The 461,373-nt window shown below is 54.3% G+C and carries 423 protein-coding genes, 4 tRNA genes, 1 other RNA gene, 2 pseudogenes and 1 riboswitch (2 of these 431 only partly in view); of the genes and pseudogenes, 192 read left to right on the forward strand and 238 right to left on the reverse strand.

Translation table 11 applies throughout. From position 1 onward, the window contains the following. The 6 genes from dnaQ to FY046_RS09765 form a co-directional block, all read right to left on the reverse strand. Nucleotides 1-745, reverse strand: the 5' portion of a protein-coding gene (dnaQ, locus tag FY046_RS09740; protein ID WP_272952613.1) for a DNA polymerase III subunit epsilon. It extends 11 nt beyond the left edge of the window; only the first 745 of its 756 coding nucleotides appear in the window; its start codon is at nt 743-745; its stop codon lies beyond the left edge, outside the window. 178 nt (nt 746-923) lie between these two features. After that, nucleotides 924-2,342, reverse strand: coding sequence for a carbohydrate porin (locus FY046_RS09745; protein ID WP_446186001.1), 1,419 nt, complete (start codon nt 2,340-2,342; stop codon nt 924-926). A 109-nt stretch (nt 2,343-2,451) separates the two neighbouring features. Continuing rightward, on the reverse strand, nt 2,452-5,190 hold the full coding sequence (locus tag FY046_RS09750) for a family 78 glycoside hydrolase catalytic domain (RefSeq protein ID WP_166653758.1): 2,739 nt from the start codon (nt 5,188-5,190) through the stop codon (nt 2,452-2,454). Nucleotides 5,191-5,251: 61 nt separating this feature from the next. Then, nucleotides 5,252-6,688, reverse strand: a complete 1,437-nt coding sequence (locus tag FY046_RS09755) for a 6-phospho-beta-glucosidase (RefSeq protein WP_133846192.1) — start codon at nt 6,686-6,688, stop codon at nt 5,252-5,254. 19 nt (nt 6,689-6,707) lie between these two features. Then, entirely contained in the window at nt 6,708-8,216 is a 1,509-nt protein-coding gene (locus tag FY046_RS09760; protein ID WP_133846191.1) for a PTS transporter subunit EIIC, read from the reverse strand. Between the two features lie 121 nt (nt 8,217-8,337). Continuing rightward, on the reverse strand, nt 8,338-9,096 hold the full coding sequence (locus tag FY046_RS09765; protein WP_133846190.1) for a MurR/RpiR family transcriptional regulator: 759 nt from the start codon (nt 9,094-9,096) through the stop codon (nt 8,338-8,340). Between the two features lie 313 nt (nt 9,097-9,409). Here FY046_RS09765 and rnhA point away from each other — a divergent pair, with 313 nt between their 5' ends. Beyond that, the gene (gene rnhA, locus FY046_RS09770; RefSeq protein WP_133846189.1) at nt 9,410-9,877 is read left to right on the forward strand and encodes a ribonuclease HI; all 468 of its coding nucleotides are present in this window, start codon (nt 9,410-9,412) and stop codon (nt 9,875-9,877) included. Between the two features lie 98 nt (nt 9,878-9,975). Here the strand turns inward: rnhA and FY046_RS09775 are convergent, their stop codons facing one another. The 8 genes from FY046_RS09775 to FY046_RS09810 form a co-directional block, all read right to left on the reverse strand. Further along, complete coding sequence (locus tag FY046_RS09775; RefSeq protein WP_167864033.1) at nt 9,976-10,719, reverse strand: SDR family oxidoreductase; 744 nt, start codon at nt 10,717-10,719, stop codon at nt 9,976-9,978. A 78-nt stretch (nt 10,720-10,797) separates the two neighbouring features. Next, nucleotides 10,798-13,659, reverse strand: coding sequence for an aminomethyl-transferring glycine dehydrogenase (gene gcvP, locus FY046_RS09780; protein ID WP_167864032.1), 2,862 nt, complete (start codon nt 13,657-13,659; stop codon nt 10,798-10,800). A 200-nt stretch (nt 13,660-13,859) separates the two neighbouring features. Continuing rightward, entirely contained in the window at nt 13,860-14,243 is a 384-nt protein-coding gene (gene gcvH / locus FY046_RS09785; protein WP_133846186.1) for a glycine cleavage system protein GcvH, read from the reverse strand. Nucleotides 14,244-14,306: 63 nt separating this feature from the next. Next, nucleotides 14,307-15,419, reverse strand: coding sequence for a glycine cleavage system aminomethyltransferase GcvT (gene gcvT, locus FY046_RS09790; RefSeq protein WP_167864031.1), 1,113 nt, complete (start codon nt 15,417-15,419; stop codon nt 14,307-14,309). A gap of 447 nt (nt 15,420-15,866) precedes the next feature. Continuing rightward, a complete protein-coding gene (gene ubiI, locus FY046_RS09795; RefSeq protein WP_159337597.1) occupies nt 15,867-17,069 on the reverse strand; it encodes an FAD-dependent 2-octaprenylphenol hydroxylase in 1,203 nt (400 codons plus the stop codon). Nucleotides 17,070-17,082: 13 nt separating this feature from the next. After that, nucleotides 17,083-18,261 carry a 2-octaprenyl-6-methoxyphenyl hydroxylase gene (gene ubiH, locus FY046_RS09800; RefSeq protein ID WP_167864030.1) on the reverse strand — a complete coding sequence of 393 codons (1,179 nt, stop codon included), beginning with the start codon at nt 18,259-18,261 and terminating at the stop codon, nt 17,083-17,085. Continuing rightward, nucleotides 18,258-19,574, reverse strand: coding sequence for a Xaa-Pro aminopeptidase (gene pepP, locus FY046_RS09805; protein WP_159337594.1), 1,317 nt, complete (start codon nt 19,572-19,574; stop codon nt 18,258-18,260). The genes ubiH and pepP overlap by 4 nt, the downstream gene beginning before the upstream one ends. A gap of 57 nt (nt 19,575-19,631) precedes the next feature. Next, nucleotides 19,632-20,210, reverse strand: a complete 579-nt coding sequence (locus FY046_RS09810; protein ID WP_133846181.1) for a YecA/YgfB family protein — start codon at nt 20,208-20,210, stop codon at nt 19,632-19,634. A 170-nt stretch (nt 20,211-20,380) separates the two neighbouring features. Here FY046_RS09810 and zapA point away from each other — a divergent pair, with 170 nt between their 5' ends. From zapA to FY046_RS09825, 3 genes are all read left to right on the forward strand, one after another. Next, complete coding sequence (gene zapA, locus FY046_RS09815) at nt 20,381-20,710, forward strand: cell division protein ZapA (protein ID WP_062744299.1); 330 nt, start codon at nt 20,381-20,383, stop codon at nt 20,708-20,710. A gap of 41 nt (nt 20,711-20,751) precedes the next feature. Beyond that, nucleotides 20,752-20,936: non-coding RNA, 6S RNA (gene ssrS, locus FY046_RS09820), on the forward strand. 89 nt (nt 20,937-21,025) lie between these two features. Further along, nucleotides 21,026-21,613 carry a 5-formyltetrahydrofolate cyclo-ligase gene (locus tag FY046_RS09825; protein ID WP_133846323.1) on the forward strand — a complete coding sequence of 196 codons (588 nt, stop codon included), beginning with the start codon at nt 21,026-21,028 and terminating at the stop codon, nt 21,611-21,613. A gap of 181 nt (nt 21,614-21,794) precedes the next feature. Here FY046_RS09825 and serA read toward each other — a convergent pair whose 3' ends face one another. Both serA and rpiA read right to left on the reverse strand, forming a co-directional pair. After that, on the reverse strand, nt 21,795-23,033 hold the full coding sequence (gene serA / locus FY046_RS09830) for a phosphoglycerate dehydrogenase (protein WP_133846180.1): 1,239 nt from the start codon (nt 23,031-23,033) through the stop codon (nt 21,795-21,797). Between the two features lie 346 nt (nt 23,034-23,379). Next, entirely contained in the window at nt 23,380-24,039 is a 660-nt protein-coding gene (gene rpiA / locus FY046_RS09835; protein ID WP_159337592.1) for a ribose-5-phosphate isomerase RpiA, read from the reverse strand. A 196-nt stretch (nt 24,040-24,235) separates the two neighbouring features. Here rpiA and FY046_RS09840 point away from each other — a divergent pair, with 196 nt between their 5' ends. Then, nucleotides 24,236-25,135, forward strand: coding sequence for a LysR family transcriptional regulator ArgP (locus tag FY046_RS09840; protein WP_133846178.1), 900 nt, complete (start codon nt 24,236-24,238; stop codon nt 25,133-25,135). 87 nt (nt 25,136-25,222) lie between these two features. Here the strand turns inward: FY046_RS09840 and FY046_RS09845 are convergent, their stop codons facing one another. From FY046_RS09845 to tkt, 7 genes are all read right to left on the reverse strand, one after another. Next, nucleotides 25,223-25,948: an oxidative stress defense protein gene (locus FY046_RS09845; protein ID WP_171148819.1), complete on the reverse strand. Its 726-nt coding sequence runs from the start codon at nt 25,946-25,948 to the stop codon at nt 25,223-25,225. Nucleotides 25,949-26,097: 149 nt separating this feature from the next. Continuing rightward, on the reverse strand, nt 26,098-26,718 hold the full coding sequence (argO, locus tag FY046_RS09850; protein WP_133846177.1) for an arginine exporter ArgO: 621 nt from the start codon (nt 26,716-26,718) through the stop codon (nt 26,098-26,100). A gap of 153 nt (nt 26,719-26,871) precedes the next feature. Further along, nucleotides 26,872-27,747, reverse strand: a complete 876-nt coding sequence (gene mscS / locus FY046_RS09855) for a small-conductance mechanosensitive channel MscS (protein ID WP_133846176.1) — start codon at nt 27,745-27,747, stop codon at nt 26,872-26,874. 184 nt (nt 27,748-27,931) lie between these two features. Next, entirely contained in the window at nt 27,932-29,011 is a 1,080-nt protein-coding gene (fbaA, locus tag FY046_RS09860) for a class II fructose-bisphosphate aldolase (RefSeq protein WP_133846175.1), read from the reverse strand. Between the two features lie 80 nt (nt 29,012-29,091). Beyond that, nucleotides 29,092-30,258: a phosphoglycerate kinase gene (pgk, locus tag FY046_RS09865; RefSeq protein ID WP_446186002.1), complete on the reverse strand. Its 1,167-nt coding sequence runs from the start codon at nt 30,256-30,258 to the stop codon at nt 29,092-29,094. A 49-nt stretch (nt 30,259-30,307) separates the two neighbouring features. Further along, nucleotides 30,308-31,327, reverse strand: a complete 1,020-nt coding sequence (gene epd, locus FY046_RS09870) for an erythrose-4-phosphate dehydrogenase (protein ID WP_159337591.1) — start codon at nt 31,325-31,327, stop codon at nt 30,308-30,310. Nucleotides 31,328-31,782: 455 nt separating this feature from the next. Then, a complete protein-coding gene (gene tkt, locus FY046_RS09875) occupies nt 31,783-33,774 on the reverse strand; it encodes a transketolase (RefSeq protein WP_167864028.1) in 1,992 nt (663 codons plus the stop codon). Between the two features lie 287 nt (nt 33,775-34,061). Here tkt and loiP point away from each other — a divergent pair, with 287 nt between their 5' ends. Then, complete coding sequence (gene loiP / locus FY046_RS09880; RefSeq protein ID WP_133846171.1) at nt 34,062-34,814, forward strand: metalloprotease LoiP; 753 nt, start codon at nt 34,062-34,064, stop codon at nt 34,812-34,814. Nucleotides 34,815-34,897: 83 nt separating this feature from the next. Here the strand turns inward: loiP and speB are convergent, their stop codons facing one another. The 3 genes from speB to FY046_RS09895 all read right to left on the reverse strand — a co-directional run bounded on the left by speB (nt 34,898) and on the right by FY046_RS09895 (nt 38,103). After that, nucleotides 34,898-35,818 carry an agmatinase gene (speB, locus tag FY046_RS09885; protein WP_133846170.1) on the reverse strand — a complete coding sequence of 307 codons (921 nt, stop codon included), beginning with the start codon at nt 35,816-35,818 and terminating at the stop codon, nt 34,898-34,900. A gap of 109 nt (nt 35,819-35,927) precedes the next feature. Next, on the reverse strand, nt 35,928-37,904 hold the full coding sequence (speA, locus tag FY046_RS09890; protein ID WP_133846169.1) for a biosynthetic arginine decarboxylase: 1,977 nt from the start codon (nt 37,902-37,904) through the stop codon (nt 35,928-35,930). Then, nucleotides 37,897-38,103 (reverse strand): virulence promoting factor, encoded by a 207-nt coding sequence (locus FY046_RS09895; protein WP_133846168.1) that lies wholly within the window; start codon nt 38,101-38,103, stop codon nt 37,897-37,899. Before FY046_RS09895 ends, speA begins: the two co-directional genes overlap by 8 nt. A gap of 306 nt (nt 38,104-38,409) precedes the next feature. Here FY046_RS09895 and metK point away from each other — a divergent pair, with 306 nt between their 5' ends. The 8 genes from metK to ruvX all read left to right on the forward strand — a co-directional run bounded on the left by metK (nt 38,410) and on the right by ruvX (nt 45,701). Beyond that, on the forward strand, nt 38,410-39,564 hold the full coding sequence (gene metK / locus FY046_RS09900) for a methionine adenosyltransferase (protein WP_133846166.1): 1,155 nt from the start codon (nt 38,410-38,412) through the stop codon (nt 39,562-39,564). A gap of 380 nt (nt 39,565-39,944) precedes the next feature. Further along, a complete protein-coding gene (locus FY046_RS09905) occupies nt 39,945-41,342 on the forward strand; it encodes a sugar porter family MFS transporter (RefSeq protein ID WP_133846165.1) in 1,398 nt (465 codons plus the stop codon). A gap of 130 nt (nt 41,343-41,472) precedes the next feature. Continuing rightward, nucleotides 41,473-41,985 carry a SprT family zinc-dependent metalloprotease gene (locus FY046_RS09910; protein ID WP_133846321.1) on the forward strand — a complete coding sequence of 171 codons (513 nt, stop codon included), beginning with the start codon at nt 41,473-41,475 and terminating at the stop codon, nt 41,983-41,985. 122 nt (nt 41,986-42,107) lie between these two features. After that, entirely contained in the window at nt 42,108-42,821 is a 714-nt protein-coding gene (endA, locus tag FY046_RS09915) for a deoxyribonuclease I (RefSeq protein ID WP_446186003.1), read from the forward strand. A gap of 53 nt (nt 42,822-42,874) precedes the next feature. Beyond that, complete coding sequence (rsmE, locus tag FY046_RS09920; protein ID WP_167864027.1) at nt 42,875-43,606, forward strand: 16S rRNA (uracil(1498)-N(3))-methyltransferase; 732 nt, start codon at nt 42,875-42,877, stop codon at nt 43,604-43,606. A gap of 74 nt (nt 43,607-43,680) precedes the next feature. Next, on the forward strand, nt 43,681-44,625 hold the full coding sequence (gene gshB / locus FY046_RS09925; RefSeq protein ID WP_133846162.1) for a glutathione synthase: 945 nt from the start codon (nt 43,681-43,683) through the stop codon (nt 44,623-44,625). A 90-nt stretch (nt 44,626-44,715) separates the two neighbouring features. Continuing rightward, nucleotides 44,716-45,279, forward strand: a complete 564-nt coding sequence (locus tag FY046_RS09930) for a YqgE/AlgH family protein (protein WP_446186004.1) — start codon at nt 44,716-44,718, stop codon at nt 45,277-45,279. Then, nucleotides 45,279-45,701, forward strand: coding sequence for a Holliday junction resolvase RuvX (gene ruvX / locus FY046_RS09935; RefSeq protein WP_191933856.1), 423 nt, complete (start codon nt 45,279-45,281; stop codon nt 45,699-45,701). The genes FY046_RS09930 and ruvX overlap by 1 nt, the downstream gene beginning before the upstream one ends. A gap of 90 nt (nt 45,702-45,791) precedes the next feature. On the opposite strand, the gene FY046_RS09940 is transcribed toward ruvX, so the two are convergent. Further along, nucleotides 45,792-46,784, reverse strand: a complete 993-nt coding sequence (locus FY046_RS09940; protein WP_133846159.1) for a type IV pilus twitching motility protein PilT — start codon at nt 46,782-46,784, stop codon at nt 45,792-45,794. Nucleotides 46,785-46,799: 15 nt separating this feature from the next. Here FY046_RS09940 and FY046_RS09945 point away from each other — a divergent pair, with 15 nt between their 5' ends. The 4 genes from FY046_RS09945 (at nt 46,800) to hemW (ending at nt 49,938) form a co-directional block, all read left to right on the forward strand. Further along, a complete protein-coding gene (locus FY046_RS09945) occupies nt 46,800-47,513 on the forward strand; it encodes a YggS family pyridoxal phosphate-dependent enzyme (protein ID WP_133846320.1) in 714 nt (237 codons plus the stop codon). Between the two features lie 8 nt (nt 47,514-47,521). Further along, on the forward strand, nt 47,522-48,061 hold the full coding sequence (locus FY046_RS09950; protein WP_133846158.1) for a YggT family protein: 540 nt from the start codon (nt 47,522-47,524) through the stop codon (nt 48,059-48,061). A 154-nt stretch (nt 48,062-48,215) separates the two neighbouring features. Then, complete coding sequence (gene rdgB / locus FY046_RS09955; RefSeq protein WP_133846157.1) at nt 48,216-48,809, forward strand: RdgB/HAM1 family non-canonical purine NTP pyrophosphatase; 594 nt, start codon at nt 48,216-48,218, stop codon at nt 48,807-48,809. Beyond that, nucleotides 48,802-49,938 carry a radical SAM family heme chaperone HemW gene (gene hemW / locus FY046_RS09960; RefSeq protein WP_159337580.1) on the forward strand — a complete coding sequence of 379 codons (1,137 nt, stop codon included), beginning with the start codon at nt 48,802-48,804 and terminating at the stop codon, nt 49,936-49,938. The genes rdgB and hemW overlap by 8 nt, the downstream gene beginning before the upstream one ends. A 111-nt stretch (nt 49,939-50,049) precedes the next feature. Here the strand turns inward: hemW and FY046_RS09965 are convergent, their stop codons facing one another. From FY046_RS09965 to trmB, 3 genes are all read right to left on the reverse strand, one after another. After that, nucleotides 50,050-50,766, reverse strand: a complete 717-nt coding sequence (locus tag FY046_RS09965; RefSeq protein ID WP_133846155.1) for a DUF2884 domain-containing protein — start codon at nt 50,764-50,766, stop codon at nt 50,050-50,052. A gap of 152 nt (nt 50,767-50,918) precedes the next feature. After that, nucleotides 50,919-51,245 carry a YggL family protein gene (locus FY046_RS09970; protein ID WP_133846154.1) on the reverse strand — a complete coding sequence of 109 codons (327 nt, stop codon included), beginning with the start codon at nt 51,243-51,245 and terminating at the stop codon, nt 50,919-50,921. Next, nucleotides 51,245-51,964 carry a tRNA (guanosine(46)-N7)-methyltransferase TrmB gene (gene trmB / locus FY046_RS09975; protein WP_133846153.1) on the reverse strand — a complete coding sequence of 240 codons (720 nt, stop codon included), beginning with the start codon at nt 51,962-51,964 and terminating at the stop codon, nt 51,245-51,247. The genes FY046_RS09970 and trmB overlap by 1 nt, the downstream gene beginning before the upstream one ends. 321 nt (nt 51,965-52,285) lie before the next feature. On the opposite strand from trmB, the gene mutY reads away from it, so the two are divergent. The 3 genes from mutY to mltC are packed head-to-tail and all read left to right on the forward strand — an operon-like array spanning nt 52,286 to nt 54,777. Then, nucleotides 52,286-53,371: an A/G-specific adenine glycosylase gene (gene mutY, locus FY046_RS09980; RefSeq protein ID WP_133846152.1), complete on the forward strand. Its 1,086-nt coding sequence runs from the start codon at nt 52,286-52,288 to the stop codon at nt 53,369-53,371. Continuing rightward, nucleotides 53,371-53,643 carry an oxidative damage protection protein gene (locus FY046_RS09985; protein WP_133846151.1) on the forward strand — a complete coding sequence of 91 codons (273 nt, stop codon included), beginning with the start codon at nt 53,371-53,373 and terminating at the stop codon, nt 53,641-53,643. Before mutY ends, FY046_RS09985 begins: the two co-directional genes overlap by 1 nt. A 54-nt stretch (nt 53,644-53,697) precedes the next feature. Next, entirely contained in the window at nt 53,698-54,777 is a 1,080-nt protein-coding gene (gene mltC, locus FY046_RS09990; protein ID WP_133846150.1) for a membrane-bound lytic murein transglycosylase MltC, read from the forward strand. A gap of 47 nt (nt 54,778-54,824) precedes the next feature. Here the strand turns inward: mltC and FY046_RS09995 are convergent, their stop codons facing one another. The 4 genes from FY046_RS09995 to FY046_RS10010 form a co-directional block, all read right to left on the reverse strand. Further along, nucleotides 54,825-55,187 (reverse strand): type II toxin-antitoxin system HicB family antitoxin, encoded by a 363-nt coding sequence (locus tag FY046_RS09995; RefSeq protein WP_133846149.1) that lies wholly within the window; start codon nt 55,185-55,187, stop codon nt 54,825-54,827. Continuing rightward, the gene (locus FY046_RS10000) at nt 55,184-55,459 is read right to left on the reverse strand and encodes a type II toxin-antitoxin system HicA family toxin (RefSeq protein WP_133846148.1); all 276 of its coding nucleotides are present in this window, start codon (nt 55,457-55,459) and stop codon (nt 55,184-55,186) included. The genes FY046_RS09995 and FY046_RS10000 overlap by 4 nt, the downstream gene beginning before the upstream one ends. Before the next feature lie 138 nt (nt 55,460-55,597). Next, entirely contained in the window at nt 55,598-56,428 is an 831-nt protein-coding gene (locus FY046_RS10005; RefSeq protein WP_133846147.1) for a phosphoenolpyruvate hydrolase family protein, read from the reverse strand. 2 nt (nt 56,429-56,430) lie between these two features. After that, nucleotides 56,431-57,651 (reverse strand): Tm-1-like ATP-binding domain-containing protein, encoded by a 1,221-nt coding sequence (locus FY046_RS10010; protein WP_159337577.1) that lies wholly within the window; start codon nt 57,649-57,651, stop codon nt 56,431-56,433. Nucleotides 57,652-57,935: 284 nt separating this feature from the next. Between FY046_RS10010 and FY046_RS10015 the strand changes: the two genes are divergently transcribed. Then, complete coding sequence (locus FY046_RS10015) at nt 57,936-58,568, forward strand: TetR/AcrR family transcriptional regulator (RefSeq protein WP_200641251.1); 633 nt, start codon at nt 57,936-57,938, stop codon at nt 58,566-58,568. Between the two features lie 354 nt (nt 58,569-58,922). Here the strand turns inward: FY046_RS10015 and FY046_RS10020 are convergent, their stop codons facing one another. From FY046_RS10020 to FY046_RS10040, 5 genes are all read right to left on the reverse strand, one after another. Further along, nucleotides 58,923-61,064: an ornithine decarboxylase gene (locus tag FY046_RS10020; RefSeq protein ID WP_159337575.1), complete on the reverse strand. Its 2,142-nt coding sequence runs from the start codon at nt 61,062-61,064 to the stop codon at nt 58,923-58,925. A 434-nt stretch (nt 61,065-61,498) separates the two neighbouring features. Beyond that, a complete protein-coding gene (locus tag FY046_RS10025; RefSeq protein ID WP_133846143.1) occupies nt 61,499-62,230 on the reverse strand; it encodes a GGDEF domain-containing protein in 732 nt (243 codons plus the stop codon). Continuing rightward, nucleotides 62,227-62,625, reverse strand: a complete 399-nt coding sequence (locus FY046_RS10030) for a DUF1987 domain-containing protein (protein WP_133846142.1) — start codon at nt 62,623-62,625, stop codon at nt 62,227-62,229. The genes FY046_RS10025 and FY046_RS10030 overlap by 4 nt, the downstream gene beginning before the upstream one ends. A gap of 17 nt (nt 62,626-62,642) precedes the next feature. Continuing rightward, nucleotides 62,643-63,197, reverse strand: coding sequence for a SiaB family protein kinase (locus FY046_RS10035; RefSeq protein WP_133846141.1), 555 nt, complete (start codon nt 63,195-63,197; stop codon nt 62,643-62,645). 29 nt (nt 63,198-63,226) lie between these two features. Further along, nucleotides 63,227-64,459 carry a SpoIIE family protein phosphatase gene (locus FY046_RS10040; protein ID WP_133846140.1) on the reverse strand — a complete coding sequence of 411 codons (1,233 nt, stop codon included), beginning with the start codon at nt 64,457-64,459 and terminating at the stop codon, nt 63,227-63,229. 275 nt (nt 64,460-64,734) lie between these two features. Here FY046_RS10040 and FY046_RS10045 point away from each other — a divergent pair. Next, nucleotides 64,735-64,810, forward strand: a tRNA-Phe gene (locus tag FY046_RS10045). A gap of 250 nt (nt 64,811-65,060) precedes the next feature. Here FY046_RS10045 and FY046_RS10050 read toward each other — a convergent pair. Further along, the gene (locus tag FY046_RS10050) at nt 65,061-65,552 is read right to left on the reverse strand and encodes a nucleotidyl transferase AbiEii/AbiGii toxin family protein (protein WP_446186065.1); all 492 of its coding nucleotides are present in this window, start codon (nt 65,550-65,552) and stop codon (nt 65,061-65,063) included. Nucleotides 65,553-65,734: 182 nt separating this feature from the next. On the opposite strand from FY046_RS10050, the gene FY046_RS10055 reads away from it, so the two are divergent. After that, nucleotides 65,735-68,116 carry a beta-glucosidase gene (locus FY046_RS10055; protein ID WP_446186005.1) on the forward strand — a complete coding sequence of 794 codons (2,382 nt, stop codon included), beginning with the start codon at nt 65,735-65,737 and terminating at the stop codon, nt 68,114-68,116. 48 nt (nt 68,117-68,164) lie between these two features. Here the strand turns inward: FY046_RS10055 and FY046_RS10060 are convergent, their stop codons facing one another. From FY046_RS10060 to FY046_RS10095, 8 genes are all read right to left on the reverse strand, one after another. Next, complete coding sequence (locus FY046_RS10060) at nt 68,165-68,506, reverse strand: TonB family protein (protein ID WP_446186006.1); 342 nt, start codon at nt 68,504-68,506, stop codon at nt 68,165-68,167. A gap of 99 nt (nt 68,507-68,605) precedes the next feature. Then, nucleotides 68,606-69,676 (reverse strand): iron-containing alcohol dehydrogenase family protein, encoded by a 1,071-nt coding sequence (locus FY046_RS10065; RefSeq protein ID WP_446186066.1) that lies wholly within the window; start codon nt 69,674-69,676, stop codon nt 68,606-68,608. 24 nt (nt 69,677-69,700) lie between these two features. Further along, a complete protein-coding gene (locus FY046_RS10070; protein ID WP_446186007.1) occupies nt 69,701-72,034 on the reverse strand; it encodes a molybdopterin-dependent oxidoreductase in 2,334 nt (777 codons plus the stop codon). Then, nucleotides 72,034-72,795, reverse strand: a complete 762-nt coding sequence (locus FY046_RS10075; protein WP_200641245.1) for an SDR family NAD(P)-dependent oxidoreductase — start codon at nt 72,793-72,795, stop codon at nt 72,034-72,036. Before FY046_RS10075 ends, FY046_RS10070 begins: the two co-directional genes overlap by 1 nt. Before the next feature lie 6 nt (nt 72,796-72,801). Continuing rightward, nucleotides 72,802-73,257: an S-ribosylhomocysteine lyase gene (locus tag FY046_RS10080; protein ID WP_133843534.1), complete on the reverse strand. Its 456-nt coding sequence runs from the start codon at nt 73,255-73,257 to the stop codon at nt 72,802-72,804. Between the two features lie 34 nt (nt 73,258-73,291). After that, nucleotides 73,292-73,960, reverse strand: a complete 669-nt coding sequence (locus FY046_RS10085) for a methionine ABC transporter permease (protein WP_133843536.1) — start codon at nt 73,958-73,960, stop codon at nt 73,292-73,294. Continuing rightward, nucleotides 73,953-74,966 (reverse strand): methionine ABC transporter ATP-binding protein, encoded by a 1,014-nt coding sequence (locus FY046_RS10090; RefSeq protein WP_446186008.1) that lies wholly within the window; start codon nt 74,964-74,966, stop codon nt 73,953-73,955. Before FY046_RS10090 ends, FY046_RS10085 begins: the two co-directional genes overlap by 8 nt. Nucleotides 74,967-74,974: 8 nt before the next feature. Then, the gene (locus tag FY046_RS10095) at nt 74,975-75,781 is read right to left on the reverse strand and encodes a MetQ/NlpA family ABC transporter substrate-binding protein (protein WP_133843540.1); all 807 of its coding nucleotides are present in this window, start codon (nt 75,779-75,781) and stop codon (nt 74,975-74,977) included. 216 nt (nt 75,782-75,997) lie between these two features. Here FY046_RS10095 and FY046_RS10100 point away from each other — a divergent pair, with 216 nt between their 5' ends. The 3 genes from FY046_RS10100 (at nt 75,998) to FY046_RS10110 (ending at nt 79,518) form a co-directional block, all read left to right on the forward strand. After that, entirely contained in the window at nt 75,998-77,176 is a 1,179-nt protein-coding gene (locus FY046_RS10100) for an aminotransferase class I/II-fold pyridoxal phosphate-dependent enzyme (RefSeq protein WP_133843542.1), read from the forward strand. 129 nt (nt 77,177-77,305) lie between these two features. Beyond that, a complete protein-coding gene (locus FY046_RS10105; protein ID WP_446186009.1) occupies nt 77,306-79,261 on the forward strand; it encodes an S-type pyocin domain-containing protein in 1,956 nt (651 codons plus the stop codon). After that, nucleotides 79,261-79,518, forward strand: coding sequence for an immunity protein (locus tag FY046_RS10110; protein WP_133843548.1), 258 nt, complete (start codon nt 79,261-79,263; stop codon nt 79,516-79,518). Before FY046_RS10105 ends, FY046_RS10110 begins: the two co-directional genes overlap by 1 nt. Before the next feature lie 38 nt (nt 79,519-79,556). Here the strand turns inward: FY046_RS10110 and FY046_RS10115 are convergent, their stop codons facing one another. Further along, nucleotides 79,557-80,447, reverse strand: a complete 891-nt coding sequence (locus tag FY046_RS10115) for a LysR family transcriptional regulator (protein WP_167864020.1) — start codon at nt 80,445-80,447, stop codon at nt 79,557-79,559. Between the two features lie 92 nt (nt 80,448-80,539). Between FY046_RS10115 and FY046_RS10120 the strand changes: the two genes are divergently transcribed. Further along, entirely contained in the window at nt 80,540-81,340 is an 801-nt protein-coding gene (locus tag FY046_RS10120; RefSeq protein ID WP_212813736.1) for an isocitrate lyase/PEP mutase family protein, read from the forward strand. Between the two features lie 56 nt (nt 81,341-81,396). Here FY046_RS10120 and FY046_RS10125 read toward each other — a convergent pair whose 3' ends face one another. From FY046_RS10125 to FY046_RS10135, 3 genes are all read right to left on the reverse strand, one after another. Then, on the reverse strand, nt 81,397-82,983 hold the full coding sequence (locus tag FY046_RS10125) for a methyl-accepting chemotaxis protein (RefSeq protein WP_446186010.1): 1,587 nt from the start codon (nt 82,981-82,983) through the stop codon (nt 81,397-81,399). 95 nt (nt 82,984-83,078) lie between these two features. Continuing rightward, nucleotides 83,079-84,353, reverse strand: coding sequence for a putative bifunctional diguanylate cyclase/phosphodiesterase (locus FY046_RS10130; protein ID WP_446186011.1), 1,275 nt, complete (start codon nt 84,351-84,353; stop codon nt 83,079-83,081). A 296-nt stretch (nt 84,354-84,649) separates the two neighbouring features. Next, nucleotides 84,650-85,927 carry a lysozyme inhibitor LprI family protein gene (locus FY046_RS10135; protein ID WP_446186012.1) on the reverse strand — a complete coding sequence of 426 codons (1,278 nt, stop codon included), beginning with the start codon at nt 85,925-85,927 and terminating at the stop codon, nt 84,650-84,652. 465 nt (nt 85,928-86,392) lie between these two features. On the opposite strand from FY046_RS10135, the gene FY046_RS10140 reads away from it, so the two are divergent. After that, nucleotides 86,393-86,764: a hypothetical protein gene (locus FY046_RS10140; RefSeq protein ID WP_446186013.1), complete on the forward strand. Its 372-nt coding sequence runs from the start codon at nt 86,393-86,395 to the stop codon at nt 86,762-86,764. Nucleotides 86,765-86,812: 48 nt separating this feature from the next. Here FY046_RS10140 and FY046_RS10145 read toward each other — a convergent pair whose 3' ends face one another. Continuing rightward, a complete protein-coding gene (locus FY046_RS10145; protein WP_446186014.1) occupies nt 86,813-87,616 on the reverse strand; it encodes a DUF4225 domain-containing protein in 804 nt (267 codons plus the stop codon). Between the two features lie 295 nt (nt 87,617-87,911). Between FY046_RS10145 and FY046_RS10150 the strand changes: the two genes are divergently transcribed. After that, nucleotides 87,912-88,274 (forward strand): hypothetical protein, encoded by a 363-nt coding sequence (locus FY046_RS10150; RefSeq protein ID WP_133843570.1) that lies wholly within the window; start codon nt 87,912-87,914, stop codon nt 88,272-88,274. A gap of 39 nt (nt 88,275-88,313) precedes the next feature. Here the strand turns inward: FY046_RS10150 and FY046_RS10155 are convergent, their stop codons facing one another. Further along, complete coding sequence (locus tag FY046_RS10155; RefSeq protein ID WP_446186015.1) at nt 88,314-89,123, reverse strand: DUF4225 domain-containing protein; 810 nt, start codon at nt 89,121-89,123, stop codon at nt 88,314-88,316. Between the two features lie 295 nt (nt 89,124-89,418). On the opposite strand from FY046_RS10155, the gene FY046_RS10160 reads away from it, so the two are divergent. After that, the gene (locus tag FY046_RS10160) at nt 89,419-89,784 is read left to right on the forward strand and encodes a hypothetical protein (protein WP_446186016.1); all 366 of its coding nucleotides are present in this window, start codon (nt 89,419-89,421) and stop codon (nt 89,782-89,784) included. Nucleotides 89,785-89,843: 59 nt separating this feature from the next. On the opposite strand, the gene FY046_RS10165 is transcribed toward FY046_RS10160, so the two are convergent. Next, nucleotides 89,844-91,958 (reverse strand): DUF4034 domain-containing protein, encoded by a 2,115-nt coding sequence (locus FY046_RS10165; RefSeq protein ID WP_446186017.1) that lies wholly within the window; start codon nt 91,956-91,958, stop codon nt 89,844-89,846. A gap of 227 nt (nt 91,959-92,185) precedes the next feature. On the opposite strand from FY046_RS10165, the gene FY046_RS10170 reads away from it, so the two are divergent. The 5 genes from FY046_RS10170 (at nt 92,186) to yjiA (ending at nt 96,749) form a co-directional block, all read left to right on the forward strand. After that, a complete protein-coding gene (locus FY046_RS10170) occupies nt 92,186-92,497 on the forward strand; it encodes a chorismate mutase (protein WP_339505471.1) in 312 nt (103 codons plus the stop codon). 73 nt (nt 92,498-92,570) lie between these two features. Then, entirely contained in the window at nt 92,571-93,056 is a 486-nt protein-coding gene (locus FY046_RS10175; protein WP_167864014.1) for a GNAT family N-acetyltransferase, read from the forward strand. A 281-nt stretch (nt 93,057-93,337) separates the two neighbouring features. Continuing rightward, a complete protein-coding gene (locus tag FY046_RS10180; RefSeq protein ID WP_167864013.1) occupies nt 93,338-95,491 on the forward strand; it encodes a carbon starvation CstA family protein in 2,154 nt (717 codons plus the stop codon). 65 nt (nt 95,492-95,556) lie between these two features. After that, nucleotides 95,557-95,760 (forward strand): YbdD/YjiX family protein, encoded by a 204-nt coding sequence (locus tag FY046_RS10185; RefSeq protein ID WP_133843580.1) that lies wholly within the window; start codon nt 95,557-95,559, stop codon nt 95,758-95,760. A gap of 29 nt (nt 95,761-95,789) precedes the next feature. Then, nucleotides 95,790-96,749, forward strand: a complete 960-nt coding sequence (gene yjiA, locus FY046_RS10190) for a GTPase (RefSeq protein WP_167864012.1) — start codon at nt 95,790-95,792, stop codon at nt 96,747-96,749. Nucleotide 96,750: 1 nt separating this feature from the next. Here the strand turns inward: yjiA and btsR are convergent, their stop codons facing one another. The 5 genes from btsR to FY046_RS10215 all read right to left on the reverse strand — a co-directional run bounded on the left by btsR (nt 96,751) and on the right by FY046_RS10215 (nt 102,327). Beyond that, on the reverse strand, nt 96,751-97,470 hold the full coding sequence (gene btsR / locus FY046_RS10195; protein ID WP_133843584.1) for a two-component system response regulator BtsR: 720 nt from the start codon (nt 97,468-97,470) through the stop codon (nt 96,751-96,753). Beyond that, nucleotides 97,467-99,152 carry a LytS/YhcK type 5TM receptor domain-containing protein gene (locus FY046_RS10200; RefSeq protein WP_446186018.1) on the reverse strand — a complete coding sequence of 562 codons (1,686 nt, stop codon included), beginning with the start codon at nt 99,150-99,152 and terminating at the stop codon, nt 97,467-97,469. Before FY046_RS10200 ends, btsR begins: the two co-directional genes overlap by 4 nt. 156 nt (nt 99,153-99,308) lie before the next feature. Beyond that, nucleotides 99,309-100,094 carry an ABC transporter ATP-binding protein gene (locus FY046_RS10205; protein WP_133843588.1) on the reverse strand — a complete coding sequence of 262 codons (786 nt, stop codon included), beginning with the start codon at nt 100,092-100,094 and terminating at the stop codon, nt 99,309-99,311. After that, the gene (locus FY046_RS10210) at nt 100,091-101,143 is read right to left on the reverse strand and encodes a FecCD family ABC transporter permease (RefSeq protein WP_133843590.1); all 1,053 of its coding nucleotides are present in this window, start codon (nt 101,141-101,143) and stop codon (nt 100,091-100,093) included. The genes FY046_RS10205 and FY046_RS10210 overlap by 4 nt, the downstream gene beginning before the upstream one ends. A 65-nt stretch (nt 101,144-101,208) precedes the next feature. Further along, on the reverse strand, nt 101,209-102,327 hold the full coding sequence (locus FY046_RS10215) for an ABC transporter substrate-binding protein (RefSeq protein WP_133843592.1): 1,119 nt from the start codon (nt 102,325-102,327) through the stop codon (nt 101,209-101,211). Nucleotides 102,328-102,478: 151 nt separating this feature from the next. Here FY046_RS10215 and FY046_RS10220 point away from each other — a divergent pair, with 151 nt between their 5' ends. The 7 genes from FY046_RS10220 to yddG all read left to right on the forward strand — a co-directional run bounded on the left by FY046_RS10220 (nt 102,479) and on the right by yddG (nt 109,794). After that, nucleotides 102,479-103,489 carry a LacI family DNA-binding transcriptional regulator gene (locus FY046_RS10220; protein ID WP_342345408.1) on the forward strand — a complete coding sequence of 337 codons (1,011 nt, stop codon included), beginning with the start codon at nt 102,479-102,481 and terminating at the stop codon, nt 103,487-103,489. Nucleotides 103,490-103,841: 352 nt separating this feature from the next. Next, on the forward strand, nt 103,842-104,186 hold the full coding sequence (gene mdtJ, locus FY046_RS10225) for a multidrug/spermidine efflux SMR transporter subunit MdtJ (RefSeq protein ID WP_133843594.1): 345 nt from the start codon (nt 103,842-103,844) through the stop codon (nt 104,184-104,186). Continuing rightward, nucleotides 104,173-104,502, forward strand: coding sequence for a multidrug/spermidine efflux SMR transporter subunit MdtI (gene mdtI, locus FY046_RS10230; protein ID WP_133843596.1), 330 nt, complete (start codon nt 104,173-104,175; stop codon nt 104,500-104,502). Before mdtJ ends, mdtI begins: the two co-directional genes overlap by 14 nt. A 181-nt stretch (nt 104,503-104,683) precedes the next feature. After that, nucleotides 104,684-106,516, forward strand: coding sequence for a beta-glucoside-specific PTS transporter subunit IIABC (locus tag FY046_RS10235; protein ID WP_446186019.1), 1,833 nt, complete (start codon nt 104,684-104,686; stop codon nt 106,514-106,516). Beyond that, nucleotides 106,513-107,979, forward strand: a complete 1,467-nt coding sequence (locus FY046_RS10240) for a glycoside hydrolase family 1 protein (RefSeq protein WP_159337401.1) — start codon at nt 106,513-106,515, stop codon at nt 107,977-107,979. Before FY046_RS10235 ends, FY046_RS10240 begins: the two co-directional genes overlap by 4 nt. Before the next feature lie 19 nt (nt 107,980-107,998). Then, nucleotides 107,999-108,832: a PRD domain-containing protein gene (locus FY046_RS10245; RefSeq protein ID WP_133843603.1), complete on the forward strand. Its 834-nt coding sequence runs from the start codon at nt 107,999-108,001 to the stop codon at nt 108,830-108,832. A 77-nt stretch (nt 108,833-108,909) separates the two neighbouring features. After that, nucleotides 108,910-109,794, forward strand: a complete 885-nt coding sequence (gene yddG / locus FY046_RS10250) for an aromatic amino acid DMT transporter YddG (RefSeq protein ID WP_133843605.1) — start codon at nt 108,910-108,912, stop codon at nt 109,792-109,794. An 89-nt stretch (nt 109,795-109,883) separates the two neighbouring features. On the opposite strand, the gene FY046_RS10255 is transcribed toward yddG, so the two are convergent. From FY046_RS10255 to FY046_RS10285, 7 genes are all read right to left on the reverse strand, one after another. Then, nucleotides 109,884-111,134, reverse strand: coding sequence for an MFS transporter (locus FY046_RS10255; protein ID WP_446186020.1), 1,251 nt, complete (start codon nt 111,132-111,134; stop codon nt 109,884-109,886). Between the two features lie 63 nt (nt 111,135-111,197). Beyond that, on the reverse strand, nt 111,198-112,160 hold the full coding sequence (locus tag FY046_RS10260; protein WP_133843609.1) for a VOC family protein: 963 nt from the start codon (nt 112,158-112,160) through the stop codon (nt 111,198-111,200). Nucleotides 112,161-112,184: 24 nt separating this feature from the next. Then, complete coding sequence (gene maiA, locus FY046_RS10265; protein ID WP_133843610.1) at nt 112,185-112,820, reverse strand: maleylacetoacetate isomerase; 636 nt, start codon at nt 112,818-112,820, stop codon at nt 112,185-112,187. 320 nt (nt 112,821-113,140) lie between these two features. Next, entirely contained in the window at nt 113,141-113,899 is a 759-nt protein-coding gene (locus FY046_RS10270) for an iron ABC transporter ATP-binding protein (protein ID WP_167863865.1), read from the reverse strand. Further along, the gene (locus FY046_RS10275) at nt 113,896-114,858 is read right to left on the reverse strand and encodes an iron chelate uptake ABC transporter family permease subunit (protein ID WP_133843614.1); all 963 of its coding nucleotides are present in this window, start codon (nt 114,856-114,858) and stop codon (nt 113,896-113,898) included. The genes FY046_RS10270 and FY046_RS10275 overlap by 4 nt, the downstream gene beginning before the upstream one ends. Further along, the gene (locus FY046_RS10280) at nt 114,848-115,807 is read right to left on the reverse strand and encodes an ABC transporter permease (RefSeq protein ID WP_167863866.1); all 960 of its coding nucleotides are present in this window, start codon (nt 115,805-115,807) and stop codon (nt 114,848-114,850) included. The genes FY046_RS10275 and FY046_RS10280 overlap by 11 nt, the downstream gene beginning before the upstream one ends. Then, nucleotides 115,808-116,749: a siderophore ABC transporter substrate-binding protein gene (locus tag FY046_RS10285; RefSeq protein ID WP_133843618.1), complete on the reverse strand. Its 942-nt coding sequence runs from the start codon at nt 116,747-116,749 to the stop codon at nt 115,808-115,810. 346 nt (nt 116,750-117,095) lie between these two features. Here FY046_RS10285 and FY046_RS10290 point away from each other — a divergent pair, with 346 nt between their 5' ends. From FY046_RS10290 to lldD, 5 genes are all read left to right on the forward strand, one after another. Then, nucleotides 117,096-119,297: a TonB-dependent siderophore receptor gene (locus FY046_RS10290; RefSeq protein WP_167863867.1), complete on the forward strand. Its 2,202-nt coding sequence runs from the start codon at nt 117,096-117,098 to the stop codon at nt 119,295-119,297. A gap of 210 nt (nt 119,298-119,507) precedes the next feature. Further along, the gene (locus tag FY046_RS10295) at nt 119,508-119,942 is read left to right on the forward strand and encodes a DoxX family protein (protein ID WP_167863888.1); all 435 of its coding nucleotides are present in this window, start codon (nt 119,508-119,510) and stop codon (nt 119,940-119,942) included. A gap of 252 nt (nt 119,943-120,194) precedes the next feature. Further along, nucleotides 120,195-121,847, forward strand: coding sequence for an L-lactate permease (lldP, locus tag FY046_RS10300; protein WP_133843623.1), 1,653 nt, complete (start codon nt 120,195-120,197; stop codon nt 121,845-121,847). Next, a complete protein-coding gene (gene lldR / locus FY046_RS10305) occupies nt 121,844-122,614 on the forward strand; it encodes a transcriptional regulator LldR (RefSeq protein WP_133843625.1) in 771 nt (256 codons plus the stop codon). Before lldP ends, lldR begins: the two co-directional genes overlap by 4 nt. Then, on the forward strand, nt 122,611-123,756 hold the full coding sequence (gene lldD, locus FY046_RS10310) for an FMN-dependent L-lactate dehydrogenase LldD (RefSeq protein WP_159337394.1): 1,146 nt from the start codon (nt 122,611-122,613) through the stop codon (nt 123,754-123,756). Before lldR ends, lldD begins: the two co-directional genes overlap by 4 nt. Before the next feature lie 166 nt (nt 123,757-123,922). On the opposite strand, the gene FY046_RS10315 is transcribed toward lldD, so the two are convergent. Next, nucleotides 123,923-124,189: a hypothetical protein gene (locus FY046_RS10315; protein ID WP_133843629.1), complete on the reverse strand. Its 267-nt coding sequence runs from the start codon at nt 124,187-124,189 to the stop codon at nt 123,923-123,925. A gap of 36 nt (nt 124,190-124,225) precedes the next feature. On the opposite strand from FY046_RS10315, the gene FY046_RS10320 reads away from it, so the two are divergent. Together FY046_RS10320 and FY046_RS10325 are read left to right on the forward strand one after the other, a co-directional pair. Beyond that, entirely contained in the window at nt 124,226-125,620 is a 1,395-nt protein-coding gene (locus tag FY046_RS10320; protein ID WP_167863868.1) for an amidase, read from the forward strand. Between the two features lie 209 nt (nt 125,621-125,829). Then, nucleotides 125,830-126,780 carry a helix-turn-helix domain-containing protein gene (locus tag FY046_RS10325; RefSeq protein ID WP_133843633.1) on the forward strand — a complete coding sequence of 317 codons (951 nt, stop codon included), beginning with the start codon at nt 125,830-125,832 and terminating at the stop codon, nt 126,778-126,780. On the opposite strand, the gene FY046_RS10330 is transcribed toward FY046_RS10325, so the two are convergent. From FY046_RS10330 to FY046_RS10355, 6 genes are all read right to left on the reverse strand, one after another. After that, on the reverse strand, nt 126,761-127,363 hold the full coding sequence (locus tag FY046_RS10330) for an ANTAR domain-containing response regulator (protein WP_167863869.1): 603 nt from the start codon (nt 127,361-127,363) through the stop codon (nt 126,761-126,763). The genes FY046_RS10325 and FY046_RS10330 overlap by 20 nt on opposite strands. Nucleotides 127,364-127,514: 151 nt before the next feature. After that, nucleotides 127,515-128,222 carry an ABC transporter ATP-binding protein gene (locus tag FY046_RS10335; protein ID WP_133843637.1) on the reverse strand — a complete coding sequence of 236 codons (708 nt, stop codon included), beginning with the start codon at nt 128,220-128,222 and terminating at the stop codon, nt 127,515-127,517. Then, complete coding sequence (locus FY046_RS10340) at nt 128,215-128,946, reverse strand: ATP-binding cassette domain-containing protein (protein ID WP_192933189.1); 732 nt, start codon at nt 128,944-128,946, stop codon at nt 128,215-128,217. The genes FY046_RS10335 and FY046_RS10340 overlap by 8 nt, the downstream gene beginning before the upstream one ends. After that, nucleotides 128,943-129,965 (reverse strand): branched-chain amino acid ABC transporter permease, encoded by a 1,023-nt coding sequence (locus tag FY046_RS10345; protein WP_133843639.1) that lies wholly within the window; start codon nt 129,963-129,965, stop codon nt 128,943-128,945. The genes FY046_RS10340 and FY046_RS10345 overlap by 4 nt, the downstream gene beginning before the upstream one ends. Continuing rightward, nucleotides 129,965-130,834 (reverse strand): branched-chain amino acid ABC transporter permease, encoded by an 870-nt coding sequence (locus FY046_RS10350; RefSeq protein ID WP_133843641.1) that lies wholly within the window; start codon nt 130,832-130,834, stop codon nt 129,965-129,967. The genes FY046_RS10345 and FY046_RS10350 overlap by 1 nt, the downstream gene beginning before the upstream one ends. A 9-nt stretch (nt 130,835-130,843) precedes the next feature. Next, nucleotides 130,844-132,082, reverse strand: coding sequence for an urea ABC transporter substrate-binding protein (locus FY046_RS10355; protein WP_133843643.1), 1,239 nt, complete (start codon nt 132,080-132,082; stop codon nt 130,844-130,846). A 532-nt stretch (nt 132,083-132,614) separates the two neighbouring features. Here FY046_RS10355 and FY046_RS10360 point away from each other — a divergent pair. Further along, nucleotides 132,615-133,007 (forward strand): type II toxin-antitoxin system RelE/ParE family toxin, encoded by a 393-nt coding sequence (locus FY046_RS10360; protein WP_242462129.1) that lies wholly within the window; start codon nt 132,615-132,617, stop codon nt 133,005-133,007. Then, nucleotides 132,994-133,320 (forward strand): helix-turn-helix domain-containing protein, encoded by a 327-nt coding sequence (locus tag FY046_RS10365; protein WP_238337068.1) that lies wholly within the window; start codon nt 132,994-132,996, stop codon nt 133,318-133,320. The genes FY046_RS10360 and FY046_RS10365 overlap by 14 nt, the downstream gene beginning before the upstream one ends. Nucleotides 133,321-133,408: 88 nt before the next feature. Here the strand turns inward: FY046_RS10365 and FY046_RS10370 are convergent, their stop codons facing one another. The 3 genes from FY046_RS10370 to FY046_RS10380 form a co-directional block, all read right to left on the reverse strand. Then, entirely contained in the window at nt 133,409-133,981 is a 573-nt protein-coding gene (locus FY046_RS10370; protein WP_197931272.1) for a MepB family protein, read from the reverse strand. A 288-nt stretch (nt 133,982-134,269) separates the two neighbouring features. Continuing rightward, entirely contained in the window at nt 134,270-134,722 is a 453-nt protein-coding gene (locus FY046_RS10375) for an acyltransferase (RefSeq protein WP_133843645.1), read from the reverse strand. 8 nt (nt 134,723-134,730) lie between these two features. Next, nucleotides 134,731-135,153, reverse strand: a complete 423-nt coding sequence (locus FY046_RS10380) for a DUF2000 domain-containing protein (RefSeq protein WP_167863871.1) — start codon at nt 135,151-135,153, stop codon at nt 134,731-134,733. 145 nt (nt 135,154-135,298) lie between these two features. On the opposite strand from FY046_RS10380, the gene FY046_RS10385 reads away from it, so the two are divergent. The 3 genes from FY046_RS10385 to FY046_RS10395 all read left to right on the forward strand — a co-directional run bounded on the left by FY046_RS10385 (nt 135,299) and on the right by FY046_RS10395 (nt 136,557). Further along, nucleotides 135,299-135,766: an Lrp/AsnC family transcriptional regulator gene (locus tag FY046_RS10385; protein WP_133843649.1), complete on the forward strand. Its 468-nt coding sequence runs from the start codon at nt 135,299-135,301 to the stop codon at nt 135,764-135,766. A gap of 81 nt (nt 135,767-135,847) precedes the next feature. Further along, on the forward strand, nt 135,848-136,282 hold the full coding sequence (locus FY046_RS10390; RefSeq protein ID WP_133843651.1) for a hypothetical protein: 435 nt from the start codon (nt 135,848-135,850) through the stop codon (nt 136,280-136,282). A 2-nt stretch (nt 136,283-136,284) separates the two neighbouring features. Then, nucleotides 136,285-136,557: a type II toxin-antitoxin system RelE/ParE family toxin gene (locus tag FY046_RS10395; protein ID WP_133843653.1), complete on the forward strand. Its 273-nt coding sequence runs from the start codon at nt 136,285-136,287 to the stop codon at nt 136,555-136,557. A 16-nt stretch (nt 136,558-136,573) separates the two neighbouring features. On the opposite strand, the gene FY046_RS10400 is transcribed toward FY046_RS10395, so the two are convergent. Then, nucleotides 136,574-137,359 (reverse strand): DeoR/GlpR family DNA-binding transcription regulator, encoded by a 786-nt coding sequence (locus FY046_RS10400; protein WP_133843655.1) that lies wholly within the window; start codon nt 137,357-137,359, stop codon nt 136,574-136,576. 185 nt (nt 137,360-137,544) lie between these two features. On the opposite strand from FY046_RS10400, the gene gatZ reads away from it, so the two are divergent. The 9 genes from gatZ to FY046_RS10445 all read left to right on the forward strand — a co-directional run bounded on the left by gatZ (nt 137,545) and on the right by FY046_RS10445 (nt 146,621). Beyond that, nucleotides 137,545-138,840, forward strand: coding sequence for a tagatose-bisphosphate aldolase subunit GatZ (gatZ, locus tag FY046_RS10405; RefSeq protein ID WP_446186021.1), 1,296 nt, complete (start codon nt 137,545-137,547; stop codon nt 138,838-138,840). Continuing rightward, on the forward strand, nt 138,833-139,291 hold the full coding sequence (gene gatA, locus FY046_RS10410) for a PTS galactitol transporter subunit IIA (protein WP_133843659.1): 459 nt from the start codon (nt 138,833-138,835) through the stop codon (nt 139,289-139,291). Before gatZ ends, gatA begins: the two co-directional genes overlap by 8 nt. Before the next feature lie 36 nt (nt 139,292-139,327). Beyond that, nucleotides 139,328-139,612, forward strand: a complete 285-nt coding sequence (gatB, locus tag FY046_RS10415; protein WP_133843661.1) for a PTS galactitol transporter subunit IIB — start codon at nt 139,328-139,330, stop codon at nt 139,610-139,612. A 4-nt stretch (nt 139,613-139,616) separates the two neighbouring features. Further along, nucleotides 139,617-140,987, forward strand: a complete 1,371-nt coding sequence (locus tag FY046_RS10420; protein ID WP_133843663.1) for a PTS galactitol transporter subunit IIC — start codon at nt 139,617-139,619, stop codon at nt 140,985-140,987. Between the two features lie 38 nt (nt 140,988-141,025). Continuing rightward, the gene (locus FY046_RS10425; RefSeq protein WP_159337387.1) at nt 141,026-142,075 is read left to right on the forward strand and encodes an alcohol dehydrogenase catalytic domain-containing protein; all 1,050 of its coding nucleotides are present in this window, start codon (nt 141,026-141,028) and stop codon (nt 142,073-142,075) included. A 15-nt stretch (nt 142,076-142,090) separates the two neighbouring features. Then, a complete protein-coding gene (locus FY046_RS10430) occupies nt 142,091-142,945 on the forward strand; it encodes a tagatose bisphosphate family class II aldolase (protein WP_446186022.1) in 855 nt (284 codons plus the stop codon). Between the two features lie 116 nt (nt 142,946-143,061). Further along, nucleotides 143,062-143,811 (forward strand): NAD-dependent epimerase/dehydratase family protein, encoded by a 750-nt coding sequence (locus FY046_RS10435; protein WP_446186023.1) that lies wholly within the window; start codon nt 143,062-143,064, stop codon nt 143,809-143,811. A gap of 244 nt (nt 143,812-144,055) precedes the next feature. Next, nucleotides 144,056-146,188, forward strand: a complete 2,133-nt coding sequence (locus FY046_RS10440; RefSeq protein ID WP_133843671.1) for a putative bifunctional diguanylate cyclase/phosphodiesterase — start codon at nt 144,056-144,058, stop codon at nt 146,186-146,188. Between the two features lie 94 nt (nt 146,189-146,282). Continuing rightward, nucleotides 146,283-146,621 carry a hypothetical protein gene (locus FY046_RS10445; RefSeq protein ID WP_259150887.1) on the forward strand — a complete coding sequence of 113 codons (339 nt, stop codon included), beginning with the start codon at nt 146,283-146,285 and terminating at the stop codon, nt 146,619-146,621. Between the two features lie 6 nt (nt 146,622-146,627). Here FY046_RS10445 and FY046_RS10450 read toward each other — a convergent pair whose 3' ends face one another. Next, nucleotides 146,628-148,079, reverse strand: coding sequence for a methyl-accepting chemotaxis protein (locus FY046_RS10450; RefSeq protein WP_446186024.1), 1,452 nt, complete (start codon nt 148,077-148,079; stop codon nt 146,628-146,630). 517 nt (nt 148,080-148,596) lie between these two features. Between FY046_RS10450 and FY046_RS10455 the strand changes: the two genes are divergently transcribed. The 3 genes from FY046_RS10455 to FY046_RS10465 are packed head-to-tail and all read left to right on the forward strand — an operon-like array spanning nt 148,597 to nt 151,032. Further along, entirely contained in the window at nt 148,597-149,007 is a 411-nt protein-coding gene (locus FY046_RS10455; RefSeq protein ID WP_167863877.1) for a GNAT family N-acetyltransferase, read from the forward strand. Nucleotides 149,008-149,027: 20 nt separating this feature from the next. After that, a complete protein-coding gene (locus tag FY046_RS10460; protein ID WP_133843678.1) occupies nt 149,028-149,717 on the forward strand; it encodes a helix-turn-helix transcriptional regulator in 690 nt (229 codons plus the stop codon). Between the two features lie 19 nt (nt 149,718-149,736). Continuing rightward, nucleotides 149,737-151,032, forward strand: a complete 1,296-nt coding sequence (locus FY046_RS10465; protein WP_133843679.1) for a cytosine permease — start codon at nt 149,737-149,739, stop codon at nt 151,030-151,032. Between the two features lie 65 nt (nt 151,033-151,097). Here the strand turns inward: FY046_RS10465 and wzz(fepE) are convergent, their stop codons facing one another. Both wzz(fepE) and FY046_RS10475 read right to left on the reverse strand, forming a co-directional pair. Then, nucleotides 151,098-152,225 (reverse strand): LPS O-antigen length regulator Wzz(fepE), encoded by a 1,128-nt coding sequence (gene wzz(fepE) / locus FY046_RS10470; RefSeq protein WP_167863878.1) that lies wholly within the window; start codon nt 152,223-152,225, stop codon nt 151,098-151,100. Between the two features lie 237 nt (nt 152,226-152,462). Continuing rightward, nucleotides 152,463-153,488, reverse strand: a complete 1,026-nt coding sequence (locus FY046_RS10475) for a LacI family DNA-binding transcriptional regulator (RefSeq protein WP_159337380.1) — start codon at nt 153,486-153,488, stop codon at nt 152,463-152,465. 336 nt (nt 153,489-153,824) lie between these two features. On the opposite strand from FY046_RS10475, the gene FY046_RS10480 reads away from it, so the two are divergent. Genes FY046_RS10480 through FY046_RS10490 form a run of 3 tightly spaced genes read left to right on the forward strand, consistent with a single transcriptional unit; the run spans nt 153,825 to nt 155,790 of the window. Further along, nucleotides 153,825-154,148 (forward strand): PTS sugar transporter subunit IIB, encoded by a 324-nt coding sequence (locus FY046_RS10480; protein ID WP_133843682.1) that lies wholly within the window; start codon nt 153,825-153,827, stop codon nt 154,146-154,148. After that, the gene (locus FY046_RS10485; RefSeq protein ID WP_133843683.1) at nt 154,145-155,464 is read left to right on the forward strand and encodes a PTS sugar transporter subunit IIC; all 1,320 of its coding nucleotides are present in this window, start codon (nt 154,145-154,147) and stop codon (nt 155,462-155,464) included. The genes FY046_RS10480 and FY046_RS10485 overlap by 4 nt, the downstream gene beginning before the upstream one ends. Nucleotides 155,465-155,466: 2 nt before the next feature. Then, nucleotides 155,467-155,790 carry a PTS lactose/cellobiose transporter subunit IIA gene (locus tag FY046_RS10490; RefSeq protein ID WP_133843684.1) on the forward strand — a complete coding sequence of 108 codons (324 nt, stop codon included), beginning with the start codon at nt 155,467-155,469 and terminating at the stop codon, nt 155,788-155,790. A gap of 24 nt (nt 155,791-155,814) precedes the next feature. Here the strand turns inward: FY046_RS10490 and FY046_RS10495 are convergent, their stop codons facing one another. Beyond that, nucleotides 155,815-156,324, reverse strand: coding sequence for a hypothetical protein (locus tag FY046_RS10495; protein WP_446186025.1), 510 nt, complete (start codon nt 156,322-156,324; stop codon nt 155,815-155,817). Nucleotides 156,325-156,378: 54 nt separating this feature from the next. Between FY046_RS10495 and FY046_RS10500 the strand changes: the two genes are divergently transcribed. Further along, nucleotides 156,379-157,806: a glycoside hydrolase family 1 protein gene (locus tag FY046_RS10500; RefSeq protein WP_167863880.1), complete on the forward strand. Its 1,428-nt coding sequence runs from the start codon at nt 156,379-156,381 to the stop codon at nt 157,804-157,806. Between the two features lie 92 nt (nt 157,807-157,898). After that, on the forward strand, nt 157,899-159,341 hold the full coding sequence (locus FY046_RS10505; RefSeq protein WP_133843686.1) for a 6-phospho-beta-glucosidase: 1,443 nt from the start codon (nt 157,899-157,901) through the stop codon (nt 159,339-159,341). A gap of 319 nt (nt 159,342-159,660) precedes the next feature. Here the strand turns inward: FY046_RS10505 and FY046_RS10510 are convergent, their stop codons facing one another. The 5 genes from FY046_RS10510 to FY046_RS10530 are packed head-to-tail and all read right to left on the reverse strand — an operon-like array spanning nt 159,661 to nt 164,464. After that, complete coding sequence (locus FY046_RS10510) at nt 159,661-160,554, reverse strand: MurR/RpiR family transcriptional regulator (RefSeq protein ID WP_133843687.1); 894 nt, start codon at nt 160,552-160,554, stop codon at nt 159,661-159,663. Next, the gene (locus tag FY046_RS10515) at nt 160,551-161,507 is read right to left on the reverse strand and encodes an ABC transporter substrate-binding protein (protein WP_159337379.1); all 957 of its coding nucleotides are present in this window, start codon (nt 161,505-161,507) and stop codon (nt 160,551-160,553) included. The genes FY046_RS10510 and FY046_RS10515 overlap by 4 nt, the downstream gene beginning before the upstream one ends. A 40-nt stretch (nt 161,508-161,547) precedes the next feature. Continuing rightward, the gene (locus FY046_RS10520) at nt 161,548-162,600 is read right to left on the reverse strand and encodes a FecCD family ABC transporter permease (protein WP_167863882.1); all 1,053 of its coding nucleotides are present in this window, start codon (nt 162,598-162,600) and stop codon (nt 161,548-161,550) included. Next, complete coding sequence (locus FY046_RS10525; RefSeq protein WP_446186026.1) at nt 162,597-163,622, reverse strand: FecCD family ABC transporter permease; 1,026 nt, start codon at nt 163,620-163,622, stop codon at nt 162,597-162,599. The genes FY046_RS10520 and FY046_RS10525 overlap by 4 nt, the downstream gene beginning before the upstream one ends. Continuing rightward, a complete protein-coding gene (locus tag FY046_RS10530) occupies nt 163,619-164,464 on the reverse strand; it encodes an ABC transporter ATP-binding protein (protein WP_133843694.1) in 846 nt (281 codons plus the stop codon). The genes FY046_RS10525 and FY046_RS10530 overlap by 4 nt, the downstream gene beginning before the upstream one ends. Nucleotides 164,465-164,919: 455 nt before the next feature. Between FY046_RS10530 and FY046_RS10535 the strand changes: the two genes are divergently transcribed. After that, the gene (locus FY046_RS10535) at nt 164,920-167,106 is read left to right on the forward strand and encodes a TonB-dependent siderophore receptor (RefSeq protein ID WP_133843696.1); all 2,187 of its coding nucleotides are present in this window, start codon (nt 164,920-164,922) and stop codon (nt 167,104-167,106) included. 137 nt (nt 167,107-167,243) lie between these two features. On the opposite strand, the gene FY046_RS10540 is transcribed toward FY046_RS10535, so the two are convergent. From FY046_RS10540 to FY046_RS10565, 6 genes are all read right to left on the reverse strand, one after another. After that, nucleotides 167,244-167,546, reverse strand: a complete 303-nt coding sequence (locus tag FY046_RS10540; protein WP_133843698.1) for a hypothetical protein — start codon at nt 167,544-167,546, stop codon at nt 167,244-167,246. Between the two features lie 16 nt (nt 167,547-167,562). Beyond that, nucleotides 167,563-168,864, reverse strand: a complete 1,302-nt coding sequence (locus FY046_RS10545; protein ID WP_340139005.1) for a PTS sugar transporter subunit IIC — start codon at nt 168,862-168,864, stop codon at nt 167,563-167,565. 113 nt (nt 168,865-168,977) lie between these two features. Next, nucleotides 168,978-169,277, reverse strand: a complete 300-nt coding sequence (locus FY046_RS10550; RefSeq protein ID WP_133843702.1) for a PTS sugar transporter subunit IIB — start codon at nt 169,275-169,277, stop codon at nt 168,978-168,980. An 83-nt stretch (nt 169,278-169,360) separates the two neighbouring features. Beyond that, nucleotides 169,361-169,804, reverse strand: coding sequence for a PTS sugar transporter subunit IIA (locus FY046_RS10555; protein WP_133843704.1), 444 nt, complete (start codon nt 169,802-169,804; stop codon nt 169,361-169,363). A gap of 232 nt (nt 169,805-170,036) precedes the next feature. After that, nucleotides 170,037-170,618, reverse strand: coding sequence for an AAA family ATPase (locus FY046_RS10560; RefSeq protein WP_166653728.1), 582 nt, complete (start codon nt 170,616-170,618; stop codon nt 170,037-170,039). Then, a complete protein-coding gene (locus FY046_RS10565; protein ID WP_159337375.1) occupies nt 170,611-171,540 on the reverse strand; it encodes a tagatose-bisphosphate aldolase in 930 nt (309 codons plus the stop codon). The genes FY046_RS10560 and FY046_RS10565 overlap by 8 nt, the downstream gene beginning before the upstream one ends. A gap of 198 nt (nt 171,541-171,738) precedes the next feature. Between FY046_RS10565 and FY046_RS10570 the strand changes: the two genes are divergently transcribed. Both FY046_RS10570 and ftnA read left to right on the forward strand, forming a co-directional pair. Next, on the forward strand, nt 171,739-172,716 hold the full coding sequence (locus tag FY046_RS10570; RefSeq protein ID WP_227535700.1) for a sugar-binding transcriptional regulator: 978 nt from the start codon (nt 171,739-171,741) through the stop codon (nt 172,714-172,716). 395 nt (nt 172,717-173,111) lie between these two features. Then, a complete protein-coding gene (gene ftnA / locus FY046_RS10575; protein WP_133843710.1) occupies nt 173,112-173,621 on the forward strand; it encodes a non-heme ferritin in 510 nt (169 codons plus the stop codon). A 58-nt stretch (nt 173,622-173,679) separates the two neighbouring features. Here the strand turns inward: ftnA and FY046_RS10580 are convergent, their stop codons facing one another. The 7 genes from FY046_RS10580 to FY046_RS10610 all read right to left on the reverse strand — a co-directional run bounded on the left by FY046_RS10580 (nt 173,680) and on the right by FY046_RS10610 (nt 181,672). Continuing rightward, a complete protein-coding gene (locus tag FY046_RS10580; protein ID WP_159337374.1) occupies nt 173,680-174,906 on the reverse strand; it encodes a c-type cytochrome in 1,227 nt (408 codons plus the stop codon). Between the two features lie 13 nt (nt 174,907-174,919). Then, the gene (locus FY046_RS10585; protein ID WP_133843714.1) at nt 174,920-176,698 is read right to left on the reverse strand and encodes a GMC family oxidoreductase; all 1,779 of its coding nucleotides are present in this window, start codon (nt 176,696-176,698) and stop codon (nt 174,920-174,922) included. After that, a complete protein-coding gene (locus FY046_RS10590; protein WP_133843716.1) occupies nt 176,695-177,420 on the reverse strand; it encodes a gluconate 2-dehydrogenase subunit 3 family protein in 726 nt (241 codons plus the stop codon). The genes FY046_RS10585 and FY046_RS10590 overlap by 4 nt, the downstream gene beginning before the upstream one ends. A 230-nt stretch (nt 177,421-177,650) precedes the next feature. Beyond that, nucleotides 177,651-178,778 carry an ABC transporter substrate-binding protein gene (locus FY046_RS10595; protein ID WP_133843718.1) on the reverse strand — a complete coding sequence of 376 codons (1,128 nt, stop codon included), beginning with the start codon at nt 178,776-178,778 and terminating at the stop codon, nt 177,651-177,653. 89 nt (nt 178,779-178,867) lie between these two features. Next, nucleotides 178,868-179,386 carry a GNAT family N-acetyltransferase gene (locus FY046_RS10600; RefSeq protein ID WP_133843721.1) on the reverse strand — a complete coding sequence of 173 codons (519 nt, stop codon included), beginning with the start codon at nt 179,384-179,386 and terminating at the stop codon, nt 178,868-178,870. Between the two features lie 139 nt (nt 179,387-179,525). Continuing rightward, complete coding sequence (locus FY046_RS10605) at nt 179,526-180,647, reverse strand: porin (protein WP_446186027.1); 1,122 nt, start codon at nt 180,645-180,647, stop codon at nt 179,526-179,528. Between the two features lie 110 nt (nt 180,648-180,757). Continuing rightward, the gene (locus FY046_RS10610; protein WP_133843723.1) at nt 180,758-181,672 is read right to left on the reverse strand and encodes a LysR family transcriptional regulator; all 915 of its coding nucleotides are present in this window, start codon (nt 181,670-181,672) and stop codon (nt 180,758-180,760) included. Between the two features lie 129 nt (nt 181,673-181,801). Between FY046_RS10610 and FY046_RS10615 the strand changes: the two genes are divergently transcribed. The 3 genes from FY046_RS10615 (at nt 181,802) to abgT (ending at nt 186,190) form a co-directional block, all read left to right on the forward strand. Further along, nucleotides 181,802-183,118: an amidohydrolase gene (locus FY046_RS10615; protein WP_446186028.1), complete on the forward strand. Its 1,317-nt coding sequence runs from the start codon at nt 181,802-181,804 to the stop codon at nt 183,116-183,118. After that, the gene (locus FY046_RS10620) at nt 183,118-184,566 is read left to right on the forward strand and encodes a M20 family metallopeptidase (RefSeq protein WP_244874698.1); all 1,449 of its coding nucleotides are present in this window, start codon (nt 183,118-183,120) and stop codon (nt 184,564-184,566) included. Before FY046_RS10615 ends, FY046_RS10620 begins: the two co-directional genes overlap by 1 nt. Nucleotides 184,567-184,666: 100 nt before the next feature. Next, nucleotides 184,667-186,190, forward strand: a complete 1,524-nt coding sequence (abgT, locus tag FY046_RS10625; RefSeq protein WP_133843727.1) for a p-aminobenzoyl-glutamate transporter — start codon at nt 184,667-184,669, stop codon at nt 186,188-186,190. A 152-nt stretch (nt 186,191-186,342) separates the two neighbouring features. Here abgT and FY046_RS10630 read toward each other — a convergent pair whose 3' ends face one another. The 4 genes from FY046_RS10630 to FY046_RS10645 all read right to left on the reverse strand — a co-directional run bounded on the left by FY046_RS10630 (nt 186,343) and on the right by FY046_RS10645 (nt 192,222). After that, entirely contained in the window at nt 186,343-188,082 is a 1,740-nt protein-coding gene (locus FY046_RS10630; protein ID WP_133843729.1) for an ABC transporter permease, read from the reverse strand. Nucleotides 188,083-188,085: 3 nt separating this feature from the next. Continuing rightward, nucleotides 188,086-189,063, reverse strand: a complete 978-nt coding sequence (locus tag FY046_RS10635) for an ABC transporter substrate-binding protein (protein WP_171148869.1) — start codon at nt 189,061-189,063, stop codon at nt 188,086-188,088. Between the two features lie 40 nt (nt 189,064-189,103). Next, entirely contained in the window at nt 189,104-190,171 is a 1,068-nt protein-coding gene (locus tag FY046_RS10640) for an ABC transporter ATP-binding protein (protein ID WP_446186029.1), read from the reverse strand. Nucleotides 190,172-191,001: 830 nt separating this feature from the next. Next, a complete protein-coding gene (locus FY046_RS10645) occupies nt 191,002-192,222 on the reverse strand; it encodes an oxalate decarboxylase family bicupin (RefSeq protein ID WP_159337368.1) in 1,221 nt (406 codons plus the stop codon). 408 nt (nt 192,223-192,630) lie between these two features. Here FY046_RS10645 and FY046_RS10650 point away from each other — a divergent pair, with 408 nt between their 5' ends. Further along, nucleotides 192,631-193,554: a LysR family transcriptional regulator gene (locus FY046_RS10650; RefSeq protein ID WP_133843737.1), complete on the forward strand. Its 924-nt coding sequence runs from the start codon at nt 192,631-192,633 to the stop codon at nt 193,552-193,554. A gap of 3 nt (nt 193,555-193,557) precedes the next feature. On the opposite strand, the gene mdcH is transcribed toward FY046_RS10650, so the two are convergent. From mdcH to FY046_RS10725, 15 genes are all read right to left on the reverse strand, one after another. Further along, a complete protein-coding gene (gene mdcH / locus FY046_RS10655; protein WP_133843739.1) occupies nt 193,558-194,463 on the reverse strand; it encodes a malonate decarboxylase subunit epsilon in 906 nt (301 codons plus the stop codon). After that, nucleotides 194,460-195,071, reverse strand: a complete 612-nt coding sequence (locus tag FY046_RS10660; protein ID WP_446186030.1) for a malonate decarboxylase holo-ACP synthase — start codon at nt 195,069-195,071, stop codon at nt 194,460-194,462. Before FY046_RS10660 ends, mdcH begins: the two co-directional genes overlap by 4 nt. Nucleotide 195,072: 1 nt before the next feature. Then, nucleotides 195,073-196,032, reverse strand: coding sequence for an AEC family transporter (locus FY046_RS10665; RefSeq protein WP_133843743.1), 960 nt, complete (start codon nt 196,030-196,032; stop codon nt 195,073-195,075). Between the two features lie 116 nt (nt 196,033-196,148). Continuing rightward, the gene (mdcE, locus tag FY046_RS10670; protein WP_212815843.1) at nt 196,149-196,949 is read right to left on the reverse strand and encodes a biotin-independent malonate decarboxylase subunit gamma; all 801 of its coding nucleotides are present in this window, start codon (nt 196,947-196,949) and stop codon (nt 196,149-196,151) included. After that, nucleotides 196,946-197,782 carry a biotin-independent malonate decarboxylase subunit beta gene (locus tag FY046_RS10675; RefSeq protein WP_133843747.1) on the reverse strand — a complete coding sequence of 279 codons (837 nt, stop codon included), beginning with the start codon at nt 197,780-197,782 and terminating at the stop codon, nt 196,946-196,948. Before FY046_RS10675 ends, mdcE begins: the two co-directional genes overlap by 4 nt. Then, on the reverse strand, nt 197,775-198,074 hold the full coding sequence (gene mdcC, locus FY046_RS10680; protein WP_133843749.1) for a malonate decarboxylase acyl carrier protein: 300 nt from the start codon (nt 198,072-198,074) through the stop codon (nt 197,775-197,777). Before mdcC ends, FY046_RS10675 begins: the two co-directional genes overlap by 8 nt. Before the next feature lie 132 nt (nt 198,075-198,206). Then, the gene (locus FY046_RS10685; RefSeq protein ID WP_159337365.1) at nt 198,207-199,097 is read right to left on the reverse strand and encodes a triphosphoribosyl-dephospho-CoA synthase; all 891 of its coding nucleotides are present in this window, start codon (nt 199,095-199,097) and stop codon (nt 198,207-198,209) included. Then, entirely contained in the window at nt 199,097-200,749 is a 1,653-nt protein-coding gene (gene mdcA / locus FY046_RS10690) for a malonate decarboxylase subunit alpha (protein ID WP_446186031.1), read from the reverse strand. Before mdcA ends, FY046_RS10685 begins: the two co-directional genes overlap by 1 nt. Before the next feature lie 399 nt (nt 200,750-201,148). Then, nucleotides 201,149-201,655: a hypothetical protein gene (locus FY046_RS10695; protein ID WP_212813701.1), complete on the reverse strand. Its 507-nt coding sequence runs from the start codon at nt 201,653-201,655 to the stop codon at nt 201,149-201,151. After that, complete coding sequence (locus FY046_RS10700; protein WP_446186032.1) at nt 201,649-202,083, reverse strand: hypothetical protein; 435 nt, start codon at nt 202,081-202,083, stop codon at nt 201,649-201,651. Before FY046_RS10700 ends, FY046_RS10695 begins: the two co-directional genes overlap by 7 nt. Next, on the reverse strand, nt 202,077-202,700 hold the full coding sequence (locus FY046_RS10705) for a peptidoglycan recognition protein family protein (RefSeq protein WP_159337362.1): 624 nt from the start codon (nt 202,698-202,700) through the stop codon (nt 202,077-202,079). The genes FY046_RS10700 and FY046_RS10705 overlap by 7 nt, the downstream gene beginning before the upstream one ends. A gap of 482 nt (nt 202,701-203,182) precedes the next feature. Then, the gene (locus tag FY046_RS10710) at nt 203,183-203,617 is read right to left on the reverse strand and encodes a hypothetical protein (protein WP_167863429.1); all 435 of its coding nucleotides are present in this window, start codon (nt 203,615-203,617) and stop codon (nt 203,183-203,185) included. Further along, on the reverse strand, nt 203,611-204,234 hold the full coding sequence (locus FY046_RS10715; RefSeq protein WP_167863428.1) for a peptidoglycan recognition protein family protein: 624 nt from the start codon (nt 204,232-204,234) through the stop codon (nt 203,611-203,613). Before FY046_RS10715 ends, FY046_RS10710 begins: the two co-directional genes overlap by 7 nt. A 23-nt stretch (nt 204,235-204,257) precedes the next feature. Beyond that, nucleotides 204,258-204,740, reverse strand: a complete 483-nt coding sequence (locus FY046_RS10720; protein ID WP_133843761.1) for an Hcp family type VI secretion system effector — start codon at nt 204,738-204,740, stop codon at nt 204,258-204,260. Nucleotides 204,741-205,035: 295 nt separating this feature from the next. Continuing rightward, entirely contained in the window at nt 205,036-206,766 is a 1,731-nt protein-coding gene (locus FY046_RS10725) for a lysophospholipid acyltransferase family protein (protein WP_133843763.1), read from the reverse strand. A gap of 348 nt (nt 206,767-207,114) precedes the next feature. Here FY046_RS10725 and FY046_RS10730 point away from each other — a divergent pair, with 348 nt between their 5' ends. Continuing rightward, nucleotides 207,115-208,311, forward strand: a complete 1,197-nt coding sequence (locus FY046_RS10730) for a serine hydrolase domain-containing protein (protein ID WP_133843765.1) — start codon at nt 207,115-207,117, stop codon at nt 208,309-208,311. Nucleotides 208,312-208,419: 108 nt separating this feature from the next. On the opposite strand, the gene FY046_RS10735 is transcribed toward FY046_RS10730, so the two are convergent. From FY046_RS10735 to FY046_RS10755, 5 genes are all read right to left on the reverse strand, one after another. After that, a complete protein-coding gene (locus FY046_RS10735) occupies nt 208,420-209,130 on the reverse strand; it encodes a proteasome-type protease (protein ID WP_133843767.1) in 711 nt (236 codons plus the stop codon). 18 nt (nt 209,131-209,148) lie between these two features. Then, nucleotides 209,149-209,949, reverse strand: coding sequence for a transglutaminase family protein (locus tag FY046_RS10740; RefSeq protein ID WP_446186033.1), 801 nt, complete (start codon nt 209,947-209,949; stop codon nt 209,149-209,151). Beyond that, a complete protein-coding gene (locus tag FY046_RS10745; protein ID WP_133843771.1) occupies nt 209,949-210,878 on the reverse strand; it encodes an alpha-E domain-containing protein in 930 nt (309 codons plus the stop codon). Before FY046_RS10745 ends, FY046_RS10740 begins: the two co-directional genes overlap by 1 nt. Then, complete coding sequence (locus FY046_RS10750; protein WP_133843773.1) at nt 210,872-212,308, reverse strand: circularly permuted type 2 ATP-grasp protein; 1,437 nt, start codon at nt 212,306-212,308, stop codon at nt 210,872-210,874. The genes FY046_RS10745 and FY046_RS10750 overlap by 7 nt, the downstream gene beginning before the upstream one ends. A gap of 190 nt (nt 212,309-212,498) precedes the next feature. After that, a complete protein-coding gene (locus tag FY046_RS10755; protein WP_227535674.1) occupies nt 212,499-213,113 on the reverse strand; it encodes a cupin domain-containing protein in 615 nt (204 codons plus the stop codon). A 395-nt stretch (nt 213,114-213,508) separates the two neighbouring features. Between FY046_RS10755 and FY046_RS10760 the strand changes: the two genes are divergently transcribed. Beyond that, a complete protein-coding gene (locus FY046_RS10760) occupies nt 213,509-214,438 on the forward strand; it encodes a transcriptional regulator (protein ID WP_133844228.1) in 930 nt (309 codons plus the stop codon). Next, nucleotides 214,392-214,868, forward strand: coding sequence for a hypothetical protein (locus FY046_RS10765; protein ID WP_227535672.1), 477 nt, complete (start codon nt 214,392-214,394; stop codon nt 214,866-214,868). Before FY046_RS10760 ends, FY046_RS10765 begins: the two co-directional genes overlap by 47 nt. 19 nt (nt 214,869-214,887) lie before the next feature. Here FY046_RS10765 and FY046_RS10770 read toward each other — a convergent pair whose 3' ends face one another. Then, nucleotides 214,888-215,877: a lysozyme inhibitor LprI family protein gene (locus FY046_RS10770; protein ID WP_159337361.1), complete on the reverse strand. Its 990-nt coding sequence runs from the start codon at nt 215,875-215,877 to the stop codon at nt 214,888-214,890. A 189-nt stretch (nt 215,878-216,066) separates the two neighbouring features. Between FY046_RS10770 and FY046_RS10775 the strand changes: the two genes are divergently transcribed. Next, a complete protein-coding gene (locus tag FY046_RS10775) occupies nt 216,067-216,549 on the forward strand; it encodes a YlaC family protein (RefSeq protein WP_133843777.1) in 483 nt (160 codons plus the stop codon). A 33-nt stretch (nt 216,550-216,582) separates the two neighbouring features. Here FY046_RS10775 and FY046_RS10780 read toward each other — a convergent pair whose 3' ends face one another. Both FY046_RS10780 and FY046_RS10785 read right to left on the reverse strand, forming a co-directional pair. Further along, nucleotides 216,583-217,992 carry an aminotransferase-like domain-containing protein gene (locus FY046_RS10780; RefSeq protein ID WP_133843779.1) on the reverse strand — a complete coding sequence of 470 codons (1,410 nt, stop codon included), beginning with the start codon at nt 217,990-217,992 and terminating at the stop codon, nt 216,583-216,585. A gap of 36 nt (nt 217,993-218,028) precedes the next feature. Next, the gene (locus FY046_RS10785; protein ID WP_446186034.1) at nt 218,029-220,164 is read right to left on the reverse strand and encodes a putative bifunctional diguanylate cyclase/phosphodiesterase; all 2,136 of its coding nucleotides are present in this window, start codon (nt 220,162-220,164) and stop codon (nt 218,029-218,031) included. 551 nt (nt 220,165-220,715) lie between these two features. On the opposite strand from FY046_RS10785, the gene FY046_RS10790 reads away from it, so the two are divergent. From FY046_RS10790 to FY046_RS10810, 5 genes are read left to right on the forward strand one after another with little or no spacing between them, the layout of a single operon-like run. After that, nucleotides 220,716-221,288 carry a spore coat protein U domain-containing protein gene (locus FY046_RS10790; RefSeq protein ID WP_133843783.1) on the forward strand — a complete coding sequence of 191 codons (573 nt, stop codon included), beginning with the start codon at nt 220,716-220,718 and terminating at the stop codon, nt 221,286-221,288. Between the two features lie 56 nt (nt 221,289-221,344). Beyond that, nucleotides 221,345-221,836, forward strand: a complete 492-nt coding sequence (locus FY046_RS10795) for a Csu type fimbrial protein (RefSeq protein WP_192933190.1) — start codon at nt 221,345-221,347, stop codon at nt 221,834-221,836. Between the two features lie 24 nt (nt 221,837-221,860). Beyond that, nucleotides 221,861-222,586: a fimbrial biogenesis chaperone gene (locus FY046_RS10800; RefSeq protein WP_133843785.1), complete on the forward strand. Its 726-nt coding sequence runs from the start codon at nt 221,861-221,863 to the stop codon at nt 222,584-222,586. Then, nucleotides 222,583-225,012: a fimbria/pilus outer membrane usher protein gene (locus FY046_RS10805; RefSeq protein WP_446186035.1), complete on the forward strand. Its 2,430-nt coding sequence runs from the start codon at nt 222,583-222,585 to the stop codon at nt 225,010-225,012. The genes FY046_RS10800 and FY046_RS10805 overlap by 4 nt, the downstream gene beginning before the upstream one ends. Continuing rightward, a complete protein-coding gene (locus FY046_RS10810) occupies nt 225,009-225,998 on the forward strand; it encodes a Csu type fimbrial protein (protein WP_339455576.1) in 990 nt (329 codons plus the stop codon). Before FY046_RS10805 ends, FY046_RS10810 begins: the two co-directional genes overlap by 4 nt. Nucleotides 225,999-226,027: 29 nt before the next feature. On the opposite strand, the gene FY046_RS10815 is transcribed toward FY046_RS10810, so the two are convergent. After that, nucleotides 226,028-226,921, reverse strand: a complete 894-nt coding sequence (locus FY046_RS10815; protein WP_446186036.1) for an SDR family oxidoreductase — start codon at nt 226,919-226,921, stop codon at nt 226,028-226,030. Between the two features lie 334 nt (nt 226,922-227,255). Here FY046_RS10815 and tcuC point away from each other — a divergent pair, with 334 nt between their 5' ends. Further along, nucleotides 227,256-228,575, forward strand: a complete 1,320-nt coding sequence (gene tcuC, locus FY046_RS10820) for an MFS transporter (RefSeq protein WP_421506441.1) — start codon at nt 227,256-227,258, stop codon at nt 228,573-228,575. Between the two features lie 37 nt (nt 228,576-228,612). Here tcuC and exbD read toward each other — a convergent pair whose 3' ends face one another. Together exbD and exbB are read right to left on the reverse strand one after the other, a co-directional pair. After that, entirely contained in the window at nt 228,613-229,035 is a 423-nt protein-coding gene (gene exbD / locus FY046_RS10825) for a TonB system transport protein ExbD (protein ID WP_133843795.1), read from the reverse strand. A gap of 5 nt (nt 229,036-229,040) precedes the next feature. Then, nucleotides 229,041-229,775 (reverse strand): tol-pal system-associated acyl-CoA thioesterase, encoded by a 735-nt coding sequence (exbB, locus tag FY046_RS10830; protein ID WP_446186037.1) that lies wholly within the window; start codon nt 229,773-229,775, stop codon nt 229,041-229,043. A 248-nt stretch (nt 229,776-230,023) separates the two neighbouring features. Between exbB and metC the strand changes: the two genes are divergently transcribed. Beyond that, nucleotides 230,024-231,214 carry a cystathionine beta-lyase gene (gene metC / locus FY046_RS10835; RefSeq protein ID WP_133843799.1) on the forward strand — a complete coding sequence of 397 codons (1,191 nt, stop codon included), beginning with the start codon at nt 230,024-230,026 and terminating at the stop codon, nt 231,212-231,214. Between the two features lie 191 nt (nt 231,215-231,405). After that, the gene (locus tag FY046_RS10840) at nt 231,406-232,062 is read left to right on the forward strand and encodes a DedA family protein (RefSeq protein WP_133843801.1); all 657 of its coding nucleotides are present in this window, start codon (nt 231,406-231,408) and stop codon (nt 232,060-232,062) included. A 58-nt stretch (nt 232,063-232,120) separates the two neighbouring features. On the opposite strand, the gene FY046_RS10845 is transcribed toward FY046_RS10840, so the two are convergent. From FY046_RS10845 to FY046_RS10855, 3 genes are all read right to left on the reverse strand, one after another. Further along, nucleotides 232,121-233,584 carry a pyridoxal phosphate-dependent decarboxylase family protein gene (locus FY046_RS10845; protein WP_212813692.1) on the reverse strand — a complete coding sequence of 488 codons (1,464 nt, stop codon included), beginning with the start codon at nt 233,582-233,584 and terminating at the stop codon, nt 232,121-232,123. Nucleotides 233,585-233,597: 13 nt separating this feature from the next. Continuing rightward, complete coding sequence (locus tag FY046_RS10850; RefSeq protein ID WP_133844234.1) at nt 233,598-234,980, reverse strand: diaminobutyrate--2-oxoglutarate transaminase; 1,383 nt, start codon at nt 234,978-234,980, stop codon at nt 233,598-233,600. A 216-nt stretch (nt 234,981-235,196) separates the two neighbouring features. Further along, entirely contained in the window at nt 235,197-236,090 is an 894-nt protein-coding gene (locus FY046_RS10855; protein ID WP_133843805.1) for an AraC family transcriptional regulator, read from the reverse strand. Between the two features lie 180 nt (nt 236,091-236,270). Here FY046_RS10855 and yqhD point away from each other — a divergent pair, with 180 nt between their 5' ends. Then, complete coding sequence (yqhD, locus tag FY046_RS10860; RefSeq protein ID WP_446186038.1) at nt 236,271-237,428, forward strand: alcohol dehydrogenase; 1,158 nt, start codon at nt 236,271-236,273, stop codon at nt 237,426-237,428. Nucleotides 237,429-237,514: 86 nt separating this feature from the next. Beyond that, nucleotides 237,515-238,339, forward strand: coding sequence for a 2,5-didehydrogluconate reductase DkgA (dkgA, locus tag FY046_RS10865; protein ID WP_133843809.1), 825 nt, complete (start codon nt 237,515-237,517; stop codon nt 238,337-238,339). Nucleotides 238,340-238,405: 66 nt separating this feature from the next. Here dkgA and ftsP read toward each other — a convergent pair whose 3' ends face one another. The 3 genes from ftsP to parC all read right to left on the reverse strand — a co-directional run bounded on the left by ftsP (nt 238,406) and on the right by parC (nt 243,126). Then, nucleotides 238,406-239,848, reverse strand: a complete 1,443-nt coding sequence (gene ftsP, locus FY046_RS10870; RefSeq protein ID WP_133843811.1) for a cell division protein FtsP — start codon at nt 239,846-239,848, stop codon at nt 238,406-238,408. A gap of 136 nt (nt 239,849-239,984) precedes the next feature. Further along, a complete protein-coding gene (locus tag FY046_RS10875) occupies nt 239,985-240,725 on the reverse strand; it encodes a 1-acylglycerol-3-phosphate O-acyltransferase (RefSeq protein ID WP_133843813.1) in 741 nt (246 codons plus the stop codon). A gap of 124 nt (nt 240,726-240,849) precedes the next feature. Beyond that, the gene (gene parC / locus FY046_RS10880; RefSeq protein ID WP_133843815.1) at nt 240,850-243,126 is read right to left on the reverse strand and encodes a DNA topoisomerase IV subunit A; all 2,277 of its coding nucleotides are present in this window, start codon (nt 243,124-243,126) and stop codon (nt 240,850-240,852) included. Between the two features lie 482 nt (nt 243,127-243,608). On the opposite strand from parC, the gene FY046_RS10885 reads away from it, so the two are divergent. The 6 genes from FY046_RS10885 to FY046_RS10910 all read left to right on the forward strand — a co-directional run bounded on the left by FY046_RS10885 (nt 243,609) and on the right by FY046_RS10910 (nt 248,944). After that, nucleotides 243,609-245,192 carry a BglG family transcription antiterminator gene (locus tag FY046_RS10885; RefSeq protein WP_133843817.1) on the forward strand — a complete coding sequence of 528 codons (1,584 nt, stop codon included), beginning with the start codon at nt 243,609-243,611 and terminating at the stop codon, nt 245,190-245,192. 11 nt (nt 245,193-245,203) lie between these two features. Further along, the gene (locus FY046_RS10890) at nt 245,204-245,674 is read left to right on the forward strand and encodes a PTS sugar transporter subunit IIA (protein WP_133843819.1); all 471 of its coding nucleotides are present in this window, start codon (nt 245,204-245,206) and stop codon (nt 245,672-245,674) included. A gap of 20 nt (nt 245,675-245,694) precedes the next feature. Next, entirely contained in the window at nt 245,695-246,009 is a 315-nt protein-coding gene (locus FY046_RS10895; protein WP_133843821.1) for a PTS fructose transporter subunit IIB, read from the forward strand. 22 nt (nt 246,010-246,031) lie between these two features. After that, a complete protein-coding gene (locus FY046_RS10900; protein ID WP_133843823.1) occupies nt 246,032-247,123 on the forward strand; it encodes a PTS fructose transporter subunit IIC in 1,092 nt (363 codons plus the stop codon). Between the two features lie 9 nt (nt 247,124-247,132). Next, nucleotides 247,133-247,984, forward strand: a complete 852-nt coding sequence (locus FY046_RS10905) for a class II fructose-bisphosphate aldolase (RefSeq protein WP_133843826.1) — start codon at nt 247,133-247,135, stop codon at nt 247,982-247,984. Between the two features lie 96 nt (nt 247,985-248,080). Then, nucleotides 248,081-248,944, forward strand: coding sequence for a ketose-bisphosphate aldolase (locus FY046_RS10910; RefSeq protein WP_133843828.1), 864 nt, complete (start codon nt 248,081-248,083; stop codon nt 248,942-248,944). A 93-nt stretch (nt 248,945-249,037) separates the two neighbouring features. Here FY046_RS10910 and FY046_RS10915 read toward each other — a convergent pair whose 3' ends face one another. Then, nucleotides 249,038-249,805 (reverse strand): transporter substrate-binding domain-containing protein, encoded by a 768-nt coding sequence (locus FY046_RS10915; protein ID WP_374760132.1) that lies wholly within the window; start codon nt 249,803-249,805, stop codon nt 249,038-249,040. Nucleotides 249,806-249,937: 132 nt separating this feature from the next. Between FY046_RS10915 and FY046_RS10920 the strand changes: the two genes are divergently transcribed. Further along, complete coding sequence (locus FY046_RS10920; RefSeq protein ID WP_133843830.1) at nt 249,938-250,519, forward strand: NAD(P)H-dependent oxidoreductase; 582 nt, start codon at nt 249,938-249,940, stop codon at nt 250,517-250,519. Between the two features lie 34 nt (nt 250,520-250,553). Further along, on the forward strand, nt 250,554-250,862 hold the full coding sequence (locus FY046_RS10925) for a putative quinol monooxygenase (RefSeq protein WP_133843832.1): 309 nt from the start codon (nt 250,554-250,556) through the stop codon (nt 250,860-250,862). 47 nt (nt 250,863-250,909) lie between these two features. On the opposite strand, the gene FY046_RS10930 is transcribed toward FY046_RS10925, so the two are convergent. The 9 genes from FY046_RS10930 to nudF all read right to left on the reverse strand — a co-directional run bounded on the left by FY046_RS10930 (nt 250,910) and on the right by nudF (nt 258,478). Continuing rightward, entirely contained in the window at nt 250,910-251,812 is a 903-nt protein-coding gene (locus tag FY046_RS10930; protein ID WP_133843834.1) for a LysR substrate-binding domain-containing protein, read from the reverse strand. A gap of 144 nt (nt 251,813-251,956) precedes the next feature. After that, nucleotides 251,957-252,124 (reverse strand): YnfU family zinc-binding protein, encoded by a 168-nt coding sequence (locus FY046_RS10935; RefSeq protein WP_213202222.1) that lies wholly within the window; start codon nt 252,122-252,124, stop codon nt 251,957-251,959. Nucleotides 252,125-252,286: 162 nt separating this feature from the next. Continuing rightward, on the reverse strand, nt 252,287-252,892 hold the full coding sequence (locus FY046_RS10940) for a TetR/AcrR family transcriptional regulator (RefSeq protein WP_133843836.1): 606 nt from the start codon (nt 252,890-252,892) through the stop codon (nt 252,287-252,289). Nucleotides 252,893-252,968: 76 nt separating this feature from the next. Further along, on the reverse strand, nt 252,969-253,649 hold the full coding sequence (locus tag FY046_RS10945) for a type 1 glutamine amidotransferase domain-containing protein (protein WP_133843838.1): 681 nt from the start codon (nt 253,647-253,649) through the stop codon (nt 252,969-252,971). A gap of 308 nt (nt 253,650-253,957) precedes the next feature. Continuing rightward, entirely contained in the window at nt 253,958-255,853 is a 1,896-nt protein-coding gene (gene parE / locus FY046_RS10950) for a DNA topoisomerase IV subunit B (protein WP_133843840.1), read from the reverse strand. 53 nt (nt 255,854-255,906) lie between these two features. Continuing rightward, nucleotides 255,907-256,485: an esterase YqiA gene (gene yqiA, locus FY046_RS10955; RefSeq protein ID WP_133843842.1), complete on the reverse strand. Its 579-nt coding sequence runs from the start codon at nt 256,483-256,485 to the stop codon at nt 255,907-255,909. Nucleotides 256,486-256,488: 3 nt separating this feature from the next. Further along, nucleotides 256,489-257,316 (reverse strand): 3',5'-cyclic-AMP phosphodiesterase, encoded by an 828-nt coding sequence (cpdA, locus tag FY046_RS10960; RefSeq protein ID WP_133843844.1) that lies wholly within the window; start codon nt 257,314-257,316, stop codon nt 256,489-256,491. Nucleotides 257,317-257,420: 104 nt separating this feature from the next. Then, on the reverse strand, nt 257,421-257,846 hold the full coding sequence (locus tag FY046_RS10965; protein ID WP_133843846.1) for a DUF1249 family protein: 426 nt from the start codon (nt 257,844-257,846) through the stop codon (nt 257,421-257,423). After that, nucleotides 257,843-258,478: an ADP-ribose diphosphatase gene (gene nudF, locus FY046_RS10970; RefSeq protein WP_133843848.1), complete on the reverse strand. Its 636-nt coding sequence runs from the start codon at nt 258,476-258,478 to the stop codon at nt 257,843-257,845. Before nudF ends, FY046_RS10965 begins: the two co-directional genes overlap by 4 nt. Before the next feature lie 210 nt (nt 258,479-258,688). On the opposite strand from nudF, the gene tolC reads away from it, so the two are divergent. From tolC to FY046_RS10985, 3 genes are all read left to right on the forward strand, one after another. Then, entirely contained in the window at nt 258,689-260,155 is a 1,467-nt protein-coding gene (tolC, locus tag FY046_RS10975) for an outer membrane channel protein TolC (protein ID WP_133843850.1), read from the forward strand. Nucleotides 260,156-260,299: 144 nt separating this feature from the next. Further along, nucleotides 260,300-260,962 carry a DUF1190 family protein gene (locus FY046_RS10980; protein ID WP_133843852.1) on the forward strand — a complete coding sequence of 221 codons (663 nt, stop codon included), beginning with the start codon at nt 260,300-260,302 and terminating at the stop codon, nt 260,960-260,962. 6 nt (nt 260,963-260,968) lie between these two features. After that, nucleotides 260,969-262,129, forward strand: a complete 1,161-nt coding sequence (locus FY046_RS10985; protein WP_133843854.1) for a glutathionylspermidine synthase family protein — start codon at nt 260,969-260,971, stop codon at nt 262,127-262,129. 286 nt (nt 262,130-262,415) lie between these two features. Here the strand turns inward: FY046_RS10985 and ygiD are convergent, their stop codons facing one another. Together ygiD and ribB are read right to left on the reverse strand one after the other, a co-directional pair. Beyond that, nucleotides 262,416-263,201 carry a 4,5-DOPA-extradiol-dioxygenase gene (ygiD, locus tag FY046_RS10990; protein WP_133843855.1) on the reverse strand — a complete coding sequence of 262 codons (786 nt, stop codon included), beginning with the start codon at nt 263,199-263,201 and terminating at the stop codon, nt 262,416-262,418. Nucleotides 263,202-263,671: 470 nt separating this feature from the next. Next, nucleotides 263,672-264,328, reverse strand: coding sequence for a 3,4-dihydroxy-2-butanone-4-phosphate synthase (gene ribB, locus FY046_RS10995; RefSeq protein WP_133843857.1), 657 nt, complete (start codon nt 264,326-264,328; stop codon nt 263,672-263,674). A 109-nt stretch (nt 264,329-264,437) separates the two neighbouring features. After that, a riboswitch (FMN riboswitch) is annotated at nt 264,438-264,587 on the reverse strand. Between the two features lie 147 nt (nt 264,588-264,734). On the opposite strand from ribB, the gene ubiK reads away from it, so the two are divergent. Beyond that, nucleotides 264,735-265,022 (forward strand): ubiquinone biosynthesis accessory factor UbiK, encoded by a 288-nt coding sequence (ubiK, locus tag FY046_RS11000; protein WP_133843859.1) that lies wholly within the window; start codon nt 264,735-264,737, stop codon nt 265,020-265,022. Between the two features lie 47 nt (nt 265,023-265,069). Here the strand turns inward: ubiK and hldE are convergent, their stop codons facing one another. From hldE to FY046_RS11015, 3 genes are all read right to left on the reverse strand, one after another. Beyond that, entirely contained in the window at nt 265,070-266,506 is a 1,437-nt protein-coding gene (gene hldE, locus FY046_RS11005) for a bifunctional D-glycero-beta-D-manno-heptose-7-phosphate kinase/D-glycero-beta-D-manno-heptose 1-phosphate adenylyltransferase HldE (RefSeq protein WP_167863420.1), read from the reverse strand. An 88-nt stretch (nt 266,507-266,594) separates the two neighbouring features. Continuing rightward, on the reverse strand, nt 266,595-269,429 hold the full coding sequence (glnE, locus tag FY046_RS11010; RefSeq protein WP_446186039.1) for a bifunctional [glutamate--ammonia ligase]-adenylyl-L-tyrosine phosphorylase/[glutamate--ammonia-ligase] adenylyltransferase: 2,835 nt from the start codon (nt 269,427-269,429) through the stop codon (nt 266,595-266,597). An 86-nt stretch (nt 269,430-269,515) separates the two neighbouring features. Further along, the gene (locus FY046_RS11015) at nt 269,516-270,820 is read right to left on the reverse strand and encodes a CYTH domain-containing protein (protein WP_133843865.1); all 1,305 of its coding nucleotides are present in this window, start codon (nt 270,818-270,820) and stop codon (nt 269,516-269,518) included. A gap of 255 nt (nt 270,821-271,075) precedes the next feature. Here FY046_RS11015 and FY046_RS11020 point away from each other — a divergent pair, with 255 nt between their 5' ends. Beyond that, entirely contained in the window at nt 271,076-271,696 is a 621-nt protein-coding gene (locus FY046_RS11020; RefSeq protein WP_133843867.1) for a TIGR04211 family SH3 domain-containing protein, read from the forward strand. A gap of 140 nt (nt 271,697-271,836) precedes the next feature. Next, nucleotides 271,837-273,057, forward strand: coding sequence for a multifunctional CCA addition/repair protein (locus FY046_RS11025; protein ID WP_159337351.1), 1,221 nt, complete (start codon nt 271,837-271,839; stop codon nt 273,055-273,057). Between the two features lie 43 nt (nt 273,058-273,100). Here the strand turns inward: FY046_RS11025 and bacA are convergent, their stop codons facing one another. Both bacA and folB read right to left on the reverse strand, forming a co-directional pair. After that, complete coding sequence (bacA, locus tag FY046_RS11030) at nt 273,101-273,922, reverse strand: undecaprenyl-diphosphate phosphatase (protein ID WP_133843872.1); 822 nt, start codon at nt 273,920-273,922, stop codon at nt 273,101-273,103. Nucleotides 273,923-274,065: 143 nt separating this feature from the next. Continuing rightward, nucleotides 274,066-274,425, reverse strand: a complete 360-nt coding sequence (gene folB / locus FY046_RS11035; RefSeq protein WP_133843874.1) for a bifunctional dihydroneopterin aldolase/7,8-dihydroneopterin epimerase — start codon at nt 274,423-274,425, stop codon at nt 274,066-274,068. 107 nt (nt 274,426-274,532) lie between these two features. Between folB and plsY the strand changes: the two genes are divergently transcribed. Beyond that, nucleotides 274,533-275,135: a glycerol-3-phosphate 1-O-acyltransferase PlsY gene (gene plsY / locus FY046_RS11040; protein WP_159337350.1), complete on the forward strand. Its 603-nt coding sequence runs from the start codon at nt 274,533-274,535 to the stop codon at nt 275,133-275,135. An 83-nt stretch (nt 275,136-275,218) separates the two neighbouring features. Here the strand turns inward: plsY and tsaD are convergent, their stop codons facing one another. Next, on the reverse strand, nt 275,219-276,232 hold the full coding sequence (tsaD, locus tag FY046_RS11045) for a tRNA (adenosine(37)-N6)-threonylcarbamoyltransferase complex transferase subunit TsaD (RefSeq protein WP_133843878.1): 1,014 nt from the start codon (nt 276,230-276,232) through the stop codon (nt 275,219-275,221). Nucleotides 276,233-276,535: 303 nt separating this feature from the next. Between tsaD and rpsU the strand changes: the two genes are divergently transcribed. The 3 genes from rpsU to rpoD all read left to right on the forward strand — a co-directional run bounded on the left by rpsU (nt 276,536) and on the right by rpoD (nt 281,092). Beyond that, nucleotides 276,536-276,751, forward strand: coding sequence for a 30S ribosomal protein S21 (gene rpsU, locus FY046_RS11050; protein ID WP_001144069.1), 216 nt, complete (start codon nt 276,536-276,538; stop codon nt 276,749-276,751). Nucleotides 276,752-277,192: 441 nt separating this feature from the next. Next, nucleotides 277,193-278,938: a DNA primase gene (dnaG, locus tag FY046_RS11055; RefSeq protein ID WP_133843880.1), complete on the forward strand. Its 1,746-nt coding sequence runs from the start codon at nt 277,193-277,195 to the stop codon at nt 278,936-278,938. A 312-nt stretch (nt 278,939-279,250) separates the two neighbouring features. Next, nucleotides 279,251-281,092, forward strand: coding sequence for an RNA polymerase sigma factor RpoD (rpoD, locus tag FY046_RS11060; RefSeq protein WP_133843882.1), 1,842 nt, complete (start codon nt 279,251-279,253; stop codon nt 281,090-281,092). Nucleotides 281,093-281,159: 67 nt separating this feature from the next. On the opposite strand, the gene mug is transcribed toward rpoD, so the two are convergent. From mug to FY046_RS11085, 5 genes are all read right to left on the reverse strand, one after another. Next, nucleotides 281,160-281,678: a G/U mismatch-specific DNA glycosylase gene (mug, locus tag FY046_RS11065; RefSeq protein WP_133843884.1), complete on the reverse strand. Its 519-nt coding sequence runs from the start codon at nt 281,676-281,678 to the stop codon at nt 281,160-281,162. Between the two features lie 56 nt (nt 281,679-281,734). Continuing rightward, complete coding sequence (locus FY046_RS11070; RefSeq protein ID WP_159337348.1) at nt 281,735-282,769, reverse strand: tartrate dehydrogenase; 1,035 nt, start codon at nt 282,767-282,769, stop codon at nt 281,735-281,737. Between the two features lie 145 nt (nt 282,770-282,914). Then, on the reverse strand, nt 282,915-283,376 hold the full coding sequence (locus FY046_RS11075; RefSeq protein WP_133843888.1) for a heme-degrading domain-containing protein: 462 nt from the start codon (nt 283,374-283,376) through the stop codon (nt 282,915-282,917). Between the two features lie 160 nt (nt 283,377-283,536). Continuing rightward, a complete protein-coding gene (locus FY046_RS11080; protein WP_133843890.1) occupies nt 283,537-285,081 on the reverse strand; it encodes a methyl-accepting chemotaxis protein in 1,545 nt (514 codons plus the stop codon). Nucleotides 285,082-285,207: 126 nt separating this feature from the next. Next, nucleotides 285,208-286,128 carry a LysR family transcriptional regulator gene (locus tag FY046_RS11085; protein WP_167863417.1) on the reverse strand — a complete coding sequence of 307 codons (921 nt, stop codon included), beginning with the start codon at nt 286,126-286,128 and terminating at the stop codon, nt 285,208-285,210. A gap of 150 nt (nt 286,129-286,278) precedes the next feature. Between FY046_RS11085 and FY046_RS11090 the strand changes: the two genes are divergently transcribed. Continuing rightward, complete coding sequence (locus tag FY046_RS11090) at nt 286,279-286,668, forward strand: tautomerase family protein (RefSeq protein WP_133843894.1); 390 nt, start codon at nt 286,279-286,281, stop codon at nt 286,666-286,668. A 6-nt stretch (nt 286,669-286,674) separates the two neighbouring features. On the opposite strand, the gene araC is transcribed toward FY046_RS11090, so the two are convergent. The 4 genes from araC to FY046_RS11110 all read right to left on the reverse strand — a co-directional run bounded on the left by araC (nt 286,675) and on the right by FY046_RS11110 (nt 292,195). After that, nucleotides 286,675-287,547: an arabinose operon transcriptional regulator AraC gene (gene araC / locus FY046_RS11095; RefSeq protein WP_167863416.1), complete on the reverse strand. Its 873-nt coding sequence runs from the start codon at nt 287,545-287,547 to the stop codon at nt 286,675-286,677. 33 nt (nt 287,548-287,580) lie between these two features. Then, on the reverse strand, nt 287,581-289,587 hold the full coding sequence (locus FY046_RS11100; protein WP_159337347.1) for a beta-galactosidase: 2,007 nt from the start codon (nt 289,585-289,587) through the stop codon (nt 287,581-287,583). A gap of 10 nt (nt 289,588-289,597) precedes the next feature. Next, on the reverse strand, nt 289,598-290,833 hold the full coding sequence (locus FY046_RS11105) for an oligosaccharide MFS transporter (RefSeq protein WP_133843900.1): 1,236 nt from the start codon (nt 290,831-290,833) through the stop codon (nt 289,598-289,600). A gap of 210 nt (nt 290,834-291,043) precedes the next feature. Further along, nucleotides 291,044-292,195, reverse strand: a complete 1,152-nt coding sequence (locus FY046_RS11110) for a porin (protein ID WP_159337346.1) — start codon at nt 292,193-292,195, stop codon at nt 291,044-291,046. Nucleotides 292,196-292,924: 729 nt separating this feature from the next. Here FY046_RS11110 and opgB point away from each other — a divergent pair. Both opgB and ampH read left to right on the forward strand, forming a co-directional pair. After that, the gene (opgB, locus tag FY046_RS11115; RefSeq protein WP_446186040.1) at nt 292,925-295,219 is read left to right on the forward strand and encodes a phosphatidylglycerol--membrane-oligosaccharide glycerophosphotransferase; all 2,295 of its coding nucleotides are present in this window, start codon (nt 292,925-292,927) and stop codon (nt 295,217-295,219) included. A gap of 93 nt (nt 295,220-295,312) precedes the next feature. Next, complete coding sequence (gene ampH / locus FY046_RS11120; RefSeq protein WP_133843905.1) at nt 295,313-296,488, forward strand: D-alanyl-D-alanine-carboxypeptidase/endopeptidase AmpH; 1,176 nt, start codon at nt 295,313-295,315, stop codon at nt 296,486-296,488. Nucleotides 296,489-296,555: 67 nt separating this feature from the next. On the opposite strand, the gene FY046_RS11125 is transcribed toward ampH, so the two are convergent. Beyond that, complete coding sequence (locus tag FY046_RS11125; protein ID WP_133843907.1) at nt 296,556-296,894, reverse strand: helix-turn-helix domain-containing protein; 339 nt, start codon at nt 296,892-296,894, stop codon at nt 296,556-296,558. A gap of 121 nt (nt 296,895-297,015) precedes the next feature. On the opposite strand from FY046_RS11125, the gene FY046_RS11130 reads away from it, so the two are divergent. Together FY046_RS11130 and nlpA are read left to right on the forward strand one after the other, a co-directional pair. After that, the gene (locus tag FY046_RS11130) at nt 297,016-297,273 is read left to right on the forward strand and encodes a helix-turn-helix domain-containing protein (RefSeq protein ID WP_446186041.1); all 258 of its coding nucleotides are present in this window, start codon (nt 297,016-297,018) and stop codon (nt 297,271-297,273) included. Between the two features lie 144 nt (nt 297,274-297,417). Next, complete coding sequence (nlpA, locus tag FY046_RS11135) at nt 297,418-298,221, forward strand: lipoprotein NlpA (protein WP_446186067.1); 804 nt, start codon at nt 297,418-297,420, stop codon at nt 298,219-298,221. A 46-nt stretch (nt 298,222-298,267) separates the two neighbouring features. Here the strand turns inward: nlpA and FY046_RS11140 are convergent, their stop codons facing one another. Continuing rightward, a complete protein-coding gene (locus FY046_RS11140; protein ID WP_133843914.1) occupies nt 298,268-298,825 on the reverse strand; it encodes a YecA/YgfB family protein in 558 nt (185 codons plus the stop codon). Nucleotides 298,826-299,056: 231 nt separating this feature from the next. On the opposite strand from FY046_RS11140, the gene FY046_RS11145 reads away from it, so the two are divergent. Both FY046_RS11145 and FY046_RS11150 read left to right on the forward strand, forming a co-directional pair. Further along, nucleotides 299,057-299,695, forward strand: coding sequence for a DUF4431 domain-containing protein (locus FY046_RS11145; protein ID WP_133843916.1), 639 nt, complete (start codon nt 299,057-299,059; stop codon nt 299,693-299,695). Nucleotides 299,696-299,764: 69 nt separating this feature from the next. Further along, on the forward strand, nt 299,765-300,583 hold the full coding sequence (locus FY046_RS11150) for a GNAT family N-acetyltransferase (RefSeq protein ID WP_171148887.1): 819 nt from the start codon (nt 299,765-299,767) through the stop codon (nt 300,581-300,583). 44 nt (nt 300,584-300,627) lie between these two features. Here FY046_RS11150 and malM read toward each other — a convergent pair whose 3' ends face one another. The 3 genes from malM to malK form a co-directional block, all read right to left on the reverse strand. Beyond that, the gene (malM, locus tag FY046_RS11155) at nt 300,628-301,518 is read right to left on the reverse strand and encodes a maltose operon protein MalM (protein WP_446186042.1); all 891 of its coding nucleotides are present in this window, start codon (nt 301,516-301,518) and stop codon (nt 300,628-300,630) included. A gap of 215 nt (nt 301,519-301,733) precedes the next feature. After that, a complete protein-coding gene (locus tag FY046_RS11160) occupies nt 301,734-303,032 on the reverse strand; it encodes a maltoporin (protein WP_166653729.1) in 1,299 nt (432 codons plus the stop codon). Nucleotides 303,033-303,058: 26 nt separating this feature from the next. Next, complete coding sequence (malK, locus tag FY046_RS11165) at nt 303,059-304,168, reverse strand: maltose/maltodextrin ABC transporter ATP-binding protein MalK (protein ID WP_133843925.1); 1,110 nt, start codon at nt 304,166-304,168, stop codon at nt 303,059-303,061. A 376-nt stretch (nt 304,169-304,544) separates the two neighbouring features. On the opposite strand from malK, the gene malE reads away from it, so the two are divergent. The 3 genes from malE to malG all read left to right on the forward strand — a co-directional run bounded on the left by malE (nt 304,545) and on the right by malG (nt 308,317). Next, a complete protein-coding gene (gene malE / locus FY046_RS11170; protein ID WP_159337342.1) occupies nt 304,545-305,759 on the forward strand; it encodes a maltose/maltodextrin ABC transporter substrate-binding protein MalE in 1,215 nt (404 codons plus the stop codon). A gap of 89 nt (nt 305,760-305,848) precedes the next feature. Beyond that, the gene (gene malF, locus FY046_RS11175; protein ID WP_446186043.1) at nt 305,849-307,414 is read left to right on the forward strand and encodes a maltose ABC transporter permease MalF; all 1,566 of its coding nucleotides are present in this window, start codon (nt 305,849-305,851) and stop codon (nt 307,412-307,414) included. 12 nt (nt 307,415-307,426) lie between these two features. Then, entirely contained in the window at nt 307,427-308,317 is an 891-nt protein-coding gene (gene malG / locus FY046_RS11180; RefSeq protein ID WP_159337340.1) for a maltose ABC transporter permease MalG, read from the forward strand. Nucleotides 308,318-308,965: 648 nt separating this feature from the next. On the opposite strand, the gene malQ is transcribed toward malG, so the two are convergent. Further along, nucleotides 308,966-311,053, reverse strand: a complete 2,088-nt coding sequence (gene malQ, locus FY046_RS11185) for a 4-alpha-glucanotransferase (RefSeq protein ID WP_446186044.1) — start codon at nt 311,051-311,053, stop codon at nt 308,966-308,968. Between the two features lie 9 nt (nt 311,054-311,062). Then, nucleotides 311,063-313,465 (reverse strand): maltodextrin phosphorylase, encoded by a 2,403-nt coding sequence (malP, locus tag FY046_RS11190; protein WP_171148890.1) that lies wholly within the window; start codon nt 313,463-313,465, stop codon nt 311,063-311,065. 466 nt (nt 313,466-313,931) lie between these two features. Here malP and malT point away from each other — a divergent pair, with 466 nt between their 5' ends. After that, entirely contained in the window at nt 313,932-316,658 is a 2,727-nt protein-coding gene (gene malT, locus FY046_RS11195; RefSeq protein ID WP_133843937.1) for an HTH-type transcriptional regulator MalT, read from the forward strand. 733 nt (nt 316,659-317,391) lie between these two features. Here the strand turns inward: malT and FY046_RS11200 are convergent. Then, nucleotides 317,392-317,853, reverse strand: coding sequence for a hypothetical protein (locus FY046_RS11200; protein WP_446186045.1), 462 nt, complete (start codon nt 317,851-317,853; stop codon nt 317,392-317,394). 261 nt (nt 317,854-318,114) lie between these two features. On the opposite strand from FY046_RS11200, the gene FY046_RS11205 reads away from it, so the two are divergent. The 4 genes from FY046_RS11205 (at nt 318,115) to FY046_RS11220 (ending at nt 321,478) form a co-directional block, all read left to right on the forward strand. Then, on the forward strand, nt 318,115-319,128 hold the full coding sequence (locus FY046_RS11205; RefSeq protein WP_446186046.1) for an HNH endonuclease: 1,014 nt from the start codon (nt 318,115-318,117) through the stop codon (nt 319,126-319,128). After that, on the forward strand, nt 319,128-319,712 hold the full coding sequence (locus FY046_RS11210; protein WP_446186047.1) for a class I SAM-dependent methyltransferase: 585 nt from the start codon (nt 319,128-319,130) through the stop codon (nt 319,710-319,712). Before FY046_RS11205 ends, FY046_RS11210 begins: the two co-directional genes overlap by 1 nt. Before the next feature lie 223 nt (nt 319,713-319,935). Further along, nucleotides 319,936-320,274: an endoribonuclease SymE gene (gene symE, locus FY046_RS11215; RefSeq protein ID WP_212813670.1), complete on the forward strand. Its 339-nt coding sequence runs from the start codon at nt 319,936-319,938 to the stop codon at nt 320,272-320,274. A 304-nt stretch (nt 320,275-320,578) separates the two neighbouring features. Next, nucleotides 320,579-321,478 carry a DNA adenine methylase gene (locus FY046_RS11220; protein ID WP_446186048.1) on the forward strand — a complete coding sequence of 300 codons (900 nt, stop codon included), beginning with the start codon at nt 320,579-320,581 and terminating at the stop codon, nt 321,476-321,478. Here FY046_RS11220 and FY046_RS11225 read toward each other — a convergent pair. Then, nucleotides 321,467-322,117: a hypothetical protein gene (locus tag FY046_RS11225; RefSeq protein ID WP_446186049.1), complete on the reverse strand. Its 651-nt coding sequence runs from the start codon at nt 322,115-322,117 to the stop codon at nt 321,467-321,469. The genes FY046_RS11220 and FY046_RS11225 overlap by 12 nt on opposite strands. Before the next feature lie 277 nt (nt 322,118-322,394). Between FY046_RS11225 and FY046_RS11230 the strand changes: the two are divergent. After that, a pseudogene (locus FY046_RS11230) lies at nt 322,395-322,847 on the forward strand (hypothetical protein); the annotation flags it as partial. Nucleotides 322,848-322,886: 39 nt separating this feature from the next. Here the strand turns inward: FY046_RS11230 and FY046_RS11235 are convergent. The 4 genes and pseudogenes from FY046_RS11235 to FY046_RS11250 all read right to left on the reverse strand — a co-directional run bounded on the left by FY046_RS11235 (nt 322,887) and on the right by FY046_RS11250 (nt 326,432). After that, on the reverse strand, nt 322,887-323,834 hold the full coding sequence (locus FY046_RS11235) for a sce7725 family protein (protein ID WP_446186050.1): 948 nt from the start codon (nt 323,832-323,834) through the stop codon (nt 322,887-322,889). 18 nt (nt 323,835-323,852) lie between these two features. After that, nucleotides 323,853-324,608 carry a sce7726 family protein gene (locus FY046_RS11240; RefSeq protein WP_446186051.1) on the reverse strand — a complete coding sequence of 252 codons (756 nt, stop codon included), beginning with the start codon at nt 324,606-324,608 and terminating at the stop codon, nt 323,853-323,855. Nucleotides 324,609-324,907: 299 nt separating this feature from the next. Beyond that, nucleotides 324,908-326,209: pseudogene (locus FY046_RS11245) on the reverse strand (tyrosine-type recombinase/integrase). Nucleotides 326,210-326,347: 138 nt separating this feature from the next. Continuing rightward, nucleotides 326,348-326,432: transfer RNA gene (locus FY046_RS11250), tRNA-Leu, on the reverse strand. 307 nt (nt 326,433-326,739) lie between these two features. On the opposite strand from FY046_RS11250, the gene FY046_RS11255 reads away from it, so the two are divergent. Beyond that, complete coding sequence (locus FY046_RS11255; RefSeq protein WP_159337329.1) at nt 326,740-327,255, forward strand: DUF2501 domain-containing protein; 516 nt, start codon at nt 326,740-326,742, stop codon at nt 327,253-327,255. 72 nt (nt 327,256-327,327) lie between these two features. Here the strand turns inward: FY046_RS11255 and FY046_RS11260 are convergent, their stop codons facing one another. Then, nucleotides 327,328-327,948 carry a LysE family translocator gene (locus FY046_RS11260; protein ID WP_446186052.1) on the reverse strand — a complete coding sequence of 207 codons (621 nt, stop codon included), beginning with the start codon at nt 327,946-327,948 and terminating at the stop codon, nt 327,328-327,330. A 130-nt stretch (nt 327,949-328,078) separates the two neighbouring features. Between FY046_RS11260 and FY046_RS11265 the strand changes: the two genes are divergently transcribed. Together FY046_RS11265 and FY046_RS11270 are read left to right on the forward strand one after the other, a co-directional pair. Further along, a complete protein-coding gene (locus FY046_RS11265; RefSeq protein WP_133843971.1) occupies nt 328,079-329,581 on the forward strand; it encodes a helicase HerA-like C-terminal domain-containing protein in 1,503 nt (500 codons plus the stop codon). A 7-nt stretch (nt 329,582-329,588) separates the two neighbouring features. Then, on the forward strand, nt 329,589-330,884 hold the full coding sequence (locus FY046_RS11270) for a DUF445 domain-containing protein (protein ID WP_446186053.1): 1,296 nt from the start codon (nt 329,589-329,591) through the stop codon (nt 330,882-330,884). Between the two features lie 659 nt (nt 330,885-331,543). On the opposite strand, the gene lptG is transcribed toward FY046_RS11270, so the two are convergent. Both lptG and lptF read right to left on the reverse strand, forming a co-directional pair. Further along, entirely contained in the window at nt 331,544-332,620 is a 1,077-nt protein-coding gene (lptG, locus tag FY046_RS11275) for an LPS export ABC transporter permease LptG (protein ID WP_167863394.1), read from the reverse strand. Then, complete coding sequence (lptF, locus tag FY046_RS11280) at nt 332,620-333,720, reverse strand: LPS export ABC transporter permease LptF (RefSeq protein WP_159337326.1); 1,101 nt, start codon at nt 333,718-333,720, stop codon at nt 332,620-332,622. The genes lptG and lptF overlap by 1 nt, the downstream gene beginning before the upstream one ends. Before the next feature lie 256 nt (nt 333,721-333,976). Here lptF and pepA point away from each other — a divergent pair, with 256 nt between their 5' ends. From pepA to FY046_RS11295, 3 genes are all read left to right on the forward strand, one after another. After that, complete coding sequence (gene pepA, locus FY046_RS11285; protein ID WP_133843979.1) at nt 333,977-335,485, forward strand: leucyl aminopeptidase; 1,509 nt, start codon at nt 333,977-333,979, stop codon at nt 335,483-335,485. 134 nt (nt 335,486-335,619) lie between these two features. After that, entirely contained in the window at nt 335,620-336,075 is a 456-nt protein-coding gene (locus FY046_RS11290; RefSeq protein WP_133843981.1) for a DNA polymerase III subunit chi, read from the forward strand. Nucleotides 336,076-336,080: 5 nt separating this feature from the next. Continuing rightward, the gene (locus FY046_RS11295) at nt 336,081-338,936 is read left to right on the forward strand and encodes a valine--tRNA ligase (protein WP_133843983.1); all 2,856 of its coding nucleotides are present in this window, start codon (nt 336,081-336,083) and stop codon (nt 338,934-338,936) included. Between the two features lie 223 nt (nt 338,937-339,159). Here the strand turns inward: FY046_RS11295 and FY046_RS11300 are convergent, their stop codons facing one another. Together FY046_RS11300 and FY046_RS11305 are read right to left on the reverse strand one after the other, a co-directional pair. Then, nucleotides 339,160-340,176: a M48 family metallopeptidase gene (locus tag FY046_RS11300; protein ID WP_133843985.1), complete on the reverse strand. Its 1,017-nt coding sequence runs from the start codon at nt 340,174-340,176 to the stop codon at nt 339,160-339,162. 2 nt (nt 340,177-340,178) lie between these two features. Next, entirely contained in the window at nt 340,179-341,366 is a 1,188-nt protein-coding gene (locus tag FY046_RS11305; RefSeq protein WP_159337325.1) for a YjgN family protein, read from the reverse strand. A 220-nt stretch (nt 341,367-341,586) separates the two neighbouring features. On the opposite strand from FY046_RS11305, the gene FY046_RS11310 reads away from it, so the two are divergent. After that, complete coding sequence (locus tag FY046_RS11310) at nt 341,587-342,090, forward strand: GNAT family N-acetyltransferase (protein ID WP_133843989.1); 504 nt, start codon at nt 341,587-341,589, stop codon at nt 342,088-342,090. Between the two features lie 66 nt (nt 342,091-342,156). Here FY046_RS11310 and miaE read toward each other — a convergent pair whose 3' ends face one another. Together miaE and rraB are read right to left on the reverse strand one after the other, a co-directional pair. After that, nucleotides 342,157-342,921, reverse strand: a complete 765-nt coding sequence (gene miaE / locus FY046_RS11315; protein ID WP_133843991.1) for a tRNA isopentenyl-2-thiomethyl-A-37 hydroxylase MiaE — start codon at nt 342,919-342,921, stop codon at nt 342,157-342,159. A 55-nt stretch (nt 342,922-342,976) separates the two neighbouring features. Next, nucleotides 342,977-343,405 (reverse strand): ribonuclease E inhibitor RraB, encoded by a 429-nt coding sequence (gene rraB / locus FY046_RS11320; protein WP_133843993.1) that lies wholly within the window; start codon nt 343,403-343,405, stop codon nt 342,977-342,979. 157 nt (nt 343,406-343,562) lie between these two features. Here rraB and argF point away from each other — a divergent pair, with 157 nt between their 5' ends. The 5 genes from argF to ridA all read left to right on the forward strand — a co-directional run bounded on the left by argF (nt 343,563) and on the right by ridA (nt 347,212). Beyond that, nucleotides 343,563-344,573, forward strand: coding sequence for an ornithine carbamoyltransferase (gene argF, locus FY046_RS11325; RefSeq protein WP_133843995.1), 1,011 nt, complete (start codon nt 343,563-343,565; stop codon nt 344,571-344,573). Between the two features lie 90 nt (nt 344,574-344,663). After that, entirely contained in the window at nt 344,664-344,858 is a 195-nt protein-coding gene (locus FY046_RS11330; protein ID WP_133843997.1) for a hypothetical protein, read from the forward strand. 20 nt (nt 344,859-344,878) lie between these two features. Continuing rightward, entirely contained in the window at nt 344,879-345,814 is a 936-nt protein-coding gene (gene pyrB, locus FY046_RS11335; RefSeq protein WP_133843999.1) for an aspartate carbamoyltransferase, read from the forward strand. Between the two features lie 12 nt (nt 345,815-345,826). Continuing rightward, entirely contained in the window at nt 345,827-346,291 is a 465-nt protein-coding gene (gene pyrI, locus FY046_RS11340; protein WP_133844002.1) for an aspartate carbamoyltransferase regulatory subunit, read from the forward strand. 534 nt (nt 346,292-346,825) lie between these two features. Further along, nucleotides 346,826-347,212, forward strand: coding sequence for a 2-iminobutanoate/2-iminopropanoate deaminase (gene ridA / locus FY046_RS11345; RefSeq protein WP_446186054.1), 387 nt, complete (start codon nt 346,826-346,828; stop codon nt 347,210-347,212). Nucleotides 347,213-347,260: 48 nt separating this feature from the next. Here the strand turns inward: ridA and FY046_RS11350 are convergent, their stop codons facing one another. Both FY046_RS11350 and FY046_RS11355 read right to left on the reverse strand, forming a co-directional pair. After that, nucleotides 347,261-349,633 carry a beta-N-acetylhexosaminidase gene (locus FY046_RS11350; protein WP_167863391.1) on the reverse strand — a complete coding sequence of 791 codons (2,373 nt, stop codon included), beginning with the start codon at nt 349,631-349,633 and terminating at the stop codon, nt 347,261-347,263. 130 nt (nt 349,634-349,763) lie between these two features. Further along, a complete protein-coding gene (locus FY046_RS11355; RefSeq protein ID WP_212815799.1) occupies nt 349,764-352,316 on the reverse strand; it encodes a DEAD/DEAH box helicase in 2,553 nt (850 codons plus the stop codon). 297 nt (nt 352,317-352,613) lie between these two features. Here FY046_RS11355 and nrdD point away from each other — a divergent pair, with 297 nt between their 5' ends. Both nrdD and nrdG read left to right on the forward strand, forming a co-directional pair. Then, on the forward strand, nt 352,614-354,752 hold the full coding sequence (nrdD, locus tag FY046_RS11360; protein ID WP_159337323.1) for an anaerobic ribonucleoside-triphosphate reductase: 2,139 nt from the start codon (nt 352,614-352,616) through the stop codon (nt 354,750-354,752). Next, on the forward strand, nt 354,749-355,213 hold the full coding sequence (nrdG, locus tag FY046_RS11365; protein WP_431022402.1) for an anaerobic ribonucleoside-triphosphate reductase-activating protein: 465 nt from the start codon (nt 354,749-354,751) through the stop codon (nt 355,211-355,213). Before nrdD ends, nrdG begins: the two co-directional genes overlap by 4 nt. 2 nt (nt 355,214-355,215) lie before the next feature. Here nrdG and FY046_RS11370 read toward each other — a convergent pair whose 3' ends face one another. Then, the gene (locus FY046_RS11370; RefSeq protein WP_446186055.1) at nt 355,216-355,614 is read right to left on the reverse strand and encodes a DUF350 domain-containing protein; all 399 of its coding nucleotides are present in this window, start codon (nt 355,612-355,614) and stop codon (nt 355,216-355,218) included. A gap of 212 nt (nt 355,615-355,826) precedes the next feature. Between FY046_RS11370 and FY046_RS11375 the strand changes: the two genes are divergently transcribed. Next, entirely contained in the window at nt 355,827-356,348 is a 522-nt protein-coding gene (locus tag FY046_RS11375) for a type 1 glutamine amidotransferase domain-containing protein (RefSeq protein WP_159337322.1), read from the forward strand. Nucleotides 356,349-356,451: 103 nt separating this feature from the next. After that, entirely contained in the window at nt 356,452-356,757 is a 306-nt protein-coding gene (locus FY046_RS11380; protein ID WP_133844018.1) for a GIY-YIG nuclease family protein, read from the forward strand. On the opposite strand, the gene FY046_RS11385 is transcribed toward FY046_RS11380, so the two are convergent. After that, complete coding sequence (locus FY046_RS11385) at nt 356,744-357,247, reverse strand: GNAT family N-acetyltransferase (RefSeq protein WP_133844020.1); 504 nt, start codon at nt 357,245-357,247, stop codon at nt 356,744-356,746. The two genes, FY046_RS11380 and FY046_RS11385, sit on opposite strands and share 14 nt — an antisense overlap. Continuing rightward, nucleotides 357,241-357,765 (reverse strand): ubiquinone anaerobic biosynthesis accessory factor UbiT, encoded by a 525-nt coding sequence (gene ubiT / locus FY046_RS11390; RefSeq protein WP_133844242.1) that lies wholly within the window; start codon nt 357,763-357,765, stop codon nt 357,241-357,243. The genes FY046_RS11385 and ubiT overlap by 7 nt, the downstream gene beginning before the upstream one ends. A gap of 208 nt (nt 357,766-357,973) precedes the next feature. Here ubiT and ubiU point away from each other — a divergent pair, with 208 nt between their 5' ends. The 3 genes from ubiU to FY046_RS11405 all read left to right on the forward strand — a co-directional run bounded on the left by ubiU (nt 357,974) and on the right by FY046_RS11405 (nt 361,066). Further along, the gene (gene ubiU, locus FY046_RS11395) at nt 357,974-358,969 is read left to right on the forward strand and encodes a ubiquinone anaerobic biosynthesis protein UbiU (RefSeq protein WP_133844022.1); all 996 of its coding nucleotides are present in this window, start codon (nt 357,974-357,976) and stop codon (nt 358,967-358,969) included. Nucleotides 358,970-358,977: 8 nt separating this feature from the next. Then, complete coding sequence (locus FY046_RS11400) at nt 358,978-359,856, forward strand: U32 family peptidase (protein ID WP_446186056.1); 879 nt, start codon at nt 358,978-358,980, stop codon at nt 359,854-359,856. Nucleotides 359,857-360,058: 202 nt separating this feature from the next. Further along, nucleotides 360,059-361,066 carry a luciferase-like monooxygenase gene (locus tag FY046_RS11405; protein ID WP_133844026.1) on the forward strand — a complete coding sequence of 336 codons (1,008 nt, stop codon included), beginning with the start codon at nt 360,059-360,061 and terminating at the stop codon, nt 361,064-361,066. Nucleotides 361,067-361,175: 109 nt separating this feature from the next. Here the strand turns inward: FY046_RS11405 and FY046_RS11410 are convergent, their stop codons facing one another. From FY046_RS11410 to rlmE, 17 genes are all read right to left on the reverse strand, one after another. Then, on the reverse strand, nt 361,176-363,107 hold the full coding sequence (locus tag FY046_RS11410; RefSeq protein ID WP_133844028.1) for a DEAD/DEAH family ATP-dependent RNA helicase: 1,932 nt from the start codon (nt 363,105-363,107) through the stop codon (nt 361,176-361,178). Nucleotides 363,108-363,123: 16 nt separating this feature from the next. Beyond that, a complete protein-coding gene (gene yrbN / locus FY046_RS11415; protein WP_100229640.1) occupies nt 363,124-363,180 on the reverse strand; it encodes a protein YrbN in 57 nt (18 codons plus the stop codon). Between the two features lie 104 nt (nt 363,181-363,284). Further along, nucleotides 363,285-364,169 carry a lipoprotein NlpI gene (gene nlpI / locus FY046_RS11420; RefSeq protein WP_133844030.1) on the reverse strand — a complete coding sequence of 295 codons (885 nt, stop codon included), beginning with the start codon at nt 364,167-364,169 and terminating at the stop codon, nt 363,285-363,287. Between the two features lie 129 nt (nt 364,170-364,298). Beyond that, nucleotides 364,299-366,434, reverse strand: coding sequence for a polyribonucleotide nucleotidyltransferase (gene pnp / locus FY046_RS11425; RefSeq protein ID WP_133844032.1), 2,136 nt, complete (start codon nt 366,432-366,434; stop codon nt 364,299-364,301). Nucleotides 366,435-366,743: 309 nt separating this feature from the next. Next, complete coding sequence (rpsO, locus tag FY046_RS11430; RefSeq protein WP_133844034.1) at nt 366,744-367,013, reverse strand: 30S ribosomal protein S15; 270 nt, start codon at nt 367,011-367,013, stop codon at nt 366,744-366,746. A 232-nt stretch (nt 367,014-367,245) separates the two neighbouring features. After that, on the reverse strand, nt 367,246-368,190 hold the full coding sequence (gene truB, locus FY046_RS11435) for a tRNA pseudouridine(55) synthase TruB (protein WP_167863386.1): 945 nt from the start codon (nt 368,188-368,190) through the stop codon (nt 367,246-367,248). Beyond that, nucleotides 368,190-368,603, reverse strand: coding sequence for a 30S ribosome-binding factor RbfA (gene rbfA, locus FY046_RS11440; protein WP_133844038.1), 414 nt, complete (start codon nt 368,601-368,603; stop codon nt 368,190-368,192). The genes truB and rbfA overlap by 1 nt, the downstream gene beginning before the upstream one ends. Nucleotides 368,604-368,678: 75 nt before the next feature. Further along, nucleotides 368,679-371,372, reverse strand: coding sequence for a translation initiation factor IF-2 (gene infB / locus FY046_RS11445; protein WP_133844040.1), 2,694 nt, complete (start codon nt 371,370-371,372; stop codon nt 368,679-368,681). A 24-nt stretch (nt 371,373-371,396) separates the two neighbouring features. Further along, nucleotides 371,397-372,902, reverse strand: a complete 1,506-nt coding sequence (gene nusA / locus FY046_RS11450; protein ID WP_133844042.1) for a transcription termination factor NusA — start codon at nt 372,900-372,902, stop codon at nt 371,397-371,399. Between the two features lie 24 nt (nt 372,903-372,926). Continuing rightward, nucleotides 372,927-373,379 carry a ribosome maturation factor RimP gene (gene rimP, locus FY046_RS11455; RefSeq protein WP_048914488.1) on the reverse strand — a complete coding sequence of 151 codons (453 nt, stop codon included), beginning with the start codon at nt 373,377-373,379 and terminating at the stop codon, nt 372,927-372,929. A gap of 210 nt (nt 373,380-373,589) precedes the next feature. Then, nucleotides 373,590-373,666: transfer RNA gene (locus FY046_RS11460), tRNA-Met, on the reverse strand. Between the two features lie 48 nt (nt 373,667-373,714). Then, nucleotides 373,715-373,801: transfer RNA gene (locus FY046_RS11465), tRNA-Leu, on the reverse strand. A 63-nt stretch (nt 373,802-373,864) separates the two neighbouring features. Continuing rightward, nucleotides 373,865-374,197, reverse strand: coding sequence for a preprotein translocase subunit SecG (gene secG / locus FY046_RS11470; protein WP_133844044.1), 333 nt, complete (start codon nt 374,195-374,197; stop codon nt 373,865-373,867). A gap of 278 nt (nt 374,198-374,475) precedes the next feature. Continuing rightward, nucleotides 374,476-375,810, reverse strand: a complete 1,335-nt coding sequence (gene glmM, locus FY046_RS11475; protein WP_133844046.1) for a phosphoglucosamine mutase — start codon at nt 375,808-375,810, stop codon at nt 374,476-374,478. A 1-nt stretch (nt 375,811) separates the two neighbouring features. Then, a complete protein-coding gene (gene folP, locus FY046_RS11480; protein ID WP_159337319.1) occupies nt 375,812-376,651 on the reverse strand; it encodes a dihydropteroate synthase in 840 nt (279 codons plus the stop codon). Nucleotides 376,652-376,753: 102 nt separating this feature from the next. Further along, on the reverse strand, nt 376,754-378,664 hold the full coding sequence (ftsH, locus tag FY046_RS11485; RefSeq protein WP_133844050.1) for an ATP-dependent zinc metalloprotease FtsH: 1,911 nt from the start codon (nt 378,662-378,664) through the stop codon (nt 376,754-376,756). A gap of 114 nt (nt 378,665-378,778) precedes the next feature. Continuing rightward, nucleotides 378,779-379,408, reverse strand: a complete 630-nt coding sequence (gene rlmE, locus FY046_RS11490; protein WP_133844051.1) for a 23S rRNA (uridine(2552)-2'-O)-methyltransferase RlmE — start codon at nt 379,406-379,408, stop codon at nt 378,779-378,781. Between the two features lie 128 nt (nt 379,409-379,536). Here rlmE and yhbY point away from each other — a divergent pair, with 128 nt between their 5' ends. Then, nucleotides 379,537-379,830, forward strand: a complete 294-nt coding sequence (yhbY, locus tag FY046_RS11495) for a ribosome assembly RNA-binding protein YhbY (RefSeq protein ID WP_048914482.1) — start codon at nt 379,537-379,539, stop codon at nt 379,828-379,830. 142 nt (nt 379,831-379,972) lie between these two features. Here the strand turns inward: yhbY and greA are convergent, their stop codons facing one another. Then, the gene (greA, locus tag FY046_RS11500; RefSeq protein WP_133844053.1) at nt 379,973-380,455 is read right to left on the reverse strand and encodes a transcription elongation factor GreA; all 483 of its coding nucleotides are present in this window, start codon (nt 380,453-380,455) and stop codon (nt 379,973-379,975) included. Nucleotides 380,456-380,704: 249 nt separating this feature from the next. Between greA and dacB the strand changes: the two genes are divergently transcribed. The 8 genes from dacB (at nt 380,705) to FY046_RS11540 (ending at nt 388,981) form a co-directional block, all read left to right on the forward strand. Beyond that, the gene (dacB, locus tag FY046_RS11505; protein ID WP_133844244.1) at nt 380,705-382,138 is read left to right on the forward strand and encodes a serine-type D-Ala-D-Ala carboxypeptidase; all 1,434 of its coding nucleotides are present in this window, start codon (nt 380,705-380,707) and stop codon (nt 382,136-382,138) included. A 4-nt stretch (nt 382,139-382,142) separates the two neighbouring features. Next, nucleotides 382,143-382,805 (forward strand): two-component system response regulator PmrA, encoded by a 663-nt coding sequence (pmrA, locus tag FY046_RS11510; protein WP_133844055.1) that lies wholly within the window; start codon nt 382,143-382,145, stop codon nt 382,803-382,805. Beyond that, nucleotides 382,802-383,857 carry a two-component system sensor histidine kinase PmrB gene (pmrB, locus tag FY046_RS11515; RefSeq protein ID WP_133844057.1) on the forward strand — a complete coding sequence of 352 codons (1,056 nt, stop codon included), beginning with the start codon at nt 382,802-382,804 and terminating at the stop codon, nt 383,855-383,857. The genes pmrA and pmrB overlap by 4 nt, the downstream gene beginning before the upstream one ends. Before the next feature lie 282 nt (nt 383,858-384,139). Further along, complete coding sequence (locus FY046_RS11520; protein WP_431022398.1) at nt 384,140-385,315, forward strand: isochorismate synthase; 1,176 nt, start codon at nt 384,140-384,142, stop codon at nt 385,313-385,315. Between the two features lie 11 nt (nt 385,316-385,326). Continuing rightward, nucleotides 385,327-386,940, forward strand: coding sequence for a (2,3-dihydroxybenzoyl)adenylate synthase (locus FY046_RS11525; protein WP_133844061.1), 1,614 nt, complete (start codon nt 385,327-385,329; stop codon nt 386,938-386,940). A gap of 16 nt (nt 386,941-386,956) precedes the next feature. Then, the gene (locus FY046_RS11530; RefSeq protein ID WP_133844063.1) at nt 386,957-387,811 is read left to right on the forward strand and encodes an isochorismatase family protein; all 855 of its coding nucleotides are present in this window, start codon (nt 386,957-386,959) and stop codon (nt 387,809-387,811) included. Next, nucleotides 387,811-388,569: a 2,3-dihydro-2,3-dihydroxybenzoate dehydrogenase gene (gene dhbA, locus FY046_RS11535; RefSeq protein ID WP_133844065.1), complete on the forward strand. Its 759-nt coding sequence runs from the start codon at nt 387,811-387,813 to the stop codon at nt 388,567-388,569. The genes FY046_RS11530 and dhbA overlap by 1 nt, the downstream gene beginning before the upstream one ends. 1 nt (nt 388,570) lies before the next feature. Continuing rightward, nucleotides 388,571-388,981: a hotdog fold thioesterase gene (locus FY046_RS11540; RefSeq protein ID WP_133844067.1), complete on the forward strand. Its 411-nt coding sequence runs from the start codon at nt 388,571-388,573 to the stop codon at nt 388,979-388,981. A gap of 88 nt (nt 388,982-389,069) precedes the next feature. Here FY046_RS11540 and cgtA read toward each other — a convergent pair whose 3' ends face one another. From cgtA to rplU, 4 genes are all read right to left on the reverse strand, one after another. Then, complete coding sequence (gene cgtA / locus FY046_RS11545; RefSeq protein ID WP_446186057.1) at nt 389,070-390,251, reverse strand: Obg family GTPase CgtA; 1,182 nt, start codon at nt 390,249-390,251, stop codon at nt 389,070-389,072. After that, nucleotides 390,248-391,234 (reverse strand): DMT family transporter, encoded by a 987-nt coding sequence (locus tag FY046_RS11550; protein ID WP_133844246.1) that lies wholly within the window; start codon nt 391,232-391,234, stop codon nt 390,248-390,250. Before FY046_RS11550 ends, cgtA begins: the two co-directional genes overlap by 4 nt. A gap of 113 nt (nt 391,235-391,347) precedes the next feature. Further along, nucleotides 391,348-391,605, reverse strand: a complete 258-nt coding sequence (rpmA, locus tag FY046_RS11555; RefSeq protein WP_013204035.1) for a 50S ribosomal protein L27 — start codon at nt 391,603-391,605, stop codon at nt 391,348-391,350. 15 nt (nt 391,606-391,620) lie between these two features. Beyond that, nucleotides 391,621-391,932 (reverse strand): 50S ribosomal protein L21, encoded by a 312-nt coding sequence (gene rplU, locus FY046_RS11560; protein ID WP_133844071.1) that lies wholly within the window; start codon nt 391,930-391,932, stop codon nt 391,621-391,623. A 254-nt stretch (nt 391,933-392,186) separates the two neighbouring features. On the opposite strand from rplU, the gene ispB reads away from it, so the two are divergent. Both ispB and FY046_RS11570 read left to right on the forward strand, forming a co-directional pair. Next, nucleotides 392,187-393,161, forward strand: coding sequence for an octaprenyl diphosphate synthase (gene ispB, locus FY046_RS11565; protein WP_133844073.1), 975 nt, complete (start codon nt 392,187-392,189; stop codon nt 393,159-393,161). Between the two features lie 306 nt (nt 393,162-393,467). Continuing rightward, entirely contained in the window at nt 393,468-393,728 is a 261-nt protein-coding gene (locus tag FY046_RS11570) for a helix-turn-helix domain-containing protein (RefSeq protein ID WP_133844075.1), read from the forward strand. A 47-nt stretch (nt 393,729-393,775) separates the two neighbouring features. Here the strand turns inward: FY046_RS11570 and murA are convergent, their stop codons facing one another. The 7 genes from murA to mlaF all read right to left on the reverse strand — a co-directional run bounded on the left by murA (nt 393,776) and on the right by mlaF (nt 398,697). Continuing rightward, nucleotides 393,776-395,038, reverse strand: coding sequence for a UDP-N-acetylglucosamine 1-carboxyvinyltransferase (gene murA, locus FY046_RS11575; RefSeq protein WP_133844077.1), 1,263 nt, complete (start codon nt 395,036-395,038; stop codon nt 393,776-393,778). 79 nt (nt 395,039-395,117) lie between these two features. After that, nucleotides 395,118-395,372: a BolA family iron metabolism protein IbaG gene (ibaG, locus tag FY046_RS11580; RefSeq protein WP_133844079.1), complete on the reverse strand. Its 255-nt coding sequence runs from the start codon at nt 395,370-395,372 to the stop codon at nt 395,118-395,120. A gap of 225 nt (nt 395,373-395,597) precedes the next feature. Further along, nucleotides 395,598-395,894, reverse strand: coding sequence for a lipid asymmetry maintenance protein MlaB (gene mlaB, locus FY046_RS11585; RefSeq protein WP_133844081.1), 297 nt, complete (start codon nt 395,892-395,894; stop codon nt 395,598-395,600). Further along, a complete protein-coding gene (mlaC, locus tag FY046_RS11590; RefSeq protein WP_133844083.1) occupies nt 395,894-396,529 on the reverse strand; it encodes a phospholipid-binding protein MlaC in 636 nt (211 codons plus the stop codon). The genes mlaB and mlaC overlap by 1 nt, the downstream gene beginning before the upstream one ends. Next, nucleotides 396,529-397,089, reverse strand: coding sequence for an outer membrane lipid asymmetry maintenance protein MlaD (gene mlaD / locus FY046_RS11595; RefSeq protein WP_133844085.1), 561 nt, complete (start codon nt 397,087-397,089; stop codon nt 396,529-396,531). The genes mlaC and mlaD overlap by 1 nt, the downstream gene beginning before the upstream one ends. 4 nt (nt 397,090-397,093) lie before the next feature. Beyond that, on the reverse strand, nt 397,094-397,876 hold the full coding sequence (mlaE, locus tag FY046_RS11600; protein WP_133844087.1) for a lipid asymmetry maintenance ABC transporter permease subunit MlaE: 783 nt from the start codon (nt 397,874-397,876) through the stop codon (nt 397,094-397,096). Further along, nucleotides 397,876-398,697: a phospholipid ABC transporter ATP-binding protein MlaF gene (gene mlaF, locus FY046_RS11605; RefSeq protein ID WP_133844089.1), complete on the reverse strand. Its 822-nt coding sequence runs from the start codon at nt 398,695-398,697 to the stop codon at nt 397,876-397,878. The genes mlaE and mlaF overlap by 1 nt, the downstream gene beginning before the upstream one ends. Nucleotides 398,698-398,925: 228 nt before the next feature. Between mlaF and FY046_RS11610 the strand changes: the two genes are divergently transcribed. The 11 genes from FY046_RS11610 (at nt 398,926) to npr (ending at nt 407,004) form a co-directional block, all read left to right on the forward strand. Beyond that, on the forward strand, nt 398,926-399,906 hold the full coding sequence (locus tag FY046_RS11610) for a calcium/sodium antiporter (protein WP_159337316.1): 981 nt from the start codon (nt 398,926-398,928) through the stop codon (nt 399,904-399,906). Between the two features lie 15 nt (nt 399,907-399,921). Further along, nucleotides 399,922-400,908: an arabinose-5-phosphate isomerase KdsD gene (kdsD, locus tag FY046_RS11615; RefSeq protein WP_133844093.1), complete on the forward strand. Its 987-nt coding sequence runs from the start codon at nt 399,922-399,924 to the stop codon at nt 400,906-400,908. Nucleotides 400,909-400,926: 18 nt separating this feature from the next. After that, complete coding sequence (gene kdsC / locus FY046_RS11620) at nt 400,927-401,493, forward strand: 3-deoxy-manno-octulosonate-8-phosphatase KdsC (RefSeq protein ID WP_133844096.1); 567 nt, start codon at nt 400,927-400,929, stop codon at nt 401,491-401,493. Next, the gene (gene lptC, locus FY046_RS11625; RefSeq protein WP_133844098.1) at nt 401,490-402,065 is read left to right on the forward strand and encodes an LPS export ABC transporter periplasmic protein LptC; all 576 of its coding nucleotides are present in this window, start codon (nt 401,490-401,492) and stop codon (nt 402,063-402,065) included. Before kdsC ends, lptC begins: the two co-directional genes overlap by 4 nt. Further along, the gene (gene lptA, locus FY046_RS11630; protein WP_133844100.1) at nt 402,037-402,585 is read left to right on the forward strand and encodes a lipopolysaccharide ABC transporter substrate-binding protein LptA; all 549 of its coding nucleotides are present in this window, start codon (nt 402,037-402,039) and stop codon (nt 402,583-402,585) included. Before lptC ends, lptA begins: the two co-directional genes overlap by 29 nt. Before the next feature lie 5 nt (nt 402,586-402,590). After that, complete coding sequence (gene lptB / locus FY046_RS11635; RefSeq protein ID WP_133844102.1) at nt 402,591-403,316, forward strand: LPS export ABC transporter ATP-binding protein; 726 nt, start codon at nt 402,591-402,593, stop codon at nt 403,314-403,316. Between the two features lie 48 nt (nt 403,317-403,364). After that, entirely contained in the window at nt 403,365-404,798 is a 1,434-nt protein-coding gene (gene rpoN, locus FY046_RS11640) for an RNA polymerase factor sigma-54 (protein WP_133844105.1), read from the forward strand. 22 nt (nt 404,799-404,820) lie between these two features. Next, nucleotides 404,821-405,108 (forward strand): ribosome hibernation promoting factor, encoded by a 288-nt coding sequence (gene hpf, locus FY046_RS11645; RefSeq protein WP_133844107.1) that lies wholly within the window; start codon nt 404,821-404,823, stop codon nt 405,106-405,108. Nucleotides 405,109-405,286: 178 nt separating this feature from the next. Further along, entirely contained in the window at nt 405,287-405,769 is a 483-nt protein-coding gene (gene ptsN, locus FY046_RS11650) for a PTS IIA-like nitrogen regulatory protein PtsN (RefSeq protein ID WP_133844109.1), read from the forward strand. A 111-nt stretch (nt 405,770-405,880) separates the two neighbouring features. Beyond that, a complete protein-coding gene (rapZ, locus tag FY046_RS11655; RefSeq protein WP_133844111.1) occupies nt 405,881-406,735 on the forward strand; it encodes an RNase adapter RapZ in 855 nt (284 codons plus the stop codon). Further along, on the forward strand, nt 406,732-407,004 hold the full coding sequence (gene npr / locus FY046_RS11660) for a PTS phosphocarrier protein NPr (protein ID WP_133844113.1): 273 nt from the start codon (nt 406,732-406,734) through the stop codon (nt 407,002-407,004). Before rapZ ends, npr begins: the two co-directional genes overlap by 4 nt. Nucleotides 407,005-407,061: 57 nt before the next feature. On the opposite strand, the gene mtgA is transcribed toward npr, so the two are convergent. Together mtgA and arcB are read right to left on the reverse strand one after the other, a co-directional pair. Then, a complete protein-coding gene (mtgA, locus tag FY046_RS11665) occupies nt 407,062-407,787 on the reverse strand; it encodes a monofunctional biosynthetic peptidoglycan transglycosylase (protein ID WP_133844115.1) in 726 nt (241 codons plus the stop codon). A 794-nt stretch (nt 407,788-408,581) separates the two neighbouring features. Further along, nucleotides 408,582-410,921, reverse strand: coding sequence for an aerobic respiration two-component sensor histidine kinase ArcB (arcB, locus tag FY046_RS11670; RefSeq protein WP_167863383.1), 2,340 nt, complete (start codon nt 410,919-410,921; stop codon nt 408,582-408,584). A 1,015-nt stretch (nt 410,922-411,936) separates the two neighbouring features. Between arcB and FY046_RS11675 the strand changes: the two genes are divergently transcribed. Next, a complete protein-coding gene (locus tag FY046_RS11675) occupies nt 411,937-417,468 on the forward strand; it encodes a glutamate synthase-related protein (RefSeq protein ID WP_446186058.1) in 5,532 nt (1,843 codons plus the stop codon). Nucleotides 417,469-417,535: 67 nt separating this feature from the next. Further along, the gene (locus tag FY046_RS11680) at nt 417,536-419,293 is read left to right on the forward strand and encodes a sulfite reductase subunit alpha (RefSeq protein WP_133844121.1); all 1,758 of its coding nucleotides are present in this window, start codon (nt 417,536-417,538) and stop codon (nt 419,291-419,293) included. Nucleotides 419,294-419,368: 75 nt separating this feature from the next. On the opposite strand, the gene sspB is transcribed toward FY046_RS11680, so the two are convergent. From sspB to zapE, 5 genes are all read right to left on the reverse strand, one after another. After that, entirely contained in the window at nt 419,369-419,866 is a 498-nt protein-coding gene (gene sspB / locus FY046_RS11685; RefSeq protein ID WP_133844123.1) for a ClpXP protease specificity-enhancing factor, read from the reverse strand. A gap of 5 nt (nt 419,867-419,871) precedes the next feature. Beyond that, nucleotides 419,872-420,513, reverse strand: coding sequence for a stringent starvation protein SspA (gene sspA / locus FY046_RS11690; protein WP_133844125.1), 642 nt, complete (start codon nt 420,511-420,513; stop codon nt 419,872-419,874). A gap of 307 nt (nt 420,514-420,820) precedes the next feature. Next, a complete protein-coding gene (rpsI, locus tag FY046_RS11695) occupies nt 420,821-421,213 on the reverse strand; it encodes a 30S ribosomal protein S9 (protein ID WP_004168023.1) in 393 nt (130 codons plus the stop codon). A gap of 15 nt (nt 421,214-421,228) precedes the next feature. Continuing rightward, on the reverse strand, nt 421,229-421,657 hold the full coding sequence (gene rplM / locus FY046_RS11700; RefSeq protein ID WP_056231094.1) for a 50S ribosomal protein L13: 429 nt from the start codon (nt 421,655-421,657) through the stop codon (nt 421,229-421,231). Between the two features lie 244 nt (nt 421,658-421,901). Then, nucleotides 421,902-423,029 (reverse strand): cell division protein ZapE, encoded by a 1,128-nt coding sequence (gene zapE / locus FY046_RS11705; protein WP_133844127.1) that lies wholly within the window; start codon nt 423,027-423,029, stop codon nt 421,902-421,904. Between the two features lie 176 nt (nt 423,030-423,205). On the opposite strand from zapE, the gene zapG reads away from it, so the two are divergent. The 3 genes from zapG (at nt 423,206) to degS (ending at nt 426,266) form a co-directional block, all read left to right on the forward strand. Then, nucleotides 423,206-423,604, forward strand: a complete 399-nt coding sequence (gene zapG / locus FY046_RS11710; protein ID WP_133844129.1) for a Z-ring associated protein ZapG — start codon at nt 423,206-423,208, stop codon at nt 423,602-423,604. Nucleotides 423,605-423,727: 123 nt separating this feature from the next. Continuing rightward, nucleotides 423,728-425,113 (forward strand): serine endoprotease DegQ, encoded by a 1,386-nt coding sequence (degQ, locus tag FY046_RS11715; RefSeq protein WP_159337314.1) that lies wholly within the window; start codon nt 423,728-423,730, stop codon nt 425,111-425,113. 82 nt (nt 425,114-425,195) lie between these two features. After that, the gene (gene degS, locus FY046_RS11720; RefSeq protein WP_133844133.1) at nt 425,196-426,266 is read left to right on the forward strand and encodes an outer membrane-stress sensor serine endopeptidase DegS; all 1,071 of its coding nucleotides are present in this window, start codon (nt 425,196-425,198) and stop codon (nt 426,264-426,266) included. A 73-nt stretch (nt 426,267-426,339) separates the two neighbouring features. Here the strand turns inward: degS and mdh are convergent, their stop codons facing one another. Continuing rightward, a complete protein-coding gene (gene mdh / locus FY046_RS11725) occupies nt 426,340-427,275 on the reverse strand; it encodes a malate dehydrogenase (protein ID WP_133844135.1) in 936 nt (311 codons plus the stop codon). Nucleotides 427,276-427,593: 318 nt separating this feature from the next. Between mdh and argR the strand changes: the two genes are divergently transcribed. From argR to yhcN (FY046_RS11745), 4 genes are all read left to right on the forward strand, one after another. After that, nucleotides 427,594-428,064, forward strand: a complete 471-nt coding sequence (argR, locus tag FY046_RS11730; protein ID WP_133844137.1) for a transcriptional regulator ArgR — start codon at nt 427,594-427,596, stop codon at nt 428,062-428,064. Between the two features lie 427 nt (nt 428,065-428,491). Next, a complete protein-coding gene (yhcN, locus tag FY046_RS11735) occupies nt 428,492-428,755 on the forward strand; it encodes a peroxide/acid stress response protein YhcN (protein ID WP_133844139.1) in 264 nt (87 codons plus the stop codon). A 125-nt stretch (nt 428,756-428,880) separates the two neighbouring features. Continuing rightward, the gene (gene yhcN / locus FY046_RS11740; protein ID WP_446186059.1) at nt 428,881-429,150 is read left to right on the forward strand and encodes a peroxide/acid stress response protein YhcN; all 270 of its coding nucleotides are present in this window, start codon (nt 428,881-428,883) and stop codon (nt 429,148-429,150) included. Nucleotides 429,151-429,242: 92 nt separating this feature from the next. Further along, nucleotides 429,243-429,506, forward strand: coding sequence for a peroxide/acid stress response protein YhcN (gene yhcN / locus FY046_RS11745; protein ID WP_133844143.1), 264 nt, complete (start codon nt 429,243-429,245; stop codon nt 429,504-429,506). 82 nt (nt 429,507-429,588) lie between these two features. On the opposite strand, the gene FY046_RS11750 is transcribed toward yhcN (FY046_RS11745), so the two are convergent. The 5 genes from FY046_RS11750 to aaeX all read right to left on the reverse strand — a co-directional run bounded on the left by FY046_RS11750 (nt 429,589) and on the right by aaeX (nt 434,604). Further along, nucleotides 429,589-429,858, reverse strand: a complete 270-nt coding sequence (locus FY046_RS11750; protein ID WP_133844145.1) for a barstar family protein — start codon at nt 429,856-429,858, stop codon at nt 429,589-429,591. A 37-nt stretch (nt 429,859-429,895) separates the two neighbouring features. Further along, the gene (locus FY046_RS11755; protein WP_133844147.1) at nt 429,896-431,350 is read right to left on the reverse strand and encodes an NAD-dependent succinate-semialdehyde dehydrogenase; all 1,455 of its coding nucleotides are present in this window, start codon (nt 431,348-431,350) and stop codon (nt 429,896-429,898) included. A 138-nt stretch (nt 431,351-431,488) separates the two neighbouring features. Further along, nucleotides 431,489-433,447 carry a p-hydroxybenzoic acid efflux pump subunit AaeB gene (gene aaeB / locus FY046_RS11760; protein ID WP_374760136.1) on the reverse strand — a complete coding sequence of 653 codons (1,959 nt, stop codon included), beginning with the start codon at nt 433,445-433,447 and terminating at the stop codon, nt 431,489-431,491. A gap of 13 nt (nt 433,448-433,460) precedes the next feature. Then, on the reverse strand, nt 433,461-434,393 hold the full coding sequence (gene aaeA, locus FY046_RS11765; RefSeq protein WP_133844151.1) for a p-hydroxybenzoic acid efflux pump subunit AaeA: 933 nt from the start codon (nt 434,391-434,393) through the stop codon (nt 433,461-433,463). A 7-nt stretch (nt 434,394-434,400) separates the two neighbouring features. Further along, complete coding sequence (gene aaeX / locus FY046_RS11770) at nt 434,401-434,604, reverse strand: p-hydroxybenzoic acid efflux pump operon protein AaeX (protein ID WP_133844248.1); 204 nt, start codon at nt 434,602-434,604, stop codon at nt 434,401-434,403. Nucleotides 434,605-434,879: 275 nt separating this feature from the next. Here aaeX and aaeR point away from each other — a divergent pair, with 275 nt between their 5' ends. After that, nucleotides 434,880-435,794, forward strand: coding sequence for an HTH-type transcriptional activator AaeR (aaeR, locus tag FY046_RS11775; protein ID WP_133844153.1), 915 nt, complete (start codon nt 434,880-434,882; stop codon nt 435,792-435,794). Between the two features lie 60 nt (nt 435,795-435,854). Here the strand turns inward: aaeR and tldD are convergent, their stop codons facing one another. From tldD to csrD, 8 genes are all read right to left on the reverse strand, one after another. After that, nucleotides 435,855-437,300: a metalloprotease TldD gene (gene tldD / locus FY046_RS11780; protein ID WP_133844155.1), complete on the reverse strand. Its 1,446-nt coding sequence runs from the start codon at nt 437,298-437,300 to the stop codon at nt 435,855-435,857. A 124-nt stretch (nt 437,301-437,424) separates the two neighbouring features. Further along, entirely contained in the window at nt 437,425-441,231 is a 3,807-nt protein-coding gene (gene yhdP, locus FY046_RS11785) for an AsmA2 domain-containing protein YhdP (protein ID WP_259150632.1), read from the reverse strand. Nucleotides 441,232-441,388: 157 nt separating this feature from the next. After that, complete coding sequence (rng, locus tag FY046_RS11790; RefSeq protein WP_133844159.1) at nt 441,389-442,858, reverse strand: ribonuclease G; 1,470 nt, start codon at nt 442,856-442,858, stop codon at nt 441,389-441,391. After that, nucleotides 442,848-443,441, reverse strand: coding sequence for a Maf family protein (locus FY046_RS11795; protein WP_171148922.1), 594 nt, complete (start codon nt 443,439-443,441; stop codon nt 442,848-442,850). The genes rng and FY046_RS11795 overlap by 11 nt, the downstream gene beginning before the upstream one ends. 9 nt (nt 443,442-443,450) lie before the next feature. Then, entirely contained in the window at nt 443,451-443,939 is a 489-nt protein-coding gene (gene mreD / locus FY046_RS11800) for a rod shape-determining protein MreD (RefSeq protein ID WP_133844163.1), read from the reverse strand. Continuing rightward, the gene (gene mreC / locus FY046_RS11805) at nt 443,936-444,964 is read right to left on the reverse strand and encodes a rod shape-determining protein MreC (protein WP_133844165.1); all 1,029 of its coding nucleotides are present in this window, start codon (nt 444,962-444,964) and stop codon (nt 443,936-443,938) included. The genes mreD and mreC overlap by 4 nt, the downstream gene beginning before the upstream one ends. A 69-nt stretch (nt 444,965-445,033) precedes the next feature. Further along, complete coding sequence (gene mreB / locus FY046_RS11810; protein WP_126485560.1) at nt 445,034-446,077, reverse strand: rod shape-determining protein MreB; 1,044 nt, start codon at nt 446,075-446,077, stop codon at nt 445,034-445,036. Nucleotides 446,078-446,390: 313 nt separating this feature from the next. Further along, a complete protein-coding gene (gene csrD, locus FY046_RS11815; RefSeq protein WP_133844167.1) occupies nt 446,391-448,340 on the reverse strand; it encodes an RNase E specificity factor CsrD in 1,950 nt (649 codons plus the stop codon). A 226-nt stretch (nt 448,341-448,566) separates the two neighbouring features. Here csrD and acuI point away from each other — a divergent pair, with 226 nt between their 5' ends. From acuI to FY046_RS11885, 14 genes are all read left to right on the forward strand, one after another. Beyond that, a complete protein-coding gene (gene acuI, locus FY046_RS11820; protein ID WP_159337312.1) occupies nt 448,567-449,544 on the forward strand; it encodes an acrylyl-CoA reductase (NADPH) in 978 nt (325 codons plus the stop codon). Nucleotides 449,545-449,678: 134 nt separating this feature from the next. After that, the gene (gene msrP / locus FY046_RS11825) at nt 449,679-450,683 is read left to right on the forward strand and encodes a protein-methionine-sulfoxide reductase catalytic subunit MsrP (protein ID WP_167863380.1); all 1,005 of its coding nucleotides are present in this window, start codon (nt 449,679-449,681) and stop codon (nt 450,681-450,683) included. Between the two features lie 3 nt (nt 450,684-450,686). After that, nucleotides 450,687-451,295 carry a protein-methionine-sulfoxide reductase heme-binding subunit MsrQ gene (gene msrQ, locus FY046_RS11830; protein WP_171148947.1) on the forward strand — a complete coding sequence of 203 codons (609 nt, stop codon included), beginning with the start codon at nt 450,687-450,689 and terminating at the stop codon, nt 451,293-451,295. 228 nt (nt 451,296-451,523) lie between these two features. Next, complete coding sequence (gene aroQ, locus FY046_RS11835; protein ID WP_133844175.1) at nt 451,524-451,976, forward strand: type II 3-dehydroquinate dehydratase; 453 nt, start codon at nt 451,524-451,526, stop codon at nt 451,974-451,976. Between the two features lie 20 nt (nt 451,977-451,996). After that, nucleotides 451,997-452,467: an acetyl-CoA carboxylase biotin carboxyl carrier protein gene (gene accB / locus FY046_RS11840; RefSeq protein WP_446186060.1), complete on the forward strand. Its 471-nt coding sequence runs from the start codon at nt 451,997-451,999 to the stop codon at nt 452,465-452,467. Between the two features lie 11 nt (nt 452,468-452,478). Continuing rightward, nucleotides 452,479-453,828, forward strand: a complete 1,350-nt coding sequence (accC, locus tag FY046_RS11845; protein WP_133844179.1) for an acetyl-CoA carboxylase biotin carboxylase subunit — start codon at nt 452,479-452,481, stop codon at nt 453,826-453,828. 196 nt (nt 453,829-454,024) lie between these two features. Continuing rightward, nucleotides 454,025-454,267: a YhdT family protein gene (locus FY046_RS11850; RefSeq protein ID WP_133844181.1), complete on the forward strand. Its 243-nt coding sequence runs from the start codon at nt 454,025-454,027 to the stop codon at nt 454,265-454,267. Next, nucleotides 454,257-455,711 carry a sodium/pantothenate symporter gene (gene panF / locus FY046_RS11855; protein WP_133844183.1) on the forward strand — a complete coding sequence of 485 codons (1,455 nt, stop codon included), beginning with the start codon at nt 454,257-454,259 and terminating at the stop codon, nt 455,709-455,711. Before FY046_RS11850 ends, panF begins: the two co-directional genes overlap by 11 nt. Before the next feature lie 10 nt (nt 455,712-455,721). Continuing rightward, the gene (gene prmA, locus FY046_RS11860; RefSeq protein ID WP_446186061.1) at nt 455,722-456,603 is read left to right on the forward strand and encodes a 50S ribosomal protein L11 methyltransferase; all 882 of its coding nucleotides are present in this window, start codon (nt 455,722-455,724) and stop codon (nt 456,601-456,603) included. 307 nt (nt 456,604-456,910) lie between these two features. Next, nucleotides 456,911-457,876, forward strand: coding sequence for a tRNA dihydrouridine synthase DusB (gene dusB / locus FY046_RS11865; protein ID WP_133844187.1), 966 nt, complete (start codon nt 456,911-456,913; stop codon nt 457,874-457,876). 25 nt (nt 457,877-457,901) lie between these two features. After that, nucleotides 457,902-458,198: a DNA-binding transcriptional regulator Fis gene (fis, locus tag FY046_RS11870; RefSeq protein WP_000462905.1), complete on the forward strand. Its 297-nt coding sequence runs from the start codon at nt 457,902-457,904 to the stop codon at nt 458,196-458,198. Between the two features lie 395 nt (nt 458,199-458,593). After that, entirely contained in the window at nt 458,594-459,514 is a 921-nt protein-coding gene (gene lpxP, locus FY046_RS11875) for a kdo(2)-lipid IV(A) palmitoleoyltransferase (protein WP_133844189.1), read from the forward strand. A gap of 348 nt (nt 459,515-459,862) precedes the next feature. Further along, complete coding sequence (locus FY046_RS11880; RefSeq protein WP_133844191.1) at nt 459,863-460,888, forward strand: amino acid ABC transporter substrate-binding protein; 1,026 nt, start codon at nt 459,863-459,865, stop codon at nt 460,886-460,888. 68 nt (nt 460,889-460,956) lie between these two features. Next, nucleotides 460,957-461,373, forward strand: the 5' end (the start) of a protein-coding gene (locus FY046_RS11885) for an amino acid ABC transporter permease (protein ID WP_133844193.1). 762 nt of this gene lie beyond the right edge of the window; the window shows 417 of its 1,179 coding nt (coding positions 1-417); its start codon is at nt 460,957-460,959; its stop codon lies off the right edge, out of view.

Below are 461,373 nucleotides of genomic sequence, written 5' to 3' on the forward strand. Positions count from 1 at the left end.
TGGCATCGATCGGGCGCCATAAACAGCTGCCGCCCTTTTTCTGCACCAGATCAAGACGCGCCTCATGCGCGATCCGCTCTTGCTCGCTGGCACGCACCACGCGCAGCCCCGAGGATGGCCGGGTAATGCGGTGAATGGTTTCGCCATCATCCTGTTCTTCACGATCCCCTTCCATTGAGAAGGTCAGCGAGGTCTGCCCGCCGGTCATGATCAGGAAGACTTCGGCCAGTATTTCGGAGTCAAGCAGTGCGCCGTGCAGCGTACGTTTGCTGTTGTCTATCTCATAGCGTGAGCACAGCGCATCAAGGCTGTTACGCTTGCCGGGGAACATCTTACGTGCCATCGCCAGGCTGTCGGTGATCTGACAGAAGGTTTCGGTTTTGGCAATGCCACGCTGCAGTTTGGCAAACTCATAGTCCATAAAGCCGATATCGAACGACGCGTTATGGATCACCAGCTCTGCGCCATCAATATACGCCAGGAAGTCATCTGCCACCTGAGCGAAGGTGGGTTTATCCAGCAGGAATTCGTCTGCAATACCGTGTACGCCAAAGGCTTCCGGGTCCACCAGCCGATCGGGCTTGAGATACACATGGAAGTTATTGCCCGTCGGGCGGCGGTTAATCACCTCAACGGCACCAATTTCAATAATGCGATGCCCTTCATAGTGGACACCAATCATGTTCATACCGGTGGTTTCGGTATCGAGAACGATGATCCTGTCATTAGTACTTTGAAAACTCACTATTCGTTACTCACTATAATTGAATGCGTGCCTGGCTCAAGGATGCTGCGGCGTGTTGAAAGGGGGATACGCCACACAGAATAGCATCTGCCATGTGCTCAAGTCATGCTTCACTGCTCAGAGCAACGAACCAGCGGCATCACAACACCGCTGGCTGATCAGACGATGATGGGTCGAATCAGAACCACGCTTCCCACATCGCGCCGACGTTGAAGGAATCAAGGCGAGTGTCCTCAGTGTCCGTGGTGCGCGCCGTATGCTGGTTATCCACTTCCCCCCCGGTGACATAGAAACGCAGCATTGGTCTGAAGTCTGGCCCCATAGCAAAAGAGATATTTTGCGAAAGCGTCATCTTCCACCCTTTGTTGCTTCCCCCTTCTTCGTAGTTAACGCGCTGATAGCCGCCTTCAAGCCAGGTCGAATGTACTTCGTTCCAGAAATACATTGGGCGGATTATCGCGGCGTAGTTTCTGCGGTTATCCTCACTCAGTTCGCTGTTACGATAGTCCTGGAAGGCCAACAGATACCTGACGGTGGTCTGAGGGTTAACGGTGTAGACCCCATCAAAGCTGGTATAAATCGAGCGCAGCGCGTCCGTTTTGTTATAAACGCTATTATCTGCGTTGTCTGAATAGCGCGTGATGAACTGGTTCATTGAGCGATCGGTCGTGTGGCTGAGTACTACGGCCCCCTGCCACGCTTTGGTACGTTCATCGCTTTCTACCGCTTTTGAGTCAAGCCCGTAGTTGGCGTACAGCGCCACATCAACCGGACCGACTGTGATGCCATGGATTTTTGACGTCAGCGCATAATTGCCTTTTTCACCCGTGCCGGCCCCACCCGTACAGGAAATTCGCGAAGGATTATCGCCATCTTCTACCACCCGTGCGTCACAGGACTCCACCGCCCCCACGGCGGCCAGATCAAACAGCACGCCGTTGAGATCGAGATTCTTAATCCCCGCCCCCTGCCCGTCATGGCTCATCCACATGTAGTCATTCAGCTCCTGCTGTGGACGTTGATGGAAATCACGTCCGGCCCAGAGATACACATCGGGATGCGATTCAAACAGGTTGGTAACGCCAACGTAGGCTTTCTTTAAATTAAGCTCGTCGCTCCAGTGATCGATCATCACGTTGGCATCCCAGATGGCGCCATTTTCCGCTTTAAAGGTTTTAGACAGCTGATACTCCCCGCCGTAGCCTTCGTTCCCCAGGCGACCAATACCCGACGAACCATTATAGGAACCATCCACCGCGATATATTTTTGGTCACCGCCCTGGAAATGGGCACCATAACGGGCATACGCGGAAAACTTCAGTCCGTAAGGAATGGCCATATCGGCGGAGGGTGTGACGGCAACAGGGAGAGCTTCTGGCGCAGCGGATGTTGCAGCAGCAGGGGCAGCCGCTGGCGTTAGCGTTGGCTGCGTTGCGGCACTCACTCTTGCTTCACGCTCTGCCAGCGCTTTTTCCACCGCCTGAGCGACAATCTTATCTAACTGCTGCTGGCTAATCATTTGCTCCGCAAGAGCAGAAAACGGGCACAGCGCGGCAATGACCGCCACCGTTAAGGGCAGTTTTTTAAATGTGTTCATTATTATCTCTATCTATTATTTTTTTCAGATAATAAGCACCCCTCCGGCTTTGCCGGAATGATGCTTATTATCAACAGAGGGTGTTATTTATAAATAAAAAATAACGTGCTTAGTTTCCATTCGAGACAAACGCATAGTGCCCGGATCCTGCTAACACTTTAACGTAACCACTGCCCTCAGAAATAAACTGAATATCCTTCACCGTATTTAATCCCACACCGCTTTCTTTAATGTCATCGATATGGCGGGCTGGAATATAAATAAAGGCTTCCGTATTCGCGGGAATCACGACATTCAAATGCCAGATCTGATTGTTCACCTCAAACGAAGCGCTAATCTCTCCACGGATAGTCGGAACGGTGATGTCGGCCTTTGTCAGGCCTTGCAATATCGGTTTGATCTGAAACTGCTCATACGCGGGTTTGAGGGGTTTTACGCCAAAAACCCCCTGAGAAGCGACAATGACTGGTGCCGTCCCCCACGGATGAGAGTGGCTGACGGTAAGGTCGTCAGACTCATTCCAGGCTTCCATGGTAGAGCCTGATCCCTGTTCCATCATGTGCCGCCAGTTATGGCTATTTTGACGGAGCGTTCCATCACTGTTCAGGCCCGTTATCTGATTGATAGCTTCCATTCCCTGGCCGTTTTCTGCCATCGCACTCAGAGCAAACAGCGCGCTATATACACTGCCTTCCAGCATCTTTTTATCTGCCAGGAATGTCGCCGCATGGCGGGCCTCTTCAGGCGTCGCAAGACCGAACGCCACACCAAATGCATTCGCCTGGCTGGAGAGATGATGTTTACCGCCAATATTGTCTTTAAAGGCCTGAGCCCCGGCGTCATAAAAGCCCGAACGGAAGCCACGGGCTGAGGCATCCGCCAGCTGGCGATAATGCTGCTGGTCCTGACGTTCACCTAATGCCCCGGCGATGTCCGCCAGCGTCTGCGTTCCTTTAGAAAAGAACGCATTGGTCACATTGTGAGTATTGGAGAACTGATAACCGGCACGTAATGAGGCAGGCCAGTCCACGATGTCATGATCCGGTCCCGGCGCCCCATCGCCATAATTCGCTGTCACCCGCCCGGTTTTATCATCAAAACCTGCGGTCAGCTTCGCCGGAATTTTACCTTTGAGCTGCGAATAATACGTGCGGATCAGACGATCATCGCCGGTGTACAGGTAATCATTCCAGGCATTGAGGATGTTGTAGACCTTCCATTCCATCGGCCAGGTCGAGTGGTCGATCAACCATTCCGTGGAAAAGCGCGCCAGCGGGTAACCCTTGTCGAGTTGGTAATTGCTCAACTGCTGGATGTAAGTATCCGCTTCGTAAGGCGCACGTTCACGGTTAGGAGAATCAACGTAGAGATCGTGATTCAGTACCTTGATTGACGCTTTTGAGAACGCCCAGATATCATTCAAGGTCTTATTCGATGAGCTGAATGTGGCCGCACCGTCATCGAACGGATAACGTAACGCCTGCGTTGTTAGCATTTCACCCAACTGACTGGCAGTCAGTGCATCCGGCAATCCAGAAATTTCCGCATAGCGGAAGACGCGGAAACCAAAATGTTCAAGCGTCTGTTTGCCGGGTTTTAGCTGCCATTTATCGAGGTTGTTAATTAACGCGGCAGTCTGCCATTTTACGGCGCCATCGGCGGCCAGTATCTCCCCCGTTTTGATCGTGACGTCGTTAGCGATCGACTGTCGGTTATCCAGGGTCAGCGTCATACCACCGACGACCGTCGTTCCATAATCCAGCAGGAAGTGGCCTTTACCCAGTGATGTCACCTTACGCGGCTTCACCTCTATCTGTGTCAGATTCTCTGCCGGGTAACCCGTCAGATTATCAATCGGTGACTGTACACGCGGTGCTGACCAGGTCGTGTCGTCAAAACCCGTGACGTCGAAACCGGCTGGATAATTTTTAGCGACGATATTTTCATGGGGATAGCGGAAACCCACCCAGGATACCGCCTCCTGAGCATGAACATCGCCTGCATAAGGGAATGCCGCTGTGCCATCCAGCACTTTCCAACGCTCATCAGTAGCAATCGTCTGCACCTCTCCATCCTGATAATGGATGCGCAGTTCCGCCATAAAGCTTTTCTTTTTACCGTAGGTAAACGCCAGTGCCCCCAGCGCGTTGTCTTGCCCTTGACGCAGCAGTGCCGTGACATCAAAGGCGTTATAGAAATGTTGGTTGTTGTAGCCTCTGACAGGCCCCAACCCGGCAAACGTACCATTCACATTCACCTTATAGACATACTGTCGGGTATCTTCGGGCGTCTGGCCTGTCGCATAAAGGATCGCGCGGCTGATGGGTTTATTTTTTGCCCGAAAACTGTGTCGGAAGAAGGCCCAGTTGGGCTGCGCTTCAGACCAAATGGGTTTTGCCTGCCAGCCCGCTTTCAATGCGGTATCAAAGCGAGAGAGAGGAGCAAACGCCGATACCTGTCCTTGCCGATCCCACACCTGTACTGACCAGTAATAGCGGGTAGCACGGCTGAGTTGCGGCCCGCTATATGGCACCGCCGAAGATTGCGCAGAGGGTATTTTTCCGGAATCCCAGACAACGTTTTTTTCTCTGGTCAAACGACCCGCAGGGTTAATCACCGCGTCACTGGTGGCCACAATAATGCGGTAAGCCGTTTGCTTTTCACTCCGACCACTGCCTGACAGTGCCCAGCTAAATGCCGGATGACTTAAATCCTCAACCAGCAAGGGCTTTTGTTGCAGTTCGGTCAGCAAACTGTTTTGTATGACGGATAAATCTGCCTGTGCGTGATACGTGGTAATACTGAGGCTTATAAACAGAGTAAGGGACAGAGAGGTTCTTTTTTTCATCTTCCAACCTTTATTATTGAGCGACCTCCCTGTCGCGTATGATGTCATCGTTTAATATGGCTCAGAGCGTATCGCCGTTGCTGGCAATCACCTTTTTATACCAGTGAAAACTTTTCTTTTTCGACCGAACAAAGGTGCCGCTGCCGTCATCATTTTTATCAACATAGATAAAGCCGTAGCGTTTGCTGTATTGCCCGGTGGTGAAGGAGACACAGTCAATGCAGCCCCAGGGGGTGTACCCCATAACGTCAACGCCATCCTCAAGAACAGCTTTTTTCATTTGCTCAATGTGAGAACGGAGATAGGCGATACGATAGTCATCATTGACCTCGCCGCTTTCCTCTTTTACATCCACCGCACCAAAGCCGTTCTCGACAATAAACAGCGGTTTCTGATAACGCTCATACAGAATATTGAGCACATAACGCAAACCCACCGGATCGATTTGCCATCCCCAGTCTGAGGCTTTGACATGCGGATTAGGCACACTGCCTTCAAACCCTGACAGGGCAGAACCGCTGCCGGCCTGTTCGCTGCTGACGGCATTGCTCATGTAATAACTCAGGCCAATATAATCGGCGCAACCTTCACGCAGGATTTGTGCGTCACCCGGCGCCATCACAATGTCATACCCTTTACGCTGCCACTCTTTCAGGATGTACGACGGATAATAGCCGCGCATATGTACATCACCGAACAGGAAGCGCTCCCTCATGGCTTCCTGAGCATACATCACATCGTCGGGATGGCAGGAGAAGGGATACAACGGCACCATGGCGATCATGCAGCCAATCTGTAACTCCGGGTTAATCTCATGCCCGAGTTTCACCACCTGCGCACTGGCAACGAACTGGTGGTGCAGCACCTGGTACATGCATGCTTCCGGGTTCGGCTCCTGGGTGAAGATCACCCCGGAACAGCAGTAGCCAAACAACGGGGTTTTCCAGTTGCGCTGATTGTTAATCTCATTGAACGTCATCCAGTATTTCACTTTATGCTGGTAACGCTTCAAGACTGCCGCACTGAATCTGACAAACAAATCCACCACTTTGCGGTTTTTCCAGCCGCCATATTCCGTGACCAGATGATTGGGCATCTCGAAATGTGAGAGCGTAATGACGGGCTGAATACCCTGTTTAAGCAGCGCATCGAACAGCGCGTCATAAAAACGCAGCCCTTCTTCGTTCGGCTCCAGTTCATCACCGAGAGGGAAAATGCGTGACCAGGCAATTGAAGTGCGGAAACACTTGAACCCCATATCAGCAAACAATGCGATGTCGCCAGGATACTGATGATAGAAATCCACCGCGTCGTGATTGGCGTACAGAAGGCCCTCCTTGATACCGTCTGTAATCACACGATCCACACCATGTGCTCCGCTGGTCAGGACATCAACAATACTCGGGCCTTTGCCCCCCTTGTCCCATCCGCCCTCGACCTGGTGTGCGGCAACCGCACCACCCCACATAAACTCTTTTGGTAATTTATTGTTCATCATTCACTTCTTTTTCAGTCATTCAGACAGCGTTGACATTAGCCATCACACGTTTTTCTGTCGGGATCTCTTCTTTAAATCCACCCAGCCAGGCGAACACCACGCCCAATACAAAGGCCACGCTCACAGACAGCAGGAAGCCGAGAAATTGCGTCATATGCCCTTCTTTAAAGAACACCGGTAAGACCGCAATACCCGGTATGCAGTAGCTCCATGACACTGCATTGAATGCCCCGGCGATGGCGCCACCGATAGCCCCGGCCAGACATCCACAAATCATCGGGCGCTTGAGACGCAGTGCCACGCCATAGATAGCCGGTTCCGTAATACCAAACAGAGCGGTGATCCCGGCAGAGAGCGCAACGCGTTTCAGTTCATCGTCTTTGGCTTTCAGATAGACACCAAAAACGGCGCCGGCCATGCCAAACACGGCTGAAGCCTGTAATCCGGTAAAGGTGTCGTAGCCCAGCGTGGCGTAGTTGCCTACCGTGACCGGGGTAATGCCCCAGTGAACCCCCAGGGTGACCAGTGGCATCCAGACAGCACCGACAACAAAACCAGCAATGGACGGGCTGAGATGGTACAGCGAGTTGTAAACACCACCGATTGCACCGCCTATCATGTTGCCGACAGGTCCGAACGCCAGCAGCGTTAAGGGCACCATAATGGCGAGGCAGAACATTGGGGTGAACATATTGCGGATGACGATGGGCAGCACGCGTTCAAAGAAGCGCTGCACATAAGACATGATCCATACCATCAGGATGATAGGGATCACCGAGGAGGTATAGCTGAGATACTGCACCGGCAAACCGAGGAAGGTGAGGGGATCAGCGGTCAGCGGAATACCTGCTACCTCGACCAGTACTTTGGCAATTTCCGGGTTATCGACCGCCGCTTTCATCAATGCCTGCAACGCAGGATCGGCAGAGTTCGCCAGCAGGATCTTATTGGCCGTCAGCATGTTGATGTAGTCAGGTGAAACCAGGGCACAGGCGGCAATGACTGCCGTGAAAGGATTTACATTGAATTTTTTCGCCGCAGTGAAAGCCACCATCACGGGCAGGAAAGTAAAACCAGTCCAGGAAACAAAGTTAAGAATGCGGTAAGTGCCGCTGGCAGGGTCCATCCACCCCAGTGCAGCGAACAATGAAATCAGCCCCTGTAATACGCCACATGCCGCCAGTGGATAGAGGAAGGGGGCGAAGATGCTGGAGATAATATCCATCAAGCGATTGACGACACCGACATTGGGTGCACTGACCGCCACGCTTTCGTCGATATTCAGCAGGTGCTGTACTTCGCGATAGGCATCTCCCACGTGATTGCCGATGACGACCTGCAATTGACCGCTGGATTCAACGGCGGTAATCACGCCCTTAACGCGCTTTAAGGTGTCTTTATCTACCTGAGAATAATCTTTAAGGACGAATCGTAATCTCGTGGCACAATGCGTGACACTGATCACATTATCATCACCACCAATCAGAACGACGATCTCTTTCGCCGATTCAGCATAGTTAATTGCCATCACGTGTCTTCCGTTGCCATTAGTTTAATTTAAGTCGTTCGCGCTTAAATGTTTAGAAATTAATGGTAAAAAAAGACACTGTTAAAGTCACGTTATAACAAAAACACAGGCTCGTCATTTGTCACAAGAAAGAAACACCCTGTGACATTTCCGGCGTCATTTTATTCGCCAACTGACGACCAATAGATTCAAGGATATAAATCACTGGAACCTGCGTCGTAATGTCATATTCATTCGCGATTAACACTCTGGATACATGATAGGAAACATTAAAGTCAGCCATTAAGGCAAGAGTGGATTTGTTATTACTGGTTATGCTGACAATTTTGCATTGATGAATGAGAAACTGTTTGGCTAATTTAATAATTTCAGGGGTTTCACCCGAAACTGATAGCACGATAGCCACCGCATTTTTGTACATATCGGTGCTGACAGGATAGTAGGGATCATCAATATGGTTGCTGAACTTGCCAATGTTAGAGAAGAAGCGTGCCCCATACTTACCCAGTGTACCTGAGCTGCCTGCACCAACGAAGATCACACGCTCAGCCGCGACAATATGTTCTGCTGCACTGATAATTAATTCATCGAAGTCATTATTATTAATACTTTTAAAGAAGCTAAGTATTTCATCGGCACCATGTGGCAACAGTATTTTTTTATCCTGCTCCAGATACATTCTCAGATAGGCTTTGAATTCAGAATATCCATTGAAGTTTATCTTCTTGCAAAAACGCAATACCGTTGCCGTCGACACCTGAGAACTGTTTGCAAGCTCTCTGATTGTCATGTACACAACAGTATTCAAATTTTTAATTACAAAATTATAAACTTTATTCTCCAACGCGTTTAAAGTGGATATCGTCTTGTTGGTAAACATTCATCAATCTCTTTATCAATGGCGAAAGAAACAGCAATTAACCCTGTAACACGGTGTGACACCGTAGTTTTTTTGGCGCTTTGTTCCCAATAGAAACCGTAATCAATATTCAAATTTGTGATTCAGAGCACAATTGGAGCAGGCCCTGCTTTTATCGTTAATCCCATTTCACGGTCCTGCAGATATTTTGTATACAGGCCACACCCCGTTGAAGACGAAAGGGCCGTTCGTGGACCGGGTGAACGGTATTTACGGTGCTCATCAGGCGCATTTATGGCAGACTTGGCGTTTTTCTACAGGGAGTCTACCAGAGATGCTTAAGCAGGTAGAAATTTTCACCGACGGTTCGTGCCTTGGCAACCCTGGCCCCGGGGGATATGGCGCGATTATGCGCTATGGCAAGCATGAGAAAACGTACAGCGCAGGTTTCCACCTGACCACCAACAACCGCATGGAAATGATGGCGGCGATTGTGGCACTGGAAGCGCTGACACAGCCTTGTGCGGTGGTGCTGAGTACCGACAGTCAGTATGTTCGTCAGGGAATTACCACCTGGATACATAACTGGAAAAAACGCGGCTGGAAAACCACCGATAAGAAGCCGGTTAAGAATGTCGACCTGTGGAAGCGCCTGGATGCGGCCCTCAGCCACCATGAGATCACCTGGAAGTGGGTTAAAGGTCATGCGGGCCACGTTGAGAATGAACGTTGTGATGAGCTGGCACGCGCGGCGGCCGGGAATCCCACGTCCGACGATGTCGGCTATATTTCCGAGCTTTAAGAGAGAGGGAGGGGCTGACCTTTTTCAGCCAGCCCCTCTACCCGATAAGAACTGGCCTTAGGCGTTATCGTTTATTGCCATCATCCGACCACGTTATCTCAGCGGCCGCCCGCCGCATCAATAAATGTTCCGGTAATGTATGACGCCTCATCACTGAGCAACCAGGCAATCGCGCGCGCGATCTCTTCCGGCTGGCCACCGCGCTGCATTGGAATGCCGGGTGCCAGCCGATCGACCCGCTGCGGTTCCCCCCCGTCCGCATGCATGTCGGTGTAAATAAAGCCCGGACGCACGCCGTTCACTCTGATACCCTGCGCCGCCACTTCCAGCGATAGCCCTTTAGTCAGCGTATCCATTGCCCCTTTTGATGCGGCGTAATCAACATATTCACCCGGCGCCCCCGTTCTGGCGGCCGCCGAGGAAACATTGACAATCGCCCCGCCGCTCCCACCGTGATGGTGGCCCATGCGCTTAACCGCTTCGCGACAGCAAAGAAAACTGCCCGTGACGTTGGTGGCAAAGACCCGGTTAATGCGCTCTGCCGTGAGCTGTTCCAGCGTGGCCTGCTGAAACAGGATACCGGCATTATTGACCAGCGCCGTCAATTGCCCCGGCTGACGGTCGATGTCAGCAAACATCGCCATCACCTGCGCTTCATCAGCAATATCCGCCTGAAGGGCAAAAGCACTGCCTCCCTGCTGCTCAATCATATCCACGACTTCAAGCGCAGCATCGGTGCGCCGGGCGAAGCTGACGGCGACCCGCCAGCCCATTTGTGCCAACAGAATGGCGGTAGCCCGGCCAATGCCGCGACTGCCGCCTGTCACTAATGCGATTTTCATGCTGTTTATCCCATAAAAAAGGGTTGACCGAAACGAAGGTCAACCCTTACAGATTATCCGCCGCTGATCACGATGCGGTTATTCGTATTCGCTCATCGGTACACAGGAACAGAACAGATTACGGTCACCGTAAACATCATCCAGACGTTTCACTGTTGGCCAGTATTTATTCGCGCTCCCGGCCGGGAATACCGCCAGTTCACGCGTATAAGGATGGCCCCACTCGCCGACAATTTCCATCTGGGTATGCGGTGCATTCACCAGTGGGTTATCTTCCAGCGGCCATTCACCCTCGACGACACGGTCAATTTCACTGCGGATCGCCAGCATGGCATCGATAAAGCGGTCCAGTTCGGTTTTGCTCTCTGACTCAGTCGGTTCCACCATCAGCGTACCGGCCACCGGGAATGACATGGTCGGCGCATGGAAACCGTAGTCGATCAGGCGTTTAGCGATATCCAACTCGCTGATGCCGGTCTGCTCTTTCAGCGGGCGGATATCCAGAATGCATTCGTGCGCCACGCGGCCGTCACGTCCGGCGTAGAGGATTGGATAAGCCGATTGCAGACGGTGAGCAATGTAGTTGGCATTGAGGATCGCCACGGAACTCGCCTGCTTCAGCCCTTCCGCACCCATCATGCGGATATACATCCAGCTGATAGGCAGGATGGAGGCGCTGCCAAACGGTGCAGCAGAAACCGCGCCCTGTCCGGTCAGCATGCCTTCAATCTGTACCACACTGTGGCCCGGAACAAACGGTGCCAGGTGCGCCTTGACGCCAATCGGTCCCATACCTGGCCCGCCGCCGCCGTGCGGAATGCAGAAGGTTTTGTGCAGGTTCAGATGCGACACATCTGCGCCGATATAGCCCGGCGTGGTGATCCCCACCTGGGCATTCATATTGGCACCATCGAGATAGACCTGGCCACCAAACTGATGAACGATCTGACAGACCTCACGGATCGTCTCTTCATAAACACCGTGGGTCGACGGGTAGGTCACCATAATGCAGGAGAGCGCGTCGCCCGCCTGTTCGGCTTTCAAACGCAGATCGTGAAGATCGATATTGCCCTGCTTATCACAGGCCACCACGACCACTTCCATGCCCGCCATCTGTGCAGAAGCTGGGTTGGTACCGTGTGCTGAGCTTGGGATCAGGCAGATATTACGCCCCGCTTCGTTGCGACTTTCGTGGTAACGGCGGATCGCCAGCAGACCGGCGTACTCCCCCTGCGCACCCGAATTCGGCTGCATACAGAGTGCATCGTAACCCGTCAGCTGAACCAGCCAGCGGGAAAGCTGACCGATCATTTGCAGGTAGCCGCCTGCCTGTTCGGCCGGGCAGAACGGGTGCAGTTCGGCAAATTCGGGCCAGGTGATGGGGATCATCTCCGCCGCCGCGTTCAACTTCATGGTGCAGGAGCCAAGCGGGATCATCGCCTGGTTCAGTGCCAGATCTTTACGCTCCAGGCTATGCATGTAACGCATCATCTCGGTTTCGCTGTGATGACGGTTAAATACCGGGTGGGTCAGGATCGCTTCCTGACGGGTCATCGCCGCCGGGATCGCCTGCGCGTCGGTATCCAGTGCATCGATATCCAGCCCGTGCTCATTGCCCAGCAGCACAGAGAACAGTGCGGTCACATCTTCACGGGTGGTGGTTTCATCCAGCGTGATGCCCACGGCATTCAAAATGTCGCTGCGCAGATTCATGCCAAAGCTCAGCGCGCGATCCAGCACCGCCGCTTTATCGCTGACTTCGACCGTCAGGGTATCGAACCAGGTTGCATGGCGCAGTTTCAGACCGCGCTGCTGCAAGCCCTGCGCGAGGATATCGGTCAGGCGGTGGATGCGACTGGCAATCCGCTTCAGGCCAACGGGACCGTGGAAAACCGCATACAGGCTGGCAATATTGGCCAGCAGTACCTGCGAGGTACAGATGTTGGAGTTGGCTTTCTCGCGGCGGATATGCTGTTCGCGGGTCTGCATCGCCATACGCAGTGCGGTATTACCGGCGGCATCACGGGATACGCCGATAATGCGTCCTGGCATCGAGCGTTTATGCTCGTCACGCGCAGCAAAGAAGGCAGCATGTGGGCCGCCGTAACCCATTGGCACGCCAAAACGCTGGGCAGAACCAAAGACAATATCTGCGCCCTGTTTACCCGGTGCCTGTAACAGCACCAGCGTCATCATGTCGGCCGCCACGCTCACGACCACTTTGCGGCTTTTCAGCTCGGTAATCAGGTCAGCATAATCATGCACTTCCCCGCCAGTCCCCACCTGCTGCAGCAGCACACCAAAGACATCGTCCAGCTCCAGCACTTTTTCCGCTTTGTCCACCAGCACGTCAAACCCGAAGGTTTCCGCACGGGTACGCACCACATCCAGCGTCTGAGGATGAATATCGTCCGCGACAAAGAAACGGTTGGCATGTTTCAGTTTGCTGACGCGCTTCGCCATCGCCATCGCTTCAGCTGCGGCGGTGGCTTCGTCAAGCAGGGAGGCGGAAGCAATATCCAGCCCGGTGAGATCCAGCGTCAGTTGCTGGAAGTTCAGCAGCGCTTCCAGTCGCCCCTGCGACACTTCCGGTTGATAAGGGGTGTAAGCGGTGTACCAGCCCGGATTTTCCAGCATATTGCGCAGGATCACCGGTGGTGTCAGCACGGGGGTATAACCCATGCCGATATAAGATTTATAGCGTTGGTTCTGCGCTGCAATCGCTTTCAACTCGGCCAGCGCCAGATGCTCCGTCAGCGCATCACCCACCGCGGGCGGGCTGGGAAGCTGGATGTCGGCGGGCACAATCGAGGTTATCAGATCGGTCAGTGAGGCCGCGCCAATAGCATGAAGCATGGCGTCCTGCTGTTCCTGCGAAGGTCCAATATGGCGCTCGATAAATGCACCGTGATGTTCAAGCTGGCTGAGTTTCTGGGTCATGATCGGTCAATCCTGCATCGGGCATAAGTGGTAGGTAAAAATGGCCAACTCGCTAACAAAGCAATATGACATAGCGTTATCGGCGCAGTCAGTTCGGGTGCGGACAGCGCGCAAGAACCGGAGCGTACACAAAGTACGTGAGGATTCAGAGCACTGCCCAATCCCGAAATGGCAAGTAAGATAGCTATCCAGCGGATCGCTTATTCAATCAGTCCCTGATAGGCGGCCGCATCTAACAACGTCTCAAACTCGGTATCATCAACCGCTTTGATGCGGAACAACCAGCCATCGGTGTACGGGGAGCTGTTGACCAGTTCCGGCTCTGAATCCAGACCGCTGTTCACTTCCACGATTTCACCACTTAACGGTGCATAAATATCTGAGGCTGCCTTGACTGACTCTGCCACCGCACAGTCTTCGCCCTGGCTGTAGGTGTTGCCCACATCCGGCAGGTCAACAAACACCATGTCACCTAACAGTTCCTGCGCGTGTTCGGTAATCCCAACGGTATAAGTGCCATCGGCCTCTTTACGCACCCATTCATGGCTGTCACGGTATTTCAGTTCTGCTGGTACATTGCTCATCAACATGCTCTCCAAAAATCGTCTTATCTTTATACGCCGCAGAAGTTCTGCTGCGTGGAATCACTATTTTGTCACCGGTTTACCGGCACGAACAAAAACAGGTTTAGTGACGCGCACCGGCATTTCGCGGTTGCGAATTTGCACCACGGCATGTTCACCAATGCCCGCAGGGACACGCGCCAGGGCGATGCTACAACCCAGCGTTGGGGAAAATGAGCCGCTGGTAATAATCCCTTCACGCAGGTTGCCATCGGCATCGGTAAAATGCACTGGCAATGCGTTACGCAGCACACCTTTCTCCGTCATGATCAGACCCACCAACTGTTCCGTTCCCTTCTCGCGCTGAAATTCCAGCGCTTCGCGGCCAATAAACTGGCGGTCGGTGGGTTCCCAGCTAATGGTCCAGCCCATATTGGCGGCCAGCGGAGAAACCCCTTCGTCCATTTCCTGGCCGTAGAGATTCATTCCGGCTTCAAGACGCAGGGTATCGCGCGCGCCCAGCCCCGCAGGTTTCACCCCCGCAGCCAGCAGTTGTTGCCAGAAGCCGACCGCCTGCTCATTGGGCAGGGCAATTTCATAGCCAGACTCCCCGGTGTACCCGGTCGTGGCAATAAACAGTTCGCCGGACTGAACGCCGAAGAACGGCTTCATGCCGCTGACTGCCGCACGCTGTTCTTCATTGAATAAGGTTTGTGCTTTTTGCTGAGCATGAGGCCCCTGTACGGCAATCAGCGAGAGGTCATCACGCTCTGTCAGCAGGACACCGAAGGCCGCTGCATGCTCGCCGATCCACGCCAGATCTTTTTCACGTGTGGCGGAGTTAACCACCAGTCGGAAAAAGTCTTCGCTCATAAAGTAAACAATCAGATCGTCTATTACGCCAGCGGATGCATTGAGCATGGCGGTGTAGAGGGCTTTGCCGGGCTGAGTCAGCCGGGCGACATCGTTGGCCAGCAGATAGCGTAGAAACTCGCGGGTGCGCGCACCACGCAGATCGACGATGGTCATATGGGAAACGTCAAACATCCCGGCATCAGTACGTACCGCGTGATGTTCATCCATCTGAGAGCCGTAGTGAAGCGGCATCATCCAGCCATGAAAATCGACCATGCGGGCACCACTTAAATGGTGTTGTTCGAATAACGGGGTCTGCTGAGTCGGGGTTTGCTGAGTCATAGTTTTCCTGTGCCATCCGGTTGCTGACGAGTGTTTTTTACCGCCTGCTGCGGCCAACGCAATCGTTACCTTCGCTACGAACTTACCACTGAAGTTGTCAATTAACCATAAGATAAACGAGGTCGAATTCGCTCTGAGCCAAAAAGGAGCAGAACCCATTTTCTGGTTTTTTCCGCTGGAAAAATGCGTTATCACACACAAAGATGGCAATTAATGGGGAACAGGACAGTTAAAAGACATAGTGATGGCATTCCTGGCCTAAAAAATGACTTGCGCAGAATAGCGCTGACATTATTAAAAGTAATGCGAAGTGACAGGTGAAATTAGAATTTTTCAAACGATGTGCAAAAAAGGGGCAACCCTTGCCCTCTGATTGCGCAGCAGGAGAATGACGGAATAACAGGCGTAAAAAAGGGGAGCCTCAGCTCCCCTACTCTTTCATTCAGCTCAACGCAGCCACTCAGGAAGGTCGTGCAGGCCCATCGCCTGTTTCAACAGACGCGGCTTCACGCCTGGCAGGTTATCTGCCAGGGCAAGACCCACATCACGCAACAGTTTCTTCGCCGGGTTGTTGCCGTCAAACAACTCGCGGAACCCCTGCATACTGGCCAGCATCACAGCGGCACTGTGCTTGCGAGTGCGCTCATAGCGGCGCAGATAAAGGTGCTGTCCAATGTCTTTGCCCTGCTGTTGCAGGCGCTTAACCTCACCGATTAGCGCGGCGGCATCCATAAAGCCAAGGTTAACGCCCTGCCCGGCCAGCGGGTGAATGGTATGTGCCGCATCGCCTACCAGTGCCAGACGATGTGCCGCAAAATTACGCGCATAGCGCCCCATCAGCGGGAAGGTTTGACGTTCACTTGAAAGCGTACACAAGCCAAGCTTCATATCGAACGCCACCGATAGCTGCTGGTTGAACACCGCTTCCGGCATCGCCTGTAAGCGCGAAGCCTCCTGCGGCGACAGCGACCAGACAATCGAACAGAGGTGCGGATCGCGCAGTGGTAAGAAGGCCAGAATACCGTCACCGTGAAACACCTGACGGGCTACCGACTCATGGGGCTGCGCCGTGCGGATATTGGCGACCAGCGCATGGTGCTGATAATCCCAGAAGGTCAACGGAATATCGGCTTTGTTGCGCAGCCAGGAGTTGGCACCGTCTGCGGCCACCAGCAGCCGGGCGGTCATCATGCTGCCATCCTGCAACGTGACAAAGGCTTCATTATCACCAAATGCTACCTGCTGAAGCTCCGCTGGGGCCACCAGCGTGATATCGCTGAGGCTTTCTGCCCGTTGCCACAACGCCTGGTGAATGACCCGGTTTTCAATAATATGCCCGAGGTGCGCTAATCCCTGCTGCTCATCATCAAAAGCAATATGACCAAAACTGTCACGGTCCCACACTTCCATGCCGTGATAGGCACTGGCACCGGAACTGAGGATCGCATCCCAGACGCCAAGATGCTGCAACAGGCGTTCGCTGGCCGCATTAATTGCAGAAACGCGTAACGCAGGAGGGGCGGCATTATCCAGCGCCTGCGGTATTTCGCGCTCCAGTACCGCAACGCGCAATCCGCTGCCCTGTAGGCCACAGGCCACGGCCAGCCCAACCATTCCGCCACCGGCGATGATCACATCATAGGTTTGCATGACTGCTTTCTCCTCAACGCTTAACCCAGCCCAACGTGCGCTCGGCCAGCAAATTACGTAATGGCGGCAGATGGTCCATCGCCATCAGCCCCAGGTTGCGCCCTGCAACCAGCGGCGTATATCGGTTTGCAAACAGTCGGACCAGCCCGTCGGTGATGCCAATCGTGGCCTGCGCGTCCGGCTGGCGTCGTTGCTGATAGTGGTTCAGCGTGGCATACGCCCCCACCCCTTGCCCGGCACGCCATGCGGCCGCCAGCGTTTCCGCCAGCGACATGACATCACGGATACCGAGGTTAAACCCCTGACCGGCAATCGGATGCAGCGTTTGTGCCGCATTACCGACCAGCGCCAGTCGATGGGAAATATGCTGCGCAGCGGTTTGCAGTTGCAGCGGATAACTGTCGCGCTGCCCCACCTGGGTGATGCGCCCCAGCCGCCAGCCAAAGGCTTTTTGTAATTCTGCGAGGAAGCGCGCATCGCTCCAGCTATCGACCGCCGCTTTCTGCGCCAGCGGATGGCACCAGACCAGTGAGCTACGCCCCCCGGACATCGGCAGCAGTGCCAGCGGCCCATGTTCAGTAAAGCGCTCAAACGCCTGCCCCTGATGCGGTAATTGGGTCGAGACGTTAGCGATGACGGCCACCTGCTGGTAATCCGCACTTTGCCACTGTAAACCGCAGGCAGCAGCCACACGTGAACGAGAACCATCGGCCGCCACCAGCAGATCGCCCGTCAACCGCTCACCGCTCTCCAGTAACACGCTGACGCTCTCCTGAGTGCGTTCCACCCCGGCGACTTTGTCCGGGCAGCGCAGGGTGATGCCGGATGCTTTTTTCAGACGGGCGAACAGTCGCTGCCCAACTTCATGCAGCTCAACCACCTGGCCCAGCGCCGACACATCGTAGTCAGCCGCCGCCAGCGAGACAAAACTGGCATGCCCGCGATCGCTGACATGCACATCGGTGATCGCGGTCGCAGCCGATGCCAGCACCGGCCAGAGGCCGATAGCGGCCAGTTGCTGACAGGTGCCTTCGGCCAGAGCAATCGCCCGTCCGTCAAAGCCGGGATGGGCCCGGCTGGCAGGCTCCGTCCCCTCGACCAGCGTTACCGCCAGTTTTCCTTGCGTCAGGTGTGAGATCGCCAGTGCCAGCGTAGCGCCAGCCATCCCTCCTCCTGCGATAATTATGCTCATGAACGCTTCGCTGCCGCCATCAATGCTTCAATCTCATCGGCATCTTTCACCACCGTATCTGTCAGGTTTTCGTTACCTTCGGCGGTGATAATGATGTCATCTTCAATGCGAATCCCAATACCACGGTACTCGGCGGGTACATCGGCATCTGGCGCAATGTATAAACCCGGTTCGATAGTCAGCACCATGCCCACTTCCAGAATACGGTCCCGGTCCACACCGTAGTCACCCACATCATGCACGTCCAGCCCCAGCCAGTGGCTCAGGCCGTGCATAAAGAACTGACGGTGGGCATTTTCAGCAATCAGCGTGTCGACATCGCCATGCAAAATGCCCAGCTTCACCAGACCGCTGACCATGACGCCAACCGCCGCCGCCGTCACGTCACGAATGCTGGTGCCGGGACGATACAGCTCAAGCGAGCGGTAAAGCGCCGCCAGTACGATGTCGTAGATGGCGCGCTGCGGTGCGGTAAATTTGCCCCCCACCGGGAAGGTTCGGGTGATATCGCCCGCATACCCCTGGAGTTCGCACCCGGCGTCGATCAGCACCAGCTGCCCCTCGCGCATCTGACTTTCGTTTTCGGTGTAGTGCAGAATACAGCCGTTATCGCCCGCGCCAACGATGGTGTTGTAGGACGGGAAGCGGGCACCGTGGCGGTTAAATTCGTGATGAATTTCCCCTTCCAACTGGTATTCATACATCCCGGGGCGCGACGTTTGCATTGCGCGCGTGTGGGCCAGTGCGCTGATGCGCCCGGCTTCACGCAGCACCGCCTGCTCTTCAGGTGATTTAATCAGACGCAGCTCATGCACCCATGGGCGCCAGTCGGTCAGCGTCGCGGGCGCAGAGAGGTTCTGTCGTGAGCCACGGCGCAGTGTCTCCAGTGCTTTGAAAACAACGGCGTCAGCAAAGTCATACTGGCCCTGAGCATGGTAAACCACATCCAGGCCGTTCAGCAGCAGATGCAGCTGATCGCCAATGTCATCCCACGGCAGAGCACGGTCAACGGCCAGGGTCGCAGGTGCAGCATCCTGACCCAGACGACGACCAAACCAGATTTCTGCCGTCAGATCCCGTACGCGGTTGAACAGGACGCTGTGATTATGATTGTCAGCGCTTTTAATCAGCAGCAGCGCGGCTTCCGGCTCGTTAAACCCGGTGAAGTACCAAAAATCACTGTTCTGTCGGTAGGGATACTCGCTGTCGTTACTGCGCGTTGCTTCCGGTGCGGCAAAGATCACCGCCGCGCTGGCCGGAGCCATCTTCGCTAACAGCGCCTGACGGCGGCGCAAAAACTCTTGCTGGGTCATTTGACCTCCTGAATGCTGTTCCGTTAAATCACCACTGGCGGCCGGGATGGCCCAGCCCTAGTGCAGCGTTGGCTTTTTCATCACGACATTGGTCGGTATCGCGCGGGTAAAGGTATCGTGACACAGCAGTGCGGCGACGCGCACATACTCGATCACCTCTTCCAGCGACTGTTCGAGCTCTTCCTGATCTTCATCTTCATCATAACCGAGCTGTGCGATAGTACGCAGATCGTCGATGGCTTCACCGGTTTCCCCTTTGACCTGACCAATTTTTGGCTGCGCCACTCCCAGACCCAGCAGGAAATGGTTCACCCAGCCGGCCAGTGCATCAGCACGGTCGAATACAGTGATGTCGTCATCTTCAGGCAGATAAAGCTGGAACAGGAAGCCTTCATCTTCCAGTGAGTTGCCGATCGCTTCGTGCATCTCCTGCAAAGGCTGCGCCAGGGTTTGTGAGAACGCCATGCCTTCGTTTGTCAGGTCGTGCACCAGCGTTTGCCAGTTGCTGTCATGGCTGCCGCCACAGATCAATCCACTGATCAGGCCATGCATTTCTGCAGGGGTCATTCCTACGCCCTGCTGCGTCAGTACTGAGGCCAGCGTGTTGTAGCCCGGCATTATGTTGGTTAGTGACATGAGTTTTGATCGTCGTTGGCTGGATAAGTTCGTGATATGCTACCACCAGGTGCCTCAACGATTCCAGAAAGGGGTTGTTTCTTATATTAGGGGTAGTTATAGTGGCGCCCCTCCCAAGCCCTTGAGCGGTAAGGGTGATTGCGGGCGCAGTAATCAGTCAGGATGGTGGCATGTCTGCACAACCGGTAGATATTCAAATTTTTGGCCGTTCATTAAGAGTAAATTGTCCGCCCGAACAGCAAGATGCGCTGAATCTGGCTGCCGAAGACCTCAATCAACGGTTGCAAGACTTAAAAGTTCGCACTAGAGTCACAAATACAGAGCAACTGGTATTCATTGCAGCACTGAACATTTGCCATGAACTCGCGCAGGAAAAAGTCAAAACCCGTGACTATGCGTCGAACATGGAACAACGAATTCGGATGCTACAACAGACCATTGAACAAGCATTGCTTGAGCAAGGTCGCATAACTGAACGTACCGGTGCGAAGTTCGAATAACACTTTAGCGTTACCTGTGATAGAGTGACGGTGAAGTAAAAAATTCTCTGAGATGTTTGCAAGCGGGCCCGTCCCCTGAGCCGATAATTAATACCAAACAGAGTGTGACGCTCTGTAACCTGTGCGCAAGCTCGGTCCGTCCGAGAAGCCTGATGGTTACGACGGCATACTCACCTTGAACCATGGGTTCAAGGGTTACAGCCTGCGGCGGCATCTCGGAGAACCTCCCTTTTTTGTTCTCCCCTCCCGATCGATTTCATTTTTCTCTAAGCTATCCGGCACGCTTCTGTACGATTTCATGGAGTCAGCCACGTAATGAACCCCACATTGATGCTTCGTCAGGATATCCGTAAGCACGTACGCAATTTGCGTCGTGAAATCAGCGATGAACAGCAGCAACTTGCCGCAGTGCAGGCGGCAGACCATGCCCTGAATTTTGCCCCGATACAGCAGGCGCAGCATATCGCACTGTTTCTTTCCGTCGATGGCGAGATCAATACCCGACCATTAATCGCCAAACTGTGGCAGCGAAAGCAGCAGGTTTACCTGCCCGTGCTTCATCCTTTCTCGACGGGTCAGTTACTGTTTCTGCGTTACGATGAGAAGACTGAACTGAAGATAAACCGCCTGCGTATTCCTGAACCGCCGCTGGATATCCGCAATCTGTTGCCGTTAAGCGAGCTGGATGTGCTGATCGTGCCACTGGTGGCGTTTGATGCCGGAGGACAACGTTTGGGGATGGGAGGCGGATTTTACGACAGGACGCTACAGAACTGGCAGCAGCACGGCTTTATGCCGATAGGGCTGGCGCATGATTGTCAGCAGGTGGACACCTTGCCGGTAGAGCAATGGGATATTCCCTTACCTGCGTTGATTACGCCTTCAAAAATCTGGCAATGGTAATACCCTTTATCTTTCACACCACAGGTGTGTTGCCTGCCCTCACAAACCCCGGTCACTTACTTCAGTAAGCTCCCGGGGATTTGTTCAGTTGTCGCCTTCCTGCGGCGAGAAATCTTGCGGGTATTCATTATCCATCAGGCTGAATCAATGCCTCAAGGTTGAGGCATGAACAACACGACAATCAGTACAGCAGACGTGCGCGAACGGTACCAGGAATTGCCTTCATCAGCTGCAGTGCTCTATCAGCCACATCTTGCGGTGCATCAACGTCGATGACCACGTAACCCATCTGCGGTGTCGTTTGCAGATACTGAGCGGAGATGTTGATACCCTGGTCAGCAAAGATCAGGTTGATCGCCGTCAGTACACCTGGACGGTTCTCATGGATGTGCATCAGACGGCTGGCATTCGCACCGTGCATTGGCAGCGAGGCTTCCGGGAAGTTAACCGCCGACAGTGTAGAGCCATTGTCAGAGTACTTGGCCAGTTTACCCGCGACTTCAATACCGATGTTCTCCTGAGCTTCCTGGGTCGACCCACCGATATGGGGTGTCAGGATCACGTTGTCGAACTCACACAGCGGTGAATTGAACGGATCGCTGTTGGTCGCAGGTTCTTCCGGGAAAACGTCAATCGCCGCGCCCGCCAGGTGCTTAGTGGCCAGCACGTGGCACAGCGCAGGAATATCCACCACGGTTCCGCGCGAGGCGTTAATCAGCAGTGCACCGGGCTTCATCAGCGCCAACTCTTCCGGGCCCATCATATTCTGGGTGGACTGCGTTTCAGGCACGTGCAGGCTCACAACATCGCTCATATTCAGCAGGTCAGAGAGATGCTGTACCTGCGTGGCATTACCCAGCGGCAGTTTGCTCTCAATATCGTAAAAGAACACATGCATACCCAGGCTCTCGGCGAGCACACCCAGCTGCATACCGATATGACCGTAACCAATGATGCCCAGCTTTTTGCCGCGTGCTTCATAGGAACCCACAGCCAGTTTATGCCACTCGCCACGGTGTGCTTTCGCATTGGCCGCCGGAACACCGCGCAGCATCAGCAACAGCTCACCGATCACCAGTTCAGCTACGGATCGGGTATTGGAGAAAGGTGCGTTAAACACCGGAATACCACGCTTCGCTGCCGCATTCAGATCAACCTGGTTTGTCCCGATGCAGAAACAGCCAACGGCAACCAGTTTTTCTGCCGCAGCAAAGATCTCTTCGGTAAGGTTGGTGCGCGAACGCAGCCCGATGAAGTGCGCATCACGGATGGATTCTTTCAGTGTTTCGCTATCCAATGCGCCCTTGTGAAATTCAATGTTGGTGTAGCCAGCAGAGCGCAGATTATCAACTGCACTCTGGTGAACGCCTTCCACCAGCAGGAATTTAATTTTGTCTTTCTCCAGTGATACTTTTGCCATTTCCCGACCCTATTTAGCAGACTTCAGATGTGGCTTAATCCCTGTCATTGTTCTCGTTGACCAACATAATCGCTGTCGGCTGCAATGGGAAAAACGCGGGGATATAAGATAGCCTTCTGTCAAAATAACAAAATCTACGCTGGCGGCAATACAAACGATTGCCTGGCCTCCAGCATGGCGCCCCCGACTCACAGAACATTGCGGCAGAAAATCATGGTGCAACGTGAACCTTCAGGAGGATCGCGCCTCAGGCAGCAACTATGTGACATAAGTCACTAAATTTCGCCTGCAAAAGAAAAGATGTTTTTCGCATAAAAATAACCGGCACCCGCGGGTGCCAGAGAGATCATTTCTGAATAGTTTGCACGCCGTTGGCTGTACCGATCAGCGCCACATCGGCACCACGGGCACCAAACAGACCCACAGTGACTACGCCTGGCAGCGCGTTAATTGCTGCTTCCAGCCGAATGGGGTCAATGATTTTGAGATTATGAACATCAAGAATAATGTTTCCATTGTCGGTCACCACGTTCTGGCGGTACTCCGGCTGACCACCGAGCTTCACCAGTTCGCGAGCAACGTACGAGCGCGCCATCGGGATAACTTCTACAGGCAGAGGGAAACGCCCCAGCACATCGACCTGCTTGGATGCATCCGCAATACAGATAAAGCGGTCGGCAACGGCTGCAATAATTTTCTCGCGCGTCAGCGCTGCGCCGCCGCCCTTGATCATCTGCATCTGCCCGTTAATCTCATCGGCACCGTCAACATAGACCGCCAGCTGATCGATCTCGTTAAGATCGAAGACATGGATGCCGTAGCCTTTCAGTTTGGCCGTGGAAGCTTCTGAGCTGGAGACCGCTCCTTCAATCTGATGTTTAATCGACGCCAGTGCATCAATGAAATGGGCAGCAGTCGACCCGGTGCCAACGCCAACGATAGTGCCCGGAGTGACGTAATCCAGAGCTGCCCAGCCGACAGCTTTTTTCAGTTCGTCTTGTGTCATGGTATGTTTAAAACCTGTGAGCCACTGTGTGCGCGTAGTATAAAGCAAGGCTGGGCAAAATCACCGCCTTCCACGGCGTTTGATTCACAGGATTGGAACACACCCCACAAAGTGGTTGATTCGTAAAGTGGCGTAAGCTATACCCCCAATCTATGGCATAGTGCACAACCACACCTGAAAGAGAGTAGAACGATTAATGAAACGCCCGGATTATCGAACGCTTCAGGCGCTGGATGCAGTGATTCGCGAGCGCGGCTTTGAACGTGCCGCGCAAAAGCTCTGTATTACCCAGTCTGCGGTCTCACAGCGCATTAAGCAGCTTGAGAATATGTTTGGCCAGCCTTTGCTGGTGCGAACCGTACCGCCGCGCCCAACGGAACAGGGCCAGAAACTGCTGGCGTTATTGCACCAGGTAGAACTGCTGGAAGAAGAGTGGTTGGGTGACGATAATAGCGGCACCACGCCGTTACTGCTGTCGCTGGCGGTGAACGCCGACAGTCTCGCGACCTGGCTGCTGCCCGCGCTGAAAACCGTGCTGACTGATTCGCCAGTACGCTTGAATCTTCAGGTGGAAGATGAAACCCGCACCCAAGAACGCTTGCGTCGTGGTGAAGTGGTCGGTGCCGTCAGTATCCAGCCACAGCCGTTGCCGAGCTGTCTGGTCGATCAGCTCGGTGCGCTCGACTATCTGTTTGTCGGTTCAAAAGAGTTTGCTGCCCGCTACTTCCCAAATGGCGTGACGCGCTCTGCGCTGCTGAAAGCACCCGCCGTGGCGTTTGACCATCTGGATGATATGCATCAGGCGTTTTTACAGCAAAACTTTGATCTGTCACCGGGCAGCGTGCCCTGCCATATCGTCAACTCGTCAGAAGCTTTTGTGCAGCTGGCCCGTCAGGGAACCACCTGCTGTATGATCCCGCATTTGCAGATTGAGCGCGAACTGGCGGAAGGGGAATTGATTGATTTAACGCCGGGTCTGTTACAGCGCCGGATGCTTTACTGGCACCGCTTTGCCCCAGAAAGCCGCCTGATGCGCAAGGTGACCGATGCCCTGCTGGCGCATGGTCATCGTGTGCTGCGCCAGGATACAGAATAACCCGGCCAGGGGGCGGCCAGAAAAAAGGCCAGCCCCTACGACATTCTGCGTAGAGGCTGGCCTTCTGTTGCGGTCAGACTGCCTGGATTAAGGGTTACGCTGCAATTCAAATACCACGTCAACCTGGTCGTCGAAATGGATACTCTGCTGCTCATAGGTCTGGGCGGCAGAGGTCATTGGCGCAGCATCAGCGGCTTTGTACATCCGTGCCATCGGCATTGGCTGATAGTTAGCCACGTGATAACGAATGCTGTAAACCGGGCCCAGCTTCGTACCGAAGCCCTGTGCCAGATCGCCCGCCTGCTTTGTTGCATCATCAATAGCAGCTTTGCGCGCTTTCGCTTTGTACTCTTCAGGGTTTGCCACACCCAGTTCAACCGAACGAATTTCGTTCAGGCCTGACTTCAGTGCGCCATCGAGCAGTTCATTCAACTTATCCAGCTGACGCAGCGTGACCTGAACCTGACGCACAGCACGGTAGCCTTTCAGCACCGATTTACCGTCTTTCAGATAGTCATATTCCGGTTGAGTACGCAGGTTGGCAGCGTTGATATCTTTCTTCTCTATGCTGTTTTTATTCAGAAAATCAAAATATTGCTGAACACGACTGTCTGCCTGTTTTTTCGCTTCACCGGCATCTTTAGCAGAAACACTCACCTCGATAGCCAGTGTTGCGATATCCGGCGTGGCATCAACGCTCGACTGCCCGGAGGTCACCACGTGCGGGCCATTGGGTAATTCATCAGCCTGCACTGCTAAGGGTAAAGTACCCAATCCAATCATTGCGGCCAGGGCCAGTTTCGTTAGCTTCACTGCTTCCTCCATGGGGTCTGTCATTATCTTATCGATAGCGCCATCGGTCAGTCGATAGCGAATTATTCCGTCAAAATGCGGCGGTACAACATATTTTAGGGCACATTAGCGCATCACACTATGACATCGATTCTGATAGTGAGTTCCCGCTACGCTATCCCGAGCGCCTGTAGCGCCAGTTTCAGCGCAATTGCCCACATCACCAACCCCACAAGCAGATTGATAATGCGCTGGGCACGCGTGGTGTTCAGCAGCGGTGCCAGCCAGGCGGCTAGCAGCGCGAGGCCGAAGAACCACAGTACTGAGGCGCTGGCGGAGCCTAAAGCAAACCAGCGGCGCGCTTCATCCGGTAGCTGCCCGCCCAGACTGCCCAACACCACAAAGGTATCCAGGTAGACGTGCGGATTGAGCCAGGTCACCGCCATCATGGTCGCGACAATGCGCCAGCGTCCCTGCTTTAAAACAGCGGCAGACGCCAGGTTGATATCGCCACTGAACGCTGTTCTCAGCGAGCCCCAGCCATACCACAGCAGGAAAGCCACTCCGCCCCACGTTACCAGATTGAGTAGCAGCTCGGATTGGTTAAGCAATGCGCTACCACCAAATATTCCGCCACAGATCAGCACAATATCACTCAGCGTACAGAGTGCAGCGGTCATCAGATGATACTGGCGGCGCACGCCCTGATTCATCACAAAGGCATTCTGCGGGCCAAGCGGAAGAATAAGCGCTGCGCCCATAGCAACCCCCTGAAAATAAACGGATAACATCACAATCGCCTCACCAGTCAAGATTTTCGGCAAGTGTATAGCTGCAATATCATTAGGGGAAATTGAAAGATTTAATGGTTAATAAGAAAGGCTAATACTGAGAGGGGCAAAGTAAGATAAGGGCCGACCGGAAAATGGCCGGCCCTGACAGGATTATTCCGCTTTCGCCACTTCTGCTTCTGGCGCTTTGACCTGGTGCAGATGAACATCCATCTGCGGGTAAGGAATACCGATGTTGTTGGCATCCAGCGTACGTTTGAAGTTTCTCATCAGGTCCCAGTAGACATCCTGTAAGTCACCCGCTTTGCTCCAGCAGCGAATCACCACATTAACCGAAGAGGCGGCCAGCTCGTTCAGGCCAATCTGCACACCGCGCTCCTGCAGAACGCGAGGCTCGGCATCCACCACGCCGCGCAGCAGTGTCAGCACTTCATCGATATCAGCATCGTAGGCGACGCCAATAATAAATTCATTGCGGCGTTCTGGCTCGCGGGAGAAGTTAATGATATTCCCCGCAATGATTTTGCCGTTTGGCACCACAACAATTTTACCGTCAGCACTGCGTAATGTGGTCGAGAAGATCTGTACATTAAGCACTGTTCCCATCACACCGCCCAGATCAACAAACTCTCCCGCGCGGAACGGACGGAAGGTGACCAGCAGTACACCCGCGGCCAGGTTCGAGAGCGAACCTTGCAGAGCCAGTGCAAACGCAAAGCCTGCGGCTGCCAGTGCAGCAATCACCGAGGCTGTCTGCACGCCTACACGTCCCATCGCTGCAATCAGCGTAAAGGCAATGATGCCGTAGCGCACTAACCCGGACAGGAAGTCAGCGACGGTAGGGTCAATTTTTCGTGCTACCAGCAGCTTATTCACCGTCCCGGAAATAAATCGGGCAGCAATCATACCGATAATGATAATCGCAATGGCCGCAACGATATTGACCGCATAGCTCAACAACAGCGCCTGGTTACGCACCAGCCAGCCACCCGCATTATTGATGCCGTTTACCACATTTAAATCATCCATTCCCCTGTCCTTTTTCAGGCCCAAAATGGGCATTCGAATATCTGCCGTTTAACCAGCAGCCGATGGGGTTAAGGGTAAACAAGAAAAGGGGGTTGTGCCAAATAAGCGGCGAAATTACTTGGCAATTCAGAACTGAATGCATAAAAAAAGGCCCCTCAGGGCCTTTTTTAAACAGAGCGGGAACTTACAGTACGTCGACTGCGTTCAGCTCTTTGAATGCCTGCTCCAGGCGCACGATCATGGAAGCCTGTGAAGAGCGCAGCCATACACGTGGGTCGTAGTATTTCTTGTTCGGCTTATCAGCGCCTTCCGGGTTACCCAACTGCGCCTGCAGATAGCCTTCGTTCTTTTTGTAGTACTGCAGGATACCGTCCCATGTTGCCCACTGGGTATCGGTATCAATGTTCATTTTGATCACGCCGTAACCGATAGATTCTTCGATCTCAGCCGCTGATGAACCGGAACCACCGTGGAACACGAAGTCCAGTGAGTTCACTGGCAGGCCGTGTTTTTCGCTGACGTATTTCTGAGAATCACGCAGGATGGTCGGGGTCAGTTTCACGTTGCCTGGCTTGTACACGCCGTGCACGTTACCGAATGAAGCAGCGATAGTGAAACGCGGGCTGATAGCGTTCAGCTTGGTGTAAGCGTAATCCACGTCTTCTGGCTGAGTGTACAGAGCAGAAGCGTCCATGTGACTGTTGTCCACGCCGTCTTCTTCGCCACCGGTGCAGCCCAGTTCAATTTCCAGGGTCATGTCGATTTTCGCCATGCGCGCCAGGTATTTGCTGGAAATCTCGATGTTCTCTTCCAGAGACTCTTCAGACAGGTCGATCATGTGAGAAGAGAACAGTGGCTTACCGGTTTTAGCGAAGTGCTCTTCACCCGCATCCAGCAGACCGTCGATCCACGGCAGCAGTTTCTTAGCGCAGTGGTCAGTGTGCAGAATAACAGGCACGCCATAGTGTTCAGCCATCAGGTGAACGTGATGTGCGCCAGAGATGGCACCAAAAATAGCCGCAGCCTGTGGCTTGTCAGATTTCAGGCCTTTACCCGCGATGAAACCTGCACCACCGTTGGAGAACTGAATGATAACCGGCGCTTTAACTTTCGCTGCGGTTTCCAGAACGGCGTTGATGGAGTCAGTGCCCACGCAGTTAACTGCTGGCAGAGCGAATTTGTTCTCTTTCGCTACCTGGAAGATCTTCTGCACGTCGTCACCGGTGACAACGCCTGGTTTTACGAAATCAAAAATTTTAGACATGTTAGCTTGTCCTGTTTCTTCGGTCGTATTAAAGGATTCAGTTCTCATGCGGGGTACTTATACCCCGCTCTGAGGTTTAATTACTTCTGCTTTGCACGCTCTTCAAGCATGGCAACCGCAGGTAAGGTTTTGCCTTCCACGAACTCAAGGAATGCACCGCCACCGGTAGAGATATAAGAGATTTTATCTTCGATACCAAACAGGTCGATAGCGGCCAGCGTATCACCGCCGCCGGCAATGGAGAATGCGTCACTGTCTGCAATCGCGTTCGCGATAATTTCGGTGCCTTTGCGGAAGTTCGGGAATTCGAACACGCCTACCGGGCCGTTCCACAGAATAGTTTTGGCTTTTTTCAACAACTTAGCCATTGCCAGTGCGGTTTCGTCACCAAAGTCCATGATCTCTTCGTTGTCCTGAACTTCAGACACTTTCTTCACGGTAGAAGGTGCAGTTTCAGAGAATTCCGTGCCTACGCGAGAGTCAGTTGGCACCGGAATTTTGTATTCGTCGCGCAGTTTCTTAGCGGCAGCCACGAAATCAGGTTCGTACAGAGATTTACCCACGTTGTTGTCGATAGCCACGAAGGTGTTCGCGATACCCCCACCCACAATCACGGTGTCTGCAATGTTCACCAGCGAGTTAAGCACATCGAATTTGGTAGACACTTTAGAACCACCAACCACGGCAACCATTGGGCGTGCCGGGGTTTTCAGGGCTTTGCCCAGCGCTTCCAGTTCACCTGACAGCAGCGGACCCGCACAGGCGATTGGTGCAAATTTGCCCACGCCATGGGTAGACGCCTGAGCACGGTGAGCAGTACCGAAAGCATCCATCACGAAGATGTCGCACAGGGCAGCATATTTTTTAGAGAGGGTTTCGTCGTCTTTTTTCTCGCCTTTGTTAAAGCGCACGTTTTCCAGAACAACCAGTTTACCCGCGGTCAGTTCAACACCGTCCAGGTAATCTTTTGCCAGGGAAACGTTATCTGCACCCAACTTGTCTTTCAGGTAGTTCACTACCGGCAGCAGAGAAAACTCTTCGTTGTATTCACCTTCGGTCGGGCGACCCAAGTGCGAGGTGACCATCACTTTTGCGCCTTGCTTCAGTGCCGCCTCAATGGTCGGCAGAGAAGCGCGAATACGTGCATCAGACGTCACTTTCCCTTCTTTTACTGGCACGTTCAGATCCGCACGGATCAGAACACGTTTACCAGCCAGATCCAGATCGGTCATCTTAATTACAGACATGGTGAACCCTCTCGTTGATTCTCAAAGTTTTACAGACGCTGTACGCGCCTTACCTGAAACCGCTGGCGGCCATCGCTAACGTCGTATCGATCATACGATTAGCGAAGCCCCATTCGTTATCGCACCAGACTAACGTCTTGATAAGGTGCTGACCACTGACCCGCGTTTGGGTGCCGTCGACAATAGCACTGTGCGGATCATGGTTAAAATCAATGGAGACTAACGGCAATTCCGTGTAGTCAACTATACCACTAAATGCCCCTTCTGACGCACTTTGCAGCAGGGCGTTAACCTCGCAGGCGCTGACGGGATCCCGCACACTGACGCTGAGGTCAATGGCCGTCACGTTGATGGTGGGAACACGCACAGCAATCGCTTCAAAACGATCGTTAAATTTTGGGAAGAAACGCGTAATCCCGGCAGCCAGGCGAGTGTCGACAGGAATAATCGACTGACTGGCCGCACGTGTACGGCGTAAATCCGGGTGATAAGCATCAATCACCTGCTGGTCATGCATGGCAGAATGGATGGTTGTCACCGTACCCGACTCAATACCCCACGCATCATCCAACAGCTTGATAATAGGGATGATGCAATTCGTGGTGCAGGAGGCGTTCGACACCAGCAAATGCTCAGGCAGCAGATCTTTTTCATTCACGCCAAAGACCACTGTGGCATCAAGATCGTTACCACCAGGGTGTGAGAACAGGACCTTTTTGGCCCCCGCCTGCAAATGGGCTTCGCCATCTGCACGACTGCCATAAACCCCGGTACAGTCCAGCACGATATCCACATTCAGATCGCGCCACGGCAGCGCCGCAATATCAGTATGGTGCAGCAAACGGATCGTGTCATCGCCAACGGAGAGCAGTTCGCGCTCCTGACGCACATCCCAGGCGAAGCGCCCATGGCTGGTGTCATACTTTAACAGATGCGCCATTCCGGCGGCCTCTGCCAGCTCATTGATGGCAACCACCGTAATCTCAGCACGGCGGCCGGTTTCATACAGTGCACGCAACACGTTGCGCCCTATACGACCAAATCCGTTAATGGCAATGCGAACCGTCATATCACTCCTGCTTCAGAATTCACGATGAAATCGGAGGATTAGCCTGAGCCAGCCACCGCGATTTGTACAGGATATTCTTGCATCATAACAAGGCTCAGTCTGAATGGTGATCCTTGTGCGACATAGTACTGAAACGCTTCAGCTAGAATAATAGAAGTAAGGAATAATAGGAATGATTCGGATCAATTGTGGAGCGTAACTTTCGATCTACGTCACAAATTTGGAATTTTTTCTGGCGGGATAAAGAAGGGTCGGGCATGCCCGACCCCTACGGGGAACTGTATAAGGATGAGGCATACCCGACCCTCAAGGTAAACTGCGTAGGGGCCGGGCATGCCCGCCCCCTACGGAGAACTGTGTAAGGATGAGGCATACCCGACCCTCAAGGTAAACTGCGTAGGGGCCGGGCACGCCCGGCCCTCATAGCGGTGAGTCATGCCTCACCCGCTACCTTATTACAGCAGGCCTTTTGCTTTAGCGACAACGTTATCCACGGTGAAGCCAAACAGTTCGAACAGCTTCTCAGCGGGCGCTGACTCACCGAAGCTGGTCATACCGACGATAGCGCCGTTCAGACCAACGTATTTGAACCAGTAATCTGCGATACCAGCTTCAATCGCCACGCGGGCGCTGACTGCTTTCGGCAGCACGGCTTCACGGTAGGCAGCATCCTGCTTGTCGAAAGCATCGGTAGACGGCATAGACACAACGCGCACCTTGCGGCCTTCAGCCGTCAGCTTGTCATACGCGCCTACTGCCAGCTCAACTTCTGAACCGGTTGCAATCAGGATAACTTCAGGTGTACCTGCGCAGTCCTTCAGCACGTAAGCACCGCGTGCTACGTTTGCCAGCTGTTCCGCAGTACGGTCCTGCTGTGCCAGATTCTGACGTGACAGGATCAGGGCCGTCGGGCCATCGTTACGCTCAATCGCATATTTCCATGCGATCGCTGATTCAACCTGGTCACACGGACGCCACAGGCTCATGTTCGGTGTAACACGCAGGCTGGCGATCTGCTCAACCGGCTGGTGAGTCGGGCCATCTTCGCCCAGACCGATAGAGTCATGGGTGTAGACCATCACCTGGCGAATCTTCATCAGTGCCGCCATACGCGCCGCATTACGGGCATATTCAACGAACATCAGGAAGGTTGCCGTGTACGGCAGGAAACCACCGTGCAGGGTGATACCATTGGCAATCGCGGTCATACCGAATTCGCGCACACCGTAATGGATGTAGTTACCCGCTGCATCTTCGTTGATTGGCTTAGAACCAGACCACATTGTCAGGTTGCTTGGTGCCAGGTCAGCGGAGCCGCCCAGGTATTCCGGCAGCAGTTTACCAAAGGCTTCGATGGCATTCTGTGACGCTTTACGGCTGGCGATTTTAGACGGGTTAGCCTGCAGCTCTTCAACGAATTTCTGCGACTCGGTTGCCCAGTTCGCTGGCAGCTCGTTGTTCACACGGCGTTTGAACTCTTCCGCCAGTTCAGGGAAGGCTTTTGCATAGGCAGCAAACTTCTCATTCCATGCCGCTTCTTTTGCCTGACCAGCTTCTTTGGCATCCCACTGCGCATAGATGTCTGAAGGAATTTCAAACGGCGCATGGTTCCAGCCCAACTGCTTACGGGTCAGTGCAATTTCATCATCACCCAGCGGTGCGCCGTGGGAATCATGCGTACCGGCTTTGTTCGGTGAACCGAAACCGATGACCGTTTTGCACATCAGCAGTGAAGGCTTATCGCTAACCGCTTTCGCTTCTTCAACCGCTTTCTTGATGGCGTCAGCGTCGTGGCCATCGACACCACGCACAACGTGCCAGCCGTAAGACTCGAAGCGTTTCGCCGTATCATCGGTGAACCAGCCTTCGATGTGGCCGTCAATGGAGATACCGTTGTCGTCATAGAACGCCACCAGTTTGCCCAACTTCAGTGTTCCCGCCAGTGAGCACACTTCGTGGGAGATACCTTCCATCATGCAGCCGTCACCCAGGAACACGTAGGTGTTATGGTCAACCACATCATGGTCTGGACGGTTGAACTGCGCTGACAGTGTACGTTCAGCAATCGCCATACCTACTGCGTTCGCAATACCCTGGCCCAATGGACCGGTGGTGGTTTCCACACCAGCGGTATAGCCGTATTCAGGGTGGCCTGGGGTTTTGGAGTGCAGCTGACGGAAGTTAGCCAGTTCACCGATTGGCAGGTCATAACCGCTGAGGTGCAACAGGCTGTAGATCAGCATAGAGCCGTGACCATTAGACAGCACGAAGCGGTCGCGGTCTGCCCACAGAGGGTTTGTAGGGTTGTGATTCAGGAAGTCACGCCACAGGACTTCGGCGATATCGGCCATACCCATTGGGGCACCCGGGTGGCCGGATTTGGCTTTTTGCACCGCATCCATACTTAATGCGCGAATGGCGTTGGCAAGCTCTTTACGAGAAGACATTTTCTACTCCAGGTCGGATTTAACGCTTCGCCGTCCTTAACCTATTGTAATGAATGAGTTATCAGGCAAAGCCGAAGGAAAGTCGACCATCAATGTACATGAAATACGGGTAACATGTACATGCCGCAGGATGTAAAAATAATCACAGAAGTTGCAGTTTGAGAGCATGGCGACTAGGCAATCGCCTTTACACGCGCTATAACACCTCTTCCGTCGGCTTTTTTTTCCCGACGTTTTTTTTCAACTTAATGATTTTCCTACCTTGTTACCTAAATGGATGAACTGGAATGAAGAAACGTATTTCTTTCGCTGCACTGGCACTGGCCACGACCCTCTCTGGCTGTCAGAATTTTGATGCTAACACGCTGATGCAGTCCGGTGCACAAGCCTACCAGGCTGCCACACTGAGCGATGCACAGGTCAAAGAGTTAAGCGATAAATCCTGTCAGCAGATGGACAGCGAAGCGCAGATCGCCCCTGCCAGCAGCACTTATGCTAAACGCCTGAGCAAAATCTCAGCGGCACTGGGCGACAATATCAACGGTACCCCGGCAAACTATAAAGTTTATCTGACCAAAGACGTCAACGCCTGGGCGATGGCCAATGGCTGTATCCGCGTTTACAGCGGCCTGATGGACCTGATGACCGATAACGAAGTCGAAGGCGTGCTGGGCCATGAAATGGGCCACGTAGCGCTGGGTCACTCACGTAAAGCGATGCAGTTGGCCTATGCCACGACTGCTGCACGTACTGCCGCAGCTTCTGCGGGGGGCGTTGCCGCATCGCTGTCACAGTCTCAGCTAGGTGCACTGGGCGAGAAACTGGTGAATGCACAGTTCTCCCAGAGCCAGGAGTCCCAGGCGGATGACTACTCATTCGATCTGCTGAAAAAGCGCAACATCAACCCACAGGGCCTGGTGACCAGCTTTGAGAAGTTAGCGAAGATGGAAGGGACTCACGAAAGCAGCATGTTTGATTCGCACCCGGCTTCCCAGGCGCGCGCAGACCACATCAAACAGCGTATTGCGGCTGGTAAATAATCAACACGGGGCGACCGAAAAAAGATCGCCCTGGCAAACCCAGGGGCTGACCGTCTGTTTCGGTCAGCCCTTCTCACAGGAAACTACCCTTTATTCGCTGCCTGCACGTGCAGCATATCCAGCGCCAGGCTGGCAGCCGCCAGTGCGGTGATATCGGACTGATCGTAACCCGGTGCCACTTCCACCAGATCCATACCAACGATATTCATTCCCTGTAAACCGCGTACCAGCTTGCTGGCCTTATCGCTGGTCAGGCCGCCAATCACCGGCGTTCCGGTGCCTGGGGCATGGGCCGGGTCCAGGCAGTCGATATCGAACGTCAGATAGATGGGCAGATCGCCGACAATCGCTTTCACCTGCGCGAGAATATCATCCACACTGCGATCGTTGACCTGAGCAGCATCCAGCACATTAAAGCCCAGAGACTTATCAAACTCGGTACGAATGCCAATCTGTACGGAATGCTCAGGTGAGATCAGCCCTTCTTTCGGCGCCGTATAGAACATGGTGCCGTGGTCAAACGTCGGGCCGTTAGAATAGGTGTCGGTGTGCGCATCAAAATGGACCAGCGCCATCTTACCGAATGTTTTGGCATGCGCGCGCAGCAGTGGCAGCGTGATGTAATGGTCGCCGCCGAACGTCAGCATACGTTTGCCGTTAGCCAGCAACTTTTCCGCATGTGCCTGCAATTTGTCGCTCAGATCCTGAGAATCCCCGAAGGCGTAAACCAGATCACCGCAGTCAATCACATTCAGGCGCTGACGCAGGTCGAACTCCCACGGCCAGCGGCAACCTTCCCAGGCCAGATTGGTGGAAATCTGACGAATAGCGCCTGGACCAAGACGGCTTCCCGGACGACCGGAGGTGGCTGCATCAAACGGAATACCGGTAATCACCCACTCGGCATCACTGTCGTAAGGCTGAAAATTGACCGGAAAACGCATAAAACCGAAGGCGTTAGAAACCAGCGAGTTATCGTACTGGTTACCCAGGGTGTTATTCATAGCAACTCCTTTCTGACTGACAAACAAAAGATGAAAAAAATCCCCACCGCGTCGTTAGCCCGACCCGGAAGGGATTCGTTAATTCAGTATGACCGTTTGGGGGCCAGACTTACTCGTCTTCTAAATACGTGTAGCCATACAGGCCTGCTTCAAACTCTTCCAGGAACTGCGCGCGCAGCTCTTCATCCAGGTCACTTTGCTTGATCTGGTTACGGAAGTGCGTCAGCAACTCTGCCGGGTTCAACTGCACATATTCCAGCATATCGGCCACGGTATCGCCTTCGTCAGAAAGCTGTACTTCCACCGAACCGTCGGCGAAAGCAAAGACGTCGACCGCTTCGGTATCCCCGAACAGGTTGTGCATGTTACCGAGAATTTCCTGATAGGCACCGACCATAAAGAAGCCCAGCATCGGCGGATTATCAATATCGTATTCCGGCATTGGCATGGTGGTGGCAATGCCGTCACCGTCAATGTAGTGATCGATAGTCCCGTCCGAGTCACAGGTAATGTCCAGCAGCACGGCGCGGCGTTCAGGCACCTGATTCAGCCCTTCCAGCGGCATCACCGGGAACAGCTGATCGATACCCCAGGCGTCGGGCATCGACTGGAACAGCGAGAAGTTGACGTAAATCTTATCCGCCATACGCTCCTGCAGCTCATCGATAATCGGACGGTGCGCGCGGTTGCTTGGGTCAAGGTGCTGCTGAATATAGTGGCAGATGCTGAGATACAGCTGCTCGGCCCAGGCACGCTGCGTCAGGTCGTAAGTTCCCTGCGAATAACCGGTGTGGATATCGAACAGATCCATCTGGCTGTCATGTAGCCATTCACGCAATGAGCGGCGGTTGCTCGGCTCATGCATCTCCTGCCAGGTGTCCCACATACTGACAATCGGGCGCGGGGAGTCTTCCAGCGGCGCCTGAGGCTCGCTGAATTCATTACGTTCCACACCGATAATGTTGGAGACCAGCACCGTATGGTGCGCGGTCACTGCCCGGCCCGATTCCGTGATCACCGTCGGATGCGGTAAGCCGTGTTCTTCACAGGCATCACCGATAGCCCAGATCACGTTGTTAGCGTATTCGTTCAGACCGTAGTTAACGGAGCAGTCGCTCTGCGAGCGCGTGCCTTCATAATCCACGCCAAGGCCGCCGCCGACGTCAAAGCACTGGATGTTAACGCCAAGCTTCGCCAGTTCGACGTAGAAGCGCGCCGACTCACGCACACCTGTTGCAATATCACGAATGTTTGCCATCTGAGAGCCCAGATGGAAATGCAGCAGCTGCAGGCTTTCCATACGGCCCGCTTCGCGCATAATCTCGACCAGCTTCAGCACCTGGGTCGCGGACAAACCAAACTTGGATTTCTCTCCGCCGCTCGACTGCCATTTGCCGGAGCCCTGCGAAGCCAGACGCGCACGAATACCCAGGCGTGGTACCACGTTCAGGCGTTCCGCTTCTTCCAGTACCAGCTTCACTTCGGTCATTTTTTCCAGCACCAGATAGACCTTGTGGCCCATCTTCTCGCCAATCAGTGCGAGGCGGATATATTCACGGTCTTTATAGCCGTTACAGACGATCACCGAACGCGTCATCCCGGCATGGGCCAGCACGGCCATCAGCTCGGCTTTCGAGCCTGCTTCCAGCCCCAGGGGTTCACCGGAGTTGATCAGGGACTCAATCACGCGTTTATGCTGGTTAACCTTAATCGGATACACCAGGAAGTAATCACCGCGATAGCCGTAAGACTCACGCGCACGTTTAAACGCGGCGTTAATCGAGCGCAGGCGATGCTGTAAAATTTGTGGGAAACAGAACAAGGCGGGTAAGCGCTGGCCTTCAGCCTCACGCTCTTTCACCAGTTTGGCGAGATCGACGCGTGCTTCCGGCACATCGGGATCGGGACAAACGCTGATGTGGCCGAGTTCGTTCACGTCGTAGTAGTTATTACCCCACCAGGCAATATTGTAAGTCCGCAGCATTTTGCTGGCGTCCAAATCGCTCATGGCGACCTCCTGCATGGAACGGAGTACGCCCTGTTCGCCTGCTGACGAACCCTTAATTGTCTTCATGTCGTCAGACATTTCGATCCTCGAATTTCATTGATGCGAAACAGTAAACTACTATCGCAGGGAAAACCCGCGACAACAACCCATCGACTGGCAGGTTAGTCAGCACAAAACGCTGAAATTCCGCACCGAACAACCTCTTAAGTATAACATTATGCAAAATCTTAATGTGCACAATGCGCCCTCTGTCATGAAAATTTGACACTTTGAACATTAGTTGAAATTTTCATTAAAGAAAAAACGCTGGCAATCCGATTAATGAGTAACCTAGAATAGCCGTCCAGATGTTAATCCGTCTAAACTGGTTAACTTCTATACCCTGAATAATTCGAGTTGTAGCAGGGCGACAAACAAGCGTCGCCAGCGAAGCCACAGCTTGAAGTATGACGCTTATCAGCGTCTTGTTTGTACTGCTCATGGCTTTGCCTGTGGGGGCGTCATGTCTGAGTTTCCAGACTGGTTTCCGGTCCTGGCGCATGCAGTCGATTTTCAACCCGTTAGAGTCAAGGTAAAGAATAAAATGGCTAAACACCTTTTTACATCCGAGTCCGTATCAGAAGGACATCCTGATAAAATCGCCGACCAGATTTCAGATGCTGTGCTCGATGCCATCCTCGAGCAAGATCCGAAAGCTCGCGTGGCCTGCGAAACCTATGTGAAAACCGGAATGGTTCTGGTTGGCGGTGAAATCACCACCAGCGCATGGGTCGATATTGAAGAGATCACTCGTCAGACCGTGCGTGATATCGGCTATGTCCATTCCGATATGGGCTTTGATGCCAACTCTTGTGCCGTACTGAGTGCGATTGGCAAACAGTCTCCCGACATTAACCAGGGCGTTGACCGTACCGACCCGCTGGAGCAGGGTGCTGGCGACCAGGGCCTGATGTTTGGTTACGCCACCAACGAAACTGACGTGCTGATGCCTGCGCCGATCACTTACGCACACCGTCTGGTACAGCGTCAGGCTGAAGTACGTAAAAGCGGCAGCCTGCCTTGGCTGCGTCCGGACGCGAAAAGCCAGATCACCTTCCAGTACGACAACGGTAAAATTGTTGGTATTGATGCCGTCGTTCTGTCGACCCAGCACTCCGAAGACGTTTCGCAGAAAGATCTGCAGGAAGCGGTAATGGAAGAGATCCTCAAGCCGGTTCTGCCGACGGAGTGGATCAACGCCAACACCAAATACCATATCAACCCAACTGGCCGTTTTGTTATCGGTGGCCCAATGGGCGACTGCGGTCTGACCGGGCGTAAAATTATCGTTGATACCTACGGCGGCATGGCCCGTCACGGCGGCGGTGCGTTCTCAGGTAAAGATCCGTCTAAAGTTGACCGCTCTGCGGCCTACGCAGCACGTTATGTGGCGAAAAACATCGTGGCCGCTGGCCTGGCCGATCGTTGCGAAATCCAGGTCTCCTACGCTATCGGCGTAGCAGAACCGACCTCTATCATGGTCGAAACCTTCGGCACAGAGAAAGTCTCAACTGAACAACTGACCCTGCTGGTGCGCGAATTCTTCGACCTGCGTCCTTACGGCCTGATCCAGATGCTGGACCTGCTGCATCCGATCTACCGTGAAACGGCGGCATACGGTCACTTTGGTCGCGAACATTTCCCTTGGGAAAAAACCGACAAAGCTGAACTGCTGCGTGATGCTGCTGGCCTGAAATAAACTCAAGCCTGATGTATCAGGGGCACCCTCGGGTGCCCTTTTTTATGCCTGAAAGACCCTAAACACATCGCAGTTAGTGATAACGATTACACTTAATAATTCTTTATTTTTCTTAGTGTTATAACAAATAACATCTTCAACTAAATCCTAAAATGCGCTATTTTCAGCGTTGTCCGATAGCCGTTCATTGTAAAAACGGTTAAAGCTATAAAGTGCTATGACTTACTGGTTACAAAGAGTTACAGCGGGATAAAAAGTGTTTTTCAGAAACTTCCAGAGTGTAAGCGATTACACTAATGTGATCTGAAGCACAGTCTGCTGTACCAGGGTTTCCTAACATCTATAACAACAACATACGGTACTACTTAATGGAGGCGACCATGCCTGATAATAAAAAACGCAGCAGGACATCAAACAAGGCTATGACCCTGTTTGTCTGCTTCCTCGCAGCACTGGCAGGCCTGCTGTTCGGCCTGGATATCGGTGTTATTGCCGGCGCATTACCCTTCATCGCGAAAGACTTCAGCGTGACTCCTCACCAACAGGAGTGGATAGTCAGTTCAATGATGTTCGGTGCCGCAATCGGTGCCGTCGGCAGTGGCTGGATGTCATCCTATCTCGGCCGTAAGAAAAGCCTGATGATCGGGGCCGTGCTGTTCGTTATCGGCTCCCTGTGGTCAGCCTTCTCCCCTAACCCGGAAATGCTGATTGTCGCCCGCGTACTGCTGGGCCTGGCGGTGGGTGTCGCATCGTATACTGCTCCGCTTTACCTGTCTGAGATTGCACCGGAGAAGATCCGTGGCAGCATGATATCGCTGTACCAGTTGATGATTACCATCGGTATTCTGGGTGCTTATTTGTCGGATACTGCCTTCAGCTACTCCGGTGAATGGCGCTGGATGCTCGGCGTGATCACTATCCCTGCCCTGCTGCTGCTGGTGGGTGTGTTCTTCCTGCCTAACAGCCCACGCTGGCTGGCGGCGAAAGGTGATTTCCGCAGCGCACAGCGGGTGCTGGATCGTCTGCGTGATACCAGCGAACAGGCTAAACGTGAACTGGATGAAATTCGTGAAAGTCTGAAGATCAAGCAGTCTGGCTGGTCGCTGTTCAAAGACAACAGCAACTTCCGCCGCGCGGTCTATCTTGGCGTGCTGTTGCAGGTGATGCAGCAGTTCACCGGCATGAACGTCATCATGTACTACGCGCCAAAAATCTTCGAAATTGCTGGCTTCACCAATACCACCCAGCAGATGTGGGGAACGGTGATTGTCGGGCTGATCAACGTGCTGGCCACCTTTATCGCTATTGGTCTGGTGGATCGCTGGGGCCGTAAGCCGACGCTAATCCTTGGCTTCATTGTGATGGCTGCCGGTATGGGCGTGCTGGGTACCATGCTGCACGTGGGGATTCACTCAGAAGGCGCGCAATACTTCGCTATTGCGATGCTGCTGATGTTTATCGTTGGTTTTGCGATGAGTGCCGGTCCGCTGATCTGGGTACTGTGTTCAGAAATCCAGCCGCTGAAAGGGCGTGATTTCGGTATCACGGTGTCGACCGCGACCAACTGGATTGCCAACATGATTGTCGGAGCCACCTTCCTGACCATGCTGAACACGCTGGGTAACGCCAACACCTTCTGGGTGTACGGCGCGCTGAACCTGTTCTTTATTGTCCTGACACTGTGGCTGATCCCGGAAACGAAAAACGTTTCACTGGAGCACATCGAACGCAATCTGTTAGGCGGTAAAAAACTACGCAATATCGGTCAGCGCGACTGAACAATCAGTGACGCCAAAGACCCACGATAAAAACGGGCCAGCGATGATGCTGGCCCGTTTTCTTTTTATAGCGCCAGAAGATGCCAGCTACAGCTTGAATTGCCCGGTGTCGGCCCGTATTCTTGCCTGCATGAAATCCCAGAGACTCCCCATCGCTTTGCAACAGGCCGTGATGCGCCAACTGCGTGAAAAATTACAGCAGGCCAATGTGCGGCTGGAGCGCGACTATCCCGAACCGGCACTGGTTTATCAGCAGCGTGGAACCGCTGCCGGAACCGCCTGGCTACAGCACTGGGAAATCCGCCTGAATCCGGTATTACTGCTGGAAAATCAGCAGGCGTTTATTGATGAAGTTGTCCCTCATGAGCTGGCCCACCTGCTGGTATGGAAACATTTCGGTCGCGTTGCCCCCCACGGTAAAGAGTGGAAATGGATGATGGAAAGCATCCTTGGTGTTCCCGCCCGTCGTACCCATCAGTTCGCAGTTCAATCCGTACGTAGCCGGGCCTTCCCCTATTTCTGCCGTTGTCAGCAGCATCAGCTGACGGTCAGACGCCATAACCGGGTGGTACGCGGTGAAAGCGAATACCGCTGTCTGCACTGCGGTGACATCCTCAAGTCCGGTGACTTCCAGAAATCTTAAAATCTGCCTGATATGATTGAAATTCAGGCAATTTAAGACACCTGTCTTCGCCACTTATTCGTAATATCCTGCATATCTGTTACTCTCCCTGCCTCTTTCATGGATTACAGATTTACTGGAATATGTCTCGCAAAATTTTAGCCTCTGTGGCCTTTGCTCTGCTGTTACCCGCCTTCTTTTCCCATGCCCTCAGCCTGGATAACTATCATCAGAACAGCTTCAACCAGGCGAAAGCTTATGCTGCGCAGATCAATGAGGGTGCGCCCGGCACTTTCTACTGCGGCTGTAAAATTCACTGGCAGGGGAAAAAAGGCGTTCCTGACCTCGCCTCATGCGGTTATCAGGTGCGTAAGAACGCCAACCGCGCCAGCCGTATTGAGTGGGAACATGTGGTTCCGGCCTGGAGCTTCGGCCACCAGCGCCAGTGCTGGCAAAACGGCGGCCGGAAAAACTGCGCCAAAGATGAGGGCTACCGCCGCATCGAAACTGACCTGCACAACCTGCAACCGTCTATCGGCGAAGTAAACGGCGATCGCGGTAACTTTATGTACAGCCAGTGGAACGGCGGCGAGTCGCAGTACGGCCAGTGCGCCATGAAGGTCGATTTTAAAAATAAGCTGGCTGAGCCGCCAGTGCGCGCCCGTGGCGCGATTGCCCGCACCTGGTTCTATATGCGTGACCAGTACCAGCTGCAAATATCAAAACAGCAAACCCAGTTGATGACCGCATGGAATAAGCAGTACCCGGCTACTCAGTGGGAGTGCGAACGCGACCGCCGCATTGCGCGTGTGCAGGGGAATCACAACCCTTATGTACAGCAGGCTTGCCAGCGGTAAAATCACTGACCTACACTGCACAGCATCCGTGCATTCATTTTGACAGGATTTCCATGCGTATACCCCGCATTTACCACCCTGAATCATTAGAGACAGGAAGTGAAACCGCCCTCAGCGAAGAAGCCGCTAACCACGTTGGCCGCGTACTGCGTATGGTGCCAGGCCAGGCCCTGGAATTGTTCGATGGCACAAATCTGACTTTTGCCGCCGAGATTATTCAGGCAGATAAAAAAAATGTGCGTGTCAAAATCATCGCAACCCGCGCCGACAGCCGCGAGTCCCCCCTTCATCTGCATCTTGGGCAGGTGATGTCACGCGGTGAAAAGATGGAGTTTACGATACAGAAAGCCGTAGAACTGGGAGTAAATGTGATTACCCCCTTGTTTTCTGAACGCTGCGGCGTAAAGCTGGATGCAGATCGTCTGGCGAAAAAAATTCAGCAGTGGCAGAAAATCGCCATTGCCGCCTGCGAACAGTGTGGGCGAAACAGCGTACCGGAAGTCAGGCCAGCAATGGCACTTGACGCCTGGTGTGCAGAGCAGGATCACGGGTTAAGATTAAATCTCCATCCACGAGCTGAACACAGCATCAACACACTGCCGCTCCCGGTTGAGCGCGTGAGGTTGCTGATTGGCCCGGAAGGAGGACTCACGTCCGATGAAATCAGTATGACCGCACAGCATGGTTTCACCGATATTTTGCTGGGGCCGCGCGTACTGCGTACCGAAACCACCGCCCTGACGGCGATTACCGCCCTGCAGGTGCGTTTTGGCGACCTGGGCTAAAACTAATAAACATACTTGAGCGTAATCGTTGCAGACAGTTTGCAGGCTAGATAGCTCTAAGTGGAGAAGAAAGAATGATTAAGCTTGGCATCGTGATGGACCCGATCACTTCCATCAATATTAAAAAAGACACCAGCTTTGCCATGTTGCTGGAAGCACAGCGCCGTGGTTACGAAATTCACTACATGGAGATGAACGATCTCTATCTGCGTGGTGGCGAAGGCCGTGCCCGCACCCGCCTGCTGAGCGTAGAGCAGAACTATGACAAATGGTTCGAGTTCGGCAGCGAGCAGGACATTGCGTTGGCCGATCTTAACGTGGTGCTGATGCGCAAAGATCCTCCGTTCGATACCGAGTTTATTTACGCCACCTACATCCTTGAGCGTGCGGAAGAGAAAGGCACACTGATCGTTAACAAGCCGCAGAGCCTGCGTGACTGTAACGAAAAGCTGTTCACCGCCTGGTTTGCCGAACTGACCCCGGATACGCTGGTCACACGTAATGCCAGCCAGATCCGCGAATTCTGGCAGGAGCACGGCGACATCATCCTCAAACCCCTGGACGGCATGGGTGGTGCGTCAATCTTCCGCGTCAAGAAAGAAGACCCGAACCTGTCAGTGATCATCGAAACCCTGACCAGCCACGGCGAGTTCTACTGCATGGCGCAAAACTTTATTCCTGGCATCAAAGACGGGGATAAACGCGTGCTGGTGGTGGACGGCGAACCGGTGCCTTACTGCCTGGCGCGTATTCCAAAAGCGGGAGAAACCCGTGGCAACCTGGCCGCGGGTGGCCGTGGTGAAGCTCGTCCACTGACCGAAAGCGACTGGGAAATTGCCCGCCGCGTTGGCCCAATCCTGAAAGAGAAAGGACTGATCTTTGTCGGCCTGGATATTATCGGTGACAAACTGACTGAAATTAATGTGACCAGCCCAACCTGCGTTCGCGAGATCGAAGCCGCATTCCCGATTTCTATCACCGGCATGCTGATGGATGCGATTGAAAAACGCCTGGCCTGATTGTTGCGGCAGGGCCGGACTGCCCTCCGCTCACCCATTAACGCCCGTGGCGAACCGCCCGGGCGTTAACCAGACTACAGAACACTAAGTATGAATTTACAGCATCACTTTTTGATTGCCATGCCAACGCTACAGGACCCGCTGTTCAAACGTTCAGTGGTCTATATCTGCGAACACAATGATGATGGTGCGATGGGGCTGATCGTCAATAAACCGATGGAAAATCTGACGGTTGACGGCATTCTCACCAAGCTAAAAATATCACCAGAGCCACGTGAATCCGACGCAAGACTGGATAAACCGGTGTTTGCCGGGGGCCCGCTGGCAGAGGATCGCGGTTTTATTCTGCATTCCGCACAGCGGACATTTGCCTCCAGCATTCGTGTGTCTGACAACACGGTGATCACCACATCCCGCGATGTACTGGAAACGCTGGGTACGCCGGATCAACCCGAACAGGTACTGGTTGCACTGGGCTATTGTGCCTGGGAAAAAGATCAGCTGGAAAGCGAACTGCTGGAAAATGCCTGGCTGACGACCTCCGCCAACAGCAATATCCTGTTCCATACCCCGATTGCCGATCGCTGGCGCGAAGCAGCAAAAAGTATGGGTGTCGATATCCATAATATCGCCAGTGAAGCAGGACACGCCTGATGAGCAGTATGACCATGTTGTCCTTTGATTTTGGGACGAAAAGTATTGGCGTGGCGATTGGCCAGCAACTGACCGGCACAGCCCGCCCGTTAACAGCGTTGAAAGCCAATGATGGCGTACCGGACTGGAACAAAATTGAAGCGCTGCTGAAAGAGTGGCAGCCGGACCGCGTAGTGGTGGGCCTGCCGCTGAATATGGATGGCACCGAACAACCGCTGACCGTACGGGCACGTAAATTCGCCAACCGTCTGCATGGCCGTTTTGGCGTACAGATTGAGCTGCATGATGAGCGTCTTAGCACTGTCGAAGCTCGTGCTGAACTGTTTGAGCGCGGGGGTTTTCGCGCCCTGAGCAAAGGCAGCGTCGATTCGCTTTCTGCGGTCATCATTCTGGAAAGCTGGTTCGAGAACCATTACACGTAAATGAGCTAAACGGGTCAGGCATGCCAGACCCTACACAATCGCCCTCCCGCCGAAGGGGCGTGGCATCACTCGCCCGTTCCCGGCACAACATTAACTCAATACCCCCAATCTTTGCCGTTCCGCCAGGCTCTGCTCAAACGTCTGCATTCCCAGCTGGCTGCCCGTCTGCAACAGCGCCGGGAGCTGATGCGTTTTCCCCTCGCGGATAAGATTCGCCACCGCCGGGCAGTTAACCAGCACCTCGAACAACGCGACCCTGCCCGTTTTTGCCTGCACCAGACGCTGGGCAATCACCGCCTGTAAACTCCCTGCCAGCTGGCTACGCACCAGGTTTTTTTCATTGCCGGGAAACACATCCACCAGCCGCTCCACAGCCTGTGCTGCGCCACGCGTATGCAGCGTTGCCAGCACCAGATGCCCGGTTTCAGCGGCCGTCAGCGCCAGTTGGATGGTTTCTGCATCACGCAGTTCGCCCAGCAGGATCACATCCGGGTCTTCACGCAGTGCCGCACGAAGCCCCGAGCCAAAGCCGTTGAAGTGCAGGCCCTTCTCACGCTGCTGGATCAGCGACTGTGCGCTGCTATGCAGATATTCCACCGGGTCTTCCAGCGTCAGGATATGCCGCTGCTGATGCTGATTAATTTCGCCAATCAGCGCCGCCAGTGTAGTGGACTTGCCGCTGCCGGTGGCACCGGTTATCAGGATTAACCCCTCTTTGTGGTGCAGCAACGATCGTGTCACCTCCGGCAGGTGCAACACGTCCATTGCCGGGCAGTGACGGGCAATAAGACGCAGCGCCAGCGACAGACCGTGCCGCTGGCGGAAGAGATTCCCCCTCAGGCGCACACCCTCTGGCATCGTCAAGGCAAAGTCCACCTGCCCCTGCTGCGCCAGTTCCTGCTGCTGGGCCGCGCTCAGCCAGTGCTGTGCCACGCTTTCCAGCCATGCATTTTGCACCTCAGGCTCGCCGTCAATCGCTGTCAGACGGCCATCACAGCGCCAGAATGGAGAATGACCACTGCAAAGGTGCAGATCCCCGGCATTATGCTTTACACTAAGGGCCACTATTTCCTCAATATCCATATTTCATCCCTGACTATGACTTCGATTGAGCACAACTTACAGCAAGTCCACCAGCGGATCTCAGCGGCGGCGGCACAATGCGGGCGTGATCCACACGAGATTGAGCTGCTTGCAGTGAGCAAAACCAAACCTGCGAGCGCGGTCGAAGAAGCTGTGGCAGCCGGGCAGCGTAGCTTTGGCGAAAACTATGTGCAGGAAGGCGTGGATAAAATCCAGCTACTGGCAAATTCTGCCCTGACCTGGCACTTTATCGGCCCGCTGCAATCTAACAAAAGCCGTCTGGTCGCCGAGCATTTTGACTGGTGCCATACCGTTGACCGTCTGCGCATTGCCAGCCGCCTCAACGAGCAGCGCCCTGACGATTTGCCTCCGCTTAATGTCCTGATTCAAATCAATATCAGCGATGAGCAGAGTAAATCCGGTATCAGGCTGGCTGACCTGCCCGCGCTGGCACAGCAGATAGCCGATCTGCCGCGTCTCACACTGCGCGGATTGATGGCTATCCCGGCACCCGAAGCCGACTACGCGCGCCAGTTGGCGGTATGTCAGCAGATGGCCGAAGCGTTTCAACAGCTGCAACAAGATTATCCCGGCGTGGATACCCTCTCGCTGGGAATGAGTGACGATATGGATGCCGCAATCGCGGCAGGCAGTACCATGGTGCGTATCGGCACCGCAATTTTCGGCGCGCGCGACTACGGTCACACCGCCGTTCATCATAACAACTGAGGAACCTCATGCTAGCGTTGATCTTTCTGGTCACAACGGTGATTGCGATTTACATCAAAGTGTTGTTACTGCGCGTCTGGATGCAGTGGGCACGGTGTGACTTCTACAACCCATTCTCACAGTTTGTGGTGAAAATCACCCAACCGATCGTTAAACCTGTACGCCGCATCATCCCGTCTATCGGGCCGCTTGATACGGCTTCATTACTGCTGGCTTATATCGTCAGCGTGCTGCTGGGGCCGGTGACGTTGCGCCTGTTCGTGCCGGATCCAATTTTCCTCTACCTGGGTCTGGTGATCCTGGTGAAAGCGGCGGGTGTGCTGGTCTTCTGGGTCATTATCGTGCGTTCACTGATGAGCTGGGTCAGCCAGGGGCGTAACCCGGTTGATTACGTGCTGATTCAGTTAACAGAGCCGCTGATGGCACCTGTGCGCCGTATTATTCCGGCGATGGGCGGTATCGACTTCTCGGCAATGGCGGTGATTCTGATTCTGTATATGCTGAATTTCCTGGGCTTAGAATACATCCCCGGCTGGGCCCAGTTTTAACTGTCGTCTTTTACCCTACAGATGCGTTGGCTGCCCTTGTGAACCCCGGTCACTTACTACAGTAAGCTCCCGGGGATTCACTCAGTTGCCGCCTTCCTGTAGGGCAAAATTCTCGGTTAAAACGTTATAAATTAATAATATTCTTGGATCTACTATGCAAAAAGTTGTACTCGCCACCGGCAATCCCGGAAAGGTTCGTGAGCTGGCTGACCTGTTAGCCGCGTTTGGGCTGGATATCGTGGCGCAAACGGAACTGGGCGTGGAGTCTGCCGAAGAGACCGGGCTGACCTTTATTGAAAACGCCATTCTTAAGGCGCGCCATGCGGCGGCCATTACCGGGTTACCGGCTATTGCCGATGACTCAGGGCTGGCTGTCGATGCTCTGGGTGGCGCTCCAGGGATCTACTCAGCGCGCTATGCCGGGCTTGATGCCAGCGACCAGCAAAATCTGGAAAAGCTGCTGACGACGCTGGAATCGGTGCCGGACGGGGAACGTCAGGCGCAGTTTCACTGCGTGCTGGTCTATCTGCGCCATGCTGAAGATCCGACACCACTGGTGTTTCACGGCAGCTGGGCCGGGGAAATTACCCGCAGCGCGGCAGGCGTAGGGGGCTTCGGCTATGATCCGATCTTCTTCGTCCCTGCGCTGGGTAAAACCGCAGCAGAACTGAGCAAGGCAGAAAAACTCGCGGTGTCACATCGTGGGCAGGCCTTAGAGCTGTTGTTGAGCGCCATGAAACATGGTTAATCTGCCCCCGTTAAGCCTGTACATCCATATTCCCTGGTGTGTACAGAAGTGTCCGTACTGCGATTTCAATTCCCACGCATTAAAAGGTGAGGTGCCGCACGAAGAGTACGTGCAGCACCTGCTGAACGATCTGGATATTGACCTGCCGCTGACTTCCGGGCGCGAAGTCAGCACCATTTTTATTGGTGGTGGTACGCCAAGCCTGTTAAGCAGTGAAGCGATGCAGATGCTGCTGGACGGAGTTCGTGCACGCCTGCCGCTGTCACCCACGGCTGAGATCACCATGGAAGCCAATCCGGGGGCGGTCGAAGCAGAGCGTTTCAGCGGCTATCAGCGCGCCGGTATCAACCGTATCTCCATTGGCGTGCAGAGTTTCAGTGCGGCCAAGCTGGAGCGTTTGGGGCGCATTCACGGACCTGAAGAAGCGAAGCGGGCAGCGCAGCTGGCTGAGAACCTCGGGCTGCGCAGCTTTAACCTCGATCTGATGCACGGTCTGCCGGACCAGTCGCTGGAAGAGGCGCTGGACGATTTGCGCCAGGCGATTGCCCTCAATCCACCGCACCTGTCCTGGTACCAGCTAACCATCGAGCCAAACACCCTGTTTGCCTCGCGGCCACCGCGCCTGCCAGATGAAGATGACCTGTGGGATATTTTCGAACAGGGCGATGCGTTGCTGACAGCGGCAGGTTATCAGCAGTATGAGACCTCAGCCTATGCCAAACCCGGCTACCGCTGTGAGCATAACCTCAATTACTGGCGCTTTGGTGATTACCTCGGTATTGGCTGCGGTGCTCACGGTAAACTGACTCAACCGGACGGTACCATTATCCGCACCGCTAAAACCAAGCATCCGCGCGGTTTTATGACGGGTAAATATCTCGATAAGCGCCACAATGTGGCCGATGCCGAGAAGCCGTTCGAATTCTTTATGAACCGTTTTCGCCTGCTGGAAGCCGCACCGCGTGAGGAATATACGCGCTATACCGGATTGCCGGAAAGCACCATTCGCGCGCAGATCGATGACGCCCTCGCCAAAGGGTATCTGACGGAAACGGCAGAAGAATGGCAGATTACGGAGAAGGGAAAATTGTTCCTGAATTCGCTGCTGGAGCTGTTTTTAGCGGAGTAATGCTGTTCGGGTCAGGCATGCCTGACCCCTACGAAATTACGCGAATGCCTCGCCCGGACGCAATAACACGTATCCCTCCAGGGCGAGGCATGCAGCGCCCGGCATAAACGCTTACTTCAACCCGGCAATCAACGCCTTGCGTTGGCCTTCAAGGCTGGTCACACGATTACAGACTTCATGACCGAAGTTCTGGAAATCCTGCTCCTGATTGCTCCATTCGGCCTGAATCGCCTGCTGTAAACCACCAAGATTACCCATAATCGCCTGCAACGGGTTATCGCCGTTTCCTGCCTGCTTGCTGCCCATCTCGTTCAGACTGTCCTGCACCACCCCACCCATCGCGTTTTGTACCAGACGCTCGCCATCCTGACGCACCTGCTCAACCGCCTTATGATGGAAGGTTAAACCGTCGCTACGCTGCTCGATAATACGGTTCATCTGCTGCTTCAGCTGCCCGTCCAGCGTGGTCAGACGCTGACGCACATTACTGTTCTGCCCCAGTTTCTGAACAATAACGCGGTCCAGCGCAATCCGCCCTTTTTCCAGACGCTGTTTAGCCCCGCTATCAATCCACGGCAAATCACGGCGTAGCGCAGTCTGATAATCGATAGCTTTCTGGCGTGTGGCATCATCAATATTCGCCACTTTACCATTACGCTGTACATCACCCACAGGGGAGATGCTCAGATTCCCGCTGGCGCCAACGACCTCGACCTGATTCGGGCTGATAATGATATCGTCCTGAGGATTAACGCTGCATTGGTAATCCGCCTGTGCCTGGCCGGCGGCCAGTAGCAGCAATGCACCACTCAAAAGCGCTTTACGCATAAATCGTCTCCTTGATATGAAAAAGGGGCAACCACAAACATGGCCGCCCCCCTTATGTGGTCATCCCGGAGGGCCGATCGAAAAAATGATCGGCCTCTACAGCGCGATTACCCCACTTTCGCAGGGTCTGACCTTCTGTTGCGGTCAGACCGTCAATCCCACCAAACGTCGAAAAGTTCGGTCACTTTCACATCGTTCAGCTTACGCGCTTCCAGCCAGTTTTTAACCAGCTCACGATGCTCATCGGTGCATTTGCCGATTTTCTGCAGGCAGATCAGACCTTCCCACTGCAGATAACCGCTGCCATCGAAGGCAAGGCCGTTAGCGTCGATCACTTCGTTGATCAGCGCATCAACAGTGCTGTCGATAGTCTCTTCGCTGGTGCCTTCCGGGAAGGTAAAGCCCACGGAGAAGCCTAACTCCTGAAACTCATCAATGTGCATTTTCTTACGAAGACGACGACTGCGTTGTGTAGCCATTATTTAACCCTCTCAAACATCAGATCCCATACACCGTGGCCAAGACGCTGACCACGCTGCTCAAATTTCGTTAACGGCCGCGATTCCGGGCGCGGCACCCAGTTACCTTCTTGCGACTGGTTTTTATACCCGTCAATGCTGCTCATCACTTCCAGCATATGCTCTGCATAGGCTTCCCAGTCGGTCGCCATATGGAACACGCCACCCAGCTTCAGCTTACGCAATACCAGTTCGGCAAACGGCACCTGCACGATGCGGCGTTTATTGTGGCGCGCCTTGTGCCACGGATCCGGGAAGAACAGCTGCACCATACCCAGCGAGTTATCCGGGATCATCAGATTCAGCACTTCAACCGCATCATGACACATCACCCGCAGATTGCTGACGCCCGCCTCTTCCGCCGTCGCCAGGCAGGCACCCACGCCCGGTGAATGCACTTCAATACCCAGGAAGTTCTGATGCGGATTGCTGGCAGCCATCGCCACCAGCGAAGCGCCCATACCGAAGCCAATCTCCAGCACAAGCGGTGCGTCACGGCCAAACAGAGCAGTTAAATCGACCGGTTCCGGCTGATACTCAACGCCCATCACCGGCCACAGTGTCTCCAGCGCCTGCTGCTGACCTTTGGTCAGACGGCCCTGGCGACGTACAAAGCTGCGGATCCGGCGCATAGCGCGGCCATTTTCGTCAAATTCCGGTGAGATAACATCGTTTTTCATGATTCTGCCTGCGGCTGTGCACTGTAGAAAGCGGGCATTATGCCTTCAGGAAGTGAAAACATAAAGGCCGCCTGTTGCAGGGACGCCTGCGTAACTGGTTTGCAGTATAGACCCAAAATAATTCGAGTCCCCTCAGGGGGCCTACTTTTGGTGCAGGAAGGCGGCAATGAAGTATGAAGGGTATCGCTGCCAAAAAATACGCTGACAGCATAGCGTCTCGCAGCAGTTAATCAAATGCAGTGATTATCCGGTTTACAGCCCTTAATCTCTGTGCTGGAATCCCTGCCTGGTTTTCAGATTGGCAGAACGGGGATTCACAACATGCAGGCAGCGCAGTTTTCACATCAGGTACTGGAGTGGTATCAGCGCTATGGGCGTAAAACCCTGCCGTGGCAGCTAGAGAAAACACCGTATAAGGTCTGGCTCTCTGAAGTGATGCTGCAACAGACGCAGGTCGCAACCGTTATCCCCTATTTCGAACGATTTATGGCACGTTTTCCTACCGTCAGCGACCTCGCTGCCGCCCCGCTTGATGAAGTGCTGCACCTGTGGACCGGTCTCGGTTATTACGCCCGTGCGCGTAATCTGCATAAAGCAGCGAAAACCGTGGTGGAAAAGCATGGCGGTGTTTTTCCGCAAACCCTGGAAGAGGTTGAAGCCCTGCCCGGCATCGGGCGTTCCACTGCTGGCGCGGTTCTCTCTCTGGCGCTGGGCAAGCACTTCCCGATTCTGGATGGCAACGTCAAACGCGTGCTGGCCCGCTGCTATGCGGTAGGTGGGTGGCCGGGTAAGAAAGAGGTGGAAAAGCGCCTGTGGCAAATCAGTGAAGATGTCACCCCCGCGGAGGGCGTCAGCCAGTTTAACCAGGCAATGATGGACCTCGGCGCGATGGTGTGTACCCGCTCGAAACCTAAATGTGAAATTTGCCCGCTTAATCTCGGCTGCATTGCTTACGCAAATAATAGCTGGGCGCAGTACCCGGGAAAAAAACCGAAGCAGACCATTCCGGAACGCACCGGCTTCTTATTACTGATGCAGCAAGGGCAGGATGTCTGGCTGGAACAGCGTCCCCCGGTTGGATTGTGGGGCGGGCTGTTCTGTTTTCCCCAGTACAGCACTGAGCCAGAACTGCGCCAGGCACTGCGGCTGCGCGGGCTTGATGACAGCAAACTGCAGCAGATGATCGCCTTCCGCCATACCTTCAGCCATTTCCATCTGGATATTGTGCCAATGTGGCTTGAGCTGCCTTCTGCCCGTGCGGCAATGGATGATGTGCCGGGTCTCTGGTATAACTTAGCGCAGCCGCCCGCCGTGGGGCTGGCCGCGCCGGTAGAGCGCCTGCTACAGCAGTTACGCCAGCCACAACAGATGGCGTTGAATGCTCGCGTAACAGAAGAGGAAGAGTAATGAGCCGAACCATTTTTTGTACGTTCCTGCAACGTGATGCCGAAGGGCAGGATTTCCAGTTGTACCCTGGGGATACAGGCAAACGCATTTATAACGAGATTTCAAAAGAAGCCTGGTCAAAATGGATGGCGAAACAGACCATGCTGATCAACGAGAAGAAACTCAGTATGATGAACCCTGATGACCGTAAGCTACTGGAACAAGAGATGATTAAATTCCTGTTCGAGGGCCACGAGGTTCATATCGAAGGTTATACCCCGCCGGAAGAATAAGTCGTTGGGCCTCACTGATGAGGCCCTCTCAAATTGTGGGCGATGCACGAGAAAATGAAGAAAAAACTGATAAGTTTGCTGATTATTGCGCCGTTGCTGGTTTCCTGCTCAGGCAAGAAGCAAAACGCCTCTCATGAAGAGTGGATTAAAGACACCAACGGTTTTGATATTTTGATGGGACAGTTTGCCCACAACATCGAAAATATCTGGGGAATGAATGAAGTCCTGATCGCCGGTCCAAAAGACTATGTGAAGTACAGCGATCAATACTACACCCGTAGCCACATTAACTTTGATGCCGGTAGCATCACTATCGAGACGATCGCAGGAACCGATCCGACGGCCAGTCTGCGTCAGGCGATTATCACCACCCTGCTGATCGGGGAAGATCCGGGTAATGTCGATCTCTATTCCGACGCCAAAGATATTCAGATCAGTAAAGAGCCGCTGCTGTATGGCCAGGTGCTGGATAATACCGGCCAGCCGATCCGCTGGCAGGGGCGCGCCGCCAGCTTTGCTGACTATCTGATCCAGAATAAGCTGCAACGCCGTAATTCCGGTCTGCATGTGATCTGGTCGGTCACCATTCCGATGGTGCCAAACCACCTCGACAAACGCGCGCATAAGTATCTGCCGATGGTGCGCAAAGCCGCCGAGCGCTATGGCGTCGATCAGTCGCTGATCCTGGCGATCATGCAGATTGAATCCAGCTTCAACCCTTATGCAGTCAGCCATGCGGATGCACTGGGCCTGATGCAGGTGGTACAGCATACCGCCGGGGTGGATGTGTTCCGGATGAAAGGGAAATGGGGCAAACCAAGCCGCAGTTATCTGCTCGACCCGGAAAACAATATCGATGCGGGCACCGCCTATCTGTCTCTGTTACAGGGCAACTACCTGGCCGGTATCAATAACACCACCTCGCGCCGCTATGCGGTGATCACCGCCTATAACGGCGGTGCAGGAAGCGTACTGCGGGTGTTCTCCAGCGATAAAGACCGTGCCTTCAGCGCGATTAACAACCTGTCGCCTGCTGAGGTCTACCAGAAGCTGACCACCAGTCACCCGTCGGCAGAATCGCGTCGTTACCTGTCTAAGGTTAACAACGCGCAGAAGAGCTACCACCGCTATTAATGAATCGGCCAGGGGCGACCAGCAATAAAGGTCGCCCCTGACTCACCTCAACATTTCTTCATTTGCGCGCTTAATGCCGCGACAATATAGCTATTCAGCGAGAGCTGATGTTCTGCGGCGGCCTGTGCCAGTTGTTCGCCAAAAGACTCTGGATAGCGCAATGTGAAGGTTTTCACTTTCTCCTCATGCTCATAGGGATCGATGCCACTCTCATGGCAGTCCGCCAGATAATCACGCAGGGAGATTTCACCTTCGCACTTTAACCCTGTAATACTGTCAGCGACAAAATCACAGTAACCCGATAACCCAAGAAACTTACCGCGAAACGCGCCCAGCTCAGCAACAAAATTGACTGCGGCAGGCTGGCCGCCAATCACCATCACGTTAGGTATAGCCATCACTTTATTCATGGTTCAACTCCTGTCTCTTCCAGCCACTCCTTCACTGCCACTACCGCCCCTTTATCTGTCTCCGGTGACGGATGTGGGCGGTGAAAACGTGCCAGTGAGCCATTAAGCAGAAACCTGACACGGGATCCTTGTGCTTCACGGACTTCACCTCCAAGAGCAATGATCAAGGTTTCTATTCGTTGCCACTTCAGATCCGTGGGTATCGGGCGGGTAAAAATTTGCCGCAACGTATCCCGATGTCGTTTTCTTAATGCCGCTATTCTATTCCTCATTGCATCATCCTTGAAGTCATTTTTTGAAGTCAAAATACACTTCAATGACGTTGACGCAATGTCAGATGCCTGGACTTGCGCAGCGCTACGCATAAAAAAGGCGCAGTAAGCTGCGCCTGGGGAATCTCGGGTGAGGTATTACCGACTGATATTCTTGAACTTACGTGTGGTTTCGGTGAGTGCCACTTCGGTTGGCAGGCGCTCCATTGAGCTGGCGCCGTAGAAACCATCGCACTGCGGGCAATTATCCATAATGTACTGCGCATCTTCCGGGCTGGAGATCGGTCCGCCGTGACACAGCACGATCACGTCCTCGCGCACCGCTTTAGCGGCTGCGGCCCAGGCATTCACCAGCGGCACACAGTCCTTCAACTGCAACGCCGTCGAGGCACCGATATTCCCTCCGGTGGTCAGCCCCATATGCGGCACAATAATATCCGCACCCGCGGCGGTCATCGCCTCTGCGTCGGCGGCGCTGAACACATAGGGCGTGGTCAGCATCTCTTTCTGATGTGCCAGGGCGATCATCTCCACTTCCAGGCCGTAGCCCATGCCGGTCTCTTCCAGGTTGGCGCGGAAGTTACCGTCAATCAGCCCGACGGTCGGGAAGTTCTGTACACCGGAAAAGCCGAGGGCTTTCAGGTCATCGAGGAATTTATCGAAATTGCAGAAAGGATCGGTGCCATTCACGCCCGCCAGTACCGGGGTATGTTTCACCACTGGCAGTACCTCTTTGGCCATATCAACCACGATCTCATTGGCATTGCCGTAGGCCAGCAACCCGGCGAGTGAGCCGCGTCCGGCCATCCGGTAGCGCCCGGAGTTATAGATCACGATCAGATCGATCCCCCCGGCTTCTTCGCATTTTGCTGACAGCCCAGTGCCCGCGCCGCCGCCGATAATCGGTTCACGACGGGCAATCATCTCTCTGAATTTCGTCAGCATCTGCTGACGGCTAAAAGCAGGCATGGTTATCTTCCTTTCGACGCCAGTTGGCGAAATTGAGCAACGGCTTCAGCGGCGAACTGCCGATCGTTGATGTTCCAGGGCAGGCGAATAATCTGGCGCTGTGCGGTCTGTATACAGCTTGCCTCCAGCGTGGAGATAAACGCCTGGTTGGCCTCGGGCGACCAGAATGGCTGGCCAGGCGCATCCAGCGCAGAAAAGCCCCCTTCAGGGATCAGAAAACGCACTTCCCCTTCGCAGCGGTTCAGCTTCTCAGCGATCCAGCGTGCCATCTCAATATTCTCCTCCACGGTAGTACGCATCAGCGTCACCTGAGCATTGTGATGGTAGAACAGGCGTGAGGCGTATTTCTGCGGCACGCTGGCAGGATGACCAAAGTTCACCATATCCAGCGCCCCGCAGGAGAGCACGCAAGGCAGCCTGCTGCGGGCCAGCGCATTGAAGCGATCTTCACCGCAGGCCAGCACACCGCCAAACAGCAAATCACAGACTTCAGTGGTTGTCAGGTCAAGCATCCCGGACAGCATATTGCTGTCTGCCAGTTTCTCCATCGCTTTCCCCCCGCTGCCGGTGGCATGGAACACGAGGCAGTCATAATCGGCTTCCAGCGCGGCACTGGCGGCCTCTATGCACGGCGTGGTGACGCCAAACATCGTCAGGCCTATGGCAGGTTTATCATTTTCATCAGGAGGAAGTGGGAAGCGGACTGCGCCGGCAATCTGGTGGGCGGCATTCCCCAGCACGCGGCGGGAAATCCGGTTCAGCCCGGCAACATCGGTCACCGAATAGAGCATGGCAATATCGCTGGCACCGACATAGCCAGACACATCGCCAGAGGCCATCGTGGAAACCATCAGCTTGGGTACACCGACGGGCAGCACCTGCATCGCTGGTGTGATCAGCGCCGTACCGCCTGAGCCACCCAGCCCAATAATCCCCGCGACATCATTACGCTGACTAAGGAAAATCTCAAAAGCTTGTGCCATGGCGTTAATCGCCTTACCGCGGTCGCCACAGAAGACAGCATCGCGCCCCTGGGGATGATAATCCGCCACCATGGCGGCCGGGATATTCCCCTCAAAAGCGCGGCTAAGTGGTTGAGTAGACAGGTCAACTGTCACCACGGGTACGCCGACCTGAGCAATCAGATCGCGCACATAAAACAGTTCCCTTCCTTTAGTATCCGCTGTAGCAACAACGTAGATAGATCCAGTATCATTTTTCATGGGCGTTACGATAACCTGTTATTTAGATCAATAAAGAGTTGATAATCTTGATATAAAAACGTAAATAACTTTGAATCACTGAAGAGATTGAGTCTGGAAAACTCACAGTAGCACCTTCAAGATTGATAAATCAATTGAATGAAATATGAGTCTCGTCGAGTTTTGACTACGCTTATAACAGCGGGGAATGGCGCAGGCCGCCCCCCGTTGTCAACACTGGTGAACGTGCTGTCACGCCCACCAGCCCGATAAAGAAACAGGTTAAACCGGATAATGAGGTTATTGTGGAGCAAAGGGATTCCGCTAGCGTTTTGGGGCTCACATCAACACGAGCCAGAACGCGCCGCTTACTAATTGATACCGCGATGAAGATGTTTGATAACGGCGCATTTCCATCGATTACCGAAGTTGCGCAGGAGGCACAGCTGTCACGCGCCACTGCTTATCGCTACTTCCCCACGCAGAGTGCGCTGGTCTCGGCCATTGTGTCTGAAACACTCAGCCCCATCAAAAACTGGCAGCCCACTCAGCAAGATGCCAACGCACGCATTGATGAGCTGCTGAGTTTTGCCTTCCCGCGTATGCTGAAACACGAGGGAACGTTGCGTGCGGCGCTGCATTTGTCGCTGACGCAGTGGGCGCAGTCGCAGTCGGTTGATGCCGTGCCACTAAAAGAGAAGCTGGTGCGCGGAAATCGCAAAGCGATGCTGATGCAGGTGGTGGAACCGCTCAACAAAGAGCTGACACCCGACTTGATGGATCGCGTGGTGCGTTCACTGTCGTTGGTTTACGGTTCGGAGATTTTTCTGGTGATGAAAGATATCTGGGGCTGTGATAACGACGAACTGCAGGATATTGGCAAATGGATCGCGAAAGCGATTGTGCGCCAGGCACGGGAAGAAGCGCTCAATACCTGAGGTCGGATACACACCTGGGCGAGGCATGCCTCGCCCCTACGATGCTGCCAGATGACACCGCATTTCGTATGGGTCGGGCACGCGACGCTGCCAGATAACACCGTATTTCGTAGGGGTCGGGCGCGCGATGCTGCCAGATGACACCGCATTTCGTATGGGTCGGGCACGCGACGCTGCCAGATAACACCGTATTTCGTAGGGGTCGGGCGCGCGATGCTGCCAGATGACACCGCGTTTAGTAGGGGTCGGGCACGCGACGCTGCCAGATAACACCGCATTTCGTAGGGGTCGGGCACGCAATGCTGCCAAGTGATACCGCGTTTAGTAGGGGTCGGGCACGCCCGACCCGGTTTTTTACACCAAAACGTATCCCTGCAAACGCTTAACACCCTGCTCGTCGGTTTCGGCATACACCCCCTGCAACTCCGGCGAGAAGCCCGGCAGCAGGTTAATGCCCTCCTCCAGCGCGAGGAAATACTGCTGCACGGCCCCGCCCCACTCTTCACCCGGCACCACACACAGCACGCCTGGTGGATACGGTAACGCCCCCTCAGCCGCAATACGCCCGGCTGCCTGTGAAATGGGCACCAGCTCCACATTGCCACGAATAAATTCGATATTGGCATCCTGCGGGTTCATCACCATTTTTGGCAGGCTCTGCTGGCGGAACATCGCCTTTTGCAGATCCTTCACATCATGGCTGACATACAGGTCGTGCATCTCCTGGCACAGTCGCTTCAAGGTGTAACCTTCGTAGCGCGCCGCATTTTTCCGGTAGATCGTCGGCAGCACATCGCGCAGTAACGCATCTTCTTTGATGTGTTGTTCGAACTGGGCCAGTTTCGCCACCAGCTTCGCCATCTTCTCCATGCTCTCTGCCGGTGTCAGCAGGAACAGAATGGAGTTCAGATCGCACTTCTCCGGCACCACGCCATTTTCACGCAGATAGTTCGCCAGAATCGTTGCCGGAATACCGAAAGAGGCATATTTCCCGCTGGCAGCATCAATGCCCGGCGTGGTCAGCAGCAGCTTGCACGGATCGACCAGATACTGATCTTTCTCATAACCGCCAAAGCCATGCCACGACGCGCCCGGTGCAAAGCTGAAGTAGCGCGCATCGGAAGCGATCGTCGCCGTCGGCGCATCCTGCCAGGGTTTGCCGTCAACCTCATCGGGAATAAACGGCTTAATCATCTCGCAGCGCGCCAGAATCGCCTTACGTGCATCAATGCCCAGCACCACGCACTCATGCCACAGACGTCGTCCCGCTTCGCCCTGATGCATTTTGGCGTTGATATCCAGCGCAGCAAACAGCGGGTAGAACGGGCTGGTAGATGCATGCAGCATAAACGCATTGTTCAGGCGTTTGTGGCTACAAAAACGCTGCTGGCCACGGATATGGTTATCTTTCTTGTGGATCTGCGAAGTCTGCGAGAACCCGGCCTGCTGTTTATGCACGGACTGCGTAACAAAAATGCCGGGATCGGACGGCTTCAGGTCAAGCAACAGCGGCGAACAGGCTTCCATCACGGGAATAAACTGCTCATAGCCCACCCAGGCGGAGTCAAACAGGATGTAGTCGCACAGGTGGCCGATGCTGTCGAGCACCTTGCGCGCGTTATACACCGTGCCATCGTAGGTGCCGAGCTGGATCACCGCCAGACGGAACGGACGTTCATCCCCGGCACGTTCCGGTGCCACCTGTTTAATCAGGTCACGCACATAGGCTTCATCAAAGCAGTGCGCATCAATGCCACCAATAAACCCAAACGGGTTGCGGGCAGTTTCCAGATATACCGGCGTCGCACCGGCCTGGATCAGCGCACCATGATGGTTAGATTTATGGTTATTGCGATCGAACAACACCAGATCGCCACGGGTCAGCAGCGCATTGGTCACCACTTTATTGGCGCTGGAGGTGCCATTCAGCACAAAGTAGGTTTTATCCGCGTTGAAGACTTTCGCTGCAAACTTTTGCGCATGTTTGGCTGAACCTTCGTGGATCAGCAAATCACCGAGTTTCACGTCAGCGTTGCACATATCGGCACGAAACACGTTCTCACCAAAGAAGTCAAAGAACTGACGTCCGGCCGGATGCTTTTTAAAGAATTCACCGCCCTGATGCCCCGGGCAGGCAAAGGTGGTGTTATCCATCGCTACGTATTTGGTCAGCGTCTGGAAAAACGGCGGTAACAACCTGGCCTGATACCCGGCTGCGGCGGTTTCCAGCAGCGAAGCATCGCCCTCTTCCCCCGTCAGCACGCCATCAACTTCAGGCAGGTCAACCGCCTGCGCGGCATCGTCGAGGGCAATAAACACCGGCAGGTTAAAACCGGTATGACGCAGCAGCGCCAGCACGCCTGAGCGTGAGTCAGAAACGGACAGAACCACCGCGGCGACATCGGTGAAATCAGTATTATCCAGCGTAACGACTTCGCGCCCGGTCTGGAGATGGATTGCCACAGTGGTGCTGGCTGCAATTTTAAGAGGAGTCATGCACAAATCCCTAACGGTCAAGGATGAGTGGGTGCCAGAGGCACAGCAATAGGAACGGCAGCAAAGCGCACGCGTTCCCGGCGAACAGTCATGTTGGGTTTTCAGCAGAATGACTTCAGCTTCAACCGATAGACATCAGTAAAATCAGATCTCGTCTGTTTTTACGCATGGCCAACAGTTAAGCGTAGAAAGACCTCACCGCATGGTGAGAGAATTTATCGACAAGGTATGACAGCAATAAGATCGACCAGGCTGCATCGGCAGATGCGGGTTACAGATGCTGAACAACAGCAGTGAACCTCTCATGGCGGTGACCTCAGTGTGCAGGGATGACGGGGTTGTCAAAATTTGCGCAATAATGGCATTTTTTAGTACCGGGTTCAATGCCAGCGGCCCGGCAGAATAGCGGATACCCGCAGAAAAAAATGTCGGGTTTATCCCAGGGCGGCACGCTGGCTGGCATAATGAATCCGGTTACGCCCGGCACGCTTCGCCTCATACAAGGCGGCATCCGCCTCGGCATACAGGGTGTCAAAACTACTGCGTGAAGCCCCCCAGCTGACGCCCAGACTGACGGTCACCAACCGATCCGGCAGGGAGTTCAGCACGGACGCATTCAGCGAGGCATGAATATAACCGGCTACCACCGCCGCCTGCCCCATGCTGGTCCCCGGCAGCAGGATGGTAAACTCCTCGCCCCCCACGCGCCCCACACTGCCGCTCTCTGGCACCGAGTTCTCAATCCGTTTGATCAGTTCACTGATCACCGCATCGCCGGTGGGATGGCCGTACTGGTCATTAATGGCTTTGAAATGGTCAATATCGAGCAGGATCAGGGAGGCGTCATCCTGATGCAGTGCGCTGCCGATCTGGTTGATGATGGCGCTGCGGTTATACACGCCGGTCAGCGGATCGTGCGTGGCTTCGTACTCCAGCCGTAACGCCAGCTGGCGCAGTTGCTCGTTGAGAAGCGTCAGTTCGCGCTCAGCACGGTCACTGCGGGAAATCAGGCGCCACGACTCACGCATCATGCGCTGATAGTGGCCGCTGAGGGTCAGTAACGCCGCACGACAGGTTTCCGCATCAAGGTGCTCGCGTGCGGCAATATCCCGCGCCTGCTCAAGAATGGCATTTTCATGCGTGAACAGCTCATCGATGCTCATCATTCCGCGCCCCCCGGATGCATATGGAAGGTGATCGCTGAAAAATCGATACTCAGCTCCTGACCGAACTCTTCGGAAATATCGTCTTCGCTGTCGTAATACCAGTGCAGCTCGGTGCGAACCCCGTTGACGGCCGCTTCGTTCAACACGCCAAACAGGCCGAATAACATTTTGGTGCTGGAGCTGTTGAAGTAGCTGAGTGCCACATGGATGCTGACCAGGCTGAGGTTGCGGAAAAAGGCGCTGCCCTGCCACTCTTCCACCGCGGCCATCAGCGGACGGTAAAAAGCGGCGGCATTTTCTGGCCAGGATTCCCCGCTGAGCGACAGCCTGCCGCTGGCGAAATCAAAGTCCACGGCGGGAGTGCTGCTGGTTGCAGGCATGGAGATGTTGTTCATAGCTAAGGTGTGCCCTGTCAGATAGTCGCTTTCAGGTAGAACGCCGAGAGATCCGTCGATGCAACCTGGTGAAAAGTAAATTCCAGCGGTTGGCTGGCGTCCCGCGCCAGAGTCAGCAGGCCGATATTCGCCCCTTTGCTCCAGGCCGGACTTTCTGTACGCAGTGACTGCTTGTAGGTCACTTTAATTTCTTCCGCGCTCATATTGCGCAGCGCCAGCAGGCATTCACTCAGGCGCGCGGATTCATCCGGTCGCACCAGGTTAGCGCTTTCCAGCACATACTTACCGTCATGCAGACCAAAACAGATCGCGCCAAAGCGCATTTCGTCATTATCTTTGCAGAGCGCCCGGCTGTCTGAGGAGTAGCGCAGGATATTTTGCACCATCTCCACAAAAGTGGAGAACAGCTTACGCCGGGTGACAAACGATGCCTCGTTCTGCTCCAGATAGAGGCGGATCACCTCCCCCATCGCCGTAATATTGTGCTGGGAGAAAAAACCGGTGTAACGCAGCGCCACCACATCGTGCGGCGTGTCCGCCAGCAGCCCGCTGATTATCGGATCAGTGTTCATAGTGCTCTTTTGCCCGTTGCCCCGGTTCATCAGTAACGAAACCCTAAAAATGTCATATCATCGCGCCGCAGCTGCTGCCCCTGCCAGGCGAGCAAGGTCTGCTGAAGCCCTTCCGCCAGCTCGCTCATCGGGCGCGTCCGGTTGCGTTCCAGCTCTGCCTGAATACGCTTGCGGCCAAACATAATCTGGCGTTCGCCCCCGATCTGATCGGTCAGACCATCGGTAAAGGTCAAGAACAGATCCTGGGGTTTTAGCGGCAGTTCATGGCGCGCCCACTCGTAGTCCACCGGGGTATCGGTGTAACCCACGCCCATGCGATCGCAGCTCAGCAGAATGGCCTGCTCGCTCACCGTCGAGAGCAGAAAACCGGAGATACGCGCACCGGCCCAGATCATGCGGTCTTCGCGGGTATCAACAAACAGCGCCAGCGCATCACAGCCGTCGTTCGACAACGAGGTCTGCTCCGACTGCTGCAACTGCCCCAGCGTCTGTTTAATGTAGCGATTGATATGCTGGAGTAACTGCTCCGGCTGCTCCGGTTCACACTGCGTCAGCGCCTTTTCCAGCGCCGAAGAGAGGATGACCGTCATAAACGCGCCCGGTACGCCGTGCCCGGTGCAATCTGCCATTAACAGCAGCCAGCCGTGAGGAAAGGTGTGAAAGGCGTAAAAGTCACCGCCAACGCAGTCACGCGGCTGCCAGCACAGGCAACTATCACGTAGCTGCTGCACCAGTAAGCGCTGTGACTGGTCGAGCATCGCTTCCTGGATCACCCGCGCATATTCAATGCTCTGCATAATTTGCTGATGCTGACGCGCCTGCTGATCCGAGACGGTTTTGATCAGATCAATACCCAGCCCGATGCCGATATACTCACCCGCACTGGTGAGAATAAAGCCATCTGTCAGTGACTTATCGCCCGATGCCACCATCTGCTGCGCCACGCTATCCAGCGTGCTGGCCGCATCGATCACCAGCGGCATTTTATCCATAAAGGCGATGCAGCTTTTGCGGTCATACAGTTCACGGAAGAACGGCCGCGACATCTGCGATAAAAACAGATGACGGTTAATCAGCCCCAGCGGATGGCGTTGCTCCACCACCGGCAGGCTGGTCAGTGACGGTTGTTTGGTAAACAGCTCCATCACGGCCAGATTATCGGCATCCGGTGTGACAAAAGGCACCTCAATACAGAGATCGCGCGCGGTAAGATGCGGCGATGGCAGACGTTGGGGTGTTAAAGGCGGTAAGTCTAAGTGCATGATACGCGGCCAGTAATCCTCAGTTAGCCCCAGCCTGACAGGCGATTGTGACAGTTTCATGCCAGCATTGAGAATAATCCTAACAACCCGGTTTTATCGCGTATAAAGCGAAAAACCCAGCATAAACCAGGGCATAAAATGCAGTCAGGATGGGTGATAAAACAGGCTAAAAGAGGGGCTTTCACAACAGACTGGTGGAAAAGAGTGCAATCAGTCGGCTTTTCACCATAAAGCCGTTGACGCTGGCAGTGGCATAAGGTTTAATGCGCCCCGTTGCCCGGATAGCTCAGTCGGTAGAGCAGGGGATTGAAAATCCCCGTGTCCTTGGTTCGATTCCGAGTCCGGGCACCACTATTTAGAAGAACCCGCCTATGGCGGGTTTTTTGCTTTCTGGATTACGGACTCTCCATCGAACTCCGTTCGATGACTCGTCTCATCCATGAGACTCGCCCCTACGGGGCTGGCGCTAAAGCACCATGCAAAAACGCTCCCGGCGTTTTTGTCCGAGTCCGGGCACCACTATTTAGAAGAACCCGCCTGTGGCGGTTTTTTTGCGTTTGGGGGTTGGGTAGATTTCAGGTAAGGATAACTTGAATATATCTTACAGAATGAATAGATCTGGATTATCGTTCCCCTCATAAAGCTCACTTTTCAACTGCACCAATAGCTCCGTTAACGTAGCCTGTAAAAATAGTGAGAACCCTTCTCTGGCTAACGAGGTTTCATAAACTGGAGCGGGAATAAATCGTTTCATTTCCTGATGAAAATCACCGCCAGAGATAATATTCGGCAAGGAATCAACTCGCGCCTGGATTTTTTCACAAAAATCCTCAATGTGATAATCCAACAACTTTTTATTGACCAGAGCGGAATCCACACTCGCCCCCTGTTGTTTAAGCCATACAAGATCCCACATATCACGATAGCGGATATACTTCGTTGATGCAGGGAAAGCGACAAGTTTATCCGCCATCACTTCATCTAACGTTTCAACGTTAATTAATATGTCACTGTATCCATCGGGTAAAATAGAATAGTTACGGACCAGTTGTCTGACGGTGCGGGTATAGGCAGTAATATTAGCGATTTCAATCTTGCACGGTTAACTCTACAAAAATAACACCAAATAGCGTCTTTTTTGTAAACATAAACAGGCTACATCAAAATTTACTCATCCGAAGGCATGCTAACAACCTGCAACCTACGTCACTAAAATATATCAACATTTTTGGTAATCTCATTTTTTAGCCTCCGTCAAAATGCTAAGGGATGAGTATGAAATCACATAAGGCCGGACTGTCGGCTGCCGTTATCCTCCTGTCTACACCCGCCTGGGCCGCTCCACAGTTAAAAGATGCTGAGTCGATATCGGCGGTCATTGCCGCCATGACGCCGGAAGAGAAAGCTGCTCTGGTGACGGGTACCGGCATGAACAATGCCGAAAAAGTGGCGGGCGCGGCGGGTTCAACCTTCGCCATCCCCCGGCTGGGCATCCCGCAAATTGTCTTTGCCGATGGCCCGGTTGGCGTCAGGCTCGGGGCAGGACCAACAGGCGGTGAGAAGCGTTTCGCCAGCGCGTTTCCGGTGTCCATCGCCATGGCAGCCACGTGGGACCCGGCACTGATCCAGCGGGTCGGCGGTGCGATAGGTGATGAAGCGAAACAGTATGGCGTCGACTTAATGCTCGGACCGGCGATTAACATTCAGCGTAACCCGCTGAACGGCCGCAACTTTGAATACTTCTCCGAAGATCCGTGGCTGAATGCCATGATCACGGTGAGCTATATCAACGGGATGCAGGCGCAGGGCGTGGGCGCAGTGGTGAAACACTTTGCTGCGAATAATCAGGAAACGCGCCGACAGACGGTGAACGAGATTATTTCTCCGCGTGCGCTGCGGGAAATCTATTTCCCCGGTTTTGAATACGCGATGGAGAAAGCCCAACCCTGGGCGGTGATGAGTTCGTATCCGTCGATCAACGGCACGCCCGCTTCGCAAAACGCCTGGCTGCTGAAAGACGTACTGCGCACTCAGTGGAAGTTTAACGGTCTGGTGATGTCTGACTGGTACGGCGTCAGCGATCCGGTCAGGGCATTGCAGAATGGCAACGATCTTAATATGCCGGGCGGGCTGTCCAAAAAGGACACGCCTTTCCTGCGCCGCAATACCGACCCGAAAGACGTGATCCTCGCGGCCATCAAATCCGGCGAGATCACGCAGGATCAGATCAACGAAAACGTCCGCAATATCCTGAGTGTGGTGATCAAAACCCACCGCTTTAAAGGTGGCGAACCCACCCGCGATCCTATGCCTGCCGATCATGCGTTACTGGCGCGTCAGTCGGCGGCCGATGCCATGGTGTTGCTGAAAAACGATGCAGAAACGCTGCCGCTCACTACTTCGCTGCGTGTGGCAACGTTCGGCCATAACATCAGTAATTTCTTCGTGGTTGGCGGGGGAAGCGCGGAGGTCAATATCGATCCTAAACGGCTGGTGACGTTACCGCAGGGGCTGAAAAACGCCGGGTTAACGCTGATCGATGCCGCCGGGGGACAAACGCTGGATGAGCAGGCCAGCGATGCCGCTATCACCAGCGCGGCGCAGCAGAGTGATATTGCCCTGATTTCAATCGGGCGCAGTTCTACCGAGGGGGCGGATCGCTATTCCATGGCGATGCATGCGGATGAGGTGGCGATGATTGCCAGGGTGTCTGCGGCGTTCCATCAGCAGAATAAAAAGGTGGTGGTGCTGCTGAATATTGGTGCCCCTGTCGAGATGGCCTCGTGGGAGCATCACGCAGACGCGATTCTGCTTACCTGGCAACCCGGTGAACAGGCGGGTAATGCGGTAGCGGATATCCTGAGCGGAAAAGTGAACCCTTCCGGTAAGCTGCCGCTCACCTTCCCTAAACGTCTGGAAGACTCACCGGGTTTTGGCAATTATCCGGGCAGCGCAAAAACGGTGATCTACGGTGAAGGGATTTATGTTGGCTACCGTGCTTTTGACATCCGGCAAGTCGCGCCGATGTATCCGTTTGGCTATGGCCTCTCCTACTCCGGCGTACAGTATGGCAAGGCCAGCCCGGATAAGCCGGTATTCAATATTGATCAGCAGGACAGCATTGCGATCAGCCTCCCGCTGCGCAACCTGTCGCAGAGAGACACCAAAGAGGTGGTTCAGCTTTACGTGCACGATGAAGCTTCGCGCCTCGACAGGCCGGTTCAGGAGCTGAAAGCGTTTGAAAAAGTCAGCCTGGCAGCGGGCGCAGAGCAGCAGGTCACGCTGAAACTTGATAAGCGCTCCTTCTCCTATTTTGATGAGGACAAAAATGACTGGGTGCTGGAGCCAGGCCGCTTCACGCTTCGCATTGGCAGCTCGTCGCGCGACATCCGTACCGAGGTTCCTCTTATCGTCACCTCATCGACCCCGGCATTCTCTCTGGAGACACCGTGGGTCGACGTGCAAACCTATGAAAAAGCCGCCGCGATTGTGGCAAACATCATCGGTGACGAGGAGACAAACGCGTGGATTCAGGGCGCCCCCACGCTGGGTGAGAAGCTGGATGCCGCTTTGCAGCAGCAACCCGAACCGGTGAAGGATAAGGCAAAAAGGCAGAAGATTAAGCAGGAGGTCTTACGGCAGATTAATGCGCTGTAATTAAAAACTCATCATCCCGGCCCTCAGGCCGGGATGAAAGATAACGCGCTATTCAACCGACGATTTCGTATTAATGTTAAAGACAAAGTCCTTCGTTAATCCCTGGCAGGGTTTATGCGGGGTAAATTTCCACTTCCTGATGGCTCCTAACGCTTCCTCATCAAATATTCCCGCAGGTTCTGAGGATGCCACTCGCGCATTGACCACATCCCCGTCGTTATTCACATCATAGGAAACAACAACATGACCATTAAGGCGGTGAGCAAATGCCCTTGCCGGGTAGGCGGGTTTTACGGTCAATACCGGTTCAGGTTTTTCGGCAGTTTCCTGCTGCGCTGATGCCGTTAACACGCTCAGGCAACAGATGATTAACGCGATTAGATATTTCATTTCGTCCCTGTTTTAGAAAGTATGAAAGATTCCATTGGCAGGGGCAGAATAATACGTCTGATTTCTATACTCAATCCTGGCCGACTGTTTTTAATTCATTCACGTCGCCGCTATCGTCGCCACCAATGCCTGCTCCAGTTTCTCCACCGTAATCGTGAACGGCAGATGGGTGAGGCTGACGGCGGGGAAATGAATCTCATGGGCAATCTGGCGGAAACGCGCAGCAACATCGCCCGTCAGCGCGCTCAGCGTCAGCGGGCTGTCGTACTGCTGTAATAAGCTCAGCAGATTGTCATCGGGCTGCTGCCCGCGCTCAAGCAGTGACTGGATCAGCAGGCAGTACCCCACTTTCTCACCGTGTAGCAAATCGTGCAGCTCCGGTTCGTGGGTCAGGCGGTTGTGGATCTCATGCGCCACGCCCGGCGTGGGCAGGTCGTCATGCACGCTGTTGGCAAGCCCGGCCAGTACGATATTGGCCTCAATCACCTTCTCCAGCGCCGGGGTCACCTGCTGGTTTTGATTGGCGATCACCGCTTCACTGCCCCACTGCGCATACACCTCCAGCGCCTGGCGGGCCACCGACACCTTCAAATCCAGCCCCAGACGCCCCGGGTTCTGGCGCTGATACGGTTCCAGTTCAAACCATTTTGCCAGCGCATCGACAATGCCCGCCTTCAGATAGCGCACATCGGTGTGAGCAATCACTTCACTGTCCACCAGCACTAATGCAGGTTTTTTGGTGACCAGCAGGCCGTGATGATGGCCGCCCTGCGCGTTGTAGACGATGGCGAACGGCGACCATGCCGCACAGGTCGCCGCGAGGGTGGCAAAGTTAATCAGCACCGCGTCATCCAGTGTGTCTGCCGCCGCTTTGGCACAGTCCATTACCCTGCCACCGCCCAGGGCTAAAATGCCCTGCGCGCCCTGGGTAACCACGTTTTCCCGCAACCGCTCGATGGCCTCGTCAGTACATTCACCGTCAAGGTACTCCAGCTGCCAGCGTATACCCGCGCTCTCCAGGCTGTGAGACAACTCAGGGTTCACCGCCTGCCAGGCGCGTGGCGACGTCAGAATACGTAGCTCGCGGGCATAAGGTTTGATGTGTTCGCCCGCCTGTTTGCGCAGGCCGGGCTGTTGCAGATACGCCGTGGGCGCGGTAATCGTTAGCATCATAAACTCCGGATCAAATAAGATTTATCGCGCAGGTGAGGCTTCGGGGTCGGGGATAAACTCCGGCGGGTCCCAGGCGGTGATCGGCGGCAGCGGCGCATCGAAGCGGACAATCTCCACACGACAGCTCTGCGCCGTACACCCCTGGCCTAGCCGCGAACTGCCCCGATCGTCGGTTAATACGTTCGGGTTACCGTGTTTATCCAGCGGCTGCACATCGCGGGTATTGATCGGGTCATACCAAGCACCCGTCGACATCTGCACCACACCCGGCCTTATGCCGTCACTGAGATGCACCCCGGCGAGCAGTGAGCCGCGTGCGTTAAACACGTTGACGATATCGCCCTCCGACAGGCCGCGCTGCGCGGCATCCTGCGGGTGCAGCCACAGCGGTTCGCGCCCGGCAATCTTTGTCTGCTGGCTGATTTTGCCGTGATCGTACTGGCTGTGCAGCCGCGTGCGTGGCTGGCTGGAAAGCAGATGCAGCGGCCAGCGCGGGTCGTCAGCCTCCGGCGCCAGCCAGAACGGATGCCCCGGGCACTCCGCATAGCCGAACCCGGCGACAGTGGACGAGAACAGTTCAATTTTGCCGGAAGGCGTGCTGAGCGGTGCACGCTGCGGATCGGCACGAAACGCCTCCAGCAGGATCTGCGGCGTTTCCGGGCGCGGATACTCCAGCTTGCCGCGCTGCCAGAACGCGTCGAACAGCGGCAGCTCAATGCCCTCTTCCTGCGCACGCGGCCGGGCCTCGTTGTACATCGCTTCCAGCCAGCCGCGCGTATCACGCTGCTGGGTAAAGTCGTCGCCAAAACCGAGCCGGTTAGCCAGATCGCTGAAAATCGCGTAGTCATCGCGAGCCTGCCCGACTGGCGCAAGGTGCTGGCGCATGGCAATCATAAAGCCGTCATTGCTGGCGCTGCCAATATCTTCCCGCTCCAGCGAGGTGGTGGCAGGCAGCACGATATCGGCAAATTTGGCCTGCGCCGTCCAGTACTGCTCATGGACGATAATCGTTTCCGGGCGACGCCAGGCGCGGGTCAGCTTATTCAGATCCTGGTGATGATGAAACACGTTGCCGCCCGCCCAGTACACCAGGCGGATATCAGGCCAGGTCTGCGTTTTACCATCAAATTGATAAGATTCGCCGGGATGCAGCAGCATATCGGCGATGCGTGCGACCGGGATGCGGGTGGTCACCGCATTCACGCCCGCAGGCAGGCGTGGCCCGGAAAAGCGATGGCGGTCCGATCCGGCAAGGTTCGTTGAGGCATAGCCAAATCCCAGCCCGCCGCCGGGGGTGCCGATCTGCCCCAGCAGCGCCGTGGTCGCCACCACCGCCCAGAATGCCTGCTCGCCCTGGCGTGCACGCTGCACGGACCAGGCAACATTGATCATAGTTTTATGGTGCGCCATCTCGCGCGCCAGTTCGCGAATGCTGTCGGCGCTTAAGCCGGTGATCGGCGCGGCCCACGCCGGGCTTTTCACCACGCCGTCATGCTGCCCCAGCAGATAAGCACGGTACGGTTCAAACCCTACCGTGTGGCTGGCAACAAAGTCGCTGTCATATAAACCTTCGTCCACCAGTACCTGGCACACCGCCAGCAGCAGCGCCGTGTCGCTGCCGGGTTTAATCGCCAGCCAGCGCGCATCCTCAACCGCCGACAGATCGTTTTTCACCGGGCTGATATTGATAAAGCGCGTACCGTTACTGCGCAGTGTGTCCAGCCAGTGTTGCAGGGCGTGATCGTTCGCGCCACCGCCGTTAACCTGCGCATTGCGTAGCGGCAGGCCGCCGATCGCCACAAACAACTCACAGTGCTCTGCCAGCACCGGCCAGTGGGTGTGCTGGCGCTGGAGATCATCCAGATCGCCGAGGATATGCGGTAAAATGCGCTCCCCGGCGGCAATGCTGTAGGTATTGGTGCTGCCCGCGTAGCCACCGAAGCCATTGAGGAAACGGTGCAACTGGCTCTGCGCATGGTGAAAACGTCCGGCGCTCGACCAGCCATAAGATCCGGCATAGATCGCCTCATTACTGCGCTCCGCTTTTACCCGTTGCAGCTCATCTGCCACCAGCGCCAGCGCTACGTCCCAGCTCACCTCCACAAAGGGTTCGCGCCCGCGCCCGTCACGGGAGGCCGCGCGGTTGTTTAAATAACCCAGCCGTACCGCCGGGCGCTGGACGCGTGACGATCCCTGCACGGCGCCCGGAAGGGATTGGCCGATTTTCGACGGATTGCGATCCCACTCCACCGGGCTGATCCCGGTGAGCTGACCGTCGGTAACAGAGACGCGATAGGTTCCCCAGTGCATTACCGCCAGGTCGTGGTTGTCGGGTTTATCGGGTTGTGTGCTCATCAGTGCATCGTCATGCCGCCCGTGACGTTAATCGCCTGGCCGGTCATATAAGAGGAGAGAGGGCTGGCGAGAAAAGCCACCACGTTGGCAACATCGCGAGGCTGTGCCGTGCGCCCCAACAGTACCTGGGAGCAGTCTTCCGCGTAGATCGCTTCCGGCGTCAGGCCGCGCAGTTCTGCCCCTTCGCGCCGTTCACGCCACTTCATTTCGGTTTCCACAATACCGGGGCACACCGCATTCACCAGGATGTTGTCACGCGCCAGCTCAATCGCCATCACCTTCGTCAGGCCCAGCACCGCATGTTTGGAGGCAACATATTGCCCCATCAGCCGGTAGCCGTTTTTTCCCGCCTGGGAGGCGATATTGATAATGCGCCCGGCCTGCCGCACCTTCATCACGCGAATGGCGGCTTCGGACAAATAACTGAGGCCTTTGACATTCACATCGAGAATACGCTGCCAGTCATCATCGTTCATGGCATCCACCGGGCTCATTGCCGAGACGCCGCAGCTGTTCACCAGAATATCGACGCCGCCAAAGGTGGCGACGGCATCATCAATCAGCGCCTGTGCCGCCGGGCGTGATGCCACGTCCACCGGCACGATCAGCTGACGCTCTTGCTGCTGGCGCGAGGGGGCAGCGATGTCGCCAATCACCACATTCGCCCCACCCTCGAATAACAGATCGGCAATCGCTTTGCCGATCCCCTGCAAACCGCCGGTTACCACGGCGGTCTGCCCACTGAAATCGAGCATCAGCATCGCAGATTACCTCCTGAAGGCGTCGTCGCTGATGCCTGCTGCAAGGACCTGCTTCGCATACTCCTGAGCGGAGAACAGCGAATGGTCACGGTAGTTGCCACAGGCCAGCGCCGTCACGGCAGGCACATCCGTTGCCGTCACCACACGTTCCAGCACACGTGTTAATGCCGCGGCGATCTCCGCAGGCTGATGCTCATCCCACAGGATCAGATAGAACCCGGTGCGGCATCCCATCGGCGAGATATCGATAACGCCTTCCAGCTCTTCGCGCAGGCCAAAGGCCAGCAGGTGCTCCAGCGTATGCAAGGCCGCCGTGGGAATGGCGTCAGCATTCGGTTGCAGGAAGCGCAGGTCGAATTTCTGCACCACGCTGCCCAGCGCATGGCGTTCATAACCCGCCTGGCGCACATACGGCGCTTTGACAAGGGTGTGGTCGAGGGTGAAGCTCTCTACAACTGGCATGTTATAACTCCTTAAAACGTTAAAAAGAGGGCCGTTATTCGCGTCGGATGCGGCGCGACAGACGGGTGCCGAGTGTCTGAATTAGCTGGACGATGACGATCAGCACCAGCGCTGTCACCAGCGTGGCAAAGGCGTCAAACCGCTGGTAACCGTAAGTGATCGCCAGGTCACCAATCCCGCCGCCACCGACGGTGCCCGCCATGGCGGTCGCCCCCAGCAGCCCGATGGTTGCCGTGGTCAGGGCGAGGATCAGTGAAGACGCGGCCTCCGGCAGCATAAAGTGCCAGATGGTCTGACCGACCGTCGCGCCCATCGCATCGGCCGCTTCAAGAATGCCTTCATCCACTTCCAGCAGGGAGCTTTCCACCAGCCGCGAAATATACGGGGCGATAAATACAATCAGCGGCACAATCGCGCCCGCCGTCCCAATGGTGGTGCCCACCAGCAACCGGGTGAAGGGCAGAATGGTGATCAGCAGAATAATAAACGGCAGCGAACGCAGGACGTTGATCACCGGGTTCAGCACCTGATGGACAAAACGGTTCGGCAGGATGCCGCCAGGACGGCACACCACCAGCACAATCCCCAGCGGGACCCCCAGCAATGAACCAAAACCCAGCGACACGGCGATCATCACCAGGGTGTCATGCAGCGCCAGCAGGAACTGATCGCCGGTCACGGCGGTATCGATAAAGTCAAACATGGGTGATTTTCACTCCTGCTTCGCGGAGGTAACGCACGGCGCTGTCGGTCTGCTCTGCCTCGCCCAGGATCTGCACGATCATAAAGCCGAGGATCGTGCTCTGAACCTCGGACATGCTGGCGAACAGGATATTCACTTCGATGGCGTAGTCTTTGATAATGCGGTTAATGATCGGCTGTTGCGCGGTAGCGCCAACAAACTCCAGCCGCAGCGTTTGTCCGTTACCGGTACGCTGCAACAGATCGACCACGCTTTGCGGCAGGCGATCGTGGATCACCGACTGGACAAAGCTGGCGGTCACCGCATGTTGGGGGTCGGCAAACAGGGTGAAAACCTCCCCCTGCTCGACCACCCGACCGTTTTCCATCACCGCCACCTTGTTGCAGATTTTTTGGATCACCGACATTTCATGGGTAATCAGCACAATGGTGATGCCGTAGCGGCGGTTGATCTCCTGCAACAACAGCAAGATCTGCACCGTGGTATGCGGGTCAAGCGCTGAGGTGGCCTCATCACACAGCAGCACCGACGGGTTAGTGGCCAGCGCACGAGCGATCCCCACGCGCTGCTTTTGCCCACCGGACAGCTCGTTAGGGTAGCTGTGGATTTTGTCACTGAGATTGACGAACGCCAGCAACTCCGTCACCCGGGCCTGAATAAACGCCCGGTCGCGTCCCTGTAAAATTAACGGGATGGCGATATTGTGAAATACCGTTTTCGAATTCAGCAGATTGAAATTCTGAAAGATCATGCCGATATCTTTTTTTACGGTATTCAGGCGTTTTCCACTGACGTGCTGTAACGACTCACCGTTAATCACCACCTCACCGCTGCCGGGTGATTCAAGACGATTGATTAAACGCAGCAGGGTACTTTTTCCGGCACCGCTGTAACCAATAATCCCGAACACATCACCTTTATCGATATTCAGGCTGATATTATCCAGCGCCAGAATATCATTACCGTTTCTGGAAAAACTTTTACTGACCTGGCGAAACTCAATCATGGCATTATTCACTTCAGATAGTCAGGAAACAGATAGCCTTTGTACTGCTCATGCCCGAGAATATACTGTTTGAATTCTGCAGAGTGATAACCGGCAATAATATCTTTAGCGAACTCAGCCTGTTTATTTTTACCGGCGACGGTCACCACATTAATAAATTTACTGCTGGCCGATTCGAGTTTCAGCGCGGAGTCGAGTTTAATGCCGTTGGAGACCGCAAAGTTCCCCTGAATCAGGCCGTAATCGACATCGGGAAGTGCGCGCACCTGCTGTGCGTTATCCATCTCTTTCAGCACGATTTTATACGGGTTTTCCGTAATGTTACGCTGAGAGAAAGTGGCCGCATCGCTGTTGTCGGCGATCTTAATCCAGCCCAGACTTTGCAGGACCAGGGCTGCGCGATACTCGTTTGCCGCCTGATTGGGCACGGAAATAGTGGTGCCCGGTTTTGGGGTTGCCAGCTGTTTGATCTTACCGGCATAAAGCCCCATCGGCGGTGTTGGCACCTGAACAATCCCGGTGTTATCAATGCCCAGGCGTTCATTGACCGATTGCAGGTAAACAGGATGCTGCATAATATTGGCTTCAATATTACCGCGTGCTACGGCATCGTTAACCTGAATGCCATCGCTAAAATCTTTATACTCGACTTTATACCCTTTTTTGATCAAATAAGGGGCAACACCTTTTTCGAACTGCTCTTTATAAGGTCCGGGATTAAATCCGACACGAATTAATTTATCCTGAGCATTAGCAAAAAATGAAGAGGTCGATAACAAAGCAACAACAACGCCGAGAAGAACGGGCTTTTTCATCAATATTTTCCCTGAAAAGAGTGCGAATAAAATTGATTAAATCACAGCCCTCTTCCGGTTGTAAGTAAAACAGCGGCGTTTAATTTTGCTTTTTTGTGATAAGGATAATCAATCATCACATATCTGTTTATTGCACATCGATAGTGATTTTTATCTTTTAGGCCGACATCAACATTAATGTCATATTGAGCCATCACTGTTTAATTCGAGAATACAATGCCTGATTTCGCTGCCTCCCCTCTGGTTAATGCCCTGGAAGAGAACTTATTTAGCGTGCTGGAAAAACTGGCACGAGAGGTGGATACCTCGGAACTGTCACTGATTGACCTGTCGAGCGGCAGCCCGCGACAGCCAACACCGCCTGCGATTATCGCTACGCTGCAAACCACGGCGGCATCACCCGCCAACCATGAATATCCTTCCTTCTGGGGCAAGCCGCAGGTGCGCCAGGCGATCGCAGATTTTTACCTGAACCACTATGGCGTTGAGCTGGACCCGGAGAGCGAAATCGCCGTGTTTCAGGGGTCGCACATCGGTGTGAACGGCATCCCGCGTGCGGTGGTCAGCCCGGGGCAAACGATCATTTCCACCGATCCCTGCTACCCGATGTACCGCTCAGCGGCAGTGCAGTCACAGGCGCAGTTTTACGGCATCCCGCTGGAGGAGAAGGATAATTTCCTGCCCGACTTCTCACGCGTCCCTGAAGAGGTGGCACGCCAGAGCGGGCTGCTGATCCTGAACTATCCGCACAACCCGACCGGCGCGATGGCCACGCCGGCACTGTTCGACGCGGCGCTCGCCTTTGCCCGCGAGTACCACACCCCGGTGCTGCATGACTTTGCCTACGCGGCGATTGGCAGCCATGCCGCCGACATCCCGGCCAGCCTGCTGGCACAGCCGGGAGCGAAAGAATGGGGCGTGGAAACCTATACGATGTCGAAAACGTTCTGCATGGCAGGATGGCGTTTTGGCTTTGCAGTGGGAAATGCCTCGATTATCCGGGCGTTTAAAAAACTGCACACCCACAGTTACAGCACCGTGTTCGGCGCGATTCAGGATGCCGCCATCACAGCGCTGTCGCTGCCTGCATCGCAGATTCAGCAGCTCGCCAACGTCTATCACCAGCGCCGCGAGTGGGTGCTGCAAAAGCTGGCCGCCATGAACTGGCCTGTACCGCCTAATCAGGGCACCTTCTTCCTCTGGCTGCCTGTACCTGACGGAGAGCGTGCCCAGCCGTTCGCCGAGCGGCTGCTGAAGGAGGCGCATATTATCGTGGCCCCCGGCAGCGGGTTTGGTCAGGGCGGCGAAGGCTATATCCGCATCAGCCTGACCGCCGATGATGCCGCGCTGAATACGGCGCTGACACGTATTGACGCCTTAAAGCTGTTTAGCTGAAGGGCTGGCATCGTAACGCTGCTCTCTGACACAACAAGGTAGTCTGGTCGTAAGAATGATTCCGGCATAGCCTCTGTTTTACTGTGTATATGCACAGCATTAACGACAGGAAGAGCAAAGGAGAACATCATGCCAGGATTTAACTACGGTGGTGGCAAAGGTGATGGCACGGGATGGAGTTCAGAGCGCGGAAATGAGCCGAGTCCGGGCGGTGGTAGCAAGGGAAATGCAGGCAATCACGATAAAGGCAAAGGGAGTACTTCTGGTAAGGGGTCGGGCACAACACCGGGTATATCGCGATCGGTCGGTGATGCACTGGCCCTGAAAGCGGGCCTGAATCCGGGGGATTTTACCGGCTATTTTATTAATGCTGATGGTAATGCCATAGGAATAAGCCCTCTTGTCGGTGGCGATGCCTTTGGTGTTAACCTTGGCCCGGCGCCTGCAAATCCCGCTGTCGGCGGTGGCAATAGTGGTAACGGCAATAGCGCTAACACACTGAATCCTTTCAATGCGGTGATTGTGACATTTAAAGGTGACACCTCCGATGCGCGCATTGCCGCGCTGAATAAAATCATTGCCGATAATGCACGGATGGCTAACAGCGGTCAGGCCGGGCAACGGATACGTAATGCAGTAAAAGCCACAAAACAGGCTAAGGCGGAGCTTGCCTTGATTAATGCGGCTCGTAAGCAGAAGGCAGCGAAGCAGGCTGCTGAAGCCCGTGCAAAAGCAGAGGCAGCGGCGAAAACGAAGGCTGAAGCTGAAGCCCGCGCAAAAACAGAGGCAGCGGCGAAAGCGAAGGTTGAAGCTGAAGCCCGCGCAAAAGCAGAGGCAGCAGCTAAAGCACAGAGAGAAGCCGCAACCAACCGCCTTCGATCTGCCAGTGTACAGGCCGTACGCGGCGTTGAGATCGGTACGCCCGCATCCACAGCACCTGCCAGTTGGGCCATCGCCTCAGCGGGTGCCATTACGCTAGGTGAAAACGTAGCGGGTAGCCTGTTATCGCGCATTTCTGCGGTACTGACAGAATTGCGTGGTATTGCCGCCGCCAGTCTGGCCGGGCCGGTGGCCGCGACCCTTGCCGGGTTGTTGTATTCTGAAAAAGTGGGTGTGGGAAGCGATGTGGTTCCCGGCCGGGACATCAGTGCCCTGCTGAGTACCGATACCCTGTCCCTGCCGGACGCAAGCGCACTTCTCCGCGCGGCTGACGCGGGTACCCCGATCGATATGGCAGTGCGCGGACGTCTGATCGTACACGACGACGGCACGCTGGAAACCCAGCTGGTGCGCAGCAAAGTACCGGGAAAGGTGCAGGTGGTACGGGCGGTTCAGGATAGCGTCACCGGCTACTGGGGAGTTACCCTGCCCAAAGTCGCTGATGTACAGGGCCCAACCATTCTGGTCAGCCCTGTCAATCAGCCGGGTGCGGGTTCAGCAACGCTGACCGATCCGGTCCCGGTTCCTGAACAGATCACGCATTTCGGTGGCCCGGTGACGGTCCCACAGGGTCCCACTGTGCTGATCACCCCGGTGGCGGAACCACCAGGCATTCACGATATCATTCTGGTGTTCCCCCCTGAATCAGGCCTGAAGCCGCAGTACATCATATACAACAGCCCGTATGGCGAAACCAATGCCAAAGGTAAATACAGCGGGCGTGATTACAATAAGGACAAGGCGGGTGGCCCCATTCAGAACCTGGACTGGAAAGAGGCAACCATTGACCGTGCCGGTGTCGACAAGGTAAAACTGCACGCAGGGCGCTTTGGGGAATCGCCGGACAATAAAGTGATGATCGAACGCCTGGAAAAAATTCTGACAGGCGAGCTACAGGTGACCGATACCGATAAGCGTTATTACACTCATGAAATCCGGGAGCTGGAACGGTACAGAAATCTTGGGGTTAAAGATGGTACGTTACCGGAAAGCGTTCAAGAAAAAAAATCAGTTTGGAATAATACTCATACTGCGACGTTAGAAGATTATAAAATTAATGAGAGAGAGCAAACGCTCTATACCGATGCGGCTTTACAAGCCGCATATGAACAAGAGTTGAAGGATGCTTTCAAAGGAGATAAATAATGTCTTTAACAGAAATAGTAAAAAATGAAAGTGTAGAGGATGTATTAACTTTCCTTGGGCCTACATCTGATTATACAAAACTGGATAAGCTGTTCACTTATAACCGATATGACGTCATATCCAGCGGAGAGCTTTCTGCAACGTATGACGAATTATTCAGGAAGGGCGTGCTTCAGGACCTGAACGGACAAGCGGTCAAAGGCCCAAACTGGAAAGAACCGAAATTTGTCACTGACAAGAAGTACGGCATTGAGTGAGCTCCCTTAATTTAGCGCCATCCGTCTGGATGGCGTTTTTATTCGATCGACCAGCGCGCTGAATAAAATTCAATAAACGCACGTGCCGCCGGGCCAATGCGCCGGTTGGGCCGCACGCAGTACAACCCGGTTTCGCGCCCGGTCCACTGCGGTAGCACCTGCACCAGATCCCCGGCATTGATCGCCGCCGCCATCGTTAACGCTGAGTGAAAGGCAATGCCGAGGCCGTCGATGCACAGCCGTCGGGCTGCATCTGCGTTGTCCACGTTAACGCGCCCACGGGGTTCCAGCGTGCGCTGTTCACCCTGAGAAAACAGACGCCAGCACAGACCATCCTGGCTGGCCGCAGAGACAATACACGCGTGCTGCCCAAGCTGATCAATCGTTGTGGGCGTGCCTCTTAACGCCAGGTAGGCCTTCGATGCCACCAGAATGCGTCGGTTCTCCAGCATTTTATGGGCAACCAGTGAAGAATCCTTCATCTGGCCAATACGCAGCGCCAGCATTATCCCGTCAGCCACCAGATCGACGTAACCATCAGACAGACGCAGATCCAGCTGCACCTCAGGCCAGGCCTGAAGAAACGCCGCCAGATGTGGCACCACATGGGTATGACCAAACGCAACAGGTGCGCTGACCACCAGCCTGCCCCGCGGCCTGACCTGTTCGTCGCGCACCCGATCGGCGGCATCGCGCAACTGGCCTAACGCCTGCTGGCATTCAGAAAAATAGCGCTGCCCGGTGTCGGTCAGCGACATCGCCCGCGTGGTGCGGTTCAGCAACTGGGTGCCCAGATGGTGCTCCAGCATCTTGATAAAACGACTGACGGAGGAAGGGGTGATCGCCAGCGCTTCCGCCGCACGGGCAAAACTGTTGTGTTCAACCACAGCGATAAAGGTTTGCACTAAGTGCAGAGGCGGCGCAGGCATTATTGCTCTCAATAAACGAATGAATCTTATTGGCAGCTATTATCAAGAAAATTAAGCATGATTAGAATCGTTCTTTTTTTGGAGAACATCTGATGAACACCTCTTCCGCCACCCGGTTCCACGCCCTGCACCACCAGCCCCTCCCTCTGCGTCTGCCCAATGCCTGGGATGCCGGGAGCGCACGCCAGATCGAAATGCTCGGCGCACAGGCGATTGCCACTACCAGCGCGGGCGTTGCCTGGTCGCTGGGCTATCGCGATGGCAACCAGCTCCCGGTCGCAGAGTATGTTGCCCGCGCCGCATCCATCGCCCGCGTGATCAACATCCCCCTCAGCACCGATATCGAAGGGGGTTATCACGAACATCCAGCCTCCGTGGCCGACACGGTAAGACGGATGATTGATGTGGGCGTGGTGGGCATCAATATCGAAGACGGCAGCGCCGATCCACAGTGGCTCTGCCATAAGGTTGAGGCCATCAGAGCCGCCAGCATAAGCGCAGGCGTTGAGCTGTATATCAACGTTCGTACGGACGTCTACGCACGCAATCTGGTCCCGACAGGGGATAGGGCGGGCGAAGTGATCCTCAGAGCACAGAACTACCGGCACGCCGGGGCTGATGGGCTGTTTGTGCTGGGGTTAGTGGAAGCGCAGGAGATTCAGGCGATTGCCAAAAGCAGCGACCTGCTGCTCAACGTGAGTATCTGGCCCGGTCTGCCATCGTTAGATTATTTGAGTGAATACGGTGTGCGCCGCATCAGCGTGGGATCGTGGTTGCCGCAAACGCTTTGGGCGCACAACGAACAGTTAGTGCGTGGCTTCTTATCGGATAATGAGACCGCGCCGCTGATGGCAACGGCGACGCCCTATTCCGCGATCAACGCGCTTTTTTAACGAAAAAACAGCGCCAGAGAGTCAGTTACACCCAGGGGGCATTCCCCCCTGGACGGTCATACGCGGAATGTATCCGTCATCGCCTGAAGACTGTGGACCTGTTCCGCCAGAGAGTGTGATGCGGTTGAAGACTCCTCCACCAACGCCGCATTGCTCTGCGTGACATTATCCATCTGACTGACCGCTGTACTGATTTGCGAAATACCCTGCATTTGTTCACTGGAGGCCAGGGCGATTTCATCCATCGAGGCCGCCAGTTCGCTTACCATGCTCACTACCGCCACAATACTACGCCCGGTATTGTCAGCCACCGTCACACCATTTTCGACTTCTGCCACGGCTTCAGCGATAAGAGACTTGATTTCACGCGCGGCCGTTGCGCTTCGCTGTGCAAGGATGCGAACTTCACCAGCAACCACGGCGAACCCGCGCCCCTGCTCACCCGCACGTGCAGCCTCAACGGCCGCATTCAGCGCCAGAATGTTAGTCTGGAAGGCGATGCCCTCGATGACGCCCGTGATATCACGAATTTTTCCAGAACTGTGCGCAATGTCTTTCATGGTGCTGCCCATTGCCTGGACATGTTCCTCACCTTCCCGCGCCAGTACCGCTGCACCACGTGCAGACGTTGCCGTCTGTGTTGCGTTCTGGGAGTTATTTCTAATGGTGGCCGTGAGCTGCTCCATGCTGGCAGCCGTCTGCTGCAACGCCGCTGCCTGTTGTTCCGTGCGCGAAGACAGCTCGGTATTGCCCTGGGCAATCTCATCCGAAGCCAGTGAGACCGATGCTGCGGTTTCCTTAATCTGCGTCACCAGCCCACGCAGACGGGTCTGCATCACATCCAGCGAGGCCAGCAGACTGGTGGTATCTCTGGCACGCAGTTCAACCGTGGTATGCAGGTCACCATCGGCAATGGCCGAAGCCAGACGCTGGGCCTGGGCAGGCTCTCCTCCCAGTTGACGTTTGATGTGGCGGGTGATCAGCCCGCTCATCAACAGCCCCAGCATGACAGAAGCCACCGTCAGAACGATCAGCGTGAAAAATACGCCGGAGAGGCTTTGCTGCGACTGAACGGCAGTACCTTTCGTCACCCGGCTCTGATAATTGACCATGTCATCAATCGCCGCCAGATAGGCATCCTGGGTGGCCTGAAGAGGGCCGGTAATCAGCGCGCGTTCACCCTGCATGTCATTGGCACTTTTAAGCTGTAGAAGCCGGGTCATAACCGCGACAAATTCCGGCTGCGTTTTCTCAATTGCAGCCAGCAGTCCGGAGGCTTCCTCCACTTCTTTCAGGTTAATGCCTGGCAGCGATTTCGCCCCCTCGACCAACTGGCGAAAATGGGTAATGATCGCCTGATTATCGGCCTGAGCCTGTTCAATTTTCACCAGGGTATCAGACGCAATCGGGCCATTTTCCGTGGCAAGTGCCCGCAGCATCAGCTTGGATTGCAGGCTGGTATTGTCCTTAACCGTTCGCAGTATCTGCAGGTCATCCAGACGCGCACTGGTTAACTTCTGCTGATCGTTGGCATCGGAAAGTTTAATGCCCGCAAAGACCGACACCATCACTCCGCCAGCAATCACCGCCAGAAAGGCCAGGTTCAGCATCACACTGAGTTTTATATTATTTTTTCTGAACATGTTTTCACCTTAGGCAAAGATTGGAATTTCAGGCTCTCTGGCAACTGAGTGAGAGCCCATTCTCAATCTTGTTATCGGCAAAGACGGCAGAATATTCAGCCGGTAACCCCGCAACCGTGTTTCGCAGTAAATGCACGAAAATCACTCATGCTGAGTGGACGGGAAAAGTAAAAGCCCTGAAACGCCGTGCAACCGAACGCCTGCATCACCGACCACTGTTCAGCCGTTTCAATCCCTTCGGCCAGCACTTCCAGCTTCAGCTCAAGCCCCATCCGCGCAATGTTCATGGCGATCACTGCTCCTTTTGGTCCTTCCGTTGCTCCGGAAATAAAGCTGCGGTCGATTTTTATCTGCTCCAGCGGCAGGCGACGCAGATAACTGAGCGATGAAAATCCGGTACCGAAATCGTCGAGGGAGAAGCGGAATCCGGCAGCGGCCAGCGCATGCATTTTCGCCACCACGGTTTCAATATCCGTGGCGAAAACGCTTTCTGTCAGCTCAAGCTTAACGCGCGAAGGGGACACCTGTGTCACTTCGGCCTGGCGTATCAGATTGGGGACGAAGTCTGGCTTCATCAGATGATCAACGGTGATATTCACGGAAAGGGTCAGATGCGCGGTCACCGGGTTATTCTGCCACTGCGCCAGCTCCCGGAAGGCGCTGACAATCACCCAATCGCCCACGGCGGGCATCAACCCTGCCTGTTGTGCATCAGGAATAAATTCCGACGGCGGGACCATCCCCTTGCCAGGGCATTGCCAGCGCAGCAGTGCTTCAGCACCGTTGATCTGCCCGGATGAATTGAACAAAGGCTGGTAGAACAACACAAACTCGTTATTGTACAGCGCATGCTGAATGGCCCTGATTTTTTCGTTGCGGCGGGAGAAGTCAGCATGCATCGCCACGATGCCACCACACAGAATAGCGGTCGCCAAAATGGCATTCACTAGCGAAATAAAGAAGCGCAACGGGTGCGGGAGTGGGCTGGCGAAAGGGAAAATCAGGTCAGCACTGCTGAGGGCCATAAATGACAACAGGCTGGCAGCTATTAGCGCCATCTGCACCCGCGTGGGTTTGCGTTGATAGTTAATGTATCCCACCAGCGCGATGGTAAGAAGATAGAGATGCGTGGTTCTGGGAATACCGTCATCCGGCACATCACACAGCAGACAATAGCCGACCGCATACGCCATATGCACCCCCTGCGCCAGCATCAGCCCGGTGGAAAAGTTGCCACGCATCGCAATTCGCCAGCTACAAACTGCCGCACCTCCCAGCACCAGCAGCGAGATGACAATTCCCCACTCCTCCAGGGCAATGAACACCGCCAGCCATCCCACGATGACCACAAGGCCACTGAGAAAGGCCATCCGGCATATAAATTCAAGGTGTTCATCATTGGGAGATGTCCCCCCTCTTCTTCCTGGCATGACGAAGATCACTCCATATAAATGGACCCGTATTTTATTATATTTTTGTATTCTATTTTACTTTTATAACTTAATTATTACCTGTTCAGATAGCCAGTTATCTGGCCTGACAGTATACATTATATGGAAATCCTGCAGAGGGAGGCCGTTCACGGATCATCATAAGACAAATAATATTTAAAAAGCGGAGAAATCCCCCTCTGATGTTAAAAACCAGAGGGGGATAAAAGGAAGCATTATTTTTTAGCGAGATAGACTTCTTCGCTCCGATAGTCGCCATTTTCATTGTAATAAGTGTAAGACGCGATAATCATATCTTCGCCATTATAGTTTACATAATGTGGCTGTAAGAAGGCCTCGACCGGAAGAATGCGCTTGGTGGTTTTGTCTGCAAGATCGGTTTTCCAGATGCAGGCATAACCACCCTCATTGTCAAAATAGAATGACGAATCCCGTCCCCAGACATAATTGCGGTCATAACTGTAATCCGCCCCTTTGGCGGTATCCGCCTGCGGCAGGAACACGTTCATACCGGCATCCGGCCGGTCATGCGGGAAGACGTACATCCCTTCGTCAATCTCGCTATTGCTGCGATCGGCGGAGGCCAGACGCCACTGGCCGTCCGGGGAAGTCAGCCGGCTGTTGCACTCGTTACTGCCACAATAGCCCACCCACTTCTTGTTGGCGGGTTCGCTGGCTGGCGGGGTCACCTCTATGATATTGCCGATCTCTTTCGCAGACACCTTCAGCGCAAAAGCCTGCGGCGTCGCAAAGTCACTTTCGCTGTTCACCGCCACGCCCGGCGCCCGGTATTCCGCCACAGAATAGAGAATATCGCCTTGGGCTGCGCCGTTTTTATCCAGCAGTGACAGCTCAAGGTTATATCCCTCGTACACCGCCTCTACCCGGGGTTTCTCTCCGTCTTTCAGCCTGAGAAGAAACGCGCCCTTCTTCTGATCTTTTTCGACATACAGCACCACAAAGACAATCAGGTCATTATTCACGATGCGGTGCGTCAGGGTGCTGAGATAATGCCCGCTGGTGCCCACGGTCAGATTGGCAACATCACTGGAGGTGATTAACGAACGGACGCGCCACGGCTCCTCTGACAGCGTGAAACCGGCTTCACTCTTTAATCCGGGGGCGACAGGTTTATCCAGCTTATCGCCGGGACGGGTAAAGACATCACTGATCTTGTGATAAACCCCGGCGCGCGACAGAATTTTATTGCGCTCAATGTAACGCTGCTTAATGCATTCCGCGTCGGTACCACAGCGGTTTCTTTCTGCCAGCCACTTGCGCTGATCTCTGGCCAGCGTCCCCACACCGTAGCTGTTGTCCATCGCTTTCACAAAGTAACCGTTGGTCACGTTATCCAGCCCGGAAAGATACGTATCCGCACAGATAGTTTTTTCCGTTTCATTCAACCCGGTTAACGTGCAGTCAAAACCTGCGGCCAGCGCGTTCTGCGCAGCGAACATCAGGCTTGCGGCTATGAAGTATTTTATTTTCAATATCGTAATTCCCTGGAAAAAATTATCCTGTCTGTTCGCCGATCTGGCGATAGCGCCTGGTGATTAGAGCCCCCCTGAAATGAACGATGCAGGGGACTTTTTTACCAGGCAAATTCTGACCGGATTTGCTCACGGGAACAATAAATTATTTTAACCTTAACTCACAACGACTTGCTCAGAAGATTGCCGCGCTTGAATGACGGCCGAGGGGATACGGGTAGATAGACACGCTGACCTGCTGCCATCTGCCACGCCAGTGATCCGATATTCCGTGGCTGCACGCTGTTGCAGCCCTGCTTTCTCGCCTTCTGCTTATTTCGCCATAAATCACTAATTATCCATTTTTAGGGGTATTGATGGTTTCCTCTCTCCCAAACCTGTCTTTCAACCGCCGTATCCACTACTCTCACCGCAGCGCGACCTGATAAGGGAATGACAAGGATGATTGAATAAAAGGAGGCCACCATGACCGAATTAGAAAAGGATTTACTCGCCAACGGTTTTAGCGAAAACGATTTAAAAAAACTCAGAAGGGCCAGAGAACGGGCGAAACAAGATGAGCAGGTCGAGGGCGATAATGCGTTAGATTATGATGATACGTTGAGAGAGGAGATCAAGGTATTGGGTTCAACTTTCTTGTGCATTACATATGCTATTTTAGTTATACTCATTCTTTTTAATACATCACGAATATCAGAAGAATACTCAACACTAGAGATGATGACACTAAGTTTTATCATTACCGTGTTTGTTTATTTATGTTCAAGCATTGCCAATCCATTAATGCTGGGATTAAAATCATATTTATACAAAAAAAGATTTAAAAATAATAAATAAAAATGCCACACATTAAAATTGTGGCAACTCAGACATTATTATTAAATATTACAGCTCACCACCTGAATGCATTCCATAAATAAACCTCAAGTTATTACCTGAAACAACCACTTCCAACATTAAAGATGCTTTACTCATCCTGCCAACCTGAATATAAAAATCAGATGGAATGAATTTATAGAGTCGCCAGGCATCTGCTTTGAGGCTCATTTTAAAGACACCGTAGGCGGAGCTGACAATCTCCATAGAATGATAAGTTGTAAGCCCTATCCTCCGGTCAAAACCCATAAATTTAGCAACACCTACATAAGCATCTTTTAAAAAATTTGGTGGATCTTCTTTTCCATATAATTTTAAAATATTTTCTAACATTGAAGTCCCACTGCTTATGATAATGTAAGAGCCAGCAATTTTCCCCACCATGGATCCCGCTTTAATTGCACTCCTTGCTATAGAAACCCCGCCTGCTAGCTGCACAGTACCCACGACAAGATTCACAGCATCAATGGTATAACCCAGCTCTTTATTATACTTCTCCATGCTGACTGTAAGAAATATCTTTGCCCGCCCCATCGTCAGCCGGTCGCCCTGAGTGCTGATGTTATTGCTCTCCTCCCTGATATTATTAATGGCGGCTTTGCACTGAGCATCACTTTTAGACTTATTGATTTCATGAAGATTAGCGTTAGCAAACGCTTTCACCTCGTCAAGAAACCGGGCGCGGATAAAGTGATCGCGTATATGTTTTCCGGCAACGATTTCTGCCACCCGGTATAAATCCGAGGCAGCAGACTGCCCCATGGCAGAGAAGTACTTGTTATCGTTACTTCTTCTGTTTAGATAAATATCCATAAATTACTTCTTCTCCTTGAAGTACATTAACTATCTCATCAGGATTTTATTAACAAATTAATTATTCGATGTCACGCGGAAGAGGTACAGAATATCGAGATACACATGGTAACTGCACTTTTTTGATGGAAGGAGATTAAGCTTAATGAAAAATAAATAGTTAATAGTCCATTTTTCATGATGCAGATGAATTTTCTTATCCCAGGACTGTCTTTCAACCGACTTATCCTCTACTCTCACCGCAGCGCGACCTGATAAGGGAATGACAAGGATGATTGAATAAAAGGAGGGAACCATGACCGAATTAGAAAAGGATTTACTCGCCAACGGTTTTAGCGAAAACGATTTGAAAAAACTCAGAAGGGCCAGAGAACGGGCGAAACAAGATGAGCAGGTCGAGGGTGATAATGCGTTAGATTATGATGAGACGTTGAGAGAGGTGATCAAAGATCTGGGCTCAAGCTTTTCATTAATCATATATATAACATTAACCATGCTTTTTCTCTTGAATGCCACATGCATATCAAAAGAGTATCCAACATGGAAAATAATAGAAGGAAATGCCTTTATCATCTGCATTGTCATTATATGCTCATCCGTCGTATTCCCCGTACTGTTAGGGTTAAAATCATGGATGTACAAAAAAAGAAAAAAATAATAATAAGCCACGCTTTACAACGTGGCAATTTACAACTAACTATGGCGTGGACTTATTATTAAAATTCATGCCAGAAATCACCCTCAAATTATTACCAGAAACCAGTATTTCAAGAGTTAACGATGCTCTACTCATCTGGTTAACCTGAATACGAAAATCAGCAGGAATAAATCTATACAACCTATGTGCGCCAGGCTTGAGGCCCAGTCTGAACACGCCATAGGCGGAACTGATGATTTCCATCGAGTGGTCGGCTGTCAGACCTAACTTCTTATTAAAGCCCATGAACTTAGCCGCCCCAACGTAGGCATCTTTCAAAAAACTAGGTGGGTTAGCATCACCATTTAATTTATAAAGACTTTCTGTTGCTGAACTCCCACCGCTAATGGCAACGTAGGAACCTGCGATCTTCCCTATCAGAGATGCCGTTTTAATTGCACTCCTTGCTATAGAAACCCCGCCTGCTAGCTGCACAGTACCCACGACAAGATTCACAGCATCAATGGTATAACCCAGCTCTTTATTATACTTCTCCATGCTGACTGTAAGAAATATCTTTGCCTGCCCCATCGTCAGCCGGTCGCCCTGAGTGCTGATGTTATTGCTCTCCTCCCTGATATTATTAATGGCGGCTTTGCACTGAGCATCACTTTTAGACTTATTGATTTCATGAAGATTAGCGTTAGCAAACGCTTTCACCTCGTCAAGAAACCGGGCGCGGATAAAGTGATCGCGTATATGTTTTCCGGCAACGATTTCTGCCACCCGGTATAAATCCGAGGCAGCAGACTGCCCCATGGCAGAGAAGTACTTGTTATCGTTACTTCTTCTGTTTAGATAAATATCCATAAATTACTTCTTCTCCTTGAAGTACATTAACTATCTCATCAGGATTTTATTAACAAATTAATTATTCGAAGTCACGCGGAAGAGGTACAGAATATCGAGATACACATGGAAACTGCACTTTTTTGATAGAAGGAGATTAACCTTAATGAAAAATAAATAGTTAATAGTCCATTTTTCATGATGCAGATGAATTTTCTTATCCCAGGACTGTCTTTCAACCGCCTTATCCTCTACTCTCACCGCAGCGCGACCTGATAAGAGAATGACAAGGATGATTGAATAAAAGGAGGGAACCATGACCGAATTAGAAAAGGATTTACTCGCCAACGGTTTTAGCGAAAAAGATTTAAAAAAATTCAGAAGAGCCAGAGAACGGGCGAAACAAGATGAGCAGTTTGAGGGAGATAATGACTTAGATTATGACTTTACCTTGAGGCGGGAGATAAATATATTGGGGTCGTGTTTTGTATGGTTTTCATCTGCAATATTATTCATATTGATCCTTTTAAATACATCAGCGATTTCAGAAGGATACACTTTATGGCGAATAATACAGGAAAACCTATTAACGATCATTTTTACTGCTTTAATCTTAAACCTTGTAATTCCACTATCACTGGGCTTCAAATCCTGGCGTTATAAAAGAATAAAGAAAAAATAACCTCAAAAATGCCACGCGCCAACGGCGTGGCATTCCTGTCATATGAGGTCGGGCTTATCTCAAGCTGGCCCCATCCCCGCATCAAAAGTCATTGCCCTGCCGCGCTCATCCATGCGCGCTTTATCGCGACGAAAAGCCATTGATGAACGCAATCCGCCGAACAGGGCACCGCGCTGATAAATCTCGCCTGCACGTTCCAGCAAATATTCATCCTGCGGGCTGATGGCCAGACCGCGATCCACCCAGACTTTTGCCAGATAACGGTTTGCAACGCAGCCAGAACCGGTAAAGAAGGCGTGAGCATAATAGGCGGCGGCGTACTCCTGATTGTCAGGGCGTTCATCGTTCCACAGTGCAGCCAGCACCTCTTCCACCGCAAAGCGACGATCCGCATCGCTGGCGTACTGATTAAACAGGATCAATCCCGACAGCTCACGCGTGGCGCGCTGCCAGACTTCCAGCCCGACATTGGCGGCATTCATCACCCCGATAAACAGATCGCGTGCACGCTGATACTGCTGTGCGTTAACAATCTCGTTTTCACGGGAAATAACGTACCCCAGGTTGTACTGGCAAATCACGTTACCGGCCTCTGCTGCCCGTTCCATCCACGCCAGAGCCTGCTCGCGATTTTCCCAGGCTGTGGCATCGCGGCCATAGCGGCGCGACATCCGGCCCGAATAGAGGTCGTATAATCCTGCCATTGCAGAGGCATCACCGGCGTCAGCCGCGGCCTGCGTCAGGAAAATCCCCGCCTCTTCGGATACAGACTCAAACAGGTTGGCACCTGCCTGGCCGATATCAAGATCGGACTCCAGCGCCAGGCCCAGCGGGATCAGTCGCTCATGGTCAAACTGCCCCTGACGGATGCCATAAAAGCCATATTTGCTGGCCAGCCCCGCCACCAGCACCTCATACTGGCAGTCGCCCCACTGCTGACTGCGATCCAACCACATTGGGCGCAGACCAAAGCTGTCCTCAATACCCGCAAAATCCAGGCAGGAGAGTAAAGAGCTGAACGCATCATGAAGCCCAGGATCGGCAACCGGATGATCAACCTGCCATGCCTTGACCAGCGCATCGTAGGCCCGCTGCATCTCGGGTTGGTTCCAGTGCACCTCACCGCCCTCTTCCGTGCGCGCGTAGTGGCAAAGGAAGTTGGCGTAGTTACGCAGCACAGAAGCATGCTGGCGCGGAGTCAGGTTAAGTGCTAACAGGGCATCATATTGCCGCAGACAAAAAGCAATGTTCTCCCGATCATCCTCCTCCGGCATTAACGCCACATAGCCGAGATAATCCCAGGCCTGTGTCATGCGTAAACCGTTACGTTCACTTTCGGTCAATCCACGACACCAGTCACTGTCGATAAACGCCGACATTTCCTGATGGCTCCCGCCCCAACGCGGATAGAGGAAATGCACCCAGGAACTGAGGATGGTGTACAGATTCGGGCGCGCGTCCAGCGTCAGCCGCAGCCAGTAAAGCTTACTGTTCTGTTGCTCCTCTTCACTGCGCGGCGATAAACATGCCGGCAGGGCCTGAGGGATAATGGCCAGCTCACTGCCCCCTTCCTCGCGCAACCACTGCATGCCAGCGGCCCAGACCTCCGGGTCGACCTCAGACTGGCGCTGCGTATAGCTGTCGGGCTGTTCACCCAGCGCCAGTGCGAATAACCACTGCGGCTCACCCAGATAACAGCTCAGACGGAAAATACGGAACAGCGCATACGCGGGTTTCGGATGCAAAGGTAGCGCGCGCAGATAGGCGGCAATGCCTGAATCACGCGCCAGTTCCGCCCCCATCCAGCGGTCGTCTGTCACGTAATCACCACCATTTTGAGTACGGATACGGCCCGCGGCACGCTCCCAGTAGCACCCCAGTAGCAGATGAGCATGGTAGGAATCAGGATGAAGGGCGACCCACGCCTCCAGCGCGGCCAGGGTCTCAGCCACCGGCTGGAGCGGGTCGAACAGCATGTCGATACTCCACTCATAGTCGTACGCTTCACTGACACCGTTCAGCCAGGGCTGGGATTGCTGTTCAAGTAATGCATCGAGTGCCGCAAACTGCTGGCTGACAAACAACGCACGCAGGTGCGCACGGCGTGCAAGAATTGACGCCAGAGGTTCATAATCAGAGGCCATATTATCTGTTCTTCCTGAGTGTTCGCTCATCGCCCTTCCTTTAAGTCAAATTCAGCGAAAAGTCCCTGAGCTATTGAAAAGTTTCATAAAAGATAATTTTTTGAGCCTTCGTTATATCAGCAATATTGAGCAAATTCAGGATAAAAATGATCCAAACCAGAGAAATTTACATTAACGAGGCTGACCGCTTTTCCTGCTGGTCAATGTGCATCACTTTAGGTAAGCTTGATCTACAAAACTAGTACAAGAGATCAACCATGACCTTTACTTCTATTGACGATGTGAGAAAGAGCATCGACCAGATCGACATCCGCCTGGTGGCGCTGATTGCCCAACGGGGAGAATGTGTAAAAGCCGCCGCGGCATTTAAGAAAGACAGTGATGCCGTACGTGCACCGGATCGTGTGCAGAAGGTGATTGATAAAGTGCGTCAGCAGGCCGCAGAACACCATCTGCCGGAAGAGATTATCGAGAAAGTGTACCGCGCAATGATTGGCGCATTTATTGATTATGAACTGGAACAGCACCGACAACTGAGCGAAAGCAGGACGCCGCCGTCTTCCAGATAACAGGGAGTGGTAGGGTGGTATGCTGTTAATATTGTCCTGTTTATCAGTTGTATTCATCACTAAGGAGTAAGAGATGATCACCTTCCGCTTAATGACAGAAGACGAGTTCCCTGCTTATCTTGAATATTTTATTCCAGATTATGCCAACGAGATAGGGGCAAATTATGGACTATCCCCAAGTGCTTCTCTTGTGAGAGCAAAGCAGGAAATAACAGAAGCGCTTGCGGAAGGCGTTAATACCTGTGGGCAGGTTTTAATGTCCCTGGTTGCGCGATTAGATAAGACTGAAATGCATGTAGGCTATCTCTGGTATAAACCAGATACGATTATGCGTACAGTTTTTATCTACGATTTTCATATCTTCAGCTCTTTCCAGGGCACAGGGCTGGGTAAACAAACTCTTCGCGCCTTTGAAGATAATCTTCGGGAAAAGGGTTTTAAAGAGATTAGACTGCGCGTTGCAGGAGATAATGCTCGTGCTCGCCATATCTATGAGACCAGCGGTTTTGGCGTCACGGGTATCAACATGAGCAAGATTATCGCAGGCCAGAATAACTGATGATATTCATTTGAGACGAGCGTCGGTCTCGCATGCAACCCGCGACGAGACGTTTCCAGGCCCCTGAAAAAACAGACAGCCTCAGTGAGACCCCAGTCACATATTTCCACCCTTAAGTTTACCGGCGAAACCGCTTTACGTCGGTAAGCTACCGCTTAATCCCCCATATCGCCACTCAACGAATTATCCCCCTGCTTTCTGTATAAATTCGCCACCATATCGCTGGTATAAAACTCTTTCGATTGCACACCATCTAACTTCGTATAAATCCAGGTCTCCCTATGAATAAAAACAAGCTATTCAAGCACATACCATGGATGATTCTCGGGATCATCGGTGCGTGTTGTCTGGCCGTGGTCGCACTCAGACGCGGCGAACATATCAGTGCGCTGTGGATCGTTGTGGCATCCGTGTCGGTCTATCTGGTGGCATATCGTTATTACAGCCTCTACATCGCCCAGAAGGTGATGAGACTCGACCCGACCCGCGCGACGCCTGCGGTGATCAATAACGATGGCCTGAACTATGTGCCAACCAACCGTAACGTCTTGTTTGGGCACCACTTCGCGGCGATTGCCGGGGCGGGGCCGCTGGTCGGTCCGGTGCTGGCGGCGCAGATGGGCTACCTGCCCGGCGTGCTGTGGCTGCTGGCGGGCGTGGTGCTAGCCGGGGCGGTACAGGACTTTATGGTGCTGTTTATCTCCCAGCGCCGTAACGGTGCTTCACTCGGTGAGATGATCAAAAATGAGATGGGCCCGGTTCCCGGTACCATTGCGCTGTTCGGCTGCTTCCTGATCATGATTATCATCCTTGCGGTGCTGGCCCTGATCGTAGTGAAAGCGCTGGCTGAAAGTCCGTGGGGCGTGTTTACCGTCTGCTCAACGGTGCCGATTGCGCTGTTTATGGGCATCTATATGCGCTTTATCCGGCCGGGGCGGGTCGGGGAAATCTCCGTTATTGGCGTGATCCTGCTGATAGCGTCGATCTACTTTGGTGGCGTGATTGCCCACGATCCGTACTGGGGCCCGGCACTGACCTTTAAAGACACCACCATCACCTTCACGCTGATTGGCTATGCCTTTATTTCTGCATTGCTGCCCGTGTGGCTGATTCTGGCCCCGCGTGACTATCTGGCCACCTTCCTGAAAATTGGGGTAATTGTTGGCCTGGCCATCGGGATTGTCATTCTGAATCCTGAACTGAAAATGCCGGCGCTGACACAGTACATTGATGGTACTGGCCCGCTGTGGAAAGGCGCGTTGTTCCCGTTCCTGTTTATTACGATCGCCTGCGGTGCCGTTTCCGGCTTCCATGCGCTGATCGCTTCCGGCACCACGCCGAAACTGCTGGCCTGTGAAACCGATGCGCGCTTTATCGGTTACGGCGCCATGCTGATGGAGTCGTTTGTTGCGGTGATGGCGCTGGTCGCGGCCTCGATTATCGAACCGGGTCTCTACTTCGCGATGAACACTCCCCCCGCAGGCCTCGGCATCGTCATGCCAAACCTGCATGAGCTCGGCGGTGCCAACGCGCCAATGATTATGGCGCAGCTGCAGGATGTGACCGCTCAGGCGGCAGCCACCGTCAGCTCCTGGGGCTTTGTGATTTCTCCTGAGCAAATCCTGCAAACCGCGAAAGATATCGGTGAGCCGTCGGTGCTGAACCGTGCGGGTGGTGCGCCAACGCTGGCCGTCGGGATTGCCCATGTGTTTGACAAAATTATGCCAATTGCCGATATGGGCTTCTGGTATCACTTTGGCATCCTGTTTGAAGCGCTGTTTATCCTGACCGCGCTGGATGCCGGTACCCGTTCCGGCCGCTTTATGTTGCAGGATTTGTTGGGTAACTTTGTGCCTTTCCTGAAGAAAACCGATTCACTGTTGGCGGGTGTTATCGGCACCGCAGGCTGTGTCGGGCTGTGGGGCTACCTGCTGTATCAGGGCGTGGTTGACCCACTGGGCGGCGTGAAAAGCCTGTGGCCGCTGTTTGGTATTTCCAACCAGATGCTGGCCGCGGTGGCGCTGGTACTGGCGAGCGTGGTGCTGATTAAGATGAAGCGTACGCAATACATCTGGGTGACGATGCTACCTGCTGTATGGCTGCTGATTTGTACCACCTGGGCGCTGGCGCTCAAGCTGTTCAGCACCAATCCGCAGATGGAAGGTTTCTTCTATATGGCCAGCGAGTACAAAGCCAAAGTGGCCGCCGGAGGTGCTGAGCTGACGGCTCAACAGGTGAGCAATATGAATCATATTGTGATCAACAACTACACTAACGCGGGTCTGAGTATTCTGTTCCTCATAGTGGTGTACAGTATTATCTTCTACGGCATTAAAGCCTGGCTGAACGCACGCCAGTCCAGTGAACCAACCGATACGGAAACCGCTTACGTTCCGGTGCCGAAAGAAGGGGTTAAGGTGTCATCCGGCCATTAACCCTGTTAAAAGACGGGCGAGGCATGCCTCGCCCTTACTCCGATCTGTACAACAGGGAATACATCATGTTCGATAACTTAGGCGCGGCGAAGAAATACCTCGGCCAGGCGGCGCGTATGCTGGTCGGCATTCCTGATTACGATACCTACGTTGAACACATGCAGACCAATCACCCGGATAAACCGGTGATGACCTATAAAGAGTTCTTCCGAGAGCGCCAGCAGGCGCGCTATGGCGGAGATGGAAAAGGCGGCATGCGCTGCTGCTGATGCAAGACGACTATCAAGGTAGATAACCTATGACCCCCATTGCTGTCACGGTACTGACCGGTTTTCTCGGCGCGGGAAAAACCACGCTGTTACGTCATATTCTGCATGAACAGCAGGACTACAAAATTGCGGTGATTGAGAATGAGTTTGGTGCCGTCGCCGTCGATAATCAGCTACTTGGCGATCGCGCCACGCAAATCACTACCCTTACTAACGGCTGTATTTGCTGTACCCGTTCCGGGGAGCTGGAAACCGCCTTGCTCGACCTGCTGGACAGCCGGGATAACGGCGACATCACCTTCGATCGCTTAATCATCGAATGCACCGGCATGGCCGATCCTGGCCCGATTATTCAGACCTTTTTCTCCCATGAGATCCTGTGCGAGCGCTATCTGCTGGACGGCGTGATCGCGCTGGTTGATGCCGTACATGCCGGGCAGCAGATGGATCAGTTTACTCTGGCGCAGTCGCAAATAGGCTACGCCGACCGCATTCTGCTGACCAAGACGGATATCAGTGGCACGCCGCCGGAGCTGATGGAGCGTTTGCAACGCATCAATGCGCGTGCACCGATTTACCCGGTGATCCATGGCGATATTGACCTGGCGCTGTTGTTTGATACCCGGGGATTTATGCTGGAAGAGGCGATCGTCACGCCAAAACCGCGTTTTCAGTTTATCCCACAGCAGCAGAATGCCATCTCCTCCATAGTGCTGGAGCTGGACTACCCGCTGGCACTGGAGGCGGTGTCGAAAGTGATGGAGGATCTGCTGGCCGGTTTTGCCGATAAGCTGCTGCGCTACAAAGGGATGTTGTGGATTGCCGATCAGCCGTGCCGCCTGCTGTTCCAGGGCGTACAGCGACTGTACAGTGCTGACTGGGATCGCGAGTGGCAGGCTGATGAACAGCCTGCCAGCACGCTGGTATTTATCGGCATTGAGCTACCGGAAGAGGAAATCCGTGCGGCCTTTGCCGGCTTAAAACCGTAGCTTACAAGCCCACGGCCTCCTTCAGGCTTTTCAGATAGCGGCGGCTCACCGGCACGGTGTGACCGCTGCTCAGTAACAGCTCTCCTTGGCCATTATCCTCAAGGCGGATCTCTTTCAGATGCGCCATGTTCACCAGAAACTGACGGTGGCATCGCAGCAGCGGTGTGCGATTTTCCAGCGTGCGTAACTTCAGCTCGGTAAAGCCCTCTTTCCCTTCCTGGCTGGTGACATACACCCCGCTCAGGCGGCTACTGACAAATACCACGTCCTGCATCTGTAACAGATAGATACGGCTCTGACCGCTGCAGGGAATAAACTTCAGATCCTGCTGATTATCCGGCAGCACGGAGACATCCTGCCCGTGGCGATCCTGACGCAGGCGCATCAGCGTTTTCTCCAGTCGCGGAACCTCCACCGGTTTCAACAGGTAGTCAAAAGCATGTTCTTCAAATGCCTGCACCGCAAACTCATCATAGGCGGTGAGGAAGACAATCCAGGGACGGTCCTCCGGGTCAAGCATACTGACCATTTCCAGGCCGCTGATGCGCGGCATCTGGATATCGAGGAACAGTACGTCAGGGCGCAGTTTATGCACCATGCCGATCGCCTCAACAGCATTTCCACACTCGCCGACAATTTCGATATCCGGCTCTTTCTGTAACATGACGCGCAGGTTCTCGCGCGCCAGGGGTTCATCATCGACAATCAATACGCTGATCATAGGGGCTCCTCCAGCGGTAACCGCAGTGTAATGCGGGTGAGACAATCCGGTTCACAGGTGACGGTGATACCGTAAGCGTCGCCATATCGCACGCGCAAACGTTTATCCACCAGGCTCATCCCCAGCCCACCACCGCTCTCTTTGGGCTGATAAAGCCCGGCGTTATCTTCAATATCCAGCACCAGATGCTGCCCGTCACGGCTGGCCTTCAGGGTAATTTCACCGATGCCAGGCAGCTGTGAGGTGCCGTGTTTTATTGCATTTTCCACAATCGGTTGCAGGGTAAAGGCAGGAAGCTGGTAGTAAGCCAGCTCCTGCGGCACCCACAACCGGATGCTCAGTCGCGACTGAAAACGCGCCTGCTCAATTTGCAGGTAGGCGTTCACATGTTCGATTTCATTCGCAAGCGTGACAATCTCCGACGGACGCTTCAGGTTTTTCCTGAAGAACGTGGAGAGATACTGCACCAGTTGCCCGGCTTTTTCGCTGTCATGGCGGATCACCGCCATCAGCGTATTCAACGCATTAAACAGAAAATGGGGGTTTACCTGAGCGTGCAGTAGTTTGATTTCGGACTGGGCCAGCAGCGCTTCCTGACGTTCATACTGCCCGGCGAGGATCTGCGCAGACAGCAACTGCGCGATGCCTTCGCCCAGCGTACGGTTGATGGAGCTGAACAGGCGGTTGCGCGGTTCATACAGCTTTATCGTGCCGATCACCTTCTGGTTTTCGCCTCTGAGCGGGATCACCAGCGTCGAGCCAAGTTTGCAATTGGGGTGCAGCGAACAGCGGTAAGGCACTTCGTTACCGTCGGCATAGACCACTTCTCCGCTGTCGATAGCACGCCAGGTATAGGAGGAGGAGATCGGCTTGCCCGGCAGATGGTGATCGTCACCGGTGCCGGTAAAGGCCAGCAGGCGTTCACGGTCAGTGATGGCCACGGCGCCGATATCCAGCTCTTTGTAGAGCACCTGCGCCACCTTCATGCTGTTCTCTTCATTAAACCCCTGGCGCAATATCCCCTCGGTCGAGGCAGCCACCTTCAGCGCCGTGGCCGAAAACGCCGTGGTGTACTTCTCAAACATCGCCCGCTTATCCAGCAGGATGCGCATAAACATCGCTGCCCCCACGGTATTGGTCACCATCATGGGTGCCGCAATGCTCTGCACCAGATGCAAAGCATCCTGGAAGGGTCGGGCAATCAGCAGGATAATCGCCATCTGCACCAGTTCAGCGACAAACGTAATGACGCCCGCCGTCAGCGGGCTGAAGACTTTGTTACTGCGTCCGCGTTTGATCAAAAAACTGTGCATCAGGCCGCCCAGCAGCCCCTCGGCGATCGTGGAGATCATGCAACTGAGCGCCGTCATGCCGCCCAGAGAATAGCGATGCAATCCGCCCGTCAGCCCCACCAGACCGCCGACCACCGGGCCGCCTAGCAGGCCGCCCATCACGGCACCAATGGCGCGCGTGTTAGCAATCGAGTCTTCAATATGCAGACCGAAATAGGTGCCCATAATGCAGAAAATGGAGAAGGTGATATAGCACAGCAGCTTATGGGGCAGACGCACCGTAACCTGCATAAGAGGGATGAACAGACGGGTTTTACTCATCAGCCATGCGATGACTAGAAACACACACATCTGCTGTAGTAACAATAAAATCAACGTAAATTCGTACATGCCCTGTAATCCACATTCTCCTGTGGGAGCAGCGTACACCGGACGGAGCGATCTTTCCCTCCATCATTCCTTGAAATGCGAGCTGGTACTGAATTTTTTTAAAAATACCTCAGACAGCGGCACGAAAGGATCACCGTGCCCTTGCCTGAGGATTTATCACACCGCCGTGCTGAGCGGCTGGATCACCGGATTACCTGCACGATCGCGCAAGATCTCAACCTCAACGCCGTACGTGGCGGCAATCAGTTCGGCGGTCACCACATCACGCGGATTCCCGGCAGCCTGAATTTTCCCCTGCGCGACCACCAGCAGGTTATCCGCATACTGGCAGGCCAGGTTAAGATCGTGCAGCACAATCACCGTCACCCAACCCCGTGCCCGGGTTTCACGCCGGACCAGGTCGAGCAGCGCCAGCTGATGCTTGAGATCCAGTGCGCTGACCGGCTCATCCAGCAACATCGCCAGAGGCTCACGCATCATGACCTGAGCAAACAGCACCATCTGGCGCTGACCGCCGCTTAACGAAGCGATGTCGCGCCCGGCAAGATGGGCAATTCCGGCCTGCGCCAGGCGCTGCATGGCAGCTTCCAGCGTTTCATCATCAATATGCAGCGAGAGTTTGCCCAGCCGCCCAAGTACCACCACTTCCAGCACCGTCAGGCCAATATCGGCGCTGCTGTCCTGCGGTAAATACGCGAAGATCTCACGCCAGGCATGCAGCACCCGGCCAGGCTGTTTTCCTGCCGCCAGATGATGTCCACCACAGCCGATCTGCCCGGATGCCAGCGCCAGCTCACCAAAGATGGCACTCAACAGCGTCGTTTTTCCGGTGCCGTTCGGGCCGATAATCACATGGATTTTACCGGCTTCCAGCCCGGCGCTCACTGCATCAATAATCGGCCGTCCCTGGCGATGAACAGAGACATTATCAAGCTGGATCACAGGGCGCTCCTCCGGGGAGAAAAAATCAGCCATAGCAGGAAAGGCACGCCGACAATGGCGGTGACGATCCCGACCGGGAACAGCGCACCGGGCACGATGGATTTAGACAGCACCGACGCCGCTGACAGCATCAGTGCGCCACTGAGCACCGACATCGGCAGGGAAAATCGCTGATCTTCCCCCACCATCATGCGTGCAATGTGCGGTGCCACCAGCCCGATAAACCCGATAACACCGACAAAACTGGTGGCTGTGGCGGTCATGACCGCGACAATCACCAGCACTTTCATCCGCAGTTGCCGCACGTTAACCCCCAGGCTGAGCGCACGCATTTCCCCCATACGCAGCGCAGCCAGCTTCCACGAGTCCGCCATCAACAGCAGGCAGCACACCAGCGTGACTGCCGCCGTCAGCGTCAGCGTGGGCCAGGTCGCTTTCGTCAGGCTGCCAAACAGCCAGAATAAAATCTGCTGCGACAACTCCGGGGAGGAGAGAAACTGGATCAGCGACAGCATCGACTGGAACAGAAACAGCAGCGCGATGCCGCCCAAAATGATGGTTTCGGTACGCACCCGACGCATTGAGGCCAGCATAAACAGGAACAGTGCCGCCAGCATGGAGAAGATAAAAGCGCCAATCGGCACAGCAATCATGGGATTCAACCCAAAGCCGCCAAAGGCCAGGCTTAACGCCGCGCCAAAGCCTGCCGCCGCCGCCATCCCCAGGGTATAAGGGCTGGCCATCGGGTTATTCAGCAGGGTTTGCATCTGTGCCCCGCCCGCCCCCAGCGCGGCCCCCACCACCAGCGCCATCAGCGCCATCGGCAGGCGAAACTCACGCACAATAGCATCGGTCATGGCCGCACGTTCACCGATGCCGGTCAGTGAACGAATCACTTCAGAGGGCGCCAGCATCGACGGGCCGGTAGCAATATCCAGCACCAGACAGAGAGCGGTCAGCAGCAGGAAGAGGAATACGTAGCGCCAGCGTTTGCCTTCACGCGCGCGATGCGCAGCAATGGCTGCACGGTTGTCGGTGGGAGTGTTCATTCAGCGGTCCTGTGTCACAACAAGGGGCGGCCCAGAAGCGGCCGCCCTTGCGGGATATCTTCAACTTACTCTTTTACACTCACCACAAACGTCCCTTCCGGGGTAACCGGCAGGTATTTTTTGTAGAAGTTCAGATAGTTAGCCAGCGGGTCGATATCCTTAAACAGCTCAGGATAAAGCTGCTTCGCCATATACTGCACCATCGCGAAGTCAGACAGCGTGCGCGATGCGCCCTGATAAACGCCAAAGACTTTGCCATTTTTCACCGCCGGTAACTCGTTCCAGCCACGACGTTGTTCAAAGCCTTTCAGCTTCGTGCGCGCTTCAGCAAGATCCACGCCCTGGCCCATCGGCAGCGCATGCGGATTTTTGTTGTTCTCACGGCCGGAGATAAAGATCGCATCCGGTTTTGAAGCCAGCACCTGCTCAGGGTTCAACGGGCCCCACCACTCCACGAACGGCGTGGCGATATTATTGCCGCCAGCGGCGGTTGCCATTGAGCCCCACATATTTTTGCCGTAGGTAAAGGAGTACTCTTCCGGGCCTTTATTGCCGAACTCAACATACACTTTTGGCTGAGGTTTACCCGCCGCAGCAATACGATCCGCCACCTGCTTCAATGCACCGGCATACAGTGCCGCCATTTCACTGGCGCGCGCATCCTGCCCGGTCAGCGTGCCCAGCACGCGGGTGGAGGCCACATGGCGCTCAACGGTCTGCGCGTTGTAGTCGACGACCACAATCGGGATACCCTGTTTTTCAATGCGCTGAACATCCTGGCCCAGAGCCTGGAACTGCCAGTCGGCAAGAATGACCAGATCCGGGTTCAGACTCAGCACTTTTTCTACCGAGAAGCTCTGTGCTTCCACTTCACCCACATCCGGGATGTTTTTCAGCGATGGACGATGCGCGACGTGCATATTCCAGTTCGCTGGCACCCAGCCTTCCCAGGCTTCACGGGAAATCCCTACGACTGAGTCATAGGCTTTTTCGCCCCCCACGGACATGTAGTCTTCAAAGTAAAAACCCAGCACGACGCGCTTAGCGGGCAGGTCAACTTTCACTTCACGGCCAATGACATCGGTCAGGGTCTGGACTTTTGCCGATACGGAGGTGGTCACCGCAAGTACAGCAAACGATAACGCGCAAGCCAGCGCGCGCGGGTTAAACAGAGAGGTATTCATGGATGCAGGTTCCTGGTAAGAAACTAAAGGCAAATAAAAATGATTATCAGTTAGATTTGACACGTTTTTTTACACAATTAAACGATTTCCTGCAACTCATTTAACCGCTACATTATTTCTCTACGGAACGGATAACCTCAGAAAGACCTCAATGATGAAATTTTCCATTAAACAGATCGCCGCCCAGGCAGGCGTCAGTAAAGCCACGGTAGACCGCGCCCTGCACAATCGCGGTGCCGTTCATGCCCAAACCGAACGAAGGATCTCGCAGGCAATCCGCGATCTGGAGCAGCAGCAGCGCATGAATCTGGCCAGCGGCAGAACCCTTACCGTTGATGTCATCATGCATACTCCCGCCCGCTTCAGCCAGCTGGTCACCGATGCGCTGCTGGCCGAGCTGGGCAGCTTTGCCCCCTTTCGTCTCACCCTGCGACTGCATCTTTTCGAGGAGATCAGCGCGCAGAAGATCCGCCAGCTGATGCTACGCTGCGCCAGCGACAGTTACGGCATCATCCTGAAAGCGGAAAGCAGCCGGGACCTGACGCAGGTGATTGAAGAGCTGCTTAAACAGCGCGTGCCGGTAGTCACACTGGTGACCGACCTGCCGGACAGCCAGCGTATTCGCTATGTGGGCATGGACAATTCGTCTGCGGGTAAAACCGCCGCCTGGTTGATGTCCCGCCTGCTGGGGCAGCATCAGCCGGACGTGGCGGTGGTCACGGGCAGTGCGCATTTTCTGGGTGAGGAAGAGCGCGCAGACGGGTTCTGTGCCGCGATGTCGACGATGGCACCGGGGCTGAAAGTACGCCGGATCAGTGAAGGGTATGGCATTGATTCCCCGACCTACAGCGCCCTGTCACAGCAGTTGGAACAGCATCCATCGCTGGGCGCTGTCTACTGCGCAGGCGGAGGCAACACCGCGATCCTGCGCGCCTTTGCTGATGCGGGGCGCGCGATTGAGGTGTTTATTGGCCATGATCTCGACAGTGAAAACCGTCAGCTACTCAGTGACGGTAAGCTGGATGCGATTATCCACCATGAATTACAGCAGGACGCCCGACGCATTTTTCACAGTATTCTGGCGTTTCACGGTTTTATTTCGCCTCCCGAAGAACAGACGCCATTTTCTAAAGTCAGCGTTATCACGCCTTACAACATGTAAGGCAGTGAAATCGACTGCAAATAACGTAAAAAACCAGCGTAAAGAATTGCAAATTAACCAGCATAACTCTCAATGATCGGGTAAAAGAGGAGCAACATTAACCACCGAGGACAATTTTCTTTCCGCATCGACGAGAAGCAACAACGCGGATAAGTTGTAAATATTATGGATAATATGTGCAAGGCCTGGCAAAACCGCTCTTCCCTTTTTTCTTCCGCTTATTCCCTTTCCGGTGAACAACACTGGCGTAACGCGCTTTAGTCCCCTTTCCTAAAACATATCCCCTGCTGTTTCAGGCAGCCTGACTTCTTTTCGGGCTGGCGTGTAGTTATGTTTGTTGATGGAAAAAATCATGTTTTACTGGATGTTACTGGCACTGGCGATCGCTCTTGAGATCACCGGGACGCTGTTTATGAAGTGGTCGAGCGTCAGCGATAATCAGCTGGGATATTTCCTCATGCTGATCATGATTGCCCTCTCTTATATTGCCCTTTCCGTTTCGATTAAAAAAATTGCGCTCGGCGTTGCCTATGCCATGTGGGAAGGGATCGGTATTTTATTTATTACGCTGTTCAGCGTGCTGTTATTCGATGAGTCGATCTCGCCCGCCAAAATGCTCGGTCTGGCGACGCTGGTCGCGGGTATTGCCCTGATTAAATCAGGTACCACCAGCAGGAGGCAGCATGCAAGCGTTTGAATGGGTACACGCCGTCTGGCTGTGCGCAGCGACCTTGCTGGAAATCGCTGCCAATATCTTCCTTAAACTGTCGAATGGTTTTAAGCATAAAGTCTGGGGCGTGCTGTCACTGCTGGCCGTACTGGCGGCCTTTAGTGCGCTGTCGCAGGCAGTAAAAGGCATTGAGCTGTCTGTCGCTTACGCATTATGGGGTGGATTCGGGCTGGTCGCGACCATTGCAGCAGGCTGGGTAATGTTCGGGCAGCGCCTCAATTACAAAGGCTGGATTGGGGTGGCACTGCTACTGATGGGCATGGTGCTGATCAAGCTGGCCTGATCTCTATCTGCCATACCGCTCACAAATTCTGTTCAGCAAAACGCAATCTGGTTGCCTTTAACCGCGACAAAATATAGAAGTGATCCCAGGCGTGTCACTGGTATCCACCAGGCAAGACCTGAAGCTCTCTCTCACCGGAGGGCTTCAGGTCTTTTTTTTTTGCGCAAAAGAGGGTCGTCAGATGAACCACATGGAAACGGCAAAGCAAATTATTACCCTGGTGGGTGGCATCAATAACATTGACCACATTGAGCACTGCTCAACCCGCCTGCGGCTGACGCTCAATGACAACGGGCTGGTCCAGCAGAGCGCGCTGGAAAAAGTGCCCGGCATCCTCGGCGTGCGCGTCAATGTGCAGTGCCAGGTGATCATTGGCAAAGAGGTGATCGGCATTTATGAGGCCGTGCGAGACATGGCCGCCGGGCGCGAGCCGGGCACGAAAGCCGCATCTGCACGCGTCAGCCCCGGGGCCTGGTTTATCGACTTTGTAATCAGCATTTTCCAGCCGCTGATCCCGGCGATTGCCGGTGGCGGGGTACTGAAATCCCTGCTGCTTTTGCTGGATCTGATGGGCTGGCTCAGCCGCAGCAGCTCCACCTGGAAAGTGCTGGATAACATCGGTTCCGCCCCGCTCTACTTCCTGCCGATCCTGGTGGCGATCACCACCGCCACCAAGCTGAAGGTGAATATTCTGGTGGCTGTCTCAGCGGTGTCGGTGATGGTGCTGCCCGCGATGGCCAAACAGCTGGCAGAGGGCGCGCAGTTTCTCTCCCTCGACCTGCAAAATGTCGCTTATGCCTCGCAGGTGTTTCCCGCCATTCTGTGCGTCCTGCTCTATGCGCAAACCGAGAAGCTGTTTAACCGCTACTCTCCCTCTGCCGTACGGGTGTTTCTCTCACCGATGCTGTCGCTGATGGTCACCGTGCCGGTAACGCTGCTGTTCCTCGGCCCGCTGGGTTATGAGCTGGGCGCAGGCATGGCCACAGTGATCTTCTGGCTGTTCAGCAAACTGGGGTTTGTGGCTACCGCGCTGCTGGCAGGCGTGCTGCCCTTTATGGTGGCATCCGGGATGCACAAACCGATGATCCCTTACGTCGTGGCCTCCATGTCACAGTTTGGCCGGGAGATGCTCTACCTGCCCGCTTCGCTGGCGCATAACATAGCGGAAGCCGCGACCTGCTTCGCCATCTACTTCAAAAGCCGGGACAAAATTAAAAAATCCACCGCGCTGTCGGCGGCCATTTCCGCCCTGTGCGGCATTACGGAACCGGCACTGTATGGCATCACGCTACTGAACAAAAAGGCGCTGTATGCGGTGATCGTTGGCAGCGTGATCGGCGGTGGCTTTATTGGCTGGATGGCGGTAGAAGCCTTTGCGCTGGTGGGGCCGGGGCTGGCGAGTATCTCGATGTTTGTCTCCGCCGATAACCCATACAATATCCTCTATGCCCTGCTGGGTGCCGCGCTGGCGTTTGTCATCACCTTTGTTGCCACCCTGCTGTTCTGGCATGAAGAGCCGCAGCAGGCGGCCAGCCCCGTTCCCACGACCGTCAGTGACTTCGCGCTCAGCAGCCCGGCAGAGGGCACCGTTATCCCCTTAGCCCAGGTGAATGATGACGTGTTCTCCTCCGGCATGATGGGCGACGGCATTGCGGTGATCCCCACCCGCGGCGCGCTGTTTGCCCCGGCTGACGGCACCATCAGCAGCGTGTTCGAAAGTGGTCACGCGCTCAGCATGCTCACCGACAGCGGCGCAGAGCTGATTTTCCATATTGGCATCGACACCATCAAAATGGACGGTCGCGGCTTCTCTCCTAAGGTTAAAGAAAATCAGTCGGTTAAATCCGGCGATCTGTTAGTTGAGTTCGATCTTGAGGCGATTATCGCCGCCGGATTTGATCCGGTGGTTGTCATGGTGGTGACCAACAGTGAGCGTTTTCAGGTGTCAGCGAACACCTCCGCCACTGCGGTTGACCATCCCTGGAACGTGATGACTTTAAAGGAGTCGGTATGAAACAGAACACCCCGGTTTTCCCCCCAAACTTTCTGTGGGGCGCGGCCATTGCCGCTAACCAGGCCGAAGGCGCATGGAACGTGGCGGGTAAAGGCCCGTCGGTTGCCGATGCCATTGCGCACAAATCCAATCTCGACCTGACGGATTACAGCGGCCATATGGCGCTGACCGATGAGAACATCCAGGATGCACTGAACGGCACTAACGACGCCCGCTACCCGAAACGTCGCGGCATCGACTTCTATCACCGTTATAAAGAGGACCTCGCGCTGTTTGCGGAGATGGGCATTAAAGTGCTGCGCGTTTCCATTGCCTGGTCACGCATCTTCCCCGCGGGCGAAGAGGCCGAGCCGAATGAAGCGGGCCTGCAATTCTATGAAGATCTGTTCCGTGAAATGCGTAAGCACAATATCGAACCGCTGGTCACGCTGTCTCATTATGAGATGCCGCTGAAGCTGAGTGAAAAATACAACGGCTGGGTTGATCGCAAGGTGGTGGATGCCTTTGTGCACTACAGCAATGCCTGCTTTGATCGCTATAAAGATCTGGTGCGCTACTGGCTGACCTTTAACGAGATCGACAGTATTCATCGCCATCCGTTCACCACCGCCGGGATCCGCGAAGAGAAATGCGCACCCGGCCAGGCGGTGCAGGACATCTATCAGGGGCTGCATCACCAGTTTGTTGCCTCGGCGCTGGTGACGCGTGACTGTCATGCGAAAATCCCCGGCAGCCAGGTGGGTTGTATGCTGACCAAACTGACAACCTATTCCCGCACCTGCCATCCGCAGGATGTGGAAGCCACGCTGAAGAAGAACCTGGAAAATTACTTCTACACCGATGTTCAGGTCAAAGGCGAATACCCGCCGCTGATCCTGCGCGACCTGGAACGGCGCGGTATTCATCTGGAAATGCAGCCTGACGATCTGGCGATCCTGCGCCAGCACACCGTCGACTTCCTGTCGTTCAGTTACTACATGTCGATCACCGAATCCACCCAGCCCGATGCCGAGCGCATTCCGGGCAATACCGTTCTGGGCGTCAAAAACCCCTACCTGCCGGCGTCAGAATGGGGATGGCAGATTGACCCGGTCGGCCTGAAAATTTCGTTGCTGGAGCTGTATGACCGCTACCAGAAACCGCTGTTTATTGTCGAGAATGGCCTGGGGGCAAAAGACGTGGTAGTCGAGGGACAGATACACGATGACTACCGGATTGACTACTTCAGATCACACTTTGAACAAATGCAGGCCGCGATTGATGAAGGTGTTGATCTGTTGGGCTTTACCAGTTGGGGAACCATTGACATTATTAGTGCCGGCACATCGCAGATGTCCAAACGTTACGGCTTTATCTACGTCGATCAGGATGATGAAGGACAGGGCAGCCTGGCGCGTCTGCGTAAAGATTCGTTTTACTGGTATCAACAGGTTATTGCCAGTAACGGCAGCGACCTGAGCTGACCGTCAAGGAACTCTCTCGATGAAAGTGAAGAAATCGCTGAATAACAGCATGCTGCTGGTCCAACGGGACCAGAGCGAGCTGATTCTGTTCGGCAAGGGGATCGGCTTTGGTGCCAAACCCGGTGCTGATGTGGATAGGGATGCCATCGAACAGGTGTTTATCCCACTGGAAGGGGTTAAAACTCAGCACTTTCTCTCACTCACCGATACGGTTCCGGCAGCGTATTTTGACCTGACCCACGACATTATTGCGCTGGCGCAAAAACAGTACGTTGAGAAACTGAACAACGTACTGTTTTTCACCCTGGCGGAGCATCTTTTCTATGCGGTTGAGCGCTGCAAAGCGGGCAATCCGCTGGCAAATAAGCTGAACTGGGAAGTGAAGCGTTATTACCCACGTGAATATCAGATCGGCGTGCAGGCGCGCGACCTCGCCAACGACCGTTTTCGGGTGGTGCTGGATGATGACGAAGCGGTACATATCGCCTTTCATCTGATTAATGCCTCCGGCGATCCGGACAGCGGGGATGCGCATCAGCAGGTTCAGTTAGTGAACCGTATTGCCGAAATCGTCAGATATAAATTGAATAGAAATATCGATATTAACAGCGTGAATTACAATCGCTTTATTACCCACCTGCGTTATTTCGCCGAGCGCGTGATGGCACAAAAAATCGCAACACAGCACAGTGATGACTTTTATCACGAGATGATGAAGTTCCACCCACAGGCAATGTCGATTGCCTGTACCGTACGCGACTATATTCAGGAAAAATATCAGTACCGCTTACCTAATGATGAATTAACCTGGATGGGTATTCATATCAGCCGTTTAGCGGATACGACATCATAAGCCATCAATTCGATGTGAAAAGGCCCTCTACCCTGTAAAATCCTCACGGATAACATCATCACAGCAGGGACCGCACCATGACTCACAAAAAAGCCACGCTGACCGGGCTTATCGCCATCATTCTGTGGAGCGCCATTGTCGGGCTGATACGCGGTGTCAGTGAGGGGCTCGGCGCTGTCGGCGGAGCCGCGATGATCTACACGCTCAGCTCGCTGCTGTTGCTGCTGACGGTGGGATTCCCGAAGGTAAAAACATTTCCCCGCGCCTATCTGCTGTTGGGCAGCCTGCTGTTTGTCAGCTATGAAATCTGCCTGTCTCTCTCGCTGGGCTATGCCCGTAGCGGCACGCAGGCGATTGAAGTGGGCATGGTGAACTATCTCTGGCCCAGCCTCACCGTCCTGTTATCCGTGTTTATCGCCCGGCAAAAATGCAGCCTGCTGATCGTCCCGGGAATGGCGGTCTCCCTCGTCGGGATCGCCAAAGTGCTGGCGGGTGAGCATACGTTGTCGCTGGCGGAGATCGGCAATAACATCGCCTCAAATCCCCTCAGTTATGGGCTGGCCCTCGCGGGCGCCGTGATCTGGGCAATTTACTGCGTACTGACGCAAAAAATAGCCCGGGGAAGTAACGGCATCACACTGTTCTTTATGCTGACCGCACTGGCGTTGTGGATAAAATATTTCTCTGCACCTCAGCCAGAGATGGCCATCACGTTTCCGGTGCTGGTGAGTCTGGCACTGGCTGCGCTGGCAATGGGCCTGGGTTATGCGGCATGGAACATCGGCATCCTGCACGGTAATGTGACGTTGCTGGCCACCGCGTCCTATTTTATTCCCGTGCTTTCGGCCATGCTGGCCGCCTGGATGCTGAACGCCAGCCTGTCGGTCAACTTCTGGCAAGGCGCTGGCATGGTCAGTCTCGGCTCGCTGCTGTGCTGGTGGTCAACGCGTATCAAAACCTAACCCCCCCTGCTTTCACGTCAGCAACGCTAAGTGTACCGATGTCGCGAATGGCGGTCGCTTCCCCGCTACGCGGACGAAGTGACCCGATCTCATTTTTCAAGAGGGATCGGTTCAGGCAATGATTCCAGGCTCGCCAGTTTTGAAACACCTGCCGTATAAATAATAATGAACTGAATCAGAAAACCAATCAAAACAACCCAGATGCAATTATCAATACCAATATATGTTCCCAGCACACCGCCTAATGCCGCCCCAATAGGGCGCGCGCCGAAAGTCGCCATCATCACCAGGGAGGATACACGGCCTAACATATTCTCAGGTGTAATAGCTTGTCGTAAGGTCACGGAAGAAATTGTCCATATTATTGGTCCTACACCGAAGAAAAAATAGCTCAAAATCACAATCGGATAAGAGGGATAAAATAGTGTCACCGCCATCAAAACCGCGCCAAAGAGTGCGCTTGTTGGGCCCAACTTCAGCAGTGTTCCAAAAGATAAACGCCTGCTGATAAATGGCATAATCACTGCACCTGCAACCATCCCAATACCATAAACCCCCATACTGCTGCCAATTAAGTCCGTTGTAAAACTCAGCTTATTCATTGCATAAATAATATATATGGATTGCAATATAAACCATGATATGTTGAAAACAATCGATGTATACAGCATCTGCCTCAGATGTAAATTCCTGGCAACAAACAATGCCCCAACTTTCAAATCCGATAAAATATGTTTTTTCCCTTGCTTAACACGAGGAGGTTCTTTTAAATTTAATATAAGAATAAATGCGACCATCGAAAATACAACAGAAATGACAAAGGACACTGAAACTCCACTATGAGCGATTAAATAACCTGCAATAGTGGGGCCAATAGCCAGTGCAAGGCAGCGGGCTAATTCGACTCGTCCATTCGCTATGGCCATATTATGTTTGGGTACTAATGCAGGAACCAGAGAAGGCACCGCAATACTGTATACCACGGTACTCGTGGCACCAATAAAACCTAACACAGCCAAAACAGGAATAGAAAGACTTGATTTGAATATAAAAAAACAAATAAGTACTAACGACAAAGCGCGTAATACTTCAGCAGTGAGCATCGTCAGCGTTCTTGAAAGTCGATCAACCAACAATCCTGCAGGAATAGACATCAATAAAAAGGGTAGAGTTTGCGTTAACTGTAAGAAACTTATCTCGCTGACAGATGCATTCAAATAAATAGCGGCGTACATTAACGCACCCGCCAAAGCCAATTGTTCCGAAAGTTGAGCAAAAAGATTAGAAAATGAGATCTTATTAAATTCCCGCGGCAACCGCTCTTGCTTTGATGCCATCATACCTGACCGCCTTAACTGAAAATTACATCAAAAAACATCTACACTCATTGAATTTAAAAAAGTTTAATCAATTTTTATTTTCTCTAGCTTATCCATAAATTCACTTTCCTTATCTTTCCACCAGGGAGGAATCATCAGATTACTGCCTAGTGCCTGTGGGGTTTCATCAATACAAAAACCAATATCAGAAGTAGCAAACTCGATGAGAATACCGCCAGGCGATCGTACATAGATAGAATGAAAGTAATTTCTATCTTTAATTTCTGACACATCAGGAAAGCCTAATCCGACAAGGTGTTCTTTAATTTCTAACTGTTCTTTCTCTGTCTCAACAGCAAATGCAATATGGTGCACGATACCTTGTGCAAATCCCCAGGTTCCCTGAGGTAGGGATGGATCGTACAGGACATCGATGGTACGCTGCGGGCCGCCCGCGCCAATATGAAAGCGTTGATAAGCGCCATCTTCAGCGGCCAGCGTCATCTTAAGACCATCCGTGAAAAAACGTGCTTGTTCAGTGTAATCCCGCACAGAAAGTGTCACGCCAAAAATACCTCGAATAGCATGATCGTCATGGATTTCATCAGTTACCCAACCCTGGATATCATTAACCTCTGATTCCGTTAATTCAAAAACAAGTCCAGAGGGGTGTTCAAATTCAATATATTCCGCACCAAATTTATATTTTTTCGTGATGGGTTTTATTAAATGCAAGGATAAACGTTGTTCCCAAAACGCCATCGATCCGGGTGGAATAGCATAGGCAACTGCACTGATCTGGCCGCTTCCTTTTCGCCCTTTGTATCCGAGATCTTTAAAGGGTAGCGTTGTCATAATCGATCCCGCCTGAGCATCCTGACTGCCATAATACAAATGATAAACAGGGTTTTCACCATCAAACAACACGGTTTGTTTGATCATCCTTTGGCCCAGTATTTTTGTAAAAAAATCGACGTCCTCTTGCGCTCCAGAAACCCCGCTGGTTATATGATGGATTCCTGTCAAATGCCCGTTAATAGCATTCATAATTTTTCCTATGCATTTTTATCATTAAACACCAAGATAAGATTGTTCCAGTACTTTTTTAAAACCGGGAACCTGAGAAATAATATTATCCAGATACATAATTCTGGGGTAATGATTAAAATCAGAAATGAAACGACGAGCAAGAAACAATTGAGAAGCTAAAAACACGTCAGCAATGGTGGGTTTATCACCATAACAATAACGTCCTTTTTTTGACTCATTAACTAAAATAGCTTCCAATATTTCAAGGCCGGACCGTATCCAGTGTACACACCATGCATGAATATCTTGCGGTGTTACATGATGACTGGTCATATACAACCTGACTCGGGCATTTGTTAAAGGTTGCATTTCGCTTGCTATAAACTGGCAGATAGATCTCACCCTTGCCCGATCTTCTGGAGATTCAGGAATAAGTGGATATCTGTCAGGGTATTTCTCTTCTAAGTATTCAATAATAGCGATTGATTGAGTCAAGGTAACATCACCATCAACCAGTGTTGGAACCAGTTTTTGAGGGTTTAATTCATGATACCCCCCTGTCTGATGGCCCCCCTTGGATAAATCCACTTCGATCAGTTTATAATCAAGCTTCTTATATTCCAGTGAAAGGCGAATGCGTATTGATGCTGATGACAAATGAAATGAGTAGAGTTTCATTACATATCCTTATATTTTTCAAAACACATATCCGTTGTTATTCTCACACCGCCCCCAACAATATAAACACCCTATCGACACAACACTCCAAATCTTGCTTTTGCATTCAAAAAACATGGGAATAAAAGTAATCATTGTAAAAACGCCGTGAAACTTTCATAAATGAATTGATGACATGGTGAATTTAATGAGATCACGAGATGTGAGGTTTCTGTCAATAACACAGACACATTTTGTATACGCAGGAAGATGAGGATGAGATTGATGGTGGTACGCAATAAAATGATGTGCAGGGCAGCACTTTTTCCTGCCCTACTGTGTTAGCGGTAATACATCGCAATACGCTGGCCATTGACCTGCTCAACGGTCACGGGCAGATCGAAGATCTGCTCAATCACCTCTGGCACCATCACCTGCTCAGGCGTACCGCGGAATACCACCTGTCCGTCCTTCATCGCCAGGATGAAGTCGGAGTATGCCGAGGCAAAGTTAATGTCGTGGATCACCAGCACGATGGATTTCTCTAACTGATCGGCGGCGCGTCGTAGCTGCTTCATCATCGCCACGCTGTGCTTCATATCCAGATTGTTCAGCGGCTCGTCCAGCAGGACATATTGCGTGTCCTGGCACAGCACCATCGCCACAAAGGCGCGCTGGCGCTGACCGCCGGATAACTCATCCAGATAGCGATGACGCAACGGCAGCAAATCAAGAAACGCCAGCGACTGCTCAATATGCTGGCGATCATTTTCATTAAGCCGCCCCTTGCTGTAGGGATAACGGCCAAAGCTCACCAGATCCCACACCGTCAGACGGCTGGTAAAATGGTTCTCCTGGCGCAGCACTGACAGTACCTTTGCCAGTTTTTCACTGTTGGCATCGCTGACGTCCAGCGCGTCTACCGTCACCACGCCGCTGTCCGCTTTCAGCAGGCGGCTGATCACCGACAGTAACGTTGACTTGCCGGCACCGTTTGGCCCGATAATAGAGGTAATGCCTGACGATGGCAGGGTTTCGCAGATGTTCTGTAACACCGGCTGAGTATCGTACTGTTTGCTGACCTGCTTAATGTCGATCACTTGGCGCCCTTTCTCAGCAGTAAATAGATGAACAATGCCCCACCGCTAAACTCAATCACCACCGACAGCGTCCCGGCCATATCCAGCAGCCGTTCCAAAATCAACTGCCCGCCCACCAGCGTGATGATGCCAATCAGCACACAGCCGGGCAGCAGATACGCATGTCGCCAGCTTCCCATCAGCGGATAGGCCAGATTGACGATCAGCAGGCCGAGGAACATCATCGGCCCCACCAGCGCGGTCGAGACCGCCACCAGCAGCGAGATCAGCAGCAGTAAACCGGTGACATGACGTTGCCAGGCAATACCAAGCGCAATAGCGCTATCCGGCCCCAGCGCCATCACATCCAGACGGTGACGCAATCGCCAGACCAGCGTGGCAACCACGGCAATCACCCCGGCTGAAATCAGCAGCACATCGCTGTCGGCACGGGTAAACGTGGCGAAGATGCGGCTTTGCAACACCGCGAACTCACCCGGTTCCATCAGGCGCTGCATCAGGCCCGAGATACTGCGGAACAGCGTGCCGCACACCAGGCCTATCAGCAGCACCCGGTGCAGATCCAGCCCGGCGCCCCCTAACAGCCAGCGATACAGCAACGTGGCAAACATCACCAGCAGTGCGCTTTCGGCGATGAAGCGCCCTACGCTGCCCAGCATATTCAGCCCGCCGACATCCAGCGCGAAGATCAGCAGCGTCTGCATCAACACAAACAGCGACTCCAGCCCCATCACCGACGGCGTCAGAATGCGGTTACGGGTCAGGGTCTGAAACAGCAACGTACTGATGCCGGAGGCGAAACCGACCAGCACCATCGTGGCGAGGATCTGCCCGCGATGCCGCAGGATATAAGCGATATTGCCGTGCAGACCGAGGGTCATGAAAATCCCCATCAGCACCAGCAGCAGCGTCGTCAGCAGCAACAGGCGTTTGCCGGGTGACAAAGCATCAGTGCGCATGGCGTTTCGACCTCACAATCAGCACGAGGAAGATCATCGCGCCCAGCACGCCAAGCAGCGCACTGACCGGAATTTCAAACGGGTGGATGATCAGACGGCCGAGAATATCGCAGCCGATCACCAGCATCGCGCCCACCAGTGCCACCCAGGGCACGGTGCGCCGCAGGTTGTCACCCAGCGCCAGGCTGACAATATTAGGCACAATCAACCCCAGGAATGGCAGCACGCCGACCACCACTACCACCACGCCACTGATCATGGCGATCATTGCCATCCCCATCAGCATCACGCGGCGATAGTGCAGCCCGACATTGACCGAAAAATCACGCCCCATGCCCGCCACCGTAAAGCGGTCAGCCATCACCGCTGCCAGCAGTGTGATCGCGCCCACCGCCCACAGCAGTTCATAGCGTCCCTGCATCACGCTGGAAAAGTCGCCTGATTCCCAACCGCCCAGCGACTGGAGCAGATCAAACTTCATCGCAAGGAAGGTGGTGACTGAACTGAAAACCGCGCCCAGCATAATGCCGGCCAGTGGAACCATCAGGGAGGATTTCATACGGATACGCTGGATCATCAGCATAAACAACGCGGTGCCTGCGAGGGCAAACAGTGTGGCAACGCCCATTTTCAGCATGATCGGCGCGGCAGGGCTGATGATCATCACCAGCAGCAGTCCCAGACTGGCAGACTGCGTGGTGCCGACCACCGAAGGCTCAACAAAGCGGTTTTGCGTCAGCATCTGCATCATCAGCCCTGCCACGCTCATCGCGCTCCCCGCCAGCAGTAACGCGGCGGTACGGGGAAAACGGCTGATCAGCAGGATCTCCCGCATTTCAGGATCTGACCACAGACTGAGCAGAGTGACACGGCTGACGCCGACAAACAGGCTGCAAACAATCAGGCCCAGCAGTAATGCCAGGCCTGCAATAAAGGCTACGGATTTCATTTACGGCTGGGTTTTCGTTTTATCCAGCACCTGCTTCACCTGAGTCATCAGATTGCTGTAGCTCTGAATGCCGCCTGCAATATAAAGCGAACCGGAATCGAGATAGACCACCTGCTGTTTTTTCCAGGCATTGGTTTTACGCACCAGCGGGTTATCCAGCACCTGCTGTGCGGATACGCCCTCTTTGCGGCCAATGGCGCTGTCGCGATCCAGCACAAACAGCCAGTCAGGATTCGCTTCCATGATGAACTCAGGCGACACCGCATTACCGTGTTTGCCGGTTTCCGGGAAAGCCGTGGCCGGTTTAAATCCCAGCACATCGTAGATAAAACCAAAACGTGAACCCGGTGAGTGCGCGCTGATCTTGCCGCCGTTAATCATCAGCATCATCGCGCTACCGGCGGTGGCGGACTCTTTACGCACGTCAGCAATCTGGGCATTAAACGCCGCAATCACCTGTTGTGCCTTCTCTTCTTTACCGAAGATCGCTCCCAGTTGTTCGGTACGTTCGGTCAGGCTTTGCACGAAGTGTTTCGGGTCGAGATCCAGTGAGAGGGTCGGGGCAATTTCACTCAGCTTGCCATAGGCATCATGAGCGCGGGCACCGGCCAGAATCAGATCGGGTTTGGCATTGCTCAGGGCTTCAAAGTTGGGTTCAAACAGCGTGCCGGCATTCAGATACGCCTTGCCATTGTACTTCGCCAGATGCTGCGGATAGTGCGCGCTGGTTTGTGGCACCCCCATCGGGTTAATCCCCAGGGCATCAGCAATATCCAGCGTTGCCGGGCTGAGGATCACCACACGTTGCGGATGTTTCGGCACAGCGGTGGAACCCTGCGCGTGCACGACCGTCAGTGCGGGAGCATCTGCTGCAAAAGCCGCAGGCGCACAGGCGAGCATGGCGGAAAACAGCGATAAAACGAAGGCCTGAGGGAAGCGCATTTTCTCTCCTGAGAATCAGATAAGTAGCAAAAATGAGAACGATTCGCGTTCGATTTTGTTGCGGGATAATAACGACTGCCTGGCAGGATGGGTAGACAGAACATGGCATCCGCTGTTCACAAAACAGACAAACCTCACAATCCGTATCAAATAAGAAGATTGCGAGCCAAATGTGAAGGATGCAATCAATTGATTTATAGCGAATTAAATATAACCACTGACTTTTACTGACAAAACTGGCCAATTGTGGAGATTTTAAGGATTCGTATTTCCCACCATAGAAATGATAACAATTATCGTTATCATGCACATTCTCTTACAACACCGAACACTTTGAGATGATGCGATGAACAGGAATGGACGCTTTCGATTACACCCTCTGGCACTGCTACTGACCGCCACGCTGGCCGGGACGGCCAGTGCCGATGACGATACCGCCCCCGCCAGTGACGTGGAAGATGTGCTGCTGGTACAAAAAACAGCAGAACAGGAGTTAAAACAACAGCCTGGCGTTTCTATCATCACGGCAGAGGATATCGCGAAGAACCCGCCAGTGAACGATTTGTCCGACATCATCCGCAAAATGCCCGGCGTCAACCTGACCGGAAACAGTGCTAACGGCAGTCGGGGGAATAACCGTCAGATTGATATTCGCGGTATGGGCCCGGAAAACACCCTGATCCTGATTGACGGCGTGCCGGTCAGCTCGCGTAACTCCGTGCGTTACAGCTGGAAAGGCGAACGTGATACCCGTGGCGACAGCAACTGGGTACCAGCTGAAATGGTCGAGCGTATTGAAGTGCTGCGTGGCCCGGCCGCCGCCCGCTACGGATCCGGTGCCGCCGGTGGCGTGATCAATATTCACACCAAGCGCCCGACCAAAGACTGGCACGGTTCCCTGTCGCTGTTTACCAACCAGCCGGAAAACAGCAAAGAAGGTGACACCAAACGTGCCAACTTTAGCCTGAGCGGCCCGCTGGCGGGTGACGCGTTGACCATGCGCCTCTACGGTAACCTCAACAAAACCGACGCCGATGCCGCCGATATCAACCAGGCGCAAAACGGCGCGTATGCCGCGGGCCGTGAAGGGGTGCGTAACAAAGATATTAATGCGCTGGTTTCCTGGAAAATGACCCCCTCGCAGATCCTCGACTTCAGCTATGGCTACAGCCGCCAGGGCAATATCTACGCCGGAGATACCCAGTACAGCAATGGCAACATCAGCCCCGGTGGCCTGGTCGACTCGCTGTACGGTTCCGAGACGAATCGCCTGTACCGTCAGTCTTACGGCCTGACCCATAACGGCTTCTGGGAATGGGGCGATTCTAAGCTCGCCTTCAACTATGAAAAAACCAATAACACGCGCCTGAAAGAAGGTTCTACCGGACGCGTGGAAGGGATGATTAACAGCGACGAGTACAGCACCAGCCGACTGGAAAATTACCGTGCCAGCGCGGAAGCCAATATGCCGATGGACCGCTGGATTGAGCAGACCGTGACCCTCGGCGCTGAGTGGAATCACGAAAAGCTGGACGATAGCGCCTCCATGTCAGCCACCGATGCCAGTGGCGTGATCATTGGTGATATGTCGGGCGATCCCGCCGATCGCAGCAGCAAGAACAGCGCAACCACGGCCGCACTCTACGTCGAAGACAACATCCAGCCATGGGAAGGCACCTTCCTGATCCCGGGCCTGCGTTTTGATCACCACAGTGAATTCGGCAGTAACTTCAGCCCGAGTTTTAACTTCTCTCAGGACCTGGGTGAAGGGTTCAAACTGAAAGCCGGTATTGCGCGGGTGTTTAAAGCCCCGAACCTCTACCAGTCAAGCGAAGGCTACCTGCTGGCCACCCGGGGTAACGGCTGTCCTTCAGGCATTAACAATGGTGTCGGCTGCTACCTGTTGGGTAACACCAATCTGGACGCCGAAGTCAGCGTCAATAAAGAGCTGGGGCTGGAGTTTGCTGCCGATGGCTATACCGCGGGTGTGACCTGGTTCCGCAATGACTACAAAAATAAAATTGTCTCCGGCACCGAGCTGATTGGCACTGCCTCCGATGACAGGAATATCCTGCAATGGGAAAATGGTGGCAAAGCGCTGGTGGAAGGGCTGGAAGCCAGCCTGACGATCCCGGTGGTGCGTGATGTGCTCGACTGGCGGACTAATGCCACCTATATGCTGGAGTCGAAAGACAAAAAAACCGGCAACCCGCTGTCGATCATCCCTAAGTACACCATCAACTCGATGCTGGATTATCAGATTACCGATAAGTTCTCCACCGAGCTGAACTGGACGCTGTACGGACGCCAGAAGCCGCGTGAATTTGTGGAAAGCCGTCTGGAAGGGACAACCCCTATGTCCACGACCGAGATTGGTGCATATTCCATTGTCGGGCTGAATCTCAACTACAAGTTCACCAAAAACCTGAGTGTGAAAGGCGGCGTCAGCAACCTGTTTGATAAGCAGATTTACCGCGAAAATGACGGCGCTTCTACTTATAACGAACCGGGTCGCGCGTACTATGCGGGCGTAACGATGGGCTTCTGATAGCCGGTTTCAACAACACAGAGCAACACGGTTCCTGTGGGGGCTGACCTTTTGTTTCGGTCAGTCCCTTGGACCCATCCACGCCTTTCCTGAAACCTTCCCACTATTCCCCGCATTTTTTGACTTTGGACAAGGCTACCGTCAGTAGCCGTATGCCAAAAGATGAGAATGAGTATTATCTGATGATAACCTCACACGGGAATAACAATGATGATAGCCAATACGCTTACCCGCTTTAACCAGCTGCTCTCTCATCCTGATTTTGCCAAATTATTGCTGCGCCTGACGGTCGGCGGCCTGATGCTGTTCCACGGCTGGCATAAGCTGCATTCCGGCATTGGCGGCATTCAGGGCATGCTGGCCGCGCACGGGCTTCCGTCCTTCATCGGTTACGGCGTGCTGATCGGAGAAGTGGTGGCCCCGCTGCTGTTGATCTTCGGCATTCTCTGCCGCCTCTCAGCCCTGACAATCATTGGCACCATGGTGGTGGCGTGGCTGCTGGCAGGTCTTGGCGACACCTTCAGCCTGAGCCCGGTCGGAGCCTGGGCGATTGAGAGCATGGCTTTCTTTGCGTTCGCCTCACTGGCGATCCTGTTCCAGGGCGGCGGAAAATATTCGGTCGTCGGCCACAGCGCCTGGCGTTAATCGGGCCCTCTTCTGTTCAACGCATCCGCTGCGGGTGCGTTTTTTATCTCCCCCCTCTGACCTCACTTCTTCACCCAACATGGTCCTACCAATCGTAAAAAAACAGTCATCCCGGCCACAGAAAAGCAAAAATTGCGCAACAATCATTGTATTCAACTAACAAAATATTAACTATCAGCAGCTGTTAACCCCAGACAGCTGAATTGGTAGGACCATAATCAGCAGGGGGAGAAAAACTCTGGAGAACCCTGCATGCAACCCTGGCAACAAGTGTATGACCCGCTGAACAATATCTGGCTATCCAGCCTGATCGCCGCCATCCCTATCCTGTTTTTCTTCTTTGCGCTGATTAAGCTCAAGCTGAAAGGCTACCTCGCCGCCACCATCACCGTGGTGCTGGCGCTGATGGTGGCGCTGTTTCTTTACCGCATGCCGGTGGATCGCGCGCTGGCATCGGTGGTGTATGGCTTCTTCTACGGACTATGGCCGATTGCCTGGATTATTATCGCTGCTGTTTTTGTTTATAAAATTTCGGTGAAAACCGGGCAGTTCGATATTATTCGTGCCTCAATTTTGTCGATCACCCCCGATCAGCGCCTGCAGATGCTGATTGTCGGCTTCTCGTTCGGTGCTTTTCTTGAAGGGGCCGCCGGGTTCGGCGCACCGGTGGCGATCACCGCTGCGCTGCTGGTCGGCCTTGGTTTTAATCCACTGTATGCGGCGGGTCTGTGCCTGATCGTCAATACGGCCCCCGTGGCCTTCGGGGCAATGGGGATACCGATTATTGTTGCCGGGCAGGTCACAGGGCTGGACAGCTTTGAGATCGGCCAGATGGTTGGCCGCCAGCTGCCGTTCCTGACCATTATCGTGCTGTTCTGGATCATGGCGATCATGGATGGCTGGCGTGGGATTAAAGAGACCTGGCCTGCGGTGATGGTGGCCGGGGGATCGTTCGCCCTTGCCCAGTATCTCAGCTCTAACTTCCTCGGCCCTGAACTGCCGGACATCATCTCTTCGCTGGTGTCGCTGGTATGTCTGACGCTGTTCCTGCGCGTGTGGAAACCGGTGCGCATCTTCCGCTTTAAACCGGCGGATAATGCCCCTGAACAGCCACTGGTGGTGGAGAAATACCGCACCGGGCAGATTGTCCGCGCCTGGATGCCGTTCCTGTTCCTGACCGCCACCGTTACGCTGTGGAGTATTCCCCCGTTCAAGGCGCTGTTTGCACCTGGCGGTGCGTTGTACAACCTGGTGGTGAATATCCCCATCCCGTTCCTCGACAAGCTGGTGGCGAAGATGCCCCCCGTGGTCAACGCCATCACGCCTTACGCGGCGGTGTTTAAATTCGACTGGCTGTCGGCGACCGGTACCGCGATTATCGTGGCGGCGCTGATCTCCATCGTCTATCTGAAGATGAAACCTGCTGATGCCCTGTCGACGTTCCGCAGCACGCTGAAAGAACTGGCATTGCCCATCTACTCTATCGGCATGGTTCTGGCCTTCGCCTTTATTTCTAACTACTCCGGACTGTCAGCCACGCTGGCACTGGCGCTGGCCCATACCGGCCCTGCGTTCACCTTCTTCTCGCCGTTCCTCGGCTGGCTGGGCGTGTTCCTGACCGGGTCGGATACCTCGTCTAACGCCCTGTTTGCCGCCTTGCAGGCCACCACGGCGCAGCAGATTGGCGTGTCCGATCTGCTGCTGGTGGCAGCGAATACTACGGGCGGCGTGACCGGGAAGATGATCTCTCCGCAGTCGATTGCCATTGCCTGTGCGGCGGTGGGGCTGGTCGGGAAAGAGTCGGACCTGTTCCGCTTTACCGTGAAACACAGCCTGATCTTCACCTGTATGGTTGGGGTGATCACCACGCTACAGGCCTACGTGCTGACCTGGATGATCCCATGACCGCCTCAGGCTCACTGATCGATCGTCTGCGAACGCTGATCGCCGATCGCCAGCTGATGGCAGGCGCCCGCCTGCCATCCGAGCGTAAACTGGCGGATGAACTGACGGTGTCGCGATCCTCACTGCGTGAAGCCCTGAAAAAGCTGGTGGGTGAAGGGGTGCTGTTCAGCCGCCACGGCGGGGGATATTACCTGTGTGAAGCGCCGCCACCGTGGTCGGAACAGCGCATCGTCCAGCCGCTGAAAGCGCTGGTGGCAGATGATCCGGACTACCGTAACGATATTCTGGAAGCACGTCATGCCATCGAAGCCAGCACCGCCTGGTATGCGGCGCTGCGGGCGACCGATGCTGATAAAGAAAAGCTGCAGAGCTGTTTTGACGCCATCCAGCAGCAGGAGAGTCTGTCACCGGAGATGGCCACGCAGGCCGATGTGCGCTTTCATCTGGCGATTGCTGAAGCCTCGCATAACGTGGTGCTGTTACAGACCATGCGCGGCTTCTTCGATCTGCTGCAATCCTCCGTGGCACACAGCCGCCAGCGTATGTACACCGTACCGACGATTTTTGCTCACCTGACGGAGCAGCATGAAGAACTGCTGCTGGCGATCCTCGCGGGCGATGCGGAACGGGCCAGCCAGGCGGCGAAAAGTCACCTGGGTTTTGTGCAGACCACGCTCAAAACCCTGCATGAAAATGAAGCCCGGCAGCAGCGCAGCACTCGCCTGCCGGATGACGATACCGATGTCACAAGGGAAGAAAATCGATGATTATTTCAGCCGGAACCGACTACCGTGCCGCAGCCAAACGCATCCTGCCCCCGTTCCTGTTTCACTATATTGACGGTGGCGCTTACGCAGAACATACGCTGCGGCGTAACGTCGATGACCTGGCGCAGATCGCGCTAAAACAGCGTGTGCTGAACGATATGTCCACCCTCAGCCTGCAAACCACGCTGTTTAACGAAACACTGTCGATGCCGGTGGCGCTGGCCCCGGTCGGGCTGTGCGGGATGTATGCCCGCCGTGGTGAAGTGCAGGCAGCGAAAGCCGCCGCGGCGAAGGGTATTCCGTTTACCCTCTCCACCGTATCGGTGTGTCCGATTGAAGAGGTGGCCCCGGCGATCTCCCGCCCGATGTGGTTTCAGCTCTATGTACTGAAAGATCGCGGTTTTATGCGTAATGCGCTCGAGCGTGCCAAAGCCGCAGGCTGTTCCACGCTGGTGTTTACCGTGGATATGCCGACGCCTGGCGCGCGCTATCGCGATGCGCATTCGGGGATGAGCGGCCCGAACGCCGCCCTGCGCCGCTACTTGCAGTCCGTTACCCATCCGCAGTGGGCCTGGGACGTTGGGCTGCACGGCAAGCCGCATGACCTGGGTAATATCTCCGCCTATCTCGGGAAACCCACCGGGCTGGAAGATTATATTGGCTGGCTGGCGAATAACTTCGATCCCTCTATAAGCTGGAGCGATCTGGAGTGGATCCGCGAGTTCTGGGATGGCCCGATGATCATCAAAGGCATTCTCGATCCTGACGACGCGCGCGATGCGGTACGCTTCGGTGCCGACGGCATTGTGGTATCCAACCACGGCGGCCGTCAGCTGGACGGCGTGCTGTCAACGGCGCGTGCGCTGCCCGCCATTGCCGATGCGGTGAAAGGCGATATCGCCATTCTGGCCGACAGCGGCATCCGCAACGGGCTGGACGTGGTGCGGATGATGGCGCTGGGCGCGGATACCGTGTTGCTGGGCCGTGCGTATCTTTATGCGCTGGCAACAGCAGGTCAGGCTGGAGTGGAAAATCTGCTGACGTTGATCGAGAAAGAGATGCGCGTGGCGATGACGCTGACCGGCATGAAATCAGTGGCGGATATTTCGCGTTCGGCACTGGTGGAGAACGGATTGGGTTAAACTCAACTTAGCGCAAGGGCCGACCACTGAGAGATCCCCAGTCATTTTTTGTGGCTGCCAGTTTGGCTTCCGGTCTGAGGCCAGTTTGAGCACGCCGGATCGGCAAAACCCGCATCCTTGCGGGCCTCGGCTCGCGGCATCCCTGCCGCGTGACGTCCGGCTTACCTCAAGCTGGCCCCATCCCCGCAAAAACTGTGCTCGCGGTCAGTTTTAAAACCACCATCACATGACGCTCTAAGCGGGAAAGCGAAATGCCCTTGACGTTGACCTGAACAATCCTGCAGGCCATCGTCACAGGTCGATCAGAACAAATTATCGCAATATTATGGCAGCTTTGAAACCATAGGGAGCGCCATGAAAACTCAGTGGCTGCCCCGCCACACTTCTTGTCCATCTCAACAAAGCCCACCGTTGCCCACTGCTTTAGCTTCAACAGGTCAACTCCACTTTGCCTACGGGAAGCTCAATCATGAACGATGTGCACTATCTCAGCCTGTCAGAAGTCGGCCAGCGTATTCAGTCACGCGAACTCTCTTCCGTCGAGGTCACACAACACCTGCTCGCACGTATCGCCCGCCTCGACCCGACGCTGCACAGCTACCTGCATGTCATGAACGAAAGCGCACTGCAACAGGCGCAGCAGGCCGATGATGAGATTGCCCGGGGGCACTTCCGTGGCCCCTTGCACGGCGTTCCCATCGCCCTGAAAGATCTGATCTGGACCAAAGATGCCCCCACCACCCACGGTATGAGCATCCATAAAGATTTCTATCCGGCGGAAGACTCCACGGTCGTGGAACGGTTCCGGGCAGCCGGGGCGGTCATCTTAGGCAAGCTGGTACAGACAGAAAGCGCCTTTGCCGATCACCATCCCGAGGTCACCCATCCCATCAATCCCTGGGGAGAGGCGCTGTGGACCGGCGTGTCGTCCAGTGGGTCCGGTGTGGCCACCGCCGCCGGGCTGTGCTTTGGCGCGATAGGTACCGACACGGGCGGCTCCATTCGCTTCCCGTCCAGCGCCAATGGCCTGACGGGCATCAAACCGACCTGGGGCCGCGTCACCCGCCACGGTGCATTTGAACTGGCCGCGTCGCTTGACCATATCGGCCCGATGGCGCGTTCCGTCGCCGATGCCGCCGCCATGTTGCAGGCCATTGCCGGGCGCGATGAAAAAGACCCGACCTCCAGCACCCAGCCCGTTCCCGACTACCTGGCGCTGATGACCAAAGGGCTGAAAAAATGCCGCATCGGCCTCGACAGCGCCTGGGCGCTGGACGGTGTGGATGCCGAGACACGCAGCGCCCTGACTCAGGTGCTCACCACCCTGACCGCGCTGGGGGCAGAAATAGTCCCGATCACCATGCCAGACACCGATGAAGCGGCCCGTGACTGGAGCGCACTGTGCTCGGTAGAAACGGCCGTCGCTCATGAAAAAACCTTCCCGGCGCAGCGCGACCAGTACGGGCCAGGGCTGGCCGGATTACTCGACCTCGGCCACTCGCTGAGTGCGCTGGAGTACCAGAAGCTGTGGCTGCGCCGTGCCAGCCTGCGCGGCACCCTTAATGCGCTGTTTGAGCAGGTCGATCTGATCTTCGCCCCCGCCAACAGCTTTGCCGGGCTGACCTGGGAAACCATGGACCGCTTCGGCACCGACGACGAGCTGTTCCGGGGTGTGCTGCGCTTTACCAGCGCCTTTGACAGCAGCGGCCACCCGACTATCACCCTGCCCTGCGGCAAAACCGCCGCGGGTGCACCGATCGGCTTCCAGCTGGTCGCGGCCCACTTTGATGAAACCCGCGCCATCCAGGGCGGCTGGGCCTGGCAACAGGTGACCGAATGGCACCGGATGCACCCCGAACTGTAACCTGTCGCCCCGCTGCGGCGCACCCGCTCCCCGCGATGGTGCGCCCGGCTTTGCCCTTCTGCCATGCTGAAAAAATCCCTTTAACATCATCACGTTAAAAACCGTTAATTTTCTCTTTGTCCGCGCGTTATGGCCCTGTTTTTGCAGTATCAGTGATGAGTTCGCGAAGAATATTGCGCTGATGCCCGGTCACTCTGCGAGGAAAGAGCATGAAAGAGTATTTTTCCACTGAGGATTTTGAATCCCGCCACCGTTTTGATGCCTGGCGCGATGCCGTGTGTTCGCGGCTGATCAATGCCCGGGCACAGCAGACCCAGGCCACGGAGTTCTCGGGTAGTTTCACCTACAGCACACTGGCCGATGTTGATATTGCCAGCCATACCTCGCGCACTGCGCTGGTGTGGCAGCGCACCCCACAGTGCATCCGCCAGCACCCGGCCAGTGACTACTATATCGGGTTATTTCGTAGCGGTAGCGGTCAGCTGGAGCAGAATGGTCACCGCAGTACGGCGCAGTCAGGGGATATGGTGATTTATGATGCTGCACGGCCGTTTAACTTCGCCATGGATCAGGCCGCGATCAATATCATCCGCCTGCCGCGCACCGTGTTTGATCACAGCGCACCGGGGATTGATGCGCTTGCCGGTGTCAGGCTTGATGCCCATCGTCCGGGCGTCACCACCTTACGGCAGATGATGCTGGAAGCCTTCGACTACAACAGTGATACCGAGAGTGCCGGGCACACCGGGCAGTTTGCCAGCACGTTGTTTGAACTGATTGCCGCCGCCATTAACCTGCAAAAAAGCGATGCGTCAGGCAAACCGGATCTGTATGCCCGCATGGTCGCCTGGCTGAAGCAGAACCTGCATCAACAGCAGCTTTCGATTGCCAGCCTCGCCAGCGCCCACCACGTTTCCCCCCGCACCGTCAGCCGCCTGTTTGCCGCCCACGACAGTACGCCGATCGGCACGCTCTGGCAGCTGCGCCTGGTCGCCTGCCGCAAAGTGCTGCTGGAAGGACGGGCGCGCAGCATCACCGAAGTGGCGTTCGATCACGGCTTTAACGATATGTCACATTTCAGCCTGGCCTTCCGCAAGGCCTTTGGCTGTTCGCCCACCTCACTGATAAAAAAACGCAGCGTCAGCCTGCCTGGCGAGTGAGGTTCAGGCTGTCATCAATAATGCGGTCGGCCACCTGCTCCAGCGTACAACGTCGGTTCATCGCTTCAGAGCGCAGTAAACGGTGGGCGCTCCCTTCATCAAGATGGCGCTCACTCATCAGAAGCAGTTTGGCCCGGCTGAGTTTGGTGTGAAGAAACAGACGGCGCTGGCTTTGCGTCAGTTCCTGCTTCAGATGACGCAGCTGTTGCGCCACCTGCGCGCAGGCGTTTAGCTGTGCCGCCAGGGCGAACGGGTTAAGCGGTTCGGCGATGCTTGCCTGTGGGGAGAGTTCCAGCATCAGTGCCAGCGCGGCGAGATCCTGATAGTTCACCAGCGCTATCAGCGGCACTTCGCGCTCGCGCAGCGCCTGGCTCAGGGCCAGCAGCGCCGGGCGATAACGGCAATCGATGCGCACCACCACCACATCCGCCTGCGGCATCGGCTGTGCCAGCGGCCAGCAGTGCAACATTGTGCAGCCCAGCGCAACCAATTGCCCGGCAACGGCATCAATCTCGCGGTTGGCCGGATGCACCATGCACACCTTCAGGCCGTTTAACCCACCCAGCGTTGTATCAGTACCCATCGCATGCATTTCCCGTCAGTGCAGCACGACAACAGGCCGTACCATCATCAGAGAAGGTAACGCGTTGTGCTGTGCCACACTGTGCCGCGCAGGACGGGTATTATATTCAACGCGCCAGGGTTTGCGGGCAGACCGAAACAGAAGGTCATCCCTACGCTACATGGAACCCGATATGCTGTTCGGCAATCGCCTGCGCGCTGGTCTGGCGCGGGTCAATCACTTCAACAATCGCCCCCTTCTCAATCACATGAATACGGTCGGACAGCGCATAAAGGAACTCGATGTCCTGCTCAACCAGGATAATAGAAATATCCATTTCATGGCGCAGCACGCGTAGCGTCTCGATGATCTCCTCACAGATATTCGGCTGGATCCCTTCCGTTGGCTCATCCAGCAACACCAGCTGCGGTTCACCGCACAGGCAGCGGGCAAGCGCCAGCAACTGCTGCTCACCGCCGGACAGCGATCCGCCGGGCTGAGCCACCAGCCGCTTCAATCGCGGAAACAGCTCCAGCATCCGCTCCACCATCGGTGCCGCCTTGGCGAAGTTTTTCACACAGCCCATGCGCAGGTTTTCTTCCACCGTAAGCGTGGGAAAAATCTGCCGCCCCTGCGGCACAAAGCCAATGCCCGCCACCGCGCGCTGATGCGCCTCATAGCGGCTGATATCAATGCCGTTCAGCAACACCTGCCCCTGCCAGCCGGGCAGTTCGCCCATGATGGCGCGCAGCAGCGTGGTTTTCCCCATGCCGTTACGGCCCAGAATGCCAGTAAAGGCTTTGGCACCGACAAACAGATCAACGTTATGCAGCACCGGCACTTTGTCATAACCGGAAACCAGCCCTTTCAGTTCAAGCATGTTTGATCTCCGTATTTCCGAGGTAAGCTTCTTTGACCGCCGGGTTCTGCGTGACCTCGCGGAAGGTGCCTTCCGCCAGTACCTCCCCCTGGTTAAACACCGTCACCTGCTGAGCGATCATGCTGATAAATTCCATGTCATGCTCCACCACCACGACCGTGCTGTTGAGGTTGATCTCTTTGATAAGCTCGGCGGTTTTGCGCACTTCGTGCCAGGTCATCCCGGCGGCAGGCTCGTCCAGCAGCACCAGATCGGGTTTTGAAATCAGGATCATCCCCAGCTCCACCCATTGCCGCTGACCGTGCGACATCTCAGACAGCACCGTGTCGGCGCTGGCAACCAGATCGATCTGCTCCAGCACCTGGGCAATATGCTGCGGGATCTGCGCTTTCGGCAGTTTGACCGCTGCCGCCTGCCACAGATTTTCATAGACGCTTAAGCCCTCGAATACGCTGGGCACCTGGGTTTTAATTCCGATGCCGAGCCGGGCGATGGCCCAGGGTTTCAGGCCGGAGATGACCTGGTCGCGGTAACGGCACTCGCCGCGCGTAGGCAGCACCTGGCCACTCAGCATCTTGAAGAAGGTGCTCTTCCCCGCGCCGTTCGGCCCGATCAGGCAGCGTAGCTCGCCCTCACGCAGGGTAAAATCCACCTCTTTCACCGCATGGACGCCGCCAAAACTGACGCCCATTTTCGTTGTCTGCAGAATAATCCGGCTGTTCACAGTTTCACCTCCGACATCTCAGCATCCGCTTGTGGTCTGGCTTTACGCCGTATCAGCCGCTGTAAGGTAGGCAGCAGTCCACCAGGAATCAGCAGCACAAAGGCGGTGAGGATCACCCCCAGTACCAGATTGGTGTCGACGCTCTGCTGCGCCCCAAGCCGGGTCACCAGCCACTGCAACGCCACACAGCTGATCACCGGGCCGATTAAGGTGCCGCGCCCGCCGACAATCACCCAGATAATGATCTGCGCCGACTGGCTGATGCTGAAGACGCCGGGGCTGACGAATGCCCCCCAGTTGACGTACAGGCAGCCCGCCGCCCCGGCAATCGCACCGCCGATGGCAAAAGTGCCGAGCTTATGGGCCGGGACGTTATAGCCCAGCAGCCCAGCGCGCTGTTCGTTTTCACGGATCGCCACCACGGTTTTGCCAAAGCGGCTGGCCAGCGTCAGCTTCAGCAGCGCGTAACAGAGGATCAGGCAGAAACCGGTGACGGTGAAAATCGCTTCCGGCGACAGAATATCGTCGGGGCTGAACAGGCCGTTCAGCGTTGGCACGGATGGCATGCCGTTAAAACCGCCGAGCAGCGCTTCACCCAGGCGGTATTCGCTGCCGGAGGTGGAGTTCATCCAGTTAAACAGCACCAGGCTGACCGCCAGGGTGATCGCTCCCAGATAGACGTCGCTGACGCCGCCGTAAAAAATCACGTACCCCAGCAGTAGCGAGAACAGCGTTGGCACGACAATCGCTGCCACCACAGCCCAGGTGGAGTCGCCAAAGTTAATCGCACAGATAGCGTAGGTGTAAGCGCCAATACCGAAAAACGCCGCCTGACCGAAGCAGAGAATACCGCCGTAGCCCCAGATAAATGCCAGGCTGAGCGACAGGATCGCCATCACCAGAAATACCGTCAGCGACAGCAGCGTGTACAGCTCCAGCGCACCGGATAACCACAGCGTCACCCCCGCCGCCGGGATCACCACCAGCAGTGTTTTTACCCATTCAGGCCATGTTTTCATCACAGGGATCTCCGAAAGAAGCGACCAGTAATGCCCTGCGGCAACAGGCGCAGCAGAACAATGGCCGACAGCAGCAGCGCTACCGCACCAAACACCGGCGTAGACATAAAGGTGACCACCTGCGAAATAGAACCAAACAGCGTTGAGGAGGTGAGCGTTCCGGCAATGATCGCGCTACCGCCGCCGATCACGGTGATAAAGGCTTTGGCGATATAGCTGATGCCGATCGTCGGGATCACCCCGGTGATCGGCGCCAGCAGTGCCCCGCCGAGGCCGGAGAGCGCCGCCCCCAGACCAAAGGTCAGGCTGTAGATTTTTCCGGGGTTGGTGCCCAGCGCCGCTGCCATCCGTGCATTTTGCATGGTAGCGCGGGCGCACAGGCCGATGGTGGTGAACTTCAGCAGCAGCCACAGCGCCAGCATCAGGCACAGCGAGAAGCCGATCATAAACAGCGCATAACCGCTGGTATTCAGGCTGCCGATGGTCACGCCCCCAAGCGGGGAGCTGATGCCGAGCGTCGTATTGCCAAACACCATGGTTGCCGAGCCGATAATCGCCAGGCTCAACCCCCAGGTCGCCAGCATGGTGTCGATGATGCGCCCGTAGAGGTTACGGATGATCACCCGCTCCACCACGATGCCAAAGATCCCCACCACCAGCGGTGCCAGCACCAGCATGGAGATCCAGATCGGCACGCCCCACTGATTGGTCGCGAGGATCGCCACATAGCCCCCCAGCATCATAAATTCACCGTGTGCCATATTGACGATCTTCATCATGCCGAACACCACCGCCAGCCCAAGGCTCATGACAATCAGCGTGGCAATCGCGTTCAGCACTTCAACGCTGTAGATAATGATCCAGTCCATATTCCCTCCTTACAGCTGTATCTGATACTGCTTGGTGTCACGCGGATTCTTTTTCAGATCGCACACCATTGCAGTATCCAGCGGTGGCTGCTGCGCATAGGTTTCGAGGATCTGCATCTGGTGGTCTTTGACCTCCGCGATATGCACATCCAGCGTCAGATGATGGGTGCCCGCATCGACGGTCGCTTTACCGCTGGGTGAATCAATCGACAATCCGCTTTCCAGTGCTTCAATCACCTTCATCCGGTCGGTATCCCCCGCTTTTCTCACCCCTTCCGCCCATAGCAGGAAGCCCTGATAGGCGCCCATCGCCAGGTCGCTGACATAAGGGGCATTCGGGCCATACTTCTCTTTGAAACGCTTAACGAAGTCGATATTGGTCGGCTGGTTGATCTCCTGCATATAGTTGGCGCAGATCAGCATGCCGTTACTCTCTTCCGGCGAGAGAATGATGTGTTCATTACCGCTGCCGAAGCTGGTGGAGGTCATCGGGATTTTTCCGGTCATGCCTGCCGCGTGCCACTGGCGGTAGAACGACAGGTGCGCCCCGCCCACCAGCGCCGACCAGATAAAGTCCGGTTTCGCCGTCTGGATTTTCGAGATGGCGGCACCAAAGTCGGTGACGTCCAGCGGGAAGAATTCGACGGCCACGGTTTCCCCACCGTTATCGGCAACATACTTCTTCACCCAGGAGGAGATGATCTGGCCGTAGTTGTAGTCGGCCGCCAGGATGTAAACCTTTTTGCCCCACTTCTTCATCGCATAAGGCACCATCTTCTCAACGGTTTGCGCCGGGGTGGAGCCGGAGGAGAAGTAGTTACGGTCGCAGACACCGCCTTCATACTGCGCCGGGTAGAAATAGAGGGTGCGGAAGCGGTCGAGTACCGGGCGGATCACTTCGCGTGAAGCAGAGGTGATCCCGGCGTGTACCACGGCCACTTTATCTTTCAGCGCGGCCTGCTGTGCGTACTGCGCATAGAGCTGCATATTCGACTGCGCGTCATAGGTAATCATCTGCAACGGCCGCCCCAGCAGGCCGCCGCTGGCGTTAATTTCGGACGCCGCGAGGTTGATGGCATCGGCCATCGGTTTACCGTAAATATCCAGGCCGCCTGACAGGTCGAGAATGGTCGCCACTTTGATCGGGTTGTCGCCCGCGGCAAAGCTGAACTTCGGTAACCCCAGCGTTGCCATGCCGACTGCGGATGCCACACTGCCACTGATAAATGAACGCCGACTGATAGCCATAAACACTCCTGATGCTGTTTTTTAATTTATTTCCCCCACGGGAAGCCCTTCATGATCGCCATGAAAGAGAAAGGGGATGTTGGGATGGTTAACGTTGACTGACGCCATTGTCAGGCTAAAGGGTTAGCAGGATTAGCTAAGCAATTAACAGGCCAGGATTGCGGGGGCAGGCAGTACGCCGCGTGGGCACTGTCGGTGTGTTTATCAGAGCGATATATGCACTATCCTGGCACACAGCAATGTGCAGATATGGTGCATAACATATTGATTTAATTATTTATTGTTATGGCAGGCAGGTAACGGAGGTTGGCATTTTGAACACAGTGTTATGATGAAAAAGATGTTTTAAAATCATCATCGGCAAGCCCATCAGACCACTTAATCATGAATAAGAAGGCGTCATTTCCTCTTCTGCAACTGATGTTTTTTTGTTCATCCATATTGCAGAATGCTCCTCACAAAACTATAGTACTCAGTACCACAAGGAAAAGAGGCATTACAGCGTGGTGAACGATTATGGAAGAATCGAACCGTGGGTATTTATGTGACCAACCTTTTCGAAAGAAGCCTTAAGAAGCAAAATATCCCAGACACAACACTGTGCAAAATCGCTCAGGAAATTGTCAGCGGACTTTTCGATGCAGATTTAGGCGGAAATGTTTACAAAAAGCGCATCCCTTTACAGCGAGGCAAAAGCGGAGGGTCGCGCTCAATTGTTGCCTTCAGATTGGGCGAAAACCTATTTTTCATTGATGGCTGGATTAAAAGCGATGTCAGCAAACGCGGACAGAAAGAAATTCCAGATGATGATTTGGAAACCTATCGCGATATTGCTCACGATTTTCTCAGCATGTCAGCTCAGACTATTAATAAGGCAATAGAGACAGGCAGATTAAGAGAGGTACATTGTTATGAGCCGTCTTAAACAACTACAGGAAATGGCGCACAGTTTTAATGAAATAGGTGCCGTTTCAGATGAGACAGTGAAACGCCTGGATGCTCGCATCAGAGCGCAGGAAATTCGCGAAAAGTTGCCAAAAATCATGGTAATGGAAGGCAAAGATATCCGGGCGATGCGTGACCGTTTGGGGATCAGCCAGGCCGGACTTGCCTATACGATGAATATGACAGTAGCCAGCATCTCAAAATGGGAACGTGGAGAGAAAAAGCCAAATGGTGCCGCACTTCGCCTGTTAAACACCCTTGATCGTAAAGGGATTGAGGTTTTTGCGGAGTAACGTCGAGCTGAAAAGAAGGTGCACACCATCAACACGGCCGACCGGAAAAAAGAGCTGGCCCGTACGCCAACATCATCATGTCGTGGGGCTAGCTTCCCCGGTTCTCCCGACTCAGCCCCCGCCACACATCGCCACCCGCAGAGTATTCAGAATGTAGCGGATAAAAATAGCGGCTCTGCCACTGCTGTGTTTTGAGCGCCTGGCGCGACAGAGGTGTGACCCAGGGCGCGTAAACCCGCAGCGCACGCTTGCCGCCCACGCCCTGGCGGGAGAACACGCCCTGTTTCACCAGAATGTCGCCATCAAACAGAAAAATACCGCGGTTCTCCTCATCAAAAACGGCCACTATCACGGCGGCAATGTCCTGCTCGCTGTCCAGCGGGGCAATCTCATCACCCACGCCTGGCCGCTGCCATAGCGTGACAAACTGACCGACTTTCGTCGGGGTAGTACGCGCAACACGGAAAACCACGGTTTGATGATTGACCGACAGGCGGCAGGCTCCGTAGTCGGCACTTTCTGCCTCGCGCTGCGGCGCATGGGTCACGACCAGCCCGGCAGGCAGCAAAAGGTTTTCAATACACTCGCAGAGTTGCACTGGCAGCAGGCCGTTTGCCGGGTCGGTCTGCCAGGTCAATGGGTGGGTAACGGTATCAGACACAGATCACTCCCTGTTAAAAGCACGTATCAGTTAGGCACTCCGGCAATCACTTTAGTCGATTATGCCGTCAGTAAAACACCGATGGCAGCATCGTTCTGAAGATAATCCTTTTCCATTCCGGGTCACGTTGATCAGGCCGCTGTCCAGCGTTGGTACGGGGCGATCGGAAAAATGATCGCCCCCTACATCAGATCGAGATGCCGTGGAGGTTTTAAAATCCACAGCAAGCACTCTCTTGCGGGGATGGGGCCAGTCTGGAAAAAGGGTTGCCTTGACAGGCGAAGAGGTTCACAGCGTTCTGATTAGCCGGGCAGGATTGCCGGCATAAATTCCCTTGATGGTCACCGGCTTCACGACCACACTGCCCGCGCCAATCACCGCACCGCTGCATATCGTTTCCGTCAGAATGGTCGCGCCGCTGCCCACGGTAACATGGTCGCCCAGCGTGATGCGCAGCCAGTTTTGCGCATCCGCATCCGGTTTACCGCTGTGAAACAGATCGTTGGCAAAGGTGACGTTATGCCCGATAAAGCAGTGATCGCCCAGCGTGACGTTCTCGCAGATAAACGTGTGCGACTGAATACGACTGCCGCGCCCAATCACGCACCCTTTCTGGATCTCGACAAACGGGCCGACAAACACATCATCCTGTAACACACATTCATAGATGTTTGCCGGGGTCATCACCCGAACATTTTGCCCGCTGACCACATTGCGAATGTCACTGTCGATAATCTTCATTGCACCCTCTACTTATACAGCGCCAGATTCCCCGTCAGTTGCGTGATCTTCTTCTTTGGCCCGATTAAGCCAATCGCGACCAGCTCAATCTGTGGGCTGCTGACTGTGGAAATACGTTCCCCATACTCTTCATACGTCCGGCACGACTGTGCCAGCGCGCTAAACGGCATGGCGTAGATATCCTCATCCTGACTGGCGATAGACAGTAATTGTTGCACATAACTGCCCTCTGCCAGCAGCACAGGCAACGGGGCATAGATCACCCCCGGATAGTTCACCCCATCGCCACTTTGCAGATCCGGCCCCACCAGATTGTCGACCGTGCGGCCAAAGCTGATGCCAATCACGCTGGCAGCATTCATCGCCAGCCCGGGGCTGAGTTGATTGTCGATAATAATCGTACAACGGTGCTGCGTGGCGTCAAATTTCATCGAAATTTCCTGGTGTCAGTCACAATAATCAGGCGAATATTATTGCGCAGCGTGGCGGGAAAAGGTTGTCTCAATCTGTTGTAAAAATGCCTAAAAAGGGCAAGATTAACCTATTGAAATATCAATATGAGAAGAAATGGACCTGATGACCTTAAACACAATCGACATGAAAATTCTGGCGCTGCTGCAAAACGATGCGCGCGTCACCAATCAGACGTTGGCCGACCATATCGGTATGTCGGCATCGCCATGCTGGCGTAAAGTGCGCAAGCTGGAAGAGGATGAAGTCATTCAGGGCTATCGCGCCGTGCTGAATCGCAAGAAAATTGGCCTGGGGGTAATGGTCTTTGTCCGCGTATCGATCGATAGCCACAACGAGGCCGAAGCACGCAAATTTGAACAGGAAGTCACCGCACTGGAGGATGTGGTGGCCTGCTACAGTATCGGCGGCGATGCAGACTTTCTGTTACAGGTGGTAGCCCAGGATCTGGATGCCTACGCTGACTTTGCCATGAAAGTGATCCGCCGCCTGCCAGGCATCAAAGAGATGCAGAGTATGTTTGTGCTGAAAGAGATTAAGCCGCTGGTCAGCTATCCCATTAAAGCCGGGTAAATACCCCGGCAGAATTGCGATTAACAGTTAATTGCGTATAATTCGATTATTATTTGCGCGCAAGAATTAAGGTGCATAACGATGAACGAAACAATCGATCACGCCACGTTCAATAAGTTGGCAGAAGCCGGTGCAATCAACTCCGTCCAGGTGGTGGCTCAGCCCGGAGGCTGGATATTGTTGATCCGCTATGGACGCATAGAGAGCCAACTGACTACGCAACGCAGCCGCAAGACGCGTCTGTTTAAACGACTGGAGTCATTGGTTATCTATTTGAAAGACCTGGGCATCGAACGCTTTGATATTGACTCTTCAGGCTTTGACCCACAAATAGGACCAACGGGTACACGGCCCGATCGTTCTGCGGCGCTTAAACGCGCCCATGAAGCCGCAGCGTATGAGCAGTGGTTTAGTGAACAGGTTTTGATTTCACAGAATGATGACAGCCCTTCCCTTGATCATCAGCAAGTCCGGGAAATTTTTGCCGCGAGGAAGCGCGCTCTGCTTAAGGAATAATCATGGAACTGGTATGGAAGCCACATGCCCTGAAGGACAGGGAAACCATCATGGATTATATTGCCAAAGACAACCCGCTGGCCGCAGTTGAACTGGATGATCGCTTTGAAATTATCGCAGAATCAGCATGTCGTCACCCGGACATGTACAAAATGGGGCGAGTGCCCGGCACTCATGAGGCGGTGGTACATCCCCATTACGTCATGATTTATCAGGTCGATAGTTGTAGCCTGCAGATACTGCGTATCCTGCACACTGCCCGTCAATGGCCATAACCGCCACCATTCTCGCCTACACGACCATCACTGTCTTCCCTTTGCCGATCAGTTGATCCAGCACCTCTGGCGGGGCGGCATCATCGGTAATGATGGTGTCGATTTTTGCCAGCGGCAGGACCTGGTTAAAACCTTTGCGGCCGAACTTACTGGCATCGGTTACCACCACCACTTTATGCGCGGCCGCCGCCATGACGCTGCTGATGGCAAACCCTTCGTTAAAGGTGGTGATGCCGTTATCCGGGTCCAGCCCATCGGCCCCGACAAACATCAGATTGGCAGAGACGTCGCGCAGGGCATATTCCGCAATGGAGCCGTGCAGCGAAATGGTTTTATGCCGCAGCGTGCCGCCGCACACCACCAGCGTAATATCTTTGTTTTCCGCCAGGATAAAAGCCGCGGGCAGATTGTTGGTGATCACCGTGATATTGCTGAAAGCCACCAGCTCCTCGGCGATCAGTTTGGTGGTGCTGCCACTGTCGAGGATCAGCGTATCGCCTTCCTGCACCAGCCCTGCGGCCGCAATGGCAATGCGTTTTTTCGGCCAGGAGGCCAGCTGATAACGGTCCGTCAGGCTGACTTCCGCATGATACTGCACGGCCTCAGGCTCCTGAAGCACACTGCTGACTCTGGCGGCACCGCCGTGAAAACGTGTCAGTAACCCTCTCTCTTCCAGCAGCCGTAAATCTGCACGGATGGTGACTTCGGTCACGCCTAACTTCCCCGAAATATCGTTAACCAACAGGCTTCCCTGAGCATTGACCAGCTCAACAATCTTCCTCCGGCGTTCAAACGTATTCATAACGGCTCCTGAAATGATGATAGGCGAAAGCTTAAACGGAAGTATTAGAAAGTAAAAGACAATAAAGACAAAGAAAGACAACGAAAGAATACGAAAAGATTATGACTCCGATCACAAAAGAACAGGAAGCCAATTGCGCCACATTCGAAAACAAACGATTGTTTGCGTAGTCAACCGGAGGGTATATGAGAAAGATCATTGAACAACACCAGCGAGATCCACAGATTGGCATCTGCTCAGTCTGTTCTGCACACCCGTTAGTGATCGAAGCGGCACTGAGAATGGATCTGCACAGCGATCGTGCGGTATTAATCGAGGCCACATCCAATCAGGTCAATCAGTTTGGTGGCTACACTGGCATGACGCCGGAGAGCTTTCGTGATTACGTGCTGACGATTGCCGACCAGGTGGGGTTTCCGTCACAACGTCTGATCCTCGGCGGCGATCATCTTGGGCCGAACTGCTGGCAACATGAGCCCGCAGAGCAGGCGATGGCCAAATCCCGGGATCTGATCGCTGCCTATGTGCAGGCGGGTTTCAGCAAGATCCATCTTGATGCGTCCATGCCCTGCGCAGACGATCCCAACCCGTTACCACCGGAAACGGTGGCGCAGCGTGCCGCTGAGCTGTGTTGTATTGCCGAGATTACCGCAACACCTCAGCAGAAAGCCGCACTGACCTACGTGATCGGCACGGAAGTTCCGGTGCCGGGTGGCGAAGCCAGCGCCATTAATACAGTGCATATCACCCACGTAGCGGATGCAGCGGCGACGATTGAGCTGCATCATCAGGCGTTCCGCACTGCAGGGCTGGAAGACGCCATCGGGCGGATCATCGCCATCGTGGTGCAACCTGGGGTTGAGTTCGATCACAGCAGCGTGGTGCACTATCAGCCCGCACTGGCACAAGGGTTGCGCGACTTCATTGCCACCACGCCGCTGGTGTATGAAGCCCACTCAACGGACTACCAAACCCGCAGCGCCTATCGTGCACTGGTGCAGGATCACTTCGCCATTTTGAAAGTCGGCCCGGCACTGACCTTTGCCCTGCGCGAGGCCGTATTCGCTCTGGCCACGATTGAGCAGGTGTTGATCGCCCCGGAACAGCAGAGCCAGATCCTTGCCGTGATTGACCAGGTCATGCTTAACGAACCCGGCTACTGGAAGAAGTACTACCGCCCGGTATTCAGCGACTCGCTGGTGGATATTCATTTCAGTCTGTCTGACCGCATCCGTTATTACTGGCCACATCCGCGCATTCATCGCGCCTTCAGCCAGTTGATGGATAACCTGGCAACGACAGCGATCCCGTTAGGTTTGCTCAGCCAATATCTTCCACAGCAGTTTTCCCGCGTGCTGTGCGGCGAACTCACCCCGACACCGACCCGTTTAATCATCGATAAAATTCAGGACGTCCTGCGCGACTATGCCTTTGGCTGCGAACGTCAACCACAGACACTGAAAGGGGTCAGCCATGCATGATTATCGGTTGTTCATCACGTCAGGCGTGCATTTCGACAACGCACAGCAGGTGCTGACGCATATAGGAGAACGGATGCTGGCCGAAGGTGTAGTGCTGCCGGGTTACCCGGCGGCACTGCTGGCGCGGGAACACCGTTACCCGACGGGTATTGCGCTGGAAAATCACGCCGTTGCCATCCCGCACTGTGAAGCTATCCATGCGATTGAACCGGCCATTTATCTGATCCGCCCAACTATCCCGATCGAATTTGACCAGGCCGATGACGACGGAAAAGTGGCCGCCACGCTGATTATCGCGCTGGTGGTTACCCATCCACAACAGCAAATGACGTTACTGCGGGCACTGTTTAGCCAGCTGCAACAGCCAGAATTTATTGAAACGCTACTTAACGTCCCGGAAGCAGAGATTGCCACCTGTTTTAACCGGCAACTGCTGGCGACGGCGGCCTGACCCTTGTCTTACCTGACCCTACAACAGGAGTGACCTATGAAAAGAAAAATTATCGTTGCCTGCGGCGGTGCCGTCGCGACCTCCACTCTGGCAGCAGAAGAGATCAAAGAGCTGTGTGAAGAGCACGACATCACCCTAGACCTGGTGCAGTGCCGCGTCACCGAGATCGAAACCTATATGGACGATGCCGACCTGATCTGCACGACCGCTCGCGTGGATCGCACGTTCGGTGATATCCCGGTGGTCCATGGGATGCCTTTCGTTTCCGGCGTAGGAATTGATGCGCTCCGGCAAAAAATCCTGACGCTGTTGCAGGGGTAATTCTATGTTTACTGAAATTATGCGTTACATCCTCGATCTCGGCCCGACGGTGATGCTGCCGCTGGTGATCATTCTCTTCTCGGTCGCGCTGGGTATGAAGCTGGGGGATGCGTTTAAATCCGGGCTGCATATCGGCATTGGCTTTGTCGGTATCGGGCTGGTGATTGGCCTGATGCTGGACTCCATTGGCCCGGCCGCAAAAGCCATGGCCGAGCATTTCCAGATCGGCCTGGAGGTGGTGGACGTGGGCTGGCCGGGATCGTCCCCCATGACCTGGGCATCACAGATTGCGTTAGTGGCGATCCCAATCGCCATCGGGGTGAATATCCTGATGCTGATCACCCGCATGACGCGCGTGGTGAACGTGGATATCTGGAATATCTGGCATATGACCTTCACCGGTGCACTCGTGCATCTGGCGACGGGATCCTACTGGCTCGGCATTCTGGGTGTGGTGGTGCATGCCGCGTTCGTCTACAAACTGGGCGACTGGTTTGCCCGCGATACGCGTGACTTCTTTGGTCTGGATGGGATTGCCATTCCACACGGCACCTCTGCTTATATGGGGCCTTTCGCCGTGCTGGTGGATGCCGTGATCGAAAAGATCCCCGGCCTGCGCAAGATCCACTTCAGTGCCGACGATGTTCAGAAGCGCTTTGGCGCCTTTGGCGAACCGGTCACGGTGGGCTTTATCATGGGGCTGATTATTGGCGTGCTGGCCTCCTATGATGTGAAAGATATCCTGCAACTGGCGGTGAAAACCGCAGCGGTAATGCTGCTGATGCCGCGCGTGATCAAACCGATCATGGACGGCCTGACACCGATCGCCCGACATGCACGCAAGCGGCTCCAGGCTAAATTTGGCGGCCAGGAGTTCCTGATTGGTCTCGATCCTGCCCTGCTGCTCGGTCATACCGCCGTAGTATCTGCCAGCCTGATCTTTATCCCACTGACAATTCTGGTCGCGGTTCTGCTGCCGGGTAACAAAGTGCTGCCGTTTGGTGACCTCGCAACCATTGGTTTCTTTGTTGCGATGGCGGTTGCGGTACACCAGGGCAATCTGTTCCGCACACTGATCTCCGGCGTGATCATCATGAGCATCACGCTCTGGATTGCCACGCAAACCATCGGCCTGCATACCCAGTTGGCGGCCAATGCCGGTGCGCTGAAAACCCCCGGCGGCATGGTAGCGTCCATGGACCAGGGCGGCTCACCGATCACTTATCTGTTCATCCAGCTACTGACCTGGCAAAACGTCACGGCCCTGATGGCGATTGGCTCGGTCTATGCCATCGGCGTGTTCCTGACCTGGCGGCGTGCACGTCAGGCGATACCCGCACCTGAGGCGTCTGATCTCACCGAACCGTCGAAATAACTCGCGGGGGTCAACCCCGCGTTACCGGAGTAATCAACATGAAATCTGTCGTTATACACGCCGGAGGTAGCGTTACGGTTGAAGAAAGACCGTTGCCTCATCTCGAACAGCCCGATCAGGTGCTGGTACAGGTTGAATGTGCCGGTCTGTGCGGCTCCGATATTCCGCGCATCTTCCACGAGGGGGCGCACTTTTACCCAATTATCCTCGGCCATGAGTTCAGCGGCCGGGTTGCCGCCTGCGGCAGCGATATTACCGATTTACATCCTGGCGATCGGGTCGCCTGCGTGCCATTGCAGCCCTGTTTTGCCTGTGAAGAGTGCCAGCGTCAACTGTGGTCGCAGTGTCGGCATTATCAGTTTATCGGCTCACGCAGCGATGGCGGAAACCGGGAGTTTATCGTCCTGCCGCGCCGTAATCTGTTCCTTCTTCCTCCGGGAACTACCGCGCTGGCGGGGGCCTTTTTTGAACCGCTGACCGTCAGCCTGCACGCCATGCAGTTGGCGGGGGGCTGTGAGGGTAAAGAGGTGTTGGTTATCGGTGCCGGCACCATTGGTCAGCTGGCGTTGCAGGCGGCAAAAGCGCTGGGCGCTCGCAGCGTTAGCGCGATTGATATCAATCCGCAACGTCTGGCACTGGCGCAGCAGCTGGGAGCCGATCGGGTGTTTAACAGCGCTGAGCTGACCGCTGCTGATATGCAGCCCCTGCTGCATGATCAGCGCTTTGATCAGTTGATCCTCGAAACCGCAGGCACCCCGCAAACAGTAGAACTGGCCATTACCCTGGCCGGCCCCCAGGCACAACTGGCGTTGATCGGCACGCTACATCGCGATCTCAACCTCAGCAGCAGCACCTTTGGGCTGATCCTGCGCAAAGAGCTGCACATTCTCGGTAGCTGGATGAACTACTCCGGGCGCTGGCCAGGCGTGGAGTGGCAGCAGGCCGTGGCGCTGTTCAACGCCGGGTGCATTCAGCTCACCCCGCTGATGGCCGAACTGGGCGATGCCGACACTTACGCCAGCGCCATCAGTGCCCTTCATGGTCAGCCGATGAACGGCAAGATCATGCTGAATTTTCAGAATAATTAAGCAACAGGAGGCGTTATGTACTTAGTGTCTAACCGTGAAATGTTGAAGAAAGCCCAGCGCGAGGGCTATGCCGTTCCGGCGTTTAATATCCACAACCTGGAAACCGTCCAGGTCATTGCGGAAACTGCCGCCGAACTGCGTTCCCCGGTAATTATGGCCGGGACACCGGGCACCTATCAGTACGCCGGGCTGAACTATCTGGTTTCCATCTGTCAGGACGCTGCACGCCAGTACGACCTGCCGATAGCGCTGCACCTTGACCATCACGAAACCTTCGATGATATCCGCCATAAAGTGCAGGGGGGTATCCGCTCGGTAATGATTGACGCCTCACATTTTGCCTTCGCACAGAATATTGAGCGGGTACAACAGGTCGTGGCGTTGTGTCAGCGTTACGATGCCAGTGTGGAAGCCGAGCTGGGCCGCCTTGGCGGTCAGGAAGATGACATGATCGTCAATGAAGAGGACAGTTTCTTTACCGATCCGGCAAAAGCGAAAGAGTATGTGACGCGCACTGGTATTGATTCTCTGGCGGTAGCCATTGGCTCGGCACATGGGATGTATCAGGGTGAACCTCAGCTGGATTTTGCCCGGCTGGCGGCAATCCGTGAACAGGTAGATATTCCGCTGGTGCTGCACGGCGCTTCCGGTATTCCGGAGGCGATGCTGCGCGAAGCCATAGCGCTGGGGATATGCAAGGTGAACGTTGCCACCGAGCTGAAAATCGCTTTCTCCAGCGCGGTGAAGTCCTGGTTTGGTGAACATCCCGCCGCCAGTGACCCACGAGAATATATGGCACCGGGCAAGGCCGCGATGAAGCAGGTGGTGGCAGAGAAAATCCGCATTTGTGGCAGCACCGGGCGGCTGTAAAACGCCACAGAATGACGGGCGGGTCTCTGTACTTATTAATGAGCATAGGATCCTGTTTGCAGCACGGCCTGGACCCTGCACAATGGCTGCCTGATCAACCTCTGGAGTTTGACTGAATGGCGTTAAAAAAAATATTGATGACAGGTGCCAGTGGACGTATAGGGCGAACCTTCTTCAGCGCGATGAAAGATCATTACAGATTTGTCCTGACTGACCGGGTGGCAGCAGATTATGACGTCTCCTCACCACACCGTTTTATATCGCTGGACCTGTCAAAGCCGGGTGCGGCAGCGGAACTGCTGGCCGAAGAGCCGGTTGATGTGGTCATTCATCTGGCGGGAATACCTGACGCCGATGCGTCTTTCACCGATCTGCTGCCCGCAAATATTTTGACCACGACCTATTTAATGGAAGCCGTGGCAGAAACCCCCTGCCAGCGCTTCATTTTTGCCAGCAGTGCACAGACCATTGAAGGATATCCTGTCGACGTACAGATCCATCCCGGAATGGAAGTGTCGCCCGCCAATTTATACGGTGTCACGAAATGTTACGGTGAAGCGCTGTGCTCATTTTATGCCACGCAGCGCGGCCTGAGCTGCGTCGCACTCAGAATCGGTGCGTTTGAACAAAGGCACGCCGACAACCTTCATAACGCCCGCGATTACAGTGCATGGCTCAGTCCGGAAGATGCTGTCAGGCTGCTGACGGGGGCGGTTGAAGCAGAGAATATAACGTTCTTCATCGGTTACGACATTTCGGATAATCGTTTCAAGCGTTTTGATCTGACCCGTACCCGGGAAGTGCTGGGCTATCACCCTTCAGATAATGCATTCAGAGAATTTACACCTGAGAAACTCGCGTTCTGATGAATACGCTCCCGGGGTGTTCATGCTGATGACCCTCCCGGGCGCCTCTCTCCCCGACAGACGACCCTTTCATTATTGATGTGTATTGCGCCCGAGATAACCCCCCCCTCTCCTGAGATGAATTTCAGATAAACGGATATTTTATAACGTCTTTGACTTTGCCAATAATACGTAATGAGGTAATGTTTGCGCTTAACAGGGCCAGTATTTCCTGAGGCAACGACTCGACTATCCTGGAATGTCAATGAAAATCGAATACAGCACGGTAGCTGAACTGCGCCGCGAGTTTATGCGTAGCGTTGTTGCACCCGTTGTGGCTGTGGTGCTTTTTGCCCTGATAGGGTGTGGGTTTACTGCATATTGGGTCACCGTGCAAAGCAATGCCAAAGCACAAGAAAAACAACAACAGGTTATTGAAAACATTTTCGCCCAGCACCTGGTCGACTTTACTCTTCAGCACAAAAACCTATTGAATGGACCGGATCTAATTTCACAGCTGGCGAAGCCCACAGAATTTGGCAGCTGGCTGTTTCATCTTGTTGGCGATAATGAAATGTATCTTCTGGATGCAGAGCAGCGTCCAGTGGTCAGCTGGCTGGAGGGCAAGCTGACCCCCGTTTCCAGCTACGATGCGCTCAGCCCGTCACTATCGCACTGGCTGCTTCCCACGGCATCGCCGGCTCTTATCCATGATTTTATCCGCCTGCGTGGCCGGGTTGCGGAGGTGGTGATCGGCACTCTGCCGGATAATTCCGGGCGACGACTGGTGTTTATCCGCTATCTGCATTACAGCTTTATCGATTTCCTTGAGCATCGCGGTGTGGTCAGCCATTTTCGCTTTACCCCCAGCGTGCCAGACCAGCCCAATAGCGCTGGTTTTCTTCTGACCTCAGCAAGCGGTATTCCCGTCAGCAGTGTCTCCTGGATACCCATGCGCCCCGGCAGCCAGATGCTGATGGTGACAGGCCCGCTGATTGCGGTGGCCATTTTGAGTATCACACTGATGTGCATCATTATGACGCGCCGCCTGTGGCATTCATCCCTCAAGCTCTCCAGCTCAATGCGCCGCCTCGCCGCCAGCGAAGCGCACGCCCAGCATCTGGCCCGCCATGATGTGCTCACCGGCTTGCCCAACCGCGCCTGGATAGAAGAACAGCTCAATGAGCGATTGCATCAGTTACCTCTGAAGCGCGGGAAGCTGGCGCTGCTGCTGCTCGACCTCGATCGCTTTAAAATGATCAACGACACCTATGGCCACCATACGGGCGATGATCTGATCGTCGAGATCGGTCAACGGCTGTCGTCGCTGTTACCAGTACAGGATGCTGTCGGACGTCTGGGTGGTGATGAGTTCGTGGTGATGATCGGTGATGTAGAAGACGATCAGCAGGTTGCCGAACTGTGCCAAAAAATTATTACCCGGCTGGCCGAACCGATGACGCTGCGCGGTCATACGCTATGGGTAGGCGTCAGTATTGGGGTGGCACTGTCACCACGGCATGGGCTGGAGCGGCTGGAACTGATGCGCAAAGCCGATATTTCCCTCTACGCTGCCAAAGCGGAAGGACGCGGGCGCTACTGCCTGTTTGTTCCAGCCATGGATGAAGCCCTGCAAAAACGTCAGCGGCTGGCGCAGCAACTCCATCTGGCGCTGGAAAATGAGACGGGATTAATGCAGTGGTATCAGCCGATTATGGATGTCAGTGGCCAAAAAATCATTGCCGTCGAAGCGCTATTGCGCTGGCAGCATTCGCAGCTTGGCAACATCTCGCCGGCGGAGTTTGTGCCGATTGCCGAAGAGACCGGGCTGATTATTGCTCTGGGCGAGTGGGTGCTGGAGCAGGCCTGTAAACTGGCGATCACCTGTCCAAAACTGATCGTTGCCGTCAATGTTTCACCCCTGCAATTCCTTGCCCCTGGGTTTATTGACAATCTGATGGCGATTATGGCGCGGCATGGGATCAATCCGCAGCAAATCGAACTGGAAATTACCGAAGGCGTGCTGCTGGAAAATGAACAGCATGCGCTGAAAACCATTAAGACCCTACGCGCCGCCGGATTCTGTATTGCACTCGACGATTTCGGCACCGGTTATTCCAGCCTGAGCTATCTGGTCCAGTTCCCGGTTGATACCATTAAAATCGACCGCGCCTTCACTCAGTCGCTAGGGGTACGCGAAAACTCAGCCACCATCGTTGAATCGGTGATCAAGCTGGGGCACAGTCTGGGTATTACCGTTACCGCCGAAGGGGTGGAAACCGAAGAGCAGCGATTGATGCTGGCCTCGGCAGGTTGCGATCGTTTACAGGGATTCCTTCTCAGTAAGCCACAGCCGGCGGAACAACTGCATGCGCTGCTGCGCGAGAGGCATGGCTGAGCGCCGTCAGGCTTATTTTGGTCGCCCCGGGCGCATATCTCCGTATAATGCGCCCCCTGATGATAGCCCGCTCCGGGTGAATTGAGTTGATGTGATGAAAAAGCTGTTCTCGCTATTAGTGCTCGCTGCCGCCGTACTGTCGTTGTGGTGGTTTATGTTCAGAAGCCCGGCCCACGATCCGCATTATGACGCCGCTGCCTGTGCCGCCGTCGATGTGCTGGGCACGCCGACCAGCGAGCAGGACTTCGCCGATAAAATTCGTACAGTTATTATTAACGAAAACAGCTCTTACTCAGTCAAACAGGTCAGCTACGACGATCGGCTGGGCCGATCGTCGATTGAGAAGTACCAGGCGCTCAGCGTGGAGCAAAAAAAGGCTGCCGCAAAGGATGTAGCCAGCTGCATTGATGTGATGAACGCCGCCGGATACTGACGCTCCTCAGGCAAAGCGGAAGACCGCAATCGCCTGCTGAACAGCCTCAGCCTGACGCTGTTGCAGTTGAGCCACTTCCAGCGTTTCTGCCACATGCTTCAGGTTGTGCTGCACGCTGCTGTCAATGCTCTCCACGCTGTCTTTCATCTGCGTGATACTGGTGAGCTGCTGGTCGTTCATATCGGCCAGCTCCTTCACCAGGTCATTCAATCCGTTGATGGTTTGAATAATTTCCTGCATGGTTTTTCCCGCCTCGGCGACCTGCTCAGTACCGCTGTGGGTGCGTTCTACAGAGGTCGAGATCAGTTGGCGAATATCTTTCGCCGCATTTTCGCAACGCCCTGCCAGAATGCGTACTTCCGCCGCCACCACGGCAAAACCCTGACCGTGCTGACCCGCGTTAGCCGCCTCAACGGACGCATTCAGTGACAGGATATTGGTCTGGAAGGCGATGCCGTCGATCAGTTCCAGAATGACATTAATGCGTTGCGACTCCTGCTCGATCTGCGTCATCGAGTTCACCGCTGAGGCGATATTCTCGCCGCCGCGTTTTGCCACCCTGTTCGCGCCCTGCGACAGCTGCTGTGCGGCATGCGCTTTTTCACTGGTCAACGTGGCGGCTTCACTCATCTGCTCCATCGCCGTTGCAGCAACGGCCAGTGCATTCGCCTGCTCATCGGTGCGCTGCGAAAGCGCAGCATTACGTTGCAGAATACTGTCTGACTCCTCCAGCAATGTGCTGACCCCTTCGCTCACCTGATTGAGCGTGCCCCGCATGGTACCCAGCGTATTGCTGAACGTGCGGGCAAACGGCGTTTTGCTTTCATTGCTTCCCTGCCCCAGCGTCAGGCGCCCGGGTTCGCGGTTAATCCACGCCGCCAGCTCAGCCACTTCGCACGCCGCGCGGGCATCCGCCGCCATACGGTGGGCGATAAAGATCAGGATAGCGGTTTGTGCCACGACGAAAATGGCGTGGAACACCACCATATGGAAACCGGGATGCGTAAAACAGACGATGCCGTAGAGGTCGTTTTCCTGAAAATAGTTGAACAGTGCATGGTGCACGGCAGCGGTGGCAGCGCCCATCAGCAGCGGACGAAAGTCGCGGTAAGCGAGTAATGCGGAAAGCAGGACAAAGATGGAGAAGTGGTATTCAACCTCTCCCTGACCGAGTTGAATCAACAGCGCGGAAAACGCGATCAACGTAAAAGCAAACCACAGCCGGGTGAACAGGCGGCCAGGCCAGACATAACGTACCAGCGTGGCGACAATCGCCAGCGCCCCGCCAACGCCGAGCGCCAGCATGAAGGAGTCCATCATCCAGCCAATGAGACAGGCAATGGCCCACATGCCCCACGACAGGAAAAGCATCAAAAAATCAGCCTGTTGCCAGATTTTTACCAATGAAACCATCTCACTGCTCCCGCCAATAGCCGGCGGTAACGATGTATCGACCATAATTGTTTCCCGGGCAAGTAAAGTGGGCATCCTGAAAGATCATTAACGGCAGAATTGGCGAGGATCTTTACAACTATATAGCGTTATCTTGCGGGTGGGGTTACGGGGGCGTTATCAATCTGTGAGGAAACAAGTAAAAAAGGCCGCTTTAGCAGCAGCCTTTTACTGAAACGACATCATTTTAAAAAGATTTACTAAAGTGACATCCGGCGTCATCTTCAGACTTCTTTATTTATTCACTTTCTCATCCGCCGCAGACAGGGTCGCTGAAAAAGGACTGCATGTAGAAATTTCCCTGGTGAGGCCGAAATTTTGCCTTGCCAAACTGGAAGGACAGCAGGATATTAGTATCGTCTGATTCACATCGCCGCCCATGACTCATACTTTAGGCATTTTTATCATTCCGGGATAGGGGGAAAAACACTCTTGAAATACCTGGGAATAAATGATAATTACGCGTGGTTAATATACAAGTTATCTTATTAATTGTTATTCGAATAATGAGAGCATGAGGCTAATGAAAATCACTGTAACTGATACGCCCGAAAATGCTGATGAAGCGTTTGTTATCAACAGCCTGTGGCAGCACAATGCAAAAATAACCCCCGTTGATATCCACCCCCTTTTTCTTACGTTACGCGACGAAAACCAGCAAATCTTTGCAGGCCTTGTCGCAAGAACCTGGTGGGGGGGGTTGGAAGTGCAGTATTTGTGGGTCAGCGATGCCTGCCGGGGTAAAGGTGTGGGGCGTGACCTGATGCTGGCAGCAGAACAAGAAGCAAAACAACGCGGCTGTCATATGGCCTATGTTGATACGTTCAATTTCCAGGCCGTCGGATTTTACGAGAAGTTAGGCTACTCCGCTTATGGCGAACTCGGCGATTATGCACATTTGCATACGCGCCACTATCTGGCTAAGAAGATCTGAAATACACCTCAGGGGGAAAAATGGAATCACCGGAAGATAAACCACGATCAAGCCTCAATGCTCTGATTGCCATGATGGAACACTTATCCGAACCCTGGGGTATCAAGGCCCCCGATTCAGAACACCTGTATATGAATAAAGCGGCGTACTTATATACCAATACGCCGAAAAACTTTGCGATTGAAGGCCGATTCGACAGTGATTTTCCTGCCGCATGGGCCGAATGTGAAGACGAGCTTATTGAGCACGATCGTCGCACTCAGGCGTGTAACGGACGGGTTGCCGTGATCGAAACTCACTACTGGTATGGGCAGAAAACCTTAACGCCCTATGTCTGTGAAAAAATCCCACTGTATGGAGAAAATGGGGATTTTATCGGTATTGCATGGAACGCTAAACTGCTCAACACCATGTCACCGCTGAAATATATCACTCAGCAAAAACCCGGGGTGCTGACAACCGAAGTCGATAACGATGTGTTTACCCGTTCCGAACTGGATACGCTTTTTTTGATGCTGCAACGCTTATCTACGAAAGAAATAGCGCGGATTTATAATCTCAGCCATCGCACCGTAGAGAACCGGATTTATAACATCTATCAAAAAGCGGGGGTGCATACCCTGAGCCAGTTCGAAGAGTATTGCCGCCACGCAGGGTTGGACAATTTTATACCGGACCGTCTGATTGAAAAGGGCATCCAGTTTATTTAATTTTTGCTAAGGAAACTCCGTGATTCGTATTGAAGACTACCCGTTAAGTCGCGTACCTGAAAATAAGCGCGTCTCATTTTTAAGCGTTGCCGTGGTCCATATGGGTATGCTTACCGCACTCGACCAATTTATGCTGGGGGCGGTACTGGGGGATTCGATGAGTCTGGCCTCCGCTTTCCTGGCCATTCTGGCCGGCAGCGTGATCTTTGGCATCGTGACCTTCGGGCTGGGCTATGCCGGGATGAAAGAAGGCATATCCGGGAGCTTACTGGCGCGCTGGTGCGGTTTTGGTCGCATCGGTTCGGTGTTGATTGGTCTGGTCGTCGCCGTCAGCCTTCTCGGCTGGTTTGGCATTCAAAATGCCATCTTCGCCAAGTCGTTGAATTTTGCCCTCGGTGGCGCCCTGGGGTTCCCGCTGGCCGCCAGTCTTTCCGGCCTGCTGCTGACCGTGCTGGTAACCTTCGGGTTTAAAGCGCTGCGCGTAACCGCCCGTATCGCCGTGCCGCTGTTTATTTGTCTGGTGGCGTTTATCTCCTTCCAGACGTTGTCCGGCCACACTCTTCAGCAAATTATTGACCTGCCGCCCACCGGTAGCCCGCTGACCATCAGCGCGGCCATCACCATGGTGGTTGGCGGGGCGATTGTTGCCAGCCTGATGACGCCGGATCTGACCCGTTATTCACGCTCATCCAGGCATGTGGCCGGCGTGACTCTGCTGACGATTATTGCCGGAGAGTTTATCGTGAACGGGTTGGCCATTATGATTGCCCGCACGCTGCAAACGGCCGATGTCGTGACGATTATGTCGCAGGTAGCCGGCGGCGTCGGGTTACTGGTGGTGATTCTTTCCACACTGCGCGTGAACGATTTAAACCTCTACTCCTCTTCTCTCGGGGTGATTAACGCCGTCGAAGGTATCTCCGGTAAAAAGTTACAATACCGGAATACCACGCTGGTGATTGGCGTGCTGGGCACCCTGCTCTCGGTGCTGGGTATCCTTGACCGCTTCGTTGACTTCCTCACCGTGCTGGGCGTGGTGTTCCCTCCGATCCTCGGCATTATGCTGGTTGACTATCTGCTGCTGCGCACACACCGTGCCGCGCTGGATAAAAGCCGTGCAGAAGGAAAACTGCCTGGGGACAGCGAAACACCAACCATTGGCTGGATAGCGATTATCGCGACGCTTGTCGGCAGTGTGATTGGCCTGATGACCGAGTGGGGTGTGCCAACGATTAACTCGCTGCTGGTGTCGTGCGTGATTTATTACGTGTTATCGCTGGCGTTGCGTGACCGGGCGGTGGTTCCGTCGCGTTAAGAAACCCTTAAAAAATCGGGCAGAGCACGCTTCGCCTCTGCCCGGTTGGACACACCATTCAAGCGCTATGATAACCTGTCCGTTGTCAGACGATGCTGCTTAATCGCTGTATTTAACAGCACATAGCCACAGCCCGCAATCAAGCCCGCCAGAGCAGATAACAGGACAATCAGCGAGCGTTTTGGTGCATCACGTTGAAGCGGCACCATGGGAGCGCGCATATATTTAAATGGCTGGAAAATCAGCTTGTCGATGTTCAGCTCATTGATTTTTTCAATATACAGATGACGATTCTGCAAATCAGCATTCAGCACGGTCGGGGTCTTAAGAGACTCGACGATTTTCAGCTTACGATCGAGGCCATCTGCCCCCAGCGTCACCGGAAAATCCGGGTCATCCTGATTGGATGAACCATGGCTCCATGACGGTTTCTGCAACCCGGCAGCCTTGGCGATTTCAAGGGCATATTGCAGGCGTTCGAGATTGATACGATAGGCCGTTTCCGCGCGCGCGCTGTCGAAATTATATTTCCCAATGGCCTGGCTTTTACGCATTTCAACCTGATAGCGAAGACGATGATATACATCATCTTCAACCACGGTTGTCACATAGTTAATATAGCCCTGCAGCAGGTCACGCGCGACAACCGGATTTTCAGCACTAAAGGTCACATCGTAGTAAAGATATTCTTTCTGATTCGCGGCTTTATCCTGCAAAGAGCTGCGCGATGAAATATTCCCCTGCAGAATAGCATTGATTAAGCGATGACGCATTTCCGGCGTATTCGCTTTATTTTTAGAGAGTTGTTTAAAATAATCGGTACTGACCAGATATTTTTCACGCAGATTATAGGCGTCAAAATTACGCATAAATTCGGATAACAAAGAACCCGGCGAGATATCCGACTGAATATCCAGCACCTCCAGCGCGGCGAGCATCTTATCCATGCCTTGCAGCTGCGTCGCTTGCGGTATGATCAGCTCCGCTGAACTGGTCCAGCGCTGCGGCAACAGGTAGCTCACCGCCACGCCACCTGACATGGCAATAACGCAAAAGAACATAATGGTGAATTTACTTCTCACCAGAATACTCAGTAGTTCAATTAAATTTATTTCATCATCGGAATGATCCGGTTGAGACAATCCGCCGACGTGCGCAGAACGCACAGGGTCTATTATTCTGGGGGGATTCATGGCATAACTCCTGTAGCGCCAGTAAGGTAGGAATATTCTCAACACAGTCCAGTGCAGTATTTAGCGATAAGATAATACTTATAAAAACGATAATTAAATCATCGTTACTTAACAATGTTTTCTTAACAATATTGGCTTAGATAAAATCGCTCTGAATAATAGCGCAAATGGGCGCCAAAAAAAATCAGTAAAATTACTGATTTTTTTCGGGCCAATCATTCTGCAACAACTGAAACGTCAGGTTCGCCCCAGATAAGGCCCCGCCACCACTGATTCACGCACGATAAGCTGGCCGTTAAATGCCGGTAACGGCTCACCGGGCTGCCCATCGAGCATCAGTACCAACTTTTCCAGCGTATGCCGGATCATCTCTCCAACGGGGACATGAACCGTGGTGAGCGGTGGAACAAAAAACGATGCCATCGGAATATCATCGAAGCTCAGCAGAGACACATCCTGCGGAATGCGTTTTCCCGCGGCAGACAGCGCCCGGGCAGCACCGATGGCCATATCATCGTTACTCGCAACCAGCGCGGTAAACTCAGCGCCGCGCGCCAGCAGCTCCAGACCGGCTTCATAGCCGCTCTGGAGCGACCAGCTGCCCTGTGCCACCCGCTGCGGGTTAAAGGCGATATGGTGCGCCTGAAGCGCTTCACGGTAACCTTTCAAGCGGCTGATGCCCGTAGGCGAACCGTCGGATCCCGAAATAAAGGCAATATCACGGTGCCCCTGAGAAACCAGATAATTAACGGCGTCCAGGGTGTTCTGTTCATGGGCGGCAAAGACGCAGTGCTGAGGATGTTTTTCCAGCTGGCGGTTCACCACAATAATCGGCTTGCGGGTTTGCTCAATAATCTCATCCAGTTCGGCGGTATTGAGGAAACGGGGATAGATGATGATCGCATCGCAGCGCAGATCCAGCAGGAACTCAATGGCCTGGCGCTCCTGACGGGCATCATGCTTACCGTCGGCCAGTAACAGCTGGCGGCCATGCTGCTCGGTTAACGTTGCCGCCTGGAATAACAGCTCACTAAAATAAGGACCGTTATATAAGGTATTGGTGACCACCAGCCCGATATTTTGTGATTTATTGGTCGCCAGATTACGTGCCAGCAAATTAGGCCGATAGCCAGTTTCTTCAATCGCTTTAAATACCCGATCCTGCGTGGTTTTACTGACGTAACTATTTCCTGCCAGCACCCGTGAAACCGTGGCTTTTGAAACACCGGCTTTTTTTGCGACATCCAGCATGGTAATCATCATGGTTTCCTGAAAGCTAAGTTCTGCTTGTTATAATAACCTGTTTTATCGTGCGCCCATACCTAATATGATAACACAATGAAATTATTAGCTTTAGTGTCTTTTAGTGACGTTTTCATCTCACCTGTCAGTTGCCTCTTTCTACGGAAAAAAACCGTTTAAACCTGCCTGCAACGTTATTAGCGATATATCCATTACCCGCACAACTTTGCTGTTTCACCTGCTTTGTCTCTGACCGATGCGATCCCGCTCACAGAACAAATTATTGAATATGAAACCGGTTGCAGAAACAGGTCAGTTTCAGCTATCTATTAAAGAAACCTAGACCGGAGAACAACCATGAATAAAATCTTACTCTGTTGTGCCGCAGGTATGTCCACCAGCATGGTGGTGCAGCGTATGGAAAAAGCCGCTAAAGAAAAAAATATTGCCGTGGAGATTAATGCGGTTGGGCTGGACGAGTTTGTTGAGCAGATCGCCGATTACGACTGCTGCCTGCTCGGCCCGCAAATCAAATACAAGCTGGTGGATTTCAAGCCGCTGGCCGATGAACTCAACAAGCCGATCGCCGTGATCAACACCATGGATTACGGCATGATGAACGGCGAAAAAATCCTCGCAGACGCCCTCTTGATGATCCAGAACGGCGGGGCCGCCAAATGAGTCGCTTCAGCGAGTCCCTGTTCGGCGTGATCGAGAATCGCATCAGCCCGATCGCGGCCAGGCTCTCCAGCCAGCGCCACGTGGTGGCGATCAAAGATGGCTTTATCTCGTCGATGCCGTTCCTGATTGTGGGTTCGTTCATGCTGTTGTTCGCTCATCCACCGTTCGGTGCCGACAGCCAGTGGGCTTTTGCTCAGTGGTGGCTGGGCATGGTGGAGCGTCATTCAGCGCAAATCATGATGCCCTACAATATGACGATGGGCATTATGGCGGTCTATATCGCCGCCGCCATCTCCTATAACCTCGCCATCAGCTATAAGATGAACGGTTTTATGGCCGCCTGTCTGTCGCTAATGTCGTTTCTGCTGGTCGCCGCGCCGCAGGGCAATGGCGCACTTCCTGTGGGTTCGCTGGGGGGAGAAGGGATCTTTACGGCGATTATCGTCAGCCTCTACTCCACTGAGCTGATGCACTTCCTGCAAAAACACCATATCGGCTTTAAGCTGCCAGAGCAGGTTCCGCCGAAAATTCGCCAGTCGTTCGATCTGCTGATCCCGATCCTTGCCATCTTCCTGACACTGTTCCCCCTCAGTCTGCTGGTACAGGATCAGTTCGGTATGCTGCTGCCGCAGGCGATTATGGCGATCTTCAAACCCATTATCTCCGCGTCTGACTCACTGCCAGCGGTACTGATTGCCGTGCTGCTGTGCCATCTGTTGTGGTTTGCCGGTATCCACGGTGCGGTGATCGTCGGTGGGATTTTGCAGGCCTTCTGGCTGACCAACCTCGGCATTAACCAGCAGGAATTAAACGCAGGCCAGCCGATCACGCAAATCTTTATTGAGCCATTCTGGCAGTTCTTTATCGTGGTGGGCGGTTCCGGTTCCACCATGGGCCTGGTGTTCCTCTATCTGCGGAGCCGTTCGGCACACCTGCGCTCCATCGGCAAGCTGGGTCTGGTGCCGAGTATGTTCAATATCAATGAGCCGATTATCTTCGGTTCCCCGGTGGTGATGAACCCGCTGCTGTTTATCCCGTTTATTACCGCACCGCTGGTCAATGCCATTATTGCCTGGGTGGCCACGCGTACTGACCTGGTGAACCACGTGGTTTCGCTGGCCCCCTGGACCACACCCGGCCCGATTGGTGCCGCCTGGTCAACGGGCTGGGACTTCCGCGCCGTGATTCTGGTGGGCGTGCTGATTGTGGTATCAACGCTGATTTACTATCCCTTCTTCAAAATGTATGAGCGCGAGCTGTTGAAGCAGGAGAAGCCAACCCCGTCGGATACTGAACTGAAAGCCGTGGAGAACTGATCATGGATATGGAAACCACCGTAATGGAACTCATCATTCACGCCGGCGAAGCCCGCTCCTGCTCAATGCAGGCGCTGCGTGCAGCACGGACTTATGACTGGCAGGAAGCGGACGCACAGCTGACGGCCGCGACAGCCGCTGCCAGAGCCGCGCATAAGATCCAGACGGCGCTGATTGGTGCTGATGAAGGGGTCGGCAAGGTGCCGGTGAACCTGATTCTGGTCCATGCGCAGGATCACCTGATGAACGCCATGCTGTGCCGTGAGCTAGCGGAAGAGATCATCATCCTGCATCGTGAAGTGCAGGCGTTGAAACAGGCCAAATAATCTTGGGCGAGGCATGCCTCGCCCCTACACGTATTTCGCAGGGATCATGCATGCCTCACCCTGCACGTATTTCGCAGGGGTCATGCATGCCTCGCCCTGCACGTATTTCGCAGGGGTCATGCATGCCTCGCCCTGCACGTATTTCGTAGGGGTCAGGCATGCCTCGCCCTGCACGTATTTCGCAGGAGTCAGGCATGCCTCGCCCTGCACGTATTTCGTAGGGGTCAGGCATGCCTCGCCCTGCACGTATTTCGCAGGGGTCATGCATGCCTCGCCCTGCACGTATTTCGCAGGAGTCAGGCATGCCTCGCCCTGCACGTATTTCGTAGGGGTCAGGCATGCCTCACCCTGCACGTATTTCGCAGGGGTCATGCATGCCTCGCCCTGCACGTATTTCGCAGGGATCATGCATGCCTCGCCCTGCACGTATTTCGCAGGAGTCAGGCATGCCTCGCCCTGCACGTATTTCGTAGGGGTCAGGCATGCCTCGCCCTGCACGTATTTCGTAGGGGTCAGGCATGCCTCGCCCTGCACGTATTTCGTAGGGGTCAGGCATGCCTGACCCGTCAAAAACGCAAGGAGAACAGGATGCAATACCGCAAGCTATCGCCCTTCCCTGACGGTTTTTTATGGGGAGCTTCCACCTCGGCCTATCAGGTAGAGGGGGCGTCGAACCAGGACGGTAAAGGACCCTCGGTCATTGATAAAGCCCGTTTCGATCCGCGCCTGACAGACTTCACTGTGACCAGCGATCACTACCACCGCTTTGCCGAAGATGTGGCACTGTTCGCTGAACTGGGCCTGAAAACCTACCGTCTTTCTATTTCCTGGAGCCGCCTGTTCCCGCAGGGAACCGGTGAGATCAATGCCAAAGGCGTTGAGTTCTATCAGAAGCTGATCACCGCACTCACCGACAAAGGGATTGAGCCGCTGGTCACGCTGTACCATTTCGATCTGCCCTGGGCGTTACAGGAGAAAGGTGGCTGGTCCGATCCCGCCACCATCGCGGCGTTTGAGCACTTTGCCCGCACCTGCTTTGAGTTGTACGGCGATCGGGTGAAATACTGGCTGACCATAAACGAGCAGAACATGATGATCCTCAAAGGGGATGTCATTGGTACGCTGCCCGCCGGCACACCGGACCCGCACAAAACCCTGTATCAACAGAACCACCATATGATGCTGGCGCAGGCGCGGGCGATGATCGCCTGCCACGAGATGTTGCCTGCGGCAAAAATCGGCCCGGCACCGAATATCTCCTGCGTCTACCCGGCCAGTTCCAAGCCCGAAGACGTGCTGGCGGCGAATAACTTCACCTCTATTCGCAACTGGCTGTACCTCGACCTCGCCTGTTATGGCCGTTACAACACCATTGCCTGGCGCTTTATGCAGGAGAAAGGCTGGCTGCCAACGATTACCGATGCCGAGATGGCGTTGCTGAAGCAGGCGAAACCTGACTTTATCGCCTTCAACTATTATGCCTCCGCGACCGTTGCCGCCGAGTTGAGCGATGAAGGGGAAGGCAACCAGAAAGTTGACCAGCAGATGGCCGGTATCGATAAAAGCGTTTACGTTGGCACCAATAACCCGCATCTGAAGAAAAATCAGTTTAACTGGTATGTTGACCCGGTTGGCTTCCGCATCACTGCCCGCGAGATCTACGATCGTTACCAGCTGCCGCTGATTGTCACTGAGAATGGTCTTGGTGCCTTTGACGAGCTGGCCGCCGGGAATAAAGTGTATGACGATTACCGTATTGCTTACCTCAGTGACCATCTTGAGCAGCTCCAGTTAGCGATCAGCGATGGTGTCGACGTCTTCGGTTACTGCCCGTGGTCGGCTATCGATCTGGTCAGTACACATCAGGGGATCAGCAAGCGTTACGGCTTTATCTACGTCAACCGTGATGAGCACGATCTGAAGGATCTGGCCCGCTACCGCAAGAAAAGCTTCAGCTGGTATCAGCGCGTAATCCAGACCAACGGGGCGAAGTTAAACAAAGATATCGAGTATTAAATCCCGGCATCAATCGTTGGGGATTTGTAGGGGCGAGGCACGCCTCGCCCACATTATTAAGACGTTGTTAATCTCACCAGAAAGGATGGATTATGTCAGAGCAGCAATTACCAAAAGATTTTTTATGGGGCGGCGCGGTTGCGGCACACCAGGTTGAAGGCGGTTGGGACCAGGGCGGTAAAGGTCCAAGTATTGTCGATGTCTTATCCGGCGGCGCGCACGGTGTGGACCGCGTGATCACCGATGGCATTGACCCGGCGCATCACTATCCGAATCACCTGGCGGTGGATTTCTACCATCGCTACAAAGAAGATATCGCGCTGTTTGCCGAGATGGGCTTTAAATGCTTCCGTACCTCGATTGCCTGGACGCGCATTTTCCCGAAAGGCGACGAGCTGGAGCCAAACGAAGCGGGCTTACAGTTCTACGACGACCTGTTTGATGAACTGCTGAAATACAATATTGAACCGGTGATCACCCTCTCCCACTTCGAGATGCCAGAGCATCTGGTGAAAGAGTACGGCGGCTGGCTGAACCGTAAAGTGGTGGATTTCTTTGTGCGTTACAGCGAAGTGGTACTGAAGCGCTATCAGCACAAAGTGAAATACTGGATGACCTTTAATGAGATCAATAACCAGCGTAACTGGCGTTATCCGCTGTTCGGTTACTGTAACTCCGGGGTGATTTTTAACGACCACGAAAAACCCGAGCAGGCGATGTATCAGGTTCTGCATCACCAGTTTGTTGCCAGTGCGCAGGTGGTAAAACTGGGTCACGAGATCAACCCGAACTTGCAGATCGGCTGCATGCTGGCGATTGTGCCGCTCTACCCGTGGTCATGCCACCCGGATGATGTGATGTTCGCGCAGGAATCGATGCGTGAGCGCTATCTGTTCGGTGATGTGCACCTGCGCGGTTACTACCCATCGTACATTCTGAAAGAGTGGGAGCGTAAGGGTTACCAGATTGAGATGCAGCCGGGCGATGAGCAGGCGCTGCGTGATGGCTGTGCTGACTATCTGGGCTTCAGTTACTACATGAGTAATGCGGTGCAGTTCTCTGCGAAGGACAGCGACGACGGTCGTCATATTGAAGGTTTCCCGGGCAGCCGTCCGAACCCGCATGTAAAAGCCTCCGATTGGGGCTGGCAGATTGACCCGGTCGGCCTGCGCTACACGCTGAACGCCTTCTGGGAACGCTATCAGAAGCCGATGTTTATCGTTGAGAACGGCTTTGGTGCCTACGATACCGTTGAAGCCGATGGTCAGATCAACGATGACTACCGTATTGCTTATTTGCAGGCACATATTGAGCAGATGAAAATTGCGGTACTGGAAGATGGCGTTGATCTGATGGGTTACACCCCATGGGGCTGCCTCGACTGCGTGTCATTCACCACCGGCCAGTACAACAAACGTTATGGCTTTATCCATGTGGATAAAAACGATGACGGTACCGGCACCATGGCACGTTCGAAGAAGAAAAGCTTCGACTGGTATAAGCAGGTGATCGCCAGCAACGGTGCGGATCTGTAACGTGTTGCGGTGATGTGGTGTCACAGGACCACAAAGGGCAGAACGCCGGGACGCCGTAAATCCATCCCTGGAGGCTCCAGCCGCCGCATCCATGCGGCGGAGGCCCGGCTAACCTGTCCCTTTGTGGTCCCTGTCTGACAACATCGTCGCTGTTGAAAAAAGTCACAGCAACACCGTGCTAAATGGCAATCGGGGCTATCCGGGTTAGCGGACCGTTGAGCGCAGGGATGCGCGAACACGAGCCCCCAGGGATGGGTTTACGGCGTGTCCGCGTTTCGGATAGCCCTGATAGGCCGAATGACGGTTTATCAGCGATAAATCAGCCCTTCTTCCCCCCCGATTTACCAATCGACCGATGCAGATCCTGAATGCGCTTCATCGACTTCATGGTTTTCTGCGGGGCAGTAGACGCCAGCGACATGACCAGCATCTCCAGGCATAGCAGGACGGAACCGTGCAGAGGGACTTTGCCGTTTTCCCCACCGCGCGGCACGGTGATCACCGTATGCGCTTCCCGGCTAAAACGGGAGTCCGGCGCATTGGTCAGTAAGATGGCAGGGATCCCCAGCCGTCGCGCTTCGGCCAGCGTGGTGAGCCCTTCGCGATGCGCCGATTTCTGCCCCATCATGATCAGTACATCGCCGCGTTGGAGATCTAACAACTGTTCAGCCAGCAAAATTCCGGTGCGATTCAGCGCATACGCAGGCGTACCGATACGCGTTAATAATCGCGCCGTGTAGTCAGCCAGAATTCCGGAAGCCCCAATCCCAAAAATCGCCACCTGTCGCGCCTCGGCCAGCAGAGCGACGGCTTGTGCCATCGCCCGACGATTCTGCGGTTCACTTAGCGCTTCACAAGCACGCTGATGCCCTTCCACCACAAAATCAATGCTGGCATTAATATCGCAGGACAGCGCGCTGACCGTGGTATTCATCTTCTCCGCTGAGTTGATCCCTGGCCCCAGGAAACGCTCGATAGTCAGCTTTAAATCACGTAACCCGGCGAAACCCAGCGCCTGCATGGCCCGGATTACCGTCGCATCTGAACTCTGCGTCGCAGCGGCGATCTCCATCGCCGTATTCTCCAGCACCACATGACGGTGCTCGTTGATATAGCTGGCCACCGCATATAACCGTGGGGAGAGTTGATGCGCACGTGCGCGAAAACGCTCGCCGTACAGATCCACACGCCTGCGCCCGGTAGACAAACTCATGGCTGCCCCGCTTTTTCCGGCAGCGTGCGCCCGGAAAGATGCGATTGCACCTGTGCCACCAGCAGCCCCAGCGAGGCATAAGAGTTCGAGATCACTTCGTCGCGTGACAATAAAATGTAATGCCCTTCGCGACAGGCGCGTAAGAAATCACAGAATCCCGGCATGACCCGATTCATATCGGCGATCTCATCAGCAGGTTTACCTCCGGTATCAGCCCGCCAGGTATCAAAAATATAATCTGCATCCAATTCAGGGAGTCTTTCTGCGCTGACATCGACTCTTCCTCCCTCAGGGATCGCGTCCACCAACGGAGGAAAACGAAAACCGGCATCGCGAAGCACCCGCCCAAGCGAATGGTAGCTGTGATGCACGGTTAGCTTGCCATTGTTGGCCTGTAATACCGATACGGTAATGTGCTGCGTATCCACCACGTGTTTAAGCTGTTTGATCTGCTCCTGGTAGCGGCGTTCCAGAATCGCGAGCTGTGCCTGGCTGCCCGTCAGTTGCGCCAGCTTGCTGTAGATACGCGGAGCGCCCCCTTTAAGGTGGTCAATACTGACCGTCGGGGCAATTTTCTCCAGCTGTTCAACCGCCACATTACGGGCAGGCTCGGTGATGATCAGATCCGGTTTGGCCGCAGCAATCGCTTCAATATCCATATCGGCAGTGCCAATAAACTGAATGGACGAGTTATCGAAATCCACCCCGGTGAGCAGACCGCTTGAACGCAAAAAATGGCTGCCGTCCGGGCGCGTGCGTCCGTGGCTGGCCACAGGCGGTACACCCAGTTCAATCAGGGGAATGGTGATATCCAGATCATGTAGCGAGACGATACGTTTCGGATGCAGCGGCACTACCACCGTGCGACCCAGATCGTCGGTAAACGACTGCGTGGGCACCGCAGCAGCAGCGGTAGCCCCGATTAGCAGCAGCAGAGAAAAGAGAAAACGCATAGCAGTTCCTTTAGTAGGGGCGAGGCACGCCTCGTCCGGATTACAGCGCATCACGACGGCGCCAGAGCAACAGCAGGAAAAACGGCCCGCCCACCAGGGCAATAACAATGCCCGCCGGAATTTGCAACGGGGCAAAGGCCAGCCGCCCGATGGTGTCCGTGACCAGCACCAGCAACGCCCCAATCAGCGCGCTGCCGCTGAGCAGCGCAACCTGCCCGCCGCGCAGCAGAAAACGTGCCATATGCGGGGCGATCAGCCCGACAAACCCCAAGCTGCCCACGCACGAGACGCTGGCCGCCGTCAGCAGGACTGGCGCGGCAAAGCGGATCAACGCCAGATGCTGTAGCCGCACGCCCAGACCGCTGGCCGCCTGATTACCGAGCAGCGCCACATCAGAGGCACGGGCAGTAAGAAACAGGATCAGCGCGCCCGGCAGCGCCCAGCAGGCGGCAACGGCCAGCAGTGACCAGGTCGCGGCATGCAGGCTGCCCGCCATCCACACCAGCGCCGTCTGCACATCGCGCACGTCGGCGGTGGTCATAAATACCCCTATCCCAGCCGAGAATGCCCAGGAAACGCCGATGCCGATCAGAATAAAACGGGGACGCGAGAAATCCCGCGCCAGTGCCACCACCAGCAATGCCACCAGCAGCCCGCCCGCCATCCCCGCCAGCGGCCGCCACAGCAGACCGAGCGATGGGAACAACAGGATCAGCGTCAACACCACCGCGCTGGTGCCTTCTTTCACCCCGATCAACCCCGGATCGGCCAGCCCGTTACGGGTAATTGATTGCATCGCAGCGCCCGCCATCCCCAGCATCGCTCCACTCAGGGCGGCCATCAGCAGGCGCGGCAGACGAATATCCCAGACAATGTAGTCCTGCTGTGACGGCAACGGTTGCGGGTAGAACAGTGCCCGGCCAATGGCCGATGCAGGGACGGGCAGCGATCCCTGGGTAACGCCAAAAATCACCAGCGCCAGCGCCAGCAACGCCAACAGCGCAGCGCAGGCCAGTGCACGCGGGCGCAGCAGCAGGCTAAAGGCACCCCACTGCCAGCGCCGATAGCCCACCCGTTGAAGCGACATTTTCATTTAAAAAATCTCGACGCGATAAAGATAAATACCGGCGCACCGACCAGCGCCGTCATCACGCCCGTCGCCAGTTCCTGAGGGGCAATCAGCGTGCGGGCGGCAATATCCGCCAGCAGCAACAACAGTGCGCCGCACAAGGCCGACAGCGGGATTGCCAGGCGAATATCATCGGTGATCAGTCGCCGCACGATATGCGGCACCACCAGACCAATAAAGCCAATGGGTCCTGCCACCGACACCGCCGCACCGCACAGCAGCGCGGTGGCGATCAGCCCCAGTAGCCGGGTACGGGCAATATTCACCCCCAGCCCGCTGGCAATCACATCGCCCAGTGCCAGCACATTCAGACGCGGGGCAATCCACAGTGCCAGAACCATCCCTACCGCACCCGGCAGCGCAGCAGCGCGCGTCACCGCCCAGCTTAGCCCGGCAAGATCGCCCGCCAGCCAGGTGCGTATTTCCATCAGCGTTTGTTCATCGAGGATCAGGATAGCCGCCGTGACTGACGAGGCAAAAGAGGAGACCGCCACGCCACAGAGGGTCACCTTCAGTGGCGTCAGACCGGTACGCCCGGCGGATGCCAGCAGCATCACCAGCGCAAACAACGCGGCAGCGCCCCCAGCCGCAATCAGCGGGCGACCCAACAGCAGCCCGCCCCACTGACTGCCCAGCGCGGACGCAATGACGACTGCCAGTGCCGCCCCGGCATTCAGCCCGAGGATATGGGGTTCGCCCAGCGGGTTGCGGATCACCGCCTGGAGCAGCATTCCGGCCACGCCCAGCACCGCACCGGTCATCAGTGCAGCAACCAGTCGCAGCAACCGCAGATCCACGATCACCTTATGGTCAAAGTTACGTGGGTTAAATTCCAGCAGCGCCTGTAATATCGTACCGGGGCCGATATAACGCGCCCCCAGACCGAGGTGGATCAGCGCGCAGCCCAGCAGGGCCACCAGCAGGATGATCAGTGCCACGCCCGAACGGGCGCGACGACGGCGTACCACCGCAGCAAAATCACTCATCCGGTGCGGTCACCGGGCGCCCGGAACGGCATAAAGAAGGGTTTTCCGGTCAGCGGGTTTACCGACATCTGAACGTCGACATCAAACACCGTTTTGATCAACGCGGGTGTACAGTGCTCTCCTTCGCGGATCACACCCTCCAGGCGCCCCTGTCGCAGGAATACCACTGTATCGGCATAGTTCACGGCAAAGTTCAGGTCGTGCAGCACGACGACAACGGTACGGCCATGCAGTCGCGTCAGATCATGCAGCAGTTCGAGAATATCGACCTGATAACGCAAATCGAGGAACGTGGTGGGTTCGTCCAGCAGGATAGTGGCGGTTTGCTGTGCCAGCGCCATCGCAATCCAGCAGCGCTGGCGCTGGCCGCCGGACAGACTGTCGACAGGCAGATGGGCAAACTCCAGCGTGCCGGTCATCCGCAGGGCATCGTGCACCGCTTCTTCATCTTCCGTTGACCACTGACGCATAAAGTTTTGCCAGGGATAGCGCCCGCGTGACACCAGTTCAAATACGGTTAATCCATCCGGTAACAGCGGCGATTGCGGCAACATGCCCAGCTGGCGTGCCACCGCTTTGGTGGGCTGATCGTGGATGATTTTACCGTCGAGCCGCACGCAGCCGTCGAGAGGCGCCAGCATACGGGCAATGGTGGTCAGCAATGTGGATTTACCGGAACCGTTCGCGCCGACCAGTACGGTCATTTTGCCGTGTTCGATGGTCAGGCTGACACCGTCAACAATGATTTTTTTGCCATAACCGGCAGAGAGTTTGTCGAGGACAATACCCTGTTCTGCGGACGCCGGGAGTGCGCCTGCTGTCTTTTCCACCCGCTGTGGCATCTACCGCTCCTGCACCGCAACGGCGTGGCAACCGGGCCAGCGCGCGCGTACGCCTTAAATAAAAATAAATCTCATTCGTTTTCTCGATCATGCGTAGAATGCCTGTAGTAGTCAAGAAATAATAGACAGCTTACTGACAGAGCGATACCCGGTTATAAAAGCCATAAAAAGATGCTGGATATGAAATTATTTAACCTATTTATCAAAATATTAAAAAATAATACCCGCAATGCGAATGTGATAATTCAGCGGTAATCAGCCTGTCTGTTTTTTTGATGTTTTTTACATTTACTACTACATAACGGCGTGTTTGAATGATTCTCAATTACATATCCGAGCCATGAACACCGGGTTTAACGGATAGGACTGCGCGTGACGCAACCCATCGGGCAATGAAGACAACACACCTTTTCTCATTCAACAGGGAATGAGAAAGCTTGCGGAAAATACAATAAATGACTGAATTATCACCTTCTTTTCTGGGGAAAAAAGGGCGCGTACTGTTTTCAATGCTCTTTATCGGGGTGCTGACAACGCCGGTAGCGATGGCAGCAGTCACGCCAGCCAGCAACGTGAACAAAAGCGATGCCGACAGCAGCAATGATAGCGGCACGCTGACGGTCGAAGCGAAAGTATCCGATGCAGACCAGCCAATGACCTCCGGCTATCAGCCGCTGAACTCTTCCACCGCCACGCTGACCAATACCCCGCTGCTGGATATTCCGCAGGTGGTGAACACCGTCAGCGACCGGGTGATTGAGGATCAGCACGCTACCACGCTGGATGAAGTGCTGAACAACGTCAGTAACGTGGTTCAGACCAACACCCTCGGCGGCACTCAGGACGCGTTTGTACGCCGTGGTTTTGGTAGCAACCGTGATGGTTCGGTGATGACCAACGGCCTGAAAACCGTGCTGCCGCGCAGCTTTAACGCTGCGACCGATCGCGTTGAAGTGCTGAAAGGCCCGGCATCAACGCTGTACGGTATTCTCGATCCCGGCGGCCTGATCAATGTGATAACTAAACGCCCGGAAAAAACCTTCGGTGGCTCGATTCAGGCCACCTCCACCAGCTTTGGCGGCGGCACCGGCAGCGTAGATGTTACCGGCCCGATTGAAGGCACCAATCTTGCTTACCGCCTGATCGGTTCTTATCAGCATGAAGATTACTGGCGTAATTTCGGCAAAGAACGCAGCAGCTTTATTGCCCCGTCTCTGACCTGGTTTGGCGATGATGCCACAGTGACCGTTGCTTACTCACACCGTAACTACAGCACCCCGTTCGACCGCGGCACCATTTTCGATTTGGATACCGGCCATGCGGTGGATGTGAATCGCGAAACCCGTTTCGATGAAGCCTATAACATTACCGACGGTGAGTCGGATCTGGCCCAGTTGAATACCGAGTACCGCATCAATAATCAGTGGACGGCGAAGTTCGATTACAGCTTCAGCCAGGACAAATACAGCGATAATCAGGCGCGCGTGATGGCCTATGATTCCGCCACCGGCAACCTGACGCGTCGTGTCGATGCCACCCAGGGATCGACCCAGCGCCAGCACTCCGCACGTTTCGATCTCCAGGGCGACGTGGTCATCGGCGGTTTCTATAATGAGATCCTGACCGGGCTGTCGTATGAGAACTACGATCTGCTGCGCACCGATATGATCCGCTGTAAGAACGTGAAAGATTTCAATATTTACACCCCGTCCTACGGCACTACCGGGAAATGCACCACGGTATCGGCCGCCGACAGCGACCAGCGCATCCAGCAGGTCAGTTACTCCGGCTACGTGCAGGACTCGCTCTACCTGACCGATAAGTGGATTGCGGTCAGCGCCATGCGCTACACCACCTTTACCGAATATGCCGGTAAAGGCCGCCCGTTCAACGTCAATACTGACAGCCGCGACAGCGCGTGGGTGCCGAAATTTGGTCTGGTGTATAAAGCCACACCGAATATCTCGTTCTTCGGTAACGTTTCGCGTTCGTTTATGCCGCAGTATTCGATTGCCAGCTACATCGGTGAGCTGCCGCCGGAAACCGCGACCGCCTATGAAGTGGGTGCCAAGTTTGACCTGTTCAGCGGTGTGACCGCTAACGTGACAATGTTCAATATCGATAAGAGCCACGTGCTGTATACCGATACGGTTAACGGCGAGAGCGTGGCGAAAACCGCCGGGAAAGTGCGTTCGCGTGGGGTAGAAGTGGATGTGGCGGGTGCGCTGACGCAGAACGTCAACGTCATTGCCAGCTACGGTTATACCGATGCCAAGGTGATGGAAGACCCGGATTATCAGGGCAAGATGTTGCCTAACGTGCCGCGTCACACCGGTTCACTGTTCCTGACCTATGACTTCCACAACGTGATTGGCGGCAATACGCTGACCGTTGGCGGCGGCGGTCATGCGGTGAGCCGTCGTTCCGGTGACAATGGCGAGGATTACTCGTTACAGGGCTACGCGGTAGCGGATGCATTCGCGTCTTATAAGATCAAAACGCAGAACCCGGTGACCTTGCAGGTAAACGTGAAGAACCTGTTCGATAAGACGTACTATACCTCGTCGATCGCCACCAACAATCTGTCCAACCAGATTGGCGATCCGCGTGAAGTGCAGTTCACCGTGAAGATGGATTTCTGATAGTCAAATTTGGGTCAGTTGAAATACGGGTCAGGCATGCCTGACCCCTACGAAAATCGGGACCACAATGCCCCGCGCGGCAAAACCGCACCACAACCGTAGCGACCGGGCATGCCCGGTCCTTTTATGGTCCGTGTTCAAAAACCGTAGCGGATCGCATCCTTACTCTGCTGCATCAACCCGTCGATTTTCTCTGAGTAAAGCTCCACGCCCTTGCCGTCACCCGCCAGTGAACAGGCGCGACGCTTCGCATTCCAGGCCTTCATCAGCTGGGCCTGGGCAAAACCCGGTTTCCCGTAGCGGGCCATGCTCTGCTCCCAGCACTGGATGGCACTGTCGCTGTCCTGCTGCGCCATAAACTGCTTACCCAGCTCATTCAGCGCGTCAGCACAGGCTTTAGCCGGCAGTTCCTGCTGTAAGATCTTCTCAATTGCGTCCATAAAACCTCCTGATTCATTAATGGAAGAAGTTAAGGATATGGCCGAATACCAGTCCGACGCCGATCACATCCGAGTCGCTAAAGGTCACGTTCTGGAAGCCATACTGGCCGAGCAGCGGCAGTAACAGCGCGGGCAGCAGCGTGATAAACAGCCCATGGAACACGCCACCAATCACCGCACCGCGCCGTCCACCCACGGCGTTAGCAAAGATCCCGGCGGTGCCCCCGGCAAAGAAGTTGGTCAGCATTCCCGGCAGGATCATCGCCAGCCCAACCCACGGGAACAGGAACATGCCGATCACCGCACCAATGGTGGTCGAGATAAAACCGATGATCACCGCGTTAGGCGCATAAGGGAACAGCACCGGGCAGTCGAGTGCCGGAACCGCATCCGGCACGATGCGCAGCGCAATACCGCGAAACGCCGGAACAATTTCTGCCAGCAGCAGGCGTACACCCGCCAGCAGCACATACACACCGACAACAAACTGGATAGATTGCAGGAAGGCATAGACCAGATAGTTCACACCATTAGAGGAGGCGGCCACCACTTCCGGGCCTGCAGCAATCGCCGGAATCAAGTAGATCGGGATCATCACCACCATCATCGACAGATAGGTGTCTTGCAGGAAGGACAGCGCCTGCGGCAGCTCCACATCTTCAGTGCTTTTGCTGACATCGCCGGTCACTTTTGCCACACCCGCCTGCACCATATAGCCGATAGTACAGAAGTGGCCGAGGGCAATATCATCACCGCCGGTGATCTTACGCACAATCGGCTGGGCAATCGCGGGCATCAATACCGCCATCACCCCGGCAATGCCCCCGCCAAGCAGGATCAGCTCCACGCCGCGCAGCCCGCCCATATAACCAATCACCGAGCAGACGGTCGCCATCCACAGCGATGCCTGCCCGGTGAGGAAGATATATTTGTAGCGCGTCAGACGGGCGATCAGAATATTGACGACAAAGGCGACCACCATAATCAGGGCTGTTTCACGCCCGAGGGTTTGCTGGGCGATACCGGCGATGGAACCCACATCGGTCACCACACCGCGCATATTAAAGCCTTTCTGGAAGATATCGCCGAGGAAGGTTAATGTGGCAACAATAATACTGGCACCCGACAGCAGCACTAAGAAACCCAGTAACGTTTTTAATGTTCCGGTGATCACCTGGCCCGGGCTTTTTCGCAAAGCAATCAGGCCAATCATGGCAATTAAAGAGATCAGGATAGACGCCTGCCCCAGAACATCATGGACAATAAAGGTAAGGAAAGACATAGAACTCCCCTGTTTACTTTCACATATACCCTTCATACTTCAAACTACAGATGTGTTGGCTCGAATTATTTTGGGTAGATATTATTTATGATTTAAGGTGCCGAAGGCGACGTAAACCATTTTGGATTTAATCGGATTTTTAAAAAAAATTAGATAAGATAGCCTTTCTCTTTAAGGATCGGCTCTAGTTTTAGTTTTATTTCGTTCTTATCCACCAGACGCTTAAGATAAATAATGGTGGAATTGATGGTGTAATGCTGGAACTGCGAACGGAAATTTTCACCGGTCATGATAATATCTGCACGCGATGAGGTCGCGCTGGAAATATCACAGTGAGATAAGTCGGCATCCACACCCAGATCTTTCAGTGCCGCTTCAATACTCATTTCACAGGCAAAACTACTGCCCAGCCCGGCACCGCATACGGCCAGAATAGATAACTTTTTCATCAGGCATACCTTAATTAAGTGTCTGTAAGTCCGCGACCTCTGACTGCGGGTATGATGACGGGCATCCCAGCCCTGACGGCGGTTCAGAACTGCTGCAGAATGTTCAGTACCGCTGACTTATCCCGTGCCTGCCTTAACTGTTCGACCACGCCGTCCTGGCAAAAAAGCTGCGACAGGCTGGCGATCATTTCAATATGCGAGTGGCTATCGATAGCGGCCAGTGCAAATATCACATACACCGGATCATTATCTTCACTGCCAAAGTTCACACCCTCAGAAATAATTAATAAGGAGAGTGCCGTATGATTCACCCCTTCCTCTGGCCGGGCGTGGGGCATCGCAATACCTTCACCCAGAACATAATAGGGACCAATCTGTTCATGCATATCATAAATAGCATTAAGGTATCGGGGTTGTACTGCACCATTATCGATCATCGGTTGCAATGCAATCTCAACGGCTTTACGCCAGTTATCCGTATGCGTTAACAGTTTCAGGTTACTGTCATTAATCCAGTCGGTTAACATACATCGTCGCCCTGTTCATTATTCAGCAAGTTAATTCACTATACTTTCCGCAGAATGATAAAAACGTGATCAATATGACTTATTTAATAATAAATTATTAAACATCAGTTAATTAGATTAATAACCATAGCTTCGCCCTGGTTAATTACACCAGTGGTAACACTCTTTATTTAATACGCCGTAAATATTCAGGATTAATCCTGTTTATTTTTGGCAGAGGCGAATAAATTAACTAAGCCTGATTCACGATCTCCTGCGTCCAGCGAATTAACCCATTGAAGTCGATCTCGCTGCGTTGATCGGCAACCCATACCGGCCCGAGTTGCATCGGTTCGGCGCGGTCAGCCAGTTGTTGCAGTTCTGCCACGTATTCCGCTCCCGGATGTCCCGGCAACCTTGCGCCCAGCCTGCTGCTGTAGCGCTGCGCTGCCATCTCACCAGGGATCTGGCACCAGATCTCAGCAATGCGATCAATGCCCGCCGCGTCGATAAACCCTGACAGATCCGCTTTTGGCTGGAAGCCAAACCACGCATCAACAATAAAGGTGTTACCTGCCGGGGCAGCGGCAATAATCGACCAAATCACCTGATAAGCGGCAATGCCCAGCTTACGGTTCATCGGGCGGTCAATACCGTCAATCTGACGCATAAACGGCTCTTTAATCTGATCCAGCGTCAGCAGTGGCCAACCGGTCGCCGTCGACAGACGGGTGGCGATATGGCTTTTTCCCGATGCGGGTACGCCGTTCACCATCACCAGGCGTTTACCGTGGTTCCGGGGGGCAGAGTGCTGCAAAACGGGCTGCTCAGGCATGGCTGGTTTTTTCCTCTGTGCTACGGGCATGGAAGTACTTGCCGATCACCGCCTGGATTTCACGCAGGCGTGGGATGGCCAGCGTTTCCAGTTTTTCGCGGGTGATACGGCGGTCCAGCGAGATGCAGTCTTTCCACAATGCACGCCCGGCAATCACACCGGAAGCGCCGTTGCTCATAGCATCCGCCACCTGGGTCAGGAAAGTTGTATGATCCACTCCCGCCGAGAGTACGGCCCAGGGCACATCCCCGGCAAGCTCGGTGATATCGGCACAAGCTTTAGCCGATCCAGGATACGGGATCTTCAGCACTTTGGCACCCAGCTCCAGTGACAGTTTGGTGCCTTCATAGATCAGTGACGGCACACGGCTTTTATACGCGTCGTCCGTCTCTTCCGGCAGGGGATAGGTAAGAAACTCCACCACCAGCAGCAGATCTTCGCGGGCAAAGTCTTCGATGCAGTGGCGCAGAATATCGAGGTTATGTTGATTCGCATCCGGGCGGTCGGCGCGTAAATAGACCATAATTTTACCGCCGTTAGCGCCCAGCTCGCGCACACGGCGGGCACTGATGCCCTCCACAAGGCGTGAATTGCGGTAGCCTTCCGGGGTGGTATCAAAACCCGACGCATCCAGGCCAATCAGCAGAGCGGTATCGCGATTGATGATCCCGTGATCCACCAGATCCGGTACAGCACAGACGGCATCCACCAGCACGCAGGAAGCCTGACTGGCGAGATAGCGGGTGATATCCGCCTTGATACCGCCGAGCTGCTGCTCGGAAATGGCTTTTTGCTGGTCGGGATCGGCACTTAACAGCGTTCGCATCGCACCGCGCTGGTCGCAGGCAATCACCAGCATCGCGCCGTTGCTGCCGCAAATTTGCTGATAACCGCGCAGTTCAGAAGTGGACATGTGTGACATTAGGGTGAACTCCTATACAGATTACAGGGTAAAAAAGCCGTCGTAGACGACCCGAAAGTTACCTTTAGCCTGTGTGCACGACGCCGGGCTGTTGCCGGTGAATCTCCAGTCCTGTCAGGGGTTTCAGCCACCTGTGCACGTTGCAATTTTGCTGGTGTTGAGCAATAATTCTCCAACCGATGAACTGAGTGTAATACATTGCAGAAAGGAATTACAACCCTGAAAGAGCCACTTTTACAAGATCCCGCCACCACGCGGGCAATGATGCATATGGTGGCGAAGCTGCACTATCAGTCCGATATGTCGCAGGTCGATATCGCTAAAAAACTGGGCGTGTCCACCGCCACGATCTCGCGTCTGCTGACCAAAGCGCGCGCGGCGGGGATTGTGCGAATAGAGGTGATTGAGCTGACGTCCCCTGAGGAGATCACGGCGGATCTGATTGCCCGGCTGGGGTTAAAAACCGCTGCCGTGGTGGAGTCCCCACCTGCCAATATCCTCAGTGCCCTGAATGCGCCGCTGGCCTCGCTGCTTCAGCAGGCCGACCTGGTCAGTGGTTCGGTCGTGGGCATTGGCTGGGGACGGGCGGTACGTGAAGTGACGCTATCCGGCCTGCCGCGCCTGCCGGGGGTGATGACGGTGGCACTCAACGGCGGTATGCAGCAGGCGGCAGCGCATTTTCAGATTAACGAATTTGTGCGCCAGGCCGCAGAACAGATGGAGGGAACGCCGCATTTCCTGCACGCGCCCTATATCTCGTCGCCGGTGCTGCGTGATGCATTTCTCTGCGATCCGGGCGTGCAACAAATTACCTCGCTATGGGATAAGCTGGACGTGGCCATCGTGGGCGTCGGCCTGACGCATCATGCGCCCCACCCCAGCGAAACCAGCACGGCCACCCCTGATGAGCAGGCGCTCAGCCATGCAGCGGGCGATGTTCTGCGCCACTACGTGACCGAACAGGGGGAAGTGCTGCACTGGGAGGGCGAACAGCGGATGATTGCAGCATCACCAGACCAGCTTCGTCAGACCCCGTTATGCATCGGGGTGGCGGCCACGGCAGAGAAAGCCGCCGGGATTATTGGTGCCGTACGTTCCGGCATGATCAACGCACTGGTGACCGATATTAAAACAGCTCAGGCCATCCTCGACCGTCTGGTCACCGAGCCGCAGTAAACCATAACTGCCTTTATCCCTGGCGGATAAAGGCAGTTCATTCTCTGTAAAAATAACACCTTATAAGAAATAACCTATTACGGATTAATTCTCATTCCGTAATATTGATCCAATTTATATTTTAATAGGAATAGTTATCATAATCATTTAAAAAGCAGAACTGTTTATATTCATCATGGAATGATTATCACTTACCAATCATACTCTTAGGCGATAACAATAAAATTAGCCTATGCTATATAAAACGGTTTTTATTTTATCAATCTGCGTGCATAATGCGCAGAAATCACCTGTTTTACTCGTTATACTTCACGTTACAGAAACATTCACTCTGTCCCTGTAACATGAATTATTGAGAGTAATAAATCGCAAAATATAATGTTAAAGGAGTCACCATGCTGACTAATGAAATGACCGCTCAGTTGAACGATCAACTGAATCTGGAATTCTATTCTGCCAACCTGTACCTGCAGATGAGCGCATGGTGCAACGACAAAGGCTTCGAGGGTGCGGCTGCGTTTATGCGTGAGCACTCCACAGAAGAGATGCAGCACATGCAGCGTCTGTTCAACTACCTGAGCGATACGGGCGCGATGCCGGTACTGGGCACCATTGAAGCCCCACCGGTCACCTTCAACTCCCTGCACGAAGTGCTGGAGCAGGCTTATCAGCACGAGCAGTTGATCACCGCTAAAATCAACGAACTGGCGCACGCAGCCATGACCACCCAGGACTACTCCACCTTTAACTTCCTGCAGTGGTATGTGTCTGAGCAGCACGAAGAAGAGAAGCTGTTCAAATCTGTACTGGATAAACTGGCACTGGTGGGTAACAGCGGTCAGGCCCTGTTCTTCGTGGATAAAGATTTGCAGAAACTGAGCGAACCTGGTGCACACCAGGCGTAATCGCTGACAAACGTCGCCCCTTTTTCAGGGACGACGTTTTTTTCCTTTTCTTGCTCTTTTACTCCCCTTTCCGCAATTTTTTCACCTGCTCCGCCGTCACATCGCTGGCCTGATTTCCCCAACTGTTGCGCACATAGTTACTCAGCTCGGCCACCTGTTGATCCGTCAGCCGCCAGCCAAATCCTGGCATTCGCATACCTGTCAATGCTCTTTCTGTCACCGCAGCCCGGCCTCCGTGCAAAATCATTGAAACCAGTGACGAAGGATCATCCCCCAACAGCGCCGGGTTACTTGCCAGTGCCGGGAAGGTGTGAGTGTATCCCCGACCATCGCTACGGTGGCAGGCGGCACAGTTATCCTGATACAGCGCCGCCCCCGGATATTGAGCTTCGGCATAATCTTCACTGGCTGGCGAAGAAGAGAATTTACCGGGAGGCAGGCTCTTCAGAAACACCGCAATAGCACTAAGATCCGCCGGCGTAAGATGCTGCGTACTCTGCTGCACCACATCGGCCATGGAACCAAATGCCATTGTGCGGTCGTTCTGCCCTGTTTTCAGGAAATTGATAATATCCTGCTGCGTCCAGCTCCCCAACCCGCGAACGTTGTTGCCCCGCAGATCCGGTGCATGCCAGCCGTTAATGGTTCCTCCGGACAGATAGGCGCTGTCATTGTGGTCCAGCCCTTTTTCCTGCATCGCTATACCGCGTGGCGTATGGCAGCTACCGCAGTGCCCCGGAGCCATCACCAGCCAGGCGCCCCGGTTCCACTCGGCGCTTTTCAGCGGGTCGTTAAGATAGCGTTCATCGTCATGAAACATCATATTCCACACCCACAACGGCCAGCGTATATTTAACGGCCAGGGGATATCGCTTTTTCGGTTTGCCTGCCGGACGGCAGGAACCTCCTGTGTGAAGTACGCATACAAATCGTGCAGCTGCTGGTCGTCAAACTTGCTGAACGCGGTATAAGGCATCGCCGGATACAGATAATGACCATTCCGGGCCTTCCCCTCACGAAGCGCCCGCGCAAAATCCTGATAGCTGTATTGACCGATGCCGGTTTGTGCATCCGGGGTAATATTGGTGGAGTAAATAGCCCCGATGGGGGTATCCATCTTCAGTCCCCCGGCAAAAGGCGTGCCTTTTTCTGCGGTGTGGCAGGCTGCACAATCTGCCGCCAGGGCCAGATAGTGCCCCGGACTGATGCTGCGCTCAGGCACAGCGGCAATGCTGTTACTGGCCACTGCCAGCAGCACACACAGACCGTATTGTCTGATATTCATGGCTCACTCCCTGTCAGGCCTGCACCAGCGGTCCGGGCTGGGCGAAATATTGAGTACGGATGGCGTGCGCTGCCCACAGAGCAGTGGCGCAAACAATACCGGTGGGGTTGTAGGCAAGATTTTGAGGGAAGACAGATGCCCCCAGCACAAACAAATTGTGCACATCCCAGCTTTGCAAATATTTGTTAACCACACTGTTTTTCGGGTTATCACCCATCACAGTCCCCCCCGTGGTATGCGTGGACTGGTATGGCCGCACATCATAGTGGTCACCGGGCTTCATAAAACCCGATTCAACCTGCTGTGCCCCCATTACACGGGCTATCTGCTCCGCTTTGCCTTGCATAAACTGCGTCATTTTCAGTTCATTCGGCTGCCAGTCAAACGTCATGCGCAGCAGCGGCTGGCCGTGGACATCCTTGTAGGTCGGGTCGAGGTCGAGATAACACTGTTTATACGGCATGACCGATCCCGATGAACCGATGGTCATGGTGTGCAGATAGTGCTGTTTGATGCTTTTTTTCCAGCCGCTGCCCCACTGCGGGGATGCCGCAGGCAACGGCATCTGCTGGATCGGCCGTCCGCCGCTGGTGGCAGCCCCGATGGTGGCGCCGCCAATAAAACCCAGCCCGCTCTGGTCAAAATTCCCGGCATTGAAATCATCAATAAACGTCCCGGTCACGCCAGAGGCGGCAAACGGATTAAAGTTATGCTTCTCGCCAAAGAACAGATTGAGGCTGCCATTCATCTGGTAAGCATAGTTACGGCCAACCACGCCCTCTCCGCTCTGCGCATTGTAGGGTTTACCTATCCCCGACAGCAGCAGCAGGCGAACGTTATGCAGCTGGAAGGCGCTGAGGATCACCAGATCCGCAGGCTGTTCATGCTGTACCCCCAGCTCATCCACCCAGGTCACGCCAGTGGCTTTTTTCCCACTGGCATCGGTATTAATACGCAACACCTGTGCCTGAGTGCGCAGCGAAAAGTTCGAAAACTGGCGAAGTGAAGGCAGGATAGTTGACTGCGGCGAGGCTTTGGAACCGTTGAAACAGCCGAAACGTTCACAGAACCCGCAGTAGTTGCAGACGCCCAGCTGCACACCATAAGGGTTCTTCCAGGCTTCGGTGCAGTTGGCTGCCGGAATAGGGAACGGGCTGTACCCCAGGCTTTCTGCCGCCCGGGCAAAAAGCTGCCCGGCATACTGTTGCTTCAGGGGCTTTGTCGGGTAAGGTGCACGCCGTGGCGCTTCAAACGGATTGCCCCCGGCGACGGTCTCCCCACGGAGGTTACCCACCTGCCCTGCTGTGCCGCAGATTTTTTCGAATTTCTCAAAGAAGGGTTCCAGCTCCTGATAACTCACCGGATAGTCCTGCAACGTCATGTCCGCCGGGATCACGCTGGCCCCGTAACGTTCGGTGACGGTACTGTGCATCTTCAGGTCGGTTTCCCGAGGCCGCCACAGCATCCCGTTCCAGTGAACCCCCGCCCCGCCTACGCCGTTACCGGGCAGGAAAGAACCAAAGCGGCGGTAAGGCATGGCATGGTCGGCTGAGGTGTGGCGCACCGTCACCGTCTCACGCGCCGGGTTCTGGAACAGCTTCAGCCGGATACCGTAGGTCAGTTCATCCGTTATGCGCGGGTAAGCAAAGTCCGGCCAGGTATCGCGCTGTTCACCGCGCTCCAGTGCCAGGATATTCAGCCCGGTTTCCGCCAACTCGCGGGCCATCAGCGCCCCCGTCCAGCCAAACCCAACAATCACAACGTCAACCGGGGGGTGTTTGATTGTACTCATGCGCTGCGCCCCCGATAGCCAGAAATACTGACCGGAGGCAGCGGATAGGGTTTATTCGGGTTATCCATCTGATCCTGATAATCGGCACGTGCACCGGGGAAACCGATCAGCGTCCAGCTGGCCAGCGTCTGATTTCCGCCGTGCTGCGGGTCAGCCAAATAGCCCTCTTTGGTGTTATCCAGCAGTTGGGTAAAGAACAGCGCGCCAGGCAATCCGCTAAAGTTAAGTTCACCGGCTTCCAGCTGCGTTAACAGGGCATCCTGCTGCCGGGGTTTCAGGTCGGCAAAGTCTGCCTGCTCATGCTGCTGGCAGTGCTGGTCTATCGCGGCGATTCCCCGGCGGTAGATCTCGCGCGGTACCAGCGGTGACTGATATCCCAACTCCGGGATCGCCTCCGCAAACGGTGGCTGCATATACCACAGCTGACCGTGGCCGTAGGGTTGTTCCATCTGTCTGTCGATAAAAACCGGCACCCCTTCGCTAACGGCGCCGGGGCCTAGCGCATCCTCCGGGATCAGTCGGCCGCAGGCGGCAATAATAAAGCGCCATTCACGGGGGTTAAACCACAAAGGAACCGGGCCAGGAGAGACGCCCTGCGCCGGGGCAGCCTGCGCACTGAGGGGAGCGACTCCGCGTCCCACCACCGTAGCCAGCGGGATAAACGCCAGCGATTGTTGCAGGAAACGTCGCCTGCCACGGGCAACATCATCATGATCTACCATTGTCTTCTTCCTGTGAATAGTCGGTATTCAGCCCGCACAGGGGCCAGTGCTGCAGCATAAAACCTTATTTTCTGCGGGGGATAGAATAGGCGACAAAGGAAGACGACGGGGGCGGGAAACGTGTTAGCAGATATGAGTTTGGATAAAGATTATTCCAGGATAATCGCTTCAGCTCATTGATAACCTCCATAATGAACAAAGGGTGCGAATCGCACCCTTTGTTCAGAGATTTATGGCGTCGGTTTCAGGGTAACCCAGTAACCTGGCTGATAATCAATCGGCAAGAACCGCTGATGGAACTCACGGAACGTAGCGTCCGGGTCGATATCTTTAAACAACTCCGGATGCAGCCATTTTGCCAGCATCTGAATCGCGACAAACTGATAAGGGCTGTCGTAGAACTGATGCCAGATAGCGTGTGCGTTACCGTTGGTGGCCACCGGCAACGTACGGAATGCCGGACGCGCCATCAGGGCGGTTAAACGCTGGGTCGCCAGCGTCACATCCGCACCTGGCCCGACACCCACCCAGCCACCGGCCGTATTGTAGTTTTTCCAGTTCGCACCGGTCACCACCACCACATCCGGACGCGAAGCGATAATCTGCTCAGGATTCAGCGTACCGAAGGTGCCTGGGATCAGCCCTTTGGCAATATTCGTTCCCCCTGCCACTTCGACCATACGGCCGAAGTTTTCGTCGCCGAAGGACATGCAGCACTCTTCGGTATAGCCACCGGCACGATCCAGCATCACTTTAGGACGCGGGCCCTGATAGTTTTTCAGGCGTTCGGTGACGATATCGATCTGCTGCTGACGGAAGGCGATGATCTCTTCCGCACGTTCAGGTTTACCAACCAGCTGCCCCATAATGCGGATGCTTTTCACCGCGTTCTCAAACGGCTTTTCGCGGAAATCGATAAACACCACCGGGATGCCCAGCTTGTCGAGTTTTTCCGTCAGTTTAGATTCATCGGTGGCCGCTTTCGATTCCAGGTTCATCAACACCAGATCGGGCTTCAGCGTCAGCGCCTGCTCAACGTTAAAGGTGCCATCTTTCGCGCCGCCGAAGGTCGGTAGTGAAGTAATGGACGGATATTTTTTGGCGTAGATCTGATAGCTGTCAAAATCCGCTTTTGGCAGATCGTCGCGCCAGCCCACCACACGCTGGAACGGTGCATCGGTATCAAAGGCCGCCAGCAGGTAGATCTGCCGCCCTTCACCGAGGATCACGCGTTTCACTTCGGATTTGATTTCGACCTTACGGCCGCTGACATCTTCCACCACAAACGGTGCCGCCAGCAGGCTGGCCGACGCGAACAAACCGCCAGCAAAGATCACTGCTTTACCCCAGAACGTCATAGCACTCTCCACAGAGGAAATAATAATTATTCTCAATCTCAATTTTGCTGAGGAATGCTACGACGAGGCCGGGGTTATTACAATATGTGTCAGGAAATTTCGCATGAGGATGAGAAGGTAAAACGGTAGAACTTCGTGTCCACCGTCATCACCGGGAAGCTGACGGGTAGCTCCGTCACCGGGATCTCGCTAAAACCGTTTTTCTCGTAAAAACGGTGTGCCGCGAGAAACTTCGCGGTGGTTCCAAGGAAGATATCGTCCACCCTCCGGTGTCGTGCATGCATCATCAGGGTGTTAAGCAACGCAGACGCCACCCCCCACTCCCGCCCGCGATACGGCGCGGCAACAAACATCTTACGCAGCGCCGTTTGCTGTTGACCTATATCTTTCAGACCAATACAGCCCACCACGCGTTCACCAATCTGCGCCAGCCAGAAATCACCGTTTCCCTGCTGATAAAAATGGCCGATATCGCTGAGATCCGGCTGCTGTGCTGCCGTGATGGCAATGCCAAACTCCTCATTCTGGATCGGCAGGATAAGCTGTACGACGCCAGGCTGGTATTCCGATCGGTAGCGCTGGATAGTGATAAGCTCGGTGGGCATCATGCGTGGCTCCGCTGGGGTTAAGATCATTCGGCGATGCAGATTAATCTATCGCTTTTACTAATACCTTGGCGAATGAAAAATCCCCACAGGGAGATTAAATGCTCTCCGGCTATTCTGTTCGCGACTCATTGTTGGGCGCTTAAAAATCATAGTAAACCGATAGCCAGGTCTGGTCTGGGTCATTGTCAGACGCTGCGGTGAAGGTGTGTTCCAGATAAATGGAGAAGCCATAAGCCAGCTGCGTGTAAACCCCCAGATATCCATGATTCGCATGATAATTTTCATTTCCCTGCAAGCGCAGCGTATCCACCGCAAAATAGGGCTGAACGGAGTGAAGATAACGCTTGTCGATCGGAAAGGTATAACCGGCAAAGGCCTCCAGCCCATAACCGCGTCGCGCAAAATAGTTGTCGGTGCTCTGCCGTATCGTGGCAGGAACATAATGTCGATACAGGGTGGCAGTTTCGACCAGATACCAGTTGCCCGGCTGCCAGGTCATGGCAGCGCCGCTAAACTGCTGGCGATAACCGCGTTGTTTGCTGCCCGAACCTCTGACCGTGGCGTTGGTCTGATTCCAGCTGGCGCTCATCGTCAGATCTTTTGCCATCTGATAGTCAACACCAATGCCACCACCGCGTTTGCGTCGGTAATACTGGCTGTCACCCAACACCAGTTCATCCTGCGGCAGCAAATAGTCAACATAGAGCGTCAGGTCACCGAAGATGTTGGTGTACTTCAGACTATTGCGTGGGCGTTCTCCCCCGTCATAGTCCCCACCGACGCCAATCCAGTTAGCACTGGCATGCCCGTCATTGTCCCAAACGTCACTTTTTATCCCAATCGTGTCGTAATAGACGCTGTACTGGTGTCCAAAAGTGAGCGTACCGTAGCGGTCATCTTTAATGCCACCAAACAGCTTACGCTGAATCCCCCAGTTATTGTCATGATCGTAGTGGTGCTTCAGCCCGAGTACATGTGCCGTATCCACACCCAGTGAATAGAAGCCGATAACCGATGTGCCGGGCCTGAGCAGGTAATCGACGCTGAAGCGAAAACGCGTACCGCCATCATGCCCACCGTGGTTATCTTCTCCCTTATGCCAGATAAACTCCGGGCGAATACTGCCGCTGATGCCAAGACTCAGTGGGGATAACCACGGATCGGTGAAGGTGTTTTTTTTCAGCACGGTGATCGTCGCACTGGCCGAAGATGACGCAAGAACCAGCATTACGATAGCCAGCGCCTTCCCTGTTTTTTGCATCCTGAATATCACCTTATTGCTCCAACCAGCCCACTGCCGGGAGTTCTGCCAGGCGACATCATCAATAAATAGCGTTTTTCCCGCGTGTGTTTTAGTGGGATGTGCGGTGCTTAGTTCTCTTTTTGTGAATGGCAGCAATGAAGACGGAATAAGCGCGCCAGCTCTGCCCCCATCGGCGTCAGCGTACTGTCCTTCCGCTGAATGAGATAAAACGTGGCATTGGGCAGCACCTCTTTAATATTCAGCGCCACCAGCTGGTTGCCGAGGATCGGGTCGCCGATCACATCACTGGAGAGAATACTGACAAAATCACTCTGTGCGATCAGGCTGGTGCAGGCCATAAAGGTTTCGCAGGTGACGCTGATCGCCGGGGCCATGCCCATATCGTGCAGCAGATCATGCAGCAGGCGATAATAGCTACCGCGTGGCGTTGGCATCGTCCAGTCGCAGTGCTGCAATTCCGCCAGCGACGTCACGTGCTCACACGGATGCCCTTTGCGCACCACGACGCGATATTCGCGCTCCATCAGCCTTTCATAGCTCAGCTCGCTGTCCAGATGACCGGGATAGGATGTGTTGATAGTGAAATCCAGCTCGCCCTGTCGCAGCTCAGGGATCATTGAGACCAGTTGCCCTTCCACAATGCGGATCTTCACATTGGGAAACTGGCGACGAAACTGGGTGATCACCTGTGGCATCAGCGTTCGCGCAATGCTGCCGCCCACACCGATGTTCACCGTGCCACCCGCCAGCCCCAGCCGCTGCTGAATGTCCTCCTGCGCAACGCGCAACTCTTCAAGGACCAGGCTCGCATGTTGAAAAAAGTTATCACCAATCTCGGTGAGCGCCACGCCCTGACTGCGCCGGATAAACAACCTTGCACCCAGCACCTCCTCCAGCTCCTGAATCGATTTAGTCAGCGCGGGCTGTGACAACCCGGCGGCCCGGCTGGCAGCACGAATGCTGCCGTGACGGGCAACGTCAACAAAAGCGCGTAGCTGGTGTAACTTGATGGAGGCAGGCATAGGTTTTCCTTATGTGATAACCGCTGATTATCAGTCACAAGATATTGGCATCTTCTGCCCGTGGATTCCATTGTGTAGAACAGAAAGTAATAACACTGAAATCATGATGCCCAATCAGAAGGATGACCCATGCACCAGGCTATTGCTGACTTTGTGAAAGAGATTGCACCCCGTCTACAGGCGCGGCGGCGTGACCTGCATAAATTTGCCGAATCCGGCTGGCTGGAGTTCCGCACCGCCACCCTCGTGGCCGCCGAACTCCATCGACTTGGCTATCAGCTCCAGCTGGGTAAAGAGGTGGTGAAGGCCGAAGCGCGCATGGGCCTGCCTGCGCCGGAGGTACTGGCGCAACACGAACAGCGTGCACGGGAACAGGGGGCGCTGCCGGAGTGGCTGCCGCACTTCTCCGGCGGTTTCTGCGCGATTGTCGCCACGCTGGCGACTGGCCGCCCCGGCCCGGTGATGGCATTCCGCGTGGATATGGATGCGCTGGACGTGATTGAAAACCAGACGGAGGAGCATCGCCCGCACGCCGAGGGCTTTGGCTCCGTCAATGCAGGCATGATGCACGCCTGCGGCCACGACGGCCACACCACCATCGGCCTTGGCCTGGCGCAGGTCCTGAAGCAGTTCGAAGCCGAACTGAGCGGCACCATCAAGCTGATTTTCCAGCCAGCAGAGGAAGGCACTCGCGGCGCAAAATCGATGGTCGAAGCGGGCGTGGTCGATGACGTCGACTTCTTTACCGCCATCCATATCGGCACCGGCGTTCCAGCGGGTGAACTGGTGTGCGGCAGCGATAACTTTATGGCCACCACCAAGCTCGACGTCAGCTTCCGTGGCAATGCTGCCCATGCGGGTGCTCGCCCCGAAGAGGGCAGCAACGCGCTGCTGGCCGCCGCACAGGCCACGCTGGGATTGCACACCCTGACCCAGCACAGCGGCGGCAGCGCCCGTGTCAACGTTGGCGTCTTGCAGGCAGGTACCGGGCGTAACGTCGTCGCTGACCGTGCAATGATGAAAGTGGAAACCCGTGGCGCAACCAATGAAATCAACGATTTTATCTACCAGCGTGCGCTGCAAACCCTGAAAGGGGCGGCAGAGATGTACGGCGTGGAGCATCAGGTCACGCTGATGGGCGCGGCGCGCAGCAGCCAGCCCACCGCCCCATGGGTGCGTTATATTCGCCACCAGGCGAGGCATATTCCCGAGCTGACCTCGCGGGTCAACAAGCGCGGTGTGGCGGCCGGATCGGAAGATGCCACCTACATGATGGAGCGGGTCAAGCAGCACGGCGGGCAGGCTTCCTACATCATTTTCGGCACCGAACTGAGCGCCGGGCACCACAACGAAAAATTCGACTTCAATGAGCAGGTGATGGCGGTGGCGGTGAAAACCCTCGCGGCGATTGCACTCAATATTGCTGAATTCGAAGCGGAGGCGTGATGAACCAGGCAATGAATGACTTTGTGGCGCACTACATCGACCAGCACCAGGCGCGATTCAGCGCATTAAGCGATGCCATCTGGGACCAGCCAGAAACGCGCTTTACCGAAACCTTCGCCGCCGGGCTGCTCTCCGGGGCACTGGAACAGGAAGGTTTTAGCATTGAACAGGCGGCGGGTGGCATTGAAACTGCGTTTATCGCCAGCTACGGGAAGGGTCAGCCGGTGATTGCCCTGCTGGGTGAGTATGACGCGCTGGCCGGGCTGAGCCAGCAGGCGGGATGCAGCACGCGCACGCCGCTGGTCACGGATGGCAACGGCCACGGCTGCGGCCACAATCTGTTGGGCACTGCCGCGCTGGCGGCGGCCTGTGCGGTCAAGGCCTGGCTGCAACAGAACAGCGCAACAGGCACGATCCGCTTTTACGGCTGCCCCGGCGAAGAGGGTGGCTCCGGTAAAACCTTTATGGTGCGTGAAGGGCTGTTCGACGATGTCGATGCCGCGCTGACCTGGCACCCGGAGGGCTTCAGCGGCATGTTTAATACCGCCACCCTCGCCAATATCCAGGCGGCGTTTCACTTCAGCGGCGTCGCCTCTCATGCGGCCAATGCACCGCACCTCGGACGCAGCGCGCTGGATGCCGTCACATTGATGAATACCGGCGCTAACTTCCTGCGCGAACACATTATTCCTGAAGCGCGGCTGCACTATGCGGTGACCAACAGCGGCGGCAGTTCCCCCAATGTGGTGCAGGCGGAGGCTGAAGTACTGTATCTGGTGCGCGCACCGCAGCTTGAGCAGCTGGAGGATATTTACCAGCGGGTAACCGATATCGCCCGTGGCGCCGCACTGATGACAGGTACGCAGATGAGCGTGCGCTTTGAAAAAGCCTGCTCCAACTATCAGCCCAACCGGGTGCTGGAACAACTGATGTATCGCCAGCTCACGCATTTTGGATTGCCCGATTATACCGACGAAGAACGCCAGTTTGCCGCCGATATTCGCCAGACGCTGAACGCCGACGATCTGCGTAACGCCCGGCTGAACGCTGCGCGTACCGGGGGGAGTGCGGGCCACGCCTGGGTAGAGGCGCTGGGCGATCGCGTGCTGATGGAGAGCGTTGCTCCGTACTGCGCCAGCGAAGAGGTGCTGTACGGCTCAACCGATGTGGGTGACGTCAGTTGGGTGGCACCGACCGCACAGTGTTTTACCCCCTGTTTTGCCTTCGGCACGGCACTGCACAGCTGGCAGTTAGTGGCCCAGGGCCGCACCCCGATTGCCCATAAAGGCATGTGTCTTGCAGGTAAAACCCTGGCGGCAACCGCGCTGGCATTATTCAGCGATGCGGATGTCCTGGATAAGGCGCAGCAGGAGTTCCGTCAGCAGCGGGCCAGACAGCCTTACCACTGCCCCATTCCGGCAGGCGTTAAACCAACGCCGCTGGCGTAACGATATTCGACGTTCCCGGAGGCCTGGCTCGATCCCGGCCCCGTTAAAAAAATAACACGCAAACACCATCATAACGACGACAAGGCAATAGGGTTAATCAATGAGCGAAACAACAGCGGCCAACAAAAGCCCGGGAAAGATTTTTTACTGGATTGAACGCATCGGCAACAAGATACCTAATCCGTTTCTGTTATTTGTTTATCTGATTGCTGTACTGATGATATCGACCGCGCTGCTCTCCTGGTTCGGCGTGGCGGTGAAAAATCCGGCCAGCGGTAAGATGGTCGAGGTCAAAAACCTGCTGAGCGTGGCGGGCATCCAGTGGGTCCTGCCGAATATCATCAAAAACTTCAGCGGCTTTGCCCCGCTGGGTTCGATCCTCGCGCTGATGATTGGTGCCGGACTGGCCGAAAAAACCGGGCTGTTGCAGGCACTGATGAATAAGATGGCCTCGTTTGTCAGCGCCCGCTACGCCAGTTATATGGTGCTGTTTATCGCCTTCTTCAGCCATATTTCGTCGGATGCTGCACTGGTGGTGATGCCGCCACTGGGTGCCCTGATGTTTATTGCCGTCGGTCGTCATCCGGTCGCCGGGCTGCTTGCCGCAATTGCCGGGGTGGCTTCCGGCTTTACCGCCAACCTGCTGATTGTGACCACCGATGTGCTGCTCTCGGGCATCAGCAGTGAGGCGGCCAAAGCGGTGAGCGATACCGTACACGTCAGCGTCATCGATAACTGGTTCTTTATGGCCAGCTCGGTGATCGTGCTGACCTTCGCGGGCGGGCTGCTGACGGATAAGTTTGTTGAACCCCGCCTGCCCGCCTGGCAGGGAGACAGTGAAGAGAAGCTCGCCAGCCTGACACCGTTGCAGAACCGTGGCCTGCTGATGAGTGCGCTGGCGGCAGTCGTGTTTATCGGTCTGGTGGCGCTGATGGTGGTACCTGAAGGGGCGATGCTGCGCAATCCGGGCAGCGGCGCGATCATCCCTTCGCCGTTTATTCAGGGCATTGTGCCGCTGATTATTCTGTTCTTCTTTGTGGTGGCGATCACTTACGGCGTGGCGACAAAGCAGATCACCCGCCCGGATGATGTACCTGCCCTGCTGATTGAACCGATGAAAAGCATGGCCGGATTTATCGTGATGGTGTTTCCGCTCGCCCAGTTTGTCGCGATGTTTAACTGGAGCAATATGGGCACATTTATGGCGGTGGGGCTGACGGATGTGCTGGAGCAAATGTCCATGACCGGCGCACCGGCGTTTATCGGGCTGATGTTCCTGTCGGCGTTTCTTTGCATGTTTATCGCCAGTGGGTCAGCTATCTGGTCGATCCTGGCACCAATTTTCGTGCCGATGTTTATGCTGCTTGGCTTCCACCCAGCCTTCGCACAGATGATTTTCCGCATCGCTGACTCTGCTGTGTTGCCGCTGTCGCCAATGTCACCGTTCCTGCCGCTGTTCCTTGGCTTCCTGCAACGCTACCGCAAAGACGCGCAGCTCGGGACCTATTACACGCTGATTATGCCGTATCCGCTGGTGTTTTTTGCCGTGTGGATTGCGCTGCTGCTGGCGTGGTATGCGCTGGGGCTGCCGATTGGGCCAGGGGTGTATCCGGTGTTGCCGTAGGGGCCGTGACGCCTGCCGCAAGCGCGGATTCCAAAGGGCGGGGCGACTGCCGCCCTTTGGTCGCTTCGCCCACAAAGTGGGAAAGCGAAACGCCCTTGGCCTGGCCGTTAATCTTGACCTGCCGTTGACCGTAAACGCCGTAAGATAACGGTTTAAACCTGCCACGGCAGCACGCCACGATGACGTCGTGCCAGCCATGACGCCAGCAGCATCAGCAGCACCACCAGCAGGATCATCAGACAGCCAACGGCGGCGGCCAGCGTTGAGGAACCGCCCTCATCGAGGAAGACAATCGTCGGCCCAAGGGTCTGGGTTGCAGAGGTCACCAACAGAATCGATACCTGAATTTCGTTCAGCGCGGTCAGGAATACCAGAATCGCCCCGGCAATCGCCGAAGGCGCCACCAGCGGCAGCACAATGTCACGCATGCGCCGCAGAAACCCCGCTCCCGCCAGCTGTGCGGCTTCATCCAGCGAACGCTCGATGCGGGCAAAACCGGCCAGCGTTGGCCGCAGCACCAGCGCCAGAAAGTTGGAAAGATAGGCCGCGAGAATAATCCACACCGTGCCGTAAAGACTGACATTCACCAGCGGCAGCGGTTTCAGGAAGAACAGCAGCGCGGCAATCCCGGTCACCACACCAGGCAAAGCGTAAGCCAGTTCGCTGGAGAGATGCAGCACCCGTACCAGGCGACTGCGGCGCCAGCTGAGGAAACAGGCCATAAACAGCGCCATCACCGTGAGGATCGCCACTGCCAGCAGCGTCAGGCCCAGACTGGTGAGAAAAGCATGACGCACTGCGGGGTAGTCAAACAGCGCATTGCGGTAGTTAAGCAGCGTCAGTGATTGCAGGTTCAGTGACTGACCAAAACCCTGCGTCAACGAGGTGGTCAGCAGCGCCGAGAGCGGCAGCAGCAGGATCAGCACCATCAGCAACCATACCGCACACTCCACCGGCAGACGCCAGCGCCCGAGGGACTGAGTGAACGGCTGCGTGCTGCCATTCACGCGCACATCGCGTCGCCCGCCCAGCAGATTACTGACCAGCATACCGCCCAGAGTGATCGCCGTCAGCAGTAGCGAGAGCACCGCCATATCAGGCAATGCGCCCGGTCCGGTGGTATTAAGCTGCTGATAAACCAGCGTGATCAACGTGGGCACCCGGCCAGGAATACCGAGCATAGCCTGAATACCAAAGTTGCCTGCCGCCGCCACAAACGACAGCGCCGCACCGGCAAAGATCGCCGGACGCGCCAGCGGCAGGACCACCGTCAACAGAACGTGCAGCGGCGATGCGCCGGTAATGCGAGCCGCCTCCACCAGTTCAGCAGGCAGACGTTGCAACCCGGCGCGCACCGCCAGAAACACCAGCGGCGCATTGTGCAGGCCGAGCAGCAGAATAATACCACCCAGTGAATAGAGCGGCGGTGGCCCGCCGCTGTCAAACGGCAACCCAAGGGCCACCAGCGCCTGCATAACCAGACTGGACGGCGACAGCGCCTGTACCCACGCAAGCGCCGTGACCTGTGGGGGGATCATCAGTGGCAGGATAAACGCAAAGACCCATGCCGCTTTCGCACGCATATTACTCAGCGCCACCAGCCAGGCAGCCAGCGTACCCAGCAGCAGCGCCAGTGCCGTCGAGGCCAGCGCAATCAGCAGCGTGTTGCCCGTTGCACGCAGCACCCGCGGGGTGGCAAGCAGCTCAAACAGACGCTGACTGTCCGGCACACCCTGCGGCGCCACGGCGGCCCAGACCAGCCGCGCCAGCGGGGCCACCGACAGCAGGCCGATCATCAGCGCCAGCAGCCACAGCACCCAGTGCTCGCTGCCAGGCAGACGCAACCTGCGCTGCCCCGGCAGGCTGCGCGTCAGAGAAGGCAGCACGCTCATCCTTTAGCCACCAAAAATTTCAGTGAATTTATCCCGCACCTGCTTATCGTCGGCCACCGCTTTATCGGTATCCAGCGTCAGCAGTTTGATGCTCTCCATCGGCGCAAAGCCTTCCGGCGCAGCCACACGTTTGTCGACAGGACGGTTCCCCTGGGTCGCGACTAACTGCTGACCTTTCTCCGACAGCATAAAGCTGACGAAGACTTTGGCAGCCGCAACGTTATGTGCCCCTTTGAGGATCGCCACCGGCTCTGTCACATAGGACACGCCTTCCTGCGGATAGACCAGGTCCACCGGGGATCCCTGCTTCTTAGCACGGATTATATCGGCATCGGTGATCACGCCATATTTCGCCATGCCGCTGGCCACCGCTTTCAGCGCCGGGCCGTTGCCACCTTCCGGGGTCACGCCGTTCGCGGCCAGCTTCTGATAAAAATCCCAGCCAATCGTCGGCGTATTGATCACCGTGTGCAGATGATAGAGCGCCGCACCGGAGTAAAGCGGGCTTGGCACCGCCACCTGCCCCCGGTTATCTGCCGCCGTCAACGCCATCCAGCTGTTTACCGGTTTGGCCTTTTGGGTGTTATAGCCAATCACCGTGGCGATGATTTTGGTGCCAAACCAGGTCTTATCTTTGTCATAGAAATCAGGGCTGATGTTGCTGACCGGCGCATCCGGCCAGGCCATCAGTTTGCCCTCTTTTTTCAGCGCGCCAAGGTTAATGGCATCTGCCACCAGCAGCACATCGGCTTTCACCTCACCGCTCATCATTTCGGTCCGCAGCACGTTCATCAATTGCGTGGTGCCGTTACGCGTCCAGGACACCTCGATGCCGGGGTTCGCCGCTTTAAAGGCATCCATGGTTTGCTGGGCAATTTCCGGTGCCTGCGAGGTATACACCACCAGTTTGCCATCGGCCGCCAGGGTGGACAGTGAAGAGAAGCCCACCAGCAGCGCCAGAATTTTTATCGTGTTACGCATATCCCTGAAGTCCTTTAAGTGATGGTAAATGAGAGAAAAATTAAGCAGGAATGACCCAGCCATCAACGACCGACAGCTTCAGGCGCTCACCCGTCTGCCACAGTGGCGCATCGGTAAGCATCAGGGTCAGGCGGTTTTCCGGGTCAGCCTCCGGCGCGATCTCCAACTGGCGGTAACTGCCACGGTAAATCACCCGCTGAATAGTGCCCCAGAAGCCCGGCTGTTCTTCCGTTGCCAGACGTAAATCGGCTGCATGCAAACAGATTTTCCCAACAGGCAGTACGGGCTGTTGGGGGCTGGCACGCAGGGAGATGCGCTGTCCGTAAAGCGTGACCCAGGCGCGGCCGTGTCCGTCCGCTTCAATATCGCTGACGGTGACCACGCGGCCATCGTCAATAAAGCGCGCCACCATTTCACAGGCGGGCTGGCGGTAGAGAGTTTGCGGGCTGGCGAACTGCATCACCTGCCCGGCGTGCATCACCACAATGCGGTCGGCCAGCGCCATCGCTTCATGCTGATCGTGAGTGATATACAACAGCGTGGCACCAGAGTGCTGGTGAAAGCGGGTGAATTCCTCTTCCATGGTGGCGCGCAGATGCACATCGAGGTTGGCCAGAGGCTCGTCGAGCAGCACCACCTGAGGACGCGTTACCAGACAGCGGGCCAGTGCCACACGCTGCCGCTGGCCGCCTGAGAGATCGGCCGGCTTACGTTCGGCCATTCCTTCCAACCCGACCTGTAACAGAGCCGCAACCACCCGCTGCTGACGCAGCTCACGTGCCATCCCTTTCACTTTCAGACCGTATTCCACGTTTTCCGCCACTGACATATGCGGCCACAGCGCGTAGTTCTGAAAGACAATGCTCAGATCGCGCTGTTCCGGCGGCAGATGCTGCCCCGGCGCGCTGTAACAGCGTTCACCTATGCTGATCGTTCCCGCATCCGGGGTTTCAAAACCGGCCAGCGTACGCAACAGAGTGGTCTTACCGCAGCCGGAAGGGCCGAGTACCGCAATAAATTCACCGTGTTCAATATGGAGTGACACATCGCGCAGCACCGGCTGCGAACCAAAGGATTTACACAGGTTGTTGATCAGGATCGCAGACATAAATGCAGTTCAGCTCCGTCAGTCACAGTAACGCGTTAAAACATACTGAGCGTAGATGACAGGCAGGTGACAGTGCGATAGCGAACGGCAGTGACGTTGCTGACCAGGGCGGGTCAGGCGTGCCTGACCCCTACGGAATGCTGCGGGTTATTGGAATGGGCCGGGCGTGCCTGACCCCTACGGAATGCTGCGGGTTGTTGGAATGGGCCGGACGTGCCTGACCCCTGCGGAATGCTGCGGGTTGTTGGAATGGGCCGGGCGTGCCTGACCCCTGCGGAATGCTGCGGATTGTCAGGACGGGCCAGGCGTGCCTGACCCCTACGGAATGCTGCGGGTTGTTGGAATGGGCCGGACGTGCCTGACCCCTGCGGAATGCTGCGGGTTGTTGGAATGGGCCAGGCGTGCCTGACCCCTACGGAATGCTGCGGGTTGTTGGAATGGGCCAGGCGTGCCTGACCCCTACGGAATGCTGCGGGTTGTTGGAATGGGCCGGGCGTGCCTGACCCCTGCGGAATGCTGCGGGTTGTTGGAATGGGCCGGGCGTGCCTGACCCCTGCGGAATGCTGCGGATTGTCAGGACGGGCCAGGCGTGCCTGACCCCTGCGGAATGCTGCGGGTTGTTGGAATGGGCCAGGCGTGCCTGACCCCTGCGGAATGCTGCGGGTTGTTGGAATGGGCCAGGCGTGCCTGACCCCTGCGGAATGCTGCGGGTTGTGGGTATGGGCCGGACGTGCATGACCCCTGCGGAATGCTGCGGGTTGTTGGAATGGGCCAGGCGTGCCTGACCCCGCCGTAGGGGCGGGGCATGCCCCGCCCGAAGCGATGCAGGGTTATTCCACGATCGGAGTTTTGGTTTTGTTCAGGGCCTTCATAAAGGCATCATCAAGGTGCAGGTGCTGTTTCACCAGCGCCGGAGGGGTCAGTGCCAGCCACTGATTAAGCGACAGATCCGCATAATAATCGCTTTTAAACAGCTCTAAAAAACGCAGCGGTTTATCACCGGTGTTCTCGATGTAGTGGCCCATGGCAAACGGCACATAGCCGACATCACCGGCGCGAAAATCAAAGGTTCGCGCCTCACCCGAGGAAGCAAACACCCCCATGCGCCCTTCCCCTTCCAGATAGTACTGCCACTCATCGTTATTCGGATGCCAGTGCAGCTCACGCATCGCCCCCGGCAGTAACTCCACCAGCGCGGCGGCGACGGTTTTCGAGATTTTAAAGTTGGAGGAGTCGGTAATGCGCACCGTCCCGCCTTTCAGCTTAATCGGCGTTTGCGCCATCATACGATGGCTAAACTTCAGCGTAGAAGGTTTTGCTCCGGCGATGGCATCGGCACTGAGCGCTCCCGGCACCTGCCCGGCAAAAATATACTCGTCAGACGGTGACGGCAGCGAGCTGAACGTGCTGGCAGGCACGCCGAAGTTTTTCGCCAACACGTCCGGGGGAATATGTTTGAACCAGTCACTGAGTAAAAACGTGCTGTCTTCATCGAAGTTGCCGTCGTCGAAAGCCAGCAAAAACTCGCAGCCATCCGGCCCCAGTCCCTGAATCGAGTGCGGCATACCTGACGGGAAATACCACAAATCGCCCACGCCGACATCATCCACAAACCAGCCACCCTCGGTATCCAGCGCGGTAATGCGCGCATTGCCATACAGCATATAGGCCCACTCGCCCTCTTTATGCCAGTGCAGCTCACGGATACCACCGCTGTTCAGACGCATATCCACACCCGCAATAGTGGTCGAGATCCCCAGCTCGCGCTGAGTCACCTGGCGAGTCCATCCGCCGCTGCCTTTGCGCACATGCGCGTCGCTGAAGGAAAAACGCAAATTCGGTAAGGTGCCGCTATCGGTCGCCGGGGGATTTACAATGTCAGGGTTTTCCCCCTCACGGATCGGGTCTCGCGGGCCGGGATCGGTGCCGCCCATTTTCCCATTCCAGGGCTGGGCTGCGGGCTGTTCGTGAGCATGAACCGTACCGGCGGCCAGCGCCACGGTACCACCGGCGGCAAAAGCCATAAAACTGCGACGTGAAAGAGGATTCATCCTTTGATTTCCTTATGTCAGTCAAAATAAACATTTTTTACGGCGCACAGGCACCGATAGTGGATAAGACTATTCGATATTTTTTCCCCTGCCAGTCAGATAATTGGCGCTAAACTCAGTGAAATGTAAGCAAGGATCCATCAGTAAATTTCATCGCATAACAGTGAATAAAACCGATAACACGGATGATTAGCGAATTTTTTGTCGCTTGTTGCTTTTCTGTTTTGTCCTCATCCACCAAAAGCACAAAACAGCGGTCAGCCATTAATGTTATTTATCGACTGTTTTCCGTGCGAAGAAACACCTGGTTACAGGCGATAACGCATGATTGCGTTAAACAACGCGCTCTGTTAAAGCCTAGAATAAAGCCTGTTTCCACACTTTCCTGCCACCTGAGTACAGGCTGCTATGAACATTGATTCAGACATCACTTTTCGCAAACTGGGAATTTTCATCGCCTTTATGAACCGGGGTAATCTGTCGCGTACCGCTGATGCCCTCGGTATCAGCAGCGTCAGTGTTCATCGGGCGCTGCATAGTCTGGAAGAGAGCGTACGCTGCCCGCTGTTCATTCATAAAGGCCGCAGCCTGGTCCCGCTGCCTGCCGCGCATACGCTGTGGGAGTACAGTCAAGAAGCGCTGGATATGATGTCGCGCGGCGTGGAAGAAACGAGGAAAACGGCGGGCATAGGACAGGGACATATGCGTCTGGGAACGCTCTATTCGCTGACGCTGGAAACGATTCCACAGTTGATTATGGGGATGAAACTACGCCGCCCCGATCTGGAGCTTGAACTGACTATGGGTTCAAACCAGACGCTCACCACGCGCCTTTCAGAAGGCTCGCTGGATGCCATTCTGATCGCCATCGCCCCCGGTGATCTGGACTACAATCGCTTCGAATGTCTGCCGTTATTTGATGATGATATCTTTCTTGCCGCGCCTTCCACTTCTGGGCTGGACACTCGCTTCCCGGCGGATCTGCGCGATTTTCGTCAGCAAAAATTTGTCTCCCTGGCGGAGGGTTTCGCCACCTGGCAGGGCTTCCAGGAAGCGTTTCATGTTGCCGGATATGCACCGAATATTGTCACCCGGGTGAATGATATTTTCTCGATGCTGAGTCTGGTGCAGGCGGGGGTGGGGTTTACACTACTGCCGGGCAGAATGAAGCGGGTGTATGAGAACTCCGTGCAGTTGCTCAGGCTGGCCGAGCCGTATCAGATGCGCCAGAAGATCGGGATTGTCTTTGAGCGTAACCGCGAGCATGACCCGAATCTGCTGGCGCTGGTGGCCGAAGGGCGCATGTACAGCCGCCAACGCAGCACAACATAATGACTACCGCGTTAGACGTTCCGCCAGGCGCTTAGCCAGCAGCTCACCGCTCTGTTCCAGTGCGATCGCTTCCCCTGCGCTGCCACAGAATGCTTTGCGCGCAAGGCCGGTCAGTACCGATCCCGGCGGCATCTCAATCGCCAGCCCCACATCCCGTTCGCGGGCCGCCACCATCGCCTCATGCCAGCGCACCGTACGCGACATATTTTTCGCCAGGTCGTCAGCAATCTGCTCCGGCTGCCACAGCACACGTGCCGTGCTGCCACTAAGATACGCACAGTGTGGGCGCGTCAGTGACACCGCCTGAAATGCCATCGCCAGTTTCATAGCCGGTTCGGCCAGCAGCGCGCAGTGAGAAGGTACACTCACTGCCAGTCGATGAACTTTCTGCGCCCCAGCGTGACGTGCGCGGGTGGCGACGGCGCTCATCGCGGCGTCACTGCCGGCAATCACCAGTTGCTGAGGCGCATTGATGTTAGCCAGCCAGCAGTCGTTGCCCAGCAGCGGTGTCAGCTGTGATACCTCCAGCCCGATAATCGCCGTCAAGCCGTAGCCTTGCGGATAAGCTTCCTCCATTAGCGTACCGCGCAGCGCAACCAGCCGTAAGGCATCATCAAACGCCAGCGCCCCGGCCACCACCGCCGCCGGAAAAGCACCAATCGACAGGCCGCAGGTGATATCCGGCACAATGCCCTGCCGCTGGAGTTCACGCGCATGCGCCACGCCGGTAATCAGCAGACAGAGCTGTACCGCCCGGGTATGTTGCAGCGCGCTGGCCTGATCTAACTCGCGAGCATCCTCCGCCAGCACCTCACTGGCCTGATCAAGTAACGCCTGTCCGTTGGGGAGCTGTTGCAGCATTCCGGGGCGCTGTGGCCCCTGACCTGGAAAAGAGAACAGTATTTTCATGGTATGACACTCCACGGCTGGGTGGTGATGCGCGGGCCTGCGTTGGTTTTCAACAGCACGCGCCCGTCACGCAGCCATTCACTTAAGGCAAAGGCGCCTTGTGGCACTTCCACCTGTGTATCCACACGACAAGGCAGTTGGCTGACAAACTGCTGCCAGCGTTCCAGCTCCTGCTGCGCCACGAGTTCCGGGCAGCGGATCAGCAGGTCGAGATCGCTATCGTTATGCAGTACCGGGATTTCCGTTGCCAGCGCATAGCCTACGCTGCCGGTAATGCCCCATGTCCACCACCAGCGCTGCTGCGCCAGTTGAATAGCCGCCTGTACTGGCGGCTGGGAAACAAAAGGAGAAGCCAGCAGATGCTCCGCCACACTGAGTGCCTCCGGCGACAGCGTGCGGACCACATGCTTTGCTGCTACCCAACCTGCGGCACGCTGATCGCGGAGCAAGCCACGCACCCCAACCGGAATACGCCCATCCTGATCATGGTCGCGACGCACGACCAGCGGCAAAGTTCGCCGCCACTGGCTGGCAACCCAGTCGGGCAGATCGCCCTCCATCGCGTCAGCAGTGCGGATCCAGATCAAATCATGTGGCGTTATAGTCATCTTACATTCCGGATGTCAGGGTGATAAACAGCGGTAACGTGATGATACACAATAGCGAACTGATCAACAGTGTCGCTTCCGAATCCGGCGACTGCACGCCAAAACGGTTGCCAAAGACGACGCCGAAGAAACCGGCTGACAACGCCACCATCAGGATCGCCGTGATCGCCACCTGTCCGCTGATACCCAAGGCCAGCACCAGCCCCCAGGCAATAAACGGCTGAATAAGCATCGTTGTGATACTCGATATCACCACCACGCCGTTGATTTTCAGCTGACGCGCCGACAGAATCACCCCCGTCAGGAACAGTGCGCCCGCCGTGGCCGACAGTCCGAGCGGTTTGATTGCCGCCAGCACCAGCTCCGGCATCTTCACACCCAGCCCCGATAACACCACACCGAGCAGCGGTCCCCAGACAATCGGCTTGATCACCGAACGCCACATCAGCACCGGCAACATGCCGATCCCCGCACTGCCCGCATCACCCGCTGCACGCGCTTTTTCGCGCTCCAGCGTTAGCAGACAGAACGGCGTCATCAGCACTGAGCCGCAGGCAATCGACACCGCGACCGACAGCGAGGTGGATGCACCTTCTCCCAGCACGCTACCGAGGATCGGCAAGCCCAGGGCAGCATAGTTCGGCAATGCCACGGTCAGCGTCAGTACCGCCGCATCCTGTGGTGACTTTTTAAACATCCGCGTACTAATAAAGTAGATCGCGGCATAGACAATCCACATCGCCAGCACCAGCACCAGAATCAGTGGCGACTGCTGGATAATCCCGGCCCACGGCGTCTGCACAGTGGCACTGAACAAGGCCGCTGGCAGGGCAAAATCCATCACAAAAATATTCAGTAAAGAGACATTCTTATTATCCACCATCCCGGCTTTGCCGGCGTAAAAGCCCAGGAGCATAATGATAAAGATGGGGGCAAGAGCATGAACAATCACGTAAGTCATAACATCACCTGTTAGTTGAAGTAAGCACAGGCGCGATGATTATTAGTTCAGACTGGCGGATGTCTGTCAGATATCCGCCAGTCTCGCAGGTTGTCTTATCGATTTCACAACGGGCCTTACCAGAGTTGACGCATCCGTTCTCTGACGGTGTGTGAACTGCGACGGTTCTCTGCTTTTAGCCGGCACTGCAACCCAGGATCATGGCGTGCCGCAGTAATAGCCGCCGTCAGCGCCTGTTGCACCTGTGCCACATCAGCAGCATCGGGTGCATCAGGCTGACGAATATCCAGCAGCGCTTCCAGCAATCCCAGACTGTGGTAATTTTTGATGTCGTAAGCCATCGGCGGGATGGTCTGCGCCAGTTTTTCCAGTGCCTCGACGCTGCGCAGCGTAATACGCGCCGCCGCCGCTTTGCCCATCGCATGAATCAGCACGCCGCTGTCGTTAAAGGCGATCAGCCGGTTAGCCTGGTAGCCGTGTGCCAGGAAAGCCCCCGACATCGCTTTGCCAACAATCAGCCCAATCACCACATGACCCGCCAGCCGCGCTTCTGCGTAAGCCCCGGCGGCAGCGGCCAGCGCCTGATGAATACCAAAAGCCTCTTCACGCCGACCGTAGGCCTGGCTGGCAACATCAATCACCGCGATAATCGGCCGCTTGTCGGCTTTTTGGGCATCCTGCGCCACAGTTTCACTGACCACTTTCGCCAGCGTCCAGCCCTCTAACAGTCCGACTTCGCCCTGTCTGGCGCGGGGATAGTGGTTATCGGCATCCGGTACCACGGCAATAAAACGCACGGCTTCCCCGTTTGCGTGACCGTCAGCGACCTGCACAGACGGGCATAACCCCGGTAAACGGGCCGCTCCGGCACTGAGTTGCTGTAGCCAGATTTCACCGCGTCCTGTTGGCTGTTTCATTTGTGATCCTCCCCACTGAATAGCTGTGTAATCTGTTGTGCATCGGCCTGCTGGCGGGTATCAAACTGTGCCAGACGCGGCAGATAGTGCTGATAATGCTGTGAGCGATGTAACGCCGGAACGCCCTTCGCCAGCGCCGTACGCATGGCCTGTTGAACGACATGCTGACCGTCAGCGACAATCGCATCCACCAGGCCGCTGCGGGCGCGCACTTCTCCTCCGGTCATGCTCCAGATAAATGGCCTGTCGCGAGAGTCGTACTCATCAATACCCGCTTCCTGTTCAATCACCTGCGGACCATTCAGCCCCAGCCGGGCCTCACGGGTGACAATCAGATAGCTGCACAGCCCGGCGGCGATCGACATCCCGCCAAAGCAGCCCACCGTGCCCGCGATAATGCCAACCACCGGGGTGTAGCGCCGCAGGTCGACAATGGCGGCGTGGATATCCGCAATCGCTGCCAGACCGAGGTTGGCTTCCTGTAGCCGTACGCCACCCGTTTCCAGGCAGAGCACTGCGCGAGTGGCGATGCCCTTGCGGTTATCCTCAGCGGCCAGTTCCAGTGCAGCCGCCATTTTCGCCCCGGAGACTTCGCCCATGCTGCCGCCCTGGAATGCCCCTTCAATGGCAATCACCACGGCGGGTTGACCATCGATGGTGCCTTTTGCCACCACCATGCCGTCATCAGACTGCGGCACAACGCCTTGTGCACCCAGCCACGGCGACATGATGCCGTCGAACGGGTCGAGCAGTTCGCGGAAGCTACCGTCATCCAGCAGCAGACGTGCACGCTCACGCGCTTTCAGTTCGATAAAGCTGCTGTCATTACGCATCGGCTACCTCCTCAAACACCTGTTCAATGCGGATGCGGGCCACACCGGGGGTGGCACCAAAATCATGAATGGTCATCTGCCCGGCAGGTAGTGAGCCAAAGCTGCTGATACGCTCAAACAGCGCCTGCCAGCGCGGGCTGCTGTTATCGACCGAGGTGGTGATTGCCACGCTCAGGACATGGCTGCTGTTCGCTGTGAACAGCACTTCCATATCGCCGGACCCTACCACACCCGCCAGCGCCTTACCGCTGAGGTGGCGTGTAGCCGGAAAAGACAAGGTTATCTGTTGCATAAGATCCTCTTAAAATTGATTGCTCGTCTGCGGGGATGAGCAATTGTTGCGGGCGGGGCATGCCCCGCCCCTACGAACATCGGGTTGCCACACATCGCCAGGACGACCGTTTGTTGCGGGCGGGGCATGCCCCTACGCCCATCCTTTTGTAGGGGTCGGGCATGCCCGGCCCGAGCAATGGACATGGTCCAGGAAAATCGTGGCAGACAGCAGGTCGGCTGCACCGCCTGGTGAAGCATTCAGCGCCAGCATTGCTGCATCCAGCCGCTGAAGCGCCTGCTGCCCTGCAGGTTGCTGCACCCCGCCTGCCACCAGTACCGCCCGCGCCCCCTGCTGCATCGCTTCCAGCCCTGGCATTCCGGCACGCGACAGTACACAGGTATCGCTGAGCGAGGTCATGATCGCCATCAGCGCATCCAGCCGTGCTGCGTTGCTGTTCGCCCCCTGCTGGCGACTTTGCCAGAGCTGCGGCAGAGCCAGATTCATCACATGGGGGAACCCCTGCTGAGCCTCTTCCCGTGCTCCGGGCAGACGATAACGTGAACAGGCGCGCAGGCCGTTGCTGAACAGCGTCGGCGCAGCGTCATCCGGCAGCTGTGCCAGGCGCGCGGCCATACGGGTTATCTGCGTCGGGCTACCGCGCCCTCCGCACATGGCAGCCGCAGAGACCAGCAACCCCAGAGCCCAGATAGCACCGCGATGGCTATTCACTCCGCCAGTCACCTGCATCATCACCGCTTCGCCTTCACGTCCCAGTCGGCCCACCAACTGGCGCAGAGCGATATCCGCCGGACGCTGCCAGCTCTGTCGCGCCATCTCGCGGAACATTGGCGTCAGACTGTGAGCAGAACGCTCCATCAGCGCCAACGTCAGGTCGTGATGCGCCCCGCTACCCCGGCGATCCACCAATCCTGGTTTCGGCGTGAGGTTGGCTTCTATGACCAGGCAACGTGTTGCCAGCGCGGCCAGGCGCTGTGCATGGCGTTCCGCCGAACTTGCAGCCCACTGCCGTTGCAGGTTCATTACCAGCTCCTGAATTTGGCCGGAGGCTCATACAACCCGCCGGACCATTCGACCAGGTCAGCCACGCTGCCTGCCGCCAGCAGGGAACGGGTGGCATCGGTACGGCGAATGCCAAGATCTTCCGGGAAGGCCACCTTCCCTTCGCGCCGCAGCTGCTGCACCCGCTTCGCATCCACGCCCAGACCGATATCGGTAATCCCGGCGACCGCCGCCACCATCGCCCGCCGTTCTTCCAGCGACTGCGCACGATAGAGGTAAGCAATCCCCTCTTCGGTCAGTACGTGGGTAACGTCATCGCCGTAGATCATGACCGGGGCCAGCGGCATGCCGGACGCTTTTGCCACCTCGACCGCTTCCAGTTTTTCAACAAAGGTCGGTTTTGCGCCAGCCTGGAAGGTTTCCACCATCTGCACCACCAGCTTGCGACCCCGTGCCATCGGGTCAGGTTCGTTGATCATGGCCAGCCAGGCTGGCGTGGCATGGCGGCGACCATGCGGGTCGTGCCCCATATTGGGCGCACCGCCAAAGCCCGACAGGCGGCCACGCGTCACGGTGGAGGAGTTCGCATCGCCGTCCACCTGTAAGGTGGAGCCGATAAACATATCGGCGGCATACTGGCCCGCCATCTGGCAGAAGGCGCGGTTGGATCGCATAGAACCATCGGCCCCGGTGAAGAACACGTCCGGGCGCGCTGCAACGTATTTTTCCATTCCCAGCTCACCGCCGAAGCAGTGCATGCTTTCCACCCAGCCGCTTTCAATCGCCGGGATTAACGTCGGGTGCGGATTCAGGGTCCAGTGACGGCAGATTTTGCCTTTCAGGCCCAGCTGTTCGCCGTAAGTGGGTAGCAGCAGTTCGATGGCGGCGGTGTTAAACCCAATACCGTGGTTGAGCGACTGCACTTTGTGCTCGGCGTAGATGCCTTTGATCGCCAGCATCGCCATCAGCACATGCTCCTGTTTGATCAGGCGTGGGTCACGGGTGAACAACGGTTCGATAAAGAAGGGTTTATCCGCCACCACCACAAAGTCGATCCACGAACCGGGGATATCGACGCGCGGCAGATCGCTCTCGTCATCCACCAGTTCATTCACCTGGGCAATGACGATGCCATCATGGAATGCCGCCGCTTCGACCAGTGCCGGGGTGTCTTCCGTACTGGGACCGGTGTAGAGATTGCCTTTACGATCGGCTTTGAAACCCGCGACCAGCGCCACGTTAGGGATCAGGTCAACATACAGCCGCGAATAGAGTTCGATGTAGGTGTGAATGGCGCCAATTTCCAGCAGGCCGTCCTCCAGCAGCTGCGAAATACGCAGGCTCTGGGTGCCGGAAAATGAGAAATCGAGCTTGCGGGCAATCCCTTTTTCGAAGATATCAAGATGCTCGCTACGGCCGACGCTCGGCATGATCATATGCAGATCGTGCAGTTTTTTCGGGTTGACCTGCGCCAGCGATCGGGACAGAAAATCGGCCTGTTTCTGGTTGTTACCCTCCATAACGACGCGGTCGCCAGGGACAATCAGTTTTTCCAGCATGGCGATCAAATCATCGGTAGGGAGAACTTTGTGGGTGAGCCCGAGGCTGGCAATACGGCGCTGTTTTTCGCGGCGGCGCGTATCCCAGATTCTGGGGGATGATTGGGTAAGCATGATGTAACCTCCTGTAAGCGCATCCTGTCAGGGATGCTTCAGTCTGATTACCGAGTCTGCACGCCGGGGCGCAGTCAAACAATTACACCCAGTGCTATAACCATTACGCCAGGCGTAACGGTTTTTTAAATATTAATTAAATCAGATGTGTAATGATTTTAAATCGGGATCGTGGTCACAATGCTTTCGCGCTAAATGCACAAAGGCGGGCAGATAATGGCAGAAGCCTGTGTGCTCGTAGTGCAGTGACAGGGCTGGAGCCGGGGTGGGCACGCCGGATCGGCAAAAGACGCACCCATGAGGGCCTCGGCACGCAGCGTTCTGGCGCGTGACGTCCGGCTTACCTCACCCCAGCCCCATCCCCGCACAAACGGTGCCCGTGTTAGAAAAGGGGGTTAATTAGCATATAGGATCGTTTTGTAAACCGTAGGTGCAGGCATAAGGATCGGTCCATTGGTTGTCTTTATGGAAGAAGACGGATGATTTCCCATTTTCAAAAACAACAATCCCTAAACCGCTGGATTGTACTGTCCATCGGCCTGAAGTGCCGTCTTTAAATTTGACGCTACCTATCGCCAGGCACGGTGAGTAATATTCATGAAGTAGATTTCCACTTTCTTCCGATTCTTTAGAAAGATTGAAATATCGGGTCATCTGTTTTTTTGTCGGCCTGAAGACCTTGCAGGCTATTTCTTCATCTTTATCATTTCGTTGGTCAGAGTACAAGCCGATACCTTTAACCTCGAGGTGGCTGACAACTCTTGCCTGCGCATGAACTGAAACGACCATAAACGTCCAAAAAATAATAATAGTTTTGGTGATAAACTTTTCCATTTCCAGACTGAATTCCCTTTCGCTTTGAACATGAAAACTGCGCCATCCCTGGCGCAGTGGTTGATTTAACATATGGGATCATTGCCTAATCCGTAGGTGCAGGCATAAGGATCGGTCCATTGGTTGTCTTTATGGAAGAAGACGAGTGACTCTCCATTATCCAGAATAGCAAATGCCAGGCCACTGGATTGTACCGTCCAGTCCCCGGATGAACCGTCTTTGAATTTTATTGTTCCTGATGACAGGCAAGGTGAGTAATACTCATGAAGTAGATTCCCACTTTCTTTTGACTCCTTTGCAATATTAAAAAAACGGATTATTTGTTTTTTAGTCGGCCTGAAATGTTTACAAGATTCTCTTTCATTTTTATAACCTCGACCTTCATCATACTGCCCAATATCTTTGACTTTAATATCAATAATTTCACGACCATTAACTTGATTTGAAAAGAAAACAACACAAGATAAAATAGAAAGAAGTATATTTTTTTGTTTTACCATTTTGCTGTACTCGCTTCTGTTGGATTTTTTCGACCAATTTCGGGATGGCGATATATTTCATTCATAGAAACACTTAACGTCTCAGATAACTCCTTTATTAGCCACTTCAAAGAGTCATTTTGCTGATCGTTGACTGATTCATAAACAGGTTCTATTTTTCCTGTTATTTTATTTTTCATTCTTTTTGACTCACCCACAATTTCTATCCCAATACTATCTATATTGCTGGAGAATCGATCCGGGTAATTTTTTACTTTTTCAATCTGATGCACCTTATCGTAATTTCTCCATGACTTTTCCAGTTCAGTCACTTTTTGCAAATCTGCCGGCTCGCATTTTTTCGTCAGATAGCAGCGGGATTGTAGCCTTCCCACATGCCAGGTGACTTTAAACAATGAGGCGGTTTGATAGATGGTGCCATCTCTGTCAATCAGAAAGTGAGCGCCAGCGGCGCCTTTGTTTTGATAGCTATGAAAGGTGCTGCTGGCTGTAGAGGCATTGGTCTGATGCACGACAATGCCATTCACCGCATCCATTTTTTCATGCTCGATATTATTGAATATTTTGATCTTAATACGGTCGGCATAAATATGACCATTTTCATTAACGTATAGCATTGGTTTTACTCCCTTGAGGCGAATAAGGTTTAGCGCCTGCCTATCCCATTAGGCGTCAATGTCCCCCTTATGGGCAAAATTCCGGGACTCGCCCTCAATTCCGCTAAATCTGATGAAAATATCCTGAGCCATGTTTCGTCCTTGTTGATGAGTGAAATCATAAAACTAATGGCTGTTTATTTAAATGAAACCTGTTAGTGGATTGATGAATAGATTGACTCTTTTGCCAACAGGGAAGTTTAAGGACATTAGCGGTGAATGATAAATAGTAAAAAAATGATTATTTTATTTATTACGTGGAAGAGGTAATTTAGTGCAAGGTTTCTGGAAATTATTTATTTGCTAAAGATAGCATGACCGGGTTGAGGCTCAGGTTGAGCACACCGGACCAGAAAAAGACGCATACCTGCGGGCTTCGACGCGCGCAGTCCTGGCGCGTGCCGAGGCCCGTAGAAAGAGTGCCAGCAGTAAAAAGGGTTTAGTTAACATACTGGATCGTTGCCTAATCCGTAGGTGCAGGCATAAGGATCGGTCCATTGGTTGTCTTTATGGAAGAAGACGAGGGACTCTCCATTATCCAAAATAGCAAGGCCTAGCCCACTGGATTGCACTGTCCAAACGCCAGATGCTCCGTCTTTGAATTTTACTTTCCCTGTCGCAATGCAAGGTGAGTAATACTCGTGAAGTAAATTTCCACTTTCTTGCGACTCTGTTGCGAGGTTGAAATATGTAATCAACTGTTCTTGTGTTGGTCTGTACACCTTGCAGGCTGCTCTTTCATTTTCATCCTTACGTCCAGATTCCTGTGCTCCGACCCTTTCAACGTCAATATTACTAACGACCCTAGCCTGAGACTGTATTGAAACAACCAAAAAAAGAGCAATAATAAAAAAATTTATTCTATTTAAAATCACCATTTCGCTGTACTTGCCTCAGTAAGGGTTTTTCTTCCAATTTCCGGGTGGCGATATATTTCAGTAGTAGACACATTTAATGTTCCAATCAGCTCTCTAATTAACCATTTTAAAGATTCATTTTGTCGGTCATTAACGTCTTCATAGACAAATACTGGCTCACCCGTTTTCTTATCTATCTGCCTTTCTGCCTTGCCCACAATTTCTATCCCAATACTGTCGATATTGCTGGGAAATCGATCAGGATAATTTTTCACTTTTTCAATCTGATGCACCTTATCGTAATTTCTCCATGACTTTTCCAGATCGGCCACTTTTTGCAAATCTGCCGGCTCGCATTTTTTCGTCAGATAGCAGCGGGATTGTAGCCTTCCCACATGCCAGGTGACTTTAAACAATGAGGCGGTTTGATAGATGGTGCCATCTCTGTCAATCAGAAAGTGAGCGCCAGCGGCGCCTTTGTTTTGATAGCTATGAAAGGTGCTGCTGGCTGTAGAGGCATTGGTCTGATGCACGACAATGCCATTCACCGCATCCATTTTTTCATGCTCGATATTATTGAATATTTTGATCTTAATACGGTCGGCATAAATATGACCATTTTCATTAACGTATAGCATTGGTTTCCCTCCCTTGAGGCGATTTAGATCACCGTATTGGCTTTGATGTCATAGCCCATTGAAACGGTTCCCGCCGTTTTCCCCTCTGCATTTTGCAGCACGTAATCCATCTTCACCCGCGAGAACGCGATGGCGACCTTTTCGAGTGGTGCGGGCATGTTGTCATAGCAGATCAACGCCACCCGGGTAATGATGACCTCTTGCAGGGTGATGATCTGATATTCCAGCGGCGATCCGCCCGCTTTGCGCACGGTCAGCACCGCTTCGGGGATCGGTTTACCGCTAAGGGAATACTGGAGAAGATTGGGGCTGGATTTATCAATAAAGTGATCGAAGTAAAGATCGCCGACGGTGGATTTCCCTGCGCCACCGCCGCTTCCTGAGTGCATATTGGATGGCTGGCGGGCAGCCCACGTCCAGCGCAGAACGTCAATTTCGCCTTTATGTGCAAAATCCTGGGATTCGCCCTCAATACCGGTAAATCTGATAAAAATATCCTGAGCCATATCTCTTCCTTGTTGATGAATAAAATCATAAAACGAATGGCTGTTTATTTAAACGGAACCTGTTAGTGGATTGATTAATAGATTTAATCTGTTAAGGACAGGGAAAGGTAAAGCCAATGGCGGTGAATAACAAATAGTAAAAAAACGATTTATAAAAGATTACGGGAGAATAAAGAAACACACCATCGTGGCTGTTTTAACACACACAGCGAGCACTCTATTACGGGGAGGGGGCCAGTTTGAGGTAAGCCGGGCGGCACGCGCCAGGGATGGCGCGTGCCGAGGCCCGCAGCGATCAGTCGGCCAGAGGTTCTGCCATCGGTGGCGTATGATGCACCGCAATATAACGCTGGAAGCGACTCTCTTTCAGCTTCGTCAGATCCACCAGCACCAGCCCGTCTATACAGTGGTTGAAGTCCGGGTCACTGCCGAAGTCGATAAACTGTACCCCGCCGGTTTCGCACAGCTCGGAATACTGCTTGTACAGCGGTGGGATCCCCGTACCCAGGTTGCTTAATAGCCGCTTCAGACGTTTGAGATCGTCACTGTAGTTATCACCGCTGAACTGGGCCAGCACATCAGGCAGCGAGGCCGGATACGGACGGCGTGAGGTGGCCAGCGGCAGGTCCGGGGCAAAGTACAGACGATAGAATGCCACCAGCAGATCGCGCGCCGCCAGCGGCAGGCCTCCCGAGATGGAAACCGGGCCAAACAGATAGCGGTACTGCGGATATTTCGCCAGATACGCGCCAATGCCCATCCACAGATAATCGAGGCCACGTTTGCCCCAATAGGCAGGCTGAATAAAACTGCGCCCCAGTTCAATGCCCTGCATCAGCACCGGGCTCATCTGGTGGTCGTAATGGAACAGGCTGTGGCTGTAGATCCCTTCAAAGCCTTTTCGTTCGAACTGTTCAGCGGTGGGAATAAAGCGGTAAGCGCCAACGATATCCAGCGCCTCTTCATCCCATAAAATCAGGTGATAATAGTCGTCGTCGTAATCATCAAGATCGCGTCGCGTCCCGCTGCCCTCACCCACCGCGCGGAAGGCGATTTCACGCAGCCTTCCCAGCTCACGCAGGATCGGGACATAGTCTTCGCCCTGACGGCGATAGAGGTAAATCATCTTACCGTCGGGCAGTTGCCCCAGCACTTCGCATCCGGCCAGTGCCCGCTTCAGCACCGCGCGATCTTCTGCGCGCGCAATGGCAGCTTCCGTCTGGAACAACTCGGATTTACCCAGCCCGATACGGTAGAGATGACGGCGAAAACGCGCCGCCAGCTCTTTCGCCGGGGTGTGTCCATCATGCCAGCTGGCGTAAGGGATGCGCTTACCGATTTTCAATTTCAGCCGCACGCCACGATTGCCGAACATTTCACGCACCAGTAACAGCATCGACAACGGCTGATAGATTTTTGAGGTGAGATAGAACAGCGCGCTGTTGCGGCCGCTGACGTGGATCGGCACCACCGGCGCGCGGAAACGGGCGGCCAGGCGCAGGAAACCGTGGCTCCATTTGCCATCTTTCACACCCTTGCTGCCAAAGCGGGAGACTTCCCCCGCCGGGAAGAAGATCAGCACGCCCTGGTTTTCCAGCTGCTCCTGCATCTGCCCCACCTGCTGGCGGCTGGTGCGGTTGCCCATGTTGTCCACCAGCACCATCAGGCTGCTCAGCGAAGACAGGCAGTTCAGCAGACGGTTGGTGACAATTTTCACATCGCGCCGCACCTGAGAGACGGCATGCAGCAGCGCCAAACCATCCAGCGTTCCCAGCGGATGGTTGGCAACAATCACCACCGGTCCTGTGCTGGGGATCTGCTCCAGGTCGCGTTCGCTGAGTTCACAGCTGACATCCAGGTACTCCAGCACCTGCTCCACCATATCCAGCCCTTTCAGGTGGCGGTTGCGCTGGTTGAACTGCTGGAACTCTTTTTCATGGAGCAGGCGGCGCAGCACGCTTTTCTGCCAGGAGGGGGTGTCATGTCCGGGACTGAGATCGTCTAATACGCTTTCAACTGTAAACACGGGTTAGCCTCCAGGTGTTTTATCGGCACACTAACCAGCCCGGATGACATTTTCATGTCAGGTAAATGACAGGTGAAATACCCGATGAATTTGTGTCGCCGCCCTGAAGAGGAGAAGAATTCAGATTGCACTGAATATTGCGGGAATTAACGGCTTTTCTTGCTGTTCTCCAGGCGTTCAGGTTAAAATGCGTCCAACTATAACCCATTCAATTTATTGATATTTTTTATTTACCGCATCGTTACAACGCGTGCTTTCGGAAATTTTTCGCACCTTATGGCGTCCCTTTCCCTCCTGGCAGCATAATCCACGTGTGGCAGTAAAAATTATCAGCATGACTGACTCCTCATGATGAACCTGAAAACGCTGCTTCCTCTGCTCTGTCTGCTGTTAGCCGGGTGTGGTTCGCTGTCCAGCAACAGTATTGATACGTCAGCGGCAGCCAGCTTGCAGGCCAGCTGTCGCCTGCCGCTCAATGCGCAGATTGATCAACTGGCGCAGCCGCAGATTGACCAGCAGCGCACACCAGGCATGGTGGTGGCCGTGCTGGGTGCAGACCGTCAGCGCCATATATTCAGCTACGGCTATACCGATACCGATAAACGTATTCCCATCAACGGCGATACACTGTTTGCCGTCGGCTCTGTCACCAAAGGGTTCACCGCCGAAAGTGCGGCGCTGCTGGTCGCTGACGGGAAGCTGCGCTGGGATGAGACGCTCGGCCAGCTCATCGGCAAAGATGTTCCCCTGAGTGAAGATGCACGCGCTATCCCGCTGCAACAGCTTGCAACGCATACTGCCGGGCTACCGCGCCAGATGCCCAGTCTGCATATGCTTCGCAAGCTGACGGCGTATCTGTTTTACGGTGAGCCTTTCTACGATGATCTTGATGACGGCGAGTTCCTGAACTATTTGCAGGATTTCAGCCGCCCGCGTCATCAGCAGGTGATGTATTCCAATCTGGGGTACGCCATTCTTGATTACGCCATCACACAGCGATCGGGCCAGACGCCACAGCAGATCGCCGGGCAGAGGATTATTGCGCCACTCGGCCTGCGTCATACCGGTTTTCAGCCGCAGCGATTGCCGGGCTATTTGCTGCGTGCGCGCGGCCATGCCGGGGATCAGCCGAAGTTTGTGAAGCGCGGAGAGGCGGTGCCGGACTGGAATTTTAACGGTTATATGGTGGGTGCCGCATCGTTGTGGTCAAGCGGCAACGATTTGCTGACCTATCTGAGTGCCCATCTGTACGGCAGCGGCGATCCGACCCTGGATAAAGCCTTTATTGATGCCACCACCATCCGCTTTAAAGAGGCGCAAAACGACTCCTCCGCACTGGCGTGGCTGAGCAACAATCTCAATGGGCAGAGCATTCTCTACCAGTCCGGTTTTATTGGCGGCTATGCCAGTTATATCGGAATGGATCTGAAGCATAAAACGGCGATTGTGGTGCTGCAAAACAGCTTTAACTGGGACAACACCATCGGCCACCGCATGCTGTTGCGCATGGCAGAAAACCAGGATACGCCGGGTGGATGCCGGTAATGCGGGGCGGGCATGCCCACCCCCTACGATGACCGGCGTACAGGCCGACCGTTTTTTCCGTCCTGCGCGGGTGGCGCTGCGTAGGGGCGAGGCATGCCTCGCCCGGGGTTATTCGTCGAGCTCCAGCGGTGGCAACTGCGAGAACACACTCAATAAACCACTGCTCCATAACTGGCGGATCTGCGAGAAATAGGGATGTTTTTCTGTAATATGATACTGCTGCATACTGCTGTAACTGTCCGTTGGATAGACCATCACATCCAGCGGTAACCCCACCGAAATATTACTCGCCAGCGTGGAGTCCATCGAAATCAGTGCGCACTGCATCGCCTGATCCAGCGGTGTATCAAAACGCAGCACGCGGTCAATAATCGGCTTACCGTATTTGCTTTCCCCAATCTGGAAATACGGCGTATCGGTACTGGCTTCGATAAAGTTGCCCTGCGGGTAGATCTGGAACAGCCGTGGCTCTTCGCCTTTGATCTGCCCGCCCAGCATCAACGTGCCGCCAAACTCCTCGCCGTCGCGCTTGATCACCGAACGTAACGTTTCCCCTACCAGCAGCGCCACATCGTACATGTTCGTGGCGTTCATCAGGCTAGGATTTTTGCCATCTTCGCAGCCACGCCGCAGCAGGCTCAGCGCACTCTGGGTGGTGGCCAGATTACCGGCGCTTTGCAGCACCAGGGTCCGTTCGCCATCTTGCTGAAAAACATGAAGCTTACGGAACGAGGAAATATGATCCACGCCCGCATTGGTTCGGGAATCGGAAACGAAAATCATCCCTGACGATAAACGCATAGCTACACAATAGGTCATAGTGAGTCCGATAAAAGATTACTGCTGCGAAAACACCAGTTGTACCGCAGCCACTGCCTGCATATCTTCACTGCCACCGCCAAGGCGCATTCCACGCACCGGGCAGGCATCCAGATAATCCACCCCCACCGCCAGTTTCAGATGCTGGCGGGTGCTGCGGGTATTATTGGTAATATCGAAACTGTGCCAACTGCCGCCCACCCAGGCTTCCACCCAGGCATGCGTGGCTACATGTTCCACGTTGTCAGTATACAGATAGCCGCTCACATAACGGGCGGGAATATGCAGGCTGTGACAACAGGCGAGAAAGACGTGGCTGTGATCCTGACAAACCCCGCTGCCGGCGGCAAACACTTTCGCGGCGGTATCCGTCACCAGCGTACTGCCGGGCTGGTAAGGCATTTTCAACAGCAACTCGCCCATCAGGCGCTCCAGACTGTCCAGCGGAGCCTCTTCACGGTAATAGCGGCGGGCAAAATCGTTGATCGCCGCGTCAGGCTGCGTCAGCGGAGTGATGCGTAAAAACACCAGCGGCGAGAGCATGCAGTCCGGGTCCGGGGCGCTATCTTCGTCGTCGAGGATCTCCACCACGCCACGAGCTTCAATCTCGATTTCCTGATGCGGACGGTCGAGCGTCAGCACATGCAGCACATTACCCCAGGTGTCGGTGGTGCAGATCGCCTCTTCCGGCAGCAGCAGATCCCACGAAATAATATGCTGATGCACCGAGTCCTGTGGCGTCAGACGCAGGTACTGCGTGCTTTGACGCACCAGGCTTTGATAGCTGAAACAGGTTTTATGCGCGATGGTCAGCTTCATTATTTCGCCTCCAGATAAGTGTGATGGATGCTGTCAGCAATCAATGCCAGTTCACCCAGAAAACGTTGCAACCAGGCATGCAGCCCGTCATCCATCAGGGATTCCCAACTGCTGAAACGCAGCTGCGCATGCAGTATCGTCAATAAGTAACGCGGCCTGTCTTCACCGCTGCTGCCGATTTGATCGAGTTGCCTTGCGATTTCATCAAGACAGGATCGTAACGATCGCGGGCTCTCTTCACGCAGGATCAACATCTCGTTGACGCCGTCCGCCGCCAGTTGCTGCTTGTAGATGGTGTGATAGGCTTCGCGCGCGGACACTGAACGTAGCAGCGTATCCAGCCGGTAGTATTCGCGCACGGTGTCATCATCGTCATCGGTCAGATACTGATAAACATCGAGCAGGCGTGCCGTGCAGTCGGCACGTTCCAGCAACGTTCCCAGACGAATAAAGCTCATGGCATCGCCACGCATCAGGGTGCCGAACATCGCACCACGAAACAGATGTGAGCGCTCTTTAACCCAGTCGAAGAAGGCATCCGCACCGTCGCTGCTGACGCCGTGACGCCGCATTTTTCTCAGTTCAATCCAGCTGGAGTTAATACTCTCCCAGACTTCAGAAGAGAGGCTGCCGCGAACCGCATGGGCGTTGTTCCAGGCCGCCTGCCAGCAATTGAAAATGCTGCCGGGGTTACGCTCATCAAAGGCAAAAAAGCTGAACAGCTGTGACATACTCAGCCGATCGCTGACCGACCAGTAAAGTTCATCCGTGTTGGTCAGATTGAGCGGCACGCGCAGCTCATTATTGTGGCTGCCGCGCACCGGCATCAGAGAAAGACGGTTTGTGACGTCGAGCACGCGTGCAATATTTTCTGCGCGCTCTAAATAGCGCGCCATCCAGTACAGGCCACTGGCCGTGCGACTCAGCATGCGTCATCCTCCAGAACCCAGGTATCTTTCGTCCCACCGCCCTGCGATGAGTTCACCACCAGCGAACCTTCGGTCAGCGCTACGCGCGTCAGGCCACCGGGCACCAGCCGGATATCCGCCCCACTCAGGGCAAAGGGACGCAGGTCGATATGACGCGGGGCCAGCCCCTGATCGACAAAAGTCGGACAGGTGGAGAGTGCCAGCGTGTTCTGTGCAATGTAGTTCTGTGGTTTGGCGAGTAACAGCGCGCGGAAATCGGCCAACTGCTGTTTACTGGCCACCGGGCCAATCAACATGCCGTATCCCCCCGCACCGTGAACCTCCTTCACGACCAGCTTTTCGAGGTTAGCCAGTACCCAGGAGAGCTCATCAGGGCGGCGACACTGCCAGGTCGGTACGTTGTTGAGGAGCGGCTCTTCCCCCAGATAGAAGCGAATCATTTCCGGTACATACGGGTAGATCGACTTATCATCGGCCACGCCGGTGCCGATGGCGTTAGCCAGCACCACGTTGCCCGCACGATACACCGACAGCAGGCCCGGCACACCGAGCATCGAATCCGGCCGGAACGCCAGAGGATCAAGGAAGGCATCGTCCACTCGGCGGTAGATCACATCGATCTTGCACGGCCCGGCCGTGGTGCGCATCAGCACCGCGCCATCTTTGACAAACAGGTCAGCACTTTCCACCAGCTCCACGCCCATTTGCTGGGCAAGGAAGCTGTGTTCAAAGTAGGCACTGTTAAAGCGGCCCGGTGTCAGTACCACTACCACCGGATCGTTGATCGGCGAGCTTTCGCGCAGGGTTTGTAGCAGCAGAGACGGATAACGTTCGACAGGGGCAATGCGCTGATCGGCAAACAGCTCCGGGTAAAGGCGCATCATCATTCTGCGGTTTTCCAGCATGTAGGAGACGCCGGACGGGGTACGCAGATTGTCCTCCAGCACGTAGTATTCGCCATCGCTGTTGCGCACCATATCCACGCCAATAATGTGCGCGTAGAGGTTACGGTGCAGATTCAGGCCCTGCATGCAGGGTTGATATTGATCGTTAACCAGTACCTGTTCAGCGGGAATGATCCCGGCTTTAAGGATGCGCTGGTCATGGTAGATGTCATGCAGAAAAGCATTCAGCGCCTGAACGCGCTGGCGGATGCCTTTATCCAGCATTGCCCACTCGCTGGCAGGAATAATCCGCGGTACGCTGTCGAACGGGATCAGACGCTCGGCACCGCCGTCATCACCATACACATTAAAAGTAATCCCCAGGCGGTGAAACAACAGTTCCGCCTCTTCACGTTTGCGCGCAATCGCCTGCTGGTCAGCCTGCTGTAGCCACTGCCAGTATTCCCGATAGTGCCCGCGATAGCGTCCATCGTTCAGCAACATCTCATCATAAAAGTGTGACGCTATTTCATAACTTTGATTCATGATTTCCCTACCGCTGTCTGTGAACCTGAATAAGAGTTGCACAAAGTGTGCCAGAGTCGGAATGAGCGGCCTGCCCCGCACAGAACGAGGAACGAACAACAGCCTGGTGACAAATCGGGTCAGGGAAAGCGAAGCGTAGAATGAGAATGCACCAATATGGTGCATTCCGGTCAAACGATGAGAGAGATTCTTAACGAGTCAGCGGGTGCCAGACCTCAGTCAGTGCGCCTTCCCCACCGGTAACGGGGTCGGTTTCGGGCATCGCGACGCGTTTTATTTCAAGCATAGACTGTTCCATCAATGCCTGCTCGTCGCGCAGGGTTTTGGGCGTCACGCCCGGAGGGTAGGCACCAACGGCCATGAAATCATCACTGGCGGCAATTTGCTGATGTCCGACACCCGCCGGTATCAGTATTACGTCACCCGCATAAACGGTGACCATGCGCCCACTTTCGCCACCAAACAGGATCTCGGCCCAGCCGCAGGTGATCCCCAGCAATTCATGGGTATTCGGGTGATAATGGGTGTAGGGATAAATCGGCGCGTGCCAGCTGACCGGCCAACCGTGGCGGGCAAACTCAGCGCGGAACCACAGCGCCAAATCGTCTGGCGATATCTCTTCTGCCCCTTCTTCCGGCTCGTCCGGCACCACCTGTGGATAGATGATCAGCGGCAGCGGGTTGTTGGGGATGCCCTGTGAGGGCTGCGCCAGCATCAGATGGCGCGGGTTTGAGGAGGCACCTGCAGCAAAGGTCCCGGCAGCAAACGACATCATTAACATTACACTGCGAGAATGGGTCACCATATCAGGCTCCTGGTCAAATTGCCTTGTTGAGTGATTGTTAAATTAATTGTGGCACTATTCTGCCAGCTTGCAATCTTTTCCCCACGCCGCAGATCACATAACTTATTAATTTAACTGAACTTAAGCCAAATTCATTGGTTGTTACCCACCTCTCATCCCCTTCACCCTGAGATTTGACTTTACGATCACTCGATAACACATTGTTACTATTACTGTATGTAACATTTATTTCCCATTACCGGGTGGCCTCAATTTAAATAACAGGACGCCTTTTCATTGAATTTTTTAATGCGTTACGACTACAGCAATTGTTATGGAAATTAGATTATAATTACCGATTATCGCCAGAAGTATTCACCAGCATATTCACTGATTTTTCTGAACAATGGCAAGCTATGACAGCGGATTATATTATTCACCACTGGTACGTCGATTTTTCGTCCGGTACGTTACTCCATCAACTCAGTGGTGAAGAAAGGCGCCTGGGCGAATATCAATTCAAACTGTTGCTAGTACTGGCTGAAAATGCTGGAAAAACATTAAGTCGTGATGAGCTCACTACGCTGGTTTGGGAACGGCGGGTTATTGGTATTAACAGTTTACCGAATGCGATTCATGCGCTGCGCGTGGCGCTGGAGGATGACGGCAAGCAGCAGCGTATTATTAAAACGATCCCTAAAAAGGGCTATATCCTTGAGGCAGAATTTTGCCAACGTATTTGCTATGACAAAGAAGAAGCGGATAGCCTGACCGATGCCTCGCAGCAGACATCGGTACAAGAGGAGAGGATACCCCCGCAGGATATGCACCAGGTAGAACCTGCGATATTACCCGGGCTGGCCGAAACGGAAACAACGATTAACGCGGAGCCGAAACCACGCTTACGTCGCGTATTCTGGCTTTGGCTTATTTTCTTTCAGGCGTTACTGTTACTGTGCGTGCTGGCGTGGGCCGGGCGAGCGCTTTTTCCGGTAAACAGTAGCGAGTTGGTGAAAAAAAACTCCGTCCCGTACAGCCATATTCAGCTAATGGAATTGCGCCGGGGATGGGACAACACGTCCGCGTCCTATGATTTAAATAAGCTTTTGGGACCGGTGCTATTTACGCTGAATCAAAATTTGAAAAATCAGAAAGTGAATATGGAAATTTTCTATTACACCTCCGGCACGACGCTGAACTACACCATGACGTTATCGAATCAGTGCGATCGTAAACAGCTGGCGATGAACATTATCAACTGGCGTACGGATGGTGCTCAACTGAGCGCTCTAATCTACCGTGAAGGCGAACGAAAAATTAATGAAATGGCCAACTGCGTCAATTAGCTTACTGATCGTGACTTTGCTGGTCCCCCTTGGGGTGGCAGTGATCAAACATTTGCCAGGGGATAAGGGCCTGTTCACGGAGGATTTCGTTAAAGTAAATTTACAGCTGGGGTATTACGACCTGCTGGCGCGCCAGCGTGAAATTTATGATACCCGCTTCGACGGCAAAGGGAACACCGTGATGATGACCCTGACCAGCCCAAACGATAATCGTTTTATGGCCAAAATCAGCCTGGAAGAAAAAACTCAAAATGCCAAAGGTGTGATGTTTACTTTCCATAAAATTTATTATGCAGATGATGGTCAGACGCGGATGATTAAAAATATTTTTGGCTATGCGGAAAACAACAGCGTGCATTTTGACACCTTGCGGCTGGGTAAAGAACGCCTGATGATCACCCCTTCTGGCCAAATGGTACGTTACCGATAGTACCAATGGGCCGGTTTCCTTAGCGGTCGGTAAACAGGGTGCGCCATGCCTGAAGCGTTTTGGGCATGGTCTCTTTATCCTTCTCGGTGGTCACATAATCCACTTCCACGCCGTTATCGGTGTCAGGGCTGACCCGTAGCGCCCAGATTTTCCCTTCCGGCGTGTACATGATGATGGCTGACTGTCGGTTCGCCATGCCTTTTACCCACAGGGTGAGTACCGTCGCACCAAACTGGTCAAGGTCCTGGCTGTAGACAAAACTGGTTGCCGTCGCAACATATTGCGCATAGTCACTGCCTGTCAGCTGACGAAAGCGATCGTCCAGGGCTTTATTCGGTAAAATACCGAGGGTTAACAGCGTGGCCGGCAGACGCGGATCGTTATCCGCTTTAACGTACACCCCGTCAATTGACGTCTTGCCGGGTAACAGCATATCGCAGCGTCCATGCGAATCGCTGCTGACTTCAAGGCGGTTATCCGGGCGCGGGATCAGAACAATTGAACACCCGCCACCCCAGACAATTTTATCGGTAAACCCTACCCCCTCGGACAGCGTCACTTTACCGCTGAAACTCGACCGGTACACCCCTCCCCAGACAGATGCATCCATATTGAACTCATCGCCTGCCAGCTGGCTGATACGAATTTTTCCACCATTGCCGTGAGGTGCACTGACATTCCACCAGACGCCCTGCCAGTCCACCTGGCGATCCGCATCATACAGCTGGCTCAGGCCACCGAGATAGGCACTGCGCAGGCAGCTGTCGCTAACGCAGGTATTACGCTCCCGGGCCATCTCCTTCGCTATCTGATTCACATGCTGTGGCTCGCGCATTTGCAGTTCACTGAATGCATTAACAAATACCCTATCCAGCCACATCAATTCCGGCTTATCACAGACGGTATTTTCTACCACGCTGGAGGCGCGCCCACAGTCGATGGCCTTCGCCGTGGAGGTAAGGAGCAGGAGAGTAAAGCCAATGACAGCAGGGGCTTTGATTAAATCCATCTGTTTTTTATTCCCTTATCAGCAGGCCATCGGGAATGGCCTGAACTTTATACATTGCCACGGCAGGTGACAGCTGGCCCATCCCTGTGAGCAACTGTTATAGTTGAATAGCGATAAACTGTGTCTGCTATTATAGGTGCAAACATGGTTTACTTTCACTCTGCCCGAACTGTTTTGCAGAGGTCACTAATGGAAGAAGTTAAAAAAATATTGCTGCGCGAGATCGATACATTGAATCGCGAAGAGCAACGCGATAATAAACCGCGCTTCAGTTTTCAGTTTTTGAAGACCCATCCGGGGCTTTGGGCATCCATGTACGGGTGCTACATTCTGACGGTTGCCCTAATCTTTACCACGGACTTTCTGGGCTGGCCCGCGTTCTGGGGGGCGACTATTTTTATCATGCTGATGAGCGGCCTGATGCTCATGGACGTGAACCCGAAATACCGCTTTGAGGATATCGATACCCTTGATCTGCGCGTTTGCTACAACGGCGAATGGTATTATGTGCGCACCCTGTCTGAACGGGCGATTAGCGACATCCTCAGTAGTGACAATGTGCCGGACAAGGTTAAGCAGGGCATTACTAAGCTGCTGTCGTTAAAAGGTGAAGTCGATTTTTATGATGTCTTCCACCTGACCTGGGGACAGAAAAGCGCTTCAGCGGTATAAAATAACCCGATGCGGGTCAGGCATGCCTGACCCTTACGGCAGTAATTCTGCGATTAATCGTCCTAATGTGGCGACCGCCACTTCCTGCGACTCATCCCACCACGCGGTGTTAAAACGAAAATAGTTGGCGTACTGCTCGCTGGAGGAGAACATTTTTCCGGGGGCAATGCTGATATTGTTGTGCAGTGCACGGTAATAAAGCTCAGTCGTATTGACCTGTTTGGGCAGTTCCACCCACAGGAAGTAGCCACCGCGTGAATCATTGATTTGCGCCCCGGCAGGCAGAGAACGTTTGAGAGCCTGACGCGCCAGATTTTTACGCTGTTCGAGTGTCTGCCGTAAACGCCGCAGATGGCGATCATAGCTGCGCGTGCCGAGGTAAGTGGCCAGTGCCTGCTGCATCGGTGCGCTGGTCGACAAGGTACTCATCAACTGCAAACGCTGAATGCGCTGCGCATGTTTTCCCGCAGCCACCCAGCCGACTCGAAATCCTGCTACCAGATTTTTAGAAAATGAGGAGCAGTGCAGCACGTTATGCTCGCGGTCGAATGCTTTGGCCGGCAGGGGTTTTTCGTGGCCGAAATAGAGTTCGCTGTAAACATCATCCTCAATCAGCGCCACGCCGTGCCGGGCCAGTAACGCGACCAGTTGCTGCTTTTTCTCTTTGCTGAGCGTGCAGCCGACCGGGTTCTGCTGGTTAGTCATCATCCACAGCGCTTTAATCGGCCAGCGGGCCAGCGAACGGCTCAGCTCATCGAGATCGATACCGGTTTGTGGATCGCTGGCGATGGCCACGCTTTTCAGCTTCAGACGTTCAATCGCCTGCAACGCACCGTAAAACGAGGGGTTTTCTATCGCCACCCAGTCACCCGGTTCTGTCAGCACCTGCAAACTGAGGTTAAGGGCCTCCATTGCGCCATTGGTGATCACAATCTCATCCGGGGAGACCTGAATGCCCTGTAAGGCGTAACGCTGCGCCAGTGTTTTGCGCAGCGCTTCATTACCCGGTGGCAGATTATGCAGGGCATCGATGGCTTTCATACTGTGAGAAACGGTGGTCAACGCACGCATCAGCTGACGCTGAGGGAAGAGTTCCGGGTCAGGAAACGCGGAACCAAATGGAACCATCTGCGGGTCACGGCAGGCCTGTAATACATCGAAAATAAAGGCATTGATATCGACAGATTCAGCCAGCTGCACTTTCTGATGGCTAAGAGGCTGACTGAGAAATTCGGCGCGCGGCGCAACATAATAACCTGACTGCGGCCGCGACTGGATCCAGCCCTGGCTTTCCAGCACCTGATAAGCGTGCATTACGGTCATCAGGCTCATGCCGCTCAGCTCAACCTGTTGACGCAACGAGGGAAGTTTTTCCCCCGGCAGCCATATCTCCGTCTCGATCTGCTGCTGGATTTGTGCCACCAGCTGTTCATATTTTGCCACGACTGTTACAGGCCATTTTAACAAAAGAGAAAACTATTATACCACGTCAGAGAGCGGTATGACCGCCGCCAACTTTGGGACATCTTCCTCGCGCATCTCAACGCCATCATCGCCGTCAACATACTGCTTCAGGCCCGGGACGTTCTCCGGTGGCACAGGACGACCCAGCAGATAACCCTGTAAGGTATTGCAGCCCAGCCCTGTCAGAAATGCCTGTTGTTCGGCCGTTTCCACCCCTTCCGCGACCACTTTCAGATTGAGCGTTTGCGCCAGCGCCACAATCGCGGTGACGATGGTGGCATCTTCCGTTTGTGCCTGAAGCTCATTCACAAATGCACGGTCGATTTTCAACTCGCTGGCCGGCAGACGCTTCAGATACAGCAGGCTGGAATATCCGGTGCCAAAATCATCGATAGAGGCTTTCACCCCCAGTTCCGTTAGTTCGGTCAGAATGCGAATGCTTTCATCCGGGTCGCGCATCGCAGTGGTTTCCGTCACTTCCAGCGTCAGCAGTTCCGGCGGGATGTGGTGCGTTTCCAGCGCCTTCACTACGGTTTCCACCAGCCCGGCCTGCTCAAACTGCAATGCAGACAGGTTGACGGCGACCGACCACTGGCTGTTGCCCTGCAAATGCCAGCAGCGCAACTGGCGGCAGGCTTCCCCGATCACCCAGTTACCGATGCTGACGATCAGCCCGGTTTTTTCTGCCAGCGGCAGGAAGACATCCGGCGTCAGCAGACCACGTTGCGGATGCTGCCAGCGCAGCAGTGCTTCAAAACCGATAATCGGCCCACGTGGCGCACAGAATTTAGGCTGATAAAACAGCCGCAGTTCTTTATTTTCCTGCGCCAGCCACAGGTCATTAATCAGCTGTAACTGGTTCTGTGCGATGGTGTTCATCGACGGCTGGAAGAAGCTGTAACCGTTACGACCGTTATTTTTAGTGTGGTACATGGCGGCATCGGCGTTAAACATCAGTTCACGTTCATCGAGTCCATCGCCCGGGAAGACAGCAATACCAATACTCAGCGACACCACCAGCTCGTAGCGGGAGATATCAAATGGCCGCTCGACGGCCTTCACCAGCGCATCCGCCACGGCGGCAGCATCGTTAGGATCGTCAATCTCAATCAGCAGTACAAACTCATCACCGCCGAGGCGGGCCAGCGTGTGATGCCCCTGCACTTTCTCTTTCATGCGTTCGGTCACCGCGATCAGCAGGCTGTCGCCAATGTGGTGGCCGAAGGCGTCGTTGACGGCTTTGAAACCATCAAGATCCATAAACAACAGGGCAAATTTTGAGTCTTCGCGCGAGGCTTTATTGATGGCCTGGTCGAGACGATCTTCTAACAGGATGCGGTTTGGCAGGCGGGTCAGGTTGTCATGCAGCGCCAGCTGTGCCAGCTCGCGGTTTGCCTCTGCCAGAGAGGATGCCAGCACCGACGTCCGTGCCTGAAGGCGAGCATCCAGCATCGAAACCAGCAGTGTAATACCGAGGATGGCCAGCGTCACGACCACAACCAGAATCGCCAGCCAGTTGCTGTTGACCCCAAGATGTGTGGCGTGACTGTTCATCGGGAAACTGGCGGCCGCCATGCCGGTGTAGTGCATCCCGGCAATAGCGATACCCATGATCAGTGCAGCGCCGCTGCGCATCAGGGCCAGACGGCCGGTGCCCTGGCGCAGACGGAAAGCCAGCCACAGCGCAGCTCCGGAGGCACACAGCGCAATCAACACCGATACCCAGATCCAGCGCCAGTCCCAGATAATACCGGGATTAACCGCCAGCGCGGCCATGCCGGTGTAGTGCATCGCCACGACCCCGCTGCCCATGATCACCGCCCCGCCGCAAAGCCGATACCACGGCAGTTCACCGTAACACACGATCCACAGCGCAAAGACGGATGCCGCCACAGCGATCACCATGGAGACCACCGTCAGGCTGGCGTCGTAGCTCATGACCATCGGCAGACTCATCGCCAGCATGCCGATAAAGTGCATAGACCAGATCCCAACGCCCATGGCAAAACCGCCACCGAATAGCCAGACGCGGGCAACGTTGCCACTGGAGGTGGCAACTCGTCCCGCCATGTCCAGCGCAGTATAGGAGGCCAGAAACGCGACGATAAAAGAGACGATAACCAGAAGTTGATCGTACGAACTCATGAGCATATGACAATCTCGAATGCAGTAGCCATTTCGGCTTAGTGTGTAGTGACCCGGTGTCATTATTAATCACCCCAGGCTTGTGCTTATTTATCGGCGAAAAATCAGCCAGCTTTAGCAGCCACAGGGGAAAGTGAAGGAACCTGAAGAGGATTTTTACAGGCATAAGATATATCCCTATAATTTATATAGTGTATTAATATTCCTCTTCTTCGGCAGTGAACATAGCATTGGCCCGATACTTCGCCTAGATCAGGATAGGAATATTCTTGAAAATTTTCCAATCCCTGTCGCCACGCGGTGGTAAAGCCTGCTTATCTATGACAGGCGTAACACATAAATAATATTTTTACGATTCTGTTATCAGCCTGGCCAGGCTGAACTATAGTTAAGTCAATCAATGTTAACGCGTTAATTCAAATAACAGATTATTCCTTACGTTATATTTTACCCGCTAAAGGGTTTTTATTATTTTTTATGTTTGTTCAGTCACACTGACGACAATATTTCATCAGGCGGAAAAGCAAGTTCATCACTTTAATTAGTAAGGAATAGTTATGAAAACTAAGCTTTTTCTGCTGGGCTGCGGCCTGAGCCTTGGCGTAGCCAGTTCAGGCTTTGCCGCCACCACCACCGGAACCATCACCGCCAGACTGGTACTGACAGCGGGCTGCCTGGTCAATGGGCAAGTCGCCACTCCGGGTGCCATTGGTAACCTGGGTACGTTGGAATTCCCTGGTGGTGCCGCGACCTTTGATATCAAAACCGCCGCCGTTGTCGGTACGGTGGGTAATGGTATTTTTGTTCGCTGCTCCACGGGATCGACCTACTCTGTGCAAATCACCAGCAGCAGTGCTAAGCCAACCACCGTGTATGGCACAGAAACGACGCAGCCACGCTATCTGATCAGCGGCACCACGGCCACCGTGGGTATCGCCTACTCCCTGTACCCCAATACTGACTACACCACGCCAATTGCCAATAACACCAATATCGCCCCGGTCGGCACCCCCGATGCGACTTACGGAGATAACTATCCGATTTATGGTCGTATTGCTGGTGGGGGGAATACCTCCGCCATTCCTGCCGCCACCTACACGGATACGATTAACGTTGCAGTGAATTACTGATTGCCGCGACAGGGGAGTCCATCGTGCGGGAGCTGCTCAGGCGACATGCGGGCGTTATTCGTCCGTTCACGTTACTGCTGCTGGCCTACAGCAGCAGCAGTAACGCATTGCCTACCGCCGATTTTGGGGTCAGTGCTTCTATCGTCAATGGCTGTGTGATCACCAGCACGGCTCCCACGGTTTTCGGTACGCTCGACTTTGGCACTCAACCCGGGGTAGGCAGCGTCACAGCCAATGCCGCCTATGTGCAGAATTCCAGTATTACGCTGGCCTGCACGCCGGGCACAACACTGAATATGAGTATCAACGGCGGGAGTAACTACACCACCACGCGCAACTTGAGAGTGGCCGGCAACACCAACCTGGTGGCGTATAGCCTGTACACCAGTGCCGCGCACACCACCGCCATTCCGGTGAATCAGAATGTGTTACTGACGCTAAGCAATGCCAACAATATCACGCTGCCGATCTACGGCCAGTTACAACTGAACGGTGTTAACCGTGCCGGGACCTACAGCGATACTTTGACGGTGACTTTGAGCTGGTAATTTCGGGGAATTGAAGGAGCAATAATGAAAAAACATCATCTCACAGGCGTGCTATTCACTCTGCTGTTGAGCGTTCTGGCATTCAATTCCCATGCAGGGAACTCAGTGCTCATCTGGCCGATCGACCCCAAAATCAGTCAGAACGATAAAGCCACCGAACTGTGGCTGGAAAACCGCGGTGCCAGCACCACGCTAATGCAGGTGCGCGTATTTGGCTGGCAGCAGGTTAATGGTCAGGAGCAATATCAGACCCAGCAACAGGTGGCTGCCAGCCCGCCGATGGTGCGCATTGAACCGGGTAAACGCCAGCTGGTGCGTCTGATTAAGCAAACGCCGCCCGCCGCCGGTCAGGAAGCCGCTTATCGGGTCATTCTGGATGAAATCCCTACGCCAAAAGCACCGGGTGAAGACCAGACCGGAGTGACGCTCCAGATGCGCTATTCCGTACCATTATTTGTCTACGGCAGCGGCCTTGATCCATCGACCGCCCGCCCTGACCTCAGTTGGCGGCTGGTCAATCGCGAAGGAAAACAGGCGCTTGAAATCACTAATCGTGGTAACGCTCATGCGCGCTTAAGTAATGTCGAACTAGGGGGGAAAAAACTCGCCGGAAGCCTGCTGGGCTATGTACTGGCCAATGCCAGTAACACTTTCCCGCTGAGCAGCCCCGCCTCAGAACGTGCCGAAATCAGTGCACAACTGGAGCAAAATCAGACCTGGCGTAGCACCAGTTCCGCCGCCAGGCGATGACCAGACGCTGCCTGGTGCCGGGACGGCACCGCACTCTGATCGTGACCGGCCTGCTGACCTGCCTGTCTTCTGTGACATGCAGTGCTGAAACCTATACCTCACTGCCACCCCCGCCCGCTGCCAGCGCCGGAGGCCAGGCAGATCAGCCACAAAGCTATATGCTGGGGTTGGTGGTCAATGATGAGGATCGCGGCATGGTGGTGCCAGTGCAGTTTCGTGATGGGCATTATCTTTTGCGTGCCGCCGATCTTCAGCAGGCTGGCATCCCGAGCGCGCAAATCAACTCATCAATTATGGATGTCTCCGCTATGGATCGGGTCAAAGCGGAGTATGACCGCCAGCGCCAGCGTATCCTGATCAATGTACCGCCCGAATGGCTTCCCGAGCAGACCTTTACGGGCACCACGCATAACGGCCCCCGTTATGAAGGACGTAGCAGCAGCGGTGCGCTGTTAAATTATGACCTGTATGTCAGTCAGTCGACTGGCGGGGGTTCACGTCTGTCAGCGACAAATGAGCTGCGCCTGTTTGGCGGTTACGGCCAGTTTGTCAGCAATGGCGTTTACCAGCAGCAGCTCTCCGGCCAGACCAGCTATCTGGAAAATGGCTATATTCGTTATGACACCCACTGGTCGAATCAAAATGAAGAAAATGCCCTGGACTGGCAGGTCGGTGATCTGATCAGCGACTCGCTGGCGTGGAGTAGCAGCGTCCGCCTCGGCGGTATTCAGCTGTCGCGCGATTTCTCATTGCGTCCGGATTTGGTCACGTATCCTCTGCCCTCATTTTCCGGCCAGGCCGCCGTCCCCTCTACTGTTGATCTCTTCGTCAATGGCTATAAAACCAGCAGTAATGACGTGCAGCCCGGCCCTTACTCATTGACGAATATGCCGTTTGTTAACGGCGCAGGGAATGCAGTGGTGGTCACGACCGATGCTCAGGGGCGGCGGGTCAGTACCACGCTACCGTTTTATGTCGCCAGTAACCTGTTGAAAAGTGGGCTGTCTGATTACTCTTTCTCCGCCGGGGCCCTGCGCCAGAACTACGGGGTGAAAAATTTTGATTACGGTTCAGCGGCGACCAGCGGTTCTTATCGCTACGGGCTGATCGACTGGCTGACGTTGGAAAGCCATGCCGAAGCTGCGCCGTCACTGGCACTGGGCGGCGCGGGTGTACAACTCAAACTGGGGGCATACGGCGTGGTTAACGGGGCGGTCAGCCAGAGCCAGATGCAGGGAGAGAGCGGCAGGCAGTACAGCTGGGGCTATCAGTACAGCACCAATCGTTTTAGCGTGGGTATGCAACAGACCAAACGCACCACCGGTTTTGGTAACCTCGCCCTGTATGCCGACCGTGAGAACTACAGCGACAACATCGAATACAACACGCTCAGCCGCCGTAGCGCACAGTACAATGCCAGCGTGTCGCTGGATCAGTTCGGTAGCCTGGGTGCAGCACTGATTGATATCACCAGCGGCAGCGGCGAACGAACCCGATTGCTGAATCTGTCGTGGAGCCGGACTCTGTGGGGAAACTCCAGCCTGTATGTCTCCGCCAGTCGCGACCAGCAGCAAGGCGACTGGTCCGGTGCGATTGGCCTGATGATCCCCTTCAGCGATATGACCAGCGCCAGCATCAGCGTAGAGCGTAATCAGCAGGGCGGCGCTTCAGAGCGTCTCAGCCTGTCACACTCCATGCCGACCGATGGCGGTTTTGCGTGGGATGCCTCGGTCGCCAATCAGAGCGATGGGGGCAACTACCGTCAGGGCACCCTGCGCTGGCGTAACCAGAAAATGGAAACCTCAGCAGGCTTCTACGGCAATGACAATTACAGCACTCAATATGGTGATTTATCCGGTTCCCTGGTGCTGATGGACGGCGGCGTGTTTGCCGCTAACCAGGTGACGGATGCCTTTGTGCTGGTGAAAACGGATTACCCGGATATCAATGTGCGTTTTGAAAACCAGCTGATGGGCAAGACTGACAAAAAAGGCTACCTGCTGGTGCCCAGAGTCAGCTCCTATTATCCGGCAAGATACGATATCGACACCCTCGATCTTCCGGCCGATATGACCAGCAGCAGCGTCGAGCAGCGGCTCGTAGTGAAGCGCCAGAGCGGCTATCTGCTGCATTTCCCCATTGAGCCGTTGCGTGCGGCCAGCGTGATCCTGCATGACCAGAACGGTGAGGCGCTGCCGCTCTCCAGCGAGATCACTCGTCAGGGTCAGCAGACGGAGTATGTTGGCTGGGACGGTATTGTCTGGATGGAAAATCTGGCAACCCGCAATGCCATCCATGTACGAACCCCGGATGGACGCACCTGTGACACGGAACTGACCGTCTCCGGTGGACGGCCTAAATCACTGACCACCTACGGCCCGCTGGTTTGCACGCTGCCGCCGTTACCTTCAGGAAAGACACCATGAGAAAACTGTTATTGCTGTGCAGCGCCATCCTGCTGATGGGGAGCACATTGCCTGCGCTGGCAGCCTGTACCACGCCCACGGTGACGGCCAACTTTGGCCCCGTCAGCTCGTTTACCGTGAATACGGGCATTAGCACCGTAACACAAAATATTACCGTTAACTGCGGTGCCGGGGTGCTGGCGCTGCTGAGCAGCGACACCGTTAAGCTCCAGTTGACCGGTGCCACGACCGGCTCAATCATTGGTAATCGGGGCGCAATGAAACAGGGTACGGATCTGATCCCGATACAGCTCTGTTACGACGCTGCCTGCACTACCAGCGAGCTGACCATCAATGGTGCAACCTACACCCTGTCTCGATCTCAACTGCTGGGCCTGAATATTGGCGGCGGCGGTCAGGTGATATTTAACATTCCCCTTTACCTGCGTACCGTTCCTGGCGCGGTGGTCGCGGAGGGGAGCTATACCGTCACGCTGGCGGTCACGGTCAATTACGATGTCTGTACGGGCATTGGTGCGCTGGGTCTCTGCTTGCTGGGTTCACAGCAAACCGGCAGCAGCACGCAGTCTATTGTCGTGAATATCGCAATATCCAAAGACTGCACAACGATCACCGCGCCCAACGTCAACTTTAGCAGCGCCCCCCTGGTCAGCCAGTTCAACCCCATCAGTCAGACGCTCAACGTGATCTGCACCAAAGGCAGCACCTACAGCGTCGGCATGAGCAACGGCCTGCATGCCGTGGGTACGCAGCGCTATATGACCAGCGCCGCGGGTGGCCAGCTGGCGTATGAGATTTATAAAGGATCGGGTACCACCCGCTGGGGAAGCAGTGTGGCGGCTGACCGGGTACAGAGCACTGCCGGCATCGCCAGTACGGATGGTCTCACCCGTACCTTTAGCTACAATGCGCAGGTGTTGTCCAGCCAGGCGACGCCTGTCGCTGGGACGTATAATGATACGGTGACGGTGGATTTATCGTTTTGAAGTCAAGGCCCTTAAACCGGTGAGTCACACTAACCTAAGTGATTCCCACCCGTCACACCATGCACCTCTGCCGTGACATAACTTGATTCCTGCGAAGCCAGATAAACATAAATCGGTGCCAGCTCCGCAGGCTGCCCTGCCCGCTTCATCGGCGTCTGCTGACCAAATTCCGGGATCTTATCCTGCGTCTGCCCGCCCGCTATCTGCAACGCCGTCCAAATGGGGCCCGGTGCCACACAGTTCACCCGAATACCTTTATCGATAATCTGCTTCGCCAGCGCCCGGGTATACGCGAGGATCGCCGCCTTGGTGGACGCATAATCCAGCAGATGCGCACTCGGCTGATAGGCCTGAATGGATGACGTAGTAATGATGCTGCCGCCCGCCGGCATATGGGGGATGGCCGCCTGTGTGATCCAGTAAAGCGCGAAAACGTTGGTCTCATACGTCTTGCGGAACTGCTCGGTGGTGAGGTCGGCAATGTGCTCTACCGCCACCTGTTTACCGGCGACCAGCGCCAGGATGTCCAGGCCCCCCAGCAGCTCCCGGGCGTCTTCAACCAGCTTTTTACTGAAGGCTTCATTACTGATGTCTCCCGGCAGCAGCACGGCTTTACGTCCGGCCTGCTCAACCAGCCTGGCGACTTCTTCGGCATCGCGCTGTTCATCCGGCAAATAAGAGAGCGCCACGTCAGCGCCTTCACGGGCATAGGCAATGGCAGCCGCACGGCCAATACCGGAGTCGGCACCGGTCACCAGCGCCTTGCGCCCTTTCAGACGTTCACTGCCACGATAGCTGTTTTCACCGCAGTCCGGCCGTGGGCGCATATCGGCCTGCACGCCCGGTGCAGGTTGACGCTGTTTCGGATACTCAGTGGCGGGATACTGGGTGAGAGGATTCTGCATTTCATATTGGTCTGCCATGGTTCCTCCGGCTGTTGATAACAGTTTTATTCATCAATAAGGCTAGTCATCGCTCAGAGCATGTCGAGGTCGGAAACAGTAAAAATCAGTCATCCTGTTGATATACGGTACGAAAAAAAGGAATGAACAATGCGATCAAATATAACCAAATGTGAATATTCATTGAAGGTTGCTCATGGAGGGTTCAGAAAAATGTACAGATTTTAAACTTTACGTCCTCTGTTAATTTTTGATTACCAATGTAAATAAATTGTAAATTAACAGAGTGATCACCATCACATACATGACCGCCTTGGCAGGATAAAAACGAGAGAAACACAAAAAGGATGCAGTCATGGCGATAACCCCCCAGCTCAATACATCGCGGCAAGGCGGTGCGAAAACAATCTTCAACGTTACCAGCGGTAACTTCCTCGAAATGTACGATTTCATGGTGTTTGGCTACTACGCCACCGCCATTGCCAAAACCTTCTTCCCCGGGGATGACCCCTTCGCCTCGCTAATGCTGACGCTGATGACCTTTGGCGCAGGTTTTCTGATGCGTCCGCTGGGGGCAATTATCCTCGGCGCGTACATTGACCAGCACGGACGCCGTAAGGGGTTACTGCTCACGCTCGGGCTAATGGCGATCGGTACACTGACCATTGCGGTCGTCCCGGGCTACAGCACCCTCGGCATGGCTGCACCGATCCTGATCCTGCTGGGGCGTCTGCTCCAGGGGTTCTCGGCCGGGGTCGAACTGGGCGGCGTGTCGGTGTATCTGTCAGAGATCGCGCCAAAGGGCAAAAAAGGCTTCTACGTCAGCTGGCAATCTGGCAGTCAGCAGATTGCGGTGATCTTCGCGGCACTACTGGGCCTGCTGCTTAACCATCTGCTGGATAAAGGCCAGGTGACCGAATGGGGCTGGCGCATTCCCTTCGTCATCGGCTGTATGATTGTGCCGTTCCTGTTCTGGATCCGCCGGATGCTGGAGGAGACAGAAGCCTTTAGCCAGCGTAAACATCACCCGACGATGCGTCAGATTATGCACTCGGTCGGCAGTAACTGGGCGCTGATCCTCGCCGGCATGCTGATGGTGGTCACCACCACGGTGATGTTCTATATGATCACCGCGTTTACCCCTACGTTCGGCAAAACAGTGCTGATGATGAGCGACAGAGAGAGCTTCTTTGTCACACTGTGCGTTGGGATCTCCAATCTGATCTGGCTGCCAGTAATGGGTTCCCTCTCTGACCGTTACGGTCGCCGCCCGCTGTTACTGCTGTTTACCGTGCTGATGATCCTGACCGCCTGGCCGGTGCTGCACTGGCTGGTCGGCTCGCCCAGCCTCACCCATCTGCTGGAAGCGGAACTGTGGCTCTCCTTCCTGTATGGCAGCTATAACGGGGCCATGGTGGTGTATCTGACGGAGGTGATGCCGGCTGAAGTGCGGGCGACGGGGTTCTCCCTGGCGTATAGCCTGGCGACTGCGCTGTTTGGCGGTTTTACACCCGCGATATGCAGCTATCTGATTCATGTTACCGGAGATAAAGCGATGCCGGGCGTATGGCTGACGATTGCCGCGCTATGCGGGCTGGCAGGCTCGTTGATGATTAAGCGGTTGGTGAAGCAGTATCAGGTACGGCGTCTGAAAGAGCCGGCGATTCAGGTATAAACGAAAGGGGCGACCAGAAATGGTCGCCCCTGCGAGATTATTTACTGACGGTTTCCATGCCCATCAGGCCAATCTTCAGATACCCGGCCTGGCGCAGTTTATCCATCACGCCCATCAGGGTTTCATAATCGACCGACTTATCCGCCTGGAAGAAAATGGTCGTGTCTTTCTTGCCTTCAGTCTGCTTAATCAGCGTATCGACCAGCGTTTCCTGCGTCACGGCATCATTACCGATAAACAGCTGACGGTCGGCTTTGATCGACAGATACACCGGTTTTTCAGGACGCGGCTGCGGCGAACTGGTGGACGCAGGCAGATTGACGCGCACGTCAACGGTGGCCAGTGGCGCGGCGACCATAAAGATAATCAGCAGCACCAGCATGACGTCGATAAACGGCGTCACGTTGATTTCGTGCATTTCACCGTTGCTATCGAGATCTTCGTTTAATCGCATTGCCATAATGCTTAACCTACCCGCAGTTTCTGCGCAGACTGAACGCGATGTGCACCTTCGCTGGCAGCGAGGTCAAGGTCGCGGCTCTGCAACAGCAGAACCTGTGCCGCCACATCGCCCAGTGAGGCTTTGTAGCTGCCGATCATACGGGCAAAGACGTTATAGATCACTACAGCAGGGATCGCCGCAACCAGACCGATAGCGGTAGCCAACAGCGCTTCAGCAATGCCGGGAGCAACAACAGCCAGGTTGGTGGTCTGCGTTTTTGCAATGCCGATGAAGCTGTTCATGATGCCCCAGACCGTACCGAACAGACCGACAAACGGGGCAATCGCACCAATGGTTGCGAGGAAGCCGTTACCACGACCGGCATGACGGCTGAAAGCCGCAACGCGACGCTCAAGGCGGAAACCGGTACGCTCTTTGATGCCGGTGTTGTCGTCAGAACCGGCTGACAGTTCCAGCTCGTTTTCCGCTTCTTTCACCAACAGCGTGCTGAGACTGTGGCCTTTAAAGCTCTCACACACCTGAGAGGCTTCTTCCAGTGAACGTACATTCGCCAGCAACTGCTGCTCACGTTTCAGACGCTTACGCGCAGCGCTCAGCTCAATGCTTTTGCTGAAGAAAATAGCCCAGGTGACAACGGACGCCAACAGAAGGCCAATCATCACCGCTTTAACCACGATGTCTGCATGCTGATACATGCCCCAGACGGACAGGTCCATCTGCATCAAATCATTTGTCACGCTGTGTCTCCAACGTCAATTGCTGATAGCGAAAAATTCTATCGCGGATCATACCAAAACAGCGGGGAATTGATAGTAGTTCTCATTACTATTTACAACTTTCTGGACGTTTTATGCTCGTTTCGTTGATTACCGGAACCGACTTTCGCACTGATGGTGAATTTTCATCACTTATGCGCCTGTCGAATTTCCCCTGAACGGCTACCGTGTTAACGTTAAAAAAAGGGTAAAAATGACACAGGATTTTTATGAGCAGCGAAAAAATTGAAACGGCACTGATTCGTGCCGGACGTAGCAAACGTTATACCCAGGGATCCGTAAACACAGTGATTCAGCGGGCTTCTTCGCTAGTATTCGATACGGTCGCCGACAAAAAACGGGCCACTGCCGGGCGGGCAGACGGCGAGCTGTTTTACGGGCGCCGTGGCACCCTGACCCACTTTTCATTGCAGGAAGCGATGACCGAACTGGAAGGCGGTGCCGGTTGTGCACTCTACCCTTGCGGCGCAGCAGCGGTAGCCAATGCCATTCTCGCCTTTGTTTCCGCCGGGGATAATGTGCTGATGAGCGGCAGCGTCTATGAGCCAACGCAGGATTTCTGCACTAAAATTCTCAGTAAAATGAATGTGAGCACCACCTGGTTTGATCACACCATCGGCAGCGAGATCGCCGAAAAGGTGCAGCCCAATACGCGCGTGGTGTTTCTGGAGTCTCCGGCGTCGATCACCATGGAAGTACAGGATGTTCCGGCGATCGTTGCGGCAATCCGCAGCAAAGCCCCCGACGCAATCATTATGATCGACAACACCTGGGGCGCAGGCATTTTGTTCCGCGCACTGGATTTTGGCGTAGATATCTCCATTCAGGCGGGCACCAAATATCTGATTGGTCATTCCGATGCGATGATTGGCACCGCCGTCGCTAATGCACGCTGCTGGGAACAGCTGCGGGAAAACTCCTATCTGATGGGGCAAATGGTCGATGCCGATACGGCTTATATGGCCAGCCGTGGCCTGCGCACCCTGGCGGTGCGTCTGCGCCAGCATGAAGAGAGCAGCCTGCGCGTGGCGCACTGGCTGGCAGAGCGTCCTGAAGTGGCGGTGGTCAATCACCCGGCGCTGCCGCAGTGCAAAGGTCATGCTTTCTGGAAGCGTGATTTCACTGGCAGCAGCGGCCTGTTCTCCTTTGTGCTGAAGGAAAAACTGAGTCATACGCAGCTGGCACATTACCTCGACCACTTCACTCACTTCAGTATGGCGTACTCCTGGGGCGGCTATGAGTCGTTGATTCTGGCTAACCAGCCGGAAGAACTCGCGGCGATCCGTCCGGCGGGCGGTGTGGATTTCACCGGTACGCTGGTACGCCTGCATATAGGACTGGAAAACGTGGACGATTTGATTGATGACCTGGCCGCCGGTTTTGCCCGCCTGAGCCGCTGAATCCCCGAAACCTCAACAATTGATCAATGGCGTCTCGGGTTCGCGCCTTTGATCAAGGTGTTGGCACTCATTTACAGTTACACTAAGCAACGAAGTTTCGATAGCCAGAATAATGGGTGTTTTCTATAGCCAACGAGCTGGCGCTACAGCAAGGCGCCAGGTATGAAGGCGAAGCGGTCACGGGATAAAGAATGAGTGTACTACACGAGATTGTTCAGGCGCTCTGGCATCAGGATTTTGCCGCGCTGGCCAATCCGGATGTAATTTGGATCGTTTACGGGATTATGTTCCTGACGTTGTTCTTAGAAAATGGCCTGTTGCCCGCCGCATTTTTGCCGGGTGACAGCCTGCTGCTGCTGGCAGGTGCCATGATCGCCAAAGGCGTGATGACATTTATTCCGACGCTGCTGATTCTGACCACGGCCGCCAGTCTGGGCTGCTGGCTGGGCTATATTCAGGGACGCTGGCTGGGGAATACCCGGCTGGTCAAAGGCTGGTTACTGCATCTGCCCGCACAGTATCATCAACGCGCATGGCATCTGTTTAATCGTCACGGTCTGATGGCGTTACTGGTAGGGCGTTTTCTGGCCTTCGTGCGCACAATTCTGCCAACGCTGGCGGGGATTTCGGGCCTGAAAAACGGCCGTTTTCAGCTATTCAACTGGCTGAGTGGCCTGCTATGGGTCACGATTCTGGTGGGCTTTGGCTACAGTATCAGTCAGGTGCCGTTTATTAAACGCCATGAAGATCAGGTGATGGCCTGCCTGATGGTTCTGCCGCTGGTGATGCTCTCGATTGGTTTAGTCGGCAGTATTGCGCTGGTCGTGAAAGGCAAAAAAGCCCGGTAAGACCGGGCTTTTTGATCAACGGGGCAACAGCGGTTGCTCTTCCCCGTCATAGTGCGTTTTACAGCTGTTCTGCCGTCTTTTCAACCAGCGCCAGCAGGGTTTTAATATCCTGCAAGGTGACCGTTGGGTTCAGTAACGTCATCTTCAGGCAGGTTACCCCGTCCGATTCCGTCACACCCACGTTGGCACGGCCCGAATCCAGCAAGGCATCACCAATTTTCTGGTTGATCAGTGCAATCGCCGCGTCATCGGCAGTCGCCAGCGACGCCGGACGATAGCGGAACAATACGCTCGCCAGCTGTGGCTGCATCACCAGCTCCAGTGATGGCTGCTCAGTGACATACTGCGCCACGTCTTGTGCCAGCGTCACACCGTGATCGATGATTTCAGCGTACTGCTGCTGACCTAATGCTTCCAGCCCCATCCACAGTTTTAACGCATCAAAACGGCGCGTGGTCTGCAAGGATTTGGACACCAGATTCGGCACGCCCTGCGCTTCGTCGAACTCTGAGTTCAGGTAAGCCGCCTGGTAACGCATCAGCTCATAGTGACGGGCTTCTTTCAACAGGAACGCCCCGCAGCTGATGGTCTGGAAGAACTGCTTGTGGAAGTCCAGGGTAATGGAATCCACCAGCTCAATGCCGTCCAGGTAGTCGCGGTATTTCTCCGACAGCAACAGCGCGCCGCCCCATGCCGCATCCACGTGCACCCAGATTTTATGCTGTGCCGCCAGTTCAGCAATCGCCCGCAGCGGGTCGATAGCGCCCGCATCGGTGGTGCCTGCTGTCGCCACAATCGCCAGAATCTGTTCGCCATTAGCCTGCGCCTGCGCGACTTTCTCAGCTAAGTCGTTGATGTCCATCCGCGCAAAGCGGTCGGTTTTCACCAGCGTCACGGAGCGGTAACCCAGCCCCATCAGCGCCATATTTTTCTGCACGGAGAAGTGGGCGTTCTCAGAACACAGCACTTTGATCTTGCTCAGGTCGCCTGGCAGGCCATCCTGCTGAACAGAGTGGCCCCTGGCGGCAAAGAAAGCATCACGTGCCAGCATCAGGCCCATCAGATTGCTTTGGGTGCCGCCACTGGTGAAGACGCCCGCATCCCCCGCCTGATAGCCTACCTGAGTACGCAGCCATTCAATCAGCTTCATCTCAATGATGGTGGCTGACGGGCTTTGATCCCAGGAGTCCATGCTCTGGTTGGTGGCGTTGATCAGGACTTCAGCCGCCTGGCTCACCACCAGGCTTGGGCAATGAAGGTGAGCGACGCACTGTGGGTGATGCACCGACAGGCTGTCTTTTAAGAAGAACTCAACCGCACGCTCAATGGCGGCCTGGTTGCCCAGACCCTGAGAAGTAAAGTCCAGTTGGATACGTTCACGCAGCTCAGCAACACTTTTACCCTGATACATCTCAGGCTGCTGCAGCCACTGCACGACGGCTTCACTGGTCTGTTTGATCGCTTGCTGGTACGCATCGGTGCTTTGCACCGATGCGGCCAGAATCGGGTTTAACCGGGACATCAACTTACTCCAGTTAAGACTGTTTAACGCCAGCAGACAGCAGGGCGTGTTCAAATTTATCCAGGAAAATACCCAGCTCTTCCTGGGTGATCAACAGGGATGGCAACAGACGCAGCACACAACCGTTACGCCCACCACGCTCCAGGATCAGACCGTTTTCGAAGCATTTTTTCTGGATCAGCGCAGACAGATCGCCATCAGCCGGGTAGCAACCCATATGATCTGGCGCTTCCTGCGGCTTCACGAATTCGATACCGATCATCAGGCCCAGGCCACGAATATGGCCGATGGCCGGATAACGTGTTTGCAGCTCAGCCAGTTTGCCTTTCAGCCACTCGCCCTGCTGCGCCACTTTATCGGCAACATTGTTGTTTTTCAGGATCTTCAGCGTGGTCAGGCCGGTTGCCATCGCCAGCTGGTTGCCACGGAAGGTGCCGGTGTGGTGGCCAGGAGACCAGGCATCGAATTTCTTCTTAATGCCCAACACCGCCAGTGGCAGACCGCCGCCGACCGCTTTAGACATCACGATAATGTCCGGCTGAATGCCCGCGTGTTCGAAGGCGAAGAATTTACCGGTACGGGCAAAGCCAGCCTGAACTTCATCGATGATCAGCAGAATACCGTGCTCTTCGGTCACTTTACGGATGCGTTGCAGCCACTCAACCGGCGCCGGGTTCACCCCGCCTTCGCCCTGCACCGCTTCCAGGATCACGGCAGCAGGTTTGCGCACGCCGCTCTCAACGTCGTTGATCAGGTTTTCGAAGTAGTAAGTTAATGCTTTTACGCCAGCATCACCGCCAATGCCCAGCGGGCAGCGGTACAGATGTGGGTAAGGCATAAACTGCACTTCTGGCATCATGCCATCGACGGCTTCTTTCGGTGACAGGTTACCCGTCACAGACAGTGCGCCGTGGGTCATACCGTGATAGCCACCGGAGAAGCTGATCACACCGGCACGACCGGTGACTTTTTTCGCCAGCTTCAGCGCAGCTTCTACCGCATCCGCACCGGAAGGACCTGTGAACTGCAGGCAGTACTCTTTACCTTGCTCTGGCAGTAATGACAGCAGGTATTCTGAGAACTGATCTTTCAACGGCGTGGTCAGGTCTAGAGTATGTAACGGCAAGCCGCTGGTAATGACATTCTGGATGCTCTGTAAAACGTCCGGATGGTTATGTCCAAGGGCCAGCGTTCCCGCGCCGGCAAGGCAGTCAAGATATTGATTATTCTCAACATCTGTAATCCAAACACCCTGAGCTTTCGCAATTGCAAACGGCAATTTGCGCGGATAGCTCCTTACATTAGATTCAAACTCGGCCTGTCTGGCCAAATAGGTCTCATTGTTTCCATCAAAAGATTTGGCATCTAAAGCATCAATACGGACTTTATCCGTCATCATATCTCTCCTACAACCGGGGGTGTCAGTCACGCCGCAGTTGAATTAATTGAATTAAAGTAAATGGGTACCCTGCATAAAACGCGGCCAATATATGGCTTTTTAACCATCTTCTCAATAATTTATTTTATTTAGATTTTCTTACTATTTATCAATACGTTGTTGTTTTTTTGGCCCGTAAACCTTTGATATAATGCCCCCTGCCGGATCTGACGGCTATCCCACCTGGCGCATCCGCATCATTTCTTCCCCTGGCGTGACGCCAAAATAGCGCTTAAATTCGCGTGAAAACTGCGACGGACTCTCATATCCCACCTTAATGGCGGCCACGCTGGCCTTCATGCCTTCCTGCAACATCATCATGCGCGCCTGGTGCAGGCGATAGCTTTTCAGATACTGCAACGGTGAGGTGCTGGTGACCGCTTTGAAGTTATGATGAAACGCAGACACACTCATATTGGCTTCGGCGGCCAGCAGGTCCACGCTCAGGCTGTCGGTAAAATGGTGCTCAATACGCCGTAAGGCACGGGCAATCTGGCTGAACTGCGTCTGCCGGCTGACCAGCGCCAGCAGCGCGCCGCCGCACGGTCCTTGCAGGACGTGATAGAGAATTTCCCGCACTATCTGCGGCCCCAACACGCGGGCATCGCGCGGGTGGCTCATCACATCCAGCAGGCGCTCGGTGGCGCACAGCATCTCTTCCGTCAGCAGCGCGGAGTGGATTCCGCGCGTTTGCGGTTCCGGATGGAAGCCATCGTCTTCACCGATATCAATCAGCAGATCCTGTAGCTTCAGCGCATCTACGCGCAGTGACAATCCCGCCAGCGGCAGCTCCGGCGTCGCAAAGGTTTCGCATTCAAACGGCAGCGGGACGGTCAGCATCAGATATTTGGTGGCGTCATACTGGAACTCGCTGTTACCGAGGTAACCCGTTTTCTGCCCCTGAAACAGGATCACAATGGCGGGCTGGTACATCACCGGCTGACGTGCCCAGTAGCGATCGGCGTACATTAGCGTGATGCCCGGCACCGGAGCCAGTCGTTCTTTATCGCCCGTCACCAGGCCGATGACCTGTTGCGCCAGTCGGGCGCAGATTGCCTGTCGATCCATTATTGCTCCCCATTTACCGAAAGAAACCCGGCGCTATCATCGCCCGCACATTGCCATTTCTCCAGCCTTTTGGAGAATCAGGCAAGAAACAGGCAGGAATGTGCATTGAGCCAACAGCACCTTGTGGTGACAATTGAAGCGACTCTTCAGACAATGCCCCACTCACCAGGACTGTCATCGATGAATAATTTTTTACTGCATACTCCCACCCGTATTCTGTTTGGTCAGGGGCAGATCGCCCATTTAGCCGCTGAAATTCCTGCTGACAGCAAAGTGCTGATCACCTTCGGCGGCGGCAGCGTGAAGAAAAATGGCGTGATGGATCAGGTGTACAGTGCGCTTGAAGGCTTTGACGTACGGGAATTTGGCGGTATTGAACCGAACCCCAGCTTCGAAACACTGATGCAGGCCGTTGACGTGGTTAAACGTGAAAACATCACCTTCCTGCTGGCGGTGGGCGGCGGTTCGGTGCTGGACGGCACTAAATTTATCGCCGCTGCTGCTTTCTACCCGCAAGATCCGTGGCACATCCTGCAAACCGGCGGCGCGGAGATCCATAAAGCGCTGCCGATTGGTTCGGTGCTCACACTGCCTGCAACCGGATCGGAATCGAACCGCAGCGCGGTGATCACCCGCCGTTCCACCCACGACAAACAGGCATTTCGCAATAATCATGTGTTCCCGCGCTTCGCCGTACTCGACCCGGTGTACACCTACAGCCTTCCTCGGCGCCAGATTGCCAACGGCGTGGTCGATGCCTTTGTGCATACCATCGAGCAGTACCTGACTTATCCGGTCGATGCCCGGGTGCAGGATCGTTTTGCCGAAGGCCTGCTGCTGACGCTGGTGGAAGAAGGCCCGAAAGCCCTGGCCGAGCCGGAAAATTACGCGGTGCGCGCCAATGTGATGTGGAGCGCCACCATGGCCCTGAATGGCCTGATTGGTGCCGGGGTGCCGCAGGACTGGGCGACCCATATGCTCGGCCACGAACTGACCGCGCTGCACGGGCTGGATCATGCACAGACACTGGCAATTGTGCTGCCTTCGTTGATGAACATTAAGCGTGATACCAAGCGTGAGAAACTGTTGCAGTTCGCCGCCCGCATCTGGGGCCTGCACGATGGCAGTGATGATCAACGTATCGATGGCGCGATTGCCGCCACCCGCAGCTTCTTCGAGCAGATGGGTGTACCGACGCGCTTTAGCGACTACCAGCTCGACGGTTCTTCCATTCCGCAACTGCTCAAGAAACTGGAAGAAAAAGGCCTGACCGCGCTGGGTGAACACCAGGACATCACGCTGGACGTCAGCCGTCAGATTTATCTGGATGCCCGTTAATCCCCTCCCGTTGTCTGTGTATCAACTAGACTTAGAGCCATCAACCGGTGCCCGCGCACCGGTTCACTCGCTGATAAGGAGATAACATGGCAGATCAACCAATCATTAAACTGCACGATGGCAATATGATGCCGCAGCTCGGACTGGGTGTCTGGCAGGCCAGCATTGATGAGGCTCGGGCCGCCGCCGTTAAGGCGTTATCCGTGGGTTATCGTTCCATTGATACCGCTGCAATTTATAAAAATGAGGAAGGCATTGGCCAGGCATTACAGGAAACCGATGTCGCCCGCGATGATATCTTCGTGACCACCAAACTGTGGAATGACGATCAGCTCAACGCCCCACAGGCGCTGGAAACCAGCCTGAAAAAATTGCAGCTGGAGAGCGTCGATCTCTATCTGATGCACTGGCCTTGCCCGGGGAAGAACAACTTTGTTGCGGCCTGGCAGGCGATGATTGAGCTGCAAAAGCAGGGGCTGACCAAAAGTATTGGCGTATGTAATTTCAACGAGCCACACCTGAAGCGCCTGCTGGATGAGACAGGGGTCAGCCCGGTGATTAACCAGGTTGAACTGCACCCGATGCTGCAACAGCGCACCCTGCATGCGTGGAATGCGCTGCATCAGATTCAGACCGAATCCTGGAGCCCGCTGGCACAGGGCGGTAAAGGCGTATTCGATCAGGATGTGATTAAACAGCTGGCGAAAAAGTACGACAAAACCCCGGCGCAGATTGTCATCCGCTGGCATCTGGACAGTGGGCTGGTGGTGATCCCGAAATCGGTCACGCCGTCGCGTATTGAGGAGAATTTCAAGGTGTTCGATTTCCGCCTGCAAAAAACGGAGATCAGTGAGATTGCCGCGCTGGATCAGGGTAATCGACTGGGGCCGGACCCGGATGAATTGAATTAGTATTCCGTCATTTCGTATTATCTGTCACGGGCGAGGCATGCCTCGCCCCTACAAAAGCGCGAAACGTTAAAAACTACCTTGCCCGACCTGAACGGCGGGATTCACCGCCAGCTGCCCCGCCGTGCCACGATCCGCCATCTCCAGCGTCTGGCTGTAATAGGTAAACGGGAAATGCTCTGATGATGCCTGAGTAAAGGAGACAAACAGCTCGACGTCGCCATCCACCCACAGTGTATCTTTCCAGCCGCGATCTTCTGCCATCGGCTGTGCGCCATTCACGCTCTTGATCAGGAACATCACGCCCTGAATATGGAACGACTGCGGCATATCAGCATGAATAACCCAGCGCTCAAAACTGCCCTGCTGTGCCTGCACGTCAATGCGCGTCATATCCCACAGCGCGCCGTTAATGCCGGGCATTGAATCCCCCAAACGGAACTCGCGCGTGCGGCTGACAGCACCCTCGATCATCTGATCGGCCAGCAGACGCATCGGTAAGTTATCCGTCACTAACGGCAGCAGCCCGGTCGGGCGCAGGGTCAGGATCAGCGTTGAGGTCAGAATCGAAGAGGGTTCAAAGAAACCGCGCAGACGGTCGACAATCCCGGCGGCTTCCCCGGCGGTAATCGAGACTTCATCGCCCTGGGACATATCAACAAGGATTTCACGTCGTTCGCCAGGCGCCAGCGACAGCTGTTCAACCGCTACGGGTGCGGGCAGGAAGCCCTGATCGCTGGCAATCACATTAAACGGGCGGCTGTCACTCATGCGCAGCTGATAGCGGCGAGCGTTAGAAGCATTCAGCAGACGCAAACGCACCCAGCCTCGGGAGACTTCGAGAAACGGATTCTGTACGCCATTCACCAACAGCGTATCGCCAATAAACCCGCCATTACCCGGTGGGTCATACTCCGGTGCACCAAAATTATCCAGCCGCTTGTCCTGAATAATCAGTGGAAAATCGTCCACGCCGTAGTGATTGGGGATAGGTAAGGACTTACTCACTTCATCCTCGACCAGCCACATCCCGGCCAGGCCGTTGTAGACGTGCGGAGCCATGCGATTAGGCGTGTTGGCATGATACCAGCAGGTGGAGGCCGCCTGACGGATCGGCACCACCGGCGCCCAGTCAACACCCGGCGACATCATACGCGCCGCGCCGCCCATCAGCACCCCCGGCACCTGCAGGCCGCTCACCGTCATCGACACCGGTTCATTCAGACGGTTGCTGTAGATCAGCTTGACGTCATCCCCGTTCCAGACGCGTACCGTTGGGCCAAGATAGAGACCATTCATTCCCCATACCGGCACTTTATTGCTGCCGTTAAAGGCCCAATGGCTGCGTTGCAACGTCAGGAACAGCGGCTGCCCACGACGTGACTCGATCAATGGCGGGACCGGTAACGGATTGCCCTGCCCGGCACCCGCAGCACGGGCACGTAAGGGAAGAGTAGAAGCACAGAGGGCAATGCCTGAGGCTTGAATAAACTGACGACGACTGAAGGACATACCCACTCCGTAAGTCAAAACGGCCGCCGCAGCGACGCTATTCCATTTTTTATCATTATGCGCGGGCTGTGTTTCCGCGTGATGTGCTGTCGTAAAGAGAGGACAGCGTGGCCGGATCACCGGCCACTCCGTTAATTTATAGCTTACCTGACGCTTCGCGTGCAGCGACTTCGGCATTTAACTCATCCAGCTTCGCCGACATCAGTTCACGACAGTGTGTCGCCAGCTTGCGCACGGACTGCTCGGCAAAGGCCTGGGTATCAACCGGCGGCAGCATTTCAACAATCGCCAGCCCGTTCTTCAACCGGTTCAGTTCGATTTTGCCGTGAATATTCGACACCACGATCGGAATAATGGGCACACCAGCCGCAACCGCCGCATGGAAGGCACCCGTCTTGAATGGCAGCAGGCCACGACCGCGGCTGCGTGTCCCTTCCGGGAACATCAGGAAGGAGATCCTTTTACGTTTAAACTGATCCACCAGTTCACCAATAGTACCGTGTGCTTTGGCGCGGTTATCACGGTCAATCAGCAGGTTACCTGTCAGCCAGTAGAGCAGACCAAAGAAAGGCACCCACAGCAGGCTGCGCTTACCGACAGTGACCGTTGTTGGCTGCACCATGCTGGCCGCCGTGATCATGTCGTAATTGTTCTGATGGTTACAGATATAAATCGCGTTCGGGTAGTTTTCAGCGCCCTCTGGCTTGCGCAGCTCCACCTTCAGACCGAATATCGGTGCCAGACGACCAAACAGATGACCAAAGGTAGCAACATGGCGCGGATCGCGCGGCCTGAACAGACAACAGTAGATACAGCCAAACACACACAACAGGATCGAATACATCACCACGATGATGATACGTAGAAGAGAAAGCATCACTACCTCGTTTTTACTTACAGGTCACACACCGGACAGGTCCATGCGCACTCATGCTTATTATATTTTTTGGGAAATAATCGCCGAGCTGGCCCGTCAATGACGATCGGGCCAGACGAGCGAATTACTCCTCGCTGTCATCCGTTGGGGCTGCACGCACCGGGCCGTCAACGTCGACCCGATCAATGCGCTGCAAGCCACGCGGCAACAGCGTGCCACGACGCCCACGCTCGGCACGGAACTTTTGCAGATCGGCCGCTTTCAGCGTCAGCTTACGTTTACCCACATGCAGCGTAATATCACTTTGTGGTGTCAGCAACAGCAACCAGGCCAGTTTATCCTCACCGGAGGCTGCCTGAGCCGACGGGATGGAGACAATTTTATTCCCCTTCCCTTTCGACAGCTGCGGCAGGTCACCCACCGGGAACATCAACATACGTCCGGCAGCAGTAATGGCCAGCAGCAGATCGTCATTGCTGTGGATCGCCATTGGCGTCATCACTTTGGCATTTGACGGCAGGGTCAGCAGCGCTTTACCGGCACGGTTACGTGACACCAGGTCGCTAAAGGTACAGACGAAACCATAGCCCGCATCGGACGCCATCAGCAGTTTCTGATCGTCCTCCTCCATCAGCACCTGTTCAATAACGGCGCCCGGTGGCGGTGTCAGTTTACCCGTCAGCGGCTCACCCTGACCACGCGCCGATGGCAGTGTGATCGGATCGAGCGCATAGCTGCGCCCGGTGGAGTCGATAAAGGCCACCGGCTGGTTACTCTTGCCACGAGCGGCAGCACGGAAGCTGTCACCCGCTTTGTAGCTGAGGCCCGTTGGGTCAATATCATGGCCTTTGGCGCTGCGCACCCAGCCGCTTTGTGACAGGACGATCGTCACGGGTTCGGACGGCACCAGCTCACTTTCGCTGATGGCTTTTGCTTCTTCGCGCTCACGCAGCGGTGAACGACGATCATCGCCATACGCATCGCTGTCTGCCTGCAACTCTTTCTTCAGCAGGGTATTCATTTTGCGTTCAGAGGCCAGAAGCCCTTGCAGATAGGCCTGCTCTTTTTCCAGCTCATCCTGCTCCCCGCGAATTTTCATCTCTTCCAGTTTGGCGAGATGGCGGAGTTTCAGCTCGAGGATGGATTCAGCCTGGATTTCAGTGATGTCGAAACGCGACATTAATACCGGCTTCGGTTCATCTTCCGTACGAATGATATGGATGACGTCGTCGATATTGAGGAACGCCACCAGCAAACCAGCAAGGATATGCAGACGTTTCTGCACTTTTTCCAGACGGAAATTCAGACGGCGGCGCACCGTATCACGACGGAACACCAGCCATTCATTGAGAATTTCCAGCAGGTTTTTCACCGCCGGACGGTTATCCAGGCCGATCATGTTCAGGTTAATGCGGTAGCTGCGTTCAAGATCGGTGGTCGCAAACAGGTGGTTCATCACCTGTTCCATATCCACACGGTTGGAACGCGGCACAATCACCAGACGCGTCGGGTTTTCGTGGTTCGATTCATCGCGCAGATCTTCGACCATCGGCAGCTTTTTGTTACGCATCTGCGCAGCAATCTGCTCCAGTACGCGCGCGCCGGATACCTGATGCGGCAGCGCCGTAATCACCACGTCACCGTCTTCTTTCTTCCATACCGCACGCATACGCACCGAGCCACGACCGCTCTGGTAGATTTTACGTATTTCGTTGCGCGGGGTAATGATCTCCGCTTCCGTCGGATAATCCGGCCCCTGAACGATATCGAGCAGGTCATCCAGCGTGGTTTTCGGGCTGTCGATCAGTGTAATGGCAGCTTTGGCGACTTCACGCAGGTTATGCGGTGGAATGTCGGTTGCCATGCCCACGGCAATCCCGGTGGTGCCATTGAGCAAAATGTTCGGCAGGCGCGCCGGCAGCATCGACGGTTCCTGCATGGTGCCGTCAAAGTTGGGTACGTAGTCAACGGTGCCCTGCCCGAGCTCGCCCAGCAGCACTTCGGCATACTTTGACAAACGTGACTCGGTGTAACGCATCGCGGCGAAAGATTTGGGATCGTCCGGTGCCCCCCAGTTCCCCTGGCCATCAACCAGCGGGTAACGGTAGGAGAACGGCTGCGCCATCAACACCATCGCTTCATAGCAGGCGCTGTCACCGTGCGGATGGTATTTACCCAGCACATCACCGACGGTACGAGCAGATTTTTTGAACTTAGCGTTGTTGCTCAATCCCAGTTCTGACATCGCATACACAATGCGGCGCTGAACGGGCTTGAGGCCATCGCCAATATAAGGAAGCGCACGATCCATGATGACGTACATGGAGTAGTTAAGGTACGCATTCTCAGTAAAGGTATGCAGGGCAAGGCGCTCTGCACCATCCTGCGTCAGATCAGTCATTATTCTCTTTTCCTCACATCGCGGCGCGTTAAGGGCCTGCCAACTCCGCACCACACAGCGGTAAGTTTGGCGAGGATAGTACCTTATCTGATAAGGGTCTGTCACAGGGATCAATGGTTCAGCACGAGTGACAGCAACAAATTGTCCTGCACTAAGGGAGAAATGAATATTCCCCAGCCCGGAGGAATAAAACTAATAATATGAGAACAAGATCACACTTATTCACCCATTCATTAATGTGATCCCTCTCCCAAATAATAATCCCGCATTCTGCTGTTTTAATTTTGTCCCGCACAGGGACACGCTTTAGTATTGCCCACATCCCCGACAGCAACTAGATTTAATCTCACTCAGTCAGCACAAGATAAATCCGACCCGAAAGGGTGAATAATTAAAACATAATACCCAAAGTCATTGACGTAACAGCACGACAGCAAACACCGCTGGCATGTCAAATATCAAGGGGATTCAAGGGTGATCTGATGCAACTACTAACCTCTCGACAACACAAATTGCTGAAGTATCTTCTGCAACATCAGGAGTATGTTCCGGTTAAAAATATGGCCAGCCTGCTGGCCGTGTCAGAAAAAACGGTACATCGCGATATCCAGTTTATCGAAACACTGTTAACCGAGTGGAATATCACTACAGATAAAAAGGTTGGCATTGGTATTATGCTGATTGCCGATGACAGCCAGCGTTTAATGCTGCTGGAGCAACTGATAACACCAGAAGAAGGCGGTGCTGAGGCGCTGGCCAATAATTCACGCCGGGTAAAAATTGCGTCTCAACTTCTGAGCGATACCCCGCGGGAAACCTCCATCAGCAAGCTGTCTGAACGCTACTTCATCAGTAGCGCCTCTATCGTCAATGACCTGAAGATCATTGAAAGCTGGATTGCCCCACTCGGCCTGGCACTGGTCCGCAGTCAGAGCGGTACGCATATTGAAGGCAGCGAAAATCATATTCGCCAGGCGATGGCCTCACTGATTAATGATGTAATGAATTTCCAGGACCCGGGGACGGTCAATCATTCACGTCTGGATCCCGGAAGTTATAAAGCCCTGACGCACTATTTTGGTGAAGAGGATGTGCTGTTTGTTCAGCAAATCCTGGAGCAGATGGAACGCCAGTTAACCTATCCCCTGGGTGAACCTTATTATATTAATCTTTTCACCCATATTTTAATTATGATGCACCGCATGGCGCTGGGTAACCCGCTTATTCTGAGCGAAGAAAACATCAGCCAAAAACCGGACGAAATTATTTTCGCTATCGCACAGGAAATGATTAATCAGGTTGAAATCAGAATTAATAATCAACTACCTTGTGATGAAGTCTGGTTTGTTTATCAATATATCATTTCCTCTGGCATTGTGGTCGAGGAAAATGAGGATAACCCTCCGTTGTATTGTCAGTTATCCAATAGTGAGTCGCGCCATTTAACGCTGGATTTAATCGCCACCTTTTCTGCCGTGATTAATATTGACCTGAGCAGCGACCGTCTGCTGCATGAAGGGTTGCTGGTGCATATTAAGCCGTTACTTAACCGACTTAAATATCAAATACGCATCCGCAATCCGTTACTGGAAGATATAAAAAAAGAGCTGGCCGATATTTATCAGTTGACCGGACATGCAGTGTCGCAACTGTGCCAGCGCTTTAAATTACCGGAGATTGCCGATGATGAAGTGGGTTATCTGACCGTGCATTTTCAGGCGGCACTGGAGCGCCAGATTGCTCACAAACGCATCCTGATTGTCTGTTCAAGCGGTGTGGGCACGTCGCACCTGCTGAAGAGCCGCATTCTGCGCGCCTTCCCTGACTGGGTCATCGCTGGCGTCGTCTCGGCCAGCACCATGAACCAGTGTTGCCAGCAGCAGGATATTGAACTGGTGATCTCCACGATTCATCTGGCCGACCAGCCGCTTCCGGTGGTCTACGTGTCGGCCTTTTTTAACGACGACGATATTAAACGCGTCACCGAGAAGGTCATCGCCAGCAAATTGATGCAGGCATCCGATCGTATCAAGGCACCCGAACACGCCTTTTCAACTTGCTCTTAAGAGGTCTGCAAATGGATATCAATAAAATTCTCAGCGCCCGGCGCGTCAAATTAAACATGAACGCCAGCACGAAAGATGAAGCGATACGCGAACTGACCGATTTGCTGTATGAGGACGGTGCCCTGACCTCGAAAGAGGACTTTATTCACGACGTCTGGTTACGTGAAGCCGAAGGCTCGACCGGATTCGAGAATCATATTGCTATTCCACACGGCAAGTCGCTGGCAGTAAAACAGACCACGCTGGCGATTGGCCGGACCCGCGCCGATATTCCGTGGGAAACGCTCGATGGCAGTGAAGTGCGCTGCATTATTTTATTTGCGGTCCGTATGGAAGATCAAAACACCACACATATTCGTCTGTTGTCTCAGGTGGCCTGTGCCCTGGCGGATGATGATGTGATTGCCCAACTGTTACAAGAGCAGGATGCAGACAGCATTATCCAACTGTTCAGCCAGTACGCGGAAACAGACCTCTGTTAACACTGAAGACGAGGCTTACCATGAAAATTGTTTGTGTGGCCGCCTGCACGGCAGGCATCGCGCATACCTACATCGCGCGCGAAAAACTGATTAAGGGCGCGAAAGCGCTCAACTTCGACATCCTGGTGGAAACCCAGGGCACCATCGGCACCGAGAATGCCCTGAATGCGGCAGACATTGCCGCGGCTGACGTAGTGATCCTGGCCGTCGATATCAAAATCAACGGCGAGGAGCGTTTTAAAGGTAAACCGGTGGTGCGGGTGAAAACCGATGTCGTGATCAAATCCCCGGTGAAGTTCCTGGAAAAAGTGGCCGATTCGTTAGCACGTGCCTGAGCACTCTCACGGGGAAATCACGATGAACACTCAATCAAACAAACTGGGGCAAGAGATTAAGGGGCATCTGCTGACCGGTATCTCATGGATGATCCCGTTGATCGTCGCCGCCGGGATCTGCATTGCGCTAGGCCAGGTGATCGGCGGCCCGGACGTCGGTAAACAGACCGGCAGCGTGGCCTGGATGCTGAATCAGATCGGCGGCTGGGGAATGGGGCTGATCGTGCCGCTGATTTCTGCGGCGATCGCCTGGTCAATTGCCGATCGCCCCGGCTTTGCACCCGGTCTGATCGTGGGTTTTATCTGCGGCCAGATCGGCACCGGGTTTATCGGCGGCATTCTCGGCGGCTTCCTGGTGGGCTACACCGTGCTGCTGCTGAAACGCAGCATCAGGCTGCCCACGTCTATGCAGGGGCTGATGCCGGTGATGATCCTGCCGGTGCTCAGTACCGTGATCGCCGGGTTGCTGATGATGACGTTCATCGGCCAGCCGATCATCTGGTTGCAGAAAGCGCTGATCCATCTGCTGGAGTCGATGCAGGGCGGATCGAAGTTCCTGATGGGAGCGATCCTTGGTGCCATGGCCACCTTTGACTTCGGCGGGCCGGTGAATAAAACCATGTCCCTGTTTGCTGACGGCATGCTGGTTGATGGCATCTATGGCCCGGAAGCGGTGAAGTTTGTCGGCTCAATGATCCCGCCGTTTGGTATCACCCTCTCCTTCCTGCTGACGCGCAATAAATACACCCGCGCAGAAAAAGAGGCCCTGAAAGCCGCCTTCCCGATGGGCATCTGCATGATCACCGAAGGGGTGATCCCCATTGCCGCCCGTGACCTGTTCCGTGTGGTTGGCAGCTGTGTGGTGGCCTCCGCCATCGCAGGCGGGCTGATTATGGTCTGGGGCGTAGAGGCGCCTGTGCCGCACGGCGGGATGTTTGTGGTGCCGCTGTTTACCAAACCCGTGATGTTCTGCCTGGCCCTGGGGATCGGCACGGTGATCTGCGGCGTGATGCTGTCAGTCATTAAGAAACGCGTGACCGAAGCGGATGAAGAGTTTAACGATGTCGACGATGGCAGCATGCGCGACGAAGACATTAAATTCACCCTGGAATAAGGAGTTGTTATGTACGCCTCAATGAAAGCCGTGATTGCCGATGCCTTTCAGCGACAGTACGCGGTCTTAGCCATTAACTGCTTCAATCTGGAGAGCGCCCGTGCGGCCATCAGCGCCGCCAGCGCACAGCGCGCCCCGATTATCCTGAATATCTATCAGGGGCACTGCGAACACTTCCCACCAGCAGTCGCGCTGCCGCTGGTCAGGGCGCTGGCAGAGCAGGCCAACGTGCCGGTGGCCCTCAGTCTTGACCACGGCCGTGACTTTACGCTGATTGGTCAGTGCTTCCGCGCCGGGTTTACCGGGCTGATGATTGACGCCTCCGCTTTTCCGCTGGAGGAGAACATCCGCCAGACTCAGCAGGTGGTACAGATGGCCCACACTGCAGGGGTTTGCGTGGAGGGCGAGCTGGGCCATATTGCTGATGCGCCGGTCTATGACCTGCAGGATGCCAGCGTGAAGATGACCCAGGTGGCCGATGTGATGCCGTTTATCGCACAGACCGATATTGACCTGCTGGCGGTATCCGTCGGTACGGCACACGGCATCTATCCGCCGGGTGTGACACCCGCGATTGATTTCACCCGGCTGGAGGAGCTGCATCGCGCTTCACCGTTACCGCTGGCCCTGCATGGCGGCAGCGGCACCAAAGCGGAAGATATTCGCCGCGTCAGCCAGCATGGTGTGGCAAAGATTAACGTTGGTGCGGCGGTGTTTGAAGCCGGAAAAAGCGCACTGCAACAAGCCTTAAAACAGCACCCTAAGGCGGAGCTGCCCGATCTGATGGCGGTGATGGAATCCGCCTGTCGCGAAGTCGTTACTGAGTATCTCAACTGGTCTGGCGCCGTGGGTAAAGCGTAACGCCCGATCCGATTCCGTTCACCCTGCGTTCCGTCAGTGACCCGTCACTGATGCAGGAAAGTTTTGCCTAAAATCTGACTCTGAGGGAGTACAACCATGTTGATGTCAATGCACGAACTGTTAAAACCAACCCGTGAAAATCGCTTCGCCATTGGTGCCTTTAACGTTGCCGACAGCTGCTTTATCCGCGCCGTCGTCGAGCAGGCAGAGGCCAGCAACAGCCCGGCGATTATCTCCATCCACCCCAGCGAACTGGAGTTCGTGACCGATGAGTTCTTCGGCTATGTGCGTGAACGCACCCTGCGCAGCCGCATTCCTTTTGTTATCCACCTTGATCACGGCGCATCGGTTGAGCACGTCCAGCGCGCCATTCAGTGCGGGTTTACCTCAGTGATGATTGATGGATCGCTGCTGCCGTATGAAGAGAACGTGGCGCTGACGCAGGAAGTGGTGAAGCTGGCCCATGCGGTGGGGATCTCTGTGGAAGGTGAGCTGGGCACCATTGGGGATACCGGCACGTCAGTGGAGGGCGGGGTCAGTAAGGTGATTTATACCGATCCTGATCAGGCAGAGGACTTTGTTGCCCGCACCGGCGTAGATACGCTGGCGGTCGCCATCGGCACCGCGCACGGTATTTATCCAAAAGATATGAAGCCGGAGCTGCAAATGCATATCCTGCGCGAGATCTCACAGCGCGTGTCGATTCCACTGGTGCTGCACGGCGGATCGGCCAACCCGGATGCGGAGATCGCGGAGTCGGTGACACTGGGTGTCGGTAAGATCAATATCTCCAGTGATATGAAGTATGCCTACTTTGCCAAAGCCCGTGAGATTCTGAGCCGCGAAACCTGGTGGGATCCGAATGTGATTTACCCTGAGCCGATCAAGGCGGCAAAAGAGGTGATTGCTTATAAGATGTCGCTGTTTGGTTCGACGGGCAAAGCGGATTTATATCGTTAGGGTGGGTCTTTGGTCTGGGCCGCTGTTTTAAGGGCCAGGCATGCCTGGCCCCTACGGACGGTGTAGGGGTCGGGCATGCCCGCCCCTGATGCGTTATTTCCCCGCCAACCACTGCTTCACAACCTGCTGGTATTCCCCAGTGGCTTTACTCAAGTGCAGCCACTGGTCAACGTACATCTTCCAGCTGATATCATCACGTGGCAGCATCCACGCCTTCTCACCGTACTGTAACGGCTTGTCCGGGTTAATCGCACACAGCGACGGATAGCGCTTCTGCTGATACTGGGCTTCCGACGCATCGGTGATCATCACGTCCGCTTTCTTATCCACCAGCTGCTGGAAAATCGTCACGTTATCGTGAAACAACGTCAGGTTGGCCTCGGGCAGATAAGCATGCACAAAGGCTTCATTGGTGCCGCCCGCCGGTTCAATCAGACGCACCGACGGTTTATTCATCTGTTCAACGGTGTGGTATTTCTTCTTATCCGCGCAGCGCACCAGCGGGATTTTCCCGTCGGTATCCAGCGGTTCCGCAAACCACGCCGTCTGCTGACGCTTCAGTGTCACTGAAACACCGCCCAGAGCGATGTCACATTGCTTGCCGATAAAGTCAGGTGTCAGGGTTTTCCAGGTGGTGGGGACCCACTTCACCTCGGCGCCCAGGCTTTTTGCCAACGACTGCACCAGCGAAATATCAATGCCTTCATAGCCGCCATCCGCACGCAGATAGGTATAAGGCTTGTAGTCTCCCGTGGTACACACCACCAGCGTTTTACTCTGCATGGCACGGTCAAGATGCGATTGCGCGCTGGCGCTTCCCGCTACCAACAGAAGGGCCACAGCCCCGATTTTCATCATCATAGTTCTCTCATTGTTATTATCAGTGCCGCGTATTGTTGCTTAAAACGCAATAGTATTGTGATCCATACCCCATTTTTCTCACCCCTGTCGTCAGATACACTCTCCGAAATTGCACACAGCTGAGAAAAATTTATGAGCCAGATTCTGATTATTGATGCCGGGAAAGCCTTCGCTCATTCAAAAGGCGAACTGAACCACACGCTGACTAACGTGGCCGCCAGCTTCCTGCGTGACGCGGGTCATCAGGTCGATGTTACCGTACTCGACGACGGTTACGTAGTCGCTGAAGAAATCGAAAAATACCTCGCTGCCGATACCATTATTTACCAGATGCCAGGCTGGTGGATGGGCGAGCCGTGGACGCTAAAAAAATATATCGATGAAGTATTTACCGAAGGCCACGGCAAACTGTACGCCAGCGATGGCCGTACCCGCTCTGATGCAGCCAAAAAATATGGCTCTGGCGGCCTGTTACAGGGTAAAACCTATATGCTGTCGCTGACCTGGAACGCCCCGTTACAGGCGTTCACCGATCCGGAACAGTTCTTTGAAGGCGTGGGCGTTGATGGCGTGTATCTGCACTTCCACAAAGCAAACCAGTTCCTGGGTATGGACGGTTTACCGACCTTTATCTGCAACGATGTGATCAAACAGCCGGATATTGACGGCGATATTGCACGCTATCGGACTCATCTGAACGCGATCTTTGCTTAACTAAAGGTACACACCTCGAGTAAAAGGAAACAGTATGCTGACCGTGATCGCTGAAATTTGTATCAAGCCAGGCCGACGTACTGCCGTTTTACAAGCGATAGAAACGCTGACGCCTGTCGTTCTGGATGAGGAAGGCTGCGGCAGTTATCAGGCGCTGATTGACCATAAAGCCCAGGTACCGTGGAAGCAGTACTCACCGGACTCGATCTTTATGGTGGAGCACTGGGACTCACTGCGCCATCTTGAGCAGCATCAGCAGGCTGCCCATATGGAAGCACACCGTACCGCGATTAAAAACGATGTGGTGGATGTGAAGATCTTTGTGCTGGAACCGGCACTGTAAAGACACGCGGGCTGATCGGAACAGAAGGTCAGCCCCTGCTTTTTGCCTTATAACAACGTCTTGCTGGCAAACTGCTCACTGAGAAAATCCAGGAAACAGCTGATCCGCGCCGACAGCGTGCTGTTACGGTAGTACACAGCATGAATCGGGTGGTGCATCTCACGCGTTTCAGCCTCCAGAACCGGCACCAGCCGACCGGAAGCCAGATCCTCACGGCTGAGAAAATCCGACACGCGGGTAATACCCATGCCGTTCACCGCCAGCTGGCGCAGCGTTTCCCCACTTGATGCCATCACCGTTGGTTTAATCTGTAAAAGCTCCCCCTCCACCCGCCATACCGGCCAGATATTGTGCTGGTCAAGATTGCAGAAGCCCAGTAACCGATGGTTCTCGACCATATCGGCCACGCTTTGCGGTACACCATGCTCCTCCAGATAGCCCGGGCTGGCCATCAGCCGCAGCCTGCTGCACCCCAGCGCGCGAGCATGCATCGTGGAATCGCGCAGCTCGCCAATACGGATCGCGATATCCGTCTGCTGTTCCAGCAGATCGATCACCACTTCATCAGTATTCAGCTCCAGCTGGATCAGCGGATAACGGCGTGAAAACTCCGGCATCAGCGGCACAATCACATGCAGCATAAACGGCGTGGCGGCATTGACGCGCAGCCGGCCAGACGGGATCTCACGCCGCTGAGCGATCTGCTCTTCGGCGGTTTCGACTGAACGGATGATCTGCCGCGCGTGCTCAAGAAAGATCTGCCCTTCTTCAGTCAGTGCGATACGGCGAGTGGTGCGGTGCAGCAACGTGGTTTGCAGCTTGCTTTCCAGCCGACTGAGGGCGCGGCTGATACCGGACGTGGTCTGGTTAAGCTGCTCTGCGGCGGCAGTGATCGAACCGGTATCGACCACAACAACCCACGCACGAAGCTCTTCAAGGGTGATTTTCAATAGTTCAACCTGCTGGAAAGATGACACTCACAATACTAACAGAATCATCACGAGTCCTGGCGCAGGTTGACATTTTTATGCGTTTACGGCATTACCGGGCGTGAATACGGAAACAATCCGATCAAGCGTCAGCAAAGCAGATGATTAGATTTTACTTTCAGAAGGGGTAAAAAGAACACTGCAGAATGGGCAAAGAAGATTTTTGTTCTTATGAACTCTTGGAGCACTGTGGTCGGAATTTTTACTGCATTTAGGACATGCGATGGAGATGAGGAAGCCGTTGGATTTAGGTTGTTTTTGATTATAAGCCATAAATATTTCCTGTGTTGTTTGGACGCGTATAATACACCCTCAATCAACATTCCCCTTACTCTTTCTTTCTTAAAAGCAGTTTTAGCTATCAAAATGGTGCGCCAACAGGCTGTGAATGCCCAACATAACCCTCTGTCACAAGGCCGTATCCGTTAATCCTCGTTAAGGAGCGATGCGAATAATTTTCTGCGTCAGGCGCATGGCTGAATCAAACGGGCCTGTATTGCGCACAATTTTGACCATCACGCTGGCACCCAACCAAAGCTGATAAAGGTTTTCCGCCACGTTGGTGGGATGATCATCGATAGTCAGAGAACCCTCGGCGACACCGGCCTCTAACGCTTCCGCCAGGCGCGATATGATTCCTGAAGTTCCTGACTCAAGTGTCACGCGCATAGTGTCAGAAAGATCGGCCACTTCAGCCCCGAGTTTCACGGCAAGGCACTTACCCTGACAATGCGAAAACGATTGTGATTCACGCCATTGCCGCCAGTAGTTCATCAGCCGCTGCGCCATATTGAGACCAGGCTGGCTCAGGGTGCTATCAATTTCTGCCAGATAATCATCAAAATAACGAGCCAGCATCGCTACCCCAAATGCTTCTTTCGAGCTGAAGTAGTGATAAAACGAACCTTTGGGCACACCCGCATCAGTGAGTATTTCGTTTAATCCGACAGCCGAAAAACCCTTGCCTGCCATGATACGTTGGCCTGTGGCGAGGATATGGTCGCGGATGTCGTTGCTATGATGTTGAGTTGAAGTCGTCATAGGTTAACGTTACCAAAAAACTAGACCAGTCGTCTATATGGGGCAGCTAAATATCGCTGCCCCAGGTAAGCACCGTTTATTCGGTCAGCTGTCGGATCAGTTGTTCCGCCGTTGCCGCTGATGAAGTTGGATTTTGTCCGGTGATCAGCAGACCATCGCTGACGACATACGAACTCCAGTCCGCCCCTTTGGAATAAATTCCACCTTTGGCAATCAATTCATCTTCCACCAGGAAAGGCACCACGTCAGTCAGGCCCACTGCGTCCTCTTCACTATTGGTAAAGCCGGTGACTTTGCGGCCTGCCACCAGCGGTTGCCCTTCGGGTGTTTTAACGTGGCGAAGGACGCCCGGTGCATGGCAGACCAGTGCCACAGGCTTGTTTGCCGCGAGGAAGGCTTCAATCAGCGCGATAGAGTTTTTATCTTCGGCCAGATCCCACAGCGGGCCATGGCCGCCCGGATAAAAGACCGCGTCGTACCCGTCTTGCGAAATGCTGTCCAGACGCACCGTGGCGGCAAGCTGGGCAGTTGCTTCTGCATCGGCCTCAAAGCGGTGGGTCTGTTCAGTCTGAAAATCCGGCTCATTACTTTTTGCATCTAACGGCGGGTTGCCGCCCTTTGGCGAGGCCAGCGTAATTTCTGCGCCCGCATCTTTAAATGCGTAGTAGGGAGCTGCCAGCTCTTCAAGCCAGAAACCAGTTTTACGTCCGGTATTGCCCAGCTGGTCGTGTGAGGTTAACACCATAAGAATCTTCATCTTAATCTCCTGCCTGTCAGTTTGAAATGCTTGAATTAGACCAGTCGTCTAGGTGGTAGTTGTAACAAGGCTTCATCTGCTCAAGTCATGTCGTTAAGCTAACAGCAATTAGACCAGTCGTCTACAAATAATAGTAAACATCTTCAGATTGTCTTTCATCCTGGGGACAGATCATTCAGCGTGAGGCAAAAGCATCCTTGCTTAAAAGGCAGTTTAAAAAAACTGCCCCCCGGCGATCACCTTTCAATAAACTGGGAAATTAATTCTCTTTTTCAACAGCTTAACTTCAACTCCAGGGTCAACTGACATCAGACTTCGATTTCAGCCATATCGCCTTTTTCTTGCAACCAGTTACGGCGGTCTTCGGAGCGTTTCTTCGCCAACAGCATGTCCATGATAGCCATGGTGTGCTGAATATCCTCATCGCTGATGGTGAGCTGCACCAGACGACGCGTGTTGGGATCCAGCGTGGTTTCGCGCAGCTGTAACGGGTTCATCTCACCCAGACCTTTGAATCGCTGCACATTCGGTTTGCCTTTCTTGCGCTTCAACTGCTCAAGAATACCGGCCTTCTCGTCTTCATCCAGCGCGTAATAGACCTCTTTACCGAGATCGATACGGTACAGCGGCGGCATCGCAACGTAGACGTGACCGTTTTTCACCAGCGTGCTGAAGTGGCGCACAAACAGCGCGCACAACAGCGTGGCAATGTGCAGACCATCGGAGTCCGCATCCGCAAGGATGCAGATCTTGCCGTAGCGAAGCTGGCTCAGATCGTCACTGTCAGGATCGATACCGATCGCCACTGAAATATCATGCACTTCCTGTGATGCCAGAACCTCATCAGAGGAGACTTCCCACGTATTGAGGATCTTACCTTTCAGCGGCATGATCGCCTGATATTCACGGTCGCGAGCCTGCTTGGCAGAACCGCCCGCCGAATCCCCTTCCACCAGGAACAGCTCGGTACGGTTAAGATCCTGAGCAGAACAGTCCGCCAGTTTACCCGGCAGCGCCGGTCCGCTGGTCAGCTTTTTACGCACCACTTTTTTCGCCGCACGCAGGCGACGCTGCGCGCTGGAAATCGCCATTTCTGCCAGCATTTCTGCTGTCTGGATATTCTGGTTCAGCCACAGGCTGAAGGCATCTTTAACCACGCCTGAAACGAAGGCCGCGCACTGACGGGATGACAAACGCTCTTTAGTCTGCCCGGCAAACTGCGGGTCCTGCATTTTGACCGACAGCACGTAGGCGCAGCGGTCCCAGATGTCTTCCGCCGACAGCTTCACGCCGCGCGGCAGAATATTGCGGTATTCGCAGAACTCGCGCATCGCGTCGAGCAGGCCCTGACGCAGGCCGTTAACATGCGTACCGCCCTGCATGGTCGGGATCAGGTTAACGTAACTTTCCGTCAACAGCTCGCCGCCTTCTGGCAACCACAGCAGCGCCCAGTCCACCGCTTCCACATCACCGGAGAAGGCCCCCACAAAGGCTTTTTCTGGCAGGGTTGGCAGGCCGTTAACCGCTTCCATCAAATAGTCCGTCAGACCATCGGCGTAGCACCAGGTCTGCTCGGTGTTGTTCACTTTGTCTTTAAAGACAATCTCAACACCCGGGCACAGCACCGCTTTCGCTTTCAGCAGATGGCTCAAACGTGAGACCGAGAAACGCGGACTGTCGAAGAAAGAGACATCCGGCCAGAACTGTACGCGGGTGCCGGTGTTACGTTTGCCGACGGTGCCAGTGACCGTCAGGTCCTGCACTTTATCGCCGTTTTCAAACGCCATCTCGTACACTTCACCGTTACGACGAACGGTAACTTCCACACGTGTTGACAGGGCGTTGACCACCGAGATCCCGACGCCATGCAGGCCACCTGAGAACTGATAGTTTTTATTGGAGAATTTGCCCCCGGCATGCAGGCGGCAGAAAATCAGCTCAACGGCCGGCACGCCCTCTTCGGGGTGAATATCCACCGGCATGCCGCGCCCGTCGTCGATCACTTCCAACGACTGGTCAGCGTGCAGAATCACTTCCACGCGTTTAGCGTGACCGGCCAGCGCTTCATCCACGCTGTTATCGATCACTTCCTGGCCTAAGTGGTTAGGACGCACGGTATCGGTGTACATGCCCGGGCGGCGACGCACGGGTTCAAGGCCGCTGAGAACCTCAATGGAGTCAGCGTTGTAGCTGGATTGAGTCATCGTAACAATCTGATTGGTGGTGGCTAAAAATGAGTGACCAGACTCCGGCTATCTCATTCCTGGAAACCCAGGAAGTCGAGCATCGCGGAGAAATGGCGTTCGAATCCGATAAAAGCATGATTTCCGCCCTCTTCTACCGTTTGGCGGCAGGCGCTGTAGTAGTCCAGGGCCTGGCGGTAGTCGAGCACTTCATCACCCGTTTGTTGCAGTAACCAGAGCAAGTCTGGTGACTCTAACGGGTCAATTTGCATCACTTTTAGATCGTAAATATGGCGAGACTCTAACACATATTGCTGACCGGTGTATGGGTTCTCGTTGTGGCCGAGGTAATCAGCCAGCAGCTCAAACGGGCGTACCGCTGGGTTCACCACCACGGCGGGCAGCGTGAAACATTGGGACAGCCAGGTGGCATAATAACCGCCCAACGACGAGCCTATAATGCCCAGCGGCTCGCCCGCTGACTGCATAACAAACGTCTCCAGCAGCGCGGCAGCTTCGGAGGGGAATGCCGGAAGCTGGGGCACATGCAGAGTGATGTCAGGACGTTGCTCTGCCAGCCACTGTTTAAACTGCGTTGCCTTGGCAGACTGCGGCGAACTGTTAAAACCATGCAGATAAAGCAGCGTGGCCATCGGTCAGTATCCTTCTGAGTCGAGATCCGGGTTAAATATGCGCGTGGTCAGACGTTGCACCTGAGTGTCGAGCCGACCATCGTCATACAGGTCCAGCCAGCGCCAGCCTGGAGACTCAGCGTCAATCGTGAAGTTGGTACAGTGTGGTTTGAACTGGACGCAGGTGGAAGGTGAAGCCAGCACACGCCGCCCCTGCCATTCAAGGTCGAGTTCTTGATGGATATGCCCGCATAACAAATTTCTCGCCTGCGGATAGCGTCGCAGGACCGTATCCAGCATATGCGGATTACGCAGACTGTGTTGGTCAAGCCACGAACAGCCAGACGGTACCGGATGGTGATGCAATAATACCAACGTGTGCCGCTGCGGCTCTGCTGCCAGTACACTTTCAAGCCATTCCAACTGGTACTCGCTCAGTTCACCGTGCGGGACACCGAAGACCTGACTGTCCAGCAACACAATTTGCCAGTGATCCCCGACCAGCACCTGTTTTTGGTCGGCAATCGTCGAGGCCGCCAGCGTGGTAAACATGGTTGGCTGGAAGTCATGGTTGCCAGGCAACCAGACGCAGGGGGCAGGCAGGCGAGCAATGCCCTCAGCGAAATGCTGATAGGCAAGAGCGGAGTGGTCCTGTGCCAGATCGCCAGTGGCGACAATCAAATCGTAGTGACGCTTATCCGCTGCGATAACATCCAGCACGGCATCAAAACTGGCCCAGGTATTTACCCCTAGCAGCGTTTCATGTTTACCTGCAAAAAGGTGAGTGTCCGTTATCTGTAAAATCCTGACTTTGGACCCACTCGCCACAGGAAGTTTTAACAGGCTATCCAATCAAAGTCCTTAAGGTAATACCCATCTGTTTCAGGCCGCAGGCGCATCGGCTTCCTGCTTTATACATTCATTTGGGTACACATCTGAAAATTGTTGCAGCGTTTTCAACATACCGGAACGGCTATCGCACCGTGGGACAAACAGTAGCGCAACCAGTCCGCTAAAAATTGGTTAATTTGGTGCTTTTCATCACGCTGATGCAGCTTTTTATTAGGATAATCATAGCGTGCTTTAAAGCGATAGATCTGCTGAGTGGAACACACTTCCGCCACCATCGCGTCATGATACAACCGCACGGACATCGAAGGCAGGCTCCAGTAACTGACCGCAGGGGCCGTTTGCCTGATTTCCACCAGCGTGGTGTAACGGGTCGACTCCTGAATGGTGATGAGATAGCTGGCACCGTTCACCTGATACGCCATCGATTCACCCACCCGATCCTCCTTTGGCAATAAACGCCGCAGCTGCGCAAAGTTCGTTTCGCAGACACGCATCATTTCAGGAAAGTCGGGGACATAACGTTTCATTATTCAGGATTCCACTCTTGGCGTAGCTGTTTATGGTGCAACTCCAGCCATTGCAAAGCAATGACAGCAGCAGCGTTATCGATTTTCCCCTGTTCCACCCATTGATAAGCCTGACTCCGGCTGACCACATGCACAAGAATATCCTCATTCTCTTCCTCCAGGCCGTGGTTTCCCTGCGCCACGCTGGCATCCACTTCACCGACAAACACCGCCAGACGCTCGGAGGTGCCTCCCGCACTAGAGAGGTAATTGCTAATCGGCTTGATACGACCCGGCGTTAGCCCGGCTTCTTCCAGAGCTTCTCTGCGCGCCACACCCTCCGGGGTTTCTCCCGGTTCGATCATCCCGGCCACCAGTTCAAGCACCCAGGGCGTCGCGCTGGTATCGTAAGCGGCAATACGGATCTGCTCAATCAGCACCACTTCATCACGTTTCGGGTCATAGGGTAGCAGCACGGCAGCGTGACCGCGCTCAAAAATTTCCCGCGTCACTTCACCACTCATACCGCCATTAAACAAGCGATGACGAAAGCGATAGCGTTCGAGCGAAAAAAAACCGCGATAAAGCGTCTCTCGTGCAATAATTTCTACATCGTTTTTTGTGAAAGTCACTGGGTATTTACGACCAGTATCCATAACTCTGTCTCCTGCTAAGTGATGGCAAAAACGTAAAGTGCAATAGTATTCCGACAGTTGTCTGGTTCTTAACGACTTATTTGAGTAAATTAAGGCAGGATGGCACTTTCAGCCAACTTACCTTATCGGAACTCTCTGCTATTATCGGCGATAATTTTTGGCCTACGTCAGCGCTACCATAGCAATTTTGCTGCACTACAAGGAATGCAAATGAACAAACTGCTCCCTTTACTCATCGGTCTGAGCCTGGGCGGCTTCAGTGTTGCCAGCCAGGCTGAAAACCTGCTGCAGGTATATCAGCAGGCACGTTTATCAAATCCTGACCTTCGTAGCTCTGCCGCCGATCGTGATGCTGCCTTTGAGAAAATTAACGAATCCCGCAGCCCACTGCTACCACAGTTAGGCCTGGGCGCTGACTATACCTATAACAGCGGCTACCGTGATGCCAGAGATACCAATAGCACCACCAAAAGCGCGTCGTTACAGCTGACTCAGACCATTTTTGACATGTCAAAATGGCGTGCACTGACGCTGCAGGAAAAAACGGCAGGCATCCAGGATGTCACTTATCAGACGGCACAACAGACCCTGATTCTGAACACCGCAACCGCCTATTTCAATGTGTTGAACGCGATCGACACATTGTCGTATACCGAAGCCCAGAAGCAATCTATTTACCGTGAACTGGATCAGACCACTCAGCGTTTTAACGTGGGTCTGGTCGCCATCACTGATGTGCAGAACGCACGCTCCCAGTACGACAGCGTACTGGCCAGCGAAGTTTCCGCGCGTAACGACCTCGATAACGCGGTAGAAACACTGCGTCAGGTGACCGGCAATTACTATCCAAGCCTGGCATCGCTGAACGTCGATGCGTTTAAAACGGAAAAACCTCAGCCAGTGAATGCCCTGCTGAAGGAAGCGGAAAGCCGCAACCTGTCGCTGCTTTCTGCACGCCTGTCTCAGGACCTGGCGCGTGAGCAGATTCGTTCATCAGAAACCGGCCATATGCCTACGTTGGATCTGACGGCCTCAACCGGTTTATCCAACAACCGTTATGGCGGCGACCGTTCCAGTCCCAATAACACTGACAACATCACAGGCAGTAACCAGGTAGGTCTGAGCTTCAACCTGCCACTGTACAGCGGCGGTGCCGTTAGTTCCCAGGTGAAACAGGCGCAATATGCGTTTGTTGCCGCCAGTGAGCAGTTGGAAAGCGCACACCGTTCCGCCATCCAGACCGTGCGTTCCTCGTTTAACAACGTGAACGCCTCGATCAGCAGCATTAACGCTTACAAGCAGGCGGTTGTCTCTGCACAGAGCTCGCTGGATGCGATGGAAGCCGGTTACTCCGTGGGTACCCGTACTATCGTTGACGTGCTGGATGCCACCACCACGCTGTATAACGCTAAGCAGCAGCTGGCGAATGCCCGTTACAGCTACATGATTAACCAGCTCAATATTAAATCTGCGCTGGGTACGCTGAACGAGCAGGATCTGCAAACGCTGAACAATCATCTGGGCAAAGATGTCGGCACCTCGCCAGAAATCGTCGCCCCGGAAAATGCACAGCAAGCTGCCAACGCGGATAGTGCTGAACCCCGTTCAGCCAGCAAAGCGACGCCGGTTAGCAACAAATCGGCTACCCGCGGCAACAGTAATCCATTCAGTCAGTAATTCCCCAAGGGGCAGCAAACGCTGCCCCTTCACAATCAAACGTATAGCTACGTAAAGATCCCCTCCAGGTCAGGCTTCATCGCTTCATTTTTCACCGCTGTTCCCCTATCCTATGCACTACCTTTGGGCACAGGACGAAAAGTGATGAAACGGACTAAACAGATTAATCATGCCTCCTTTCGCAAAAGCTGGAGTGCACGCCATTTAACGCCGGTCGCACTGGCGGTGAGTGCAGTATTTATGCTGGCCGCATGTGAACAGGCCGACGAAACTGTATCGATGTATCAGAACGCTGATGACTGCTCGGCCGCTAACCCAGGCAAGAGCGCACAGTGCACTACGGCGTTTAATAGCGCCAAAGAAGAAGCGGTCAAAACCGCACCGAAATATGCGACCCGTGAAGACTGCGTGGCAGAGTTTGGTGAAGGTCAGTGCCAGCAGGCTCCTGCTCAGGCGGGCGTAGGTACTACCAATGCGGAATCTCAGTCCAGCGGAAGCTTCTGGATGCCACTGATGGCCGGTTACATGATGGGCCGTATGATGGGTGGCGGTATGGGGCAGCAGCAGCCGCTGTTCTCCTCGAAGAACCCAGCCAGCCCGGCCAACGGCAAGTTCGTTGATGCCAGCGGCAAGAGCTTCGGCGCAGCAACCTCGGGCCGTACCATGACAGTGCCTAAAACAGCGCTGGCGCCAAAACCGGCCACCACCAGCACCGTCACCCGCGGTGGCTTCGGTGAGTCCGTTGCCAAGCAAGCCACCATGCAGCGCAGCAGTGCTACCAGCACCAACCGCAGCATGGGGGGCTAATCGCCAATGAAACGTATTGCCATTGCTGAACGCCCTGACTGGCGGGAAAAAGCGACGGAATATGGTTTTCGTTTTCACACCATGCACGGGGAACCGTACTGGTGTGAAGATGCCTATTACCAGTTCACGTTGCAGCAGATTGAGTCACTGGAAGATGTGACCAGCGAACTTCATCAGATGTGTTTGCAGGCGGTGGAACTGGTGGTCAACAGTGAAGAACTGCTGACCAAGTTCCGCATTCCGAAGCACACCTGGGATTTTGTGCGTGAATCCTGGAAAAGCGGCCAGCCGTCACTTTACTCAAGAATGGATCTCGCCTGGGACGGTGTAACGCCGGCCAAGCTGCTGGAAAATAACGCCGATACCCCCACTTCGCTGTATGAAGCGGCTTTCTTCCAGTGGCTGTGGCTGGAAGACCAGCTGAATGCTGGCGTGCTCCCTGCGGGTAGCGATCAGTTCAACAGCCTGCAGGAAAAACTGATCGAGCGCTTTGGCGAACTGCATCAGCAGCACGGTTTTAGCTGGCTACACTTTGCCTGCTGCCGTGATACCGATGAAGATCGTGGCACCGTTCAGTATCTGCAGGATTGCGCCACGGAAGCCGGGCTACCGAGTGAATTCCTGTATATGGATGAAATCGGCCTGGGTGAGAAAGGGCAGTTTACCGATGTTCACGATCAGGTGATCGGCAATCTGTTTAAGCTCTATCCATGGGAATTTATGCTGCGTGAGATGTTCTCCACCAAACTGGCTGACGCCGGTGTGCGCTGGCTGGAGCCTGGTTGGAAAAGCATTATTTCCAATAAAGCGCTGCTGCCGCTGCTGTGGAAAATGTTCCCGAACCATCCGAACTTGCTGCCCGCTTACTTTGCTGAAGATAACGTACCGCATATGGATAAATATGTGGTTAAACCGTTGTTTTCCCGCGAGGGTGCCAATATCCGCATCGTAGAAAACGGTAAAGAGATTGCACGTGTTGATGGGCCGTACGGTGAGGAAGGTATGATCGTGCAGCAGTTCCATCCGCTGCCAAAGTTCGGCGACAGCTATACGCTGATCGGATCCTGGCTGATCAACGATCAGCCAGCGGGTATTGGTTTGCGTGAAGACCGCGATCTGATCACTCAGGATCTCTCGCGCTTCTATCCACACGCGTTTATCGAATAATGTGTGATCGTCGGGCGAGGCATGCCTCGCCCCTACCCATGATTGTGCAAAATTGCACGTCGTGGTCTGGTATGCCCCGCCCCTACATATGCTTGTGCAAAATTGCACGCCGTGGTCTGGTATGCCTCGCCCCTACATATGCTTGTGCAAAATTGCACGCCGTGATCTGGTATGCCTCACCCCTACATATGCTTGTGCAAAATTGCACGCCGTGGTCTGGTATGCCTCGCCCCTACATATGCTTGTGCAAAATGGTCACGTAGTGGCCGGGCATGCCCGGCCTCTGCTACCCCACCTGCACCGACAGCATGCTTAATGACCCCATCACAATCCCATCCACCGGGACAGATATCGCTTCGCCCTCAGCACGTGCGCCGAGCACATACAACAACGGCAGGTAATGTTCTGGTGTCGGGTTCGACAGCGCCGCCCCCTCGTGCTGCATAAAGTTCACCAGTGGATGCTGCTCATCTTCGCCTTCCCAGCTCAGATTATCGCGCACGTACTGGTTAAAAGATTCTGCCCACGGATAGGCTTCTGCTTCGCCCTGCCAGCGCACCATACGCAGGTTGTGTACCACGTTTCCACTGGCAACAATCATGATGCCCTGATCGCGCAGCGCTGCCAGTTTACGGCCTAATTCAAAATGGTATGCGGCAGGTTTCGTCCCATCCACGCTGAGTTGCACCACGGGAATGTCCGCATCCGGGTACATTTTGATTAATACGCCCCAGGAACCGTGATCGAATCCCCACTCCTGATCCAGATCGACTGCCACCGGGGCCAGTGTTTCCGCTATCTGGCGGGCGAGTGCCGGCGATCCCGGAGCCGGATACCGTGTATCAAACAACGCCTGCGGGAAGCCGCCAAAATCATGAATTGTGCGTGGTTTTTCCATCGCCGTCACCGCCGTGCCGCGCGTGTACCAGTGGGCAGAAACGGCAATGATCGCTTTTGGACGTGGCAGGTTTTTCCCCAGCTCACGCCAGGTCTCGGTCCAGATATTTTCTTCCAGTACGTTCATCGGACTGCCGTGACCGAGGAAAAGTGCAGGCATACGTGTGTGGCTCATGGTGTGATTCCCAGAAAGTGGTATTCAATGGAAGTCACATTACGCCCTTTTTTCCACGGATGAACCTGGATAACCCTGACGAAGATATTCAGAAAATTTGAAGGGGAAATAGCGGAAGGAAAGAATGCAGATTGAAGGAAGTATGGCGGGGGGAATTCCTTTGCATAATTCAAGCTACAGGAGAACCAATGCGCCCACCACTTGAAGTATGACGAGGGATTCCCCTAAATAATTCAAGCTATGGGCAGGCGGCAACGCAGCAAGTCCCCGGGAGCATACATGAGTATGTGACCGGGGCGCGCGAGGAGAGCCAACGCACCCATCGCTTGAAGTATGACGGGGAACTCCCCTAAATAATTCAAGCTATGGGCAGGCGGCAACGCAGCAAGTCCCCGGGAGCATACATCAGTATATGACCGGGGCGCGCGAGGAGAGCCAACGCACCCATCGCTTGAAGTATGACGGGGAATTTAGCTGGCCTGACGCGTCTCGTGACTACGACGATACGCCACCAGATCTTCGATCGTCACAACTGGCATGTTGTGTTGTTTAGCAAACACCACCGCTTCCGGCGCGTGCGCCATAGAGCCATCATCGTTGGTCAGTTCACACAGAACACCGGCTGGCTTGAAACCTGCCAGCGTGACCAGGTCGATAGTGGCTTCAGTATGGCCACCGCGGGTCAGAACACCACCTGAACGTCCACGCAGCGGGAACACGTGGCCAGGACGATTAAGGTCTTCTGGCTTTGCATTGTCAGCAATGGCGGTGCGGATGGTGGTCAGGCGGTCAGAGGCGGAAACACCGGTGGTCACACCCTGTGCCGCTTCAATCGTCACGGTAAAACCGGTGCCGTAAGAGCTGGTGTTGTTCTGCACCATCATTGGCAGGTCCAGCTGTTCCAGACGTTCTTCCGTCAGACAAAGGCAGACAATGCCGCTGCCGTGGCGAATGGTCAGTGCCATCTGCTCAACGGTCATGGTTTCAGCGGCGAAGATCATATCACCTTCATTTTCACGATCTTCATCGTCTAAAACCATCACACCGCGGCCTTCGCGCAGTGCTTCGATGGCGCGGGTTACACGCTGTTCAGGCGTGCCAAATTCAGAAAGTAGCGACTGATTCATGGTAAATAAACCTTAAATAAATGTATGGGTTACCAGAACCAGGGCGTGCTTAGGAGTGTCATGCGGTGACAAAAAAATAACGCGAGGCGAGCAAAAGCCCGTCAAGAATCGTTACTCTCTCCCATCCGGACTCTAACCGTCGGCCCCGGAATTACACCGGATCTGCTGTCCTTCAGGAATGACCCTGAAGCGCTCGCGGGCTTTCAGCAAAAGCTGATTTACCGCCGGTGGGGAATTTCGCCCCGCCCTGAGAATAAGCAAAATCATCATAGCGCTGAAAAAGTGACAGATCAACGAACAAAATGGGCAAATTGATATCCATTTTTTCGCTATGGTGTTTTCAGGTTTATACCGAACGCATCTGGGATTACACTAGGATAAAATTCGCTGTTATCAGGAAACCGCTATGCTTGACCCAAAAAAAATTGAACAACTGGCCCGTCAGGTCCATGAGTCTATGCCGAAAGGCATCCGTGAGTTTGGTGATGATGTGGAGAAGAAAATCCGTCAGACATTACAGGCACAGCTGACCCGTCTGGATGTGGTTAACCGCGAAGAGTTTGATGTACAGACTCAGGTACTGCTGCGTACCCGCGAGAAGCTGGCTGCGCTGGAACAGCGCCTGACAGAGCTGGAAAGCCGCGTTTCCCCTGCCCCCGTACCGGTCGTTAGCGAGCCAAAAGCGGCAGAATAGGCCACGCTTTAGTGATACGGCTGCCCTCCCCGGGCAGCCGTTGAAGGCTAGTTTCTTCCGGTACCAGAAATAATCGTTTTAATGATATTACTGGTAGAAATACCGTCTTCGAAGTTGAGCACTCGCACGTCACCGCCGTTGGCCCATACCTCTTTACTGCCAGCAATGTCTTCTGGCTTATAGTCGCCGCCTTTCACCAACAGATCGGGAAGGATCTCAGCGATCACACGCTGCGGCGTATCTTCTTCAAACCCAATCACCCAATCTACAGCTTCCAGCGCACCCAGCACGATCATACGGTTAATCAGCGGGTTCACCGGGCGGGTTTCCCCTTTCAGACGTCGGGTCGAGGCATCGCTGTTTACCGCCACAATCAGGCGGTCACCCAGCTTACGGGCATTGGCCAGGTAGGAAACATGCCCGGCGTGCAGAATGTCGAATACGCCGTTGGTCATCACCACTTTTTCACCGCGCTGACGGGCTTTCGTCACTTCGGCAATCAACTGAGCTTCATCCATCACACCAAAACCCGATTCCGGGCGCGCGCGGATCGCATTTTCCAGCTCTACCGGAGAAACCGTTGAGGTACCGAGTTTACCCACCACCACGCCCGCGGCCGCATTGGCCAGGAAGCAGCTCTCTTCCAACGAGTTACCCGCCGCCAGCGCCGCCGCCAGCACGCCAATCACCGTATCACCCGCACCGGTGACATCGAACACTTCCTGCGCCAGGGTCGGCATATGGAATGGCGCTTTGCCCGGCTGAAGCAGGGTCATACCGTGCTCTGAACGGGTCACCAGCAACGCAGACAGCGCGTGCTGCTGCATCAGAGCAGTACCGCGTTCCACAATTTCTTCTTCCGATTTACACTTGCCCACCACCGCTTCAAATTCGGAGAGGTTTGGCGTCAGCAGCGTTGCACCGTGGTAGCGGCCGAAATCGGTACCTTTCGGATCCACCAATACCGGAACCCCCGCTTTACGCGCCAGGGCAATCATCGTTTCCACGGTGGCCAGTGCGCCTTTCGCATAATCAGACAGCACTAACGCGCCAATTGTTGGCAGCGCCTGCTCAATACGCTGATGCATCGGCTCAGGATCAATGCCTTCAAATCCCTCTTCGAAATCCAGACGGATGAGCTGCTGATTGCGAGACAACACGCGCAGTTTAGTAATAGTCGGATGAGTAGGCACAGAGACAAAATCACACTGGACATTCACGCCAGCCAGGGACGCGCTGAGGGCACGCGCGGCATCATCAACACCGGTCAATCCAACCAGTCGTGAAGCAGCACCCAGCGCGGCAATATTCATCGCTACGTTGGCCGCACCACCAGGGCGCTCCTCCACATGATCCACTTTCACCACTGGCACCGGAGCCTCAGGTGAAATGCGGCTGGTTGGGCCGTGCCAGTAGCGATCCAGCATCACATCGCCAACCACCAGCACACCCGCACGCGTAAAATCGGGTAGTGTAATTTTCATTCCAGAGACTCCAGACTGCAGTAAAAATGAGTGCGCGCGATGATATCACAATTGTCTTAATGGCAAATCATCGCATCTGCACGTGAAATCAGGCGCCCAACCATGCCTGCCAACTGGCATTGACCACCGATCTTTCACCTGACCAGGCCGTATCCTCTACCAGGCCAGGCAGCTCCTGCAACGCCAGATGGTGCAAGGCATCGCGCAGCGTGACATAAGCATGCGTCAGTGCTTCCGCCTCTTCCTGCTCCATTTTGCCGCTGTTCGCCAGCAACGCCAGAATGCGCACGTTATCGGACCAGCGGTTCAGCATGGGCTCCTGGGCGGCATAACGCAGCACCAGGTATTGCGTAATAAATTCAATATCGGTAATCCCGCCTTCATCGGCTTTGATATCCCAACGCCCTTTGTGCTTGTGACCCAGATGGGCGCGCATTTTCTCACGCATTTCGCGCACTTCTGTTTTCAGCGCGTCGGCCTCTCGGGGTATCGAGAGAATGCCACGGCGGATCTGGTCGAAACGCTGGCTCAGGGCGGCGTCACCAAACACGATGCGCGCGCGCACCAACGCCTGATGCTCCCAGGTCCAGGCTTCATTGCGCTGATAGTCATCAAAGGCATCGAAGGTGCTGACCAGCATCCCCGCCGCCCCTGACGGGCGCAGGCGGGCATCCACTTCGTAGAGAATACCGGAGGAAGTACGGGTGCTAAACAGATGCATCACACGTTGTGCCAGGCGCAGATAAAACTGCCTTCCGTCAATACTACGCTCACCCAGTGTCACCGCTTCTGACGGACAGTCATGCAGGAACACCAGATCGAGGTCAGAACTGTAACCCAACTCCCAGCCCCCCAGTTTGCCGTAGCCCACAACCGCAAAGCCGCGCTCGCTGTCGGTGGTCAGATGGGAAGGCCGGCCGTAACGCTGTACCATCATGTTCCACGCCTGCTGAACCACGGTCTCAATCATCGCTTCCGCCAGCCAGGTCAGATGATCGCTCACTTTCATCACCGGCAAGGTTTTGGCAATATCTGCGGCAGCAATACGCAGATGCTGTGCTTGTTTAAACTGACGCAGCGCTTCCAGCTGCTGCTCTTCATCTTCTTCCGGGATACGCAGCAGATATTGTCGCAGTTCATCACGATAGGCATCTGTTGCCGTGGGCTGATACAACGTGGCAGGGTCGAGCAGTTCATCCAGCAATAGCGGATGCCGGGCCAGCTGGCTGGCAACCATCGGGGAAGCAGCACACAAGCGAATTAAGTGCTTCAGCGCACCATGGAATTCAGTGAGCAGCTCCAGATAGGTGCTACGCGTCACCACGCCCAGCAGCAATGGCGTAAGGCGGCTCAGCGTGACCGGGGCATCATCACGTGGCACAACCTCACTCAACAGTCGCGGCATCAGCTGATCCAGCGCCTGACGGCCACGCGGGCCAATCGTACGTTTATCGACGTCCTGGCGGAAATCGGTAATCGTGCGTAGCAATTGCTGGCGTGCATCGCTGTCGAGATGGGGGACCAGCGGTTCCAGCTCCGCCTCTTCCAGCTGGTCCTGCCACAATACGCCATATTCACCCGCTTCACGGTTCTCACCGTTTTCAGGCGCATCGTCACCAATCAGATCGTTAAAAATGGTCCGTACCGCCAGCATATGGCGATCCAGCTCAAGGTGTAATGCAGCCCAGTCGGCAAACCCCATCGCCCAGGCGAGACGCGCGCGATCCAGCTCGCTGCCCGGTAGCGTCTGTGTCTGTTCATCGTTGATACTTTGCAGCAGGTTTTCCAGCCGCCGCAGGAACAGATAGGCCTCCTGTAACTGCTCCACCTGCTCTGCCGGTAACAGATTCAACTGACCAATCGCGTCCAGCGTTGGCAACAGGGAACGTAGCTGAAGTGAACGCTCACGCCCGCCACGGATCAGCTGGAACACCTGTACGATAAATTCCGTTTCGCGAATACCGCCCGCACCGAGCTTAATGTTATCCGTCAGCCCGCGTCGCCGGACTTCGCGGGCGATCATGCTTTTCATATTACGCAGTGACTGGATCACACTGAAGTCGATGTAGCGGCGAAACACAAACGGCCGCAGCATCTGGCGCAGTTCCTCACTCCAGCGGTCATTCCCACCGCCCATCAGGCGCGCTTTAACCATTGCATAGCGTTCCCAGTCGCGTCCCTGCTCCTGGTAATAATCTTCCAGCGCCGCAAAACTCAGCACTAATGGCCCGCTGTCGCCAAACGGGCGCAGACGCATATCAACGCGATAAACAAAACCATCGGCCGTGGGCTGATCCAGCACCTTGATCAGCCGCTGACCCAGCCGGGTAAAGAACTGAGCATTGTCCAGTTCACGGCGGCCCCCCTGCGTGGTGCCGTTTTCCGGCCAGGTGAAAATCAGATCGATATCAGAGGAGAAATTCAGTTCGCCGCCGCCCAGTTTCCCCATGCCGAGGATCAACAGCGGCTGGGGTTCTCCGGCAGCGTTCATTGGGGTGCCAAAATCACGGCAGCAGGCGTGCCATAACCAGTCGCGGGCAGCCACAATCAGGGCTTCCGCCAGTTCGCTCAGTTGACGTAAAGATTGTTGTGTATCACTGGTGGCCAGCGTCTGCATCCAGGCAATGCGCGTCAGCATATGACGACGGAACAGGCGGAGTTCGCGCATCAGCGCATTCTCATCATGCACCGTCTCCAGCTTTGCTTGCAGCCAGTCAGCATAATGATGCCATTCATCCGGGTGCGGCGGGGAGTGCTGAAGCTGCTGCCACCCTTCAGGGTATTTTGCCAGGTTATCGCTGATAAAATCGCTAAATACCAATACTGCCTGCTGCTGCGCAGAAGCCTCGCTAAACAGCGGGCTTAGCAATGCACACTGTTGCTGCATGAGCAGCGGCAGAGGTTGACCTGGTGATGGCACCATACAATAAACACTCCCTATATCCCCCTCATACTTCGAGCTGCAGCTCGCATTATGAGGGGGATTGCATTGAAAGACCCCGAAACGGGTTACAGACTGCCGTTTTTCCAGAACGCCGACTGTTTCAGCGCCTGCTGACGATGGGCATCCAGCCAGACATCCTGCTGCCCCACAATCGCTTCACGCAGCTGCTTCCAGCTTTGTAACCAGGCATTGACGATGGTGGCATCATAGGCGCCCGCCAGCAGATGAACCGCCAGAATCTGGCGATGCAAACGCGTCAGTTTGTCCTGATATTCACCCGAATGATTCAGGTGGTCGAATGTCTCTTTCAGATCGGCTGCAATGCGGCCCAGCATGATGTCGCTGAAGCGTTTGAACGAACCTTGTAGTTTGGCATCCGACTTTTGATCGACGAACTGGCGCCAGCGCTCAGTGGCAATCCAGTGAGTAAGCGCTAACTGAGTTTCCAGCCAGAGGGGACTGAAGCAACATTTTTGCGCGTCAGGCTGATCATCCTGCAACGCCTCTTCCAGCAACGTCAGCTTCTGACGCAGTTCGCTGCTGGCTTTGCGTGGCACCAGCGCACCGTAAAGAGAAAACGTCTGACGCAGCACTTCAAGCGCATCTTTCACTTCATGCAACGCACCCGAACTGCCGCGCAGCCACAGCTCCTCGTGATATTGCCACTGGCTTAATGCCAGCAGAAATGATGCACGCATTCCCTCTTCCACGGTCGCTTTTGGCTTCACTTTTAGCAGGGGAACCGGACGCAGCGCACGCGGCAGGTCGCCCTGAGCCAACGAATAACCTCGCGCCGCTTTACTCAGGCTCCCCAGACGCAGACCGTCAATCGTTGCCAGTTCAGCGGCAAAGGCCAGCAGGTCATCGCGCTGACCGCTTTTCAGCTCCAGCTCGACTTCCATCAAGGGTTCACAGCGGTCATCTGCCGTGATCTCACCGCAGTCATAGGCCACCTCTATCTCGCTTTGTAGGTAAGTAACCACCCACTTTTCACGCACAAAATGCGTGCTAAACAGCGCCTTGAGCTGCGGTTGTAAGGCTGTGATATCGGTTCCTGCAGGCCAGACATCGGCAGGCAGTTGCTGAATATCCAGCTCGGGCTTAGCCAGTGCCACATTATATTCCGGGCGCTGGTGCAGCCCACCAATCGTCTGACCGGCGGTTTTCAGCGTCATTTCATAGCGGTCACCGAAGCCGCGAATACGCAGCCCCATATCCCAACGGCGCAGCTGGTTGTCAGGGGTTTCGAAGTAGATATTCGTCAACGTCTGACCGGCAGTGTACTGATGAGGCCAGGCGGTGAGTTTGCTGGCGATTTTTGCAGCCGCTTCTGGTGCGGCAATGAACTTTAATTCGATTTCGATGGTCATAATGTCTTATTTACGTCGTTAACGGCAGAGTAAACGGTTAAGGTGTCTGATTATGCTCGCATTGCCAGGCGGGCGATCGTTCCTTTTGCCTATGAAGAGTAATGCACAAGAGACAGCACTGTCTCTGGTTTATTACGTTTTCGCGCACAACCTCTCAGGCTGCTTGAGACCAGGATAGTTCTCATTCAGCTTTCTGTGAGGCCGCTCCAGACTGTGCGATTACCTTTTTACAGCCCTTATTTAGAAAGAGTTCGAATGAAAATAACTCACCTCATCGGCCTGACATTGCTCACGTTGAGTGCTGCGGCAACCGTTCATGCCGAAGAAAAACGCTACATCTCCGACGAGCTGTCCACCTGGGTTCGCAGTGGCCCCGGTAATGATTACCGTCTGATCGGCACGTTAAACGCAGGCGAAGAAGTTGCCCTGCTGCAGTCGAATGATAGCAGCAACTATGGCCAAATCCGTGACAGCCAGGGCCGTACCACCTGGATCCCGCTGGCCCAGCTTAGCCAACAGCCCAGCCTGCGTACCCGCGTCCCGCAGTTGGAAGAACAGGTGAAAATGCTCACCGCTAAACTGGCGAACATCGACAGTAGCTGGAATAACCGCACCGCCGATATGCAAAAAAAGGTCGCTGGCAGCGATGACGCGATCAACAGCCTGAAAGAAGAGAATCAGCAGTTAAAAAACCAGTTGGTGGTCGCGAAGAAAAAAGTCGATGCGGCCAATGTGCAACTGGATGACAAGCAGCGCACCATCATTATGCAGTGGTTTATGTATGGTGGCGGTGTCGCGGGCGTTGGCCTGGTGCTGGGCCTGCTACTTCCTCATATGATCCCACGCCGGAAAAAAAGCGATCGCTGGATGAACTAATCCTGCACTTGTTTGCGTTAAGGGTATCTGCGGATGCCCTTTTTGCCATGTCTGCGATTTATCATTTACGCAACATGGATGTTATAGTCTGACGATTAATACTCAGTTAATTCTGATTATCAGCCTTGTGGAGACCCGCAGTGAAAACATACCTTGTCGGCGGCGCCGTGCGCGATGGACTGTTGAATTTGCCGGTGAAAGACAAAGACTGGGTGGTGGTAGGTGCCTCTCCTCAGCAGATGCTGGAGCTGGGCTTTGAGCAGGTAGGCCGCGACTTCCCGGTGTTTTTGCACCCTTCAAGCCATGAAGAGTATGCGCTGGCCCGCACCGAACGTAAATCCGGCAGCGGTTATACCGGGTTTGTCTGCTATTCCGCGCCGGATGTCACACTTGAGCAGGATCTGGCACGGCGCGATCTGACCATCAATGCCATCGCGCAGGACGCCGACGGCCACTACTATGATCCCTACGGCGGGCGTGACGATCTTGAAAACCGTTTGCTTCGCCACGTCTCTGAAGCCTTCAATGAAGATCCACTGCGTGTGCTACGCGTAGCGCGTTTTGCCGCCCGTTACGCCCATCTTAACTTCCACATTGCCAGTGAAACCCTCGCCCTGATGCAATCGATGGCAGAGAGCGGCGAACTCTCTCACCTCACGCCAGAGCGCGTCTGGAAAGAGACTGAAGCGGCCTTACAAACACGCAACCCGCAGGTCTTTTTCCAGGTACTGCGTGACTGCGGGGCACTGGCGGTGCTGTTTCCGGAGCTGGACAACCTGTACGGCGTTCCCGCCCCGGCAAAATGGCACCCCGAGATCGACACCGGCGTGCATACGCTGATGACGCTGGCGATGGCAGCCCAGCTCAGCCCGGAGGTTGATATCCGTTTCGCCACGTTATTCCACGATGTGGGCAAAGCCCTGACGCCGCCAGAAAAGTGGCCAAGCCATCACGGACATGGTCCGGCAGGCGTACCGCTGGTCGCGGCCCTGTGTGAACGCTTACGTATTCCGAATGCCCTGCGCGATCTGGCACTGCTGGTGACCGAATTTCACGACCTGGTGCATACCGTCCAGAACCAGTCAGCAACCACGCTGGTGGCGTTGTTTGACCGACTGGATGCCTGGCGCAAACCCCATCGCGTGGAGCAAATCGCACTGACCAGCGAAGCCGATGCCCGTGGGCGCACCGGATTCGAAAATAATCCGTACCCGCAGGGAGATTATCTGCGTGAGGCGTGGAAGGTCGCGTTGAGCGTGTCGACAAAAGACGTTGTCGCGGCCGGTTTCAAAGGCGCGGAGGTGCGGGAAGAACTGACGCGCCGCCGGATAGCGGCACTGGAAAACTGGAAAACCGCTTAATATTGCCAAACGTAAGGGTCAGGCAAGCCTGACCCAATGCACGTTACAGGACAAATACCGCGTAAACCGCGGCTGCCACGATAAAGCGATAGATAGCGAACGGGATAAACGAAATACGTTTGATGATGTGCAGGAAGCTCTTAATCGCGATCAACGCCACGATAAACGCGGTGACAAAACCGACGGCAAACATCGGGAAGTCAGCCATCGTCAGGAAGCCCATGCTCTTGTAGAGATCCAGACCGGTCGCGCCAATCATCATCGGCACTGCGAGGAGAAACGAGAACTCAGACGCAGCATAACGGCTTACGCCCATCAGCATCCCGCCCGAAATGGTGGCTCCGGAACGTGAAAAGCCCGGCCACAGCGCCAGACACTGGAAGCAGCCAATAATAAACGCCTGACGATAAGTAATGTCATCCACACCCACCGCTTTCGGCTGTTTTGGCTTCAGCAATTCAGCCGCAATCAACAGCACGCCACCCACCACCAACGCATACATCACGTTGACCGGGTTAAACAACGTTTTGATTTTATCATGCAGTAACAGCCCAATCACCACGGCGGGCACCATACCCAGCAGGATATGAATCAGAGTCAGCTTACCCTGGCCTGTGCCCTCATGTTTGACTTCACCAAAGTGAATGCCAATCAGGCCGAACAAACGACGCCAGAACATCACTACGACGGCCAGAATCGAGCCGAGCTGAATCACAACTTCAAAGGTCTCCGCTTTTTCGCCTTCAAACCCCAGTAAATGACCGACAATGATCATATGCCCGGTAGAAGATACGGGGAGAAACTCCGTCAGCCCCTCTACAATCCCAAGTATTGCTGCCACCCATAGCTGATGAATATCTGCCATCAAATCTACCCCTAACCCTGGTTAAACCATGAAAAATGGCGGTCGCTTTACGCTTCCGCCCAATGTGCCCCAACTGCATTAGGGCAACCTTAAGACAGAGCATAATGTGGTTTGGTTTCATCGTGATGGCAATGAAAACGGATTTATTTAGGATTAGTCCCGCGTTCGATGACCACGCCCACCTGGCGCGCCTGAGCGACAGCACCCGGTTTACTGACTTTGATTTTGACCCACGGCGAGGCGAATCGAGCCAGCAGCAGTGATGCAATCTCTTCTGCTACACGCTCTACCAACGCAAATTTACCCTGGCTGACGTGGTTAATAATCGCTTCAGATACATCGGCATAGCTCAGACAATCGTTAACATCATCACTGGCAGCCGCTTTACGGTTGTCCCATGCCATTTCGACATCGAACACCAGCTTCTGCTGAATCGTTTGTTCCCAGTCGTAAACGCCAATGGTGGTGATAACGGACAGTTGATCAATAAATACGATATCCATGATACGGCTCTCTGTTTTTGTGGTTGCCGGATACCATCCCCGGCGGTTTATGCGTATTATCCACGGATGCTGACTTTAAAACGACCCCCACAAGACGGAACGGTGTTATGAGTGTATTCGCGCTTGGCATGATCATTTTCGCGTATCTGTGTGGCTCCATCTCCAGCGCGATTTTGGTCTGTCGACTGTTCAGATTGCCGGACCCGCGCCACAATGGCTCGGGCAACCCAGGTGCCACTAACGTGCTGCGCCTCGGTGGTAAAGGTGCCGCCGCTACGGTGCTGGTGTTTGATGTATGCAAAGGGATGCTGCCGGTATGGCTGGCTTATCACCTGGGCGTGACGCCGCTTTATCTTGGTCTGACCGCGATTGCGGCCTGCCTCGGCCATATTTACCCGGTCTTCTTTCATTTCAAAGGCGGCAAAGGCGTGGCCACCGCATTTGGTGCTATCGCCCCAATCGGCTGGGATCTCACGGGTTTAATGACGGGAACCTGGCTGCTGACCGTGCTGTTAAGCGGATACTCTTCGCTGGGTGCGATTATCAGCGCACTGATTGCCCCGTTCTACGTCTGGTGGTTTAAACCGCAGTTTACTTTTCCCGTCGCCATGCTTTCCTGCCTGATCCTGTTACGTCATCACGACAATATTCAGCGCCTGTGGCGCGGGCAGGAAAATAAGATTTGGAAAAAGAAAAAGAAGAAACCGTAGGGCATCGTGCATTGATGTCGGGTTCAGGCATGCCTGAACCTGATGAGAACATTTATCCTGGGGTCAGGCGCGCCTGACCCCAATCATAATGCAGGCAGTTCCGCCAGCGGCCAGCGCGGACGCACGGTGACACTGAGATCGGCGTGTTTGTCACCTTTCATCCGCACCATCCCGGCATAAGCGATCATCGCGCCGTTGTCGGTACAGAATTCCGGACGAGCGTAGAACACCTCACCGCCCCGCTTCTCCATCATCTCCGCCAGCTTACTGCGCAGCGTGCGGTTCGCGCTGACGCCCCCGGCAATCACCAGCCGCTTGAATCCACTTTGATCGAGCGCCCGGCGGCATTTTATCGCCAGCGTATCGACCACGGCATCCTCAAAAGCACGTGCTATGTCCGCGCGGGTCTGCTCACTGTCGTCATTGTCGCGAATGGTATTCGCCGCGAAGGTTTTCAGGCCGGAAAAACTAAAATCCAGCCCTGGGCGATCGGTCATTGGACGCGGGAAGACAAAACGCTTTTCCACACCCTGTTGCGCCATTTTTGACAGCATCGGCCCGCCAGGATAGTCCAGCCCCAGCAGTTTAGCGGTTTTATCGAAGGCTTCACCGGCAGCATCATCCACTGATTCACCCAGCAGGGTATATTCACCAATGCCGGTGACGCTAATCAACTGCGTATGGCCGCCAGAAACCAGCAGCGCCACAAACGGGAAGTCCGGTGGATTATCTTCCAGCATCGGTGCCAGCAGATGCCCTTCCATGTGGTGCACGGCAATCGCCGGGACATCCCATGCAAACGCCAGCGAGCGGCCAATGGTCGCGCCGACCAGCAGTGCCCCTACCAGCCCAGGACCTGCGGTATACGCCACCGCATCGATATCCTGCGCCTGAAGCCCGGCTTCCTTCAGCGCCGCCTGTATCAGCGGCACGGTTTTACGCACGTGATCGCGCGAAGCCAGTTCCGGTACCACGCCACCGTAGTCGGCGTGGAGTTTGACCTGGCTGTAAAGTTGATTGGCGAGCAAACCGGCCGCATCGTCATAAATGGCAATGCCGGTTTCATCGCAGGATGTTTCAATTCCGAGAACACGCATGGATTTTTCACCTCATTCTTGCGGCGCGCAGTGTAGCATGAAGGCGCTTTTGCGGGCGGCAAATTTCCCGGTTAGTCGGTTACACCTTGTACAATAAGGTGTTTTTTTTCCCACCAGGGAGGTGGGTTTCGTGTATAATCAGTCCCCTGAAAAAAACCGGCAGCCGCACAGGCCTATCTGTTGGTTACTTAATGCTATGGTGCTTTACAACTAAGCCTGTGTTGGAGTAAAATTCCGCACCATTTTGAAATGAGCTGGCACCGATGTCAGCAGCAAAACCGAATTTATCGAGGTGAGAGTTACATGCCGGTAATTAAAGTACGTGAAAACGAGCCATTCGACGTTGCACTGCGTCGCTTCAAGCGTTCTTGTGAGAAAGCAGGCGTTCTGGCTGAAGTTCGTCGTCGTGAGTTTTATGAAAAACCTACTACCGAACGTAAGCGCGCTAAAGCGTCTGCAGTAAAACGCCACGCGAAGAAACTGGCTCGCGAAAACGCACGCCGCACTCGTCTGTACTAGTATCTTGAGGGTTCGCCCTCATGCTTCACAGACCAGTTAGTAGTTATCAGGCCGTGCTTCCGGAAGGAATGCGCGGCTTGTTGTCGTTTATGAACCATAAATAGAAAGCGCCAGAGTTACCCCGGTAACGCTCTGTTTTGATTCCTAAACGCCAATACAGCCAGACACCTAAAGACGCGGAAGTATTTATTTCCGATGATTTTCTGTTTCCTGGCAAGGCGGCAACGGAGTGAATCTCCGGGAGCTTACATCAGTAAGTGACCAGGGTGAACGATGGCAGCCAACACCGCCAGAAGCGGAAAGATGAAGGGTAATCCCCAATAGCTTTCTGTTTCCTGGCAAGGCGGCAACGGAGTGAATCTCCGGGAGCTTACATCAGTAAGTGGCCGGGGTGAACGATGGCAGCCAACACCGCCAGAAGCGGAAAGATGAAGGGGATTTATGGCTGGACGCATACCGCGTGTATTTATCAATGACTTGCTCGCTCGCACGGATATCGTGGATCTCATCGATGCCCGGGTGAAGCTGAAAAAGCAGGGCAAGAATTACCACGCATGCTGTCCTTTTCATAATGAGAAAACGCCCTCTTTCACCGTTAACGGCGAAAAGCAGTTTTATCACTGTTTCGGCTGTGGTGCGCATGGCAACGCTGTCGACTTCCTGATGAACTATGATCGTCTGGAATTCGTTGAAAGCATTGAAGAACTGGCGACCTTATATGGACTGGAAGTACCGTATGAAAGCGGCAGTGGTCCAACCCAGCTTGAGCGTCATCAGCGTCAAAGTCTTTATCAGTTAATGACCGGTCTGAGCGACTTCTATCGACAGTCACTGACACAAAATGCATCGGCAGGCGCACGTGACTATCTGGCACAGCGCGGCCTGAGCGATGATGTCATTAAGCACTTTTCCATCGGTTTCGCCCCGGCAGGCTGGGATAACGCGTTAAAACGTTTTGGCCGTAATCCTGACGATAAACAGTCGTTGATCGATGCTGGCATGCTGGTCACCAATGACCAGGGCCGCAGCTACGATCGCTTCCGTGAGCGGGTGATGTTTCCAATCCACGATAAACGTGGGCGAGTCATTGGTTTCGGCGGTCGCGTATTAGGCGACGGCATGCCGAAATACCTCAACTCACCGGAAACCGATATTTTCCACAAAGGTCGCCAACTTTACGGCCTGTTTGAAGCGCTAAAAAACCATCCGGAGCCGTCCAAATTACTGGTCGTTGAAGGCTATATGGATGTGGTGGCGCTGGCACAGTTTGGCGTTGATTATGCCGTGGCCTCACTCGGCACATCGACCACCGCAGAGCATATTCAGCTACTATTCCGGTCAACCGACACGGTAATTTGCTGCTATGACGGCGACAGAGCAGGCCGTGAAGCAGCATGGCGTGCGCTGGAAACGGCTTTACCTTACATGAATGACGGTCGTCAGCTACGCTTTATGTTCCTGCCTGACGGCGAAGACCCGGATACGCTGGTGCGTAAAGAGGGCAAAGAAGCATTTGAAACGCGGATGGAGCAGGCTATGCCACTCTCGTCGTTTCTGTTTGATACGTTGATGCCGCAGGTGGATTTGCGTTCCCCTGATGGGCGCGCTCAGCTGAGTACGCTGGCGCTGCCGCTGATTAGCCAGGTGCCCGGTGAAACATTGCGTATCTACCTGCGTCAGGAACTGGGTAATAAACTGGGTATCCTTGACGACAGCCAGTTGGAGAAGCTGCTGCCGAAGCAGGCGGAAAATGCGAAGCCTGTACCCCAGCCCCAGCTAAAACGCACAACCATGCGTATACTTATTGGGCTGTTGATACAGAATCCGCAGCTGGCCATCATGGTGCCCTCGCTGGATGGGCTTGAGCAGTCAGAAATACCAGGTTTCCCGCTATTCGTGGAGTTAGTGAGCACTTGCGTAGCGCAACCTGGCTTGACGACCGGACAGCTACTAGAGTTATATCGCGGAACAAAATTTAGCCAGAGCCTTGAAACCCTGGCAACCTGGAACCACATGATCGTAGATGATGAAGTGGACACCATGTTTAAGGACGCGCTGGCGAGTATGTACGACGATGCGCTGGAACGCAGGCTGGAAGAACTTATTGCCCGCGACCGCACGCACGTACTCAACGCAGAAGAGCGCCGCGAGTTCTGGACACTGAGCCAGGCACTGAAGAAACAGTAAATGAATAAGGTTTTGACCTTATTACACAGAATTTAGAGGCGTTATCGGCGCAGTCAGTTTGAACACCGCCTGCACGCAGCACCCGGAGCGTACTGAAGTACGTGAGGACTGCGAGCACAGCCGGGGTTCAAAATGGCAAGTGAGATAACCTCGACAAAGATCAAAGCGGCTTAAGTGCCGAATATCCGTCAGGTAGATCCTGACAGCCGCCATGACGGGCAGCGGCAATAATCTCAACGCCCTCACTGTTATTGTTGGCACGTTAGCCGACCCGACACCAATCTAATTTAACAGAAGTGTGGATACCGTCTTATGGAGCAAAACCCGCAGTCACAGCTTAAGCTACTTGTCACCCGTGGTAAGGAGCAAGGCTATCTGACCTATGCCGAGGTCAATGACCATCTGCCGGAAGATATCGTCGACTCCGATCAGATCGAAGACATCATCCAGATGATCAACGACATGGGCATCCAGGTTGTGGAAGAAGCGCCTGATGCCGATGATCTGATGCTGAATGAGAACAACAACGATACGGACGAAGATGCTGCTGAAGCCGCTGCTCAAGTGCTCTCCAGCGTTGAATCTGAAATCGGACGAACCACTGACCCGGTGCGCATGTACATGCGTGAAATGGGTACGGTTGAACTGCTGACGCGTGAAGGCGAGATCGACATAGCAAAACGCATCGAAGACGGTATCAACCAGGTTCAGTGTTCCGTTGCTGAATACCCTGAAGCCATCACTTATTTGCTTGAACAGTATGACCGCGTTGAAGCGGGCGAAGCACGCTTGTCCGATCTGATCACCGGCTTTGTCGACCCGAATGCCGAAGCAGAAATCGCGCCAACCGCTACCCACGTGGGTTCTGAACTCTCCGCTGAAGAGCGTGAGGAAGAAGAAGAAGATGAAGAGTCTGACGATGACAGCGCCGACGATGACAACAGCATCGACCCGGAACTGGCGCGTGAGAAATTCAACGATCTGCGCGTACAGTACGAAACCACCCGTACCGTAATTAAGGCCAAAAGCCGCAGCCACGCTGATGCTATCGCTGAAATTCAGAATCTGTCTGACGTATTTAAACAGTTCCGCCTGGTGCCGAAGCAATTCGACTTCCTGGTGAACAGCATGCGTACCATGATGGACCGCGTTCGTACCCAGGAACGCCTCATCCTGAAGCTGTGTGTTGAAATCTGTAAAATGCCGAAGAAGAACTTCATCACCCTGTTCACCGGCAATGAAACCAGCGAAACCTGGTTCAAAGCCGCACTGGCGATGAACAAACCGTGGTCAGAGAAACTGAATGATGTATCCGATGATGTGCATCGCAGCCTGACGAAACTGCAACAGATTGAAGCAGAAACGGGCCTGACGATTGAACAGGTTAAAGACATCAACCGTCGTATGTCCATCGGTGAAGCGAAAGCGCGCCGTGCGAAGAAAGAGATGGTTGAAGCGAACTTGCGTCTGGTTATCTCTATCGCCAAGAAGTACACCAACCGTGGTCTGCAGTTCCTGGATCTGATTCAGGAAGGCAACATCGGTCTGATGAAAGCGGTAGATAAGTTTGAATACCGTCGTGGTTATAAGTTCTCGACTTATGCCACCTGGTGGATCCGTCAGGCGATCACCCGCTCTATCGCGGACCAGGCACGTACCATCCGTATTCCGGTGCATATGATTGAGACCATTAACAAACTCAACCGTATTTCGCGCCAGATGCTGCAAGAGATGGGCCGTGAACCTACGCCGGAAGAACTGGCCGAGCGTATGCTGATGCCAGAAGATAAAATCCGTAAGGTGCTGAAAATTGCTAAAGAGCCGATCTCCATGGAGACGCCGATTGGTGATGATGAAGATTCCCATCTGGGTGATTTTATCGAAGATACCACGCTGGAGCTGCCGCTGGACTCTGCCACCTCAGAGAGCCTGCGTTCTGCCACCCATGACGTGCTGGCCGGTCTGACCGCGCGTGAAGCGAAAGTACTGCGTATGCGTTTTGGTATCGATATGAATACCGACCACACGCTGGAAGAAGTGGGCAAACAGTTTGACGTGACACGTGAACGTATCCGTCAGATTGAAGCGAAAGCGCTGCGTAAGCTGCGTCATCCAAGCCGTTCTGAAGTACTGCGCAGCTTCCTCGACGATTAATCGACGCGGTGCTCAAAGATGGCTCCTCTCTGAGGGGCCATTTTTTTTACCTGTTATCCAGACCGCTCTACAAGCCGCGTAATTTCAATGCCCTGTCCAGCTCCGCATAAGCCGCGGTCATCTCTTCCTGTGAAGCGCGATTCAGCCCACTGGGGTTGGGTAACACCCAGACCTCCGTCTCACCCAGCATCAGCGGTTGGCGGCCCCACTCCACCTTACTGTGACGAAACGCCTGCTGATAAGCCTGCTTGCCCAGTACCGCCAGCGCCGCGGGCTGAAAGCGTTCAACCTTGTCCACCAGCGCCTGCCCGCCACTCCGTAACTCACTGCCTGCCAGCTCACTGGCCAGCACGGTGGGCCGTTCAACCAGCATGGTGATGCCACAGCGCGTTTCCAGCAGTTGCTGTTCCTGCTCAGGACGAAGCTGCGTCCAGGTGAATCGGGCCTGAAAAAGGGTTTTCCAGAAGCGGTTACCCGGATGAGCAAAATGATAGCCAGTATGCGCGGATGATTTGCCCGGATTGATGCCACAAAACAGCACCCGCAGGCCGGGCTGAATAATATCGCTAATGCCGTGTGCTTCCATGGTGAGATTCCTCCTTATAAAACAGGCCTCCGCAAACGCGGAAGCCCACACAGACCTTAAATCGCCGCGATCACAGCCGCAGTGATCGCTTCGGTTTTCATCACGCCATTAACGTGCTGCTGCGCGGTAACCTGCTCAACCGCACGGAGAATAGCATCGGCAGCAGCCGTCTCCCCCAGATGTTCCAGCATCATCGCCGCCGACCAGATCGCCGCGATCGGATTCGCAATCCCCTGCCCGGCAATATCGGGCGCAGAACCGTGCACCGGTTCAAACATCGATGGCACCGTGGGATCGGGATTCAGGTTCGCAGAAGCCGCATACCCCAGCCCGCCCTGAATGGCTGCACCCAGGTCAGTCAAAATATCGCCAAACAGATTAGAGGCCACAATCACATCAAGCGTTTCCGGGTTCATCACCATACGCGCCGCAATCGCATCAATATGATAACGATTCACCGTCACATCCGGGTAATCACGGGCAATCTCTTCAGTGACTTCATCCCACATCACCATGGTGTATTTCTGTGCGTTCGATTTGGTCACGGATGCGAGGCGCTTGCTGCGTTTTTGCGCCATCTCAAAACCAAAGCGCAGAATTCGCTCCACACCCCGTCGGGTAAAGATAGAAGTTTCCACCGCCACTTCGGCAGGTGTCCCCTGATGGATGCGCCCGCCAGCCCCACTGTACTCACCTTCCGTGTTTTCACGGATGCAGAGAATATCAAACTCACTCTTACGCAGTGGGCCTTCTACCCCCGCCAGCAGGCGGTGCGGGCGGACGTTAGCATAGAGATCAAACTGTTTGCGGATGGGCAGCAGCAGGCCATGCAGTGACACATTGTCTGCCACTTTCTCTGGCCAGCCTACCGCGCCCAGCAAGACAGCATCAAACTGGCTCAGCGTTTCAATGCCATTCTTCGGCATCATCTCACCGTGCTCAAGGTAGTACTCACAGGACCACGGAAACCACTCGCCGCTCAGGGAAAAATCAAATCGGCCTGCGCTATGTTCCAGCACCTGCCAGGCAGCTTTCGTTACATCCACGCCAATACCGTCACCGGGGATCACGGCCACTTGATAGCTTTTCATGACTCTCCTTGGATTAATAAGATAACCATCAGAATGACATCTTCGCCCAGGTGGCTAAATTGTGCTGCTTTTTTCGGGTCGCCCGGCGGCAGATGCTGCCGAATACGCAGGCTGAGCCTGTGCGGCATTTTACAGGGCAGAGAAATTACATCACCTGCTGTATCGCCCAGATGGCCAGCGCATGATCTTCATGAGAAGGCAGCCCGCTGACGGTCACCGCGCCAATCACTCCCCCGTTCCCCAGCAACAGTGGGAAGCTGCCACCGCTGTCGGTATAACGCTGTTGATCGAGGAATTTCATCTCAGACATCGGCGTCCCCTGGGCTTTATTCAGCTCCTGAGCGTAGAGTGAAGAGTGTGCATTGCGCAGTACGGTGTGGCGCTTACGGGCGATCCATTCCAGGTTCTCCGAGCTTGAACCACTGAGTGCGGTACTGAACAGCACCTGACCAAAGGCATACACTTCAATCGCAACCGGCATCTTTTCCGCTACGGCACGTTCACGCAGCAGGCTGCCAATTTTCCATGCGCTATCGAAATCAAACTGATTGACGCGTACGGTCGCTTCCTGCTCTAGCAGGGTTTCAAGGCTGGGAATCGCTGACATGGGTCTCTCCGGCAAAGGGTAATCAATCTGCCTTGCAGGGTAAATGACATTAACTTTTCATTAAATCAAAAAAGGAAATAAAAATTTTATTTGGGAGGGAGATCAAAAATTGAGATGCAACTGAGAGTAACAACGGGTCGCAGGCGACCCGTTGTCCGTATCAGCGAAAGACGCTGACGGCTTCAACCAGACGCTCGGCCTGATGCTTCATGCGTTGTGCGGCAAGCGCACCTTCACTGACCAGCGCGCTGTTATCATGCGTCAGGCGATCGAGTGCTTCTACCGCCTGGCCCACTTCACCCAGCCCGGTCCCTTGCTCGGCGGTGGCAACGCTAATCTGCTGCAACAGTTCAGTGACGTTCTGCACTTTTTCGACGATATCCCCAATGGCTTTCCCGGCTTCATGCACCTGTCCGGCACCGGATTGTACTTTCAGGTTACTGGCGGCAATCAGGTGGCGTATCTCGCTGGCAGCACCGGCGCTACGCTGAGCAAGATTTCGCACTTCGCCTGCCACCACGGCAAAGCCTTTGCCCTGCTCACCGGCGCGCGCTGCTTCCACTGCCGCATTCAACGCCAGAATGTTGGTCTGGAAAGCAATGCTGTCGATCAGGCCGGTAATGGTGGCAATCTGCCGTGAACTCTCGGCGATTTCGTCCATCGTCACCACCACATTTTGCATCACTTCACCGCCTTTGACGGCGGCACTGCTGGCGGTACGTGAGAACTGATTCGCCTGCTCGGTGCTCTCGCCGTTGCGCTGCACCGTGCTGGTCATCTGATTCATGGTGCTGGCCGTCTGCTGGACGCTGGCCGCCGTCTGCTCGGTGTGGCTGCTGATTTTGTCATTACCGCGTGCCAGTTCATCGCTGGCCCGGTGAACATCCAGCACCTGATCGCTGACGTCGTTTAATAACCAGCGGAACATCAGCCCCAACTGGCCGACCGCGCGTAGCGTGGTGCCAATCTCATCCACCCGATCGAGGTGGTTAACATGCGGGTTGGCCCCGGTCGCCACATTCAGCGCCTGACGACATACGGCGGCCAGTGGCCGGGCAATCTGACGTTGCAGCCAGGTATCCACCAGCAGCGCCATTAACGCTGAGAACAGGGTAAATCCGCCCAGCGCGGCCCCGCTTAATCCCGACACAAACGCTGCGGCCACCAGCGGCAGCCACAATGCCAGCACCGCACCGCGGATGCGCCAGCGCAGTGACATCGTTTTCAGTAGAGTCAGCCCGCTCAGCCAGCCCGTACGCACCAACAGCCCACGATGCAAACGCCAGCCCTTCATCCGCCCCTGATTCATTTTCTGATACAGCGCCTCAGCCGCGCGCACCTCTTCCGCTGAAGGCTTAATGCGCACAGACATATGCCCCTGAATTTCACCGTTGCGGATCACCGGCACCACATTGGCACGCACCCAGTAATGGTCACCGTTTTTACGTCGGTTCTTCACCAGTCCGGTCCAGGGCAGTCCCTGTTTCAGGGTGGCCCACATATCGGCAAATGCGGCTTGTGGCATATCAGGGTGACGAACGAGGTTATGGGGCTGGCCGTCGATTTCACTGCGGTCATAGCCACTCACCTCAATAAACGCGCTGTTGGCGTAGGTGATATAGCTAGCGGCATCGGTGGTGGTCATCAGGGTGGTATCGTCGTCGAGCAGGTATTCCTGCTGAGTCACGGGCTGGTGGGTGTGCATTATAACGACCTTGTTATGGTTGTATGAATTTTGCAGGTATTTAAGGAGGGGTTGTCGGCAGGATGTAACTAAAGCTTTAACAATTTTCATCTGATTTGTGCGACAGCACACAACTGTCGCATCATTTCACGGACGGGCAAACGCTTCACGCAACCAGTGGATAAATCCGCTAACCGCGCGCGGGACCTGTGCTGACCATGGGCGTACCACATACAGCATATCGGCAAAGGCACCCACGGCCTGCCACTGGGGCAGTAATTGCACCAAAGAGCCATCCTTTAGCGCCGCTTGAGCACTGAAGTCCGGCAGCAGCGCAACCCCCAGGCCTTCAAGGGCAGCATCGCGGATCGATTCACTGTTATTGGTGGCAAATGGCCCGCTGACATTCACCGCGATACGCTCACCGCCCGTCAGCGGCTGGAAACTCCAGCGCGGCGGTTCCACCCCGCGTGGATAGTAGAGGCACAGATGGTCACTCAGCGCCTGCGGACTGGCAGGATGACCGTAACGGGCAAGGTACGCCGGTGATGCCACCACGACGGCGTGAGTGTGGCACAGCGGCAGCGCCACATGGGTTTCCGGCAGGCTGTTACTGTGGCGGATGGCGAGATCAAACCCCTCACTTGCCAGCGACACCAGGCGGTCGGACACCTCCAGCTGCACACGCACCTGGGGATGCTCGCGCAGAAACGCGGTGATATGCGGCACCAGCTGCTGGCGCGCAAACGCCACGGGCGCCGTCACCCGCACCAGCCCGCGCAGGGGGCCGGCAGAATCGCGCACGCTGAAAAAGCTCTGTTCAATCTGGGCAAACGGCGCACGCAGATCGTCCACCAGTTTCTCTCCGGCGCTGGTCAGTCTTACGCTGCGTGTGGTGCGCGTCACCAGCGGCACCCCGGCCAGCTGCTCCAGCTCTTTGATCTTCTGCGACATCGCCGCCTTGCTCACTTCAAGCCGTTCAGCCGCCGCGGTAAAACTGCCCTGCTCGGCCAGCACCGTCAGCCAGTGCAGGTGATTCCATAACGCATCGGTCTTCAGCTCTTTCATGGTTATTGTTCACTATAGTAAATAATCAATTCAAGTATAGCGGTTTTTCCCAACGGAGATTGCGGGTAAATTGGTTTCCAGAGACAGATGCGGAGTCACCGCCGTCAGCCCATTTTCAGCAATGAATTCACTAACAATGTCGAGGTTTCCATGCCGTTACTGCAATTTGATGTCATTCAGGGTCGTTCAGAATCAGAGCTGAAAACACTGCTGGATGCTGCGCACCGTGCAGTCCTGGCGGCCTTTAACGTCCCCGAGCGCGATCGCTACCAGATTGTTCACGAAAACAAAGGTTATCAGATGGTATTTGAGGATACCGGCCTCGGGCTTCAGCGTACCGATAATCTGGTAATGGTGCGGGTTTTTACCAGCCCACGCAGCAGCGAGCAAAAACAGTTCTTTATGGCTGAGCTGTGCCGGGAGTTAAAAGAGAGCTGCGGCATTCTGCCTTCGGACGTGATGATCACCTTTATGACCAATGACAAAGGTGACTGGAGCTTCGGAAACGGCGAGGCACAATATTTGACGGGTGCGCTGTAAGGCACGTCAGACTGGCAGCAGCTCGTAGCGTTTTTTATACTCTCGCGGGCTGACACCGACATGCTGACGAAAGATGCGGGAAAAATAGAGCGCATCGTCATATCCCACCGTCAGGGCCACCTGGGCAATACTGAGATGGGTCGACTGCAAAAGATTACTGGCGCGGATGACCCTTTGTTGTTCACGCCAGGCAAAGATCGTCATCTTCATTTCACGTTTAAACAGATGGGCGACGCGCGACGGTGAAAGAAAGACCTGACGGGCCAGTTGCTCAATGGTCAGATCCTCAGCCAGGTGGTCGTTAAGATACTGGCACAGCGTACTAATACGCGGCTCAATGGTCTGATGGCTGCACAACGGTTGCCGCTGAAAACAGTCAATAATCAAGCGTTCCAGGGCATTCATCGCCAGTGCTTCCGCCAGCAAACCACTACGGCCATTCTGCTGAATCACTTCAAGGAACAGTCGCTGCGCCTGTTCACTCGGCTGGCCGAGTGGCAGGGAGGTGATGCCGATGCCATTGATCACCTGATCCCAGCGCAACCAGTCAAGCCAGTATGGCCGTGGCAGAAAGTAGATCCACAGATGATCCCAATGTTCATGATGTTCGGCGCGGCCATAATGATGCGCCACGCCGGGAGGAAACAGGAAAAGATCGTTCTCCCGGCTGGCAATATCGCGGCATCCGGCCCGAATGCGTCCCTCACCGCGCAGGGTCAGATGCAGGATATAGCCCTTCATGCCCTCCGGACGATTAATGTAGTAATCCAGTTTGCTGCCACGTGAAATGGGGGTAAAACCGGCCACCAGCCAGGCGCTGAAGGTAAAACTTTTCATCAAGGGTGAGTCATTCACCATATCCTGCTGATTGAGTTCCATAATTCTGCTCTGTTCACCGGTTACCCCACTGTCTCAGTCTCCCGGCGTAAATTGATAAATATGCACGCCCCAGGGATCGAGGCAAACCTCGGTTCCCGCGTTCACACGACCTCCGTGAAGCACGTCCTCTGCCGCCTGAGGCAGACTAAAGCGTATCGCCGTCGCTGAATAATTAAAACAGAACATCAGCGGGTTACCCGCTTTATTGATCGTTTTACGGGTAATCAGTGGGAACGTATACCCGACTGTTTCACCACTCAACCGCTGGACCAGGCGGGCAATCAGGGATTGCCCCGCAAGGAAGCCCAGATAGATCGCCCTGCCCGCACCATAGTCGGCTTCGGTGATCGCCGCATAGTCACCCCACGCCGGATGCTGATAGCGCGCCAGTACCTGCACACGCGGATCGTTATCCGGTGTCAACAGCTCCATCCACAGCTCTACCGGCTCATCCTGATCCAGTTGCAGATCGGAACAGCTGTTCAGTGTCACCTGCTGTGGCAGGGCGAACTGGCTGTAGCTGACGCGGCAGCTCTGGTTAAGAATCCCGGGCTGACGCTCTGTCCGCACTTTAACATGCTGATCGCTGAAGCCACTTTTGAAACCAATTAAGGCCTGACCGCCCGCCTCAATATAGCGGTTAATTCGCATCAACAGCGCATCATCGGCAGCATACAACGCAGGCACCACAATCACCCGGTAGCGTGCGCTCTCCACATCAACATCGTTGATAATGTCCACGCCAATATTCGCGTCGTAGAGTGCATCATAGAAACGGCGGAAAATATCGTTATAGACATTGGTCTGCGCATCTCCCGGCTTAAACCAGTTAAAGGCTTCCATCGCGGTATTGCTGACTAAAATCGCCACATCGTTTTCACAGCGCAGGGAATCCAGCGTGGCGGACAGACGGGCAAAATCAGCGCCAATCGTTTTAGCTTCAAGATAGGTGGGATTTGCTGAAAAATCATGACTTAACAGCCCTTTCCAGTATGTCTCAAACGAATTATGGATCGAATGCCAGTGCCAGTACGACACCATTTTGGCCCCGGAGGCAATATGGCTGAAGGCCTGCAAACGCAGCTGGCCGGGATACGGCGTCCACTGGGCGAAGCCCTGCGCCTGGGTTTCCAGCACCAGATAATTTGCCCCCTGCTTTAGCCCGCGCGTCACATCCCCACCAAAGGCAATCTCCCGCCCGGTCAGCTGTTGCTGGGAGGGATGGTAGATATCCACCCCGGCAATCGTGAGTGCTTCGGCCGCAGCAAAATGATCCACACGTGGCTGGATACCGTACGAGTAACCGCGCCACTCAAAATCAAAGTTATGAGTGATAAACTGCTCTGGCTGCTTATATTCGGCGACAATCCGGCTTTGCCAGGCGAGATAATCGGTCACTTTCTGACGCTGGAACGCAGCAAAGGCACTGCCCAGGCTGGCATTGATCGTACTCTCTGGCGGCGGGAAATCCTGCCAGTTATCAATGCGATTACTCCAGTAGTCCAGCCCGAAGTCGACATTCATCTGACGGATATCGGGGTAACGCCGTTGCAGGCTGTGAATAAACTGCTGCCGCATCTCCGGCCCGACGTTATCGTAGTGTTTGGTTTCGTTATCCAGCTGGTAGCCAATAATCGCCGGATGGTGCTGCACATGGTCCAGCAGCACACGGATGATGTTTTCGGCGTAACTCAGAAAAACCGGGCTGACAATATCCATAATCTGGCGACGACCATACTTCTGCTGCCCGGAAACCGTGGTAACCATCACCTCCGGGTGTTTTTTCGCCAGCCAGGCAGGAATGGCGTAAGTCGGGGTGCCGATAATCACATGGATGCCTGCGTGCTGCATGGCATCCAGCACGCGATCAATATGCCTGAAGTTGTACTCCCCTTCCTGCGGCTCCAGCGTACTCCATGTCGATTCCGCGATACGCACCACATTGATTCCGGCATCAAGCATCATGGCGATATCTTTTTCCAGCCGCTCCTCCGGCATATATTCGTCGTAGTAAGCCACTCCGTAATAGAGTTGCGACATTTTCTCCCCCTTATTCAGTAATAATATGATTGCGGCGGGCAAACAAACGCGTGCCTTCCAGCGTGAAGAATGAAATAGCGGTAAACACCAGTGCAACGCTGCCAAGAATGATATAGCTATCAGCAAAGCCCATATTTTTGTACATATGACCAATACCGCTGGAGAGGAAAATTTCACTGAAGCGTTTAGAGAACTGGAACCCAATCAGATAAACCGTGGCAGATAACCAGGGATTAAAGTTGGCGATGATATATTTTAATCCCGCGACCAAAAATACCGAACTTTCGAAACCATGCAGCATTTTCACTGCGCTAATGGATACCGGTCCGACAGCATAAGCGGAACCAATAATACGCAGACTCATAATCAGACCACAGTAAATCAGTGCATTTTTAGGGCCTATTTTATTGACGAACCAGGGCGCAAAGAACATCACCACGGCATCGAGAAATATCTGCGCGGTGTACAGATAGCCAAATACTTCAGCGCCGCGCGCTTTAGACGAGAAAAAATGGCTGTAGTAGATGGCAAACTGCTGGTCGTAGGTCTCATACACGGCGCCCACGCCCACCATATAGAGGCAGAAAAACCAGAACTTACGCAGTTTTAGCAGGTTACGAACATCCTGCAACGTCACCGGTGTGCGGGGGGCGACAGCAGCGCTGGCAACGGCAGCCACCTTCGGATCGGTTTTCCAGACAATCAGCATCAGGGCAATCCCCCCTGCGCTGGCCATCCAGAAAATATAATCCTGGTTAATCCCGTACAGCTCGCCCGCCAGGAACGTCCCAATCGCAGCACCAATTCCGCCAAACATCCGGGCGCGGCCAAACTCAAAGCCGGTCATACGGCTGACTTTATCAATATAGGCTTCGCATACCCCACACCCCGCACCAAATGCCAGGCCGATATACACACCCCCGGCAAATGCACCGAGGATCACATTATATTTTAACAGTGGAGCAAAGACCCAAATCCAGTAAGGAGCAAAAATCGTAATAATGATCGCCAGCATCCACATCAGATGCTTACGAAATACCAGACGATCGGCAACAAAACCAAACAGGGGTTGTACGCAGACAGAAACAATAGCGGTAAAAGAATAAACCAGCCCCACATCTGCATAATCAATGCCGATGGTATCGGTCAGCCACAATGAAAGATACGGATAACAACTGCCCCAGCCAATAAAGAAAAACAAAAAAAACAGGCAACACATCAAATAATTTTTTTCAATCTTAAACATGATGCACCTCTTCCATATGACGGCCTGATTACCGTTATGAGATGCGCTAACTTAACGCCAATTAATTCGACAAAGCAGGAGTGACACGCTGGCAACATAGAAAAATCTGCTGCTACCGAAAGGTTTGTGAGGTAACTCACGCCGGGGAGAGGAAAAACGCGTGGGAAAGCACACTGACGCCCCGGCTAATGCCAGAGCGCCAGTAAAGACTTAGAAGTCGTAACGCAGACGGACCAGGTTCATATCACCCAGATCGTCGGTGCTGGAGGTAAACACGTGTTCATAATCAACACGGAAACCGTAATCCAGTTTAAAGGTCACCCCCACGCCGTTATCAATGCGCTGGTAATCACGCCCGGTGACATACTGCAGACGGTCGCCCATCACGTACGGCATCACAGACTTCAGGCCATAAGCGCCGACCGGCACGGTATAACCGGCGAGGTATTCCACCCCCCACGCGTTACCCGAGAAGTAGTTATTCACATCGGCTTTTTTGGTGGTGAGGAAGTTATCGTACCAGCCGCCACCGACGGTGAAGGTCCAGTTATCCGGCTGCCAGCTCAGCGCAGTACCTACGATGTTCTGATCGTACGTCTTCTCATCACTGTTGCCCGGATTGCGCATTTCGGCACGGGTGTAGTTCCATGCGGTGCCCCACGTCAGGTCTTTGGTGATGTGGTAATCCACACCCAGTGAGCCACCGCCTTCACGCTTGTAACGCAGGCCGTTGCCTGGCAGATAGTCGCTGTCAGAGAACAGGTAAGAGGCATAGACATCGGCATCGCCAAAGGTGTTTTTATATTTCAGCATTTTGCGTGAGCGGTAAGAACCGTCGTAATCGCCGTTAATGCCGTTACCCGGTGCCTGGCCTACCATGTCGTAATCCCAGATATCAGTTTTGGCACCCACCACATCGTAATAAACGCTATTCTGCTGGCCGAAGGTCAACTGGCCCCAGGTATTACTTTTCAGGCCGGTATATAACATACGGCGCGAGGTATTATTTGCCCCCTCGGCATGATGATTATCCCAACCAACCAGCGCCGGAATATTGACACCCAGTTCGTAATAACTGATCCAGCTAATGTCATCAAACAGATAATAATCAGCGGCGAAGCGGAAACGGGTACCGCCATCAAAACCATTTCTTTTATAGGAACCTTTATCACCATCGCCGGTCATATTATTGAACTGAGGACGAATGCTGCCGCCCACGGTAAAATTCAGACGGCTTAAGGGGTCACCGGCCTGAGGGTCCTGCTTCAGTACGGTAATCTCAGCCTGGGCAGCAAATGAAGCACTGCCGACAATCAGCCCCAGACCAATGGCCTGAGTTAAAATGCGCATCTTTGTTAACATTTTTTATTCCTGCGTAATATAGTCAAATAAATAGCACAAAAATAGTAGCCTGAACCGAATTGAAAAAGACTCATCTGCTGTACTGTTTTGTGCTGTTTACGCCGAAAATAAATTAAGCAAACATTTCAAAGGGTAACTTTAGTCATATAATTAATCATATTGTGCTTTATTTTTGTTATTTTTATAAAATAGGTAGATATATCTGATTGATGCAGGGAATACAGAAAACATCTTTTCTCGTCATTCTTTCTCTGCACAGGCCGTTTTACGCTGCGGCGGCACCCGTTTTCTGAGAGGGAATCCGGCCAGACAATCGAAGAAGCTTCCAGGCAGTGGCCGGAATGTGTGAGCCAAATCTGATTTTTCTAATTATTTCCCCGACGGGGAAAAGGTTAACTCTATTAATTTTCACGCCCCCTCGTTTCACCGTAACAGGCAACCCTGAGCCCGCCTGACCCGCAGCCACCTTGTCTCGCCGCGTATGTCGCCCTCACACATCAGCCGATCCGTCTGCACGCCCTGCTTATCAATTATTCGGATTTCGCCACATTAACTTAAACAAAGGCTAAACCACAGTGATCCAACCCCCTGTAACCTCACATTTTCCTGTCCACCTTGAATGTTGCCAGGGATAATTTGTTGCGTTAAATTAATTCGTTACATTTTTGATTCATCACTTCGCAGGCACCTGACAAGGATTGCGTCACAGACAGGGTAAAAATCGATCTCATGGTTTCAGAATGGTTATCGCTACTCTTTTTTATTGCATCAGCTTCTCTCTACGCATGGAAGGCGGGACGTCATAAGCTGTGGTTTTCTGCGGTGCTGGCTCTGCTTGGCATCTATATCATTCTTAATGCGTCCCTGTTTGCCAGTAACTATTTTACCGGTGAAGGCATTAATGACGCGGTGATTTATACGATTACCAGCAGCCTGAGCGGTGCCGGATTACAGAAGTATATTCTGCCGGCAGTCGGGCTATTAATAAGTTTATTCCTGGTGTTTTTATTATTATCCTGGGTATTACGACTGCGAAAAAGCCACAATTACAGTCAACTTTATAGTGCGCTGGCACTGTTGCTGGCGCTGGCATCGATAAAAACCACACCGGCGTATCAACAAGTGACTGCATTAATAAAGTCACAGGTCAGCAAAGGGGAGTCGGATTTTGACGCCCACTACAAAGTGCCGGGAAAAACCCTGCGCGGCGAGCGTCCGAACCTGGTCTATATCTACGCGGAGAGCCTGGAGCGCACCTACTTTGATGAAAACGCGTTCCCGAAACTGGCCCCGGAGCTGTCTGATATCAAAAACAGCGCGGTGGACTTCAGCAACACCGAACAGCTTCCCGGCACCGAATACACCATTGCCGGTATGGTGGCTTCGCAGTGCGGCATCCCGCTGTTTGCGCCGTTTGACGGCAACGCCTCCAGTTCACTGTCCAGCTTTTACCCGCAAAACATCTGCCTGGGTGACATTCTGAAGTCCTCTGGCTATCAGAACTATTTTTACCAGGGTGCCAGCCTGAGTTTTGCTGGAAAAGATCTGTTCCTGTCGTCCCACGGCTTCGACCATATGTATGGCTTTAAAGAGCTTTCAGGCGTGGTCAAAGACCCGAAATACCGTAATGACTGGGGCTGGTACGACGATACCGTGCTCGACATCGTGTTTGAGAAATACCTCGAACTGGCGCAAAAAAACCAGCCGTTCTCGCTGTTTGCCCTGACCGTGGATACTCATCATCCCGATGGATTTATCTCACGCAGCTGCCAGCGCAAGTCGTATCCGTTTGAAGGCAAAGAGAACAAATCCTTCGCCGCCGTGGCCTGCGGTCAGGAGCATATCGCAAAACTTATCGCGAAAATCCGTGCCACACCGTACTTTAAAAACACCATTATTGTCGTCAGCTCCGATCATCTGGCAATGAACAACACGGCGTTTAAATACCTGAATCAGCACGACCGCCGCGATCTGTTCTTTATGCTGCGCGGTGATGATGTCAGCAGCCGGATCATCAACGTTAAGCGCAGCACGCTGGATAACGGTGCCACGGTGCTGGATGCCATGGGCGGCGATAACTTTATCGGCCTGGGCCGCAGCAGCCTGTCGTCAACCTCACTTTCCACCACTTATCTCAATATCAAAGAGAAAATTAATCAGTGGAAGCCGGACGTGATCCAGCTGTGGAACTTCCCGAAAACGATCTCTGATTACAAAGTCGATACGGAGAAAAATACCTTTAGTTTCTCCGGCTCACATTTCAAGCTACCGCTGTTGCTCTCCGTGATGCCCGGCAAAATTGAACCGAAGTTCGATACCTGGCTTGCCACGCCACTGAAGCAGCAACTGGCAAAATTCGCGCCTGATGAAAAGTTTGTCTGGATTGATCGCTGCTACAAGATCGGCAGCGTGTGGGATGAGAAGCTGGCGATGCACAGCGGCCTGTGTGTGGCGAACGGTACGCTGAATACTTCCCCGACGATCTCAGAGGTTCAGGCGGGCGGTACGCTCGGCAAGATTACCTTCCCGGCGAAAACCGTATCGAGTGATAAACAATATCAGCGCAGCGTCACGCAATTACAGATTGCTGATGTCGACCTCAAGTATCGTTCTGACAGCATCCTGTTTAACCTGCCTGGCCTGCCACAGCAGGTACAGAAAGTGTCGGGTCTCTCCTACGTTGAGCCCTGGGGCCGCTGGTCCGATGCCAATCTGCTGCCACAGATTACCGTGCAGTATCTGGAGCCGTTACCTGCCGACTTTACGCTGACGCTGACCGCGCGTGCCTTTGGCGAGAATGCCCTGCGGCCGATCACCGTCAAGGTAGGCGAGTGGCAACAACAGGTCACTTTTGGCGAGCAGGATAGCACGCTGACGCTTCAGGTCAGCAATCCCGGGAAGGTACGCGACATTGTGATCACACCTCCCGCGCCGGTGGAGTCCAGCGTGGGTGTTATTGATGGCTTTGCGGCCCGAAAACTGGGCGTTGGCCTTGTCAGTCTGCGGGTTACCCCGCAGCCCTGACAGGGCACGTTTTCTCCACAGGAAAAACTTGCAGATAAAATCAGAAAATCTACTATAAAGCGTTATCCATTTACTGACAGGGATGCACGCCCTTTGAAATCATCGCTTTATGCTTTTCTGCTGCTCCCTGCGCTGGCGCTGCCACTGCAAAGCCAGGCACAACCCAAGCCCGATCCGCTGCTGGCGTCGCAGACGGTCGAACGCTACGCCGACAATATTTTCTACAACACCAAAGCCAGCGGTATGGCAATGGTGGCGATTGATGCCAACCAGCGAATTTTTGTCAGCCGCGGAGTCACACGCCCCGGCAGTGCGCAACGACCGCAAAAAGATTCACTGGTGCGCATTGCCTCGCTCAGCAAGCTGATGACCAGCGAAGTGATGGTCAAACTGGCCGAAGAAGGCCGGCTTCAGCTTAACGATCCTCTGAGTAAATTCGCCCCGCCTGGCAGCAAGGTGCCCAGCTTTAACGGCCAGCCGATTCGCCTGATCAACCTGGCGACCCACACCAGCGCCTTACCGCGTGAGCAACCCGGCGGCAAAGCGAATCGCGCTGTGTTTACCTGGCCGACCAACAGTCAGCGCTGGAACTGGCTGCGCACCGCACAGCTTAAGTGGGCGCCGGGTGAACGGGCAGGTTACTCTAACCTCGGCTTTGACCTGCTGGGTGATGCGCTGGCCCGCGCCGGGGGCAAACCCTATCCTGCGCTGTTGCAGGAAAAAGTCACCCGTCCCCTGGGGATGAAAGACACCACCTTTACGCCTTCTCCTGAGCAATGTGGCCGTCTGATGATCCCGGCCAAAAGCCCAAGCCCGTGCAATAACTCGCTGGCAGCCATCGGCAGCGGCGGCGTTTACTCCACACCGGATGATATGGGCCGTTGGATGCAGCAGTTCCTCGCCTCTGATGTTCACAGCCGCAGCCCACAGGCAGACCGTCTGCAAACCATGATTTATCAGCGCAGTCAGTTAACCAAAGTCGATGGGATGGATGTACCGGGCCGCGCCGATGCACTGGGAATGGGTTGGGTGTATATGGCACCGCGTGACGGCCGCCCTGGCATTATTGAAAAAACCGGCGGCGGCGGCGGTTTCATCACCTATATGGCGATGGTGCCGCAGTACAGTGTCGGGGTGTTTATCGTGGTCGCCCGCTCACCGGAGACCCGTTTTACACCGATGAGTGACGGCGTGAACAACCTGCTGACCGAACTGATCGGCAATACCTCTGGCAGCGCACAGCTGGCCGCCAGCATTATGGCTAACTGATCCATTTCCTGCGACAGACGCTGTTACGCCAGCGCCTGTCGCGGGACATCTGCAATTTGCGAGACGTTTAATCCTGTCTGAGCTCATCCCCAGGTACTGACTGAGGCTGACTGTGTTCCTCGACCTGCAACGGCGTCACATGATGCCGTCTGGGGGTTCTCAACAACTGTTCACGCGCCAGCAGTTGCCCACGTTTATCGTAATACCGACTGGGCCAGATCTCCGACGGATGGATTCCCAGTGCAGCGGCAATAATGAACTCCCCTTTTGGCCAGGGCCTTTTCAGGGCATTAGCCAGTGTTCCCGAACATAATCCTACCTTGCGGGATAACTCCGCCAGCGATGTCTGCCGTTTCTTGATCGCCGCGATGATATCGGCGGGGTGCATATCAGTTTTTTTCTTCATGCCTTCCTCTGCTTGTAAGCCAACTCCTGTTATCTTCCAAATTCAACACTAAGCAATACTTAGTACATTTTACACGAGCAGCTAAGAGAATCCTGTTAATTATTCAGAAGTCAGGATCGACATGCTGCCACATCGTTTGAAAGAAGCCCGGGTAAGGAAAGGGATATCACAACAGAAGCTTGGTGTTTTAGCAGGGATTGACGAAGCTACCGCCAGCGCACGGATGAACCAATATGAGCGCGGTATACCCGTCCCTGACTTTGAACTGATGTGCCGCCTGGCTGAAGTTCTGAGTGTTCCTTCCTGCTATTTTTACACGGTTGAAGATGAACTGGCCGAGCTGGTGCGTTTGTGGCATCCTGAGACCAAAAAACCTTAATCCCGTGCCCGCCCTGCCTTACAATCTCTGGTTATAACGCCACCCTTTTTATCATAAGCCCCGACATTGACTCCGTGCCTCGTTTGCGGTTGTTTGTTACGCCTTCAGCTTATTGAAATTAAGGAAAATAACGTGGATCTTACCCTGAGCCGTACTGTCAAAACTGCCGCGCTGATGCTGGCTATTCTGCTCGCAGGCTGTGACCAGAAAAATAACGATGCCCACACGATTAAAGTCGGTGTGATCAACGGCGCTGAACAGGATGTGGCCGAAGTAGCCAAAGCCGTGGCGAAAGAGAAGTACGGGCTGGAGGTGGAACTGGTGGGATTCAGCGGTTCACTGCTGCCGAATGACCCCACGGCGCACGGCGATCTCGATGCCAACGTGTTCCAGCATCGTCCGTTCCTCGAACAGGACAACAAGGCCAAAGGCACCACCCTGGTCGCGGTAGGGAATACCTTTGTTTTCCCGATGGCGGGCTATTCGAAAAAAATCAAACAGATTAGCGAGCTGAAAGACGGTGACACCATCGCCATTCCGAACGACCCGACCAACCTCGGGCGTGCGCTGCTGCTGCTGCAGAAAGAGAAGCTGGTCACGCTGAAAGCGGATACCGGACTGTTGCCAACGGCGGTGGATATTACGGCCAACCCGCTGCATCTGAAGATTATGGAAATGGAAGGCGCGCAGCTGCCGCGCGTGCTGGATGACGCTCAGGTGACCGTGGCGATTATCAGCACCACCTACCTGCAACAAACTGGCCTGAACCCGGTACGCGACAGCGTATTTATCGAGGATAAACAGTCGCCGTACGTCAATATCATCGTGACCCGTGAAGACAATAAAGACGCGCCAAACGTGCGTGACTTTATCAAATCCTACCAGTCACCTGAAGTGGTGGCCGCGGCGGATAAGATCTTCAACGGTGGTGCGGTAGCGGGCTGGTAAGCGGAAAGCGTCAACCACGCGGTAAGCCGCATGGTTGACGTATTACTCAGTGCAATAACCACTTCGCATGGAGAGCGATCGCCGCCGGGCGGATCGCCTCAATGCTCTGCTCGTACGCTTCCGGCGTCAGCGTTTCCAGCTGGGAGAGGTTTTCTTCCTCGCCGTGCAGGGCAATCGCCGCCAGCGCAGGCTGCAAGGTGGCCGGCAGTGACGACCAGTCGCCCAGCGCCACGCCTTTCAGATAACCGCAACACCAGTCTTCCACCACGACAAACTCCTGATCGTCCACCGTGTTCAGGCCAAACAACGGCTCAAACTGGTCAGGATATTCATTCAGGCGGTCCGCGATATCGTTCATATGCTGGGCGATGAGATCCATAAACTGCTCAAACTCTTCATCCGACTCCCATTCCGGGTCATTCTCTTCGCCACCCCAAATCAGCGGCAGCCAGACCTGCGGCTCAACCAGCACCGGACCGGAGAGAATAGCGGTGAACAGGCCATCCAGTTCAGAGGCATCCACCACCGACTCTTCGCTGCCATATTTGATTAAGACATCGTCCAGCCATTCCAGCTCTTCTTCCGTCAATGGTCCTTGTTGCATGCTGTTACCTCGCTACGCATATCGGTTTTCACCCGGCGTTTACCGGTTTATGGGGGGTATTTTGGTTGCCAGGCAGGGAAAAAGCCACCGCCATCACGTTATATTTGCGGTTAACGCGGTGGCGTGCTCACCCTGCCCGATGGCATCCAGGCTGAGGCCGTGCGTTTTTAGTGGATCTGTGCGGCGGTTCAGGCTATTAACATCCGGTAAAAATATTCCAATGGATACACCATGAGACGGATAGCGTTACTGTGCTTCACCCTTTCCCTGGGCGCCCATGCGGCGAGTTTTGACTGCACCAAAGCCAGCAGCGTCAGCGAGAAACTGATCTGCACCACACCTGCCCTGTCCCAGGCTGACGACCAGCTGGCAAAGGTTTACCACGAGGCCAAAACCGCCAGCGGCAACAGCAGTGAATTCCGGCAGATGACCAAAGAGAACTGGGCGCTGCGCGAGCAGTGCAAGACCGCCGCCTGCCTGAGTGAGTGGTACAGCCGTTCACAGCAAAAATATGTGGCGCTGACCACTCCGCCGCCCACCGCCTGCCCGGAAGAAGGTACTGAAGTGACGCTGACAGGTAAGCTGCTGCGCATCACCTTCCCCGGCCCGCCGAACTACGAGAGCGTTGAACAAGGCGATGAAGCCGAGGTTTACTGGGTATTGCAGGCGGATAAGCCGGTGTGTGCGGATGATGCCGCCAACTGGGGAGACCAGGCGCAGATGCAACTGCTGGTGCAGGCGGGCATGTATAAAACCCATCGCCACCTGATCGGCCAGCGCGTGCGCGTTAACGGTTCACTGCTGTTTGCTGAGACGGGTCATCACCATACGCCGATGATGATTGGGGTAGGGAAACTGGAGGCGGAATAGTCTCCCGGCGCGCATAAAACGCGGTTATCGCCTATCGTTGAGCAACCCTCCCCAAAACGGAGTTTGACTATGTCACCGCTATTCGTCCCTGCGAGTCATTTCAGTATTGTGCAACTCAGTGACATTATGACCACCTGCTTTCAGCAGTATGTCGTACCGCTGTCGGTCACCCCGGACTATTTCGCCGCGCGCTTCTGTTCCGAAGGGCTGAATTTCACTGAGTCATTGGTGTGGATGCAGGGAGAGCAGCCGATCGCCATTGCGCTGGTCACGACCCGAGGCCTACGGGCACGCATCGCCGCCTTTGCGCTGCACCCGGACGCTCGCGGCAACGGGCTGGCGAAGCCAATGATGCTGGCGCTGTTATCCCGGCTGGCTGAAAAAAACTATGTTCAGGTTGCGCTGGAAGTGATTGCTGAAAACCGTGCGGCGGTGGCGCTTTACCAGGCGCTGGGCTTTGAAACCCGGCAGACACTGCTCGGCTTTACGGGTCAGGAGTCACCCAACGGCCCGACAAGCCCGCTGCCCATCGCCACTACCGACGCGTTGTTACGTGCTATCTGGCGCGCCCCGCAGAATGAGATCCCGTGGCTGCTGGACCCTCTCTCCTTTCCCGCGTTGCCCTGCCAGGTGGTTCGCGATGGCGAGCAGGCATGGGCCGTGATTGACTGGCTGACGGGTGCCCCGCAGCTGCGCTATCTGTTTGTCGAGCCCGATTTCCGCCATCAGGGGCGGGCCCGTACGATACTGGGTAAGATAAATGCGCACTATCCGGGGATCCGCACGCCGGTGTCTGTGCCGGAAAGGTTTGCCCCGTTGTTTATTCAGGCGGGGTATCAGCAGGTGGCATTACAGCAGTATGAGATGGTGAGCAGTCTGGATAAATAACCTCCCCTGCGCGGGGAGGCTCGGCATCAGTCAGGATTGAGAAATCAGCGCTTAACACTGTCGATAAAGGTTTTGCGTGCCGTTTTCGAGCCCAGACGCTCCGCTTCATCCAGCAGTTTCAATGCCTTATCAACATCACCCGCTTTGACTGCTTTTTTAATCGCATCGTTAAAGTAGCGTTCAGAATCGTCGAGCATCGGTGCGTCCGGCTTCGTCACGGCTGGCGCCGCTGCCGGAGCTGTCCTGCCGACCATGACAGGTGCCGCCGCCGGGGCCGATGACGGGAAGACCTGACCAATCATCACGTTGCCACTCTTCTGCTCGGCAGACACTTTGAGGCTCAGCAACCCCGTTGTCGTATGGCGGGCAATCGGGTCCGGGATATCCGGCACAGCGTTACCCACGCCCGCCGCATAGGCTTTCGCCGGGTTCACCATCTGCGTTGTCTCTGCCAGATCTTGACGCGTGGTATACACCAGCAGGTAAATTTGTTTTTGACCCAGCGCAGGCGTCAGTTTCAGTGTGCCTTCCAGACGATCGCTGGAAACAATGCCAGGCTGCTGATACGGGAAGTAGCTGGAGGGGTAGAAAGCCGCCGGACGCATCTGTTCATCCAGCACTAATACATTCGGTGCATACACCGTTTTCCCCGTCGCAATACTGCTCAGGGTGATTTCAAGCGATCCCCGGTCGGCAGGCAGGGCAAAGGCCGCAACGGCCCCCTGAATATCCCCCTGATTAATCGTGGCGCTGGCAGTGCCGAGCGTCACATCCTGCGTCACTGGCGGCACCAGCGGCGTCCATGAAAGCGTGTGTAAGGTCTGGCTCGCGATCGCCGGTGCGGTACTGGCATCCTGCTGCGCGGCGTAAACCCCGGCAGGCAACGCCGCCAGCAGGCTCAGCGACAAACACAGTGACAGCAGATTTTTTCTCATGGTTGTTTCCTTTTGATCACCTGAAGGCTGGCGGCTATCCACTGATATACCGCCAGCCAGCACTTCTTAGCTCATGTTGAACGCGGCTTTTTCCAAACGGTTTCGTGTTGCGGGAAGGCGGCAAGCGGCCAAGTCCCCGGGAGCGTAGATCATTACGTGACCGGGGCGAGGCCGCGCAGCCAACGCATCAGCAGCGCGAAAAAGGAAGGAAAAAGTTACCACCAGATTTCCATTTGTGCGCCGAAGGTCACCTCATCATCATTGCCACGGCTGAAAGTACGCGCACTGGTGTCATTCATCGCTAACCCATTGCTGGTGCCGGTATCCGTGTCATAACCCCACTTCTCATCCCAGTTCGCATAGGTGGCGAACACGCGGATGGCCGGGCGTGACCAGATGCTGTTACCCGCCTGCCATTGCTGGGCCAGGGTCACTTTGTACTGGCCGTTACGATCGCCGGTGCGCTGGGACTTCACGTTGTCGTAACCGACTTCCAGCAGGGTGCTCATGATCGGCGTCCATTTGTACATTGGACGCATGCCCACGGTGTACCAGGTGGTGCCGTTGTTGTTATCACGGTCAACGTCCTGATACATGCCCACATACATCAGGCTCCAGGTGTCGTTGAAATCAATCGCACCGTGGTCGAGCACGCGCACCATGCTGCCGTTGTTGTTGATCGCCGAGCCGTTAGAGTGGCCGTTTGCCGCGCCCTGGCCCGGATCGGTCATCGAGTCTGCCGCATACTGCAACACAAACTTGTTGAAGCCGTTATAGATACTCTGCGTGTGTTCTGCCGTCAGCAACCAGCCGTCTTTGGTGGCATCGTTCGCCAGGGAGTAGCCATCACGCGCATTAGCACGTCCGTAATCCACGCCCAACTCCAGCACGCCGCCGGGGTTAGTATTCAGCCCGGCAAGACGCACGTCGAACACGTCATTCGAGGTGGCCACTTCATTACGCTGGTCGGCGATATAGCCGAACGACCCGCCGCTTTCGGTGTTACGCGTTGCCGCCAGAGACAACTTACCAAAGCCCAGATCGATATCTTCCAGACCGGCACCCGGGCCGGAAATATCCCAGTAGTAGAAGTCGATCATGTGGACGTCATGACGCTGATAGAAGCGCTTACCGGCCCACATGGTAGAACCTGGCAGCCATTCGATCAGGTTTTTCCCTTTCACATTCGCTTCGCGGAAAGCCGGATCGGTTGACTCCCAGTCATTCTGCTGTGAAACGGAATAGGCCACGTTGGTATCGAAGTAGAAGCTCTTGTCCCCTTCTTTCCACACTTCCTGGCCCAGTTTTAATTCTGCATAGGTTTCGCACTCGTTACCCAGACGGTATTTGCTGTCTGCCCCGGTCGCTTTGAAGCACTGCTGCTCGCCGCCGCTGCCGGACCAGCCAATGCCCGAACGCGCATAACCGGTAAAATCAACCGCCATCGCTTGTGTAGAAAGGATACCGGCAGCCACTGCCAGCGACAGGGAAGCAATACGCATTGTTCTCATCATTTTCTCCTGTAGGGGATCGCGTGCTTTCAAACGCCGGGTTCCGGGTGTAACCGGCGACATGCCGTTCCGTCTTCGCGGAACAGATGACAGCGGTGTGGCGGCAAACCAATGGCGAATGTTGCACCTTCTTCTACCAGCACCACGTCATTCTGGCGGTACACCAGGTTCTGACGAATGGCCGGAATTTGGATATGAATCTGTGTTTCGTTACCCAACTGCTCAACCACCTGTACCTCACCGGACAACGTGACCTCAGCCACGTCACTGGGCAGCAGATGTTCAGGACGAATGCCCAGCGACAGATTGCTGCCGACGATCACCTCCGTGCCCTCTACAGGCAGCCAGACCTGCTGACGATTAGGCAGCTCAACCTGCACACGCGTGGGTTCCGCTCCGGTGACTTTGACCGGCAGGAAATTCATTTTGGGGGAGCCGATAAATCCGGCGACAAAGCGGTTAGCAGGGTAGTGATACAGCTCAAGGGGCTTACCGACCTGGGCGATATGTCCGGCGTCGAGCACCACGATCTTGTCGGCCAGCGTCATCGCTTCCACCTGATCGTGCGTCACGTAAATCATGGTGCGCCTGAGGCGCTTATGCAGACGGGAAATCTCGATACGCATCTGAACGCGCAGCGCGGCATCCAGATTAGACAGCGGTTCATCCAGCAGGAACACCGTCGGTTCCGCCACCAGCGTACGACCGATCGCCACGCGCTGCCGCTGCCCACCCGACAGGGCTTTTGGCCGGCGATCCAGCAAATGGGCCAGCTGGAGCACCTCAGAAACCTGGTTGACCCGTTGATTGATTTCGGCTTTTTTTGCCCCGGCCAGCTTCAGGCCGAAAGACATGTTCTCGGCCACCGACAGGTGCGGGTAGAGCGCATAAGACTGAAAGACCATGCCGATGCCGCGCTCTGAGGGCGGCACGTCGTTCATGCGTTTATCGCCGATCTTCAGCTCACCGGAGGTGATGTCCTCAAGGCCGGCAATCATGCGCAGAAGCGTTGACTTGCCGCAGCCGGAAGGCCCGACAAACACTACAAACTCGCCTTCTTTTATCTCCAGGTTGATATCACTGGAAATCACCGTCTTGCCAAACGCTTTGTACACGCTGTTAAGGGAAACGCTCGCCATCCTGAACTCCTGTACTTGACGCCTGCGAGAAAACTCGATGCAACGAAGAGTGAAGGAGTGGTGGGTAAACGTAATCACCCGTAACAAAGTTTTTCATGGCGGAGGCGCAGGGAGGACGGTCACTTCATGGCAACGGCTGAAAGTTCACTGCCCCGCTCAAATTCGTGATCGGGGTAGCAAAAAATGAAGCCACAAACTGAGCCTTCCACCACATAACGTCTGAGAGTGTCGGTGGGATCACACTCTGAGGGCCGGGGGCGTAGAGGGGGGGATGATGAAGGCAGAGCAGGTTGAATCCACACTGGCGCCGTACCCTGTCATTCCTTCTGTGACACGAGCAATACCGACTCCTAACAGGATAAAAAAGGATTGGATTATGACTCTCAGCATCAAGGTTCCTTTCGTTAAAAAAGTCGTTAAACAGACCCTGGCCCTCACCGCGCTCGCGACGCTGGTGCTCTCTTCCTCTGCGTTTGCCAAAATCGAAGAAGGCAGGCTGGTCATCTGGATCAACGGTGACAAGGGCTATAACGGCCTGGCGGAAGTCGGTAAGAAATTTGAAAAAGACACCGGCATTAAAGTCACCGTCGAGCACCCGGATAAGCTGGAAGAGAAATACCCGCAGGTGGCCGCGACCGGTGGCGGCCCCGACATCATTTTCTGGGCGCACGATCGCTTCGGCGGTTACGCGCAGTCCGGCCTGCTGGCTGAGATCAGCCCGGACGCGGCCTTTAAAGATAAGATTTTCCCCTTCACCTGGGATGCCGTCACCTTCAACGGCAAGCTGATCGGCTACCCGGTCGCGGTGGAGGCGTTGTCGCTGATTTATAACAAAGACCTGATCAAAGAGGCACCGAAAACCTGGGAAGAGATCCCGGCACTGGACACCTCGCTGCGGGCGAAAGGCAAAAGCGCCATCATGTGGAACTTGCAGGAACCCTACTTCACCTGGCCTGTCATCGCGGCTGACGGCGGGTATGCCTATAAATATGAGAACGGCAAATACAACATCAAAGACACGGGCGTGAACAATGACGGCGCCAAAGCCGGTTTACAGTTCATTATCGACTTAGTGAAAAACAAACACATCAACGCCGACACCGACTACTCCATCGCCGAAGCCGCCTTTAATAAAGGCCAGACCGCCATGACCATCGACGGTCCGTGGGCGTGGTCGAATCTCGACAAGAGTAAAATCAACTATGGCGTGGCCCTCCTGCCCACCTTCCATGGCAAACCGTCTAAGCCGTTCGTCGGCGTGCTGACTGCCGGTATCAATGCCGCCAGCCCGAATAAAGAACTGGCGAAAGAGTTCCTGGAAAACTACCTGATCACCAACGAGGGCCTGAGCGCCGTCAATAAAGACAAACCGCTGGGCGCGGTCGCGCTGAAATCCTATCAGGAACAGTTAGAGAAAGATCCGCGCATCGCCGCCACCATGGCGAACTCGAAAAACGGCGAAATCATGCCAAATATCCCGCAGATGAGTGCGTTCTGGTATGCCGAGCGCAGCGCCATCATTAATGCGGTGAATGGCCGTCAGACCGTTGAGCAGGCGCTGAAGGACGTTGAAACACGCATTACCAAGTAATTAACGTTAACTGAATGATGCCGTTGAGGTCATGAAATAAACGGCAGAGAGCCAACCCGCTCCCTGCCGTTACTACAAGGATAGCCCCTATGCCAGTAGCCCAAACCGGTCTGACCGCTGACAAAAAATGGCCGTTGCGTCAGGTGATAAAATGGCTGGCCATTGGCCTGCTCACCTGCTTAACCGGTTATCTGATCGTGCTGATGTATGCGCAGGGTGAATATCTCTTTGCCGTTCTGGCGCTGATCCTCTCCAGTGCCGGCCTGTACATTTACGGTAACCGCCGCGCGTATTCGTGGCGCTATGTCTATCCTGGCCTGGCCGGGATGGCGTTATTTGTGCTGTTCCCGCTGGTCTGTACTATTGCGATTGCGTTTACTAACTACAGCAGCACTAACCAGCTGACCTTTGAACGTGCGCAGTCGGTGCTGATGGGCCGTGAATTCCAGGGCGGTAAAGCCCTGAACTTTGCGCTTTATCCGGCAGGCGAACAGTGGCAGCTGGCCCTCACTTCCCCTGACAACGCTGAGGTCCTGGTTTCCCCGCCTTTCACCTTTAACGCGTCGGCCCCCCAAACGCTGACCATGACGCCGCAGGCTACCCCCACCGGGGAGAAAGCCGGGCTGCGCGTGGTCACCCAGAACCGCCAGGCGCTCGGCCAGTTAAGTGCCAGATTGCCCGAGGGTGACACGCTGCGCATGAGTTCACTGCGCCAGTTCTCCGGCACGCAGCCGCTGTATCAGTTGAACAAAGAGAACCAGCAGCTGACCGATGCCCAGTCCGGTGTGGTCTATCAGCCGAACCGCGAGACAGGGTTTTATCAGGCGGTGAACGCCCAGGGAGAATGGCAGGCAGAGAAACTCAGCCCCGGTTTTACCGTTGGCATCGGCTGGGGCAACTTCCTGCGCGTGCTGCACGATGACGGCATCCAGAAGCCGTTCCTCTCTATCTTCGTCTGGACGGTTATTTTTGCGCTGCTCACCGTGGTGCTGACCGTTGCCGTCGGTATGGTGCTGGCCTGTGTGGTGCAATGGGAGGAGCTGAAAGGCAAAGCGGTGTACCGCATCCTGCTGATCCTGCCCTATGCCGTCCCGGCGTTTATCTCCATTCTGATTTTCAAAGGGCTGTTCAATCAGAGCTTCGGGGAAATCAACCTGATGCTGAATGCGCTGTTTGGCATTAAACCGGCGTGGTTCAGCGATCCCTGGACGGCGAAAAGCATGATCATCATCGTCAACACCTGGCTGGGGTATCCCTACATGATGATCCTGTGTATGGGCCTGCTGAAGGCGATCCCGGACGATCTCTACGAGGCCTCGGCGATGGACGGCGCAACGCCGATGCAGAACTTCTTCCGCATCACGCTGCCGCTGCTGATCAAACCCCTGACGCCGCTGATGATCGCCAGCTTTGCGTTTAACTTTAATAACTTCGTGCTGATCCAGCTGCTGACCAACGGCGGGCCGGATATGCTCGGCACCACCACCCCGGCCGGGCACACCGACCTGCTGGTGAGCTACACCTATCGCATCGCCTTTGAGGGCGGCGGCGGGCAGGACTTCGGGCTGGCGGCGGCGATTGCCACGCTGATCTTCCTGCTGGTGGGCGCGCTGGCTGTCGTCAACCTGAAAGCATCACGCATGAAATTCGACTAAGGAGTGATAACAATGCCAATGGTAAAACCGAGGTCGCAAAAAGTCAGGCTGCTGGTCACGCATCTGTTACTGCTGAGCTTTCTGGCGCTGATCCTGTTCCCGCTGCTGATGGTGTTTACCATCTCGCTGCGCCCGGGCAACTTCGCCACGGGCAGCCTGATCCCGGATCAGGTCTCCTGGGATCACTGGAAGCTGGCGCTGGGGATCACCGTGACGAACAGTGACGGCAGTCTGACGCCGCCGCCGTTCCCGGTACTGCTGTGGTTATGGAACTCGATCAAGATCGCCGGGATCACCGCCGTAGGAATAGTGGCGCTTTCCACCACCTGCGCCTATGCTTTTGCCCGCATGAAGTTTCGTGGCAAAAGTTCGCTGCTGAAAGGCATGCTGATCTTCCAGATGTTCCCGGCGGTGCTGTCACTGGTGGCGCTCTACGCCCTGTTTGACCGCCTGGGCATTTACATCCCGTTCCTCGGGCTGAACACGCATGGCGGGGTGATCTTCGCCTATATGGGCGGCATCGCCCTGCACGTATGGACGATCAAAGGCTATTTCGAAACCATCGACAGTTCGCTGGAGGAAGCCGCCGCGCTGGACGGTGCCTCGCCGTGGCAGGCGTTTCGCCTGGTACTGCTGCCGCTGTCGGTGCCGATTCTGGCGGTGGTGTTTATTCTGTCGTTTATTGCCGCCATTACCGAAGTGCCGGTGGCCTCGCTGCTGTTGCGCGATGTGAACAGCTACACGCTGGCGGTGGGCATGCAGCAGTACCTTAACCCGCAGAACTATCTGTGGGGCGACTTCGCCGCTGCCGCTATTCTCTCAGCCATCCCGATTACGGCGGTGTTCCTGATTGCCCAGCGCTGGCTGGTGGGTGGCCTGACGGCGGGTGGGGTGAAGGGTTAGTTTATAGCGATGTTTTGCGCGTTATCCCGGTAACGGGTGTAGTACTTTTTCCTGTGTCCTGGGCGGCTGAATAAGCCGCCCTTTTTTATGTCAGGTCAGCGAGGGGTTGCTGCTGTGAGTTCTGAACAGCCACGCTACAAGGGCCTCTCGCAAAGGCCGCCCACTGGGGGCTCCCCACCAATATTAATGGCTGACAGACTGGCTTCAGGTCTGAGGCCAGTCTGAGCACGCCGGATCGGCAACAACCGCCTCCCTGCGGGCCTCGGCACGCACCATCCCTGGTGCGTGACGTCCGGCTTACCTCAGACTGGCCCCATCCCCGCAGAACGATTGTTCGCTGTAAGTTTTAAAACAGCAATAACATGACGCTCTCTGCGAATTGGTTTGGATGTTGACCTGGGTTTTGACGTTCAGGCGGCATTCAGCAGCGCTGAGGAAGCACAGCGGGAAAGCGAAACGCCCTTGACGTTGACCTGGAGCATCGTGCAGACCTGCGTCACTGGTCGATCGGAACAGAAGACCGGCCACGGATAATGCCCGTGTAGTTTTATAGGAATACCTCAGTGGCCGCCCCCTGATTATGATGGTTTTTACCAAACAAAAAAGGGTTCCCCCACCAGAAGGAACCCTCTTTTTACTGCATTAACCTCAGCTTACCGACACCTTACGCCGCCGTTTATCCAGGTCTTTAATCAGCTTATTCACCTGGTCATCCGCGAACATCTCCTCCAGCGTATGGGAGAGCTTACGCCGCCAGTTCGGATACTCATCGCTGGTGCCCGGCACGTTCACCGGGGTGGACATATCCAGCCAGTCCTCTGGCTGCAAGCCCAGCAGCGCACTGGCACTGTCGGCCACATAGCGTTGCAGGCCACGGTTAATCACCGGGGTCATCGCCATCAGCTCCGCATGGCTGCCGGTTTTCTTTGGAATGCAGTCGTAATGATGCAGCCCGTCGAGCAGCCCCTGACGCGCGCGTGCCCGGTCGAGATACAGCTCCTGCAACACGCTCTCGTCGCGATACAGTCCGAGCGTTTTCCCCAGCGTCAGATCGTCTGCCTGCCAGTAGCCGCGCAGCGTCGGCAGATCATGCGTGGTGATGGTGGCCATCGCCTGCACCGGATACGACTGCGGCGCACGGAAGTTGTTCTCTTCATCGCGCTCAAAATAGAGCACCTTGTAGGAGTAAACCCCGCCCTCGCGCAGCTTGCTGACGATCTCCACCGGCACCGTGCCCAGATCTTCGCCGATCACCATACAGCGATGCCGCTGACTCTCCAGCGCGAGGATCGCCAGCAGATCGTCCACCGGATAGTGCACATACGCGCCTTTATCCGCCGTCTCGCCCGCCGGGATCCACCACAGACGCAGCAGCGCCATCACATGATCAATGCGCAGCGCGCCGCAGTGGGTCATATTGGCCCGCAGCAGATCGATAAACGGCTGATAGCCCCGGTTGACCATCACATGCGGGTCCATCGGGCGCAGATCCCAGTTCTGGCCCAGCGGACCAAGGATATCCGGTGGCGCACCCACCGACGCTTTCAGGCAGTACAGTTCGCCGTCGCTCCAGGTTTCAGCGCCTCCGCCCACCACGCCCACCGCCAGATCGCGATACAACCCCATCGACATCTGCTGCTGCTGGCTGGTGTGATAGCACTGCGCGAACTGGGTTTCCGCCAGCCACTGGAGCCACAGATAAAACTCCACCTCCTGCGCGTGCTGCTCGCAAAACGCCCGCACCGCCGGGCCGCGGGCATCATGATACTGCTCCGGCCAGTGGTTCCAGCCCGTAGCGATGCCGTTTTCCTGCACCAGATGTGCGTACAGCGCATCAAAAGCGGCCTGTAACCACAGGCTTTCGCCCCCCTGGCGGGTAAAGTTTGCCAGCGCTTTAACCTGCGCATCCTGCGGCTTACGCCCGAGGAAATGCGCGTACGCCAGGCGCAGGCCTTCCAGCTTCAGCGGCATCACGCAGGCATAGTCCACCTCGTGGCTGGCACGTGCCGCCGTTAAGCGTTGCTGCGTGTCGGGCAACCGCCACCAGCGCTGTGCCGCCTCACTTTGCCTGAAATCGTCCACCGCGCTGACGTCGATATAGACAACGTTCAGCCAGCGGCGCGACGACGGGCTGTAAGGGCTGGCCGCCGCCGGGTTGGCCGGATAGAGCGCATGGATCGGGTTCAGCCCGACAAAAGCCCCGCCGCGTTCGGCAATCTTTTTCAGCAGCAGATTGAGGTCGCCAAAATCACCGATGCCCCAGTTACTGTCCGAACGCAGCGTATAAAGCTGCACGCAGGCGCCCCACAGCTTTTTTCCGGCCAGCAAGGCATCCGGTTCATAGCAGCGCTTCGGGGCAACAATCACCCGACATTCCCACGTCTGCGCGTCCTGCGTCAGGGTCAGCTGGTGGTAACCCGGCGGGATTTTCCCCGCCAGCGCCAGCGTCATTTTGCCGCTAATCCGGCCGCGCTGGGTGGCCCCACTCTCCAGTTGCAACGTCCAGAGGTATTCACCGTCACCCTCGACGGGCAGCGCCAGACGCTGGCCCGCGACGAAAACTTTTACCCCCGGCACGGGCGTAGAGGCCTGGCGGCGCTCCCCCGTCCAGCCCATCGCGGTTAACAGCTCGCGTTTGGTTTCCGCGGCAATCGCCTGCTGCTGCCCGTGCGCATTAATAAAGCCGGAGGAGATCCCCGCCTCCCTGGCCGCCTGCTCCAGTGTGTTGTGCTCCATGGGGGCTCCTTAGCGTTTCGCCTGCCAGATACGCTGCTGATAATCGCGGATCGAGCGGTCTGAACTGAACATCCCGACGCGGGCGGTATTGAGGATGGTTTTACGCGTCCACTCATCGCTGTTGCGATACAGGGCATCCACCTTCTGCTGCGCGGCGCAGTAATCCGCGAAATCGGCCAGCACCAGATACGGATCCCCGCCTCCCAGCAGGCTGTCGAGCATCAGGCTGAACGCCTGCTTATCGCCATTGCTGAAGAAGCCGTTTTCCAGCTCTTTCAGGATGCTGTCCAGGTGCTTGTCTTTCTTGCGGATGCTCAGCGGATCGTAGCCACTGGCCTGCAACGCTTTCACCTGATCGACGGTGTTGCCGAAGATAAAGATATTGTCTTCGCCCACCTGTTCGGCGATCTCGACGTTGGCCCCGTCGAGCGTGCCGACGGTCAGCGCGCCATTCAGTGCCAGCTTCATGTTGCCGGTGCCGGAGGCCTCTTTACCTGCGGTTGAGATCTGCTCGGAGACGTCCGCCGCCGGGATCATCAGCTCCGCCACCGAGACACGGTAATCCGGGATAAACACCACTTTCAGACGATCGCCCACCAGCGGATCGTGATTGATCTTCTCTGCCACCTGGTTGATGGCGTAAATAATGTTTTTCGCCAGGTAATAGCCCGGCGCGGCTTTGGCACCAAACAGGAACACGCGCGGTGCCATATCCCTTTGCGGGTTATCGCGCAGCTGGCGGTAGAGCGACAAAATGTGCAGCAGGTTGAGATGCTGACGTTTGTACTCGTGCAGACGTTTGATCTGCACGTCGAAAATCGCTTCCGGGTTAAGCACAATTCCGGTGACCTGCTTCACGTACGCGGCCAGTGTGATTTTGTTATCACGCTTAATCTGCTGATAGCGCTGGCAGAACGCCGCATCATCGGCGAAAGGCTCCAGCCCTTGCAGCGCATCGAGGTTATTCACCCATTCGGTTTTCAGCGTGTCATCGATCAGCGCAGAGAGCGCCGGGTTGCACTGCTTTAACCAGCGGCGCGGGGTGATGCCGTTGGTGACATTGTGGAATTTGTTTGGCCACAGCTGGTGGTACTCCGGGAACAGATCTTTCACCACCAGCTCAGAGTGCAGCGCCGCCACGCCGTTCACCGCAAAGCCGCTGACCACGCACAGGTTGGCCATGCGCACCTGACGGTTCTGGTGCACCGAGAGTTTTTCCCACACCGCTTTGTCGCCCGGCCACTGTTTTTCCACCACTTTCTTAAAGCGGGCATTAATGGCTTTGATCAGCGAGAAGTGGCGCGGCAGCAGGCTGCGTACCAGCTTCTCATCCCAGCACTCCAGCGCTTCCGGCATCAGGGTATGGTTGGTGTAGGCGAAGGTCTTCTGGACGATCGCCCAGGCCGCGTCCCACTCCAGCTGGTGCTCGTCGAGCAGGATACGCAGCAGCTCCGGAATAGCGATAGTCGGGTGGGTGTCGTTCAGCTGGATCACCTCATAGTCGGGCAGATCCTGAATGGCGCGCCCGAGGAAGTGATGACGGCGCAGAATGTCGGCGACCGAACAGGCACACTGGAAATACTGCTGCATCAGGCGCAGCCGTTTTCCGGCATCGTGGTTGTCATTCGGATACAGCACTTTCGTCAGCTTCGCGGCATCGATACCTTTCTGCTCCGCCTTCAGGAACGCGCCGTCATTAAACAGCGTCAGATCGAACGGATGCACGTCGGTGGCCTGCCACAGACGCAGCGGCTGGGTGACGCCATTTTGATACCCCACCACCGGCAGATCCCAGGCTTCACCGCGCAGCGTAAACGCGGGCTGCCACTGCTCTGCGCCCTGCGCGTTCTTCACCAGTTTGCCGCCGAAGGCGACATCGACTGACAGCGCGCTGTTGTGGCTGAACCACGGATAGCTTTCGCGGTGCCAGTTGTCCGGTGCTTCCTGCTGCTGGCCCTCTTTAAAGGACTGGCGGAACAGGCCGTACTGATAATTCAGGCCATAGCCCGTAGCGGGCTGCCCGACGGTGGCCATCGAATCAAGGAAACAGGCCGCCAGACGCCCCAGCCCGCCGTTGCCCAGCGCCGGATCGGTTTCCTGCTCCAGCACATCGGCCAGCTCAACGCCCTGCTCTTTCAGCGCCTGGCTGACCGTGTCATACCAGCCCAGGTTGATCAGGTTGTTGGCGGTCAGACGGCCAATCAGAAATTCCATCGAAATGTAGTTCACATGGCGCTGCGGCTGCCGGGTCGCTGTGGGTGCAGGCTGTGCGTTCAGTTGTTCTGATAACGCCGCGCTGGTCGCCTGCCACCACTGGTGGGGCGTCATATCCTGCGCCTGCTGCAAACCGAACCCCTGCCACTGGCGTTTTAGCGCAGCGATAAACTGTGTTTTATCTAACGTCACCTGCATCACATGCCTCTTTATTCGGGAATCTGTAGGAAAGTAGAGTGTTAGAGCCTATCCCAGTAGGCGTCATTGTCGCGGCCAGTTTGGACACGGACAGCGCGGAAAAACCGGAGCGTACACGCAGTACGTGAGGATTTTGAGCACTGCCCAGGGCCAAAATGGCAAGTAAAATAGCCTAATGGGATAAGCTCTTATATCCCTATGCTGAAGCCTTCTACGACGTGCAACATCCTCCCGCCAGCGATTAGACGGGGAGGAGCACCGGGGCGTAGCCGGAGGGGATGCAGGGTCAGGGGGAGTGGTGCAAAATTTGTCTTTAGAAGTGTGATGTAGAGCAAGTTAACAGCATGTAAATACGTAACATTGTTGCATTCGATGTTTCAAAGGAGGACTTTAGAAAAAGTGATTAATTACACGCTGCGAAATAATTATTACGCCCTCTGACTACCGTCAAAAGAATCGAAAAAAAATGCTGATCCCATCAAAATTGAGCCGCCCGGTGCGGCAGCAAAATACCGTGGTGCGCGACCGACTGCTGAACCGGCTGTCGGCAGCGCCGCATTATCGTCTGACCCTGGTCGGCAGCCCGGCGGGGTATGGCAAAACCACGCTGGTCGCACACTGGGCGGCGGGTAAGAGCGATCTGGGCTGGTATTCTCTTGATGAAAGCGACAACCTGCCGGAGCGTTTTGCCAGTTATCTGATTGCCGCCATCCAGCAGGCCTGCGGCGGCCATTGCGGCAAAAGTGAGGCGCTGAGCCTGAAGCATCAGTACGCCAGTCTGCCGGCGCTGTTCGCCCAGCTGTTCGTCGAGCTCTCCGACTGGCATCGCCCGCTGTTGCTGGTGATCGATGATTATCATCTGATCACCAATGATGCGATCCATGAAGGGATGCGTTTCTTTTTACGTCATCAGCCGGAGAACCTCTCGCTGGTGGTGCTTTCGCGCACCCTGCCGCCGCTGGGGATCGCCAACCTGCGCGTGCGTGAGCAACTGCTTGAACTGAATGCCACGCATCTGGCCTTTACGCACCCCGAGACGCAGCAATTTTTCGATAACCGCCTTAACGATCCCATCGACCAGGCCGACAGCAGCCGTCTGTGTGATGACGTCGCGGGCTGGGCCACCGCCTTACAGCTGATTGCCCTCTCGGCGCGCCAGTCCAGCACGCCTTCACGACAATCGACTCAGCAGTCTGCCCGTAAGCTGGCAGGGCTGAACGCCAGCCACCTTTCCGACTATCTGGTGGATGAAGTGCTGGACCGCGTCGATGCCCCGACCCGTGATTTCCTGCTGCGCTGCTCGTTGCTGCGCTCGATGAACGATGCCCTGATTGTGCGCCTGACCGGGGGGGATAATGGCCAGCAGCGTCTGGAAGAGTTAGAGCGTCAGGGCCTGTTTATTCACCGCATGGATGACAGCGGCGAGTGGTTCAGCTTCCATCCCCTGTTCGCCACCTTCCTGCGTCAGCGCTGCCAGTGGGAACTGGCGAGTGAGCTGCCCGCCATTCACCGTGCGGCCGCCGAAGGCTGGCTGGCGCAGGGGTTCCCGGCCGAAGCGATCCACCACGCGCTGGGTGCCGATGACATCGATATGCTGCGCGATATTATGCTGCAACACGCCTGGTCGCTGTTTAATCAGAGCGAGCTGGCGCTGCTGGAAGAGTGCCTGGCCGCCCTGCCTTATGACCGTCTGATCCAGAGCCCCAGGCTGGTGCTGTTGCAGGCCTGGCTGGCGCAGAGCCAGCACCGCTACGCCGAGGTCGATACCCTGCTGGCACAGGCGGAAAGCGAGATGCAGAAGCGCGATATCGTGATGGATCAGGACCTGAACGCGGAGTTCAATGCACTGCGTGCGCAGGTCGCCATCAATGACGGACGCCAGGATGAGGCGGAACAGCTGGCCGCCGAGGCGCTGCGTTTTCTGCCGTATGAAAGCTTTTACAGCCGGATTGTTGCCACCTCCGTCACCGGGGAGATCCAGCACTGCAAAGGCGACCTGGCCCGCGCCCTGCCGCTGATGCAGCAGACGGAACAGATTGCCCGCCGTCACGAAGCCTATCACTACGCGCTGTGGGCGCTGATACAGCAGAGTGAGATCCTTATCGCTCAGGGCTTTTTGCAGGCCGCGTTTGAGATGCAGGATCGCGCGTTCGAACTGGTGCGCGAACAGCATCTTGAACAGCTGCCGATGCACGAGTTTTTACTGCGTCTGCGATCGCAGCTGTTATGGTCGTGGTCCCGCCTGGACGATGCCGAAGACGCCGCACGTCAGGGGCTGGAGATACTGACTAACTTCCATCCCCAGCAGCAGTTGCAGTGCCTGGCCATGCTGGCGAAGTGCTCGCTGGCGCGCGGTCAGCTGGATAATGCCCATCATCATTTACAACGCTGCGAGGCGCTGCTGAAAACCGGCCAGTATCATATCGACTGGCTGACCAACACTGACAAGCCGCGTGTCACTTACTGGCAGATGGTGGGCGATAAAGCCGCCGCACGCCAGTGGCTGCAACAGGCGCGTAAACCCGATATGGCCGATAACCATTTCCAGCAGGGCCAGTGGCGTAATATCGCCCGCGTGCAGATCCTGCTGGAGAAGTTTGATGAAGCCGAAGTGGTGCTGGATGAGCTGAATCAGAATGCGCGCCAGCTGCGCCTGACCAGCGACCTGAACCGCAATCTGCTGCTGAGCAACCTGCTTTACTGGCACACCGGCCGTAAAGGGGAAGCGCAGCATGCCCTGATTGAAGCGCTGGGGCTGGCGAACCGCACCGGGTTTATCAGCCACTTTGTGATTGAAGGGGAGATGATGGCGCAGCAGCTGCGTCAGCTTATCCAGCTTAACCTGCTGCCCGACCTGGAGCAGCGCCGTGCGCAGCTGATTTTACGCGAGATTAACCAGCATCATCGCCATAAGTTTGCGCATTTCGACGAAGGTTTTGTCAATAAACTGCTGACGCATCCGCAGGTGCCGGAGCTGATCCGCACCAGCCCGCTCACCCAGCGTGAATGGCAGGTGCTGGGGCTGATTTACTCCGGCTACAGCAACGACCAGATCGCCGGGGAGCTGGACGTGGCCTCCACTACCATCAAAACCCATATCCGTAATCTGTATCAGAAGCTGGGCGTGGCGCACCGTCAGGAAGCTGTGCAGCAGGCACAGCATCTGTTGCAGGTGATGGGGTACGGGGCGTAAGGGCCCCGGAAATGCTTTTACTGGCTGCCTGTTCAGCGACCGGTCTGGTACTGGCTACCTGTTCAGCAACCGGTCTGGTACTGGCTGCCTGTTCAGCGACCGGTCTGGGGCCAGTTTGAGCACGCCGGATCGGCAAAAGACGCATCCCTGCGGGCCTCGGCACGCGACGTCCTGTCGCGTGACGTCCGGCTTACCTCAAACTGGCCCCCTCCCCGCAAGATAGCGCTCGCTGTGAGTTTTAAAACCCCGACTGCATTGCGATCTTTCGTAGGGGGCGATCATCTTTTCCGATCGCCCCGTAAATCCGGATTGGCGTCCTACTCAACATCACGGGCAGACCGGAAAAAAGGGTCTACCCCTTCGCATCCTGAGTTGTTTTCGGTTTGGGTTTTGACCTGGATTTTGACATTGAGGCGGCATTCAGCAGCGCAGAGGAAGCACAGTGAACCAGGACGAACCGCCAGGACGGCGGTGAGAGGGAGAGCCGGCACAGGGATGTGCCGTCACGACCGCTCCGTCGGTGAACGACGCTTACGAAGGTACCCGCTGAAAGCGGGCGATGCGCCTGCCGCAAGCCCGGATTCCAAAGGGCGGGGCGACTGCCGCCCTTTGGTCGCTCAGCCCGCGCAGCGGGAAAGCGAAACGCCCTTGACGTTGACCCTGGCCTTGACCTGGGCCTGGGCCATCGTGCAAACCATCACCAGGGTGAAGGCTGGCATGGCTGGGCCCGATATCACCTTGAGTTAATGGCATATAACTCGATGGTCGGTATCACATCCACCCCATCAGAGGTATAAAATACGGAATTAGTGAAATCATAAATTCTTCCTGTAATCCTGACCGTCACCCGATTGCCCACTTTTGTGACGCTGGCCCCATCACTGTCCGAAGTGAGAAAAGGTGCCGTATTTCCTAATACCTTTAATACGTCCTTTTGTATTTCACCCGCCAGATAGTAGCGGTAAACCTCAGATACCGTTGCCCCGCCGCCCTGATATTTTGTCACGTATAGCCAGGTATCGTCATTAAGCTGCCGGGTTTTAAAAAGAGCATCATTATAGGGAGGGCCAACGTAATAGCGGTAAGCGACATTGCCGATAACCAGCACCAGTAACACGATTGTGAGCAGACGGTGTATCCATTTCATCATCATTCCGCGCTCATTTGTCATTCCCTTCCCTGCGAGTGTCGCCATGTCGAACGTCCCTGATTAAAAAAACAATGATTATCATTAAGATAACTAAACCTATCATGATTCACTGTAGAAACAATGATATAAACGTCCAATTCCTGTGCCTTTAAGGTGAAGAGTCCAGTCTGGTTTCAGCTGCACCGTCCCACTCATTTTTGCGAGGCATCCCGCATTTTTGGTTTACAACCACCCCCGTTTGTTATGTGATCACGTTACTTGTCCGGCTTACACTCCGGGCGCACACCGTAGCGGAACACATCTTCTATGCGCTTCTATCAGACCGATCCGACGCTGGAGAACTACTGGCGCGGGGTGATCCTTTTTGGCAGGAATGTTGCCTCGTACAAATTCGCCCTCGCCCATGCGCTGTACGATTTGCAGCACCATCAGGACGACCTGATCACGCTGGAAACCCTGGCTGCACCCTTTGCTCGCCATCTCTGCACGCACCTGCACCATGCGCCGAAACAAATCACCTCTCGCGGCAGCCAGTTTCTGGCGAGCTGCGTACAGTTCAATAACGATGAGATCGATGAAGCGCAGCTGATTGAACAGACCGTGCGCCATGGCTTTGCCAACGTGATTGATGCTTTCCATAACGTTAACCGCGCAGAGATCGATAAACGCTTTTTTATCGACGAACGTAAATCCAGCAAAGGCATCCGCCTGACCGATAACTTCTACCAGCTGACGCAGACCACGCAGTTTCACAACCTGGTGAAGGAAACCGACGCCCGCTGGCGGCTGGTCGAACAGGCCTGGGCGCTCGGTGTTTCCAGCCACCTGATCGCGGTGGAGTATGACCCGGAAGATCAGCTGCTGTTCAGCCGCCAGAACAAGCGTCGCGTCAATATCACCCGTTGCCGCGACAGCCTGAACGGCTACCAGAAGGGCCGCTGTTTCTACTGCTATCGCGATATCAGCCTGCAATCCGGCCACGAGAACCTGGCCGACGTGGACCACTTCATCCCCTGGATGCTCAACGCCACCCACGCCAACCTGAACGGCGTTTGGAACCTGGTGCTGGCGTGCAGGAACTGCAATCGCGGCCAGGGAGGCAAGTCTGCACTTATTCCATCAGTGGAACTGCTGGAACGGCTGGAGGATCGTAACGAATACTTTATTAACAGCCACTTGCCGCTGCATGAAACCCTGACAGAACAGACAGGTAAAACATTTCACCAACGCCATGATTTTCTGCAAACCCAGTGGCAGAACGCGCGTAATGCCGGACTAAGCACCTGGCATCCCACCGCGCAGGGAGACGCTATTTTCTGATGAACAACGACTACTACCAGCAGCATGCCGAGCGATTTTTCACTGAGACGGTGACTGTGGATATGTCGGCACTGTATCAGCCGTTTGTCGCACACCTGAAACCCGGCGCACGCATCCTGGATGCCGGGTGCGGCTCCGGGCGTGATGCCAGGGCGTTTCACGAAATGGGATATGACGTGGAAGCGTTCGATGCCTCTGACGAACTGGTGGAGCTTGCGCGCCAGCACAGCGGTCTGCCCGTTGAGCAGAAGCGCTTCGAGGACGTCACCGACGTGGAGCGCTATGACGGCATCTGGTGCTGCGCTTCGCTGCTGCATGTGCCGCTGGCAGAGTTGCCTGAAGTACTGGCGCGGTTAGCCAGGGCGTTGAAACCGGACGGGGTTTGGTATCTGTCGTTTAAATATGGCAGCGGGGAAAGGGAGAAAGATGGACGTGTGTTTACGGATATGGATGAAATAAAGTTAAACGATCTTATCGCGGATTTAGAAAATATCGTTCTGCTGGATACCTGGATAACCGGGGATAAACGGCCCGAACGCCAGAACGAAAAATGGTTAAATTCATTATTGAGAAAAAATAAATAATTGAAACTCAATATGGAATGAAAAATATAAATAGCTATCGCAATGCGGAGTTGCATCCCTTTCATTACTTTTCTGAGCCATGCTGCATTTTTTAACATTGACTGTATTTGCAGAGTGCTTAGTTTTTACTGCTGGTTATAATAACAGGGTAATTAATCGCGGCATGAAGGTGCTAGGAACACCGTCATACCGCTAACCGCAACAACTATCAGGAGTAGTTATCATGGCTGAGCAGGATTGTAATACAGACGTTGTTAAATCAGAAGTCACCGCGCCCACGCTGCGCCATTTAACCGTGACTTATGCGAGCACCTATCCAGATTACCAGCAGATCCCGGCGCTGAGCATCAAAGGGAAATGGCTGGAAGCCGCAGGTTTTGCCACCGGCACCAAAGTTGATATCCGCGTGATGAAGGGTTGCCTGGTGATCACTGCCCTCACCCCACCGGATGAACCGGCGATCATGTCCTCGCTGCGTAAAGTCTGCACGCTGTCGGTACGTAAGCAGCGCCAGGTGGAGGAGTTTATCGGGGTGATTGCGGGGAAACGGGTGCGAGGGTAAGGGCTGAGGGAGAGTCCCGCTGTGAAGAGCGGGATTCGTACGAATTCATGCAGAAAAAATCGGTAATACATTGAAAAAATTGTAAATAAATTTGATTAAAAGCCTTTCTAGGTAAATTTTCGTTAAGTTTATGCGTATGTTAAAACGGTATTTCCAAAACCAAAATTAAAGTGTTGTACAGGAGGATACTGTTACAAAAGGGTTTAGGTACTGTTATCATGTCCTAAAGGTTTTAAGCAATCTGGCATGGACTTTAGCCTGTAAGATAAATTCAGTCAGAGATAAATTTGAGAATGAATATATTATGAAAAAAATACCACATCCAATTCCCTATCAAGGAAGCAAACGAAAATTAGCGCCAGTCATTTATAGCGTTATACCTCGCGACATTCGTTTTTTTTATGAACCGTTTGCTGGCTCAGCTGCAATGACCCTTTTCATGGCAGAGAACAATGCAGCGGAGCGATTTGTAATTGGTGATAAATTTCCTTCAATCATTAAGTTATGGGAAATGATGGTTAACAGCCCTGATCAAATCATTGAACAATATTCATTAATTTGGCAAGGCTTTGATGGTGAAAACCATAAATATTTTAATGAGATACGTGATCTATATAATGAAACTAAAGAACCAGCTGCTTTACTTTATTTAGTATGTCGGTGTGTGAAAAACGCAGTTCGTTTTAATTCGAAAGGTAAGTTTACACAATCTGCTGACAAACGTAGAAAAGGGATGTCTCCAGAGAAAATGGCAGCAGCTATTGAAGGTGCATCTAAGCTACTTAAAGGGCGCGTTGAATTTCGTATAGGTGATTGGAAAGATACTTCGCGCGATGCGGAAAGTCCTGACTTTGTTTATATGGATCCACCTTATTTAGGGACTACGATTGGAAAAGACAAGAGGTACCACGAGCAACTTGAAGTAGACTCGCTTGTATCTGGCCTAGAATCATTTAATAAAAAAGACATTAGATTTGCGCTATCATATGATGGAATGACAGGTGATAAAGAATATGGCCCTGCCCTGCCAGAAAATTTAGGAATGTCTAGATTATTAATTAATGCAGGACAATCAAGTCAGGCAACTTTAAATGGACTAAGAGCAGAAACAGTTGAGAGCCTTTATCTTTCAGAAAATATAAAGGCCCCCAAAAACACAAGATTAAATTTAAAAAGCACACAACAAGAAGAGCTATTTCCTTAAAAATCTAATCAAGAGGGTTTTGATATCAATGCCCTCTGATTTAGCTCTCGAGTGTAGCTCTTCGTAAGCTTCAACTTCTTCTTGGCCAGACCATGTGACACTTAATTGTCTAACGGGATTCATAGCAACATGTGAATACTCTTCAGGATTAGCCCAATAACAATTCATGCAAATACTATCACTCTGAATATTTATCCAATTTTCACATGATTCACAACTGAATGATTTAGCCCTTTGACTTGATGCATCAAGAAGCATGTATGCATTAGCGTTGAGCTCATCATGAGCTGAATCACCAGATACTTGATATGGAATCCTGTGGTCAATTTGTAAATAACGTGACTCTAACTTTTCGCCAGTAAGAGCATCACGAGAATCATATTTTCTAATTAGGGATTCTTTAAACTTTTTTGAGAATGATTTTCGCCCTCCGATACGGCCATTTTTTATTTTATCAGGACTGTCAAATCGGTAAGCAGCAATTTTCCTACCACTTCTATTATTGATAGTTGAGTAGGTTTCTAAAGGAATACCTTCTTCTCTCACATCTCTTATTGCTCTTGGAGGATGATCGTAACCATATGTTTCCTGTAAGTCTTCGGTAGTGATAAAGCCATGCTCAATAATATGGTCTATCACAGTCCTAGCACGTTTTCTCGTGACCTTCTCGCAAAGTGCCATTATGCGCGGATCTATACTGTATTTATTCATAGGATAAGGTAAACATATGAAATGGTTTTTGTCCATTCAGTGACAGAAGTTAATGTGTAGGACTAATGCTGATTCTGACCTGCTCACCATTGATTATCACACCGCAATGTTACTAATATCTTCATCAACAACGTGAGGACGCCCCTGTCAAGAATCGTCTTTCCAATTAACAGATCATCAACATCTCCGCGAGACCAAAAGCGGGATTTCCACCCGAGAGCTCTGCTGTAAGCATACCATCTCAGACACCAATTTTTACATAAGCCGTAAAAAATTCGGAGACATTGGAGTACCGGAAGTAAAGCATCTTAAGTAACTCGAAGAAAATAACTGTCACCTCAAGACGTTATTTACCGAAGCCATGCTGGTTAAGAAGGCGCTTCAGGTGGCTTTGAGTCGAAACTGCTGAAGACTGACCAAAAGCGTGAAGCAATAGAAGTAGAAGTAGAAGTAGAAGTAGAAGTAGAAGTAGAAGTAGAAGTAGAAGTAGAAGTAGAAGTAGAAGTAAAGTGTGAAGCAACTAGTCTGTCGCAAAGTCATGTCTGCCGGTTTGAAAGTTTTTCCCGGTCACTTGCCGCTACGAGGCGCAACGTCTGGTCGGATATGCGTATCTCTCTACACATATCACTCACTGGAACTGGAACGCACGCGCTTGGGTTGTATAAAAGAGGTGCAAAAACACCTCTTATTAATGTAATTATAAAATATTATTAATTAATTCAAAATGATTCTTTATTGTCATTTTTTTAATATAAGCTAGATTGGTTCGCTCACCCGGCGTATTATAAATGGCAATTAATTCTTGACAAGCAGAAGACCAATTTAAAATATCTGGTCTTTGATTAGTGACAAATGCCTCTAATTTTTCAAACGCTTCATCAATCAAAATAGCAACATCTTCAGCCGCCACTCTTGGATCTGACAAGAAATGATGAACCAGAATTTCCGTATGATCTACGTTCTCATAGGTAAGATGTATCACTGCTGTGACGGCTTGGCCGCCCCCCTCAACAAAATGATCACCCACTATTGAAAAATCACCAAACCCTTGAAATCCTAACTGCCGATAGTTGAGGTATAAATCTGAGAAAAACTCAATAATATTATTGGCATACCCAGCATTTGTCTGTGTGCGGTTTAGTCCATCATGTATTAATACTTTAAAAGTTTGATTGAAGTTTGACACATAACTCGCACTACATTTACCGTCAATGAATATATTGCTTTTGAATAAATTATCTGAGAGTTCAAGATTAAGAAGTTGCTGAGAATTAACATAACTTCCCTTGTGAACAATAGACTTTGCTTGCTGAGGATAAATATTGAAAAAAGAAATTACTTGTGTGGAGCTAGTAGTGTCATCGACAATAAAACCAAGCTCGACCTGCGGGTATAATTCGATAGCACCTTCAATTAAATCTTGCGCAAGCCTTTCATTTCCCTCTAGCTCGCCACACTTAGGATTAACTATCAATATCAACCTTGCATCTACATTGCTTGCATCCCTCAAGCAACTATATAAGTCTCTATTACTCTCTCTAACAGGCTCAATGATAATAGCCATATTTTTTTGAACTATTTTTGTCAAACATGACCTAACAGCTAATAACTCATATTGTTTTGCTCTTAAATAACAATAATACATCCTGTAATTCCTTATTAGTTAACATATAGTTTCTACCATGTTTTCCCTAAGTGTCATTAAGCTCTTTCGATTCAATCGCAAATTTAACAATGTAGCTAACAATGACTGAGGAAGAAAAAGGAAACAATCTTTTTCAAAACGCTCAAGTCCCCTTGCTGTTAATATTTTTAGCATTTCCATATGCGCATTTTCTATGTCCAGATCTAAAAAAACATTCCTGCACATTTCTTTAATATCGGCAGCTCTTCCAAAAGGTTTAGTGCCAATCACTTCCTCATATAGATAAAAATACTCGGAGGGCTTTAAACAATTAAACATTTTACTTTTAGATAGTGATGAAATATTCGAAATAGCCATTCGCTCACAATTCAAAACATTCCTTCCATTCAAGGTAATTATCCCAGTATTATCATGAACAACTTTTAGCGCTTGATTAATTTTATTTTCAGGGATAACGATATTAACATACTCAAAAACATCTTTATATACAGAGAGTTGCTCATCAAGCCGTTCAAATGAATCGAGTTCCGTTTTAATTTCGTAAGCAGTGGAAGTATCATTAAAAATAGCAACATCTGCGATACAACCATTTATTTTAAATTCATTTACATAACTTACATTACTAAACCTGTGCGTTTTTTTGATTATAGATTTTGCTATTTCGTTCTTATAAATATATTCATTCCTGTATTTTTTCTTCAGCAATGTATAAATTTCATCGTAAATTTTATATATAGGTTTATCTTTTGAGGTATAAGAAGGGTAGTTATCCATAAGAATCCCCTTAAATAACTCAAACCTATTCTTTTTCGCTATTTCCAATACCACATTACGACTAAATATTTTACTTATCGCTTGATAATTCATTTTATTTCATACCAAAAAAAATTTGTCGTTCTTAAAAAGAATTAGTTAATCAATGACTCTATCGATAAACTACAAAGTAATATGATCAAAAAACCTATTCTTGTCAAACTATTATCAATATAAATCAAAAACCGAAACACAACAAATAACATTTAACATCAATTAGTTATCTCCATGTACATCTGTAATTTTGAAAATCAAATTTATTATTGCTTTCCGAAATCGCAGGGAGTGACATATCGCACCTTATTGACATCAAGATAATCTGCCCACCATTGAACCATTAACCTACGCTCATCCAGATGTTCAGATGTTCAGATGTATGAATATAAGCAGCCCTCACGTTATTACGTTCTGTATGGCTCAACTGCCGCTCTATCGCATCATCACTCCATAATCCCGATTCCCCCAACGCTCCACGGGCCATCGTCCTGAAACCATGCCCGCAAACCTTAGTCTTAGTGTCATAGCCCATAGCCCATAGCCCATAGCCCATAGCCCATAGCGCGCAGAGCGTTATTGACCGTGTTTTCACTCATGACTTTCTTAGGGTCGTGATCCCCAGGAAACAGGCGTTCATTATCACCGCTCAACTGCTTCAGTCGCTCCAGTAGAGTGAGTGCCTGCCGACTAAGAGGAACAATATGCTCCTCTTTCATCTTCATTCCACGATGGGAATAACGAACGCCTTTTATCTCTTCTCGCTTCGCCGGGATTCGCCAGAGAGATTTGTCTAAATCAAACTCATCCCAGCGGGCAAAACGTAATTCACTGGAACGGACAAACGTCAGTAGTGAAAGCTCAACCGCGATACGTGTGATTAGTCGGCCTCGGTATGCAGCGAGGCGCTCCAGAAACTCGGGGAAACGGCTAAAGGGCAATGCAGGATAATGCCGTGCTTTTGTCGTAGCAAGCGCACCAGTCATATCAACCGCCGGATTCGTATCGATGTAATCATTCTGCACTGCATAACGCATAATCGCCGTGACACGCTGCTGAAGACGTTGAGCAACATCCTGCCTGCCACTGGCATCGACGGTTTTGATTGGTGCAAGTAGCTGACTGGTTTTCAACTTCCTGATATCTGCAGAACCAATATGAGGGAAAATATACAGCTCAAGGTAGCGCAGTATCCTGGCACGAAGGCCATCACTCCAGCGCTTATTGCTCTCATGCCATTCACGGGCGATAGTTTCAAAGGTGTAAGATCCAGCGGATTCGGCTTGCGACTCTTTCTGCTCAGCTTTGGGGTCTATCCCTTGCCCTAACTGCTTTTTAGCTTCTCCACGCTTAACGCGTGCCTCCGCAAGCGTCACTGTAGGCCAGACACCAAACGCCAGACGGTCTTCTTTTTTGTCAGCGGGACACCGGTACTTCATCCGCCAGTACTTTGATCCTTTGGTAGACACCTCAAGATACAAACCGCCACCGTCGGCCATTTTATAGTTTTTTTCTTTGGGTTTTACGGTTTCGACCTGGCGGGCGTTGAGCTTCTTTTGGGGGTACATTTTCTATCGAAGTGAGGATGCCCCCAGCGATGCCAGGATTGCAACGGATGTGCCCGGACGAATTTGGAGCAAAAAAAAAGCCTTTCGGCTTTTTTTCAGTAACTTACGGACTGTTACGGACGTTCTCAAACATACTTATGGTGCCGAAGGCCGGAATCGAACCGGCACATCTCTCGATGGTTGATTTTGAATCAACTGCGTCTACCGATTTCGCCACTTCGGCACTGAAGGGTATGCGGAAAACGTTGTGGATTATACCGTTACCTCCTGCATACGCAACCCTATTCCGCAGGGTATGCGTCTGAGTGCTGAAAAAACGTGCGCCGGGCCAGCGTATTGATATCCCGTTCGGGCGTGACGTGCCCCGCCCCTGTGATGTTTCAGTGCAGATAATTCTTAAACCCTGGACCATAATGGCTGTACGGCGCTGTGCAGTGGAACTCACCCGCTCTCCGGCAGTCGGAACAATCAGATATCAGCGCGTGGCCAGGAGGGCGGCGTGCGTCACATCACATCGAATAGGGCTAACAATGAAAGCAGCAATGAAATGGGTTCTGGCAGGTTCAGTGACCACCGCACTGTTCAGCGCCACGGCGGGTGCCGCCAGCTGGCAGGATCAGCTTAACTCAGCCGCCAGCGCGCTGGGCCAGAACAACAGCAGCACCACCAATACCTCCGGTGCGAACGCAGCGCCTGCGGGCAACTCGCTGGGTGCGTTGACCGGGTTACTGAACGGCGGCAGCCAGTCGCTCAGCGCAGGCACCATGACCAATGCGGCGGGTGTGCTGGAGTACTGTGTGAAAAACAATATTGTCGATAACAATGTGTCATCGGTGAAAGACAAACTGCTCGGTAAGCTGGGGCTGGCGGATACGCAGAAGCAGCAGGAAACCACCGACTATAAGCAGGGCCTGATGGGTCTGCTTAACACCGGCAACAATCAGCAGGTGAACCTGAAATCGCTGGGTGATACCGCCATCGGCAAGAAGGTGAAAACCAAAGCCTGTGATCTGGTGCTGAAACAGGGTAAACAGTTTATCTCGTAATCTCTCTCTTAAGGCGGCAGGGCTGTCCCCTTGCCGCCTTCTTCCCCCCGGCCACCGTTGTGTGGCCTTTTTTTATTTTACCATCAGCCGAATGCCCAGCAGCGCCATCACGCCGCCCCCTAGACGGTCGAGCGGAGCTTTAAAGCGCAGATAGGTGTTGCGCGGCCCGCGTGACGACAGCGCATAAGCCACAAACAGATACCACAGGCCATCCACCATCATCGCCACCAGCGGGATGGCAATCAGCATGCCGTTGCTCACATGGGCAGGCAGCAGCGCGGCAAACACCCCGGCGAACACCATCGCGGTTTTAGGATTACTGATCTGGGTGGTAAAGGCGGTGAGAAAGGCGCGCTTCAGGGTTTTACCGTTGCTGCCTGGCAGGTCCAGCATCAGCGGTTCGCGGGCACCGCGAAACATCTTGTACGCCATCCACAGCAGGTACAGGCCCCCCGCCGTCTTCAGCGTCAGCCACAGCACAGGTACGGCATTTAACAGCGTATGCAGCCCCATCAGGGCGATAATGGCGAAGATCAGGCTACCCGCGCCCATGCCCAGCGCGGCACCGATGCCGGCACGGCGTGAGGAGGCAACAGCGGTACGCGCCACCAGAATAAAGCTCGGTCCCGGACTGATGGCACCCAGCGCCAGCGCACCGCCGATTGAAATCACAGAAAGTACTGCTGCATCCATCTTCCACCTCCATCATGTAATATCGTCTAACTTACTGAGAGTGGACATTAACTGGCAAGCCGTAATTGACGGAGACGCCTGCTATGCTTACAAAATATTCTCCGTCTTACCACCAAAGGGATCGTTGACGATGACCGAGCCGCTGCTGATTGCCCAGACCACGGAACAACAACTGCATTTGCTGCCCGCGATGGCGAACCGCCACGGGCTGATCACGGGTGCAACCGGCACCGGTAAAACCGTCACGCTGCAAAAGCTGGCGGAGAGCTTCTCGAATATCGGCGTGCCGGTGTTTATGGCCGATGTAAAAGGTGATTTAACCGGGGTTGCCAAAGCCGGGACGGAGTCAGAGAAACTGCTCGCCCGTCTGGCGAAGATTGGCGTCACGGACTGGTCACCGCAGGGTAATCCGGTGGCGCTGTGGGATATCTTTGGCGAACGCGGCCACCCGGTGCGCGCCACGGTATCGGACCTCGGGCCACTGCTGCTGGCACGCCTGCTGAATCTGAACGACGTACAGAGCGGCGTATTGCAGATTATCTTCCGTGTGGCCGATGACCAGGGCCTGCTGCTGCTCGATTTTAAGGATCTGCGCGCCGCCACGCAGTATATCGGCGAGAACGCCAAAGCGTTCCAGACCCAGTACGGCAATATCAACAGCGCCTCGGTGGGCGCTATCCAGCGCGGGCTGCTGTCGCTGGAGCAGCAGGGAGCGGAATACTTCTTTGGTGAGCCGATGCTGGATATCAAAGACTGGATGCGCACCGATGAGAACGGCAAAGGGATAATCAACATCCTCGCGTCGGAGAAGCTGTACCAGATGCCAAAACTGTACGCCACCAGCCTGCTGTGGCTGCTTTCGGAGCTGTATGAGCAACTGCCGGAGGCGGGGGATCTGGAGAAGCCGAAACTGGTGTTCTTCTTTGATGAGGCGCATCTGCTGTTTGACGATGCGCCCGCAGTGCTGCTGGATAAGATCGAGCAGGTGATCCGTCTGATCCGCTCGAAAGGCGTGGGCGTGTGGTTTGTCTCACAGAACCCGTCGGATGTGCCGGATGCGGTGCTCGGCCAGCTGGGTAACCGCGTGCAGCATGCCCTGCGTGCCTTTACCCCGAAAGACCAGAAGGCGGTCAAGGTGGCAGCGCAGACCATGCGTGCCAACCCGGCGTTTGATACCGTGACGGCCATTCAGGAGCTCGGCACCGGTGAAGCGCTGATCTCCTTCCTCGATGAGAAAGGCAGCCCCTCTGTGGTGCAGCGTGCGATGGTCATTGCCCCCGGTTCCCGCATGGGGCCGGTAACCGACGACGAGCGTAACGGGCTGATTAACCACTCGTCCCTCTCCGGCAAATATGAAGAAGCTGTCGATCGCGAATCCGCTTACGAGATGCTGCAAAAAGGGATACAGAACGCCACGAACAGCGCCAGCGCTCCCGCCGCCAAAGGCGAAAACGTGGCGGTGGATAACGGTATTCTCGGCGGGCTGAAGGACATTCTGTTCGGCACCACCGGGCCGCGCGGCGGCAAGCATGATGGCGTGGTGCAGAGCGTGGCCAAAAGCGCGGCGCGACAGATCACCAATCAAATCATCCGTGGTGTGTTAGGCAGCATTATGGGCGGAAGGAAACGATAAGGGCTTTATGGATAAGGAACGTGAGTTAATCCGGGCGAAGCGCCTGCCGTTAGTGTTGCTGGTCGGTGCGGCGCTGTTGTTTATCGCCACCATTCTCTGGCCGCTGTACTGGCCGCCCAATCCCTGGGTCGCCGGGCTGAAAGCGGTGGCAGAGGCGTCGATGGTCGGGGCACTGGCGGACTGGTTCGCGGTCAGCGCGCTGTTCCGCCGGGTGCCGATCCCACTGGCGGGCCGTCATACGGCGATTATCCCGCGTAATAAGGATCGTATCGCCGACAATCTCGCCCTGTTCGTGCAGGACAAATTCCTCAATACCGATTCGCTGCTGGCGCTGATCCGCCGCCATAATCCGGCGCAGATTATTGCTAACTGGCTGAGCCACCCGGACAACGCCGCCCGCCTGAGCGGGATGGTGCTGAAAACCGTGCGCGGCTTTCTCGATCTGGCCGACGATCAGCGTATTCAGGGGTTTATGCGCCGGGCGATCCACAAAGCGATTGATAAAGTGGATCTCAGCCAGTCGGCGGCCATGATCCTCGAAAGTCTGACGAAAAATAACCGCCATCAGCAGCTGCTGGACGATGCGCTGGCGCAGATCCTGCAACTGGTGAACAAGCCCGGCACACATGAGTTTATCGCCCATCAGGTGGTGAGCTGGCTGAAGCGCGAGCATCCGCTGAAGGAGAAGATGCTGCCGAGCGAGTGGCTGGGAGAGAAAAGCGCCGAGCTGGCGGCCAATGCGGTGCAGTCGATCCTCACCGAGATTGAACACGATGATGCGCACCAGCTGCGCCAGGGCTTTAACCGCGCCGTGCAGCGGCTGATTACCCGCCTGCGTAACGACCCGGAGATGGCGGAGAAAGCGGAAGAGATTAAAGCATATCTGAAGCAGGATGAGACGCTGAACCGCTATATCGGCCAGCTGTGGAATGATTTGCGAGGCTGGCTGAAAGACGATCTGGAGCGCCCCGACTCCACGCTGCACGCCAAAGTGAGTGCTGCCGGGCAGTGGTTCGGCGAAACCCTGATGCAGGATGAGCCGCTGCGCAACTCACTCAACCAGCACATGGAAGAGGCCGCCAGCAACGTGGCACCGGAGTTCTCGGCGTTTCTCAGCCGTCATATCAGCGATACGGTGAAGAGCTGGGACGCGGCGGATATGTCGCATCAGGTGGAGCTGAATATCGGCAAGGATTTGCAGCGCATCCGCATTAACGGCACGTTAGTCGGTGGGGTGATTGGGTTGATTTTGTATCTGCTGTCGCTGGTGCCGCAACTGCTGGAAAGGACGCAGGTGCTGTAGAGGCTTAACGGACAGGGCCAGGTCAAGGGCATTTCGCTTTCCCACTGCGTGGGCTGAGCGACAAGGGGCGGCCAGTCGCCGCCGCCCCTTGACCCCGGGCTTGCGGCAGGCGAACCGCCCGCTTCGCGCGTGCCTTCGTCAGCTCTGTTCACCAACGGACCGTTCGTGACGGTACGTCCTGTACCGGCACGAACTTTCGCCGACGTCCTGTCGGCTCATCCTGGTTCTCTTCGCCTCCTCAGCGATTCTTAATTTCCGCCTGAAAGTCAACATCCCAGGTCAAACCCAAACCAAACCAAACCAAACCAAACCAAAAAGTGTTTCTGGTTTGGGTTTTGACGTTGAGGCGGCATCTTAGCTGCGCCGAAGGAAATCGGATTTCCAGGACGCGCCAACAGGACGTTGGCGAGAGGGTGTGCCGGGACAGGGACGTCCCGTCACACCCGGTCCGGCAGGAAAGTCGATTTTCTGAGGGAACCCGCTGAAAGCGGGCGCGGCGCCTGCCGCAAGCCCGGGGGTGAAGGGGGAAGGGGCGACTGCCTTCCCCCTTCCCGACCGCCTGCAAGGCGGCCGGAACGCCCTTGACGTTGACCTGGCTTTAACCCCACAGGCTGACCAAAACAAAAAGTCCGCCTTCGGGATAGGCCGGAGCCCCCTGATTACCGCCGCTTCAGCAGCATAAACACACTGATGGCAAAGAACGCGGCACTCGGCAGCAGCGCGCCCAGCAATGGCGGAATGTTATACACCAGGCTCAACGGCCCAAAGATCTGGTCCAGCACGTAGAACAGGAAGCCAAAACTGATCCCGGTGACCACGCGCATCCCCATCGACACGCTGCGCAGCGGGCCAAAGATAAACGACAGGGCCATCAGCATCATCACCGCCACCGACAGCGGCTGGAAGATCTTGCTCCACATGTTCAGCTCGTAGCGGCCAGACACCTGCCCACTCTGCTTCAGATACTTCGTATAGTTATACAGCCCGGTGATCGACAGCGCCGTTGGGTCCAGCGCCACCACACCCAGCTTGTCCGGGGTCAGGGTGGTTTTCCATTCGCCACTCAGCGTCTGGGTGCCTTTCACCTGCTGCGGGTCCGTCAGGTCTGACTGATCCACCTGCGCCAGCTCCCACAGTTTTTTCTCCGCGTTGTACTGGGCAGAGGCGGCATAGCGCACGGTTTGCAAACGGCGCTCTTTGTTAAAGCTGTAAATACTGATGCCCGCCAGCTGGTTGTCGCCGCGAATACGTTCGATAAAGATAAAGTTATCGCCGTCTTTCGCCCACAGCCCGCTCTGCGTGGAGAGCAGCGAACCGCCCACCAGCTGCTGCGCACGGTAGTTACGCGCCATCTGCTCACCCTGCGGGGCCACAAACTCACCGATGGCCATGGTCAGCAGCACCAGCGGGATCGCGGTTTTCATCACCGAGGCGGCAATCTGCATACGGGTAAAACCGGAAGCCTGCATCACCACCAGCTCGCTGCGCTGGGCCAGCGTACCTAAGCCCAGCAGTGCCCCGAGCAGCGCGGCCATCGGGAAGAAGATCTCAATATCTTTCGGCACACTCAGCAGGGTATACAGCCCGGCACCGAGCGCGGTGTATTCGCCCTGCCCGGTTTTACGCAGCTGATCGACAAATTTGATGATGCCGGAGAGCGACACCAGCATAAACAGCGTCGCCATAATCGTATTGAAAATCGTTTTACCGATATATTTGTCAAGAACGCCAAACATCAGACCGATCCTCCGCGAGTGAAACGCGCGCGCAGTCGGCGCATTGGCACCGTATCCCACGCATTCAGCAGTACGGCCAGCGCCAGATACCCGAGGTTAACCCCCCACATCCACAGAGCCGGATCGAGGCGCCCCTTATTGCCGCTGGAGCGCAGCGAACTTTGCAGCAGGAAGAACACCAGATAGAGCAGCATCGCTGGCAGCATCGACAGCACGCGTCCCTGACGCGGGTTGACCACGCTGAGCGGCACCACCATCAGCGCCATGATCAGCACCGAGAACACCAGCGTCAGTCGCCAGTGCAGCTCACTGCGGAAATCAGGTTTATCAGAGTGCCACAGCTCGCCGAAGCTCATCTGCTCAGAGTCATTCGGGTCAAGGGTAGCGGTCTGATGGCCGACAATCGCCTGATAATTTTTGAAGTCAGTAATGCGGAAGTCACGCAGCAGCGCAGTGCCTTCGAAACGGGTGCCGCTGTCGAGCGTCACCACCTGCGAACCGTCTTTACGCTGTTCCATATGTCCATGGTCAGCGACCACCACGGACGGCCGGGCATTGCCTTTCGGCCGCAACTGCGCGAGGAAAACATTGCCAAAATTGTTGCCTTTGACGTTTTCGATAAACAGCACAGATTGACCATCGCCAGACTGCTGGAACTGACCGGCGGCCAGCGCAGCGGCGCCCGGGTTCGCTTTCGCGTTCTGCATCACTTCACTTTGATAACGAGAAGACCACGGCCCCATCCAGCCGACGTTGACCGCGGCAACCAATGCCGTGAACAACATCAGGATCATCGCCGCCTTCACCAGCACGCTCTTGCCTAAACCACAGGCGTGCATCACGGTGATTTCACTCTCGGTGTATAATCGGCCAAGCGTCATCAAAATGGCTAAAAAGAGGCTTAACGGCAGGATCAGCTGCGCCATCTCGGGCACGCCAAGGCCCAATAAGGTCAGCACTAAATTTGTAGGAATTTCGCCATCCACCGCGGCTCCCAGTATCCTGACTAACTTCTGACAAAAGAAGATCAGCAGCAGGATGAACAGGATAGCCAGCTGGCTTTTGAGCATTTCCCGAACCAGATATCTAATAATGATCACGCTGAGTACGCCTGTGAAAACTTGTCTTTTTGCAGGAAAATCGCTAGTTTCATCGCTTATACGCCATTTATTCTCATCAATGGCCCATGTCACTACTAAAATAGTATGACAACAACCGCGTTCTGGTGATGCAAAAAAAAATAATCCTCACCAAAACCCAATCTGACAACAGCGTTATGCGACAGCGCTATACGTTACGAAAGCGGTCTATTCTAGCCGCAGCAAGCGCCGTTGTCTTTAAGATTCAGGAGAGTGCATGGAGTTCAGTGTAAAAAGCGGTAGCCCGGAAAAACAGCGCAGTGCCTGTATTGTGGTGGGCGTGTTTGAACCGCGCCGGTTGTCACCGATTGCTGAACAGCTGGATAAAATCAGCGATGGATACATTAGCGCCCTGCTGCGCCGTGGTGAACTGGAAGGAAAAGTCGGCCAGACTCTGCTGCTGCATCATGTGCCGAACATTCTCTCTGAACGTATCTTGCTGATTGGTTGTGGCAAGGAGCGTGAGCTGGATGAGCGTCAGTACAAGCAGGTCATTCAAAAGACCATTAACACGCTGAACGACACCGGATCGATGGAAGCCGTCTGCTTCCTCACCGAGCTGCACGTCAAAGGGCGCAACACCTACTGGAAAGTACGCCAGGCGGTAGAAACGTCAAAAGAGACGCTGTACAGCTTCGACCAGTTGAAAAGCAACAAGGTTGAGCCGCGTCGTCCGCTGCGCAAGCTGGTGTTCAACGTGCCGACGCGCCGCGAACTGACCAGCGGTGAACGTGCGATTCAGCACGGTCTGGCGGTGGCTGCGGGCGTTAAGGCCGCGAAAGATCTCGGCAATATGCCACCGAACATCTGTAACGCCGCTTATCTGGCGTCACAGGCGCGCCAGCTGGCGGATACCTGGGCCAACATCACCACCCGCGTCATCGGCGAACAGCAGATGAAAGAGCTGGGGATGAACGCCTATCTTGCCGTCGGGGCCGGTTCGCAGAACGAATCCCTGATGTCGGTGATCGAGTACAAAGGCAACCCGGATAAAGAAGCGCGTCCCATCGTGCTGGTCGGAAAAGGCGTGACCTTTGATACCGGCGGTATCTCGCTCAAGCCGGGCGAAGCGATGGACGAAATGAAGTACGATATGTGCGGGGCGGCCTCAGTGTACGGCGTCATGCGCATGGTTGCTGAGCTGGGTCTGCCGCTGAACGTGGTGGGCGTGCTGGCGGGCTGTGAAAACATGCCGGGTGGCCGCGCTTATCGTCCAGGTGACGTGCTGACCACCATGTCTGGCCAGACCGTAGAAGTGCTGAACACGGATGCGGAAGGTCGACTGGTTCTGTGCGATGCCCTGACCTACGTTGAGCGCTTTGACCCGGATGTGGTTATCGACGTGGCTACGCTGACCGGAGCCTGCGTGATTGCGCTGGGCCACCATATCAGCGGCCTGCTGTCGAACCACAACCCGCTGGCGCATGAACTGATTGGTGCTTCAGAACAAGCGGGCGATCGCGCGTGGCGTCTGCCGATGGCGGATGAATATCAGGAGCAGTTGGATTCCAATTTTGCCGATATGGCAAACATTGGCGGCCGCCCGGGTGGTGCCATCACCGCAGCCTGCTTCCTGGCGCGCTTCACGCGTAAGTACAACTGGGCACATCTTGATGTGGCCGGAACCGCCTGGCGTTCAGGAAAGGCCAAAGGCGCGACCGGTCGTCCGGTTGCCCTGCTGTCTCAGTTCCTGTTGAACCGCGCAGGTCTGAACGGCGACGATTAAACCGACGGTAACAGGTGCCTGCAGGGTGCCTCGTTCGGGTCAGGCATGCCTGACCCCTGCGACACCGCCATCGTATTTGCAGGGGCCAGGCATGCCTGGCCCCTGCGGATCTGACCAACCCAACTGGCATCATTATGAAAAACGCAACTTTCTATCTGCTGGAAACCGATACCCCGGTTGACGGGCTGAGCGCTCATGAAGCGCTGGTCTGCGATCTGGCTGAGGCCCGCTGGCGTGACGGGAAACGCGTGCTGATTGCCTGTGAAGACGAAGCGCAGGCCATCCGGCTGGATGAAGCCCTGTGGCAACGCCCGGCAAATGCCTTCGTGCCGCATAATCTGGCTGGAGAAGGCCCAAAGTATGGTGCCCCGGTCGAGCTGGCCTGGCCACAACGTCGCGGTAATTCACCGCGCGACCTGCTGATCAGCCTGCTGCCGCAGTTTGCAGATTTTGCCACCGCTTTCTATGAAGTGGTAGACTTCGTCCCCTATGAACCATCTTTGAAACAGCTGGCGCGCGACCGCTATAAAGCTTATCGCAGCGTTGGATTCCACTTGAATACGGCAACGCCCCCTTTGCCTAAGACATAGCAGACATGGAAAAGACATATAACCCGCAAGATATCGAGCAGCCGCTTTACGAGCACTGGGAACAACAGGGCTACTTTAAACCGCATGGCGACACCAGCCAGGAAAGCTTCTGCATCATGATCCCGCCGCCGAATGTAACCGGTAGCTTGCATATGGGTCACGCCTTCCAGCAGACCATCATGGACACCATGATCCGCTACCAGCGCATGCAGGGTAAAAACACCCTGTGGCAGGCAGGGACCGACCACGCGGGCATCGCCACGCAGATGGTGGTAGAGCGTAAGATCGCCGCGGAAGAAGGCAAAACCCGTAAAGATTACGGCCGCGATGCGTTCATCGAAAAAATCTGGCAGTGGAAAGCCGAATCCGGCGGCACCATTACCCGCCAGATGCGTCGTCTGGGCAACTCCGTGGACTGGGAGCGTGAGCGCTTCACCATGGATGAAGGCCTGTCGAATGCCGTGAAAGAGGTGTTCGTTCGCCTGCACAAAGAGAACCTGATCTACCGTGGCAAGCGCCTGGTGAACTGGGACCCTAAACTGCGCACCGCCATCTCTGACCTGGAAGTGGAAAACCGCGAGTCAAAAGGCTCCATGTGGCACATCCGCTATCCGCTGGCCGACGGGGTGAAAACCGCTGACGGTAAAGATTATCTGGTGGTCGCCACCACGCGTCCGGAAACCGTACTCGGTGATACCGGCGTGGCGGTCAATCCTGAAGATCCGCGTTATAAAGATCTAATCGGCAAGTTCCTCGTGCTGCCGCTGGTCGGTCGCCGTATTCCGATCGTCGGTGATGAACACGCTGACATGGAGAAAGGCACCGGCTGCGTGAAGATCACCCCGGCGCACGACTTCAACGACTACGAAGTGGGACGTCGCCACAAGTTGCCGATGATCAACATCCTGACCTTCGATGGCGACATCCGTGAAACAGCCCAGGTGTATGACACCAACGGCGAAGAGTCTGATGCCTGCGATCCGACCATTCCGGCTGAATTCCAGAAGCTTGAACGCTTTGCGGCACGTAAAGCGATCGTGGCAGCGATTGATGCCCTCGGCCTGCTGGATGAGATCAAGCCCCACGACCTGACCGTGCCTTATGGCGATCGCGGCGGTGTGGTGATCGAGCCCATGCTGACCGATCAGTGGTACGTGCGCACTGCCCCGCTGGCGAAAGTGGCGGTAGAAGCGGTGGAACAGGGTGAGATCCAGTTCGTACCGAAGCAGTATGAAAACATGTACTTCTCGTGGATGCGTGATATCCAGGACTGGTGCATCTCGCGTCAGCTGTGGTGGGGTCACCGTATCCCGGCCTGGTATGATGCCGAAGGGAACGTCTACGTGGCGCGCAGCGAAGAAGAAGTGCGCGCCGAGAACAATCTGGGTGCCGAAGTGGTGCTGACCCAGGATGAAGACGTGCTGGATACCTGGTTCTCTTCCGGGCTGTGGACTTTCTCCACCCTGGGCTGGCCGGAGAACACCGAAGCGCTGCGCACCTTCCACCCGACCAGCGTGCTGGTCAGCGGCTTCGACATCATCTTCTTCTGGATTGCCCGCATGATCATGCTGACCATGCACTTCATCAAAGATGAAGACGGCAAACCGCAGGTGCCGTTCAAAACCGTGTATATGACAGGTCTGATCCGTGACGACGAAGGGCAGAAAATGTCCAAGTCCAAAGGCAACGTGATCGACCCACTGGATATGGTTGACGGTATCTCGCTGGAAGATCTGCTGGAGAAACGCACCGGCAACATGATGCAGCCGCAGCTGGCGGAGAAAATCCGTAAGCGCACCGAGAAGCAGTTCCCGAACGGTATTGAGCCGCACGGCACCGATGCTCTGCGCTTCACCCTGGCGGCGCTGGCCTCAACCGGCCGCGACATCAACTGGGATATGAAGCGCCTGGAAGGTTACCGCAACTTCTGTAACAAGCTGTGGAACGCCAGCCGTTTTGTACTGATGAATACCGAAGAGCATGACTGCGGCTTCAACGGCGGCGAGCTGGAACTGTCGCTGGCGGACCGCTGGATCCTCGCGGAATTCAACGAAACGGTGAAAGCCTATCGTGCAGCGCTGGACAGCTATCGCTTCGATATCGCCGCTAACATTCTGTATGAGTTCACCTGGAACCAGTTCTGCGACTGGTATCTGGAGCTGGCTAAGCCCGTGATGAACGGCGGTTCTGAGGCTCAGCTGCGCGGTACGCGCAACACGCTGGTTACGGTACTGGAAGCCCTGCTGCGTCTGGCGCATCCGATTATTCCGTTTATCACTGAAACCATCTGGCAGCAGGTGAAAGTGCTGAAAAACATCAGCGACGACACCATCATGCTGCAACCGATGCCGGCATTCAGCGAAAGCCGTGTTGATGTGGCAGCGATGACCGACACCGAGTGGATGAAGCAGGCGATCGTCGCGGTGCGTAACATTCGCAACGAGATGAATATCTCCCCGTCCAAACCGCTGGATGTGCTGCTGCGTGGCGCCAGTGCCGATGTGGTGCGTCGTGTGAACGATAACCATAACTTCCTCAAAACCCTGGCGCGTCTTGAAACGCTTGAGCTGCTGCCAGCGGGCGAGAAAGGCCCGGTTTCCGTGACCAAACTGGTTGACGGTGCTGAGCTGCTGATCCCGATGGCTGACCTGGTGGATAAAGCGGCGGAGCTGGAGCGTCTGGTGAAGGAAGTGGCTAAGCTGGAGGTGGAGATGGAAAAAATCACCGCTAAGCTGGGCAATGAAGGGTTTGTGGCGCGCGCACCGGAAGCCGTCGTGGCGAAAGAGCGTGAACGTCTGGCGGACTTTGAGCAGGCGAAGATCAAACTGATTGAGCAGCAAGCGGTGATTGCCGCGCTGTAATGGTGAAGGGAGGGGCATGCCCCTCCCCTACAATATCAATCCCTGTGGGGCGGCATGCCCTGCCCTACAACACCCTTCCCTGTAGGGGCCAGGCATGCCTGGCCCTTTTTATTGCATGCCGAGTTGACGGGAGGGGCATGCCCCTCCCCTACAATACCGTTACCCGTAGGGGCCAGGCATGCCTGGCCCTTTTTTATTGCGTGCCTCGCCCTTTCTGACAGATTTACTCCGCCGCCTGAATGGCTTTGATGCGCGCAGGCATATCCGGATGGGTACTCATCCATTCCGGCAGATTAATCCCACTGCTCTCCTTCTCTGCGGACTGTTCAAGCTGCCGGTAGATCTCAGACATCGCTGCCAGAGAACGCCCCTGCGCCTTCATCTGCACAATCGCGTACTCATCGGCCTCACGCTCCATGCTGCGTGAGAACTGAAGCTGATCAATAAACGCCGCCGACTGTAACAGCGTGTCACCAATCCCGCTGACATCGCCGGTCAGCCAGAGATAGCTCAGCGACACCAGCGACGAACGCACCAGCATACGCATCACATGACGATGCTGATGGTGCCCCATCTCATGCAGCATCACCGCGACAATCGCATCGTCACTTTTCGCCATGCGCACCAGGTCATCGCTGACGATCAGCGTACCATCTGCCAGCATAAAGGCGTTCGGCCCCCCGGCGAAATGCATGATCTTCAGCCGCAGCGGCGTCGGGTCATCTTTCATCTCTGCCGGAATACTGTCACGGAACAGCCGGTTGATACGCTGCTGTTGCTCTTCCGTCAGGCGTCCAACGCTGAAGCCGGTATGCTGTAGCAGAGTGAAGGTTTGCTGGCCGACCTGGCGCTCAACGTACGCGGGAATATGCTGCGCCAGCACACGGCTGGTCACGGGCAGGATCACCCAGATGTAGAACGCAATGGCGGCCAGCGTGGCCAGCAAAGTAACAACGACACCCCGGCGATGCTGTTCCAGCCGGTGAACGAGGCCTGGACGACGACGCTGCTGCCACCACTCGCGGAACGCCGCATCATCATCCGGGACAAAGCGCCCGCCGTCCGGGAAGGAGATCGTCAGCGGGATGGTCCCGAGCGCGTCAGAGACCGTCACATCGTTCAACATCAGGAGCTGCCGGTGCGTGCCCTGATCCAGCGTCACATGCTGTTCCGCTAATGTGAGACGGGCAGCCTCGCGAGCTGCCCGTCCAGGGTACTGATAAAAACCGTTCAGCTGCAAGGTCAGATGCCAGCGTTCAGATCGAATGCGGAAACAACTTCTTCTGCTACGGCGGTGCCGGCAGTGTCATGGTGCGCCTGCACGTCCAGCAGAGAGATATCGCCTTCCAGCGCCGTGCTGTTCGCCATATAGCGTGCCAGACGAACTTCAGCAATTGGCGTCCCCAGACCCAGGGTGAAAATCACAATCAGGGTATTGGTCAGCGTCAGGCCTAAGAATGATCCTGTAGACATAGTTGACTTAAGGCGGAGTTTTTCACCTAATTGAGTCTGGCCAAACACGTAATTACGCTGCGCCACCACTAAATAAGCAGAAGAAACTAAACCACCAAAAAGTAATATTAAGAAGGTCAGGAAGATATTCAAAAAGTTTCCTGCCATCAGATTGTTCATCATCTCTGGATCGGTCATACCCATTGCCACGGCATAAAAGATCGAGACAAACAGCGAGCCAATCAGCATGCCGGCAATAATCAGGAATGGCAGCATAATCAGGAAGCTGATCAGCACCATTTTGATAAACGCTTTTTTGCTCAGCGCTGCTTTAAATGGCAGGGAACCGTAGGACATGTTGTTGATATACAGATCGTGGTTCAGTGCAGCTACGGTACCCTGCACGGCCGCCAGGCCTGCCAGCAACAGCACAAAGGCCAGGATGCCAACGGTCAATCCAGCGCTGATGCTGCCGCTGTTCGCGGCTAAGAAACCGACCGCACCGACCACCAGATAGAGCGCCAGCACCAGCAGTACCGGGCACAGGAACATGGTCCAGTAAGCACGGCCCACGCGGCAAAGGTAGTTAAAACGCACACCACGGAAGCTGCTCATCAGCGCGTTGTAACGCCAGCTGCGGATGACAATCCACGGTATTAACGCGAAGAACGCCAGCGCGAATACCAGTGAGATTCCCGGCATGGCTGAAGAGAGGATAAAGAACAGCACCAGGCCCACGAAGACAATAATACGGCCTTTCAAGATATCAATGGGACGAGCGTGGTAATCAAAGCGATCGCCCGCAATTTCGGTATTGCCATAGAAATAGCGACGGCGACGGACGGTGGCCCAGGCAGAATAAATACCCAATGTGATCATGGTCAGCAGTGCATTGACCAGCCAGATAGAGAAATATTCACCAGAACGACCGTGAAACAGCACCGCATGACGCTGCTGATTCGAGGTATTGTTTTCCATTTGTTTTTCTTCCTGAAATAGAAATAGACTGCTGGGAAGCAGAAAATAAAAGCGTAATAAATAGCCGCGCTATTTAAGCATGGCATTGGAAACCCGACAATAAATAATTATCATTTAGATAACATACTCAGACACGTTAACCCCTGATGCACAGACATTGCATCCGCACGCTGGCAGTGTTATTACACTACCTGCAACCGACAGACCATGAGCGAAATGTATGACAACCGCAATTCAGACAACCCTGCGCGTGCGCCCGATCGTTCCCGCTGACAACCCGCATATTGCTGCGGTGATCCGCACCGTATCGGCAGAATTTGGCCTGACGGCAGATAAAGGCTATACCGTTTCGGACCCTAATCTTGACCATCTCTATGAAGTCTATAGTGAAGAGAACTGTGCTTTCTGGGTGGTCGAAGTGGAAGGAAAGGTGGTGGGTGGCGGTGGCATCGCGCCACTGGCGAGCAGCGATGCGGATGTCTGTGAACTGCAGAAAATGTATTTTATGCCGTCGGTGCGTGGCCTCGGGCTGGCACGCCGTCTGGCCATTCAGGCGATGGACTATGCCCGCCAGCAGGGCTTTAAACGTTGCTATCTGGAAACTACCGCGTCACTGACGCGCGCCATTCGCCTGTATGAACATCTCGGTTTTGAGCATATCGATGGCCCGATGGGCTCCACCGGTCATGTGGATTGCGAAGTGACGATGCTGAAAACCCTTTAACCGCGGCGGACGGCCGCTGCAGGGGCCGATCGTGTGTTCCAATCGGCCCTTTTATCCGCTCGCCCCTCAGGCGAAGTTCGGAACGCCACTGTGAAAACGCAGCTGGTTGTCCGGTTCCATGATCAGACGCGCTTCCGTTTCCCCGATTTTACGCACCCGCACGCTGATATCCGTCGGTGAGATCAGTGCAGCCAGCGCCAGGTAATCCTGATAGTGTCGCGCCTCTGAGCGCAGCAGCGAAATATAAAACCCCGCCAGTTCATCATCAAGATACGGTGCCAGACTGGCAAAACGCTCGCAGGATCGCGCTTCGATATAGGCTCCGCAGATCAGTTTATCCACCAGCGTTTGCGGTTCATGCGTGATGATCTCGCGGATTAACCCTTTGGCATAGCGGCTGGCGGTAATGCGCATATAGGGAATACCACGCGCCTGCATAATCTCCAGCACCTGATAGAAATGGTGCAGCTCTTCTTTGATCAGCAGCACCATCTTATCCACCAGCTCATCGCCATAAGGCACCTCTTCACGGCTGATAATGGTTTTTGACAGACCTTTATGCTGTTCGAGGAAAGCCAGATCGGCCTGATCGTTGTGAACAAACTGTTCCCAGGGTTTCAGCCACGCCAGCAGGGCATCGCCGCTGGCTTTGTCCGCAACATATTTACGGATCAGCCACATGGCGGTCTGGGCTGCTTTCAGCTCACATACCAGATGGTCGGTCAGTAACAGAGGAAGATGTTGCGGCTGACGGGCTTCGTCAATCCAGGCTTGAGGCGTACGGCAGTGCAGGAAATCGAGGACAGGGGCCAGCAGGTGTTCGGTATTCATTTGCTCAACGTCATGAAATGGCCGGGCATGCCCGGCCAGAATTTACAGGGGAGAATCAGTGGCGGATGCCGTTATCTTCGCCGTCGATGGCTTCGTCATCTTCATCGCCTTCGTCGTCATCCTGCGCGTCCGGATCTTCGAAGTAGGTGCCCCAGCCGTCGTAGTCAACGTTGAACTTGCCCGCCACATCGATCAGCTGCTCAACCTGCGCGTCGATCAGTTCAGCGTTCAGCGCGCCTTCGCTGAGAATATCGCAGCACATCACTTTGGTGCCATCTTCCAGATCCAGCTCTTCCGGCTCAGTGACTTCGTAACCCAGCTTAAAGGCTTCCACGGCCGCTTTCTCCAGCGCATCGAAGCTGTCGCAAGAGAAATGATGCTCAATGGTGTACAGCGCGTCCGGGTCACTGCCATCATCCAGCAGTTCTTCAATAATCAGCCGCGTTTCTTCACGCTGCTCTTCCAACAATGCTTCATTAGCCATGATCGCTTCCTCATTAAGGCGTTATTTCGCGTATTTTCCCACAGTGCCCTCTGCGCCACTACCTTTAAAAGCAAGTTTCTGCTCTTCGGGGTTGAAAGTGAATATTAATACGGTTAAATTGAATTTTAATTCATTAAAGATCATCCCGGAGTGCTTTATGAGTCAGTTATATCAACGTCACTTCCTCAGGCTGCTCGATTTCACCCCCGCTGAAATCAACGGCTTACTGGCGCTGGCGTCCACGTTGAAGACCGATAAAAAAAATGGCGAAGAAATTCAGCATCTGAAAGGTAAAAATATCGCGCTCATCTTCGAAAAAGACTCGACCCGCACCCGATGCTCTTTCGAAGTTGCCGCATACGATCAGGGCGCGAACGTCACCTGGATTGGCCCGAGCGGCAGCCAGATCGGCCATAAAGAGTCGATGAAAGACACCGCCCGCGTGCTGGGCCGGATGTACCACGGTATTCAATATCGCGGCCACGGCCAGGTGCTGGTGGAATCCCTGGCCGAACACGCTGGTGTGCCGGTGTGGAACGGGCTGACCAACGAGTTTCATCCCACCCAGTTGCTGGCGGACCTGCTCACCATGCAGGAACACCTGCCGGAGAAAGCCTTCAGTCAGATGACGCTGACCTACGTCGGCGATACCCATAATAATATGGGCAATACTCTGCTGGAGGCGGCGGCGCTGACAGGCCTGGATCTGCGCCTGGTGGCACCGAAAAGCTGCTGGCCGGATGCGGGGCTGGTTGCTGAATGCCGCAGCGTGGCAGAAAAAACCGGCGGAAAAATCACCCTGACAGAAGATATTGCGCAAGGCGTGCTGGGCGCGGACTTCATTTACACCGACGTCTGGGTATCCATGGGTGAGCCGAAAGAGGTATGGCACGAACGTATTGCCCTGCTGCGCCCTTATCAGGTGAACATGGCGATGCTTGAGGCGACCGGGAACCCGCAGGTGAAGTTCCTGCACTGCCTGCCTGCGTTCCACGATGACCAGACCACGCTGGGCCAGCAGATGGCGCAGCAGTACGATCTGCACGGCGGCATGGAAGTCACCGATGAGGTGTTTGAATCATCGCACAGCGTGGTGTTTGACCAGGCAGAAAACCGTCTGCACACCATCAAAGCAGTGATGGTGGCCACGCTGGCACAATTGGGGTAACTCACCCCAGGCAAACGATTACGTTACGCGTTTTTCGCTTGCTGCAAACGGATGAATGCGTATAATGCACCCCGTTTGCCGGGAGGATGCATGAAACTGAATTGCGTTAATCAAGCCGTACTGAATCGCCTTTCTACAGGCGGGCAGCACCGTTTTTCCTCCCGTTGCATGACCGATCATCAAGAAAAGCCCCTCATTGAGGGGCTTTTTTTTGCCCGTATTTTAATGCAAAAACGTTGCGCTATAGCACTCATGAGGCAGCCGACACCGCTGCATCATGAATGATAACGGCAAAAGGAGTGGAAATGGCTAACCCCCTATATCACAAACACATTATTTCAATTAACGATCTCAACCGTGAAGAGCTGGAGCTGGTATTGCGTACCGCGGCCAGCCTGAAGGCGAACCCACAGCCTGAGCTGCTGAAGCACAACGTGATTGCCAGCTGCTTCTTTGAAGCGTCCACCCGCACCCGCCTCTCGTTTGAAACGGCGATGCATCGTCTTGGCGCGTCCGTGGTCGGGTTTGCCGATGGCAGCAACACCTCGCTGGGCAAGAAAGGGGAAACCCTCGCCGATACCATCTCCGTGATTGGCACCTATGTGGATGCGATTGTCATGCGTCATCCGCAGGAAGGCGCCGCGCGTCTGGCAACCGAGTTTTCCGGCGGCGTGCCGATCCTGAACGCGGGCGATGGCGCCAATCAGCATCCGACTCAGACGCTGCTCGATCTGTTTACCTTGCAGGAAACGCAGGGCCGTCTGAATAACCTCAGCGTGGCGATGGTCGGTGATTTGAAATATGGCCGCACCGTACATTCACTGACCCAGGCGCTGGCGAAGTTTGAAGGCAATCGTTTTTACTTTATTGCGCCTGATGCACTGGCGATGCCGGCTTACATCACCGATATGCTCGACGAAAAAGGCATTGTCTGGACACGTCATGACAGCATTGAAGAAGTGGTGCCGCAGGTGGACATTCTGTATATGACCCGCGTACAGAAAGAGCGTCTTGATCCGTCGGAATACGCTAACGTCAAAGCCCAGTTTATTCTGCGCGCCAGCGATCTGGTGGGCGCACGCGAGAATATGAAAGTTCTGCACCCGCTGCCGCGTATTGACGAAATCGACACGGATGTCGATCACACGCCGCACGCCTGGTATTTCCAGCAGGCAGGTAACGGTATCTACGCACGCCAGGCACTTCTGGCGCTGGTACTGAACAGCGAACCGGTTCTTTAAGGGGATAAGCACATGACACACGATAATAAATTACAGGTTGAAGCGATTAAACGCGGCACGGTGATCGACCATATCCCGGCCCAGATTGGCTTTAAGCTGCTCTCCCTGTTCCGCCTGACGGAAACCGACCAGCGCATTACCATTGGCCTGAATCTGCCCTCGGGTGAGCTGGGCCGCAAAGACCTGATCAAGATTGAGAACACCTTCCTGACCGACGATCAGATCAACCAGCTGGCGGTGTATGCACCGCACGCAACGGTGAACCGCATTGATGATTACAACGTGGTGGCGAAGAGCTCCCCGACGTTGCCAGACCGGATTGAACGCGTGCTGACCTGCCCGAACAGCAACTGCATCAGCCGTTCTGAACCGGTGCATTCCAGCTTCGCGGTGAAACAGCGCCAGGATGAGCTGCACCTGAAATGTAAATACTGCGAGAAAGAGTTCGCGCACCATGTGGTGATGGCAAACGGTTAATGCCGTTGCATTTGGTCCGTTGCGTGGGCAGGATGTGACACGCGCCGGGTCAAACAGAGAGGCGAGGCATGCCTCGCCCCTACGGGGGTATCACCGTTGCTGTCGGGCCTCGCCCCTACGGGGTATCACCGTTACTGTCTGGCCTCGCTCTTACGGGGTATCACCGTTGCTGTCGGGCCTCGCCCCTACGGGGTATCACCGTTGCTGTCGGGCCTCGCCACTACGGGGGTATCACCGTTACTGTCGGGCCTCGCTCTTACGGGGTATCACCTTTGCTGTCGGGCCTCGCCACTACGGGGTATCACCGTTGCTGTCGGGCCTCGCCCCTACGGGGTATCTCCGTTGCTGTCGGGCCTCGCCACTACGGGGTATCACCGTTGCTGTCGGGCCTCGCCACTACGGGGTATCACCGTTGCTGTCGGGCCTCGGTCTTACGGAATATCACTGTTCCTGTAGGGGCCGGGCATGCCCGGCCCGGGCAAAAATGATACGCTGTACCCCTATCCTCACCATCGCACACATTCAGGAGAAACTATGTCTCGCGAAATCAGTACGGAAAACGCCCCCGCCGCTATCGGCCCTTATGTTCAGGGTGTGGATCTCGGCAGCATGATCTTCACGTCAGGCCAGATCCCGGTCGATCCGAAAACCGGTGCTGTGGCGGACGATATTGCCGCGCAGGCACGCCAGTCGCTGGAAAATGTGAAAGCGATTGTTGAGGCCGCGGGTTTGAAAGTGGGTGATATCGTCAAAACCACCGTGTTCGTGAAAGATCTGAATGACTTCGCCACGGTGAATGCCACCTACGAAGCCTTCTTCACTGAGCACCACGCCAGCTTCCCGGCACGTTCGTGTGTGGAAGTGGCGCGTCTGCCAAAAGATGTGAACATCGAAATCGAAGCGATCGCTGTACGTCGTTAAGCGAACGTCGTGAATCGTTGTACGGGTCGATCAACGATCGACCCGCCGTTATTTCCCGTTGCGCAATAATTTCTCCACCGGATACACCAGCGCAATCACCACTTCATCCTGGCTGAGCGCCGCCTGATCCAGCCGCTGATGCATCTTCGCCACTTCACGAGCGCCAAAAGTTTGTTCCTTTTCCATCGCATCCAGCAGTGACAGCCCCATCTGACTGATCTCTGCCACCTGCCCTGCCACCGGCAGCAGCGGCCGTAGCTGCGGGTTCTGCGCCAGCACCGGCTCTACCAGCGGAATATTGTGCTGCCACTGCAGAAGCTGACGGCGGATCGCCTGCGCCGCCTGTCGGTCACCCCGATTGGCGATCAGCGCGTCCACCTGCTGATCCAGCTCACGTACTTTGTTGCTTTCGGATGGCAGCACATCGGCCAGCCGGTTCAGCGGTTCAGCCTGCGTGTAATGTCCGGCCTGATATTTCAGATGCTGTCGGGTATAGAATTGCGCAGGCTCCAGCGCTTCAGCGAAGATTTGCAGCGGCACCGTGTCACTACTGTTGGCCAGACGCATCATCTGCAACTGCGTCTCCGCGTGCTGTTGCAGACCCACCGACACGGCGGACCAGCTATCAACCGCCGCCAGGCGCTGATACATATTCTGCTCATCCGTCACATCAGAGGCCGACCACAGCCGCTCTGCCACCACAAATGCCCGCGGCCACAAACGGACGTCAATCACGTTCTCATCGACGATTTCGCTCCACAGCGCCGCTTCCCCGCCCAGCAGGTTATTTCGCAACTGGGCATCATCCGGCAGTACCGGTTTTATACCCTGCGGAGGCTGCGGCAGCCTGCTGCCCACAGTGGGATAGCGCACGTTACCGATGCGCCAGTAGCCGCTCATGTTGTCGCCCGCCAGGGTGAGCACTGGACGAAGCTCGCCCATCCAGCTGTCGACACGGAAGGTAAACTGGGTGGGCGACAGCCAGCGGATCTCCCGCACCATACGCCGCGAGCGCCCTTCGAAATCAATAAATCCGCGCCATCCACCAACGGCATCAATCAGCGTAAAGCTGCCTGTAAGCGGCTTACCCTTAAGACGTGGCAGCGTAAATTGCCAGCTCTGTGCTGTTTCGCCCTCTTTGATCCGATCGGCATCGTTCAGTCCCTGCGGCCAGACTTCATTGCGATAATGGAACGCCGCAGGCTGGGCCTGATCGAGATAGAAGCCGGTAGAAAGGATGCCGCGATAGTTGTTTTTTGCCACTTCACCCAGCGCATCCGGTCCGCGCCAGGATTGGATCAGAATGCTGCGCGGCAGATCGGGATGATAGATTTCATCCCAGCCGATCATCTGTCGCTGGTGTTTTTCCAGGATCTTCTCCACCCGTTGATTGAAATATGCCTGCAGTGCATGACTGTCTTTCAACCCTTTCTGCTGCATAAACTGAGCGATAGCCTCAGAGTTATCCCACTGGCTGGGATCCACTTCATCGCCACCAATATGCAGATAAGGATCGGGGAAGATGGCGGCCACCTCGCCCACCAGCGTATCAATAAACTGATAAACCTGTTCGCGGGACGGATCGAGCAGCGGTTTAAAGACGCCCCAGCCACGTTCCATTTGATAAGGCCCCGGTGCCGCGATCAGTTCAGGCATCGCCACCGCCAGTGCCGAAGCGTGCCCCGGAAAGTCAATTTCCGGCACCACACGCACGCCACGATGGGCGGCATAGCTGACGATATCGCGCATCTGCTGCGGGCTGTACCACAGTCCGTCGCTGGCTTTTTCCTGCAACTGTGGGAAATGACTGGAACCAAAACGCCAGCCCTGGTCGTCGGTCAGGTGCCAGTGGAAGACGTTCATACGCGCAGCGGCGATGCCATCAATCTGGCGTTTCAGCGTCTCAATGGGCATAAAGTGGCGGGCAGAATCAATCAGGATCCCGCGCCACGGAAAGCGCGGGTGGTCATTAATCGTCACCAGGGGCACCGTGCTGTTATGCACCAGTTGCAGCAGCGTTTCCATGCCGCGCATCGCGCCAAAACGGGTGGCTGCATCCAGTGTGATGCCGTCGGCGCTGACCACCAGCCGGTAGCTCTCATCGCTGTCCGGTTGAGGAATAGCGGCAACCTGTCGGGCGATACGGATCTGTAATGACGTGGCACTGGCGGAAATCGGCAGATCAGGGTTACCGGTCTGACGCGCCAGGCGTTGCTGCCAGCGCGGGATTGCCTCGTGCAGGTTATCGCCCTTAACCTGAATCGCCAGCGGCATGGTCAGGGCCAGATTTCCCCTACCCTCTGGCTGCTCTACCTGCTGCGGCCAGGGCATCAGCGGGAGTTTCCCTGCCGGGTCGGCAGCCACAGTGAATGGCAGAAACAGGGAACAGGCAAGCAACAGCGGGCGCAGTGACCATGGCATATCAGGGCATCCTTTTTTTGTGATGACCTCATAAAACATAATTCGCGTGTTACATCAAGTTACATCTCACGAAACGAATTCCATAAGGCGCAGGCGCCGTTAACGTTTTGATGCTATCCGGGCGGTGATGTCAGGAGAACAGTGCCGCCAGATCGTCCTGACTGAAACTGGAGGGTTCACTCAGCTCGTCGTCGAGGATCTCTCCGGCCAGCTCGGCTTTTTGCTGCTGCATCGCGACGATCTTCTCTTCAATGGTATCGGCCGCGATCAGCTTATACACAAAGACCGGTTTATCCTGCCCGAGGCGATAAGCGCGATCGGTGGCCTGATTTTCAGCCGCCGGGTTCCACCAGGGATCGTAGTGGATCACCGTGTCGGCCGCCGTCAGGTTCAGCCCAACTCCGCCCGCTTTAAGGCTGATCAGAAACACCGGGACTTCGCCCTGCTGAAAACGCCGTACCGGCTCAGTGCGATCGCGGGTGCTGCCCGTCAGGATGACATAAGGAATGCGCGCTTTCTGTAACTCTTCGGCGATGATGCCCAGCATGGTGGTGAACTGCGAGAAGATCAGGATGCGCCGATCTTCTGCCAGCAGGTCATGCAGCATCTCGCGCAGCAGCGCCAGCTTGGCAGAGTGTTTCACCCGCTCGGCGCGCGGATCGGACATCAGACGCGGATCGCAGCAGATTTGGCGCAGTTTTAGCAGGGCATCCAGCACCAGCAGATGGCTGCGTCCCGGCCCCTGCTGCTGCATCGCTAACTGTACGCGGTCCTGCATGGCGGCACGCACCTGGTCATACAGTTCTCGTTGCGCACCGTCCAGAGGCACGCTGCGCACAATGGTATTTTTCGGCGGCAGCTCTTTGGCGACCTCCTGTTTACGGCGGCGCAGCATAAACGGCCGTACGCGCTTCGCCAGCAGCTCACGCCTGACTTTATCGCCATTGCGTTCTACCGGAATACGCCAGTTCTGGGTGAAGTCGCGTTCGCTGCCGAGGAAGCCCGGCAGCAGGAAATCAAACTGCGACCACAGCTCCCCGAGGTGATTTTCCAGCGGGGTTCCGGTCAGGCAGAGACGATGCCGCGTCTTCAGGGTGCGGATTACCGAGGCGGCACGTGAGGCGCTGTTCTTCACGTACTGCGCTTCATCGAGGATCAGCAGATGATAATAGTGCGCCACCAGCTGCGGCTGATCGCGCCACAGCAGTGAATAGGTGGTGATGACCACGTCGTACTGTTCCATCTGATCGTAAAAGTCTTTGCGCTGCGGCCCGGTCAGCGCCAGTACTCGCAGATCGGGGGCAAAGCGCCGTGCTTCACAGCACCAGTTATGGACCAGCGTGGTCGGCACCACGATCAGTGCAGGACGATCGAGGCGCCCGGCTTCTTTTTCCAGCAGCAGGTGGGCCAGCGTCTGAATCGTTTTCCCCAGCCCCATATCATCGGCCAGTATGCCCGCCAGCTGATGCTGACGCAGGAACTGCATCCAGTTCACGCCCTGCTGCTGATAATCGCGCAGGGTGGCCTGCAAGCCAACAGGCGGGGCAATGGCCTGTACACCGCTGTGCCCGTTCAATCGCTCTGCCAGCTGATGGACCGCGTTGTCACCGTCAAATATCCAGCGATTACGATCGCCGGACTCGCTGAGACGCCCGATATCCCAGGCGGCCAGTCGCAGCGGTTGATGCGCGCCAAACAGATCAATCAGATTGCCCACCAGCGGCTTTAGCTGACCCGCGCGAAACAGCAATCGCTGATTCTTATCGTCACGCATCTCAATCTGTTCGTCATCATCAATCAGACGCAGATTGCCGGACATCCAGCGGCGGTCACGCTCAAACAGCTTCGCCAGCAGCGGCTCCAGGCGCACGCGTCGGCGGCCAATTTTCATCGCCAGTTCAAGATCGAACCAGCCGTCCTCGCCCTGTACTGCGCGCCCTTCAATCGCATCAACGTCCGAGACGTTCCAGGTGAAATCATCATCCATGCTGATGCGCCAGCCGCGTTTGCGCAGCGCCGGCAGGCCTTTTTTAATGAAATCACGCCACTGCGGCGGCGATGCCGGGGCGAAGATCGCCGGGGGCAACGGAGCTGGCGTATAAATATGCCCGGCGGGGATGGCATTCAGCCCGACCGTGTCGATCTGCGCCAGCCAGGACTGCTCCTCTTCCGTATGGCGCTGAACGTGGTAGCGCAGACCATTCCTGTCGGTAAAGTTCTCCGCCCGGCTTCCTGCATCAACGTTCACGCCTGCGTAGTCAAAGCTGACGGAGGCAAAATCGAGGCGCTTCTGGCGATGACCATAATGACCATAGCCGCTGATAAATTTGGCACGTGATTGCAGTTGCAGCACCGGGACGGGCACTGCCTCAATGGTTTTGAGGACCACTGCCGCTGTTGGCTGGCGGGGTTGCAGGTTCGCCAGCATCAGCGCCGCGACATGCTTGCAGTTATTTTTTACAGCACAGCTGCACTCTCCGCTGGCCAGCAACCTGCCCTGGGGACGACTGAAATGCACGATCACGCTGAAAGGTTCCGCTTTACGTCCCGGCACCTCGCCGGTCAGCAAATTATTTTGCCACTGGAGATTCTGTACGCTGGCGACCAGATCGCGCGCCCGGGCCACGGTACGCGCACCGAGCCAGCGAATGACCTGTTTTTCGTTATAAGCGACAGACGACATCAGACAGTATCCCTGAGAGACCAGAGCAAAATGGATTTCGCTCTATGGCAACCGGCAATAGTAGTGATTCCTTTGGGTTGAATGCAACCGCCACAGCACACCTTGATGGCAAAAAATAGCGTATAACCACACAAAACCTTAACCGACGTTGACCATCGCTTATCTTTGCTACGCTGCTGTCAGATCTTTGCCTCAGGTCAATAAAACGGCGTTTAAATCTGATCGCAACACTATATATAGCGTTTACTATAGCCACTCAAACCCACATATAGATTTTCTTCATTCAGGAGAGCAGCGGTGGCAACTCAGGTAATCAAGCGGGACGGCTGTCAGGTCGCCTTCGATCCAGCGCGTATTGAGGCGGCAATCCGTGCCGCTGCACAGGCTGCGAAAATTGACGATGACGACTACTGCGCCACTGCCGCCAGCCAGATTAGCGCTCAGCTCACCGCCCGTCCGAGCGTGGATATCGCAGAGGTTCAACGCGCGGTTGAGAACCAACTGATGGCAGGCCGTTACCCGCAGCTGGCACGCAGCTATATTGAATACCGCCACGATCGCGACGTAGCACGCGAGCTGCGCGGTCGGTTGAACCATGAAATTCGCGGTCTGATTGAACAGAGCAACCCGGCACTGCTGAATGAAAATGCCAACAAAGACAGCAAAGTGATCCCGACCCAGCGCGATCTGCTGGCCGGCATCGTCGCTAAACACTATGCCCGTCAGCATATGCTGCCGCGCGATGTGGTCAGTGCGCATGAACGCGGTGAGATCCACTATCATGACCTCGACTATTCGCCGTTCTTCCCGATGTTTAACTGTATGCTGATTGACCTGCGCGGCATGCTGACCCATGGCTTCAAAATGGGGAATGCCGAGATCGAACCGCCAAAGTCGATCTCCACCGCGACCGCCGTTACCGCACAGATTATCGCCCAGGTGGCCAGCCATATTTACGGCGGCACCACCATTAACCGCATTGATGAGGTGCTGGCCCCGTTTGTGGAAGCCAGCCTGGTGAAACATCGTGCCACTGCGCAGCAATGGCAGGTGGCGGATGTCGAAGCCTATGCCCAGACACGCACCGAGAAAGAGTGCTACGACGCGTTCCAGTCACTGGAATATGAAGTGAATACACTGCATACCGCTAACGGCCAGACGCCGTTTGTCACCTTTGGGTTTGGCCTTGGCACCAGCTGGGCGGCGCGCCTGGTCCAGCAGTCGATTCTGCGGAACCGCATTGCCGGGCTGGGGAAAAATCATAAAACGGCGGTGTTCCCGAAACTTGTTTTTGCTATCAAAGCCGGGCTAAATCAGGCCGCTGGCGAGCCCAACTACGATATCAAACAGCTGGCGCTGGAGTGCGCCAGCAAACGCATGTATCCGGATATTCTCAATTACGATCAGGTGGTCAAGGTCACAGGATCGTTTAAAACCCCTATGGGCTGCCGCAGCTTCCTGGGCGTGTATGAAGAGAACGGCGAGCCGATCCACGATGGCCGTAACAATATCGGCGTGATCAGCCTTAACCTGCCGCGTATTGCGCTGGAGGCACAGGGTGATGAGAGCCGCTTCTGGACGCTGCTCGACCAGCGTCTGTTGCTGGCGAAGAAAGCCCTGATGACACGCATCGCCCGGCTGGAAAATGTGAAGGCCCGCGTGGCCCCCATCCTCTATATGGAGGGTGCGTGCGGAGTGCGCCTGAAAGCCGATGATCCGGTGGCACCTATCTTCCGTCACGGCAGAGCCTCCATTTCTCTGGGCTATATTGGCATTCATGAAACGCTGAATGCCCTGAGCGGCGGCAGTGTACATCCTTATGATGATGCGCAACTGCGCGCCAAAGGGCTGGAGATTGTTGCCCGACTGCGCGCCGCCGTCGAGGCATGGAAAGAGGAAACGGACTACGGCTTTAGTCTGTACAGTACGCCCAGTGAGAACCTGTGTGACCGTTTCTGTCGCCTCGATGCTGCCGAGTTCGGCGTGGTGCCGGGCGTCACCGATAAAGGCTATTACACCAACAGCTTCCACCTCGACGTGGAGAAGAAGGTCAATCCGTACGATAAAATCGACTTCGAAGCCGGTTATCCACCGTTAGCGAACGGCGGTTTTATCTGTTACGGCGAATACCCTAACATTCAGCACAACCTTAAGGCGCTGGAAGACGTCTGGGATTACAGCTACAGCCGGGTGCCTTACTACGGCACCAATACGCCTATCGACGAGTGCTATGAGTGCGGTTTTACCGGCGAGTTTGAGTGCACCAGTAAAGGCTTTACCTGCCCGAAATGCGGTAACCATGACAGCACCCGCGTCTCGGTGACGCGGCGGGTGTGCGGCTATCTCGGCAGTCCTGATGCCCGTCCGTTTAACGCCGGGAAGCAGGAGGAGGTTAAACGTCGGGTGAAGCACCTGGGTAACGGTCAGCTGGGGTGAACATCCATCAGTACTACCCGGTGGATATCGTTAACGGTCCCGGCACGCGCTGCACGCTGTTTGTCTCCGGCTGCGTGCATGAATGCCCCGGTTGTTATAACAAAAGCACCTGGCGGCTGAACTCCGGGTTGCCGTTCACCCTTCAAATGGAAGAGCAGCTGATTGCCGACCTCAACGATACACGTATTCCGCGCCAGGGGTTGTCGCTGTCAGGCGGCGATCCGCTGCATCCGACCAATCTGGCGGATGTCGGACGGCTATTGCGGCGAGTGCAGCGTGAGTGTGCTGGCAAAGATATCTGGATGTGGACAGGTTACCGCCTGGAGGAACTGAGCACAGAGCAGCAGCAGGTGGTCACCAGCGTGAATGTGCTGATCGACGGGAAGTTTATTCAGGCACTCAAAGACCCGGCGCTGCTGTGGCGCGGCAGCAGCAACCAGGTGATCCATAATTTACGTTGAGATCAGTAGGTCATGCAGGCGGCGTTCAATATCCCCACGCTGGTAGACACCCCACCGAGGAACAGCCCCGCAGACAGGTGATTATCCTCAATGCGGCGGCTGATATCCGACATAAACAGGCGCACTGCGGTAAATACCAGCAGCTGCACAACCAGCGCCACTGCACCCCAGACCAGATAATCCAGCAGGTTAACGGAGTTAATGGCCACGCTGGCCAGCGGAATAATGTAACCCAGCAGTGCCCCGATGAACCCTGAAGTCGCCGCCAGATTATTCTCTTTAATCAGACGCCATTCGTTGTGCGGTGTAATGCGGGTATAGATAAACAGAAAGATCAGTACCAGCGCGCCGCTGGTTAAAAAATAAGAAGCAAAAGCGAGTAAGGAGTGCAGCGTGGCCATGAGATCGTCCTGAAAAGTGGGAGCTTAATGGGGAATTATCATAGGGTGCGGTATACATAAACACCAGCGACCTGCGTCTTCTTTACCTTTGTGTGCCCTATGTTCCCTTCTAAAATCATCCACCTGTGCCCCTCGCTGTGCCCCTGAATTTGCTTTTCAGCACCAGTGAACCACACTTACTGCGCATTTAAATGAAACTCACAGGAGGAAATATGAGCAAGAAAATTGCGGTGCTGATTACCGATGAATTTGAAGACTCAGAATTTACTTCTCCCGCAGAGGCGTATAAAAAAGCCGGCCACCAGGTCATTACCATTGACAGTGAAGCGGGTAAAACCATTACCGGTAAGCAGGGTAAAGCCAGCCTGAAGGTCGATAAAAATATCGATGATGTCCATCCGGCCGAGTTTGATGCGCTACTGCTGCCCGGCGGCCACTCCCCGGACACGCTGCGCGGCGATGACCGTTTTGTCGCCTTCACCAAAGCCTTTGTTGCACTGGGCAAACCTGTCTTCGCTATCTGTCACGGGCAACAGCTGCTGATCAGTGCCAATGCCGTACGCGGTCGCAAAATGACCACGGTGAAACCGGTGGTGATTGATTTGAAAAATGCCGGTGCTGATTTCTACGATGAAGAGGTCGTGGTCGATAACGACAGGCTGGTCACCAGCCGCACGCCGGACGATCTCCCCGCTTTTAACCGCGAATCGCTGCGTATTCTTAACGCCGCATGATGCTTCGGGCCAGCTCCGGCTGGCCCTTGCTGCCCCCCTGCCTCTCCCTCTCTGCCAACATATACGCTAAAGTAGCCGTACTGTTTTTTATCTGAGAAACCCTATGAGCGCGGCTGCACCCGGGGACTGGCGACTGTATATTCTGCGAACCGCTAAAGGAATGCTGTACACCGGCATCACCAATGACGTGGCCAGGCGTTTTGCCCAGCACCAGAGTGGTAAAGGCGCAAAAGCATTGCGCGGTAAAGGACCGCTGGTGTTGGTATTTCACTGTGAGGCAGGGGATCGTTCGCTGGCGTCGAAGCTGGAATATCAGGTTAAGCAACTGAAAAAACCACAGAAGATCAGGCTGGTAGAACACCAGCCTGTATCACTTGTTCAATGGCTTGCTGCGCTCAGAAGCGATTAAAGGGCACGGAGAACTCGATGCGGCCTTCAACGCCATCAAAGGCGTCATCCGCCAGCTTGTACACCTGAAACGCCGCTTCAGTGCCTTCCCAGCGGCAGTGCAGCTGGTGGCGTGCAGCCGGTTCAAAGCCATAAGGACCGTAGAAAGCGGGATCGCCCAACACCACAACGGCGGCATAGCCAAACTCATTCAACGTATCCAGCCCTTCGTAAATCAACTGTTTACCCACGCCCTGCTTGCGAACGCTTTCATCAACCGCCAGCGGCGCTAATCCTACCCACTGCCGATCTTCATCGTTGAGCGTGACCGGGCTGAAGGCCGCATAGCCCAGCACCTGGCCATCGTCATCTGTTGCAACGACACCGAGGGTTAATAGCCCATCTTCCCGCAGTTGCTGCACCAGTTCCGCTTCCGCAGAGGTTGGGAAGCTACGGCGCAGCAGGCTGTCGATGCTCGCCGCATCGATGCCAATTTCTGAACGAATTAACATGTGGCACCTGCGCGATCCGCCGGGGGAATCGCGTCCTCTTTCATTCCGGCCTCAATAAAATCAGCCAGTTGCATAAGCCCGATGCGTAGCGGCGCTGGCATGGCGTCCAGATCTATCGCATCCATCATATTTTTGACTTCCAGGCCCAGTTCCGTATCACCTTCAATCAGTAAACGGCGCTGGAAAAACAGAGTGTCCGGATCCTGCCTGCGGGCGGCGATCAGCGCCAGGTCATTGGCATTGCCGCGAAACCAGACATCAGCCTCCTCACGTTCAGCGACCCGAAGCTGCCCCTGTTCCAGCGTGACTGACCAACGGAGTTCAAGGTCCTTGACCTCAATCCCCAGCCAGCGCCCTTCAAGGAAGTCCAGCTCGCCTTCCGCCAGCGCCTGCTGAAACTGCCAGCGTAACAGTGCCTGTAATAGCGGCTTCTTCACTGCAAACGGGGTAAACCGCAGTGGGAAACGCAGTAATTGCGGCCCGTGACGGACACAGTGGCTGCGTAGCGGGTTCAACACCATTATCACTCCTTACGAATAAATTTCAGCTATTTTGCCACAGCAGCAAAAAGCGTCTGACGGCTGGATCAACAAAGTGTGCGAACTCTATGAGTTTTATCAGGGTACACGAACACCATCAATACGCCATTAGCTGCCTTAAATCAAAATTTGTCTCGGCCTTCCTCACTAAACTCTTCAACTCTTCTGATTAGTTGGATCGCTTCTTATGGAACTTCTCTGCCCGGCCGGAAATCTTCCGGCACTGAAGGCCGCCATCGAAAATGGTGCCGACGCGGTGTATATCGGCCTGAAAGATGAGACCAATGCCCGCCATTTTGCGGGGTTGAATTTCACCGATAAACGCCTGCAGGAAGCCGCAAACTACGTGCATCAGCGTAAACGTAAACTCCATGTGGCCATTAACACCTTTGCCCATCCCGATGGCTACCAACGCTGGCAGCGTGCGGTGGATATGGCCGCAGATGCGGGTGCTGATGCCTTAATCCTGGCAGATATTGCCATGCTGGCGTATGCCGCAGATAAATATCCTCATATTGAACGCCATGTTTCGGTACAGGCGTCTGCCACTAATGCCGCTGCCGTACGCTTTTATCAGCGTAACTTTGATGTTGCACGCGTGGTATTGCCACGAGTGCTATCGATGCACCAGGTGCGCCAACTGGCGCGTGACACTACCGTTCCACTCGAGGTGTTCGCGTTTGGTAGCTTGTGCATTATGGCGGAAGGACGTTGTTATCTTTCGTCTTACCTGACCGGCGAGTCGCCCAATACCGTCGGTGCCTGTTCCCCCGCGCGCTTCGTTCGCTGGCAGCAAACCCAGGCAGGCCTGGAATCCCGTCTGAACGAAGTGCTGATTGATCGTTATGACAACGGAGAAAATGCCGGTTACCCCACGCTGTGCAAGGGTCGCTATAAGGTAGATGAGGCGCGCTATCATGCGCTGGAAGAACCCACCAGCCTGAACACGCTGGCACTCTTACCTGAGCTGATGGCAGCCAATATTGTCTCCGTCAAAATTGAGGGACGTCAGCGTAGCCCGGCCTATGTTGAACAGGTGGCGCGTATCTGGCGCCAGGCCATCGATCGCTGTAAAGCTGACCCGCAAAATTTCACCGCGCAGCCGCAATGGATGGCGGCGCTGAGTGCGCTGAGTGAAGGTACTCAGACAACGCTCGGTGCTTATCACCGCCAGTGGCAGTAGGAGATATCATGAAATACTCACTGGGTCCGGTACTGTGGTACTGGCCAAAAGAAACGCTGAATGCCTTTTATCAGGCTGCCGCCAGCAGTCAGGCTGACGTCATCTACCTCGGCGAATCTGTTTGCAGCAAACGCCGTGCAACGAAAACCGCTGACTGGTTGAGTATGGCGAAGTCGCTGGCCTCCGCCGGTAAACAGGTCGTTCTGAGCACTCTGGCACTGGTGCAATCCCCTTCTGAACTGACGGAACTGAAGCGCTATGTCGATAACGGCGAGTTTCTCATTGAAGCTAATGATGTGGGTGCGGTGACGCTGGCAAATGAAGCGGGCGTGCCTTTTGTCGCCGGACCTGCGCTAAATGTGTATAACGCCGTTACGCTGCAACTGCTGCTGAAAATGGGTATGACCCGCTGGTGTATGCCGGTGGAACTGTCGCGCGACTGGCTGGTGCAATTACTGAAGCAGTGTGATGAGCTGGGCATTCGCCAGCAGTTTGAGGTCGAGGTGTTGAGTTACGGTTATCTGCCGCTGGCGTACTCTGCCCGCTGCTTTACTGCCCGCTCTGAAAATCGCAGCAAAAATGAATGCCAGACCTGCTGCATTGACTACCCGCAGGGGCGACGTGTTCGCACTCAGGAAGACCAGCAGGTGTTCGTCCTGAACGGGATCCAGACCATGAGCGGCAATTGCTATAACCTCGGCAATGACCTGATCTCAATGCAGGGGCTGGTCGACATTGTGCGTCTTTCGCCGCAGGATGCAGAAACGTTGTCGATGGTGGATCGGTTCCGCGCAAACGAAACAGGCCATCAGCCACTGATGATGGCACGCAGCAATGAGTGTAATGGCTACTGGCGCCGCGTTGCAGGGCTTGAGCTGGTCAGCTAAATAGCTGTTTCATTCTGGCAGATGATGGATAATACTTTGATTGGCTAGCAGCCTAACTATCCGCAGGCACTATTGTTTCGTCTGTTCTGTGCGCACTTTATTTCTTGAGTGCTGCAAACGGACAATAACAGGGACAACAGATCCCGTAGCCTGTCGTTTTTGCACATGGCGCAGTGTCGGCCGTTAGACAAAGTGAGCAACTATGCCTGATAAAAAAAATGTTCCTCTTTCCGTACTGGATCTTGCCCCTATCCCACAGGGGGCATCCGCACGCGATGCTTTTCATTCATCACTCTCTCTGGCACAGCAGTCAGAAAAACTTGGCTTTCATCGTTACTGGCTGGCCGAACACCATAATATGACCGGGATCGCCAGTGCAGCGACGTCGGTGCTGATAGGTTATCTGGCGGCAAATACGCAGACGCTGCGTTTAGGCTCTGGTGGTGTCATGCTGCCAAATCATGCACCGCTGGTGATTGCAGAACAGTTTGGTACGCTGGAGTCACTTTATCCTGGCCGTATCGATCTTGGTCTGGGGCGTGCGCCGGGTTCTGACCAGCGTACAATGCTGGCACTGCGCCGCCATATGGCGGGTCACGTCGATAACTTCCCCGCCGACGTAGCGGAGTTGATCCGCTGGTTTGATCATTCCGGTGACGAGATGCCGATTGTCCAGCCCGTTCCGGGAACCGGGCTGAAAATTCCCGTCTGGCTGCTCGGATCCAGCCTTTACAGTGCTCAACTGGCAGCACAGATGGGCTTGCCGTTCGCTTTCGCCTCCCATTTTGCCCCGGAAATGCTGTTACAGGCGCTGGATCTGTATCGTGACAACTTTAAGCCGTCAGCGCGGCTGGAGAAGCCGTACGCGATGGTGTGCGTTAACGTTGTCGCCGCCGACAGCGAACGTGATGCGCGCTTCCTGTTTACCTCCATGCAACAGCAGTTTATTAACCTGCGCCGTGGCAAGCCAGGCCCACTGCCAGCACCGGTGGAAAATATGGATAATTTGTGGTCACCGTCCGAGCAGTACGGCGTGCAGCAGGCGCTGAATATGTCGGTGGTCGGCGATAAAGAGAAGGTGCGTCAGGGGCTGGCCGCATTGATGCGCGAAACGCAGGCGGATGAGGTGATGGTTAACGGCCAGATCTTTGATCCCCAGGCTCGCCTCTACTCCTTCGAGCTGGCGATGCAGGCACGTAACGCCTTGTAGATTCTGAGGGCGAGGCGTGCCTCGCCACTACATGATCAGAGATGGATGGCACAAATCGCAGATATAAAAAAACCAGCCCGAAGGCTGGTTTTTTATTGGGCATCAGTGATTACGCATCACGACGACGGGTAGGTGCTGCGCCGCCTTCAGTGCGTGGACCACGGCTGGTGCCACCTGGACGACGTTCGCCGCCACGGTCATTGCTGAAACGACGACCGCCTTCAGCACCACCGCGTGGAGCGCCGCCTTCACGACCTGCGCCAGAGCCGAAGCCACCACGTGCAGGGCCGCCTGGACGACGTTCGCCGCCACGGTCATTGCTGCGTGGCTGTGCATCACCAATCAGCTGCATATTCATGGGTTTGTTCAGAATACGCGTACGAGTGAAGTGTGACAGAACTTCGCCCGGCATGCCTTTTGGCAGTTCGATAGTAGAGTGAGTACCGAACAGCTTGATGTTACCGATGTAACGGCTGCTGATATCGCCTTCGTTAGCGATAGCGCCAACGATGTGACGAACTTCAACACCATCATCACGGCCCACTTCAATGCGGTACACTTCCATATCGCCAACATCACGACGTTCACGACGCGGCGCATCACCACGTGCTTCACCACTGCGTGCTTCGCGTGGTTCACGTGGACCACGGTCCGGACGGTCACCACGGCGATTGTCACGGCTGTCATCACGGTCACGGAACTGGCTGCGTGGACGCTGTGGTGCATCAGCTGGAACGATCAGTGGACGTTCGCCCTGAGCCATTTTCAGCAGTGCGGCGGCCAGTGTTTCGATATCCAGCTCTTCTTCTGGCTGCATTTTAGCCAGCAGAGCACGGTACTGCTCCAGATCGCTGCTTTCCAGCTGCTGCTGAACTTTAGCAGCAAACTTAGCCAGACGACGCTCACCCAGCAGTTCTGCATTTGGCAGTTCTACTTCTGGAATAGTCAGCTTCATGGTGCGTTCGATGTTACGCAGCAGGCGACGCTCACGGTTCTCAACGAACAGCAGAGCACGGCCAGCACGACCCGCACGACCGGTACGGCCGATACGGTGAACGTAAGATTCTGCGTCCATCGGGATGTCATAGTTAACAACCAGGCTGATACGCTCAACGTCCAGACCACGGGCAGCAACGTCAGTCGCGATCAGGATGTCCAGACGACCATCTTTCAGACGCTCCAGCGTCTGCTCACGCAGTGCCTGGTTCATGTCACCATTCAGTGCAGCACTGTTGTAACCGCTACGCTCCAGCGCTTCAGCCACTTCCAGCGTAGCGCTTTTGGTACGCACGAAGATGATTGCAGCATCAAAGTCTTCAGATTCCAGGAAACGAGTCAGTGCATCAGTTTTACGGCCATAGGCAGTCCAGTAGCTCTGGCTGATATCAGGACGTGTCGTCATGCTTGACTGGATACGCACTTCCTGCGGATCTTTCATGAAGCGTTTGGTAATGCGGCGAATCGCTTCTGGCATGGTAGCAGAGAACAGAGCAGTCTGATGATTGTCTGGGATCTGAGCCATGATAGTTTCAACGTCTTCGATGAAGCCCATACGCAGCATTTCATCGGCTTCGTCCAGCACCAGACCGCGCAGGTTAGACAGGTCTAACGTGCCGCGTTTCAGGTGGTCAAGCAAACGGCCAGGTGTACCCACAACAACCTGTGGTCCCTGACGCAGAGCACGCAGCTGCACGTCGTAACGCTGGCCGCCGTAAAGGGCCACCACGTTCAGACCGCGCATGTGTTTGGCGAATTCGGTCATCGCTTCAGCAACCTGAACCGCCAGTTCGCGGGTCGGTGCCAGCACCAGAATCTGTGGCGCTTTAACGGTAGGGTCAATGTTGTGTAATAAAGGCAGCGAGAATGCTGCAGTTTTGCCACTGCCGGTCTGTGCCATACCCAGAACATCACGGCCAGCCAGCAGATGAGGAATACACTCAAGCTGGATTGGAGATGGCTTAACGTAGCCCATGCCGGTCAGTGATTCGAGGAGGTCGGCGTTCAGGCCAAGGTCAGCAAAAGTAGTTTGGATATCAGTCATGTAGTACACGTGCCTCTTAGATTGCGGCGGCCAGTCTACATAACTCGTCGTGAAAATTTTCAGTCATTTTCATCAAAAAGTGTGAACCGGCTCAAATTAGTGGTTTCGACGAACAAAAAGGCCCTCATCCGCTAAGATGATGACTTTTCGAAAATTCGGGCAATAAAAGTTCGTCAGCTATTGCTGGTCAGATTCTGATAAATCGTCTTGTGTCTGGCCGAGTAGCGCCAGCTCCAACAATGCATATCGATGCTCAACAAAGTTGTGAACGTTGTTGGCGACCGTCAGCTTGAACAACGCTTGAGCGTTGTCCTTCTCCCCCAGACTTAGGTAGTACTTACCTAAATAGAAGTTGGTTTCACTGAGATGTTCAGCGAGCGAGGTGTTATCCGTTGCGTCCGCCTGGAGCCGTTCAGTCAGCGTTTTTTCGCTGATATCGCCCAGGTAGAACTCGACAATATTCCATCCCCATTGTTCCTTCACCGCTTTTTCGTAACGCTGCTTGAGCGAAACTTTTGCCTGGTCTGCGTTGATCTCACGTTCAGTAAGATACAGCCACAGGCTACGGAAGGGATCGTTAGGATCGTCTTGATAAAACGCCAGCAGATCATCTTGCGCCAGTTTAAATCTTCCGCCGTAATAGAGAGCGATACCTCGATTTAAACGCGCATAATTGTAAGTTGGATCAAGCTCAAGTACAGAATCGAACGCTTCATAGGCAGCATCAAAATTGCCTGCCTGCGTTAAATATATGCCTAAGTAATTGAATACTTCGGGCATATCTGGTCGGATAGACAGCGCTTGTGAAAAATCATTTCGCGCCAGTGCTCTCAGACCGAGACTATCATACAACACTCCGCGCTCATATAACAGCTGTGCGCGTTCATCATCGGTCAATGACCGACTGGCAAGTATTTGTTCCATACGAGCGAGAATGACTTCCTGTTGCAGCGTAGGCTGCAATGGAACTGCCAAAACTTCGTTCTTACGCCAATCGGTGTTGCTGCATCCTGCCAGCGTCAAAGCTGTCGCAACAATACACCAGCGCAAAAATGGCTTCATTTACCACTCCCGAAAACAAACATAGGGACGAGCATCCTGTCATCCGCCTGCCGTTCACAAGGCCATCCCGCCCTCGCGTTATAACAATCCTCCGCATCCGAAGATGCAGAGGACTCAATGGTAATGCTTTTATTCTGCTTCAGGTGCTGGTGCTGCAGGAGCTTCAGCTTCAGGCTGTGCCTGTTCGCTGGCTTCTTTGATGCTCAGGCGTACGCGACCCTGACGGTCAACTTCCAGTACTTTCACTGGCACTTCCTGGCCCATCTGCAGGTAGTCAGTCACTTTCTCTACACGCTTATCAGCGATCTGAGAAATGTGAACCAGACCTTCTTTACCACCACCGATAGCGACGAAGGCACCGAAATCAACGATACGGGTCACTTTACCGTTGTAGATACGGCCCACTTCGATTTCTGCGGTGATTTCTTCGATACGACGGATAGCAAATTTCGCTTTCTCACCGTCGGTCGCTGCGATTTTAACGGTACCATCATCTTCGATTTCAATGGTGGTGCCAGTTTCTTCGGTCAGCGCACGGATAACAGAACCACCTTTACCGATCACGTCTTTAATCTTATCAACGCTGATCTTGATGGTGTGAATACGTGGTGCAAACTGAGAGATATCGCCACGCGGAGTGCTGATAGCCTGTTCCATCACGCTCAGGATATGCAGGCGCGCACCCTTAGCCTGGTTCAGTGCTTCCTGCATGATTTCGCGGGTGATACCTTCAATTTTAATGTCCATCTGCAGCGCGGTGATACCTTCACGGCTACCGGCTACTTTGAAGTCCATGTCGCCCAGGTGATCTTCGTCGCCCAGAATGTCAGACAGAACAACAAAGTTGTCGTTGTCTTTTACCAGACCCATCGCGATACCGGCTACGGCCGCTTTGATGGGTACACCAGCATCCATCAGTGCCAGAGAAGCACCACACACGGACGCCATTGAAGACGAGCCGTTAGATTCGGTGATTTCAGACACAACGCGTACGGTGTACGGGAACGCATCGCCTTTTGGCATCACTGCCAGCACACCGCGTTTCGCCAGACGACCGTGACCAATTTCACGACGCTTAGGCGAACCGACCATACCGGTTTCACCGACAGAGTACGGAGGGAAGTTGTAGTGGAACAGGAAGTTGTCAGTACGCTCGCCCATCAGTTCGTCAAGGTTCTGCGCATCACGGGCAGTACCCAGCGTTGCGGTAACCAGTGCCTGAGTCTCACCACGGGTGAACAGTGCTGAACCATGAGTACGTGGCAGAACGCCGGTACGCACATCCAGACCACGGATCATGTCTTTTTCACGGCCATCGATACGTGGCTCACCGCGCAGAATGCGGCTACGCACAACGTTCTTCTCCAGCGTGTGCAGGATGTCGCTGATTTCGCCAGCGTCCAGGGTCTCTTCTTCCGCCAGCAGTGCTGCTGTGGTTTCAGATTTGATCACGCCAACCTGGTTGTAACGTTCCTGTTTTTCAGTGATGCGGTACGCATCGCTCAAACGAGCTTCAGCCAGTGCAGCAATACGCGCGTGTAACGCTTCGTTGACAGCTTCTGGCGTCCAGTCCCAACGTGGTTTGCCTGCTTCAGCGACCAGTTCGTTGATGGTATCGATAACGATCTGCTGCTGGTCGTGGCCAAACACCACCGCACCCAGCATCTGATCTTCGCTTAACAGCTCAGCTTCAGACTCAACCATCAGCACTGCGCCTTTCGTACCGGCAACCACCAGGTCCAGCTTGCTCTCTTTGAGTTCGTCGGTGGTTGGGTTCAGTACGTACTGATCATTCAGGTAACCGACGCGTGCCGCACCGATTGGACCGTTGAATGGCAGGCCAGACAGCGCCAGAGCAGCAGAAGCACCGATAAGCGCAACGATGTCCGGGTTAACCTGTGGGTTAACAGAAACAACGGTCGCGATAACCTGCACTTCGTTTACGAAGCCTTCCGGGAACAGTGGGCGAAGCGGGCGGTCAATCAGACGAGAGGTCAGTGTTTCGCCTTCGCTTGGACGGCCTTCGCGACGGAAGAAGCTGCCCGGGATACGACCAGCAGCATAAGTACGCTCCTGGTAGTTAACAGTCAGTGGGAAGAAGTCCTGACCTGGCTTAGGCGTTTTGCGGCCTACAACGGTGACGAACACTGCGGTGTCGTCCATGCTTACCATTACGGCTGCCGTTGCCTGGCGGGCCATCATACCGGTCTCAAGTGTGACGGTGTGCTGACCATACTGGAATTTTTTGACGATCGGATTCAGCAAAATTAGTTCCTTAACTTCAGGGCCGGTAGTTTTTTATACCGACCGTGGATTTCTAATCTTCATTCTTGCATCCTCGCGACTAATGACAACCCTGATCCCAGATGGGATAAAGCCTCTCATTAGCCGCGCGAACCTCTGCAACTGAAGATCACACTCACCAACAATACAATAGTTTGCGTTTAATTGCTGCCGCTTGCTTGAAAAAAGGGGCCATAAAGGCCCCTTTCCAGCGAAACTCGCACCAGGTTGTCCGATTACCCACTTTAGTGTTCAGATGTTCTGAAACCGTGGCGGGACAACCTGTAAGAATTAGCGACGCAGACCCAGACGTTCGATCAGGCTGGTGTAACGTGCAACATCTTTACGCTTCAGGTAATCCAGCAGCTTACGACGCTGGGAAACCATACGCAGCAGACCGCGACGGCTGTGGTGGTCTTTCTTGTGCTCAGAGAAGTGACCCTGCAGGTGACTAATCTGTGCGCTCAGCAATGCAACCTGAACTTCAGTAGAACCACTGTCATTTGCGCCACGACCGAAATCAGCAACGATCTGTGCTTTAGTTTCAACACTTAGAGACATGAGACAACTCCAAAAATTAAGATAAATGTACAGGCGCCGATCTCTAATTCAGCCACCCAGTGTAAAGCCGCGCCATTCTACTCTTAGCGCCAGACAAGCGCAAATTTACCCGTCATATTTCGAGCAGCAGATGCGTTGGCTACGCTCGCTCACCCCGGTCACATAGTACTCTATGCTCCCTGGGATTCACCAACTTGCCACCTTCCTGCAACCCGAAATATTTTGGGGAATGCTAGTCGAAATATTCTACAACCAGCCGGCGTGGCGCCACACGCCCATCTTCAGCGATTTCCGCCATGCCGATAAATTTCTGATCGTCGCCTTCCGTCACGCGTACCAGCCCACTGGCGGGGGCACCCGCCGCCTGAACAGGCATACCTTGCTTGAAGTAAGCCGCTACCGAACTCAGCAGGTTCACTACCGGGTACTCGGCCGCAGGGCTGTCCATTGGCATCAACAGGGCGTCCAGCAGGTCAGCGGGAAGCTGTTCGCTACGGTGTGCTTCTTCCGTCAGCGCACTCAACTGCTCCAGCGTAACCATTTTTTCGATCGGATAGGTGGCAACCTGCAAACGGCGCAGATAAGTGACATGTGCGCCACAGCCAAGCTTTTCACCGAGATCGTCGATGATAGTGCGAATATACGTCCCTTTCGACACGTGGATTTCCAGCTCAAGTTCATTGCCTTCATGGCGAATAAACAACAGCTCGTACACCTGAATGCTGCGCGATTCACGCGGCACTTCAATGCCTTCACGGGCATATTCGTACAGCTTACGGCCCTGATATTTCAGTGCCGAATACATCGACGGGATCTGCTGCGTAACTCCGCGGAAACTTTCCAGCGCCTGTTCAAGTGCTTCTGCCGTAAACGCCACCGGACGCTCACTGACAATGACACCATCCGCATCCGACGTATCAGTGCGCTGCCCCAGGCGGGCTATCACACGGTAACGCTTATCAGATTCCAGCAGATACTGGGAGAATTTCGTCGCTTCCCCCAGACAAATCGGCAGCATGCCTGTCGCCAGTGGGTCCAGCGCACCGGTATGACCGGCACGATTGGCGTTATACAAACGTTTCACTTTCTGCAGTGCATCGTTGGAGGACAAGCCCGTAGGCTTATCCAGCAACAGCACACCGTGGATATCGCGACCGCGACGGCGAGGACGACTCATTACTCTGCTTTACCTTCTTCCTGATTTTCTTCTGCCGGACCGCGACGCTCTTCGTCATTTCTGACCACGTTAGTCACCAGGTTAGACATGCGCATCCCTTCAACCAGCGAGTTATCGTAGAAGAAAGTCAGTTCAGGCACGATACGCAGGCGCATCGCTTTGCCGAGCAGCGTACGGATATAGCCAGAAGCGTCACCGAGGGCGCGCAGGCCACCTTTGATTGCGGCTTCATCTTTGTCGTTCAGGAAGGTCACGAACACTTTGGCATAGGCCAGGTCACGCGACACATCAACACCTGAAACGGTGACCATCATGCCAAGACGTGGGTCTTTAATCTCACGCTGCAAAATGATAGCAATCTCTTTTTGCAGCTCTTGAGAAACGCGCTGAGGGCGACCAAATTCTTTCGCCATAATATTATCTCTCTATAAAGAATTGGGAGGCCAGAAGCCTCCCAAATATTAGTGTTGCTGATTGCGGTCGTCGACTTAGTCGATGGTACGCTGGATTTCGATAATTTCGAATACTTCGATCATATCGCCAACACGTACATCGTTGTAGTTCTTCACGCCGATACCACATTCCATGCCGTTACGGACTTCGTTAACGTCATCTTTGAAGCGGCGCAGGGATTCCAGCTCGCCTTCATAGATAACCACGTTGTCACGCAGTACGCGGATTGGGTTGTGACGTTTGATGTTACCTTCCGTCACCATACAGCCCGCGATAGCACCAAATTTCGGTGATTTGAACACGTCACGTACGGCAGCCAGACCGATGATCTGCTGTTTGTACTCAGGTGCCAGCATGCCGCTCATCGCTGCTTTCACTTCGTCAATCAGATTATAGATGACGGAGTAGTAACGCAGATCCAGGCTTTCGGAATCAATCACGCGGCGCGCAGATGCATCGGCACGAACGTTGAAGCCCACCAGGATTGCGTTAGACGCTGCTGCCAGTGTGGCGTCGGTTTCAGTAATACCACCCACACCAGAACCGATGATTTTCACTTTCACTTCATCAGTAGACAGCTTCATCAGGGATTCGGAGATAGCTTCAACAGAACCCTGTACGTCAGCTTTCAGCACGATGTTCAGTTCAGACACTTCGCCTTCGGTCATGTTCGCAAACATGTTTTCCAGCTTAGATTTCTGCTGACGAGCCAGCTTAACTTCACGGAATTTGCCCTGACGATACAGTGCTACTTCGCGTGCTTTCTTCTCGTCACGTACGACGGTCGCTTCATCACCCGCTGCCGGCACACCGGACAGGCCAAGGATCTCAACCGGAATAGATGGGCCTGCAGTCAGTACTTCGCGGCCCAATTCGTCACGCATCGCACGGACACGGCCGTATTCGAAGCCACACAGAACGATATCGCCTTTGTTCAGCGTACCTTCACGAACCAGTACAGTTGCAACCGGGCCACGACCTTTATCCAGGAAGGACTCGATAACCACACCGCTTGCCATGCCCTGACGTACTGCACTCAGTTCGAGGACTTCCGCCTGCAGCAGGATAGCATTCAGCAAGTCATCGATACCGGTACCGACTTTAGCTGAAACGCTAACGAACATGTTTTCGCCGCCCCACTCTTCCGGAATGATACCGTATTGAGTCAGTTCAGTTTTAACACGGTCTGGATCAGCTTCAGGCTTATCGCATTTGTTCACCGCAACGACAACCGGCACTTTGGCCGCTTTCGCATGCTGGATCGCTTCGATAGTCTGTGGCATCACGCCATCGTCAGCCGCAACCACCAGGATAACGATATCCGTTGCCTGAGCACCGCGGGCACGCATTGAAGTAAACGCTGCGTGGCCTGGGGTATCCAGGAAGGTGACCATACCGTTGTCAGTTTCAACGTGGTAAGCACCGATATGCTGAGTAATGCCGCCCGCTTCGCCAGAGGCGACTTTGGTGGAGCGAATGTAGTCCAGCAGAGATGTTTTACCGTGGTCAACGTGACCCATGATAGTCACGACCGGAGCACGAGACTCATGCACCGCATCGGTATCACGGTCACTCATTACCGCTTCTTCCAGCTCATTTTCGCGGCGCAGAGTCACTTTGTGACCCATTTCTTCCGCTACCATCTGAGCCGTTTCCTGGTCGATGACCTGGTTGATGGTGGCCATAGCGCCCATTTTCATCATCGCTTTGATGACCTGGGAGCCTTTCACCGCCATCTTGTTAGCCAGTTCCGCTACGGTGACAGTTTCACCGATGATAACGTCACGGTTAACAGCCTGAGCTGGCTTGTTAAAGCCCTGCTGCAGGGTGCTTGGTTTACGTTTGCCGCCTTTGCCGCCACGAACCTGAGCACGCGCTTCTTCACGGTCAGTTTTCGCTTCAGAATGCTTGTTGCCTTTCTTGCGAACAGGGGCTTTAGCTGGACGTGTAGCAGTACGAGTACGACGGTCACCTTCGACCTGTGCGTCATTTTCGTCTTCTGCTGCACGAGCGTGAGTTGAAGTAGTAACGTGGTAATCAGAAGTGTCTTCCACTTCTTTAACCTGCGTCCACTCTTCGCCTTTCTCTTCCGCCATTTTACGTGCTTCTTCGGCTACGCGCTTCGCTTCTTCTTCGATCTTGCGACGCGCTTCTTCTTCAGCTTTACGCTTCAGTTCTGCCGATTCCGCTTCACGGCGGGCTTTATCGGACTGAGAAGCCCGGGTTGTTTCGTCGGTATGTTGATTGCTCACTTTATCTTTTTCCGCTGCATCACGTTTGGCTTTATCAGCTGCCTCACGTTTGGCCTGCTCCTCGGCTTCACGCTTCGCTTTGTCTTGAGCTGCGCGCTGGGCTTGTTCTTCAGCCTCGCGACGAGCCAGTTCTTCCGCTTCACGCTCTGCCTGGGCTTCCGCTTCTGCTTGTTCAGCATCAGCCGGATCGCCTTTTACATAAGTGCGTTTTTTGCGGACTTCGATTTGCACCGACTTACTTTTGCCCCCGGTGCCTGGAACATTCAAGGTGCTGCGCGTTTTGCGCTGCAGAGTAAGCTTACCAGATCCACCGCCATGTTCGCGGTTCAGATGGGTCAGCAAAGTCTCTTTTTCATGCTGGGTAACAGAGTCAGTCTCAGACTTTTGGATCCCTGCATCAGCAAATTGCTGTACCAGGCGTTCTACCGGTGTCTGAATCTCTGCGGCCAGGGATTTTACGGTTACATCTGTCGTCATGCTGTTCCTTCCTGCTACAGTTTATTACGCGTCGTCGCCGAACCAACAGATATTTCGTGCAGCCATAATCAGCTCACCAGCCCTTTCATCGTTCAGGCCCTCAATATCTGACAGATCGTCAACACCCTGCTCGGCAAGATCTTCCAGCGTGCATACGCCTTTAGCTGCCAGCTTGAAGGCCATCTCGCGCTCCAGTCCTTCCAGGCTCAGTAAATCTTCTGCCGGTTGGGTGTCGCCGAGGCTCTCTTCCTTGGCCAGTGCCAGGGTGGTTAACGCGTTTTTAGCTCGGTCGCGCAACGCTTCTACTGTCTCTTCATCAAGACCGTCGATTTCCAGCAGCTCGTTAATCGGCACATAAGCCAGCTCTTCCAGAGAAGAGAAGCCTTCTTCGACCAGAGTGGTCGCGAAGTCTTCGTCGATATCGAGATGTTTGGTAAAGACGTCGATGGCAGCATGAGCTTCAGCCTGATGCTTGGCCTGCAGGTCGTCGACCGTCATCACGTTCAGCTCCCAGCCACTTAACTGTGAAGCCAGACGCACGTTTTGGCCATTACGGCCGATCGCCTGGGCCAGATTACCGGCTTCCACAGCGATATCCATGGTGTGATTATCTTCATCCACCACGATAGAGGCGACATCCGCCGGGGCCATTGCGTTGATCACGAACTGCGCAGGATTATCATCCCACAGCACGATATCAATACGCTCGCCACCCAGCTCACTGGATACCGCCTGAACACGCGCACCACGCATACCTACGCAAGCACCGACCGGGTCGATACGTTTGTCGTTGGTTTTCACTGCGATTTTAGCTCGGGAGCCTGGATCGCGCGCAGCGGCTTTAATTTCAAGAACTTCTTCAGCAATTTCCGGCACTTCAATGCGGAACAGTTCGATCAGCATTTCCGGTTTAGAACGGCTGACGAACAGCTGAGCACCACGCGCTTCAGGGCGCACAGCGTACAGTACGCCACGGATACGGTCACCCGGACGGAAGTTCTCACGTGGCAACATATCTTCACGGATAATCACGGCTTCTGCGTTGGTGTTAGAACCATCGTTTGGACGCACTTCCAGTGAGATATTGTCACGATTAACTTTCTTCACCACGCCAGTGATGATTTCGCCTTCCTGCTCGCGGAACTGATCGACAACCATCGCGCGTTCAGCTTCACGAACTTTCTGTACGATAACCTGCTTGGCAGTCTGGGTAGTGATACGGTCAAAGGTAACAGATTCGATCTGATCTTCAACAAAGCCACCCAGGCCCAGTGATTCATCTTCGTAGACGGCGGCTTCCAGCGTGATTTCACGCGTCGGCATCGTCACTTCGTCCACAATCAGCCAACGGCGGAAAGTATCGAAATCGCCACTTTTGCGATCGATGCTGACGCGAACGTCAATTTCCTGCTCGTATTTTTTCTTGGTGGCTGTGGCCAGCGCGCTCTCCAGAGCTTCGAAAATCTTCTCGCGTGGGAGGGACTTCTCATTAGAGACCGCTTCTACAACAGCTAAGATTTCTTTGTTCATCCTGGTATGCCTCAATCCGGACTTTTAAAAGTGGGGAACCAGGTTCGCCTTCTGGATATTACTCAGCGCGAACACTTCGTCGTTACCCTCAACGGCAACAGTGATCATCTCACCCTCGACAGACTTAATGATACCTTGCCATTTTCGACGGTTCTGGACCGCCATACGCAGAACCAGGCTCACTTCTTCGCCAGTAAATCGGACATAATGTTCTGCGGTAAACATTGGTCGGTCAAGACCAGGCGAGGAGACTTCGAGGTTGTAAGCAACGGTAATTGGGTCTTCGACGTCAAATACCGCACTGACCTGGTGGCTCACATCAGCGCAATCATCAACATTGATGCCATCTTCACTATCAATATAGATGCGCAAGGTGGATGTGCGACCGCGTACAAACTCAATACCAACCAGTTCGTAGCCTAGCGCTTCTACCGGTGCTGAGATCAGCTCTGTTAATTTTTGCTCTAACGTGGACAATCCCACCCCCAAGACGTAAAAAAAGGGCCTATAGCCCAGTGATGCTGCTTCCTGATAACAAAAAACCCCGAAATATCGGGGCTTAATGCGACTGGACCCTGTAAACCGCCACTGGCGGCTCGGCACAATCCAAAAGAATTTTTTTCAAAATCAACTGAGATACGTAATGTGGAGTATACAGTTTATTTGAAAAAGAACTCTAAGGGAAAGTGGTTGCGGGGGCCGGATTTGAACCGACGACCTTCGGGTTATGAGCCCGACGAGCTACCAGGCTGCTCCACCCCGCGTCCGAATACTACGCAAAACTTGCAGAAATTGCAAGCAAAACTGAGATTTGGTACCGAGGACGGGACTTGAACCCGTAAGCCCATGCGGGCACTACCACCTCAAGGTAGCGTGTCTACCAATTCCACCACCACGGCACTAAAGAGGCGACTTTTTTATTTCTGTCGCGTCGAAACGGTTACTGCAACTTCATTTACTGCTTACTGCGGGATATCGCTGCCCGGTGTTACCGGTTTCGCTGGCTGAGTCTGTTGGGACTGCGCCGGCTGAGTCAGGTTTTCCCACTCGCTTCCTTTCTGGGTTTTGTTGCTGTTGATGTTACCCAGAACCAGACTGATAATGAAGAACAGGGTCGCCAGTACTGCAGTCATACGGGTCATGAAGTTACCAGAACCGTTAGAACCAAACAGTGTACCAGAAGCGCCTGCACCAAATGATGCTCCCATATCAGCGCCTTTACCTTGCTGAAGCATGATCAGACCGACAAGGCCGATTGCCACAATAAGGAAAACTACTAAAAGAGCTTCGTACATAATCAACCTTGTTCCTGGTGCGTTAAACGCACATCAAAAGCTTCAAGCCAGTTAGTCTTAATAAGTAGTTAACGACCTACCTATGAAGCGGGTGTGAATACTAACCAAAGGTGACCGCACGTGCAAGGGCAATTTCATACGCCATAACTGATTGCGGAAAAAAACGACAAAAGGCGGTTTTTTGGAGAAAAAACACACGCTTTAGCCCAAAAAAATCCTATGCACTCTGTAAATTACCTGCCCGGTAAGACTTAAAAAAGATCGTCCCGGGCATCGGGTTAAACTGCTTTTACTGCATCAGCAATGCGGTGCGCCAGCGCAGTCACCTGCGCTTCATCCTCACCTTCCACCATCACCCGGATGAGAGGCTCGGTGCCTGACTTACGTAACAATACGCGTCCACGCCCTTTTAATTCGGCTTCAACCTCAGCAGTCACCGCTTTGACCTGGCTGTCTTCCAGCGGGTCATTGGCACCACTGAAACGCACATTTACCAGAATTTGTGGCAACAGTTTCATTCCACTGCACAGATCGTGCAGGGTCATATGGTTACGCACCATCGCAGTCAACACCTGCAAACCTGCAACAATACCGTCGCCCGTGGTAGTTTTATCCAACAGGATAACGTGACCTGAGTTCTCAGCCCCCAGGCGCCAGCCCTTCTCTTTCAGTTTTTCCAGTACGTAGCGGTCACCCACTTTGGCACGTGCGAACGGAATACCGAGCTGTTTCAGCGCCAGTTCAAGGCCCATGTTGCTCATCAGTGTGCCAACCACGCCGCCGCGCAGTTGCCCCTGGCGCAGCCCTTCCCGGGCAATAAGATAGAGGATCTGATCGCCATCCACTTTGTGGCCAAGGTGGTCAACCATCATGATACGGTCGCCATCACCATCGTAAGCCAGACCAACATCGGCTTTTTCTGCCAGCACACGCTCCTGCAACAGACGGAGATCGGTCGCACCGCACTCTTTGTTGATGTTCATACCGTCCGGCTGCACACCAATCGCGATGACCGTAGCACCCAGTTCACGTAATACGTTTGGCGCGATGTGATAAGTGGCACCATTCGCGCAGTCGACCACAATTTTCAAGCCATTCAGACTCAGCTCGCTCGGGAATGTCCCTTTGCAGAACTCAATATAGCGCCCGGCAGCATCAACGATACGGCTGGCACGTCCCAGTTCTGCAGATTCGACACAGGTAATCGGTTTTTCCATTTCCGCTTCGATCGCTTCTTCCACTTCATCCGGCAGCTTAGTGCCTTCAGTAGAGAAGAATTTGATGCCGTTATCGTCAAAGGGATTGTGTGACGCAGAAATCACAATGCCGGCTTCTGCACGGAAGGTGCGGGTCAGATATGCGATAGCCGGGGTTGGCATCGGACCGGTGAATGCCGCAGACAGACCCGCGGCGGCCAGGCCTGCCTCCAGTGCAGACTCCAGCATATAGCCAGAAATACGCGTGTCTTTACCAATAATGATCTTCTTGGAACCATGACGCGCCAGCACTTTACCTGCAGCAAAGCCCAGCTTCAGCACGAAGTCCGGAGTAATCGGAGACTCACCCACTTTGCCGCGGATGCCATCTGTACCAAAATATTTACGCTCACTCATACTATTTTTCTTCCCTTGCAGACTGTGTGGCTTCGACGACGCGCATCGCCTCTACGGTTTCTTTCACATCGTGGACGCGCAGAATATGGGCTCCCTGCATGGCGGCAATCACTGCACAAGCGAGACTCCCGGTCAGGCGCTGGGATGGCCCGACATTCAATAGCTGACCAACCATACTCTTGCGTGACATTCCTACCAACAGCGGCAGGCCAAAGTGGTGGTAATCCGCCAGATGCGCCAGCAATTGATAATTGTGGGAGAGATTCTTACCGAAACCGAAACCGGGGTCGAGCAACAGTTGTGATTTTTTGATCCCGGCGGCTTCACAGCGGGCGATATGCTCGACAAAAAAGGCATCCACATCCTGTAAAATGTTCTGATACTGCGGTGCCTGCTGCATCGTTTTCGGCTCACCTTGCATATGCATCAGGCAGACAGGAAGACCGGTTTCCGCTGCTGCTGCTAACGCGCCAGGTTCCTGCAGGGAACGAATATCATTGATGATATGCGCGCCTGCCCGTGCAGATTCGCGGATAACGTCAGGTTTCGAGGTATCGACTGAAATCCAGACCTCAAAACGCTGTGCGATGGCTTCCACGACCGGCATAACCCGGTCCAGCTCCTGTTGAACACTGACCTCTACCGCACCGGGACGCGTGGATTCACCGCCCACATCAATGATGGTTGCACCTGCGTTGATCATCTCATTGGCATGAGTCAGCGCCTGGATTAACTCATTATGCTTGCCGCCATCGGAAAAAGAGTCAGGAGTGACATTTAAAATCCCCATTACGTGAGGATGTGAAAGGTCGAGCACGGAATCTCTGGCGTACAGCTTCATAACAAATTTTCTCCGGTAACAGGGATAAAAAAACCCCGGTCAGCGCCGGGGTTTTGATGATATCAATTTTACAGCACAGCAGATGAAAGCGCTGCGCAGTTTTTACATAGTGCTGGTAGGCGTCGGCGGATCATCAACCGGGCGCGGTGCCTGAGGGCTGCCACCATTTTTATCGGAGTTGTCAGAGCTGGTGCTCTCTTCCCAACCCGCTGGTGGACGCACTTCACGGCGTGCCATCAGATCGCTAACCTGTGGAGCATCAATGGTTTCATACTTCATCAGCGCGTCTTTCATCGCATGAAGGATGTCCATGTTCTCATCCAGAATACGGCGAGCACGGGCGTAGTTAGTATCAATCAGTTTTTTCACTTCCTGATCGATAATACGCGCCGTTTCATCAGACATGTGTTTCGCTTTTGCCACTGAACGACCAAGGAACACTTCACCTTCTTCTTCAGCATACAGCAGCGGACCCAATTTCTCTGAGAAGCCCCACTGAGTCACCATGTTGCGCGCAACGCTGGTGGCCATTTTGATGTCTGAAGAAGCACCGGTAGAGACATAGTCTGGACCATAGATGATTTCTTCAGCCAGACGGCCACCGTAGGCGACGGAAATACGGCTTTCCAACTTCTGACGGTTGGCGCTGATCTCATCACCCTCAGGCAAGAAGAATGCGACGCCCAATGCACGTCCTCGCGGAATAATCGTCACTTTATGCACCGGGTCATAACCGGGTACCAGTGTACCGACAATCGCGTGACCGGCTTCGTGGTAGGCCGTCGACTCTTTCTGCGCTTCGGTCATCACCATGGAGCGACGTTCTGCACCCATCATGATTTTATCTTTGGCTTTTTCGAACTCAACCATCGATACCACACGCTTATTGCCGCGTGCCGCAAACAGAGCCGCTTCGTTGACCAGGTTAGCCAGGTCAGCACCGGAGAAGCCTGGAGTACCACGTGCAATCACAGACGGTTCCATATCAGTCGACAACGGTACACGACGCATATGGACTTTCAGGATCTGCTCACGACCACGAACATCTGGCAGACCCACCACAACCTGACGGTCGAAACGGCCCGGACGCAGTAATGCCGGGTCCAGCACGTCAGGACGGTTAGTTGCCGCGATCACGATGATGCCTTCATTACCTTCGAAGCCATCCATTTCAACCAGCATCTGGTTCAGGGTTTGCTCACGTTCATCGTGACCACCGCCCAAACCGGCACCACGCTGACGGCCCACTGCATCGATTTCATCGATGAAGATAATGCACGGCGCAGCTTTTTTAGCCTGTTCAAACATGTCACGAACGCGGGATGCACCCACACCAACAAACATTTCAACGAAGTCAGAACCGGAGATGGTAAAGAAAGGCACTTTCGCTTCACCGGCAATCGCTTTTGCCAGCAAGGTTTTACCGGTACCCGGAGGACCGACCATCAGTACGCCTTTCGGAATTTTACCGCCGAGTTTCTGGAAGCGGCTAGGCTCACGCAGGTATTCAACCAGCTCGCTGACTTCTTCTTTTGCTTCGTCACAACCGGCAACGTCCGCAAAGGTGGTCTTGATTTGATCTTCTGTCAGCATGCGGGCCTTGCTCTTGCCGAAGGACATCGCGCCCTTTCCGCCGCCGCCCTGCATCTGACGCATAAAGAAGATCCAGACACCGATAAGTAGCAGCATTGGGAACCAGGAGATGAAGATCGACGCCAGCAGGCTCGGCTCTTCTGGTGGTTCACCCACTACTTTCACATTTTTAGTCAACAGGTTGTCGAGCAACTTAGGATCGTTGACGGGAATGTAGGTCGTATATCGATTACTGTCTTTTTTGGTTACGTTAATCTCACGCCCGTTAATACGTGCCTCGCGGACCTGATCCTGGTTCACTTCCGACAGGAAGGTTGAATAATCAACCCGACGGCCATTCGACTCGCTGGGCCCAAAGCTCTGGAATACAGACATCAGCACGACTGCGATGACTAACCAGAGAATCAGGTTTTTCGCCATGTCACTCAAGGGATTAACCTCATATTACAACGGTGTTAACAGACAGCGTAGGGTACTCTATATCCTTCACACTTGGAATCGCTGAGGTGCTGACAGCCAATCCAGTTATTCTGGTTACAGTTTGCGCCCTGTCGCTACAATGTACACTTCACGCGAACGAGAGCGCGAAGCGTCCGGCTTACGAATTTTTACTTTCGTAAACAGGGAGCGAATTTCCCGGAGGTATTCTTCAAAGCCATCTCCCTGAAACACTTTCACTAAAAAGCTTCCACCAGGTGCCAAAACGTCACGGCACATTTCCAACGCAAGCTCACATAAATACATAGACCGGGGAATATCGACGGCAGGCGTACCCGTCATGTTGGGTGCCATATCTGACATCACAACCTGAACCTTGGTCTCACCTACGCGTTCCAGCAGAGCCTTCAGCACCAATTCATCACGAAAGTCGCCCTGAAGGAAATCGACACCGACGATAGGATCCATCGGCAGAAGATCACAAGCAATAACGTGACCCTTTGCCCCAATCTGGGTAACCACATACTGCGACCAACCACCGGGAGCCGCGCCGAGATCCACCACAGTCATCCCAGGTTTGAACAGTTTGTCGCCTTGCTGTATCTCATCCAGTTTAAACCAGGCGCGCGAGCGCAGCCCTTTTTTCTGTGCCTCAAGCACATATTTATCGCTAAAGTGTTCCTGTAGCCAGCGGCTGGAACTGGCCGAACGCTTTTTACCTGTCATACAATTTCCAACTATGATTCAACGTAAGCGATAAATAAACCGCTCAAATCAGCGCTGCCGATTTGGTGATACACCCGAGATGGCGGTAGAATGACCCGTTTTCAATCCCAATGTAAGTAAAAAATACGATGAATCTGAGTACCAAACAAAAACAGCACCTGAAAGGTCTGGCCCATCCGCTGAAGCCAGTTGTTATGCTGGGCAACAATGGTTTGACCGAAGGGGTGCTGGCCGAGATCGAACAAGCACTGGAGCACCATGAACTTATCAAGGTGAAAATCGCCACAGAAGATCGTGAGACGAAAGCCCTGGTAGTTGAGGCCATCGTGCGCGAAACGCGTGCAGTCAATGTGCAGGTTATCGGCAAGACGCTGGTACTGTACCGTCCAACGAAAGAGCGCAAGATTTCCATTCCGCGTTGATGAGCAGGTCGGTTTTCGGGCCGACTTGTCCATACTAAGCTCAGGACTGGAGAAAGTGCCATGCTCCTGATTCTGATAAAAGGCCGCGTTGCGGCCTTTTTCTTATCTTTACAAAACCTCAGTTATTTTGAGGACTGTAAAATTAAAGATATTCTACTTTTAAGATTTCATATTCCACATCGCCACCTGGGGTTTTGATAATGGCAATATCATCAGCAACCTTGCCCACCAGGCCACGTGCCATTGGTGAGTTCACTGAAATCAGATTCTGCTTAAAGTTCGCTTCATCATCCCCTACGATACGGTAGGTAGACTCTTCATCAGTGTCCACATTCAGCACGGTCACTGTGGCACCGAAAATCACGCGGCCGTTAGCATTGCCCGCCATTTTGGTGACATCAATCACCTGGGCATTCGACAGCTTGGCTTCAATTTCCTGAATACGGCCTTCGCAGAATCCTTGCTCTTCACGAGCAGCATGATATTCAGCATTTTCTTTTAAATCGCCGTGTTCGCGAGCATCTGCAATTGAGGCAATAATTCTAGGGCGTTTAACGGTTTTCAGCTCTTCCAGCTCTTCGCGCAGTTTTTCCGCGCCCCTCAACGTCATCGGAATCTGGTTCATCTCAATACCTCTTAAAATCTATCCTGTTTAAAGTGTCGTCATCCTGACGGGTGGCATGCAGGAAGGGCGTCCTGCGGCGCTTACTACTGATTTGAAACGAAAGAAGCCTGACCCGGAGCAAGCTCCAGGGCAGGTTCGATTTTGCAATTTGATACGTATTTTACCCCAGAGTTCCCTGGGGGTCATCGTTTACTTTCCACCGCAATGCACCGTAGTATGACAGCATCACCTGTCAGTTACCGCGAGATTATGCGATTTTCACGAATTGTCACCGGCTTTACCTGCGCATTTATGCTGCAAGCGCAGGCTGCGCCCGTCGAAGACTATACCCAATATTTACCCGACGGCGCCAATCTGGCGCTGGTTGTGCAGAAAATTGGTGCCACAACGCCAGCTATCGACTATCACAGCCAACAGATGGCACTGCCCGCCAGCACCATGAAAGTGATCACTGCTCTCGCCGCGTTGTTACAACTCGGCCCGGATTATCGCTTTCATACACAGCTGGAAAGTAAAGGCAGTGTGAGCGGCGATACACTGCGCGGCGATCTGGTGGCTCGTTTCGGTGGCGATCCCACCCTGACACGCCAGGATTTGCGTAATATGGTCACCGCACTGAGAAAACAGGGTGTGGAACACATTGATGGCAATCTGGTCATTGATACGTCCGTTTTTGCCAGCCACGATAAAGCGCCCGGCTGGCCGTGGAATGACATGACGCAATGCTTCAGTGCCCCGCCCGGCGCTGCCATCGTTGATCGTAACTGCTTCTCGGTATCGCTTTATAGTGCGCCAAACCCGGGTGATAAGGCGTTTATTCGCGTCGCATCTTACTATCCGGTGAATATGTTCAGCGAAGTCCGCACGCTGGCTAAAGGCTCCCCTGATGCGCAGTATTGCGAGCTGGATGTGGTTCCGGGTGAGCTTAATCGCTTTACCCTCACGGGTTGTCTGACCCAGCGTTCTGAGCCATTACCGCTGGCTTTTGCCATCCAGGACGGGGCCAGTTACGCAGGCGCGATCCTGAAAGCTGAGCTGCAGAATGCCGGGATTGACTACACCGGCCACCTGGTCAGGCAGACTCAGGTCACACAGCCCGGTACTGTACTGGCCGAAACGCAGTCAGCACCGCTGCATGATCTGTTAAAAATTATGCTGAAGAAGTCAGACAATATGATCGCTGACACCGTTTTCCGCACCATCGGCCATGAACGCTTTGGCGTGCCGGGTACATGGCGGGCAGGATCGGATGCAGTCCGTCAGATCCTGCGTCAGAAGGCGAATATCGATCTGGGTAACAGCATTCAGGTCGATGGATCCGGGCTGTCGCGTCACGATCTGATCTCTCCGGCAACCATGATGCAGGTACTGCAATATATTGCGCAGAATGATGAGCAATTAAATTATATTTCGATGCTACCCTTAGCGGGTTATGACGGCACATTACGCTATCGCGGCGGTCTGCACGAAGCTGGTGTTGATGGCAAGGTATCGGCAAAAACGGGGTCTTTACAGGGTGTGTATAACCTGGCTGGCTTTATGACAACCGCCAGCGGACAACGTGTTGCCTTTGTGCAGTTCCTGTCAGGATACGCTGTGCCACCGGAAGATCAGCGCCAGCGCCGTATTCCTTTGGTTCGTTTCGAAAGCCGCTTGTACAAAGACGTTTATCAAAATAATTGAGCCAATGAAAATACTGATCGTTGAAGATGATACGCTCCTGCAACAGGGGTTAACCCTAGCCCTGACGGGTGAAGGTTATGCTGTGGACTGTGCGGCCAGCGCCGCGCAGGCCATTGCGTATTTGAACAGCGGTCAGTACAGCCTGATTGTTCTGGATCTTGGGTTGCCGGATCGTGATGGTGCCGATCTGCTGCGGCAGTGGCGCAAAGAGCAGGTTGATCTGCCAGTATTGATCCTGACAGCACGCGATGCATTATCTGACCGTGTTGACGGGCTGGATGCCGGAGCAGATGACTATCTGATCAAACCCTTTGCACTGGTTGAGCTGAAAGCCCGCGTCCGTGCGCTGATCCGTCGCTATCAGGGAAGAAGCGATAACCTGTTACAGCATGGCGACCTCGCACTTAACCTCTCTTCGCAACAGGTCGCCGTCGATAATCACCCCATCGAGGTGACACCTAAAGAGTTTTCTCTGTTAACGCGTCTACTGATGCGCATTGGTCAAACGGTGCACCGGGAAACACTCCTGCAGGATCTCTACAGCTGGCAAGATGATACCGGCTCAAATACCCTTGAAGTCCATATCCATAATCTGCGGCGTAAGCTGGGGAAAGACCGGATTAAAACCGTACGTGGCGTTGGCTATCGCCTGGAAGAACGCGCATGAACAGTATGCGTCGACGTTTATTGATTATGCTGACGCTCATTCTGTTGAGCTGCCAGTTGATGAGCGCGCTCTGGCTGTGGCATGAAAGCCGCGAACAGATCAGTTTTCTGGTCAATGAGACCCTCTCTGCACACGCTCGTAATGATCAGGTAGAAAATGAAATCCGCGAGGCCATCGCCTCTCTGCTTCTGCCTTCGCTGGTGATGGTCTGCTTTACCCTGCTGCTTTCATTCTGGGCAATCAGCTGGATTATTCGCCCGCTCAGATCGCTTCAACAAAACCTGGTTACCCGCTCTGCTGACAATCTCTCTCCCCTGCCGCTGCATTCAGAAATGGATGAAATTGTGGCGGTCACCGGGGCGTTAAACCAGCTGCTGGGCCGTCTTGATAATACGCTGCAGCAGGAGCGGCTGTTCACCGCCGATGCTGCACACGAGCTGCGTACGCCGCTGGCAGGTCTGCGGTTACACCTTGAGCTGCTGGAGCAGGAAGGGGTAAAACAGGGGCCGATGCTGGTTGAGCGCATCGATCAACTGATGCATGTTATTGAGCAGCTCCTGATGTTGTCACGCGCCGGTCAGGCACTGGCCAGCGGCCATTATCAGACCCTGAGCTGGCATGATGTCATTGACCCGCTACGCCAGGAAATGGATGAACTACTGGCCCTGCGTCAGCAGCATCTTATTGTTAGCAGCACGACAATACGCACGGTACAGGGCGATGCCATCTTGCTGAGGCTGATGCTGCGTAACCTGCTGGAGAATGCCTCACGTTACAGTCCAGAGGGCAGCACGATTACGTTGCTGGTGGAAGATGAGGAAACCGGAAGCCAGGTCAGTGTCCACGATGAAGGCTCCGGCATTGATGCCAGTATGGTAAACGATGCCATCAAAGCCTTCCGTCGAATGGATCGTCGCTATGGTGGTAGCGGACTTGGCCTGAATATCGTCCAGCGCATTGTGCAAATCCATCGTGGGCACCTCAGTCTGACGAACCGTAGCGATCGCAGTGGCCTCAAAGCCAGCTGCTGGTTACCCCATCAGCTTGACTAAACGTTTCCTGCTACCCGCCTAACATCCTCTGTTATCCCACGGGCGTTATCCCACGGGCATTTAATCAGCAATGCTTACCTTTTATGTGGATTCCTCTGGCCCCCCTTTTCACAGGTAATGGCAGCACGGCTCGCGTACAGCACCCACCGTGTAAGGATGTCTTTACGATAATTAAATTAATTTACCTTTATTGACACTCCACAATAATCGACGTAGTTTACTGCACCTGAAAGCAAATGATAATAGTTCTTACTACGTTTATCATTTAAATGAGGATGCCCAATGGAATCGTTAACGTCAGAAAGTACGCTACAGTTTGCCTCACAGGCAGCCGCCAGTGGTTTTTTCTTTATGTCTCCCTGGCGCAGTCTGGCAGCACAGGGCTGCTTTACCACCGTCACCACCCCTGCATTCGGTGGCGAAGCGCTACAGAGCGAATTTCAACACGAAATCCGGCAACGATTCCTTGATGCGAAACGCCAGGGAATTGCTCACCCCGTGCTCGTCGGGGCGATCCCCTTCGATGCCAGCCAGCCTTCTTCCCTGTTTATCCCTGAGTCCAGCCAGTACTTCGATGGCAAGGCGTATCTGCAACAAATGGGCGCGCCAAAGAGTGAGCTTCCTGACGTCATGCGCCGTACTGCTCTGCCAGAGCAGGACGCCTTTATGCAGATGGTCGCCCAGGCCGTTGACGCGACCACAACGAAGCAGTTGGACAAAGTGGTGCTGTCACGCCTGATGGAAATCGTCACTACTGAGAAGATCGATATTGCCAACCTGATGACGCGCCTGATGACGCAGAATCCGGGAAGCTATAACTTCCATGTTGCACTACCGGAAGGGGGTTCATTGCTGGGGGCCAGCCCGGAGTTGCTGATGCGCAAGCATGACAGCCGCTATTACACCCATCCACTGGCCGGATCGGCGCGTCGTGAAAGTGATGCACAGAAAGATCGTCAGGCCGGGCAACTGCTGATGGCATCCACCAAGGATCGCTACGAGCATAAGCTGGTGACCGATGCCATGCGCGATGTGCTGCAACCCCGCAGCGCTTACCTTGCCCTGCCAGCGACCCCGGAGCTGTTGACCACCTCGACGCTCTGGCATCTGGGCACCGCGATTGAAGGTGAAGTGAGCCAGAAAGCCGATACGGCACTGTCACTGGCCTGCCTGCTGCATCCAACGCCTGCGCTGAGCGGCTTCCCGCATACCACTGCCCAGAAACTGATTGCTGAACTGGAACCGTTCAATCGGGGCCTCTTTGGCGGCATTGTCGGCTGGTGCGATGAGCACGGCAACGGTGAATGGGTCGTCACCATCCGCTGCGGCAAAGTGAACGGTAACCGCGTTCGTCTGTTTGCCGGTGCCGGTATCGTTCCGGCCTCCAGCCCGGAATCCGAATGGCGGGAAACCGGCGTCAAACTCAACACCATGCTACGGGCTTTTGGCCTGAACTAAAGAGTGCTGTCATGACCATCCCTTATTCTCGCTGGCCGGACGATCTGGCCACACAGTATCGCGCAAAAGGTTACTGGCTGGATCTGCCGTTAACGGACATTCTGCAACGTCACGCTGGCAGCAGCGCCGTAGCCGTGATTGACGGCACGCGCCGTTATCGCTACCACGATCTGGCACAGCAGTCCGATCGCCTGGCAGCCTCGCTGCAACGCCGTGGTCTGAAGTCAGGTGACACGGCACTGGTACAACTGGGTAACGTTGCAGAATTCTACGTCACCTTTTTTGCCTTGCTGAAAATTGGCGTCGCCCCTGTTAACGCACTATTCAGTCATCAACGCAACGAACTGAGCGCCTACGCGCTGCAAATTCAGCCCGCGCTGTTGATTGCCGACCGCCAGCACAGCCTGTTTAGCAACGATGATTATCTCAATCAGCTCCGGCAGGATTTCCCGGCGCTGAAGGTCGTGGCGTTGCACAATGAAAACAACGTTGCGCTTTCACTGTCAGGCCTGATTGATGCAGATGCCGGCGATTTTATAGCCAGCCCCTCTGCTGCCGATGAAGTGGCCTTCTTTCAGCTCTCCGGCGGCAGTACCGGAACCCCGAAACTGATCCCACGTACCCACAATGATTATTACTACAGTATTCGTGGCAGCGTTGAGATCTGTGAGTTCAACGCACAGACTCGTTATCTGAATGCCCTGCCCGCCGCCCATAACTATGCGATGAGCTCACCAGGCTCCCTCGGCGTGTTTTACGCGGGTGGCTGTGTGGTAATGGCGAACGATCCCAGTGCCAACCTCTGCTTCCCGCTGATTGAACAACATCAGGTTAACGTGGCGGCACTGGTGCCACCCGCCGTCAGTCTGTGGTTACAGGCAATTCAGGAATGGGGCAGCAACCGTGCACTGACATCACTGGCACTGTTACAAGTTGGTGGTGCCAAGCTCAGTGAATCACTGGCTTCACGTATCCAGAAAGAAATTGGCTGCCAGCTCCAGCAGGTCTTTGGCATGGCCGAAGGTCTGGTGAACTACACCCGCCTGGACGATGACCAGCAGCATATTCTCACTACGCAGGGCCGTCCGATCTCTGACGACGACGAGGTTTGGGTCGCGGATGAGCAGGGTCAGCCACTGCCCGCGGGAGAAACCGGCCGCCTGATGACGCGCGGCCCTTATACCTTCCGTGGTTACTACAATAGCCCGGAGCACAATGCTGCCAGCTTCGATGATCAGGGTTTCTACTGCTCCGGCGATCTGATCGCCATCGCTGCAGACGGCTACATCACCGTTCAGGGGCGCGAGAAGGATCAGATCAACCGGGGTGGCGAAAAGATCGCAGCGGAAGAGATCGAAAATCTGCTACTGCGCCATGAAGACGTGATCCATGCTGCGCTGGTGTCCATGGAAGACAACCTGATGGGTGAGAAAAGCTGTGCGTTTATTGTCGCGCGTCGTGCGCTAAAACCGGTGGTCTTACGTCGTCATCTGCGTGAACTGGGCGTGGCGGAATTCAAGCTGCCGGATCGCATTGAATGTGTCGATGAGCTACCGCTCACCCCGGTGGGAAAAGTGGACAAAAAACGCCTGCGCCAGCAGCTGGCCGCTCAGCAGAACGGATAATTTTCAGGAGAGAGTAATGGCTATTCCAACGTTAAATTCTTACGCGCTGCCAACCGCAGCCGAACTGCCAGCCAATAAAGTGACCTGGGCCTTTGAACCGGCGCGTGCCGCGTTACTGATCCACGATATGCAGGAGTATTTCCTCAATTTTTGGGGTGAAGACAGCCCGCTGATTGAACAAGTCGTCGCCAATATTGCCCGGTTACGCGAGTACTGCAAATCCCAGGGGATCCCGGTGTTCTACACCGCACAGCCCAATGAGCAAAGTGCTGAAGATCGTGCTCTGCTAAACGACATGTGGGGACCTGGCCTCAACAAACACCCTGATCAGCAGAAAGTCGTGGCTGCACTGGCACCGGATGAACATGACCAGGTGCTGGTGAAATGGCGTTACAGCGCATTTCATCGCTCACCGCTGGAATCGATCCTGAATGAAACCGGACGCGACCAGCTGATTATCTGTGGCGTATATGCCCACATTGGCTGTCTGACCACCGCGACCGACGCCTTTATGCGTAACATCAAGCCATTTATGGTGGCTGACGCCCTGGCTGACTTCAGCCGCGAAGAACATATGATGTCGCTGACCTATACAGCCGGTCGCAGCGGCCGCGTTGTGATGACGGAAACCCTGCTGCCACTGCCACAAAGCAAAGAGCAGCTACGTGCCGTGGTCCTGCCCCTGCTGGATGAAGACAGCGATGATCTCCTTGATAGCGAAAATCTGGTGGATTACGGACTGGATTCGGTGCGCATGATGGCGCTGGCAGCCCGCTGGCGCCAGGTGCATAGCGATATCGACTTCATCGCCCTGGCAAAAAATCCCAGTATTGATGGCTGGTGGGCACTGCTGTCGAGGGAGCCTGCGTAATGTCATGCCGTTTTGACTTCAGCAATAAACAGGTGTGGATCACCGGGGCGGGCCAGGGGATTGGTTATCATACTGCACTGGCATTTGTTGCTGCGGGTGCCTCTGTGGTGGGGTTTGATAAACAGTTTTCGCAAAACGATTACCCCTTCCAGCGCGCCATTGTCGATATTTCCGATGCCGATCAGGTGAAACGTGTCTGTCAGCGCCTGCTGTCAGATACACCCCGCCTTGATGTGCTGGTGAATGCTGCCGGTATTTTACGTACTGGCAGCACCGAAGAACTCGCGGTGGAGGACTGGCAGGCCTGCATGGCCGTCAACGCCGGGGGGGCATTCAATCTGTTCCAGCAAACACTGCCACTGTTCCGTCAGCAACGTGCCGGCGCGATTGTCACTGTTGCCTCCAATGCGGCACACGCGCCGCGTATCGGTATGTCAGCTTATGGTGCTTCTAAAGCAGCCCTGCGTAGCCTGTGCCTTACTGTCGGGCTGGAAATGGCTCCCTTTGGTGTCCGCTGCAATATCGTTTCACCCGGTTCCACAGACACCGCGATGCAACGGAGCCTGTGGCATAAACCGGAAGACGAACAGCAGATGATCGCCGGCTACCCCGATCAGTACAAACTGGGTATTCCGTTGCAGAAAATTGCCCAACCTCAGGAAATCGCCAACACGGTATTGTTCCTCGCCTCCGACAGCGCCAGCCATATCGTGATGCAGGATATTGTTGTCGATGGCGGAGCCACTCTGGGTGCCTGATATGTGGAAACGACAAAGTAGCCTGACTGAGCTAAATCAGATGGCAGAAGGTACGCTAATTGCCGGGCTGGGTATGGTCTTTACCCGACTGGAGCCTGACTGGCTGGAAGCCACTATGCCCATGGATGCTCGCACACAGCAGCCGTTTGGGCTGCTGCACGGTGGCGCATCAGTGGCGTTGGCGGAATCGCTGGGGTCAATGGCAGGTTGGCTCTGTTCGCAGCCAGGTCAGAATGTGGTAGGTATTGAAGTCAGCGCCAGCCATCTGCGTGCGGTCTATAGCGGAACCGTACGCGGCATCTGCAGGGCGCTTCACAGCGGCAGTATGAACCAGGTCTGGCAGATTGAGATTGTGAATGCACAGGATCAGCTGTGCTGTATTGCACGACTGACAACCGCCATTATCGGCTAAAGCGCAGAGGCGCGGTACCACATCAGAACCGCCGCGATTAAGCACAAAAAAATAGGGCGCCAGTGGCACCCTATTTTTTTAGCGAAGATTAACGCTGATAGACGGTTTCGACACCTTCTTCGTCGTCTTCGTCCCAATCGTCATCCCAGTCATCGTCTTCTTCTTCAACTTCTGGCTGGGTTTCTTCCAGTTGCTGACGATGATAGTCATCCCACATGAATTCCACTTTCTCTGGCTGTTTAGCTTCCAGTTCAGCTTCTTTCGGGTTAGCGATGATGAAGGACATCAGGTCCCAGCACAGTGCGTTAACGCCTGAGCGGTTTGCCGCAGAGATCAGATAGTATTTCTCTGTCCATCCCAGAGTGTCTGCAATGGCTTTAGCACGCGATGCGGCTTCTTCTTCATCCAGAAGGTCCACTTTGTTGAACACCAGCCAGCGTGGCTTCTGGAACAGCTTATCGCTGTATTTCTCCAGCTCAGCCAGGATGATGCGAGCGTTTTCAATCGGATCGCTTTCGTCAATCGGTGCCAGATCGATGGTGTGTAACAGTACACGGCAACGCTCAAGGTGTTTAAGGAAGCGAATACCCAGACCTGCACCATCCGAAGCCCCTTCGATCAGACCCGGGATATCGGCAATAACAAAGCTCTGCTCGCTGTCCATACGAACAACACCGAGGCTTGGCACCAGAGTGGTAAACGGATAATCCGCCACTTTAGGTTTCGCAGCAGAAACAGCGCGAATAAAGGTCGATTTACCTGCGTTAGGCAGGCCGAGCATACCCACGTCAGCCAGCAGCATCAGCTCCAGCTGTAAATCACGCTTTTCACCCGGCGTACCCATGGTTTTCTGGCGTGGGGTACGGTTCACGGATGACTTGAAACGGGTGTTGCCCAGACCGTGCCAACCGCCTTTAGCGACCATCATCTTCTGCTGATGATGCGTCATATCACCGAGGGTTTCACCGGTTCCCTGGTCAATAATGCGCGTTCCAACCGGTACTTTAACAACGATGTCCACACCGCGTTTACCGGTACAGTCACGGCTCTGGCCGTTCTGCCCACGTTCTGCACGGAAGGACTTTTCAAAGCGGTAGTCGATCAGGGTATTCAGGTTTTCGTCGGCCTGCATATACACATCGCCGCCATCGCCACCATCACCACCGTCCGGACCGCCACGAGGGATATATTTCTCACGACGGAAGCTCACGCAGCCATTACCGCCATCGCCAGCCACTACCAGGATCGTCGCTTCATCAACAAACTTCATTTTACTTCTCCGTCACTCATACGCCCGTGGCCCGATGCAGGTGGCACCGGAACGGGATTGCTCCGCCGTGGCCATAAGCGATGACCAATTGCGGAAAACATGGCGCCTGACACCACAACGATTGCTCCGACAAACCCTAAGGTATTGAGTTGCGGAATGGCAAAAAAGTCGGGCCAGCCAAGCGATAAAAATTCTGAAAACAGCAGGGTAAAAAGTGGCGTTAGCGTCACAATTGCGCTGACCTGAGCCGCCTGCCAGCGTGCGTAGGCTTCCGCCAGTGCGCCGTAACCCACAAGGGTATTCAGCACACAAAAAATCAGGCATCCAAGCTGCCATCTGTCCAGTTGCCACACCAGATCGGTGTGCGCAAAAGGCAATAACGTCACTGCACATAAAGTGTACAGCAAAAACAGGATCTGCTGCGAGCCGAGTCGACGCAACAAAATTTTTTGCGTCACGCCATAGACCACCCACACCAGTGCTGCACTGACGCCCAGAATCACACCCCAGGTGTAATTGGTCAGACGGGTAAAGATTTCCACCAGGCTGGTATTAAAAAACATCACCAACCCGCACAGCAGCATACAGACACCGATAATCTGGCTGCCGCGCATCTTTTCTTTCAGGATAAAGACGCTGGCAAGCATCATACCAGGAGGAGCCAACTGGGCAATCACCTGGGACGCCGTCGGGCTGAGATACTGCAACGAAGAGCCAAACAAGATGAAATTGCCCACCAGTCCGGCGGTAGCGATCATCACCCACACCAGCCAACGCGGGTGCCGGAAGAAATCACGCGGCGGCAGCTGACGTTTCAAGGCCAGAATCGTGCCCAGGCCTAACGCTGCGAGAAAAAAACGATAGAACACCACAGTGAACGGATCCATCACCTGCAGCACCACTTTCATCGCAATGGGTAACGAACCCCAGCTCATAGCGGTAACCAGCGCAAGCGCAATACCCATTCCAGCCTGTTGTTTGATGACTGACATCAGTGTTCCCTGGCAGAATGTAAAAAGCCCCGCAGTCTAGTGCGGGGCTTTTATTTTCGCAGCAGTGAACGGCTTAACAGCCGTTCCGCGGCACGAAAACCTAATTACTCAGCAACAATGCTGATGTATTTACGGTTGTTCGGGCCTTTAACTTCGAATTGGACCTTGCCGTTTGCAGTAGCAAACAGGGTGTGGTCACGACCGCAGCCTACGTTGGTGCCCGCGTGGAATTTGGTGCCACGCTGACGAACGATGATGCTACCAGCCAGTACAGATTCGCCGCCGAAACGTTTTACGCCCAGACGTTTTGCATTGGAGTCACGACCGTTACGGGTCGAACCACCAGCTTTCTTATGTGCCATTTGTCAGGTCTCCTGTTATGCGCTGATGCCAGTGATCTTCACATCAGTGAACCACTGACGGTGACCCTGCTGCTTACGGTAATGCTTACGACGACGGAACTTAACAATCTTGATCTTGTCGCCACGACCGTGAGCTACGATTTCAGCCTTGATCACGCCACCTGAAACTAAAGGTGCGCCGATTTTAACGTCTTCGCCGTTAGCAATCATCAGAACCTGGTCGAATTCAACGACTTCGCCGGTTGCGATGTCCAGCTTTTCCAGGCGAATGGTTTGACCTTCGCTTACTCGGTGTTGTTTACCACCACTTTGGAAAACCGCGTACATATAAACTCCGCTTTCGCGCTTGCCTTCTTTGATTTCAGGCTGCGCTATAAATATTCACAATAGGGCGCGAATTCTACGCAACTTCGCAGGTAAAGACAATAGCCTGTTTCGCTCTATTGCAGAAAAAAAACGCAACGTGAATGGGGACGTTTCACCGCCGCGTTTTTCAAGTACAATCTGTCATACATTTCATGCCACTGGCACGGTAAAGGCGCTTATCATAGCAGCGAACTGAGCGATAGCTGAACAGACTGATGAACTTAGAACAGATAAATGAACTCACCGCGCAAGATATGGCGGACGTCAATGCGACAATACTCGACCAGCTGAACTCGGATGTATCCCTCATCAATCAGCTGGGCTATTACATTATCAGTGGCGGAGGTAAGCGTATCCGTCCGATGATCGCTGTGCTTGCAGCACGCGCCATCAATAATTACGAAGGTAAACAACACATTACCGTCGCGGCGTTGATCGAATTCATTCATACCGCCACGCTGCTACACGATGACGTCGTGGATGAATCAGATATGCGCAGAGGTAAAGCCACCGCGAACGCCGCGTTTGGCAATGCTGCCAGCGTGCTGGTCGGTGATTTTATCTACACTCGCTCGTTCCAGATGATGACCAGCCTCGGCTCGCTGAGGGTTCTGGCCCTGATGTCTGAAGCGGTCAATGTGATTGCGGAAGGCGAAGTCTTACAGTTGATGAACTGTAATGACCCGGACATCACCGAAGAAAGCTACATGCGCGTCATTTACAGCAAAACCGCACGCCTGTTCGAAGCAGCAGCACAGTCCTCGGCCATTCTGGCAGGTGCCAACGCGGTACAAGAGCAGGCTTTGCAGGATTACGGCCGCTACATCGGCACCGCATTCCAGCTCATTGATGATCTGCTGGATTACAGTGCCGATGGCAAAACGCTGGGTAAAAACGTGGGTGATGACCTGAGTGAAGGTAAACCGACACTGCCGTTATTGCATGCCATGCGTAACGGAACACCGCAGCAAGCCAGCATGATTCGTACTGCGATTGAAGAAGGTAACGGACGCCATTTACTGGAACCTGTTCTGGAAGCAATGCACCAGTGTGGCTCACTGGAATGGACGCGCAATGCTGCGGAACAAGAAGCCGATAAAGCCATTACGGCTCTGAAAGCCCTGCCTGAGTCGCCATGGCGGAGTGCGCTGGAAGCCCTTGCGCACATGTCAGTTCAGCGCGAATTCTAATGCCATAAATTAAACAGAAAGCACACCACTTCGTGCTTTCTGTTTTTTTGTCCGCCCTTCAGATACACTTTTTTCACGCGCACTCCCCCATGCCCCCGGCACGTCACTTCTAATTTTGCGTAACGTTACGCAAAAAAACAGTTATGCCTGAAATTTATTGGAATTTAATGGAAGTTATTTGCTATAAACAGCCTGTTATTGTGAAATATAACAAGTTGCTTTATCGGAATAATACCTACAGCAGAGTGCAATTGATGACAACAATCCGCGCCCTGTTTTCCAAAAGTGCCCATGGAGGATAAGCACATGAAACACTCTCAGCAAGACTGGCACCCAGCAGACATCATTGCCGGACTGCGCAAAAAAGGAACCACCCTCGCCGCCCAATCCAGACTGGCAGGCTTAAGTTCATCGACGTTAGCCAATACGTTGAGTCGACCCTGGCCTAAAGGAGAGTGGCTGATCGCCGATGCCCTGAATGTGCATCCGGCAGAAATCTGGCCCAGCCGCTACTACGATCCTAAAACACATCAACTTATCGACCGTAAGAAACTGATCCGCAGTTAAAAAAAAGGGCCGGTATTGAATACCGACCCTTTTTTATTGCGGGAAAATCACTCTTCGCCGCTGATGCGCTGAATATTTGCGCCAAGCGCCATCAGCTTATCTTCAATGTGCTCATAACCGCGGTCGATGTGGTAGATACGATCCACCAGAGTCGTACCTTCCGCAATACAGCCTGCCAGAACCAGACTGGCTGAAGCACGCAGATCGGTCGCCATCACCTGAGCACCCGACAGCTTCTCCACGCCATGGCAAATCAGCGTATTGCTCTCAATTTCACCGTGTGCGCCCATACGAACCAGCTCCGGCACATGCATGAATCGGTTCTCAAAAATGGTCTCGGTGATCACGCCCGTACCTTCTGCCACCAGATTCAACAGGCTGAACTGGGCCTGCATATCAGTCGGGAAACCTGGGTGTGGTGCCGTGCGCAGGTTTACCGCTTTTGGCCGCTTACCGTGCATATCCAGGCTGATCCAGTCGCTGCCCACTTCAATATCCGCACCGGCTTCACGCAGTTTAGCCAGCACAGCATCCAGAGTATCGGGCTGAGCCGCACGACAGACCACTTTACCGCCAGAGATCGCCGCCGCCACCAGGAATGTTCCGGTCTCGATACGGTCAGGCAACACGCGATAGACCCCACCACCCAGACGTTCTACGCCTTCGATAGTAATACGGTCGCTGCCAGCACCAGTGATTTTCGCACCCAGCGTATTCAGGAAGTTTGCGGTATCCACAATTTCTGGCTCACGCGCAGCATTTTCAATAACCGTTGTTCCGGTTGCCAGCGTTGCAGCACTCATGATGGTGACGGTAGCGCCTACGCTGACCTTATCCATCACAATGTGTGCGCCCTTCAAGCGACCATTAACCGAGGCCTTCACATAACCTTCTTCCAGCTTGATCTCTGCGCCAAGTTGCTCCAGACCCGTGATATGCAGGTCAACAGGACGGGCACCGATGGCGCAACCGCCAGGCAGGGATACCTGACCCTGGCCAAAACGCGCTACCAGCGGCCCCAACGCCCAGATAGAAGCACGCATGGTCTTCACCAGGTCGTAAGGCGCACAGAAAATATTGACGTCACTGGCATCAAGATGCACGGAACCATTACGTTCAGCCTTTACACCCAACTGACTGAGCAGTTTCATGGTGGTATCGATGTCCTTCAGTTTCGGGACATTCTGAATCTCTACCGGCTCTTCAGCCAGCAAAGCTGCGAACAGGATCGGTAATGCGGCATTTTTAGCCCCGGAAATTGTGACTTCACCACTCAGGCGGGTCGGACCCTGTACACGAAATTTATCCATTGCAACTGCTCTCTGTTGTCAGTCAAAAAATCTGCTGTTCAGACTCTCACCACGCCAAACGTGGCGAACGCTGCACAGCTTAAAAACCGTTTAGTTTACGGTCACGCGCCCACTCTTCAGGGGTATAAGTCTTGATGGAAACCGCATGAATACGGTTATCCGCGATGTAAGCCATCAGGGGTGCATAGACCGTCTGTTGCTTCTTCACACGGCTCAGCTCGCCAAACAGTTCACCAACGGCAATCACCTGGAAATGGCTGCCATCACCAGTAACGTGGACTTCCTGCAGCGGTAACGCGCCCATCAGCACGGACTGAATTTCATTATTTTCCATGATGCTTTCAAATTCACTTGATAATAAACAGGCACACATCTTAGTGGAATCCGCCCCACTCTTAAACAAGCAAAAAATGCCAGGAGCAGCAGTAAAAGACTAAATGAGAATGGATAACAATACGGAGGCAGGATGAAAGAGGAACCGGCGCACCAGTTCCTGAAGTAAAAATGAGCAAACTCAAGGTGTTCCGCTGTCGTTACGCGGCGCATCGATTCTGGCGGCTTAGTCGCTGCCGACAATAATTTTCTGCAGGTTATAGAGCGTGATCAGCGAACTGAGTTTATCGGTGATGCCGATAAACTGCGGTACTCTTCCACGCTGTATCGCGATCTGTCGGAGATGGACCAGCAATGCCAGCCCACCGGAATCGACGCGATCCAGCCCGGAAACATCGATCGTTTCGACCCACTGCATCACCGCTTCCCGCTGCTGCCAAAGCGGCAACAGCGTTTCACGTTCCAACTCCCCGAAGAGACGCAGATGGTCCGTCTCTACCTCCCAACGCAGTTGTTCGCTCATTACGACTGCTTATTCAATGAAATCGGCTGCTGCGAGTAGGACTTCAACAGCGCCGTCAGGCCGTCGATACCTTTCGTACGTAGGGTGTCACTCCATTCGTTCTGCTTGGTCGTGATCATGCTGACACCTTCCGCAATCATGTCATAAGCCTGCCAGTGATTCGTGACGCTGTTTTTACGCCACTGGAAGTCCAGTCGTACCGGCGGGCGGCCATTCGGGTCAATGATGGTGACACGGATAGCAATAATATTGGCATCCCCCAACGGCTGAGGCGGAGCAATCTGGTATGTTTGCCCGTTGTACATCGCCAGCGCCTGGCCATAGGCCTGCGCAAGATAATCACCAAAGGCTTTGAAATAGGCATCACGCTGTGCTGGCGTAGCCTCTTTGTAGTAACGACCGAGTACCAGCGCCCCGGCGTATTTGATCTGCACATACGGCAACAGTTCTTCACGCACGATCTGACGCAGGTAGTTAGGATCCTGCTTAATTTTCGGTTGTTCACTCTTCAACCGGGTAAACGTTTTCGCGGCTGCTTCGTTCATTAATTTATAAGGATCGGTCTGATCCGCTGCGGCATTGGCTGCCACTGGTGCGATCACCAGCATCGCCACCATCAGTAAACGTTTAAACATTACTTGCCCTCTTCTGGAGTTGTCGTCGCCGGGGCGGGCACTGAGGCCGGCTCGTCACCCGACGCAGATGAATTTTGGTTTTTATCGTCACCGTTGCCGCTTTTGTACAGGAACTGTCCAATCAGATCTTCCAGCACCATTGCAGATTTGGTGTCCTGCAACGTGCTGCCGTCTTTAAGCGTAGCAGTTCCCATTTCCGGGTCATCAAACCCAATATTCAGGGCCAGATATTGCTCACCCAGCAGACCGGAGGTGCGCACAGCCAGAGAACTGGTGTCAGGGATATTGTTATATTTATCTTCAATATCCATCGTGACCTTCGGTGAGTAATTTTTCGGGTCAAGGGTAATGTCTTCAACCCGGCCAATGACGACGCCACCGACTTTCACCGGCGACCCTGCTTTCAGACCGCCAATATTGTCAAAAGTAGCATACAGCTTCCAGGTCGGTTCATTGCCCAGTGACTTCAGGTCGGCAACGCGCAGACAGAGAAAAATAATCGCGCACAGCGCCAGCAGTAAAAAGGCACCTACCCAAATCTCGCTTTTTTTCGTTTGCATTGAATCAGTTCCCAAACATCAGTGCTGTAAGCACAAAATCCAGACCGAGCACTGCCAGTGAAGCATGTACTACGGTACGCGTCGTTGCCCGACTGATCCCTTCAGAAGTCGGGATGGCGTCATAGCCGTTAAACAGCGCAATCCAGGTGACCGTCACCGCAAAAACGGCGCTCTTGATTACGCAGTTGATAAGATCCGTGCGCAGGTCGACCGCATTCTGCATGGCTGACCAGAAGAATCCAGGATCGATACCTTTCCAGCTGACACCCACCAGCCCGCCGCCAAGAATACCCACCGCGACGAAAATCAGGGTCAGCAACGGCATACTGATCACACCCGCCCAGAAACGCGGAGAGATAATGCGTCGTAGGGGATCAACCGCCATCATTTCCATACTGGAAAGCTGCTCAGTGGCTTTCATCAGGCCAATTTCTGCCGTCAGAGCTGAACCGGCACGCCCGGCGAACAGTAACGCGGTGACAACCGGGCCCAGTTCGCGTAGCAGCGACAGTGCGACCATCATGCCCAGGCCCGTTTCGGCACTGTATGTCTTCAGCACCAGATAACCCTGCAGGCCCAATACCATGCCGATAAACAGCCCGGAAACCACGATAATTAATAACGACATCACGCCAACGCTATACAACTGTTTTATCAACAGTGGCGCATGTTTACGAAAGCGAGGAATGCCAAACAATGCATGGAATAACATCAACCCTGCACGGCCAAAAGAGGCGCAGGTATTAATGCCCGTTCGCCCGAGTGACGCCAGTGCTCTTAGAAACATCAGTCTGTCACCCTCCCTGAGCCGACTAAATCTTGCAGATAATCCCCTGCCGGGAAACGGAACGGCACGGGCCCGTCAGCAATACCATCAATAAACTGACGCACGCGGGCATCATCATTTTCACGTAACTGTGGGGCTGTCCCCTGTGCAATCACTTTTTGATCGGCGATAATATACGCATAATCGGCAATGCTCAGCACTTCCGGGACATCGTGAGAAACCACGATACAGGTAACACCCAAAGCGTGATTAAGCTCATCGATTAACTTCACCAGCACGCCCATGGTAATCGGATCCTGCCCGACAAACGGTTCGTCGAACATAATCAAATCGGGTTCAAGTGCAATCGCACGGGCCAGAGCGGCACGCCGCGCCATTCCGCCAGACAGTTCAGAGGGTTTCAGATTGGCGGCACCGCGTAATCCCACGGCTTCCAGTTTCATCATCACCGTACTGTTCAGCAAGGGCTCTGGGAGACGGGAATGTTCACGCAGCGGCCATGCAACGTTGTCAAAGACGCTGAGATCGGTAAACAGCGCACCTGACTGAAACAGCATACTCATCTTCTTACGCGCTTCGTAAAGACGCGAACGCGACAGCGCGGGAATGTTCTCACCATTGAACCAGATTTCACCGCTGTCAGGCGGGATCTGCCCACCTATCAGTCGTAACAACGTAGTTTTACCGATCCCGGATGGCCCCATAATGGCGGTGACTTTCCCTTTGGGCACCGTAAGCGAGATGTTATCGAAAATCGGACGGTTGCCACGGGAGAAACTCACACCCCGGACATCCACCAGATTCGTCTCCGCCTGGCTCATAGTTACCTCTATCTTTATTTTTAGGCGATTAATTTACCCCCGATAGTAACGTATTACCCTCCGGGCCGGGCATTTTTACAGAATCTTACCTCTGTGACGTAGCTAAAGTTGGCATAAGTTTTACTTTTTGCTTTGAGACCGTCAAAATCACTGCCATTAAATTTTCCATGCCTTACTTCGTTGTCGCCACCTGCCCTCGACGATAAGACCTGACCACAAGGACACTTCATGCTCGTCGCTACAGCACTACTGATTATCGGTTTAGTCTTACTGGTTTATGGAGCCGATCGTCTGGTGTTTAGCGCCGCTATCTTGTGCAGATCCTTTGGTATTCCCCCGTTAATTATCGGAATGACCGTGGTGGGCATCGGCACCTCACTGCCCGAGCTGATTGTCTCGTTCTCTGCTGCTACACATGGGCAGATGGATATTGCCGTAGGAACAGCGATGGGCTCGAATATTACCAATATTTTGCTGATATTGGGAGGCGCAGCGCTGCTACACCCGCTCACCGTTCATTCAAACCTGATCCGGCGTGAGCTCCCACTGATGCTGCTGGTCACCCTGCTGTGCGGTGTGACGTTGTTCGATAACGAACTGAGCCGGAATGATGGTCTGGCGCTGATCGCTATCGCAGCCATCTATCTGTTGTTCATCATTAAAATCGCACGCCGTGCTGAACGCGACGGTAATGACTCTCTGACCCGGGAACAGCTGGCCGAACTGCCACGCGATGAGGCGGGCAATACCGTTGCTTTCCTGTGGCTGGCCGTTGCGCTGATCCTGCTACCCATGTCTACGCGTATGGTGATCGATAATGCGACGGTCATTGCTGATTATTTTGGCGTGAGTGAACTGGTGATTGGCCTGACCATCATTTCAGTAGGCACCAGCCTGCCGGAACTGGCTACGGTTATTGCCGGAGCACTAAAAGGCGAAGATGATATCGCCGTCGGAAACCTGATTGGTTCAAACATCTATAATATCGCGATTGTGCTGGGCATCCCGGCACTGATTCATCCCGGCACGCTCGACACCGCTATCTTCGCCCGTGATTATTGGGTGATGCTGGGTGTCAGTGCGCTGTTTACATTAATCTGTTTGCAACGCAGTCGTCGCATTGGTCGGCTGGCTGGTGCATTGTTGCTGTGCGGATTTATCGTCTGGGTGGGAATGCTCTATGGCTTCCCCTCTGTGACTTTCTGGTAAAAGGACTGGACTACTATGGCGCATATCACTGCCGATCCCGACTTTGACTTTCAACAGGCCGGGAAAGAAGTATTGCGGATTGAACGTGAAGGGTTAGAGCAGCTCGATCAGTACATCAACGACGATTTTACCCATGCCTGCAACCTGATCTATCGCTGTGGCGGTAAAGTTGTGGTGATGGGAATGGGGAAATCGGGGCATATCGGTAAGAAAATAGCCGCTACCTTTGCCAGTACCGGTACGCCATCGTTTTTTGTCCACCCCGCTGAGGCCAGTCACGGCGATCTGGGCATGGTCAGCCCCAATGACGTAGTATTAGCCATCTCTAACTCCGGTGAATCTTCCGAAGTTCTGGCACTGATTCCGGTGCTAAAACGCTTACGCGTCACATTAATCTGCCTCACCAGCCGCCCGGAAAGTGCAATGGGCCGCGCAGCGGATGTGCATCTGTGTGTTAAAGTGCCACAGGAAGCTTGTCCACTGGGCCTGGCACCAACGACCAGCACGACGGCAACACTGGTCATGGGAGATGCCCTGGCCGTTGCCCTGTTGAAAGCACGTGGCTTCACACCGGAAGATTTTGCGCTCTCCCATCCCGGTGGTGCGCTGGGGCGTAAGCTGCTACTGCGTGTTGATGATATCATGCACTCGGGCAGCGACATGCCGCACGTGAGCCGTGATGCTTCACTCCGCGATGCGCTGCTGGAAATAACGCGTAAAAATATGGGAATGACGGTAATCTGCAACGATTTGATGAAAATCGAAGGCATCTTTACCGATGGCGATTTGCGCCGTGTCTTCGATATGGGCGTTGATATCCAGCATGCCGGCATCGAAAGCGTGATGACCCCGGGCGGGATCCGCGTTCGGCCTAATACCCTAGCAGTGGATGCGCTGAATCTGATGCAAAATAAGAATATTACCTCCGTGATGGTCGCCGACGGCGACACACTGCTGGGCGTGGTGCATATGCATGACATGCTTCGTGCTGGTGTGGTTTAACAAAGGAAGTGAACAAAAATGAGTCATTCAGCAGCCACCGTTGAGACCTGTTACGGCCCGGTCAGCCAACAGGTGATGGCACAAGCGCAGAACATAAAACTGTTGATCTGCGATGTCGATGGTGTCATGTCAGACGGCGTGATCTACCAGGGTAACAATGGTGAAGAACTCAAAGCCTTCAATGTGCGTGATGGTTATGGTATTCGCTGCCTGCTCACCTCCGGGATTGAAGTGGCTATTATTACCGGCCGTAAAGCCAAACTGCTGGAAGATCGCTGTGCCACACTGGGGATTACGCATCTTTACCAGGGACAAACGGATAAGCTTTTGGCCTTCCGTGAACTTCTGGATACACTGTCACTCAGTGCGGAGCAGGTTGCCTATATTGGTGATGATCTGATTGACTGGCCGGTCATGGCTGAAGTGGGCCTGAGTGTGACCGTTGCTGATGCTCATCCCATTTTGCTTCCCCGCGCTCACTACGTGACCCGTATTGCGGGTGGTCGTGGTGCAGTTCGGGAAATTTGCGATCTAATCCTGATTGCACAGGGCAAGTTTGATGAGGCCAAAGGGCAGTCGGTATGAGTAAAACAAGACGCTGGATGACGCTGATACTGGCACTGATCGCCATTGTGCTGATTGGCTGGAATCTGACTGCCACCGATGATAACGACGGTGCAGCAACGCAGGACAATAATGAACCCACCTATATGAGTGATAACTCACATACGGTAGTTTATAACCCAACCGGAGCGCTGAGCTACAAGCTGGTTTCTGACAAGGTGACCTATTTTTCGGCGGATGCTGTAACCTGGTTCGATAACCCGGTGATGACCACCTACGATGAGAACAAGGTTCCAACGTGGTCAGTGCGTGGAGACAAAGCCAAGCTCACTAACGATCGCATGCTGTACCTATACGGGCATGTGGAAGTTAACAGCCTGACGAAAGACGCACAGCTTGAGCGCATCAAAACAGATAATGCGCAAATTAACCTGACGACTCAGGATGTGACCTCGGACGATCAGGTAACACTTTATGGCAGCAGCTTTAACTCTACAGGTATGAAGATGCGTGGGAATTTACGGAAGAAAACTGCCGAGTTGATTGAAAAGGTCAAAACATCTTATGAAATTCAAAATGAACAAAAGCCTTAAGTTACTGACTGCAACCCTGCTGTTCGCCGTGAGCGTTCCTGCTTTAGCGTTAACGGGCGATTCGGATAAACCGGTGAATGTCGACTCGGAAAATCAGGCGCTGGATATGCAAGGCAACGTTGCCACGTTTACCGGAAAAGTCATCGTGACGCAGGGTACGATTAAAATCACGGCCGATAAAGTGGTGGTGACCCGTCCGGGTGGCGACAGCAATAAAACCATTGTTGATGCCTACGGCAATCCTGCGACCTTCTACCAGATGCAGGACAGTGGCAAACCCGTGCAGGGTCACGCCCAGAAAATGCATTACGAACTGGCGAAAGACCTGGTGGAGTTAACCGGCAACGCCTATCTGGAGCAGCTCGACAGCAACGTCAAAGGCGATCGCATCACCTATCTGGTGAAAGAGCAAAAAATGCAGGCCTTCGGCAGCAGCGGCAAACGTGTCACTACCGTACTGGTGCCATCGCAGTTGCAGGACAAAGGCACACCGTCAAACGGTCAGAAAAAGAGTAACTAACGAACATGGCAACCTTAATTGCGGAAAACCTCGCGAAGGCTTACAAAGGCCGCCGCGTGGTTGAAGATGTCAGCCTGCAAGTGAAGTCTGGCGAAATCGTGGGCCTGCTTGGCCCGAACGGCGCAGGCAAGACCACCACGTTTTACATGGTGGTTGGCATCGTGCCGCGTGATGCAGGTCGTATCGTGATCGACGATGAAGACATCAGCATTTTACCGCTGCATGCGCGTGCGCGTCGGGGCATTGGCTATCTGCCACAGGAAGCCTCTATTTTCCGCCGTCTGAGTGTTTACGATAATCTGATGGCGGTGCTGCAAATTCGTGATGATCTGACCAGTGAGCAGCGTGAAGATCGTGCTAATGAACTGCTGGAAGAGTTTCACATCGAACATTTACGTGACAGCCTCGGTCAGGCGCTATCAGGCGGTGAACGCCGCCGCGTAGAAATTGCCCGTGCGCTGGCCGCCAATCCAAAATTCATCCTGCTGGATGAACCGTTTGCCGGTGTTGACCCGATTTCCGTTATTGATATTAAAAAGATTATTGAACACCTGCGTGACAGCGGCCTCGGCGTGCTGATCACCGACCATAACGTACGTGAAACGCTGGCAGTGTGTGAGAGAGCCTATATCGTCAGCCAGGGGCATCTTATCGCCCACGGCACCCCGGAAGCGATCCTGGCCGATGAGCAAGTTAAGCGTGTCTATTTGGGTGAAGAGTTCAGACTCTGATAAGGTGTTCACATTCGGTAAGTTTTCTGGGGAATTAATACTCTGAATATGAAGCAAGGTTTACAACTCAGGCTGAGTCAACAGCTTGCCATGACGCCACAACTGCAGCAGGCCATTCGCCTGCTGCAACTCTCTACGCTTGAACTACAGCAGGAAATTCAGCTGGCGCTGGAAAGTAACCCGTTGCTTGAACAGACCGACATTCACGAAGAAGTTGATACCCGCGAATATCAGGAAACAGAAGCGCTGGATACCCGGGAAGCGCTGGAACAGAAAGACATGCCCGAGGAGCTTCCACTGGATGCGACCTGGGATGAAATCTACACCGCTGGTACGCCGTCAGGCACGGGTACCGATTACCATGACGATGAGTTACCTGTTTATCAGGGTGAAACGACCCAGACACTACAGGACTATCTGATGTGGCAGGTGGAGCTAACGCCTTTTACCGATACCGATCGCGCGATTGCGACCTCCATTGTCGATGCTGTCGACGATACGGGCTATCTGACCGTGTCGCTCGAGGAAGTGCTTGAAAGTATGGGTAACGACGAGCTGACCCTTGACGAAGTGGAAGCAGTGCTGAAACGTGTACAGCGTTTTGATCCAGTAGGCGTCTGCGCCCGCGATCTGCGCGACTGTTTACTGGTACAGCTCTCCCAGTTTGCGGCAGATGTGCCGCTGCTGAAAGAAGCACGGCTGATTGTCAGTGAGCATCTCGACCTGCTCGCCAACCATGATTTCCGCAGCCTGATGCGCGTCACACGCCTTAAAGAAGACGTGCTGAAGGGAGCGATGCAGGTCATTCAAACGCTTGACCCGCGCCCAGGCCAATCGATCAATACTCAGGAACCCGAGTATGTCATTCCAGATGTGCTGGTGCGTAAAGTCAGTAATCGCTGGATGGTCGAGTTGAATGCAGACAGTGTGCCGCGTCTGAAGATTAATCAGCATTACGCTTCACTAGGCTCAAGTTCACGCAGCGACAGTGATTCGCAGTTTATCCGCAGTAATTTGCAGGAAGCCAAGTGGCTGATTAAAAGCCTGGAAAGCCGAAATGATACGCTGCTGAAAGTGACACGCTGTATCGTGGATCAGCAGCAGGCCTTTTTCGAACAGGGCGAAGAGTATATGCGCCCAATGGTGCTGGCTGATATTGCCAGTGCCGTCGAAATGCATGAATCGACCATTTCCCGTGTGACCACCCAGAAATACCTGCACAGTCCACGTGGTATTTTTGAACTTAAGTATTTTTTCTCCAGTCACGTCAATACCGAAGGGGGGGGCGAAGCGTCCTCAACGGCGATCCGTGCACTGGTGAAAAAATTAATCTCGGCGGAGAATCCCGTCAAACCACTCAGCGACAGCAAGCTCACCTCCATGCTTTCCGAACAGGGAATTATGGTGGCACGGCGCACTGTGGCAAAATACCGAGAGTCTTTATCCATCCCGCCATCAAATCAGCGCAAACAGCTGGTCTGAACGAACAGAGAAGGAAGACACTATGCAGCTCAATATCACTGGACAGCACGTTGAAATCACCGAGCCACTGCGCGAGTTTGTGACAGCGAAGTTTGCCAAACTGGAGCAATACTTTGACCGGATTAACCAGGTCTATATTGTTTTAAAAGTGGAGAAAGTGACGCAAATTGCCGATGCAACATTGCATGTGAATGGCGGTGAGCTGCATGCCACCTCGGAAGATAAAGATATGTACGCGGCGATTGACGGCCTGATCGACAAGCTGACTCGCCAGTTGAATAAACACAAAGATAAGCTAAAACAACACTAAATCTCACAATGCATTGATGGTGTTTCAGCAACCCGCTTCTACTGGCATATGCTGAAAGCGGTATCGGCTCGTATTCTTCCGGGAATACGAGCCGTTAATCAATACGGCATGTTAATCTCTTGATCTGAACGCTGGTAAAGAGTGTCCTGCCTGCGGAAGTGAAAAGTTAAGTGAAACTATGATGAACAATGATTTGAAACTGGAACTGGGCTCCGTCTTGAGCATCTCGTGTACCCGTAATGGCGTACATTGCCAGAGCAAAAAACGGGCGCTGGAAATTATCAGCGAGCTTGCGGCGAAACAGCTTAACCTCCCGCATCAGACAATTTTTGAAGCGATTCTGACGCGTGAAAGAATGGGCAGCACCGGTATCGGTAATGGCATTGCCATCCCGCACGGCAAGCTGGAAGAAGATACGCTACGCGCAGTCGGTGTCTTCATTCGCCTTGACCAGCCCATCGCGTTTGATGCAATTGATAATCAGCCCGTGGACCTGTTGTTTGCCCTGCTGGTGCCAGCAGATCAGTGTAAAACACATCTTCATACTCTCTCTCTGGTTGCCAAGCGCCTGGCAGATAAAACCGTTCTGCGTCGCCTGCGCGCCGCACAATCCGATGAAGATCTTTACGAGATCATCACGGAAGATCACGAAGAGAGTTAGTCATTCTTGCCACAGTCCCCGACATAATGAAGTTGCAGCAACGCAGCGAAACGCAGCGCTGGTGCAGCTTCTGGTCTAAGGGAAAGCGGGTTAAATTGGGGGAAAAGTGAAATGGTGCTGATGATCGTCAGCGGTCGCTCAGGCTCAGGGAAATCAGTGGCATTACGCGCGCTGGAAGACATGGGTTTTTACTGCGTGGATAACCTGCCTGTAGTCTTGCTACCTGATCTGGCTCATTCGCTGGCTGAGCGCAATATATCTGCTGCTGTGAGTATCGATGTACGTAACATGCCGGAATCTCCGGAGGTATTTGAAACCGCGCTCACCAATTTGCCAGACTGTTTTTCGCCGCAGCTTCTGTTCCTGGATGCTGACCGTAATACCTTAATCCGTCGCTATAGCGATACCCGTCGCCTGCATCCGCTCTCCAGTAAAAATCTGTCGCTGGAAAGTGCCATCGATGAAGAAAGCGATCTGCTGGAACCGCTACGTTCCCGTGCCGATTTGATTATCGACACCTCAGAAATGTCAGTGCACGAGCTGGCAGAGATGCTACGTACCCGCCTGCTGGGGAAACGCGAACGTGAACTGACCATGGTATTCGAATCTTTCGGTTTCAAACACGGTATTCCCATTGATGCCGACTATGTGTTTGATGTCCGTTTTCTGCCGAATCCACACTGGGATCCGAAGCTGCGTCCGATGACCGGTCTTGATCGCCCCGTTGCCGCCTTCCTTGATCGTCATACTGAAGTGCATAATTTTATTTATCAGACGCGCAGCTACCTCGAGTTATGGTTACCGATGCTGGAAACCAATAACCGTAGCTATCTGACAGTGGCGATCGGCTGTACCGGCGGTAAACATCGTTCCGTGTATATTGCCGAGCAACTGGCAGATTATTTCCGCTCGCGCGGTAAAAACGTTCAGTCTCGTCACCGTACGCTGGAAAAACGCAAATCATGACCGTAAAACAGACTGTTGAGATTAAAAATAAGCTGGGTATGCACGCACGTCCGGCGATGAAGCTGTTCGAACTGGTACAGAGTTTTGATGCTGAAGTGCTGCTGCGCAATGAAAGCGGTACTGAAGCGGAAGCGAGCAGCGTGATTGCGCTACTGATGCTTGACTCAGCTAAAGGCGGTCATATCGAAGTAGAAGCCAGTGGTGCGCAAGAAGAAGAAGCGCTGGCCGCGGTGATCGATCTGTTTAATGCCGGATTCGACGAAGACTAATCATCCCCCTGAACAGACCGGCGTTTCAGCCGGTCTGTTGGCTATTTCCCGCCCGAATCAATGCAACTTATGTTCCCGCAGGAAACTCTCCCCCCCGAGCTGGCGCATCTGGCGCATAATCCACTGTTGGCGCTGACGCACATAGCCAGACGGAGCATCAGCCCTGAAGCGAATGGGGTTGGGTAGCACTGCAGCCAGTAGCGCCGCTTCAGACATAGACAGGCGACTGGCCGGTTTATGGAAATAGCGTTGAGAGGCCTCCTCTACGCCAAAGACCCCTTTCCCCATCTCCGCCACGTTAAGATAAACAGTGAGGATCCGGCGTTTGGTCCATACTGTTTCAATTCCCACCGTCAGACCGGCCTCCAGGCCTTTACGCACCCAGCTCCGTCCATCCCAGAGAAATACGTTTTTGGCCGTTTGCTGCGAGAGTGTCGATGCGCCGCGCATACCCGCTTTCTCATTACTGCTGTCCAGTACTGACTGAATAGCGGCCACATCAAACCCCCAGTGCGTAGGGAACTTCTGATCTTCAGAGGCAATAACCGCCAACGCCATCCACGGTGAAATCTTATCCATCGACACCCAGTCAGAATGAGCCACATAGCGAAAATCACCACTGAACCAGGCGCTCAATTGCCGTTCGGCCATCACGGCAGAAAATGGCACCGGTAAAAAAGCAAAGAGGACAATACCACCCACCCATAAACCCATTACGACCAGGACCAGGCGAAATAGCCCCGATTTGATCCGCGCCATCACGCGCACTTTATTGCGACTCATACCCGAGGATCCGCCCAAAATTTATCAGTATGAAAATACACCAGGATTTCTCCATGATTGTCAGTTACTCCGACATAACCGGAATCGGTTCCATTAAATCACGCACTTTACCTTCACTCTACGATGGATCTGTCGGAAGCAGAAAGCACTCGAAATTGATTGGTTCATCCTGCTTATAAATTTCATCTGGACGCTTTCGATTATTCAGCCTCATAGAAAGTAAATCCCGTGTCGATTTGGCCTTAGAGTCGATTCCACATCGTTTCACGTTACTGGAAAGAGCTGTTTATCTTGCTGAACGGAGTCAGCATTTACCGACCGCTGGAGGGCGATTCGGTAATTTGTGCTAGCAGAAACCAAAACGTTTCGGAAAGCCAGACCAAAAACCCAGAAATAACTAAATAAAACATCAACTTACAAACAATAAAATCGATTACAGCAGCGAGACTCCCGTACCTAAGTAAAAAGTCATCAGAGCAAAAAGTTTACGTCAATCCCAGGACCTGGGGAAAAGCCACAATCGTTCAATAAATATGCGTATTATCGTAAAATGTAATTCGCCGCTTGACTGGATTGTAAAAATCGGTTCTTCTGTTTACGAACGCTGCTCAACATCACACATTTTAATGAATCCCGTAACATGTGACGCAAGATTTGCTAAAGTAGTGACTGAGCATTGTTATGTTCACCCAATACCTAAACCTGAGCTCTCGACGATTCTTATCAGAATAGCTCAGGAGGACCTTTTTCCCTGGTGTTGGCGCAGTATTCGCGCACCCCGGCTTCGGTCGGGGTCATTTTTTTTCAGCGTCCGTAACCCATTGCCGTAACACTTCCACGTCATTGCGCCACTCGTGCTTAAGCTCATCAATCCATTCCTGAACGTTATCCCACCATGCAGGCAGCTCAGGGCTTTGAATCTGTTTTGCAACCTGCTGCAAATGTGTCAGCCCTACGGAACCCGCAGCACCTTTAATTTTGTGGCCCTCTTCCGCAATGCCTTTTTGATCGCGCGCCATCATGTTGGAATCCAGTACCGCCAGGTAACCCGGCATCATCTGTTCGAACATCGCGAGGCTCTGATGGATCAGTTTCGGCCCGACCAACTCGATATACTGTTCAAGCATGGGCACATCCAGTAACGCCAGTTCTTTCTCATCCATATTGAACTCCGGTGCATCAGGTAGATCGATTGCCTGGAAATCCCAGTATCTTTTGATCATCGCCGTGAGTGCAGGAACGGCCAATGGCTTGCTCAGAACATCATCCATACCCGCATCAAGGTATTCACGTTTATCCTTCAGGACGTTCGCCGTCAGTGCCACCAGCGGTGGCAGATGCTCTCCGGCATGACGCTGGTGGATGATGCGCGCCACATCCAGTCCGGTCATGTCGGGTAGCTGGATATCCAGCAACACCAGATCAAACTCGTCAGGGTCAAACATATCCAGTGCAGCTTGCCCTGTCATCGCCACTTCTACGCTGTTACCCAGCTTCTCAAGCACCGAACGAGCAACCACAACGTTCAACTCAATATCCTCCACCAGCAGCACGTGCAGCGCGGGCAGTGGCAAATCTTCTTCCTGCTGTTCATCCTCGAGGTCTTCGATCACACGCGGTGCGTTGAGCGTCAGGGTGAAGCAGGAACCCTGACCAGGCGCGCTATGCACGCAGATGTCGCCTCCCATGCTTTGAGCCAGGCGGCGGGATACCGCCAGTCCAATCCCCGTGCCCGTCGCAGGCTTGCCGCCACGCTGATCCTTCACCTGGTAATACATGGCAAAAATTTTGTCCTGCTCATCCTGCGGGATACCCATGCCAGAATCTTCGACTTCGAAGCACAGGCAGTCATCCTGCTGATAGCCAACCCGCACCACAATTTCCCCTTGCTGGGTAAATTTCACCGCATTACCAATCAGGTTCCACAGGATCTGACGAAGGCGTGTGCCATCAGCAATAATTTTGTGGGGAAGCGGGAGCGAGGGCGCCAGCACAAACTTCAGCCCTTTTGGCTCAGCCAGCAAACCGGAGAGGTTTTCCAGATCGGCCAGGAACCCTGTGAAATCAATAGGCTGATTATCCAGCTGCACTTTGCGGCGCTCGATTTTGTCCATCTCAATCACATCGTTGAAAATGTTACCCAGTGTAATAGCGGAAACATGGATGGTTTTAAGATACTTCAGCTGTTCCTGGTTGAGGCGGGTATCCAATAGGATACGGCTCAAACCCACAATGCCATTAAGCGGCGTACGAAGCTCGTGGCTGATAGTAGAGATAAAGGTCGTCTTATCCCTACTGGCATTCTCTAACGCGTCCTGGTAACGCTTACGCTCGGTTATATCGCGTCCAAAGCCCATCAGCCCACTACGTTTCCCTACGCGGTCGTAATAAGGCACCTTCCGAATTTCAAAACAGGCCTTGCGCCCATCAGGATATTGCAGCCACTGCTCATAAGTCAGGGAGACATTATGACGGAAGACTTTCTCATCAGTTTCCAGCACTTTGGTCGCTGCGTCGTCGTCGTAGACATCTTTTGGAGACAGGCCGATAAGCTGTTTTTCGCTTTTGCCCGTGAGCAATTCCATCGCGCGGTTACAGCCTGAGAACTGCTGGTCAACATTGCGGTAGAACACGAGATCAGGGGAGGCATCAAGGAATGAACGCAGGAAAGAGGATTGTTGTTCGAGTTCGATTTGCGCTTCTTCACGCCGCACCATCTCCTCTTTCAGTTTCGCCACCACCTGCAGGCGTGCATCTTCGGCTTTAATACGGTCAGTAATCTCCTGATTTAACTGGACAATATTACCCTGCATCTGCTGATTAAGTTCCAAATCACGGTTACGCATCTCTTCAAGCTTATCGACAAGCCGGGCAAGACGCTGACGCGATTCTTCCAGTTGCTCCACCACCACCGAGAGGAAGTAAACCGCCCAGGGCGTAATCAGCAGACCGAAAAATACCGAACGTACCATATCGATACTTTCGACATGACCACGCAGCACCATAGTGACGGCCATCTGCACAATCATGGCCAGTACCACCAGCGCCGATGCCAACAGCAACGAGAAGCGCACCAGCCCCAGTTTGACCATCAAATCAACGTAGTACTGCGCTAATAACCGAATTTGTTTCATAAAGGATTCCTTCCAGTCGGATAGCGGCAATCATACCGGAATTGAACAAAAGACCAACGCGCTATCTCCCCACGCTGGGTCAGAAACCTGCACACTAATAGTGCAGCAGCACCCACAGCCCGCAGCGGGTTATGACGGGATTTTCCGCGCCCTGCGGCCTGAGACTGGTACTGGCGGCAAAACCAGGCCTGGCAATGCTCTCACCAGGGTGGCCGACAATAAAAACTTTTTTTCCCTCTCAGCAAAAAGTTACCCTTTAAGATATTGACTAAATTTTATAACTGCATAATCTGTAGGGCCGCTCTGGATTCAGCGCGCCTTTCTCTTGTTGATACTTTTCATAGCGATGGTCAGCCTTACTCGCAGTCTCTCGTCACACCTAACGAATAATCATTCACAATTAATGAAATATTAATCACACCTGGCATGATTAATTTTACTAATGACACCCCTCTGTTTAATTCAAATAACCCCACTCGCCAAAAACAGTGTGTTCCTGCGGTTATCAAGCGCCTAACAGCACATTCTGCTGCCAATAACCCCGGCACCAGCATGGTGCAGAGATTTGCCCGCTGCCCTATAGTGAGTCAGCTCACACTTCCTGTGCCTTCATGCATGGGTCGATAGGGTTAAAATATGGCATTATTTTGTTATTTATCATGAAGATAATTCACAAAACACGCTAAAAGGTATAAGTAAGATCGCTATTTGACCTGAGTACGCTTTCCCGATAAGTTGGAAATCCGCTGGAAGCTTTCCTAACGGGCCAGTGTCTCGGCATATCTATGCAGCAAGTAGACTCCCTCGTGATGCAAGTTATCTCCAATTTGAGACCCGGAATTTCGTGAGCAACTCATTCAAGGACGTTTAAACAAATGTCCATCAATGGAATGTTCGGAGTCACGGTGTCTGCGTTTTAGCGGCATAAAATGATACAGAGCCAGAGAAGACTGCCCGTAGCGCTCTGTGCCTGAAGAACAGTGGTAATGTCAAAAGCAGTTTAAGGAGGCCCTCAATGTCCAACTCAAAACCTTATCCCTATGGCTTGTATGATCCATCAAAAGACAGTGATAGCTGTGGCGTAGGTTTCATTACTCGTAAGGACGGCGAGCAAACTCATGAGGTTCTGCAGATGGCACACAATGCCCTGTGCACCGTTCCTCATCGCGGGGGTATGTCAGCCGAAGGCGTGGGTGATGGCGCTGGCGTCAACGTTGACCTCTCTTTGCACTTTTTCCGCAAAATTACCGGATTGCCGCTGGAAGCGGGCCGTTATGGCGTCGGTAACTTCTTTGTGCCGAAAGACAGTGCGCTACGAGCCAACGCCGAGCGCCTGGTCGAAGAAACGCTGGCCGCCTATGATTTGACGATCATCGTTAAGCGCGATATGCCGCTGGATAACAGCGTGCTGCGCCCGGCGGCGATTCAGTTCCAGTTGCCTATCGCGCAATGGGTGTTTACTGCCCCGGCCGATGTGACTAACCAGATTGATTTTGAAAAACGCATTTACCGTGCCCTGCTGGACATCGAAGCCCGCGCCTTTACTGAAAGTGAATTTGGCGGACTCTATCCGCTGTCGCTTTCCTCGCGCACGCAGGTATTTAAAGCACGTCTGAACTCCAATGAAGTGATTCCTTATTTCCAGGATCTGACCGATGCTGACCACCAGGTGCGCGGTCTGTTCTTCCATACCCGTTTTTCCACCAATACCGACCCGCACACCACCATGGCACAGCCGTTCCGCCTGATGGCGCACAACGGTGAACTGAACACTGACCGTAAAAACCGCATTGCAGAATCTGCACTTGCGCTGGCACGCGGTAAGAAGATCGTGCGTCCAAAAGGCCAGTCAGACAGCTCCCGTCTTGACCAGAGCATCCACAGCCGCCTGATGGAAGATAACCTGGACCTGATCACCGCCGTGGTATCGATGATGCCGCCAGCATGGGAAAACGATCCATCATTGTCTGCTGAAGTACGTGCGATGCTGGAATATTTCTCACTGTACGAAGAGAAGAATGACGGCCCGGCCGCTCTGATCTTCGGTAACGGCGAAGTGATTGGTGCGCGTCTTGACCGTCTGGGGCTGCGTCCCCTGCGTTCTGTCGAAACCGCTGAATATATTGGTGCGATGTCGGAAGCGGGCCAGATCGCCTTCCCACCGGAAAGCGTACTGCGCCGTGGCCGTATCGAAGCGGGCGGGATGCTCTATTACGATCACAGTGAAAAACGCAGCTACACCACCATCGAAGCGCTGGAGAAACTGGCTGCGGTGGCTGACTATCCGGCTATGCTGGCAGAGTCGCGCGTCACATTACAGGAACTCCCGGTTATTCCGGCAGAGCAACAAGGCTCGCCTCTGCGTTACAGCGGTGACCTCAAAACCTATCAGCGTTTTGTGGCTTACTACTACAACCAGGAAAGCTTCAAATTCATGATGGATCCGATGCTGACCACCGGCGCTGAGAAAATTTCAGCGATGGGTTACGGCAACGCGATTAACGCCCTGTCCGATCACGAAGGCGGCATGGCGCACTACTTCTCCCAGCGCTTTGCCCAGGTCACTAACCCACCGCTGGATTCTATCCGTGAAGTGGACGGCATGACGCTGCGCGTAGCATTAGGCGCTAAACCGCATCTCGGGCGCAGTAAAGGCCACCAGATTGTGGTTCCAACACCGATTCTGACGCATCTGGATATGCTGCAGCTGCGCGAGCAGACCGTGGCACCTTATGCCCGTTTTGAAATGCTCTACGAGCCAGTTATCGGAACCGATCTTGAAAGCCGTGCGGCCAATGCTGATGCGCTGGAAAAAGCCATTGATGCCCTGGCGCAGGATGTGGTTGATTTTGCCCGTGAACAGGGCGGCATCGCCGTTATTACTGACCGCCATATTTCCTCGACGCGTGCGGCTATCCCGATGCTGCTGATGGTGTCGGCGATCAACCAACGCCTGGTGCAGGAAGGCCTTCGTCTTGATGTCTCACTGGTGGTGGAAAGCGGTCAGAGCATCTCTTCACATCACATTGCCGCTACCCTCGGTTTCGGTGCTTCGGCGGTTTATCCGCTCGGCGTTCAGATGCGTGCTGAAGAGAAGTACGGTGAAGGCGAAGAAGGTAATAAAGCCTTTAAACGCTATGCCAAAGCCGCTGAAAAAGCCCTGATGAAAACCATGGGTAAAGTGGGTCTGTGTACCGTTGAAAGCTACAGCTGTGGCGAATTCTTTGAACCGAATTTCCTGGATACCGAAGATCGCGTGCTGAAGAAGTATTTCCCGAATATCAAAACCCCGGTGGGCGGCGCTGGCTTTGCCACCATCGCGCAGATGGCCGTTGACTGGCACCAGAGTGCGCTGCGCATTCAGGGCGAGTCTGACGTACCGTTGCTGGGGCTGTTTAAAGAGCGTGCAGAAGGTGCAGGCCACTCTTACGGAACCATTGCCGTACGTACCTTTATCGATATGACTGAGCAGCCTATCCGCTTTACCGACAAAGCCCGTGAGGAGGATAATTTTATCCGCCTGATGACGCTGGCCAAGCTGGATAATGCCTTCAATATCAAAGCGAAGTCCTTTACTGACAGCAGCTTCGAACGCATCCCGAATGAGGTGATCGATAACTTCACCATCACCGCTGATTACCGCCAGTTCTCCAGCCTGATGCTGGAAGAGCGTAAACGTCGCCCGGCGGCCCTGCGTGATATTCTCGCCCTGCCGGCAGACTTAACGCACGTGGACAGTGAAGCAGAATTCACCCGTAAGCTGGGACGCTACTCGCTGGTCAACAACGGCTTTGCCGTGCGTGGGCTGGAGTGTGAAGCGACAGAAGGCAGCGACGATCGGTTTACGCTGCGCCTGACTGATGCCATCGTCGGCCTGAAAAGCGAGTATGACCGTTTGACCACGCTCTCCGTCGTCCTGAAAAAACGCTTTGGTGACGCGATTCAGCATGTCGAAGTGGCGGCGGATGCTCTGCACCTGACGGCAACCGGAAAAGCAGCAGATTATCTGTCACGCATCTTCACGATCTCTCCGGCACTGCCATTGAGTGAAGTGCAGCCCGCTCACGAAATTACCCGTACCTTTGCCTCTGGCGCGATGAGCCACGGTGCGCTGGTCGCCCCGGCACACGAAGCCGTTGCTCACGGCACCAACATGGTGGGCGGCATGAGTAACTGCGGTGAAGGCGGTGAACACTACTCACGCCATGGGACCATTCGTGCTTCACGTATCAAGCAGCTGGCATCCGGTCGTTTCGGCGTCTGGGCCGCCTATCTGGCTGACCCTATGCTCGAAGAGCTGGAAATCAAGATTGGCCAGGGCGCAAAACCGGGTGAAGGCGGCCAGTTACCGGCAGCCAAAGTGACGGTAGAAATCGCGGCGGCACGTGGTGGTACACCGGGCGTGGAGCTGGTTTCACCTCCTCCGCACCATGACACCTATTCGATTGAAGATCTGGCGCAGCTGATCCACGACTGTAAAGCGGCGCGTGTGCGTGTCATCGTCAAACTGGTTTCCTCTGAAGGTATCGGCACCATTGCCGTTGGCGTGGCGAAAGCCGGTGCCGATGTCATCAACGTTGCCGGTAACACCGGGGGAACCGGGGCAGCCTCGGTCACCAGCCTGAAATACACCGGGCGCGTGGCAGAAATCGGCATCGCCGAAGTGCATCAGGCGCTGTGTGCCAACGGCCTGCGTGAAAAAGTGCTGCTGCGCTGCTCTGGCGCACAGCAGACAGGTAGCGACGTAGTGAAATCCGCGCTGCTGGGCGGTGACAGTTTCGAGTTCGGTACCACTGCACTGATGATGCTGAAATGTGTGATGGCGAAAAACTGTAACGTGAAATGCCCGGCAGGCCTGACCACCAATGCCGAAGCCTTTGATGGCGATCCGCGCCAGCTGGCGCAATATTTTATCAACGTTGCGCATGAAGTGCGTGAAATGCTGGCGCGTCTCGGCCTGCGCTCACTGCGCGAAGCCCGTGGCCGCTCCGATCTGCTGCACCTGATGGATCACCCACTGGAAGTCGGCAAACTGGATCTGCGTGCCATGTTGACCGTAGTGCCCGAGCTGAAAATCGCCCGTCCAGTCTATCTGGAAAAAGATTTTGAGCTGGATAACGGCTGGATTGATCTGCTGAACGATCAACTGGTCAGCCAGGGATCCACTGAGATCAAGCTCGGCGCAGGGATCACACTGAACAACCGTAACAAGAGCGTGGGCGGTCAGTTGGCTATCGACATTGAGCGCCTGCTGAACCATACACTGAACGCTGAGCATTTGAGCCGTATTCCGGCCGCGCTGCTGGACGATCGCGGGCGCCGCTATCTGGCACCGGCGACGATCACTATCTCTACCTCCGGTTCTGCTGGCCAGTCCTACGGCGTGTTCTGTAACGATGGCATGCGCCTGGAACATTACGGCACCTGTAACGACGGTGTGGGTAAGGGCCAGTGCGGCGGGGAGATTGTGGTGATGTCGCCTGGCGGCGGCTCACAGGACGCGGAAGGCAACGTGTTGATCGGTAACTTTGCCCTGTTCGGTGCCACCGGCGGGCGTCTGTACGCACAAGGCCAGGCGGGTGACCGTTTTGCCGTGCGTAACTCCGGTGCGACTGCGGTTGTTGAAGGCGTCGGTGATTTCTGCTGCGAATATATGACGAACGGTGCGGTGCTTAACCTTGGTACGTACGGTACTGGGTTTGGTAATGGCATGAGCGGCGGTTTCGCCTACCAGTACGACCCGTACGGCACGCTGGCGGGTTCTGCTGCCGGTGATTCCGTGATGCTGGGTTCCATCACCGATGACAACGAGATGGCACGCGTTCATAAAGAAGCGGTACTGACCATGCTGAACTGGCATCTGGAAGCGACCTCTTCTCCGCGTGCTCAGTGGTTGCTTGATCACTGGGAAACAGAGAGCCAGCATTTCGTTTACGTGATGCCGCGTTCCCTGTTGCTGTATCAGGATGGTGCTGAAATTCTGAAAGCGAAAACCCGTAAGGATTTGCTTGAAGAACTCTCTACCGCACTTGCCGGTCATCAGGTCGCGAAATTTAAAGCGGCATGGCGTGAAGGTAAAGCCATCGCCAATGGTGCGGTTCCGGGCTACGGCGCAACGGATACCCCCGAGATGCTGGTGTTGTTAAACAACTACACCGTCCTCAGCTCTGCGCAACAGCTGGCACTTTCGCGTCTGCCGAAAGGTACTTCAGTGGAAGACGCGGCGGTTGAGAAAGCGGTGCGTAACCTGCTGATGACCGAGGATTTCACGCTGATCAGCAAGTTGCAGCGCCACGGTCGCGCGGCCATTGAAAGCTACAGTGATGAAGAGCTTTCCTGCCTGATTGGTGCGAAGCGCATGACCGATTATAAAGCCGCGCTGACGCAACGTAACATCCGTTCAATGGACAGTCTGGCGACGTACGGTTGGATCATGTATCAGGATGCATGCAACAGAGAAGTACTGGGACGACTGCCTGACTTTGAAGAGCTGTTTGCTCGTGCTGCACTGCCTGAACTGGCTGCCGCAGTCGGCAAATTAGCCTGATTATTGATAAGAACAGAAACTAATATTCTATAACGAGTATTCAAACGGGATTGAGTAGATAAAAGCGATGAAGATTCCTTATATTCCTGAAGATGCACCGTTTAATGGTGAGCAGAAATTTTGGCTGGCAGGCTTCCTTGCTGGTTTACATTCACGCCTGCTGGTGCTGGAAAATCAGCCGCAGGCGGCAGGCTCTGCCGCCTCCGCAGCAACGACCCAGCTTCACATCCTGTTTGGTTCCCAGACGGGTAATGCGGAAGCATTAGCACAGAGCGCCGCGAAAGCAGCGCGTGCGAAAGGCTTGGTGCCTGTCGTTCAGGGTCTGGGCGAAGTCGATATCGACGTGTTCGCGACCATGCGTCACGTGCTGGTGATCACCTCGACCTACGGTGAAGGTGAAATGCCAGATAACGCGCAGCTGTTCTGGCAGGCTATCTCTGCCAGCACAGCTCCACGTCTGGAACAGATGCACTTTGCGGTACTGGCGATTGGCGATACAGGCTACGACGGTTTCTGTCAGGCAGGTAAATTTATCGATATGCGTCTTGAGCAGCTGGGCGCAAAACGTGTCTATGACCGCATCGACTGCGATATCGACTATGAAGAGCCGTCTAACGAATGGATCGCCAGCTCCATGCCACAGTTTGCTGCCAGCGCAGGCAGCAGCGGTAATGCCCTGGAGAGCGCACCCGAAGCGCCAGTCATCCCTGGCAGCAATAAAAACAACCCTTACGCTGCTGCACTGGCGACGAACAAGCGTCTGTCCGGTGAGAACTCAGGCAAAGATATTCGTCACTTCGAGTTTGATCTGACCGACAGTGGTCTGAAGTACGAAGCGGGTGATGCGTTGGGTGTTATCCCGGTCAACGAACCGGCACTCGTCACTCTGCTGCTGACGCAGCTGAAATCAGACTACGATACACCCGTTCCTGGCTTTGAAAGAAGTCTGGGCGACCTGCTGACCTACCAGTTTGAGATCTCTGAACCTTCACGCAAGCTGATCGAATGGGTTGGCCAGAACACCACCAACCAGGAGCTGCGTCATGTCTTACAGCATGACGATAAAGATGCGCTGGGTGTGTGGCTGTGGGGTAAAGATACCCTCGACCTGCTGCAGCTGGATGTGACTCGTTCACTGAGTATTCCTGAGTTTGTTGCCCTGTTGCGTCCGTTGCAGCACCGCGCTTACTCCATTTCGTCCAGTCAGAAAGCACACCCTAATCAGGTGCATCTGACCATCGCTTCCGTTCGTTATCACAGCGCAGGCCGTGCACGTAACGGCGTCTGCTCAACTTACCTGGCTGAGCGCGTTAAACGAGGTGAAAAACCTGCGATCTTCATTTCACCGAATAAAGCGTTCCGCGTGCCGTCCAATAATGATGCTCCGCTGATCATGATTGGCCCAGGTACCGGTATTGCCCCGTTCCGTGCTTTCCTTGAAGAGCGTGAAGCGTTAAACGCTAAAGGCAAAAACTGGTTGTTCTTCGGCGATCAGCATCAGGAACACGACTATATCTATCAGGATGAACTGAATACCTGGCAGGAAAGTGGTTTACTGACGCGCCTGGACTTAGCCTTCTCACGCGATCAGGCTGAGAAAATCTACGTGCAGACTCGCATGCTGGAACAGGGTGCAGAGCTGTTTGCCTGGTTAGAAGAAGGGGCTTACTTCTATGTCTGTGGCGATGCTTCACGCATGGCTAAAGACGTCGATAAGGCGCTTTATCAGGTGATTACTCAGTTTGGTGGGATGTCTGCGGAACGTGCAGCAGATTACGTCGATCAGCTGAAGAAAGAAAAACGCTACCTGCGCGATGTCTATTAAGAGAAGTGAGGCGAACCGTAACATCGGTTCGCTCCAGAGACAGGGATAAAAAAAACGGGCCATCAGGCCCGTTTTTTATTTCACAACGCGAAGCGCCGGACGACCACCGCGCGGAGGCGGCTCATCATCAGGGCCCTCATCGTCAGAAACGCTGTCATCGGGACGATCACCATCGATCACCGACATCACCGTTTCCGGGGCAACATCCTGCCCGCCAGATGCCTCGAATTCACCCGCTTCGTCATACGCCGGTTCAGGTTCGAACATGGTACCCGCGCCGTTTTCACGGGCGTAAACCGCCAGTACCGCCGCTAATGGCACGGAAACCTGACGAGGAACACCGCCAAAACGGGCGCTGAAGCGAACTTCATCATTGCCCAACTCAAGATTGCCCACAGCACGCGGCGCAATGTTCAGAACGATCTGACCATCGCGGGCGTATTCCAGGGGCACCATCACGCCGGGCAAATTAATGTCGACGACCAGATGCGGCGTGAGATTGTTGTCGAGCAACCACTCATAAAAAGCGCGCAGCAAATAAGGACGACGTGCGGTAAGTTGGGACATTTCCATCGTAATCAGCCCCGCGTATGCAGGCGCATTTCACGTTCTGCTTCAGTCAGGGAAGCCAGGAAGGAATCACGCTCGAAGACACGCGTCATATAGCCTTTCAGCTCTTTTGAACCCGCACCAATCAGCTCAATACCCATCTGCGGTAAACGCCACAACAGCGGAGCCAGATAGCAGTCAACCAGGCTGAACTCTTCGCTCATAAAGAACGGCGTACGTGCGAACAGCGGAGCGATTGCCAGCAGCTCTTCACGCAGTTGCTTACGTGCCGCTTCAGCTTCCTGCGCGGTACCGTTTTCAACTTTACGCATCAGGCTGTACCAGTCCTGCTCGACGCGGTGCATCATCAGGCGGCTTTCACCACGCGCTACCGGGTACACCGGCATCAATGGTGGATGCGGGAAACGCTCGTCCAGATATTCCATGATGATGCGCGATTCATACAGCGTCAGCTCGCGATCAACGAGGGTGGGTACGGTACGGTACGGGTTGAGGTCGATCAGATCCTGCGGCAGGTTATCCGTTTCAACCTGCTCGATCTCGACACTAACACCCTTCTCAGCCAGTACAATGCGTACCTGGTGGCTGAAAATGTCAGTCGGACCAGAAAACAGCGTCATTACCGAACGTTTGTTGGCAGCGACAGCCATGTAAACCTCCAAGTTTATCGAGAAAATTACTGCGAATAGCCATCCACGTGGCGACTCATCATTGCCACCAGCCCGAAGATTGACCGATTCCTGGTACACAGGATACACGCGTCATTGCCCGGCCAATGGGCACAAAGTGACACATAGTCTACCAGATTTTAGTCAGCTTGTGGGGGGTCGCAGACGGAATTGCAGGGGAAAATGGTAAAGCGGTGTGTGTTTCGCGCTTTTTGCACTAGAAGAAAATAAAAAACCCGGCGCCAGGCACCGGGTTTTCCGATAATCGATTCTGCCTGAGCAGAAAAAATTAACGTTTGGAGAACTGAGGACGACGACGTGCTTTACGCAGACCGACTTTCTTACGTTCAACCTGACGAGCATCACGAGTAACGAAGCCTGCTTTACGCAGTTCGCCACGCAGTGACTCGTCGTACTCCATCAGAGCGCGTGTGATACCATGACGGATCGCACCAGCCTGACCAGAGATACCACCACCTTTAACAGTGATGTACAGATCAAATTTACCTACCATGTCCAGAAGTTCCAGCGGCTGGCGAACTACCATGCGGGCAGTTTCGCGACCGAAGTACTGTTCTAAAGAACGCTGGTTGATAACGATGTTACCGCTACCCGGCTTAATGAAGACGCGTGCGGAAGAGCTTTTGCGGCGACCAGTGCCGTAGTTTTGATTCTCAGCCATTGCCTGTAATCCCGATTAAATGTCAAGAACTTGCGGTTGCTGTGCCGCATGGTTGTGCTCGTTGCCCGCGTAAACTTTCAGTTTACGGTACATAGCACGGCCCAGCGGGCCCTTTGGCAGCATGCCTTTAACCGCGATTTCAATCACACGCTCAGGACGGCGAGCAATCATCTCTTCGAAGGTCGCTTGCTTGATACCACCGACGAAGCCGGTGTGATGGTAATAAATCTTGTCAGTACGCTTGTTACCGGTTACGGCAACTTTCTCAGCGTTCAGAACGATGATGTAATCACCAGTATCGACGTGCGGAGTGTATTCCGCTTTGTGCTTACCGCGCAGACGACGAGCCAGTTCGGTCGCTAAACGACCTAAGGTTTTGCCTGTTGCGTCAACAACATACCAGTCACGTTGGACGGTTTCTGGCTTAGCTGTAAAAGTTTTCATCTAAAAGCTTACCCAAATTAAGTTACACGTTGGTGAAATCCCAAACGCTTGAATAAACGGTTGGAGCTCACACGACCATCTTGACCAGCAAGCCCACCCCTTCGGATAGAGTTACTGGAACACAAAGAGTTTTGGGAAAAAAACCTTTGCTGTAACGTGGGGTCGCAAGATTATAGAGAACTCGCACGCAAAGAGCGAACGTTTTCTACGATAAAATTACCATCACGTCACCGTAATGAGAGGCTCAGGGTAAATGCGGCAGCCGCAGGTACTCTTCGCTCTGCATCTCTTGTAAGCGGGAGACACAGCGCTGGTACTCGAACTTCAGCCTCGTACCCTGGTAAATCTCATAAAGTGATGTTTCTGCCGAGACCACCAGCTTCACATGACGCTCGTAGAATTCATCCACCAACGCCAGGAAACGTCGAGCCTGGTCTTCAGTCTTGTAAATCATCACCGGCACATCATACAGCAATACGCTGTGGAAGCGGCGCGACAGTTCAATATAGTCATGCTGGCTACGTCCTTCCCCACATAACGTAAGAAAACTCATCGCCAGCACGCCTTCTGCCATTCCCAGCGTGGGCAGCTGACGATGGTTAATCTCGAGCGGCTCATGATGTTCCCGCGGCTTACCCGCCAGCGCGACAAACATCCGTTCCATCTCTTTTGACGTCTCTTCACCCAACGGCGTCATCCACAGGTGTGCAGACGTCAGCGTGCGCAGGCGATAATCAATCCCCGCATCCACATTCATGATTTCACAATGCTGTTTAATCATCTCAATGGCAGGCATAAAACGTGCCCGTTGCAAACCGTTACGATAGAGATCGTCCGGGGGAATGTTTGATGTCGCAACCAGCGTAATACCCCGACTGAATAGCGCTTCCATCAGTGTGCCAAGCAGCATGGCATCGGTGATATCTGAGACAAAAAACTCATCAAAACACAGCAGGTCCGTTTCGGCTTTAAAGCGATCGGCAACGATTTGTAACGGATCACTTTGGCCCTGCAACTCGGTCAACTCCTGATGCACCCGCAGCATAAAGCGGTGGAAGTGCAGTCGCTGCTTGCGCTCGCCAGGAATAGCCCGAAAAAACATATCCATTAGCCAGGTCTTGCCACGCCCAACGCCGCCCCACATATACAGACCACGCGCAGGTGTCTGAACATCATTTTTACTTTTTCCCAGCAGCTTATTAAGCTTACCGAATAACCCACCGCTGGCAGCGGATGCGGGCGGGCTGATACGGGTTAATGCCTGATAGATACCGTCTAAGCGGGTCATCGCGGCACGTTGTACGTCATCGGCCTGATACTCGCCGTTTTCCAGCGCCTGCTGATACAGCGCCAGAGGAGACATCGTTTGCATAATGTTGTCACATTCCCTGAAAAATGGTCTTGCCGGGTGGTTGATTGTCGAAAAAAAAGTCGTTCTACACTAAGCGAAGCTGCCGCAGGATTCCACTTCCGTGAGATTAGCGGTTATAGTGGCGGGTATGAGTTGGAAAGGCCCTACGGAACAACGAAGACAATATGGGAGTTATTATGACCTGGGAATATGCGCTTATTGGGTTAGTGGTTGGGATTATTATTGGTGCGGTCGCCATGCGTTTCGGCAATAAGAAACTGCGTGAGCAACGCAGCCTGCAGTATGAACTGGAAAAGAGTAAAGCCGAGCTGGCTGACTATCGTGAAGAGCTGACGAATCATTTTGCCCACAGCGCAGAGCTGCTGGACAATATGGCTCGCGACTATCGCCAGCTGTATCAGCATATGGCGAAAGGGTCGAACGACTTGCTGCCAAACCTGCCGGGTGAAAAAAACCCGTTTGCCTATCAGCTGACCGAATCCGAAGCGGATAACGATCAGGTGCCAGTGCAAATGCCGCGTGATTACCCGGACAGCGCTTCTGGCCTGCTGCGTGGCGATCGCGCTGCCAAATAATTTTTATTGGGGGTGCCTGGCACCCTCTCGTTTCTGAACGGTCATACCTGTATCACTCAACATATAGCCTGCAATTCCGGGTACACCTTTATTTATTCCCCTGGTAGCGAGAGCTGAGTCCCGATGAAGAAGAAATCATTTCTGTTAAGCGCACTGGCATTAAGTATTGGCGTCAATCTGGCCGTGGTCCCTGCGACCCAGGCATCGCTGCCTTCCCAGATTCAGGGACAACCGTTGCCGAGCCTGGCACCGATGTTGGAAAAAGTTCTGCCTGCCGTGGTCAGCGTTCACGTTGAGGGAACCGAGAGCGACAGCAAACAGCAACAGATCCCCGAGCAGTTAAAGCGCTTCTTCGAACAGAACGGCCAGGATGGTGCACAAGGTGACGAAAAATCACAAGAGTTTGAAGGACTGGCGTCAGGTGTGATCATTGATGCGGCAAAAGGTTACGTGCTGACCAATAACCACGTGGTTAACGGCGCAGACAAAATCAGCGTGCAGCTGAGCGACGGCCGCGAGTTCGATGCCAAACTGGTTGGCCACGATGAGCAGACCGATATTGCGCTCATCCAGCTCAATGGCGCCACGAAGCTAACGCAAGTTAAAATTGCCGACTCTGACCAGCTTAAAGTCGGGGATTTTGCCGTTGCGATCGGTAATCCGTTTGGACTGGGTCAGACCGCCACCTCAGGAATTGTCTCTGCCCTGGGGCGCAGTGGGCTGAACCTGGAAGGGTTGGAAAACTTTATCCAGACCGATGCGGCCATCAACCGGGGTAACTCCGGTGGAGCGCTGGTGAATCTCAATGGTGAACTGATCGGCCTGAACACGGCTATTCTGGCCTCCAGCGGCGGCAATATCGGCATTGGCTTTGCTATCCCCAGTAATATGGCGATGGGCCTTGCACAGCAGTTGATCCAGTTTGGCGAAGTTAAGCGTGGCCAGTTGGGAATCAAAGGCACCGAGATGACCGCTGAGATGGCGAAAGCCTTTAATGTCGACGTTCAACGTGGCGCTTTCGTCAACGAAGTATTACCCCAGTCCGCCGCGGCCAAAGCAGGCATCAAAGCCGGTGACATCATTACCAGCGTCGACGGTAAAGCCATCGCCAACTTTGCGGAACTGCGGGTGAAAATCGGCACCACCCCGCCGGGCCAGGATGTGAAGATCGGCCTGTTACGTGATGCTAAGCCACTCACCGTAACTGTGAAGCTGGATAACAGCACCCAGAGTAGCGCTGGCGCAGAGCTGACAACGCCAGCTTTACAGGGCGCGACACTCAGTGATGGAGCGGCCAAAGACGGCACCAAAGGGGTGAAAGTCGATGAGGTTGAGAAATCGACTCCCGCCGCCCAGTTTGGTCTGCAGAAAGACGATGTGATTGTTGGCGTCAACCGTACGCCAGTTCAGAACCTGGCCGAACTGCGTAAACTGCTGGAAGCAAAACCACCGCTACTGGCACTGAGCGTGATGCGCGGTGAAGAGAATATCTACCTGCTCCTGCCTTAACCCTCTTGCGCAGACACGGGCTACTGTGTCTGCGTAACTCATGCTATTCTGCCAGTCGTTCTTTCATTCACCGCTTAAGACCATGTTTCTTAAAATTTTGCGTTCAGTGATCTTTGGCCTGATTGTGGCCGGTATTCTTCTGGTAGCCGTACCGAGCCTCAGGCTTGGGGGCGACCTGTTGCCGCGCTCCAGCTCCAGTACCAGCACCACCAGTGAAGAACCTGTCAGTTACAATGCCGGGGTCCGCCGCGCGGCACCTGCCGTGGTCTATGTCTATAACCACAGCGCCAGCGGCTCAACAGATGTCCTGGGCTCAGGCGTCATAATGGATCCTCGTGGCTATATCCTGACCAATAAACATGTGATTAATGATGCCAGTCAGATTATCGTTAATCTGCAGGATGGACGCTCCTTTGAAGCCATGCTGGTCGGGTCAGATACGCTGACCGACCTGGCCGTGCTGAAAATCAATGCCTCCAGTTTGCCGGTGATCCCCATCAACCCGCAACGAGTCGCACACGTTGGCGACCTGGTAATGGCGATTGGTAACCCCTACAACATCGGACAAACCGTCACCCAGGGCATTATCGGTGCCACGGGGCGCGTTGGCCTCAGCCCTTCCCGTCATCAGGATTTCCTGCAAACAGATGCCTCGATTAACCGTGGCAACTCTGGCGGTGCGCTGATTAATTCTCTGGGTGAACTGATGGGGATTAATACGCTATCGTTTGATAAAAGTAGCAACGGTGAAACACCGGAAGGGCTGGGGTTTGCTATCCCCACCAAACTGGCGACTAAGGTGATGGAAAAGCTGATCCGCGATGGTCGCGTGATCCGTGGCTATATCGGTATCACGGGCCAGGAATTCCGACGCTCCAGTGGGCTGGAGACAGGAATAGAGCACCCTCAGCTTCAGGGTATCGTCGTTACCTATGTTAAAGCTGGTGGGCCCGCCGATATTGCCGGTATTCATGTCAATGACACGATTACCCGGGTCAACAACGTTCAGGCGGCTTCACCGCTGGAAACGATGGATCAGGTGGCGGAAATACGCCCGGGAACGGTGATTAACGTAGAAATCAGCCGTGAGGGTAAAAAGATGACGCTGCCAGTCACGGTTCAGGAATACCCGGAAGAGAATCAGACGCAGTAGTTTGACAGACATCCACCCCGGACAGAGCCGGGGTGAACAGCACCGCTACGGGTGCCATATATGAAGGGGTAAGTTACTTAACGAACTCTTCGCCGAGAGTAATATCCTTCTTCAGCGTGTCCAGCATGCCATCCAGCGACTGCTGTTCAAACGCACTCAGTGCACCGATCGGACGACGTTCGACAATACCGTTTTTGCCCAGCAGCAACGGCTGTGAGAAGAAACGCGCATACTCGCCATCTCCTTCAACATAAGCACATTCAACAATGTTGCTTTCGCCTTTCAGAGCACGCACCAGAGACAAACCAAAGACCGCAGCCGCGTGGCCCATCGACAAAGTTGCAGAGCCGCCACCCGCTTTTGCCTCGACCACTTCAGTACCCGCATTCTGAATACGTTTCGTCAGTTCAGCGGCTTCCTGCTCGGTAAATGTCACGCCAGGGATCTGCGACAGCAATGGCAGGATCGTCACGCCGGAGTGTCCACCAACCACCGGCACATTGAGTTCTTCAGGCTGCTTGCCTTTCAAGGCAGCAACAAATGTGTTCGAACGAATGATATCGAGGGTCGTGATACCAAAAAGTTTATTTTTGTCGTAAACACCTGCTTTCTTCAGCACTTCAGCAGCAATCGCTACCGTGGTATTGACCGGGTTTGTGATGATACCAATCAGTGCTTTTGGGCTGGTTGAGGCGACCTGCTCAATCAGATTACGCACAATGCCGGCATTTACGTTGAAAAGATCTGAACGATCCATACCAGGTTTACGTGCAACACCAGCAGAAATCAGCACTACGTCAGCACCCTTAAGCGCAGGAGTCGCATCTTCACCGCTGAAACCTTCAATTTTGACTGCTGTAGGGATATGGCTTAAATCAACCGCGACACCGGGGGTAACCGGAGCGATATCATAGAGGGAGAGTTCTGAGCCTGCCGGAAGCTGAGTTTTAAGCAGGAGGGCCAAAGCCTGACCAATACCACCTGCTGCACCGAGGACCGCAACTTTCATCCTAAACTCCTTATTATTTTTTGAACATTACATGTGCCGGGAAATCAGTATACAAATACATCGTGATTGGGCGTTACATTACACCTTTAGCGCGTTGTGGAACAACCTCAACATTATAACAAAGTGTTCACAAAGTGCGCATTTCAGCACGGCGTCAGCACGTTTTTTTTCGCCGATAAAATTTGGTAAACTGTTGCGGAGACGGCCTTGAATGGCTCCGCGCCCGATTTCTCATTTGCATAAACATTCATTTTATTGCATATTAATGTAATATCCCGCTGAGGGTATCCCTTGATAACCCCCTTTTATCGGTAACCTATGCGTAACCCATCAAAACAAGAAGACCTGATCAAGGCATTCAAAGCCTTACTCAAGGAAGAAAAATTCAGCTCGCAGGGCGAGATTGTCAGCGCACTGCAAGAAGAAGGCTTCGAGAATATCAATCAGTCGAAAGTGTCACGTATGCTGACGAAGTTCGGCGCAGTGCGCACGCGCAATGCAAAAATGGAGATGGTTTACTGCCTGCCAGCAGAACTGGGCGTGCCGACCACCACCAGTCCGCTAAAAAACCTGGTGCTGGATATCGACTTTAACGATGCACTGGTTGTGATTCACACCAGCCCGGGTGCCGCACAGTTGATTGCACGCCTGCTGGATTCACTGGGTAAAGCAGAAGGTATTCTTGGAACCATCGCCGGAGATGACACCATCTTTATTACGCCTGCACGCGCCTTCTCGGTGAAGCAACTCTACGATGCGGTGCTGGTACTCTTCGAGCAAGAGTTATAAGGCACCACTGGCGTTAACCTGGCGGCAACACCCGCTGGCCATGCATTTTACTTAGGGCTGATACTGATCGGCCCTTTTTTATTTCCCTGATAAAACAACCAACAGCAGAATATCCCACTCCCTTCTCACCCGGCTCCTTGCGGCTACCACTGCCAAAAATTCTTTCAGCAATGTGATCAACCCCTAATAAGCGCACAAATCGCTAATGTCACGCAGTGCGATGTTTTTACACGTATTTAACAGGGGGCGGGTAAAATATAAGCGTTTTTTATAACGGCTGGTTATTAAAAATGCCATAACGCCAGAAGAATCCCAACAAAAAATTATTAGCGTGCTATTAATTTTTTACGTTATTAGATCTATACTTGTTTTCGTGATGCAAATCACAGTACGTAAAAAGATAAAAACAGTTGACGAGGAAAGTATCATGAACGTTAAAACTACTATTGCTGCATTGAGCGTGTTATCTGCGCTGTCATTTGGTTCTTTTGCCGCTGAATCTGTTAACGCCGATCAGGCTAAGAATTTGCAATCTATCGGCGTCATTAGCGTTAGCGGTGTCGCCGGATCGCCGATGGATATCCATCAGGCTCTGAATAATAAAGCAACTGAGAAAGGCGCCAGCGCTTACCGCGTTATCGAAGACTATGAGAACGGTAACTGGCACGCGACAGCCGAATTGTACAAATAATTCAGTCAGTCACCTGGACGTCTATTTATTAGTTAATTAATTAATGAAATACGGTAACCCCAAGTATAAAAAACGCTTTTAAGCCCTTTCGGTTACCGCGAAACCCTAATTCTGGAGTCATCATCATGAAAACCACTTTTACCATCGCTGCATTGAGTCTTGCTTCTGTTCTGTCATTCGGCGCCAGCGCCGCGAATCTGGTGACCAATGAGCAGGTCGCCAGCCAGAATCTGCAATCTGCCGGAACCGCAAGCGTCAGCGGCATCAACGGAACGCCAATGGATATCCGTCATGCGCTGTCAGAGAAAGCGGACCAGCAGGGCGCAACCTCTTACCGTGTCATCGAAGCACGTAACGACGGTAACTATCACGCCACCGCTGAACTGTATAAATAACACCGTATCGGGTGCTGCTGCACCCATCCGTGACATGACTGCGGTCATGATGTTGAATCCGCAGGTTGTTGGTCACAATGAGGAGATTAATCATGAAAATTAAAACAACCATCGCTGCATTGGGTCTGTTTTCTGTCGTCAGCTTTGGCGCATCTGCTGCACAGCTGGTCAACAGCCAACAGGCTGAAAATCTGCAATCTGCGGGGACAATTACGTTGAGTGGCGTGGCGGGTACACCGTCGGATATTCGTCAGCAGCTGTCACAAAAAGCCGATCGTGAAGGTGCCAGTGCTTATCGCATTATTGAAGCACGTAATCAGGACAGCTGGCACGCCACCGCCGAGCTCTATAAGTAATTCCTCGTCAATGCACTGCCCATGATGGGCAGGCCAGACGACCTTTTTGGCCCCGTTCGCCGGGGCCCTTTTTTTGCCCTTTTTACCTGACGTTAAAGCGGAGCTGGCCCTCAAGTTCCTCTTCCGCTTCATCAAAGAGCAAAATCAGTGCGCCATATCGTCGTTTCTGACCACTTCCCAGATGGATAAACTCAATCTCCAGCGGTAGCGGCACCTGCGGCTGAATGATGGCATCCCACAGGCTATCCAAATCGCTTATCACACTCGCCGTTAATGCAAACCGTTCACTGAACTGGCGGTAGAAATGCGCCTGGTCGACAATCACATTAAAATCGAAACTCTCTTTTCTCATGCTGGCTGCTCCGCAGGACACACAACCGGGCGTAGGGCTACAGCCCACCAATATGCAGGGCTTTGACTTCCATAAACTCCTCAAGCCCCAGAACCGAACCTTCCCGCCCCAGACCGGAGGCTTTGACGCCACCGAACGGCGCCAACTCAGTAGAGACCGCACACTCATTCACTCCCACCATGCCACTTTCCAGCGCGGCAGAGACGCGGAATACCCGCTGCAGATTTTGTGTATAAAAGTAGGCGGCCAGACCAAACTCGGTATCATTCGCCCGGCGGACGACCTCTTCTTCCGTATCAAAACGGAAGCACGCGGCCACCGGACCGAAGGTCTCTTCATGGGCCAGTTTCATGGTTTCATTCGCTTCCGCAATCACGGTGGGTTGCCAGAAATTCCCCCCCAGCGCATGACGCGCACCACCGGTCACCAGCCTGCCGCCTTGTGCCACGGCATCGTTAACATGTTCTTCGACTTTTTTAAGTGCGGAGGCGTCTATTAGCGGCCCGATCACCACGCCCTCTTCCATCCCGTTACCCACCTTCAGCTTTTTCACTTCCTCCGCCAGTTGACTAACGAAGCGATCGTAAACACGGTTATGGATAAAGAAGCGATTCACGCTGACGCAGACCTGCCCGGCATTACGGAATTTATTAGCAATCGCCCCTTTCACCGCCGCATCAATATCCGCATCGTCAAAGACGATATAGGGTGCGTTGCCCCCCAGCTCCATTGAAACCTTTTTCAGCGTCTCGGCCGCATTGCGCATCAGCAACTTGCCAACTTGTGTGGAACCGGTAAAGGAGATTTTCCGCACCTGATTGCTCGCCATAATGGCATCACTGATCGCCTGCGTATCGCCGGCGACTGCATTCAGAACGCCATCGGGCACGCCCGCTTTTTTCGCCAGCGCCAGCAAGGCGAAGGCAGAAAGCGGCGTGTTATTAGCGGGTTTGATCACGCCGGTACAGCCAGCAGCCAGCGCCGGACCCAGTTTGCGAGTCAGCATGGCCATGGGGAAATTCCACGGTGTAATGGCGGCAACCACCCCAACAGGTTCACGCGTGGCAAGAATGCGGCTGCCCGGCTTTGCCGGAGGAATGATTTCACCATTCGCACGCTTCGCCTGTTCAGCAAACCACTGAATGAAGCTGGCAGCATACTCCACCTCGCCCTCTGCCTCTTTTAATGGTTTACCCTGTTCGGCGGTCATCAGACGCCCCAGCCAGGCTTTGTTTTCAAGGATAAGCTGATACCAGCGTTGCAGAATTTCAGCGCGTTGTTTGGCGGTCTGGGCACGCCAGCCCGGGAAAGCCGCTGCCGCTGCCGCAATGGCCTGCTCAGTTTCTGTTTTGCCCGCTTTTGCCACCTGAGCAATCACTTCCCCGGTCGCGGGGTTGAGCACGTCAAAGGTGCTCGTCGCCTGCTGCCAGCGGCCATTGACCAGAAAGCCAGTCTGAAACAGTTCGTTATCCTTAAGCGTTGAGAGGGCCATCGTTGTCTCCTGATACGGTTTTCATTTGCCTGGCAATAAGTATAGATGGCAAATGACGGTCGTTTTATGACGGAGTGGCATCAGAGAAAGGAATCAGGCAAGGAAAAGCGCTGACAGCGGATGCTGTCAGCGAGGTGATCAAATCTCGATCAGGGTATTCTGATATTTTTTCAGCATCGCAGCCAGTCGTGCAACCGGCTCGGTCACACCGATCGGGGCGTCATACTGTTCCAGCTTTTGCTGATAGATCTCAAACTCTGCGAGCAAGCGTTCAAAGTAATGGCGTTTTTTGATTTCACTGCTGGAGGAGATAACCCGGTCAGCGGTATGGCGCATCTGCTTGTGGAACGCAGAGAGATCGGCATTTACGGGCACATCGGCATCACGCATACGTTGATGACCAATGATCAGCGTCAGCGCCAGCCGGTATTTGTCGATGTCACCGGGGAAGATATTCAGCAGCATAAAGAGTTGCTGATAGAGCGCAGGCAAGTGGTTCTCTTTACGCCGTGCCGGGTTAGTCGTCAGCGCAGAGACCGCAGCATACATCAGGCGATTAAGTAGCGTCCGTCCGACGCGTGCTTTCGAGGTATCGCGTATCAGCAGGATCACCAGCAAGGCAACAAAGCAGCCGATCGCCTGGCCGAGCGCACTGTCGAGAAACAAGCTGACTTCAAACTTCATCGGATTATCCAGTGTCAGGATATTAATGGTCCCCACCAGCGCCCCCAGCGTACCGATCTGCCGCCGCTGGATCAGAATGCCGCAGATAAACGCGATGATACCCAGAGCGATGCATAACAGCAGCATACTTTGCTGGGTATTTGGCATCACCACCATGTAATACAGTGACCCCAGAGGAATAGCGACAATCATGCCGTAGAGAAAGTCTTTGGCGACCATGAGCGGGTTGGGCGTGCGCATCGCCAGTGAGGTAATCACTGCCAGCATCACCATCGCACCGCTGCCGGAGGTCCAACCGGTCCACAGCCAGAAGAGTGAACCAACGGCAATCGCGACAAACGTACGTAAGCCGTTAACCAACGCATGACGGTTTTCAGCCGAACGCATTTTGACTACGGGTTCCGCATTCAGGAGATCTTCTTCTATGCGGCTGATACGGCTATTGGTGTGGATCCCTTTCAGCAGCAGCAGATAGCGACTGGCCGCCCCCACCCAGGTGCGAATGGTCGTCGGCGTATTTTTACTGCCGCTGGCGGTAATCACCCTGCGCATCACTTTCATCCGCTTATGGATATCCGCAATATTATTAACCGGCTTTTCGAAGAACAGATGAAACTGGGAAGGAACATATTCTTGCCGGGTGTTCTGGATAAGGAAGGTTTCACAGGCCTGGGTAATCAACGTCAGCGACAGGGTATTCAATACGCGCAGACGGCGATCCACTTTCTGCCAGCGCCCTGACTCCATCATCAGATGGGTGCGCATACCGTTCAGCGCGGTGGTGCGGCGTACCAGCCCCGCCCAGCATTTATCAACCTCATCTTTGTCCGCATGTGACACGCAGAGCTGCATCAACCGGTACTGCTCAACCAGAAGAGCATCAATTTCCCGATCAATATCCTGTTTAATCGAACGCGGTGAGAACAGCATGTCAGCCAGAATAGCGCAGACAATACCGATAATGATTTCACTACAGCGCTCAACGGCAAACTGCGGGGCCAGCAGCAGCGAGCCGTTAGCATCCACGCTGACCACGATAATCAGCGCGGTGTAGCCCGCCAGGCCCAGTGCATAAGAGTTTTCCACCTTCATCAGTGAAGAAACCCACACGCAGACACCCGCCCAGATGCAGCACAGCAGCAACATCACCACGGGCGCACGAATGGTGGCCACCATGATCACCACGGCAGCAATGCAGCCAATAAAGGTGCCGATAATGCGCAACATGCCGCGATGGCGCAACGCACCGGAGAAGGGGTCACCCCCGGCGGCAAAAGCGGTGCCCCCGGCAACGATAGCTGCCGTCATCACCGCCCAGCGCGGAGTTTCCAGGTTAAATTCAAAGCCGACAAACAGCGCCAGTAAAATGGCAAAAGTCAGTTTGATGGGAAAGCGCAGACGATACCACTGCATCATTCGCCCCGCCTCAACCAAACTCGCGCAGGCGATGCATCAGCTTCATCAGCGGTGACATATCTTTATCCTGACGGTCTTGCGCGCCTGTGACCACTACGGTCGCCGTGGTACCCGACGGATAGAGGTTACCCGGCTGCTGGTCAAGGTGAATTCGCACCGGCACACGCTGTGCCAGACGTACCCACTCAAGGTTGGAGTCAATCGTCGCCATCCCTTTACCATCAACCGTACTGCTGCTGTTGGTTACACCAGCGGCCACACTGTCGACCGAGCCATGCAGGACATGGTTGCTGCCCAGCGGTGTAATTTCGACACGATAACCCGGACGGATGCCATCCAGTTTGGTCTCTTCCAGGTAGGCCAGCACATAGAAGGAGTTCTGCTTCACCAGCGCCACCGACGTTGAACCGCGGGTAATAAACTCACCCGTGTAAACATTCAGGTTGGTGATCCAGCCCGCTGCGGGTGCTTTTACCGTGGTACGTTCCAGGTCCAGCTTCGACAGGTCCCGGGTGGCGACGGCTTTCGCCAGCTGGTGTTCCGTGGTTTGATAATCACTGTTGGCCTGGTCAATCGCTTCACGCGACATGGCCGAGATGCCTAGCTGATTACGACGCGCAGCTTCACGGCGCTTTTCACTCAGCACCGCCTGGTAGTAGGCAACATCCGCTTCCGCCTCTTCCAGCGCTTTCTGGTAACGCGGCTGGTCGATGGTGAACAACACCTGGTCTTTCTGCACCAGCTGGTTATCACGGACGCGAACGTCGGTGATCAGGCCGCTGACATCAGGCGCAATCGCCACAACATCAGCGGTGAATTTGGCGTCACGCGTCCACGGGGATTCGGTATAAAACACCCAGACGCGGAAAATCAGGACAATCGCGATGATCACCAGCAGCAGGGTAATGGCGAAACGGGCAATTTTTCTTGTTAGAGCTTTCACTATGACCTCAGACGAACAATCGGGATACCAGATAGAACAGGCAGCAGTACAATGCAGTATTAAACAGTGCCGGATGCCAGACCAGATCATAGATCCCGGTCGGCGTGATCAGACGGCGGACCAGCCAGAACACGATCAGCGACACAATTATTTCAAAAAAAATGGGTGGGAATGACATCCCGAACACCACGACAACCGGAAGTACACTCATCATTTATCCTTGTTGATACTGTACCAGGTAATTCGCTGCCACAACCCGCTCCTCTCAGGGTTTACTGAGAGATATGTATGCAAAAGGTGATCAGCTGACAGGGAGACAGTCAGACGCTAATCAGCACCAAAGCCAATTGAATAATAGTCTATTCAGGGGCAGCATTTGTCACACGCGGGGCGACAGGTCGATAACCTGACATGACTATAGTAACGCGCCTGACTATAAGTTATCTACCAAATGTGATCTAAATCACTTTTAAGCCAGGGTTAATAATGGAAAGACTGAAGGGCATGACCGTTTTCGCCAAAGTCGTTGAACTGGGTTCATTTACCGCAGCAGCACAACAGATGCAGTTAAGTGTATCGGCCGTTAGCCAGATTGTCGCCAGGCTGGAAAATGAACTCCAGGTGAAGCTGCTTAATCGTAGTACGCGCAGCCTGGGGCTGACCGAGGCCGGTAAGATCTACTTTCAGGGCTGCCGTCGCATGATGTCGGAGGCGCAGCAGGTGCATGAACAACTGTGGGCATTTAATAATACGCCGGTTGGCACACTGCGCATCGGCAGTTCTTCTACCATGTCGCAGAATTTACTGGCCCCGATGACCGAAGAGATGCTGAAGGAGTATCCGGGACTGACCGTTAACCTGGTGACGGGAATTCCGGCACCGGATCTTATCGCGGACGGGCTGGACCTGGTGATCCGTGTTGGTGCATTGCAGGATTCCAGTCTGTTTTCAACGCGGCTGGGTTCCATGCCGATGGTGGTATGTGCCGCGAAAAGCTATCTCGCGCAGAATGGGACGCCGGAAAAACCGTCAGACATCAGCAACTTTTCGTGGCTCGAATACAGCGTACGCGTGGATAACGACTTTGAGCTGACCTCACCGGAAGGCACATCGATTCGTCTCTCGCCTCAGGGCCGCTTTGCCACCAATGACTCACAGACACTGATCCGCTGGCTGAAATCCGGCACCGGTATCGCCTATGTGCCGCTGATGTGGATTATTGATGAGATTAATGCCGGGAAAGTGGAAATCCTGTTCGCGCATTATCAATCGGTGCCGCGCCCGGTCTATGCGGTATACACCCAGAAAGACAAATTGCCGCTAAAGGTGCAGGTGTGCATTAACTATTTGATCGCGTATTTCGATAAGGTGGCGGAGATTTATCAGGAGTTTCGCACATAACGCACACTATGCAGAAAGCAGAAACCGTAGGGGCGAGGCACGCCTCGCCCTGGGTCAACGTCAGGCGGTACCACCGACGGTGAGTTTATCCAGCTTCAGCGTAGGCTGACCCACGCCAACAGGCAGGCTCTGGCCCTCTTTACCGCAGACGCCAACGCCTTTATCCAGCGCCAGGTCATTACCCACCATTGAAATCTGTTGCATCGCTTCAATACCGGAACCGATCAGCGTTGCGCCTTTCACCGGCTTCGTCACCTTACCGTTTTCAATCAGATAAGCTTCAGAGGTGGAGAAAACAAATTTACCCGAGGTAATATCCACCTGACCACCGCCGAAGTTCGGCGCATACAGACCGTACTCCACGCTTTCGATAATATCCTGCGGGGTCGACTTGCCTGCCAGCATATAGGTATTGGTCATACGCGGCATCGGCAGATGTGCATAAGACTCACGACGACCATTCCCGGTAGGCGCCACGCCCATCAGACGCGCATTGAGTTTATCCTGCATGTAGCCTTTCAAAATACCGTTTTCAATCAATACATTGTACTGCCCCGGTACGCCTTCATCATCAACGGCCAGCGAGCCGCGCAACCCTTCGATGGTGCCATCATCCACGACGGTACACAGCTCAGAGGCCACCAACTGCCCCATTTGGCCACTGAACACCGACGTTCCACGGCGGTTGAAATCGCCTTCCAGACCGTGACCCACCGCCTCGTGCAGCAGCACGCCCGGCCAGCCAGCACCCAGCACTACAGGAATGGTGCCTGCCGGTGCCGCGACCGCATTCAGATTCACCAGCGCCATGCGCACGGCTTCACGTGCCCAGGCTTCGGCACGCACTTCCCCGTTTTCATTTGCCAGGAAAAACTCGTAGCCGAAGCGCCCGCCGCCGCCGCTGGCACCGCGCTCGCGCTTGCCGTTATCTTCCACCTGGACGCTCACCGAGAGACGTACCAGTGGACGCACATCGGCCGCCAGCGTGCCATCGGTTGCCGCGACCAGCACCAGTTCATAGACACCGCTCAGGCTGGCAGATACTTCCTGTACGCGTTTGTCGGCTGCGCGTGCAGCGCTGTCAACGCGGTGCAGCAGAGCAATTTTCTCTTCGCGGGTCAGGCTTTGCAGCGGATCGAGTGCCGGATACAGCGCACGGTTCATCACCGCCCCCAGCGTGCGTGACTGGCCGTTGCCCTGCTCGCGTACAATGCTGCGTGCCGCTGTGGCACTTTGATTCAGCGCATTTAGCGTAATCTGGTCAGCATAGGCGAAGCCGGTTTTCTCTCCGCTAACCGCGCGCACACCAACGCCCTGATCGATATTGTAAGAGCCGTCTTTAATGATGCGGTCTTCCAACACCCAGGACTCATGGTAGCTGGACTGAAAATAGAGGTCCGCATAATCCAGCTTGCGCTCTGAAAGCTGGCTGAGAATAGAAAAAAGGTCGCTTTGACGAATGTTGTTAGCAGTTAGTAACTGCTCACTTACCAGATTCAGACTCATGAATTCTCGCTCTGTGTGGATGAGCCAGTGGCTGCTGGCTTTCAATTGTCAATTGTGACGAGGTACGATGGTGATACCCCGTATCATATATGAAGGGTGAGGCAATATGAGGGCCACGTCAAACTCACTTCTCACTGATCTCACGTGGTTTACGCAGCACTTCATCAATTTGCGGTTTATCTATCGGCCCACTGATGTGGTAGCGAAGCACGGAAATCTTGCTCCAAAGCGGCCCCAGCACTTTACTGGCGGCAAATACCGCCGCACCAATCACCGGGTTCACTGCAAAGGCAGTCGCGACACCCACGGTCGTAGAAATTTCCGGAGCAACAACGGCTTCCATATCAATCTGGCGTTTGACCAGATCCATCTTTCCTTTCATGGCAATGTCGGCTTCCAGCCCATCCACCAGCAGGTTATCGGTGTGCATCACGCCGTTTTCAATCCAGGCCGTGCCGTTGATGGAGTCGAAATAGAAGCCCTGGCTGAAAGTGTCGCTAAAATCGAGGCGTAATTTACGCAACAGCGAGTCGATGCTGACCAGACGCAGCAGTTGCCCGGCACGGCCGGTTGAAACATCGGCGATCTGCCCCGCGCCCAGATGCGACTTCAGCACACCGCTTAACGTCTGCTCCGACGGTTGCCACGGTGCCGACTGCCAGTGCAGATCATATTCCAGCTTAAACGGCGAATCACGCAGCGGTGAGCTGACACCAAACCAGTTAGTGGCATCATTGATTTTTTTACCGCTTAGTACGCCCTTCAACGACGTGCGCTGCTGGCCTGGCTGGTTCACCCACTCGCCCTTCACGGTCAGGTGAGTATTACCACTATCAATCAGTCCATTCTCCAACGTCAGCGTATCGCCGGATGGCGTCAGGTCGGCCTTCATATGGCCGAATTTCTGTCCACGTAGCCAGCATTCATCGCAGTTCAGGCGGAGTGCAGGCCAGCCGCTGAAATTCACCCGGGCCGCATCGTCAGGCAAGGGAGATGACGAGGTGCCTTTGCTGTCCCATTGCGGGTTGTAATAAAGGTATTTGAGGTTAGCCACCCAGGGTTCATTCTGCTTAGTGACCAGAGAACCAATGATATCCTTGCCCTGAGCGTTGACCGTCATCTCGCCCGCCATACTTTGGCTGAGAGTGGCGGTAAGATCCTGCCACTGCTGGCCCGCCAGAGTGAGTGCAGGTGTGTGCAGGCGAATATCACCTGGCAGCATCGTGATTCCCGTTTTGCCGTTACCACCGCTACCCGAACCCGCTCCCAGCAAGCCAAGCCAGGCTTCACCGTCCAGCGCAGGCAGATTTAATACCATTCCACTGCTCTCCGGCAGCGCAGGCAGGTGTTTTGTGTCGTTTTCCCAGATACCACGGTCGACTTTAAGCTGCTTACCCAGCAGCCAGCGACTGTTAAATCGATGACGGTCACCCACTGAGCCACTGAGATCAAGACTATTGAGGTTACCTTTTGCCAAAACTTTCACAGGAAGCGCACTGGTGCCTGTTTTATCAAGCGGTGCAGGTAAGCGACTGCTCACATTTTTAAGATCACCGTCAAGGTTAACCAGGTAACTGGCCCCACCTTTGTGCGGCAAGGTCACCAGTACATTGCCCTGCCACGGCAGATGTCCCCCCAGCTGTTTACTCACCGCCTCAGGCAGCTGACTTATCGCCCCTGGCTGCCAGTCACCGTTCAGATCCACACCGATTTGATACTCTTTTTCCCCGTCCTGGGTGTTGAAGCTCACGCCGATGGGCTGACCAAACCAGCGGGCGGTCATCGCATCACTTTTCAGGTCGCCGTTATCATAGGTAAAGTGACCGCTCAGCTGGTCGAAACGCGTCTCCAGCGGTTTGATTAAGAGCGAGTTGCCTGCAAGATTCACGTCACCCGTGGCACGCACCTCTTTGCCATCCAGCGGGATATCAAGATGTAAGCGCCCACTAACATCACCGCCGATTTGCAGTTCGTCCAGCGCCGCTCCCAGCGAGGGTTTTAACGGTGACTGATTAAAGTACTCACGTATCTGCGGCCCTTCCCCCTTGATCTCACCATCAATAATCAGCTTTTCTTGCAAATAATCGGGGATCACCGCCGAGATGTTATGGCCGTTAACCTCGCCCAGTTTGATATCAGGCGCTTTCATCCACAGACCGTTGTTGGCGAAGTCGAGGTCAATATCCAGATTTTCCAGCAACGGCCAGCCCGGTTCAAACTCGTAGGTCGCCTGACGCAACGGTACCGCCACTTCAAACATGCCGTCATTCTTTCTGAACGGGAAATGGTGCGGGTCACCGGCAAAGACCAGCGTTGCATCTTTCACCTGCCCGCCTTTGATCGCGCCGCTCAGATAGTCTGCCAGCGATTTCCCCATCAGCGGTTCAGGGAAATAGCGCCAGGCATCACCCGCATTGGTGAGGTTAATACCCGCGAGGATATCAAGACGAGGTGGCTGCTCGTTCTGTTGCTGATAGCGGAAGTCACCCCGCGCCCACAGTGAGCGCGCCTGAACATCAACCTGCTGGCCGGACAGCGTCAGCCCCTGTTTTCCATATTCCCAGTTGAGTGACCCACTGGCCTGGGCAATCTCTAGCGGAGCGCGGAACATATCACCATAAGGGAGCGTAGCCTTCTGAATATCGAAGGTGAGCCGCCCGTCAGCCACGCCGCCTGCCAGCGTCCCGTTAAGATGCTCCATACCTGGCAATAGTTCCCACTGCTGCCAGCTCAGATTCTGCCATTTGGCCTGGAAACGAGTCCGTTCCGGCTGCTGAAGCGGTATATCCAGCGCCAGCGCGTTGAGCTGGCCGCGCGGTTGCAGCGCACGCCAATTTTCCAGCAGTTGCGGAGACAGTTTGGCAAAAAGCGGAATGAGTGGATCAAGACGCTCAAGGTCCAGATCGGTGACGCGCACGCGCAGTTCCTGATGATGATCAGGACCGGGTAGCTGCGTATTTTCGGGCTGCCATAACAGCGATAACTGACCGTGTGGCCAGGGCTGCCCATCCGTAATAAAGCGCGTTTGCGGGATATTCACATTCCAGCCACCGTTAAAACGACTGATATGTGCAGTAAGATTGTCTACGCTGAGATGGTGCGCCTGTTTGTCGCCCTGCCAGTTAGCTCCCCCCTGTTTCAACCAGACATCACCACCATGGACTTCACCATTTTCCACACTCATCCAGGCGGCGAGGCTGAAACGCGCGCTTTCCAGACTGGTGTTGTCGCGCATCCACTGTCCCAGCCAGGGTTTCATATCAACGTCATCGGCCTGCATCCACACACGCCCGGTACTGAGGTAACCATTACTGTCGCTGAGATCCAGCCGCAACTGCACCACACCATGCTGCCCTGTAAAACTGGAAAGACTGACCAGTCCCTCGGCACGATGGCGATTTTTTTCATTAAGCCAGGTCAGCTGCGGAATGGCCAGCGTTGCACGCTGTCCGGATGGGGTAACAAAACTGATGTGACTGTCGCGCAGATCGAAGTGGTCAAACTGGCGCAGGAAGAGATCGTTTAACCGCTCAGTCTGAAAATCTGACTGACGATTATTGCCACCATTCAGCGGGGTATTGGTGAGCAGGTTGAGCTGCCAGAAAGTCAGATCGCGAAACTGCCAGCGCAGGTGCAGCAATGATTGCCAGACATCCAACGCCAGCGTGACGCGCTGGATTTTCAGTGCGCCGCCATCGGAGAAGCCGGTCTGGATATCTTTGATTTCCAGGCGGGGACCAAAGTTCTCCCAGCTGCCTTCAATTGCGCTGGCCTTGATCTCGACGCCCGCGGCAGCAGACACAGCGTTAAGGATTGGCGCACGCCAACTGTTCATATGCGGCATCAGCAGACGTAAGCCACTCACTAATAGCGCAGTAACCACCACCAATGTTGCGCCAGTGAATAGCAAAACCTTCGGCAATTGCCTCACACACCTCTCCTTGTCTTCCGCGAAAACGGATAGCCAGTCACTAAAATCTGTTGGTATCTCACGAGGGAGATACGACAAGGCGGTTCAAGCCGTAACGTCCAGTTTCCCCCCAACCGTTGCGATTTTTAGCGCAAAATCGGGGAGAACCGTGCGGATATTACATCATCACCACGTCAAACTGCTCCTGAGTATAGAGCGGTTCTATTTGAACTTTAACCTGCTTGCCCACAAAGATTTCTACTTCCGCTAAAGCATGAGACTCATCGCTTTTCAGCGCTTCACCCACCGATGGCGAGGCATAAACCAGGAAACGGTCAGAATCATAAGCATGATGCACACGCACAATCTCACGCATGATTTCATAACAGACCGTTTCCACGGTTTTCAGCGTTCCACGCCCTTTACACACCGGACAATCCTGGCACAGTACATGCTCAATACTTTCGCGCGTGCGCTTACGCGTCATTTCCACCAGCCCCAGCTGTGAGAAACCATTCACGCCTGTTTTCACCCGATCTTTACTTAGGGCCTGGTCTAGTGAATGCAGAACTCGTCTGCGGTGATCGTCATTATTCATATCAATAAAATCGATGATGATAATGCCACCAAGATTACGCAGCCTGAGCTGACGCGCAATCGCCTGAGTCGCCTCGATGTTGGTATTGAAGATGGTTTCTTCAAGGTTACGGTGTCCAACAAAAGCACCGGTATTGATATCAATTGTGGTCATGGCTTCCGTCTGATCGATAATCAGATAGCCACCTGACTTGAGCTCAACTTTACGATCGAGAGAACGCTGAATTTCGTTTTCCACATCGAACAGATCGAAAATAGGCTGCTTGCCGACATACAGCTCCAGCTTTGCCGTCATCTCCGGGATATATTCGCTGGTGAACTCCACCAGATGTTCAAACGTCAGACGGGAATCGATGCGGATACGGTCAAGGGCTGCACCGGCAAAGTCACGCAGGATACGCTGCGATAGCGCGACTTCACCATAAAGGCGGCAGCGCGTCTGATTGCGTTTCTTACGTTCGATCACCTTGGTCCACAGACGTTTAAGAAACGCAGCATCAGATGCCAGCTCATCTTCGCCCACGCCTTCTGCTGCAGTGCGGATGATGTATCCGCCCAGCTCATCACAATAGCTGGCAACGACGGATTTCAGGCGGTCGCGCTCTGCTTCGCTCTCGATACGTTGCGATACTCCCACGTGCGAAGCACCCGGCATAAACACCAGATAGCGTGACGGCAAGGTAATATCGGTCGTCAGGCGTGCACCTTTGGTCCCAAGCGGATCTTTCACCACCTGCACCATCAGATCTTGTCCCTGGCGTACCAGTTCGGAGATATCACGCACAATGAAATTTTTCTTTTCGTCACCCGCAACACATTCGGTGTGCGGCATGATGTCAGAAGCGTGCAAAAACGCCGCTTTTTCCAGCCCAATATCGACAAAGGCCGCCTGCATTCCTGGTAACACCCGGCTGACACGCCCTTTGTAGATGTTGCCAACGATGCCACGGCGCGCTTCGCGCTCGATATGAATTTCCTGCAGAATGCCACCGTCGATGTAGGCAACACGGGTTTCCGACGGCGTAATATTGACCAGCAGTTCAGCTGTCATCTTGACCTCTCACATCACGCAGCGATTGAAAATGGCTGAAAAGCTCGGCGGTTTCCACCAGAGGCAGCCCCACTACCGCGTGATAACTTCCGTTAATTTTTCTGACAAAGTTGCCACCCAGTCCCTGAATTCCATAAGCGCCTGCCTTATCCATTGGCTCGCCGCTGGCAATATAACCAGCAATATCTTCAGGTGTTAACATGCGAAATGTCACCTCAGTGACAACAAGACATTCAAGGGTCCGCTGGCGATCGGCCAACGCTACCGCGGTCATGACTTCATGAGTCTGGCCGGAGAGCATCGTCAGCATGGCGGCGGCAGCGTCAGCATCCGCGGGTTTCTCCAGCACATGATTATTCAGCACAACAATAGTATCAGCACCCAGCACCGGGAGATCGCGAGCAGCCACGGCAACCCCCGCCAGCGCTTTATCCCGCGCCAGACGACGCACATACTGCTCTGCGGTTTCATCCGGATGACGGCGTTCTTCCACGTCAGTAGAAAGGCGTTCAAATGACAGGCCTAGCTGAGTCAGCAGTTCGCGGCGGCGTGGGGAGCCTGAAGCCAAATACAGGGATACCATAATTGTCCTTTATTGTACGGCAAACTGGCGGCGAATTTTTCTCATCAGTAAGAACAGCCAGGGCCAGAGGATACCGTCGACAACGCTACTCCAGAAAATTTCTGGGCGGAAGGAAACGTTAATCACCAGGAACTCAGACCAGAATACGATGACATCCATCGCCAGTGACAGCACCATCACCATCAGTGCCTGCTGCCAAAGCGCCAGATTGCGGAATAACTGGAATTTGAAGGCCACCAGGTAGGCAACGATACTGAATGCCAGTGCGCGTACGCCGAGCGTCGAACCAGAGATAAGATCCATTATAGATCCCATCACAAATCCGGTGCCAACGTTGACACGGTGCGGCAACGCCAGCACCCAGTAGATCAGGATCAACAACAGCCATGACGGGCGATAAACAAACAGCTCCTCGGGCCAGGGCATGATTTGTAGCACCAGCGCCACCAGAAAAGAGAGCCAGATAACCCAGCGTCCGTGGCTGCGGTAACTACTCAAGGCTGGCCTCCGCGTTCGGACTGCGGACGGCGAACCGGTGCAGCGGCAGGGGCCGTTGCCGGGATGCTGGCGGGTGCCGCGGCAGGAGGGGCAGGCGGCCCCACCATTTCGCTCGCCTGCGGCAGTACCTGCGGCATCATCTGCATCAGGCGTTCATTGGCCACGCGATGGACTTCGTCCGGTGCCATTGGCATCGAGCCATTGCGATCCGCGCCCCACAGCAGCAGCAGATAACGCAGACGCTGGAGACCCGCCGTTGGACGCGCCTGGATCACCGTATAAGCGCGTTGGGTATCCACTTTCACGGAAGAAACCACCCCAACAGGGTAACCTTCAGGGAAGCGCCCACCGAGGCCGGACGTCACCAGCACATCGCCCACGCGGATATCGGTATTACCTGGCAGATGTTCAAGCTGCAAATCTTCCGTGCAGCCATTACCCGCCGCAATCACGCGGATGTCATTGCGCAGAACCTGAATCGGCAGTGCGTGTGAGGCATCGCAAATCAGCAGCACGCGGCTGGTGATTTTACCCACAGCAACCACCTGGCCGACCACGCCTTTATCACTGATCACCGGCTGACCTTCGTAAACACCGTTTACGCTGCCTTTGTCGATCACCACCTGATCGGTATAGGGATCGGTGCCGGTGGAGATCACCTGCGTGACCATTTTATGCTCGTCCTGACGCAGCGGTGAACCCAGCAGTTCGCGTAAACGGGCATTTTCCTGCTTAAACTGACCCAGCATCAGCAGTTCGCTGTTCTTCAGCATCAGTTCGCGGTGTAAGGCTTTATTTTCCAGCTCGAGTTGCTGGCGGGAGGCCAATGTTTCTGAAACATTGTCCAAAATCTGACGAGGCCCATTGGCCAGGAAATAGAATGGACTGACGGCAGTGTCCATATAGGTGCGGATTTGGGAGAAAGCTCCCATGCGACTGTCGGCAACAATCACGCCTATTGCCACAATAACCGCTAAAAATAAGCGTAACTGCAGGGAAGGCCCCCTGCTGAACATCGGCTTCATAAACTCGGCGTTTTCCTCGACAACATGAAAAAGGAGTGCGGGCAGCGTCCCGCTACTCCTTCAGGCAAATTATTCTTCGCTGAACAAATCGCCGCCGTGCATGTCAATCATTTCCAACGCTTTACCACCACCGCGTGCAACGCAGGTCAATGGATCTTCTGCAACGACCACTGGAATTCCAGTCTCTTCCATAAGCAGGCGATCCAGATTGCGCAACAGCGCACCACCGCCAGTCAGTACCATGCCACGTTCGGAGATGTCAGATGCCAGTTCTGGCGGACACTGTTCCAGTGCAACCATAACCGCGCTAACGATACCAGTTAACGGCTCCTGCAGCGCTTCCAGGATCTCGTTGGAGTTCAGGGTGAAACCACGCGGAACCCCTTCAGCCAGGTTACGGCCGCGGACTTCAATCTCGAGCACTTCGTCACCCGGGTAGGCTGAACCGATCTCATGCTTAATACGCTCTGCGGTGGCTTCACCAATCAGAGAGCCGTAATTACGGCGCACATAATTAATGATGGCTTCGTCGAAACGGTCACCACCGATGCGGACAGAAGAAGAGTAAACCACGCCATTCAGCGAGATCACCGCAACTTCTGTTGTACCGCCACCGATATCCACCACCATAGAACCGGTCGCTTCGGAAACAGGGAGGCCTGCACCGATAGCAGCAGCCATGGGTTCTTCAATCAGGAAGACTTCACGCGCACCAGCACCCTGAGCAGACTCACGGATGGCACGACGTTCAACCTGGGTTGCACCAACGGGCACACAGACCAGCACGCGCGGACTTGGGCGCATAAAGCTGTTGCTGTGAACCTGTTTGATGAAGTGCTGCAACATTTTCTCAGTCACAAAGAAGTCGGCGATAACGCCATCTTTCATTGGGCGAATAGCTGCGATATTACCGGGTGTACGACCCAGCATCTGTTTTGCGTCATGACCGACTGCCGCTACGCTCTTTGGGGAACCGGCACGATCCTGACGGATAGCAACGACGGAAGGCTCATTAAGAACAATGCCCTGCCCTTTCACGTAAATCAGGGTATTGGCTGTACCCAGGTCGATGGACAAGTCGTTGGAAAACATGCCACGGAATTTTTTAAACATACTAAAGGATAATCCTGCAAGCTGGGGGCGGAAAATAAAATCCGCTTACTTTACCAACCACACGAAGCAGCGACAAGGCGCAAAAACGTTCTGCTTCGGTGAAAAATCATGCTATCTCTCGCTGAAGTCACAACCTTACGACATCGTGCGTAACGGAAGCCGATATAACGGCCTTTCGCTGTGGTTTTTGGACACGTCAGCGGACATAACATACATAAAAATTAACAGTTTCAGTTTCGCCTCGGCCTGCGAGAAAGCCGCGTCGAACCACAATCTCCCAGGTATTCTACGTGAAAACCTGCCAGACGTGAGACTAAACTCGATATCTTTGCGAATATTTTTTCACGCTACTATTAACCGGCTCTGAGGCAGCGAAAAAGTCGCCCTGCCCACCGGTGACTCCCAGCTCCAACAGCGTTTGCCACTCTTCCCGGGAACGTACCCCGGCAGCAAAAACCTGAGTGGAAGTTTGCTTGCTACTCTCCAGCAGGCTTTGTACAAACAGCTGATTTTCAGTACGCCGATCAATATTGCGCACCAGGCCGGGATGAAGCTTGATCAGCCTGACCTGGAACTGCTTGATATACGCGGTGCTCACTACCGTTAAACCGGCCTGATTCACTGCCACACCACAGCCAAAACCGTAGAGCAATCGGAACACTGGCGTTAAACGGCTGATGTGTTGACACACATCTGCTTCTGCAAGTTCAAATAAAATACGTTTTCTTTGCGATTTAGTACATTGCAGCAGGTTATCACGCAGCCAGTTCAGGAATGAGCGCTGCAATAATGAGTCGAGGGTGAGCGGAATGGCAAGAGTTTCTTCTGGCCACAGTTCGATCAACGTCACAATACGTTTCACCATCTGTCGATCGTAGCGTTCTGCCAGACCCAGTTGCTGAATCACAGGCAGATACTCTGCGGATAACAGCTCTTTTTCACCGTCAAAGATGCGTGGCATCATTTCGCGATGATGCACTTCACCCTTCGCGTTAACGGCCGGTTTTTGATAAAGCCGTGGACCACCACGATTCAGTGTGTTTTCCAGCAATGTGCGCCATTTCACGCTTCCGCGCGCGAAATCCTGCTGTGCCCCCTCGCCCACCGACCAGTTATTCCCGCCCTGTAGTGTGGCGTTACGCGTTGCCCGCTCGGCATTCTCCATCACCTGAAGAGTGCTCTGCCCGCTGTGCCAGCCGCTGATACCAATATGAATCATGTCATCACGATCCAACATTCGCGTTGATGGCAGAGTATCGACCGCTTTAATCAACTGAGAAGCAATACCGTCGGCATCCTTTACACTGCGATGTGGGAGCAATACGGCGAAGTCACTGCGAAAATAGCGAGCCAGCAGCGCACCGGGATAGCGCAGCACAAAAGTCGACAGCATATTGACCAGCGCAAACAGATAATCCTGCACCTGCACATGGCCCCAGCGCTCACGCAGGCTGTCGAAATCTGGCAAGCGGATCATCATCACCATGCCATGCGTTCCAACGGACTCCGGATCCTCCAACAGTGTGGTGAGCTGATTATCAAAGAACAGGCGGTTGTTCAGGCCGGTGCGGGCATCCTGTGCCGCAAATGCACGGATCAGCGTATCAATGCGGTTATGCTGCTCTCCTGCCTCTTTCAGATCGGCCAGCAACAGGTCAATTGCGCTGCTGGCTTTAGGCGGCCACTCATGTACTGAACCCGATTTGACCGTAGCGCGTTCTCCTTTGATCACGGCTTCAGCGCGCTCCTCCAGCCGTTCCATTCCTTGTAATTGCTGCTGGAGCCAGCGCCTGGCCTGCCATAGCAATAAAGTCATGATCGCGACCACACCGATAATTAGCGACAAACTGGTAGCCCCTATTAAGGAAGCAAACCAGGTACGGGTGGAGTCGACCCACTGAATATGCAGTGTCATGCCGGGATGTTGCGTCAGCGGAAGCTGTATCTGGCGATAGCGATTAGGTTCGTCTTCCAGGAGGGACGGCTGATGAAGGGTGACCTGAAACAGTTGCGCATTACCGTTGTTCAGTTTAACGCGTTCGATTTGTAACGGATTCATGACCTGACGTAGCCATGCTTCTATCTGTTGGGGGGATTGTGTGAATAACGCGCTATCAACATCGTCCGCCATCCGCTGGATCCGATGTTCTGCCCGCTGGTTACTAAGATAAAAGAAGCTCAGTACGCAGCCCACCAGCATCAGTAACATGGCCAGTGAGCAAAGCAGGGTGATAATCGCAGAAAGTTTGGTGGTTAGTCGCATCCTTGTGCCCATTTGTGTTGCGGGTGAAGAAGACGTCATTAACACTGAACCGCAACCAAAATGTAAATGACCAGGAAAATGTGCATATCTGACAGCTGACGCGGTGAAAAATAACACACCACACACACCGATTGCTTGCCCGGGGTCAGATAATTGTCCATTTCCAGGAGTATAGTCCTGACAGGGCGCTTTTTATTAATGAAACCACTATTTTCAGGAGATTCTCATGCAGGCTCTGGTTCTCGAACAGTCAGAAGGCAAAACCGTTGCTGCCGTGAAGTTCATTAGCGCTGACAGCCTGCCGGAAGGCGAGGTCAAGGTCGATGTGGACTGGTCGGGTATTAACTATAAAGATGCGCTGGCGATTACCGGCAAGGGCAAGATTATCCGCCAGTTTCCGATGGTGCCCGGTATCGATTTTGCCGGGAAAGTGCATACCAGTAGCGATCCCCGTTTCCACAGCGGTCAGCCGGTGCTGCTAACGGGCTGGGGCGTAGGTGAAAACCACTGGGGCGGCCTGGCCGAACAGGCACGTGTTAAAGCAGACTGGCTGGTCCCGATGCCAGAAGGCATGGATGGCCGCCAGGCGATGATCATTGGTACAGCCGGGTTTACCGCCATGCTGTGTGTTATGGCGCTGGAAGAAGGCGGCGTGACGCCAGAAAGCGGTGAAATATTGGTCACGGGTGCCAGCGGTGGCGTGGGAAGCACCGCCATCGCACTGCTCAGTGCACTCGGTTATCACGTTGTGGCCGTCAGCGGACGCGAATCAACGCATGACTACCTCAATCAGTTGGGGGCACGCGAGGTGCTGCCGCGCAGTGCATTCAGTTCGGTGGCGCGGCCGCTGGAGAAACAACGCTGGGCAGGGGCGGTCGATACCGCAGGCGATCAGGTGCTGGCCAGTGTGCTGGCGCAGATGAACTACAACGGTGTGGTCGCTGCGTGCGGCCTGGCAGGTGGCTTTGCCCTGCCCACCAGCGTCATGCCGTTTATCCTGCGTAATGTCCGTCTGCAAGGGGTGGATTCCGTGATGACGCCAGCACCACGTCGTCGTGAAGCCTGGAAACGTCTGCTGAAAGTGCTGCCAGCATCGTTTTATCAACAGGCCACTACTGAGGTTCCCCTGTCAGAAGCCGCCAGCGCCGCTGAAAAACTGCTGAATAACGAGATTACTGGCCGTACCCTGGTGCGTATCCGCTAATGCTATGTCCCTCGCTATGATGGCGAGGGATGCCTTTCTCCCAGGAAATTTCATATTTTTTCGCCAGTATTCGCTTAAATCGTGGCACTGCGCCATGCTCAGGGTTATTACCCATACCTGAGCAAGGGTCACAGATGAAAACCATCAACAAACTGACTGAAAATGATGTCACGCCGGAGAGCGTCTTTAATACGCGCCGTCGTACGCTGCTCAAAACCCTCGGGTTGAGTGCGGCTGCACTTTCCCTGCCCACCGCCGCTCGCGCTGATGTGCTGTCATGGTTTAAAGGTAATGACCGCCCGAAGGCGGCATCCGGTAAAGCATTAGAATTTAGCAAACCCGCACTTTATCAGGCAGACCTTGCGCTGACGCCAGAAGACAAGGTCACTGGCTATAATAACTTTTACGAGTTTGGGTTGGATAAAGCGGATCCTGCCGCCAATGCCGGCACATTAAAAACCACCGACTGGAAGATCCAGATCGGCGGTGAAGTTGGCAAGCCGCTCACGCTTGATATGGATGATATCTTTAAGCGCTTTCCACTGGAGCAGCGCATTTACCGTATGCGCTGTGTCGAAGCCTGGTCCATGGTAGTGCCGTGGATCGGTTTCGAGCTGGGTAAACTGCTGAAGGCTGCCGAACCCACCAGCAATGCACGCTATGTTGCTTTCCAGACGCTCTACGCGCCCGATCAGATGCCAGGCCAGCAGGACCGCTTTATCGGCGGGGGGCTGGATTATCCTTACGTAGAAGGCCTGCGGTTGGATGAAGCCATGCACCCACTCACGCTGTTAACCACCGGCGTATATGGCAAAGCGCTGCCCCCACAAAACGGTGCGCCCATTCGCCTGACAGTGCCGTGGAAATACGGTTTTAAAGGTATCAAGTCGATAGTAAAAATCACCCTGGTGAAAGATATGCCCCCAACAACCTGGAATCAGCTGGCAGGCAATGAATATGGTTTCTTCGCCAATGTGAATCCTCACGTCGATCACCCACGCTGGTCACAGGCAACCGAACGTTTTATCGGCTCCGGCGGTATTCTTGATGTCAAACGCCAGCCAACGCTGCTGTTTAACGGTTATGCTGAACAGGTTGCTTCCCTCTACCGCGGGCTGGATCTGCGGGAGAATTTCTAAATGGTGCGCCTGTCGTTAAAACAGATTACAGGCCTGAAGGTGTTGCTGCATCTGGCGGGCTTTTTGCCGCTATTGTGGCTGCTGCTCTCGATTGATCAGGGCTGGTTCAGTGCCGACCCGGCCAAAGATATCCAGCATTTTACCGGCAGAATGGCATTAAAATTTTTGCTGGCCTCCCTCGCGGTAACGCCGCTGGCACGCTACGGTAAGCAACCGCTGCTGATTCGTGTACGCCGCCTGCTGGGATTATGGTGCTTTGCCTGGGCCACGCTGCATCTGGTGAGCTACTCATTACTCGAACTGGGGATCAGTAATCTCGGTCTGCTGGGATCAGAGCTGATCTCACGCCCTTACCTGACACTCGGTATTATTTGCTGGATCGTGCTGCTACTGCTGGCTGTCACATCGTTCCAGCGGGCACAGCGCACATTGGGTAAGCGCTGGCAAACACTGCACAATGCCGTCTATCTGGTGGCTATCCTGGCACCGGTTCATTATCTGTGGTCGGTAAAAATCCTTTCCCCTCAGCCGTGGATTTATGCGTTAATTGCCGCGATCTTGCTGGCATGGCGTTACAAAAAGCTACGTAAGTGGTTGCCAGGTAAATCCTGATTACTGTGTTCCACCCCACATCTTCAGCGATCAACCCTGCCTTTTTAACCGGGTGTGGTTGATCATCTTCGCTGATACGACCAGTATTTAGCTGCTAATTGCGTTGATATCGTTATAATGCCCGACTTCATTCGTGGCCTTTGCCAAATTTCATCTGAAAAGGTGACAAACTGGCTTTGGCGATGTATTTTGTGCGATGCCATTATTATCGCAGGAGATAGCAGCAAGATGACGGATAAGTTGCACGTACTGCTTTTGAACGGCCCCAATCTGAATATGTTGGGAACCCGTGAGCCTGAAAAGTATGGTCATACCACGCTGGCCGAGATTGTCAGCGATCTGACCTCGCAGGCTAACGCGCTTAACGTCACACTGAGTCATCTCCAGTCTAATGCGGAATATGCGCTGATCGATCGCATACATGAGGCGAAAGGCAATGTCGATTATATCGTCATAAACCCGGCTGCATTCACACACACCAGCGTGGCATTGCGTGACGCACTGCTGGCAGTCAGCATCCCGTTTATCGAGGTTCATCTGTCAAACGTGCATGCCCGTGAGCCCTTTCGTCATCATTCGTATCTTTCTGATATTTCTGCCGGCGTGATCTGTGGACTTGGCGTCGACGGTTATTCCTGGGCTTTACAGACGGCAGTCAAACGCCTGTCACCATCTCATTAAACAGAGTACGGAACCACATCATGGATATTCGTAAGATTAAAAAACTGATCGAACTGGTTGAAGAATCAGGCATCGCTGAACTGGAAATCTCTGAAGGCGAAGAGTCTGTTCGCATTAGCCGTGCACCAGTTAACGTTGGTTACCCGATGATGCAGCAGGCCTATGCTGCACCAATGATGCAGCAGCCTGCACTGGCTAACGCTGTCGCTCCGGCTACCGCTCCGGTAATGGAAGCGCCTGCAGTTGCTGAGATCAGTGGCCATATCGTGCGTTCTCCTATGGTCGGTACTTTCTATCGTACCCCAAGCCCGGATGCGAAAGCCTTTGTGGAAATCGGTCAGAAAGTTAACGCCGGTGACACCCTGTGCATCGTTGAAGCGATGAAAATGATGAACCAGATCGAAGCCGATAAATCCGGCATTGTGAAAGCGATTCTGGTCGAAAGCGGTCAGCCTGTTGAGTTTGACGAGCCGCTGGTAGTCATCGAATAACGAGGCGAGCCATGCTGGATAAAATTGTAATTGCTAACCGTGGTGAAATCGCGCTGCGAATTCTCCGCGCCTGTAAAGAACTGGGCATCAAGACTGTGGCAGTGCACTCCACTGCGGACCGCGATCTGAAGCACGTACTGCTGGCAGATGAAACGGTCTGTATTGGCCCGCCACCGTCAGTGAAAAGCTATCTGAACATCCCGGCACTGATTTCAGCCGCTGAGATCACCGGGTCTGTTGCTATCCACCCAGGCTACGGTTTCTTGTCTGAGAATGCTGACTTTGCCGAGCAGGTTGAACGCTCTGGCTTTATCTTTATCGGGCCGAAAGCAGAAACTATCCGCCTGATGGGCGATAAAGTGTCGGCAATCACCGCGATGAAGAAAGCAGGTGTTCCGACGGTGCCAGGCTCCGATGGCCCGTTAACCGAAGATATGGATAAAAACCGTGCCTTCGCAAAACGCATCGGCTATCCGGTCATTATTAAAGCCTCCGGCGGCGGCGGCGGTCGTGGTATGCGCGTTGTGCGCGGCGACAAAGACCTGGAACAATCCATCAACATGACGAAAGCGGAAGCCAAAGCGGCTTTCAACAACGACATGGTTTACATGGAAAAATACCTGGAAAACCCACGCCATATCGAAATTCAGATTTTGGCTGACGGTCAGGGCAACGCTATCTATCTGGCTGAACGTGACTGCTCAATGCAGCGTCGTCACCAGAAAGTCGTGGAAGAAGCGCCAGCACCAGGTATCACTGAAGAGATGCGCCGTTACATCGGCGAGCGCTGCTCGAAAGCCTGTGTTGATATTGGCTATCGTGGCGCCGGCACCTTCGAGTTCCTGTATGAAAACGGTGAGTTCTACTTCATTGAGATGAACACCCGTATTCAGGTAGAGCATCCGGTGACGGAGATGATCACAGGCGTTGACCTGATTAAAGAGCAGCTGCGTATTGCTGCCGGTCAGCCGCTGTCGATCAAACAGGAAGAAGTGATCATTCGCGGTCATGCGGTGGAATGCCGTATTAACGCTGAAGATGCCAACACCTTCCTGCCAAGCCCAGGCAAAATCACCCGCTTCCATGCACCAGGTGGATTTGGTGTGCGTTGGGAATCTCATATCTACGCCGGTTATAGCGTGCCGCCGTACTATGACTCAATGATTGGTAAGCTGATTACCTTCGGTGAAAACCGCGATGTGGCTATTTCACGCATGAAAAATGCGCTGGCGGAGCTGATCATCGACGGAATTAAGACCAACATCGAACTGCAGATGAAAATCATGTCGGACGAGAACTTCCAGCACGGTGGAACGAATATCCACTATCTGGAGAAAAAACTCGGCCTGCAAGAGAAATAATTGGCCCGGGTCAGGCGTGCCTGCCCTCTACAGGAGGGTGCATACCCACCATAGCGTAGGGGGGCGGGCATGTCTGACCTCTACGGGGGCATTCCCGCCCTATCGTAGGGGTCGGGCATGCCCGACCCGCCAGCAGAGTTCGCTGTATGCAGAGGGGCCGATTATTCGGCCCCTTCTTATTTTGGGGAAGAAACGCATGGAAAAACGTTTTATTCAGGCCCACCGTGAAGCGCGCTGGTCATTCTGGCTGGCAGTGGCTTATCTTGCCTGTTGGGCGCTGTCAGCCTGGCTACCGGACGATGTGCAAGGTGTCACCGGACTGCCGCACTGGTTTGAAATCGCCTGCCTGCTGGTGCCCGGTTTGTTCATTTTTCTCTGCTGGCTGATGGTTCGCGTCATCTTCCGCGATATTCCTCTGGAGGATGACGGTGAAGCTTGACATTATTTTGCCTCTAATTGGCTACCTGTTACTGGTTGCCGGACTCTCTGTGTACGCCATGCGTCAGCGCCGTGAGGGCAGCTTCCTGAGTGAATACTTCCTCGGCAGCCGTTCAATGGGTGGCTTCGTGCTGGCCATGACACTGACCACCACTTATATCAGCGCCAGCTCGTTTATTGGTGGCCCAGGAGCCGCCTATAAATACGGACTAGGATGGGTGCTACTGTCGATGGTACAGGTGCCTGCCGTATGGCTGTCACTGGGGATTTTGGGTAAGAAGTTTGCCATTCTGGCGCGGCGTTATAATGCCGTGACGCTTAACGATATGCTGTATGCACGCTACCGCAGCCCAATGCTGGTCTGGCTGGCAAGTATCAGCCTGCTGGTCGCATTTATTGGTGCCATGACCGTGCAGTTCATCGGCGGTGCACGTCTGTTGGAAACCGCTGCGGGGATCCCTTACGATACCGGACTGCTGATTTTTGGCATCTCCATCGCTTTGTATACGGCGTTTGGTGGCTTCCGTGCCAGCGTCCTTAATGATGCTATGCAAGGCCTGGTGATGCTGGCAGGCACCTTCCTGCTGCTGTTCGCCGTGATCCATGCCGCTGGCGGGATGCATAAGGCCGTAGAAACCCTACAGCATATTGATCCAAAACTGGTGTCATCGACAGGTGTTGATAACATTCTGACCCCGACATTCCTTGCCTCTTTCTCTGTGCTGGTGTGCTTTGGCGTTATTGGTCTGCCACACACGGCGGTACGTTGCATCTCCTATAAAGACAGTAAAGCCGTACATCTGGCGATCCTGCTTGGCACCGTGGTCGTTGCCGTTCTGATGTTTGGTATGCATCTCGCAGGGGCTTTAGGACGCGCGGTGATCCCGGATTTACAGATCCCGGACCAGGTGATCCCAACGTTAATGATCCAGGTACTGCCACCACTGGCTGCCGGGATCTTTCTTGCGGCGCCGATGGCGGCGATCATGTCCACCATTAACGCACAGCTGCTACAATCGTCGGCAACGATCGTCAAAGATCTCTATCTGCGGATGCGACCGCATCAGCTGGATAATGAACCGCTGTTGAAGCGCTTATCCTCGCTGGTGACGCTGATACTGGGGCTCCTGTTGCTGGTGGCGGCCTGGAATCCACCCGATATGATTATCTGGCTGAATCTGCTGGCCTTTGGCGGGCTGGAAGCCGTATTCCTCTGGCCGCTGGTGCTAGGGTTGTACTGGGAAAGAGCCAACGCGGCTGGCGCACTGAGCAGTATGGTATCGGGTGCGGCCTGTTACACCCTGCTGGCCAGCCTGTCGCTGCAACCCTGGGGGTTCCACCCGATTGTTCCGGCACTGTTACTCAGCTTGCTGGCCTTTATTATTGGCAACCGTTTTGGTCACTCTGACACCCTGGCGACGACTGCCCACACTCCGATTGAATGAAGAGATTATTATGCCTTGGATCCAAATGAAGCTTAATACCACCGGCGCTCAGGCTGAAGAGCTGGGTGATGCACTGATTGAAAATGGCGCCTTGTCGGTGACCTTCCAGGATACCCACGACAATCCGGTGTTTGAACCCTTACCGGGCGAAACGCGTCTGTGGGGTGATACCGATGTGATTGGCCTGTTCGATGCTGAAACTGAGATGCCCGATGTGATTGCCGGGCTGGAACAGCATCCGCTGCTGGGCGCTGGTTTTCACCATAAGATTGAGCAGATCGAGGACAAAGACTGGGAACGTGAGTGGATGGATAACTTCCACCCGATGCGCTTCGGACAGCGCCTGTGGATCTGCCCAAGCTGGCGCGATGTGCCCGATCCTACTGCGGTAAACGTGATGCTCGACCCGGGCCTGGCGTTTGGTACCGGCACCCACCCGACCACCGCACTTTGTCTGGCCTGGCTGGATGGTCTGGACCTGGAAGGTAAAACCGTGATCGATTTCGGCTGTGGTTCCGGCATTCTGGCGATTGCTGCTTTGAAGCTGGGTGCTGCTGCCGCTATCGGTATTGACATCGATCCGCAGGCAATTCAGGCCAGCCGTGACAATGCACAACGTAACGGCGTATCAGAGCGTCTCTCGCTGTATCTGCCACACCAGCAACCAGACAACCTTATTGCTGATGTGGTGGTGGCGAATATCCTGGCAGGCCCACTGCGTGAGCTGGCACCGCTGATTAGCGTCCTGCCTAAAACAGGCGGTCATCTTGGCCTTTCAGGCGTGCTGGCCAGTCAGGCTGACAGCGTATGTGAAGCTTACGCGGAAACCTTCACGCTGGATCCCGTGGCAGAGAAAGAAGAGTGGTGTCGCATTACGGGTATTCGCCGATAAAATAACCGGCTGGCGCAGCCCGGATAAGCTGTGTCAGCACGTTCATCACGTCATATGTCTCGAATAACGGCTCAACTGGCGTGATTTATGTTGTTATCCGGGTCACAAAAAAAGAAAAATCTTTGTACACAATTTCGTCGTATTTTTTTAATTCATTGTTTTATATAATTATAATATTAATTCCGCTGCCAGGTACGATGATTCCTTGATCCGCAACAGCGGATTGTTCAAAGTTTGGCCTTTCATCTTCCTGAAAAAATGCGTAATATACGCCGCCTTGCGGACACACTATGGTCACTTTTTTTTCATGCGCATAGGAAATCACCAGCTTCGTAATCGTTTGATTGCAGCCCCGATGGCCGGGATAACAGACAGGCCATTCAGGACCCTTTGCTATGCAATGGGCGCTGGTATGACCGTCTCCGAGATGATGTCGTCAAACCCTGAAGTCTGGGGTAGCGATAAGTCGCGGTTGCGTATGGTACACAGTGACGAACCTGGTATTCGTACCGTGCAAATTGCCGGTTGTGACCCGGAAGAAATGGCGGCAGCCGCGCGCATCAATGCAGTGTCAGGTGCGCAGGTGATCGACATTAATATGGGTTGTCCGGCCAAAAAAGTGAATCGCAAGATGGCAGGTTCGGCGCTGCTGCAACACCCTGAGCTGGTGAAGTCTATCCTCTTAGCGGTGGTGAATGCAGTTGACGTACCAGTTACCTTAAAGATTCGCACTGGCTGGGATAGCGACAACCGCAACTGTGTAGAGATTGCCCAATTGGCTGAACGCTGCGGTATTCAGGCCCTGACAATTCACGGACGCACACGCGCGTGTTTGTTCAACGGCGAAGCTGAGTACGACAGCATTCGGACAGTTAAGCAGAACGTATCCATTCCGGTTATCGCGAATGGAGACATTACTGACCCGCATAAAGCCAGAGCCGTACTTGACTATACGGGGGCTGATGCCCTGATGATAGGACGGGCGGCTCAGGGAAGACCGTGGATCTTCCGGGAAATCCAGCACTATCTGGACACTGGGGAGCTGCTGGCACCGATGCCACTGGCTGAAGTAAAGCGCTTGCTCATCGGGCACTTACGGGAACTGCACGACTTTTATGGTCACCGCAAAGGATACCGTATTGCCCGGAAGCACGTCTCCTGGTATCTGCAGGAGCACGCCCCAAACGACCAGTTTCGGCGCACATTCAACGCCATAGAGGATGCCAGCGAACAGCTGGAGGCGTTGGAGGCATACTTCGAAAATCTTGCGTAATTAGAAATAAAGAGCTGACAGAACTATGTTCGAACAACGCGTAAATTCTGACGTACTGACCGTATCTACCGTGAATTCACAGGATCAGGTGACCCAAAAGCCACTTCGTGATTCGGTCAAACAGGCACTGAAGAACTATTTTGCTCAACTGAATGGTCAGGATGTAAATGATCTGTATGAGCTGGTACTGGCTGAAGTAGAACAGCCTCTGTTGGACATGGTGATGCAATACACCCGTGGCAACCAGACCCGTGCAGCCCTGATGATGGGCATCAACCGCGGTACACTACGTAAGAAACTGAAAAAATACGGCATGAACTAATAGCCCTGGCTATCATGTTGTTTCGAAAGCGCTTATCCCTCTTTAGGGCTAAGCGCTTTTTTATTGATAGTCGCATCATCCCTGACGCATACTATGTAGGTGATGTGGAGAATGGGTGAAGATTGACAGGCCTTTTCGCACAAGAAAAATCCCGCTCACCTCTTCCTGTATGCAGGATAACCTGTGTAAACTCACGTGTACTTGAAATTCCTTCGCAGGCCCGCCGCCCTCACCTTCTGAACGCAGTATGCAACATCTCCTGAATGTAAATTACTGCCAAAAATGAGCCGTGGCTAAACCTACGTACTGAATGGGTGTCTGAATGATTGTACCGCTACTGATTGCCTTCATTATGCGTTACAGGTTCTCTGCCCTTAATGCTTAAATGAGTAAATATGAAGCCGTCACAAAAATTCCACAGGGGCTTTCTGCGCCCGCGCTATTGGCTGACCTGGTTTGGTGTCAGTGTATTATTCCTGCTGGTACAGCTCCCTTATCCTGTATTGAACAAACTGGGCCTCTGGATGGGCCGTACCTCCATGCGTTTTATGAAACGCCGCGTCTCGATTGCCCGCCGTAACCTGGAGCTCTGTTTCCCGGATATCGACCCTGAGCAGCTTGAACGCCGTATCGTCGGAAATTTTGAATCTCTGGGAATGGGATTACTGGAAACCGGCATGGCCTGGTTCTGGTCCGATCGTCGAGTGAAACGTTGGTTCAGCGTTACCGGCCTGGAAAACCTTCAGGCTGCGCAGCGTGAAAAGCGCGGGGCGCTGATTATTGGCGTGCACTTTATGTCGCTGGAGCTGGGCGGACGCGCGATGGGTATCTGTCAGCCAATGATGGCAATGTATCGCCCGCACAATAACAAGCTGATGGAATGGATACAGACCAAAGGGCGTATGCGTTCTAACAAGGCGATGATTAATCGCCGTGACCTGCGCGGCATGGTACAGGCGCTAAAACAGGGTGAAGCGGTGTGGTTTGCCCCTGACCAGGATTACGGTCCGAAGGGGAGCGTGTTTGCCCCGCTGTTCGCCGTGCCAGAGGCAGCGACTACCAGTGGCACCTGGATGCTGGCGCGTATGGCGAAACCTGCATTGATCACGGTGGTACTGATCCGCAAAGAAGACGGCAGCGGCTATGAACTGGTCATCCAGCCTGAACTCCAGGATTACCCGATCGAGAATGAACAGCTGGCAGCCGAGTATATGAACCGGGTAATTGAACGCGAGATTATGCGTGCGCCGAATCAGTATATGTGGCTGCATCGCCGCTTTAAAACCCGTCCTGCCGGTGCCAGTTCTCTCTATTAATCCTCCTTATCCTCTTTCTCTCTCACCAGCGCCTCAGGGCGCTGGTTTGCGCAAGACTATTTACATTTAAGTAACAAAAACTGACGCCGCCCTCACACTGCTTCCATATAGTGAAACTAATTGCACTATTTGTGACCATCACGGCTATTTTTGCCCCTTCCTGGTGCGCGATATTAATACTACTTGTAAGAAACTCCCCTTTATTAGCAACGCTTTTCAACAAATTCAGGGCTATGCAAATCTGGCATTACCTTTGCAAAGCAGTGAATGGCTTCGGCCACAGACAGGCAAAGTGCACCAAAGCGTGCGCTAAACATAACAAAACGAATTCGCCACACAGGATGCTTTATGAAAAAGATGATGCTCACGACGATGGTTGCTGCAGCTACGCTGTTTGCGGTTGCAAATCAGGCCCATGCTGGCACGACACTGGATGCCATTAAGAAGAAAGGCTTTGTACAGTGTGGTATCAGCGATGGCCTGCCAGGCTTCTCCTATGCGGATTCCAACGGTAAATTTACGGGTATTGATGTGGACGTTTGCCGTGCTGCCGCTGCAGCCGTGTTTGGTGATGCTGGAAAAGTAAAATATACCCCGCTGACTGCAAAAGAGCGTTTCACTGCGTTGCAGTCGGGTGAAGTCGACATCCTTTCTCGTAATACCACCTGGACCTCCTCCCGTGATGGCGGTATGGGCTTCATCTTCGCAGGCGTAAACTATTACGACGGTATCGGCTTCCTGACCCATCAAAAAGCCGGTCTGAAAAGCGCTAAAGAACTGGACGGTGCCACAGTATGTATCCAGGCAGGTACGGATACCGAGCTGAACGTGGCCGACTACTTCAAAGCTAACAAAATGCAGTACACCCCGGTGACCTTTGACCGTTCTGATGAATCAGCTAAAGCTCTCGATACCGGCCGTTGCGACACGCTCGCCTCTGACCAGTCTCAGCTTTACGCATTGCGTATCAAGTTGGGCAAACCTAATGAATTCATCGTTCTTCCTGAAGTGATCTCCAAAGAGCCTCTGGGTCCGGTTGTACGCCGCGGTGATGACGATTGGTACACCATCGTTAAATGGTCTCTGTACGCAATGCTGAATGCCGAAGAGATGGGAATTACCTCTAAGAATGTTGATCAGTTGACGGCGAAACCATCGACGCCAGATATGGCTCACCTGCTGGGCGCGGAAGGTGACTTCGGTAAAGACCTGAAGCTCGATAACAAATGGGCTTATAACATCATCAAGCAAGTGGGCAACTATCAGGAAGTCTTTGACCGTAACGTCGGTAAAGATAGCCAGCTGAAAATTGCTCGTGGTCAGAATGCCCTGTGGAACAATGGCGGCATTCAGTACGCACCACCAGTACGTTAATTCCCACGATTACAGGGCACCATGCTTACTGGTGCCCACGCCAGAATGTTCGTCACTGAGGTCTCAACATGTCTCAACGCCCAACCGTAAAAAGGGATTTTTCATTCAGCAATCCTGCGGTGCGCGCCTGGCTTTACCAGATCATTGCGATCGTCGCGGTTCTGGCCGTTGCGGGTTATCTGATTCATAACACCATCATTAACCTGGCAAGCCGTGGCATTACTTCCGGTTTTGGTTTCCTTGAACGTAGCGCTGGCTTTGGTATCGTCCAGCATCTGATTGATTATACTGAAGGGGATACCTACGCTCGCGTGTTCCTGGTGGGTCTCACCAATACCCTACTGGTTTCTGCGCTGTGTATAGTCTTTGCTTCTTTCCTCGGCTTCTTTATTGGTTTGGCCCGTTTGTCTGACAACTGGCTGCTGCGGAAAATATCTAATATTTATATTGAGACGTTCCGTAATATCCCGCCGCTGTTGCAGATA

The organism is Erwinia sp. 1181_3 (assembly GCF_052824965.1).

Coding starts and splice junctions, on each gene's coding strand:
- FY046_RS09745 (WP_446186001.1), bottom strand. CDS start 2,342: ATGAACACATTTAAAAAACTGCCCTTAACGGTGGCGGTCATTGCCGCG.
- FY046_RS09750 (WP_166653758.1), bottom strand. CDS start 5,190: ATGAAAAAAAGAACCTCTCTGTCCCTTACTCTGTTTATAAGCCTCAGT.
- FY046_RS09755 (WP_133846192.1), bottom strand. CDS start 6,688: ATGATGAACAATAAATTACCAAAAGAGTTTATGTGGGGTGGTGCGGTT.
- FY046_RS09760 (WP_133846191.1), bottom strand. CDS start 8,216: ATGGCAATTAACTATGCTGAATCGGCGAAAGAGATCGTCGTTCTGATT.
- FY046_RS09765 (WP_133846190.1), bottom strand. CDS start 9,096: ATGTTTACCAACAAGACGATATCCACTTTAAACGCGTTGGAGAATAAA.
- rnhA (WP_133846189.1), top strand. CDS start 9,410: ATGCTTAAGCAGGTAGAAATTTTCACCGACGGTTCGTGCCTTGGCAAC.
- FY046_RS09775 (WP_167864033.1), bottom strand. CDS start 10,719: ATGAAAATCGCATTAGTGACAGGCGGCAGTCGCGGCATTGGCCGGGCT.
- gcvP (WP_167864032.1), bottom strand. CDS start 13,659: ATGACCCAGAAACTCAGCCAGCTTGAACATCACGGTGCATTTATCGAG.
- gcvH (WP_133846186.1), bottom strand. CDS start 14,243: ATGAGCAATGTACCAGCAGAACTGAAATACCGTGACAGCCATGAATGG.
- gcvT (WP_167864031.1), bottom strand. CDS start 15,419: ATGACTCAGCAAACCCCGACTCAGCAGACCCCGTTATTCGAACAACAC.
- ubiI (WP_159337597.1), bottom strand. CDS start 17,069: ATGCAAACCTATGATGTGATCATCGCCGGTGGCGGAATGGTTGGGCTG.
- ubiH (WP_167864030.1), bottom strand. CDS start 18,261: ATGAGCATAATTATCGCAGGAGGAGGGATGGCTGGCGCTACGCTGGCA.
- pepP (WP_159337594.1), bottom strand. CDS start 19,574: ATGACCCAGCAAGAGTTTTTGCGCCGCCGTCAGGCGCTGTTAGCGAAG.
- FY046_RS09810 (WP_133846181.1), bottom strand. CDS start 20,210: ATGTCACTAACCAACATAATGCCGGGCTACAACACGCTGGCCTCAGTA.
- zapA (WP_062744299.1), top strand. CDS start 20,381: ATGTCTGCACAACCGGTAGATATTCAAATTTTTGGCCGTTCATTAAGA.
- FY046_RS09825 (WP_133846323.1), top strand. CDS start 21,026: ATGAACCCCACATTGATGCTTCGTCAGGATATCCGTAAGCACGTACGC.
- serA (WP_133846180.1), bottom strand. CDS start 23,033: ATGGCAAAAGTATCACTGGAGAAAGACAAAATTAAATTCCTGCTGGTG.
- rpiA (WP_159337592.1), bottom strand. CDS start 24,039: ATGACACAAGACGAACTGAAAAAAGCTGTCGGCTGGGCAGCTCTGGAT.
- FY046_RS09840 (WP_133846178.1), top strand. CDS start 24,236: ATGAAACGCCCGGATTATCGAACGCTTCAGGCGCTGGATGCAGTGATT.
- argO (WP_133846177.1), bottom strand. CDS start 26,718: ATGTTATCCGTTTATTTTCAGGGGGTTGCTATGGGCGCAGCGCTTATT.
- mscS (WP_133846176.1), bottom strand. CDS start 27,747: ATGGATGATTTAAATGTGGTAAACGGCATCAATAATGCGGGTGGCTGG.
- fbaA (WP_133846175.1), bottom strand. CDS start 29,011: ATGTCTAAAATTTTTGATTTCGTAAAACCAGGCGTTGTCACCGGTGAC.
- pgk (WP_446186002.1), bottom strand. CDS start 30,258: ATGTCTGTAATTAAGATGACCGATCTGGATCTGGCTGGTAAACGTGTT.
- epd (WP_159337591.1), bottom strand. CDS start 31,327: ATGACGGTTCGCATTGCCATTAACGGATTTGGTCGTATAGGGCGCAAC.
- tkt (WP_167864028.1), bottom strand. CDS start 33,774: ATGTCTTCTCGTAAAGAGCTTGCCAACGCCATTCGCGCATTAAGTATG.
- loiP (WP_133846171.1), top strand. CDS start 34,062: ATGAAGAAACGTATTTCTTTCGCTGCACTGGCACTGGCCACGACCCTC.
- speB (WP_133846170.1), bottom strand. CDS start 35,818: ATGAATAACACCCTGGGTAACCAGTACGATAACTCGCTGGTTTCTAAC.
- speA (WP_133846169.1), bottom strand. CDS start 37,904: ATGTCTGACGACATGAAGACAATTAAGGGTTCGTCAGCAGGCGAACAG.
- FY046_RS09895 (WP_133846168.1), bottom strand. CDS start 38,103: ATGTTCAAAGTGTCAAATTTTCATGACAGAGGGCGCATTGTGCACATT.
- metK (WP_133846166.1), top strand. CDS start 38,410: ATGGCTAAACACCTTTTTACATCCGAGTCCGTATCAGAAGGACATCCT.
- FY046_RS09905 (WP_133846165.1), top strand. CDS start 39,945: ATGCCTGATAATAAAAAACGCAGCAGGACATCAAACAAGGCTATGACC.
- FY046_RS09910 (WP_133846321.1), top strand. CDS start 41,473: ATGAAATCCCAGAGACTCCCCATCGCTTTGCAACAGGCCGTGATGCGC.
- endA (WP_446186003.1), top strand. CDS start 42,108: ATGTCTCGCAAAATTTTAGCCTCTGTGGCCTTTGCTCTGCTGTTACCC.
- rsmE (WP_167864027.1), top strand. CDS start 42,875: ATGCGTATACCCCGCATTTACCACCCTGAATCATTAGAGACAGGAAGT.
- gshB (WP_133846162.1), top strand. CDS start 43,681: ATGATTAAGCTTGGCATCGTGATGGACCCGATCACTTCCATCAATATT.
- FY046_RS09930 (WP_446186004.1), top strand. CDS start 44,716: ATGAATTTACAGCATCACTTTTTGATTGCCATGCCAACGCTACAGGAC.
- ruvX (WP_191933856.1), top strand. CDS start 45,279: ATGAGCAGTATGACCATGTTGTCCTTTGATTTTGGGACGAAAAGTATT.
- FY046_RS09940 (WP_133846159.1), bottom strand. CDS start 46,784: ATGGATATTGAGGAAATAGTGGCCCTTAGTGTAAAGCATAATGCCGGG.
- FY046_RS09945 (WP_133846320.1), top strand. CDS start 46,800: ATGACTTCGATTGAGCACAACTTACAGCAAGTCCACCAGCGGATCTCA.
- FY046_RS09950 (WP_133846158.1), top strand. CDS start 47,522: ATGCTAGCGTTGATCTTTCTGGTCACAACGGTGATTGCGATTTACATC.
- rdgB (WP_133846157.1), top strand. CDS start 48,216: ATGCAAAAAGTTGTACTCGCCACCGGCAATCCCGGAAAGGTTCGTGAG.
- hemW (WP_159337580.1), top strand. CDS start 48,802: ATGGTTAATCTGCCCCCGTTAAGCCTGTACATCCATATTCCCTGGTGT.
- FY046_RS09965 (WP_133846155.1), bottom strand. CDS start 50,766: ATGCGTAAAGCGCTTTTGAGTGGTGCATTGCTGCTACTGGCCGCCGGC.
- FY046_RS09970 (WP_133846154.1), bottom strand. CDS start 51,245: ATGGCTACACAACGCAGTCGTCGTCTTCGTAAGAAAATGCACATTGAT.
- trmB (WP_133846153.1), bottom strand. CDS start 51,964: ATGAAAAACGATGTTATCTCACCGGAATTTGACGAAAATGGCCGCGCT.
- mutY (WP_133846152.1), top strand. CDS start 52,286: ATGCAGGCAGCGCAGTTTTCACATCAGGTACTGGAGTGGTATCAGCGC.
- FY046_RS09985 (WP_133846151.1), top strand. CDS start 53,371: ATGAGCCGAACCATTTTTTGTACGTTCCTGCAACGTGATGCCGAAGGG.
- mltC (WP_133846150.1), top strand. CDS start 53,698: ATGAAGAAAAAACTGATAAGTTTGCTGATTATTGCGCCGTTGCTGGTT.
- FY046_RS09995 (WP_133846149.1), bottom strand. CDS start 55,187: ATGAATAAAGTGATGGCTATACCTAACGTGATGGTGATTGGCGGCCAG.
- FY046_RS10000 (WP_133846148.1), bottom strand. CDS start 55,459: ATGAGGAATAGAATAGCGGCATTAAGAAAACGACATCGGGATACGTTG.
- FY046_RS10005 (WP_133846147.1), bottom strand. CDS start 56,428: ATGCCTGCTTTTAGCCGTCAGCAGATGCTGACGAAATTCAGAGAGATG.
- FY046_RS10010 (WP_159337577.1), bottom strand. CDS start 57,651: ATGAAAAATGATACTGGATCTATCTACGTTGTTGCTACAGCGGATACT.
- FY046_RS10020 (WP_159337575.1), bottom strand. CDS start 61,064: ATGACTCCTCTTAAAATTGCAGCCAGCACCACTGTGGCAATCCATCTC.
- FY046_RS10025 (WP_133846143.1), bottom strand. CDS start 62,230: ATGATGAGCATCGATGAGCTGTTCACGCATGAAAATGCCATTCTTGAG.
- FY046_RS10030 (WP_133846142.1), bottom strand. CDS start 62,625: ATGAACAACATCTCCATGCCTGCAACCAGCAGCACTCCCGCCGTGGAC.
- FY046_RS10035 (WP_133846141.1), bottom strand. CDS start 63,197: ATGAACACTGATCCGATAATCAGCGGGCTGCTGGCGGACACGCCGCAC.
- FY046_RS10040 (WP_133846140.1), bottom strand. CDS start 64,459: ATGCACTTAGACTTACCGCCTTTAACACCCCAACGTCTGCCATCGCCG.
- FY046_RS10055 (WP_446186005.1), top strand. CDS start 65,735: ATGAAATCACATAAGGCCGGACTGTCGGCTGCCGTTATCCTCCTGTCT.
- FY046_RS10060 (WP_446186006.1), bottom strand. CDS start 68,506: ATGAAATATCTAATCGCGTTAATCATCTGTTGCCTGAGCGTGTTAACG.
- FY046_RS10065 (WP_446186066.1), bottom strand. CDS start 69,676: ATGCTAACGATTACCGCGCCCACGGCGTATCTGCAACAGCCCGGCCTG.
- FY046_RS10070 (WP_446186007.1), bottom strand. CDS start 72,034: ATGAGCACACAACCCGATAAACCCGACAACCACGACCTGGCGGTAATG.
- FY046_RS10075 (WP_200641245.1), bottom strand. CDS start 72,795: ATGCTGATGCTCGATTTCAGTGGGCAGACCGCCGTGGTAACCGGCGGT.
- FY046_RS10080 (WP_133843534.1), bottom strand. CDS start 73,257: ATGCCAGTTGTAGAGAGCTTCACCCTCGACCACACCCTTGTCAAAGCG.
- FY046_RS10085 (WP_133843536.1), bottom strand. CDS start 73,960: ATGTTTGACTTTATCGATACCGCCGTGACCGGCGATCAGTTCCTGCTG.
- FY046_RS10090 (WP_446186008.1), bottom strand. CDS start 74,966: ATGATTGAGTTTCGCCAGGTCAGTAAAAGTTTTTCCAGAAACGGTAAT.
- FY046_RS10095 (WP_133843540.1), bottom strand. CDS start 75,781: ATGAAAAAGCCCGTTCTTCTCGGCGTTGTTGTTGCTTTGTTATCGACC.
- FY046_RS10100 (WP_133843542.1), top strand. CDS start 75,998: ATGCCTGATTTCGCTGCCTCCCCTCTGGTTAATGCCCTGGAAGAGAAC.
- FY046_RS10105 (WP_446186009.1), top strand. CDS start 77,306: ATGCCAGGATTTAACTACGGTGGTGGCAAAGGTGATGGCACGGGATGG.
- FY046_RS10110 (WP_133843548.1), top strand. CDS start 79,261: ATGTCTTTAACAGAAATAGTAAAAAATGAAAGTGTAGAGGATGTATTA.
- FY046_RS10115 (WP_167864020.1), bottom strand. CDS start 80,447: ATGCCTGCGCCGCCTCTGCACTTAGTGCAAACCTTTATCGCTGTGGTT.
- FY046_RS10120 (WP_212813736.1), top strand. CDS start 80,540: ATGAACACCTCTTCCGCCACCCGGTTCCACGCCCTGCACCACCAGCCC.
- FY046_RS10125 (WP_446186010.1), bottom strand. CDS start 82,983: ATGTTCAGAAAAAATAATATAAAACTCAGTGTGATGCTGAACCTGGCC.
- FY046_RS10130 (WP_446186011.1), bottom strand. CDS start 84,353: ATGGCCTTTCTCAGTGGCCTTGTGGTCATCGTGGGATGGCTGGCGGTG.
- FY046_RS10140 (WP_446186013.1), top strand. CDS start 86,393: ATGACCGAATTAGAAAAGGATTTACTCGCCAACGGTTTTAGCGAAAAC.
- FY046_RS10145 (WP_446186014.1), bottom strand. CDS start 87,616: ATGGATATTTATCTAAACAGAAGAAGTAACGATAACAAGTACTTCTCT.
- FY046_RS10150 (WP_133843570.1), top strand. CDS start 87,912: ATGACCGAATTAGAAAAGGATTTACTCGCCAACGGTTTTAGCGAAAAC.
- FY046_RS10155 (WP_446186015.1), bottom strand. CDS start 89,123: ATGGATATTTATCTAAACAGAAGAAGTAACGATAACAAGTACTTCTCT.
- FY046_RS10160 (WP_446186016.1), top strand. CDS start 89,419: ATGACCGAATTAGAAAAGGATTTACTCGCCAACGGTTTTAGCGAAAAA.
- FY046_RS10165 (WP_446186017.1), bottom strand. CDS start 91,958: ATGAGCGAACACTCAGGAAGAACAGATAATATGGCCTCTGATTATGAA.
- FY046_RS10170 (WP_339505471.1), top strand. CDS start 92,186: ATGACCTTTACTTCTATTGACGATGTGAGAAAGAGCATCGACCAGATC.
- FY046_RS10175 (WP_167864014.1), top strand. CDS start 92,571: ATGATCACCTTCCGCTTAATGACAGAAGACGAGTTCCCTGCTTATCTT.
- FY046_RS10180 (WP_167864013.1), top strand. CDS start 93,338: ATGAATAAAAACAAGCTATTCAAGCACATACCATGGATGATTCTCGGG.
- FY046_RS10185 (WP_133843580.1), top strand. CDS start 95,557: ATGTTCGATAACTTAGGCGCGGCGAAGAAATACCTCGGCCAGGCGGCG.
- yjiA (WP_167864012.1), top strand. CDS start 95,790: ATGACCCCCATTGCTGTCACGGTACTGACCGGTTTTCTCGGCGCGGGA.
- btsR (WP_133843584.1), bottom strand. CDS start 97,470: ATGATCAGCGTATTGATTGTCGATGATGAACCCCTGGCGCGCGAGAAC.
- FY046_RS10200 (WP_446186018.1), bottom strand. CDS start 99,152: ATGTACGAATTTACGTTGATTTTATTGTTACTACAGCAGATGTGTGTG.
- FY046_RS10210 (WP_133843590.1), bottom strand. CDS start 101,143: ATGAACACTCCCACCGACAACCGTGCAGCCATTGCTGCGCATCGCGCG.
- FY046_RS10215 (WP_133843592.1), bottom strand. CDS start 102,327: ATGAATACCTCTCTGTTTAACCCGCGCGCGCTGGCTTGCGCGTTATCG.
- FY046_RS10220 (WP_342345408.1), top strand. CDS start 102,479: ATGATGAAATTTTCCATTAAACAGATCGCCGCCCAGGCAGGCGTCAGT.
- mdtJ (WP_133843594.1), top strand. CDS start 103,842: ATGTTTTACTGGATGTTACTGGCACTGGCGATCGCTCTTGAGATCACC.
- mdtI (WP_133843596.1), top strand. CDS start 104,173: ATGCAAGCGTTTGAATGGGTACACGCCGTCTGGCTGTGCGCAGCGACC.
- FY046_RS10235 (WP_446186019.1), top strand. CDS start 104,684: ATGAACCACATGGAAACGGCAAAGCAAATTATTACCCTGGTGGGTGGC.
- FY046_RS10240 (WP_159337401.1), top strand. CDS start 106,513: ATGAAACAGAACACCCCGGTTTTCCCCCCAAACTTTCTGTGGGGCGCG.
- FY046_RS10245 (WP_133843603.1), top strand. CDS start 107,999: ATGAAAGTGAAGAAATCGCTGAATAACAGCATGCTGCTGGTCCAACGG.
- yddG (WP_133843605.1), top strand. CDS start 108,910: ATGACTCACAAAAAAGCCACGCTGACCGGGCTTATCGCCATCATTCTG.
- FY046_RS10255 (WP_446186020.1), bottom strand. CDS start 111,134: ATGATGGCATCAAAGCAAGAGCGGTTGCCGCGGGAATTTAATAAGATC.
- FY046_RS10260 (WP_133843609.1), bottom strand. CDS start 112,160: ATGAATGCTATTAACGGGCATTTGACAGGAATCCATCATATAACCAGC.
- maiA (WP_133843610.1), bottom strand. CDS start 112,820: ATGAAACTCTACTCATTTCATTTGTCATCAGCATCAATACGCATTCGC.
- FY046_RS10275 (WP_133843614.1), bottom strand. CDS start 114,858: ATGCGCACTGATGCTTTGTCACCCGGCAAACGCCTGTTGCTGCTGACG.
- FY046_RS10280 (WP_167863866.1), bottom strand. CDS start 115,807: ATGAAATCCGTAGCCTTTATTGCAGGCCTGGCATTACTGCTGGGCCTG.
- FY046_RS10285 (WP_133843618.1), bottom strand. CDS start 116,749: ATGCGCTTCCCTCAGGCCTTCGTTTTATCGCTGTTTTCCGCCATGCTC.
- FY046_RS10290 (WP_167863867.1), top strand. CDS start 117,096: ATGAACAGGAATGGACGCTTTCGATTACACCCTCTGGCACTGCTACTG.
- FY046_RS10295 (WP_167863888.1), top strand. CDS start 119,508: ATGATAGCCAATACGCTTACCCGCTTTAACCAGCTGCTCTCTCATCCT.
- lldP (WP_133843623.1), top strand. CDS start 120,195: ATGCAACCCTGGCAACAAGTGTATGACCCGCTGAACAATATCTGGCTA.
- lldR (WP_133843625.1), top strand. CDS start 121,844: ATGACCGCCTCAGGCTCACTGATCGATCGTCTGCGAACGCTGATCGCC.
- lldD (WP_159337394.1), top strand. CDS start 122,611: ATGATTATTTCAGCCGGAACCGACTACCGTGCCGCAGCCAAACGCATC.
- FY046_RS10320 (WP_167863868.1), top strand. CDS start 124,226: ATGAACGATGTGCACTATCTCAGCCTGTCAGAAGTCGGCCAGCGTATT.
- FY046_RS10325 (WP_133843633.1), top strand. CDS start 125,830: ATGAAAGAGTATTTTTCCACTGAGGATTTTGAATCCCGCCACCGTTTT.
- FY046_RS10330 (WP_167863869.1), bottom strand. CDS start 127,363: ATGGGTACTGATACAACGCTGGGTGGGTTAAACGGCCTGAAGGTGTGC.
- FY046_RS10335 (WP_133843637.1), bottom strand. CDS start 128,222: ATGCTTGAACTGAAAGGGCTGGTTTCCGGTTATGACAAAGTGCCGGTG.
- FY046_RS10345 (WP_133843639.1), bottom strand. CDS start 129,965: ATGAAAACATGGCCTGAATGGGTAAAAACACTGCTGGTGGTGATCCCG.
- FY046_RS10350 (WP_133843641.1), bottom strand. CDS start 130,834: ATGGACTGGATCATTATCTACAGCGTTGAAGTGCTGAACGCGATTGCC.
- FY046_RS10355 (WP_133843643.1), bottom strand. CDS start 132,082: ATGGCTATCAGTCGGCGTTCATTTATCAGTGGCAGTGTGGCATCCGCA.
- FY046_RS10365 (WP_238337068.1), top strand. CDS start 132,994: ATGAGCCGTCTTAAACAACTACAGGAAATGGCGCACAGTTTTAATGAA.
- FY046_RS10375 (WP_133843645.1), bottom strand. CDS start 134,722: ATGAAGATTATCGACAGTGACATTCGCAATGTGGTCAGCGGGCAAAAT.
- FY046_RS10380 (WP_167863871.1), bottom strand. CDS start 135,153: ATGAAATTTGACGCCACGCAGCACCGTTGTACGATTATTATCGACAAT.
- FY046_RS10385 (WP_133843649.1), top strand. CDS start 135,299: ATGACCTTAAACACAATCGACATGAAAATTCTGGCGCTGCTGCAAAAC.
- FY046_RS10390 (WP_133843651.1), top strand. CDS start 135,848: ATGAACGAAACAATCGATCACGCCACGTTCAATAAGTTGGCAGAAGCC.
- FY046_RS10395 (WP_133843653.1), top strand. CDS start 136,285: ATGGAACTGGTATGGAAGCCACATGCCCTGAAGGACAGGGAAACCATC.
- FY046_RS10400 (WP_133843655.1), bottom strand. CDS start 137,359: ATGAATACGTTTGAACGCCGGAGGAAGATTGTTGAGCTGGTCAATGCT.
- gatZ (WP_446186021.1), top strand. CDS start 137,545: ATGAGAAAGATCATTGAACAACACCAGCGAGATCCACAGATTGGCATC.
- gatA (WP_133843659.1), top strand. CDS start 138,833: ATGCATGATTATCGGTTGTTCATCACGTCAGGCGTGCATTTCGACAAC.
- gatB (WP_133843661.1), top strand. CDS start 139,328: ATGAAAAGAAAAATTATCGTTGCCTGCGGCGGTGCCGTCGCGACCTCC.
- FY046_RS10420 (WP_133843663.1), top strand. CDS start 139,617: ATGTTTACTGAAATTATGCGTTACATCCTCGATCTCGGCCCGACGGTG.
- FY046_RS10425 (WP_159337387.1), top strand. CDS start 141,026: ATGAAATCTGTCGTTATACACGCCGGAGGTAGCGTTACGGTTGAAGAA.
- FY046_RS10430 (WP_446186022.1), top strand. CDS start 142,091: ATGTACTTAGTGTCTAACCGTGAAATGTTGAAGAAAGCCCAGCGCGAG.
- FY046_RS10435 (WP_446186023.1), top strand. CDS start 143,062: ATGGCGTTAAAAAAAATATTGATGACAGGTGCCAGTGGACGTATAGGG.
- FY046_RS10440 (WP_133843671.1), top strand. CDS start 144,056: ATGAAAATCGAATACAGCACGGTAGCTGAACTGCGCCGCGAGTTTATG.
- FY046_RS10445 (WP_259150887.1), top strand. CDS start 146,283: ATGAAAAAGCTGTTCTCGCTATTAGTGCTCGCTGCCGCCGTACTGTCG.
- FY046_RS10450 (WP_446186024.1), bottom strand. CDS start 148,079: ATGGTCGATACATCGTTACCGCCGGCTATTGGCGGGAGCAGTGAGATG.
- FY046_RS10455 (WP_167863877.1), top strand. CDS start 148,597: ATGAAAATCACTGTAACTGATACGCCCGAAAATGCTGATGAAGCGTTT.
- FY046_RS10460 (WP_133843678.1), top strand. CDS start 149,028: ATGGAATCACCGGAAGATAAACCACGATCAAGCCTCAATGCTCTGATT.
- FY046_RS10475 (WP_159337380.1), bottom strand. CDS start 153,488: ATGATGATTACCATGCTGGATGTCGCAAAAAAAGCCGGTGTTTCAAAA.
- FY046_RS10480 (WP_133843682.1), top strand. CDS start 153,825: ATGAATAAAATCTTACTCTGTTGTGCCGCAGGTATGTCCACCAGCATG.
- FY046_RS10485 (WP_133843683.1), top strand. CDS start 154,145: ATGAGTCGCTTCAGCGAGTCCCTGTTCGGCGTGATCGAGAATCGCATC.
- FY046_RS10490 (WP_133843684.1), top strand. CDS start 155,467: ATGGATATGGAAACCACCGTAATGGAACTCATCATTCACGCCGGCGAA.
- FY046_RS10500 (WP_167863880.1), top strand. CDS start 156,379: ATGCAATACCGCAAGCTATCGCCCTTCCCTGACGGTTTTTTATGGGGA.
- FY046_RS10505 (WP_133843686.1), top strand. CDS start 157,899: ATGTCAGAGCAGCAATTACCAAAAGATTTTTTATGGGGCGGCGCGGTT.
- FY046_RS10510 (WP_133843687.1), bottom strand. CDS start 160,554: ATGAGTTTGTCTACCGGGCGCAGGCGTGTGGATCTGTACGGCGAGCGT.
- FY046_RS10515 (WP_159337379.1), bottom strand. CDS start 161,507: ATGCGTTTTCTCTTTTCTCTGCTGCTGCTAATCGGGGCTACCGCTGCT.
- FY046_RS10520 (WP_167863882.1), bottom strand. CDS start 162,600: ATGAAAATGTCGCTTCAACGGGTGGGCTATCGGCGCTGGCAGTGGGGT.
- FY046_RS10525 (WP_446186026.1), bottom strand. CDS start 163,622: ATGAGTGATTTTGCTGCGGTGGTACGCCGTCGTCGCGCCCGTTCGGGC.
- FY046_RS10530 (WP_133843694.1), bottom strand. CDS start 164,464: ATGCCACAGCGGGTGGAAAAGACAGCAGGCGCACTCCCGGCGTCCGCA.
- FY046_RS10535 (WP_133843696.1), top strand. CDS start 164,920: ATGACTGAATTATCACCTTCTTTTCTGGGGAAAAAAGGGCGCGTACTG.
- FY046_RS10540 (WP_133843698.1), bottom strand. CDS start 167,546: ATGGACGCAATTGAGAAGATCTTACAGCAGGAACTGCCGGCTAAAGCC.
- FY046_RS10545 (WP_340139005.1), bottom strand. CDS start 168,864: ATGAAGGGTATATGTGAAAGTAAACAGGGGAGTTCTATGTCTTTCCTT.
- FY046_RS10550 (WP_133843702.1), bottom strand. CDS start 169,277: ATGAAAAAGTTATCTATTCTGGCCGTATGCGGTGCCGGGCTGGGCAGT.
- FY046_RS10555 (WP_133843704.1), bottom strand. CDS start 169,804: ATGTTAACCGACTGGATTAATGACAGTAACCTGAAACTGTTAACGCAT.
- FY046_RS10560 (WP_166653728.1), bottom strand. CDS start 170,618: ATGCCTGAGCAGCCCGTTTTGCAGCACTCTGCCCCCCGGAACCACGGT.
- FY046_RS10565 (WP_159337375.1), bottom strand. CDS start 171,540: ATGTCACACATGTCCACTTCTGAACTGCGCGGTTATCAGCAAATTTGC.
- ftnA (WP_133843710.1), top strand. CDS start 173,112: ATGCTGACTAATGAAATGACCGCTCAGTTGAACGATCAACTGAATCTG.
- FY046_RS10580 (WP_159337374.1), bottom strand. CDS start 174,906: ATGAATATCAGACAATACGGTCTGTGTGTGCTGCTGGCAGTGGCCAGT.
- FY046_RS10585 (WP_133843714.1), bottom strand. CDS start 176,698: ATGAGTACAATCAAACACCCCCCGGTTGACGTTGTGATTGTTGGGTTT.
- FY046_RS10590 (WP_133843716.1), bottom strand. CDS start 177,420: ATGGTAGATCATGATGATGTTGCCCGTGGCAGGCGACGTTTCCTGCAA.
- FY046_RS10595 (WP_133843718.1), bottom strand. CDS start 178,778: ATGACGTTCTGGGGTAAAGCAGTGATCTTTGCTGGCGGTTTGTTCGCG.
- FY046_RS10600 (WP_133843721.1), bottom strand. CDS start 179,386: ATGATGCCCACCGAGCTTATCACTATCCAGCGCTACCGATCGGAATAC.
- FY046_RS10605 (WP_446186027.1), bottom strand. CDS start 180,647: ATGCAAAAAACAGGGAAGGCGCTGGCTATCGTAATGCTGGTTCTTGCG.
- FY046_RS10610 (WP_133843723.1), bottom strand. CDS start 181,672: ATGCCTGCCTCCATCAAGTTACACCAGCTACGCGCTTTTGTTGACGTT.
- FY046_RS10615 (WP_446186028.1), top strand. CDS start 181,802: ATGCACCAGGCTATTGCTGACTTTGTGAAAGAGATTGCACCCCGTCTA.
- FY046_RS10620 (WP_244874698.1), top strand. CDS start 183,118: ATGAACCAGGCAATGAATGACTTTGTGGCGCACTACATCGACCAGCAC.
- abgT (WP_133843727.1), top strand. CDS start 184,667: ATGAGCGAAACAACAGCGGCCAACAAAAGCCCGGGAAAGATTTTTTAC.
- FY046_RS10630 (WP_133843729.1), bottom strand. CDS start 188,082: ATGAGCGTGCTGCCTTCTCTGACGCGCAGCCTGCCGGGGCAGCGCAGG.
- FY046_RS10635 (WP_171148869.1), bottom strand. CDS start 189,063: ATGCGTAACACGATAAAAATTCTGGCGCTGCTGGTGGGCTTCTCTTCA.
- FY046_RS10640 (WP_446186029.1), bottom strand. CDS start 190,171: ATGTCTGCGATCCTGATCAACAACCTGTGTAAATCCTTTGGTTCGCAG.
- FY046_RS10645 (WP_159337368.1), bottom strand. CDS start 192,222: ATGAATCCTCTTTCACGTCGCAGTTTTATGGCTTTTGCCGCCGGTGGT.
- FY046_RS10650 (WP_133843737.1), top strand. CDS start 192,631: ATGAACATTGATTCAGACATCACTTTTCGCAAACTGGGAATTTTCATC.
- mdcH (WP_133843739.1), bottom strand. CDS start 194,463: ATGAAAATACTGTTCTCTTTTCCAGGTCAGGGGCCACAGCGCCCCGGA.
- FY046_RS10660 (WP_446186030.1), bottom strand. CDS start 195,071: ATGACTATAACGCCACATGATTTGATCTGGATCCGCACTGCTGACGCG.
- FY046_RS10665 (WP_133843743.1), bottom strand. CDS start 196,032: ATGACTTACGTGATTGTTCATGCTCTTGCCCCCATCTTTATCATTATG.
- mdcE (WP_212815843.1), bottom strand. CDS start 196,949: ATGAAACAGCCAACAGGACGCGGTGAAATCTGGCTACAGCAACTCAGT.
- FY046_RS10675 (WP_133843747.1), bottom strand. CDS start 197,782: ATGCGTAATGACAGCAGCTTTATCGAACTGAAAGCGCGTGAGCGTGCA.
- mdcC (WP_133843749.1), bottom strand. CDS start 198,074: ATGCAACAGATAACCTTGTCTTTTCCGGCTACACGCCACCTCAGCGGT.
- FY046_RS10685 (WP_159337365.1), bottom strand. CDS start 199,097: ATGAACCTGCAACGGCAGTGGGCTGCAAGTTCGGCGGAACGCCATGCA.
- mdcA (WP_446186031.1), bottom strand. CDS start 200,749: ATGCTTACCCAATCATCCCCCAGAATCTGGGATACGCGCCGCCGCGAA.
- FY046_RS10695 (WP_212813701.1), bottom strand. CDS start 201,655: ATGTTAAATCAACCACTGCGCCAGGGATGGCGCAGTTTTCATGTTCAA.
- FY046_RS10700 (WP_446186032.1), bottom strand. CDS start 202,083: ATGGTAAAACAAAAAAATATACTTCTTTCTATTTTATCTTGTGTTGTT.
- FY046_RS10705 (WP_159337362.1), bottom strand. CDS start 202,700: ATGCTATACGTTAATGAAAATGGTCATATTTATGCCGACCGTATTAAG.
- FY046_RS10710 (WP_167863429.1), bottom strand. CDS start 203,617: ATGGTGATTTTAAATAGAATAAATTTTTTTATTATTGCTCTTTTTTTG.
- FY046_RS10715 (WP_167863428.1), bottom strand. CDS start 204,234: ATGCTATACGTTAATGAAAATGGTCATATTTATGCCGACCGTATTAAG.
- FY046_RS10720 (WP_133843761.1), bottom strand. CDS start 204,740: ATGGCTCAGGATATTTTTATCAGATTTACCGGTATTGAGGGCGAATCC.
- FY046_RS10730 (WP_133843765.1), top strand. CDS start 207,115: ATGATGAACCTGAAAACGCTGCTTCCTCTGCTCTGTCTGCTGTTAGCC.
- FY046_RS10735 (WP_133843767.1), bottom strand. CDS start 209,130: ATGACCTATTGTGTAGCTATGCGTTTATCGTCAGGGATGATTTTCGTT.
- FY046_RS10740 (WP_446186033.1), bottom strand. CDS start 209,949: ATGAAGCTGACCATCGCGCATAAAACCTGTTTCAGCTATCAAAGCCTG.
- FY046_RS10745 (WP_133843771.1), bottom strand. CDS start 210,878: ATGCTGAGTCGCACGGCCAGTGGCCTGTACTGGATGGCGCGCTATTTA.
- FY046_RS10750 (WP_133843773.1), bottom strand. CDS start 212,308: ATGAATCAAAGTTATGAAATAGCGTCACACTTTTATGATGAGATGTTG.
- FY046_RS10755 (WP_227535674.1), bottom strand. CDS start 213,113: ATGGTGACCCATTCTCGCAGTGTAATGTTAATGATGTCGTTTGCTGCC.
- FY046_RS10760 (WP_133844228.1), top strand. CDS start 213,509: ATGACAGCGGATTATATTATTCACCACTGGTACGTCGATTTTTCGTCC.
- FY046_RS10770 (WP_159337361.1), bottom strand. CDS start 215,877: ATGGATTTAATCAAAGCCCCTGCTGTCATTGGCTTTACTCTCCTGCTC.
- FY046_RS10775 (WP_133843777.1), top strand. CDS start 216,067: ATGGAAGAAGTTAAAAAAATATTGCTGCGCGAGATCGATACATTGAAT.
- FY046_RS10785 (WP_446186034.1), bottom strand. CDS start 220,164: ATGCTCATGAGTTCGTACGATCAACTTCTGGTTATCGTCTCTTTTATC.
- FY046_RS10790 (WP_133843783.1), top strand. CDS start 220,716: ATGAAAACTAAGCTTTTTCTGCTGGGCTGCGGCCTGAGCCTTGGCGTA.
- FY046_RS10800 (WP_133843785.1), top strand. CDS start 221,861: ATGAAAAAACATCATCTCACAGGCGTGCTATTCACTCTGCTGTTGAGC.
- FY046_RS10805 (WP_446186035.1), top strand. CDS start 222,583: ATGACCAGACGCTGCCTGGTGCCGGGACGGCACCGCACTCTGATCGTG.
- FY046_RS10810 (WP_339455576.1), top strand. CDS start 225,009: ATGAGAAAACTGTTATTGCTGTGCAGCGCCATCCTGCTGATGGGGAGC.
- FY046_RS10815 (WP_446186036.1), bottom strand. CDS start 226,921: ATGGCAGACCAATATGAAATGCAGAATCCTCTCACCCAGTATCCCGCC.
- tcuC (WP_421506441.1), top strand. CDS start 227,256: ATGGCGATAACCCCCCAGCTCAATACATCGCGGCAAGGCGGTGCGAAA.
- exbD (WP_133843795.1), bottom strand. CDS start 229,035: ATGGCAATGCGATTAAACGAAGATCTCGATAGCAACGGTGAAATGCAC.
- metC (WP_133843799.1), top strand. CDS start 230,024: ATGAGCAGCGAAAAAATTGAAACGGCACTGATTCGTGCCGGACGTAGC.
- FY046_RS10840 (WP_133843801.1), top strand. CDS start 231,406: ATGAGTGTACTACACGAGATTGTTCAGGCGCTCTGGCATCAGGATTTT.
- FY046_RS10845 (WP_212813692.1), bottom strand. CDS start 233,584: ATGTCCCGGTTAAACCCGATTCTGGCCGCATCGGTGCAAAGCACCGAT.
- FY046_RS10850 (WP_133844234.1), bottom strand. CDS start 234,980: ATGACGGATAAAGTCCGTATTGATGCTTTAGATGCCAAATCTTTTGAT.
- FY046_RS10855 (WP_133843805.1), bottom strand. CDS start 236,090: ATGGATCGACAGGCAATCTGCGCCCGACTGGCGCAACAGGTCATCGGC.
- yqhD (WP_446186038.1), top strand. CDS start 236,271: ATGAATAATTTTTTACTGCATACTCCCACCCGTATTCTGTTTGGTCAG.
- dkgA (WP_133843809.1), top strand. CDS start 237,515: ATGGCAGATCAACCAATCATTAAACTGCACGATGGCAATATGATGCCG.
- ftsP (WP_133843811.1), bottom strand. CDS start 239,848: ATGTCCTTCAGTCGTCGTCAGTTTATTCAAGCCTCAGGCATTGCCCTC.
- FY046_RS10875 (WP_133843813.1), bottom strand. CDS start 240,725: ATGCTTTCTCTTCTACGTATCATCATCGTGGTGATGTATTCGATCCTG.
- parC (WP_133843815.1), bottom strand. CDS start 243,126: ATGACTGATCTGACGCAGGATGGTGCAGAGCGCCTTGCCCTGCATACC.
- FY046_RS10885 (WP_133843817.1), top strand. CDS start 243,609: ATGCAACTACTAACCTCTCGACAACACAAATTGCTGAAGTATCTTCTG.
- FY046_RS10890 (WP_133843819.1), top strand. CDS start 245,204: ATGGATATCAATAAAATTCTCAGCGCCCGGCGCGTCAAATTAAACATG.
- FY046_RS10895 (WP_133843821.1), top strand. CDS start 245,695: ATGAAAATTGTTTGTGTGGCCGCCTGCACGGCAGGCATCGCGCATACC.
- FY046_RS10900 (WP_133843823.1), top strand. CDS start 246,032: ATGAACACTCAATCAAACAAACTGGGGCAAGAGATTAAGGGGCATCTG.
- FY046_RS10905 (WP_133843826.1), top strand. CDS start 247,133: ATGTACGCCTCAATGAAAGCCGTGATTGCCGATGCCTTTCAGCGACAG.
- FY046_RS10910 (WP_133843828.1), top strand. CDS start 248,081: ATGTTGATGTCAATGCACGAACTGTTAAAACCAACCCGTGAAAATCGC.
- FY046_RS10915 (WP_374760132.1), bottom strand. CDS start 249,805: ATGATGATGAAAATCGGGGCTGTGGCCCTTCTGTTGGTAGCGGGAAGC.
- FY046_RS10920 (WP_133843830.1), top strand. CDS start 249,938: ATGAGCCAGATTCTGATTATTGATGCCGGGAAAGCCTTCGCTCATTCA.
- FY046_RS10925 (WP_133843832.1), top strand. CDS start 250,554: ATGCTGACCGTGATCGCTGAAATTTGTATCAAGCCAGGCCGACGTACT.
- FY046_RS10935 (WP_213202222.1), bottom strand. CDS start 252,124: ATGGCTTATAATCAAAAACAACCTAAATCCAACGGCTTCCTCATCTCC.
- FY046_RS10940 (WP_133843836.1), bottom strand. CDS start 252,892: ATGACGACTTCAACTCAACATCATAGCAACGACATCCGCGACCATATC.
- FY046_RS10945 (WP_133843838.1), bottom strand. CDS start 253,649: ATGAAGATTCTTATGGTGTTAACCTCACACGACCAGCTGGGCAATACC.
- parE (WP_133843840.1), bottom strand. CDS start 255,853: ATGACTCAATCCAGCTACAACGCTGACTCCATTGAGGTTCTCAGCGGC.
- yqiA (WP_133843842.1), bottom strand. CDS start 256,485: ATGGCCACGCTGCTTTATCTGCATGGTTTTAACAGTTCGCCGCAGTCT.
- nudF (WP_133843848.1), bottom strand. CDS start 258,478: ATGGATACTGGTCGTAAATACCCAGTGACTTTCACAAAAAACGATGTA.
- tolC (WP_133843850.1), top strand. CDS start 258,689: ATGAACAAACTGCTCCCTTTACTCATCGGTCTGAGCCTGGGCGGCTTC.
- FY046_RS10980 (WP_133843852.1), top strand. CDS start 260,300: ATGAAACGGACTAAACAGATTAATCATGCCTCCTTTCGCAAAAGCTGG.
- FY046_RS10985 (WP_133843854.1), top strand. CDS start 260,969: ATGAAACGTATTGCCATTGCTGAACGCCCTGACTGGCGGGAAAAAGCG.
- ygiD (WP_133843855.1), bottom strand. CDS start 263,201: ATGAGCCACACACGTATGCCTGCACTTTTCCTCGGTCACGGCAGTCCG.
- ribB (WP_133843857.1), bottom strand. CDS start 264,328: ATGAATCAGTCGCTACTTTCTGAATTTGGCACGCCTGAACAGCGTGTA.
- ubiK (WP_133843859.1), top strand. CDS start 264,735: ATGCTTGACCCAAAAAAAATTGAACAACTGGCCCGTCAGGTCCATGAG.
- hldE (WP_167863420.1), bottom strand. CDS start 266,506: ATGAAAATTACACTACCCGATTTTACGCGTGCGGGTGTGCTGGTGGTT.
- glnE (WP_446186039.1), bottom strand. CDS start 269,429: ATGGTGCCATCACCAGGTCAACCTCTGCCGCTGCTCATGCAGCAACAG.
- FY046_RS11015 (WP_133843865.1), bottom strand. CDS start 270,820: ATGACCATCGAAATCGAATTAAAGTTCATTGCCGCACCAGAAGCGGCT.
- FY046_RS11020 (WP_133843867.1), top strand. CDS start 271,076: ATGAAAATAACTCACCTCATCGGCCTGACATTGCTCACGTTGAGTGCT.
- bacA (WP_133843872.1), bottom strand. CDS start 273,922: ATGGCAGATATTCATCAGCTATGGGTGGCAGCAATACTTGGGATTGTA.
- folB (WP_133843874.1), bottom strand. CDS start 274,425: ATGGATATCGTATTTATTGATCAACTGTCCGTTATCACCACCATTGGC.
- plsY (WP_159337350.1), top strand. CDS start 274,533: ATGAGTGTATTCGCGCTTGGCATGATCATTTTCGCGTATCTGTGTGGC.
- tsaD (WP_133843878.1), bottom strand. CDS start 276,232: ATGCGTGTTCTCGGAATTGAAACATCCTGCGATGAAACCGGCATTGCC.
- rpsU (WP_001144069.1), top strand. CDS start 276,536: ATGCCGGTAATTAAAGTACGTGAAAACGAGCCATTCGACGTTGCACTG.
- dnaG (WP_133843880.1), top strand. CDS start 277,193: ATGGCTGGACGCATACCGCGTGTATTTATCAATGACTTGCTCGCTCGC.
- rpoD (WP_133843882.1), top strand. CDS start 279,251: ATGGAGCAAAACCCGCAGTCACAGCTTAAGCTACTTGTCACCCGTGGT.
- mug (WP_133843884.1), bottom strand. CDS start 281,678: ATGGAAGCACACGGCATTAGCGATATTATTCAGCCCGGCCTGCGGGTG.
- FY046_RS11070 (WP_159337348.1), bottom strand. CDS start 282,769: ATGAAAAGCTATCAAGTGGCCGTGATCCCCGGTGACGGTATTGGCGTG.
- FY046_RS11075 (WP_133843888.1), bottom strand. CDS start 283,376: ATGTCAGCGATTCCCAGCCTTGAAACCCTGCTAGAGCAGGAAGCGACC.
- FY046_RS11080 (WP_133843890.1), bottom strand. CDS start 285,081: ATGCACACCCACCAGCCCGTGACTCAGCAGGAATACCTGCTCGACGAC.
- FY046_RS11085 (WP_167863417.1), bottom strand. CDS start 286,128: ATGAAAGAGCTGAAGACCGATGCGTTATGGAATCACCTGCACTGGCTG.
- FY046_RS11090 (WP_133843894.1), top strand. CDS start 286,279: ATGCCGTTACTGCAATTTGATGTCATTCAGGGTCGTTCAGAATCAGAG.
- araC (WP_167863416.1), bottom strand. CDS start 287,547: ATGGAACTCAATCAGCAGGATATGGTGAATGACTCACCCTTGATGAAA.
- FY046_RS11100 (WP_159337347.1), bottom strand. CDS start 289,587: ATGTCGCAACTCTATTACGGAGTGGCTTACTACGACGAATATATGCCG.
- FY046_RS11105 (WP_133843900.1), bottom strand. CDS start 290,833: ATGTTTAAGATTGAAAAAAATTATTTGATGTGTTGCCTGTTTTTTTTG.
- FY046_RS11110 (WP_159337346.1), bottom strand. CDS start 292,195: ATGTTAACAAAGATGCGCATTTTAACTCAGGCCATTGGTCTGGGGCTG.
- opgB (WP_446186040.1), top strand. CDS start 292,925: ATGGTTTCAGAATGGTTATCGCTACTCTTTTTTATTGCATCAGCTTCT.
- FY046_RS11125 (WP_133843907.1), bottom strand. CDS start 296,894: ATGAAGAAAAAAACTGATATGCACCCCGCCGATATCATCGCGGCGATC.
- FY046_RS11130 (WP_446186041.1), top strand. CDS start 297,016: ATGCTGCCACATCGTTTGAAAGAAGCCCGGGTAAGGAAAGGGATATCA.
- FY046_RS11140 (WP_133843914.1), bottom strand. CDS start 298,825: ATGCAACAAGGACCATTGACGGAAGAAGAGCTGGAATGGCTGGACGAT.
- FY046_RS11145 (WP_133843916.1), top strand. CDS start 299,057: ATGAGACGGATAGCGTTACTGTGCTTCACCCTTTCCCTGGGCGCCCAT.
- FY046_RS11150 (WP_171148887.1), top strand. CDS start 299,765: ATGTCACCGCTATTCGTCCCTGCGAGTCATTTCAGTATTGTGCAACTC.
- malM (WP_446186042.1), bottom strand. CDS start 301,518: ATGAGAAAAAATCTGCTGTCACTGTGTTTGTCGCTGAGCCTGCTGGCG.
- FY046_RS11160 (WP_166653729.1), bottom strand. CDS start 303,032: ATGATGAGAACAATGCGTATTGCTTCCCTGTCGCTGGCAGTGGCTGCC.
- malK (WP_133843925.1), bottom strand. CDS start 304,168: ATGGCGAGCGTTTCCCTTAACAGCGTGTACAAAGCGTTTGGCAAGACG.
- malE (WP_159337342.1), top strand. CDS start 304,545: ATGACTCTCAGCATCAAGGTTCCTTTCGTTAAAAAAGTCGTTAAACAG.
- malF (WP_446186043.1), top strand. CDS start 305,849: ATGCCAGTAGCCCAAACCGGTCTGACCGCTGACAAAAAATGGCCGTTG.
- malG (WP_159337340.1), top strand. CDS start 307,427: ATGCCAATGGTAAAACCGAGGTCGCAAAAAGTCAGGCTGCTGGTCACG.
- malQ (WP_446186044.1), bottom strand. CDS start 311,053: ATGGAGCACAACACACTGGAGCAGGCGGCCAGGGAGGCGGGGATCTCC.
- malP (WP_171148890.1), bottom strand. CDS start 313,465: ATGCAGGTGACGTTAGATAAAACACAGTTTATCGCTGCGCTAAAACGC.
- malT (WP_133843937.1), top strand. CDS start 313,932: ATGCTGATCCCATCAAAATTGAGCCGCCCGGTGCGGCAGCAAAATACC.
- FY046_RS11200 (WP_446186045.1), bottom strand. CDS start 317,853: ATGGCGACACTCGCAGGGAAGGGAATGACAAATGAGCGCGGAATGATG.
- FY046_RS11205 (WP_446186046.1), top strand. CDS start 318,115: ATGCGCTTCTATCAGACCGATCCGACGCTGGAGAACTACTGGCGCGGG.
- FY046_RS11210 (WP_446186047.1), top strand. CDS start 319,128: ATGAACAACGACTACTACCAGCAGCATGCCGAGCGATTTTTCACTGAG.
- symE (WP_212813670.1), top strand. CDS start 319,936: ATGGCTGAGCAGGATTGTAATACAGACGTTGTTAAATCAGAAGTCACC.
- FY046_RS11220 (WP_446186048.1), top strand. CDS start 320,579: ATGAAAAAAATACCACATCCAATTCCCTATCAAGGAAGCAAACGAAAA.
- FY046_RS11235 (WP_446186050.1), bottom strand. CDS start 323,834: ATGTATTATTGTTATTTAAGAGCAAAACAATATGAGTTATTAGCTGTT.
- FY046_RS11240 (WP_446186051.1), bottom strand. CDS start 324,608: ATGGATAACTACCCTTCTTATACCTCAAAAGATAAACCTATATATAAA.
- FY046_RS11255 (WP_159337329.1), top strand. CDS start 326,740: ATGAAAGCAGCAATGAAATGGGTTCTGGCAGGTTCAGTGACCACCGCA.
- FY046_RS11260 (WP_446186052.1), bottom strand. CDS start 327,948: ATGGATGCAGCAGTACTTTCTGTGATTTCAATCGGCGGTGCGCTGGCG.
- FY046_RS11265 (WP_133843971.1), top strand. CDS start 328,079: ATGACCGAGCCGCTGCTGATTGCCCAGACCACGGAACAACAACTGCAT.
- FY046_RS11270 (WP_446186053.1), top strand. CDS start 329,589: ATGGATAAGGAACGTGAGTTAATCCGGGCGAAGCGCCTGCCGTTAGTG.
- lptG (WP_167863394.1), bottom strand. CDS start 332,620: ATGTTTGGCGTTCTTGACAAATATATCGGTAAAACGATTTTCAATACG.
- pepA (WP_133843979.1), top strand. CDS start 333,977: ATGGAGTTCAGTGTAAAAAGCGGTAGCCCGGAAAAACAGCGCAGTGCC.
- FY046_RS11290 (WP_133843981.1), top strand. CDS start 335,620: ATGAAAAACGCAACTTTCTATCTGCTGGAAACCGATACCCCGGTTGAC.
- FY046_RS11295 (WP_133843983.1), top strand. CDS start 336,081: ATGGAAAAGACATATAACCCGCAAGATATCGAGCAGCCGCTTTACGAG.
- FY046_RS11305 (WP_159337325.1), bottom strand. CDS start 341,366: ATGGAAAACAATACCTCGAATCAGCAGCGTCATGCGGTGCTGTTTCAC.
- FY046_RS11310 (WP_133843989.1), top strand. CDS start 341,587: ATGACAACCGCAATTCAGACAACCCTGCGCGTGCGCCCGATCGTTCCC.
- miaE (WP_133843991.1), bottom strand. CDS start 342,921: ATGAATACCGAACACCTGCTGGCCCCTGTCCTCGATTTCCTGCACTGC.
- rraB (WP_133843993.1), bottom strand. CDS start 343,405: ATGGCTAATGAAGCATTGTTGGAAGAGCAGCGTGAAGAAACGCGGCTG.
- argF (WP_133843995.1), top strand. CDS start 343,563: ATGAGTCAGTTATATCAACGTCACTTCCTCAGGCTGCTCGATTTCACC.
- FY046_RS11330 (WP_133843997.1), top strand. CDS start 344,664: ATGAAACTGAATTGCGTTAATCAAGCCGTACTGAATCGCCTTTCTACA.
- pyrB (WP_133843999.1), top strand. CDS start 344,879: ATGGCTAACCCCCTATATCACAAACACATTATTTCAATTAACGATCTC.
- pyrI (WP_133844002.1), top strand. CDS start 345,827: ATGACACACGATAATAAATTACAGGTTGAAGCGATTAAACGCGGCACG.
- ridA (WP_446186054.1), top strand. CDS start 346,826: ATGTCTCGCGAAATCAGTACGGAAAACGCCCCCGCCGCTATCGGCCCT.
- FY046_RS11350 (WP_167863391.1), bottom strand. CDS start 349,633: ATGCCATGGTCACTGCGCCCGCTGTTGCTTGCCTGTTCCCTGTTTCTG.
- FY046_RS11355 (WP_212815799.1), bottom strand. CDS start 352,316: ATGTCGTCTGTCGCTTATAACGAAAAACAGGTCATTCGCTGGCTCGGT.
- FY046_RS11370 (WP_446186055.1), bottom strand. CDS start 355,614: ATGGCCACGCTGCACTCCTTACTCGCTTTTGCTTCTTATTTTTTAACC.
- FY046_RS11375 (WP_159337322.1), top strand. CDS start 355,827: ATGAGCAAGAAAATTGCGGTGCTGATTACCGATGAATTTGAAGACTCA.
- FY046_RS11380 (WP_133844018.1), top strand. CDS start 356,452: ATGAGCGCGGCTGCACCCGGGGACTGGCGACTGTATATTCTGCGAACC.
- FY046_RS11385 (WP_133844020.1), bottom strand. CDS start 357,247: ATGTTAATTCGTTCAGAAATTGGCATCGATGCGGCGAGCATCGACAGC.
- ubiU (WP_133844022.1), top strand. CDS start 357,974: ATGGAACTTCTCTGCCCGGCCGGAAATCTTCCGGCACTGAAGGCCGCC.
- FY046_RS11400 (WP_446186056.1), top strand. CDS start 358,978: ATGAAATACTCACTGGGTCCGGTACTGTGGTACTGGCCAAAAGAAACG.
- FY046_RS11405 (WP_133844026.1), top strand. CDS start 360,059: ATGCCTGATAAAAAAAATGTTCCTCTTTCCGTACTGGATCTTGCCCCT.
- FY046_RS11410 (WP_133844028.1), bottom strand. CDS start 363,107: ATGACTGATATCCAAACTACTTTTGCTGACCTTGGCCTGAACGCCGAC.
- nlpI (WP_133844030.1), bottom strand. CDS start 364,169: ATGAAGCCATTTTTGCGCTGGTGTATTGTTGCGACAGCTTTGACGCTG.
- rpsO (WP_133844034.1), bottom strand. CDS start 367,013: ATGTCTCTAAGTGTTGAAACTAAAGCACAGATCGTTGCTGATTTCGGT.
- truB (WP_167863386.1), bottom strand. CDS start 368,190: ATGAGTCGTCCTCGCCGTCGCGGTCGCGATATCCACGGTGTGCTGTTG.
- rbfA (WP_133844038.1), bottom strand. CDS start 368,603: ATGGCGAAAGAATTTGGTCGCCCTCAGCGCGTTTCTCAAGAGCTGCAA.
- infB (WP_133844040.1), bottom strand. CDS start 371,372: ATGACGACAGATGTAACCGTAAAATCCCTGGCCGCAGAGATTCAGACA.
- nusA (WP_133844042.1), bottom strand. CDS start 372,902: ATGAACAAAGAAATCTTAGCTGTTGTAGAAGCGGTCTCTAATGAGAAG.
- secG (WP_133844044.1), bottom strand. CDS start 374,197: ATGTACGAAGCTCTTTTAGTAGTTTTCCTTATTGTGGCAATCGGCCTT.
- glmM (WP_133844046.1), bottom strand. CDS start 375,810: ATGAGTGAGCGTAAATATTTTGGTACAGATGGCATCCGCGGCAAAGTG.
- folP (WP_159337319.1), bottom strand. CDS start 376,651: ATGAAGCTGTACGCCAGAGATTCCGTGCTCGACCTTTCACATCCTCAC.
- ftsH (WP_133844050.1), bottom strand. CDS start 378,664: ATGGCGAAAAACCTGATTCTCTGGTTAGTCATCGCAGTCGTGCTGATG.
- rlmE (WP_133844051.1), bottom strand. CDS start 379,408: ATGACAGGTAAAAAGCGTTCGGCCAGTTCCAGCCGCTGGCTACAGGAA.
- yhbY (WP_048914482.1), top strand. CDS start 379,537: ATGAATCTGAGTACCAAACAAAAACAGCACCTGAAAGGTCTGGCCCAT.
- greA (WP_133844053.1), bottom strand. CDS start 380,455: ATGAACCAGATTCCGATGACGTTGAGGGGCGCGGAAAAACTGCGCGAA.
- dacB (WP_133844244.1), top strand. CDS start 380,705: ATGCGATTTTCACGAATTGTCACCGGCTTTACCTGCGCATTTATGCTG.
- pmrA (WP_133844055.1), top strand. CDS start 382,143: ATGAAAATACTGATCGTTGAAGATGATACGCTCCTGCAACAGGGGTTA.
- pmrB (WP_133844057.1), top strand. CDS start 382,802: ATGAACAGTATGCGTCGACGTTTATTGATTATGCTGACGCTCATTCTG.
- FY046_RS11520 (WP_431022398.1), top strand. CDS start 384,140: ATGGAATCGTTAACGTCAGAAAGTACGCTACAGTTTGCCTCACAGGCA.
- FY046_RS11525 (WP_133844061.1), top strand. CDS start 385,327: ATGACCATCCCTTATTCTCGCTGGCCGGACGATCTGGCCACACAGTAT.
- FY046_RS11530 (WP_133844063.1), top strand. CDS start 386,957: ATGGCTATTCCAACGTTAAATTCTTACGCGCTGCCAACCGCAGCCGAA.
- dhbA (WP_133844065.1), top strand. CDS start 387,811: ATGTCATGCCGTTTTGACTTCAGCAATAAACAGGTGTGGATCACCGGG.
- FY046_RS11540 (WP_133844067.1), top strand. CDS start 388,571: ATGTGGAAACGACAAAGTAGCCTGACTGAGCTAAATCAGATGGCAGAA.
- cgtA (WP_446186057.1), bottom strand. CDS start 390,251: ATGAAGTTTGTTGATGAAGCGACGATCCTGGTAGTGGCTGGCGATGGC.
- rpmA (WP_013204035.1), bottom strand. CDS start 391,605: ATGGCACATAAGAAAGCTGGTGGTTCGACCCGTAACGGTCGTGACTCC.
- rplU (WP_133844071.1), bottom strand. CDS start 391,932: ATGTACGCGGTTTTCCAAAGTGGTGGTAAACAACACCGAGTAAGCGAA.
- ispB (WP_133844073.1), top strand. CDS start 392,187: ATGAACTTAGAACAGATAAATGAACTCACCGCGCAAGATATGGCGGAC.
- FY046_RS11570 (WP_133844075.1), top strand. CDS start 393,468: ATGAAACACTCTCAGCAAGACTGGCACCCAGCAGACATCATTGCCGGA.
- murA (WP_133844077.1), bottom strand. CDS start 395,038: ATGGATAAATTTCGTGTACAGGGTCCGACCCGCCTGAGTGGTGAAGTC.
- ibaG (WP_133844079.1), bottom strand. CDS start 395,372: ATGGAAAATAATGAAATTCAGTCCGTGCTGATGGGCGCGTTACCGCTG.
- mlaB (WP_133844081.1), bottom strand. CDS start 395,894: ATGAGCGAACAACTGCGTTGGGAGGTAGAGACGGACCATCTGCGTCTC.
- mlaC (WP_133844083.1), bottom strand. CDS start 396,529: ATGTTTAAACGTTTACTGATGGTGGCGATGCTGGTGATCGCACCAGTG.
- mlaD (WP_133844085.1), bottom strand. CDS start 397,089: ATGCAAACGAAAAAAAGCGAGATTTGGGTAGGTGCCTTTTTACTGCTG.
- mlaE (WP_133844087.1), bottom strand. CDS start 397,876: ATGTTTCTAAGAGCACTGGCGTCACTCGGGCGAACGGGCATTAATACC.
- mlaF (WP_133844089.1), bottom strand. CDS start 398,697: ATGAGCCAGGCGGAGACGAATCTGGTGGATGTCCGGGGTGTGAGTTTC.
- FY046_RS11610 (WP_159337316.1), top strand. CDS start 398,926: ATGCTCGTCGCTACAGCACTACTGATTATCGGTTTAGTCTTACTGGTT.
- kdsD (WP_133844093.1), top strand. CDS start 399,922: ATGGCGCATATCACTGCCGATCCCGACTTTGACTTTCAACAGGCCGGG.
- kdsC (WP_133844096.1), top strand. CDS start 400,927: ATGAGTCATTCAGCAGCCACCGTTGAGACCTGTTACGGCCCGGTCAGC.
- lptC (WP_133844098.1), top strand. CDS start 401,490: ATGAGTAAAACAAGACGCTGGATGACGCTGATACTGGCACTGATCGCC.
- lptA (WP_133844100.1), top strand. CDS start 402,037: ATGAAATTCAAAATGAACAAAAGCCTTAAGTTACTGACTGCAACCCTG.
- lptB (WP_133844102.1), top strand. CDS start 402,591: ATGGCAACCTTAATTGCGGAAAACCTCGCGAAGGCTTACAAAGGCCGC.
- rpoN (WP_133844105.1), top strand. CDS start 403,365: ATGAAGCAAGGTTTACAACTCAGGCTGAGTCAACAGCTTGCCATGACG.
- hpf (WP_133844107.1), top strand. CDS start 404,821: ATGCAGCTCAATATCACTGGACAGCACGTTGAAATCACCGAGCCACTG.
- ptsN (WP_133844109.1), top strand. CDS start 405,287: ATGATGAACAATGATTTGAAACTGGAACTGGGCTCCGTCTTGAGCATC.
- rapZ (WP_133844111.1), top strand. CDS start 405,881: ATGGTGCTGATGATCGTCAGCGGTCGCTCAGGCTCAGGGAAATCAGTG.
- npr (WP_133844113.1), top strand. CDS start 406,732: ATGACCGTAAAACAGACTGTTGAGATTAAAAATAAGCTGGGTATGCAC.
- mtgA (WP_133844115.1), bottom strand. CDS start 407,787: ATGAGTCGCAATAAAGTGCGCGTGATGGCGCGGATCAAATCGGGGCTA.
- arcB (WP_167863383.1), bottom strand. CDS start 410,921: ATGAAACAAATTCGGTTATTAGCGCAGTACTACGTTGATTTGATGGTC.
- FY046_RS11675 (WP_446186058.1), top strand. CDS start 411,937: ATGTCCAACTCAAAACCTTATCCCTATGGCTTGTATGATCCATCAAAA.
- FY046_RS11680 (WP_133844121.1), top strand. CDS start 417,536: ATGAAGATTCCTTATATTCCTGAAGATGCACCGTTTAATGGTGAGCAG.
- sspB (WP_133844123.1), bottom strand. CDS start 419,866: ATGGAAATGTCCCAACTTACCGCACGTCGTCCTTATTTGCTGCGCGCT.
- sspA (WP_133844125.1), bottom strand. CDS start 420,513: ATGGCTGTCGCTGCCAACAAACGTTCGGTAATGACGCTGTTTTCTGGT.
- rpsI (WP_004168023.1), bottom strand. CDS start 421,213: ATGGCTGAGAATCAAAACTACGGCACTGGTCGCCGCAAAAGCTCTTCC.
- rplM (WP_056231094.1), bottom strand. CDS start 421,657: ATGAAAACTTTTACAGCTAAGCCAGAAACCGTCCAACGTGACTGGTAT.
- zapE (WP_133844127.1), bottom strand. CDS start 423,029: ATGCAAACGATGTCTCCTCTGGCGCTGTATCAGCAGGCGCTGGAAAAC.
- zapG (WP_133844129.1), top strand. CDS start 423,206: ATGACCTGGGAATATGCGCTTATTGGGTTAGTGGTTGGGATTATTATT.
- degQ (WP_159337314.1), top strand. CDS start 423,728: ATGAAGAAGAAATCATTTCTGTTAAGCGCACTGGCATTAAGTATTGGC.
- degS (WP_133844133.1), top strand. CDS start 425,196: ATGTTTCTTAAAATTTTGCGTTCAGTGATCTTTGGCCTGATTGTGGCC.
- mdh (WP_133844135.1), bottom strand. CDS start 427,275: ATGAAAGTTGCGGTCCTCGGTGCAGCAGGTGGTATTGGTCAGGCTTTG.
- argR (WP_133844137.1), top strand. CDS start 427,594: ATGCGTAACCCATCAAAACAAGAAGACCTGATCAAGGCATTCAAAGCC.
- yhcN (WP_133844139.1), top strand. CDS start 428,492: ATGAACGTTAAAACTACTATTGCTGCATTGAGCGTGTTATCTGCGCTG.
- yhcN (WP_446186059.1), top strand. CDS start 428,881: ATGAAAACCACTTTTACCATCGCTGCATTGAGTCTTGCTTCTGTTCTG.
- yhcN (WP_133844143.1), top strand. CDS start 429,243: ATGAAAATTAAAACAACCATCGCTGCATTGGGTCTGTTTTCTGTCGTC.
- FY046_RS11750 (WP_133844145.1), bottom strand. CDS start 429,858: ATGAGAAAAGAGAGTTTCGATTTTAATGTGATTGTCGACCAGGCGCAT.
- FY046_RS11755 (WP_133844147.1), bottom strand. CDS start 431,350: ATGGCCCTCTCAACGCTTAAGGATAACGAACTGTTTCAGACTGGCTTT.
- aaeB (WP_374760136.1), bottom strand. CDS start 433,447: ATGCAGTGGTATCGTCTGCGCTTTCCCATCAAACTGACTTTTGCCATT.
- aaeX (WP_133844248.1), bottom strand. CDS start 434,604: ATGAGTGTACTTCCGGTTGTCGTGGTGTTCGGGATGTCATTCCCACCC.
- aaeR (WP_133844153.1), top strand. CDS start 434,880: ATGGAAAGACTGAAGGGCATGACCGTTTTCGCCAAAGTCGTTGAACTG.
- tldD (WP_133844155.1), bottom strand. CDS start 437,300: ATGAGTCTGAATCTGGTAAGTGAGCAGTTACTAACTGCTAACAACATT.
- rng (WP_133844159.1), bottom strand. CDS start 442,858: ATGACAGCTGAACTGCTGGTCAATATTACGCCGTCGGAAACCCGTGTT.
- FY046_RS11795 (WP_171148922.1), bottom strand. CDS start 443,441: ATGGTATCCCTGTATTTGGCTTCAGGCTCCCCACGCCGCCGCGAACTG.
- mreC (WP_133844165.1), bottom strand. CDS start 444,964: ATGAAGCCGATGTTCAGCAGGGGGCCTTCCCTGCAGTTACGCTTATTT.
- mreB (WP_126485560.1), bottom strand. CDS start 446,077: ATGTTTAAAAAATTCCGTGGCATGTTTTCCAACGACTTGTCCATCGAC.
- csrD (WP_133844167.1), bottom strand. CDS start 448,340: ATGCGACTAACCACCAAACTTTCTGCGATTATCACCCTGCTTTGCTCA.
- acuI (WP_159337312.1), top strand. CDS start 448,567: ATGCAGGCTCTGGTTCTCGAACAGTCAGAAGGCAAAACCGTTGCTGCC.
- msrP (WP_167863380.1), top strand. CDS start 449,679: ATGAAAACCATCAACAAACTGACTGAAAATGATGTCACGCCGGAGAGC.
- aroQ (WP_133844175.1), top strand. CDS start 451,524: ATGACGGATAAGTTGCACGTACTGCTTTTGAACGGCCCCAATCTGAAT.
- accB (WP_446186060.1), top strand. CDS start 451,997: ATGGATATTCGTAAGATTAAAAAACTGATCGAACTGGTTGAAGAATCA.
- accC (WP_133844179.1), top strand. CDS start 452,479: ATGCTGGATAAAATTGTAATTGCTAACCGTGGTGAAATCGCGCTGCGA.
- FY046_RS11850 (WP_133844181.1), top strand. CDS start 454,025: ATGGAAAAACGTTTTATTCAGGCCCACCGTGAAGCGCGCTGGTCATTC.
- prmA (WP_446186061.1), top strand. CDS start 455,722: ATGCCTTGGATCCAAATGAAGCTTAATACCACCGGCGCTCAGGCTGAA.
- dusB (WP_133844187.1), top strand. CDS start 456,911: ATGCGCATAGGAAATCACCAGCTTCGTAATCGTTTGATTGCAGCCCCG.
- fis (WP_000462905.1), top strand. CDS start 457,902: ATGTTCGAACAACGCGTAAATTCTGACGTACTGACCGTATCTACCGTG.
- lpxP (WP_133844189.1), top strand. CDS start 458,594: ATGAAGCCGTCACAAAAATTCCACAGGGGCTTTCTGCGCCCGCGCTAT.
- FY046_RS11880 (WP_133844191.1), top strand. CDS start 459,863: ATGAAAAAGATGATGCTCACGACGATGGTTGCTGCAGCTACGCTGTTT.